This is a genomic window from Crenobacter cavernae, from assembly GCF_003355495.1.
GTDB classification, from domain to species: domain Bacteria; phylum Pseudomonadota; class Gammaproteobacteria; order Burkholderiales; family Chromobacteriaceae; genus Crenobacter; species Crenobacter cavernae.
In genome coordinates, this window is record NZ_CP031337.1 from 1,855,156 (window position 1) to 2,302,138 (window position 446,983).

Sequence of the window (446,983 nt, forward strand, 5' to 3'; positions counted from 1 at the left end):
AGCCGACCAGCACGGCGGTGATCAGGTTCAGGTCCTGCGCCTGCAGGCCGATGAAGTCGGCGTTCAGCGCCAGCGCGATGAACAGGCGGTAGAGCAGCGCGCCGAGCGCGGCGGCGAGCGTCACGAGGTAGATCGCGCGCGCCGGCAGGATGGTCTCACCGATGATGACCGCGGCGAGGCCGACGACGATGGTGCCGATGCCCATCGAGATGTCGGCGCCGCCCTGCGTCTGCACGTAGAGCGCGCCGGCGAGCGCGACCAGCGCGTTCGACAGCGCCATGCCGGCCAGCACCATGCGGTCGGTTGGGATGCCCTGCGAGCGCGCCATGCGCGCATTGGCGCCGGTGGCGCGCATCGCGAGGCCGGACTGCGACACGAAGTAGCCGTCGAGCACCAGCTTGACCAGCAAGACGATGCCGACCAAGAGCAGCGGCTGCAGCCATGCCTGCGCGTCGAAGTTGTCGCCGACGATCTGGCTGAACACGGTCGCCTCGCCGATCAGCGCCACGTTCGGCGCGCCCATGATGCGCAGGTTGACCGAGTAAAGGCCGATCATCACCAGGATGCTGGCGAGCAACTGCAGGATGCCGAGCCTGACGTGCAGCCACGCGGTGACGAAACCGGCGCCGGCGCCGGCGAGCATGCCGCAGAAGGTCGCGAGCCACGGGTCGTGGCCGCCGACTATCATGATCGCGGCGACCGCGCCGCCCAGCGGGAAGCTGCCGTCGGCGGTCAGGTCGGGGAAGTTGAGGATGCGGAAGGAGATCAGGACGCCTAGCGCGACCAGGGCAAATATCAGCCCGATCTCGAGCGCGCCGAGCAGGGAAATCATCGACATGGGGTGGCCTCGTCAATACAGAAACCGCCCGGGCCCTCGTGGGGCCGGGCGGGACGTCAAATGCTTACTTCACGACTTCTTTGGCTTCTTTGACGAGCGCCGGCGACAGTTTCACGCCCTGCTTCTCGGCGGCGCCGGTGTTGACCATCAGGCTGAGCGACTTGCCGGTCTCGGGAGCGATCGCGCCCGGCTTTTCACCCTTGAGGATGCGCACCACGATCTTGCCGGTCTGGCGGCCCATCTCGTAGTAGTTCATGCCGTAGGCGGCGACCGCGCCGCGCTTGACGCTGTCGGTGTCGGCGGCGATGAGCGGCAGCTTGGCCGATTCGGCGACGCGCAGCAGCGACTCGTACGCCGACACGACGTTGTTGTCGGTGCTGGTGTACACGACGTCGGCCTTGCCGATCAGGCTCTTGGCGGCCGACGGGATGTCGACGGTGCGCGGTGCGGCCGCTTCGACGAGGCTCATGCCGCGCTTGGCCAGTTCAGCCTTCAGCTGCTTGACGACGATGACCGAGTTCACTTCGCCCGGGCTGTACACCATGCCGACGCGGCGGGCGTCCGGCTTCACCTTCTTGATCAGGTCGACCTGCGGCCCCAGCGGCAGCATGTCGGACACGCCGGTCACGTTGCTGCCCGACGGCTTCCAGTCCTTCACCAGCTTGGCGGCGACCGGGTCGGTCACGGCGGTGAACACCACCGGGATCGAGCGGGTGGCGGCGACCAGCGCCTGTGCGCTCGGCGTCGCGATCGCGACGATCACGTCCGGCTTGTCGCCGATGAACTTGCGCGCGATCTGGCCGGCGGTGGCGGCGTTGCCCTGCGCGCTCTGGAACTGGTACTTGAGCGACTTGCCCGGCTCGAAGCCCGCGGCCTTGAGTTCGTCCTCGACCCCCTTGCGCGCGGCGTCTAGCGCCGGGTGTTCGACGATGGCGGTGACCGCCACCGACTTCATTTCGGCGGCGTAGGCACCGCCACAGAGGGAGAGGCCGGCGAGTGCGGCCAGCGTGGACGACAGGATCAGGCGACGCGAAAAACTGTGCATGTACAACTCCTTTGTATGAGTCTTGACTCGCTTCGGCTTCAGGCCCGCGTTGGTTGATTTTTTGCGCGGACCTTGCTTTTGACATCTTTCGCCAAGCGAGCCGCAATTTTATTGCAAAATCGTGAAGTGTTTTCCCTCGCTCTGGGTGGATAATTCCAAAAATAATGAAAATTTAAACGATTGTTTCTTGACGCGCGCGAAAAAGAAAAAAGGCGGCCAAAACGCTTGGCCGCCTTGATACGTCGTGCCTAAATGAGGCACGGTTATAACTTTATTACTGCAGGTAGTCGTAACCCGGCAGCGTCAGGAATTCGACGAACTCGTCGGCCACCGTCAGCTCGGCGAACATGCGGGCCGCGTCTTCGTACTGACGGGTCCACTTGGCGCCGTATTCGGCCTTTAGCTTGGCCACTTCATCGGCCTGCAGTTCGGAGACCAGTTCGTGCGTCACCTTGCGGCCGTCTTCCAGCACGCCTTTCGGGCTGCGGATCCACTGCCAGATCTGCGCGCGCGAGATCTCGGCGGTGGCGGCGTCTTCCATCAGGTTGTGGATCGGCACCGCGCCGGAGCCGGAGATCCACGCGCCGAGGTACTGGATGCCGACGTTGATGTTCATGCGCAGGCCGGCCTCGGTGATCGGGGTTTCCGGCTGGAAGTTCAACAGGTCGGCGGCGACCACGTTCACGTCGTCGCGCTGCTTGTCGATCTGGTTCGGCTTGTCGCCGAGCACCGCGTCCCAGGCGGCCATCGCCACCGGCACCAGGCCCGGGTGAGCGACCCAGCCGCCGTCGTAACCGTCGGCCGCGTCGCGATCCTTGTCGGCGCGCACGCCGGCCAGCGCTTTTTCGTTGGCTTCCGGATCGTTCTTGATCGGGATCAGCGCCGACATGCCGCCCATCGCGGAGGCCTTGCGCTTGTGGCAGGTCTTGATCAGCAAGAGCGCGTACGAACGCATGAACGGCACGGTCATGTTGATCTGCGAACGGTCGGCCAGGCAGAAGTCCTTGTTCTTCTTGAACTTCTTGATGCAGCTGAAGATGTAGTCCCAGCGGCCGGCGTTCAGGCCGGCGGAGTGCTCACGCAGCTCATACAGGATCTCGTCCATCTCGAAGGTGGCGACGATGGTCTCGATCAGCACGGTGCCCTTGATGGTGCCGTGCGCGACGCCGAGCTCGTCCTGGGCGAAGCAGAAGATCTCGTTCCACAGGCGGGCTTCGAGATGCGATTCCATCTTCGGCAGGTAGTAGTAGGTCGCCGAACCCTTGTCGACCAGGTACTGGATGTTGTGGAAGAACGACAGCGCGAAGTCGAACATCGCGCCCGAGGCGATCTCGCCGTCGATCTTCACGTGCTTTTCCATCAGGTGCCAGCCGCGCGGGCGCACGAGCAGGGTCGCGATGGTGTCGTTGAGCTTGTATTCCTTGCCTTGCGGCGAGGTGAAGCTGATGGTCCTGCGGTAGGCGTCGCGGACGTTGATCTGGCCGTTGATCTGGTTTTCCCAGCTCGGGCAGTTCGCGTCTTCGAAGTCGGTCATGAAGATCTTGGCACCGGAGTTCAGCGCGTTGATCATCATCTTGCGCTCCACCGGGCCGGTGATCTCGACGCGGCGGTCGAGCAGATCCTTGGGCAGCGGCGCGATCGTCCAGTCGCCTTCGCGGATAGCGCGGGTTTCGGGCAGGAAATCGGGCAGTTCGCCGGCGTCGAGGCGCTTCTGGCGCTCGACGCGGGCGGCCATCAGTTCGCGGCGGCGCGGCTCGAATTTGCGGTGGATCTTGGCGACAAAATCCAGCGCCTCGGGCGTCAGGATTTCGGCAAATTCGGACGTGACGTTGCCTAGGAGCTCAATGCCGGCAGAGTAGGTAGGATGAGTCATGCGTTAGTTCCTGATGATTTCTTCGGGCGGTAATCCGCCTCTTTCCTGGGGTTGGCCGAATGCGAAAGCCGCGCCAGGCGTCGTTAGACACCTGCGCGCGGCGCATTTCCCACGCTAGGACAATCGTTATTGTTTTGTCAGTGGAACTGGGCCTCTTCGGTAGAGCCCTTCAGCGCGGTGGTCGAGCTTTGACCGCCCTGGATGGTCTGCGTGACCGAGTCGAAGTAGCCGGTGCCCACTTCGCGCTGATGCTTCACCGCGGTGAAGCCGCGTTCGGCGGCGGCAAACTCTTTTTGCTGCAGTTCCACAAAAGCGGACATGTTCTCACGAGCGTAGCCATAAGCCAAGTCAAACATCGAGTAGTTGAGGCTGTGGAAACCGGCCAGCGTGATGAACTGGAATTTGTAGCCCATCGCGCCGAGCTCGCGCTGGAAACGCGCGATCGTCGCGTCGTCTAGGTTCTTCTTCCAGTTGAACGACGGCGAGCAGTTGTAAGCCAGCATCTTGCCCGGGAACTGGGCGTGGATCGCCTCGGCGAACTGGCGCGCGTATTCGAGGTCCGGCTTGCCGGTTTCGCACCAGATCAGGTCGGCGACCGGGGCGTAGGCGAGGCCGCGCGAGATCGCCTGTTCGAGACCCGGCTTCACGCGGTAAAAGCCTTCAACGGTGCGTTCCCCGGTGCAGAACGGGCGGTCGTTCTCGTCGACGTCGGAGGTCAGCAAATCGGCCGCTTCGGCGTCGGTGCGCGCGATCAGCACGGTCGGTACGCCGAGCACGTCGGCGGCCAGGCGCGCAGCGGTCAGCTTCTCGACCGCCTCGCGCGTCGGCACCAGTACCTTGCCGCCCATGTGGCCGCATTTCTTCACCGACGCGAGCTGGTCTTCGAAGTGCACGCCGGCGGCGCCCGCCTCGATCATGCCCTTCATCAGTTCGAAGGCGTTGAGCACGCCGCCGAAGCCCGCTTCGGCGTCGGCGACGATCGGCAGGAAGTAGTCGACATAGCCTTCGTCGCCGGCTTCCAGACCCTCGGAATGCTGGATCTGATCGGCGCGCTGGAAGGTGTTATTGATGCGGCGCACCACGGACGGCACCGAGTTGGCCGGGTAGAGCGACTGGTCCGGGTACATCTCGGCGCCGAGGTTAGCATCGGCGGCGACCTGCCAGCCGGACAGATAGACGGCCTTCAGGCCGGCCTTGGCCTGCTGCATCGCCTGGCAGCCGGTCAGCGCGCCGAGCGCGTTGATGAAGGACTCGTTGCTGATGCTGTCCCACAGTTTTTCGGCGCCGTGGCGGGCGAGGGTCTGTTCGACTTGCAGCGAGCCGCGCAGACGGTCGACGTCCGCTGCGGTGTAGTTGCGGGTGATGCCTTTCCAGCGCGGGTTTTCGTCCCAGTCTTTTTGGATGGCAGCGATGCGTTGTTCGCGGTTCATAGTGTAATCCCCTAAATCTCGTGTTGATTCAAGATGTGCCGGCGGGCGGCACGCCTCAGCCTGTGGGAGGACCGCTGGGTCAGCGGTCCGGCGAGGGACGACGAAGGAGTGTTTACGTCGACCGCAAGAGGGGCGAAACCCAGGCCGGATAAGGCTTTCAGCCTCGCCCTGTGCTGCGGTGGTGTGAAAAGATTAAATCACAAAAAAATCGCGATGTGTGCGCTGCAGCACAAAAAAAGTAACGCATTTTCATATGCAAACATTCCTGTTTTTAAGCGAAAAAAATCGACCCGGGCAAACGGTTCGAAAATGCAAATATTGCGTTGCAATATGAGCGAACTCCTATACAAGAGCGGCGAACGTCGCGGGGGCTTGAACTGGCGGCCAAAGCCCCTACTTAGGAAAAGACTTTGAAGAACCCCCTTACCCGAGGATGGTGTGATGCAAGAGAACACGAACCCGATCGACGAATTGCAAAAAGCCGCCGAGGCCGAAACGTTGGCCGAGCCGACCAACGCGCCCGAAGGCGACGACCGGGTGGCGCAACTGGAAGCGGAAGTGGCCGAACTGAAGGACCAGTTCCTGCGTACGCGCGCCGAGATGGACAACCTGCGCCGCCGTAGCGCCGAAGAGGTGATGAACGCGCAGAAGTACGCGATCAACAAGTTCGCGCAGGAGCTCTTTTCGGTGAAGGACAGTCTTGAAATGGCGCTGCTGGACCAGAGCGGCCAGTTCGACGCCTTGAAGTTCGGCGTCGATCTGACGCTCAAGCAGCTCGCGTCGGCGTTCGAGAAGGCGCAGATCGTCGAACTGAACCCGGTCGGCGAGAAACTCGACCCGCACAAGCACCAGGCGATCAGCGCCGAGGCATCGGACGCCGAAGCGAACACGGTCGTGCGCGTGATGCAGAAGGGTTACCAGGTCGCCGACCGCGTGCTGCGCCCGGCGATGGTGGTGGTGTCCAAGGGCCAGGAATAAAGGCCCTCTTGAAATCGTGGACGACGCCACGACTTAGCAACACATGATGCGACAAGCCGACGTGAAAAAGCTCCCGGCTAGCCGCAAGAAACACGAAAAGGATTGAAATATGGGCAAAATCATCGGTATTGACCTGGGTACGACCAACTCCTGCGTGGCCGTGGTTGAAGGCGACCAGGCGCGCGTGATCGAGAACGCCGAAGGCGCTCGCACCACGCCGTCGATCATCGCCTACATGGAAGACGGCGAGATCCTGGTCGGCGCGCCGGCCAAGCGCCAGGCGGTCACCAACCCGAAGAACACCCTCTACGCGGTGAAGCGCCTGATCGGCCGCCGCTTCGAGGACAAAGAGGTCCAGAAGGACATCGAGCTGATGCCCTTCCAGATCACCAAGGCCGGCAACGGCGACGCGTGGGTGAAGGTGCGCGACCAGGAAATGGCGCCGCCGCAGATCTCCGCCGAGATCCTGCGCAAGATGAAGAAGGCCGCCGAGGACTACCTGGGCGAGGAAGTGACCGAGGCGGTGATCACCGTGCCGGCCTACTTCAACGACAGCCAGCGTCAGGCGACCAAGGACGCCGGCCGCATCGCCGGCCTGGAAGTGAAGCGCATCATCAACGAACCGACCGCCGCGGCGCTCGCGTTCGGCATGGACAAGCACGAGAAGGGCGATACCAAGATCGCCGTGTATGACCTGGGCGGCGGTACCTTCGACATCTCGATCATCGAGATCGCCGATGTCGACGGCGACAAGCAGTTCGAAGTGCTCGCGACCAACGGCGACACCTTCCTCGGCGGCGAAGACTTCGACCAGCGCGTGATCGACTACATCGTGACTGAGTTCAAGCGCGAACAGGGCGTCGACCTGAAGAATGACGTGATGGCGCTGCAACGTCTGAAAGAAGCGGCCGAGAAGGCCAAGATCGAGCTGTCGAGCGCCGCGCAGACCGAGGTGACTCTGCCGTACATCACGATGGACGCGACCGGCCCGAAACACCTGGCGATGAAGATCACCCGCGCCAAGTTCGAATCGCTGGTCGAGGACCTGATCGCGCGTACGATCGAGCCGTGCCGCGTCGCGCTGCAAGACGCCGGCCTGAAAGTGACCGACATCCACGACGTGATCCTCGTCGGCGGCCAGACCCGCATGCCGAAGGTGCTCGAGAAGGTGAAGGAATTCTTCGGCCAGGAACCGCGTCGTGACGTGAACCCGGACGAAGCCGTCGCCGTCGGCGCCGCGATCCAGGGCTCGGTGCTCGCCGGTGACCGTACCGACGTGCTGCTCTTGGACGTGACCCCGCTGTCGCTCGGCATCGAGACGCTCGGTGGCGTGATGACCAAGCTGATCCAGAAGAACACCACGATCCCGACCAAGGCGAGCCAGGTGTTCTCGACCGCCGAAGACAACCAGAACGCGGTGACCATCCACGTGCTGCAGGGCGAGCGCGAGCGCGCTTCGGCCAACAAGTCGCTCGGCCAGTTCAACCTGTCGGACATTCCGCCGGCGCAGCGCGGCATGCCGCAGATCGAAGTGACCTTCGACATCGACGCTAACGGCATCCTGCACGTGAACGCCAAGGACAAGGCGACCGGCAAGGAGAACAAGATCACCATCCAGGCGTCTTCGGGTCTGTCTGAGGAAGAGATCCAGCGCATGGTGAAGGACGCCGAGGCGAACGCCGAGGAAGACAAGAAGCTGCACGAACTGGTGCAGGCGAAGAACCAGGGTGAGGCGTTGATCCACTCGGTGAAGAAATCGCTGACCGACTACGGCGACAAGATCTCCGCCGAAGAGAAGTCGGCGATCGAAGCCGCGTTGCACGACGCCGAAGAGGCGCTCAAGGGCGAAGACAAGGAAGCGATCGACGCCAAGGTGCAGGCGCTGATGACCGCGTCGCACAAGTTGGCCGAGCAGATGTACGCTGAGCAGGGCGCCGACGCCGGCGCGCAGCAGACCCAGCCGGGCGCGGGCGCATCGGCCGGCAAGCAGGACGACGACAACGTGGTCGACGCCGAATTCAAGGAAGTGAAGTAAGCGTCGGGCGTGAGCCGATACGCAGGGGGCCGCGCCACGCGCGCGCCCCTGTTTTTTATGGCGGAACCTTGCGATCGACGTCGGTCGCAAGCGGCGGCGTCAGGCAATAAACAGGCAAATCAAGCATGGCAAAGCGCGATTACTACGAAGTGCTCGGTCTGGCGAAGAACGCCAGCGAAGACGAGATCAAGAAGACTTATCGCAAGCTGGCGATGAAGTACCACCCGGACCGCAATCCGGACAGCCACGAGGCCGAAGAGAAGTTCAAAGAGGTCAAGGAGGCGTACGAGATACTGTCCGAGCCGGAAAAACGCGCCGCGTACGACCAGTTTGGTCACGCCGGCGTCGACCAGCAGGCCGGCATGGGCGGCGGCGCGGGCGGCTTCGGCGGCTTCGGCGACGCGTTCGCCGACATCTTCGGCGACATCTTCGGCGGCCGTGCCGGCGGCGGCGGCGGCGGTGGACGGTCCAACGTCTACCGCGGCGCCGACCTGCAGTACAACCTCGAACTCAGCCTCGAGGACGCGGCCCGTGGCTGCGAGCGTCAGCTCGAATTCCAGGTGATGGAAGAGTGCGACACCTGCCACGGCAGCGGCGCCAAACCCGGCACGCAGCCGAAGACCTGCTCGACCTGCGGCGGCCACGGCCAGGTGCGCCTGAGCCAGGGCTTCTTCTCGATCCAGCAGACCTGCCCGACCTGCCACGGCAGCGGCAAGCAGATCACCGACCCGTGCGGCGCCTGCCACGGCGGCGGGCGCGTGCGCAAGAACCGCAAGCTCAACGTCAAGATCCCGGCCGGCATCGACGACGGCATGAAGATCCGCAACGCGGGCCAGGGCGAACCGGGCACCAACGGCGGCCCGGCCGGCGACCTCTACGTGCAGATCCACCTGAAGCCACATCCGGTGTTCCGCCGCGATGGCCAGAACCTGCACTGCGAAATGCCGATCTCGTTCGCGACCGCGGCGCTCGGCGGCGAGGTCGACATCCCGACGCTGGAAGGCATGGCAAGGCTGAAGATCCCGGCCGAGACGCAGACCGGCAAGGTGCTGCGCTTGCGCGGCAAGGGCGTGAAGTCGGTGCGCGGTGCCGACTACGGCGACCTGATGTGCCACGTGGTGGTCGAGACGCCGGTCAACCTGACCGAGCGCCAGAAGGAGCTGTTGCGTGAGTTCGAGGCGGTCGCCGAAGGCGACACCGTCAACCACAACCCGCGCGCCAAGTCGTTCATGGACAAGTTGCGCGAGTTCTTCGACTGAGCGCGGGCGACCCCACCCGAAACGGCAACCGGAGACGGTTGCCGTTTTTGCTTTGGCGGTGCGGCAAAGCTCGGCCAACGTTCGGGGCTCGACCATGGACGCGCCGACGAGTTCGAGCACGCCGGCGGCGAAGACAGCGAGGTAGCCGTAGCGGGCGAGCAACACCGACACGGCGGGCGTCCTCGGTGAACGGCGGCGGGCGCGGCGGTTTTGTGCACGTGCTGTTTCGAGCTTGATCGCAAAGCCTTGCTCGGGGCCGTGGCGCGGCGGCCCGGCCTGGCTGGGGTCGGCGCTGCCGCGGCGCCGGCGTTCGGGGTGGAAAAGGTCGCGGAACGACTAAAAATCGCTGCATTGCAACATGCGCGCGCCGGGCAAAAGCGCGGGTTATTCCTCGTTGGTCGTGACGGGTGGATACAATATTTTGCATCCCTGCATTGGAGGCCCGACCCGATCGAATCGTCGGGGACCCCGGCACGCATGAAAACTAAAGGCCGGCCGGAGCATCATCCGGACCGAGCCGGATACGCGTGGCGCCGCCCTACCGGGCGGCACTGCTGTCGAAGCAGAAATAGAGGAACTCACACAATGAACGAGTTGGTGAACTGGATTAACGGCTATATCTGGAGCCCGGCGCTGATCTACCTGTGCCTGGGCGTCGGGCTGTACTTCTCGCTGCGCGGGCGCTTCCTGCAGGTGCGGCACGTGAAGGAAATGGTGCGGCTGATGTTCGACGGCAAGAGCTCGGACAGCGGCGTGTCGTCGTTCCAGGCGCTGGCGATGACGCTGGCCGGCCGCGTCGGCACCGGCAACATCGCCGGCGTGGCGACCGCGATCACCTTCGGCGGTCCGGGCGCGGTGTTCTGGATGTGGATGATGGCCTTCCTCGGCGCGAGCTCGGCCTTCGTCGAATCGACGCTCGGCCAGATCTACAAGGAAAAGATCAACGGCGAATACCGCGGCGGCCCGGCCTTCTACATCGAGAAGGGCCTCGGCATGAAGCGCTACGCGCTGGTGTTCGCGATCGCGACCATCTTCGCCTGCGGCGTGCTGCTGCCGGGCGTGCAGGCCAACAGCATCGCCGCCGGCTTGCAGACCGCGATGGGCGTCACCCCCGAGGTAACCGCAGGCATCCTCGCCGTGATCCTCGGCTTCATCATCTTCGGCGGCGTGAAGCGTATCGCGTCGTTCGCCGAGGTGGTGGTGCCGTTCATGGCGATCGGCTACGTCCTCGTCGCCGTCGCGATCGTCGCGTTGAACATCGACCAGCTGCCGTCGGTGCTGGCGCTGATCCTGAAAAGCGCCTTCGGCATGGACGCCGGTTTCGGCGCGATCCTGGGTCTGGCGATCCAGTGGGGCGTGAAGCGCGGCGTGTACTCGAACGAAGCCGGCCAGGGCACCGGCCCGCACGCGTCGAGCGCCGCCGCCGTCACCCACCCTGCCAAGCAGGGCCTGGTGCAGGGCTTCTCGGTCTACGTCGACACGCTGTTCGTGTGCTCGGCGACCGCCTTCATGCTCCTGATCACCGGCAAGTACAACGTGCAGGGCCCGGACGGCTCGGCGATGTTCACCGGCCTCTCTGGCGTGGCCGCCGGTCCGGGCTATACGCAGGACGCGCTCGAGTCGATCATGCCGGGCTTCGGTTCGATCTTCGTCGCGGTGGCGCTGTTCTTCTTCGCGTTCACGACCATCGTCGCGTACTACTATATTGCTGAGACCAATATCGTCTACATCAACCGCAAGGTGCACCGCCCGTGGCTGACCCACGTGCTGAAGGTGGCGATCGTCTCGTCGACCATCTACGGCGCGGTGAAGACCGCCGAAGTGGCGTGGGGCCTGGGCGACATCGGCGTCGGCCTGATGGCGTGGCTGAACATCACCGCCATCCTGCTGCTGCAGAAGCCGGCATTCGCCGCGCTGCGCGACTACGAGGCGCAGAAGAAGGCCGGCCTCGACCCGGTGTTCGACCCGGTCAAGCTCGGCATCAAGGGCGCCGACTACTGGGTCGGCGGCAAGGGCGACAAAGAAGGCAAGGGCGAGGCGTCCGCGCCGCTCGGCCAACCCGTGCGCGACAGCCGCGGCAGCTAGCCCTGCCACGTGGCGGGCCGAGGGCCCGAGGAGTAAACTTCCAACACGCCGAGCGTTCGGCGTGTTTTTTTTTTCGTCCGTCGTCAGGCGCGAGTCATGACGGCGGACCCGGAAGGTTTCACCATGCAAGGTTTCAACTGGTTGTGGCTGCTCTTGATCGTCGGCCCCATCGTCACCGTGATCGGGACGCTGGCGCGCCTGGCGCGCAAAGAGCCGCCGCCCGATCTGCCCGACTCGGCCATCCCCGGCCGTCGCTTCGACGCCGACGCGCGCCGCGAGGCCACGCGCGCCGCGCTGGAAAAGCAGGGCAGACCGCGCACCTTGATCGAGCCCAGATCGGCCAAGCCGAAGACCGGCGGTGACGGTCATGACGATGACGGGAACTCGGCCGCTTGAGCCGCGTTCCTCGCCAGGTGGTTTCCAGCGTGATCATTTTTCCGACGAGAGCGACATGATTTTTGCCAACCGTGCCTTTCCTGCCGCGCGCCCGCGCCGCATGCGCCGCGACGACTTTTCCCGCCGCCTGATGCGCGAGAACGTACTGACCGCCAACGACCTGATCTACCCGGTATTCGTGCTCGAAGGCGAAAACCGCGAGCAGGCGGTGGCGTCGATGCCGGGCGTCACGCGCCAGAGCCTCGACAAGCTGCTCTTTACCGCCGAACAAGCGCTCGAACTCGGCATCCCGATGCTGGCGCTGTTCCCGGTGATCGAATCGGGCAAGAGCAACAATGCCGACGAGGCGTACAACCCGGACGGCCTGGTGCCGCGCGTGGTGCGCGAACTGAAGGCGCGCTTTCCGGAGCTGGGCGTGATGACCGACATCGCGCTCGACCCGTACACCGTGCACGGCCAGGACGGCGTGATCGACGACACGGGCTATGTGCTGAACGACGTCACCGTCGAAGTGCTCGAGCGCCAGGCGCTCTGTCACGCCGCGGCCGGCGTCGACGTGGTCGCGCCGAGCGACATGATGGACGGCCGCATCGGCGCGATCCGCGCGTCGCTCGAGGCCGACGGCTTTATTCACACGCGCATCATGGCCTACTCGGCCAAGTACGCGTCGGCGTTCTACGGCCCGTTCCGCGACGCGGTAGGCAGCTCGGCCAACCTCGGCAAGGCCGACAAGTTCACCTACCAGATGGACCCGGCCAACGGCGACGAGGCGCTGCAGGAGATCGCCTACGACCTGGCCGAGGGCGCCGACATGGTGATGGTGAAGCCGGGCATGCCGTATTTGGACGTGATCCGCCGCGTGAAGGACGAATTCAAGGTGCCGACCTTCGCCTACCAGGTGTCGGGCGAGTACGCGATGCTGAAGGCCGCCGGAGAGAACGGCTGGCTCGACGAGAAAGCGTGCATGCTCGAGAGCCTTACCGCGTTCAAGCGCGCCGGCGCCGACGGCGTGCTGACCTATTTCGCGCTCGACGCGGCGCGCGCGCTGAAAGGCTGACGACAGGTCTACAATCGAATCAAGCCGAACGGCCGATCCGGAAGATCCCGGAGGCGGCCGTTTTTGCGCGCGCCACCCGCGCGCCGATCCACTGCATCGGGGAGATTCATGAACCACACCTATCTGGCCCACCTGGAAGCGGAGCTCGCCCATCTGCGCGACGACGGATTCGAGAAGCACGAGCGCGTGATCGCCAGCCCGCAGGGCGCGCACATCCATCTGGCCGACAACGGCCGCACGCTGCTGAACTTCTGCGCCAACAATTATCTGGGCCTCGCCGACGACGCGCGGCTGATCGCCGCCGCCAAGGCCGGTCTCGACGCCTACGGCTACGGCTGCGCGTCGGTACGCTTCATCTGCGGCACGCAGACGGTGCACAAGGAGCTCGAAGGCGCGATCTCGGCCTTCCTCGGCACCGACGACACCATCCTGTATTCGAGCTGTTTCGACGCCAACGGCGGCGTGTTCGAGACGCTGTTGACCGACGACGACGCGGTGATCTCGGACGCGCTGAACCACGCGTCGATCATCGACGGCGTCAGGCTGTCGAAAGCGCGCCGCTACCGCTACGCCAACAACGACATGGTCGACCTCGAGGCGCAGCTGAAGGCGGCCGAGGAGGATGGCGCGCGCTTCAAGCTGATCGTCACCGACGGCGTGTTCTCGATGGACGGCATCGTCGCTGACCTTGCGGGCATCTGCGACCTGGCCGACCAGTACGGCGCGCTGGTGATGGTCGACGACTCGCACGCGGTCGGCTTCATGGGCGACACCGGCGCGGGTACACCCGAGCACTGCGGCGTCGCCGACCGGGTCGACCTCTACACCGGTACGCTCGGCAAGGCGCTCGGCGGCGCGTCGGGCGGCTACGTGTCGGGGCACGCGACGATGATCGCGCTGTTGCGCCAGCGTTCGCGGCCCTACCTGTTTTCCAACAGCCTCGCGCCGGCGATCGCCGCGGCCAGCCTCGAGGTGCTGAAGATCGTGAGCGAGGAGGGCGCCGTGCTGCGCGCGCGGCTCAAGACCAACGCCGAGCGCTTCCGCGCCGGCATGAGCGCCGCCGGCTTCACGCTGGTGCCGGGCGGGCATCCGATCATCCCGGTGATGCTCGGCGACGCGGCGCTCGCGGCCGGGATGGCGGCCAAGCTCTTGGAAGAGGGCGTGTACGTGACCGGCTTTTCCTACCCGGTGGTGCCGCGCGGCGCGGCGCGCATCCGCACGCAGATGTCGGCCGGCCACAGCGAGGCCGATATCGACGCCGCGATCGCCGCCTTCGCCAAGGTTGGCCGAGCCCTCGGCGTGATCCGTATCGACCGTTGAACAAGGGGACACCATGCGCGCACTCGCCAAACTGCAGGCCGGACCCGGGTTGACGCTGACGCGGCTCGCCCGCCCCGAGGTCGGCCACAACGACGTGCTGATCCGCATCACCAAGACCGCGATCTGCGGCACCGACCTCCACATCTGGAACTGGGACGAATGGGCGCAGAAGACCATCCCGGTGCCGATGCAGGTCGGCCACGAGTACGTCGGCGTGATCGAGGCGATGGGCTCCGAGGTCGAGGGCTTCAAGGTCGGCGACCGCGTGTCGGGCGAAGGCCACATCACCTGCGGCTACTGCCGCAACTGCCGCGCCGGGCGCCGCCACCTGTGCCGCAACACCGTCGGCGTCGGCGTGAACCGGCCCGGCGCCTTCGCCGATTACCTGGTCATTCCCGCGTTCAACGCCTTCCACATCCCCGACGAGATAAGCGACGACCTCGCGGCGATCTTCGACCCGTTCGGCAACGCGGTGCACACCGCGCTCGCGTACAACCTGGTCGGCGAGGACGTGCTGATCACCGGCGCCGGGCCGATCGGCATCATGGCCGCCGCGGTCGCGCGCTTCGTCGGCGCGCGCCACGTCGTCATCACCGACGTCAACGACTTCCGGCTCGAGCTCGCGCGGAAGATGGGCGCGAGCCGCACGGTGAACGTCGCGAGTGAGGACCTGAAGGCGGTGATGGCGGAACTCGGCATGCACGAGGGCTTCGACGTCGGCCTCGAGATGTCGGGCCACCCGGTCGCCTTCCGCCAGATGCTCGACGTGATGAACCACGGCGGCAAGGTCGCGCTGTTGGGCATCCCGCCGAGCGAGACGGCGATCGACTGGAACCAGGTGATCTTCAAGGGGCTGGAGATCCGCGGCATCTACGGGCGCGAGATGTTCGAGACCTGGTACAAGATGGTCGCGCTGTTGCAGTCGGGTCTCGACCTTTCTCCGATAGTCACCCATCACTTCCCGGTCGAACGCTACCAGGAAGGGTTCGACGCGATGCTGTCCGGCCGCTCGGGCAAGGTGGTGCTCGACTGGCGTGTGTAAGTGGGTAAAGCAAGGTTGGCCGAGCCTCGGCCAACCTTGTCGATGCCGGGCTTGCGCTAGGCCAATGTCATGGCTAACATCGGCGCCTCCTGTCCTTGTCTGGGAGCGGCATCGCTCGACGACCCCAACCATGTTTCGACGCTTTCTCGCCGGCGTGCTTGCCGCACTCTTCGCCCTGTCGACCGCGCACGCCGCGCCGTCGGCGCCGATGCGCGTCGGCGTGGAAAAGCTCGATTACTACCCTTTCTACGCCAGCGACGGCAAGCGCTACTGGGGCTACGCGCGCGACCTGATGGACGCTTACGCCGCGGCGCGCGGCCAGCGCTTCCACTACGAGCCGCTGCCGGTCGCCGAGCTGTTCCGGCTGTTTCTCGGCAGCGACCGGCTCGACTTCAAGTTTCCCGACAACCCGCGCTGGAGCGAGGCCGACAAGACGGGCAAGACGGTGCGCTACAGCCAGCCGGTCGGCGTGCTGACCGAGGGGCTGGTGGTGCGGCGCGCCGGGCTCGGCCAACCGTTGTCGCGGCTGCGCACCGTCGGCATCGTCAAGGGCTTCATGCCGAGTTCGATCGCGCGCGCGCTGCGTCGCGGCGAGATTTCCCTCGTAGAGAGCCCCAGCCTCGACGCGCTGTTCCAGCAACTGGCGATCGGCCGGCTCGACGCGGTCTACGTCGAACTGCAGGTCGCGCGCCAGCGCCTTGCCTTCCTGAAGCTCGACAAGCAGCTCGCGCCCGACCCGACCTTGCCGGCCGACCGCCACGAATTGCGTCTCTCCAGCCGCCTCCACCCCGAGCGCATCGCCGACTTCGACCGCTTTCTTGTCGACGACGCCGAACGCGTGCGCGAACTCAAGCGCCGCTACGGCCTGCTCTAGACGCTCCGTTCTCCTCGGCGTGGCGCGCTCGGGCGCGCTTGCTTTTCCGCTCTGGCGCTTAACAGTACAATCGGCGTTTATTTCTCCGACCGTCCATCGCCCTATGCTGACTTTCCAGGAAATCATCCTCACGCTGCAGCACTACTGGAACCGCCAGGGTTGCGCCTTGCTGCAGCCCTACGATACCGAAGTCGGTGCCGGCACCTCGCACACCGCCACCTTCCTGCGCGCGCTCGGCCCAGAGCCGTGGAACGCCGCCTATGTGCAGCCGTCGCGCAGGCCGAAAGACGGCCGCTACGGCGAGAACCCGAACCGGCTGTTCCAGCACCACCAGTTCCAGGTGGTGCTCAAGCCGTCGCCGCCGGACATCCAGGACCTCTACCTCGGTTCGCTCAAAGAGCTGGGCCTCGACCCGACCGTGCACGACATCCGTTTCGTCGAGGACGACTGGGAAAACCCGACGCTGGGCGCCTGGGGCCTCGGCTGGGAAGTATGGCTGAACGGCATGGAAGTGACGCAGTTCACCTACTTCCAGCAGGTCGGCGGCCTCGACTGCAAGCCGGTGCTCGGCGAGATCACCTACGGCCTCGAGCGGCTGGCGATGTACCTGCAGAACATCGAAAATGTCTACGAACTGGTGTGGACCCGCTTGCCGGACGGCACGCCGGTGACCTACGGCGACGTGTTCTTCCAGAACGAGGTCGAGCAGTCGAAGTACGCTTTCGAGCACAGCAACGTCGAGCTCTTGTTCCGCCAGTTCAACGACTACGAGGCGGAAGCCAAGCGTCTTTTGGACGCCGGCCTGCCGCTGCCGGGCTACGAGATGATCCTCAAGGCCGGCCACACCTTCAACCTGCTCGACGCGCGCGGTTCGATCTCGGTCACCGAACGCGCCGCCTACATCGGCCGCATCCGCAACCTGGCGCGCGGCGTGGCGCAGGCCTACTACGACTCGCGCGAAGCGCTCGGCTTCCCGATGCTCGCCAAGGCCGACTGATGACGCGCTGGCCGGCACTGATCGCCTTGCTCGCCGCTCCGCTCGCACACGCCGCCGACTGGCAGGTGTACGAAAGCGGCGACGCGCTCGAGCTTGCCATCGACCGCGACGCGGTCTGGCGCGAGAACGGGCTGGTCCATTTCGTGAACCAGGAGCGCTTTGCCGAGAAGCGGTACGACAAACGCTACGACGTTCGCTACGCCATCCGGCGCAGCGTCGGCTGGGCCGACTGCGAAAAGAGCCGCTACGCGCTGGTGTCGTCCAGCTACCACAGCGCCTCCGGGCGCTCGCTCTACGCGACGCTATTCCCGCTGCAGCGCTACAACCGCAGCTGGCAGCCCGTCTACGAGGGCTCGGTCGCCGACGCGATGTTGACGCGGGTGTGCGAGCTCGGCCGAAACGCTCCGAACAAGAAATCACCGAAACCATGAACGCAACCCTGCTGATCGAACTGTTTACCGAGGAACTGCCGCCCAAGGCGCTTCCCAAATTGGCGGCCAGTTTCGCCGACACCATCGCCGAGGAACTGAAGAAGCTGCAGTTCGTCGGAGAAGACGCCGAGGCGCATATCTTCGCCAGCCCGCGCCGTCTGGCGGTCAGCCTGCCGGCCGTGCTCGCGGTGCAACCCGAGCAGCACATCGTGCGCAAGGGCCCGTCGCTGGCCGCCGGCATGAAGGACGGTGCGCCGACGAAAGCCCTAGAAGGCTTTGCCCGCTCCTGCGGCGTCGACGTCAGCCAGTTGACCGTCAGCAACGACGGCAAGCAGGACGTGTACGCCTTCGAATCGACCAGGGCCGGCGAGCCGCTCGCCGCTGTGCTGTCGGGCATCGTCGCGCTGGCGCTGAAGAAACTGCCGGCACCCAAGCTGATGCGCTGGGCCGATCTGGACTACCAGTTCGTGCGCCCGGTGCACGGCCTGACGATGCTGCACGGCGCCGACGTGGTGCCGGGCGAGGTGCTCGGCTTTGCGAGCGGCCGCGTCACCGGCGGCCACCGCTTCCTGTCGGCCGGCGACGTGTCGATTCCCGACGCCGACAGCTACGCGCGCACGCTGTTCGAAGAGGGCAAGGTCGTCGCCAGCTTCGACGCACGCAGCAAGCTGGTGCGCACCCGTCTCGAAGACCACGCGAAGAAGCTTGGCGCGACCATCGCCGCCGACGACGCGCTGTTCGCCGAGGTGAGCGCGCTGGTCGAATGGCCGGCGGTGCTCGAGGCGGGTTTCGAGGAAGAATTCCTCGAGGTGCCGCAGGAATGCCTGATCCTGACCATGCAGCAGAACCAGAAATACTTCCCGCTCTTGGACGGCAACGGCAAGCTGATGAACCGCTTCCTCTTGGTGTCGAACATCGAGGCGGCCGACACTAGCCACGTGATCCACGGCAACGAGCGCGTGCTGCGCGCGCGCCTGTCCGACGCCAAGTTCTTCTTCGAGCAGGACCAGAAGCGCAAGCTCGACGCGCGCGTGCCGAAGTTGGCCGAGGTCGTCTACCACAACCAGATCGGCAGCCAGCTCGCGCGCGTCGCGCGCCTCGAGACGCTGGCGGGCGAGATCGCCAGCATGCTCGGCGCCGACCGTGCGCTCGCCGGCCGTGCCGCCTACCTCGCGAAGGCCGACCTGCTGACCGACATGGTCGGCGAGTTCCCCGAGCTGCAGGGCATCATGGGCCGCTACTACGCGCGGCTCGACGGCGAGCCGGTCGAGGTCGCCGACGCGATCGAGGACCACTACCGTCCGCGCTTCGCCGGTGACGAACTGCCGCACGGCGCGATCGCGCAGTCGGTCGCGCTGGCCGACAAGCTCGAGACCATCGTCGGCATCTGGGGCATCGGCCTGATCCCGACCGGCGACAAGGACCCGTTCGCGCTGCGCCGCGCCGCGCTCGGCGTCTTGCGCATGCTGCTCGACGCCCCGCTCGACGCGAAGGCGCTGCTCGAGGCCGCCGCCGCATCGTTCCCGGACGACAGGCTCTCGGCCAACGTCGCCGACGAGGTGTACGCCTTCATGCTCGAGCGGCTGAAGAACCTGCTGGCCGCCGAGCACCGCGGCGACGAGGTCGACGCGGTGCTCGCGCTGTCGCCGGCGCGTCTGGACGAAGTGCGCGCGGTGCTCGCCGCAGTCGCCGAATTCCGCCGCCTGCCGGAAGCGGCCGCGCTCGCCGCAGCCAACAAGCGCGTGAAGAACATCCTGAAGAAGGCCGAAGGCGCAGTCGGCGCGGTTGACGCCGCGCTTTTGTCCGAAGACGCCGAGCGCGCGCTGTCGGACGCGATCGAACAGCTGGCGCCTCAAGTGGAAGCCAAGTTCGCCGCGCACGACTTCACCGGCGCGCTGACGCTGCTCGCCGGCCTGAAGGCCCCGGTCGACTCTTTCTTCGATTCGGTGATGGTGATGGCCGACGACGCGGCGGTGCGTGCCAACCGCATCGCGCTGCTCTCGCGTCTGTCGGGCCTGTTCAACCGCGTGGCCGACATCTCCTTGCTGGCCGACTGAAGCTGCCAGGGTTGGCCGAGCCCCGACAGGGCTCGGCCAACCCAGATTTCCTACAGGGCACAAGCGCATGAAAATGGTGATCCTCGATCGCGACGGCGTGATCAACCGCGACAGCGACGACTTCGTGAAGTCGGCGGCCGAATGGGTGCCGATCGACAAGAGCCTCGACGCGATCGCGCTGTTCACGCAGTCGGGCTGGAAGGTCGTCGTCGCGACCAACCAGTCCGGCCTCGCGCGCGGGCTGTTCGACATCGAAGCGTTGAACGCGATGCACGCGAAGATGCACCGTCTGGTCGGCCAGGCCGGCGGGCGCATCGACGCGGTGCTGTTCTGTCCGCACCTGGCCGACGAGGAGTGCGACTGCCGCAAGCCCAAGCCGGGCATGGTGCGCCAGATCGCCGCGCGCTTCGGCGTCAAACCCGAAACGCTGCCCTTGGTCGGCGACAGCCTCAGGGACCTCGAGGCGATCGCCGAAGTCGGCGGCCAGCCTATCCTGGTCAAGACCGGCAAGGGCGTGAAGACGCTGCAGAAAGGCGGCCTGCCCGAGGGCACGCTGGTGTTCGAAGACCTGTACGCCGCGGCGAGCTACCTGATCGACCGCAGTCAGTAACCCTTACTTGGCGTCCTGTGGACGCGTTTGCATATCTAATGACCTTGTGGATTCGTAATCTGTTCTACTGGCTCGGCGTGGCCGTCTCGACCCCGCCGTTCGCCATCCTCGCCGTGCTGATCCTGCCGCTGCCGCGCCGCTTCCGCCACCGCATCGTCAGCGGCTGGACGCACAGCATGCTGTGGTGGCTGAGGGTCACCTGCGGACTGTCGTACAAGGTGATCGGCCGCGACAACATCCCGAACACGCCGTCCGTCATCGCGTCGAAGCACCAGTCGGGCTGGGAGACGATGGCGTTGCAGCAGATCTTCCCGCCGCAGGTGTGGGTACTCAAGCGCGAGCTGTTGTGGATCCCGTTCTTCGGCTGGGGGCTGGCGACGATGTCGCCGATCGCGATCGACCGCGGCAACAAGGTCGAGGCGCAGCGCAAGCTGATGGCGCAGGGGCGCGCGCGGATCGACGTCGGCTTCTGGATCGTCGTCTTCCCCGAGGGCACGCGCATCAAGCCGGGGCTGAAGGGCAAGTACAAGTTCGGCGCGTCGCGCCTGGCGTCCAGCCTGAAGGTGCCGATGGTGCCGGTCGCGCTGAACTCGGGCGAATTCTGGCCACGCAATTCCTTCCTCAAGTACCCGGGCGAGATCACCGTCGTGATCGGCAAGCCCATCCTGCCGGACGGCCGCGACTCGGCCGACATGATGGCCGAGGCCGAGGCCTGGATCGAGGCGCGCCAGCGCGAGATCGGCGGCGCCGGACCGTGCGCGCACCCCGATGACAAGACGCGACGCGCTCACGCTCACGCTGCCTGACGGCGGCGAGCTCGCGGTCGCGCTGATCCGGCGCGAGCGCAAGAGCATCGGCCTTACGATCCGCGACGGCCGCGTCGAGATCGTCGCGCCGCCGCGCGTGCCGCTCGCCAGGTTGGCCGAGGTGCTCGACGCGCGACGCGACTGGTTGCTGCGCCACTGGCTGGCGCTCGAGGCTCGGCGAGCGGAGCTGGCGGCGCTGCCTGCCGCGCCCGAATGGCTCGGCCAACCCTTGGCGACTGAATGGCAAGGGCCGGGCCGCGCCGCGTGCCGGCGCGACGGCGGGAAGCTGATCGTCGCAGGACCCCATCCCGAGCGCGAGCCCGACGCGTTCAGCGCGCTGCTGGTGCGCTGGCTGAAACGCGAGGCGGCGACCACGTTGGCCGAGCGCGTGACGGTCTGGTCGCGCGCGAGCGGCCTGGTGCCGAGCCGTTTGCAATTGTCCGGCGCGCGCCGGCGCTGGGGCAGCTGCACCGCCGACGGCACGGTGCGGCTCAACTGGCGGCTGGTGCAGGCGCCGCCGGCTATCATCGACTATGTGGTCGTCCACGAACTGTCCCACCTGAGGCATATGAACCACTCGGCCGCGTTCTGGTCTGTCGTGGCGAGCCATCTGCCCGACTGGGCGGAGCGCCGCGGCTGGCTCAAAACGCACGGCGAGCGGCTGTTCCGCTACGGATAGGGCTCATTCCAAGGAGATATCATGCGTTTACTGCATACCATGCTGCGAGTCGGGAACCTCGAGCGTTCGCTGGCGTTCTACCAGGAGGTGCTCGGCATGCAGTTGCTGCGCAAGAGCGACTACCCGGCCGGCCGTTTCACGCTCGCCTTCGTCGGCTACGGCTCGGAAAAAGACCAGGCCGTGCTCGAACTCACGCACAACTGGGACACCGAGTCCTACGACCTCGGCACCGGCTACGGCCACATCGCCGTCGAGGTCGACGACGCGTACAAAGCCTGTGACGCGGTGCGCGCCAAGGGCGGCAAGGTGACGCGCGAGGCCGGCCCGATGAAGCACGGCACGACGGTGATCGCCTTCGTCGAAGACCCCGACGGCTACAAGATCGAGTTCATCCAGAAGGGCTCGCGCCGCGGCGCTCACGGCTGAACGGCGCCAGCTATCGCGCCTTCGTCTTTCATCGGAGGCGTCTGCCCGCGTGGCAGTGTGACGAGTCAGGGCCGCTACCCGTGAGGGAGCGGCCCCTTCGCTAACCGGAGAGCGTGATGCATTTGTACTATTAAGATCGCGCGTCTCTCCCAATTGGAGTTTCAATGCCTTCTATCCTGACCGCTTTGCTGGCCCTGCTCGTGCCCGGCGCCGCGATGGCCGCCGACCTCGACGGCGCGACGCTGAGTCTCGCCTGGGTGATCCCCTTCGCCGGCATCCTGCTGTCTATCGCGCTGTTCCCGATCTTCGCGCCCGGTTTCTGGCACCACCACTTCGGCAAGATCACCGCGGTGTGGACCGTGCTGTTCCTGGTGCCGTTCGCCGCGGCGTTCGGCGGCCACACCACCCTCGCGCTCTTGATTCACGCGCTGTTGACCGAGTACATCCCGTTCATCGTGCTCTTGTTCTCGCTCTACACCGTGTCGGGCGGGATCTTGCTGTGGGGCAATCTGCACGGCTCGCCGAGGCTCAACACCGGCATCCTCGCGATCGGCACGGTGCTCGCGTCGATCATGGGCACCACCGGCGCGGCGATGCTGTTGATCCGCCCGCTGCTAAAGGCCAACGACAACCGCAAGCACAGGGTGCACGTCGTGGTGTTCTTCATCTTCCTCGTCGCCAACGTCGGCGGCGGCCTGACGCCGCTCGGCGACCCGCCGCTGTTCCTCGGCTTTCTGAAGGGGGTCGATTTCTTCTGGACGATGAAGTTCATGGCGCTGCCGGTGCTGCTGCTGTCGCTCGCGCTGTTGGCGATCTTCTACGTCGTCGACGGCTACTACTTCAGGAAAGAGGGCGTCGAAGCGCGCGATCCGTCGCCCGATTCGCCGCTCAAGTTCTACGGCACCTTCAACTTCGTGCTGCTCGCCGGCGTGATCGGCGGCGTGCTCTTGTCGGGCTTCTGGAGGCCGGGCGTCAGCTTCGACATCATGGGCACGCATCTCGAGCTGCAGAACCTGGTGCGCGACGCGATCCTGGTCGCGCTGGCGTTCGCGTCGCTCGCGCTGACGCCGAAGCCCGTGCGCGCCGGCAACGAGTTCAACTGGGAGCCGATCCTGGAGGTGGGCAAGCTGTTCGCCGGCATCTTCATCACCATCGCGCCGGCGATCGCGATCCTGCGCGCCGGCAGCGACGGGCAGCTGGCCGCGCTGGTCGGCATGGTGTCGGGCGAGGACGGCCTGCCGGCCAACGCGATGTACTTCTGGATGACCGGCGTGCTGTCGGCCTTCCTCGACAACGCGCCGACCTACCTGGTGTTCTTCAACCTCGCCGCCGGCGACGCGACGCTGTTGATGAAAGAGCTGCCGCAGACGCTGTTGGCGATTTCGATGGGCGCGGTGTTCATGGGCGCGATGACCTATATCGGCAACGCGCCGAACTTCATGGTCAAGGCAATCGCCGAGCAGCGCGGCGTCGTGATGCCGAGCTTCTTCGGCTTCCTCGGCTACTCGTGCGTCGTGCTGCTGCCGCTGTTCGCGGTGCTGACCTGGCTGTTCTTTAGATAAGGTTGGCCGAGCCCGCCGGGAGCCAGCGCGCGCTTGCCGCGACGGTCGGGCCGTTCTGAAGATGAGTCCGCCAGCGCGCGAAGGCCGGCGCCGACAGCGCCATATTGCCGGCATGACGCCGGTCGGCAGGCGAATGGGGCGTCGGCATTCTTGGCGCTGGTCTTCACGATCGGCTTGGCGGTCGCTTTAGGCGGCGGCCGATGCCGCCGGGCTGCCGCTTTGCGGTATCCTTTGCGCTTTGCCGTTTTTCACACGAGCTGTCATGCACATCCATATTCTCGGCATCTGCGGCACCTTCATGGGAGGCATCGCCGCCATCGCCAAACAGGCCGGTCACCGCGTGACCGGCTGCGACGCCAACGTCTACCCGCCGATGAGCACCCAGCTCGAAGCGATGGGCATCGAGCTAATCCAGGGCTTCGGCGAGGAGCAGCTGGAGCTTAAGCCCGACGTCTACGTGATTGGCAACGTCGTCAAGCGCGGCATGCCGCTGATGGAAGCGATCATGGACCGCGGCCTGCCATACCTCTCGGGCCCGCAATGGCTGGCCGAGAACGTGCTGGACGAGCTGTGGGTGCTGGCGGTCGCCGGCACGCACGGCAAGACCACCACCACCGGCATGCTGGCGTGGATCCTCGAGGACGCCGGCCTCGCGCCCGGCTTCCTGATCGGCGGCATCCCGGAGAACTTCGGCGTGTCGGCGCGCCTGCCGGGCACGCCGCGCCAGGACGCGGCGAGCGTGAGCCCCTTCTTCGTGATCGAGGCCGACGAGTACGACACCGCCTTCTTCGACAAGCGCTCCAAGTTCGTCCACTACCGTCCGCGCACCGTCATCCTCAACAACCTCGAATTCGACCACGCCGACATCTTCGCCGACCTCGCGGCGATCGAGACGCAGTTCCACCACCTGGTGCGCATCGTGCCGGGCCAGGGCCTCATCGTGTCGAACGGTAGAGACGCCAACCTGGGCCGCGTTCTCGATCGCGGCTGCTGGACGCCGATCGAGCGCTTCGGCGTCGACGCCGGCTGGCAGATCGGCGAAGTCACCGCCGACGGCAGCTTCGACGTGATGCTCGGCGGCGTGCAACAGGGCACGGTGCGCTGGGCGCTGCTCGGCGAACACAACCGGATGAACGCGATCGCCGCGATCGCCGCCGCGCGCCACGCCGGTGTCGCGGTGAAAGACGCGATCGATTCGCTGTCGCGCTTCGCCAACGTCAAGCGCCGCATGGAGGTGAAGGGTGTCGCGAACGGCGTCACCGTCTACGACGACTTCGCGCACCACCCGACCGCGATCGCGACCACCGTCGCCGGCCTGCGCGCCAAGGTTGGCCGAGCCCGCATCCTGGCGGTGCTCGAACCGCGCTCGAACACGATGAAGCTCGGCACGATGAAAGAAGCGTTGCCCGGCTCGCTCGCGGACGCCGACAAGGTGTTCTGCTACGGCGCGAACCTCGGCTGGGACCCGGCCGACGCGCTGGCGCCCTTGGGCGATATTGCGCAAAGCTTCGACGACCTCGACGCGCTGGTCGCGGCGGTCGTCGCCGAGGCGCGACCGGGCGACCATGTGCTGGTGATGAGCAACGGCGGCTTCGGCGGTGTGCACGGCAAGCTGCTCGCGGCGCTCGCCCACTGAATCTGCCGCGCTGTGAAAGAAAAACCCCGGCTCATCGGCCGGGGTTTTTTGTTGGGCGCCGTCTCAGCGCGTGCTTGTCGATGGCGCTGACCGCAGGTCGTCGAGGCTGCGCTGGCCGCGCGCGCAGACGACCTGGTTGCGGCCCTGCGCCTTGGCGCGGTACAGCGCCTCGTCGGCGGTCTTGAGCAGCGCGGCGAGCGCCGGCGGCGCTTCGCCGGGCAGCCAGATGGTCAGGCCGACGCTGACGGTGACCTGGCGCGTCTTGCCGCTGGCGCGGAACGGGTGGTTGGCGACGCGTTCGCGGATGCGTTCGGCGATGCCGAGCGCGGTCAGGTCGTCCGAGTCGGGCAGCACCAGGCAGAACTCCTCGCCGCCGATGCGGCCGAACACGTCGTGCTGGCGGATCAGCGCCTGGCACAGCGTGACGGTCTGGCTGAGGATGGCGTCGCCGGCGTCGTGGCCGAGCGTGTCGTTCACCTGCTTGAAGTGGTCGATGTCTATCATCAGCACCGACAGCGGGCGTTCGCGCCGGCACGCCTGGTCGAGCAGCGCGGTCGCGCTCTTCATGAAGTGGCGGCGGTTGGCGATGCCGGTCAGGTCGTCGAGCGTCGCCAGTTCGACCAACTCGGCCTGCGCCGACTGCAGCTGCTGCATCGCGTGTTCGGTCGCCTTTTTTTCCGCCTCGAGCAGCTCGGCGTGAGCGATGCGCTCGCTGACGTCGACGACGCTGATCGCGACCGCCGGCTGGCCGTTGTGGAACAGGCCGCGCATCGACACGAGCGACCAGAACTCGCTGTCGTCCTGGCGCTTGAGACTCAGGTCGCGGTCGGTGACCGGCATGCCCTGCGTGATCAACGTGCGGCAGAGCGACAGGTCGGTCTCGGTCGCGAACAGCCGTTCGCCCGACTGGCCGACGAGGTCGTTGGCGTCGCAGCCGAACAGGTCGCCGGCGCGCTGGTTGCACGCGCGGATCTGCCAATGGCCGGCGTCGAGGATGACCACGCCGACCTGCACCGTGTCGATCAGCGTCTGCAGGTCGCGCTGCGACGCAGACAGTTTCTTCAGCCGCTCGCGCAGCGTACCGTGCGACGTGTTCAGCAGCAGATAGCTCTGTTCGAGCTGTTCGAGCCGGCGCGAGGCGCTGCGGTACTGGCGGTAGAGGCGGTAGACGAGGAAGAGCAGCACGCCGGCGGTGAACAGCGCCGCGAGCGGCAGCGCGACCAGCCACGGCGAGGCCGGCGCGAACGAGGCAGGCGCGAGCCGCGCCTCCAGCAAGAGGTCCTGCTGGCCGAGCGGGCGCGTGACGTTGAGCGGCAGCGGGGCGGCGACCGCCAGGCCCGGTGCCATCAAGCCCAGCCACAGCGGCAGGCCTTCCGAGGCGTTGTCTTGCCCGAGCGTAAAGCGGCCGTAGCGCTGGCCGTTTTCGTCCTTCAGTTCGATGCTCGCCTGCCAGTGGGCCGGCCAGTTCGGGCGCAGCAGCGGCCAGGGCTTGAGCCGGCCGACGGCGATGCCGGTACAGGGTGGGTGCGGGCAGCCGGCGATCGCGAAGGAGAGGGGGCCCGGCGGCGTCTGGGCGCTGGGCAGGAAGGTCAGCGCGCCCGCCGGCAGGTCGCGGCCGAGCGCGCGCAGGCCGAGTCGCTGCAGGACGGCGTCGGGCGCCGCGGTGTTGGCGGTCAGCGCGGCGACCTTGCCGTCGTAGCCGAAGCGCCAGACCTTGCCGCCGCCGGTGAGCCGGGCGATCCGCGCGGAGGGACGGGCGGCGCGTGGCAGTTCGTCCTCCAGCTGGCGGGTCTGCTCGGCGAGCGAGAGTTCGAGCGTGCGCAGCGTTGCGTCGAGCGCGAGCGCGGCTTCGGCGCGCTCGGCGCGCACGCGCTGCTGCAGGTAGCCGTTGGCCAATCCCCAGGCGGAGACCAGCGCGGCGAGGCAGGCGACGATCAGGAGGATTTGCTGTTCCAGCCGCGGCGCGGGGACTTTCTCGAGGGGCGTGGGGGTGGGGGTTTTAGCTGACACGGGATAACCACACTGAATATCCCCACATCATGATTTAGTGAGACGTTTTGATCAACTGTTTTATGGCTGGCAAGCAGGGGAAACCAGCGCGGGAGAAGCCAATCGGGACGGGGGATTCAGCGTTGCTGCAGCGCGAGGCGGTGGCGGCGGAAGACCCAGCGTTCCCACCTCTGCCGGCTGGCCTCGTCGAACACCGGCAACAGACGGGCGAGACAAGCGCGGCCGGCGTCGGCGGGCAGTTCGATGCGTAACGGCAACTCGAGCGCGAGCGCCGAGTCGGGGTGCGGGAACAGTGTGACGAGCAGCACCTCGCCGGCTTCGTGGCGGTGGCCGGCGTCCTCGTGCCAGCACAGCGCATCGAGGCCGACACGGCAGTCGCGCAGCGCCGGCGTATGCGGGCGGCGCGCCATCAGCGCGACCTCGAGCGCGAGGTCGAGCTTGGCCTCGAGCCTAGCGGCCGCCGCCTCGTCCTCCTCGCGCGGCGCCGGCGCGGCGAGGATGCGCAACGCCAGCCGGGTTTCGCGAGCTAGCGTTGCGGCGCCCGTCAGCGGCTCTACCGCGAGGGGCAGCGTGGCGTCGAAGCTGACGGTGTCGAGGTCGGGCAGCATGGCGTCGGTCCGCAAGGCAGGTGCTTTCTCTATAGCGCGTTTCAGGCGAACAGGCCGAGCACCGCGTCGAGCCCGCCGTGGTTGATCGCGACGTCGGCCTGTTTTCGCACCACCGGCTTGGCCTTGTACGCGACGCCGAGGCCGGCCTCGGCCAACATCAGGAGGTCGTTGGCGCCGTCGCCGATCGCGATCACCTGTTCCGGCTTGAGGCCGAGCGCGTCGCGCGTCTCGCGCAACAGGCGCGCCTTGGCGGCCGCGTCGACGATGTCGCCGAGCACGCGGCCGGTCAGCCTGCCGTCTTCGACTTCGAGCGTGTTGGCGAACGCGTAGTCGAGGCCGAGCTCCGCCTTCAGCTTTTCGGTGAAGAAGGTGAAGCCGCCCGACACCAGCTGGAAGCGCACGCCGTGTTGCTTGCACGCGGCCAACAGTTCGGCCGCGCCGGGCGTCAGTTCGATGCGTTCGGCGTAGACGCGGCTGAGCGCCTCCTCGGGCAGACCCTTGAGCAGCGCGACGCGTTCGATCAGCGAGGCGACGAAGTCGAGTTCGCCGCGCATCGAGCGCTCGGTGATCGCGGCGACCTGGTCCTTCAGGCCCTGCATGTCGGCGATCTCGTCGATGCACTCGATCGTGATCAGCGTCGAATCCATGTCGGACACGATCAGGCCGTAGTCGGAGAAGCGTTTGCCGGCCGGAACGAAGGCGGCGTCGATACCGGCGGCGTCGCAGTAGGCGGCGACCGCGTCGCGGCGCGCTGGGTCGGCGTTCGCCAGGCGCGCGACGTTGGCCGAGCGGCGCACGACTTCGGCGGCGCCGGAGAGCTCGGCCAGGGCGGCGACGTCGGTATCGGAAAGGGCGGGGGCTTGCAGGACGAGGGTGTAGGCGCTCATGGCGGGCAAAACGGGCAAAAGGCTGATTATGCCACGGGCGGCGCTGTCGCTCGTCCGTGGCGACCCTAGGCGGTGAAACCCGCCCGTGGAAAACGCCTTCAGTCGCGCGCCTTGCGCGTCAGCCAGGCGTCGAGCGACAGCGTGCCGGGACCGACGGCCGCGATCACCGCGAGCAGCATCGCCCAGTACAGGTGGAATTCGCGCGTCGTCTCGGTGAGGCCGGGGTAGCTGATCACCGCCATCGCGTTGACGACGAACAGCCCGGCCGCGGCGAAGCGGCCGGCGAGACCGGCGATCAGCAAAGGCGACAGCAGCGTCTCGCCGGCGGTGCCGAGAAAGGCGGCGACCGGCGGCGGCAACAGCGGCACGTGGTATTCCTCGGTGAACAGGAACACCGTCGTCTCCCAGTCGTCGAGCTTGGTCAGCCCCGAGCGCAGGAACACCAGACCGACGACGATGCGCAGCCACAAGAGCACCAGCGGGCGCAGCCAGGTGTCGGCGACGTCGACCAGCGGGCGGGCGAGGGCGACGAGTCGGGCGAGCGGGTTCATGGTCGGTCTCCTTCGGGAAGGACGAGGCGCGCGAGCACGCCGTCGTGGATCAGCGCGATGAGCGCGGTCTCGAGGTCGAAGGCCGGGTCGATCCCGAGCGCGGCGTCGGTCGCCGCTTCGAGCGCTTCGCCGGCGAGCAGTGCGGCGAGCCACGCGGCGTCGGCCTCGCTCAACAGCTTCACCTCTGTACGACCATCGACACCGCGCGACACGCGCACCGCGTCGCCGCCGGCATCGGGGGCTAGCCGCCAGTCGTCGGGCGCGCCCGGCTGGTGGTAGTGCCACAAGCGACCGACCGGATAATCGGAGGCGAGCACCGCGCAACCGGGCATGAAGGCAAAGCGCAGCCGCGGCCAGTCGTCCTCGGCCAACGTTGCGAACGCGCCGGGCGACAGCGGCGCGGCGTCGGGCGCGTAGTAGGCGCGGTGCGCGAGCCATTCGAGCCGGGCGGTATCGGCCAGATACGGCAGCTCGCGCGCCGGTTCGAAGCCGCAGAGAAAGTCGCCGAACGTCGCGCCGTAGCGGTGCAGGTCGCCGCTTTGCGACGGCGTGCGCTTCACATACTCGCGCGCGAGGCCGGTGAAGAAGTCGTCGCCGACCAGCGCCTTCACCACCGGGTAGATGAAGGCGAGCGCGTCGATCAGGCCGACGCGGTAGTTGTTGCGGTAGGCGGCGAGGCCCTTAGCGGCGAAGCAGGGCGTTTCGCCGTCGGCGCGGTTCTCTATCGAGGCGATCAGCGCTGCCTGCCAGCGCGCTTCGGGCGTGTCGTGCGGGCTCATCGCGTGCAGGCCTCGAGGTAGGTGTCGGCGCGGGCGGCCTCGGCGGTGAGCGTGGCGAGCGGCGGGATGTCGAGGTCCCACTCGATCAGCGTTGGCCGAGGTCCGAAGCGCTCGAGCGCCTGCTGGTAAAGCGCCCATACCGGCTCATACACCGGCCGGCTGTGCGTGTCGATCAACAGGCCGTCGCGCTCGGAAAAGCCGGCCAAGTGCATCTCGCCGATCGCGTCGGCCGGCAGCGCGGCGAAGAAGGCGCCGACGTCGGCGCCGAGGTTCTGCTGGTTCACGTACAGATTGTTCACGTCGAGCAAGAGGCCGCAGCCGGTGCGGCGGGCAAGTTCGGCGAGGAACTCGCCCTCGCCCATCTCGTTGTCCGGATAACTCAAATAGCTCGACAGGTTTTCGAGCAGCAGACGTCGGCCGAGCGCGTCCTGCGCGGCCGACACGTGGTCGGCGACGCGGGCGAGCATCGTCTCGGTATACGGCAGCGGCAACAGGTCGTTGGCGTAGTGGCCGCCGGCGTGGTTCAGGCACAGGTGTTCGGACACGCTGGCCGGGCCGATCGCGTCGGCCAGCGTCTTGAGTGCCGTAAGGTGCCCAGGGTCGGGCGGATCGAACGAGCCGAGCCCGAGGCCGACGCCGTGCAGCGACAAGGGGTAGCGCTCGGCCAACCTTGAAAGCATCGCCAGCGGCGTGCCGCCGCCGAAGAAGTTCTCGCCGTGCACCTCGATCCAGTGAAGGTCAGGCCCGGCCTCGAGGGTCTCGAGCACTTCGCGGTAGTGGGGCGCGCGCAGGCCGATGCCGGCGCGAAGCGGGAGGGTGGCTGTCATGGGTTTGGGAAGGCGGGCGGAAGGGGGGAGGGGCGGCCGTCGCGACGCCGGTCGCCCGGGAAGACCGGGCCGGCGCCGTCCCGCTTATTTCTTCATGGCCGGCTGCATCATGCCGCCCATTTTTTCGCAGCTGCCCTTGGCGACGTATTTCCAGTCGTTCGGGTCCTTGTCGACCTTGGACTGGCCGGCGCAGCTGTGGGTGCCCGCGGCCGACGCGCAGTCGTTCTTGCCGGCGGTGGCGATGCCGTAGCACTTTTCTTTTTCGGCGGCGATGGCCGGGGCGCTGACGGCGGCCATGGCGACGACGGCGCCGAGGGCGGAGGCGATCAGGGTGCGGGATGCTTTCATTGCTTTCTCCTTGCAGTGGATGGGGTCGGACGCCGCGTTTTTCGCCGCGTACGCCCCGTTGGTCGCACGGCGTGGGCCGCGCTTACAAAAAATTTCACGATGCGAAAAAATCTTTCCGGCCGCGCTTCAGCATGCCAGGGTTCGACCGGCTGCAGCGTGGCGGATTCGTGAGAATGTGTGAAGCTGTTTTAAGGCCGCTGAATGGACGTTAGCTCAGCGGCGAGGAATTGCCAGAAGCGCTCGTCGAGCGCGTGCGCCATATTGACGCGCAGCTGACCGGCGGCCGAATCCTCGAGTGTAAAGTGCCGGCCGGGCGCGAGCCAGATGTCGTGGCGCGCCGCGGCTTCGGCGAGCGCGTCGGCGCTCACGCCGTCGGGCAGCGCCACCCAGGCCAGATAGCCGCCCTGCGGCTCGGCCCACGGCGTGCAGCCAAGCTCGGCCAACCTTGGCAGCACGAAGGCCTGCGCGGCCGAAAGACGACGGCGCAGCGCGTCGACGTGGCGGCGGTATTGGCCGCCGGTGAGCAGCCGGTACACCAGCTGCTCGATCGCCTGCGGCGTGCTCATGCCGGTGATCAGCTTGATGTCGGTCAGCGCGGCGATGCGCTGCGCGCTCGCCGCGACGAAGCCGACGCGCAGGTTGGCCGACAGCGTCTTGCTGAAGCTGCCCAGATAGATCACGCGCTCGAGCCCGTCGAGCGCGGCGAGCCGGCAAGAGTCGGACTCGCAGAAGTCGGCGTAGATGTCGTCCTCGATCGCGAGGCAGTCGTACTGGGCGAGAAGCTGCAGCACGCGGTGCGCGACCGGCAGCGTCAGGCTGGTGCCGGTCGGGTTGTGCAGCACGCTGTTGGTCAGGAAGAGCCGCGGCCGGTGCTCGGCCAACGCCGCCTCGAGCGCGGCCAGGTCGGGTCCTTGCGGCGTGCGCGGCACCGACACCAGCCGTGCGCCATGCAGCCGCAGGCAGGCGTGGAAGTTGAAGAAGCTTGGGCTATCGATCAGCACCGCGTCGCCCGGTTTGAGCATCAGGCGCAGCACCAGGTCGAGCGCCTGGCTCGCGCCGGCGGTGAGCAGGATCTGCGCCGGGCTCGCGGCGATCTGCCACTGAGCGAGACGGCCGGATAATTGCTGCCTCAACGGCAGGTAGCCCTGCGGCGTGCCGTAGGCGGTCAGCGAGCCGCCTTGGCGCGCGAGCTCCCTCAGCGCGCGGCGCAGCTCGCCCTCGGCCAGCCAAGAGTCGGGCAGCGTGCCGCGGCCGACGTGCAGGTGGCCGGGCTCCTGGTGCGTGAGCGTCTGGCGCATCAGCGCGACCTGCGCCGCGAGACTGCTCGACGCGGCGCTCGCCTCGATGCTCGCGCCGGCGGACTGTGCGTCGCGCGCGACGAAGTAGCCGGCGCCGGGGCGCGAGCGCAGCCAGCCCCCGGCCAACAGCCGCTCGTACGCGTTGTGCACGGTGAAGCTGCTGATGCTGTATTGCGCCGCGAGAGCGCGGATCGATGGCAGCTTGGCGCCGGAAGGCCAGCGCTGGTGGCGGATCTGGGCTATACAGTGCGACACGATCTGCTCGACCAGCGGCGCGCGCGCGTCGGCCGAGATCGGCCAGTTTTGCAGTGAAACTGTCATGGCGGTTCTACCGATACAGTGAGTGTCTGTTGCGTCAGACTGTTACTGTCTTCCCATAACAGTCAGCTTGTAAGCTGATTTCCGTCACGGGGCAAGTCCCCGGCCACGGAAAGCCCGCCATGTCCGCCTCCACCGCAACGCCTTCTTCGCTTCCCGCCGCCGCCTCGCCGTCGCTCAGGGGCTTCGCCTACGGCCTGGCCGGCGTCGCCTGTTTCTCCGGCACCCTGCCGGCGACCCGGCTCGCGGTCGCCGAGCTTGACCCGCTATTCATCGGCTTGGGCCGCGCGCTGGTCGCCGCAGGCCTCGCCGCGCTCTTGTTGCTGATCACCCGCCAGCGTCGGCCGAGCCTCGCGCAGTGGGCGCGCCTGAGCCTGGTATCCCTTGGCGTGGTGATCGGTTTTCCGCTGTTTTCCTCATTGGCCTTGGCCGAGGTGCCCGCCAACCACGGCGCGCTGTTCACCGGCCTGTTGCCGCTCTGCACCGCGCTGTTCGGCGCGTGGTTCGCGCACGAGCGGCCGCGCGCGCCGTTCTGGGCCTGCGCGCTCGCCGGCAGCGTGCTCGTCACCGGCTACGCGTGGGGCGAGGCCGGCGGCACACTGCAGCGCGCCGACGGCTATCTGCTGGTCTCCATCGTCCTGTGCGGCCTCGGCTACGCAGAGGGCGGACGACTCGCGCGCGAGATGGGCAGCTGGCAGGTGATCTGCTGGGCGCTCTTGCTGGCCGCGCCCTTCATCGCGTGGCCGGTGTGGGCGATGCGCCCTCAGCACCTCGTGCATGCGGCGAGCTGGGCGGGCTTCGCCTACGTCAGCGTCGTCAGCATGTTCCTCGGCTTCTTCGTCTGGTACCGAGGCCTTGCGCTCGGCGGCATCGCGCGCGTCAGCCAGGTGCAGCTGTTGCAGCCCTTCGGCGGCATGCTCGCTGCAGCGTGGCTGCTCGGCGAACCGTTGTCGCTGGGGCTGGCGGCGGTGACCGCCGCGGTGGCGATGTGCGTCGCGATCGGCCGGCGCGCGGCGTGAAAGGTTGGCCGAGGTTGGAGGGGCGAGGGGAGGAAGGCTCTGTTTAGGGGGAGCTGGTCAGCAAACGCCAGACGATGGAAAAGGCTCGGCTAACCTTTACGTTCCAGAGCCTTTGAACCCTAACGATTAAGCTAAGGGGCGGGCTTTAGCCCGTCCCAGCGAACGAAGTGAGCGATTTGAGCGCATAGTTAGCCACCGAACTCATTTGTATTGACCGACCGCCCGAAAACATGGTTACGGACAGCTAGAAGTGTTTTTTTGACGAGTAGCGCCTTGATTGAAAGATAGAGGAACCTCAAGGTAAACCCCATAAACATGGCAGCTACAAAGAATGCGATCAGGTCTGCCATTTCGGGATTACTGAAAACTTCATATGCCCGGATGGGGAACATTGCGGCGAAAAAAATATTCAGAAGGGCGATGCTGAACAACTTGCCAGCGCTGTCGCACACAACGGAACCATCGAGGCAGTCGACCCAACCCAAGAGGCCATTTGATTCCCATCTATTTGGTTTCTCAAGAAGTGCAATAACTGTCATCCCTTGCTCGATTCTCGGCCTTCCGGGAACGGTGATGTCGAAAAACCGTTTCCCTCCCGATTCAAATCCGAAGCTGGTGTAGCTGAGAAGCCCTGTGCCACTCAGTGCCGCAGGGAACAAGCGTTCAAAGGTCGTTTTCTGGAACATCATGGCGGCTAACGTTTGGTTAAGGGGCGGGCTTTAGCCCGTCCCGAGTGAGCGAAGCGAACGACTTGAACCACATGTTAGGTGCGTAAAAGCGCGGATTGTTAACCTACTTTTCCTTTACCAATTGCATATCCAATATATGTGGTTACAACGGGAAGTATTAGCTTCCAGTATTCAACTATGTCAGTTTTTACTACCCCCTCAACACACATGTATACAAAGCCGGAGGCGATAACAAAAATTGTTACTAAGAAAACTAGAAAATTTGCAGAAAATAATGTTTCAAGCCATTTTTCTTTAAAGGCCATATTCAGCTTGTTAGTTTCTTGGTGGTAGTCAAGCTGAACCTTGATGTGTTCTTTGTCTATTCCTGTACTTTGAAGTGCAGGCATCTCAATTCCGGTTTTAGCCATCACACGGCTTCCTTGAGATAAAAAGTATACTCAAGACCATAGGAGGAATTCTCGCCTCTCATGGAGGCACGGAAACTCACGTATAAAGCACGACCATTCAAATTACCGACTTTAACTGGTATTGCTGGGCCGTATCCAATGCCAGTAGGTTTCTTGAAAACCATGGCAAGAGTGCTTTCGCCCAATGCCTCTAGACTTATTCCTGGCTCACCTTCACCCATGGAGATACGAAAAACAATTTCCATCAACGGGGATTCAGATATAACAAATTTTGTATCGGATAAATCTGGGCTTGTTAATGTCCCGGACTCATATACTTCGAATTCACCGCAAAATATTTTCACTTTATATTTATACTCTAAGTAAAGTTTAGAGGGCTAAGGAAGCACCTAACGTTTCAGGTTAAGGGGCGGGCTTTAGCCCGTCCCAGTGAGCGCAGCGAACGATTTGAACCGTTTGTTAGCCTATGGCTGGAGTTTTACTTTGCGGTCGGCGTCGCGGGCGACCATAAGCGCCTAACATCTTTTCAATATCAAGAATGTTGGCGTCATACCCTGGTTTTATGTTGGCTATAAGATGCCTGTGCCCAGGTTCTCGCTCTTCGACAAAAACAGTGTCTATTGCAGGGTGAGACGATGCAATATTTACTGCTTCAGAAATAGCTTCGTCCGACCTATCAGAGAAACATATATCGATATCTCCTTTTATGCGCCTGTTCCTGAAAGATGACTCATTTGGAATCATATCCTTCAAGCCTACGCGCTCTAAACGGCGCATAGCCATACGAATACTTCTAAGCTCATCTATTATGAATTCTTGCCCTGAAACTTCTTTCTTTTCTATTTTTGCAACTGTAAATTCACCGAAATGCTTTAGAAAAGTAGTGTAGTTTGCGTCAGTTGTTGATTTTTCGTAAGTTGCGCGTAATTTTTGAGATAGCTTTTCTTTGAATTCGGTGATTTTTGAGAACCGCAGGTCCCTTGGGTATTCAAGATGCTCTATGGCGGATGTGTCGAATGAGTATGAGGTTCTATCGTCTTTTATAATTATTGTTGGTTTGTCAAAGGCTAAGCGCATTCCTAGTTCAAACATCACGTTAGGATTTTTTCCGCTAACGTCACAAACAACAATTGGGTTGTCATAAAGATTCTGAATTATTCTCTTGTGAATTATTCCGACATCATCGGCATTGCTTACAAGGTTTGATTCAAAACCTGCGTCTTCAATAGCTTCCGAAATTATCTCTAAAACGTCTGCCCAATGTGACTCATTACACCCGTCAATGCTTGATATGGGCATAACGACACCGCAAATCATTTTCCCTGCTTCTTTAGTCACAAAATTCTCCATGATGTAATGAATGGCTAACGGTTTGCTAACGAATAAATTAAGGGGCGCGCCGCTAGCGGCGCGTCCCAGCGCCGGAGGGCGCGCCTTCAACGACCTGTTAGGCCGAAACCATGATTCCTCTCACGCATTTGCGGCACAAAGGAAGAAAAAGAAACTTCCACCGGCAATAAAACTAACAAAATACGCTAAGAAAGCCAAAGGACTCAATGAAAACCCAGGCTGCACACCAAGCCGGCAGAGTATAGAAATGATGGCGAATACTGAGAAAAGCGCCACCAAGAGACTTACTACAAAATGCCAGGCCGGGAACAGCGAGATCACAAAACCGCTTACGATAAGGCCCATCAAGACAAAAGCAAGAGATGCCGTCAGAGTTGAAACGTGTATCTGTTCAGGACGCTTACCAGGGAAGGAAAGTGCCAATAGCTCTAACAACACTGCAAATAAACTGTCCATGTGCTTAGTGGCCTAACGCTTGAGTTAAGGGGCGGGCAAAAAGCGGCGCTTTTTGCCCGTCCCAGCCCGCGAAGCGGGCGACTTGAACGAAATGTTAGAACGCTGCGATGCCATGTGCTGCATTTCAGTGGCGGCCAAACAAGCCCGACATTGCCGCGAGCACAAGCAATACCGTGAGCACCGGGGCTACCACGAGAGCCACGCCAGCGCGCATGCTGCGTGATGCAGCGAAGGTGGTTTGAGGCGCGGAACCAGGCGCGGCTCTTGCGCGACGCGTCCAAACGAATGAGTAGGCACACAGGGCAAGCCCGACGATGATGGACGCCCAAGCCGCGTGCAACGACATGACGGAGAAGAACGCGCTGACGACGAAGAGGGTAACTGGAAGGAGAACACCGCGACTCATGGGGAATGCACTCTAACGCCTAAGTTAAGGGGCGTTTCGCTCCCCGCGCGGAACGTCCCAGCGCCCGAAGGGCGCGCCTTCAACGCAATGTTAGCCCTCTCTTTAGCGGGTCCGCTGGAATGACTTGTTAGCCATAATTTGAGAAATGGCCCCCATCTTTTCCTGCATTTTCTTGAGCTCCGCTTCTATCTCAGAAACCCTACTGCTGTTAAAATTCTTGAATTTAGTTTCCAATGCACGCAGTTGCATCAAATGACTTTCGATGTCCGTTTTCAACGAAATATTTAAACTATACAAGTCGTCAGAAACTGGCTTACTTGACTCCAATGCTATATTTGTTGCGTCTTGAGCAACTTTCATGACAGCCTCAAGAGACAAAAGCCTGTCAAATAGATCACTTTCATCTTTTGATATTTCCTTACCTGTTTTTCCTCTCTCTCTAATAACGCTATGCAAAAGAATCTCATATTCTGAAATTAACAATTTTATGCAAGCCATCTCCTGCTTTCTAGAGAACATTACGGTCTTTTTTTGATTTGAATTTACCGTATATGCAGCATAAACAGAAACCAGAAATGCCAAAATTGATATAAGCGGATTAATTAATTCCATACTTCTCATAATGCCGCTAGCGCTAACTATTAATTAACCATCACCACTGAGGTCTAATTCAGTAACGATGTGATCTCTAAACTGGCAACAAAGTGAGGCCTAAATGACATGGTTTTTGCGTCACTACCGCTCTTGGTCACTGCCAAGTCTTGCCCTGCCTAGCTTTATGGCATCCAGTATTCACTAATCATAAACAGGATGCGTCACTTTCCGCCAGCGGTGTCGTGCGCTTGATCGTCCGCCCTTGACCGCTTCGAGGCCATCGGATAGCGAGACAAAACGGCGGCACACGGCCTTTAGGAAAGTGGGCGACTCTGCCGTACCTCGACAGCTGCGCTGCAATCACGAGAGGCAGCGGAAGGGGCGATCCGTGATGTGCCGCGACCTGTAGTGCGTGGACGGCAGAGGTCAGAAGAAGGCTGGCCGAGCCTTAGACGGCGAAGGGCGAACGGCGGTGCAACAAGCCGTCTATACCGGCTCGGCCTACCCGGTGCCGCACAAAAAAAAACGGCCCCCGGCGAGTCTCGCCGGGGGCCGTTCCACTTTCGCTTAGATCCGCTTACTCCGTCAGCGTCGGATAGTCCGTATAGCCCTCCGCGCTGGTGGTGTAGAAGAACTCAGGCCGCGGCTCGTTCAGTTCCGCGCCGGCGGCGAAGCGCTCGGCCAGGTCCGGGTTGGCGATGTAGGGGCGGCCGAAGGCGGCAGCGTCGATCAGGCCGGCGCGGATCAGCGTCTCGGCCTTCTCGGACGTGTAGCCGCCGGCGGCGACGATCACGCCGGCGAAGCGTTCGCGCAAGCTCTGGCGGAAGTCGTCGCTGTACGCCGGGCCGCCGGCCCAGTCCGGCTCGGACACATGCAGGTAGGCGATCTTCCGTTTGGCCAGTTCCTCGACGAGGTAGTAGGCCGCGTCTTCCTGGCCGACGTCGGACTGGCCGTTGAACACGCCCAGCGGCGAGATACGGATGCCGACGTGGTCGGCATCCCATTCGCCGATCACCGCGTCGAGCACTTCGAGCGTCAGCCGCGTGCGGTTTTCGACGCTGCCGCCGTATTCGTCGGTGCGCTGGTTCGCCTCGGGCGACAGGAACTGGTTCAAGAGGTAGCCATGCGCGGCGTGGACTTCGACATAGTCGAAGCCGGCGCGACGCGCGTTGTCGGTCGCGCGGCGGTAGTCCTCGATCAGGTCGGCCAGTTCCGCCGTCTCAAGCGCGCGTGGCGTCGATGCCTGTACGCGCACCGGGCTGCCGTCCTCGCCGCGCAGCGTCGCGTTGGTGTCGGCGGCGATCGCCGACGGTGCGACCGGCGCCTCGCCGTCAGGCTGCAGCGAGCTGTGCGACACGCGGCCGACGTGCCACAGCTGCAGCGCGATGCGCCCGCCCTTGGCATGAACCGCGTCAGTGATCTCTTTCCACGCGCGCACCTGTTCCTCGCTGTAGATGCCGGGCGCGCCGGCGTAGCCCTTGCCCTGCGGCGAGATCTGCGTCGCCTCGGCGATGATCAGGCCGGCGCCGGCGCGCTGGGCGTAGTACTCGGCCATCAAGGGCACCGGCACGTCGCCCGGTTCCCGGCTGCGCAGCCGGGTCAGCGGGGCCATCAGCACGCGGTTATTGACGGTGATCGCGCCAAGGTGCAGCGGGGTGAGCAGTTTGTCGGCTTGCATGATCGTCCTTTGGGGATGTTGGCGTGATTATTTGTCGAAGCCGAAGCCCTGCTGGCGGGCGATCGGGGCGGTCTCGGGGAAGTACACGTGTTGGTAGTATTGGGCGGTGTTGGCCGACCAGTTGAGGCTGTCCGGACGGTCGACCTGCCGCCAGTGGCGGGCCAGCGTCTGGTCGTAGGCGGCGATACTGTGCGGCAGTGCGGCGGCATCGTAGCGTTCGCGGTGGACGAAGCTCTCACGCGGCAGGCGCGGCTTGATCGTGCCGTCGTCGCGGATGTGGCCCATGGCCACGCCGACCAGCGGAAAGGTCAGTTCGGGCAGCTCCAGCAACTCGACCATCGCCTGCGGATCGCGGCGGATCCCGCCTATCGGCACCACGCCGAGGCCGGCGGAGCGCGCGGCGGTCATCAGGTTGCCCAGCGCGATGCCTGCATCGACCGCAGCCACGGCGAAGCCCTCGACGCTGTGGTGGATCACCTGCTCATGTCCGGCGTTTTCCATGCCGAGGTGGGTCTTGTAGAAATCGGCCACCAGGGTGATGAAGACCGGAGCCTGTGCGATCCACGGCTGGCCGCCGGCGATCTCGGCGATCTTCTTGCGGCGCTCGGCGTCCTGTACCACCACCAGCGACAACTGCTGACCGTTGATCGAGGTCGGACCTTTCCAGGCGGCGTCCAGTATGGCGTCCAGCAGCTCCGGCGCCACCGGGGTGTCGAGGTAGCTGCGCACGCTACGGTGCTGATGCATCAGTTCCAGGGTCGGGTTCATGCCGGATTCTCCATCTGCCAAAAAATAGACCAGTCGTCTATAAATATGTCCAAAAAAACCTGCCGGGTTTGGCAGGCGTTTTACTGCAAAGCGTTACTGCAAAAAGGTGAGTCGGGCCCGGGTGTCTTCCATCGCGGCGTTCAACGAGTCGGGGCAGCGTTCGACCTTCGCGCGTAATGCGGCGCCGAGCCACATCGCGTACAGCGCGTCGGCGAGAGCACGCGGCTCGCCCGGACACGAGATGCTGCCGTCGGCGTGGCCCTGTTCGATGACCTCGGCCAACCTCGCGACGATGCGCGCCATGCCGGCGGAGAGCGTTTCGCGCATCGGCTCCGAAAGGTCGCACACCTCGCCGGCGAGTTTCACGACCAGACAGCCGCCGTGTTCGGGCGTGCACGCATTGGCGATCCAGCCCTCGAAGTAGGACAGCAGCCGCTCGCGCGCCGGGCGGCCCGGCGCGGTCAGCTTCTCGCCCATCGCCGCGTCGTACTGGTCGAAGTAGCGGATCAACAGCGCGACGCCGTAGTCCTCCTTCGACTTGAAGTAGTGGTAGAACGAGCCCTTCGGCACGTTCGCCGCGGCCAACAGCTCGGTCAGCCCGGCGGCGGTGAAGCCGCGGCTTTGCACCAGCGCTTCGCCGGTGGCGAGGATGTGCTCGCGGGTGTCGTGGAACAGGTTCGGTCTAGCCATGGCCCGAAGTGTATTAGACCGACCGTCTAGTTTCAAGAAAAATTTTCGCGAACCGAATTGAGGGGCGGCAGCGGAGCCGGCGGGCGAAAGCTTGGCCGAGCCCGCTACCCAAGGCTCGGCCAACGTCGAAGAGCGAGGGCGTCCGCCTAGCGGCTGCGCCGCGTGTCGCCGACCATGTCCTCCGGCTTCACCCAAGAGTCGAACTGCTCGCCGGTCAGGTAGCCGCTGGCGATCGCCGCCTCACGCAAGGTTGTGCCCTCCTTGTGCGCCTTCTTCGCGATGAAGGCCGCCTTGTCGTAGCCGATGTGCGGGTTCAGCGCGGTGACCAGCATCAGCGATTTGTCCAAGAGTTCGGCGATGCGGTCGCGCCGCGCTTCGATGCCGACCGCGCAGTTGGCGTTGAAGCTTTCCATGCCGTCGGCCAGAAGCCGTACGCTCTGTAAAAAATTGTGGATGATCAGCGGCTTGTAGACGTTCAGCTCGAAGTTGCCCGCCGCGCCGCCGAAGTTCACCGCGACGTCGTTGCCGAATACCTGCGCGCACGCCATTGTCAGTGCTTCGCTCTGCGTCGGGTTGACCTTGCCCGGCATGATCGAGCTGCCCGGTTCGTTCTCGGGGATGGAAAGCTCGCCGATGCCGCAGCGCGGGCCGCTGGCGAGCCAGCGCACGTCGTTGGCGATCTTGGTCAGCGCGGCGGCGAGCGTCTTCAGCGCGCCGTGCGCGTGCACCAGCGCGTCGTGGCAGGCCAAAGCCTCGAACTTGTTCGGCGCCGACACGAAATCCAGACCGGTATCGCGCACGAGCATCGCGGCGACGCGCTCGCCGAATTCGGGGTGAGCGTTCAGCCCGGTGCCGACCGCGGTGCCGCCGAGCGCGAGTTCCGACAGGTGAGGCAGCGCGTCCTCCAGATGGCGATAGCTCTGTTCGAGCTGGGCGACGTAGCCGGAGAACTGCTGGCCGAGCGTCAACGGGGTGGCGTCCTGCAGGTGGGTGCGGCCGATCTTGACGATGTCGGTGAAGTCGTCGGCCTTGGCCGCCAGCGTCGCGGCGAGCGCGTCGAGCGCCGGGAACAGCCTCTCGTTGAGCGCAAAGACCGCGGCGACGTGCATCGCGGTCGGGAACACGTCGTTCGACGACTGGCCGTGGTTCACGTCGTCGTTAGGGTGCACGAGACGTCCTTCGCCGCGCGGGCCGCCGAGGAACTCGCTCGCACGGTTGGCTAGTACCTCGTTCATATTCATATTGGTTTGCGTGCCCGAGCCGGTCTGCCACACCGCGAGCGGGAATTCGCCCTGGTGCTGCCCGGCGATCACCTCGTCGGCGGCGGCGACGACGGCCTCGGACTTGTCGACCGCGAGTTGGCCGAGCTCGGCGTTGACCAGCGCCGCCGCGCGCTTCACACGCGCCAGCGCGACGATCAGCTCGGGCGGCATCTTCTCGCTCGAGATGCGGAAGTTTTCCAGCGAGCGCTGCGTCTGCGCGCCCCACAGGCGGTCGGCCGGCACGGCGATGTCGCCGAAGGTGTCGCGTTCGATGCGGGTGTTCATCTGCCACTCCTCCAAGTGCGCGGCACGCGGTGAAAACGGCGCGCTATTAGGGTTTTTCCTCCATGCTAGTGCCGCTTGTGCACAGCAACAAGGTCAAAAAACGAGCAGTTGCGGTGTTACAATTTGGTCCATCGCGGGGGCGTCCGCCCCGTCTGTTCAACCTGATTATGCGAGACCCGGCATGACCCTCATCCGCCAGGAAGACTTCATCCAGAGCATCGCCGATGCCTTCCAGTACATCAGCTACTACCACCCCAAAGATTACATCCAGGCGCTCCACAAAGCTTACCTGAAAGAGGAAAGCCCGGCCGCGCGCGACGCGATGGCGCAGATCCTGATCAACAGCCGCCTATGCGCCGAAGGCCACCGCCCGATTTGCCAGGACACCGGCATCGCGGTCGTGTTCCTGAAGGTCGGCATGAAGGTGCAGTGGGACGCGACGCTGTCGGTGCAGGAGATGGTCAACGAGGGTGTGCGCCGCGCGTACAACCATCCGGACAATAAATTGCGCGCGTCGGTGCTGCTCGACCCGGCGGGCCTGCGCCAGAACTCCAAGGACAACACCCCGGCCGTCGTGCACTTCGAGATCGTCGCCGGCGACGGCGTCGAGGTGACCTGTGCCGCCAAGGGCGGCGGCTCGGAGAACAAGTCGAAGATGGTGATGCTGAACCCGTCTGACTCCATCGTAGACTGGGTGCTCAAGACCGTGCCGACGATGGGCGCCGGCTGGTGTCCGCCGGGCATCCTCGGCCTCGGCATCGGCGGCACGCCGGAGAAGGCGATGCTGCTGGCCAAGGAGTCGCTGATGGACCATGTCGACATTCACGAGCTGAAGGACAAGGCCGACAGCGGCGCGGAACTGACCCGCGTCGAGGCGCTGCGCCTCGAGCTGTTCGAGAAGGTCAACGCGCTCGGCATCGGCGCGCAGGGCCTCGGCGGTTTGACCACGGTTCTGGACGTGAAGATCCTCGACTACCCGACGCACGCGGCGAGCCTGCCGGTCGCGATGATCCCGAACTGCGCGGCGACGCGTCACGTGCACTTTCATCTGGACGGTTCCGGCCCGGCCCACCTCGAAGCGCCGTCGCTGGACGACTGGCCCGAGATCACCTACGACAGCTCCAACGGCAAGCGCGTCGATCTGGACGCCATCACGCCGGAAGAAGTGCAGGGCTGGCAGCCGGGCGACGTGCTGCTCTTGAACGGCAAGATACTCACCGGCCGCGACGCCGCGCACAAGCGCATGGTCGACATGCTGAACAAGGGCGAGAAGCTGCCGGTCGACTTCACCAACCGCTTCATCTATTACGTCGGCCCGGTCGACCCGGTGCGCGCCGAAGTGGTCGGCCCGGCCGGCCCGACCACCGCGACGCGCATGGACAAGTTCACGCGCCAGATGCTGGAGCAGACCGGTTTGCTCGGCATGATCGGCAAGGCCGAGCGCGGCCCGGCCGGCATCGACGCGATCCGCGACAACAAGGCGGTCTACCTGATGGCGGTAGGCGGTTCGGCCTACCTGGTCTCGAAGGCGATCAAGGCGTCGAAGGTCGTCGGCTTCGAGGACCTCGGCATGGAGGCGATCTACGAGTTCGAGGTGAAGGACATGCCGGTCACCGTCGCGGTCGACTCCTGTGGCACCTCGGTGCACAACACCGGCCCGGCCGAGTGGCGCGTGAAGATCGGCAAGATCCCGGTCGCGGTCGCGTGACTCTCTAAAGGCTCGGCCGACCGAGCCTCGTGCAAGACCAGAACCGGCGCCGCGGCGCCGGTTTTTACATCCCCGATATCGAAAGGGACAAGGCGTGCAGGGGCTGAAAAAACTCGGGTTCGACGGCTTCATGCTGGCGCTGGTCGGCGCGGTCGTGCTGTCGGTCGTCTGGCCTCAGCTAGGCCGCACCGGCGGCCTGGTGCGCATCGAATATTTCACCCGCTACGGCGTCGCCGTGGTGTTCCTGCTCTACGGGCTGACGCTGTCGCCGCAGCGGCTGTGCGAGGGCATGTTTAATTGGCGTCTGCACCTTACGGTGCAGTTGTCGACCTTCCTGCTGTTTCCGCTGTTGGGGCTCGCGCTGGTGTCCGCGCTCGGCAACGCGCTGGTGCCGGCGCTGGCGCTCGGCTTCTTTTACCTCGCCGCCTTGCCGTCGACGGTGTCGTCGTCGGTCGCGATGACGTCGATCGCGAAGGGCAACGTGCCCGGCGCGATCTTCAACGCCAGCCTCTCGAGCCTGATCGGCGTGTTCCTGACACTGCTGTGGGTGAACCTATACCTTGAGGCGAGCGGCATCGCGTTCGATTTGTGGCCGGTGATCCTCAAGGTGCTGCTGCTGGTTCTGTTGCCCATCGCGCTCGGCCAACTGTTGCGCCCGGTACTGCTCAAGTGGCTGGTGCGGCACGCGGCGCTGACCAAGCTGCTCGATCGCGCGACCATTCTCGCCATCGTACTCAACTCCTTCTCCGACTCGGTCGCCGAGGGCGTGTGGGCGCAGCACGGCGCGTCGACCGTCGCGCTGATCGCCGGCGTGTCGGTCGGCCTGTTCCTCTTGGTCTATGCGCTGATGCAGTGGACGTGCCGTCGCCTCGGCTTCGATCGCGAGGACACGATCGCGTGCACCTTCTGCGGCTCGAAGAAGTCGCTCGCCGCCGGCGTGCCGATGGCCAAGGTGATGTTCGGAGTCAATCCTGCGCTTGGCCCGGCGCTCGGCCTCATCATCGCGCCCATCATGCTCTACCACTTCCTGCAGCTGGTGATGGTCAGCTACTTGGCGCGCAAGCTCGGCGAAGAGGCGGCACAGCCCGCCGCGTGCAGCGCGCGCTGAGTCGCGGCAGACGAAAAAACGGCCCCGCGATGCGGGGCCGTTTGCCGGCAGGGCTCGGCCAACGTCAAGGCAGCCCGAGCGCCTGCCGCCGCTTCTTGCTGAGCTTGGCCGCGACCAGCCGGTGCGCGTCGAGAAGCAACTCGGCCAACGTTTCGGGCGGCAGCGCGGCGGGCGAATCGATGCAGATCCACGACGCGCGCGCGAGGTAGGGCGCCGGTCTGACGCCGGGGATGTCGGTCAGCTCCAGAAAGCGCGCCGGATCGACCTTGCACCACAGCGAGTCGGGCGCGCCTATAGGCCGGAACAGCGCAAACATCCTGTCGCCGACCGAGAACACCAGGTTGTCGCCCCATTTGATGTCGGCGGTCGCCCCGGGCAGCGCGGCAGCGTGCTCGGCCAAGGTGGCGAACGAGAACGCGTCAGTCGTCTTCACGCAGCGCCTCGAGGTCGGACAGCAGCACGTTGAGCGCCTCGGTCGACATCTTCAGCTCGATCAGCGACATCGCGAGCGAGCCTATCATCAGTGCGAGGCTGAGGCCGAAGGTCAGCTGCGCGACAGGCTGCCAGCCCAGATACAGTTGGAACATCGCGACGACGGTGAAGAACAGGCTGCCGATGCCGAGCGCCTGCATCCACTTGATCAGGCTGATGCGGCGCCTGAGGTTGCCGATCTGCAGCACGATCTTGTGGTTGGGCGCGGCCTGGTAGTCCTCGTACAGCTCGCGGATGATGCCGGCGAGCGCGAGGTAGCGGTTGGTGTACGCGAGCAAGAGCAGCGAGATCGCCGGGAACAACAACCCCGGCGTGGTCAGCGACAATTCGGCCGGCGCCATCAGCCGTTCTCCTCGATGAGCACGTCGGTGCCTTTCGGCGTGCGGTTGAACAGGTCGATCACGTCGTGGCTCTTCATGCGCACGCAGCCGAGCGAGGTCGGCGTGCCGTAGGACACATGCTCGCCGGCGCCGTGGATGTAGATGAAGCGCTCGTAGCTGTCGACGTCGCCGCCCTGGTTCTTGCCCGGCTCCATGCCGCACAGCCACAGGATGCGTGTCAGGATCCAGTCCTTGTCAGGGTACTGTTCGTGCAGTTCGCTGGTGTATTTCCACGGCGTGATGTCACGGCGGAAGATGATGGTGTCGGGCGTGACGCCGTCGCCGATGCGCTCGCACACGCGGTGCCAGCCGCGCGGCGTCTGGTAGCTGTTCTTGGTCTCGCCGACGCCGTTCTTGGCGGTCGACACCGCGTAGCGCTTCACCGGCAGGCCCCAGCCGTCGTAGTAGGTGAGGCTCTGGCTTTTCACGCCGACGCGTATCCACGGCCGCCCGTAGTCGTAAGGGTTGGGGGCGGTCGCGGTCAGCGGGCCGTCTGCGTTGGCGTGCTGGGCGAATTGCGCGGCGTCGAGCAGAGGGTCGAACGCCGGCTCGGCCAACGTTGGCAGCGCCATCAGGCCGAGGCACGCGGCCAGCAGGCGCTCAGGCCGCAGGATGTTCATGTTCCACAATCTCCACCTCGGTGCCGGCCGGCACCGTATCGAACAGTTCCACAATGTCAGTATTGCGCATGCGCACGCAGCCGTGCGAACCCGGTACGCCGACGTCGACCGCGTCCGGCGTGCCGTGCAGATAGATGTAGCGCGCGAAGGTGTCGACGCGGCCGAGACGGTTCTTGCCCGGCTCGCGGCCGCACAGCCACAGGATGCGGGTCAGGATCCAGTCGCGGTCGGGCTTCGCCTGATAGGACGCCGCGTCGCAGACTTCGCCGGTCGGTCGGCGCGCGACGAACACCGCGGAAAGCGGCGCACCGGCGCCGATTTTCGCGCGCACGTAGTGGCGGCCGCGCGGCGTCTGGTAGCTGCCGCGCACCTCGCCGGCGCCGTTGGCCGCGGTCGACACCGGGTAGCTTTTCACGACGCGGCCGGCGTCGTCGACGAGGTCGAGCCGCTGCGCGTCCAGGTAGATCATCAGCTTCATGCCGTCTTGTCTTCCTCGCGGCGGCGCCGGAAAAAATCGGAGAGCTGTGTCGCGCAGGCCTCGTCCTCGATCCCGGCGAACACCGCGGTATGCGGGTTGAGCGCCTTGACGCCGAACAGGTCGACCCGGCTGCCGGCCGCGCCGGTCTTCGGGTCGGCCGCGCCGTAGAGGACGCGGTCGAGCCGCGCGTGCAGGATGGCGCCGGCGCACATCGGGCACGGTTCGAGCGTCACGTAGAGGTCGCAGCCGGACAGCCGGTAGTTGTCCAGCGTCGCCGCCGCCTCGCGCAGCGCCACCATCTCGGCGTGCGCCGACGGGTCGTGCCGCGCGATCGGCTGGTTGAAGCCGCGTCCGACGATCTCGCCCCTATAGACGACGACGGCGCCTACCGGCACCTCGCCGTTTTCCGCCGCGTGCCCGGCCAACGTTTGCGCCTCGCGCATGAAACGCACGCGCGCCTCGGCCGGCGGCGGCAGCCGCACCGGCGGATGCTCGGCCAGACTGGCCTTCAATCGGATGCGATCCGGGTCGCTGAGCTGGTTCCAGTGCACGCCGCGCGCGGCGGCCTCGAGCGCGAACAGCAGGCGCTCGGTCGCGGTCAGCCCGGCGGCTTTCAACAGCAGGAAGGCGCGCACCGCGCCGCAGGCGACGAGCGCGTCGCGACTGGTGAGACCTAGCTCGGCCAACATCGTGATCGCCTTGGGCGGCAGGGGAGGGGAAGTCAGCGCGTCCATGGCCCGATTATACCGGGGCTGTACCGGGGCGACGCGGGCGGAATGGGTTAGCGCCGCGACCACAGGCGGCGCAGCGCCCCGACGACGAGCGCGCCCTTGGCGAGCGACTTGAGCAGCACGCGGGTGCGCGCGTGAGGGATGAGCAAGGCGGTGAGGCCGATCAGCGTCTTGAAGCGGCTCGAGCTGCGCCACAGTTCGGCGCCTTCGCCGAGCATGGCCAGCGGTCCGCGCCATTGCTGCAGCTCGAGCGCGAGCTTGAGGCGCAGCGCGTCGCCCTTCATCAACAGCAGTTCCTTGCGCAACTGGCGGTCTTCGCGCTTCATGGCGTTTCGCGCCCGGACAGCGTCTGCCAGTCCTTACGCACCTCGGTCAGCGTATTCGAGAACGGCGTCGGTGCTAGCGCCAGGCGACGTTTGAGCCACCACAGGAGGAAGGCGCCGGCGACGAGGAAGAGGCTCGCCAGAGCGCCGAGCACCGCGGCTCTGAGATCGTCAGGCGTGATCACCATCACGAACAGCAGGAAGGCGATCAGGCCGATCAGGAGCGCGACCATGGCGGCCACCCCGGTGACGAGGTGGCCGATCATGCGCTCCTGTTGTTCGTGCGCTTCGATGCCGAACAGCTCGGCCCGGGTCAGCGCCAGGGACACGAAGCCGTTCAGCAGCGAACGCAGGCTACCGGGACGGGGAGTCGTCGACATCGGTCAACGGCGCGAGACCAGGAGGCCCAGCAGGAAGGCGCCGGCGGCGGCGACGCCGATCGCCTTCCACGGGTTGTCGTGCACGTACTGGTCGGTCGCCTTGGCAGCGGCCTTGGCCTTTTCCACCGCGACCTGCTCGGCGTCGATGAGGCGCGCCTTGGCGAGCTTCAGGTTGGCGGCGATCTTGGTCTTCAGCTCGCGGGTCTTCTCGCCGCCTTCGTCGCCGGCGGCGGCCAGCAGCTCTTCGGTGCTGTTGAGCACGCTGCGCACGTCGGCCAGCAGTTTCTCTTTTTCGTTGTTGAGGGTTTGCTCGGGCATCTTCGACCTCCTTGGTTCACAGAGACTTCGGGGATGAAGGCCGCATCGACGCGGTCTTCGCGATGAAATGGAGCGGTTTTCTTTACGCTAACAGACGGGAATCGTCAGCGTCAAACCCGATGGCATGAATTTCATCATCTTTAACAAATGCCGGCACTCCGGGCGGGCCTCTTTCCGGGGCCATCGATCGAGAAAGGCGTAAAACAAAGCGCTCGCGGTACACCCCCTGTTGTTTAGCACTTTGAGACGGGTTTGCCATTGGCGGCGCGAGAATAAAAAAAGCGCAGCCGGAAGGCTGCGCTTTGTGGTTCAAGGTTGGCCGAGCCGGCTCATTCCCACTCAATTATCTACAGGGCAGGCAAAACCATTGATAAGCAAGGTTTTTGATCTGGAATGTAAATATCAATACCGTCAAATCTACCGCCATGGGAAAAAGGTGCTCTATATAAGGATGGCCGCAGGGGCCGCTTTGCGCCCCCGCAGATACCAATTCTATCAGCCGCCTCCCATCCTTTCACTGCGCTGGATAGGCACGCTGCAAGCCAGCCCGTTCGACAACGCACTGGCCGTAACGCTGGGCGAGCTTCAGATAGAGTACTGCCAGATCATCCCAGCTGTCAGTCGCCGGCCGTTCGATCGCCGGCGAACTGGCCGCCAGGTTGTGCGGCAACGATGGCCGCGTTGGCGGCGTCGACGCCGGCTTGAAGCTGCTGCAGGCGGCCAGCATCAATACGGCAATCAGCAGGCAGGGGAACGAGTTTCTCATGGGTGCGGTACTCCACGATGCGGGTGGCCGTCTGGCTGGCGAGCCGGTCGGCCTGTTGCTGGATTTTGCCGGCCAGGCCGTTGAGCCGGGCGGATTCGGAGGCGAAGCGGGCTAGCGCTTGGCGCGCGTCGGCAAGCACCTGATCGGAGGCCTTGCGCTCGATCTCATCGCCACGGGTATGCCACCCGTGCCACCAGGCCACGCCGAGTGCGGCGCCGGCGATCAGCAGCGCCGCCAGCCATTTGAGGATCTGTGCGCGCATCACACCACCCCGCTGACGTAGGCGGTGCGACCGTTTTCCTTGCGCGCGGTGAGCACCTGGCCGCGGTTGGCCGCGGCGCTACGACGGAAGCCGATGTGCACCCAGCCGCCCGTGTCGGGGAACTCGCAGATCAGCTGGTCGAAGTCGATCAGGCCGCGACGCTTGGCTTCCTGCAGCTTGCGGCAGATGCTGCGCACGTCGCCGTATTTCGGTGCGCGGAAGTCTACCGCCAGCCCGTAGCGGTGGGCGCTGGTCGGCGAGCCGCCGGCGGCCTTGTTGACGGCTTCGGCGCGAAAGCACGACAGCACGGTGATCGGCACGCCGAGCAGGTCGCGAACGACCTCCATGCGGCCAGCGGTGTAACGGATGTTCTCGAGCTCGTCAGCGCCGGGCACGTTGGGCAAGCCCTGGCGCGTGGCGGTGGCGCTGGTGGTCATTTCTTCCAGGCTGAAGTGTTCGGTCAGTTGCATATAGCCCCCATGAAAAAAACCCGGCTTGCGCCGGGCTGGGTGGTGGATGTTCAGTTCGTCACTGTGGGCGGTGGACTGCGGCGCGGTGGCGTCTGCCCTCGAGGCGGGATGTCGCACGCGTTCCGCTGGTTGGCAAGCATCACGCCACACGCCCCGAGCACGAAAGCCGCGTCGGCCAAGCTGGGTGCGATGCCCGCGAGCAGCGAACAGACGTTACCGAACGCGCCGGCCGCCAGCGCGCAATAGGCCAAGCGCACCTTGAACGTGGTGCAGCGGCTCATGGTGTTGACCACCGTCAGTGCCTGCCAGAGCACCACCAGCGAGGCGAGCAGAAAAATCAGCGTCACCATCACTCCCTCCCTTCTCCCGGCAGGCGCACGTAGCGCTCGGGGTTGTCGCGGAATCGCTCCGACAGCTTGATCAGGCCCGGGACCAGATTCATCGCCGATACGCCGACCAGGAACGCGATGCCGTTTTCCAGCTCGGCCGGAAAGTTGGTGAAGTGGCGCACGAACGGCGTCAGGTACGCGGCGCACAGCGCACCGCTTGCGAGCGCCATGCACATTTGCCAGCGGGTGAGCTGCCGCACGTAGGACAAGGACACCACCGCACCGGCGAAGCCGGCAACGAGCGGCGCGATCTTGATACCGGCCCAGCCACCCGCCACCGTGGTCACAGGTTCAGCCATCCGAGACTCCTTTCTTCTTGTTGTCTTCAGGGGACGAAAAACCCCGCCGTATTGGGCGGGGTGGTTATAGTCGACTCAGTGTGCCTGGTCGGTATTCGGGCGGCAGGTGGCGGCGTAACAACTCGCTTTCGAACGCCTTGCGGCAGTGCGCGCGCTGCCAGAAGAACAGCGTGTCGATCGCGCGCCGAGCGGCGCCCCAGCCGCGGCGGTTGCGCAATCGCCAGGCACGGCTCGACAGCGTTTCGTCGGCCCAGCCGCCCGGGGTTGCAGCGTTCAGCAGCTGGTCGACGGCGATCGCGATTTGCAGCAGGCGCTTCTTCATACCGTACCCTCCCAGCGGACCGCGCCGATCCGCTCCTCGGCGTCCGGGGCGTCTAGGTCGATCGCGGCGAGCGCGTCCTCGAGCGCCTGGCGCTGGCCGATGATCTGGCCGCTGGCCACGGCGTAGGACTGCACCTTGGCACGCACCCGTCCGGCCAGATCGGCGACGACAAGGCCGCGCGCAGCGGCGATGGCGGTCAGCAGAGGGGTGGCTGCATTCGGGTCGGTGGCCAGCGCCTCGGCCTCGCGCGTCTGCTGAGCCCAGCTCTGCACCTCGCCGTCGGGGTAGCCGGCGGATAGGGTGGCCAGCAGTTCGGTAGCGCGGGCGTTGATGGCGGCCAGTTGGCGGGCGCGTAGGTCCAGTAGCCGTTGCTCGGTGCGTCCGGGGAATGCCGCATTCAACTCGGCGTCGCTCGCGTAATGGTCGAATACCGCCTCTCCATCCAGGGGCTGGTAGTCCGCATCGACAGAGCGCATGGATTGGCCGCCGTTGAAATAACACAAATTCATAGGTTGATCTCCCAACCGTTGATCCACAAATAAGCAGTCGATGCACTGCTTGCCCAGTACAGCGCGAGCGATTCCAACTGGATCGCCTTGGACGCACTGGTTGCGTATGCGCTGCCAGAGGCGCCCAGCGCTAGGGGGGACGGGTTAGTCGTGCTGGCCTGCGGCCCGTAGCCTCCGTTTGGAGCGACGATGATGGCCTGGCTCGCCGTACCGCTGCCATTGGTGATCGTCACGTCTACCGCGCAGGCATTCGGCGGCACGATGGAGCTGAGCGATACCGAAACATACGTCGGTGCCGATGTGCTGCCCGCCGAACCGCTGGCAGCCAGGATCGGTGCAGTCACATTAGAGCCGGCGGCCACTTTGGGCTGGAACTTCCGGTCGTTCTGAACGCCACCCAGGAGCCAGTAGTTCGTCGCCGACTGAGTCCGGTTCGCGCTCACCAAGCAGAAGTAGGTGAACCCTGCAGGCAGGGTCGGGGCGGTCGGCGAGGTAGACCAAAGCAAGCCGCGAGTGCGGGTGCTCGGGTTGTAGATCGCGAACAAGTAATAGTTGGTGCCGAAGGCCCAGTTACCGGCGTCTAGGCTATTGACCGCCCCGGACGCATTACCGCTGGTCGCCTGCTGGTTCCACCCGGTCAATGTCAATGACTGACCACCCGCATTTTGTAGTGTCAGCGCATTGGCGGTAACGGTGACCACGCCAGAGGTGCCGGTGTAACTCACCTGCAAGCCGCTGCGCGTTCCGGCCGGAACAGAGGAGGACTCAGGAACCCACGCCTCCCAGGTCGTGCTACTGACGTGCCGCCGCACATAGGGAATGTTCGGCAGTCCGGTTTCACCTAGTGGGGTGATGCGCTGCAGGCAGAAGTTGCTGCCACCCGCAGCAGGATCAGAATGCAGTTGGACCTGTAGATGACACGTTACTGCCGAATAGCCAGTCGGCGCATTTTCGAGATTTGCACCATCGTAGAAACCGGTCTGGAAAAAGGTGTTGAGGTCGGTGCCCGAAATATCGACCGCTTTGGTATTGCGGATCGCATCCGTGATACCGAAGCCGCTCAAGGTGGTCGGCTTCCCCGTCAGCTGAACCCACGCATGAGCGTGCTCAATCGCCGCAGCATTGGCCGCGATCAACGCGAGAATGGCAGTCCTCACCTGGGCTCGGTTGTTCGAGTCCAAAGCAACCCCAGTTGCCTCCACCAGTCCCGCCAGCTCTTCCTGGATCTGGTTGAAGAAATCGGCGTTCAGACGAGTCGCCAGAATACCGGCGAGCGGATCGCCGTCGCGGAAGCCCGGCTTGCCGGGGCCGAACATGTCGGCCACGGCGGTGGGGGTACTGATTCGACGCATGGTTACTCCTGGTAAGCAAATTGCACGATGGTGTGAGCCGGCTTGAGCCGGTTGATCACGCATTCGATGGTGGCATCGCCCCACTCGGCGAGGGCTTCGTCGCCGGCACTCTCGGCGGTCATGTAGCGCACGTTGCTCGCAGCTGGCAGGTTGAGCCGCCAGACAAAGCGCCACGGATCGGGGTCGAGCGAGTCGTCACAAGCACTCTGGCAGTGGAACGGCCTGAACTCGGTGACGGTCGCGCCCGGGTAACCGAGCGCGGCGGCGATGCCGATGAAGTAGGCGCGACTCTGGCCGCCGACCCCGGTGAGCCGAGACAGCAGCGCCCCGCGCCGGGCGGCCATGCTGCCGCCGGGCACCGTGCACTCGTCAGGCAGGCCGGCGACGCGCTCCCAGTCGGCCAGCATTTCATAGGTGGTTCGCGGGTCGGATTCGGCGAGCAGTTCGTCGCCACGGGCATCGATTAGGGCGAATTCGATCGCTAGACCGGCTAGCAGCCGAGCGAGCGCGCTGTCCGGCTCGCGCGGCCAGGCGGCGCCGACCGGCAGCAGGTCGGCGAGCTGGCGCGCGTAGTCCTGTTCGGTCAGAGCCATGTGATTCCCCCGAAGGTCGGCAGCTCGTACGGCTGGTGGGTGACGTTGGCCGAAGGCGCGACCAGCACGTGGTCGGTTTCGCCGGCGGCCAGGCTGATCGCCTCGCGGATATGCGACAGCAGCAGCGTCACACCCGGCTCGCCCTCGCGCCGGTGCAGGTCGCGCAAGCCGGCTTCGACCGCCGCCTTCACGGCGGCCGTCGCCGGCGTGAGCTGGATCTGGTAGGCGGTCGGCTTGGCGATCGGCGCCACCGCAGACACCTCGGCCGTGACCGGACGGCGCTCGTCGATATAGGCCTGCACCACGGCGACCTCGGCAGCATCGGGAATCGGCGACGCGTCATCGTCGCGCACGAACAGCACCACCACCGTGCCGACACCAAGGTGATTGGGCAGGCACCAGGCGCGGGTAACGCCCGACACCTCGAGCGCCCAGCGCACGTAGTCGCTTTTCGATCCGCCTTGCGGCGGGTTGCGGATCCGTTCCAGCACCCGGGCGCGCAGTTCGCCGTCGCTCTCGGCGTCCGCGCCGCCGACGACACCCTCGCCAGCAGCGGTGACGGCACTGTCGACGCCGAGCACCGGCGAAACCAGCGACAGGGTACTGCCGGCAGCCAGGTTGCCGGTGGCGCCTGCTGCCAGTGCGGTGACGCTGACGGTGGCGCTGCCGCCGGCGCCGATCGTGGCGTCGAGGTCGGTCAGGTACTGCACACCGTCGGCGCGCTGCAGCAGCGTACCCGCCGGCGCCGTACTGCCGGCTGCGCCGGTGAAGGCGACCGTGCCGATGGCGAAGCCGGCCGGCTTGCGGCCGCTTTGCAGCCAGATCGAGGCGTGCCGTTCAAGCCAGTCGGCATCGGCCGTGTCCGGCAGGAACTGGCGGGACAGCCAATCGAGGTGCGCATGCAGCAGGTGCGAGGCGCCGGCCAGCGCGGTGGCAAGCACACGGTCTGGCGAGCCAGGCAGCGGCATCGGCGTGCGCGCGGTGCGGCTGGCGATGTCCTGGCCGACGCGCTCGATCAGGCGCGGGAGCGTGGGGCGGTCAAACGGCATGGCGTGTCCATAGATGCTGGTAACGGGTCACCGACCCGTCGGGTTGAGTAATGGCGGTGGCAATGGCAAGCCGCCCGTCGTCCTGCCACTCGGTGGCGACGTCGACGCGCAGCGCGATGCCGCGACCAACCATCCAGGCGAGTGCTTCGGCCGCGTAGTCCCGCGCGCGCAGCGCGACTTCGGCCGTGACCTTCTCGCGTGACAGCAACCACAGCCGTGAGCCGAGTGGCGCGTCGGCAAAGCTGTCACCCCACCAGCCTCGCTTGTCTCCATCCTGACCGGGCAGAGGATCGGCATCGAGCGCGCGACGATCGGTGAACAGCGACAGAATCACCGCCGACTCGAGCCAGTCGGTGCCGTCGAGCGTCAGGTCGGCGCCGGACTGATTCCATTCGAGCGCGATCATCACGAGCCCCCGGCTTTCTGCGTCGGCGGCTGGCTTTCGCCGCCTGTGACGTTGTTTTCCTTGTGGGTATGGCCGTCGTAGACCTCGCGCATCGCCGCCATGCTCTTGCCGCCGGACCCGGCCTTGTCGGTGATGTCCTGATCGGCGCGAATCTGGCCGGTGGTTTCGACCAGCGGCGTCTCGAAGCGGACCTTTTCGCTCGCCTTGACCACGAACTTCTGCGTCACCAGTTCGGCGCGGTCGTGGTAGAGCACCAGCTTGTGGCCGCTGCTGTTGTACTGGGCGCTCTCGCCGGGCGCGAGGTCGGTCACCCGGTGGCGGCGGTCTTCCACCGCCACCACCACCGGGTGGTCGCGGCCGCCGCCGACGAACAGGCAGATACCCTCGGCTCCGGGCAACGGTACGGCGGTGAAGCCGAACTGCTGGAAGCGCTCGACCCGGTCGTGCGTTTCGCCGTCGAAGGCGGTGATCTGCAGCGACTGGCACTTGGCCTTGTCGCTGACCGCCGCGAGAATGCAGCGGCCGATCATCAGCTTGAGCTTTTCACTTACGGACATAGTTGCCGTCCTTGTCCTTGGTCAGTTCCCAGGCGTCGGCCGCCGCATTGCCGCCGTCACCCTTCTTGTCCTTTTTGGTCTGCTTGCCCTTGCGATCCTTCTTGCCGTCGAGCTTGGCGTCGGGCTCGGGCAAGAAGGCCTCCGCGCGCATCAGGTCGAGCTTGGTCACCTCGCCACTGTCGTCGAGCGTGTAGCCGACCGCCGAGATCAGCAGCTCGCCGGTCACGCCGACCGGCGCGGCCTCGACCCGTACCCGCTGGTTGATGTCCCACAGCGTGCCGTCCTGCTGTCGCCAGCCGGCCACCACGCACGACACCTTGGTCGAGCGCGCGGCGCGCACCTGGCGCTCCCAGTCGGCCTGACGCTTCGCCATCGCCGGCGTCACCTGGCCGTCGGCCACCTTGATGAACGGGCGATAGCGCTTGATGCCGGGGTCGTAGACGTTGGCCTCGACCGCCGCCGTCGCGGCGCCGTAGTCGGCGTCGCTGCCGGCACGCTGCCCCTTGACCACGTACTCGCTGAAGCGCTCGCTGTAGTCGTAGCTGGCGCGCGCATCCTTGAGGTTGCCGCCCAGCACCAGGGGCGTGCTCGCCGACGCTTTGCCGGCATGGGTCAGCACCAGTGCGCCGCGCGCCTGGATCGGCAGTACGCCGCGGAACTTGCACGCGCGCTCGATCGCCTTGAACGCGGTCTCGCCCGGCTCGAGCTTGAACACCGGGATCGGCACGCCGGGCGCGGTTTCCAGCACCACCGGCACGCCGAACGGCTTGGCGAGGATGGTCGCGAGCTGGTCGACGGTCAGGTTCCGCCACTCGGCGGGCTTGTGCACCGCGGCACAGTCGACCAGGTCGCCAGTCTTGTCGCGGCCGGACACGCGGATGCTGTGGCTGGATTCGCTGACCGAGGGCTCGGCGGTGTCGACATAGCCGGCGATCACCGTCACGCCGTGGATCCGTAGCTCGCACTCGTCGCCCGGGCGGATCGGCCAGCTCACCGCCTGACCGCCCCAGCGCTCGGTCAGCGAAATGTCGAACTGCCCGGCGATGGTCTCGATCGAGCGGGTGACGCTGACCGAGGTCCAGCCGCCGTAGAGCATCCCGCCCACCAGCAATTGAATGTCTGCCATGTATGCCTCAGTCCGTCAGGACGCGTAGCGCCGCGCTCGGCATGAAGCCGGGGTAAGGCGTGGGGTTGTGGCGCACCAGCTCGTCGGCGCGCCGCGCGTCGCCGTGGATGGCGTAGGCCAGCGTCAGCGCCGGCAGGCTGCGTACCGGCCGGTATTCGGCCAACCGCGGCAGGTCGGACTCGGCGTCCGGCAGCGCCTGGTAGAGCGCCACCCGCAAGTCGGTCAGCGCGAGGTAGACCGCGTCCGGCGCGGTCGGCAGCAGCTCGTCGATCCAGCCGCCGAGCTCGTCGCGCTGGCCGATCGCCTGGTCGACGCTCTCGAACAGCCCGCCGCTGTCCGGGTTGAGCGGCAGCGCGCTCGCGCCGCCCTGCGCCGTGGGCCGCGCCACCGCGGTGGCTGCCGCGGCCGAGATCGCCGCCTGCTCGAACAGCGCCCCCACGGCCTGCGTGTTGAGCGCCGCCTGCCGCTGCGCCGGCGTCTGTGTGCTGCTGACCGCCGGCGGCGGCTGCCGCTGCACCGAGGTCCGCGCGAAACGGCTCTTCAGCGCGGCGATGCCATCGAGCGGATTCCTGAACGAGCCGGTCAGGCTGGTAAACATGCCGATCACCTGGCCGGCCAACTGGTCGGGCACCGACAGCAGCGTCTCGAGCGAGCCGGTCAGCTGCCTGATGCCGAGTGCGAACCTGGCGACCTCCTTGATCGGCAGCAGATTGCCGACGTCGGCCAGCCGGTTGATCTGCCCGGCCAGATCGGCCAGCGCGTCGGCGCGCGCCCAGTCGGGCCAGCCATCGACACTGAACCGGTCGGCGAAGCTGCCCTCGGTGGCTGCGTCAAGCTTGTCGGCGCTGTCCAGCAGGCTGGCTGCCGCATCTTCCTTGGCCTCGGGAAACTGGCTCTTGCCCGCCTCGACGAAGGTCAGATCGAAGCGCGCCATGCCGCCGTCGAACGAGCTTTCGGATAAACGCATCGCGGTGCACACCGCCTGCATTGCGCCCAGGTAGGGGTGCACCAGCTCGGCGGCGCCGGGCTGGTTGCAGGCCTCGCGCAGCCTGTCGCGCGCGTCCATGTAGTCGGCACCCAGCACGTAGGCCGCCACGCTGTAAGTGCCGGCCTTCTTGCCCAGGTCTTCGACGTAGGGCTCGTCGCGCAGCGGGTACTCGTGCACCTCGACGCGCCGGCCCTCTTCGGCGTCGTGCGACTCGATGAAGAACGGCACGCCACGGAACGAGGCGGGCCGCAGCTTGTCGCGCCAGCTCATGTAGGACTCCTAAAACGCAGTTTCCGGAAAGCTAAAATGCAAACCGCCCGCATGAGGCGGGCGGCAAGGTTGGCCGAATGGCAGCGTCAGGAACTGGTCGGGGAATAGTAGCCCTGCTGCACCGTCAGTTTGACGCCGTCGTTTTTCACCGGCACGGCCTTCGCGCCAGACGGCATGTTCTCGAACACGACCTTGACTGCGGCATCCTTGGTGACTACCTGGCTGCCTCCGCCAGCCGGCAAGGCGCTCGGGCGCGCCGGCGGGGCGGCGGACTGCCGTGTCGGGACACCGTAACGCCCGGCAGAAGGTCCGCCATCCGACGAGGAAATCGCATTGCCGATGGCACTCGCGGCGTCCCGCATCCAGGACAGCTTGTCGGCGATCCAGTCGAACACCTGGCCGACATAGGCTTTCAGCGGCTCGAGCGCCTGAATCATCCAGCCCAGCGGCGTGAAGTTGAGGAAGGCAAACTTCAGCAGCTCGAAGCCTGCGGCGAACACTCCCTTGATCCAGTCCCACGCCGCCTGCAGGTAGGGCGACAAGGGCGCAATCGCCTGGATCATCCAGCCGAGCGGGGTGAAGTTCAGGAACAGCGTCTTGAGCGCATCGAAGGTGGCGCCCCAGTCGCCACGGAACACGCCGAGCAGGTCGCCCACCCAGGACACGACTTTGTCCCAGTTCATGTAGAGCGCGACCGCAGCAGCGGCGATCGCAGCAAGCGCGGCGACCGCCCAGCCGACTGGCGTGGCGTACAGCGCCACGCCGAGGGACCACACCGCACCAGTGAGGCTGACTAGCGCCATCAGCAGCGGCCCGGCAAGCACCGCGCCGACGGCGATCATCAGGTTCTTCCAGCCGCCGAGCATGTCCTTGAGCTCGACCACGAATTCGGCAAACTGCTGACCGGCTTCCCAGATGCCGACGAAGGCTTCCTTCATCCGCGTCCCGACGTCTTCGGCCCAAGCCTGCAACGTGCCGTTGGCCGCCATCGTGTCGACCTTGGCGAGGAAGCCCTGCAGCTTGTCCTTGAGCCAGTCGAAGACGCCGGCCTTCATCACCATCATCTGGAAGCGGGCCCATTGATCCTTGAGGTTGGACACCATGCCGGACCAGGTTTTCGACATGCGGTCCATGGCCCCGCTGTACTTCTCGTTCCAGATGCTGTTGAGCGTTTCTCGGATCTGGTCGCGGTTCTCGGATCCGGCCTTGGCTTTGCGTTGTTTCCCGTTCTTGTCGGTGTACTCATAGACGAACGACTTGCCGACCTTGCTCGCCTTGATGCCGAACTCCTTGAGGCGTTCGTTTTCGCCTGTCACGGCATCGGCGATCGCCTCGACGGCTTGCATCACCGGCTTGCTCATCGCCGCAGCGGTATCGCCCAAGGTCCTGAGCTGGTCGCCCTTGATCGGGTCGATCCCATAGGCCCTGAGCTTCACAAATGAGTCGGTCACCTCGGCGAGTTCATAAGGCGTTTTTGCCGCGAAGTCGCTGACCCAGTCCATGGACTTGGCCGCCTTGGCTTGGGTGCCCTCTAGTGTTTCGAGGACCGACTCGAAACGCTCAAACTCCGACGCCGTATTGACCATCCCACCGACTATCCCGCCAGCGACTACAGCTGCCACGCCTCCAGCAGCGGCATAGCGACCCAGCACGCCGACCGTATCGCCGACAGCGTCCTTTACTCTCCCAACCGATTCGGCGACTCGGCCAAGGCCCATCTCCTTGCCGAGCTCTTTCAGCCCCTTGGCGGCACGGCTGATGTAGGCGTTCGCCTTGAGACCGGCGAAGGCCTTGTTGATGTCACGCAGCCTGGCCGTCGCCTTGTCGACGACGCCGACCTCGATCTGCGCGCGTGCTTGTGCAGTCATGACTGACTCTCTTTCAACTTTTCACTGAGCGATAGAGCGCGGTCATGCCAGAACTCGAGCAGGTCGAGGGGCATGTCGAGCACGGTCGGCGCCAGCGCCGGGAACCAGTGGCACACCTCTTCTACGAGGCGTTCCCAGTCGTCCGGCCAGGCGCGGAAAAACCCATGATGATGGCGCCCACCTGGGTGAGGTCGGACTGGCTCATCTCGGCCAGCGCCGGGCGCGAATGGCCGGTGATGCGGCTCGCCACGGTGAGCACGGTGTCGACGTCGAACACGAGGTTGCCGCCCAGGTCGATTTCCATCTTGCAGCCGCGCCAGTCGCCGGCAACCGGCTTGCGTAGTTTCAGCTCGGTGATCGGTTCGCCCTTGCCGAAGGCGATCGGCTCTTCCAGTTCGTAGACTTCCACGGTGGTCTCCCTTGAATGAGAAACGCCGCCCGAAGGCGGCGCGGTTTACTTGATTTCCTGCCCCTGCTGCCGGCTTTCCCAGCGCACCGGCAGGTTGCCTTCGTCGGTGTTGCCGGTGCCCTCGGCGGCGTACCACGCCTCGGCCAGGCTGATCACCTTGCCGTTGGCGAGTTCGAGCGTGACGGTGACGCCCTCGCCGGTGACCAGCTTGTCGAGGTCGAGGCCGCGGTTGTCGGTGATCTCGCCCTCGATGAAGGCGACCTGCGGCGTTTCCTTGTAGCCGTGCACGCTGTCGGCGCCGACGATCGCCTCGCGCTTGGGGCGGCCGAGGTTGTAGGTGAAGTTGCCCTTGGCGTCGTACTGCACGCCGTCCTGTTTGACGTAGATGATGCCGCCGCGGCGGTCTTGCTTTGCCATCTGGCTGTCCTTTCAGTGCCTCGCCCGGCGCGGTGGCCGGGCGGCGCGGTTAGCGGATGAACATCACCTTGTTGGCGATCACCATCAGCTGGTTGACGAGGTCCGGCACCATCAGGATGTCGAGGCGGTCCGGGTCGGCGCTGTTGCGTTCCGCGAAGGTGTCGTCGCGGAACTGCTCGAGGTTTTCCACCAGCGCCGCGTCCTGCCACACTTGGAAGCGAGCGACGGCTTCGGCCTTGAGGCCGAGCGGCGTCAGGATCGGCTGACCGGCGCCGAACTTGTTGCCGTCGTCGCCCACTTTGTGGCGCGGGTACTTGCGCGTGATGTAGCTGCGCCAGTCGTAGCGCAGGAAACCCAGCGTCAACGGGATGTTGATGTTGAGGTAGCTGGGGTCCTCGCCGCCGAACGCGTTGACCTGGTAGGTGGTGATCAGGCGCTCGATCACGACGTTGCCGCCGGCGTCGACCATCAGTGTCGACACGCCGTCGAACAGGTGCAGGTTGCGTTCGGCGCGCGTCAGGCGGTCCTTCTCGGCCGGCGCCAGGATGTCCTTGAGCACTAGCGTGGTGAACGGCCGCGCCGGGTCGATCGCGGCGTAGAACGCCACGTTGGCCGCGACCGCCGCCGCGACTTCCATCGGCTGGTTTGGAAACTTCGGCGCACCGGCAAGGCAGAGGAACGGGCTGTTGCGGCTGTTGCCGATCGTGTTGATCGCTGCGTGCGTGCCGGCCGCGGCGACGAACACCATACCCTCGATCTGGCGCAGCGGGCCCCAACGATCGGCGAGCTCGGTTTCCAGCGCGGCGAGGCTGGCCGCATCGGTGTACGGCATCAGGATCACGTGGTACTGGATGTCGCCGAGCGCCGCGAGCGCACTGGTCAGCACCGGGTTGGCCGTGCCGTTGGCGAACGGGACGATTACCACGGTGACGCCGGCCGGCAGCGCCTCTTCGGTGGCGCGGTAGTTGACACGCACGTCGCAGTCGTTGCCGACGAGGCCCTTGTTGCGGGCCGTCAGCGTTACGACCGCGCCGACGGCGCCAGCGGTCACCGTCAGGCCGGTCGCGGCATTGATTGCCGCCGCGGCCTTGGTGGCGATCGCGCTGGCCGTGTCGTTCAGCGCCACGGCCACGCGCACCAGTTGGCCGCCGATATACAGCGACAGCGTGCCGGCCGCTGTAGCGGTGCCGGTAATGGTGATCGTGGCGGTGGCCGCCACGGCCGCGCCGTCATCGTTGAGCGCGATCAGCCAGGTTTCGGCCGTGTCGTTGTTGGCAAACCACTTCTTCGCCATGGCGTCGAGCTGTGAGCCGGCGCCGGCCAGCGCCGCCACCTGGGCGGCATTGGTCACCGGCGTGGGCACGTTGGCCGCCACCGTGCCGGCGGCGAGCTTCTGGCCGATCAGCAGCGTGCGATACGGCATCTGCGCCAGGCCTCTCACCGCGTTGCTGTTGTCGAACTCGGTGTAGCTGCCCGGCGTGCGCAGGTTCTTGGGGATGTTGTTGAAGCCGATGGTCATTTCGCGGCCCCTTTCTTGGCGGGTTCGGCCTGTTCGGCGATCACCACGTCGCCGTCATTGAGGCGGCGCTGCCAGTGGCTGTTGAGTTCGACTTCGACGCCGTCGTCCGGCAAGGGCGACAGCGTCACGGGGTCGAGGACCCGCAAGCCCGGCGAGGCGGGCTTGAGGACGACGGTGGTCATGGGGTTGGCTCCGGGTTGAGTGGGATGTGGTCGGTAGCGTCGATGCGACCGTCTTTCGGTGCGAGGTCCCAACGGGTATCGGCCGCGCTGATCTCTTGCGGGGAGGTGGCCTCGCTGTTGAGATCGGCCCGGCCGACGTAGTCGCTCGGGCTCTCGTACCAGACGCCGCGCCAGCTCTGGCGATACACGGCGATTTGCCGCTCGCCGGCGCCGAAGACCTCGGTCGCGAGATCGGCCGGCAACAGGTCGTCGGCCAGCTCGCCGTCGAGCGTGGGGCTGGCGTAGACCAGCTGCTCGACCTGCCGCAACAGGGTCTCGGCCTGCTCGTCGGCGGCGTCACAGGCGGCGACACAGATCTCGGTGAAGATGTCCGCGTTGTGCCGCACGGTGAGTGGCGCTTCGTTGACCTTCTCCGAGCGGCGGCCATCGGTGTAGACCAGCACGCAGGGCAGGCGCGCGTCGTGCAGCGGGTAGAAGCGCGTGCCGTAAACGCGCACGCCTGCGGCGGTGCGACCACGCAGCAGCGCGATCAGCGCGGCGCGCACGTCGGTGAGCTGGTGCGTCATCGCAGCCTCCGCAGTTGCAGCACGGTCAGCCCGGAGCCGTCCGGCTCGACGTTGATCACCTCGTACTCGACACCGCGCACGGTGACGGGCATGTCGTGGGCGTCGGCCGGGAGATCGGCGGTCTTGACGTACAGCACCGGGTTCCGGCTTTCGAACTCGACGCCCAAGAGGCTGGCCGCCTGGTGGCCGTTGTCGAAGATGGCCTTGAGCGGGCCGACTCCGAGGCTGACCGTCTCACCAAAGTCGGCGAAGAACGGGGTCAGGTCCTCGGTGAACATCAGGCGACACCGGCGTCAGGATCGGTGGCGGGGTCGGCAGGGGGCTCGCCGCTGTCATCGGCGGGAGCGGTGCCGTCGGCAGGCTTGGCCGGCGTTTTCTTGGCCTTGGCTGGCGCGGATTCCGCCCAGCCGGCGCCGACCATCTTGTCCGCGAGCTCTTCCGGCAGATCCACGTCGGAGCCTTCCGGGTGCGCTTCGCCGTTGATCATCAAGGCGCGTAAGAGACGAATCTTCATGGGGTGACTCCCAAAAGCAGACAGCCCGCTTCGAAAGCGGGCTGTCAGGGTTGGCCGAGGGCTGCGGATCAGGCGGTCAGGGCGTCGACCATGGCGGCGAACGACTCGGCGTGGCGTACGCTGAAGTCCGCGCTCTGGAAGGCGGTGACGCGCACCGCGCCGGTGGTGCTGTTGCTGTACGGATCCACCAAGATGTCCAGGCCGCCCCACAGGCCCATGATCAGGTCAGCAAAGTTGCCGTAGACGATGCCCGAGCACACGCCGTTGGCGGTGCCCTTGGTCAGGTTGCTCGGCACCTGGTTGGAGACCTCGATCTGGCTGCCCAGCGCGTCCCACACGCTGGTGCCATTGGTGCCGGAGAATTGCTGGGTTTTCTTCAACTTGCCGCGCACCTTGGTGTTGGTGAGGTAGCGCATGGCGCCGGCGTCGGCGTTGACGCTGGCCACTGCGCTTTCCAGGTCCACCAGATGGTCCCAGGTCGGCGCGGCGCCGTTGGTACCGCCGATGACCGCGCCGATGCCGGCGGTGTTCAGGATGCCGCGCGGCTGGTTGGCGGCGCCGCTGCCGTTGATGCCGGCCAAGTCGAGGCCCAGCGCCATCGAGCGCTGGATATCCATCTGGATGAAGGCCTCGATGTCGAGCGAGCTCTGCGTCAGCAGCAGGCGCGACACCTCGGTGAACGCGGCGATGGTTTTCGGGGTCAGCGCGACCTGGTCGAACGACGCGGCCGATTCGGTCGGCGCACCGTTTTCGGCCACCCAGTAGCAGGCCACGCCACCGGTCTGGCGCGGGATGGCGACGTTGCCGCTCAGGCCGGTCAAGCGGGTGATGCCCATATTGGTCAACGCCATACGATTGACCAGCAGGTCGATGAAGCTGCCGGTTTCCAGCTCGGTGGCAACGAGGTTGCCACCGGCGGTCGGGGTACCGACTACCAGGTCGCGCTTGAGCATGGGGCGCATCAGCTGGCGCATCACCACTTCATGCGGGATGGTGGCGGCGGCGCCCTTGCCCTTAGCGATCTGGCTGCGCTTGGCCGCTGCGGCGCGGCACGCTTCCATTTCGAACGCGGCCTCGGATGCCATGGTCGGGTCGGCAAGACCGGCGATCAGGCGACGGAAGGAAAAGCGTTCGGCTTCCTGGTTGGTCAGGCCTACCGACGGGTCTTCGTCGGCGCGCACCACGCCCGAGCCTTGGCGCTTGGACAGGTCGTCCAGCACGCCGGCGCGGAATTCGTTGACGGAAGTACCGGCGGCAACCGCGCGGGCTCCGGCATCGGCCATGCCGAACTGGGTGGCGATGGCGTTGATTTCGGCGATACGGCTGCGCTCGGCGGCGAGGATGTCGGATTCGTTCACTTGCACGGTCATTGTGCGGGTCTCCACGATGGATTGAGGTTCGTTGCTTGCGGGGGCGGCGGTCCTGTCTGCTTCCGACTCGGGCGCGGGCGGCGCGGCCGGGGCAAAGTCGTCAGCCGAGCGGCCGACTCCCACCGTGTCGTCGGCAGGGACAGACACGATGGAGATTTCATACGGTTCCCAGTCGGTGATGCGATAGGTTTCCGTGTCGTCTTTCTTGCTCTCGAGCTGATAACCGTGGATCTGGTAGCCGACCGACACCTTGCCCCGGATGCCGTCCTGTACGTCCTGCCAGATCTCTTCGGCACGCTCGCTCTTGCCGAAGCGCACCGTGGCGCGGCCGACGCCGTCGACTAACCGGACGTTTTCCACAACGCCGACCTGGTCGCGGGTGTTGTGATCCATCAGCAGCGGGGCGCGGTTGCCCAGCCGCCCCAAGCGCACGGCATCGGTCGAATGATCGAGAATCTCGATCCCCCACCAGCGCTCGTACGGCTCTTCGCTGGAAAACGACAGCTCGATGGTGCGGGCGTCGGTGTCCAGCTGCTCGGCGCGCACCTCAAAGTTCCGGTACGCCTTATTCGTCCTTGGCATCGTTCCCCCCTGATGCGGAAACGCCCGCTTTCGCGGGCGTGTTCATCTGTTTAATCCTGGCCAGTAGTGGTCCCCATTCGTCCAGGTCGCGCTCGAAGCGGCGGCGGAAATCCTGCGGGTCGACACCCATGCCGGTCAGCACGTCGGTCCACGTCGACAGGCCGTTTTCGATGGCCAGCACGGAAGCCTGCATGTCCTTGAGGGGATCCACCCAGGCCCAGCGACGGCCCTGCCAGCGGGCGTTGTCGAACTTGGCCAGCTTGGCCATCGGCAGGTTGAGTTGCCCGGACAGCATCGCCAGCGGCAGCCATTCGCTGTAGAGCGGCGACAGCACCGCGTCGATCAACCAGCTCTGCAGCGCCATCCATTCGTCGCGCTCCTCGAGCAGGCCGGCGCGGATGCTGGAGTAGTTGACGCCTTCCAGGTCACTGGCGAGGCCGTTGTACGACACCCCCAGCCCGGCCGAGATACCTCGCAGGCAGCTTTTGACGAACTGGCCGTACAGCGCGTGCGGGTAGTCCGGGTCGAAGCTCTTGAAGTCCCAACCGGCCGGCAGCGCCTCGAAGGTGCCGGGCTCGGCGTCGGTGATCAGGTTGCCGGCCGTGTCCGCCGTACCGATGCCGTGCCCGTCCGGCGCGTCTTCACTCTGGGTAAAGAAACCCATCTTGGCCGCGCCGACACGGGCGGCGGTGACGGCGGCTTCCTCGTAGCCGGCAAGCATGTTCAGCCGTAGCATGCCGGTGGTCATCCACGGCACGCCGCGCTGCTGGCCGATTTCCAGCGGCAGGAATACATGCCAGATTTCGTCGGCTGGGATGCGCTTGTGCAGGGGGCCGTAGCTGGAGGGCTGGCGCAGGTGATAGGCCTGCGCCGCGCCCCACTCATCGACCTCGACGCCCATCACGATGCGCTTCTGCTCGGACAGTTGGCTGTTGAGCGCTTCGTCCAGCAGGCTCGGATCGATCAGCTGCAGCTGGTAGCCAAACGGGCCGCGGCCCTTGACGCGGCGGATCAGCACCTCGCCGTCGCGTGCCAGCGTTTCCACCAGCACGCGACACAGCGTCAGGAAGCTGTGCTGGCCGGTGACTTCGCAGCTGCCGCGCTTGGCCCAGCGCCAGAACGCGGCCTCGATATAGTTACTGTCCTGTTCGTCGATCGTGCCGTCGGGCCTGGGCGCCTGGACCTGCAGGCCGAAGCCTTCCGGGCCGACGATGTTGCGCACCGCCATGCGGACGAAGCTACGGGCGTAGTCATTGTTGCGCGCCAGATCGCGCGAGCGCGCCCGCAGTGCCTTGAGGCCGCGCTGCAGGTCCTGGTTGACCGTGGTCGGCGAGGCCGACCAGCTGGCGGTCAGGCGCGAGGCCTGCGCAGCCGAAAAGCCGCGCTTGTGCACTTCGGGCGGCGGCGTGGGCTTGCTGCCGAAGAGTCGTTTTATCCAGTTCATCAGAAGCTCACCCTCACGCGCTGGTTCGGCCGGAAGCCTTCAGCTGCCTCCAGTCGGGCCACTTCACGCTGCCAGAAGCTCACTTGCTGCAGCAGGTCGGCGCTGTCGCGGTAGGTCATGACGCGGTCCTTGATGCGGTACTCCTTGACCACCGCGTTGCCGCCGGCGAGGTAGGCCTTCTGGGCGGCACGAACGGCCGCCAAACAGTCGCGGGCATGGGTCAGATCTGCTGACGGTACGGGCATGGCGGTTTCTCCTGGTCATCACCACCGGTTGGTAAAGCCACCGCGTCGGGGCTGGACGCGCGGCTTCTGCGGGGCATGAAAATCCCCGCGCTCGGCGGGGTGGGTTTCGGGTTGGTCCGGCGGGGCCGCCGGGGTGGTCGGCGGCGGCGCGGCGAACAGGTCGTGGTTCGGGGGCTGGACGACCGCCTCCAGTTTTTCCCACATCTTGTCGGTGTAGCGGTGCAGGTCCAGCATCTGCGCGGCAAACATGGCGTAGATGGTGCAGTCCAGCGCCTCGTTGCGCTTGCCGTTGGGTTTGACCCAGCGGTACTGGTCGCCGCTCTGCGTCTTGGCCAGCACGCGGTATTCGGCTGTCAGCTGCTCGTAGAACCCGTCCGGCAAGTCGCGGCTGAAGTGCATCGCGCCGGGGCCGGCGTCGGCGATCTGCAGGCGGCCGTGTAGCAGGTCCTTTGCGGTATCCGTGCCGACCAGCCACAGCTTGACGCCACGTTTGACCACCTTGCCGCGCCAGTTGACGTCTTGTGCCGAGCTGCGCCCCTTGATCGGCTTGCCCTGTTGCGAGTCGCCCTTGACCGCGTAGATCTTGCGGCGCACGCGCTGGCGGCAGAAGTTGTACGCCTGGTGGGTGAAGTGGCCGCCGGTGTCCACCGCGGACGCCTCGATGTTCAGCACGTTGCCGCTGACGTGACGGAAGCCAGTCTGCAGGTAGCTGTCGAGCTTGTCCCACTCGGTTTCGTCGGCCGGGTTGGCGTGGATCTGCATGTAGTCCACCGCCCAGGTTTCCTCGCCACGCCCGACCGCCCACACGACCACTTCGAAGCGGTCGTGCTGCACGTCGACACCGGCGACTAGCACCAGGCCGCCCATCGGCACGGTGCGCAGCGGGTAGTTTTCGGCCCGCGATGCCAGCGCCTGCGAGTCGGTCTTTTCGACGTCCTCTTCCCAGGTCTCGCCCAGCGTGGTGTTGACGAAGGTCTTGAGCTTGGAGTTGTCGCCGGTCTTGGCCTTTTCCGCCGCCGCCATGAATTCGCGCACGATGCCTGCCCAGCTGGCTTGCGGACTGTACGCGGTCCAGACATGGAAGGCGACGTGTTCGGGCGTCTCGACAGGATTGCCCACCGGACCGAAGAAGCACAGGCCGTCTTCGGTCCAGTTGCCACATTCGCCAATCCAGCGGTTGGTGCGCCACACGGTGAGGTAATCGGCCTGGGTAAACAGCGCGCCGCATTCGCTGCACACGTGCGCGACCGTTTCCGGGTTGTTGTCCACCCACTTGAAGCCGTAACGCTTGTCCTTGCCGCCCCACTGCAGCGGGATCCACTCGTTGCAGTGCGGGCAGCGGATGTGAAACTTCAGCCGGATGGCGGCCAGCGCCACCCGGTCTTCGATGTTGGAAAACCCCTTCAGCTTGGGGGTGGTGCCGATCACCATCTTGGGGAAAGTCGCGCCCTCGGTGCGCTTCTTCGCTAGGGTGAACGGGTCGCCTTCTTTTTCGACGTCGCGGTCGAATGCGTCGGCCTCGTCGAGGAAGCCGGTGTCGATCGAGATGCGGCGGTAGTTCTTGGCGGCCTTACCGCCTTTGGTGAACAGGATGCTGTCGACGAACTTTTTCTGCTTGAGCGTATTGCTCTTGTGCCGCGCCAAGTACTGCGGAAAAACTGACCGCATGATGGTCACGTCGCGCAGCATCGGCTCGAGCTCGGTTTTGACGAAGTCGTCGCTGTCGTCGTCGGTCGGCTGCCAGATCGCCTGGTTGCGGCGCTTGTGTTCGGCGAAGTAACCCATCGCCGCCAGGATCATCTTGGTGTAACCCACGCGGGCGGACTTGATGAAGTCGACCTCGCGAATTTCGTCGTTGCTGATGGCGTTCATCAGCGCCACCTGGAACGGGTAGGCCTCCCATTTCTGTTCCACGTATGACGATTCCGCCGACAGGTAGAAGTGCTTCTCGGCCCATTCCGACAGCGTCAGCGGATCAGGCGCCCCCATCGGGGTCAGGCCCCGCTGAATGGCCCTCAGAATCTCGCTCCTGTCCATCGAGTTCGTCCCAGTTGAATTCCACCGACGCAGCCAGATTGCGCGCTGTGATGATTTCCCGTGTGATGAAGTCCAGATCCTTGGTGCTGATCGTGTCCGAATTACGCTTGAGGTTGACCGGGATCGCCTCAAGCACGCCGGCCACCTGCCGCGCCACACCGGCCAGCGCGATTTCCAGTACCCACACCGGCGCCAGCTCGCGCCGCAGGCGGGCGTTGAGCATGGCAACCTTGTCGGCCTGCTCTTTCGCCAGTCGCGCACGCTCCTGGACAAGGTCGAGGTCACCGCTGGACGCGCGGCCGGCGGCCTGCTCGCGGATATGCGCGCAGTACGATAGCAGCCAGTCGGACAGGTAGGCCCCTTGGGCCAGAATGCCCCTGGAAATCAGGTCGCTGACTGCCGGCTGGCTGATACCGACCAGCTGGCCGAACTCAGCCTGATAGCCTTGTCTGGAAAGGCTTGCAGACATATAACCCCCTAGGAAAAACCTCGTGACTAGATAGCGATCGAGGATCGAATTACCCTTGGCTGGAGACCCTGGGGAGGACCCGCTCACCCCCGGGCCGAGGCGAGGGCATCGGCCAGGGCCTGGTCGAAGTTCGCCGTGAACCGCTCGCGTACCGTGCGACCTGCCACCTCGAAGAACTTGAAGCGGCGGCTGTAGCCCGGCGACTTCACGAAGATCACCACCGGCTTGGCGCCGCCCCCTTGAAGGTGGGCGACCCTCGCCGCATCAGCGCCGGAATAGGCGGTCTTCTTGTAGATGCCCGGCGGCAACTTCCCATGCCGCTCGCGCAGCACGAAATACTGGAAGCCCCGCACACCCTTCTTAGCGTTTCCCTTGGCGAGGCTGCCGCGGCGTCGATCGGTCATGTTGGCCTTGTAGCCCTGTTCGCCGAACGCGCGCAGGTACGACAGGATTTGCACGATCTGCCCGCGGCTCATGTTGCCGTAGGCATCCTTCTGCGCCGCCGACCCCGGCACGGCGAACATGCCGCGAGGCATCACACCGGCCTGTTGTAAGGCACGCTCGAAGCGCTTGGTCTTCCGCCCGCCCCCCTGGATTTCAGCGGCTAGGTATTTGTCGGCGGGCGTTCCCTTGCCGGCGTCGTACTTCAGCCAGACCCACGCACGCAGGTCGCGCTTGGTCGCCGGTTTCACATACAGCGAGTTCAAGGTGTACTTCGTCGGGCGGTCGAAGGCGCGCTGCATTTCGGCAATCTCTGCCCGCTTCACGTCTTGCGCGGTAAGGGTCAGCGCGCGCGCCATGGCGAATGGCAGCTGGCGCTTTTCCAGATCGGACAGCATCCGCTCGACCTGGTCGAGCTTGTTGCGCACCGTGATCTTGAAACCGTCGGCCATCGTCACCTCCAGAAATGGGTGCGCCGCCCGAAGGCGGCGCGGCGGGCCAAGGGAGAAAAGCCCGCGGGGGAGAAAGCAAAAAACCCGAGGGGATTAGCCTCGGGTTTATGTCTGACGCAGTTACGCCAAATTTAGCAGAACTCTAGCAAAAGTTACCGCACGTTTGCAAGCCCCTTTTCCTTCCTTCCCTCGATTCGTCATACACGCGCGCCACACTGACTTGCGCATCGCCGAGATACTTCTTCAGCGTGTCTACCTTCACCCCAAGCGCTCGGGCCTTCTGCTGATTGGTTCCCGGCTGGCAGTACCACTCGTTCACCACCAGCTGGTGCACCTTCGGCAATTGCAGCACCGCCGAATCGAGCAAGGTGTATTCGGCGTCGGGGTCTACATCCGGCGGCAACGCCATATCCAGCGAGCCACCCCCTTGCACCTTGCCTGCCATCGCCATGTTCAGCGAGCTCATCTTGTAACCGAGCCCATGGCTGGCCGACTTGATCCGCCACTCTGCCCAGCCGTGCAGCAGTCGGTCGATTTGGTTCAGCATCATGATCCACCTCATCACAATGCCTCCATGCCCTTGGCGCAGTCTTTGCCGCGCCTTTTATGCCGACATTTTACTGCAAAACCCCGTCTGGCCGAACACCCTTGAACCACGTTCCATCCAGACGAACGGCGACAAATCCAAAGCCAGGTCCGGAATGCTGAGGGTCTTTTGCGATATGCAGTCCTTCTGACTCATCGAAGAACCACTGCCCCTCGCCAAACAGCTTGTTCATCAGTTTTGGCAGATCGCTGGCCGCAGCATGATTGACCTTTTGCGCATACGACCTTGTGGGTTGCTTCTTTGACATCGTCGGCCTCCGTATTTAAGAAACCCAATTTACCACGCTGAATTGTCTTGGTTCATGGTTTCCTCGACCATGCACCAAACCCTGCACCAAGATTTTCCGCGTCGTTATTAGCTTTGTGCACTTGGTGCAGGGTATGCAGGGTTATTTTTAGATTTCAGCCAGAAGCGAAAAAAATCTATACACGCCCACCGCCACGGATTTTCACGCGCGCACATAGTTAGCGCGACAACCCTGCACACCCTGCACAATCCAACAACGACGGGGCTTACACCCTGCACCAAACCCTGCACCAACCCCGAACCAAACGCTGCACCATCAAGGCTGCGAGATCGCCTCGCGATACAGTTTCGCGCCTTCGCGGAACCGGACAACCTGATGGCCGTACCAGAATTCCTTCTTGTGCCCCTCTTCGGGCAGATCGACCTTCAACAGCGTGAACTGCTTGCGGGAACTGATGATCGAGCACCACTCCCGCCCCTTGCCGTGCGGGCTCTTTAGCGCCAAGGCCTCGATGAACTTGATCATCGACGGGATATGCTTCTCGCCGCGGCGGTTGCACCAAAGCTTGAACACCTCATAGAGTTCTTCGGTCGGCACCGATACGAACGGTACATCCAGCTCACCGGCGGACCAATCCATCCAGAACAATTCGGACGGCGGCAAGCCGATATTGATCAGCCGCTGCTTGGCCTTGTTGACCGGCGGCTTGGCATGCGGCCCGAAGCCGGTCAGATCGAGCGTCAGCAGGTAGTGGTAGAACGCCTCCACCGCGCCTAGATCAATGGCCCGCCCCAGCTCGGCAAAATATTCCGGCGGCAAGACCCTGCTCGCCCATACCACGCAAAAGCGACGGTCGCCCAAGTCGAGTGCGAGCGGCTGCAGCTCGTTTGACAGGAACACCGCGTTCAGGTGGTTGGCCTCGAAGCGCTCCGGCAGCATCTTCTCGTTGATGCTATGCGTCTCACCCGTCACCAGGTGCTTGATGGTACCCTTCAACTGGTACTTCTCAATGCGCGCCAGCACCTCTTCGAACAGCGCGAACAGCTTGCGGCTCTTCCAGCCGGTAAACTGGCTCTCGATCTGCTGCTGCCCAACGGTAATGCCATACTCGCCGTAGATCCCCTTCACCACCTTTTCCCAGAAGATCGACTTACCTGTCCCTTCCGGGCCATGCATCACCACTGCCGTAGCCATTTTCGCGCCAGGGTGCTGCAGCGGGTAGGCAATCCACTTGAGCAGCCATTGCATCAGTTCGGCATCGTGATCGCACAAGATCGAAAGGTGATCCAGAATCTTGTCTTCCAGCCCCTCGCCGTTCTGTGGAACCAGCTGGAAGCCGTTATACAGGTTCACCGTGGTTTCCGGGTCGCTCGACTGGGTCGGGTCGAACACCAAGCCGTCCTGCAGAATCATCCGGCGCTTCGGGTGTTCCAGCCATTGCTTCACCACGTCCTCGCCCCATGCCAGGCGCAGGCTGCTGATTTTCACGATCTGCAGGTGAAGGCCGTCCCACACCGTTTCGGTGCCATAGATCAGCACGAAGTGTTCCAGTAGCGTGTTCACCGATTCCACGGTGGCCGCTTCCACCGGCTTGCCGCGCTTCACGCTCGGCAGGTTTTCCTTGTGGATCGTCCGACGCTTCGCATGGGTCAGCCATTCCTTGGCCACGGACGGATAGGTGTTCTTGAATGCCCCCAACGGCATCAGCTGCTGGTTCAGGCTGTCCCACACCTTGTTCTGGCCGTGCACGAAAGCGCAGTGCGACAGCAAGCGGCGGAGTAGCTTTTCTTCGGCGGTCGGGCCGGCCGGCGTTTCTGGCGCATCAGCGCCCGCCGCACAATCCGCGTCAGCGGCATCCTGAAGGGGGGCAGGGGAAGACTCGGCCGATGGCATCTCTTCGGCCAGGCCGAACAGCGGCGCCAGCTGGGCGCGGACCGCATCCAGCCCCTCGGCCACATGCAGGTCGTTGAAGTCGGTCAGTTTCGGCAGGCGTTCATCGTCGCGAGTCTCGCGACGCGGCACGCCGAATACCGGCAGCACCACCTTGGACAAGCCAACCTGAACGGCGGCGTGTTCGGCTGCCAGCCGCCCCGCGTGGTTGTCCTCGCCCCTGGCCGTCGGCAAACAATCGTCATCGGCGAGGAAGACGATCGGGCTGTTCGGCCAACGACCGCGCACAATCCGCGCCACATGCAGCAGGTTGCCGCTGTCCAGCGCCATGAACACCGGCACCTTGCGGTCCAGCGCCATGCGCCCCGACATGCAGGTCGCGTACCCCTCGCCAATCCCGATCGGCTCGCCGTCGACCGGCATATCACCCAGCCGGCACGCCGCCCCGATCTTGTCGAAGCCACTCGGGAAGCGCTTCTCGCCGGCCGGATCAATGCGCTGGTCACCCACCACCCGCGCCGGCTCTTCGCCGTAGTGCAGCAGCGGAATCAGCAAGGTGCCGTCGTCGAAAAAGCGCACGCTCTCAGGGGCGGTGATCCCCTTGCGCTCAAGGTAGGGCGACACGCCATCGCGGATTGCGGCCTGCCAACGGCCCTTCGCGCGGTTCGCGGCCAGATGCGCCCGTTCGCGGCGCTTGGCTTCCGCACGTTCCTCTTCGCGACGGCGCTGCTCTTCGGCCCGCTGCCGCTCGGCTGGATCGAGGTCGGACCAGTCCGATTCGATCGTCCACGGACCTTCCCCCTTATGGCCGAAGGTCCCGTGGTAATACGCGCGGCCGGTCTTCGGCGAGACGTATTCGCGTACCTTGTAAAACGCCTTTTTGCCGGGGCCGTAACGCACCCAGCCTGGCGTGTTCAGCCTGATGCCGCTCGCCGGCAGCTGCGGCATGCCCATCGACTGAAACTGACGGTGCACCTGGTCAAGCATAAAACCTATCTCCCCTTACCCACATAACGACACCACTCCAATTCATCGGGCGTCATCCATTCACGCCGGCGTCGCCACTCTCCCCGAGCCGCCTCTTCCAGCGTCTTGGCCGCATCGGCGCCGCGTATTCGCCGCACGCCGGCCAGGTATTCGTCTTTGCGCCCGTTCAACAGCATCCGGCACACGCTTCGCGCCTCGCAGCGGGCGCGGTGCGCCTCGCCGTAGCTCTCGCCCCGCGGGTCTTGCAAGGGCGCGGTGCGCGGGGAAAATGCCGCGCAGGTGTCATTTGCCAATCCCCCGTGCTGCTCGCAGATCAGCTCGAGCAGCCCATTGCTGCCCGGCGAGAGGCGCAGCACGGAATGACGGCAGCGATTACAGGCGCTCACGCGGTTTTCCTGCCGCTTCGGCCAACATCCGCTTCAACTCGGCCAGAATCGCCCGGCCCTCGGCGCGCTTGTCGTGTGCAAAGCGAAAACGCTGGCAGCGCCGCCGCACGTTCCCCCAGTCGAAGCGATCGCGCACCATGGCGCTATCCCTTCACCGTCGACAGCGCGGCATCGATGGCTTGCCGTGCCGCCTGGTGAGCGAGCACCGACTCGTCGATTTCCTTGCGCGCGGCAAGCAGGCGATCACGGTTCATCTCGCCCACCACCTCGCCCATCGCGACATTGGCTTCGCCGGCCTCTTTCAGCAGCGACAGGTGCGCGGAGAGCATGCCGGCCGGGCCGGGGTGGCATTCGAGCACCGACACGGTCAGGCCGACCGGATCGAGCAGGTCGATCAGGAAACGGCAGCGCAGGTCGAGCGGTAGCGCCGCCAGCACCGACGGGATAAAGTTCGCCGGCAACAGGTTGCTGTCTTTGCTGTCGTCGTCGAGCCAGCGGAACAGCTTGTCGGCGTTCGCCTTCATTCGCGCGAAGGCGTCATGGCTCGGCGGGTTGAAATCGATGCCGGTCAGCCGGTCGTAGCCGCGCGCGTGATGCACGCGCACGATCTCGTCGACCACCGTCTCGCGGCTCCAGCGCTCGTTGCGGCGCCATTCGTTGACCGCCTCACGCAACAGGCCGATCAAAGTTTTTTGCGACGTATTTCGCATGACTCAAACTCCCAAAGCACTTAGGCTTCCGGCATAGGTTGTAAAAAGCAGGCGGCTGCAACCGCCTGGTGAAGCCAGACCCCGTGATCGGAGGCAACTGAGAAATGGGGCTGGCGGGCAAACCTTATGGACGACGCCGGGTTGAGCGCAGAAAGGCCCAATCGACATCGGGCCGAAGTTCTTCGCAGCGCACGGCGCCCTTGGTGGCTTTTTCGATGTCGATACAGCGTTCCGCCGGAACACGTTGACGCCACTTGGAAACCGCCCACGGCGTAACGCCGAATAGACGGGCAGTAGCGGACACGCCGCCTAGCAGCTCGATGGCTTTGTCGATTGGGGTTTTCGATTCCATGAACGGAATATCTACTTTAAGTAGTGTTGTGTCAACTACTATAAATAGAATCGACGGGGAGAGTAGAAGTGGATAGCCTTCTACCTATGGTAGAAATAAAGCATCAGCAGTTCGCTGAAAACCTGAAAAACGCCATGGCGCGCCAAGGGGTTAGCGTGACTGACATCAAGAACCATCTCGGGATCACCTATGAGATGGCCCGCCGCTACTCCCTTGGGGCTGCGAAGCCGCGCGACGAAAAGTTGCGTCGCCTTGCCGAGCTACTAAAAGTAAGCCCCGCCGAACTGGAGTACGGCGACGGCAGCAAGGCAGCGCCAGAATCAAACGTTAAATCGGGGCTGCGTCCAATCGCGGCATGGGACCACGAAGAAGAACTCGACCCCGAGCAGTACGTCTTCCTGCCGGCGCTCGAGATCAAGCTGGCAGCAGGGAATGGGCAGATCGTGTGGTGCGTAGAAGAAAAGGGGCAGCGGCAAGCATTTCGCAAGGCATGGGCGAGTCGTCTGCACATCGACCCGGAATGCGCCGCCACCATGGTGGCAAGCGGCAACAGCATGGAGCCGCGCATTCTCGATGGTGACAGCCTGGTGGTGGACTACTGCCGAACAACGTTTAAGCATGGCCGGGTGTTTGCACTGGCTCTGCGTGACGAGCTCTACGTAAAACGCGTGCTCAAGCGCGCCGATGGCGGGGTGACGCTGAGATCGGACAACCAGGACAAGGCGCGCTACCCCGATATCGACGTCGGCCCGGACGAAATGGAACACCTCAAGGTGATCGGCGAGATCATGGCGCTGGCCGGCGGCATGATTTAAGTGCAAACCTCTCAGATACGAAAAAGCCCGCTGTTGCGGGCTTTTTGCTGGGCGCTACTCATATAGTCTGTCGTACTCCTCGGCCTCTTGCTGCTTGCGCCGCCAGACGGCCTGGTGAGCCAACGCCGGATCGAAGCCGGGATCGCCAAGGTCGGCGGGGAAGAACTGCATGAGCTCATCAATGACCCGCTGATGCATGGGCTTGCGCCCCGTTCCGCCGGCAATCTTGTAGGCCAACCCTCGGACCTCCTCTCTGCGCGCTGTCGGCACCATCTCAAGATTGGCAAGAAAACGCTCGAATCCGGACACCTCGCGATACCAGCCGACACGGTGCACCTTTATCCACTCGTACAAGACCTCATCGGGATACTGGGCAAGATCGACATGACAGCGCATATAGCCAATCACCGGGGCACGGTCACGCTCCCTCATCGGCCGATAGAGTCGGACCACGAAAGCCAGTACCTCGACAGCCGGCAGAGCGTCGCCAAGCCGCTGGCTGATATCGGCATCGATTTCCTGGTCGACAAATAAGGGCTCCTCCATCAGCGTGTCACCGACTTGATGTAGAGATAGCTCGGCCTACCTCCCGACCCCTTGTACGCGCTCACCTCAAGCAACCCGCCAAGCCCGTTCCAACGCAATACCTCACTCGTGCCGACATCCACAGGTTTGGCTGGCAAGCCAATCCATACTGGCGCCGTCAGCGCATTGTCTATGCGCGGATCCTCGACGGTGATCCAGTCCGCCTTCCCCTTGATGAAAACCACCTCGTAGCGCGCGGGAGACTTCCGATACTCGCAGCGCCGCCCGTACTTGCTCTGCTCGCACGACGCCGCCTTGCCAAGCATCTTGGCGACGGCCGCCTCTGTCTGGCCGACGATCTGCTTGATCTGCAACACCGGTTTAATGTCCGGCACGGGGGTGAAGGCTTGCACCGCCCCGGCCGCGGCCAGTGCCAATACGCCGACTATCCCGCGTGAAGCCCCTCCAATCCTATCTGCAATGCACCGCTTCATTCGCCACATCTCCCATGCGTTTCGATTGAAACGACCATAGCAAAAGCGGCGATCGCCGAGAATTCTACTTTTAGTTGTTGACCTTTGTTCTACTTTATGTAGACAATACATTTGTGCCACTACTTTTAGTGGAGCAAAGGGAGAAGCAACCATGACTCGACTCATTTCCGATGTACTCCGCGACGTTCGCCACGGCGAGCTGATCGACGACGCCACCATCGCCATGGCCGAGCTGGTGAAGGTCGTCGACGAAACCGGCAAGCCCGGCAAGCTCGTGATCGAACTCACCGTCAAACCCGCCTCCAAGGGCACCGGCACCATGGTCGTCAGCGACAAGCTGACGCTGAAGAAGCCGGAGCTGCCGCGCGGCGAAACCATCATGTTTGGCACGCCTGAAGGCTCGCTGCAGCTGTCCGACCCGCGTCAGAAAACCCTCGAACTCAAGTCCGTACCGACCTCCAGCGCCGGCGAAGCCACACCGCTGAAGAAGGTCGTTTAACCCCCGTCGCCTCGCAACCCTAGAAAGGACATCAATCGTGATCGACCAACAGTACAACGTCGCCGAAACCCTCGCCGCCATCCTCTCGGCCGGCAAAGGCGCTCATACCATCGGCGACACCCCGTTCGTGGTGGTACCGGAAAACTACCGCCTTGAAGAGCTCGGCCACCTGCTGCCGCAGCCGACCCGCAAGACCGGCCTCACAAGCCTGCACGATGCTGACAGCTTCATCGCCTACGTCAACGACCACAAGGCGACCGAGTCGCGCATCTACGCCGATGCCGACTTCGAATCTGGTCGCATCAAGTTCGTGGCGGTGCTCAACGAGCACAGCCCCGGCGCCGAGGCCGACATCAATTACGCCGCCTGGCGCGATCACCGTGCCGCATTCATTCCGCGCCAGACGCCGGAATGGAAGGCGTGGCTCGGCAAGAACCGCACCAAGTTCAGCCAGCAGGAATTCGGCGAGTTCCTGGAATACCACCTGCCGGAAATCGTCGCGCCGGACGGCACGCGTTACCCGCAGCCGGCCAAGCTGCTCGAGTTCGCGCTGAACCTCGAAGAGACCAAGAAAGTGAAGTTCCGCAGCGGCCAGCGCCTGCAGAACGGCGCGGTGCAGCTCGAGTACGTGGAAGAGGGCGACGACGCCACCAAGGGCAAGCTGGAAGCGTTCGAATCCTTCGCGATCGGCATCGCCCCGTTCTTCAACGGCAGCGCCTACCAGATCGAAGCCAAGCTGCGCTACCGCATCACCAACGAAGGCGGCTTGACCTTCTGGTACGAGCTGCAGCGCCCCGAGAAAGCACTGGAAGACGCCGCGCGGGATCTGCTGGAGCAGGTGCAGAACAAGACGTCCGTGCCGGTGCTGTTCGGGGAGGCGTGAGCATGGACAACCAGCACCGCCAGATCAAGGGCTACCGCGAGCTCAATCAGGAAGAGATCGACCTGATGAACGAGATCAAGGCCAAGGGCGAAGAAATGCGCGACCTGATTGACCGTGTCCGCGCTCTTGCCGAACAAGCCCCGGCCGAGCCAGATGCACGCGAGGCCGATCACCCGATGTACTGGGTTCGCTATGCCGATGGCTCTTTCCGCTCCGGCCTGATGTACCTGACGCGCGCCGTCGCTCGGCCGACCTCTTTCTAGCCCTACGCCCGGCTTGCGCCGGGCTCACCGGATAGCCGCTCTTGGGCGGCTGCCCAGTGGGCCTTGCCCTTCACCAGGAGAACACCATGGCAATCGAACTTATCCACATGACCGACGAGGCCGTGCGCGATCTGCGCGCCACCGGCTGGATCATCAAGGCGCCGTACTTCCGCAACGGCGAGCCGGTGTTCGTCGCGGTGAAGCGAGGCTGACATGAAGTTCGTCATCATCAAAAACTGGCGCAAGTACCACCTCCCGCATGTGATGTGCGGTTATGCGGATCCGACCGATCTGGCGTGCTTCGGCTCCATCACCGTGACCTTCGGCGATGGCAGCTGGGTTGGCGTCGACAGCCTGGACGACCTGATCGTGACTGACATCAACCCTGACGACATCCCGGAGTAAGCCATGCGCACCGCTACCCAAACCACCACCACCCTGGTTAAAGCCGCCCAAGCCGTGCTGAACCAGGTAGAGAACGGCGAGCTGTTCGATCAAGCCGAGCCGGCCATGAGCAACAACGTGAAAGCGCTCGACCAGCTGGCGACCGCCGCCGAAGCCGAGCAAGCCGCAGGTATCGACAACCGCCTGCGCATGAGGGGAATGAATTTCTTTGGCGTCGAGCAGGTAACTGCCGAGCCGAAACGCAGCATCGGCAGCAACGGTCAGCCGTTCTGGATGCACATCATCACCTTGTACGGCGGCGACGGCTTCGAGATGGAGATCACCGCCTATTACAACGACGTAGCCGAAGCGCAACTGGAGGCTGACTATCAGGCCCGCCAGCAAGAGAGCAAGGAGACCACGCAGTGAAGCAAGCCATCCTGATCGGCCTCGCCGACGTTGGCCGCGGCTTCGTTCGCGGCACGCTGGCAACCGCCGCTTTCTTCGGCCTGATCTGGCTGGGCGACTACATCGCCGAGAGCATCAAGTGGGGGCACTTCTGATGATTACCGACAACACGCTGCTGATCTCAATCGACCTGGAAACGCTCGGCCAACAGGTGCCGCGTGCCGCGATCGCCACCATCGGCATGGCCGCGTTCGAGCTGGACGCCCCGGCCGAGCCGGTTGCTACCTGCTACTCCCGTATCGAGCGCGAGAGCGCGCTGCAGGTCGGCAAGGCCGATCAGGCGACACTCGAATGGTGGGCCAAACAACCCGCCGAGGCCCGTGCTGAGATCGAGGGCGGCGACACCCCGCTGCGCCCCGCACTGATGAGCCTGCACGAAGCCATCGACGGTATCACCGCCGGCCGCGACCCGAACGAGGTGATCGTTGTCGCCCGTGCCGCGTCGTTCGACTGCGCGATCATGACCTACCACTATGACCACTTCGGCATGCCCCGGCCGTGGCGCTACTGGCAGGAACGCGACCACCGCAGCCTCGAGGACGGCTACCGCGACGCGCTCGCACGGCTCGGCCAAGACTCCCCCAGCTACCGCGACACCGCGCCGGTCGCACACCATGCACTGAAGGACGCGATCTCACAGGCCCAATACCTGATCACGCTGCGCGCGCTGCTGCATGAAACCGCCCGCGAGCAGGCCGCCCGCCACCGCTTCATCACCGATTGCCTCGACCCCGAGCGCCACGGCTACGCCGTCGGCCCGTGGGTGCGCGACGACGCGCGCCAGCTGCTGGGCATGGCCCGGGTGGAGACCATCACGAAAGGCGTCACCGCATGACCGACTTCTACGACCTCGGCCACAAACACGCCCACGCCGGCCAGCAACCCGTCGAAGAACACCGCGACCAGCCGTACTACATGCACGGCTGGAATGACGGACGCCGCGACTATGACCTGTACCGCGCCTACCTGGAGGATGGCCATAGCCGCTACGCGGCGGCCGTGATGGCCGGTATGCGCGATCCCGATGAGGCATGTCATGACTGACAAAAAGCAACTCGCGCTTGAACTGGCGCGCAAACACGCGGCCCTGAAGCCGCAGAGCTATTACGCCGAACCGTTCCAGCCGCACGACTGGGTGATCGACGCGATCGCCGAGGCGCTGACCGTCGCGGTGCCGGCTGGCTACGCCATTCTGCCCCGGCGCCTGACCGCTGAGATCGGCGCCAAGACCCTGCTGTCTGGCGTGTTCTGTGAAGAGATTGAGCAGACCTGCAGCGCTTGCGATTTCGACGAGCCGCAGGACGACTGCGAGGTGTGCGGCGGCGAAGTGCGGTACGTACAGCAAGTCCCCGTCACCTGGTCGACGATCAAGGAGATTTGGACAGCCGCCGCAGATGACTTCGCATTGGCGGAAAAGCCAATTGACAGCCAGCAAGCCGCTGCCGCGACGGATGAGACTTTCGAGCTGCTGCGCATATTCCAGACATGGCTTGGCGCCAGCCGCGACCAGTGCGACGAGACCGGCAAGCAGCTGTGGGACCGCATCGTGGTGGCTCTCTCCGCGGTGCCGAAGCGAGAAAGGATTGCCGCATGAACCGCACCCAACGCCGCAGCGCCGCGCGCACAAAGCCGGCCATGCCCCCGCGGCGCCGCTACACCGGCCCGAACCGGCCGACGTTGGCCGAGGTGCACCAGGTGTTCGCTCCGATCGACTGGATGTTCGATGAGATGCGCCAAGGTGAAGTCAGCGAGATGAGTGGCGTCGCAGCGATGCGCGATGTCGAAAGGAACTGGTATCAGATCGGCCCGGCGCTGGCCGGCTGGATCGACTGCTGGCAGCGACTCGACCGTCGCTTCTCGCTGGGTCTGGACCTCACGCCGCTTTGCGAGCTCGGACGAAAGCTCGACGACGGCGAGCTCATGACAATGGCGGAGATCGACGCGGCCTACGCCGTCATCAACCGCTGTCGCGAGCTCTACCGCCAGATGGACGTGTACGAAGTGAAAACCGTGGTCAGGACGACCGAGATTGTGATCGCGCTGGAAGAAGCCGGCGCCAGGATGAAGGGCTAAGAAATGGACATGAAACGCACCATCCGGCGCGACGAGCTGCGCAAAATGGTCCCCATGTCGGACTCGACGATTTACCGGCTGGAGCAGCGAGGGGATTTTCCGAAGCGCTTCGCCCTGACGTCTCGTTGCGTGGTTTGGGATCTGGCCGAGGTCGAGGCATGGATCGAGGCCCGCAAGGGGGCATCGAACGACGTCGAGAAGGCGCCGGCACCGGACGTGCGCCAGCGCAAATCCCGTCCGGTCAGAGACGCGGCATGATCACGCCGGTGGGTAGTGGCAGGCGCTTGCACGAACCTTCTACGCCCCTCGTGCGTCTATTGCCCTGTGAACTTGCGAGAGAATATGCCATGTGCGCTATCGACCCGAAAATTCAGATGCACTTCTTTGGCACGGGGATGCAGTACTACATTGCTGCCCGTGCCGCCTCCATAGGCCAGTTGATGCCGGTCGCCGGCAACCTGTTTCATCACGCGGTGGAGATGCTGCTGAAGGGGGATCTAACCAGGGCGATTTCTCCTCGTGAACTTGCTCAGAAGCCGTACAGCCACTCCCTCGTCAATGCGTGGAACAAGTTCAAGGAAATAAATCTCGACGAGGACCTGTCCGGCTTCGACCAAATAATCGAGGCCCTCCACCGCTTCGAGGTAATCCGTTACCCCGACAAAATGCTCATCGAGGGGGCGGGGATAGCTCTTGTGTGGGGCGCCGGGGAGCCGCCCCCAGTCGCACAGATACTAGATGAGGAGACTCAGGAGGAGCACAAGATATCGCCCGAATACGTGCTGAACGTGGGCAAGGTGGATGCACTCATCGCGCGGCTGTTCAAAGTCTGCTCCATTAACCCGCCGACGTACTACCGGCCGGGTCCGAACTCCGAGGTTGACCGGTTTCTGCAGCATCAGAACAGCGAGTATGATTTCTGGGTGCCGTCATCACCAACTTCCCCGCAGGAGTGACCGTATTCCCTGTCACTTGTCGCTGTCCACCCCGTAGAAGCAGGGGCAGTCAAGCCTTCGGCTTGGCACCGGCGCCGGCGATCCAGCCATCTACCATATCCGCCCACTGCTGCAGCATGTCGCGGCGCTGCTCGGCGTACTCCGCCTTGTTGTAAACCGCCCTCACGCCGCGCTGTTCGTGCGCCAGGCACTTCTCGATCCAGTCGCTGCTGAATCCTGCCTCGTGCAGCAGCGTTGACGCCGTCCGGCGCAGATCGTGTACTGTAAAATCTTCTAGCGGCAATCCTTCCTTTTTCGCCCGTTCTACCGTCACGTCGATCACGCGGTTCAGCGTCGCGTTCGACATCCCCTTGTCCGCCTCATAGCGCGACGGCAGCAGGTAGTTCGAGCCGCCGGCGCAGGTCTTGAGCGCCACCATGATGTCGAATGCCTGCTGCGATAGGTAGACGTTGTGCGGCCGGCGCGCCTTCATCCGTTCAGCCGGAATCGTCCACACCGAGTCGGTGAAGTTTACCTCGGGCCAGGTCGCGAGCAGCAGCTCGCCCTTGCGAACCATCGTCAGTAGCACCAGGCGCAGCGCCAGCTTGATGGTAGGCAGCGTGCCGACGTGCTCGAGCTGCGAGAAGAAGATGCGGATTTCGTCCGGGGAGAGCGCGCGATCCTTCGGCTTGAAGACGGCGATCGACGACGCGCTGACCTCGTCGGCCGGGTTCGGCACCTTCTGGCCGCGCTCGATGGCGAAGCGGTAAATCTGCCCGATCACTTCGCGCGCGTGCACGGCCGTCGCCGGCGCTCCGCGATCCTTGATCTTGTCGCACAGCGCGCGCAGGTCTTCCGCGGTGATCTCGGCCAGCAGCCGGTTCTTGAAGACGGGGAGGATGTCGCGGTCGAGAATGCTCTCGCGCATGGCCTTGGTGCTCTCGGCCATGCGGTAATCCTTGAGCCACCTGACGGTAAATTCGCCGAAGGTCTTCGCCTCGCGGATTTGCTGTTTACCGCGCTGCTTCTGCCTGGCAGGCGACGTACCCTGCGCGATCGCCTTCTTCGCCTCCATGCACTTCTCGCGCGCCTCGGCCAACGTCAAGCCCGCCGGGCCGTAGCGGCCGATAGTCAGCGTCTCCCTGCGCCCATTTAGCCTGTAATCCAGCCTGAAGGTGACGGTACCCGCAGGCGATACCGCCACGTATAGACCGTCGCGGTCCGCGACCTTGTACAGCTTCTCTTGTGACTTGAGGTTCTTCAGCTTGGTGTCTGTCAGCACGTATACCGTCTTCCGAAAGCGTGGTTTTACCGTCATCGACCATGGTGACGTAAATTGGTCTTAAAGCCGCGCCAATGCTGGATTCGTGCTGAATTTTTACCGTCATGCTTCGCTTGGTGTGTTGACGGTATGGCATTGGTCGTCGATGAGTCGGATAAAAAATACCGACTAGAATACCGGTAAAAAAAGTGGCTTTCAATGAATAGGCGTGAATAGACAGGCAAACAAAAACCCAGCAAAGACAGGCGTCTCGCTGGGTTTTTGAATAGTCGTGAAAGGCTAGGAATAGACGTTAGATCATTCCCACTCGATCGTCGCCGGCGGCTTGCCCGAAACGTCGTACACCACGCGGTTGATGCCGCGCACCTCGTTGATGATGCGGTTCGACGCACGGCCTAGCAGCGAGTACGGCAGTTCGGCCCAGTGCGCGGTCATGAAGTCGCTGGTGACGACGGCGCGTAGCGCTACCACGTATTCGTAGGTGCGGCCGTCGCCCATCACGCCGACCGACTTCACCGGCAGGAACACGGCGAACGCCTGGCTGGTCTTGTCGTACCAGCTGATGCCGTTTTCATCCTTGGTGTTGCGCAGCTCTTCGATGAAGATCGCGTCGGCGCGGCGCAACAGGTCGGCGTAGTCCTTCTTCACTTCGCCGAGGATGCGCACGCCGAGGCCCGGGCCCGGGAACGGGTGGCGGTAGACCATGCCGTGCGGCAGGCCGAGCGCGACGCCCAGTTCACGCACTTCGTCCTTGAACAGCTCGCGCAGCGGCTCGAGCAGCTTCAGGTTCAGCGTCTCCGGCAGGCCGCCGACGTTGTGGTGGCTCTTGATCGTGTGCGCCTTCTTGGTCTTGGCGCCGGCCGATTCGATCACGTCCGGATAGATGGTGCCCTGCGCGAGCCACTTGGCGTTGGTCAGCTTGCCCGACTCGGTCTGGAACACTTCGACGAACTCGGCGCCGATGATCTTGCGCTTGGCTTCCGGGTCGGTGACGCCGACGAGCTTGCCCATGAAGTCGGCTTCGGCGTTGACGCGGATCACCTTCACGCCGAGGTTCCTGGCGAACATGTCCATCACCATCTCGCCTTCGTTAAGGCGAAGCAGGCCGTGGTCGACAAATACACAAGTTAATTGGTCGCCGATCGCGCGGTGGATCAGCGCGGCCGCGACCGACGAATCGACGCCGCCCGACAGGCCGAGGATGACTTCCTCGTCGCCGACCTGTTCGCGGATCTTGGTCACCGCTTCGTCGATGTAGTTCGGCATCGTCCACGACGGCTTGCAGCCGGCGATCTCGAGCACGAAGCGGTGCAAGAGTTCGCGGCCCTTCTTGGTGTGCGTCACTTCCGGGTGGAACTGCATGCCGTAGAAGTGGCGCTTTTCGTCGGCCATCGCGGCGACCGGGCAGGCCGGGTTGTTGCCGATGACGATGAAGCCTTCGGGCAGGCGGGTGACCTTGTCGCCGTGGCTCATCCACACTTCGAGCAGGTGTTCGCCGGTCGGCGAGGTCTTGTCGAAGATGCCGCCGAACAGGCTGTCGGCGACGGTGAACACTTCGGCATAGCCGAATTCGCGCACGCTGCCCGATTCGACCCTGCCGCCGAGCGCCTGCGCCATCCATTGCATGCCGTAGCAGATGCCGAGCACCGGCACGTTAAGTTCGAACAGCGCCGGGTCGGCCTGGTAGTCGGATTCGTACACCGAGTTCGGGCCGCCGGACAGGATGATCGCTTTCGGGCCGAATGCGCGGATCTCGTCGATTGGCATGTCGTACGGGTGCAGTTCACAGTAGACGTGGGCCTCGCGCACGCGGCGGGCGATCAGCTGGGTCACCTGCGAGCCGAAGTCGAGAATCAGGATTTTGTCCATGTCTTTACCTTTTGAGACGGCCGTGCCGGCCGGCTATTGCGAATCGTGGGGCGGAGCGAGGCGGCGGCGCCTGCCGCGCGACGGGATGCGGGTGCTCTGCGCGATCAGCATCAGAATGCCGGCGAGCACCATGCCGAGCGAGAACACGTGGCTGAAGCGCAGACCGTAGCGGTCGTTTAGAAAAACCGCAGCGCCGGCGTAGATCAACAGCGGCGCGCTGACGAGCGAGCCCTTGTTGAGCCCGTCGAGCAGGAACAGGCCGACGCCGGCGGTGGCCAAGAGCAGCGCGAGCACGGTCGACGTGTCGGGCAACAGCGCGGTGCTCTTGAGGAACCACAAGGAGCCGAGCGTGATCAGCACGATGGGCCAGGAAGCGTTCTTCATCGTCCTCAACCCCTGTCGCGCAGATAGCGCTGCTTCTCGCGGTCGAGCTCGCGCTCCTTGGTGCTGTCGCGCTTGTCGTGCTGCTTCTTGCCCTTGGCCAGGCCGATATCGCTCTTGATGCGGCCCTTGGTGTAGTGCAGGTTGAGCGCGACCAGTGTGTAGCCGGCGCGTTCGACCTTGCCGATCAGCTTGTTGATCTCGGACTGGTTCAACAGCAGCTTGCGCGGCCGTGTCGGGTCGGGGTGAACGTGGGTGGAGGCCGAAGTCAGCGGGGTGATGTGGCAGCCGATCAGCCAGAACGCGCCGTTCTTCCAGTTGACGTAGCTTTCCTTCAGCTGGATGCGCCCGGCTCGGATCGATTTGACCTCCCAGCCTTCCAGCACCAGGCCGGCCTCGAAACGCTCTTCGATGAAGTAGTCGTGAAAGGCTTTGCGGTTGTCCGTGATGCTCATGGGGTCGGGTACGGGTTCCGGAGAATCCGCAATTGTAGCAAATTCGCGGCGCTAGCCAAAGTTGCCAGCCAATTCAGGCGCTTGCCGACGCGGTTTCGCGGCGGGCGGTTTCGCGGCTTCTTGGGCGGCCGCATCGTGTGTCGCAACCCGTTCGACGGCGACGACAGGATGGTCATGAACAGCAGGGTGGGAAGGGGCAATGTCATCGTCGAAGGGCGGAGGGAAAGGGGGCTCAGCCTTGGCTGGCCTGCTCCATTCGGGTATGTTAGCGACTTTGTCCGACGCCTTACCATGCCTGTAGTCGAGAAAAACGTTCTCGTGGCGCACTCGCCCGAGCAGATGTTCCGCCTCGTCGACGACGTCGAGCACTATGCGCGTTTCCTGCCCTGGTGCAGCAAGGCCGAGGTGCACGGCCGCGACGGCCGCCAGCTGGTCGCCAGCCTGCACATCGACTACCTGAAGATCCGCCAGCACTTCACCACCCGCAACACCAACGAGCCGCACAGCGCCATCACGATGGAACTGGTCGAGGGACCGTTCCGGCACCTGGAAGGGCGCTGGCACTTCCACGCGCTCGGCGATATCGGCTGCAAGGTCGAATTCACGCTGCGTTACGAGTTCTCGAGCAAGATCCTGGAGAAGCTCATCGGCCCGGTGTTCGGCCACATCTCGGGCACGCTGGTCGATGCCTTCATCCGCGAGGCGGACAAGGTCTACGGCGATGACTGACAAGCCCGGTGCCTCTATCGACGTCGAGGTCGCGTACGCTCGCCCCGGCAAGCAGGCAATCGTCAAGCTGGCGGTCGCCGCCGGCACGAGCGCCGAAGCGGCGGTGCGGGCCTCGGCCATCGCAGAGCAGTTTCCCGAGATCGAGCTGAACGACCTCAGGCTCGGCGTGTTCGGCAAGGCGGTGCGCGCCGATACCGTGCTGCGCGCGCACGACCGCGTCGAGATCTACCGTCCGCTCTTGGCCGACCCGAAGGCCGTGCGACGACAGCGCGCCGAGGCCGGTCGCGCGGTGAAGAAGGGCGGCGGCGTGGCCGACGCCTGATCCGCACGTCCGTCGATCAAAGCTTGGCCGAGCCCCGGGGCTCGGCCAAGTTTTTTTCGTATCTGCGCTAGCTAGCGCAGAAGGGTTCCTGTCTGCGCCGCTCCGCCGCGCGGCTAACGTTCGGCCGCCAGGGTCAGGCTGTTGTCCTCGGCCGAGCAGACGCGGTTCTTGCCCGCCAGCTTGGCCTGGTACATCGCCTGGTCGGCACGCTCGATCACGTCGCAGTCGCGTTCGCCCAGGTGCCAGCGGGCGACGCCGGCGCTGAAGGTGATCACCAGCCGGTCGCTATTGGCGAGGAAGAAGGTGCGCGTCAGCTCGCGCTGCAGCCGCTGCAGCATCTGGATCGCCTCGTCGACCGGCGTGTCGGGCAGCAGGATGACGAACTCCTCGCCGCCGTAGCGCGCGACGACGTCGGTCGGGCGCGCGTTGTGGCGGATCACGTCGACCAGGTATTTCAGCGCGTCATCGCCGGCGAGGTGGCCGTAGCGGTCGTTCAGCTGCTTGAAATTGTCGACGTCGATCAGCGCGAGGCACAAGGGCTGGCTGGTGCGCTCGGCGCGGCTGATCTCGCGCTCGAAGTGCTCGATCAGGCCGCGGCGGTTGTACGCGCCGGTCAGCTGGTCCTCGCGCACCTTGGCGCTGGTCGCCTCGAGTGCGGTCTCGAGTTCCTTGATGCGCACCTCGGCCGATGACACCTGCTCGCGCGCCGACAAGAGTTCGTCGCGTGACTGGTGGAGGTTGAGCTGCATCGCCGACGTGTCCTCGAGCAGCGCGCCGATGATCGCGCCCAGGTCGTCGACGTTGCGCGTGGCCTTCAGCTGTTCGCTGTGGCGGCTGATCTTGGCCTGGAATTCGCCGGTGCTGTCGCTCATCGTCGCCAGGCGTGCGAGGAAGCGGTCGAGCAAGGCGCGCAAGGAGCTGGCGGCCTCGTCCAGCGGGCTTTTCAGCACCCCCTGTTTGCGGATCACCTCCTTGAGCGAGGTCTCGAGCTGGTAGATCTGCTGCATCGACAGCGGCTCTTGCGCGAGCACCGCCTGCAGGCTGTCGATCTGGCCGACGAGGAAGTTGTCCGAGCGGTTCAGTTCGGCGATGTTGTCGAGCACCAGCTTGAGCAGGTTCGACAGGCCGTGCACCAGCCTATCTTCCTGGACCGCGTTCAGCTCCATCTTGATCATGAAGGCGCGTAAGCGGGGCACGAAGCGGTCGAGCGCCGTCTCGTCGACGACGCCCGAGAGCTCCTCACCCAGGGTGGCGAGCTGTTCGATCAGTTTGGGGTGGCCGGTCAGCTGCGGTTCGATGCCTTGCTTGAGGACGAAGCCGAGCGTCTTCTTCCATTGCTGCCAGCCGTGGTTCTCGGCCACCGGCGGCGCGGCCTTCTCGGGTACCGGCGCGGGTTCGCCGCCGCCGCGCTGCGCCGGCGGCACCGTCCAGTTCAGCAGCAGATTGTGCAGCGTGCGGTTCAGTTCATCCGGCTGATTGCCGAAGTTGACCAGCACGCGATCGAGTGCCGCCTGCTTATGGTGTTGCGGCAGGTCGCTCTGCCGCAGATCCCATTGGCGCACCAGTTCGTGGATCAGCTGACCCCACGGGCGCGACAGCGCCTTGTCGTGCTGGCTCTGGCGCACGTAGTCGATCACCAGCTGCGGCACCTGCTCCCAGCGGGCGTCTTCCATCGCCTGCTTCAGGCGGGCAAGCAGCGGCCGGGCGCCCGGCTGCTGGCCGTTCAGCGTCTCGAGCGCGTGCAGCATCTGCCGGCCGAGCTTGCTCTCGCGCTCGATCGGCGTATGGGTGAGCTCGTGGTAGATCCGCTCGAAGTTTTCCGGGGTGGGAAGGAGTTTGCGCGCGGTCAGCTGTTTCAGCGTTTCCCGCGCGGCATCGATAGGGTTGTTGGTCGTCATCGCCCTGACTCGGTCGCCTATATTGCTTGTTATTTTCAATGCTTATCGTCGGGAAAGCGGGGTCCGGTCAAGGGGACGGTCGCCCGGGCGGCTTAGGCCGCGAGCCGCGCGTCAGCGGGGAGGGTGGCTTGCCGGATCCAGCAACTGGAAAAATACCTCACCCTGCCGGATCATGCCAAGCTCGTTGCGGGCGCGTTCCTCGATGGCGTCGGTGCCCATCTTCAGGTCGCGCACCTCGGCGGTCAACGCCAGGTTGCGGGCGAGCAGCGTTTCGTTGCTCGCCCGCTGTGCCACGAGTTGCTTGTCGAGTTGCCAGACCCTGAGCCAGCTGCCCTTGCCGAACCATTGCGGCCATTGCAGGGACAGCAGCAGCGCTGCGAGGATCAGGGTCAGCCAGCGCATCGACTTACTTCAGGTGGTAGAAGGCCGAACGGCCCGGATAGTAGGCGGCGTCGCCCAGCTCTTCCTCGATGCGGAGCAGCTGGTTGTACTTGGCCATGCGGTCCGAACGCGACAGCGAGCCGGTCTTGATCTGCATGCAGTTGGTCGCGACGGCCAGATCGGCGATGGTGTTGTCTTCGGTCTCGCCCGAACGGTGGCTCATCACGCTGGTGTAACCCGAGCGTTTCGCCAGATCCACGGCCTTCAGCGTTTCGGACAGCGTGCCGATCTGGTTCACTTTCACCAAGAGCGAGTTCGCGAGGCCCTGCTCGATGCCCTGCGCGAGGATGGCCGGGTTGGTGACGAACAGGTCGTCGCCCACCAGCTGGATGCGCTTGCCGAGGCGATCGGTCAGCACCTTCCAGCCGTCCCAGTCGTGTTCGGAGAGACCGTCTTCGATCGAAATGATCGGATAGTTGTTGACCAGCGTCTCGAGGTAGTCGACGAACTGTTCCGACGTCAGCGACAGGCCTTCGGCGGTCAGGTGGTACTTGCCGTCCTTGTAGAACTCGGACGACGCGCAGTCCAGCGCCAGCATCACGTCCTGGCCGGCGACGTAGCCGGCGGCGTCGATCGCTTCGAGGATCAGCTTGATCGCGTCTTCGTGGGTGGCGAGGTTGGGGGCGAAGCCGCCTTCGTCGCCGACGGTGGTCGCGTAGCCCTTGTCGTCGCAGATCTTCTTCAATGCGTGGAAGATCTCGGCGCCGCAGCGCAGCGCTTCGCGGAAGGTCTTGGCGCCGACCGGCATCACCATGAATTCCTGGATGTCGAGCGTGTTGTTGGCGTGCGCGCCGCCGTTGATGACGTTCATCATCGGCACCGGCAGGCTCATCGGGCCGGCGCCGCCGAGGTAGCGGTACAGCGGCAGGCCGGCGTCTTCGGCGGCGGCGCGGGCCACGGCCATCGACACGGCGAGCAGGGCGTTGGCGCCGAGGCGGCCCTTGTTGTCGGTGCCGTCCAGGTCGAGCAGGGTCTTGTCGATGAAGGTCTGGTCGGCGGCATCGAGGCCGATGATCGCTTCGCAGATTTCGGTGTTGATGTTCTCGACGGCCTTGAGCACGCCCTTGCCGAGGTAGCGCGCCTTGTCGCCGTCGCGCAGTTCCAGCGCTTCCTTGGCACCGGTGGAGGCGCCGGACGGCACGGCCGCACGGCCCATCACGCCCGATTCGAGCAATACGTCGGCTTCGACGGTGGGGTTGCCGCGCGAATCCAGAATCTCGCGGGCGACCACATCGATGATCGAACTCATTCGTTTCCCCTTCCTTTAAGGTTTGGACCTCCCGCCGCCCCAGGCTTGGCCGGGCTCGGCCAACGTGCTGGGGCGCCGGGTCTTACAGTGCGCCGTGCTCGGGGAGCGGGCCGGATTTCACCAGCGCGTCGATCTCCTTGAGCGTGGCGAGCAAAGACTTGAGTTGGCCGAGCGGCCAGGCGTTCGGGCCGTCGGACAGCGCCTCGCGCGGATTCGGGTGCGTCTCCATGAAGATGCCGGCGATCCCGGCGGCGACCGCCGCGCGCGCCAGCACCGGAACGAACTCGCGCTGACCGCCGGACGCGGTGCCCTGCCCGCCGGGCAGCTGGACCGAATGGGTGGCATCGTACACCACCGGGCAGCCGGTTTCGCGCATGATGGCGAGCGAACGCATGTCCGACACCAGATTGTTGTAGCCGAACGACGCGCCGCGCTCGCAAGTCATGAAGCGGTCGGCCGACAGGCCGGCTTCGACGGCGGCGTCGCGCGCCTTGTCGATCACGTTCTTCATGTCGCCGGGGGCCATGAACTGGCCCTTCTTGATGTTCACAGGCAGGCCGCTTTGCGCGACGGCGCGGATGAAGTCGGTCTGGCGCGCGAGGAAGGCCGGCGTCTGCAGCACGTCGACGACGCTCGCCACTGCCGGCACTTCGGCCTCGGTGTGCACGTCGGTCAGCACCGGCACGCCGATCTGTTTTTTCACTTCGGCGAGGATTCTGAGACCCTCGTCGACGCCCAGGCCGCGGAACGACTTGCCCGACGAGCGGTTGGCCTTGTCGTAGCTCGACTTGTAGATGAAGGGAATGGAGAGCGCCGCGGCGATCTCCTTGAGCTGTCCTGCGGTATCGAGCGCCATCTGCTCGCTCTCGATCACGCACGGGCCGGCGATCAGGAACAGCGGCTTGTCGATTCCCACTTCAAAACCGGTCAGTTGCATACAGCCTCCTTGAGCGTGCCAAAACGGGCGGAAGATCCGCCCGTTGCTGGTATTACTGGGCCTTCTCGGCTTGGTAGTCGAGCGCCGCCTTCACGTAGGCGATGAACAGCGGGTGTCCGTCGCGCGGCGTGGAGGTGAATTCAGGGTGGAACTGGCACGCGAAGAACCAGCGGTGATCCGGCAGTTCGACCGTCTCGACCAGCTTCTCGTGACCGGCGGACACGCCGCTGATGGTCAGCCCGGCCGCTTCGAGACGCGGTACGTAGTGGTTGTTCACTTCGTAGCGGTGACGATGGCGTTCGACGATCTGCTCGTTGCCGTAGATGCGCGCGGCGAGCGAGCCCGGCTTCAGGTCGCAGCCCTGGCCGCCGAGGCGCATCGTGCCGCCGAGGTTGGAGTTCTCGTCGCGGGTCTCGATCTTGCCGTCGTGGTTCACCCACTCGTCGATCAGCGCGACCACCGGGTAGTCGGTATCGAGGTCGAACTCGGTCGAGTTCGCGCCTTCGAGGCCGGCGACGTCGCGTGCATATTCGATCAGCGCGATCTGCATGCCGAGGCAAATGCCGAGGTAGGGAATGTTGTGTTCGCGGGCATACTTCACCGCCTTGATCTTGCCCTCGACGCCGCGTTTGCCGAAGCCGCCCGGCACCAGGATCGCGTCCATGCCCTTGAGCGCGGTGCAGCCGTTGCGTTCGACTTCTTCCGAGTCGACGTAGTGGATGTTGACCTGGGTGCGCGTGTGCACGCCGGCGTGTTTCAACGCCTCGGACAGTGATTTGTACGATTCGGTCAGGTCGACGTACTTGCCGACCATCGCGATGTTGACCTCATGGTCCGGGTTCTGGATCGCGTCGATGATGCCGTTCCAGACCGACAGGTCGGCCTTCGGCAGTTCGAGCTGAAGCTGTTCGCAGATGATGTCGTCGATGCCCTGAGCGTGCAGCATCGCCGGCACCTGGTAGATGCTGTCGGCGTCGTAGCAGCCGATCACCGCGTTCTCTTCGACGTTACAGAAGAGGGCGATCTTGCGTTTTTCGTCTTCCGGCAGCTCGCGGTCCATGCGGCACAAGAGGATGTCCGGCTGGATGCCGATCTCGCGCAGTTCGCGCACCGAGTGCTGCGTCGGCTTGGTCTTGATCTCACCGGCGGTGGCGATGAACGGCACGTACGACAGGTGCACGTACAGCGTGTTCTTGCGGCCGAGGTTGGAGCGCAGCTGGCGGATCGCCTCGAGGAAGGGCAGCGATTCGATGTCGCCGACCGTGCCGCCGATCTCGACGACGGCGACGTCGACGTCGCCCGCGCCTTCACGCACCTTGTGCTTGATCTCGTCGGTGATGTGCGGGATCACCTGCACGGTACCGCCGAGGTAGTCGCCGCGGCGTTCCTTGGTGATCACCGATTCGTAGACCTGGCCGGTGGTGAAGTTGTTGCTTTTCTTCATCTTGGCGTGGATGAAGCGCTCGTAGTGACCCAGATCGAGGTCGGTCTCCGCGCCGTCTTCGGTCACGAAGACTTCGCCGTGCTGGAACGGGCTCATGGTGCCCGGATCGACGTTGATGTACGGGTCGAGCTTCAGCATGGTGACCTTCAGCCCGCGCGATTCCAGAATGGCGGCAATAGACGCGGCGGCGATGCCCTTACCCAGGGAAGAGACCACGCCGCCGGTAACGAAGATGTACTTGGTCATGGGAATATAAACCTGATGGAATCCGAGATTTTAACTCGAAACCGGTGCGTTTTGCACGGCCTTGGCGCGGCGGCCCGACAGTAGCATGCGTACTGCATGGCGCCTGGCGCGAAGCCAGTGACGGGTGCATCCCTTTGTTTTCGCAAGCGCGAAGACTTGAGCTGTCGCGAGTTTTCATGGTATAAAGCCGCTTTTACCGGTTTTGGGAGTGATTAACCATGGCGCGAGTTTGCAAAGTTACCGGCAAGCGTCCGGTGACCGGGAACAATGTGTCCCACGCCAACAACAAAACGAAACGTCGTTTCCTGCCGAACCTGCAATACCGCAAGTTCTGGGTGGAAAGCGAAAACCGCTGGGTCCGTCTGCGTGTCTCGAACGCGGGCCTGCGTACTATCGACAAAGTGGGTATCGAAGTAGTCCTGGCCGATCTGCGCGCCCGCGGCGAAATCTGATCCGGCTAATTTAGAAAGAGCGAGATCATGCGCGACAAGATCAAACTGGAATCGACTGCCGGTACCGGCCATTTCTACACCACTACCAAGAACAAACGGACTATGCCGGAAAAGATGGAGATCAAGAAGTACGATCCCGTCGCCCGCAAGCACGTTGCGTACAAAGAAACCAAGCTCAAGTGAGCGGGTTTCATCGGTAGTAAAAGAACCCTTCGCTGGTGCACGGCGAAGGGTTTTTGCTTTATGGCGCCCGCCAATAAAAGCTCGGCCAACCTGTTTCAGGGTTGGCCGAGCTTTTTTATGGGGTCGATCAGCTTGCGGCCAACTGGATCAGCGTGCGGCGCGTCAGCGTCAGGTCCTGCCAGGCGCGGGCCTTGTCCGGCTGGTTGCGCAACAGATAAGCGGGGTGGTAGCTGACGATGAGCGGAATGTCGCGGTAGCGGTGCACGCGACCGCGCAGGCGGCCGATGGTTTCGGTGCTCTCGAGCAGCGTCTGGGCGGCGAAGCGGCCGAGCGCGAGGATCAGGTCGGGCCTGACGTGATCGATCTGCGCCAACAGGTAGTTCTGGCACGACGCGATCTCGTCGCCGGCCGGGTTGCGGTTGCCCGGCGGACGGCACTTGAGCACGTTGGTGATGAAGACGTCGGATTCGCTATTGAGTGAAATCGACGCGAGCATGTTCTCGAGCAACTGCCCGGCGCGGCCGACGAAGGGCTGGCCCTCTTTGTCCTCGTTCTCGCCGGGCGCTTCGCCGACGATCATCAGACGTGCGCGCTCTGCGCCGCGGCCGAACACGGTCTGGGTGCGCGTCTCGCACAGCCGGCAGCGCTGGCAGACGGAAACCGCCTGCTGCAGTCCGGCCCAGTCCAGCGCGGCGATCTCGACCTTGGCCGAGCCCAGTGTGGTGCGCTCGACGATTTTGAACGGGGTATCCGCTTGTGCGACGGCCGAGGGGGCAGGGCGCGAATGGCCCTGGACCTTAGACAGCAGCGCTTCGCGAAGCGGCGAGGCGCTGCCGGGTGTCGACGGGAGCGGCGTTCTGCCCGGCGCGATGGCGGCGGCCGGCCTGTCCGGCGTCGATGCGACTTCGCACGCTTCGTCGTCGCCGGCGAGCTCGACGCCGCGCGGCAACCACAGCGGACCCAGTCCCATCGCGTCGGCGAGCAGCGCGCGGCGCATCATAGCGTGCACTCCATCAAAACCGCGTGTTCGCGGCCGGCGTCGCCCGGGTAGTAGTTCTTGCGCAGCCCGGTTTCGACGAAGCCGAGCGAGCGATACAGCGCGCGCGCCGGTGCGTTGCCCTCGCGTACTTCGAGAAAGAGTCGCCGTGCGCCGGCCGCGCGGGCATCGGCGAGCACCGACTGCAACAGCCGGCGGCCGAGGCCGCGGCCCTGGTAGAGCCGGGCGACGGCGATATTGAGTAGTTCGGCCTCGTCGATCACCAGCATCCATACCGCGACGCCGACCGGCTGGCCGTCGCTCTCGATCACGCTCACGTCGTGGCCGGCGGCGAACGAGTCGCCATATTGGCGCGCGCGCCAGCCGTGTACGGTCGCCGTCGCTTCGAGCGCGGCGAGCCGTTCGGCTTCGGCGGCGAGGGCGGGGCGCAGCGTCATCCGCGGCGCGCCTGCTGCTCGCGCGCGGTCAGCGCGATCTTGTTACGGATATAGAGCAGTTCGGCCTGGTCGGCCGCGTGCTGCGGGTAACGGCCGGTTGCGGCGAGCGCGAGGTAGGCGGCGGCATGCGGCTTGAGGTCGGCGCGCACCTGCTGCAGGCCGAGCCTCGTGCTCAGTTCGTCAGGATAGGCGGCGAATCCGCTGCCGAGGCCGGTCCAGCCGTCACCGTCCAGCTCGACGAGCTCGGGCGCGCCGACGGTGATGTCGCTCACGCGCAGGCCGTTCTCGTAGCGTGCGCTGAACACCTGCTGCATGCGCGCGTCGAGACAGACGAGCCGTTTGTCGCTGCCGTCCTGTGCGGCGACGGCGTCGAGCGTCGGAATGCCGATCAGCGGAAGCTTGGCCGAAAAGGCGAGGCCCTGCGCGATGCCGCAGGCAATCCTGAGGCCGGTGAACGAGCCGGGGCCCTGGCCGTAGACGATGGCGTCGAGTTGGCCGAGCGTGACGCCGGCTTCGGCGAGCAGGCGGCCGATTTCGGGCAGCGTGCGTTCGGCGTGCTGCTGGCCGACCGGCTCGTGGAAGACGAGCGTCGCGTCGTCGAGCATAAGGCCGACGGAAAGGTGATCGGTCGAGGTGTCGAGGGCCAGGAGTTTCATGCGGCGGAACAAGCCGGGAGGAACAAACCCCGGATTATAGGCCGAGTTCCTCGACCCAGGCGAGGGCGGTCAAGTGCGCCTGGTTGATTTCGGCGGCGGACAGGTTGAGCTGGAGGCTGAGTTTTTCGATATTGCGCAGATCGTGACGCTCGCAGGTGACGGCCAGTTCGAGGTAGGCGCCGTACAGTCCCTGCTTGTGCTCGAGCGCCTGGCGGATCGCTTCGGAGATCTGGACATGTTCGAGCACCTGCATCATCGGCATGTCGAACAGCACGTCGAGCAGCGAAAACAGGCCGACGACGAAGAGGTTGTCGCAGGTGTCGTGCGGCTGACCGGCGGCTTGGCCCATCAGCTCCATGAAGCGGCCGCGCGTGATCGCGGTCTTTTGTGCGGCGGGCGGCGTGTGTTCGCTGCCGGAGGTGACGAGCAGCAGCGTCAGCCAGCGATAGAGTTTCTGATAGCCGAGCACCGTCACCGCATGCGAGAACGAGCTGATCGGCGTGTTGAGGCCGGCGGCGGCCGAATTGACGTAGCGCAAGAGCTTGTACGACAGCGCTATGTCGCGCTTGAGCACCGCTTCGAGCTTGCCAACCGGTTCGGCCTGGCGGATCAGGTTCAAGAGTTCAAGGATGTTGGAGACGGTCGGGTGAATGACCTTGGCCGACAAGGTTTCCGGGTGGGCGAAGAAGAAGCCCTGGAAGCCGTCCAGCCCCAGGGCGCGGGCGAGCTGGAACTGCTCGTAGGTTTCCACCCGCTCGGCGATGCGCATCACCGGGTAGCTCTTCAGGCGGGCGGCGACGCGCTGGAAGGCGGAGGCGTCCAGCTGCGCATCGAGTTTCACGTAGCTGGCTTGTTCGATGAAAGCCAGCTGCGGGTCTTCGAATTGGAAGTCGTCGAGCGAGAAGCTGAAGCCGAGCGTGCGCAGGTGGCGGATGCGCGACACGAGCTCGTTGCTCGGCGTGGTCTTGTCCGACAGTTCGAGCACGACACGGCGCGCCGGCAAGAGCTCGATGAACTCGCTCATCAGCATGGTCTCGCCGACGTTGAGGAAGGCGAGCTTGTTGCCGACCAGCCACTGGGTGCCCATATTGTTGAGCGTGTTCAGCAGCACCTGCGTGTCCGCCTCGAGTTCGGCGTGGCGCCCCATTTCCAGCGCCTCGCCGTTGGCCCGAAACAGTAACTCGTAACCGATCAACTGCTGGTTGCGGTTGAGGATGGGCTGGCGGCCGATGAAGGCGCTGGAAGTCGTCATGCTGTTCGAGTCGGGGTCAGAGTGAGATCAGTTCGTGCAGGCGGTTGCCGATGAGCGAGTTGCCTTCGCCGTTCAACAGGTCTTCCATGTCCAGCACCAGAACCACCGAGCCGTCGCCGGATAGCGTCGCGCCGGCCACGCCTTTCGGACGGATATTCTGCAGTGGTTTGATGACAACATCGTCACGGCCGACGAAGGAGTCGATCGCGAGGATGAACGACCTCTCGGCCGACTGCATCAGCACGCCGAAGCCCGGCTTCTGCGTCGCCTCCCAGCCGAGCAGGCTGGACAAGGTGCGTACCGGCAGGATCTCGTCGCGCACGACGATGGTCGGGCGGCCCGAGACTTCCTGGATGGAGCCGGACTCGATCGGGATGATCTCGCGCACCATCGCGAGCGGCACGGCGAACGCCTGGTTGCACGCGCGCACCACCAGTACCGGCAGGATCGCCAGCGTCAGCGGCAGCGACACGCTGATGCGCGTGCCTTCGCCCGGGATCGAGTTGATGTCGATGCGGCCGTTCAGCTTCTGGATGTTGGTGCGGACCACGTCCATGCCGACGCCGCGGCCCGAGACGCTGGAGATCTGGTCCTTGGTCGAGAAGCCGGGCAGGAAGATCAGCTGCAGGCACTGTTTCTCGTCGAGCGAGTTGGCCGTTTCGGCGTCGATCAGTCCCTTCTCGATCGCCTTGCGACGCAGCGCGTCGGCGTTCATGCCGCGGCCGTCGTCGGTGATCTCGATCAAGATGTGGTCGCCGACCTGTTCGGCGGTCAGCTGGACCAGCGCCTGCGGCTTCTTGCCGACGGCGATGCGGTCGGCCGGCTGCTCGATGCCGTGGTCGACCGCGTTGCGTACCAGGTGCACCAGCGGGTCGTTCAGGTCCTCGATCATCGTCTTGTCGAGTTCGGTCTCCTCGCCGGAGATCACGAGTTCGACTTCCTTGCCGAGCTGGCGCGCCAGGTCGCGCGCGAGGCGCGGGTATTTCTGGAACAGGCGGCCGACCGGTTGCATGCGCGTCGACATCACCGCGTTCTGCAGGTCGCCGACCAGGAGGTCGAGCTGGCCGATCGCCTCGTCGAGCGAGCGCAGCGTGTTCTGGCCGGTGTTGCCCTGCAGGATCTCGGTGCGTAGCGTCGTCAGGCGGTTCTTGGTCAGCCCAATCTCGCCCGACAGGTTGAGCACCATGTCGAGGCGAACGGTGTCGATGCGGATGGTGTTTTCCTGCGTGGACGGAGGCGAGCTATTCCCGCCGCCGCTGGGCTTGGGGGCCGGTTTGGCGGCCTTGGGGGCTTCGACCGGTACAGGCGCGGCCTGGGCGGTAACGACTTCGGCGATGACGACCGGCGCGGCGGCGACGGCCTGTTGCGCGGGGGCGGCCGAGCTCGCCGCCGCCTGCGGGACGACGGCCTGGTAGAGCGCGTTCCAGTCGGGCGTGTCGTCGGCGACGAGCACCTGAACCGCCGGCTGGGCCGGTGCAGCGGGCGGTTCGCCAGCAAGCATGGCGTCGAGCGCGGCGATCAGCGCCGGGTCGGCATCGGCGGGCTGGCGGGCTTGCGAGAGCGCTCCGAACATGTCGCGCACGCTGCCCGTCGCGTCGAGGATCACGTCCATCAGGCCGGACGAGATCTGCAGCTCGCCGTTGCGTAGCTTGTCGAACAGGTTCTCGGTGCGATGGCAGAGGTTGACCATCGCGGTCACGTTCAGAAAGCCCGCGCCACCCTTGATGGTGTGAAAGCCCCGGAAAATGTCGTTGAGCAGCGCGTGATCATGGGGGCGCTTCTCGAGGTCCATCAACTTGTTGTCCACGTCGGACAGTAGCTCGCTCGACTCCATCAGGAAGTCTTGCAACAGCTCGTCCATGCCGCCGAATTCGCTCATATCCGTTCCTTTGAACGCGGGACTTATGTCGGGTAAAGGCTTAGAAGCCGAGGCTTTCCAGCAGCTCGTCGACCTGCTGCTGGTCGGTGACTACGTCGGTGCGGCCGGCCGGGTTCACCACCGGGCCATTCAAGAGGCTGGTGCTCCCCAGCTCGGCGCGCTTGTCGGACGGCGAGTGCTCGATCAGGAAGGTCAAGAGTTCGCCTTCGAGAAGCTTGATCATCGAGGTCACCTTCTTGATGACCTGACCGGTCAGATCCTGGAAGTCCTGCGCCATCACGATGTCGAGCAATTGCGCGCCGGTTGCCTGCGTCTGCTGCGGGACGTAGTGTAGATACTGGCGCGTGTCCTCGGCCAAGGTCTTGAACTCGTCGACCGACAGCGAGCCGGCGTGCAGATGGTCCCAGCGCTCGGCCAAAGCCTTGGAGCGGCCCTCGAGCTCGTCCTGCAGCGGTTTGGCGATGTCGGTCGCATTGAGCACGCGTTCGGCGGCGTTTTCCGTCAGTGTCGCGATGTAGGCGAGGCGGTCCTTCGCGTCGGGAATCGCTTCGGCGACGCGCTCGAGCGACTTGTCGTAGCCGAGCTCGCGCATCGCGTCGTGCAGCTTGCGCGCGAGGTGGCCGATCTGCGAGTACATCGAATTCTGCATGTCTTCCGCGTCTTGAGGGGCGATGCTCGACGGGGCTGCAGCGTGCTGCGTGTCTTGCTGTTGTAAGGCGATGCTGTTGAACAGCGCCTCGAGTTCGGGCGAGTCTCCGCTTTCCAGTACGTGGTCAGACACGATCGCTTCTCCTCGGAACTTGATGACGGTTTGTGGTTATTTGTTCATGGTCTGGAAGATCTTGCCGAGCTTCTCTTCCAGCGTTGCCGCGGTGAACGGCTTGACGATGTAGCCGCTGGCGCCGGCGGTCGCCGCCTCGATGATGTTCTCGCGCTTGGCTTCGGCAGTGATCATCAGAAACGGCAGGTGCTTGATCTGGCCGTCGGCGCGCACCGCCCGTAACAGCTCGATCCCGGTCATATTGGGCATGTTCCAGTCCGAGACGACGAAGTCGAAGTGCTGGGTCTTCAGCTTGTGCAACGCGACCTGGCCGTCTTCGGCCTCGTCGACGTTGGTAAGGCCGAGCTCCTTGAGCAGGTTCCGCACGATGCGGCGCATCGTCGAGAAATCGTCGACTACTAGGAAACGAAGATTCTTGTCTGCCATGCTGGGTGGATCCTGTTTTTATCTAGTGCTGATCGAAGGCGCCCATTGTAGCGATTAGTGTTGCAGGAAAGGAATCAGGCTTTCCGCGAGCACCATGGGGTCGAACTTGGCGACGTAGGCGTCGACCCCGACGCTCGAGCCCATCGCGCGGTTGGCATTGGACGATAGCGACGAGTGCATTATTACCGGGATGCCGGCAAAACGCGGGTCGGACTTGATCAGACGGGTCAGCACGTAGCCGTCCATCTCGGGCATCTCGGCGTCGACCAGGATCAGTTTCAGGTTGTCGTGCAGGCTCTCGCCGTCGCCCCAGTTGCGGCTGGCCAGCAACTGCAGGCGCTCCCACGCCTCGCGGCCGTTGGTCGCCTGCTGGAACTTGACGCCGATCTTTTCCAGCACGTTGGTGATTTCCTTGCGCGCGACGACCGAGTCGTCGACGAAGAAGGCGTAGTGTTCCGGGTCGACCTGTGCGCTCGGCAGGTCGGGGATGCGCGTCTCGCCGATGACGGAGGCGAGGATCTGCTCGACGTCGAGGATGGACACCAGCTTGCCGTCTTCGAGTTCGGTGATCGCGGTGATTAGGTGCTGTGCGGACCCGCTGCTCATCATGTTTTCGGGCGCACGCACCTTGTCCCAGTCGACGCGGATGATGCGGTCGACCGAGTCGACGAGGAAGGCCTGCGTGCTGCGGTTGAACTCGGTGACGATCATCGTATCGAGCGACAGACCGGTCGCGTCGGGGTTGATGAACTTGGCCAGAGAGATCACCGGGATGATGTTGCCGCGCAGCGACAGCACGCCGTGGACGCCGAACGGCATGTTCGGTGTCTTGGTGATTTTCGGCGTCTGCGACACTTCGCGGACCTTGAACACGTTGATGCCGAAGGTTTCCCGCGTTCCCAACGAGAACAGCAGGATTTCCATCTTGTTGGAGCCGGCGAGCTTGGTGCGGGCGTCCACGCTGGCGAGCAGGGAGGCGTCGGTGACGGCCATGGGTGCAGGTCCTTAGCGTTCGGTGATCGGGGCGCTCAGATAGCGAGCATTTCGCGGATTTTCATCGACAGCTTTTGCGGTTCGAACTTGGGCACGTAGGCGTCCACCCCGACCGATTCGCCGAGCTTCTGGTTCGACTGGCCCGACAGCGATGAATGCATCAGCACCGGGATGCCGGCAAAACGCGGGTCGGACTTGATCATCTTGGTCAGCATATAGCCATCCATCTCCGGCATTTCGACGTCGGTCAGCACCAGGTGCAGGATGTCCTTGAGTTTGCGGCCGGACAGCTCGGCCTGCGTCGCCAGGCGCTGCATCTCTTCCCACGCGCGGTAGCCGTTGATCGCCACACCCGAGCGCACGCCCATCGCGTTCAGCGTGCGTTCGATCTGCTTGCGTGCGACCACCGAGTCGTCGGCATAGAACACCATGCGTTCTTCCTTGACCGGCTCGATGCTCATGAAGATGTGTTCGTCGTCGATCAGTGTGGTCTCGGCCAGCACCTTCTCGACGTCCATCATCATCGCCAGCGTGCCCTTGTCGAGCTCGGTGACAGCGGTGACGAGGCCGCCCATGCGGCTGGTGATCATTTCGGGCGGGACGCGCATCGCCGACCAGTCCAGGCGCAGGATGGTGTCGACCGCCTCGACCAGGAAGCCTTGGGTGTGGCCGTTGTACTCGGTCACGATCATGATGTCGGGCTTGCTGTCGCTGACGACGCCGGTGTACTTGGCGAGGTCGATCACCGGAACCAGCACGCCGCGCAGGCTGACCATGCCCTCGACCGACGACGGCATTTCCGGCGCCGAGGTGATTTCCGGGGTGCGCATCACCTCGCGCACCTTGAAAACGTTGATGCCGAAGGTTTCCTTGCGCCCGGTGCGGTGATCCATGCCAAGGGAGAAAAGCAGAATCTCCAACTTGTTCGTGCCGGCCAGTTTGGTGCGGGCGTCGATTTTCTTGAGTAGCTCTGACACTGAAGCCTCCGCTGTTGAACGGGGCGCACTGCTATGCAATACGCCTCAAACCGGTCTACCCGGCGCTGCCCCTTTGTCAGGGGATCGCGCCAAGGAAGGACTCCCTTCGGTCCGGTTTGTAATTATCATACCGATTAATACTTTTTTACAAATTACAGCATAGATGAGTACCCATTCCAACGAACAGGACGACCGCATGCGCCTGGAGGCGGCGTTCGAACAGTTCAACGCGATCTCCGGCGAATTGATCACGGCCTACCGGCAACTCGAGGCCCAGGTCGTTCAGCTGAACGCCCAGCTCGAGGAGAGCAACCGCCAGTTGCGACTGCAGCTGGAACGCAACGCCGCGCTGGCCGAGCGACTCGGACTGTTGCTGTCCGCGTTGCCGGCCGGGGTGGTCGAAGTCTCGCCGGAAGGAGAGATTACCCACCTTAATCCGGCGGCGGAAGTGTGGCTCGGTACGACGGTGCTCGGCCAACCCTGGAGCACCGTCGCGTCCCATTTCAAACCGACCGACGTGGCCGAGGTGTACACCTGCGACACGCTAGCCCGTCCGTGCCGGCTGACCCTGCAGAACCAGGATCTGCCGGCGCAGGGTGGCTCCATCGTGCTGATCCACGACATGACCCGCCAGTACGAACTGACCTGCGAGCTCGGGCGCCAGCAGAAGCTTGCGGCGATGGGCGGAATGGCGGCCAGCCTCGCGCACCAGCTGCGTACGCCGCTGGCCACGGCGATGCTGTACACGGCCAACCTCAAGCGCGATGGCCTGTCGCACGAGGAGCGCGAGCGCTTCGTCGACAAGTCATTGTCGCGCATGAAGGCACTCGAAGGGCTGATCCAGAACATGCTCGGCTTCGTGCGTGGCCAGGTCGGAGAGCGCGAGCGTTTGCCGGTCGTCGCGCTGTTCGAAGAGGTGTGCCAGGTGATCGAGCCGCAGTGCCGCGGCAAGGCGGTGTCGTTCGAATACCGTTGCGATGCCGACGCGGCCGACGCCGTGCTCGGCGACCGCAAAGCCTTGCAGGGCGGGCTGCTCAACCTGCTGGAGAACGCGTTGCACTACTGCCCTGAGGGTGGGCGAGTCGGATTTTCGCTAGAACGCCATGGCGAAAGCCTGTGCTGCTCGATCGAGGACGACGGGCCCGGGATCGCACCCGAGGCGTTCGAGCACGTGTTTGAACCGTTTTTCACGACGCGTTCGGGGGGGACCGGTCTCGGGCTCGCGATCGTGAAAAGGTTGGCCGAGGAGTTGGGCGGCACGGTGTCGTGCGGCAATCGCCCCGAGGGCGGGGCGCGCTTCGAACTGTGCCTGCCGGCGGTCTGATGCGACGGCAAAATAAAGCCGTGTTCCGCCCCAGACTTTATGACAAAGAGAATAAGATATTGATGATGCAGTGCAAAACGGGTTGATAAATCAAAAAGACTGCCTCTATACATAATTAAATCCAAAACGAGTAAAAAAAATGAATGACTCGTCCCGATCCATCGCATCGAGGTTCCGCCCGCTCCCCGCGGTGCTGGCGCTTGCGCTGGCCGTGCTCGCCTGGACCGGTCTGCCGGCTTGGGCGGTCGGGCTGGCCGGCGCGCTCGCCCTGCTGGTCTCGGCCTGGTCTCCCCGCGCCGAAGCGCCGTCGAGCGATAGCGCAGAGCAAGGGACGGAGGCGGCGGTCGACGACGAACAGGCCAAGTACTGGGCATTCGCCGGCGAGCAGGCCGCGTTGGCACACGGCGACGTGACGCGGGTGCGCAGTCTGCTCGACGAGGCGATCGGCGGCCTGCTGAACAGCTTCAACGGTCTGCACCGCGAGACGCTCAGGCAGCTGGACGTGGCCGAATCACTGGCGCACGGCGGCGCCGGCGCTGAGGGCGTGACGTTCGAAGGTTTCGTCGACGAGGTGCAGGGCACGCTCGGCGGTTTCGTCGAGAAGACGGCACAAAACAGCCGGCTCGCGATGCGGCTGGTCGAACGGATGGAAAAGATCGGCCGCGAGATCGCGTCGGCGACGCGGGTGCTCGACGACATCCACGCGATCACCTCGCAGACCAATATGCTGGCGCTGAACGCGGCGATCGAGGCGGCGCGGGCCGGCGAGCAGGGGCGCGGCTTTGCCGTGGTCGCCGACGAAGTGCGCAAGCTCTCGGCGCGCACCGACTCTTTCAATCAGGAGATCCGTACGCTGGTCGACACCGTCAGCCAGTCGGTGAACGACGCCGGGGGGCTGCTGAACCAGCTCGCGTCGCAGGACATGATGTTCACGCTGCAGGCCAAAGAGCGTCTCGAGGAGACTTCCGGGCACATCGTAGCGCTCAACTCACGCATGAACGAGTCGATCGGCGCCTTGCACGGCGGCGTCGGCGACCTGGCCCACCACGTCGGAGGCGCGGTCCGTTCGCTGCAGTTCCAGGACATGGTGACGCAACTGCTCGGTCACGTCGGCGCGCGGCTCGAAGGCGTGGTGCAGGCGATGGAAGACGCCGGCGGCGCGCCCGGTTCGGCCGACGCGCGGCTCGCCGAGCTAAGGCAGAAAATGGAGCACAACCCGGTTAACCAGCAGGCGATGAACAGCGGTAGCGTCGAGCTGTTTTGAAAGGGGTAGACAAAATGTCTAAAAAAATTCTCACCGTCGACGATTCCGCGTCGATCCGGCAAATGGTGTCGTTCACGCTCAAGGGGGCGGGTTACGAGGTGATCGAGGCGCCGGACGGTAACGCCGGCCTCTCCAAGGCGCAGGCCGGCCAGGTCGACCTCGTGCTCACCGACCAGAACATGCCGGGCATGGATGGACTGACGCTGATCAAGTCGCTGCGCCGGCTGCCTTCCTACGGCGCCACCCCCATCCTGATGCTGACCACCGAGTCGAGCGATGAGATGAAGGCGCTCGGCCGCGCTGCCGGTGCGACCGGCTGGCTGGTCAAGCCGTTCGACCCGCAGAAGCTGGTCGACGTCGTCAAGCGGCTGGTCGGCTGACCTGGCTCTTACTCTGGAAGGGAGTTGGCCTTGATTGATATGTCGCAGTTCCACCAGGTGTTTTTCGACGAGGCCGAAGAGCATCTGGCGGCGATGGAGTCGCTGCTGTTGGCGGTCGACCTGGCCGCGCCCGACGCCGAAGACCTGAACGCGATCTTCCGCGCCGCGCATTCGATCAAGGGCGGTGCGGCGACCTTCGGCTTCGGCGACCTCGCCGACTTCACCCACGTGATGGAAAACCTGCTCGACCGGGTCCGACATGGCCGGCTCGTGCTGACCTCGGCGATGGTCGACGTCTGCCTCGAAAGCAAGGACGCGCTCAAGACGCTGTTGATGGCGCACCGCGGTGGCGAGCCGGCCGACGCAGCCTGGGTGGCCGGCCTGCAGCGCAGGTTGGCCGAGCAGTGCGACGCGAAGGGGAGCGCTGCGGCAAACGAAGCCGGGGTTGTGCCGGCCGTAGGCTCGGCCAAGCTTGCCGATCCCGCGACGGGTGAAGACGCGCCGCAGGGGGGCGAGAAGCTGCTGGCCGAGACGGTTCATACGCTGTACGTGGAAATCGATACCGCCGCCGGCGTCGACATGGGCGAGCTGCTTGCCAAGCTCGGCCAACACGGTGCCGTGTCGGTCGCGCGCCAGGGTGAATCGGCCGAGATGCCGTGGGTGCTGGTATTTACGTCGGACCTGTCGGAGGACGAGGTGGCCGAGACGCTGGCCTTCGCCGTCGCGCCCGGCCTGTTCCGCGTGCTCGGCGGGAGGGTCGACGAGGCCGGCGGCTTCGGCCTGTTCGTCGATGGCGCGCCGGCTGAAGTCGACCGGGATGCCGTCGCCGCGAAGCCCGGGATCTGGTTTGAAGAAGACGGTTTCGGTCTGTTCGAACCGTTGCCGGCCACGTTGGCCGAGCCTTCCGCAGAAGCGGCACAGGCGTATGAGGAGGACGGCTTCGGCCTGTTCGCCGCCGCGGAGCCGGGCGTCACCGTGCCCGAATCCTCTCCCTCCGCTCTGCCGGCCACACAGGCCGCCGTGCCGCGCGCAGAGCGTAGCGGTGCGGGTGGAGCGGCGGTGGAAAACTCGCTGCGCGTCAGCACCGAAAAGGTCGATACGCTGCTCAACCTGGTCGGGGAGCTGGTGATCACGCAGTCGATGCTGCAGCAGTACGGCAGCGAACTCGATCCGGTGCTGCACGAGCGGCTGCTCGACGGCATCGGCCAGCTCGAGCGCAACTCCCGCGAGTTGCAGGAAGCGGTGATGTCGATCCGCATGACGCCGATCACCTCCGTGTTCAACCGTTTCCCGCGCTTGGTGCGCGACCTGGCGGGCAAGCTCGACAAGCAGATCGAGCTGAAGATGGTCGGCGAGCACACCGAGCTCGACAAGGGCTTCGTCGAAAAGCTGTCCGACCCGCTGACCCACCTGGTGCGCAACAGCCTCGACCACGGCATCGAGTCGCCCGACGTGCGGCGGGCCAAGGGCAAGTCGCCGGTCGGCCGGCTGACGCTCAGGGCCTTCCACCAGGGCGGCAGCATCGTGATCGAGGTCAACGACGACGGCGCCGGGCTCGATCGCGAACGCATCCTTGCCAAGGCGCGCGAGCGAGGCATGGCGGTCAGCGACAGCATCAGCGACGCCGAGGTGTGGAACTTGATCTTTGAGGCGGGCTTCTCGACCGCGGCCGAGGTGACCGACGTGTCTGGCCGCGGCGTCGGCATGGATGTGGTGAGGAAGAACATCCACGCGATGGGCGGCCGCATCGAGATCGATTCGCTGCCCGACTACGGCACGACGATGCGCATCCGCCTGCCGCTGACGCTCGCCATCCTCGACGGCATGTCGGTGCGCGTCGGCGACGAGGTGTACGTGATGCCGCTCGGCTTCGTGCTCGAATCGCTGCAGCCTGCGCCCGACGAGGTGCGCTCGGTCGCCGGCCGCGGCCGGGTGGTGAACATGCGCGGCGATTTCGTGCCCATCGTGTCGCTGTCGGCCTTCTTCGGCGGCATCGCCGGCGCGCGCGCCGAACCGCATGCGGGCATCCTGATCATCGTCGAGAGCGAGGGCATCCGTGCCGCGCTGCTCGTCGACGACCTGGTCGGCCAGCAGCAGTTCGTCGTAAAGAATCTGGAAACCCATTATCGCAAGGTGACCGGGCTGTCCGGCGCGACCATCCTCGGGGACGGCCAGGTGGCGCTGATCCTCGACGTGGCCGCTATCGTCCGCAGCGGCTTGCGCGAGGGCGGCGCCGGCGTGCCGGTGCCGCTCGAGCTTGAATCTAATTAAGGAGGCGATATGGCATTGGCCGACATGCAGGACCACGCCGCCGTCACGGCCGGCAGCCGCGAACTCTTGGTGTTCGCGCTGGGGCGGGAAGAGTACGGCATCGACATTCTGAAGGTGCAGGAGATCCGCGGCTACGACGCGGTGACGCGTATCGCCGGCGCACCGGACTTCATCAAGGGCGTGGTGAATCTGCGCGGCCACATCGTTCCTATCGTCGATCTGCGGCTGAAGTTCGCGCTCGGCGACGTCGAGTACAACGCGTTCACCGTGGTGATCATCCTCAACATCTTCGAGCGCACCGTCGGCGTGGTGGTCGATGGCGTGTCCGACGTGATCCAGCTGGCCGACGACGCGATCCGTCCGGCGCCCGAACTGGGCGCGACGGTCGACACCACTTACATACTCGGCCTGGGAACGTTGGCCGAGCGCATGGTGATCGTCGTCGATATCGAAAAACTGATGGGTTGCGATGAGATGGCGCTGATCGACGCCAGCGTCGCGGCATGAAGTCAACAGGGGAGGGGGAAGCGATGGCAAACATGAAGGTCAAACACCGCCTGATACTCGGATTCGGGCTGGTGGGCGCGTTGATGGTGGTGGCGATCCTGGTCGCCATCTTCCAGATCAGGACGTTGCAGAACGGGCTCGAAGGGGTCGCCAAGGTGCAGATTCCGCGCGCGTCCGAGGCCAACAAGGTGATAGACGGCGTCAACCTGACCGCGCGCGCGGTCCGCACTATCCTGCTGACCGAAGATGCCGCTCTGATCGCCGGCCAGCAGAAGCAGATCGATGACGGCGAAAGTACGATAAACAAGGCGATGGCCGCCCTGAAGCAGGTGCCGGCCGACGCCAAGGGCCAAGAACTGCAGTCGGCCGTCGTGGAAGCCGACCGGGCCTTCCATTCGCAGGTGGCAACTTTCCGCCAGTTGCTTCAAAGCAACGACCGTGTCGGCGCGCGCGACCTGCTGTTCAGCTCCATGCGCGAAGTGCAGAAGAACTATATGTTGGCGATCAACGCGCTGATCGAACATGAGGAAGGCCTCGCCAAGAGCAACGCGGCGGCCGCGGTCGACAGCGCCGCGGCGGGCATCCGGCTGCTGATCGGCCTCCTCGCCGGGGCGGTGGTCGCCGCCACGATCGCCGCCTGGCTGATCGCCCGCAGCCTGTTGCGCGAGCTCGGCGGCGAGCCGGCCGACGCGGCCAAGCTGATGCAGGAGCTCGCATCCGGCGAGGTCTCGACCGAGCTGAAGGTGAGGGCCGGCGACACGACCAGCCTGTTCGCGCATATGGATCATGCCGCCCGGCGCGCGGTGGAAAACATCCGTATCCGCAACGCGCTGGACGCGGCCGCGACCAACGTAATGATCGCCGATGCGAACGCCCAGATCGTCTATGTGAACAAGGCGGTACAGGCGATGTTGGCCGAGGCCGAGTCCGACATCCGCAAGGATCTGCCGCAGTTTTCGGTGCGTGACGTGTTGGGCAGCAGCATCGACGTGTTCCACAAGAACCCGTCACACCAGCGACGGCTGCTCGAGGGGCTGCGCGATACTCACCGTGCCAACATCAAGGTCGGGGGCCGCTCCTTTACCCTGACGCTGATACCGATTTTCGGGCGCAGCGGCAAGGTCCTCGGCACCGTGGTCGAGTGGCAGGACCGCACCGCCGAAATCGAGGTCGAGCACGAGGTGGAAACCATTGTGCGCGCCGCAGCCAACGGCGACTTCGGCAAGCGTATCGGCCTGGAAGGCAAGACCGGCTTCTTCAAACTCCTCGGCGAGAGCGTGAACAGGTTGCTCGACGTGACGAGCCGCGGCCTCGACGACGTCGCGCAGGTGCTCGGCAGTCTCGCGCAGGGCGACCTGACGCGCACTATCTCCAACGACTACGACGGCCTGTTCGGCCAGCTCAAGCAGGACAGCAATGCCACCGTCGAACGGCTGCGCGACATCGTGCGCAACATCAAGGAGTCGACCGACGCGATCAACACCGCCGCGCGCGAGATCGCATCGGGCAACGCCAACTTGTCGAGCCGCACCGAGCAGCAGGCGGCCAGCCTCGAGGAAACCGCTTCGAGCATGGAAGAGATCACCGGCACGGTGAAACAGAACGCCGAGAACGCGAAGAAGGCCAACCAGCTGGCGATCGGCGCGTCGGACATCGCCAGCCGCGGCGGCGAGGTCGTCGGCGAGGTGGTGTCGACGATGAACGAGATCAACGCCAGCGCGAAGAAGATCGTCGACATCATCAGCGTGATCGACGGCATCGCGTTCCAGACCAACATCCTTGCGCTGAATGCTGCAGTGGAGGCGGCGCGTGCCGGCGAACAGGGACGCGGCTTCGCCGTGGTCGCCAGCGAAGTGCGTAACCTCGCGCAGCGCTCGGCGGCGGCGGCCAAGGAGATCAAGTCGCTGATCGGCGACTCGGTCGACAAGGTCGAGTCGGGCACGCGCCTGGTCGACGACGCCGGCCACACGATGGAAGAGATCGTCGGCTCGATCCGCCGCGTGACCGACATCATGAGCGAGATCTCGGCCGCGTCGACCGAGCAGAGCGCCGGCATCGAGCAGGTGAACCTCACCGTCAGCCAGATGGACGAGAACACGCAAAAGAACGCGGCACTGGTCGAACAGGCTGCCGCCGCCGCCGAATCGCTCGAGGAACAGGCGCACAACCTCGCCGACGCGGTGGCGATCTTCCGGCTGGAAGAGGGCGGCAGCGTGCGTCGCGCCGCGCAGCCGGGCGCGGCAAGGCTCGCACCAGGCCAGCCCGGCCGCCATCTGCCGCAATCCCATGCGCTCGGTCACGGTCCGGCACGCCAGCATGCGCCGAAGCCGGCGGTGCTCGGCAAGCTGAACGGCCACGGCCAGCAGGAAGGCGAATGGGAAGAGTTCTGAGCGGGAGCCGAGAGTGAGCGATGCCGACAGCGTGGTACTCGAGCGCGACCTGAAGTTCACGCACGCCGACTTTCGTCGCGTGCGTGAACTGGCCTACCAGCACGCCGGGATCGTGCTGAACGAAGCGAAGAACCATATGGTGTACGCCAGGCTCGCCAAACGCCTGCGTACGCTCGGGCTGTCCCGCTTCAGCGACTACCTCGACGATCTTGCCGCGGCGCCGCAAAGCGCCGAATGGCAGGTCTTCGTCAACGCGCTGACGACCAACCTGACCGCCTTCTTCCGCGAACCGCACCACTTCGACATGTTGGCTGAGCACGCCGCGCGCCACGCGCGGCTCGGCCAACCTTACCGCGTATGGAGTGCGGCGAGTTCGAGCGGCGAAGAGGCGTATTCGGCGGCGATGGTGCTCACTGAAACGTTGGCCGAGCACCGACACGAGGTGTGGGCGTCGGACATTGATACGCAGATGCTCGAGACCGCTGCGCGCGGCGTCTACCCGCTGGACAGGATCGACGCGCTGCCGCCGACACGCCGGCAGCGTTTCTTCATGAAGGGCGTCGGACGCCAGCAGGGCCTGGCGCGCATCAAGCGCGAACTCGCCGCGCTGGTGCACTTCTTCCAGATCAACCTCGTCGCCGCCGACTGGCCCGCGATGGGGCGCTACGACGCGATCTTCTGCCGCAACGTGATGATCTATTTCGACAAACCGACGCAGGCTGCCATCCTCGAGCGGCTGGCCGCGCACCTGGCACCGGACGGGCTGTTGTTCCTCGGGCATTCGGAAAACATCCAGCACCTGACGCAGGCGTTCGTGCCGGTGGGACGCACCAGCTACCGCCTCGCCGGGCCCACCGGAAACTGAAAACGACGATGGCCAATGTGATACGCGTGGTGGTAGTCGACGATTCGGCGCTGATCCGCAGCCTCTTGACCGTCATCATCGACGCCGACCCCGGCATGAAGGTCGTCGCGACCGCGGCCGACCCGCTGATCGCGCGCGAGCGCATCCGCGAAACGAGCCCGGACGTGATCACGCTCGACGTCGAGATGCCGCGCATGGACGGCCTCGAGTTCCTGCGCCGCCTGATGCGGCTCAAGCCGACACCGGTGTTGATGATCTCGTCGCTGACGCAGAGCGGTTCAGACACCACTTTCAAGGCGCTGGAGTTCGGCGCGGTCGACTTCCTCGCCAAGCCGACGGTCGACATCGCGCGTGCGATGAACGATTACGCCGACGAGATCCGCGACAAGATCCGTGCGGTGGCGGCGGCCCGCCTCGCCGAACCGCGCCGCTTCGCGCCGCGCACGCCGCCGGCCGTGTCCGTGAATAGCGGGGCCTTGCGCCAGGATCGCCTGATCTGCATCGGCGCGTCGACCGGCGGCACCGAGGCCTTGAAGGCGCTGCTCGAGGCCCTGCCGGCCGGTATGCCGCCGATCCTGGTCGTCCAGCACATGCCCGAAGGCTTTACCCACAGCTTCGCGCAGCGGCTCGACGGCGCCTGTACGCTTGCCGTCAAGGAGGCCGAGGACGGCGAGCCGCTGCGTGGCGGCACCGTCTACATCGCGCCGGGGCATTCGCACCTGCGCGTCAAAAAGCTCGCGTCGGGCCTCGTCACCGCGCTCGAGCGGACCGAGCCGGTCAACCGCCATCGGCCCGCGGTCGACGTGCTGTTCCGCTCGGCAGCCGAGCTGCCGCCGGGGCGCGTACTCGGCGTGATCCTGACCGGCATGGGACGCGACGGCGCGCAGGGCATGCGCTGCCTGAAGGAGGCCGGCGCATACAACCTTGCGCAGGACGAGGCAAGTTGCGTGGTGTACGGCATGCCGAAGGAAGCGGTCGCCGCCGGCGGTGTCGACGAGATCCTGCCGCTCGAGCGCATCGCGCCGCGCCTGGTCGATTGCCTGCGCGTTTCGCGCGGCACTTGAAGGGGCTTGCAATGAGCGCGCTTTCGGCTGGCCACCCCTATTTCGAACGTCACTTCCAGCGCCAGGCGGTCAAGCTTCTGCCCGGGGAGTATCTGGCGACGCGTCCCGGCGTGCTGTTGGTGACGGTGCTCGGTTCCTGCGTCGCGGCGTGCCTGCGCGACCCGGTGTCCGGCGTGTCAGGCATGAACCACTTCATGCTGCCCGACACCTCGGGACGCGAAGGCAATGCACTGATGTTGGCGCGCTTCGGCGTGCACGCGATGGCGTTGCTGATCAACGACATGCTCAAGCTCGGCGCCGAGCGGCAGCGGATCGAGGCCAAGGTGTTCGGCGCCGGTGCGGTGCTCGAAGGGATGGACAAGTTGAACGTCGGCGAACTCAACGCCCGTTTCGTGTGCGACTATCTCGCGCGCGAGCAGATCCCCGTTGTCGCCGAGGATCTCTTGGGCGACAGCGCGCGCAAGGTCTACTTCTTCTCGAGCAACGGCAAGGTGATGGTCAAGCGCATCCTGCCGGACAAGCTGCCCGGCGTGGTGGCCGAAGAGGTGCGCTATCACCGTACGCTCGGCGGCGGAGACGCGGGAGGGGAAGTGGAGCTGTTCGTCGTCTAGCCCCGGCTGGGAAGAGGCCTCCGGGGCGAGATTCCGCGGTCGGGGCCGCGAGTGGCGGCTTAGGCGGCGGGACGCCGCGCAGCGCCGGCCGGCGTCGGCCCTATGTCCTCGCGCGAAGCGCGATCACCGATGGTGACCGCCGGAACGAATCAAGCATCCTTTTCCAGGTATTGCAGCTTGTCTTTCACCGAGATCCAGTCTTCGTGATCGGGCAGCGGGTCTTTCCGCGTCACGATCACCGGCCAGATCTTGGCGAGGTCGGCGTTCAGCGCGATGAACGCCTGTTGGTCGGCCGGCACGTCTTCCTCGGCGAAAATCGCCTCGGCCGGGCATTCGGCGACGCACAGCGTGCAGTCGATGCACTCGTCCGGGTGGATCACCAGGAAGTTCGGCCCCTCATAGAAGCAGTCCACCGGGCAGACCTCGACGCAATCGGTGTATTTGCACTTGATGCAGGCTTCGGTTACAACGTAGGCCATTGCTTCTGTCCTCTTTACTTTCAGAATGATCGACGCCACTGCTCGGCATTCTAGCCAAGCTTCTCTCGTATGTTCTTCAGTCTAGACAAGGCATCTTGTCCCGCCCATCGCTACCGCGGCCGTTTCGCCCCCAGCCCGACCGGGCTGTTGCACGCCGGATCGCTGACCACCGCCGTCGGCAGCTACCTCGAGGCGCGCGGGCGCGGCGGCGAGTGGCTGCTCAGGATGGAGGATCTCGACCCGCCGCGCGAGACGCCCGGCGCGGCAGCGTCCATCCTGCATACGCTGGAGGCGTTCGGTTTCGAGTGGGACGGCGAAGTTGAATACCAGAGCCGCCGTCATCATTACTACCGCGATGCGCTCGATGCGCTCATTGCCGCGGGCAGCGCCTACCCTTGCGCCTGCACGCGCAAGCAGCTGGCCGAAATCGCCCGGCGAGGTGTCGAGGGTTTCGTCTATGCCGGCACCTGCCGGCCCGGCCTGCCGGCGGGCGGCAAGGCGCGCGCCTGGCGGCTGAGGGTGCCCTGCGGCGAGGTCGCTTTCACGGATGCCTTGCAGGGCGAGATCCGCCAGGACGTCGCGAGCGACGTCGGCGACTTCGTGCTGCTGCGCGCCGACGGTTTCTGGGCCTACCAGCTTGCGGTCGTCGTCGACGATGCGTTGCAGGGCGTCACCCACGTGGTGCGCGGCGCCGATTTGCTGGTGTCGACGCCGCGCCAGATCGTGCTGCAGCGCACACTCGATGTGCCTACGCCCGCCTACTGCCACCTGCCGGTGATGGTCAACGCCGCCGGCGAGAAGCTCTCGAAGCAGACGCTCGCGCCGGCGATAACCGCGGACCACGCCGCCGCCGAATTGCGCCAGGCGCTCGCCCGCCTCAAGCACGCGCCGCCCGCCGGCTGCGCAACGTTGGCCGAGCTCTGGGACTGGGCGCGCGCGAACTGGGACCTGGCGCGCGTCGGCGCCGGGCCGGTGACCGTTGCCTGAAGGTCCGAAGCCTTGGCCAAGGTCGGGACTTAAGGTTCCCCCTCTAGGGCTTACCCTTGGAAAGGCTCGCCGCTGGTTTTCCAGCCTTGCCAAGCGTCGCGGCCGCCGTCGATAATCGCAGCATCATGCAGGAGAGAGCAGCGGTCTTCCCCAGACTCCCGCTGCCGCCGAAGGCGCAAGCGCACCCGCAATCGCTCAGGCAAAAGGACTGCATGTGTCGGGCAGGCGTCGCTTGCCCATCAACTCTGGAGAGCGGCGCTTCGAGCGCCCACCGAAGGGGCTAACGGCACCGTTATAAACGGTCCGGAAAATCTCAGGTGACGGGACAGAGGGGTGTGTTTTTCAGGTTTTGAACACCTCGAGGACACCCATGACCGTCGCCATCCAACGCACTCCCCTCAACGCCACCCACCGCGAATTTTCCGCCAAGATGGTCGATTTCGCCGGCTGGGACATGCCCATCCACTACGGCTCGCAGCTGAAAGAGCACGAAGCGGTGCGCGCCGACGCGGGGATGTTCGACGTCTCGCACATGGTCGTGCTCGACATCACAGGCTCCGACGCCGAACCCTGGCTGCGTCATCTCTTGGCTAACGACGTCGCCCGCCTCAGGGAAGCCAACAAGGCGCTCTATTCGGCCATGCTCAACGAGCAGGGCGGCGTCATCGACGACCTGATCACCTACCGCACCGCCTGGGGCTTCCGCATGGTGGTCAACGCCGCCACCCGCGACAAGGACCTCGCGTGGATGCAGCAGCAATCCGAAGGCCGCGACGTCGTGCTCACCGTGCGCGACGAACTCGCGATGATCGCGGTGCAGGGCCCGAATGCCATTTCCAAGGCGCTGTCGGTGCTGCCGCCCGACTGGGCCGACGCGGTGACCGCGCTCAAGCCGTTTTCGGCGCTGCCGTTCGGCGACTGGTTCGTCGCGCGCACCGGCTATACCGGTGAAGACGGCCTCGAAGTCATGCTGCCGGCCGCAGACGCACCGGCCTTCTTTAAAAGGTTGGCCGAGGCCGGCGTCGTGCCGTGCGGACTTGGCGCACGCGACACGCTGCGCCTGGAGGCCGGCATGAACCTCTACGGCCACGATATGGACGAGACCGTCAGCCCGCTGCAAGCCGGCATGGGCTGGACCGTCGCGTGGGCGCCCGAAGAGCGCGACTTCATCGGCCGCAAGGCGCTCGAAGCAGAGAAGGCCGCCGGCATCGCGATGAAGCAGGTCGGCCTGGTGCTCGAGGGCAAGGGCGTGCTGCGCGAAGGCATGAAGGTCGCAACCGAAGCGGGCGACGGCGTGATCACCAGCGGCACCTTCTCGCCGACGCTGAAATTCTCGGTCGCGATCGCCCGCGTGCCGGCCGCCACGGCCGACGCCGCACAGGTCGACATCCGCGGCCAGCTCGTCGGCGCGCGCGTGGTGAAACTGCCCTTCGTGCGCAACGGCAAACGCGTATTCGAATAAAATAGCCCATGCTGGGCGACTGCCGCCCCCGCGTGGGACACCGAATTGAATCGACAGGAGAACAACTCATGAGCCAAATCCCGGCCGACCTCAAATACGTAGCCAGCCACGAGTGGCTGCGCCTGGAAGCCGACGGCACCGTGACCGTAGGCATCACCGACCACGCCCAGGAACTGCTGGGCGACGTGGTGTTCGTCGAACTGCCGCAGGCCGGCAGGACCTACGCCGAAGGCGAACAGGCCGGCGTCGTCGAGTCGGTGAAGGCCGCGTCCGACGTGTATGCGCCGATCGCCGGCGAAATCGTCGAAGTGAATGCCGCGCTCGAGGCCAACCCGGAGCTGGCCAACAGCGACCCGTACGGTGAAGCCTGGTTCTTCAAGGTCAAGCCGAGCGACGCCGCCGACCTCGACGGTCTGATGACCGCCGACGCGTACGCGCAAGAAGTCGGCGCCTAAGTCAGCCGTATCAGCCCTGCCATGTGCAGGGCTTTTTTGTCCCGCGAAAAACGGTAGAAGAATCATGTCGCTCACCCAACTGTTCAACCGCAACGAATTCGTCTCCCGCCACATCGGCATCGACGCCGCCGACACCCGCGCGATGTTGGCCGAGCTTAACGTCGCGTCGATGGCCGAACTGATCGACCAGACCGTCCCCGCCGACATCCGCTTCGGCAAGAAGCTCGCGCTGCCGGACGCCGTGCCGGAAGCCGAGGCGCTCGCGAGCCTCAAGGCCGTCGCGAGCAAGAACACCGTCAACAAGTCGTTCATCGGCCTCGGCTACTACCCGACGCTGACGCCGACCGTCATCCTGCGCAACGTGCTCGAGAACCCGGGCTGGTACACCGCGTACACGCCGTACCAGGCCGAGATCGCGCAGGGCCGCCTCGAGGCGCTCTTGAACTACCAGCAGATGGTGACCGACTTCACCGGGCTGGAGCTGGCGAACGCGTCGCTGCTCGACGAGGCGACCGCCGCCGCCGAGGGCATGGCGCTCGCGCGCCGCGTGTCCAAGGTGAAGGGCAATGTCTTCTTCGTCGATGAGCGCGTGCTGCCGCAGACGCTCGACGTGCTCAAGACCCGCGCCGAATACTTCGGCTACGAACTCGTGCAGGGCCACCCGGAAGAAGCCGGCAACGGCGACTACTTCGGCGCGCTGTTCCAGTACCCGGGCGAAACCGGCGAGCTGATCGACCTGACCCCGCACATCGGGGCGGTGAAGGCGAAGGGCGGCATCGCCGTCGTCGCTGCCGACCTGATGGCGCTGGCGCTGGTGAAGTCGCCCGGCGAGCTGGGCGCCGACGTCGCCGTCGGCAACACGCAGCGCTTCGGCGTGCCGATGGGCTTCGGCGGCCCGCACGCCGCCTACTTCGCCTTCCGCGACGACATGAAACGCGCCGCGCCGGGCCGCATCATCGGCGTGTCGGTCGACACCCGCGGCAAGCCGGCGCTGCGCATGGCGCTGCAGACGCGCGAACAGCACATCCGCCGCGAGAAGGCCAACTCCAACATCTGTACCTCGCAGGTTCTGCTGGCCAACATCGCCGGCTTCTACACCGTCTACCACGGCCAGGAAGGCATCAAGCGCATCGCGACGCGCATCCACCGCCTCGCCGCGATCTTCGCGCACGCGGTGCAGGCCGCCGGCTTCAAGCTGGTGGCGACGCGCTTCTTCGACACCGTGCAGGTCAAGCTCGGCGCCAAGGCCGACAAGGTGTACGCCGACGCGCTCGCGGCCGGCTACAACCTGCGCCGCGTCGACGGCAGCGTGCTCGGCGTCGCCTTCCACGAGGCCGCCAGCGTCGAAGACCTTTCCCGCCTCATCGAGCTCTTCACCGGCCGCTCGGCCAACGTCGACGCGCTCGACGCCGAGACGCAGGACGCGATCCCCGCGTCGCTGCGCCGCGAGACCGCCTACCTGACGCACTCGGTGTTCAACACGCACCACAGCGAGCACGAGATGCTGCGGTATCTGAAACAGCTCGAGAACAAGGACCTCGCGCTGAACCACTCGATGATCTCGCTCGGCAGCTGCACGATGAAGCTGAACGCCACCTCCGAGATGATCCCGATCACCTGGCCGGAATTCTCCGAGATCCACCCGTTCGCGCCGCGCGACCAGGTTGCCGGTTACCTCGAGATGATCGAAGGCCTGGCCGAGCAACTGAAGGCGATCACCGGCTTCGACGCGATCTCGATGCAGCCGAACTCGGGCGCGCAGGGCGAGTACGCCGGTCTGATGGCGATCCGCCGCTACCACGCCGCGCGCGGCCAGGGTCAGCGCGACATCTGCCTGATTCCGCGCTCGGCGCACGGCACCAACCCGGCGACCGCGCAGATGATGGGCATGAAGGTGGTCGTCGTCGACTGCGACGAGAACGGCAACATCGACGTCGAGGACCTGAAGGAAAAGACCGAGGCGCACGCCGACGATCTGGCCGCGCTGATGCTGACCTACCCGTCGACGCACGGCGTGTTCGAGGAAGCGGTGCGCGAGATCTGCGAACTGGTGCACGGCCACGGCGGCCAGGTCTACATGGACGGCGCGAACCTGAACGCGCAGGTCGGCCTGACCCGTCCGGCCGACATCGGCGCCGACGTCAGCCACATGAACCTGCACAAGACCTTCTGCATCCCGCACGGCGGCGGCGGCCCGGGCATGGGCCCGATCGGGCTCAAATCCCATTTGGCGCCGTTCATGGCCAACCACGTCGTGTTCGACGTGCCGGGCTCGCAGCCCGGCCAGGGCGCGGTGTCGGCCGCACCGTTCGGCTCGGCGTCCATCCTGCCGATCTCATACATGTACATCGCGATGATGGGTGCCGACGGCATGAAGGAGGCGACCGAAGCGGCCTTGCTCAACGCCAACTACGTCACCAAGAAGCTGTCGGACCACTACCCGGTGCTCTATACGGGCAAGAACGGCCGCGTCGCGCACGAGTGCATCATCGACCTCAGGCCGCTGAAGGCGGAGTCCGGCGTCACCGAGGTCGACATCGCCAAGCGCCTGATGGACTACGGCTTCCACGCGCCGACGATGAGCTTCCCGGTCGCAGGCACCTTGATGATCGAGCCGACCGAGTCCGAATCGAAGATGGAGCTCGACCGCTTCATCGCCGCGATGATCGCGATCCGCGAAGAGGTGCGTAAGGTGCAGGACGGCGTGTGGCCGGCGGACAACAACCCGCTGAGGAACGCGCCGCACAGCAAGGCCGATATCGCCGGCGATTGGGACCGCCCGTACAGCCGCGACGAAGCTTTGTTCCCGCTGCCCTACGTGTTCGACAACAAGTTCTGGCCGTCGGTGAACCGCATCGACGACGTGTACGGCGACCGCAACCTCGTGTGCAGCTGCCCGGGCACCGACGCTTACGTGTAAGCCTAGTCCGAGCTTGCCAAGCAGACGGCGCCCCGCGGGGCGCCGTTTTTTTGTCTCTCGACGTTGGCCGAGCCGGCCTTGGCGATGAAAGCGTCAACCGTGCTTGATCATCACGTGGCGCGCGACGGTGTAGTCCTCGAGCCCGTACAGAGACAGGTCCTTGCCGTAGCCCGACTGCTTGAGGCCGCCGTGCGGCATCTCGGACACCAGCATGAAGTGCGTGTTGACCCAGGTGCAGCCGTACTGTAGCCGCGCGGCGGCATCCATCGCGCGGCCGATGTCGGAGGTCCACACGCTGGACGCGAGGCCGTAGTCCGAGTCGTTGGCCCACGCGACGACATCGTCTTCGTCGCCGAATCGCGTCACGCTGACCACCGGGCCGAACACCTCGCGCCTTACGACCTCGTCGTGCTGGTGCGCGCCGGCGAGCACCGTCGGCGCAAAGAAGAAGCCGGGGCCGGACAGCGGCGCGCCGCCGGCGACCGCCTCGATATGCGGCTGCGCGACGGCGCGTTCGACGAAGCCGGCGACGCGCGCGCGATGTTCGTCGCTGACCAGCGGCCCCATCTCGACGTCCTCGTCGTGCTGCGCGCCGACCTTGATCTTCGATACCGCCGACGCGAGGTCGGCGACGAAACGGTCGTAGATCTTGCTGTGCGCGTACACGCGGCAGGCGGCGGTGCAGTCCTGGCCGGCATTGTAGTAGCCGAAGGCGCGGATGGCCTCGATCACGGCCGCAAGGTCGGCGTCGTCGTAGACGATCACCGGTGCCTTGCCGCCGAGTTCCAGGTGGGTGCGCTTCATCGTCGCGACCGCCGCCTCGATCACCTTGCGCCCGGTCGCCGGGCTGCCGGTGATCGAGAGCATCCGCACGCGCACGTCGTTGATCAAGGGTTGGCCGACGCTCTCGCCGCGCCCGACGACGACGTTGACCACGCCCCTGGGAAAGAGCTCGGCCAACCATTCGCCAAGCAGCAGCGTCGTCAATGGCGTGATTTCCGACGGCTTGATCACGACGGTGTTGCCGGCGGCGAGCGCCGGCGCGAGCTTCCACGCGGCCATCATCAAGGGGTAGTTCCACGGCGCGATAGCCGCGACGACGCCGATCGCGTCGCGGCGGATCAGGCTGGTGTGGCCGGCGAGGTATTCACCGGCGGCCGAACCGGGCAGGCAGCGGCAGGCGCCGGCGAAGTAGCGGAACACGTCGGCGATGGCGGGGATCTCGTCGGCCAGCGCCGCCGCGTACGGCTTGCCGCAGTTCTTCGCCTCGAGCTCGGCCAACCTTTCGCCGTTGGCCTCGATGCGGTCGGCCAGCTGCAACAGCCGCGCGGCGCGGTCCTTCGGCGGCGTCGCGCGCCAGGCGTCGAACGCGGCGTCGGCGGCGGCGACCGCGGCGGACAGCTGCGCGGCGCTCGCTTCGTTGAGCTCGGCCAAGGTCGCGCCGGTCGCCGGGTCGAGCACCGGGTAGGCGTCGCCGTCGCCGGCGACGAGGTGGCCATCGATCAACATCGCGTTCGGCAGTTTCATGGTTCTCTCCGTGGGGGCGGCTATTTCTCGTCGCCGGTCTCGCGCGTCAGGCGCCACGCGGCGAGGATGGGCAGGGCGGTCATGAGCATCACCATCAGCGCGACGACGTTGGTGACCGGCACGTCGCGCGGCCGGCCGAGCTGGTTCAACAGCCAGATCGGCAGCGTCTTCTCGTGGCCGGCGGTGAAGGTGGTGACGATGATCTCGTCGAAGGACAGCGCGAATGCGAGCATGCCGCCGGCCAAGAGCGCGGTCGCGAGGTTGGGCAGCACGACCAGAAGCAGCGTCTGCCAGCCGTCGGCGCCGAGGTCCATCGACGCCTCGAGCTGCGAATGCGGCAGACGCCTTAAGCGCGCGATCACGTTGTTGTAGACGATGACGACGCAGAAGGTCGCGTGGCCGGTGACGATGGTCCAGAAGTTGGGGTTGACCTCGGCCAACCTGAACGCCGACAACAGCGCGATGCCGGTGATGATGCCGGGCAGCGCGATCGGCAGGATCAAGAGCAGCGTGATCGAGTCCTTGCCGGGGAAGGATTTCCGGTACAAGGCGCCGGCCGCCATGCTGCCGAGCAGGAGCGCGACGAGGGTCGCGACCGCCGCGACGCGCGCCGACAGCGCCAGCGCGTCGAACACGTCGTCGCGCGCGGCGGCCTCGGCGAACCAGGCGAGCGTGAAGCCCTGCAAGGGGAAAGAGAACGCGCTCCGTTCGGTGTTGAATGCGTAGAGCAGGATCACGACGATAGGAAAGTGCAGGAAGGCGAGCCCGGCGTAGGCGGCGATCCGCAAGGTCCACGGTGCGCGGTCGCTGTCAGAGCGCATCGAAGGCTCCCAGCCGGCGCGCGATCGCCAGATACACCGCGATCAGCACGATGGGCACGACGGTGAACGCGGCGGCGAGCGGAATGTTGCCGACCGTGCCCTGCATCGTATAGACCATGGTGCCGATGAAGAGGCCGGACGGACCGATGATCTGCGGGATGATGTAGTCGCCTAGCGTCAGCGAGAAGGTGAAGATCGAGCCGGCGACGACGCCGGGAAAGGCCATCGGCAGGATCACGAGGCGGAAGGTCTGCAGCGGCGTCGCGCCGAGGTCGGCCGACGCGGCGATCAGGCTGGCCGGTACGCGTTCGAGCGCCGCCTGGATAGGCAGGATCATGAACGGCAGCCAGATATAGGTGAACACCAGGAAGCGGCCGGAGTGCGACGTGGCAAGCGTGCTGCCGCCGACGTAGGGCAGCGTCAGCAAAGCCTCTACAAAACCGGCGAGCCCAAGCCGTTCGACGAACCACCACGCGATGCCGCCCTTGGCGAGCACCACCGTCCACGCGTAGACCTTGACGAGATAGCTCGCCCACATCGGCAGCATCACCGCGATATAGAAGAAGGCCTTCTCGGCGCCGCGCGCGTAGCGCGCCATGTAGTAGGCGATCGGAAAGGCGATGAAGGCGGAAGCGATCGTCACCGCCGCCGCCATCGCGAGCGTTCTCAGTACGATGTCGAGGTTGGCCGCATCGACGAGATGGCGGTAGTTGGCGAAGGTGACGTCGCGCGTCACCGCCATCGTGAAGTCGTCGAAGGTGTAGACGCTCTGGATCAGTAAGGTCGCGAGCGAACCGAGGTAGACGATGCCGAACCACGCGAGCGGCGGCGCGAGCAGCAAGAGGAGAAGCAACGTGTCGTGCCGGTAGAGCAGCGTGGAGACGCGCCGCGCCGCGCTTTGAGGGTTGGCCGAGCTTGTCTGTAGTGTCGCCATCGCTAACGTTCCAGCCAGTGGATCGCCGACGCGGGCCACGACAGCGTGACCGCCTCGCCCGGTTCGGCGCGAGCCGGGCCATCGTCGGCGGGCAGCAGCGCGGTCAGCCGCGTGCCGTCTTCGACCTCGACCTCGAAACGCTGCTGCGCGCCGAGGAACTGAACGTCGATCAGCGTGCCGGCGACGAGGATCTGTCCTTCGCCGTCCGACAGCGCGTGCGCCAGCGTCACCCGTTCCGGGCGGATCGAGAACGCCTGCGCGCGGCCGGCGAGGCGCTCGGCCAACGTGGGGTCGATCACGTTGCTGGTGCCGACGAAGTCGGCGACGAAGCGCGACGCCGGGCGAGCGTACAGCGCCTGCGGCGTGTCGACCTGTTCGAGTCGTCCGTCGGCGAACACCGCGACGCGGTCGGACATCGACAGCGCCTCGCCCTGGTCGTGGGTGACGAAGACGAAGGTGATGGCTAGCTTTTTCTGCAGGCGTTTCAATTCGACCTGCATCTGCTCACGCAGCTTCAAGTCGAGCGCACCGAGAGGCTCGTCGAGCAGCAGCACGCGTGGCCGGTTCACGAGCGCGCGCGCCAGCGCGACGCGCTGGCGCTGGCCGCCCGAGAGCTGGCCGGGCTTGCGGCCGCCGTAGTCGGCGAGCGCGACCATGTCGAGCGCGTCGCGCGCCTGGCGTTCGCGCTCGTGTCGCGCGACGCCCTTGACCCTGAGGCCGTAGCCTACGTTCTCGAGCACGGTCATGAAGGGGAACAGCGCGTAGTCCTGGAACACGGTGTTCACGTCGCGCTGATACGGGGGCTTGCGGCTGGCGTCTTCGCCGTGGATCAGCACGCGGCCGCGCGTCGGCAGTTCGAAGCCGGCGATCAGCCTGAGACAGGTGGTCTTGCCCGAGCCGGACGGGCCGAGCAGCGAGAAGAATTCGCCTTCCTCGATCGCGAGGTCGAGCCCGTCGACCGCGCGCACCGGCCCGTAGTGACGGCAGGCATCGATGAATTCCACCGCAGCCGGCATGCTGCCCTCCCTAAAGCAAGGGGCCGATAACGCGTCCCTATTTACCGCCCATGATCGCGATGTAGTCGCGCGTCCAGACGCTGTACGGCACGCAGCGACCCTGCGTCGCGCACTTGGCCTGCGGCGTCTTCCAGAAGCGCACCTGCGCGAAGCGCGCAAAGCCGTTGGTCTGGCAGAAGTCGCTGCCACTCGGGGCTTTTTGCTGGCACGCGTTGGGCACCACCGGGTTGGAGCCGAACCACTCGGCGAGCGACGACTGCAGCTTCGTGTTCAGCGAATATTCCATCCACTTGTACGCGCAGACCGGATGTTTGGCGTCGGTATGCAGCATCGTCGTGTCTGCCCAGCCGGTGGAACCTTCCTTCGGGATCACCGACGCGATCGGCTGCTTCTCGGCCTTCAGCGCGTTGACCTGGTAGCCCCAGGCGCTCGAAGCGACGACGCCCTCGTTCTTGAAGTCGTTCATCTGCACGGTGACGTCGTGCCAGTAGCGATGCTTGAGCCGGTATTGCTGGCGCAGGACCTTGAGCACCTCGGCGTACTGCTGCTCATTGAGTTCGTACGGGTCCTTGATCCCGAGCGCCGGGTTCTTCTTGGATAGATAGAGCGCGGCGTCGGCGATATAGATCGGCCCGTCGTAGGCCTGGATGCGGCCCTTGTTCGGCTTGCCGTCAGGAAAGGTCTGCGGCTCGAACACCACCGCCCAGGACGTCGGCGGCGTCTTGAAGATCTTGGTGTTGTACATCAGCACGTTCGGCCCCCACTGGTAGGGGACGCCGTAGTGCTTGCCGCCTACCGTGTGCCATGGCGCGTCGGTCAGCCTCGGGTCGAGCGACTTCCAACTCGGCACGAGCTTGATGTTGATCTCCTGCACCTTCTTGCCGTGGATCAGCCTGAGACTCGCGTCGCCCGACGCAGTGACGAGGTCGTAGCCGCCCTGGTTCATCAGGCTGACCATCTCGTCCGACGTCGCTGCGGTCTTGACGTTGACCTTGCAGCCGGTCGCCTTCTCGAAAGGCGTCACCCAGTCGTAGTTCTTGTCGGTCTCGCCGCGTTCGATATAGCCGGGCCACGCGATGAGGTCGAGCCGGCCTTCGGGTTTGGCGAGCGAGGCAGGCGGGGCGGCGACGCCGTAAGTGGCGTAGGCAGACAGCAGCACGAGAAACAGGGAACGCACCCGCATGGATTTCTCCTTGGTCGGTGCTGACGGGATGGGGTCGTCAGAGGGAGGCGGGCGGTCTTCGGGACTGGCGGTCTGACGATGTTCATGACAGATGGCGAAGGCCGACGCTGATTGTTTTATGCGTCGGCCTTAAGACAAAGTCAAAAATGGCAGGGGGAATCAGTCGGCGGCCAGCCGGTAGCCGACGCCGGTCTTGGTGAGCAGATACCGGGGCTTGGCCGGGTCGGCCTCGAGCTTGTGCCGCAGCTGCGCCATATAGATGCGCAGGTAGTGGCTGTGCTCGACCGCGTTCGGCCCCCACACTTCCTTCAACAGGTGTCTGTGGGTCAGCACCTTGCCGGCGTGGCGCGCGAGCTCGGCCAACAGCCTGAATTCCAGCGGAGTCAGGTGCACCGCCTCGCCTGACTTGCTCACCTTGTGTGCGGACAGGTCGATCGCCAGTTCGCCGGCCTCGATCACCGGATTGGCCGGCGCGGCCTGGTTCAGCCGGTGCCTGAGCGCGACGCGGGTGCGCGCCATCAGCTCGGCGACGCCGAACGGCTTGGTCAGGTAGTCGTCGGCGCCGGCGTCGAGCGACGCGACCTTGTCGGTTTCTTGATGACGCGCCGACAGCACGATCACTGGCACCGCGCTCCATTCGCGAAGCGAGCGGATCACCGTGACGCCGTCTGCGTCGGGCAGACCCAGGTCGAGCAGCACCAGCTGCGGCAGGTGGCGCGCCGCCTCGGCAAGGCCCTCGCGCGCGGTCTCGGCGTCGATCACGGTAAAGCCCTCGGCGACGAGGCTCGCGCGCAGGAAGCGGCGGATCTGCAGCTCGTCTTCGATGATCAATACGGGCGCGGCGGTGCTCATGCGTCAGGGTCTCCTTCTATCGAAAAAACGGGCGGCTCGCCGGGGCTAGGCAGGAACACCGAGAAACGCGCACCGCCTTCGGCGCGGCGGCTCGCCCTGATATTGCCGCCGTGCGCCTCTACGATCGCGCGGCAGATCGCCAGCCCGAGCCCTACGCCGCCGGCGTTGTCTTCCGGTCGCGCGCGCTGGAATTTCTCGAACAGGCTGTCCGGGTCTTCGACACCCAGGCCCGGGCCGGTGTCGTCGACGTAGAGCGTGACGCCCGCGGCGGCGACCTCGGCCGACAGCGTCAGAGAGCTGCCCGCCGGCGTGTATTTGACCGCGTTTTCCAAGAGGTTGACCAGCACTCGCTCGAGCAAGGTGCTGTCTGCGTAGACCAGCGGCAGGCCTTGCTGCAGGCGCGTCTCGAGCGGGTGCTCGGCCAACCTCGGGCCGAGCGCGTGGATCGCCGCGCCGAACGCCTCCTCGATCGGCAGCCATTCGGGCGCCATCGGCATCGCGCCGGCCTCGAGCCTCGCCATGTCGAGCACGCTCGCAACCAGCCGCGTCATCCGTTCCGCCTCGGCCTCTATGCCCTCGGCGAGCTGCCGGCGCTGATCTGCAGGCAGATCGCGCTCGGCCAGCGTCGACGCGGCGCCGACGATGCCGGCCAAGGGGCTGCGCAAATCGTGCGAGATCGACGTCAACAGCGAGTTGCGCAGCTTCTCGCTCTGCGACGCGACCTGCACCGCCTCGTTGTCGCGCGACAGCCTGACGCGTTCGAGCGCGAGCGCGACCTGAGCGGCGAAGGCGTCGAGCAGCCGCCTCTCGTCGGGCAGGGTCAGGTTGTCCTCGCCCTTCGGGCGCACCGCGAGCACGCCGAGCGTGTCTTCTGCGCCGGTGAGCGGCAGATAGAGCGCGTCGGCGCCGGGCAGCGTCGCGGTGCCCAGGCCGGCCGCCTCGCCGCGCTCGAACACCCATTGCGCGACGCCGAGATCGGCGCCGTGCAGCGATCCCATGATGCTGTCGCCGCCGGGGTGCTTGAGCCGGCCGTTCGCGTCGGGCAGCAGGATCACCGCCTGCGCCTGCTGGTGTTCGTTCAGGCGTTTCACCGCGGTCTTGAGCACGCCGGTCTCGTCCTGTTCGGACACCAGCGCCTGCACCAACTCGTACATCAGCGCGGTGCGCCGCTCGCGAAAGCCGGACAAGAGCGCCTGGCGGCGGATGTTGGCGGTCAGCCGGCTGATGGTCAGCGCGACGCCGAGCATCACCGCGAAGGTGAACAGGTACTGCGTGTCGGAGACGGCGAAGGTCAGGTAGGGCGGGATGAAGAAGAAGTCGAAAGCCGCGACGCTCGCGATAGACGCGAGCACGGCAGCGCCATGGCCGTAGCGGTAGGCGGCGAGCACGACGACCAGCAGGTAGAGCATGATCAGGTTGATCGGTTCGGCGATGTCGCGCACCAGCCAGGCGAGCGAGGTGACCAGCGCAGGTAATCCTAGGCCCCAGGCTAGCATCCCGCTACGTTGCTTGCGCAGCGCGGCGAGGTGTTCGACGCCGAGGTAGTCGCGGCTGGCGGCGAGCCACGCCGACAGCGCGGCGCTCTCCTGCGGCTTCTTCGCGATCAGCGTCAGGTCGATGTCGTCGGCGAGCTGGCCGATCCGCGCCGACAGCGTAACGCGCTGCCAGAAGCGGCGGCGCCGGCTCGCGTGGCCGAGCACGATGCGGCCGGCGTTGCGGCTGCGAGCGAAGTTGACCAGTTCCTCGGCGACCTCGTGGCCGGCAAGCGTCTGCACCCGAGCGCCGAGGCTCTCGGCCAACTTCATCGCCGCGGCGACCTCGGCCTCGCCGCCGAGCTCACGCGTCTCGACGTGCACCACCCACCAGTCGGCGCGCAGCGGCTCGGCCAACCTCTTGCCGGCGCGTACCAGCCGCTCGCCGTCGTGCGGGCCGATTGCGACCACCAGCCGCTCGGCCACCTGCCACACGTCGCCGATCGCCGCGCGGCGCCGGTAGTCGTGCATCTGCGCATCGACGCGGTCGGCGGTGCGTCTGAGCGCGAGCTCGCGCAGCGCGATCAGGTTGCCCTTGCGGAAGAAGTGGCTGGCCGCGCGTTCCGCCTGCTCGGGAATATAGACCTTGCCCTCGGCCAACCTCGTCAAGAGCTCGTCGACCGGCAGGTCGATCAGCTCGACCTCGTCGGCCTCGCCGAACACCCAGTCGGGCAGCGTCTCGGACACGCGGATGCCGGTGATGCGTCCTACGACGTCGTTGAGGCTCTCCAGGTGCTGGACGTTGAGCGTCGTGTAGACGTCGATGCCGGCGTCGAGCAGTTCGTCGACGTCCTGCCAGCGCTTGACGTGCCGGCTGCCCGGCGCGTTCGTGTGCGCGAGTTCGTCGACGAGGATCAGCTGCGGTTTTCGCGCGAGCGCGGCGTCGAGGTCGAACTCCTTCAGCTCGGTGCCGCGGTAGGGGACGCGTCGCACCGGCAGGCGCGGCAGGTGCGACGCGAGGAGCGCGGTCTCGCTGCGGCCGTGCGTCTCGATAAGGCCAATGAGCACGTCGAGGCCGGCCGCCAGTTGTGCGCGGCCGGCCTCGAGCATGGTGCAGGTCTTGCCGACCCCGGCGGCCGAGCCGAAGAAGACCTTCAGCCGGCCGCGGTGTTCGCGTGCCTCGTCCTCTTGGACCTGGGCGAGGAGGGCGTCGGGGTCGGGGCGGTTCGGTGTCATCACATGATTATGCCGCATCGAGGCGTGTCGCCTTCACGCGCGCGTCGAGCGCGAGGTTGAGCTTGAGCACGTTGACCACCGGTTCGCCGAGAAAGCCGAGCATCCGGCCCTCGACATGGTCTTCGATCAGCGTCTCTACCTCGGCCAACGTCAGACCGGTTTCGCGCGCGACGCGAGAAGCCTGGTAACGCGCGGCCTCGGGCGAGATATGCGGGTCGAGGCCGCTCGCCGACGCGGTGACGAGGTCTACAGGCACAGGCCCCTTGTCGGCCGGGTCGAGCTTTCTCAACGCGTCGATCCGAGCGGCGACGGCTTCCTTGAGCGCCGGGTTGAGCGGGCCCTGGTTGCTGCCCGAAGAGCCCTGGCCGTTGTAAGCGACGCCGCCGGTCGCCGACGGGCGGCCCCAGAAGTGCTTCGGGTCGGAGAAAGGCTGGCCGATCAACTCGGAGCCGCGCGTCTTGCCTTCTTCTACGATCAGGCTGCCGTTGGCTTGGGAAGGAAACAGCGCCTGCGCCGCGCCTGTCACGGCGAGCGGATAAACGAGGCCGGTGACGAGTGCGAGCGCGCCGAAAGTCTTCGCGCAGGGCAGCAGGATGTCTTTTAGATTCATGATGGTTTCTTTCTCGGGGCGCCGCACGGGTGCGGCGCCGCGTTAATAGGATCAGACCCAGCCGAAGGCGACGAGCACCAGGTCGATCAGCTTGATGCCGATAAAGGGCACGATCAGGCCGCCGACGCCGTAAATGAATAGGTTCTTGCGCAGCAGCCGCTCGGCGGTGTCCGGCCGGTAGCGCACGCCCTTCAGCGCGAGCGGGATCAGCGCGACGATGACGAGCGCGTTGAAGATCACCGCCGACAGGATCGCCGACGCCGGCGTCGCCAGATTCATCACGTTGAGCGCGCCAAGCTGCGGGTAGGTCGCGACGAAGGCCGCCGGCAGGATCGCGAAGTACTTCGCGACGTCGTTCGCGAGGCTGAAGGTGGTCAGCGCGCCGCGCGTCATCAGCATCTCCTTGCCGATGGCGACGATCTCGATCAGCTTGGTCGGGCTCGAATCGAGGTCGACCATATTGCCGGCCTCCTTGGCCGCCTGCGTGCCCGAGTTCATCGCCACCGCCACGTCGGCCTGCGCGAGCGCCGGCGCGTCGTTGGTGCCGTCGCCGGTCATCGCGACCAGACGCCCCTCGGCCTGGTGTTCGCGGATCAATTTGAGCTTCGCCTCGGGCGTCGCCTCGGCGAGGAAGTCGTCGACGCCGGCTTCGGCGGCGATCGCCGCGGCGGTCAGCCGGTTGTCGCCGGTCACCATCACGGTGCGGATGCCCATCCGGCGCAGCTCGGCGAAGCGCTCCTTGATCCCGCCCTTGACGATGTCCTTCAGCTCGACGACGCCGAGCACGCGTGCTTTTCCGGCGACGACCTCGGACACGACGAGCGGCGTCGAGCCCTTCTTCGCGACCTGGTCGACCAGCGCGTTGACCTCGGAAGGGAACGCCGCGCCCTGCGCGAGCATATGGCTGCGGATCGCGTCGGCCGCGCCCTTGCGGATCTGGCGGCCGTCGACGTCGACGCCGCTCATGCGCGTCTGCGCGGTGAACGGCACGAAGTGCGCATGCATCTGGCCCAACTGCCGCTCGCGCAGCTTGAACTTCTCCTTGGCCAACACGACGATGCTGCGGCCCTCCGGCGTCTCGTCGGGGAGGGACGCGAGCTGAGCGGCGTCGGCGAGCTCCGCGTCCGACACGCCCGGCGCGGCGAGGAAACGCGTCGCCTGGCGGTTGCCGAGCGTGATCGTGCCGGTCTTGTCGAGCAGCAGCACGTCGACGTCGCCGGCTGCCTCGATCGCGCGGCCCGACGTCGCAATCACGTTGGCCGACATCAGCCTGCCCATGCCGGCCACGCCGATCGCCGACAGCAGCCCGCCTATCGTCGTCGGGATCAGGCACACCAAGAGCGCGACGAGCACGGTCTGCGACACCGGCGCGCCGCCGGCGACGAGGGCCGAGTACACCGAGAACGGGTACAGCGTCACGCACGCGAACAGGAACACCAGCGTCATCGCGACGAGCAGCACGGTCAGCGCGATCTCGTTCGGCGTCTTCTGCCGCTTCGCGCCCTCGACCATCGCGATCATCCGGTCGAGGAAGGCCTCGCCCGGGTTCGCGGTGATCTTCGCGACGATCCAGTCGGACAGCACGCGCGTGCCGCCGGTGATCGAAGAGAAGTCGCCGCCCGATTCGCGGATCACCGGCGCCGATTCGCCGGTGATCGCCGACTCGTCGACCGAAGCGATGCCGTCGATCACCGTGCCGTCGCCGGGGACGATGTCACCCGCCTCGATCAGCACGACGTCGCCCTTCTTGAGATCTACGGACGTGGTCAACGTGATGCCGGCGTCGCGGCGCGGCGCCGACAGCTTCTTGGCCATCACGTTCTTCTTCGCGGCCCTCAGCGATTCGGCCTGAGCGCGGCTCCTGCCCTCGGCCAACGCCTCGGCGAAGTTCGCGAACAGCACGGTGAACCACAGCCACACCGTCGTCGCTGCGATAAAGCCGAGCGGCGCGTCCAGCTTGCCGGCCAGGCCCATAAAGAACAGCGCGGTCGTGTACAGGCTGCCTAAGAACACGACGAACATCACCGGGTTCTTCACCTGCTCGCGCGGGTTAAGGCGGGTGAGCGCGCCGACCAGCGCCGGCTTGATGAAGCGGGGCTCGAACAGGCTGAACGCGCGCTTGTGGTGGTGGACGGGGAAGTCGGGGGTCTGCAGTTTTTCGGGTTTCATTATTCCTTACCTCAGATGCCGAAGAGGCTCAGGTGTTCGACGACGGGGCCGAGCGCGAGCGCCGGCAGATAGGTCAGCGCGCCGAGCACGAGCACCGCGCCGATCAAGAGCACGACGAACAGCGGCGTGTGGGTAGACAGCGTGCCGCTCGTAACCGGCACCGCGCGCTTGGCGGCGAGGCTGCCGGCCAGGGCGAGCACCGGTACGATGATCGCGAAGCGGCCGAACCACATCGCCAAGCCGAGCATCGTGTTATAGAACGGCGTGTTGGCCGACAGGCCGGCGAACGCGCTGCCGTTGTTGTTCGCGGCAGACGAGAACGCGTACAGGATCTCGGAGAAGCCGTGCGCGCCGGGGTTCGCGAGGCCGGCGAGGCCCGCGTTCGTGACGACGGCGATGCCGGTGCCCAAGAGAACGAGGAAAGGCGTCGCCAACAGGCCGATCATCACCATCCGGATGTCGAAGCTTTGAATCTTCTTGCCGAGGTATTCGGGCGTGCGGCCTATCATCAGCCCCGACACGAAGACCGCGACGATCGCGAACAGCAGCATCCCGTAGAAGCCCGAGCCGACGCCGCCGAAGATCACTTCGCCGAGCTGCATCTGCAGCATCGTCACCATGCCGCCGATCGGCATCAGCGAGTCGTGCATCGCGTTGACCGCGCCGCAAGATGCGGCGGTGGTGATCGTCGCGAACAGGCTGGTCGCTGCGATGCCGAAGCGCGCCTCCTTGCCTTCCATATTGCCTGCGCCGCCGTCGGCGCCGAGCGCGGTCAGGATCGGGTTGGCCGAGCTCTCGGCCCAGTAGACGGACGCGAGCATGCCGACGAAGAGCAGAGTCATCGCGGCGAAGATCGCGACGCCCTGGCGCCTGTCGCCGACCATATGGCCGAAGGTGAAGCACAGCGCCGCCGGGATCAGGAAGATCGCCAGCATCTCGATCAGGTTCGACAGCGCGTTAGGGTTCTCGTACGGGTGAGCCGAGTTCGCGTTGAAGAAGCCGCCGCCGTTGGTGCCGAGCATCTTGATCGCTTCCTGGCTCGCGATCGGGCCTTGCGAAAGCGTCTGCTCGGAGACGGTCTTGTCGCGCGTCAAGGGTTGGCCGAGGCTGTCCTTCAACGGGGTTCCCGCCGCGTCTGCGATGGCTTCCTTGACGACAAGCGGCTCGACGAGCGGGACCGACTTGCTCGCTTCGAGGTTCTGGATCACGCCCTGGCTCGCGAGCGCCAGCGCGATCACCGTCGCGATCGGCAGCAAGAGGCCGAGCGTCGCACGCGTCAGGTCGACCCACACGTTGCCGATGGATTTCGCCTCACGCCTCACGAAGCCGCGGATCAGCGCGATCGCGACGGCGATGCCGGTCGCCGCGGACAGGAAGTTCTGCACCGTCAGACCGAGCATTTGCGTCAAATGGCTCATCGTCGTCTCGCCGGCGTAGCCCTGCCAGTTGGTGTTCGAGACGAAGCTGATCGCCGTGTTGAACGCCGAGTCGGGCGAGATCGCGGAAAAGCCCTGCGGGTTCAGCGGCAGCACGCCCTGCAGGCGCTGCAGCGCGTAGAGGAAGAGCACGCCGAGCACGTTGAACGCGATCAGACCGATCGCGTAGAGGTACCACGGCATCTCATCTTCGTTTCTTACGCCGAACGCGCGCCAGATCGGCGCCTCGATGCGGGCCTGCCAGCGGTACTCGCCGGCGAACAGTCTTTTCATATAGGCGCCCAGCGGCCAGGCGAGAAGCGCCAACGCGCCGAGGTAGACGGCGCTTTGCAGCAACATGGTGTCTTTCATGTCAGAAGCGCTCCGGGTAGAGAAGGGCGTAGACGAGGTAGGCGAATAGCAAGGCGGCGAGCGCGCCGCCTGCGACGATCAGGATATTCATCGCTGTCCCCCTTCGAGGCTGCGGCAAAGCGAGATCAGCCCAACCATCGCGGCGGATGAGATCAGGCATAAAAGCAGGTAGGGAAGGTCCATCGTGAGACTCCGTCTTTGATCACGACGCGAGTCTAGGAAGGCGGCCGTCAAAACGGCGCAAAGAAAGGAAGTGCGGGCGTAAAGATCGCGTAAAGACGTTGGCCGAGCCTCCAGAGCTCGGCCAACGTCGGGAGGGCGAAGAGGGCTGCTGAAAGAAAAAAGGTTGGCCGAGCTTTGTGCTCGGCCAACCTTTTTTACAGCGTCGGCCTGAGATCGGCCGGGATTCTTAGCGGCCCAGCGCGTCGAGCGCGTCGCGGTAGCGGTCGAGCGCCTCCTCGGTGCTGCTGATCGACACCGACAGGTCGTGCAGGCGGCCGTTGGTCAGGCGGTACACCCAGCCGTGTACGCTCAGTTCCTGGCCGCGCTGCCACGCGTCCTGCACCACCGTCGTCTGGCACGCGTTGAGCACCTGCTCGATCACGTTCAGCTCGCACAGCCGGTCGAGTCGCTCGGCCGGGTCGAGCGCGAGCAGCTTGGCGTCGTGCTTCTGCTTGATGTCGTGGATGTGGCGCAGCCAGTTGTCGACCAGGCCGACGCGCTTGTTGTCGAGCGCCGCGGCGACGCCGCCGCAGCCGTAGTGGCCGGTGACGATCACGTGCTTGACGTTCAGCACGTCGACGCCGAACTGCAGCGCCGACAGGCAGTTGAGGTCGGAGTGGACGATCAGGTTGGCGACGTTGCGATGGACGAACACCTCGCCCGGCAACAGGTTGATCAGCTCATTGGCCGGCACGCGGCTGTCGGAGCAGCCGATCCACAGGTATTCCGGCGCCTGCTGGCGCGCGAGGTTCTCGAAGAAGTCGGGCTCGTTCTGGGTGATTTTCTCCGCCCACTGGCGGTTGTTCTCGAACAGGTGTTGCAACGGTTGGGCCATGGCGTATCTCCGCGAAAAGACGATATCGACGGTCGGGGCTCGCCGCCGAATGCGCGCAGTGTACCGAATGCGGCGAGGGTTTGTCCGCAGACTGTCCGACAATCGGGTGTGCTTAATGACGTGTAATTTGCTTCTCATAAAGAATTAATTCCAAGGTCATCGCGACTCCGCACAATCCACGGCTTTCTGATCCCTGTTCACGGAGTCTCCACGATGTTCGACGTCAACGACGAAAACGCCCCGCCCTCGAATCCCAGCCGCAACGAGACCTTCCACGAGGTCGTCGAGAAGGTGGTCAGCCGCCGCTCGCTGCTCAAGGGCGGCATGGGCCTGTCGGCCGCGCTGTTCATGGGCGGTGGCCTGACCGCCTGTCTTAGCGACGGGAGCGGCGCCACCGGCAGCGCCGGCACGCCGGGTACGACGCCGCAAGCACCGCTGCTCGGCTTCGCCGCGGTCGCCACTTCGACCGGCGACGACATCGTGGTGCCGGCAGGCTATACGGCTAAGGTCATGTACCGCTGGGGCGATGCGCTGTTCAACGACTCGCCGGCGTGGAAGGGCGACGCATCCGAGAGCGGCTTGGAGCAGGCGCGGCAGGCCGGCGACAACAACGACGGCATGCACTTCTTCCCGTTCACCGTCGCGGGCCGGCAGAGCAGTACCGAGGGCCTGTTGGTGATGAACCACGAGTACTGCAACTACGAATACCTGTTCAAGCCCGAGGCCGGCCAGGCCAACTTCCTCGAGCCGTGGACCGCCGACAAGGTGCTCAAGGCGCAGAACGCGCACGGCATCTCGGTCGTGCACGTCAAGAAGGTCGGCGGCGTGTGGCAGGTACAGGTCGGCTCGAGCTACAACCGCCGCCTGACCGGCAACAGCCCGATGACGCTGTCCGGCCCGGCCGCCGGTCACGCGCTGCTTCAGACCGCCGCCGACGCCACCGGTAGCGCGGTGCTGGGCACGCTGAACAACTGCGCGAACGGCTGGACGCCGTGGGGCACCTATCTGACCTGCGAGGAGAACGTCAACGGCTACTTCGGCACCGCCGCCGCCTTCACGGCAGACGCGCTGCAGAGCCGCTATGGTCTTTCCGCTGGTGGCTTCGGCTACCGCTGGCACGAGCACGACGCGCGCTTCGACTTGAACGCGACGCCGAACGAGCCGAACCGCTTCGGCTGGGTGGTCGAGATCGACCCGTTCGACCCGGGCTCGACGCCGAAAAAACGCACCGCGCTCGGCCGCTTCAAGCACGAGAACGCGTGCCTCGTCGTCGCCAAGAACGGCAAGGTCGTCGTCTACCTGGGTGACGACGAACGCTACGAATACATCTACAAATTCGTGTCCGACGGCGTCTACAACGCGTCCAACCCGGCGGCCAACCGCGACCTGCTCGACGCCGGCAAGCTCTACGTCGCCAAGTTCAGCGCCGGCGCCAGCGCGAGCGACTTCGCCGGCGTCGGCCAGTGGGTGCTGCTCGACAAGGCCGCCAACGCGACGCTCGCCGCCGACGCGCGCTTCGCCGACCAGGCCGAGGTGCTGATCAAGGCGCGCCAGGCCGCCGATGCGGTCGGCGCGACCAAGATGGACCGCCCGGAATGGATCAGCAAGCACCCGGCGAGCGGCGAGATCTACTGCACGCTGACCAACAACTCCAGCCGCAAGGATGCGGAAAAAGACGACGCCAACCCGCGCGCGAGCAACCGCTGGGGCCAGATCGTGCGCTGGCGCGAGGCCGGCAGCGACCACACCGCGCTCTCGTTCGACTGGGACCTGTTCGTGCTGGCAGGCAACCCGATCGCCTACCCGGACCGCACCGACCTCAAGTCCGGCTCGGCCAACGTCACCGCCGCCAACACCTTCAACAGCCCGGACGGTCTCGCCTTCGATGCCGACGGCCGGCTGTGGATCCAGACCGACGGCAACTTCAGCAACGCCGGCAACTATGCCGGCCAGGGCAATAACCAGATGCTGTGCGCCGACCCGGCGAGCAAGGAGATCCGCCGCTTCCTGACCGGCCCGTCCGGCTGCGAGATCACCGGTCTCAGCTTCACGCCCGATTCGACGACGATGTTCATCAACGTCCAGCACCCGGGCGAAGCCAGCGACCACCCGCGCAAGCCTGCCAGCATCGCCCCGAGCCCGAATATGGAGGACTACCTCGCGCGCAACTCGCTGGCCTTCAGCCGCTGGCCGGACAACGGCGCCGGCGGGCGGCCGCGCTCGGCCACCGTCGTGATCACCAAGAACGACGGCGGCAAGATCGGTAGCTGACGATTCCGTCCTCGGCAGGCCCGGTCGACCTTCAAGGTCGGCCGGGCTTTTTGCTTGCCGGGGGACGCGCATTCTCGTTTACTTGGCGCTGTCGCTTATAGGGGGAGAGCGCATGATCACGCTGAACATCGTCGGCGCCGGCCGGCTAGGGCAGAGCCTCGCGCGGCTGGCGGCCGACTCGGGCCGCTACCGCATCGCCGGCGTACTGTGCCGCGGGCACGCGCATGCCGACGCGGCGGTCGCCTTCATCGGCGCCGGCACCCCTTGTACCGACGTCAATACGCTGCCCTGCGCCGAACTGACGCTGATCGCCGTGCCCGATGCGCGTATCGCCGACGTCGCCACCGCCCTGGCCGGGCGTGCCTTCCCGCCCGGTGCGCTGGCCTTCCACGCCAGCGGCGCGGGCGAAGTCGGCCTCTTGGCGCCGCTCGCGGCCCGCGGCGTCGCCGTCGGCTGCCTGCATCCGGCGTATTCCTTCGCCGAGCCGGCGCGCGCCGTCGCCGGTTTCGCCGGCACGCCGTGCGCGATCGACGGCGACGATGCGGTGGTCGCGCGCTTGACCACGTTGGCCGAGGCCGTCGGCGGCCAACCGTTCCGGCTCGCGCCCGGCGGCAAGGCCGCCTACCACGCGGCGCTGTCGGTCGCGTCGAACTACCTCGTCACGCTTGCCGACCTCGCCGGCAGGCTCGCGCGCGACGCCGGCGTGCCGGACGCCGCGGTCGCCGGGCTGATCGGTCCGCTGATGCGGCAGACGCTCGACAACGCGCTGACGCTCGGCCCGGCGGCGGCGCTGACCGGACCCATCGTGCGCGGCGACGCCGGCACGGTCGCGCGCCATCTTGCCGTATTGAGCGCGGGCGACGACGCGGCGGCCTACCGCGTGCTCGGCCGGCTGACGCTGGCGCTGGCGTCCGGCCGACCCGATGCCGCCGCTCACGCCGCGCTGAGGGTCTTGCTGGACGAGCCGTCTTCCTGACCGCCAGGCTCGCCGTCGCCGCTGGAGCGTTTCGGCGCAGGCAGGCTCATGGCGCAGGTGCCGCAGGCAAAAAAAAAGACCACGCAAGGCGAACCGGGCGTGGTCTGGGAGAAAGATCAAAGATCGTGGAAACATGCTGCGCGAAGCGCTCATGCATATGGCATTTTGACGCCGTGCCAGGCATTTGGCAAGCGACGCGCTATTTCCCCGCGTAAATCACGAAGATCGCCGGCCGCTTGTGCAGGTCGGGCGCCGCCTTCGGCCAGTCGGCGACGCGCCGGCTGACGATGGCCTGCGTCGGCAAGGTCAGGTCGCACGCGACCGCCAGCCGCGTCGCCGGCGCCAGCGTGTCGCGCAGGCAGGCGAGCAGTTGATTGTTGCGGTACGGTGTCTCGATGAACACCTGGCTCTGGTCGCGCTCGCGCGATTCCTTTTCGAGCGCGCGGATCGCCTTGTCGCGCTCGTCCGGGTCGATGGGCAGGTAGCCGTGGAAGGCGAAGCGCTGGCCGTTGGCACCGGACGCCATCAGCGCGAGCAGGATAGACGAAGGGCCGATCAGCGGCACGACGCAGAAACCCTTTTCGTGCGCGAGCGCGACCAGCTGTGCGCCCGGGTCGGCGACCGCCGGGCAGCCGGCCTCCGACACCAGGCCGACGTCGTGGCCGTCGGCCAACGGTTTGAGCAGCGCGGCGACGTCGGCCGCCGGCGTGTGTTCGTTAAGCACCGCAAGCTGCAACTCGCGGATCGGCGTCGTCACGCCGAGCGCCTTAAGATGCTTGCGCGCGGTCTTCTCGGCTTCGACGACGAAGTGCGTGATATGGACGACGCGGGAGCGCTCGGCCTCGGGCAGCCACGGCGTGTCGGCGTCGCCCAGCGGCGTTGGGATCAGGAACAGTGTCGCCATCTTTATAAAACCTCCACGCCTTCGTTTTTCAGCATCGTCACCAGTTCGAACAGCGGCAGGCCGATCAGCGCGTTCGGATCGGTCGATTCGATTCTTTCGATCAGCGCGCCGCCGAGGCCCTCGCTCTTCGCCGCGCCGGCGCAATGGAGCGCGTCCGGTTCACGCGCGAGATAGGCGTCGATCTGCGCAGGAGTGAGCACGCGCATCGTGACGCGGGTGACGTCGTTCGCTTCCTGCAGGCGGCCGGTCGCGCCGTTATAGAGGGCCAGCGCGGTGTGGAACAGCACGGTCTTGCCGCTCATCGCGGACAGCATCGCGCGGGCGTTGTCCAAAGAGCCGGGTTTGCCGAGCTGTTCGTCGTCCAAGAGCGCGACCTGGTCGGAGCCGATCAGCAGCGCGTCGGGGTAGCGATCGGCCAACGAGGTCGCCTTGACGCGGGCCAGGCGTAGCGCGGTATCCAGGGCCGACTCGCCCGGCAACGGCGTCTCGTCGCACAGCGGCGCGACGGCTTCGAAGGGCAGGGCAAGGCGGGATAAAAGCTCGCGCCGGAAGCGCGAAGTAGAGGCAAGCACGAGTCGCATGAGAGGCGGTTGATTCTTTTGACAAAAGCGCGGCGCGGATTATATCATCCACGGTTTATGTCTGAACCGATTTTGATCGATCCGCTCGCGTTCGCCCGGGAAGGGCTCACTCTGTCTGGCGATGTGGCCGTGGCCACGCTGGACGGGCGCGTGCTCGAAGCCCTGGCCGATACCAACGGTACCCTGCGGTACGCGCTGTCGGGCAGCGTCGACAAACTGCGCCGCCACCACCTGACGCTCAGCGTCGACGGGGAGGTGACGGTGACGTGTCAGCGCTGTCTGGTGCCGATGGTCCAGGTACTCCAGTTATCCTCGGCGATCACGCTGTTCTCCGACGAAGAGAAGCTCGCGGAGGCGGTGGAGGCCGACGAGGAACTGGACGCCATTATGGCCGAGCCGGAACTCGACGTGATGGCGCTGATCGAGGACGAAATCATCATGGGTCTGCCGGTCTCGCCCAAGCACGAAGCGTGCGGGCAGGACGTGCTGGATTCGGTGAAGGTGGAAAAACCCAACCCGTTCGCGGTGCTGGCCACCCTCAAGAAGAACCAGGCCCGTTAACCGTTTTACCCAAATTCTAGGAGTCCATCATGGCCGTTCAACAGAACAAAAAATCCCCGTCCAAGCGTGGCATGCACCGTGCCCACGACTTCCTGACCGCCCCGGCGCTGGCCAAAGAGCCGACCACCGGTGAAGCCCACCTGCGTCACCACATCAGCCCGAACGGTTTCTACCGCGGCCGTAAAGTGGTGAAGGCCAAGGGCGAGTAATTCGCGCCATCCCGATCACCTGCCACCCAATCGCAAATAACCAGGTAGGTAGATTCTCTACCGCATACGTTGATGAGCATCACCGTCGCGGTTGACGCCATGGGCGGTGACGTTGGCCTCAAGGTCACCGTCCCGGCGTCCATCCAATTCCTCTCCCAGCATCCCGACGTCAACCTGATCCTGGTGGGCGATGCCGCGGCTATCGAAGCCCAACTTACGGCATCTGACGCCCCGTTCGGGCGCATCCGCGTCCAGCACGCCGCCGAAGTGGTCGGCATGGACGAGGCGCCGCAACTCGCGCTCAAGAACAAGAAGGATTCGTCGATGCGGGTGGCGATCAATCAGGTCAAGGACGGCGTGGCCCAGGCTGCGGTGTCGGCCGGCAATACCGGCGCCCTGATGGCCACCGCGCGCTTCGTGCTCAAGACGCTGCCCGGCATCGACCGCCCCGCGATCGCCAAGATGATGCCCAATATGAAGGGCACGAGTTGCGTGCTCGACCTGGGCGCGAACGTCGACTGTACGCCGGAGCAGTTGCTGCAGTTCGGCATCATGGGTTCCGAACTGGTGACGGCGCTCGGGCACAAGACGAATCCGAGCGTCGGGCTCCTGAACATCGGCTCGGAAGACATCAAGGGCAACCAGGTCGCCAAGCTGGCGGGCGAGCTGCTCAAGGATTCCGGCCTCAACTACTATGGTAACGTCGAAGGCAACGACATCTACAAGGGGACCGTCGATGTCGTGGTGACCGACGGCTTTACCGGCAACGTGGCACTCAAGACGTCAGAGGGGCTGGCGCACATGATTGCCGCTTTCCTGCGCGAAGAGTTCACCCGCAGCTGGTGGACCCGGCTGTGTGCCGCCGCGGCGATGCCGGTGCTCAAGCGCTTCAAGGCGCGCACCGATTCCCGACGCTACAACGGCGCCAGCCTGCTGGGCTTGCGTGGTATCGTGGTCAAGAGCCACGGCGGAACCGACGCGCTGGGCTTCCGTTTTGCGCTGGAGCAGGCCTACGAGGAGGCGCGCTCCAACGTGATTGGTCATATTGCCGACCGGGTCGCATACCATATCGATAATCTCAAGCGGCCCGACGAGGTGGAGACACACTAAACTCGCCATGACCTATTCCCGCATTCTGGGTACCGGCAGCTACCTGCCGGACCACATCCTCACCAACGCCACGTTGGCCGAGCGCGTCGAGACCAGCGACGACTGGATCGTCAGCCGCACTGGCATCCGCCAGCGCCACATCGCCGACGATGCCGAGAAGACCAGCGACCTCGCGGTACGCGCCGCCGAAGCCGCGTTGGCCAATGCTGGGCTCGACAAGAGCGCAGTCGACATGATCATCGTCGCAACGACGACGCCGGACATGGTGTTCCCGAGCACCGCCTGCATCGTGCAGGAAAAGCTCGGCATCCCCGGCTGCGCCGCGTTCGACGTGCAGGCGGTGTGCGCCGGCTTCGTCTACGCGCTGGCGACCGCCAACGGCCACATCAAGAGCGGTCTGGCCAAGACCGTGCTCGTGATCGGCGCCGAAACGCTGACCCGCATCGTCGACTGGGAAGACCGTCGCACCTGCGTGCTGTTCGGCGACGGCGCCGGCGCGGTGGTGCTCGGCGCGTCCGATGAGGCAGGCGTGTTGCACGCCAAGCTCGCCGCCGACGGCCGCCACCAGCACATCCTGAACACGCCGGCGCAGATCGTCGGCGGCAAGATCGAAGGCATCCCGTACCTGCACATGGACGGCCCGGCGGTGTTCAAGTTCGCCGTCAAGGCGCTGGCCGACATCGCCGAGAAGACGTTGGCCGAGGCCGGCGTCGACAAGAGCGAGGTCGACTGGCTGGTGCCGCACCAGGCCAACCTGCGCATCATTGAGTCGACCGCCAAGCACCTCGGCCTGCCGATGGAGCGCGTCGTGGTGACCCTCCCCGAGCAGGGCAACACCTCGGCCGCGTCGATCCCGCTCGCGCTCGACGCCGCGGTGCAGGACGGTCGCATCCAGCGCGGCCAGACCGTACTGCTCGAAGGCATCGGCGGCGGCATGACCTGGGGCGCGGTGCTCTTGCGCTTCTGATCCCCCTCTTTTCTACCGCGTGCGCCGCCTTAAGGGCGGCGTGCGCGCGCCAAACCGCCCCCGATCAAGGAGACGATTCATGGCTTTTGCATTCCTCTTTCCCGGCCAGGGCTCGCAGAGCCTGAAGATGATGGACGGCTTCGCCGACCTGCCCGTCGTCAAGGCCACGTTCGACGAAGCGTCCGCCGCGCTCGGCGAAGACCTGTGGGCGATGCTGCAGGCCGGGGCGCCGGACGCGATCAACGCGACCGTCAACACCCAGCCCTTGATGCTGGCCGCCGGCGTCGCGACGTACCGCGCCTGGCTCGAAGCCGGCGGCGCGCAGCCGTCCGCGGTGGCCGGCCATAGTCTCGGCGAATACAGCGCACTGGTCGCCGCCGGCAGCCTCGCGTTCGCCGACGCGGTGAAGCTCGTTCGCCTGCGCGCCGAAGCGATGCAGTCGGCGGTGCCGGCAGGCCAAGGCGCGATGGCCGCCATCCTCAACCTGTCTGACGACGACATCCGCGCCGCGTGCGCGGAAGCGTCGCAGGGCGAGGTGGTCGAGCCGGTCAACTTCAACTCGCCGGGCCAGGTGGTGATCGCCGGCGCCAAGGGCGCGGTCGAACGCGCGATGGAAATCTGCAAGGCGAAGGGCGCCAAGCGCGCGCTGCCCTTGCCGGTATCGGTGCCGTCGCACTGCGCGCTGATGAAGCCGGCGGCCGACAAGTTGGCCGAGGCGCTGGCCAAGATCGAGATCAAGGCACCGAATATGACGGTGCTGCACAACGCCGACGTCGTCGGCTATGGCGATCCGGCCGCGATCCGCGACGCGCTGGTGCGCCAGCTGTACAGCCCGGTGCGCTGGACCGAAACCATTCAGAGCCTCGCGGCGGCCGGCATCACGCAGATGGCCGAATGCGGTCCCGGCAAGGTGCTGGCCGGCCTCGCCAAACGCATCGACGGCGACGTCAAGTGCGTCGCGCTGACCGACGCGGCCGCGCTCGACGCGGCGCGCGCCGAACTGGTCGCCTGAGCTAACAATCACCTTCAAGCTTGGCCGAGCCTCGGCCAAGCTTGAGCGAATGGAGAACATGCGGATGAGTCTGCAAGGAAAAGTGGCGCTGGTGACCGGCGCCAGCCGCGGCATCGGCGCCGCGATCGCCGAGGCCCTCGCGGCCGACGGTGCGATCGTGATCGGCACCGCGACCAGCGAGGCCGGCGCGGCCGCGATCAACGAACGCCTGGCTGCCCGCGGCGGCGCCGGCCGCGTGCTCGACGTCGGCCAGGGCGGCGCGATCGAGGCGCTGATCGACGGCATCGAGAAGGAATTCGGCGCGATCGCCGTGCTGGTGAACAACGCCGGCATCACGCGCGACACGCTGTTGATGCGCATGAAGGACGAGGACTGGGACGCGATCATGGACACCAACTTGAAGTCGGTGTTCAAGGCGTCCAAGGCGGTGCTGCGCGGCATGATGAAGGCGCGTTCGGGGCGCATCGTGAACATCGCGTCGGTGGTCGGCGTGTCCGGCAACCCGGGGCAGTGCAACTACGCCGCCGCCAAGGCCGCCATCATCGGCTTCTCGAAGTCGATGGCGCGCGAGGTCGGCAGCCGCAACATCACCGTCAACTGCGTCGCGCCGGGCTTCATCGACACCGACATGACGCGTGCACTGCCGGAAGCGCAGCGCGAGGCGCTGATCGGCCAGATCGCCTTGGGTCGCCTCGGCGACGCGAAGGACATCGCCGACGCGGTGGTCTTCCTCGCCTCCGACCGCGCGGCCTACATCACCGGCCAGACGCTGCACGTGAACGGCGGAATGCTGATGCCGTAAGGCTTTGCCGGCCGTTCTGTGCGGCCGGCTGTGGCGTTCTGACCATCTGGTAAGACAATCCGACGCGGCCAAGTAGGCTATCCGGGATTTTTTTTGTAGAATGTCGGGGTTTGAAATCCCGACAGATAAAGGTAAAAGGATTACTCATGGAAAACATCGAACAGCGTGTCAAGAAAATCGTTGCCGAGCAGCTCGGTGTGAACGAAGCCGAAGTGAAGATCGAATCGTCGTTCGTCGACGACCTCGGCGCAGACTCTCTTGACACCGTCGAGCTGGTGATGGCGCTCGAAGAAGAATTCGAGTGCGAGATTCCGGACGAAGAGGCCGAGAAGATCACCACCGTTCAGCAGGCGATCGACTTCGTCACCGCCAACCTGAACAAGTAATCCATTCAGGTTTCCAAGGGCCTCTGCCGCCGTGTTCGCTCACGGGCAGGGGTCTTTTTGCAATTGTGGTTTGAAACGGCCGTTTGAAATTCGGCGCGTCTCGCCCGCAGTCACAGCCGGTACATGATCGTGTGCCACACTGTGACGACGCTTTATTGAGCCTTCACGGAGAAACCCTGTGTCTAAACGCAGAGTCGTAGTGACCGGTCTGGGTCATGTATCCCCGGTGGGTAACGATGTCGCTACCGGCTGGGCCAATCTGCTCGCCGGCCAGAGCGGCATCGGCAAGATCACCCGCTTTGACGCCAGCGACCTGGCCTGCCAGATCGCCGGCGAAGTGAAAGACTTCGACATCGGCCAGTACATCTCGGCCAAGGATGCGCGCCGGATGGACTTGTTCATCCACTACGGCATCGCCGCCGCGCTGCAGGCGATCGGCGACGCCGGCCTGGACGATGTGGCCGACCTCGACAAGACGCGCGTCGGCGTCAACATCGGTTCCGGCATCGGCGGCCTGCCGCTGATCGAGGACACCGGCGTCGACCTGATCAACGGCGGCCCGCGCAAGATCGGCCCGTTCTTCATCCCCGGTTCGCTGATCAACCTGATCGCCGGCCACGTGACCATCATCAAGGGCTACCAGGGCCCGAGCTACGGCATCGTGTCCGCGTGCACCACCGGTGCGCACAGCATCGGTGACGCGGCGCGCATCATCATGTACGGCGACGCCGACGTGATGGTCGCCGGCGGTGCCGAGGGTGCGATCTCGCGTCTGGGCATCGGCGGTTTCGCCGCGATGAAGGCGCTGTCGACGCGCAACGACGACCCGACGACCGCCTCGCGGCCGTGGGACAAGGGCCGCGACGGCTTCGTGATGGGCGAGGGCGCCGGCGTCTTGGTGCTCGAAGAATACGAACACGCCAAGAAGCGCGGCGCGACCATCTACGCCGAGCTGGTCGGTTTCGGCATGAGCTCGGACGCCTACCACATCACCGCGCCGAGCGCCGAGGGCCCGGCCCGCGGCGTTGCCAACGCGCTCAAAGACGCCGGCATCAACGCCGACGAGGTTGATTACGTGAACGCGCACGGCACCTCGACGCCGCTGGGCGACGCCAACGAGACCAACGCGCTGAAACTGGCGTTCGGCGACCACGCGGCCAAGCTCGCGATCAACTCGACCAAGTCGATGACCGGCCACCTGTTGGGCGGCGCCGGCGGCGTCGAGGCGGTGTACTCGGTGCTGGCGCTGCATCACCAGGTGTCGCCGCCGACGATCAATCTCTTCGATCAGGACTTCGAAGCCGGTTGTGACCTCGACTACGTCGCCAATACCGCGCGCGAGATGCCGATCCGCGTCGCCATCTCCAATTCCTTCGGTTTTGGCGGCACCAACGGCACGCTGGTGTTCAAGCAGGTCGAATGATGCGCAAGGTTGGCCGAGGGGTAACCCGCTCCGGCCCACCCGGATTGACACCCCAGACCGCTGCGTTACACTCGCAGCGGTTTTTTCTTTTTTGGCCCCCATGCACAGCCACCGCCTGCCTGCCGTGCCCGATCTCATCGCGCTCGCCGCGCACGATCCGGCGCGTTTCCCCTTCCTGCTGCAATCGTCCGGCGACAAGGGCTGGGACATGCTGCTCGCGCTGCCCGCCGCAATGCGCCGCTACGGCAGCGACGACGGCGCGGCCTTCGTCGCCGATCTGGCGGCGATAGAACGCGAGCCGGTGGCCAACCCGCACGGCCTGCCGTTCACCGGCGGCTGGTTCGTCTACGCCGGCTACGACCTGCTGTCGAGCTTCGAACCGACCGTGCCGCAGGCCTTGCCCGATGGCTTCCCGCTGGCGGTGCTCGCGCGCGTGCCGGCCGGCGTGCTGGTGAACCGGGCGACGCGGGAAGCATGGGCGGTGGCCGAGACGCCTGAGCAACTTGCGGACTTGATGGTGACGTTGGCCGAGCCGACCGGGTTTGAGCCGCGCGCGATCGAACTTGCCGCCATCGGCGAGGACGAGCCTGCCGCGTTCACCGACGCGGTGCTCAGGATCAAGCGCTACATCCGCGACGGCGACGTGTTCCAGGTCAACGTGTCGCGCGGCTGGGAGGCGACGCTGGCAGAAGGCATCACGGCGGCCGACCTGTTCGCCGCATTGCGCCGCGCCAACCCGGCGCCGTTCTCGGCGCTGGCCGACTTCGGCGACTGCCAGATCGTCAGCTCGTCGCCGGAACGGCTGGTGCGCGTCGCAGACGGCTGGGTCGACACAAGGCCGATCGCCGGCACCCATCCGCGCTCTGCCGACCCCGTTGAAGACGCCGCGCTGAAACAGCGACTGATCGACAGCGCCAAGGAGCGCGCCGAACACGTGATGCTGATCGACCTCGAGCGCAACGATCTGGGCCGCATCGCGGTGCCGGGCACGGTAGAGGTCAACGAGCTGATGGCGGTAGAGAGCTACGCCTACGTGCACCACATCGAATCGAACGTGCGCGCGAGGTTGGCCGAGGGCACGAGCGTCGCCGAGGTGCTGCGCGCGCTGTTCCCCGGCGGCACCATCACCGGCTGCCCGAAGGTGCGCTGCATGCAGATCATCCGCGAGCTGGAGACCGCGCCGCGCCGCGCGTATACGGGCAGTTTGGGCTACATCAACCGCGACGGCACGATGGACCTGAACATCCTGATCCGCACCTTCATGCAGGAAGGCTCGCGGCTCAGGTTCCGCGCCGGCGCCGGCATCGTCGCCGACTCCGACCCCGAGCGCGAATTGCAGGAAACCCGCCACAAGGCGCGCGGGCTGCTCAGGGCGCTGGGCGTCGCCCAGTAGGCTCGGCTGAGGGGGTGAAATCATGGCGACGCTGATCGACGGCCATCCTTCCGACAAGGTCTCCGCGCTCGATAGGGGCCTCGCCTACGGCGACGGAATCTACCGCACCGTCGAGTTGCTAAACGGCGGGCCGCGCCTGTGGCGCTGGCAGTGGCAACGGCTAGTCGAGGACTGCGCGCGGCTTTCGCTGCCGTGCCCGGACGAGGCGCTGCTGCTGGCCGAGCTCGCCGCAGCGGCGCACGGCATCGAAAGAGCGGTAGCCAAGATCACGCTGACGCGCGGCCTCGGCCAACGTGGCTACGCGATGCCGGCAGACGCCGTACCGACCCGCATCGTGACAGCGAGCCCCTGGGGCGGCTACCCGGAAGAGCGCTACAGCGATGGCGTCACCGTGCGCCGCTGCGATCTGACCTTGTCGCGCCAGCCGAAGCTCGCCGGAATCAAGCACCTGAACCGCTTGGAGAACGTGCTCGCGCGTTCTGAATGGTCCGACCCGGCGGTGCACGAGGGCCTGCTGTTCGACGAGGACGGCACGCTGGTCGAGGCGACGATGAGCAATCTGTTCGCGCTGCAGGACAGCGTGCTGTTCACGCCGAAGCTCGATCGCGCCGGCGTCGCAGGCGCCTTGCGCGCGTGGCTGATCGACGCCGCGCCCGCGCTGGGACTGGCGGTGAGGGAGACAAGCTTGGCCGAGGTCGAGCTGTTGGCGGCCGACGCGCTGCTGTTGACCAACTCGCTGATCGGCGTCTGGCCGGTGGCCACATACCGTCACGCGGGCGGCGAGGCGCGCTGGCGTGACTTTGAACTCGCGCATCGGCTTAACGAGCGGCTGGCCGCCGAGGCCTGAGGCCCGCGATCCGGATCATGAAAAACGGGAGGCTCAGCCTCCCGTTTTTTGTGTCCACCGCCAGCCGAGCTCGGCCGACCTGTTCATCGGGCCAGCAGGGCCTTGCCGCGCGCCTGGAAGCGCGCGTGTTCTGCGGCCGGCACGAAGCTGCCGCCGGTGGTCCACAGGATGTGCGTCGCGTTGTCCATCTTGCCGGCAAGACCGTGCTCGGCCAACCATGCGCGGCCGGCGTCGTTGTCCTGAAGCCAGCGCGGGCCGGCGAAGGCGGCGGCGGCCGACGGTTCGATGTCGAGCTGCTCTTCGTCGTGCAGGCGGTAGACGTCGCGGAACAGGTCATCGTCGGGCACGGTGAACACGCCGGCCAATAACGGCGCCATCAGCTCGGCGGCGAGCAGCGACGCCGCGCCGACCGCGAGACCGTCGGCCTCGGTGACGTTGTCGAGGCCGATGTCGTAGACGCTGATGGGGTCGAGCCCGCCGCTCGCCAGCTGCACCAGCATGCACGGCGAGGCGACCGGTTCGGCGAAGAAGACGTGAACCGCGTCGCCGAAGACGTATTTGAGCCCGAGCGCGACGCCGGCCGGCGCGCCGCCGACGCCGCACGGCAGATAGACGAACAGCGGGTGTGCGGCGTCCACTTCGATCGCGGCGGCGTCGAGCTGCGCCGCCAGCCGCCCGGCGGCGACCGCGTAGCCGGTCAACAGCGGCAGCGAGTGCTCGTCGTCTACGAAGTAGGCGTACGGGTCGGCGTCGGCCTCGGCGCGACCGGCGGCGACCGCCTCGCCGTACTGACCCTCGTGCTCGACCACCGTCACGCCGCGGCTGCGCAGCCGGTCCTTCTTCCACGGCTTCGCGTCGGCCGACATGTGCACCACCGCCTTGAAGCCGAGCGCGGCGGCCATGATGCCGATCGCGAGCCCCAGGTTGCCGGTCGAGCCGACGGCGACGGTGTAGCGGGAGAACTGCTCGCGGATCGTGGGCTCGGCCAACCTTGTCCGCTCGTCGGTCTCGACGATCCAGCCCTCACGCAGCGCCAGCGTCTCGGCGAATTCGAGCACCTCGTGGATGCCGCCGCGCGCCTTGATCGAGCCGGCCACCGGCAAGGCGTGGTCGGCCTTGATCAGCAGCCTGCCGCGCGGGCAGAGCGCGTGCTGCAGGGCGGGGACGGCCAAGAGCGGCGATTCGATCAGGCCGCCGCTCGCTTCGAGTTCCGGGAACAGCCGGGCCAGCAGCGGCGCGCAGCGAGCGAGACGGTCGCGCGCGGCGGTGACTTCAGGCTCGCCGACCGGCAGCGCGGCGAGGGCGGCGGCGGATTCGAGGCGCGGATTCAGCCACAGCGTCGGCGTCCGGCCGGACAGGGTCGCGGCGAGGGTTGGGGGCAGGTGCGGCATGGGGTCTCCATTCGAGTGTCGGCCCCTGGCCTACGCTTGTGGCGCGGTCAGGGGAACAAACCATTCCAAGTGTGGGGCCAGCGCGAAGCCGTCGAGGTCGAGCGCCGCCCACAGTTCGCCGCGACGGGCGGCGAAGGCGTCCGGGTCGGCGACGGCTTCGTACACCTCCATCCAGGTGGCGGCGTCGTCGCGGCGGCGCATCAGATGCCCGGCGATGCCGGTCGATGCGGCCAGGCGGGCCTGCAGCTCGGCAAGCCGCGGCGCGAGCGCGGCGGCGCGTTCCGGCACCGTGAAGTAGACGTACAGCGTGGCGTTCATGCGAGGGATTCTCCGTGCTGACCTTATGGATGACGGCGCCGGGCTTCGTGGCCACCGGCGCGATGGCTTATCATGTGCACTTTGCAAGTTCCGACCCTGGACGACAAGAGACAGGGCCCAGAAGAAAGAAGGGATACAGTGTCGCACCCCCAACCCACCCTGGCCGTGGTCGGCGTCGGCCTGATCGGCGGCTCGTTCGCGCTGGCCGCGCGCGAGGCCGGCTTGGTCGGCCGCGTGATCGGCATCGGCCGCTCGGCGGCCAACCTGCAGGCCGCGATCGATCTCGAGGTGATCGACGCGGCGAGCCACGACATCGCCGCCGTCGCCGCCGCCGACATCGTGCTGGTCGCGACGCCGGTCGGCCAGATGGCCGGCCTGTTCGATTCGATGGCGCCGCATCTGAAACCCGGCACCGTCGTCACCGACGCCGGCAGCACCAAGAGCGACGTCACCGCGCTGTTCCGCGCCCATCTGCCGGCCCACCTCCAATGGTGCGTGCCGGCTCACCCGATCGCCGGCTCCGACCAGTCGGGCGCCGCCGCCGCGCGTGCCGGGCTCTACGTGAACCGCAAGGTGGTGCTCGCGCCGCTGCCCGAGACGCGGCCCGAGGCGCTCGAGTGCGTCGAGACGCTGTGGCGCGCGTGCGGCGCGCGCGTCGAGACGATGAGCGCCGAAGAGCACGACGCGGTGTTCGCCGCGGTCAGCCACCTGCCGCATCTGCTCGCCTTCGCCTACGTCGACATGGTCGCCGGCAAGGCCAACGCGCAGCGCTACTTCGACTTCGCCGCGACCGGCTTTCGCGACTTCACGCGCATCGCCGGCAGCCATCCGGAGATGTGGCGCGACATCGCGCTGGCCAACCGTGCGGCCTTGCTCGACGAGCTGGCTAGCTACCAGGCGTCGCTTGCCCGGCTGACGGCTCTCGTCGAGAGTGCCGACGCGGCGGCGATGGAGAGCCTGTTCGAGGAAGCACGCGAGGCGCGGGTGAAGTGGCACGAGCGTTTCGAGGCGAGCCGCTAGGCTCGGCCAACGTTGGAGTCCATGAAAAAGCCCCGCAATACACGCGGGGCTTTTTGCATTTCAAGGGTTGGCCGAGCCTCAAGCCGCCTTCAGCCAGCCGCGCTTCTCCGACGCCAGCAGGTAGGTGCCGAGAACCAGTCCCAGCGCGCACAGCGCCAAGACGTAGTGCGCCGGCGCGAGCGGATCGTTCTTCAGCATCAGCGTCACCGCCATCGGCGTCAGCCCACCGAACACCGCGTACGCGAGGTTATATGAGAAAGACAGCCCCGAGAAACGCACCACCGCCGGGAAGGCGCGCACCATCACCCATGGCACCGCGCCGACGATTCCGACGGAAAAACCGGCGAGCGCGTAGAGCGGGAACAATTGTTCCGGCGCGGTCCCGAGCGAACTGTAGAAGGCGTAGCTCGAGGTGGCCAAGAGCACGCTGCCGCCGATGAAGGTCTTGCCCGCGCCGAGGCGGTCGACGACCATGCCGGCGACGATGCAGCCTGCGGTCAGGCACACGATCGCCAGGCTGTTGGCCTTGAGCGCCAGCGCCGGCGCGATGCCGAACTGTTTCTGCAGGTAGGTCGGCGTCATCAGGATCACGACGACGATGCCGGCCGACAGCAGCCAGGTCAGTCCCATCGACACCGCGACCGCGCGCTTGTGTTCGCGTACCACGGTCTTCAGCGGCAACTCGGCCGCAAGCGCCTTCTTCGCCTGCATCTCGGCGAACACCGGCGTCTCGTGCAGCCAGCGGCGCAAATACATCGCGACGAGGCCGAACACGCCGCCGAGGATGAACGGCAGGCGCCACGCCCAGTCGCGGATCTCGGGCTGGCTAAACGCGGTATTGAGCCAGGTCGCGACCAGCGAGCCGAGCAGGATGCCGGCGGTCAGCCCGGCGGTCAGCGTACCGCACGCGTAGCCGGTATGGCGCGCCGGCACGTGTTCGGCGACGAACACCCAGGCGCCCGGCACCTCGCCGCCGATCGCGGCACCCTGCAGGATGCGCAAGGCCAGCAGCAAGAGCGGCGCGGCGATGCCGAGGCTCGCGTAGGTCGGCAACAGGCCCATGAACAGCGTCGGCAAGGCCATCAGGATGATGCTGAGCGTGAACATCTTCTTGCGGCCCATGAGGTCGCCGAAGTGCGCCATCACGATGCCGCCCAAGGGCCGCGCGAGGTAGCCGGCGGCGAAGATGCCGAAGGTCTGGAACTGGCGCAGCCAGTCGGGCAGGTCGGGCGGGAAGAACAGCTCGCCGATCACCGCGGCGAAGAACACGAAGATGATGAAGTCGTAGAACTCGAGCGCGCCGCCGAGCGCGGCGAGCGTGAGCGTCTTGTAATCCTGGCGGGCGAGCGCTCGGGCCGGCGCGGCAAGGTCGGGGGCTGCGGTCATGATGATCTCGTTGTCTGTGCTGTTTTTTTGAATCCGACAGCCTAGCCGATAGCGTCGGCCCGCTTCAACGTTGGCCGAGCGCGACATCGGCCGGCGCTTCGGCTTCGTCGACCTCGGCCAACGTCGAGTAGTCGGCGAGCGCGGTCGTGAATTCGTCCCATTCCTCGGCCAGCATCGCCTGCCACAAGGCGAGCGCCTGCGGCTCGAAACGCGGCGCGGCCGGTGCAGGCAGGTCGAAGCGGCGCATGAAGTCGCTCATGGGAGTCTCCGGGATCGTAAAGCCCGCATTTTGCGCTTTCCCATGAAAAAAACACAATATAGTGTGTTTTTTGTGGGCGTCGGGCGCAAAAAAACGGCCCCGCGTGCGGAGCTGTTTCATGAGCTTGGCCGAGCCTACTGGGCGAGCTGGGCGAACACGTCGAAGTAGTCGGGGAAGGTCTTGGCCACACAGCGCGGGTCGTTGATCGTGACCGGCACGCCGCCGAGCGCGACCAGCGAGAAGCACATCGCCATCCGGTGGTCGTCGTAGGTGTCGATCGCCGCGTCGCCGGTCAGCGCCGCCGGCGGGCTGACCTTCAGGTAGTCGCGGCCTTCCTCGACCTCGGCGCCGACCTTGCGCAGTTCGATCGCCATCGCTGCGAGGCGGTCGGTCTCCTTGACGCGCCAGCTCTCGATATTGCGCAGCACGCACGGGCCGTCGGCGAACAGCGCGGCCACCGCCAGCGTCATCGCCGCGTCGGGGATGTGGTTCAGGTCGAGGTCGAAGGCCTTCAGCTTGTCGGTGTCGCCCTTCGCGACCTCGATCCAGTTGTCGCCTAGCGTCACCTTGGCGCCCAGCGCCTCGAGCGCCTCGGCGAAGCGCACGTCGCCCTGGATGCTCGCGCGGCCGACGCCCTCGACGCGCACCGGGCCGCCGGCGATCGCGCCGGCCGCGAGGAAGTACGACGCCGAACTCGCGTCGCCTTCGACGGCGATCTCGCCCGGCGACACGTAAGCTTGCCCGCCGGCGATCACGAAGCGCTGCCAGCCTTCACGCTCGACCTTCACGCCGAAGCGCGCCATCAGGTTCAGCGTGATCTCGATATACGGTTTGGAGATCAGTTCGCCGACCACCTCGATCGTCACCGTCTCGCCGGTCAGCGGCAGCGCCATCAACAGCGCGGTCAGGAACTGGCTCGACACGTTGCCCTTGACCGGGATCACCTTGCCGGCTTTGAGCGCGGCCGGTGCGATCGCCAGCGGCGGGTAGCCGTCGTTGCCGAGATAGCCAATGTCGGCGCCGGCCTCGCGCAAGGCGTCGACGAGGTCGCCGATCGGGCGCTCGTGCATGCGCGGCACGCCCGACAGCCGGTACTGGCCCTGCATCAGCGCCAGCGCCGCGGTCAGCGGACGGAAGGCGGTGCCGGCGTTGCCGAGGAAGAGGTCGGCGCTCTTCACCGGGAAGGCGCCGCCTGCACCGTGGACCAGGAAGTCGCGGTCGGCGAGCGCTTCGATCTTCACGCCCAAGAGGCCGAGCGCCGACAGCATGTGCTGGACGTCGTCCGAATCGAGGAGGTCGCGCACCCGGGTCGTGCCGCTGGCGAGCGCGGCGAGCAGCAGCGTGCGGTTTGAGATGCTCTTCGAGCCGGGCAGTTTCACCGTGCCGGCCAGGCGGGCGATGGGGGAGAGGTCCAGGGTTTTCATGTGGTGCTCGGGATTGTCGTGTTCTATGGATGGGCGATCAGCGTTCAATCATATCCCCAACCCCCGCGCTCGCCCAAGCAGTTACAATCAACGGTTTGCATTCGTCTGGAGAAGTCAGTCATGACCATCCCCGTCATCGCCATCGACGGCCCGTCGGCCTCGGGCAAGGGCACCGTCGCCGCCCGCGTCGCCGCTACGCTCGGTTTTCACTACCTCGATTCGGGCGCGCTCTACCGCTTGACCGCGCTGGCGGCGCTCGAGGAGGAGATCTCCTGGGACGACGAGGCAGGGTTGGCCGAGCTCGCCGCCGAGCTGCCGGTGCGCTTCGACGGCGATCGCGTGTTCCTGTTCGGCGAAGACGCCGGCGACGACATCCGCGCCGAGGCGATCGGCATGGGCGCGTCGAAGATCGCCGCCTATCCGGCGGTGCGCGCCGCGCTCTTGGAGCGCCAGCGCGCGTTCCGCGAAGCGCCGGGCCTCGTGACCGACGGGCGCGACATGGGTTCGGTGGTTTTTCCCGACGCGACGCTGAAGATTTTCCTCACCGCGAGCGCCGGGGAAAGGGCGCAAAGACGCTATAAACAGTTGATCGACAAGGGGGAATCTGCTAACCTCCAGCAAATTCAGGAGGACATCGAGGCACGTGACGCGCGCGACGCGGCCCGCCCGGTGGCCCCTCTCAAGCAGGAGCCGGATGCCCAGCGGCTGGACACCACGGTCCTTTCCATCGATCAAGCGGTGGAAACGGTATTGTCGTGGTACCAGTCGCTTTGTATTTCGGATCGCTGAAAGCCTTGCCATTTGCCGTCTCGCCAAGGAGAGGCGGCCATACTCAACCAACCTAGCGTGACCTTGGGCGCGCACCGCGAGTTATTGTTAATGACGACCTTTACCATGGAAAACTTCGCCGAACTCTTCGAAGAGTCCCTTTCCCGCCAGGAAATGCGTACCGGCGAAGTGATCACCGCAGAAGTGGTGGGCATTGATTCCAACTTCGTCACCGTCAACGCCGGCCTGAAGTCCGAGTCGCTGATTCCGGTCGAAGAATTCAAGAACGACCAAGGCGGCCTCGAAGTCACCATCGGCGACTTCGTGACCGTCGCGATCGACGCGATCGAAAACGGCTACGGCGAAACCAAGCTGTCGCGCGAAAAAGCCAAGCGCCTGGCGGCCTGGATCGAGCTCGAAGAAGCGCTCGAAGCCGGCACCATCCTGTCCGGCCTGATCAGCGGCAAGGTCAAGGGTGGTCTGACCGTTATGGTCAACGGCATCCGCGCCTTCCTGCCGGGTTCGCTGGTCGACGTGCGTCCGGTGAAAGACACCACGCCGTACGAAGGCAAGAACATCGAGTTCAAAGTCATCAAGCTCGATCGCAAGCGCAACAACGTCGTGGTTTCGCGCCGTTCGGTGCTGGAAGAGACGCTGGGCGAAGAGCGCAAAGCGCTGCTCGAAACCCTGCGCGAAGGCTCCGTGGTCAAGGGTATCGTCAAGAACATCACCGACTACGGTGCGTTCGTCGACCTGGGCGGCATCGACGGCCTGCTGCACATCACCGACCTGGCATGGCGCCGCGTCAAGCACCCGAGCGAAGTGCTCACCGTCGGTGACGAAGTCGAAGCCAAGGTGCTCAAGTTCGACCAGGAGAAGAACCGCGTCTCGCTGGGTCTCAAGCAGCTGGGCGAAGATCCGTGGGTCGGTCTGTCGCGTCGCTACCCGTCGGGCACCCGCCTGTTCGGCAAGGTCACCAACCTGACCGACTACGGCGCGTTCGTCGAGATCGAACAGGGCATCGAAGGCCTGGTGCACGTGTCCGAGATGGACTGGACCAACAAGAACGTTCACCCGTCCAAAGTGGTTCAGGTCGGCGACGAAGTCGAAGTGATGATCCTCGAGATCGACGAAGACCGCCGCCGTATCAGCCTGGGCATGAAGCAGTGCGCGGCCAACCCGTGGAACGAGTTCGCCGACAACTACAAAAAAGGCGACAAGCTGCAAGGCGCGATCAAGTCGATCACCGACTTCGGCGTGTTCGTCGGTCTGCCGGGCGGTATCGACGGTCTGGTTCACCTGTCCGACCTGTCGTGGAGCGACACCGGCGAAGAAGCCGTCCGCCGCTTCAAGAAGGGCGACGAAGTCGAAGCCGTCGTGTTGTCGATCGACGTCGAGAAAGAGCGTATCTCGCTGGGCATCAAACAGCTCGAAGGCGATCCGTTCAACAACTACGTTGCGATGAACGACAAGGGCGCGCTGGTGAAGGGTACCGTGAAGTCCCTCGACGCCAAAGGCGCCGTGATCCAGCTCGACGGCGAAGTCGAAGGCTACCTGCGCGCTTCCGAAGTGTCGCGTGACCGCGTCGAAGACATCCGCACCCACCTGAAAGAGGGTGACGAAGTCGAGACCGTGATCATCGGCGTGGACCGCAAGTCGCGCAACATCAGCCTGTCGATCAAGGCCAAGGACGCTGCCGAAGAAACCGCCGCTCTGCGTTCGCACGCCAGCGAAGCCAACGTGAGCGCCGGCACCACCAGCCTCGGCGCGCTCTTGAAAGCCAAGCTGACCGGCGGCAACGAGTAAGTCGCGTCATGACCAAATCTGAGCTGATTGCGAGGCTGGCCGAACGCCTTGCCGAGCGCGATTCTGAGTTGGTCTACAAGGACGCCGAGCTGGCCGTCAAAACCATCCTGGATGCGATGGCCAGCAGCCTGGCCCAAGGGCAGCGGATCGAGATCCGCGGCTTCGGTAGCTTCGACCTGAACTACCGTCCGCCGCGCGTCGGCCGCAACCCGAAGTCGGGTTCGAGCGTCTCCGTGCCAGAGAAGTACGTGCCGCATTTCAAGGCCGGCAAGGAGCTGCGGGAGCGGGTTGACGGAACCATCCGTCAAGACGAGCTCGTCTCCTGAGGCTACGCCTGATCTCCCCAAAACGCCGCGATTCGTTCGCGGCGTTTTTTTATGTTTTTTTTCGCTGCCTTAACGAGGGTTAGCCCTTTATGATGTGCGTCCGCTTTCATACGACATCGTGGTGACAACATGACAGGGCAGTGGCGAGAACGCTTTTCCCGTACGACGGCCAAATGGCGGCAGACCGAGCGTTTCCAGTGGTTGCTGACGGCCGTGGTGACGGTCTGCATCGGCGGCGCGGCGCTCGGCCAACTGACGCTCGACCAGGTCGTCATCGCGTGGAAGGCGCGCCAGCAGTTCCAGTTCGAGGCGTTCCAGTTTGCCAACGAGTTGCGCGGCAGTTCGGAGCGCCTGACCAGCTCCGCGCGTTCCTACGTGGCGACGCACGACCGGCGTTTTTACGACGACTATTTCGATGCGCTCGAGATCCGCAGCGGCCGCCGGCCGCGCCCGCCCGCGCTGGCGCAGATCAGTTGGGGCTTCTTCGTGCCGGCGCGCACCGGCGTCAGCGCGGTGCCGTTCGAGCAGATGATCGAGCGCACCGGCTTCACGCGCGACGAGAAGCTGCTGCTCTTGCGCGCCAAGGCGGCGTCCGACGCGCTGTCGCGCCAGGAAGCGAGTGCCATGCGCAAGCTGGAGCAGCTGGGCTACCGTCCCGACGCCGGCGCGGAGGCGCGTGCGCGCTACGAGGCGCAGCAGATCTTGTTCTCGCCGGGTTATACGCTGGCCAAGCGCGAGGTCCTGGGGCCCTTGGGCCGTTTCGACGAAAAGGTGTCGCAAAGGCTCAAACGGGAGGCCGAGGTGCTCGGGGACGAGATCGTATTGCTGCGCTACCTGACGCGCTCCTTGGCCGTTCTCGGCGCCGCGCTGGCCTTGTGGGGGCTGTGGTGCACGCGCGCCGGCTACGAGGCGAGGCTGAGGGCGCTGTCGGGCGTGTGCGATGCGGCGTCGTCGCTGAACGACTTGACGGTGCGGCTGCCTGCGCCGCCGGCCCCGCCGGGCGCCGAGGTCGCGCTGAACCGGCTGCTGGCCGGGCAGGAGGGTGTTTTCCGCGAGATCGACCGTTCGGCGGCCGATCTCGAGCAGAAGCTGGCCGAGCTCGACGCGCTGCTCGCGCATACGAGCGAGCCCGCGCGCCATGCTTTCGACTCGCTCAAGGAGCACGCCCGTGCCTTGCGCCACGCGGTGCTGGGCTACCGCTTCTAAGCTGCGCGCGCCGCGCCGCCTTGGGAGAGCCGGCGCAAATCGTTTACACTGGCGGGCAAACCTTCTTCAACGCGAGACCGATATGCGCTACCTGTTGCGGATCGTCGAACTGGCGCTGCTGATCCTCCTGATCGCGGTGACCGTGCAAAACAGCCATGTGGTGGAGTTCCGCCTGTTCCTCGGCCAGCAGATCAGCGCGCCGCTGATCGTCTTCCTGCTGGTGTTCTTCGTCGCCGGCGCCGTGATCGGCCTGGCGGCGACCTTCGGCTATTACCTGAAGATGCGCCGCGAGCTGTCGCAGCTGAAAAAAGAGCTGCGCAGCCGCCCGGTCTTGGCGCGCATTCCCGACCCGAGCGACGCGCTCGCCGACTGAGGCGTCCCGGCCTGCTCACCGCCGTCAAACCCGATGGCGGCGTTGCCGTCTGGCCGACGCGGATGGGATTAGTCTTTCCGAAAGGACCTTGTTTGGAACTGGATTTGTGGTGGCTGCTGTTGTTCCCGGCCTTCTTTGCGCTCGGCTGGCTGGCCGCTCGCGTCGACATGCGCGCGGTGCTCAAGCAGGCCAAGTCGGTCCCGGCCGGCTTCTTTCGCGGCCTCGACGCGCTGGTCGAGGACAAGACCGACATCGCCGCGCAGGCGCTGGCCGAAGTGTCGCGCCAGTCGGGCGAACTGGATTTGCAATTGACGCTCGGCAAGCTCTACCGCAAGCGCGGCGAGAACGACCGTGCGATCCGGCTGCACCAGGCGTTGCTCGAGTCGCCCGATCTGGCCGCCGAGCAGCGTGACACGGTGCGCTATGAACTCGCGCAGGACTTCTGCAAGGCCGGCCTCGTCGACCGTGCCGAGGAGATCCTGGTGAAGCTGCTCGACGGCAATATGTCGCTGTCGGCGCGCCGCGAGTTGCTCGATATCTACCAGCAGGATCGGGACTGGAACAAGGCGATCGCCACCGCAGGCGAGTTGCGCAGCGACGCGCACTCGTTCCAGCACGTGGTCGCGCAGTTTTACTGCGAACTCGCGCAAGGCGCGCTCTACCAGTCCGACTACGCCGCCGCGCGCCAGGCGGTCGAAGCGGCGCAGACGGCCAACCGCAAGTGCGCGCGCGCGAGCCTGATCCTCGGCGACATCGAGTTCGCCGAAGGCCATACCGAGGCGGCGATCGCCGCGTGGCAGGGCATCGAGAAGCAGAACTACGAATACCTGACGCTGGCCGCCGAACGCCTGTTCGACGCTTACGAAAAGCTCGGCCAAGCCCAGGCCGGCATCGCGCTGTTGCGCGGCTATCTGAAGACCTTTCCGCAGCTGGAAATCACCGACCTCGTCTACCAGAAGGTGGCGACCTACGAGGGCGAGGCGGCGGCGCTCGACTTCGTGCGCGAAGCGGTGCACGCGCGCCCGAGCCTGTCCGGCGTCTACCGGATGATCGAGGCCCAGCTGACCGACCTCAACCCCGACAAGCGGCTCGACGCCGAGGTGGCGCGCGCGGTGGTGCAAAAGCACGCGCAGCGCCTCAACGTGCATCGCTGCAAGTGTTGCAACTTCCGCTCGCGCGCGTTCTTCTGGCATTGCCCGGCGTGCGGCGAGTGGGAGAGCTTCACGCCGAACCGCTCCGAAATCCAGTAGGACCCAAGCATGAACCCCTTGATCGTCTCCCCCGCCGGTGCGCATTCCCCGGCCTCTCCCGTCATCGTCGCGCTCGATTTTCCGAATGAGGCCGCGGCGCTGGCCTTCGTGTCGCGACTCGACCCGGCCGCCTGCCGCGTCAAGGTCGGCAAGGAACTGTTTACCGCGTCGGGCCGTAGCCTGATCGAGAAGCTCGTCGCGCGCGGCTTCGAGGTCTTCCTCGACCTCAAGTTCCACGACATCCCGAACACGGTCGCGCACGCGTGCAAGATCGCCGCCGAACTCGGCGTGTGGCTGGTCGACGTGCACGCGTCGGGCGGTCGCCGCATGATGAGCGCCGCGCGCGAGGCGCTGGAAGCCTACAGCCAGCGCCCGCTGTTGATCGGCGTGACCGTGCTGACCAGCATGGAAGCCAGTGATCTGGCCGAGATCGGCATCACCGTGTCGCCGCAGGAACAGGTGCTGCGCCTGGCGACGCTGACGCGCGACTCGGGCCTGGACGGCGTGGTGTGCTCGGCTCAGGAAGCGTCGATCCTCAAGCCCGTGCTCGGCGCCGACTTCAAGCTGGTGACGCCGGGCATCCGTCTCGCCGGCGCCGCCGGCGACGACCAGCGCCGCGTGATGACGCCGGTCGCGGCGCTCGAGGGCGGCGCAGACTATCTGGTGATCGGTCGTCCGATCACGCAGTCGGCCGACCCGCTCTCGACGCTCGCGGCGATCAACGCCGACATCGCCGCCTACCGGCAATCGATCTGAGGTCAGGTCCATGAAAATCACCGTCATCGGTTCCGGTTACGTCGGCCTCGTCACCGGCACCTGTCTCGCCGAAGTCGGCAACCACGTGTGCTGCCTCGACGTCGACCCGGCCAAGATCGCCACGCTGCAAGCGGGCGGCATCCCGATCTACGAGCCGGGTCTCGACGACATGGTCCGCCGCAACGTCGCCGCCGGCCGCCTCTCCTTCACCACCGACGTCGAGGCGTCGGTCGCCTTCGGCGAGATCCAGTTCATCGCGGTCGGCACGCCGCCCGACGAGGACGGCTCGGCCGACCTGTCGTACGTGCTCGCCGCCGCGCGCGGCATCGCGCGCCACATGGACGGCTATAAGGTCGTCGTCGACAAGTCGACCGTGCCGGTCGGCACCGGCGACAAGGTGCGCGCGGCGATCGCCGAAACCTTGGCCGAGCGCGGCGCCGACCTGCCGTTCGCGGTGGTGTCCAACCCCGAATTCCTGAAGGAAGGCGCGGCGATCGAGGACTTCATGAAGCCCGACCGCATCGTCGTCGGCGCCGACGACGAGCGCGCGATCGAACTGATGCGCCGCCTGTATGCGCCGTTCCAGCGCAACCACGAACGCATCCTGTGCATGGACGTGCGTTCGGCCGAACTGACCAAGTACGCCGCCAACGCGATGCTCGCGACGCGCATCTCGTTCATGAACGAGCTGGCCAACCTGGCCGAGACGCTTGGCGCCGACATCGAACTCGTGCGCCAGGGCATCGGCTCCGACCCGCGCATCGGCTACCACTTCCTGTATCCGGGCGTCGGCTACGGCGGCTCGTGCTTCCCGAAGGACGTGAAGGCGCTGGTCGCCAGCGGCCAGGAGCACGGCCACGACCTGAAGGTCTTGAGCGCGGTCGAGGCGGCCAACGACGCGCAGAAGCTGCGCCTCGTCGAAAAAGTCGTCCGCGAGTTCGGCGACGACCTCGCCGGCCGCCGCTTCGCGCTGTGGGGGCTGGCGTTCAAGCCGAACACCGACGACATGCGCGAGGCGCCGTCGCGTGTCATCGTCGAAGAACTGACGCGCCGCGGCGCCGAGGTCGTCGCCTACGACCCGGTCGCGACGCACGAGGCGCAACGCGTGATGGGCGACAATCCCAAACTACAATTCGCCGACGACATGATGGGCCCGCTTAACGACGCCGACGCGCTGTTGATCGTCACCGAGTGGAAGGCGTTCCGCAGCCCGGACTTCGACGCGGTGCGCGCCGCCTTGAAGCAGCCGCTGATCTTCGACGGCCGCAATATGTACGCCCCGGCCTGGCTGCGCGGCCAGGGCTTCACCTATCACGCGATCGGCCGCTAAGGAGCATCCACGATGAGCATTCTTTCCGAACTGAAGCTCGGTGCCGACGAACTCGCCGCGCAACTCAAGAAAGCGCGCGTGCTGGTGGTCGGCGACGTGATGCTCGACCGCTACTGGTTCGGCGACGTCAGCCGCATCTCGCCCGAGGCGCCGGTGCCGGTCGCCAGGATCTCACGGCTCGAGGAGCGCGCCGGCGGCGCGGCCAACGTTGCGCGCAATATCGCGAGCCTCGGCGGCTCGGCGACGCTGTTGTCGGTGACCGGCGACGACGAGGCGGCGAGCGCGCTCGAACGGCTGCTCGACGCCGACGGCATCGCGACGTCATTTCGCCGCGACCCGGCGATCTCGACGACGATCAAGTTGCGCGTCATCGCGCGCCAGCAGCAGCTGATCCGCCTCGACTTCGAAGACGCGCCGAGCCACGAGATCCTCGCCGACAAGCTCGACGAGTACGAGGCCATCGTCGCCGACCACGACGTGGTGATCCTGTCCGACTACGGCAAGGGCGGTCTGACCCACGTGACGCGCATGATCGAGGCGGCGCGCGCCGCAGGCAAGCCGGTGCTGATCGACCCGAAGGGCGAGGACTACAGCCGCTACGCCGGCGCGACGCTGTTGACGCCGAACCGCAGTGAATTCAAGCAGGTCGCCGGATCGTGGCGCGACGAGGAACAGCTCGCCGCCAAGGCCGAGGCGCTGCGCGCCGAACTGCAGCTCGACGCGTTGCTGGTCACGCGCAGCGAAGAGGGCATGACGCTGTTCCGCCCCGAAGGCGCCCTCAACGTGCCGACGCAGGCGCGCGAGGTGTTCGACGTCTCGGGCGCCGGCGACACGGTGATCGGTACGCTGGGACTCGGCCTGGCCGCCGGGCTCGACCTGCCGGCGGCAATGAAGCTCGCCAACGCGGCGGCCGGCGTCGTCGTCGCCAAGCTCGGCACCGCGGTGTGCCGCCAGGACGAGCTGTTCTCGGCCTGAGGCTCGGCCAACCTTCTCGTGCAAGGAGCGACGATGGACGACTGGGTGAACTCGGTACTTGAATGCTGGTTTGGTGGCTCGGATGAGGCTTCCTTGTCAGCGCCGCGCGACGCGTGGTTCCGCAAGGACGACGCGTTCGACGCCGAGCTGCGCGAACGTTTCCTCGGTCTGTGGCAATCGATGACCGACGGAGAAAGGTTGGCCGAGGCCGACAGCCCGCGCGCCGCGCTCGCGCAGCTGATCGTATTGGATCAGTTCCCGCGCAACCTTTTCAGGGGCGACGCGCGCGCGTTCGCCAGCGACGCCGCCGCACGACAACTGGCGAAGCACGCCGTCGCCGAGGGCTGGGATGAACAACTGCCGCCGGTCGCACGCTGGTTTGTGTATTTGCCTTTCGAGCACAGCGAAGACCTCGCCGACCAGCACAAGGCGAGCCGCCTGTTCGAAGCCTTGCCCGACGGCAGCCCGGGCTACGCCGGCGTGATCGACTACGCGCACCGCCACCGCGACATCGTCGCGCGCTTCGGCCGTTTCCCGCACCGCAACGCGGTGCTCGGCCGACCCGATACCCCCGAAGAGGCCGCGTTTCTCGAGCAGCCGGGCTCTTCGTTCTAACAAAGAGGACACCACCATGAGCATCGTCGTTACCGGCGCCGCCGGTTTCATCGGCGCCAACCTGGTCAAGGCGCTGAACGCGCGCGGCATCACCGACATCATCGCGGTCGACAACCTGACGCGCGGCGACAAGTTCAAGAACCTGATCGACTGCGAGATCGGCCACTACGTCGACAAGCATGACTTCCTGGCCCTGCTCGCCGACGGCGCGTACGACGGCGAGGTCAGCGCGATCCTGCACGAAGGCGCGTGTTCGGACACGATGAACCACGACGGCAAGTACATGATGGAAAACAACTATCAGTACTCGCTGGCGCTGCTCAACTTCTGCCAGAGCGAGGAGATCCCCTTCCTGTTCGCGTCGAGCGCGGCCGTTTACGGCGGCGGCCAGGTGTTCCGCGAAGAGCGCGAGTTCGAAGGGCCGCTCAACGTCTACGGCTATTCGAAGTTCCTGTTCGACCAGGTGCTGCGCCAGCGCATGGCCGAAGGCCTGACCGCACAGGTCGCCGGCTTCCGCTACTTCAACGTCTACGGCCCGCGCGAGCAGCACAAGGGCCGCATGGCGTCGGTCGCCTTCCACAACTTCAACCAGTACCGCGAGACCGGCAAGGTCAAGCTGTTCGGCGGCTACGATGGCTGGCCCGATGGCGGCCAGAGCCGCGACTTCGTGTCGGTCGAGGACGTGGTGAAGGTGAACCTGTACTTCCTCGACCATCCGGAAAAATCGGGCATCTTCAACCTCGGTTCGGGCCGCGCGCAGCCGTTCAACGACGTCGCCGTCGCGACGGTCAACGCCTGCCGCCGCTTTGAGGGCAAGCCGGCGCTGACGCTCGCCGAGCTGGTCGAACAGGGGATCCTCGAATACACCGAGTTCCCGGACGCGCTGAAGGGCAAGTACCAGAGCTTCACGCAGGCCGACATCGGCAAGCTGCGCTCAGTCGGCTATACGGATGATTTCTTGACCGTAGAGCAGGGCGTAGACCGCTACGTCGACTGGCTGATCACGCGCTAGACGTTGGCCGAGCTCGGCCAACCTTATTTCAAAAAAACGGCCCGCGAATGCGGGCCGTTTTTTTACGCAGGCACCGCCTGGCGCGCGAGGCGCCGTTGCCGGCGCGCCCACCACATCCACAGCCCGGTCGCGCCGAGATAAACGCCGGCGAGCCCCGCCAGCAACACGAACACGCGCAGCAGCGGGCCGCCGAGTTCGCCGGTGTGCAGCGGGTAGACCCACTGCATCAGCCGCCGCCCGGCCGGCGCCTTGTCTATCGGCTGGCTCCGCAGCACGTGGCCGGTCGCCGCGTCGACGAAGACGAAGCTGAGCCCGTTCGGGTGGATTTCACCGGGGAGCTTCTTGCGGAACTGCCACGGCTCGTCGGCCTTGACCGGCACGCGGATGTCGACGAGCCGCCCGCCCGGCAGCGCGCCGTCAGCGCGAGCGACGAGCTCGGCCACCGGCAGCGGCGCACCCGGCGCGACCTTGAGCTTGGGAGCGTCGGGCGTGCCGGCGACGCGGTTGACCCAGCCTTGCACCGGCTTGGAGAAAGTCAGCAGAGCGCCGGACAGCGCCGCCGCGACGAGAAATATAGCCGCGAGCGCGCCGGCTGCGCGGTGCACGCTCTTGTGCCACGGCAGCGAGCCGGTATCCGGGTGCAGTCGCAGCGCGCCCCTGAAGCGCTTGGGCCACCAGAAAACGAGGCCGCTCAGCGCGCAAAGCAGCAGCCCGACGCCGACGATGCCGATCAGCGTCTCGCCGGAGTCGCCCATCAGCAGCGATTCGTGCAGCACGCGCAGCCACAGGAAGAAGACGTCGGCCGAGCCGGCGTCGTCGATCACCGCGCCGCTGACCGGATCGAGCGTCATCACCCGCCTTTCGCCTTGCACGCGCGTGTAGGCGCGCACCGGCTCGCCCGGCTCGGCGGCAAAACGCAGCGTGACGTCGGTGTTCTGATAGCGCGACCTGGCGGTCTCGACCAGCGCCTGGTAGTCGGGCGGCGCGGCGGCGGTCTTGTCCACGGTGGCGCTCACGATCTCGGGCTTGAACACCAGCAGCGCGCCGCTGAGGCCGAGGATCAGCATGAACAGCGACAAATAGAGCCCGAGCCGGCGGTGCAGCCACAACGCGGCGGGCTTAAGCGTCTTCATCGCGTACTCCGGGCTTGGGGCAGGGGAAACGGTGTGAATTTGAACGGGGGGCCATCATGGTGAAAAAATCTATTTGCAAACGGGAATTATTATTGTTTAATTCTGCCCCATCGCCGGGCCGTTGAAAAGCCGTGCCGACCCATTCAGTGCAGGAGGCGGCCGGCCCGGCCAGCTTTTCACCCATAAAAAGAGTCCACAACCGATGAGAACCCGTTTGAAACCGATGGTAGAAGCCGTTTGCGTGGGCCTTGCCCTGATGCCGCTTTATGTCCACGCCGAAGAGGCCGAGCTGCCGGAAATCCAGGTCGTCGGCCAGGCCGCCGGCAGCTACAAGGCGCCGGTCAGCCGCGCCGCGACGCGCATCCCGATGGAGTTGAAGGACGTGCCGCAGACGGTGAACGTCGTCAACCAGGCCTTGATCCGCGACCAGAACGCGACCTCGTTCCAGGACGCGCTCGCCAACGTGGTCGGCATCGGCCAGAGCGTCGGCGACGGCCAGCGCGACCAGATCACCATCCGCGGCTTTTCCGCGATCACCGACCAGTTCGTCGACGGCGTGCGCGACGACTCGCTGTACTTCCGCGACCTGTCCAACGTAGAACACATCGAGGTGCTGAAGGGCCCGGCGTCGGTGCTGTACGGGCGCGGCTCGGCCGGCGGCCTGATTAACCGCGTGACCAAGAAGCCGACGCTGGACCCGGTGCAGACGCTGGGTTTCCAGTTTGATGAGTTCGGCCAGAAGCGCGCCGAGATCGACCTCGGCGTAGCGGGCGAGAGTGCGCAGTTCCGCGTCACCGGTGCCTACGAGGACAGCGAGGGCTTCCGCAAGCAGAGCTTCATCGACCGCGAGGCGGTCGCGCCGTCGTTGATGCTCAACCTGTCCGAGCGCACGAAACTCTTGCTGCAGGCCGACTACCTGCACGACCGGCGTCTGGCCGACCAGGGCGTGCCGCGCTACCTTGGCGCCCCGGTCGACGTGCCCATCGAGACCTACTACGGCTCGGCCAACGGCAAGGACGAGACCTATGTCGACACCGACGTGAAGAGCCAGACCGCCACGCTCGAGCACGAGTTCTCGGCCGACACCCGCTTCAAGCAGCTCGTGCGCCACTACGAGTTCGACCTCGCGCGCAACTACACCACCAACGTGGTGAACGAGCCCGCCAAGAAAGTCACCGTCCGCCATACCCGCCGCCTGCGCGACGAGAGCGGCTGGTTCAGCCAGACCGAACTGACCCACGGCTTCAACGCGCTGGGGGCGCGCCACGAGCTCTTGGCCGGCCTCGAAGTCGGCAAGCAAGACAAGGCCGAGATCCAGTGGCGTCGCGCGGCGTCGAGCCTGACGACCTACGACCTGTTCAACCCGCGGCTCGTCTCGCTCGGCGCGCCGCCGTCCGGCGCCAATCCGGACATCAACAACGCCAACAAAGTCGACATCGCCGCCCTCTACCTGCAGGACCTGATCTCCGCCGGCCGCTGGAAATTCCTGGCCGGCCTGCGCTTCGACCGTATCCGCCAGAAGCGCGACGACCTGACCTCGGCCAACGTCGACCTCGATCGAACCGACAACGTGTGGAGCCCGCGCGCCGGGGTGGTCTACGAAGTCACGCCGTCGACGTCGCTGTACGCTTCGGCAAGCCGCTCGTTCCAGCCGCTCGCCGACAGCTTCACGTTCAAGCGCAACAGCGACGACCTGAAGCCCGAGCAGACCGACGGTTTCGAGGTCGGCGCCAAGTCGGACCTCCTCGACGGCAAGGCGAGCGCGACGCTGGCGCTGTTCCAGATCGAGAAAAAGAACATGCTGTCGGGTGACCCGACCGACCCCACGAACCGCTTCGTCCCGATCGGCAGACAGCAGAGCCGCGGCGTCGAGCTGTCGCTCGCCGGCCAGGTGCTGCCGGGCCTCGAGGCGAGCGCCGGCTACGCCTACCTCGACGCGGTGATCAAGGAAGCCCGCGACAGCGACGGCAAGAGCCTCGACGGCAAGCGCCCGTCGCTCGCGCCGCGCCACACCGCCAACGTCTGGCTCAAGCAGTCGCTCGGCAACGACTTCTACGGCACCGCCGGCGTGCGCTACGTCGACGAGCGCTTCGCCAGCAGCACCAGCAACATAGTGCGTCTGCCGGCCTACACCGTCGGCGATATCGGCCTGATCTACCAGGGCAAGCGTTTCGAGGCCAACCTGATGCTGAAGAACGTCGCCGACGTGAAGTACTACGTGTCGGCGCACGGCGCAGCCGACGACTACAACATGCCGGGCGCACCGCGCACGCTGAGCCTGTCGACGCGCTTCCACTTCTGAGCTCGGCCAACGTTAAAGCCACAGCCCCGCGTCTGCGGGGCTTTTTTTGCATGCGGCGTTGAAGTCAGCGAACCGCGACCCGGGAGAAATCCTGCCGGCCGAACGGGCTGACCGTATAGCGTCACCCCGTTCCAGGCTATTTGCGGCGCTCACCCGGCGGCCATCGAAATCATCACCGCAACTTTCCACTCTGGCCGATCAATGACTACTGGCATGTTTTCGACGAGGGCAACCCATTGGCGGAGAAGAATACCAAACGCGCCGTCCTTTTGACCTCCATCATGATGATGGTGGAAATCGCCGGTGGCTGGTCCTTCAACTCGATGGCACTGCTCGCCGACGGCTGGCACATGAGTTCGCATGCCCTGGCACTGGGCTTGTCCGTACTGGCCTAGGTGGCAGCCCGACGGCTCGCGAGCGACCACCGGTTTTCATTCGGGACATGGAAGATCGAAATCCTGGGGGGTCACCAGCGCCATCTTCCTGGTGCTGATCGCTGGCCTGATGCTGTACGAATCGGTCGATCGCATTATCCATCCAAGCCCGATCCACTACGACCAAGCGATCGTGATTGCCTTCGTGGGGCTGCTGGTCAACGTCGCCTGCGCCTGGCTGCTGGGATGGCCACGGCCACTCCCATGAGCATCGCCACGGGCATGAGCGCCGTCATCACCACGACCTGAACCTCCGTTCGGCTTACATCCATGTCGTTGCCGATGCCGCTACGTCGGTGCTGGCGATTGTCGCGCTTCTGGGGGGCAAGTACTGGAGTGCCAGCTGGCTAGATCCTGTCATGGGGATGGCAGGTGCCGGGGTGGTAGCGGTCTGGGCTTACGGCTTACTGCGTCAATGCGGACGAGTCCTGCTTGATGCAGAGATGGACAACCCCGTCGTCGAGGAAGTCCGAGAAGTGATCGCCGAGAGTGCGGTGAAGGCGCATATTTGTGACCTGCATGTGTGGCGGGTCGGGAAAGGCAAGTTTGCCTGCATCCTGAGCCTTGCCACCGAGCAAGACGCCTCACCTGCTTACTTCAAAGATCAGCTCGGTATCCATGGGGAACTGGTGCACATCACCGTGGAAGTGAACCGGCTTCAAGCCCGGTCAGCGAATGGCTAAAAACGCTCTGACGAGCGCTGCTTGAAGCAAGGCAGCGGGCGCCGGCTCAAACGCCGATTCTGGAATAAACATAGAACCGGTCCTCGGCAAGCGACGCGCGCGCTTGCCTTATAATGGCCGGCTCACTCGGAGGAAAGCATGACCCTGCCCGCGTTCAAGCATCTGGAAGATTTCGTCGGCCGCACCCCGCTCGTCAGGCTCAAGCGCCTGCCCGGCAACAGCAGCAACGTCGTGCTGGTGAAGCTCGAAGGCAACAACCCGGCCGGCTCGGTGAAGGACCGTCCGGCGCTGTCGATGATCCGCCACGCCGAGGCGCGCGGACAGATCCGTCCCGGCGACACGCTGATCGAGCCGACCAGCGGCAACACCGGCATCGCGCTGGCGATGGCGGCGGCGATGATGGGCTACAAGTTGATCCTGGTGATGCCGGAGAACTCCAGCGCCGAGCGCGTCCAGAGCATGCGCGCCTACGGCGCCGAGGTGGTGCTGACGCCGGCCTCCGCGTCTATGCCCGGTTCGATCGACGAGGCACGCCGGCTCGAGGCCGACGGCGTCGGCGTCATCCTCGACCAGTTCGCCAACCCGGACAACCCGCTCGCGCACTACGAGGCGACCGGCCCCGAGATCTGGGACGAAACCGCCGGCAAGGTGACCCACTTCGTGTCGAGCATGGGCACCACCGGCACCATCATGGGCGTGAGCCGCTACCTGAAGGAGCAGAACCCGGCGATCCAGATCGTCGGCGTGCAGCCCGAAACGGGCGCGCAGATCCCCGGCATCCGCAAGTGGGAAGACGAATACCTGCCGAAGATCTGCGACTTCTCGCGCATCGACCGCATGATCTACGTCAGCCAGATCGAGGCCGAGGAGATGGCGCGGCTGATGGCGCGCGAGGAGGGCATCCTCGCTGGCCCGTCGTCGGGCGGCGCGCTTGCCGCGGCGCTGAAGCTGTCGCGCGAGGTCGAGAACGCGGTGATCGTGTCCATCGTCTGCGACCGCGGCGACCGCTACCTGTCGACCGGCCTGTTCGCCTGATTCACCCTTTATAAAAGCTCGGCCAACCCTTTCCGAGGTTGGCCGAGCTTTTTCGTTCTCGACGCCCGGCCGCCGGCGATTGTTGCAGTGCAGCGGTTCCGGTCATGACGGCGCTCGGGCTACAATCGCCGGCATTCCCGTTCCGTAAGGCGCGCCATGGTCCAGTATGCATTCTCCCCGCCCGTCAGCGACGGCATGATTTCCCCGAAGGCTTGGTACGAGTCGGTCAGGGGCCGCGAAGGCTTCATCGAGGACGCGGCTCAGGCGGCGGCGATCGACGCGCTCGACGTGCTGTGGCACGCGCTGGTCGAATTCAAGAAGAAGCGCAACCGCTTCCTCGGCCGCAGCCTGCTGTCGCCCGAAGTGCCGCGCGGTCTCTACTTCTGGGGCGGCGTCGGGCGCGGCAAGAGCTTCCTGATGGACGCCTTCTTCGCCTGCGTGCCCTACCGCCGCAAGCGCCGCGTGCATTTTCACGTGTTCATGGCCGAGGTGCACAAGCAGCTGAAGGCGCTGGCAGGCGAGGCTGACCCGCTCAAGGCGCTCGCCGCGCGCATCGCGAAGACGACGCGGCTCTTGTGCTTCGACGAATTCCACGTCAGCGACATCGCCGACGCGATGATCCTCGCGCGTCTGCTCGAAGCGCTGTTCCAGCAGGGCGTCGTGTTCGTGATGACTTCAAACTACCCGCCCGACCAGCTCTATCCGAACGGCCTGCATCGCGACAGCTTTTTGCCGGCGATCGCGATGCTCGAGCGCGAGCTTGCGGTACACAACGTCGACGGCGGCAACGACTACCGGCTGCGCGAACTGTCGAAAGAGCCCTTGTTCCTGACGCCGGCCGACGACACGGCCGAGGCGAGCCTGGCCGACCTGTTCGAGCGCCTCGCCTCCGGCAGCGAGAGGACGGTGAGGACGATCGAAATACTCGGCCGCGCGATCCCCGTGAAAAGGATCGCGCCGGGCGTCGCCTGGTTCGACTTCGACGCGATCTGCGGCGGCCCGCGCGCGCAGACCGACTATATCGAGATCGCCAAGAGCTTCCACACGGTGCTGGTGTCGGGCATCCCGAAACTGTCGGCGCGCCATGCGGCCGAAGCGCGCCGCTTCTCCTGGCTGGTCGACGTGTTCTACGACCATCGTGTGAAATTCGCCGCCACGAGCGCGGCCGAGCCCGATGCGATCTACACCGAGGGCGTACAGGCGAGCGAATTCTTCCGCACCGCGAGCCGGCTGACCGAGATGCAGTCGACGAGTTACCTGGCGTTGCCGCACCTGGTCGATCCCTTCTTGCTGACACCGGCCGGGCAGGTCGCCGAGTAGTAAAGACGCGCTGCCGTGGCCGGCCAAAACAAAAAACCCCGTGTCGTGGACACGGGGTTTTGTCGTTCCGGGGGCGACTACCGGCCGGCGGGAACCAGCAGCGGTTGCGCGCCGATCTCTTTGAGCGCGGCGATCGCCTCCTCGGCTTCGGCGCGGGTGCGGAAGGGGCCGACGAAGACGCGCGTCTCAGTCTTGGCCTCGACGCCCTTCGCCTTGAGTTCCGTCAGCAGGCGCTGCGCATTCTCTAGGCTGCTGAACAAGCCGAGCTGCACGTTGTAGCCGACCGAGCTGCCGGCCTGGCGTGCCGCCGGCGCCGGCGGCCCGCCCACGGTCTGGGCGGGCGTAGCGGCGGCCGGAGGAGGGGGCTCGGGGCGGAAGGCCTTGGCGGGGGCCGGTTTGACCGGCGGCGCAGGCGTGGGGGCTTGGGCAGGCGGTGCCGCCGTGGGGGCCGGCGCTGGCGTCGGTGCGATCGCACGCGGGCCGGCGCCGCCGCTTGGCGCCGGCGAAGTCGGGCGCTTGCTTTCGCCACCGCGCGCCGCGGCGACGCCCGGCGTGATCTCGGTCGCCGGCGACGGCGGCAAGCCCGGTTCGGCGGCCGGCGTGCTCGCCTCGGCCTGTGGCGCCGACGTCTCGGGGGCGAGGGCCTCGGGCGCCGACGCGCTTTTCTGCACGATGCGCCCGGAACTCGGCTCCTGCGTCTGCGCCGTCATCTTCACCCGGCTCGGCGAAAACTGGCTGACCAGCACGACGCCGGCGACGGCGGCCACCACCAGGCCGCCGGCCAGCATCACCCGCCGGGTGACCTTGCGTTTGTGGGCGTCGTCGTTGTCGGGCGTATCGGGGTCGCGGTGCGGGTCGCTCATCGGCTCGCTCAAACTTTGCAGCGTGGAAGAAAAAAGACTGATAAAATAGCGGGTTCCTCGAATTCGGGTCACCCGTACCCTAGCTAAACTCGAACCAGTTTAGCCATTTGTCTTGGTCATTGGGAGAATTTTTATGGCAATCGAACGTACCCTGTCCATCATCAAACCGGACGCCGTCGCCAAGAACGTGATCGGCAAGATCTACGACCGTTTCGAATCCAACGGTCTGAAAATCGTCGCCGCCAAAATGAAGCAACTGTCGCGCGCCGAAGCCGAAGGCTTCTACGCCGTGCACAAGGAGCGCCCGTTCTTCAACGATCTGGTCGGCTTCATGATCTCCGGTCCGGTGATCATCCAGGCGCTGGAAGGCGAAAACGCCGTCCTGAAAAACCGCGACCTGATGGGTGCGACCGATCCGAAGAAAGCCGAAGCCGGCACCATCCGCGCCGACTTCGCCGACTCGATCGACGCCAACGCCGTGCACGGTTCGGACAGCCTCGAGAACGCCGCGATCGAAATCGCCTACTTCTTCGACGCCAACGAAATCTGCGCTCGCTAAGTCGTAATCGGTAAGCTCTGCTGTACCGGGCGGGGCGCCTTGCCCCGCCCGTCTGGAAGACCATCATGAAGACCAACCTGCTCGACTTCAACCTTGCGCAACTGACCGAACACTTCGCCGCGATGGGGGAGAAGCCCTTCCGCGCCAAGCAGATCATGCGCTGGATGCATCAGATGGGCGAATCCGACTTCGACGCCATGACCGATATCGCGAAAAGCTTGCGCGCCAAGCTCGCCGAGTCGGCCGAGGTGCTGGTGCCGGCGCTGATGACCGGGCAGGCCAGCAGTGATGGCACTCGCAAGTGGCTGCTCGACGTCGGCACCGGCAACGGTGTCGAGACCGTGTTCATCCCCGAGAACGAACGCGGCACCTTGTGCGTGTCATCCCAGGTCGGCTGTGCGCTGGAATGCACCTTCTGTTCCACCGGCCGCCAGGGTTTCAACCGCAACCTGACGACCGCCGAGATCATCGGTCAGCTGTGGTGGGCGAACAAGGCGATGGGCGTGACGCCGAAGAACGAACGCGTGATTTCCAACGTGGTGATGATGGGCATGGGCGAACCGCTCGCCAACTTCGACAACGTCGTCAGCGCGCTCAACATCATGCTCGACGACCACGCCTACGGTCTGAGTCGCCGCCGCGTGACGCTGTCGACCTCGGGCCTCGTGCCGCAGATGGACCGGCTGCGCGAGGAATGCCCGGTCGCGCTGGCGGTGTCGCTGCACGCGCCGAACGACGCGATCCGCGACGTGATCGTGCCGATCAACAAGAAATACCCGTTGAAAGAGCTGATGGCCGCGTGCCAGCGCTACCTGGAAAAGGCGCCGCGCGATTTCATCACCTTCGAGTATGTGATGCTTGACGGCGTCAACGACAGACCGGAACATGCACGCCAGCTGATTGAGCTCGTCAAGGATGTGCCGTGCAAGTTCAACCTGATTCCGTTCAACCCCTTCCCGAACTCGGGGTATCAGCGCTCGAGCAACAACGCGATCCACGCCTTCCGCGAGAAATTGCAGCAGGCGGGCTTCGTCGTGACGGTTCGCAAGACGCGCGGGGACGACATCGACGCGGCCTGTGGCCAGCTGGCCGGCCAGGTGATGGACAAGACGCGTCGCAGCGCCAAGTGGATGCAGATCGCCGAGGCTGGCGACAAGGCCTGACCGCCTTCCTGCTCGGTGCGCTGCTGGCCGCTGCCGCGCCGCTGGCGTCGGCCGAGCCCGCGCCGCCGGCCGAGATCGCCGAGCTGCGCACGCAGTTGGCGGTCGGCTACCTGAAGGAAGGGAACCTGCGCGCCGCGCTGGAGTCCGCCAATGTGGCGGTGCAGACGGCGCCGGGCTATATGTCGGGCCACCTGATCAAGGGCTATATCCACCAGTTGCTTGGGCAGGGCGCCGACGCCGAAGCCAGTATGAAGAAGGCGCTGGCGATCGAGCCGGCGAGTCCCGAGGCGAACAACAACTACGGCTGGTTCCTGTGCGAGAACGGCCGGGCGGGAGCCGCCTTGCCGTACTTCCGCAAGGCGCTGGCCGACCCGCTCTACGACAGCCCGCAGACCGCGCACGCCAACCTCGGCGTCTGTCTTTCGAGGCTCGGCCAACGTGGCGAGGCGAACGACGAGCTGTTGGCCGCGCTGAGCCAGCAGCCGAGCTTCCCGCTGGCGCTGCGCGAGATGACGAGGCTGCAGCTGATGCAGGACAACGCGAAGCTCGCCGGCTTTTATTTCGGCCGCCTGAGTAAGGTGGCCCCGCCGGCGTCGGCCGACGACCTGATGCTCGGGCTGAAGGTGGCGCGCCTGACCGGCAATCGTACGCTCGAGGGACAGATGAGTAGCCAGCTGCGCAGCCGTTTTCCCGATTCCAAGGAAACCCAGCAATTGCTAACCGGAAGCTGAGTGCATGGAGCAACCCGCAGAATTCCCCAACGCCGGCGCGGCCGAATCGGTCGGCGCCCGCCTGAAGGCCGCGCGCGAGTCGCGCGGTCTGTCGCTTGGCGAAGTGGCCGATCGCCTGAAGCTGTCGCTCAAGCAGCTCGAGGCGATCGAGGCCGACCGTTTCGAAGCCTTGCCCGGCGCGACCTTCGTGCGCGGCTTCGTGCGCAACTACGCGCGCTACCTCGAGGTCGACGCCGAACCGCTGATGCACGCGCTGGACGCGCACTTCCCGTCCAACGTCAACGAAGTGCCCAACCTCGCGCGCCACGAGGGCGTCGAGTCGGCAAGGTTGGCCGAGTCGGACGATGCCGATACGCCCGGCAAGAAGGGCTGGCTGTTCGCCGGCGCGGCCGTCGCGGTCGCCGCGGCGCTGGTGCTGTGGTTCGGCCGCAGCGAGCCCGTCGAAGCGCCTGCCCCGGCAGGTGAAGAGCTGGCGCCGATGATGACCGAAGCACCGGTCGCTGCGGCGAGTGCGCCGGCCGCGGCCGCTTCGGCGCCGGCGGCGGCGGCGGTTCAGCCGGCCCCGGTCGTCGCCGCCACTCCTGCAACGCCCGCGAAACCGGTTGCCAGCGCGCCGGCGGCGGCCGAAGGCAGCGTGCGGCTGGTGGCGAGCGGCGAGACCTGGGTCTCGGTGCAGGACGCCACCGGCAAGCGGCTGGTCTACGAAACCTTGCAGGCCGGCACCGAGAAGACGGTGAGCGGCAAGCCGCCGTTGAAGGTGCGCATCGGCAACGCGCCGCAGGTGCAGCTCTACTACCAGGGCCAGCCGGTTCCGCTGGCCGGCAAAACCCGCGGCACCACCGCGAAGCTTGAACTGAATTGATGTCTGATATGGATAGTGCTTCGATTGCGCGCCGACCTTCCCGCACGGTGAAGGTCGGCCACGTGCCGATGGGCTCCGACGTGCCGGTGGTGGTGCAGTCGATGACCAATACCGACACCGCCGACGCGGCGGGCACCGCCGCACAGGTGAAGGAGCTGGCCGACGCCGGCTCCGAGGTGGTGCGCATCACCGTCAACAGCCCGGAGGCGGCGGCGCGGGTGGCGGAAATCCGTCAGCGCCTCGACGACCTCGGCTGCAACGTGCCCTTGGTCGGCGACTTCCATTTCAACGGCGAACGCCTGCTGCGCGACTACCCGTCCGCCGCGCGCGCGCTCGCCAAGTACCGGATCAACCCGGGCAACGTCGGCCGTGGCGCGAAGGGCGACGACAAGTTCGCGTTCATGATCCGCCAGGCGGTCGAGCACGACAAACCGGTGCGCATCGGCGTGAACTGGGGCTCGCTCGATCAGGCGCTCGCCGCGCGCATGATGGACGCCAACGCGCGCTCGGCCAAGCCTCTGGCACCCGACGCGGTGATGCGCGAGGCGCTGATCGTGTCGGCGCTCGAGAACGCCGAGAAGGCAATCGAGCTGGGACTTTCCGCCGACAAGATCATCCTGTCGTGCAAGGTCAGCCACGTGCAGGACCTGATCAAGGTCTACCGCGACCTGGCCGGGCGTTGCGACTTCCCGCTGCATCTGGGGCTGACCGAGGCCGGCATGGGCTCGAAGGGCATCGTCGCGTCGACCGCGGCGCTGTCGGTGCTGCTGCAGGAAGGCATCGGCGACACCATCCGCGTGTCGCTGACGCCGCAGCCGGGCGAGTCGCGCACCAAGGAAGTCGTGGTCGCGCAGGAGATCCTGCAGACGATGGGCCTGCGCAGTTTCACGCCGCTCGTCACCGCCTGTCCCGGTTGCGGCCGCACCACCAGCACCTTCTTCCAGGAACTGGCCGACGGCATCCAGAGCTATCTGAGGGCGCAGATGCCGGTGTGGCGCCTGCAATACCCGGGCGTCGAAGAGATGAATGTCGCGGTGATGGGCTGCGTGGTGAACGGCCCGGGCGAGTCGAAGCTCGCCGACATAGGCATCTCCTTGCCGGGCACCGGCGAGGTGCCGGTCGCGCCGGTCTACGTCGACGGCGAGAAGACGGTCACGCTCAAGGGCGAGCGCATCACCGAGGCGTTCCTGGCGCTGATCGATGACTACGTGCTCACCCGCTACGGCGAAGGCGGCGCCAAGCGCCGCGACAGCACGAACCGCACGATTCCGATCAAGCCGCTGTAGGCTCGGCCAACGTTTACGAATCCAGAAGAACCCGACCAAGAAAGCAACATGGCGCAGAAAATCCAGGCCATCCGCGGCATGAACGACATCCTGCCCGGTGAATCGCAGCAGTGGGAATACCTCGAGTCGGTGGTCAGGCAGCTGCTCGCCGACTACGGCTATCAGAACATCCGCACGCCGATCGTCGAAGACACGCGCCTGTTCGTGCGTTCGATCGGCGAGGCGACCGACATCGTCGAGAAGGAGATGTACACCTTCACCGACGCACTCAACGGCGACAGCCTGACGATGCGCCCGGAAGGCACGGCCGCCTGCCTGCGCGCGGTGATCGAGCACAACCTGCTGTACAACGCGACGCAGCGCCTGTGGTACTCGGGCCCGATGTTCCGGCACGAGCGCCCGCAGAAGGGGCGCTACCGCCAGTTCCACCAGATCGGCATCGAGGCGCTCGGCTTCGCCGGCCCGGATGTCGACGCCGAGCTGATCGTGATGACCGCCGACCTGTGGCGCCGCCTCGGCCTGTCGGAAAGTGTGAAGCTGCAGATCAACACGCTGGGCAACAAGGAAGAGCGCGCGCTGCACCGCGCCGAGCTGATCAAGTATCTCGAGGGCTTCCACGACATCCTCGACGAGGACGGCAAGCGCCGCCTCTACACCAACCCGCTGCGCGTGCTCGACACCAAGAACCCGGCGCTGCAGGAAATGTGCGAAGGCGCGCCGCGCCTGATCGACTTCCTCGGTGAAGAATCGCTTGCGCACTATCGGGACTGGAAGGCGATGCTAGCCGCGGTCGGCATCGCCTACGAAGAGAACCCGCGCCTGGTGCGCGGCCTCGACTACTACAACCTGACCGTGTTCGAGTGGGTGACCACCGAGCTCGGCGCGCAGGGCACGGTGTGCGCCGGCGGGCGCTACGACGGGCTGATTGAGGAGCTGGGCGGCAAGGCCGCGCCGGCGGTCGGCCTCGCGATGGGTGTCGAGCGGCTGATGCTGCTGTTGCAGGACAAGGGCCTCTTGCCCGAGTCGGCCGGCCCGGACGTGTATCTCGTGCAGCAGGGCGAGGGCGCGCCGCGCTACGCGCTGTTGTTGGCCGGCGCCTTGCGCGCGGCCGGCCTGTCCGTCGTGCAGCACTGCGGCGAGGCGAGCTTCAAGTCGCAGATGAAAAAAGCCGACGCCGGCGGCGCCTTGTGCGCGGTGATCGTCGGCGAGAATGAGATCGCGGCCGGCCAAGCCGTCGTCAAGCCGCTGCGCGGCGCCGCCGAACAGGTGACGGTACCGTTTGCCGAAGCGGCCGCCGCGGTCGGTCGTCTCAAAGCCTAAGGGGGAAAAAGACATGGCCTTCGATTTGCAAGAACAGGAACAGCTCGACGCGCTCAAGGCGTTCTGGTCGCGCTGGGGCAAGTGGATCGCCGGCGCCGTCGCCGGCCTCGCGCTCGCCTACGCCGGCTACCAGGGCTGGCAGTACTACGAGAAGCAGCAGTCGAGCGCCGCCGCCGCGGTGTTCTCGCAGGTGGAAGCGTCGCTCGCCAAGGGCGATCTCGCCGCGGTGAAGGGCGTGCAGGCCAAGTTGGCCGAGGCCTACCCGGGCAGCGCCTACGCGAGCCGTGCGGCCTTCCTCGCGGCGCGCGCCGCGTTCGACAAGGGTGACCTGGCCTACGCCAAGCAACAGTTGACCTGGGTGACCCAGCACAGCGACGAGGCAGCGCTGAAGGCGCTCGCGCATCTGCGTCTGGCGGCGGTGCAGCTCGACGAGAAGCGCTTCGACGCGGCGATCGCCGAACTGAACCAGGAGCATCCGACGAGCTTCGACGCGCTGTTCCTCGACCTGAAGGGCGACGTCTACGTCGCCCGTGGCGACGCCAAGTCGGCGCGCGATGCGTACAAGGCGGCGCTGGCCAAGCTCGCCGGCGAATCGCCGAACCGCCAGTTCATCCAGACCAAACTCGACGCCCTCGGAGGCTGACCATGCGTCTTACCCCCCTGCGCCCGACCGCGATCGCCGCGGCACTGATCGCCGCCACCGTGCTCACCGGTTGCGCCAGCTGGTTCGAAGGCAGCTCGGCCAACCCGCCGACGCCGCTTGCCAAGCTCGAAGCCGGCCAGAAGCTGTCGATCGCCTGGTCGGAAAAGGCCGGCGACGTCGAAGGCGGCGGCTTCATGCCCTATTACCAGGGCGGCAATGTGCTGGCCGCGTCGCAGGACGGCGCCTTCCACGAGTGGGAAGCCTCCAGCGGCCAACGCGTGCGCGAATGGAACGTCAAGCGCGGCTTCTCGGGCGGTCTCTCGGCCAACGAGGACACCGTGTTCGTCGGCTCGGCCAACGGTGAACTGCTCGCGCTCGAACGCGTAAGCGGCAAGGAACGCTGGCACGCGCCGCTGACCAGCGTGGCGCCCGAAGCGCCGCTGGTCGCCGGCGACGTCGTGATCGCACGTACCAACGATGGCCGCATCACCGGCTTCGACGTCAAGGACGGCCGCCAGCTGTGGTCGAGCGCGCGCACCTTGCCGCAACTCTTGTTGCGCAACACCGGCTCGATGCAGCTGGTGGGCAACGAGGCGCTGCTGGTCGGCCAGGCGGCGGGGCGCGTCGCCGTGCTGCGCCCGGCGACCGGCGATGTGCTGTGGGAATCGGCGCTCGCCGCTCCGCGCGGCGCGACCGAGATCGAGCGCATCACCGACGTCGTCACCCGTCCGGTGTTCGACAACGGCCAGGTGTGCGCGGTCGCCTACCAGGGCCGCGTCGGCTGCCTCGACGCCCGCAGCGGCAGCTTGCAGTGGGCGCGCGAACTGTCGTCGACGCGCGGTCTGACGCTCGACGAACGCAATCTGTACGTGACCGCCGACGATGGCTCGGTGCAGGCCTACGATCGCAGCACCGGCCGCAACCTCTGGTTGCAGACCGGCCTCAAGTACCGCGACGTGTCGGGCCCGGCGCGCCTCGGTCGCTATATTCTGGTCGCCGACGGGGAGGGCTATTTGCACCTCTTGTCGAGCGACGACGGGCGTCTTGCCGGCCGCATCAAGGGCGACTTCGTCAGCGCGGTCGAACTGATCACGCTGCCGGACGGTGTGTTGCTGCTCAGCCGCAACGGCCGCGTCGCCCGTATCACTTTGGGATGATCTTGCAGTAATGAAAGCTACCGTAGCCCTGGTCGGGCGGCCCAACGTGGGCAAATCGACCCTTTTCAACCGGCTGACCCGCTCGCGCGACGCGCTGGTGGCGGACCTGCCGGGCCTGACCCGCGACCGCCACTACGGCATCGGACGGGTCGGCGAGAAGCCGTACCTGGTGGTCGACACCGGCGGTTTCGAACCGGTGGTCGACGAAGGCATCCTGTTCGAGATGGCCAAGCAGACGCTGCAGGCGGTCGACGAGGCCGACGCGATCGTGTTCCTGGTCGACGGCCGCAACGGCCTGACGCCGCAGGACAAGATCATCGCCAACCGGCTGCGTCAAACCAGTCGCCCGGTGTTCCTCGCGGTCAACAAGGCCGAAGGGATGAACCGCGCGATCGTCGCGGCTGAGTTCTACGAGCTCGGCCTCGGCGATCCGCTGGTGATCTCGGCCGCCCACGGCGACGGCGTGCGCGACCTGATGGACATGGTGCTCGAACCATTCCCCGAGGCGGTTGACGAAGAAAACGTCAAGCACCCGAAGTTCGCCGTGATCGGTCGTCCGAACGTCGGCAAGTCGACGCTGGTGAACGCCGTGCTCGGCGAAGAACGCGTGATCGCGTTCGATGAGGCCGGCACGACGCGCGACAGCATCTATATCGACTTCGAACGCGAGAACAAGCCGTATACCATCATCGACACCGCCGGCGTGCGCCGCCGCGGCAAGGTCAACGAGGCAATCGAGAAGTTCTCGGTGATCAAGACCATCAAGGCGATCGAAGACGCCAACGTGGCAGTGCTGGTGCTCGACGCGCAGCTCGACATTTCCGAGCAGGACGCGACCATCGCCGGCTTCGCGCTCGAGGCGGGCCGCGCGCTGGTGATCGCGGTCAACAAGTGGGATAACCTCGACACCGAGCGCAAGGACAACATCAAACGCGAGATCGCGCGCAAGCTCGGCTTCCTTGAATTTGCGAAGTTCCACTATATCTCTGCGCTGCAGGGCAAGGGCGTGGGCGACCTGTTCAAGTCGATCGACGAGGCGTACTCGGCGGCGATGGCCAAGCTGGCGACACCGAAGCTGACGCGCGTGCTGGAAGTGGCGCTCGAGCGCCAGCAACCGCCGCGTGCCGGCCTCATCCGCCCGAAGATGCGCTACGCGCACCAGGGCGGCATGAACCCGCCCATCATCGTGATCCACGGCAACGCGCTCGGGAATGTCCCCGACAGTTATACGCGCTACCTGGAACATACCTTCCGCAAAGCGTTCAAACTGCAAGGGACGCCGCTGAGGGTGCAATACAAGTCGACCGAGAACCCGTTCGCCGATAAGGCAGCCTCGGCCAACCCCAAGGTCCGTGCCGGCGCGAAAGCGATGCCGCGTCATTCGCTGCGCGGCCGCGAGCCGCGCGAGAAAACACGTTTCGGCAAGGCTAAGACGGGCAAGAAATAGTACGTTGGGTTTTTTTCTGCTACAAATAGCCTTATCGGCCGAAATGAACCTGCAGTCTTACCCATTACAACAAATCAACGATTCGGAGAATCACCCATGAGCTCCAAAGGGCAAATGTTACAAGACCCGTTCCTCAACACGCTGCGCAAGGAACACGTTCCGGTGTCGATCTATCTGGTGAACGGTATCAAGCTGCAGGGCCAGATCGAGTCTTTCGACCAGTACGTGGTGCTGCTGAAGAATACCGTCACCCAGATGGTGTACAAGCACGCGATCTCGACCGTGGTGCCGGCCCGTCCGGTCAGCATCCAGCACGAGCATAGCAACGGCCAAAAGCAGGAAACGCAGGAAGGCTGATCTGCGCCGTCTGTTTTCGGGCTGGCCCGTCCGCGCCTCGTGCCGGGCGGCCAGCCTTTCGTTTTTTGCCGGAGAGAGAGAAACACGTTGTTTGACCGTCCCGATATCGGCGATAAAGCCGTCCTGGTCTGCCTCGACTTCGGCGACCCCGACTTTTCCGACAGCGTCGCCGAGTGCGTCGACCTGGTGAAGAGTTCGGGCGTCGAAGTGCTCGACGTCATCGAGGCCAAGCGCAGCCGCCCCGACGCGGCCCTGTTCGCCGGCAAGGGTAAGGTCGAAGAGATCGCCGCGCTGGTCAGAATGCACTCGGCCAACGTGGTGATCTTCAACCACAACCTGGCGCCCGGCCAGGAGCGCAACCTCGAGCGCGCGATCCAATGCCGCGTCGTCGACCGCGTCAGCCTGATCCTCGACATCTTCGCGCAGCGTGCGCGCAGCCACGAAGGCAAGCTGCAGGTCGAACTCGCACAGCTCAACCACCTGGCGACGCGCCTGGTGCGCGGCTGGACCCACCTCGAGCGCCAAAAAGGCGGTATCGGCCTGCGCGGCCCGGGCGAAACGCAGCTCGAGACCGACCGCCGGCTGCTCGGCAAGCGCGTCAAGCTCTTGAAAGACCGGCTCATGTCGGTGCAGAAGCAGCGCAAGACGCAGCGCCGCGGCCGCGAGCGCGCCGGCGTGTTCTCGGTATCCATCGTCGGCTACACCAACGCCGGCAAGTCGACGCTGTTCAACGGCCTGACCAAGGCGCGCGCCTACGCGGCCGACCAGCTGTTCGCCACGCTCGATACCACCAGCCGCCGGCTCTATCTGAACGAGAACGTGTCGCTGGTGGTGTCCGACACCGTCGGCTTCATCCGCGACCTGCCGCACACGCTGGTCGCCGCGTTCCGTGCGACGCTCGAGGAAACGATAGAGGCCGACCTGCTCCTGCATGTGGTCGACTCGGCCAACCCGGCGCGCGACAAGCAGATCGAGGAGGTCAACAAGGTGTTGGCCGAGATCGACGCCGACGCGATCCCGCAGCTGATCGTCTGGAACAAGACCGACATCAAGGGGCTGCCGCCGGCGCTAGAACGCGATGAACTGGGGCAGTTGTCCGCGGTCAGAGTGTCTGCCCTGACGGGCGAAGGGCTCGACCTGTTGCGCGCGGCCTTGGCCGAACGCGTGACCGGCGAGCCGTACGAATCCGGAAACGACGAACAGGAAAATGATGTCACAGCATGACCCGAACCGGGGCCGGCGCGACGGCCCGCCCGACCTCGACGAGCTGTTCCGCCGGCTCAACCAGAGGCTGGCCCGCCTCCTGGGCGCCAAACCGCCGCAAGGCGGGGGCGATGCGCCCGAGCCCGCGCCCGCTCTCGCGCTCAAGGGCAGCCTGCTGGCCGCCGGCGGCGTGGCGCTCGCGCTGTGGCTGGTGAGCGGCTTTTACGTCGTCGATGCGCGCGAGCAGGGCGTCGTGCTGCGCATGGGCAGCTTCGACCGGATGACCGACGCCGGCCTGCAGTGGCACTTCCCGTATCCTTTCGAGCGCGCCGAGATCGTCACCCTGACCGAAGTGCGCAGCGTCGAGATCGGCTACCGCGGCAGCGCGCAGAACCGCGTGCCGGAAGAGTCGCTGATGCTGACCGAGGACCAGAACATCATCGACGTGCAGCTGTCGGCGCAATACGACGTGAAGGACGCGCGCGCCTTCCTGTTCAACAATCTGGCGGCCGACAGCGACGCCAAGGACATCGTCAAGCAGGCCGGCGAGACGGCGATCCGCGAGGTGGTCGGCAAGAACAACGTCGACTTCGTGCTGAACGAGGGCCGCGGGCAGATCGCCGTCGACACGCAGCGCGCGATGCAGCTCATCCTCGACCGTTACGGCCTCGGCGTGCGCATCGCCAAGGTCAACATCAACGACGTGCAGCCGCCGGCGCCGGTGCAGGCGGCGTTCGACGACGCGATCAAGGCGGGCCAGGACAAGGACAAGCTCAGGAACGAAGGCCTGGCCTACGCGAACGAGGTGATTCCCAAGGCCAAGGGCCTGGCGGCGCGCCTGACGGCCGAGGCCGACGGCTACCGCCAGAGAGTGGTCGCGACCGCCGAGGGCGACGCCGCGCGCTTCCGTCAAGTGTTGCCTGAATACAACAAAGCGCCCGTCGTCACGCGCAACCGACTCTACTTCGAAATGATGCAGCAGGTTTTGAGCAATACCAGCAAGATCGTCGTCGACCAGAAGAAGGGCAGCGGCAACATCCTCTACCTGCCGCTCAACCAGTTGCTCGACGTGAGCAAGCCCGGCGTTTCGCTGCCGGGTGCGGGCCCGGCAGTGCCGCCGGCGGAAAAGACCGGGCCGGAGGCCGCGAACGCGGGCGAAGCTCGCTCCGGGCGCGAAGTCACGCGCGGCCGTGAACTGGGAGGGCGCTGAGATGGACAAGCTGATTCCCATCGCCGTCGGCGCCGTCCTCGCGCTCTTGCTGCTTAGCCTGTCGCTGTTCACCGTCGATCAGCGCCAGTACGCGGTGGTGTTCCAGTTCGGCGAGGTGATACGCGTGCTCAAGGAGCCGGGCATCCAGTTCAAGATCCCGCTGGTGCAGAACGTGCGCTTCTTCGACCGCCGCATCCAGACCATAGACGCGGAGACGCCCGAGCTGTTCAACACGCGCGAGAAGAAGAACGTGCTGGTCGACAGCTTCGTGAAATGGCGCGTGGTCGACGTCGAGCAGTTCTACAAGAGCGTCGGCGGCAACGAGGCCGCGGCCGTATCGCGCCTCAAGCAGACGATCAATGATGGCTTGCGCGCCGAGTTCGGCAAGAAGACCGTCGCCGACGTGATTTCCGGTCAGCGCGAGCAGGTGATGGAGGTGGTCAAGCGCCGCGCCGACGCCGACGCGCGCAAGATCGGCGTGCAAATTTTGGATGTGCGCTTAAAGCGAGTCGATTTTCCGGATAAAATCAGCACTTCGGTCTACGATCGCATGCAGTCCGAACGCCGTACCGTCGCCAACCAGCTGCGCAGCGAGGGATCGGCCGAAGCCGAGCGCATCCGTGCCGACGCCGACCGTCAGCGCGAGGTGACGTTGGCCGAGGCCTACCGCGACGCACAGCGGGTCAAGGGCGAGGGCGATGCCAGGGCGGCGGCGATCTACGCCGAGGCGCTGGGCAAGAACCCCGAGTTCTACGCGTTCTGGCGCAGCATGGAGGCGTACAAGCAGTCGTTCAAGGACAAGGGCGACGTGCTGGTGCTGGAGCCGAATTCGGAATTCTTCCGCTACTTCCAGAACCCGCAGGGCGCCCAAAAGAGCAAATAGCCGTAGAGCCAAGTACAATACGACCTTACGCTCGGCCAACCTTCACGGAGGCCGGGCCCAACACAGGCGGGGACCTTCCCCGCCTGTTTCATGTGAAAGAAACCCGACACGCCATGCGTAACTGGCTGTTACCCGAACATATCGCCGACATCCTGCCCGCCACCGCGCGGCAGGTGGAGTCGGCCAAGTCGGCGATGCTGGACCTGTTCCGCTGCGCCGGCTACGAGCTCGTCTCGCCGCCTCTGATCGAATACGTCGACTCGCTGCTGAGCGAAGGCGACGACGCGCTCGATCTGAAAACCTTCAAACTGGTCGACCAGCTGTCTGGTCGCCAACTCGGCCTGCGCGCCGACATCACGCCGCAGGTAGCGCGCATCGACGCGCACCTGCTGTCCGGCCGCCGGGGCGTCACCCGCCTGTGCTACGCCGGCAGCGTGGTGCACGCGCTGCCGGCCGGCCTGATGAGCTCGCGCGAGCCGCTGCAGGTCGGCGCCGAACTGTATGGCTACGCCGGCATCGAGGCCGACGAGGAGATCATCGCGCTGATGCTCGAGGCGCTGACCCAGGTCGGCGTCCAGGGTTTGCGGCTCGACCTCGGCCATGTCGGCATCTTCCGCGCGATCGCCACGGCGGCAGGCCTGTCGCACGCCGCGACGCGCGAGCTGTTCCTCGCGCTGCAAGGCAAGGACGTCGGCGCGGTGCACGATCTGGCCGCAACGTTGGCCGAGCCTTACCGCGGCGCGATGATTGCGTTGACCGAGCTCTACGGCCCGGTCGACGTGCTCGAACGCGCACGCGCCGTGCTGCCGGCGCTGCCCGGGATCGACGCGGCGCTGAATCAGCTCGCCGCGCTCGGCGAAGCGCTCAAGGGGCAGGCCGAAGTCGGTTTCGACCTGGCCGAATTGCGTGGCGACGACTACCACACCGGTCTCGTGTTCGCCGCGTACGCGCCGGGCTGGTCCGAGGCGCTCGCGCGCGGCGGTCGCTACGACAATGTCGGCGAACGCTTCGGTCGCGCACGGCCGGCGACCGGCTTCTCGCTCGACTTGCGCGACCTGATCCGTATCCTGCCCGAACGCGACAGCGTGCGCGGCATCCGCGTGGCCGCGCAGCACCTGCCGCAGGCCGCGGAGGAAATCGCCCGGCTGCGCGCGGCCGGCGAAGTCGTGCTGATCGATTACCTGGGCGAATCCGCCGAGGCCCTGTATTGCGATCGTGAGCTCCTTCCAGCCGATTCCGGCTGGCTGGTGGTCGCGTTCCATTGAACCGGTATCTGACGTAAAGAGGTTGTTTTCCCATGTCCAAGAACGTTGTCGTGATCGGAACCCAGTGGGGTGACGAAGGTAAGGGCAAGATCGTTGACTGGCTCACCGATCACGCCAAGGGCGTCGTGCGCTTCCAAGGCGGCCACAACGCCGGCCATACCCTGTGGGTCAACGGCAAGAAGACCGTGCTGCGCCTGATCCCATCCGGCATCCTGCGCGACGGCGTCGCCTGCTTCATCGGCAACGGCGTCGTGCTGTCGCCCGAGGCGCTGCTGAAGGAAATCGACGAGCTCGAAACCGCCGGCGTGAACGTCGTCGACCGCTTGACGATCGCCGAGACCTGCCCGCTGATCCTGCCGTACCACGTCGCGCTCGACCAGGCGCGCGAAGCGGCCAAGGGCGCCGGCAAGATCGGCACCACCGGTCGCGGCATCGGCCCTGCCTACGAAGACAAGGTCGCTCGCCGCGCGCTGCGCGTGATCGACCTGTTCGATCGCGAACGCTTCGCCGCCAAGCTCAAGGAGAACGTCGACTTTTACAACTTCCAGCTGACGCAGTACTTCAAGGCCGACGCGGTGAAGTTCGAAGAGATCCTCGAGACGACGATGCAGTTGGCCGAGCGCATCAAGCCGATGGTAGGCGACGTGTCGCGCACGCTGTACGAGATGAATAAGAAGGGTGAAAAACTGCTGTTCGAAGGCGCACAGGGCACCCTGCTCGACATCGACCACGGCACCTACCCGTTCGTCACCTCGTCCAACTGCGTGGCCGGCGCGGCCGCGCCGGGCGCCGGCGTCGCGCCGCAGATGCTGAACTACGTGCTCGGCATCGTGAAGGGCTACACCACGCGCGTCGGCTCGGGCCCGTTCCCGACCGAGCAGGAAAACGACGTCGGCGCCTTCCTCGCCAAGCGCGGCAACGAGTTCGGTTCGGTCACCGGTCGTCCGCGCCGCTGCGGCTGGTTCGACGCCGCCGCGCTCAAGCGCTCGATCCAGATCAACGGCGTGTCCGGTCTGTGCGTGACCAAGCTCGACGTGATGGACGGCATGGATGAGATCAAGCTGTGCGTCGGCTACACGCTGAACGGCGAAACCGTCGACATCCTGCCGTTCGGTTCGGAAGCCGTCGCCCAGTGCGAACCGGTCTACGAAACGCTGCCGGGCTGGACCGAGACCACGGCCGGCGTGAAGCGCTATGAAGAGCTGCCGGAAGCCGCGCGTGGCTACCTCAAGCGTATCGAGGAAGTGTGCGAAGCGCCGGTCGACATCATCTCTACCGGCCCGGATCGCGAAGAAACCATCGTGATGCGCCACCCGTTCGGTCTGTAAGACCTAAGCTTGGCCGAGCCTTCGGCCAGAAACGAAAAAGCCGCTCCTGCAAGGAAGCGGCTTTTTTCATGTTTGATGGCGAAAAAGCGAGCGGGCAGGGCAAGGTTGGCCGAGCCTCGTTGATTCGGCAGGCAATATGGAAGCAGAAAAGAAAAAAGCCGTTCTCGAAAGAGAACGGCTTTTAAGATGGTGCCCAGGAGAAGACTCGAACTTCCACAGTGTTGCCACCGCTAGGACCTGAACCTAGTGCGTCTACCAATTCCGCCACCTGGGCATAAAACTCTAAATTGTCGGTGCTGCTCGGGCTCGCTAAAATGAACCAACCCGTTTGAAACTTTGGTGCCCAGGAGAAGACTCGAACTTCCACAGTGTTGCCACCGCTAGGACCTGAACCTAGTGCGTCTACCAATTCCGCCACCTGGGCACTGGTTTGCTGTATGATTCGCTGAATCAGCAGCTCCAATGAGTTGTGCATTATAGACCCCCTTCCGAGGTTGTCAATGGCTTCCAAGCAAAAAAAACAAAAAGAACTTTCCGTGCGCGAACGCGACCCGTTCCTCGAGCGGGAAAAAACCAAATACGACAATCCCTTACCGAGTCGTGAATACATTCTGTCCCTGCTCGCCGAGCAGGGCGTTCCGAGCGATGCCGCCGAGCTGGCGGCGCTGCTCGACATCCAGCCGCAGGAAACGAGCTTCTTTGAGCGCCGCTTGGGCGCGATGGCGCGCGACGGTGAAATCCTCATCAACCGCCGGGGCGCGATCTGTGTCGCGGCCAAGGCCGAATTGATCAAGTGCCGTGTTTCCGGGCACCGCGACGGCTTCGGCTTCGCCATGCCGGATGACGGCGAGGGCGGCGACCTGTTCCTGCCCGAGCGCGAAATGCACAAGGTGATGCACGGCGATACCGTGATGGTGCGTGCGGCCGGCACCGATCGCCGCGGTCGTCGCGAGGGCCGCGTGGTCGAGGTGCTCGAGCGCGCGGTGCAAAAACTGGTGGCGCGCATCTATCAGGAACGCGGCGTCTGGATCGCGAAGCCCGAAGAGCGCCGCATCAACCAGGACATCCTGATCGAGCCGGGCGGCGAGGGCGAGGCGAGGCACGGCCAGGTGGTGATGCTCGAGATCGTCGAGCAGCCGGGCGACCGGAGGCCGGCGATCGGTCGCGTGACCGAAGTGGTCGGCGACTACGCCGACCCGGGTATGGAGATCGAGATCGCGCTGCGTAAGCACGACCTGCCGCACCAGTTCCCGGAAGAACTGCAGAAGCTGGCCAAGAAGATCCCGCAGAAGGTGCGCAAGAAAGACCTCGAAGATCGTGTCGACCTGCGCGACCTGTCGCTGGTTACCATCGACGGTGAAACCGCGCGCGACTTCGATGATGCGGTCTACGCCGAAAAATCGGGTAAGGGCTTCCGCCTGGTCGTCGCAATCGCCGACGTCAGCCATTACGTCGAGCCGAGTGACGCGCTCGACGTCGAAGCGCTCGAGCGCGGCAACTCGGTGTACTTCCCCCGGCGCGTGATCCCGATGCTGCCCGAAGAGCTGTCCAACGGTATCTGCTCGCTGAACCCCGACGTCGAACGCCTGTGCATGGTCTGCGACATGCAGATCGGCAGCAAAGGCCAGGTCAAGAGCTACAAGTTCTACCCGGCGGTGATGCACTCCAAGGCGCGCCTCACCTACAACCAGGTGTGGGACTGGCTGCAGAACGGCAGCGACCATCCGATGTTGCCGAACGTCCAGACGCTATATGAACTGTTCAAGCTGCTGCATTCGACCCGCGAAGTGCGCGGCGCGATCGACTTCGACACCGTCGAGACGCAGATGCTGTTCAACGAGGCGGGCAAGATCGAGAAGATCGTGCCGGTGGTGCGCAACGACGCCCACCGCCTGATCGAAGAGTGCATGTTGGCGGCCAACGTTTGCTCGGCCGAGTTCCTGCAAAAGCACAAACATAAGGCGCTCTACCGCATCCACGAGGGGCCGACGCCGGAAAAGCTGGAGAACCTGCGTCGTTACCTCCGCCTCGTCGGCCTCACGCTAGGCGGCGACGACAAGCCGAGCACCAAGGATTACGCTGCACTGGCCGACCAGCTCGACAGCCGGCCCGATGGTGGACTGGTGCAGACCATGCTGCTGCGCTCGATGCAGCAGGCGGTCTACAGCCCGGACAACGTCGGTCACTTCGGCCTGGCGTACGAGGCCTACACTCACTTCACTTCGCCTATCCGCCGCTATCCCGACCTCCTGGTCCACCGTGCGATCAAGGCGGTGCTGAAGGGCGAAACCTACAAGCCGGGCAAGTGGGCGAAGCTGGGTGTGCAGTGCTCAATGACCGAGCGCCGCGCCGACGACGCCAGCCGCGACGTCGAGTCCTGGCTCAAGACCTATTACATGCGCGACAAGGTCGGCGAGGTGTTCAACGGCAAGATTAGCGCGGTCACCAGTTTCGGCGTGTTCGTATTGCTCGACGACCTGTATGTAGAAGGGCTTGTCCATATCTCCGAACTGGGCAAGGACTACTTCCATTACAAGCAGGAAGTGCAGGCCATCGTCGGAGAGAAGAGCGGCATGCGCTACCAGATGGGCGACGAGATGCGCGTGAAGGTCGCGCGCGTCGACCTCGACGCGACGCAGATCGACTTCGTGCTGTTCAAGGACGAGGAAGTCCAAGAGAAGAAACCACGGACGCGTACTCGCAAGCCGGCGCAGCCGGCCCAGGGAGAACCGGTTGGCAGCAGTCAGGAGAAGCCTGCGCCCAAACCTAGCCCCAAACCCGCAGGCGAGCGTCCGCCACGGCGCCGCCGCTAAACTAGTCTCGGTCTCTTTCTTCAAGCCCCCCGTGCCGCGTCAGCGGCACGGGGGGCTCTGCATTGGTAGGCCGGCTTGGCCAACGGGGCGGGCGGGTGTCTGGTGGGGCGGGGCACGGTGCCGCGGGCGGCGAATTTCCCGGTGTGGAAAAGATGGTTACTAAACAATGGCTTGCCGTCGTTTTGCCGGCTTTGGCGCGAAAAAGTGAAGTTTTCTCGCCGGAAGCTGTTGACGGCCTGGGCGGGGCTGGGTATAGTTCGCCTCCTCTGCTGCAGACGCAACCAACGAAGCGAAAGCGGCGCCGCTCTTTAAGAACATGAACAACCGATAGGTGTGAGTTTCTGGCCGAGGCGAGAAACTGGCACCAGCAAGACAAGCGATCTTCGGATCGCAAGCCTTGCGGACCAGAAAGTACGATAAGCTTAGGTTTGAACTGAAGAGTTTGATCCTGGCTCAGATTGAACGCTGGCGGCATGCTTTACACATGCAAGTCGAACGGTAGCAGGTCCTTCGGGATGCTGACGAGTGGCGAACGGGTGAGTAATGCGTCGGAACGTACCGAGTAATGGGGGATAACGCTTCGAAAGGAGTGCTAATACCGCATACGCCCTGAGGGGGAAAGTGGGGGACCGGCAACGGCCTCACGTTATTCGAGCGGCCGACGTCTGATTAGCTAGTTGGTGGGGTAAGAGCCCACCAAGGCGACGATCAGTAGCGGGTCTGAGAGGATGATCCGCCACACTGGGACTGAGACACGGCCCAGACTCCTACGGGAGGCAGCAGTGGGGAATTTTGGACAATGGGCGCAAGCCTGATCCAGCCATGCCGCGTGTCTGAAGAAGGCCTTCGGGTTGTAAAGGACTTTTGTCGGGGAGGAAATCCGCACACCTAATACGTGTGTGGGATGACAGTACCTGAAGAATAAGCACCGGCTAACTACGTGCCAGCAGCCGCGGTAATACGTAGGGTGCAAGCGTTAATCGGAATTACTGGGCGTAAAGCGTGCGCAGGCGGTTGTGTAAGTCTGATGTGAAAGCCCCGGGCTCAACCTGGGAACGGCATTGGAGACTGCACGGCTAGAGTGCGTCAGAGGGGGGTGGAATTCCGCGTGTAGCAGTGAAATGCGTAGAGATGCGGAGGAACACCGATGGCGAAGGCAGCCCCCTGGGATGACACTGACGCTCATGCACGAAAGCGTGGGGAGCAAACAGGATTAGATACCCTGGTAGTCCACGCCCTAAACGATGTCGACTAGTTGTTGGGGGTTGAAATCCCTGGTAACGCAGCTAACGCGTGAAGTCGACCGCCTGGGGAGTACGGCCGCAAGGTTAAAACTCAAAGGAATTGACGGGGGCCCGCACAAGCGGTGGATGATGTGGATTAATTCGATGCAACGCGAAGAACCTTACCTAGCCTTGACATGCTCGGAACCCTGCTGAAAGGTGGGGGTGCCCGCAAGGGAGCCGGGACACAGGTGCTGCATGGCTGTCGTCAGCTCGTGTCGTGAGATGTTGGGTTAAGTCCCGCAACGAGCGCAACCCTTGTCGTTAATTGCCATCATTCAGTTGGGCACTTTAACGAGACTGCCGGTGACAAACCGGAGGAAGGTGGGGATGACGTCAAGTCCTCATGGCCCTTATGGCTAGGGCTTCACACGTCATACAATGGTCGGTACAGAGGGTCGCCAAGCCGCGAGGTGGAGCCAATCTCATAAAGCCGATCGTAGTCCGGATTGCAGGCTGCAACTCGCCTGCATGAAGTCGGAATCGCTAGTAATCGCAGGTCAGCATACTGCGGTGAATACGTTCCCGGGCCTTGTACACACCGCCCGTCACACCATGGGAGTGGGGGATACCAGAAGTGGGTAGGCTAACCTTCGGGAGGCCGCTTACCACGGTATGCTTCATGACTGGGGTGAAGTCGTAACAAGGTAGCCGTAGGGGAACCTGCGGCTGGATCACCTCCTTTCTAGAGATAGCTGAGGCCAGGAATTCACAACCTATCGGTTGTTCTTAAAGATGCGTAGCAACTGGGTTTGTAGCTCAGCTGGTTAGAGCACCGTGTTGATAACGCGGGGGTCGTTGGTTCGAGTCCAACCAGACCCACCAGTTCTAGTTGGGGGCATAGCTCAGTTGGGAGAGCACCTGCTTTGCAAGCAGGGGGTCGTCGGTTCGATCCCGTCTGCCTCCACCATCATTCCGCAAACGAAAGCGCATGGCCAGAGGATTCTGGTTGGCGTGAGCTTTCGTTTGCGTGATTAACGCATCGATCTTTAACAAACTGTAAGCCGAAATCAATCAAAGCGGCGCGACAAACGGCGTGGTTAATTCCTTGCCGGATGAAGTGCCAACTTGGGTAGATGATTGTATCAACGGCGTGTTCTTTGAAAAGGGGAGCATGCCGCGTCGCAAACACAACCGATTAGTTCAGAAATCGTAAGGTGTCTGAAATGATAGGGTCAAGCGACTAAGTGCATCTGGTGGATGCCTTGGCGATCACAGGCGATGAAGGACGTGTAAGCCTGCGAAAAGCGCGGGGGAGCTGGCAATAGAGCTATGATCCCGCGATATCCGAATGGGGAAACCCGGCTCGAAAGAGTCACCGCTGCCTGAACACATAGGGCAGAGGGAGCGAACCCGGCGAACTGAAACATCTAAGTAGCCGGAGGAAAAGAAATCAACCGAGATTCCGTTAGTAGTGGCGAGCGAATGCGGAACAGCCAGTACGTGATAAGTAGAGTGTTAGGAGAAGGCCCTGGAAAGAGCCGCCATAGTGGGTGATAGCCCCGTATCCGAAAACAGTTTACTGGTACTAAGCGTACGAGAAGTAGGGCGGGACACGCGAAATCCTGTCTGAAGATGGGGGGACCATCCTCCAAGGCTAAATACTCGTGATCGACCGATAGTGAACCAGTACCGTGAGGGAAAGGCGAAAAGAACCCCGGGAGGGGAGTGAAATAGATCCTGAAACCGGATGCATACAAACAGTGGGAGCCCTTGAAAAATGGGGTGACTGCGTACCTTTTGTATAATGGGTCAGCGACTTACGTTCAGTAGCAAGCTTAACCGAATAGGGGAGGCGTAGGGAAACCGAGTCCGAATAGGGCGATTCAGTTGCTGGGCGTAGACCCGAAACCGAGTGATCTATCCATGGCCAGGATGAAGGTGCGGTAACACGCACTGGAGGTCCGAACCCACTAATGTTGCAAAATTAGGGGATGAGCTGTGGATAGGGGTGAAAGGCTAAACAAACTCGGAGATAGCTGGTTCTCCCCGAAAACTATTTAGGTAGTGCCTCATGTATCACTTCCGGGGGTAAAGCACTGTTATGGCTAGGGGGTCATTGCGACTTACCAAACCATGGCAAACTAAGAATACCGGAAAGTGCGAGCATGGGAGACAGACGGTGGGTGCTAACGTCCATCGTCAAGAGGGAAACAACCCAGACCGCCAGCTAAGGTCCCAAATGATCAGTTAAGTGGTAAACGAGGTGGGAAGGCCTAGACAGCTAGGATGTTGGCTTAGAAGCAGCCATCATTTAAAGAAAGCGTAATAGCTCACTAGTCGAGTCGTCCTGCGCGGAAGATGTAACGGGGCTCAAACTGATAACCGAAGCTGCGGATCTAGACGTCGTCAGTGTCGTCTAGATGGTAGGGGAGCGTTCTGTAGGCCTGTGAAGGTGGCTTGTAAAGGCTGCTGGAGGTATCAGAAGTGCGAATGCTGACATGAGTAGCGATAAAGCGGGTGAAAAGCCCGCTCGCCGAAAGCCCAAGGTTTCCTACGCAACGTTCATCGGCGTAGGGTGAGTCGGCCCCTAAGGCGAGGCTGAAAAGCGTAGTCGATGGGAAACGGGTTAAAATTCCCGTACTTTCGTATAGTGCGATGTGGGGACGGAGAAGGTTAGGTCAGCGGCCTGTTGGAATAGGTCGTTCAAGCCGGTAGGCTGGAGAGGTAGGCAAATCCGCCTCTCCTTAAGGCCGAGACGTGATAACGAGGGTCTACGGACCTGAAGTGACTGATACCACGCTTCCAGGAAAAGCCACTAAGCTTCAGCTATACGAGAACCGTACCGCAAACCGACACAGGTGGGCAGGATGAGAATTCTAAGGCGCTTGAGAGAACTCAGGAGAAGGAACTCGGCAAATTGATACCGTAACTTCGGGAGAAGGTATGCCCCTGTAGCGTGTAGTGACTTGCTCACGAAGCGCGAAGGGGTCGCAGAGAATCGGTGGCTGCGACTGTTTATTAAAAACACAGCACTGTGCCAACACGAAAGTGGACGTATACGGTGTGACGCCTGCCCGGTGCTGGAAGGTTAAGTGAAGGGGTGCAAGCTCTGGATCGAAGCCCCAGTAAACGGCGGCCGTAACTATAACGGTCCTAAGGTAGCGAAATTCCTTGTCGGGTAAGTTCCGACCCGCACGAATGGCGTAACGATGGCCACACTGTCTCCTCCTGAGACTCAGCGAAGTTGAAGTGTTTGTGAAGATGCAATCTACCCGCTGCTAGACGGAAAGACCCCGTGAACCTTTACTGTAGCTTTGCATTGGACTTTGAACAGACTTGTGTAGGATAGGTGGGAGGCTATGAAGCGCAGACGCCAGTTTGCGTGGAGCCATCCTTGAAATACCACCCTGGTGTGTTTGAGGTTCTAACCTTGGTCCGTGATCCGGATCGGGGACAGTGCATGGTAGGCAGTTTGACTGGGGCGGTCTCCTCCCAAAGTGTAACGGAGGAGTTCGAAGGTTACCTAGGTACGGTCGGAAATCGTGCTGATAGTGCAATGGCATAAGGTAGCTTAACTGCGAGACCGACAAGTCGAGCAGGTGCGAAAGCAGGACATAGTGATCCGGTGGTTCTGTATGGAAGGGCCATCGCTCAACGGATAAAAGGTACTCCGGGGATAACAGGCTGATTCCGCCCAAGAGTTCACATCGACGGCGGAGTTTGGCACCTCGATGTCGGCTCATCACATCCTGGGGCTGTAGCCGGTCCCAAGGGTATGGCTGTTCGCCATTTAAAGTGGTACGTGAGCTGGGTTTAAAACGTCGTGAGACAGTTTGGTCCCTATCTGCAGTGGGCGTTGGAAGTTTGACGGGGGCTGCTCCTAGTACGAGAGGACCGGAGTGGACGAACCTCTGGTGTACCGGTTGTCACGCCAGTGGCATCGCCGGGTAGCTAAGTTCGGAAGAGATAACCGCTGAAAGCATCTAAGCGGGAAACTCGCCTGAAGATGAGACTTCCCTGGAGGCTTGACCTCCCTGAAGAGTCGTTCGAGACCAGGACGTTGATAGGTCGGGTGTGGAAGCGCTGTGAGGCGTGAAGCTAACCGATACTAATTGCTCGTGAGGCTTGATCCTATCATTTGAGACACTTTAAGAGTGTTGTGACTGCGACGAGAGACGATCGTCACCCAAGAATTTGATTGAACCGTGACCCCTCGGGGGCACGCTTCGGCTTACTAAGTTTGTTGACAGTTTATGTCTGGCGGCCATAGCGAGGTGGTCCCACCCCTTCCCATCCCGAACAGGACCGTGAAACGCCTCAGCGCCGATGATAGTGCAGATACCTGTGTGAAAGTAGGTCACCGCCAGACGCCCCTTACGCAACCCCCGTGCCCCTGGCACGGGGGTTTGCTGCGTTACGGCGCGCCCCCGCGTCGCTGCCGCGCCCGGCTCGGCCAAGCTGGCGGGTGCCGACGCCCCTCTCCCGCGCGGCCTAGCCCGTGTTCTGCCAGGCCTCGGCCAACCTTGACCGGCTGGCGCTACGTTGGCCGAGCGGCATATTCCCTTGCACTCTGTTGCGCTTAGGTTGACCGCAATGGTCAATCATGCTGAGCAGATTGACTGTGCACCAGTCTAGGTTTGCTGGGTTGTTGCCGCTGGCTTCTCTTCTTCTCGACGATTCCCCCTGCCGTTGACCCACGCGGCCAACCTTGACGGTCGAGAGCGCTCGTCGAGTCGCAATTTGAGCCCGTGCATTGTCTGAGCCTGTTTAGATTGCCAAGCCTTTTCCCCCTGGTCGTGTTGACCTGCCCCCATTTTTAGTCCGAAACCAATATAGAGTCAGGGGTTAACAACTCAGCTTGCCGATAGGCTTCGGCAAACTGGTTCGGGGTCAGGTAGCCCAGCGAGCTATGCGGACGCTCGCCGTTGTATTCGATGCGCCAAGCTTCAATCACTTCCCGCGCATGCCGCATCGACACGAACCAGTGCTCGTTCAGGCACTCGTCCCGGAAGCGGCCGTTGAAGCTCTCGATGTAGGCGTTTTCCACCGGCCTACCCGGCCGAATAAACGATAGCCTGACGCCTTGGGCGTAAGCCCATGCATCCAGCGCTTTGCCAGCAAACTCCGGGCCATTGTCGACGGTAATGGAAAGGGGCAATCCTCTGGCGTTCGCCAGCCGCTCCAGCACCGACGCCACGCGCAGCCCTGGCAGCGAAGTGTCGACTTCGATGGCCAGGCATTCCCGGGTGTAGTCGTCCACGATGTTCAGGCAACGCAGTCGCCGGCCGTCAGCCAGCCCATCCGCAACGAAGTCCATCGACCAGCTCAGGTTGGGCGCTTGCGGGCGCGGTAGCGGCTTGCGCTCTACACCGGCAATCTGTTTGCGCCGGCGTTTCCTGATACTCAAGCCGGCCTGCCGATAGAGGCGATAGCATCGCTTGTGGTTTACCCGCCAGCCTTCTCGGTGCAACAGTACCTGCAGCCGTCGGTAGCCATAACGCCGTTTCTCGCCGGCCAATGCCACCATCCGCTCCGTTAGGAGGCCGTCGGTACCCGTTCGGCTAGACCGATACCGATACAGCGACCGTGAAATGCCGACCAGCCCGCAAGCGCGGGTCACGCCCATGGCGCGTTCGGTCATGAGCAGCGTGACCGCTTCGCGCCGGGCTTGCGGGCTCACCACTTTCGGCCAAGCAGGTCTTTCAGCGCGGCGTTATCCAGCAAGGACTCGGCGAGGAGCCGTTTCAGCCGGGCATTCTCCTGCTCCAACTCCTTCAGGCGCTGCGCCTCCGAAACGGTCATCTCGCCGTACTTGGCTTTCCAGTTGTAGTAGGTCGCGTCGGCGATGCCGTACTTGCGGCATAGCTCCGCGACTTTGAGACCCGTTTCGGCCTCCTTGAGGATGCTGATGATCTGTTCTTGGCTGAAGCGCTTCTTCACGTCTGTTCCTCTCAGGTGAAACAGACTCTACATCAGGATGGGACTAAATTCGGGGAGCAGGTTACGGACGGCTGCATGTGCTGTCGTGCCGAGAAGGACTTTACTGTCACCCTCACATAGCTTCTACTTTTCTCATCGGCCTACGTCTATGGCGCCGCATGGTAATGTGGCAAGCATGTTTTGCTGTTTGTAAAGATAGTTTCACGGCTTGTAGCCCCGTCGCGCATGAAGACTAGGGGTTGTCCTCTGGAGCGTGGGTGTCTCTGTTTTCATACGGTCGGGCGATTTGTCTGAGAATACCGTGGTAATCCAAGGGTTTCTGTCATATTCTGTGCTGACTGGTACGGCCTGAATGGGCATGGACATACCGGTCATGCGAGGCCATGCGGGAGAGTCTCGCCGGTGACGGCGGATAAGACTTCTTTCGAAGCAATCAATACAGAGTGGCGTGAACAGCGCCCGGGCATACATCTTTAAAAGGAGAAGTTCCATGGAAGAGAACAAACTGTCTTTGGCTGATACTTTCAACCTGAAGAATGTGACGGAGAATGGTGACATCGCTCTGTTGCTCGACAAGGTGAGTGAGATCAAGGACGACCTGGCTGAATTGCGTGCGCTGGCCTCCCAGCAAGGTGCTGGCGCGCTGACCGCCAAAATCGACGTGATTTTGGGCAAGCTTTCCTGAGCGAAAAGATCGTGACTGGCCTTCGGGTGCGGTGATCGGAAGGGCAGGGCGGAGACGCCTTGCCCTTTTTTATTGCTCGCAGCGGAATTTTATTCCGCACTGCAGCGTGCCTTGCCGTTCCGGCTTTTGTATAGTGGCCCAAACATGCCGAAAAGGCGCCGATAAGCTCTCGTTTGCACGCGACGAAGCAAAATGTCAGGGATAGGGGACTGTATGAGGCTGGGCGGGAGTGGAGGCGGGCTAGTGGCTTTGCTTTGGGGGGGGCTGGCGCTGGCGGCGGCAGGACTCAAACCACTGGTGATCGGCGTGGAGCGCTTCGATCATTCGCCGCATTTCGACGGTTCGCACGGCGATTATCGTGGTTTCGCGCGCGAACTGTTGGATCTGTTCGGCAAGAGCCGCGGGTATGCCATCCAGTATCGCGCCTTGCCCATTCCCGATCTCTACCAGGCGTTTTTCGTCTCACACGACGTCGACGCCAAGTTTCCCGACAACCCGTCCTGGATGCCGGCACGGCGCAAACCGTTCCATGTCAGTTATTCGGCCGGCGTGATCGACTTCACGGAAGGGGTGATGTTGCGGTCGGCGGCGCTCGGCAAGGAGGTGTCGACGTTGCGCCGACTCGGTACGATCCAGGGCTTCGACCCGGTGCCATACCGGCAGAAGATCCAGACCGGCCAGATGACAGTGAGCCGCTTCGGCGACGTCGACTCAATGCTGCAGGCCGCCGTGAAGGGCGAAATCGATGGAGCGTACCTGAATGTCGCTGTCGCCGCCTACCGCTTGCGTCAGGCCGGTCAAGCCGATGCCTTGCAGTTCAACCCGGAGTGGCCACATGCGGTCGGCAGCTACGCCTTGTCGAGCGTCACTCGTCCAGACGTCATCCGCGATTTCGACGCCTTCCTGCATGGCGAAAAGGCAGCGATCGATCAGCTCAGAAAAAAACACGGCATCGTCTTCCTGCCGCCGGTCTCGGCGTCGCCAGGGTTGGCCGAGCCTGCGCAGAGGCGCGCGCTGACGTCGCGCCCCTACCTGACGCTGTGTCACGACCATCTGCCTCCGTACGCAGTCGGGCACGGGCGCTGGATTGGCGATGGTTCCAAGTTCCGTGCCACACGCCGAGTTTTTCGGGAGGCCGGGCTGCAGCTGCGCGTACTGCAGCTGCCCTGGGCGCGCTGCCTGTCCGAGGCGGCACTAGGCAGGGTGGACGGTGTGCTGCCGACGTTCCGGACGTCCGAGCGCGAACAGAAGTTCGTGTTCAGCGAACCGGTGGTGCAGCAGGAAATGGCGTTCTTCTACACACGAAAGCATTACCCGAATGGGCTCAGCTGGAAGAATTACAGCGAGCTGCGCGGTGCACGGCTTGGCATGCTGCTCGGCGGCAGCGTCGACACGCAGATGGAGCGCACTTTGGCCGACGGGGGCGTGGTGAATCGGGTGGTCGACGCCGAGACGCTGATGCGCTTGCTGGCGCTCGGCCGGCTCGACCTGGTTGCGCTCGATCGGCAGGCCGGCCTATACGAATTGCAGCGCCTCGGGCTCGGCAAGCGGCTGACGGCCAGTGAAAAACTGGTCTCGGTGCGGCCGGCGGCGATTGCGCTGTCGCGCGAGTCGGGCGCGGCGCAGCTGATGCCGCGGATCAACGCGGCGATCGCTCGTCTGCGCGCGCAGGGACGCCTTGCCGGCGACTAAAGCGCTGGAGCAGGGCGCTGCATCGCGGGGAATCAGTGCTCCAGGCCGACCTCGAAGACCGGTTCAGGCACGCAGCGCATCCATTCCTCGAACGCGAGGCAGTGAGCACGAGCTTCGGCGTTGCGCCAGTTGTGGATCACCTCGTCGGCTTCGGTCAGCCCGGTCGGGTAATCCTTGAACTGAGTCAAGGCATAGTCGTGTGCCCACTTGGCGAAGGTCGCGCAATCTTCGGTACCGAAGTGGTCGATCAAGGCGCGTCGGAAATTGATCTCGAACTCGCGCGCGTCGACCGGGGTGTACTGCGGTTTGACGAGACGGATGGTGAGGCGGGGCATGGAGGGGTGCTCCGTCATGGATGCGATGGAAAACCCCAGTATATAGACTCGTCGTATAAAACGAAATACGACGAAAACGGCCCGCCGGATGGCGGGCCGCTGCGTTTGGCTGACGGGCCGGTATTATTCGGCGCTAGGCGCTTCGGCGGCAGGGGCCGGTGCGGCTTGTTCGACCGGCTTGGTGGCCGGCTTTTCGGCGAGCGCGTCGTAGCGCTGCTGGGCTTCGATCTTTTCTTCCTCGCTGAGGGTCGCGGTCTCGCGGCCCTTGAGGTCATAACGCTTGCCGCCCTTGGCGAGCGACTTCAGGTAGCGCGGTTTCTTGCAGTGGTTGGTGAGCACGCGCGTCACTAAGGTCGAGTCGAATTGCGACAGCTCGGCGATCAGGACTTCGTGAATACCGATGGCTAGTGGGCGGAACTGTTTGAAGACCGCGTACTTGCTGTACAGATGATCGGCGATCATCTCGGTCTGTTTTTTCTTGCTCAGGGTCTGGACCGCCGTCTTCAGGGCGGCGCCCAGGGCGGTTTCCGGTTTTTGCGTCATGGTGCGGTGTGACTCCGTGGTCGTCAGGCCAGCCAAAGGCGTAATCGTACCGCGCTTGCCCCCGCGATGCCACCGCCGCATGCCTTCGCGGCGGCCGGCAAGGTTGGCCGAGCCTTGCCGGGACAGGCTTCAGGCCGGGCGGCGTCGCTCGACAAAGCGCCTGACGTAGTCGTCGGCCGGTGCCTCGATGATCTGTCGCGCTTCGCCATCCTGCACCAGTCGACCGTCGCGCAGGATGGCGATCCGCTCTCCGAGCCGCAGCGCCTCGTCGAGGTCGTGGGTGACGAAGACGATGGTTTTTTTCAGCGCCGACTGCAGTGCAAGCAACTGATCCTGCATCTCGGCGCGGATCAGCGGGTCGAGCGCCGAGAATGCCTCGTCCATCAACAGCAGCTCGGCGTCCATCGCCAGCGCGCGCGCGAGGCCGACGCGCTGTTTCATGCCGCCTGACAGCGTATCCGGGTAGTGGCGAGCGTAGCCCGTCAGGCCGACGCGGTCTATCCAGTCGCGGGCTTGCTTCAGCGCCACGTCGCGCGGCTCGCCGCGCACGATCAGGCCGTAGGCGACGTTTTCCGCCACGGTCTTGTGCGGCAAGAGGCCGAAGCCCTGGAACACCATGCTGACCTGGCGGCGGCGGTAGTCGCGCAGCCGCGCCGCGTCGTAATCGAGGATGTTGTCGCCGTCGACCTCGATGCGGCCTTCGGTCGGGTCGATCAGGCGGTTCAGGTGACGGATCAGCGTCGACTTGCCCGAGCCGGACAGCCCCATCAGTACGGTGATGCGGCCAGGCTCGATGTCGAGCGACACGCGGTCGAGGCCGACGGTGCTGCCGGTCGCGGCGAGGATGGCCGCCTTGTCCTGGCCCGATTTCAACAATTGCAGCGCCTTGTTCGGGTCGGCACCGAAGATTTTCACGACGTTTTTGATGCGGATCGCGGGCATCGGGATTATCTGGGGGCGGGCTCGGCCAACGTGGTCGAGCGCTGGCGTCTCGGACTGCCGTAGGCCTGGCTGATGCGGTCGATGACGATGGCGAGGATGACGATCGCGATGCCGGCCTGCATGCCTCGGCCAACGTCTAGCGTCTGGATGCCGACGAGCACGTCTTCGCCGAGGCCGCGCGCGCCTATCATCGACGCGAGCACCACCATCGCCAGCGCCATCATCGTCGTCTGGTTGACGCCGGCCATGATGGACGGGCGCGCCAGCGGCAGCTGCACGCCGACCAGCAGCTGCCAGCGCGTGGTGCCGAACGACCACGCCGCCTCGGTCAGCTCCTTGTCGACCTCGCGGATGCCGAGGTCGGTGAGACGGATCAGGGGCGGCACCGCGTAGACGACGGTCGCGAAGATCGCCGGCACCTTGCCGAGGCCGAACAGCATCAGCACCGGGATCAGGTAGACGAAGGACGGTAGCGTCTGCATCACGTCGAGCACCGGCAGCAACAGCTTTCTCAGCGTGTCAGACTGAGACATCAAAATGCCGGTAGGGATGCCGATCAAGACGGCGAGCACGGTGGCGACCGCCATGATGGCCAGCGTCTGCATCAGCGCGTCCCACAGGCCGAAGCAGCCGATCAGGTAGAGCAGGGCGACGAGGCCGAGGCTGCGGCCTACGCTTTTCGTCGCATGCCAGGCGATGAGGCCGGCGACGAGCAGCACCAGCCACGGCGGCGACGCGCGCAGCGTGCTCTCGAGCGGGACCAGCGCGTATTGCAGAACGGCGCCCGAGAACGCGCGGAACTGGTCGCCGAAGCGGCCGACCAGCGTCTCGACGAAGGCGTTGACGCCTTCCTTGATCGACAGTGGGTAGAAGATGCCGTCCATGTCGCCCTTACTTCAGCGCCGCCGACAGCCTGGCCGCGACGTCGGCCGGCACCCAGCGTTTCCAGACCTCGGGGTGGCTCTTCAGGAACAACCGGGACGCCTGTTTGGCGTCGCGCTTGTTGTCGGCCATGTCGGCGAGCGATCGGTTGAGCAGGGCTATCGGCACGTTGAACTTGGAAAGCACGCCGATGAGCGCCGGGTCCGCGTCGTGGAAGGCTTTCGACACGCCGGACTGGATCAGCGCCGGCGGCGACGCCGATGGGCAGGGCCGGGGATGGTTCTTGTCTGCCAGCGTCTTGAAGCAGGCGTCGTTCCACGCCGGTTCCTTCAGTTTGGCGAAGCGGTACTTGCCCATCAGCGGCGTCGGCGACCAGTAGTAGAACACGAGCGGCTTGCCGCGCTGGTAGGCCGACGCGATCTCGGCGTCGAGCGCGGCGCCGGTGCCGGGGCGGAAGTTCACGTAGCTGTCGGTGAGCTTGTACGCCTTCAGCTTCTGGCTGTTCACGCCTTCGCAGGTCCAGCCGGTCGGGCAGTTGAGGAAGCGCCCCTTGGCCGGTTCCTCGTCGTCGCGGAACACCGACTTGTAGCGCGGCAGGTCGAACACCGACGCGAGGCCCGGCGCCTGCGGCTTGATGCCACGCCTGACGTCGCCCTTGACCACATATTCGGGCACGTACCAGCCCTCGGTCGCGCCGACGATGGGCTTGCCGACCGCCTTGACCTTGCCGGCCTTGAATGCGGCGTTCCATGCGTCGCTGCGGCCTATCCATTCCTCTGCGACGACTTGCAGGTCGTTGTTGCCGAGCGCGGTCTCGAAGGTGACAGTGTTGCCGGGGAGGGTTTCGGTCTGGCAGCCGTAGCCCTTCTCGAACACGAAGCGCAACAGTTCGGTGAGGAAGGCGCCGCTTTCCCAGTTAGGCCCGGCGAGCGTCACCGGCTTGCCCGACGCGCACCACGGCGAGGTCGATACGGCGTGGGCGGGCAGGCCGGAGAGCACGACGGCGAGACAGCAGACGGCGGAGAGGGTAGTCGGGCGCATGGTCGGCTTCGTTCCTGGTGGCGTGTAGGACCAGTGTAGCCAGCCGCCCGGGCTTTTTCCGGTCGGCATAATCGGGGCCGATCACCGTGCGCACCACTTTTTTTCGGCTTCTATGATCGCCAGGCATGCGACGGCAAACGCGACAATCGGTAACCATGCCGTGAAGCCGATGGGCGCCGTATGGAAAATGCGGTTGAAGGCAGGTACATAGGTAAAGGCGATCTGCAGTACGATCATCGCGCCGCTGCCGATCCAGATCGACGGGTTGGAAAAGGGCGCGACCGACCACATCGGCTCCTTGAGCGACCGGCAATTGAACAGGTAGCCGGTCTGCACCAGCACGAAGACGTTGACGGCGACCGTCCGCGCCTCGGCCAACGAGTGGCCCTGCAGCAGGGACAGCTCGAACAGCCCGAACGCCCCCGCCAGCAAGAGTACGCTCACCAGCAGGATGCGTTGAACGAGTACCCTGTCCAGAATCGGTGCGGCCGGCGATCTCGGAGGGCGCTGCATGATGCCGCGTTCGGCCGGCTCGAAGGCCAGCATCATCCCGAGCAGGATGGCGGTCGTCATGTTGATCCAGAGGATCTGCAGCGGCGTGATCGGCAGCGTCGTTCCGGTGAGGATGGCGGCGAGGATCACCAGCCCCTCGCCGGCGTTGGTCGGGATGGTCCACGTGATGAACTTGACGATGTTGTCGTAGATGCCGCGCCCTTCCTCGACGGCGGCCTCGATCGTCGCGAAGTTGTCGTCGGTGAGGACCATCGCCGCGGCCTCCTTGGCCACCTCGGTCCCGCCCCCGCCCATCGCGATGCCGATGTCGGCCTGCTTGAGGGCAGGGGCATCGTTGACTCCATCGCCGGTCATCGCCACGACCTCGCCCCCGTCCTGCAGCGCCTTCACCAGCCTCAGCTTCTGCTCCGGTTCGACGCGGGCAAACACATTGACCTCGGCAACCGCCTTGCGCAGCGCCTCTTCGTCGAGCCGGGCGAGATCCCTCCCGGTCAGCGCCTGAGCGTTTTCACCCGCGATGCCGAGCTGCCGGGCGATCGCGATCGCCGTGCCGGGATGGTCGCCGGTGATCATCTTCACGCGGACCCCCGCCGCGTGGCAGGCGCGGACCGAGGCGATCGCCCTCGGGCGCGGCGGGTCCATCATCCCGATCAGGCCGAGGAAGACGAGGCCGGCGTCCATCCGGAGGTGTTCGAGCCGCTGATCCAGCGCGATTTCGGAGCGCACCAGCGCGAGCACGCGCAGCCCCTCTTTCGCCATCCGGTTCGCCGCCGCCTCGATCGCGCCCGGATCGAGCGCTATCTCGTTTCCTTGAGCGTCGAGCATGGCCCAGCAGGCCGGCAGCAACTTCTCGACGGCCCCCTTCGCATAGACAATAGGGAGTCCGCCGATTTCATGCAGCGTCGCCATGTATTGCCGTACGGAATCGAAGGGCAACTCGTCGAGGCGCGGAAAGACGGACTTTAGCGTCGCTTCATCCAATTTCCCCTTGCGCGCGAGCGTCAGGATCGCCCCTTCGGTCGGATCGCCTGCGACCGTCCAGTGCTGGCCTTCGTGCACCAACCTCGCGTCGTTACAAAGCACGCCGGCCTGCAGGGTTTCACTCAAGGCGCCCGCGGGCGTCACCGCGAGGCCCCCTTGCTCGATCCGCCCGGCCGGTCCGTAGCCGTGGCCGGTGACGGTGAACGTCTCCTTGCCGGCCCAGATCTCGCGCACCGTCATTTCGTTTTCCGTCAGCGTCCCGGTCTTGTCCGAGCAGATCACGGTCGTGCTGCCGAGGATCTCGACCGCGGGTAGCTTGCGGATGATCGCGCGCCGCCTGGCCATCCGGGCGACGCCGGTCGCGAGCGTCACCGTCATCGCCGCCGGCAGGCCCTCGGGGATCGCGCCGACGGCGAGCGCCACCGCCGCCATGAACATGTCGAACGCGGATTCCCCGCGCCAGACGCCGACGGCGAAGGTCAGGCCGGCCAGCATCAGGATCGCCACCAGGAGGTACTGCGCGAACACCCCCATCTTGCGCGTCAGCGGCGTCGTCAGGTCCAGCCTCTGGGCGATCAGCCGCGAGATCCTGCCGACCTCGGTGCCGTCGCCGGTCGCGACGACCACCCCCGTCCCCTGGCCGGCGACGGCCAGCGTGCCGGCGTACGCCATGTTGTGCCGGTCGGCGAGCAAGGTATCTGCCGGCAGAGGGTCGGCGCGCTTGTCCACCGGGACGGACTCGCCCGTTAGCGCCGCCTCGGCGGTGCGCAACACTTTGCCCCCGAGCAGGCGCAGGTCGGCGGGGACCTTGTCGCCGGCGGACAAGAGGACGATGTCTCCCGGCACCAGTTCCGCGGCGTCGAGCTGCCGTCTCGTTCCGTCCCGGATGACCGACGCCTCCGACGACACCGCCCGGGCGAGCGCTGCCAGCGCCGCTTCTGCCTTGCCTTCCTGGATGAAGCCAAACGCCGCATTGAGCAGAACGACGCCGAATATCACGCCGGTATCGACCCACTCGCCGAGGACCGCCGTCACGCAGCCTGCGCCGACCAATACCAGGACGAGCGGTTGCACGATCTGCGACAGGAACCGGACGAGCGGGTTGCGCCCCTGCCTGACACTAGGCCGGTTGATCCCGTACTTTTTCAGTCTTGCCGCCGCTTCGGCCTCGTCCAGACCGCGGGAGGCGTCGACATCCCATTCTTCCAGCACCTGGGCGGTGTCCATTGCATGCCAGTCGCGCATCGACGGCTCCTTAGTTCAGCCGCAGGCGCCGGTATGGCCGCACGCGGTGCAGAATTCGCAGCCGTCCTTCCTGATCAGCGCGCGGTGGCCGCATTCGGGGCAGGTCTTGCCGGCGAGCGCGGCCGGGCGTTCGACGGCGCCGAACAGTTCGCCCTGCTCGGGCGCGAGCACGCCCATGTCCTCGACCGGGTAGCCGTCCTCGGTCAACAGGCCGAGCATCGCGTAGCGGTGGATGAGAAGTCGCGCGAGGTAGGCGACGGTCGACGGCCAGCTTAGCGACTTTTCGCCGCCGGGCACGCGCGCGAAGAAGTCGCCCTGCGGTTCGGCGTAGGACAAGAGTTTCCTCAGCTTCAGCCCGATCCACGCCGGGTCGATCACGCGCATGTCGAGCGACAACAGCTTGCACAGGCCGTCGAGTTCGCGCGGGTAGGCGCCGGCGAGCCAGATCGAGTACGGGCGGCGTCCGCCGCCGGGCAGCAGCAGCTCCTTCACGAACAGCACGAAGTCGTCGCCGGTCTGGGCATTTGAAATGTCGACCGTCCAGCTCAGCGTGCCGTCCGGTCCCGACTTCGGCTCCTGGCGCGCGATCAGCGCGTCGAGTACCGGCGTCGGGTCGTTGTGGGCCTTCTCGAGCGCGCCGAGCTCTCCGACGCGGTGCTTGACCACCTTGCCGAGCGCGGCGGCGGCGCTGCTGGCGAACTGCGTGTTGCCCGCCAGCTCGAGCAGGTAGCGCTTGTCGCCCGCGGTGCGCGCCAGCGCGTCGAGCTTCATCGAAAGCCAGCTGCGGTCGCGGCAGCGCATGTCCATCGACAGCGTCTTGGCGATCGCGCCGAGGCCGCGTTCCTGCTCGCTGCCGTTGACCCAGCATTCGAACGGGTAGGGCGTATCCTCGTCGACGTGGCCGACCACCACCGCGAAGCCGCCGCCCTCGCCCTCGACCATATACGTCCACGACGGGTTGCCGTCGGCCAGATGCGGCCGGTGCGGCCACTTGAGGCTGGCGAGCGCCGGGCTCGGCGCGGTCTTCAGCGTCAGGCGCCGGTCGGCGCCGGCGAGTTCGGGCGCGTCGGCTGGTGTCGAAAGGTTGGCCGAGCCTAGCGCCGGCTCGGGCAGCGACAACACCGCTCCGAGCACGGTGTTCGGCCGGTAAGTCGTTATGCCTTTCAGCCCGGCGTGCCACGCTTCGAGGTAGAGGTGTTCGAATTCGTCGAATGGGTAGTCGGCCGGCACGTTCACCGTCTTCGAGATCGCGGTGTCGATGAACGGTGCGACGGCGGCGGCCATCTTCATATGGTCGAGCGCGCTCATCTCGAGCGCTGAGACAAAGGCCGGCGGCAGCGGCGCGTCGTCGCCGTGCAGATGGCGGAACAGCCGCCATGCGTGGTCCTCGACGCGGTACTCCTGGTGGCTGCCGTCGGCCATCCGTTTCTTGCGCGTGTAGAACCACGAGAACGCCGGTTCGATGCCGTTGCTCGCGTTGTCGGCGAAGGCGAGCGAGATGGTGCCGGTCGGCGCGATGCTCAATAGATGCGAGTTGCGGATGCCGTGCTGCCGGATGCGCGCCTTCAGTGTGGCCGGCAGCCGGCCCGCGCAGTGCGGCGCGGCCAGATACTTCTCGGCGTCGAACAGCGGGAACGCACCTTTCTCAATCGCAAGGTCGACCGACGCGTCGTAGGCGGCGTCGCGCATGGACTCGGCCAAGCTGGCCGCCATCTGGCGGCCGTCGTCGCTGTCGTAGCGCAGGTTCAACAGGATCAGCGCGTCGCCGAGGCCGGTGAAGCCGAGGCCGATGCGGCGCTTGGCGGCGGCTTCAAACGCCTGCTCGGGCAGCGGCCACACGGTGAGGTCGAGTACGTTGTCGAGCATGCGCACCGCGACGCGCACCGTCTGTTCGAAACCTTCGAAGTCGAAGTTGGCCGAGGCCGAAAACGGCTGGCGCACGAAGCGCGCGAGGTTGACCGAGCCGAGGTCGCAGCAGCCGTAGTCGGGCAAGGGCTGCTCGCCGCACGGGTTGGTTGAGGTGATCGTCTCGCAGTAAGACAGGTTGTTGTCGGCGTTGACTCGAGTCAGGAACAGCACGCCCGGCTCGGCGTGGTCGTAGGTCGAATGCATGATCTGCCGCCACAGATCGCGCGCCTTGATGCGGCGGTACAGCCATCGGCCGCAGGCCAGCCTCTCGCCGGAAGGGAACAGCGCCGCGTCGGGCTCGGCGATATGCGCGAGCGGCCAGTCGCCGTCGGCCTCGATCGCGCGCATGAAGTCGTCGGACACGCCGACCGAGAGGTTGAAGTTGGCGAGGTCGCCGTGGTCCTTGGCGTGGATGAAGTCCTCGATGTCCGGATGGTCGACGTTCAAGACGCCCATCTGCGCGCCGCGCCGGGAGCCTGCCGATTCGACCGTCTCACAGCTCCTGTCGAACACGCGCATATAGGAGACGGGGCCGCTGGCGCGGCTTTGCGTGCCGTGCACGCGCGCGCCGCGCGGCCTGATCGCGCTGAAGTTGTAACCGACGCCGCCGCCGCGGCGCATCGTCTCGGCCGCCTGCTGCAAGGCCGGGTAGATGCCGGGCTTGCCGTCCACCGTCTCGCTGACCGAGTCGCCGACCGGCTGCACGAAGCAGTTGATCAGCGTGGCGGAAAGGTCCGTGCCGGCCGCCGAGTTGATCCGTCCGCCGGGGATGAAGCCGGCTTCGAGTGCCCGGTAGAACGCGTTTTCTGACGCCGCCGGGTCAGCTTCGATTGACGCCAGCGCGCGCGCGACGCGCAAACGCACAGCGGCGACGTCTTGTTCGCCGTTCTTGGCGTACTTCTCGAGCAGCACTTCGCGGCTGATCGCCTGTTCGGCGACGGTGACGGCTCGTTCGGCTTTCACGCGTGTCTCCTTGTCTCAAGAGACTGAAGTGTAGGACCGGCCTTGCTCGGCGCCAGGGCTCGGTTACTCCTTATTTAGCTGGTGTGGCGCCCGCGGTGGCCGGCACGTTGGCCGAGCCTGGCTCCGCGGCCGTCGCGTCGAGCTTCACCACCAGCGGCACGCCTTCGGCGTCGGCCTTCACCGTCTGCGGCTCGGCCAAGGTCACGCGGTCTTTCAGCGCTGCGTTCCTGCCGATGAGCGCCTTGTAAGCCGCGTCGCCGCGCGCGCGCGCCAGCGCCCTGAGTGCCGCCGCGTCGACCTTCTGCGCGGCGATGATCTCGTCGCGCAGGCGCACGTAGCGGTCGCGGTTGTCGGGCGTGGCCACGAGGCGCGCGGCGAACTTGATCAGGCCGACCTCGCGGCCGTACACCGTCTTCACCGCGCCCTGGATGCGCGCGTCTTCGAGGTCGGGCAGCGGCAGCGGCAGGTCGGGCGCGGGCTTGAGGCCGGCGGCGACGAGGATGGCGCGGTCGGCGCGCGCGCGTGCCAGTTCGCGCGTTTCCTTGCCGACGTCGACGCCGCCGGCGAGGCTGACCTTCACGCGCGGCCGTTTCTCCAGCACCTGCGCGAGCTTGTCGAGCTTCTCGCGTTCGGGCGGCGCGATGCCGGCTTCGCCCGGCGCAAAGTTGATCGCGTCGAAGCCTTCGCCGCCGAACAGCGACGCCAGCGCACGGAACGGCGCGGTGACCACCTTGACGATGACGTTCCTGATCGCCTGCCACACCAGGTGGCCGTAGCTGAACTTCGGCTCGTCGAGGCTGCCCTCGATGGGCAGGTTGAGGTCGATGATGCCGTCGCTGTCTTCCAAGAGCGCGACCGCGAGCCGCAAGGGCAGCGGCGTGACGTCAGGGTCGTGCACCTCCTCGCCGAGCTTGATCGAATTGATCACCACGCGGTTTTCGCCCTTGAGCTGGCGGTTGACGAGGTGGTAGCGCAGGTCGGTCGACAGCCGGCCGTCGTCGATGCGCCAGCCGGCGAAGTTCATCGAATAAGGGTTGAGGCTGGTGATCGGGATGTTGCGGAAGGCCAACGTGATGTCGGTGTCGTCGGTCGGCGACAAGGGCGCGAGCGTGCCGCGCACCTTGGCGTCGCCGTAGCGGTCGACGTTGCCGTCGAGCGTGACCGTGCCGCGCCGGCCGGGCTGCGTCGACAGGCCGTTGATCGTGCCCTTCAGGCCGTGGATGCGCGTCGCGAAGTTCGGGCGCATGCCGAGGTCGGCGAAGTCGAGTTCGCTGCCGCGCACGACGACGGTCTTGACGTTGACCGCCGGCAGCGACGGCGCCGGCGCCGGCTTCGCGCACCACAGCTCGGCGCCGGCCGGTGCGTCCTCGCCCTGTGCCGGCGCGGCTTGCGGCTTGGGCGGCTTGGCGCCGAACAGGCGCGCGATATTGAGCTGGCGCTTCTCGTCGAGGATCAGCCGCGCCTGCGCGCCGTCGAGGCGGAGCTCGGCGACGTTGATCGCGAGGCGGGGCCCGCCGCTGGCCGTCATGCCGCTGGCGACCAGCTCGCGCCAGGCGACCAGCGGCCGGCGCTCGCCCGGTTCGAGCAGCGACAGCTGCGTCAGCCGTGCGCTGCCGGCCGCGTGCCAGTTGCCGGCGGCGGCCTTGACCGCTATGTCGGCACCGATCGCGCCGCCGCCCAGGCGCAGCGGCGTGCCCGACAGCGCGTAAGGCGCGAACGGCGCCAGCGGCAGGCCGGCGAGCGACAGTTTGGCGTCGAGGGCGCCGTTTGGCGCGACCTCGACCCGGGCGACCGCGCGGCCGCTGCCGGCGCGGCCGGCCAGGTCTACCGACAGCGAGCCGTCGTCGTGCGCGCTGCCGTGACCGCCGATGTCGTCGATCGCGACCTCGACCGGGCGCGCGGTGCTGCTGTCGCGCCACACGAGCCTTCCCTGCTCGACGTCGAGTATCGGCGGGATCACCTTCCACGCCGGGGTAGCGTCCTTGGCCGGTGCAGGACCGGTGCGGCGGGCCGGTGCGAAGGCGTCGGCGAGCGCGATGCGGCCGCGCTTGTCGCGCGTCACCTCGATGCGCGGCGCGGCAAGCGTCAGCGTGCCGAGTGCGATGCTGCGCTTGTCGACGTCCGCGCTGGCGTCCTTGAGCCGTGCGTCGAGCAGCGTGGCGAGCGGCTTGCCGCCGCTGTCAGCGATGAGGTTGTCCGAAAGGTGGACGGCGATCTTCGATACCACCGGCGCCTTGCCGGCGTCCTGGTCGAAGGCGAGGCCGGCCTCGGCCAACGTGCCTTGGTAGCGGATCGGCCGTGCGAAGCCCGAGTCGCTCAACGCCAGCGCGATGTTCTCCACCGACACCCGGGCCAGGTGCAGCGACCACGGTGCGCCCGGCGCTTTCTCGGCGGCGATCTTTCTTGCCGGCGGGACGACGGCCTGCCAGTCGAGCGTGCCATCGGCGGCGCGCAGCGCGGCGAGGCTGCCGTCGGCCAGACGCACGCGGCCGATGTCGACGCGGCGGTTTTCCAGGTCGAGCGAGCCGTTCTCGACGGCCAACGTCTTGAGCGTCAGCCGGCTCGGGCTTTGCGGCGCAGAGAGCGTCACGTCCTTGAGCTCGGCGTTGAACGGCGACGCGACGAGGCGCACATCAGCGCCTGTCAGGCTGAAACGGTAGTCGGCCTTGACCGACAGCATGCCGGCCGGATCGGGCAGCTTGGCCACGTCGTGCAAGGCCGGCGCGAGGCGTTTGAGGGTCATGCCGGTGATTTCGATCCGGCCGCGCGAGGTCAAGGGTTGCAGCGTCATCGCTCCCTTCCACGCCAAGCGCGCGCCGCCGTCGACCTCGGCGTTCAGTGTGTAGCCGCCCTCTGCCGGCAAGGTCGTCAGGTCGTTGAGCACCAGGTTCAGCGGCGACAACTGCCACGGCGGCGTGCCGGGCGTCGTCTCGTCGACGAAGGTGAAGCGGCCGTCCTTGACCTCGAGCCGGTCGACGGCGATCTTCGGCAGTTCGGATTCCTCCTTCGGCGGCGCCTTGCCGGCGAGGTCGCTGGCGAGCTTCGCCCAGTTCCACAGGCCGTTTCGGTCGCGGTAGAGCTGGGTTTCGGGCGAGGTCAGCGTCAGCGCGGCGGCGTGGTAGCGGCCGATCAACAGCGAGGTCGGTTCGGCGTCGATCTCGACCTTGGCCGCCTTGAACAGCACGCGGCCGTCGCGGTCGGCGAAATGGACGTCGCCGACGGCGAGCGTCATGCTCCACGGCGACAGCGAGATGTCGCCGAGCGTCAGCGTACGGCCGTGTTCGGCGGCCCAGTCGCCGGCCGCCTGGCGGATCCAGCCGGGGGCGAAACGGGCGGCGACGCCGAGCGCGGCGAGCCAGAGAAGGAGCAGGGTGGCGAGTACATAGGGCCAGCGTCGCCGACGGTGGGCAGGAGGGGCGGGCGTGGAGGAGGGGGTGTCGTTCATGGGGGCTCGGGCTATTATTAGCAATTTATAAGCGGAACTATAGCGTGTTGCCCGTAGGCGGGCTGCTGCCGTGTTTCCGCGAATAATCTATTTGACATGACTGATTCTACCCGTCCTGCCGCCTGCTGGGACCTGTTCTGCACCGTGATCGACAACTTCGGCGACATCGGTGTCGCCTGGCGGCTGGCGCGCCAGCTGGCCGACGAATACCGGCTGCCGCTGAGGCTGTGGGTCGACGACCTGGAAAGCTTCGCTCGCATCGAGGCGAGGCTCGATCCGGATCTCGACGCGCAGACGATCGCCGGCGTCGAGATCCGGCGCTGGACGCCGGGCTCGGCCCAGCTCGGCGCCGGCGTCGAACCGGGCGAGGTCGTCATCGAGGCGTTCGGCTGCCGCTTGCCGGACGACTTTCTCGCGACGATGGCGGCGTGCGACCCGGCGCCCTTGTGGCTGAACCTCGAATACCTGTCAGCCGAGGCGTGGGTCGACGACTGCCACGGCATGGCGTCGCCACACCCGCGGTTGCCGTTGACGCAGTATTTCTATTTCCCCGGTTTCACCGAGACGAGCGGCGGGCTGATCGGCGAGCGCGACCTGCCGGCGCGACGCGACGCCTTCCTCGCGGATACGGCCGGGCTCGACGCGTATTGGGCGTCGCTCGGCCTGCCGCCGCGCGTAGAGAACGAGATGCGCATCAGCCTGTTCAGCTACGAGACGCCGTCTCTGGCGAGCCTCACAGACGCGTGGGCGGCGAGCATTGCGCCGGTCACCGTGCTGGTGCCGGAAGGCCGCGCCTTGGCCGAACTGCGCCGGGTGCTCGGCCAACCTTTGGAGGTGCCCGGCGGCGTCGCGCGGCGCGGCGCGCTGGCGGTCCACGCACTGGCGATGACCGACCAGGCCGGCTACGACCGGCTGTTGTGGGCATGCGACTTCAACATCGTGCGCGGCGAGGATTCCTTCCTGCGCGCGCAGTGGGCGGCGCGGCCTTTCCTGTGGCACATCTACCGCCAGGACGAGGGCGCGCATCTGGAAAAGCTCGACGCCTTTCTCGAGCGCTACACACAAGGGTTGGCCGAGCCCGCCGCCGCCGCGCTGACCGCGCTGTCGCGCGCTTTCAACCGCGACGAGGAGGTCGGCGACGCGTGGCGCGCGTTCGGAAAACGGCGCGAGGCGCTCGCGTTTCACGCGCACGACTGGGCCGAAAAACAGGCCGCGGCGGGCGACCTCGCCGGCCGGCTGGTGCAATTCGTACAAAACCGGCTAAAATAGTGCGTTTTTTCGGAAAACCTTTTCCGATTCCAATCAAGACCTTAGGACTTTGACGCAATGAAAACCGCACAGGAACTCCGCCCAGGCAACGTATTCATGCTGGGTAGCGACCCGATGGTCGTGCAGAAGGCAGAATTCAGCAAATCCGGCCGCAACTCTTCCGTTGTCAAAATGAAGATGAAGAACCTGCTGACCGGCAGCGCTTCCGAAGCCGTCTACAAGGCCGACGAAAAATTCGACGTGGTGGTGCTCGAGCGCGTGGAATGTACCTATAGCTACTTCGCCGACCCGATGTACGTGTTCATGGACACCGAGTTCAACCAGTACGAAGTCGAAGCCGAAAACCTCGGCGACGTGCTGAACTATCTGATCGACGGCATGGAAGACGTCTGCGAAGTGACCTTCTACAATGGCAAGGCGATCTCGGTCGAACTGCCGACCACCGTCGTGCGCGAAGTGGAATATACCGAGCCGGCCGTGCGCGGCGACACCTCGGGCAAGGTGCTGAAGCCGGCCCGCCTGAAAGGCACCACCTTCGAACTGCCGGTGGCCGCCTTCGTCGAAATCGGCGACCGCATCGAGATCGACACCCGTACCGGCGAATTCAAGAAGCGCGCGTAAGCGTTCTTCCGATTCCGGCCAAGAAGCGACCCTGCGGGGTCGCTTTTTTCATGTCCGCACGCATAGGCAAGCTGACCGACCCTTTTGGGGCAGCGGATGGCGGCGTTCTCGGCACGTACTGCCCAGAAAGGTCGGATGGGGCGGAGGGCGGAAAGAAAAAACCCCGGATCGTGGGTGGTCGATCCGGGGATAAGCTGAAAGCGCCAGGCTTTCTGCATTCAGTTCTGCGTTATACGCAGGAGGAGTAAAAATGGGACGACAGACGTTGTCCATTACAGCCGGCGGTCAGAGCACCGCCGCTCCGGCGCGGATGGAGCACTCATCCTCGCCGGTGTCGCTGCTGCAAAGACCATCGTACGGCTTCCCGCTCCTCAGGCCTATTGGGAGTCACCCTAGGCAAACCCTTGGGGGGGTGAGGGTTTTGCCGCGTTCGTCTCAGCCGGCGTCGCGGCTGCGGTGCGCGACCACGCCCTGCACCAGGTCGGCGATCGAGCGCGCGCCCATCTTGTCCATCATCTTGCCGCGGTGCGCCTCGACCGTCTTGATGCTGATGCCCATCTCGTCGGCGATCACCTTGTTCATCTTGCCCTCGATCACCTTCTCGAGCACCTCGCGTTCACGTGTGGTCAGCGAGGCGAGGCGCTCCTCGAACTTGTCGCGCACCGCGACGTTGGCCATCGAGGTGTGGCAGGTGGCGAGCGCGCCTTCTACCGCCGACAGGAAGGCCTGCTGGTTGAACGGCTTTTCGAGGAACTCGAACGCGCCGCGTTTGACCGCCTGCACCGCCATCGGTACGTCACCGTGTCCGGTCAGGAACACCACCGGCCACGGGTTGCCGCGCGCGATCAGCTCTTCGAAGAGCTCCAGGCCGCTCATTCCCGGCATGCGGATATCCACCACCAGGCAGCCGATGCCCTCCGGCGAAAAGTCGGACAGCAAGCTTTCGGCGCTATCGTGGCAGGCCACCCGATAGTCATGGCTTTCCAGGAGCCAGACCAGCGAATCGCGGAAGGCCTCGTCGTCGTCAACGATATGAATGTATGCGTGTTGGAAGCTGTTCATGATGGGACTACCGGCAAGGTGAAGCTGAAGAGACTACCGCCGTGCTCGCCGTCTTCGACCCAGATCTGACCCTGGTGGAATTCGACGATGGAGCGGCAAATGCCCAGACCCAGGCCCGTTCCGTCGGGCTTGGTGGTGAAGAAGGCCTCGAACAGGCGCTCCTTCTGATCTTCGGGGACGCCGTGGCCGCAATCGGCGATCGTGACGGTCACCCGCTTGTTGCTGGTGAGACGGGCGGCGAGCGACAGCACCCGTTCGGTAAGCGGGACCTCGTGCATCGATTCGATGCCGTTCTTGATCAGGTTGAGCAGCACCTGTTCGATCAGGATCGGGTCGACGAGGAGGTCGGGCAGTTCGGGCAGGTCGACGGCGATGCGCGCGCCGTGGCGCTTGGCCTCGATCTCGGCGATCGCGAGCGTCGCGTCGACGACCTCGGCCAACTGGCAGGCGCGCCTGTCGGGCGCGCTCTGTTTGACGAATTCGCGGATGCGGCGCACGACCATGCCGGCGCGTTCGGCCTGCGCGGTGACCTTTTCCATCACCGGCAGCAGTTTCTCCGGTGTGGCCTTGCCCTGACGGATCCGCTCGATGCAGCCGTTCTGGTAATTGGCGATCGCCGACAGCGGCTGGTTCAGTTCGTGCGCGAGCGTCGACGCCATTTCGCCGAGCGTGACCAGCCGCGAGGTCGCCTGCAGTTTTTCCATCTGCTCTTTATAGCGTTCCTCGGCTTCGCGCTCGCGCGTGACGTCGGTCAGCGCCGCGACCCAGCCGCCGTGGTTGCCGTCGGCGTCGATCAGCGGCGAAATCAGCATCTGCGCGTAGAACTGTTCGCCGTTCTTGCGTTTGAAGCGCGATTCGAACACGTCCTTCGGCGCGTCGCCGGCCAGCGTCTGCAACAGCGAGATGCGGTTGCGCTCGCCGGCGTCGCCGCTCAGCCAGAACGGGTAGGGCGGCAGGCGACCGACGAGTTCTTCCTCGCTGTAGCCGGTGATGGTACAGAACGACTGGTTGACGTAGGTGATGCGCCCGTTGCGGTCCATCGCGCGGATGCCGACCGACAACGAGTCTTCCATCGCCTTGCGGAAAGCCGATTCACGGCGCAGGTCTTCGAGCGCCTGTTTCTCGACGCTGATGTCGCGTCCCGACAGATAGACGCGGTTGCGTTCGGGCAGCGGGCTCAGTGCCCAGACGATGTAGCGCGTCTCGCCGTCGGCGCCGATCACCGGCGTCTCGACGTAGTGGTCCTGCCAGGTGCCGGCCAGGAGCGCGGCGAAGCCATCGCGGATGCGCGGTTTTTCCGAGTCGGGCAGGAAGTCGAGGAAGGAGCGGCCTTCGAGCGTGCCGGGAAGGTAGCCGAGCACGCGTTCGAACGCCGGGTTGACCTCGACGATGCTGGTGTCTTCGTCGACCACGGCTAGGAGGTCCTGCGACAGGCGGTACACGCGGTCGCGTTCGCCCTCGGCGTCGATGCGGCGGCGGATGTGGCTGTTGAGGCTGACGAGGCTCAACAGCGTCAGCAGCGTCAGGCCGACGATCAGCCCGAGCTGGAGCTTGCGCGCCGGGCCGGCGACGCCCTGCACCGGTCGCACGCGGATGAATAGGCCGCTGCCGGGCAGCGAAATGACCTCGTTGTAGCTGATCAGCTGGCGGCGCTGCGCGTTGCGGGCTAGCGTGCGGCCGAGCGTGTCGACCAGTTCGAGCTGGTATTTCTCCACCAGCCACGACGGCGGCAGCCGGCGCACCATGCGTTGCGCGCTGAACACGCCGACCACCGTGCCGGCGAAGGTGTCGCCCGAGCGGACAGGCACCTGCAGTTCGACGAACCATTCGCCGTTTTCGGCCGGGTAGGCGGGGCTGTAGTTGAGGCGGCCGCCGTCGCGCGTCTTGGCGAAGGTGTCGGCGCTGTGGGCGGGTAAAGGCTGGCCGTGGCGGAACAGGTCGACGCTCATCGGCTGGACGTAGCGCACCGTGCCCGACGCGTCGGCGTAGGCGATCGCCGCCATCTCGGGCATGTTGGCGAGCCAGATCGCGCTCTTCTGGCGAAAAGCCGTCTCGTCGAGTTCGCCGTTGCCGATTGCGCGCGACAGGTCGATCAGTTGTTGGCGGTCGTCGTCGAGGCGGCGCTGCGCCGACTGTTCGGCCCACAGCGAGTCGCGGGACAGGTCGCCCTTGAGCTGGTCGGCTTCGCGCGTGTCCAGCGTCCACAGCATGACGGCCATGGTCAGGAAGAACAGCGTGACGGTGCTGTTGGGGAAAAGGTCGGACCAGACGCTGCGCTTGAACCAGATGATCATCCGGTTCAAGCGGTGCTTGAGTTGGACTAGCATGCGACCCCCACCCGGCCCGCACCCCGGCGCGCATCAGCCCGAGTGTGCATGTGGGGGAGGGAGGCGACGCGCATCTCGTGTTCCTAGACGGCGTTGCGCGGCTGCGGCGCCTGCTGTTCGTTGAGGTAGTGTTCGAGCGCGTGGCCGGCCGACAGGATGTGGAAGCGGAGGAAGTCCCCCGCCTCGTCGGTCGCCTTCGCGCGACAGAGCGCCAACAGCTTGTTGTGCTCTTCGTGCGCCCGTTCCATGGTGTGGGTGAACAGGATCTGCATGCGGGTATAGCGGTCGGTCTTGTTGTGCAGCTGCTCGATCAGCGCCAGTGTGTTCGGGCGCTGTGCGGCGCGGTAGAGCGCGAGGTGAAAGCGCGAGTTGAGCTCGCCCCAGTGCCGCACGTCGTGGCTTTCGAGCGCGACGCCGAATTCCTCGAGCGTCGCGGCGGCGGCGTCAAGGTCGGCCGAGCTTTGACGCGGGATCGCCGCGCGCAGCAGTTCGCTCTCGAGCGTGGCACGGATATCGAGCAGTTCGAGCACGTCGCTGAGCGACAGCGTCGAGACGATCGCACCCTTGTGGTCGATGATCTCGATCAGCCCCTCGGCTTCGAGCTGGCGCAGCGCCTCGCGCACCGGGACGCGGCTGACGCCGTATTCGTTGGACAGTGCTTCCTGGCGCAGCTGCTGCCCGTCGTGGAATTCTCCGGACAGGATGCGTTGACGCAAGGATTCGGTGACCGCGCTGGTCAGCGTCTGGCGCTTGATCGGCTGCAAGGGGCTCATGGCTGCATATTGGATACAAGTAACTGTATGCCGATTATACGTTCTGTATCTTGTCAGACAAAGAACATTCGGACACAAAGGGTAAACGCTTAGGAAAAAAACAACAAGCGAAGCGCGGGGAGGGGCAAAGCAAGAGGGGGGGTGGGGTGGATGATGGGACTCGAACCCACGACAACTGGAATCACAATCCAGGACTCTACCAACTGAGCTACATCCACCGCCGAAACGGTTGGCCGAGGTCTGGCGACATCGACCATTTAAATGGTGGGGTGGGGTGGATGATGGGACTCGAACCCACGACAACTGGAATCACAATCCAGGACTCTACCAACTGAGCTACATCCACCACCGTAAAACTTTTCTGGCGCGCCCGACAGGACTCGAACCTGTAACCCCCGGCTTAGAAGGCCGGTGCTCTATCCGGTTGAGCTACGGGCGCTTGCCCGCCGAAGCGTGTGTCTTGTTGGTCGGGGCGGTGGGATTCGAACTCACGACCCCCTGGTCCCAAACCAGGTGCGCTACCAGACTGCGCTACGCCCCGACAACGAGAGTCCGCAAATATACGGATGGAAGATATTGATGTCAACACCCGTTGAGCCTGCTTTCATAAAAATGCGAAAATTAGGTTTTCGCATCAATGAGTTTGGGGAAAAACGAAATGGTGGCTCAAAGGATAGACGGCAAGGCGGTGGCCGATGCGCGCATCGACGCGGTGCGCAAGGAGGTCGACGCGCGCGTCGCGGCGGGGCAGCGCGCTCCGGCGCTGGCGGTGGTGCTGGTCGGCGACGATGCGGCGTCGGCGGTCTACGTGCGCAATAAGAAACGCGCGTGTGCGACGGCGGGCATCCGTTCGCTCGCCTACGACCTGCCGACGGCCACTACGCAGGAAGACCTGCTGGCGCTGATCGACGAATTGAACGCCAACGCCGAAGTCGACGGCATCCTCGTGCAGCTGCCGCTGCCCAAACACATCGATCCGCAGTCGGTGATCGAACGCATCGACCCGCACAAGGACGTCGATGGCTTCCATCCGTACAATATGGGCCGCCTCGCGACCAAGATGCCGCTCATGCGTCCGTGCACGCCGAAGGGCGTGATGACGCTGCTCGAACACTACGGCATCGATCCGAAGGGGCAGAAGGTGGTGATCGTCGGCGCGTCGAATATCGTCGGCCGCCCGCAGGCGCTCGAGATGCTGCTGGCGCGCGCGACGGTGACCATCTGCCACAGCGCGACGCGCAACCTCGCCGACGAAGTCGCCGCCGCCGACATCGTCGTCGCCGCGGTCGGCAAGCCGGGCTTCGTGAAGGGCGAGTGGATCAAGCCGGGCGCGGTGGTGATCGACGTCGGCATCAACCGCCTCGCCGACGGCACGCTGTGCGGCGACGTCGAATTCGAAGCTGCGAGCGAACGCGCGAGCTACATCACGCCGGTGCCGGGCGGCGTCGGCCCGATGACGGTCGCGACCCTGCTGGAAAATACGCTGGCCTCGGCCAAGCTGCGCGGTTAAGCTAACTGCCGTCCCAGATGAAAACGCCACGGTCGGCCCGCCGCCGCCCGTGGCGCTTTGCATTTGCCAACGCCAACGAATCGACAGACACGAGCATGAATCCACACTCCGCCACCTTGCTGATCAGCTGCCCGGACAAGAAAGGTCTGGTGTCGGCGATCGCCAACTTCCTGATGACCTACAACGCCAACATCCTGCACGCCGACCAGCACCAGGACGCCGAGGCGAAGTTGTTCCTGATGCGGGTGCAGTGGGATCTGGAGGGCTTCACGCTGCCGATGGAGAGCTTCGCCGCCGCGTTCGCGCCGATCGCCGCCAAGCACGACATGACGTGGCAGGTGTCGCTGTCGAGCCGCAAACCGCGCGTGGCGATCTTCGTGTCGAAGTACGAGCACTGCCTGGTCGACCTCTTGCACCGCTGGCGCATCGGTGAGCTCGACTGCGAGATCCCGCTGGTGATCTCCAACCACGAAGACTGCCGCCGCCTGGTCGAATTCAACGACATCCCGTTCCACGTGATCCCGGTCAGCCGTGACAACAAGGCCGCCGCCGAGGCCGAGCAGTTCCGCCTCTTGGAAGAAGCCGGCGTCGACCTTGTGATCCTCGCGCGCTACATGCAGGTGCTGTCGCAGGACTTCGTCAAGCGCTACCCGAACAAGGTGATCAACATCCACCACAGCTTCCTGCCGGCCTTCGACGGCGCCAAGCCCTACCACCGCGCGTTCGCGCGCGGCGTGAAGCTGATCGGTGCGACCAGCCACTATGTGACCGAGGACCTCGACGAGGGGCCGATCATCGAGCAGGAAGTGACGCGCATCTCGCACCGCGACGACGTCGACGACCTGGTGCAGAAGGGGCGCGACCTGGAGAAGGTCGTGCTGTCGCGCGCGGTGCGCTGGCATCTGGACAACAGGCTGCTCTCATACAACAACAAGACGGTGATCTTCGACTGAGCCCGCCATGCAACGATTGTTCGACGATGTGATCGACCTCGTGCGCGGCCGCATCCAGCCGCTCGCGCACTATCAATACCCGTTCTGGCAGCCGGCGCTGCTGTTGACCGTGATGGGGGTGTTCGCCAGCGCGCGCGCGATCGAAATCGGCGGCCCGCTCGAGGGGCGGCTGCTGTTCTTCGTGCTGTTCACGTGGATGCAGATCCTGCTGTTCGTGCGCTTCATGGGCTGGTGGGTGAGGCTGGCGGGGGCGAGGCTGGAGGCGTCGTTGTTCGGGCTGGTGGTGCTGACCAACAGTCCGCAACTGCTCGAACCGCTGGCGAGCTGGCTGCCCGACGACGCGGCGCAGGGCGTGACGCTGGTGTTGTCGGTGCTGAGCGTGATTATCCTGGTGCGCGCACTGTCCGCCGTAAGCGGCGTATCCAAGCTGCGCGTCTTCCTCGGCGCGCTGTGCTACACGCCGCTGGCGATCCTGCTGTTGACCGGGCTGACCGGCGTGGCGGGGCAGATGGGCTGGATCGAGTTGCCGCCCGAGCTAATGGAATCTGCTTCTCAGGGCGCTTCTGCGGCGGGGGCGTCGAGCGCCAAGTGAATAACCTCGGCCAACGTTGAAGCTTCGAGCGGCGCGTTCACCCAGGCGTGAAACGCGCCGTTCTTGTATAGGGCGAGTGCCGGCAGGTGGAAGAGTTCGAACTCGTGCGCGAGCGCGCCGCTGACCGCGACGTCGACGTCAAACAGCGTAGCGACCGTGTCGGGCAGCAAGACCGGCAGCAGCGCCTTGGCCGCCTTGCACGCGCCGCAATGCGGCTGGCCGAGCAGCACCAGCGAGACGCCGGGGTTGGCCGAGGTCGCCGCGTGGTAGCCGAATTCGTCGAGCCGCCGCCAGCTGCGCGTCACTCGGCGCGCTCCGCCGGTTCGACGCGGGCGATGTAGCGCGCCAGGTTCAGCATCGCGCGCACCGCCTCGCTCTTCGGGCCTTCCTCGCCGCGCAGGCGTGCGTAGCGGCGCAGGATCGCGCGGGTCTCGGGCGTCACGTCGGGCTCGCCGTCGGGCGACGCCAAGACGCCGATCCGCTCGATCTCGCCCTGCGGGCGCGGCGCGCCCTGCGCGATTACCAGGTACACCTTGTGCGCGGTGTGCGGCGTGACGTGGTCGAACAGGTAGAGGATGTTGTGCACCCTCAGACCTGTCTCTTCGCGCAACTCGCGGATCAGCGCCTGCGAACGCAGCTCGCCGCGGCTGGCCTTGCCGCCGGGCAGGGAAAAGCGCTGACCGGCGGCCGCGGTCACCAGTACGCCGTCGGCCAGCTCGATGACGGCGGTCGCGCGGTGCGCCAGATGCGCGGTGAGCCGCGGCGCGCCCGGCGTCGGGCGGCGCGGGACGAAGGTGGGGACGGATAGATCGATGTCGTTCATTCCTTGGGTTCTGCCTGGCTGTCAGGGGCGGCCGCGTCAGCGTTCCCTTCGGCCTTCTTGTTCCTGGCGTCGTAATAAGGCTGGTTTTCCAGATAATGCTGGCGCCGCGCCGCTTTCTGGGCGATGCGTTCCGCTTCCTCGTCCGCCTTGGCCTTGGCCGCAGCGGCTTCACGCGCCTTCTTGGCTTCCTTGGCGGCTGCGCGCGCGGCGGCTTCTGCCGCCTCGATGGCCTCCGTCTCGGCGCGGCTCATGCACGGGCCGGTCTTCTCGAACCAGGCGACCGATTCGACGTGGGCGGTGTGCGGGAACATATTGATGATGCCGCCGGCCTTCAGCGTGTAGCCCTTGGTGTTGACCAGCACGTTGGCGTCGCGCGCCAGCGTGGCGGGGTTGCAGGACACGTAGACGATGCGTGCGGGCGCGGTCTCGTCTGTGATCGCCTTCACCAGCGCCATCGCGCCGTCGCGCGGCGGGTCGATCAGCATCTTGTCGAAATGCCCGAGCGCGGCGAACGACTCCTCGGTCACGTCGAACAGGTTGGCCATTTCGTAACTGACGCTGTCCTCGAGGCCGTTGTGCGTTGCGTTCTCGATGGCGCGCTTGACCAGCGCCTGGCTGCCTTCCATGCCATGCACGGTGGCGCCGGAGCGCGCGATCGGCAGCGTGAAGTTGCCGATGCCGCAGAACATGTCGGCGATGCGCTCGCCCGGTTGCGGGTCCAAGAGCTTGAGCGCGCGTGCGACCATCACGTTGTTGATCTCGGGGTTCACCTGGGTGAACTCGGTCGGGTAGTACGGCATCTCGACGTCGAAGTCGGCGATCTCGTAGCTCAGTTTCGGCGCGTTTTCCGGGTAGATCGGATAACAGGTGTCCGGTCCCTTCGGCTGCAGCCAGATCTGCAGCGGGTGGTGGATGTGGGTGTGGGTATCGACGAACTCGGCGAAGACCTTCAGATCGTCTTCGCTGATGTCGTCCATATTGCGGAACACCAGCACGCTGACCTTGGCGCCGACGGCGATTTCGACCTGCGGCATGCGCTGCTTGATCGACAGCCTTTCGATCATCGCGCGCAAGGGGTCGATCAGCCGCGAGATGTGCGGCGGCAGGATGTGGCACTCGTGCATGTCGGCGATGAAGCTCGAACGCTTCTCGTGGAAGCCGACCAGCACGCCGCCCTTCTTCTCGACGTAGCGCGCCGACATGCGCGCACGGTGGCGGTAGCCCCAGGCCGGACCGGCGATCGGCGGCAGGATGCGTTCGGCCTTGACCTTGCCGAGGTGGGCGAGGTTGTCCTCGAGTACGCGCTGCTTGATTGCCACCTGCGCGGAGAATTCGACGTGCTGCATCGAACAGCCGCCGCAGACGCCGAAGTGCGGGCAACGCGGCTTGGTGCGGACGAAGCTTTCCTTTAGCACCGATATGACATCGGCGTTTTCGTAGGTGGGTTTTTTGCGGTAGGCGCGGTATATTACCTTTTCATAAGGCAGGGCGCCGTCGATGAAAATGGTCTTGCCCTCTACATGGGCAACGCCTCGGCCTTCGTAGTCCAGGGACTCCACCAAGGCGACGGTTTGGGAATGACTCATCGTTTTCCGTGTCAAAACAAACGCTAAACGGTCGATTTTCGCAAAAACGGGCGGGCCTTGCAGGAGTTTCTCGGAATGTTGAGTCGTTCTATCTGTTAAAATTGTTATTACCGGTTTGTAACGGAAATGGTTTTCATGGGTTCTTGTGCTTGGAAGATGTGGGTTGCCGGCGTCGCCGGCGTGGTTGCGATGTCTGCTCAGGCGGCGGTGCCGCAGCCTGACGTGGATATTCGGGCATCCGGATGGCACGTGGTGGTCAACCTGCCGCAGACCCGGATGTTCGTCTATCGCGACGGCGAGCTGCAGAGGGTCTACCCGGTCGCGGTCGGCAAATTACTGACGCAGACCCCGATCGGCCAGTACAACGTGACCGGCATCCATCGAGACCCGGCCTGGCACGTGCCCAAATCGATCCAGGAAGAAATGAAGCGCTCCGGCAAGCCGGTGCAGACCGTCGTGCCGCCCGGCCCGGACAATCCGCTCGGCAAGGTGTTCATCCGCTTCGGCGAGGCGCGCCTCGGCCTCGGCTTCCATGGCACCAACGCGCCGGGCAGCGTGCCCGGTTTCCGCAGCCACGGCTGCGTGCGACTGAAGAACGGCGACGCGCTGACGCTCGCCGGCACCGTCCCGGTCGGCGCCGCGGTGACGGTGTCCTACCAGAGTGTGCTGCTCAACGAGGACGACAACGGCAACCTGTGGCTGACCGCCTACCACGACCAGTACAAGCAGAGCGATGTGCGCCTGAAGACGCTGGCGTCGGTGCTGCTCGACTGGCAGCGCGAACGCGCGATCGCGGTGCACGGCAAGCGGGTCGATGTCGCGCTGAAAGAGCGCAGCGGCAGACCGGTGTGCCTGACGTGCAAGGTCGGCGGGAGCGGCAAGCCGCAGGAAGGCGGCCTGACCGCGGTGCGCTGGCTGAGTTCGCCGTCGCAGCCGGCGCCGGCGGTCGAGCCGGTCGAGCCCGACTACGCCCCGCAACCGACACCCAAACCCGGCCTCGACGCCAAGGCGCCGGTCAAGCCGGTATAAGCTCGGCCAAGCTCAGGCAAGCAAAACCCCGCCATGGCGGGGTTTTTCATGACTGGGGGAATATCCGTATCGCCGCGTTGCCGCGCTTTCTCCTGAACGCGTAAAATGGTCTTTTCGCGTTTTGCCAGGCTGAATCGTCCATGATCCGTACCCGTTTTGCCCCCAGCCCGACCGGTTATCTGCATATCGGCGGCGTGCGCACCGCGCTGTTTTCCTGGGCGTTCGCCCGTAAGAACGGCGGCACCTTCGTGCTGCGCATCGAGGACACCGACCTCGAGCGTTCGACCCCCGAATCGGTCAAGGCGATCCTCGACGGCATGCACTGGGTCGGCCTCGACTACGACGAAGGCCCGTTCTACCAGACGCAGCGCTTCGACCGATATAAAGAGGTCATCCTGCAACTGCTCGAATCCGGCCACGCCTACTACTGCTACGCGTCCAAGGAAGAACTGGAAGCGATGCGCGCCGAGCAGGAAGCCAACGGTGAAAAGCCGCGCTACGACCGCCGCTGGCGCCCGGAAGACGGCAAGACCTTGCCGGCTCCGCCGGAGGGCGTCGAGCCCGTCGTGCGCTTCAAGACGCCGCTGACCGGTGTCGTCGCGTGGGACGACGCGGTGAAAGGCCGCATCGAGTTCGCCAACGAGGAACTCGACGACCTGATCATCGCGCGCCCGGACGGCAGCCCGACCTACAACTTCTGCGTGGTGGTCGACGACTGGGACATGGCCATCAGCCATGTCATTCGCGGCGACGACCACGTCAACAACACGCCGCGCCAGATCAATATTCTTAAGGCGATCGGCGCGCCGCTGCCGGTGTACGGCCACCTGCCGATGATCCTCAACGAGGACGGCCAGAAGATGTCGAAGCGCCGCGACGCGGTCAGCGTGGTCGACTACGCCGACAAGGGCATCCTGCCCGAGGCGCTGTTGAACTACCTGGCGCGCCTCGGCTGGGGTCACGGCGACGATGAGTTCTTCTCGATCGAGCAGTTCGTCGAATGGTTCGACCTGAAGGACGTCAGCCCGTCGGCGTCGCGCTTCAACAACGAGAAGTTCCTGTGGCTGAACGCGCAGCACATCAAGGCGGCCGACAACCTGCGCCTCGCGCAGCTGGTGGCGCCGAGGTTGGCCGAGGCCGGCATCGACCCGGCTGACGGCCCCTGCCTTGCCGAAGTGATCGCGTTGGTCAAGGAGCGGGTGCAGGACCTGAACGCGCTCGCGCTCGAGTGCGACTACTTCTACGCGCGCCGCGAGCCGTCCGCCGCCGACCTGGAAAAGCACCTGTCGGAAGAGTCGCGCGCGCGGATGGGCCGTTTCGCCGGCAGGTTGGCCGAGCTGTCCGACTGGAACGCCGAGGCCATCCACGCGCTGTTCAAGCCTTTCTGCGCCGACGAAGGCATCAAGATGGGCCAGCTCGGCATGCCGCTCAGGGTGCTGGTGTGCGGTACGCCGCAGACGCCTTCGGTCGATGCGGTGCTCGCGCTGATCGGCCGCGACGAGGTCCTCAAGCGTATGCGAGGCTGACACCCATCCCGCACGAAAAAAAGCCGTCCCTCGGGACGGCTTTTTCTTTGCGCGCCGGCATGACGGTGATTGCTGTACGTAAAAATACCTAGCGTGCAATGCCGTTGTCTTCTTCAAGTGGTTATACTGACCACGCCGTCTTTTTTGATTAGAAAAGTTAAAAAAACCTTCGGGGGACTCGTGGAATGAAAAATCTCAAAATCGCCTACCGGCTCGGCATCGGCTTCGCGCTGATCGTGCTGCTGTTCGTCGCCGGCGCGGTGTTTGTCAAGACACAGCTGGGCTCGCTGACCGTCGGCATCGAAAAGCTCAATACCATCGCCTTCCCGCGCAACGTCGCGATCGGCGGCCTGCTCGACTCGGTGAACGAAGGCCGCGTGCAGGTGCGCAATGTGGTGCTGGCGCCGGACGAGGCGAGCCTTGACAAGCACAACGCGCTGCTCGACGAGGCGCTCGGGCATTTCCGCACGTCACTGAAGGACCTCGACGACTCGATCGCCGAACACGGCGCCTTCGACGAGGAGAAGGTCCACGTCGCCAGGCTGAGAGAGGCTTACACGGGCTGGGAGAAAAACATCCTGGAGGTGCGCGACCTGCGCGTGAAGGGCGACGCCACCGGCGCGATGGTGGTGCTGACCACCGGACAGGGCGCGGTGCTCGGCCGCAACCTCAGCGACGCGCTGCGCGCTTTCGCCAAGTACAACGTCGACGTCAACGTCCAGCTCAACGGGGTGCGTCTCGAGGAGGCGCGCAGCATCGAGCACGTGGTGCTGATCGTCGCCGTGCTGTCGGTGCTGGTCGCGCTGGTCGCCGGCTTCTTCGTGTCGCGCAGCATCACGCGTCCGCTCGACGAGGCGGTCGATTCGCTCGAGCGCATCGCCGCGGGCGATCTGTCCGAGCGCCTCGAGACCGATGCGGCCAACCATGAGATCGCGCGGCTGAACAATGCGATGGCGCGTACCATCGACGGCCTGTCCGGCACGCTGCGCACCGTGCACGGCAGCGCCAGCCGCCTGATCGGCGCGGCGAGCGGCCTGAATGCCGCCAGCCGCACCGTGCGCGAGGGGTCCGAGCAGCAGTCGGGCGCCGCGACCGCGATGGCGGCGGCGATGGAGGAAATCTCGACCAGCATCAACCACATCTCCGACCTGTCGCGCGAGGCGCAGGGCCTGTCGCAGCAGTCGGGCCAGCAGGCGCGTTCCGGCGCCGACGTGATCCACGCGATGGTCAGCGAGATCGGCAAGATCTCGGCGACCGTCGGCCAGGCAGCCGGCACCGCCGAGAGCCTCGGCGCCGAGGCGGCCAAGATCACCGCGATCATCAACGTGATCAAGGACATCGCCGACCAGACCAATCTGTTGGCGCTGAACGCGGCGATCGAGGCGGCGCGTGCCGGCGAACTGGGCCGCGGCTTCGCCGTGGTCGCCGACGAGGTGCGCAAGCTGGCCGAGAAGACGACCGCGTCGACCGCCGACATCACCGCGATGATCGGCGCGATCCAGTCGGGCGCGAGCAATATGGCGAACCAGATGCAGCAGACGGTGAGCCAGGTGACCGAGGGCATGGAGATGGCGCGCCACGCCGGCGGCGCGATTGCCGAGATCAACACCAGTACCGACAACGTCGTCGGCATGATCGACGATGTCAGCCGCGGCCTCGCCGAGCAGGCGGTCGCCAGCCACGACATCGCCAACAGCGTCGAGCAGATCGTGCAGATGGTCGACCAGAATGCCGACGCCACGCGCTCGGTGGCCGAGGCGGCCGGCGAACTCGACAGCCTCGCGCAGTCGCTCGAGGCCGAGGTCAAGCGCTTCAAGCTCGCGCACTGAGCGGTCCGCGCTACAAGACAAGGTTGGCCGAGCCCGTAACAAGGCTCGGCCAACCTTGTCCGTTTCTGACCGCATCTTGTCTCACGGTGGTCTGAAACATGGGGCGGGGCGGGGCTGTGCTGTGTCCATCGCTGAGCGGCAAGTCCACTCTGAGGCGTCCCGCCATGAGCGCCGCGCTGATCGTGATCGGCGTCCAGCCATCCTTTCTCGAGCGCCCGTACTGGAGCAACGTCGACGTGCCGGCGTTTCGCGACGCGCTGACGCGGCTCGCCGCCGGTTTCGGCTCGGCGCGCCAGTTGCGCCGTCACTTCGCTCGCCCCGCTTGACGCCGTATCGGCAGCCTTCCTACCATCCAGATACTCACGAGAACGGACAACGCCATGAAAGCAGCCCTGAGCCTCAGCTTCGCCCTCTCCCTCACCGCGCTGGCGATGACCGCCTGCGCGCAAACCAACGCACCGAAAGCCGCGCTCGTCCCGGCGGAGCCGGTGTCGTCGTCTTATCCCGCGCAGACCGGCGCCGGCTACGTCGGCCAGGGGGCCGAAGCGGCTCCGGCCGCCGAAGAAAAGGTCGTCGTCAAGGAGGTGGTGAAAGAGGTGAACCCCTACCGCCCGATCGTGATCCGCGTGACCGGCGTCGGCGCCGCGCCCGGCGGCCGCGGCCTGAGCACCTCGCAGCGCAAGCTGCTGTCGATGCGCGCGGCGCGGCTCGATGCCTACCGCTCGGTCGCCGAGCAGGTGCAGGGCGTGCGACTCGTCGGCGGCAGCTCGGTGTCCAACCTCGTCGTGCAGAGCGACGCATTCCGCGTCTACGTCGACAGCTATCTGCGCGGCGTGCGCGTGCTGTCGACCAGCCTGAAGCCCGACGGCAGCAGCGAGACGGTCGCCGAGATCACGCTCGAGCAGGACTTCTACCAGGCTTACAAGCAGGCGCTGCTGAACAGCGGCAGCGTGAAAAAGGCCGCCGACATGGTGCCGGTGGCCGGCAGCGCATGCCGGGACGGCCGCTGCGGCGAGGCGTCGCCCAGCCTCGGCAACAACTACTACCTCGCGCAATGAGCCCGTTCAGGCGACTTGCGCTCGGCGCCGCCCTCTCGGCGGCGTTTGTTTTGACCGCTCAGGCCGAGCGTCTCGTCGGCGTCGGCGTCGCGACGCTGGATGCGGGCCCGAAAGCTGCGCGCGAGCTGGCGATCGCCGACGCGCTCGAAGCGGCCGCGCTGTCGCAGGGCGCCGAGATCACGTCGGCCGACTACGTGAACGGCGGTCGCGTCGCGACGTCGTCGCGGCTCGCGGCGGCGCCGTTGCCGCCGGGCAGGGTCAGCGTGCTCGAAGAGGGCGAAAAGGACGGTCTCTACCGGGTAAAGGTGGCGCTGGATACCCCGCCGCCGGGACCGCGCGCCGACGGCGGCCATTGCCCGGATGGGCGCGCGGTAGGCCGGCCGATCAAGCGGCGTTTGTTGACGTCCTACGTCTACCTCGACCATCCGGCCAGCGCGTCCGACCTCGGCAACGTGTCGACCGGGCTGCCTAGCGAGCTCGCGCGCCGCTTCGCGCGCCTGCCGCGTTTCTCTGCGCGCGACGGCGGCGCCTTCGGCGTCTTGCCCGACCCGCGCGAGAGCGACCCGGCCAGCGGCCTCGACCTGGTGCGCGAGCTCGGGCGGCGCGAGGACGTGCAGTTCGTGCTCGCCGGCCGGCTGATCGACAGCGGTTCCACCGGCGACCGGCCCGATTTCTCGCTGTTTAACGCCGACAAGGGGCGCCCCGGCGTGTTCTACGACGGCCCGCTCGCCGGCCTGTTCGGCGGCGGCGTCTCGCTGCAGCCGTCCGAGCGCCGCTTCGACCTCGAGCTGTGGGTGTACGACGCGTTCACCGGCGCGCTGCTGGTGCGCGAGCGCTTTGCCGACACCGCGCACGGCCAGGTCGCAGGCAGAAGCCTGCCGCCGTTCGCATCGGAAGCGTTCTGGCAGAACGACTACGGCCGCACCGTCGACAAGCTGCTCGACAAGGCCGCCGAGCGCGTCGGCACGCTCTTGGCCTGCGTGCCGTTCATGACGCGCGTGGCGAAGGTCGAGGCCGGCAGCCGGATTTACCTCGGCGACGGCGGTCTTTCGGGGCTGAGGGTCGGCGACAGCCTGATCGTCTACAAGCCGCGACCGGCCAAAGAGCTGCGCGCCGCCGGCAGCGAGCGCAAGCTCGGCGTCGCCGAGCTGTTGTCGGGCGACGCGACGGTGACGCAGGTGCAGCCCAAGCTTGCCGTCGCTGAGGTCCGCAACGCGCGTTACAGGGTGGAAGCGGGCGACCTGGTACGCTTCGTGCCCGGACGTTGAAGCCTTTGTGTATCGGTTTACGTTCAAATTGATAACTATTCTTGTTTTGATTAGACTGTGCTCCTCGCGAATTTTTCCGACCGGGTTGAGGAGTACAGACTGATGAAGCCGATGTTGCTGGCCGCGATGATCGCGGCGATTTCCGGTTCCGCCTTCGCCGAAGAGGTGGTGATCTATAGCTCGCGCGGCGAGCAGCTGATCAAGCCGATTCTCGACGTGTACAAGAAGGAAACCGGCGTCGATGTGAAACTGGTGTCCGACAAGGAAGGCCCGCTGATGGAGCGTCTGCGCGCCGAAGGCAGCAACACCCCGGCCGACATCCTGATGACGGTCGACGCTGGCAACCTGTGGCAGGCGTCGAACATGGGCTTGCTCAAGGCAGTCAAGTCGCCGACGCTTAACGCCAATATCCCGGTCCACCTGCGCGACCCGAAAAACGAGTGGTTCGGCCTGTCGGTGCGCGCGCGCACCCTCTTCTACAATACGCAGAAGGTGAAGCCGGGCCAGTTGTCGAGCTACGAAGACCTCGCCGATCCGAAGTGGAAGGGCAAGCTGTGCCTGCGCACGTCGAAGAAGGTGTACAACCAGTCGCTGGTCGCGATGTTCCTCGCCGAGTACGGCCCGGTGAAGACCGAGCGCATCGTCAAGGGCTGGATGGATAATCTGGCAACCGACGTGTTCCCGGACGACACCAAGATGCTCGAGGCGATCGCCGCCGGCCAGTGCGAGGTGGGTATCGCCAACACCTACTACTATGGCCGCCTGATGAAGAAGACCCCGAACCTGCCGGTCGGTCTGTTCTGGGCCAACCAGAACGGCAAGGGCTCGCACGTGAACGTGTCGGGCGCCGGCGTGACGCGTTACGCGAAGAACGAGAAGGGCGCGGTGAAGCTGCTCGAGTGGCTGTCGTCCGCCAAGGCGCAGAACCTGTACGCCGACGTCGACATGGAGTACCCGGTCAACACTAAGGTGAAGCCGGCGCCGGAAGTCGCCGCCTGGGGTCCGTTCAAGTCGTCGCTGATCAACGTGTCGAACGCCGGCACGCGCCAGGCCGACGCGGTGAAGCTGATGGACCGCGTCGGCTACAAGTAAGCGACAACGTCTGATCGAGAGGGGCGGGGTGAACCCGCCCCTTGTCTTTTCGGGCTCGGCCGGCCGAGCCCGCCCAAATGGCATTGCGAATCGGCCGTGTTTGCGGTCGGTGCGTGCTTGGCCCGATAATTTCCCCCTTTGCGACTCTCACGGATTCTTGGCATGCAGTGGTCGGCTATGCGCTGGCGGGTGGTGGTGGTGTTCATCAGCCTCGTCACCCTGATCCCGCTCTCGGTGATCTTCGCGTCGATCGGCTCGCCCGACGCGGCGATCTGGTCGCACCTCATCGACTACCAGTTGCCCGGCATCCTGCTCAACACGCTGTGGCTGGTGCTCGGCGTCGGCAGCGGCGTGTTTCTCATCGGCGTGCCGCTCGCGTGGCTGGTGTCGGTGTACGACTTTCCGGGACGGCGCTTCTTCACGTGGGCGCTGATGCTGCCCTTGGCGATGCCCGCCTACGTGATGGCGTTCTCGCAGCTCGGCCTGCTCGAATTCACCGGGCCGATCCAGACCTGGCTGCGCGATACTTACGGCACGTCGAGCTGGGTGCCGTCGGCGCGTTCCACCGGCGGCGTCATCGTGATCCTGACGCTCGCCTTCTACCCCTACGTCTATCTGTTGGCGCGCAACGCGTTCTCGACCATGGGGCGGCGCGCGCTCGAAGTCGGGCAGTCGCTCGGCCTGTCGCGCTCGCAGGGCTTCTGGCGCGTCGCGCTGCCGATGGCGCGGCCGTGGATCATCGGCGGGATGACGCTCGCGCTGATGGAAACCCTGGCCGACTTCGGCGCGGTCGCCATCTTCAACTACGACACCTTCACCAACGCGATCTACAAGGCGTGGTTCTCGTTCTTCTCGCTCGACACCGCCAAGCAGCTCGCGTCGCTGTTGGTGACGATGGTGTTCGTGCTGGTGTGGTTCGAGCAGAGCGCGCGCGGCCGCCGCGCCTACACGCAGGCGGGCCGCGCCGCGCCCTTGCCGCGCTTGAGGCTAGGCGGCTGGCGCGCCGTGGGCGCGACCTTGCTCGCCGCGTTGGTGTTCGCGCTCGCGTTCGCGCTGCCGGTGGTGCAGCTAGTCTTCTGGGCGGTGAGCGTCTGGGTCGAAGAGCTGAACGCCGACCTCGCCGCTTACGTCGGCCGATCGCTGCTCTTGTCGCTGATGGCGGCGGCGCTGGTCGCCGCGGTCGCGCTTTTGCTGTCTTACGCGCAACGTCGCGACAAGCGCATGACGACCCACGCCTTCGCCAAGATCGCGACGCTCGGCTATGCGGTGCCGGGCACCGTGCTCGCCGTCGGCGTGTTCGTGCCGATCGCCTGGCTCGACAACGCGCTGATCGACGTATTCAAGGACTGGCTGCCCGAGGGGACGACGGCGATCCTGAAGGGCACGCTGTTGATCATGCTCTTGGCCTTCGTCGCGCGCTTTCTCGCCGTCGGCCATTCGGCGATCGACGCGGCGATGCACCGCATCACCGCCAGCCAGGAAGAGGCGGCGCGCATCCTCGGCTATTCCGGCTGGCGGCTCGCCGCGCGGCTGCACCTGCCGCTCTTAACCGGCGGCATCCTGACCGCGATGCTGATGGTGTTCGTCGACGTGATGAAGGAAATGCCGATCACGCTGATGACGCGGCCGTTTGGCTGGGACACGCTGTCGGTGCGCATCTTCAACCTGACCGCCGAAGGCCAGTGGGACCGCGCCGCGCTGCCGGCGATCGCCATCGTGCTCGCCGGCTTGATCCCGGTGATTTTGCTGTCCAGACAGAAAGACTCCGCATGAGCGTCCTGCTTGAATTCGACCATGTCTCGCAATCGTACGGCGACACCCACGTCGTCGACGCGATGGGTTTCCAGCTCGAAGACGGCGAGATCGGCTGCCTGTTGGGCAGCTCCGGCTGCGGCAAGACCACCGTGCTGCGCTGCATCGCCGGCTTCGAGGCGGTCAAGGGCGGCGAGATCCGCCTCGACGGCAAGGTCATCAGCCGCGCCGGCTTCAGCCTGCCGGCGCACGAACGCCGGATCGGCATGGTGTTCCAGGACTACGCGCTGTTCCCGCATCTGTCGGTCTCGGCCAACGTCGGCTTCGGGCTGCAGTCGCTTAACCGCGCCGAGCGCGCGCACCGCGTCGCCGAACTGCTCGACGTCGTCGGCCTGTCGAGCCACGGCGAAGCGTTCCCACACGAACTGTCCGGCGGCCAGCAGCAGCGCGTCGCGCTGGCGCGCGCGCTGGCGCCGCGGCCGAAACTGCTCCTGCTCGACGAGCCGTTCTCCAACCTCGACGTCGACCTGCGCGAGCGGCTGTCGCGCGAGGTGCGCGACATCCTCAAGCGCGAGGGCATGACCGCCATCCTCGTCACGCACGACCAGCACGAGGCGTTCGCGATGGCCGACAAGGTCGGCGTGATGCACGGCGGCAAGCTGTTGCAGTGGGCGACGCCGTACGCGCTCTATCACCAGCCGGTGACGCGCTTCGTCGCCGACTTCATCGGCCAGGGCGCCTTCGTGCCGGCGACGGTCACCGCGCCGAACTGCGTGAAGCTCGAGATCGGCGAATACTGCGGACTGACGCCGAACGGCTTCAGCGTCGGCGACGCGGTCGACGTGCTCTTGCGTCCCGACGACGTGCAGCACGACGACGCGAGCCCGCTGACCGCGCTCGTCGAGAGCAAGGTGTTCCGCGGGTCTGCCTTTCATTACACGCTGACGCTGCCGTCGGGCCAGCGCGTGCTCGCCGAAGTGCCGAGCCACCACAATCACGCGATCGGCGAGCCGATCGGCATCCGGCTCGAACTCGACCACCTGATCGCGTTCAAGCGCGGCGGCTAAGCGCCGTCTCAAGCAAGGCTCCAAAACAAAAAGCTTGGCCGAACCCTGAAAAGCTCGGCCAACCTTTTTCGTATCTGCAAGATTTACCAGCCGGCGAGCACCAGCTTGCCGACCATCGTCCCCGATTCCAGCTTCGCGTGCGCCGCGCGCAGATTGGCCGCGTTGATCGGCGACACCGTCTCGGCCAGCGTGCCCCGCACCTTGCCGGCGTCGACCCAGGCGGCGACCTCGGCCAACAGCTGATGCTGGTGGATCATGTCGTCGGTGCGGAACATCGCGCGGGTGAACATCATTTCCCAGTGCAGGCTCGCGCTCTTGGCCTTCATCTCGCCCATCGCGAGCGGGCCGCGGTTGTCGACGATGGCGACGATCTTGCCCTGCGGCTTGAGTGCCGCGACCGACTCGGCCCAGTACGCGTCGGTGTCGGCGGCGTTGAAGATGTAGTCGACGTGTTTGAGCCCCAGTTCGGCCAGCGCTTCAGTCAGCGGCTTGTCGCGGCCGATCACGTGGTCGGCGCCGAGCGCGCGGCACCAGTCGGCGCTCTCCTTACGGCCGGCGGTGGCGATCACGGTCAGGCCGGCGAGGCGGGCGAACTGGATCGCCAGCGAGCCGACGCCGCCGGCGCCGCCGATGATCAACAGCTTGTGGCCGGCGTCGGCGCCCAGCTTGTCGATGTTCAATCGCTCGAACAGCGACTCGAACGCGGTGATCGCGGTCAAGGGCAGCGCGGCGGCGGCGGCGAAGTCGAGGCTCGCCGGTTTCTTCGCGACGAGGCGTTCGTCGACCAGCTGGTACTCGCTGTTGCTGCCCTGGCGCGTGATGTCGCCGGCGTAGTAGACCGCGTCGCCGGGCGCGAACAGCGTCACGTCGGGGCCGACCGCGTCGACGACGCCGGCGGCGTCCCAGCCGAGCACGCGCGGCTCGTCCTCGACCTTGTCTTTCGGCGCGCGCACCTTGGTGTCGACCGGGTTGACCGAGACCGCCTCGACGCGCACCAGGATGTCGTGGCCGGCAGGCAGCGGCTTGGGCAGCTCGAGGTCGATCAGCGCATCGGGGTGGTCGATCGGCAGGTAGCGGGTGAGGCCGACGGCTTTCATGGCGGGTGTCCTTTTTCGGGATGAGGGGCTAGGGCTTCAGTATCGTCCACGCCGCCCCGTTGATAAATGCGCGAATCGGCGCATCATCCTCAAAAAAATGGCGATAATCGGGCGATGGAAAAACTCGGCGATCTGCAACTCTTTTGCGCGGCGGTCGAGGCGGGCAGCCTGGTGGCCGCCGGCGAGCGGCTCGGCGCGTCCGGCGCGGTGGTCAGCAAGCGGCTGATGAAGCTCGAAGCGAGCCTCGGCGTGCGGCTGTTGCAGCGCACGACGCGGCGGCTGTCGACCACGCCGGAGGGCGAGGCCTACTACCGGCGCGTGCGGCCGCTGCTCGACGAGCTGGCCGCCGCCGACGCCGAACTGGCCGCAGGCCGGCTGGCGCCGTCGGGCGTGCTCAGGGTGACCGCGTCGGCGTCGTTCGGCCGCCGTCATGTCGCCGGCCACCTGCCGGCCTTCCTCGCGCGCTACCCGCAAGTCGACGTGCAGCTGACGCTGACCGACACGGTGCTCAACCTCGTCGATGCCGGCCTCGACGTTGCGATCCGCATCGGCCGGCCCGACGAGGCGAGCTGGGTCGCGCGGCGGCTGTGCCCGAGCCGTCGCGTGCTGGTCGCGTCGTCCGATTACCTCGCGCGCCGCGGTGTGCCGGTTTCGCCGGCGGATCTAGCCGATCACGACTGCCTGTTGCTCGACGCCGCCGCCGGCGCGCGCAGCCAGACCTGGCGCTTCGACGGCCCGGACGGGCCGGTCGCGGTGAAGGTCGCCGGGCGCTTCTCATGCAACTACGGCGAGGCGATCGGCGAGGCGTGCATCGCCGGCGGCGGCGTCGCGATCAAGGCGGTGTGGGACGTCGGCGGCGCGCTGGCCGACGGGCGGCTCGTCGCGCTCTTGCCCGACTACGCGCTGCCGGCGCAGCAGGTCTATGCGCTCTACCCGAGCCGGCGTCAGTTGCCGGCGAAGGTGCGCGCCTTCGTCGATTTTCTTTCGGAACTTTACGGCGACCCGCCGTATTGGGAGAGGGGCATCGGCCAGCAATGACGCGCAGAAAAAAGGTTGGCCGAACGGCTCGGCCAACCTTTGGCAAGGAATGAGGAGGGCTCAGCCCGCCAGCCAGCTGCCCGGATGGCCTTCGAGCCAGGTGCGGATCGCCTTCGCGTCGTTGACGCGCGCGGCCGGGCCATTGGCGGCCAGGAGCACGATCACCAAGGGCTGCGAGCCGACGGTCGCGTGCAGCACCATGCAGCGGCCGGCTTCCTGGATGTAGCCGGTCTTCTGCAGGCCGATGTCCCATTCGCCACCGCGCACCAGCGCATTGCTGTTCTTGTACTGCAACAGGCGGTTGGCGCCGCTGTAGACGGCGTGCTGCTGGGTGGTGCTGTCCTGGCGGATCAGCGGGTAGCCGTAGGCGGCCTTCACCATCAACGCGAGGTCGGCGGCGGTCGCGCTGTTGCGCAGGTCGAGGCCGGTGGCGTCGTAGAACGCCGCGTCGCGCATGCCCAAGGCCCGCGCCTTGCGGTTCATGCGTGCGACGAAGGCGGCGGTGCCGCCCGGGTAGCTGCGCGCGAGTGCGGCGGCGGCGCGGTTTTCCGACGACATCAGCGCCAACAGCAGCAGTTCGCGGCGCGTCAGCGTGCTGCCGACCGCGAGGCGCGAGTGGGTGTTCTTCAGGCGGTCGATCTCGGCGTCGGAAATCGTCACCGCCTCGTTCAGGTCGAGGCCGGCGTCGAGCACGACCATCGCCGTCATCAGCTTGGTGATCGACGCGATCGGCAGACGTTGGTTGATATTCTTCTGGTACAGCGCTTCCCCGGTCTGGCTGTTCATCACCAGCACCGAATGGGAACTCAACAGCGGGGCCTGACTCGCCATCTGCGACGCGACCTGCACACCGCGAACGTCGGTGAGCGCGGGCGCGGCAAAAGCGCTGGCCATGGCGGCCGACAACAGCCAGCCGGCAAATGTTTTGAGCATTTATATTTCTCCATGCACGGGCTAAATCGCCATGCATTTTAATCAAGGATAGCCTCGCGCGGCGGGGTTTTTTGCCCGCCGTTACGTACCGGCCGGCAGGCGCAGTCGGTGCAGTACAATAAGGCCAATAGCGGCGCCTCGCGCCGCACCTTCTCGCAGGGCAGAATCGTATGGTGCTTACCTTTCCCGACAGTCCGTTCAAGCTGCACCAGCCGTTCCCGCCGGCGGGCGACCAGCCGGCGGCGATCGCCCAGCTGGTCGAGGGGCTGTCCGACGGGCTCTCCTACCAGACCCTGCTCGGCGTCACCGGTTCCGGCAAAACGTACACGATGGCCAACGTGATCGCGCAGACCGGCCGGCCGGCGATCGTCATGGCGCACAACAAGACGCTCGCCGCGCAGCTGTACGCCGAGATGCGCGAGTTCTTCCCGGAAAACTCGGTCGAGTACTTCGTCTCCTATTACGATTACTATCAGCCGGAAGCCTACGTCCCGAGCCGCGACTTGTTCATCGAGAAGGATTCGAGCATCAACGAGCACATCGAGCAGATGCGGCTGTCGGCGACCAAGCACCTGTTGGAGCGGGGCGACTGCGTGATCGTCGCGACCGTGTCGGCGATCTACGGTATCGGCGACCCGTCCGAATACCACCAGATGATCCTGCACCTGAAGGAGGGCGAGACGCTCGCGCAGCGCGACATCATCAAGCGGCTGACCGGCATGCAGTACGACCGCAACGAGGTCGACTTCTCGCGTGGCACCTTCCGCGTGCGCGGCGACGTGATCGACATCTTCCCGGCCGAAAGCTCGGAGACCGCCTTGCGCGTCAGCCTGTTCGACGACGAGCTCGAGTCGCTGACGCTGTTCGACCCGCTGACCGGTGCGACCAAGCAGCGCGTCGGCCGCTACACCGTGTTCCCGGCCAGCCACTACGTGACGCCGCGCGACACGGTGCTGAAAGCCTGCGAGAAGATCAAGCTGGAGTTGGCCGAGCGGGTGCAGTGGTACCAGAAGGAAGGCAAGCTGGTCGAGGCGCAGCGCATCGAACAGCGCACGCGCTTCGACCTCGAGATGCTGTACGAGATGGGCTTCTGCAAGGGCATCGAGAACTACTCGCGCCACTTCTCGGGCCGCGGGCCGGGCGAGCCGCCGCCGACGCTGATCGACTACCTGCCGAAGAACGCGCTGATGTTCATCGACGAGAGCCACGTCACCATCGGCCAGGTCGGCGCGATGTACAAGGGCGACGCGGCGAGGAAGCAGAACCTGGTCGACTACGGCTTTAGGCTGCCGTCGGCCGCCGACAACCGGCCGCTGAAGTTCCACGAATTCGAGGCGATGATCCCGCAGACGGTGTTCGTGTCGGCGACGCCGGCCGTCTATGAAAAGGAGCACGCCGGCCAGGTCGTCGAGCAGGTGGTACGTCCGACCGGCCTCATCGACCCGACGATTGAGATCCGGCCGGTCGCGACGCAGGTCGACGACCTGTTGTCCGAGATCAAGCTCCGCATCGACAAGAACGAGCGCGTGCTGGTGACGACGCTGACCAAGCGCATGTCCGAGCAGCTGGCCGACTACTATACCGAGCACGGGTTGAAGGTCAGGTATCTGCACAGCGACATCGATACCGTAGAGCGCGTCGAGATCATCCGCGACCTGCGCCTCGGCCTGTTCGACGTGCTGATCGGCATCAACTTGCTCAGGGAGGGCCTCGACATCCCCGAGGTCAGCCTGGTCGCCATCCTCGACGCCGACAAGGAAGGCTTCCTGCGCTCCGAGCGTTCCCTGATCCAGACCATCGGGCGTGCCGCGCGTAACGTCAACGGCAGGGCGCTCTTGTACGCCGACAGGATCACCGACTCGATGAAGCGCGCGATCGACGAGACCGAACGGCGCCGCGCCAAGCAGATCGCGTTCAACCTCGAGAACGGGATCACGCCGAAGAGCGTCACCAAGCGGATCAAGGACCTCATCGACGGCGTCTACAGCAACGCCGACGACAAGAAGGAACTCAAGGAAGCGGCGCGCGTCGCGATGCTCGACGAGAAGTCGCTGGCGAAGGAGATCAAGCGCCTCGAGAAGGACATGATGGAGGCGGCGCGCAACCTCGAGTTCGAGAAGGCGGCCAAGCTGCGTGACCAGTTGAAGGCGCTGAAGGAGCACGCGTGGGCGAATCCGCTGTAGCGGGCCGGCGGCGGCGGGCGGGGCTCGGCCAACGTTGTTCATGAGCGCCACGAAAAAGCTCGGCCAACCTTCATAAGGTTGGCCGAGCTTTTTGTTGCCGCAGACGAGCGGGCCTCGGCGGTATTTTCGATGGCCCGCGACGCTCAGGCGCTGCTGACCTTGAGGCCGATCAGGCCGGCGACCAGCAGCGTCAGGCTCAGCACGCGCCCGGCGTTCACCGGCTCGTTCAGCCAGAAGATGCCGATCAGCACCGTGCCGACCGCGCCGATGCCGGTCCACACCGCGTAGGCGGTGCCGGCCGGCAAGCTCCGCATCGCGGAAGCGAGCAGGTAGAAACTCGCCGCCATCGTCACCAGCGTGAATGCCGACGGGACGAGTTTGGAAAAACCTTCGGATTGCTTGAGACCGATCGCCCAGGCGACTTCGAGCAGACCGGCGATGACGAGATGGATCCAGGCCACGATGCGGCTCCTGATAAAGCCGGGGCCGTCCCCGATGAGAAAGCCTGCCGCGAAGCCGTCTTCGCGGAGGTTTGTGGCTTAAGTGTCTGAAATGCTATCACATTTTTTTTGTTCGGGTCAGCTCGGGCCGGCACCGCCGTGCCCGCTACCGATTAATGCATTGGGATGGCATGTCATTTGGGGAAGGCCCTTTCAACACGGTCGGCCGAGGGCTTATGCTGTCGGCCGCGCCGACCGTTGAACAAGGAAAGACTGAAATGAAACTGCTCTTCGTCTGCATGGGCAACATCTGCCGCTCGCCTACTGCCGAAGGTGTGATGCGCGCGCGGCTCGAGGCGGCCGGCCTCGCCGGCTGGCAGGTCGATTCGGCCGGCACGCACGGCTATCACGTCGGCGAAGCGCCCGATCCACGCACGCGGCAGGCGGCGGCGAGCCGCGGCTATGCGCTCTGCGGCCGGCGCGCGCGCCAGATCGAGACGGCCGACTTCGCGCGCTTCGACCTGATTCTGGCCGCCGACCGGCGGAACCTGCGCGAACTCAAGGCCCGCTGCCCGGCCGAGCACCGCCACAAGCTCACGCTGATGCTCGAGGTGCTGGATGGGGCCGTCGACGAGGTGCCCGATCCCTATTGTGGCGACGCGCAGGCCTTCGATACGGTGCTCGACCTGATCGAGGCGGCGTGCGACGGCTGGCTGACACGGCTGCGCCGCGAATGAGGTAACGTCGGCCGAGCCCGCGTGGCATGTGGCCGGAAATGACGATAGTATCGGGCCGTGCCGCATCGACCGTGAGTGCGACAGGACAGCGCCGGAGAGCGCGAAAGGGGAGGGGATGGGCGTGTTCCAGACTAAGGACGGCAAGGCGCCGCTCGAGGTGGCGCCGAGCCTGAGCGCCGACGCGATCCTGCCGCGCCAGCCGGGCCGGCTCGCGATCGGCCGCCAGCCGCTGATCGTGATCGGCTCGTCGACCGGCGGCACCGAGGCGCTGCGCACGCTGTTGACCGCGCTGCCCGAGCGGATGCCTCCGATCCTGATCGCGCAGCACATGCCGGAAATGTTCACCAAGACCTTCGCCGAGCGGCTCGACTCGCTGTGCAAGCTCAAGGTGAAGGAGGCCGAGGAGGGTGAGCGCGTGCAGCCGAATACCGTCTACATCGCGCCCGGCCACTCGCACCTCGTCGTCAAGCCGTGCAGCAGCGTCGGCTACGCGGTGTCGCTGAACCAGGGCTCGCCGGTCAACCGCCATCGCCCTTCGGTCGACGTGCTGTTCCGCTCGGCAGCCAACGTCGCCGGCCGCCACGCGCTCGGCGTGATCCTGACCGGCATGGGCCGCGACGGCGCGCAGGGCCTGTTAGAGCTGAAGGAGGCCGGCGCGTATAATGTCGCGCAGGACGAAGCCAGCTGCGTCGTGTTCGGCATGCCCAAGGAGGCGATCGCGCTGAACGCCGCGCACGAGGTGCTGCCGATTCAAGCCATCGCCGGCAAGCTGGTCGCGCTCGCCGCGCAACGCGCCGCCGTCATTCAATAAAAAGACACTACCCGTATGAAATCCCTGCCGATTCTGGTCGTCGAGGACGACGCCGACCTGCGCGAAGCGCTGGTCGATACCCTCGAACTCGCCGGCTACCTGGTGCTGTCCGCCGTCGACGGTGGAGCGGCGCTCGAAGTCTTGCGCTGCGAGCCGGTCGGCCTGATCGTGTCCGACGCGCAGATGGCGCCGATGGACGGCTACTCGCTGTTCGACGAGGTCAAGCGCCGCTATCCGGGCGTGCCGTTCATCCTGATGACCGCCTACGGTGTGATCGAGCGCGCGATCGCATTGTTGCGCGCCGGCGCCACGCATTACCTCTTGAAGCCGTTCGAGCCGGCGACGCTGATCGCCGAGGTCGAAAAGCATCTGCTGAAGCTGCCGGCCGGCGACGAGGACGGCGAGGCGCTCGCCGCGTCGCCGCGAATGAAGGAGCTGCTGTCGCTGGCGCGCCGCGTCGCCGTCAGCGACGCCACCGTACTGCTGTCCGGGCCGTCGGGCGCCGGCAAGGAAGTACTCGCGCGCTTCATCCACCGCCATTCGCGCCGCGCCGACGGGCCTTTCGTCGCGGTCAACTGCGCGGCGATCCCCGATTCGCTGCTCGAAGCGACGCTGTTCGGCCACGAGAAGGGCGCGTTCACCGGCGCGACCGCGGCCATGCCCGGCAAGTTCGAGCAGGCGCAGGGCGGCACCTTGCTGCTCGATGAGATCTCCGAGATGCCGCTGCCCTTGCAGGCCAAGCTGTTGCGCGTGCTGCAGGAGCGCGAGGTCGAGCGCGTCGGCGGCAGCCGCACGATCAAGCTCGACATCCGGGTGCTGGCGACCAGCAACCGCGACATGTCGGCCGAGGTCGACGCCGGGCGCTTTCGCGAAGACCTGTACTTCCGGCTCAACGTCTTCCCGCTGAAACTGCCGTCCTTGGCCGAGCGCCGCGACGATATCTTGCCGTTGGCACGTCGCTTGCTTAGGAGGTATTCGGAGGCCGCCGGCAACGCCGGCCTGGTCCTCTCGAGCGAGGCGGAGCGTCGATTGACGGCCCATAGTTGGGCGGGTAACATCCGCGAGCTGGAAAATGTCGTGCAGCGGGCGGTGATTCTTGCCGCCGGGGCGGAAATTCTTGCCGTCGACCTGATGCTGCCGGATGCTTCCGGTACCGTGGCCCCGTTCCCTGCCGTCTCGCCCGAAAATGATCCCGACGCCGCTCCCGCGCACGATATGCGCACACTGGAGAAGCGTCATATCCTGGATACCCTGGCGACCGTCGGCGGCGTGAAAAAGCTTGCCGCCGAGAAACTGGGCATCAGCGAGCGCACGCTGCGCTACAAGTTGCAGCGCTACCGCGAAGAATCGCTCGATGCCGAGAAAGGTTGCCCGGAACATGGCAAGATGGAGTGACTATGTCCGTGCAAGGCATCGACCAAATGTTGGCCGAGCTGCGGGCCTCGCAGGCCCAGGCGGCCGGTAAGCCGGCGGTTCAATCCGCCGGCGCGCCGCAGGTCGAGTTCGGCGACGTGCTCAAGGCGACGCTCGACCAGGTCAACGCCGCGCAAGCCGCGTCGCAAGACCTGCAGAAACGCTTCGAACTCGGCGACGAGGGCGTCAACCTGCAAGACGTAATGGTGTCGCTGCAAAAGGCGAGCCTCAGCTTCCAGACCATGGTGCAGGCCCGCAACAAGCTGGTATCGGCCTACCAGGAAATCATGAATACCCAAGTCTAGCGCTGTCTGCCTTAACGGCCGCCGGCGGTTGGCACACCTAACGCGCAAACCTCTGTATGGCTGATCTGGTAGAGAACGCTACGCCTGCCTGGAAATCCCGCGTCAACGACTCGGTCGAGCGGTTCAAGTCGCTGCCCACCAACCGCAAGCTCTTGCTGTTCGCAGCGCTCGCCGCGCTCTTCTCGGTCGTCGTCGGTCTGGCGCTCGTCAACCGCCAACCCGCCCAAAAAATCCTGTTTGCCAACCTGTCCGACCGCGACGGCGGCCAGATCGCCGCGTCGCTGCAGCAGATGAACCTGCCTTACCAGCTCGGCGAGGGCGGCGTCATCACGGTGCCGGCCGACAAGGTCTACGACACCCGCCTGAAGCTCGCCGCGCAGGGGCTGCCCAAGGCCGGCGGCGTCGGTTTCGAACTGATGGACAACCAGAAGTTCGGCATCAGCCAGTTCGCCGAGCAGGTCAACTACCAGCGCTCGATCGAGGGCGAACTCGCACGCACGATCGAATCGATCGCGTCGGTCAACGGCGCGCGCGTCCACCTCGCCGTTCCCAAGCAGAGTGTTTTCGTTCGCGAGCAGCAGCAGCCGACCGCGTCGGTGATGCTCGAACTGAACCGGGGTCGCATCCTCGACGCCGGCCAGGTCGCCGGCATCCTGCACCTCGTCTCGAGTTCCGTCCCCAACCTGCCGGCCAAGAACGTCACCGTCGTCGACCAGGACGGCAACCTCTTGTCCAGCCTGCCCGACCTCAACAACGCGTCCGGCCTCGACCAGCGCCAGCTCAACTACGTGCGCCAGATCGAGCAGGACTTCGTCAAGCGTATCGAGGCCATCCTCGAACCCATCTTCGGCAAGAGCAACGTGCGCGCGCAGGTGACCGCCCAGCTCGACTTCTCCGAGGTCGAGCAGACGTCGGAGAGCTACCGTCCGAACTCGTCGCCGAATCCGTCGTCGACGCGCAGCCAGCAGATCGTCGAGAACCTCGGCCAGGGCGCGCCGCTGCCGGGCGGGGTGCCCGGCGCGCTGTCGAACCAGCCGCCGTCGGCCGCTTCCGCGCCGATCACGCTGCCGCCGGGCGCGGCGCCGGGTACGGTGACGCTGTCGGGCCAGCCGATGGGCGCGAGCGGCACCGTGCACCGCGAGATCACGACCAATTACGAGGTCGACAAGACCATCCAGCACACCAAGCTGCCCAAGGGCATGGTCAAGCGCCTGTCGGCGGCGGTGGTGGTCAACTACCGCAACCTGCCCGACCGCAACGGCGAAGTGAAGCCGACGCCGCTGACCGCGCAGGAAGTGGGGCAGATCAACAATCTGGTGCGCGAGGCGATGGGCTACAGCCAGGCCCGCGGCGACACGCTGAACGTGGTCAACGCCGCCTTCGCCGACTCGGTGCTCGAGCCGTCGCTGCAGGAGCGCGCGGTCGAGTTCGCCAGCGCGAACGCGGCCGAGCTGATCAAGTACGGCCTGCTGGCGATCGTGGTGTTCTACATCCTGTTCGGCGTGGTGCGACCGATCGTGCGCGACGTGCTGAAGAAGGGCAAGGCGGCCGAGGACGGCGAAGCCGCGGCGGTGGCGGCGCGAGAGGGCGGCACGCTGCTCGCGGTCGCCGGCGACGAAGAAGACGGCGCGCCGGGCCTGCCGGGTTCTCCGCTCGACGCGCGCGAGGTGCAGCGTCGTCAATACTCGGCCAACCTCGAGGCGGCACGCGAGCTGGTGAAGTCCGACCCGCGCATGGCCGCGCAGATCATCAAGGAATGGATCAACGTCGATGAGTGATGCCGGCATCCACAAGAGCGCGGTCCTGTTGTTCAGCCTCGGCCAGAACGAGGCGATCGAGGTGTTCAAATACCTCGGTCCGAAGGAAGTGCAGAAGCTGTCGCTGGCGATGTCGGCGATCAGCAACCTCAGCTACGACGAGATCGACGCCACCGTTACCCAGTTCCGCGAGGAATGCGCGGCGCGCGCCAGCATCGGCGCGTCGGACGAATACCTGAAGAACGTGCTGACCGAGGCGCTCGGCGCCGACAAGGCGGCCAACCTGCTCGACAAGATCACGCAGGGCAACGACCACAGCGGCATCGAGAGCCTGAAGTGGATGGACCCGAACTCGGCGGCCGACCTGATCCGCAACGAGCATCCGCAGATCATCTCGACCATCCTCGTCCACCTCGAGCCCGACCTGTCGAGCGCGATCCTGCAGCACTTCCCCGAGCGCCTGCGCAACGAGGTGCTGATCCGCACCGCGACGCTCGAGGGCGTGCAGCCGACCGCCTTGAAGGAGCTGAACGAGGTGCTGACGCAGCTGTTGTCCGGCTCGGACCGCATCAAGAAGAGTGCAGCCGGCGGCATCGCGATGACCGCCGAGATCCTCAACTTCATGGGCGGCAACGTCGAGGCGTCGGCGCTCAACTACATTCGCGAATACGACCCGGAACTGGCGCAGCGCATCCAGGACAAGATGTTCGTGTTCGAGAACCTGATCGACATCGACGACCGCTCGATCCAGACCATCCTGCGCGAAGTGCAGACCGACTCGCTCGTCATCGCGCTCAAGGGCACGAGCAACGAGCTCAAGGACAAGATCTTCCGCAATATGTCGCAGCGCGCCGCCGAGATGCTGCGCGACGACCTCGAGTCGCGCGGCCCGGTCAAACTGTCCGAGGTCGAGGCCGAGCAGAAGGAAATCCTCAAGGTGGTGCGCAAGCTCGCCGACGAGGGCCAGGTCGTGCTAGGCGGCAAGGGCGGGGACGAAGGCATTGTCGAATAAGGCCGGCATCATCCCCGGCGACGCGCTCGAAGGCTGGGCGCGCTGGCATCCGGGCGAACTGTTTCCCATCGCGCCGGAGGCCGAGCCAGCACCCGAAGCGTTGGCCGAGCCCATCGACGGGCACGACGTCGCCGCCGAGAGACTGGAAGACGACGCGGAGCCGCCCGAGTCTTCTGAGCCGATCGCCCCGCCGCCGGCCTACCCGACGGCCGCCGAACTCGAAGCGATCCACCAAGAGGCGTGGCAGGGCGGCTACGACGCCGGCCATACCGAAGGGCTGGCGCTGGGCCGTGAAGAAGGTCGCGAAGCGGCGCATGCCGAGGCGGCAAGTCAATTCGATACCGCATTCGCGCCGCTCTCTGAGCTCGGCCAACGTTTCGAGGGCGAGCTCGTCCGCGTCGAGACCGAACTGGCGCCGTCGCTGTTGAAGCTCGCGTTCGAGCTCGCCTCCGAGCTGAGCCGCGTCACCGTCGCCGCCAACCCTGATTCGTTGCGCAACTTGCTCGCCGAGGCGCTCGCCGACTGGCGCGAGGAACTCGCACGCGCCCGTGTGCGCGTTCATCCCGACGATCTCGCCACCGTCAGAGCGTTTCTCGAGGCCGAAGCGCCGGCCACCGTCTGGCAGTGGCAGGAAGACGCCGCGCTCGAGCGCGGCGGCTGCGTGATCGACACCCGGACCGTGTCGCTGGATCTCAGTATGGAAACGCGTCGCGCCGTGCTCGCGGCGGCGCTCGGACTCGGCGATGCTTGAGCGCCAGCAGGCCTTTTTAGCCTGCGCGGGCCGCGTCGCCGCCGCCACGCCCTTGTGGCAGGCGGCCGGAAGGCTGACCCAGGTCACCGGCATGGTGATGGAGGCGGTCGGCCTCAAGCTGCCGGTCGGCAGCGCGTGCCGCGTCGAACTGTCGGATAAGCACAGCGTCGAGGCCGAAGTCGTCGGTTTCGCCGGCGACAAGCTCTACCTGATGCCGATCTCCAACGTGCACGGCCTGTTGCCGGGCACGCCGGTGACGCCGCTCACCGCCTACCACCCGCCGCGCTACGGCCGCGGATCGCTCGCCGGTGACGACGGCGCGTCGGTCGGTCGCAAGGTGCCGGTCGGCATGAGCCTGTTGGGGCGCGTGCTCGACTCGCTCGGTCGCCCGCTCGACGGCAAGGGCGACATCCACCCGGACGCCTACTTTCCGCTCTACAGCCAGCCGATCAACCCGCTCGAGCGCACGCCGGTGCACGACGTGCTCGACGTCGGCGTGCGCGCGATCAACGGCCTGCTGACCGTCGGCCGAGGCCAGCGTCTCGGCCTGTTCGCCGGCTCCGGCGTCGGCAAGTCGGTGCTGCTCGGCATGATGGCGCGCTACACGCGCGCCGACGTCGTCGTCGTCGGTCTGATCGGCGAACGCGGCCGCGAGGTGAAGGACTTCATCGACAACATCCTCGGCGACGAGGGGCGCGCCCGCTCGGTCGTCGTCGCCGCGCCGGCCGACCTGCCGCCCTTGATGCGACTGCACGGCGCCGCCTACGCGACCGCGCTCGCCGAATATTTCCGCGCGCAGGGTTTGGACGTCTTGCTGTTGATGGACTCGGTCACCCGCTACGCGATGGCGCAGCGCGAGATCGCGCTGGCGATCGGCGAGCCGCCGGTCACCAAGGGCTACCCGCCGTCGGTGTTCGCGCGGCTGCCGCAATTGATCGAGCGCGCCGGCAACGGCGCCGAGGGCGGCGGTTCGATCACCGCCTTCTATACGGTTCTTTCCGAGGGCGACGACCAGCAGGATCCGATCGCCGACTCGGCGCGCGCCATCCTCGACGGCCACTTCGTGCTGTCGCGCGAGCTGGCCGAATCCGGCCACTACCCGGCGATCGACATCGAACAGTCGATCAGCCGCGTGATGGTCGACGTCGTGCCGCGCCAGCAGATGGAGCAGGCGCGGCGCTTCAAGCAGCTCTACTCGCGCTACCAGCGCAACCGCGACCTGATTAGCGTCGGCGCCTACGTGCCCGGCTCCGACCCGGTGCTCGACGAGGCGATGCGCCGCCAGCTGCCGATGACGAGCTTCCTCAACCAGCCGCAGCACGAGTCGCACGACTATCCGTCGACGCTGCAGCAGCTCGATTCGACGCTCGCTTGAGATAGGCGATGGCCGACAGCAAGTACCGCCTGCTCCAGCAACTGGCCAAGGAACGCGAAGCCGCCGCCGCCGAGCGCATGCAGCGCGCGCAGGGCCGCCTGGGCGACGCGCGCCAGCGTCTCGAACAACTCGAAGCGTACCGCGACGAATACCGCGGCCGTTTCACCGCGCGCGGCCAGGCCGGCGTCGGCGTCGCGCAGTGGCAGGATTTCCGGTTGTTCCTCGGCAAGCTCGACGAGGCGGTCGGGCTGCAGAACGGCGAGGTCGAGCGCTGCCTGCAGCGGCTGCTGATGGAACGCCAGGGTTGGCAGAACGAACGCAAACGGGTGATGGCGTTCGACAAGCTGATGGAGCGCGAGGCCGAGCGCGCCGCGCTCAAGGAGAACCGTCGCGAGCAGAAGGCGATGGACGAATTCGCGTCGCGCCAGTTCTGGAACGCCACGCGCGGCAAGGGGCGCTAGGCGCGCCCGCCTCATCCGCAAACCGCCGCCGCTTCGACCGGGCGGCGGTTTTTTCTTGGGTTTGGCCAACGTTGGCCGAGCCGACAGTCAGGCATCTGGCATGGTGTTTGCTTTTCCAGTGCCAGCCGATAACCGGGGAGAATCCCATGAGCCTGACCGTCACCGCCACGTCCGCCCTGCCCAAAGGCCTCGCCGCCAACGCCGCCGCAGGCGAGGCCGCCGCCTTGCCGCAGGACGCGATGCTGTTTGCTTCGCTGCTCGGCGCCGAAATCGGCCAGCTGGGCGGCAAGGCGCAGGCCAAGGCCACGCCGTCGGCCGACGGCGACGGCGAGGCCAAGACGGCCGGCGACGACGCGAAGACCGCCGCGCCCACCGTTGACCCGGCCGCCGCGCTCGCCTACTTCCAGGTGCTGCCACAGCCGGTGCAGCCGCAGGGCACCGGACTGGGTTTGACGCCGCGCGGGGCCGGCGCGACCGAAGGCTTGCCGGGGGCGTCGACGGATGCGTCGGTCGAGTCGGGATTCCTGCTGTCGGCGCTCGCCGGCAAGAAGGGCGGCCAGCAAAAATTGCCGGCCGATACGGAAAGTCCTGCCGCTTTTGCGCCGCAATGGCCGGCGACGAGTGCGCTGGCCGGCCCGCACGCCGCCGCCAGGACCGAGCGCGCTCCGCATGTGGTGACTTTGCCGGTGCCGCTGTCCGACTCGGCCTGGGGGCGTGCGATGGGCGAGCAGCTGATCGGCCTCGTGAACCTGAAAGCGGAAACGGCGCATATCCAGGTCAACCCGCCGCAGCTCGGGCCGATCGAGGTGTCGCTGAAGATCGATTCGAACAACCTGGCGCAGCTGCAATTCATCGCCGCCAACCCGATCGCGCGCGACGCGGTCGAGAACAGCCTGCCGCGCTTGTCGCAGATGCTGGCCGAGAGCGGCATCCAGCTCGGCGACGCGCAGGTGTCGAGCGGCCAGGGTCAGTCGCAGCAGTCGTTCGCGCAGCAGCAGGGCCGGCGCGATGGCGGCGGCGTGCAGGACGAGCCGGACGCGCTGACCGCGATCCGTGCGGCGCGCGGCGTGCTCAGCATCTTCGCTTAAAGTATTTGGCTGTCTTTGTGGGCTATCCGTGCGGTACACTTGCGGGCGATCGTTGAAAATCGCTAACCATTCCCTTAAGTTCAACCCGCACGGATTCGCTTCATGGCTGAAGAACAGAAAAAGGACAAGAAGGCCGCAGGCGGCAGCAAGCTGCTGATCATCGTGATCGCGCTCCTGGTGCTGGTACTGGCCGCCGTCGGTGGTCTGGCGGCCTATGTGTTCGCCAATATGCAGAAGGGCGACGCCGCGCACGCCGAGCAGGTCGACGAGAAGGCGGTCAAGAAGAAGGACGGGCCGCCGATCTTCCAGAAACTCGACACTTTCGTCGTGAACCTCGCCGGCGGCTCCGGTGCGATGCTGCAGGTCGAGATGCAGGCCGAGTTGTCCGATGAGGACGCCAAGAAGCGCTTCACCGACTACATGCCCAAGGTGCGCAGCGCGCTGATCCTGCTCTTGTCATCCAAGACCTCCGAAGAGCTGGCGACGCCGGACGGCAAGGTCAAGCTGAAGGCGCAGGTGAAGAAAATCATCAACGAGGCGATGGATGCCGGGTCGGAAGAGCCGGTGGACTCGGTCCTTTTCACGTCCTTCATCATCCAAGAGCAGTAAGGCATGGCCGACGAGATCCTCTCCCAGGAGGAGGTCGACGCCCTTTTACGCGGTGTCACCGGGGACGAAGACGAGGGCGATGAGGCGCAAGACGCCTACGGCGTGCGCACCTACGAGATCGGCCGTCAGGAGCGCATCGTGCGCGGCCGGATGCCGACGCTCGAGATCATCAACGAGCGTTTCGCGCGCAACCTGCGCATCGCGCTGTTCAACTTCATCCGCCGCAACGCGGAAATCTCGGTCGGCCCGGTTCGCGTGCAGAAGTACAGCGAATTCATCCGCAACCTCGTGGTCCCGACCAACCTCAACCTGGTCCACATGAAGCCCTTGAGGGGCACCGGTCTGTTCATCTTCGACCCGGACCTGGTCTTCCTGGTGGTCGACAACCTGTTCGGCTCCGACGGGCGTTACCACGTGCGCGTCGAGGGCCGCGACTTCACGCCGACCGAGCAGCGGATCATCCGTCGCCTGCTCGACGTGGTGTTCACCGAGTGCCAGAAGGCGTGGGAGCCGGTCTACCCGATCGAGTTCGCCTACCTGCGCTCGGAAATGAACACGCAGTTCACCAATATCGCGACGCCGACCGAGGTGGTCGTCGCGATGACCTTCCATATCGAGCTCGGTGCCGGTGGCGGCGACTTCCACATCTGCCTGCCGTACGCGATGGTCGAGCCGATCCGCGACGTGCTGTCGAGCACGATGCAGGCCGACCGCACCGAGGTCGACAACCGCTGGATCAACCTGATGTCGAGCCAGGTGCAGGCGGCCGAGGTCGAGATGGTCGCGACGCTGGCCGAGACGCGCGTCACGCTCGGCCAGGTGCTGAACCTGAAGGAAGGCGACGTGGTGATGCTGGAGATACCCGAGAACATCGTCGCCGATGTGTCGGGCATCCCGGTGCTGGAGTGCAAGTACGGCACCCTGAACGGACGCTACGCGCTCAGGGTCGATAAAATTCTCGCCGGCGCCCACGAGCTGGGCGAACCGGCCAATGGAGAGAAGCACGATGGCTGACGAATCGAAAACCGAAACCGACTTCGCCGACTTTGCCGCCGCCGCGGCGATGGCCGACAGCGTCGGCGCCGCGGGCGGCGACGATGTCAGCATGGACGACTGGGCCGCCGCGATGGCCGAGCAGGAAGAGGTCGAAGCGGCCGCGTCGGCCGCGCCGGCCGCCGCGACGCAGCCGGCCACCGGCCTGTTCCAGGACTTCGGCTCGGCCGGGTCGGCCGGCGCCGCCGTGCCGCACAACCTCGACATGATCCTCGACATCCCGGTCAATATGACCGTGGAGCTCGGCCGCACCAAGATCGCCATCCGCAACCTGTTGCAGCTGGCGCAAGGCTCGGTGGTCGAGCTCGACGGCCTCGCCGGCGAGCCGATGGACGTGCTCGTCAACGGCTGCCTGATCGCGCAGGGCGAGGTGGTCGTCGTGAACGACAAGTTCGGCATCCGCCTGACCGACATCATCACCCCGGCCGAGCGCATCCGCCGCCTGCAGAAGTAATGATCCGCTTCGCCCCCCTTGCTGCGCTGACGCTCGCCCCCCCGGCTTGGGCGGCCACCGCCGCGCCGTCGCCGCTCTCCAGCCTGGTGCAGGTGATCGCCGCGCTGGCGCTGGTGGTCGGCGCCATCGTCGCCTGCGGCTGGGCGTTTCGCCGCGTGCAGGGCAAGATGGGCGGCCTGCCGCAGCACCTGAAAGTGGTCGGCGGTGTGATGGTCGGCCAGCGCGAGCGCGTCGTCGTCGTCGAACTCGACGGCGAATGGCTGGTGCTCGGCGTGACGGGCCAGCAGGTCAACCTCTTGACGCGCCGGCCGCGCCCCGAAGGCCTGCCGATGCCGGGCGACGGCCTTAGCGAGCCGCCGTTCGCCCAGTGGCTGAAGGCGGCGCTCAATAAGGCTCGGCCAAGCTCCACCCGCGAACCCGATTCCGAAAAATGATTCCCACGAAACGTTTGTTATGGGCGGCGGTGCTCTTGCTGCCCGGTGCGGCGCTGGCCGCCGGCCTGCCACTCTTGACCAGCTCCCCGGCCACCGGCGGCGGGCAGAGCTATTCGCTGTCCTTGCAGATGCTGCTGTTCATGACCGGGCTGACCTTCATCCCGGCCATGGTGCTGATGATGACCGCGTTCACGCGCATCGTGATCGTGCTGTCGCTGTTGCGCCAGGCGCTCGGCACGATGCAGGCGCCGCCGAACCAGGTGCTGATCGGCCTGTCGCTGTTCTTGACGCTGTTCGTGATGGGGCCGACGCTCGACAAGGTCTATAACAATGCCTGGCTGCCGTTCTCGGAAGACAAGATCGCGTTCAACGTCGCGCTCGACGAGGCGGCGAAGCCGATGAAGGCGTTCATGCTCAAGCAGACGCGCGAGAAGGACCTCGAATTCTTCATCGAGATCTCGCAGTCGGCCAAGCCGGCGACGCCGGCCGACGTGTCGATCAAGACGCTGGTGCCGGCCTTCGTCGTCAGCGAGCTGAAGACCGCGTTCCAGATCGGCTTCATGGTGTTCATTCCCTTTCTGATCATCGACCTCGTCGTCGCGAGCATCCTGATGGCGATGGGCATGATGATGGTGTCGCCGGTGATCATCTCGCTGCCGTTCAAGATGATGCTGTTCGTGCTGGTCGACGGCTGGACCCTGCTGATGGGGTCGCTGGTTCAGAGCTTCTACACCGGATGAAGATCACACTCGATACCCTGGCCGACGCCGACATTCCTGCCTGCCACGCGCTGTTCGTCGACGCGGTGCATAGGCTCGGCCAACGTCATTACCGCGCCGAGCAGTGCGCCGCCTGGGCGCCGCAAGGCGAGATGCCCGACTCTTGGCGGGACGGCTGGGCCCGTCGGCTCTCGCGCGCCTGGGGCGTGAAGGCGCTGTCGGAGGACGGCCGGCTCGCCGGCTTTGCGTGGCTGCTGTCGGACGGCGAATTCGACATGCTGTTCGTCGCGCCGTGGGCGGCCGGGCAGGGCGTCGGGACCCGCCTCGTCGGCGCGCTCGTCTACGAGGCGAACGCGGCAGGGTTGGCCGAGCTCACCGCCTACGCGAGCCACGGCGCGCGGCCGGTGTTCGAGCGCGCCGGCTTCACCATGCTGCGCGACAACCTGGTGTGGCGTGACGGTGTCGCGATCGAGAACTGGATCATGAAGAAGGCCTTGCCCGGCCGGGAGGCGACGTGAGTCCCGAGTACGTCATCAACCTCGTGCAGAACGCGCTCTACATCCTGATCATCGTGTCGGCGCCGGTGCTCGCCGTGTCGCTGCTCGTCGGCCTCTTGGTCAGCATCCTGCAGGCGGCGACGCAGATCAACGAGATGACGCTGACCTTCATCCCGAAGCTGTTGGCGATGTTCCTCGTGCTGGTGCTCGCCGGCCCGTGGATGCTGAATACGCTGGTCGACTACACGGTGCGGCTCTACCAGGGCATCCCCGGGGCGATCGGCTAGATGCTCGCGATCACCGACGCGCAGATCAACGCGCTCGTCGCCGTCTTCATCTGGCCGTTCGCGCGCATCGCGGGGCTGATCATGGCCGATCCCTTGCTCGCCACCCGCGGCGTGCCGCGCCGCTTCAAGGCCGGCTTCGCCTTTTTCCTCACCGTATTGATCGCGCCCATCCTGCCGCCGCTGCCTGACGTGCCGCTGGTCTCGGCCGAAGGCGTCGCCATCCTGGTGCAGCAGTTGTTGATCGGCGTCGGCATCGGTTTCGCGACGCGCATCGTGATGGGCGCGGTCGAGCTCGCCGGCTTCACCATCGGCACGCAGATGGGCCTGGGTTTCGCGCTGTTCTTCGACCCGATGTCGTCGGCGCAGGTGCCGGGTGTCGCGCGGCTGTTGTCTATCTTCGTCTTTCTCTTGTTCCTGATGATGGGCGGCCTGCAGGTGCTGGTCGGCACGCTCGTCGACAGCTTCACCGTGCTGCCGATCGGCCAAAGCGTGCCGGTCGAAGGCTGGCGAACGTTGGCCGAGTGGGGCGGGCATCTCTTCCTATGGGGGGTGTGGCTGTCGCTGCCGGTGGTCGCGGCGCTTCTGGTGACCAACCTGGCGATCGGCGTGATGACGCGCGCCGCACCGCAGTTCAACGTGTTCTCGTTCGGCTTCCCGCTGACGCTGCTGATCGGCTTCATCGCGCTGTACTTCGCGCTGCCCTTGTTGGTGCCGGCGGTCGAGACCATGTACCGTGAGGCGTTCGGCTTCGTCAACGTCTGGCTTAGAACGCCGAAGCCGTAGCGCCGCGCCAAAGCGCCGGCGCTTTTTGATAGAATTCCCGGGTCTATTCCCCCAACCGGCGGCGTTGCGCCGCCCAAGGCAAAAATCGAGGTAACCATGGCTGGACACAGCAAATGGGCGAACATCAAGCATAAGAAGGAACGCGCCGACGCCAAGCGCGGCAAGGTCTTTACCCGTCTGATCAAGGAAATCACCGTCGCCGCGCGTCTGGGCGGCGGCGACGCGACGACCAACCCGCGCCTGCGCCTGGCGATCGACAAGGCGTACGACGCCAACATGCCGAAGGACAACGTCCAGCGCGCCGTCGACCGCGGCGCCGGCAACCTCGAGGGCGTCAGCTACGAAGAGCTGCGCTACGAGGGCTACGGCATAGCCGGCGCGGCGGTGATGGTCGACTGCATGACCGACAACAAGACGCGCACCGTCGCCGACGTGCGCCACGCGTTTTCGAAGTACGGCGGCAATATGGGCACCGACGGCTGCGTCGCGTTCCAGTTCAAGCACTGCGGCTACCTGGTGTTCGCGCCGGGCGTCGACGAGGACGCGCTGATGGAAGCGGCGCTCGAATCGGGCGCCGAGGACGTCGTCACCAACGACGACGGCTCGATCGAGGTGATCACCGACCCGTACGCGTTCACCGACGTGAAGGCCGCGCTCGAGGCCGCCGGCTTCAAGGCCGAGGACGGCGAAGTGACGATGCGCGCGCTGAACGAGACGGTGCTCGAAGGCGAAGACGCCGCGCGCATGCAGAAGCTGATCGACGCGCTCGAAGACCTCGACGACGTGCAAGAGGTCTACACTTCGGCGGTGCTCGAGGAATAATCGTTGGCGCGCTCCGAGCAAGAGCAAGGCTTGTCTTCGGGCAAGCCTTTTTCGCATCGGACGGTCTGCGCCGTCGCGGCGCTCGCCTGGTGGGGCGTTTCGCTGTGGCTGCTGTTGAAGCCCGCGTCGCCGCCCGGCGCGATCCCGCACTTCGACAAGTTCGGCCACGCGGCGATGTTCGGGCTGCAGGCCGCCCTCTTGTTCGGCGCCAGCGGTTGGCGCGCGGGCCGCGTCTGGCTCGCGCTGCTGCCGTGGGCCGTCGGGTCCGAAATCCTGCAGGGCTGGCTGACGCTAGACCGTAGCCCCGACGCGCTCGACGCCGTCGCCGACATGACGGGCGCTATGCTGGTCTTATGGCCGCTGTCCCTGATCGCCCGCCCGGCCCGGCTGAACGCCCCGGCCGCGCCGCGGTCTACCCAAAACGAAACATCACGAGGTGACGCATGCAGTACGCCGCACGAAGACAGCAACTGATGCAGGCGATGGGCGGCGGTCTGGCCGTCCTGCCGACCGCGCCCGAAGCCAGCCGCAACGCCGACACCCATTACCCCTACCGGCCCGACAGCCACTTCTGGTACCTGAGCGGCTTCACCGAGCCCGAGGCGGTGCTGGTGCTCGACGCGCGCACCGGCAAGAGCGTGCTGTTCTGCCGCGCGAAGAACCTCGACATGGAAATCTGGGACGGCTTCCGCCACGGCCCGGACGGCGCCAAAGAGGCCTTCGGCTTCGACGAGGCCTACCCGATCGAGGAACTCGATACGCGCATCGTGACGATGTTGGCCGAGGCCGACACGCTGTACTGGGGCGTCGGCCGCCGCGGCGACTGGGACGCGCGCGTCGGGCGCTGGCTCGAGGCGGCGCGCGGCTCGCGCAACCTCGGTCCGGCCCCCGGCCGCTTCGCCGATCTTGCGACGCTGATCGACGCGCAGCGCCTCTACAAGGACGAGGCGGAGATCGCCACCTTGCGCCGCACCGGCGCGATCTCGGCCGAGGCGCACGTGCGCGCGATGCAGGCGACGCGGCCGGGCCGCTACGAATACGAGATCGAGGCCGAGATCCTGCATACTTTCGTCAGGCACGGCGCGCGCCACCCGGCGTACGAGAGCATCGTAGCCGGCGGCGCCAACGCGTGCACGCTGCACTACGTCGGCAACCGCGACCGCCTCGCCGACGGCGAGCTGTTGCTGATCGACGCCGGTTCCGAATTCATGGGCTACGCCGGCGACATCACGCGCACCTTCCCGGTCAACGGCCGCTTCACCGGCGCGCAGCGCGCGGTGTACGAGGTCGTGCTCGCCGCGCAGCTGGCCGGCATAGCCCAGGTGCGCCCCGGCGTCGCGTGGAACGCGTTCGCCGACGCCGCGCTCAAGGTGCTGGTCGAGGGGCTGGTCGACCTGAAACTGTTGACCGGCACCGTCGACGACAATATCGAATCGGGTGCCTACCGCCAGTTCTACATGCACGGCCTAGGCCACTGGATCGGGCTGGACGTCCACGACGTCGGCGGCCGCAAGGGCGCGAACGGCGACTGGATCCGCTTCGCGCCGGGCATGTGCACCACGGTCGAGCCCGGCCTCTACATCCGGCCGGCGGACAACGTGCCGGCCGAGTTCCACAACATCGGCATCCGCATCGAGGACGACGTGCTCGTCACCGAAACCGGCCACGAGGTCTACACGGCCGGCGTGCCGAAGGCGGTAGACGACATCGAGGCGCTGATGCGCGCGGCGAAAGGCTGACGATGCCCAAAAGCTTTCCCGATCATATCGACGTGCTCGTCGTCGGCGCCGGCCCGGTCGGCGCGCTCGCCGCGTTGAAGTTGGCCGAGGCCGGCCGCAAGGTCGCGCTGGTCGAGGCGCGCCCCGAACACGTGCCGGTGCGCGACGCGCGGGCGCTCGCGCTGTCGTGGGCGAGCCGCGGCGCGCTGGTCGACGCGGGCATCTGGCGCGACGACCTGCCGGCCACCGCGATCGACACGGTGCACGTGTCGCAGCAGGGCAGCTGGGGCCGCACCGTGCTGTCGCGCGACGACCTGAAGCTGCCGCACCTGGGCGTGGTGGTCGACTACCCGGCGCTGTCCGACGCGCTCGCGCAAAGCTTGGCCGAGAGGGCCTTGCCGGTCGCGTGGGGCACGCGCGTGACCGCGATCGACACGCTGTCGGCGTACGCGCGCGTCATGCTGAAAAGCGATGCCGGCGAGAGCGAAGTGACCGCGCGCCTTGTCGTGCTCGCCGAAGGCGGCGACCTGGTCGATAGCCTGCCAGGCCTGTCGCGCCGCGTGCACGACTACGGCCAGTCGGCGCTGCTCGCCGAGGTGAAGTGCGACAAGCCGCACGACGGCGTCGCGTTCGAACGCTTCTCGAAGCGCGGCCCGCTGGCGCTGTTGCCGCGCGGCGACGGCTTCATGCTGGTGTGGACGCGCACGCCCGAGGACGCGCACGAATTGCGCGAAGGTGCCCCGGAAGAACTGGAAAAACAGTTGGCCGAAGCGATGGGCGAGCGGCTCGGCGCCTTTCATCTGAGCGGCGCGCGCGCGGTGTTCCCGCTGACGCTCAAGGAGGTGAACCACCGCGTGTCGCGTCGCGTCGCGCTGATCGGCAACGCCGCGCAGACCTTGCACCCGGTCGCCGCGCAGGGGCTCAACCTCGGCATCCGCGACGCGCTGGCGCTAGCCGCGGCGCTCAAAGGCTCGGCCGACCCGGGCGACACCGCGGCGCTCGCGTCTTACGAGCGCGCGCGCCATCTCGACAGCGGCGCGGTGGTCGGCTTCACGCATCACCTGGTGCGCTTCTTCGACAGCCACGGCCCGCTGGTCTCCGCCGCGCGCGGCCTCGGCATGAACCTGCTCGACGCCGCGCCGGGCCTGCGCCGCCGTTTCGCCGGCCACCTGGTGTTCGGCGTCGGCACGCAATCTTTGGACAAAACGCCATGAAGGGCTTTGATGCGGACGTGGTCATCGTCGGCGGCGGGCTGGTCGGCGCGAGCCTCGCGCTTGCCTTGAGCCGTGCCGGCCGCCAGGTGACACTGGTAGAAGGGCAGCAGCCCGACTTCTCGCGCGTGACGGAAGGCTGGGACGCGCGCATCTACGCGGTCAGTCCGGCCAACCGGCGCTTTCTGAGCGGCCTTAACGCGTGGCCGGACGCCAGCCGCATCGGCACGATCGCGCGCATGGAGGTGCACGGTGACGCCGGCGGCGAGATCGACTTCGACGCGCGCGAGGTCGGCGGCGACGCGCTCGCATGGATCGCCGAGAATCGCTGGCTGCTCGCCGCGCTGTGGGCAAGGTTGGCCGAGGCCGGCGTCGACGTCATCAGCGGCGTGAAACCGGCCGCCTTGAGCACGCGCGCCGATGCGGCCGAACTGGAGCTTTCCGACGGCCGGCGCCTTGCAGCGCGGCTGCTGGTCGGCGCCGACGGCGCCAACTCGTGGGTGCGCGAGCAGGCCGGGCTGACGGCACGCGTCGACGCCTACGGCCAGAGCGGCGTGGTCGCCAACTTCCTATGCGAGCGCCCGCACGGTGACATCGCGCGCCAGTGGTTCACCGGCGACTCCATCCTCGCGTGGCTGCCGATGGCCGGGAACCATATGTCGATGGTATGGTCAACCTCTGGGCCCGACGCGCTGCTCGAGCTGGATGACGACGCGTTCTGCGCCAGGGTCGCCGAAGCGGGCGCCTCAGCGCTCGGCCAACTTCAACTTGCAAGCCGCCCGGCCGCCTTCCCCTTGCGCCTGATCCGCCCCGAGGCGGTGGTCGCCGAGCGCGTCGCGCTGGTCGGCGACGCCGCGCACACCGTGCACCCGCTCGCGGGGCAGGGCGTGAACCTCGGCTTCCAGGACGCGGCGACGCTGGCCGAACTGATCGGCGGGGCGCGCGACGCCGGCGACTGGCTGCTGTTACGACGTTACGAGCGCACGCGCCGCGAAGCGGTGGCGGCGATGCAGCTGACGTGCGACGGCCTGTTCAAGCTGTTTCACGGCAAGGATCTGCCGGCGCTGTCGTGGCTGCGCAATACCGGCCTCAACCTCACCAACCGGCTCACCCCGCTCAAACGCGAGCTGGTGCGCCACGCCATCGGCTTCTGATTGGAATCTGCATGAATAAACGTTTTCTGACCCTCGCCTTCCTCGCCGCCTTCACGCCGCTGGTGGCCTGTTCGGCCGGCGCGTCCTCCGAAGCCAAGCCGGCGCAGCCGACCGCCGCCGCGGTGAAAAAGGCGTTCACCGAGCGTTTCCCGAACCGCCCGGTGAAGAGCGTCGCAGCGACGCCGCTGCCCGGCATCTACGAGGTCGTGCTGCCGAACCGGCAGATCATGTACACCGACGCCAAGGTCAACTACCTGTTCCTCGACGCCAACCTGATCGACGTGCAAAAGCGCGAAAGCCTGACCGAGGCGCGCATGGCGTCGCTGTCGCGCGTCGACTGGAGCACCTTGCCCTTGGCCGATGCGGTCAAGGAAGTCCGCGGCAGCGGCAAGCGCAAGCTTGCGGTGTTCTCCGACCCGGACTGCCCGTTCTGCAAGAAGCTCGAGCGCGAGACGATCGCCCGCCTCGACAACGTCACCGTCTACACCTTCCTCTATCCGCTGGCGCAGCTGCACCCGGACGCGGAGCGCAAGTCGCGCCAGATCTGGTGCAGCGCCGACCGTACCGCCGCGTGGATCGGCCTGATGCGCGAGGGCAAGGCGCTGTCCGGCCCGGACAACTGCGCGACGCCGCTGGACAAGCTGCAGAAGCTCGGCGACTCGCTCGGCATCAACGGCACGCCGGCGCTGGTGTTCGAGAGCGGCCGCCTGGTGTCGGGCGCGCAGCCGCTCGAGCAGGTCGAAGCGTGGCTTGACGAGAAGGCCGCGAAGTAAGCGGCGATGAAAGAGGGCCGCTTGTGGGCGGCGGCGGCCGCGTCCCTTTGCGTGCACGCCGTCCTCGTCGCGCTGGGCGGCGCCGGTGCGCCGTTCGGTCGCGGCGACGCGAGTGCGACACGGCTGGCGGTGACGCTATCGCCTCCCGCCGCACCCTCCACGCCGCTCATCGCCACGCCCGAGCCGCAGCCCCCGCTGCCGTCGTCCGAGTCCGTACCCAGGGTGCCGTCCCCGCCGGCGCCGTCTCCCGAGCCGCCTTCCGTTCCCGATGAACGGGCCCCGCCAAGCTCCGAACCCGCGTCCGCTTCGCAGCCGACGCCTCCGTCCGATGCCACGGCGGACAGTACGAGACCACCTGCCGAGGCTGCCGACGAGGGTTTGCTCGACACGCCGCTGGGCTTCGGCGACGCGGTCTATTATCCGGCGCCGATGCTCGACGCCGTCGCCGAGCCGCTGGCGGCGATCGACCCGCTGCCGATGCCACCCGATCCCGACCTCGACCCCGGCGCGGTACAGGCGGCGCGGTTGGTGATCCGCGTCTTCATCGACGAAGCCGGCCGGGTGGTCGCGACCGAGGTCGAGTCGGCCGAGCCGCCTGGCGTGCTGGAAGAGGCGGCGCTCGCCGCCTTCGGCAAGGCGACGTTCGCGCCGGCGATCCGTCATGGGCAGAAGGTGAAGAGCGTGAAGCGCATCGCGATCGAGAGCGGCGGCCTGTCCTCGCCGTTCTGAATTCGTGCTACAGTTTCCGTCGCATCGTTCACAATTCGAACGTTTGTTTGTCTGGCACCGGAGCCGATCAAGGCCGTCAACACGAAGGAAAACACCATGTCTGAGCTGAAAACCGCATTCGAAGAGGCGCAAGCCGCCGTCAAGACCCTGGCCGAGCGCCCGGACAACCAGACGCTGCTGCAGTTGTACGCGTTCTACAAGCAGGCGACCGACGGCGACGTGTCCGGCGAGCGCCCGGGCATGATGGACTTCATCAACCGCGCCAAGTACGACGCGTGGGACAAGCTGAAGGGCACCGACTCGGACAGCGCGATGCAGTCCTATATCGACGTGGTGAAGGGTCTGCTGGCCTAGTAAGCACGCGGCGCAAAACGGCCACCCCAAGGGTGGCCGTTTGCATTGGAGCGGGGCAGGCTCGGCCAGCGTTGGCCGAGCCCTGGGCGCTCGTCAGGACAGCGGGTAGAGCAGCGTGATGCCGCCGAGCACGGCGAAGATCGCCGCAGCGACGCCGTGCACCGCGCGCTTGGGCAGCTTGTTGGCGGCGGCGTCGCCGATCAGCACCGCCGGCACGTTGGCGATCATCATGCCCAGCGTGGTGCCGGCGACGACCATCGCCAATTGGTCGAAGCGCGCCGACAGCGCGACGGTGGCGATCTGCGTCTTGTCGCCCATCTCGGCGAGAAAGAAGGCGATCGCGGTCGCGCCGAACACGCCGAAGCGGTCGAACAGCCGGCTGTCGTCGTCGAGCTTGTCGGGGATCAGCATCCACACCGCCATCGCGATGAACGACGCGCCGAGGATCCAGCGCAAGACGTCGGGGCCCAGGAGCGTGGTGATCCACTGGCCGACGGCGGCGGCGGCGAAATGGTTGAGCAGCGTGGCGACGAAGATGCCGGCGACGATGGGGCCGGGCTTGCGGTAGCGCGCGGCGAGAAGCAGCGCGAGCAGCTGGGTCTTGTCGCCGATTTCGGCGAGGGCGACGATGCCGGTGGAGACGAGGAAGGCTTCCATGAAGGGGATGAAACTCCGAGGGCCGCGCGACGTTCATGACTCGTCCACCCCGCGCGGCCCGCAACAGGGTGAAGAGTCATGAGTCTTGCCAGACCATCGAAGGTTGCCCGTGCCATGGCTGCGTATCCGTTGCGACAACGGAAAGCCAAGTCTGTTGACATCGGGCCCGCGTCAATCAAGCGCGGCGGCTACTCCCCCAAGACAGCGCCCATCATACGGCAAAAAGGCGCCGGCAGCCAGCCGGCTCGGCCAACCTCGACGCCTGGGGGGCGGGGGGCAGGAGTGCGCCGCGCGGCAATGAAAACGGCCCGCGAAGTGCGGGCCGTGTGCTTGGCTGTTGGCGTTTTCAGTCCAACTGGGACGTGCAGTGCGGGCAGCGCGTCGCCTTCTCGGGAATGCTCGACAGGCAGTAGCGGCATTCCTTGCTCACCACCTCCGGCGCTACTTCGGCCTTTTCCTCGCGTTTGAGGCGGTTGATCGTCTTCACCTGCATGAAGATCGCGAACGCGACGATGGTGAAGCTGATCACGGCGTTGATGAAGAGGCCGACGTTGAGCGTGACCGCACCGGCTTGCTTGGCCGCCGCCACCGACACGTAGGGCCCGGCGGTCTTCGTGCCTTCTTTCAGCACCCAGAACAGGTTGGAAAAGTCGACGTTGCCGACCAGGAGGCCGATCGGCGGCATGATCACGTCGTCGACCAGCGACTTGACGATCGCACCGAAAGCGCCACCGATCACCACGCCGACCGCGAGGTCGATCACGTTGCCGCGCATCGCGAATTCTTTAAATTCTTTGAAAATTACCATAACAGCACCTTATTTAATTGGCATTCCGATGGGCAAAATACGGGCTGGCCGGCGCGCTGGCAAGGCTGGGCGCCTCTTGCATGAAGGGACTTGCAGCGTCCAGCGCACGGGGCGGTGGTCTATTTGGAGTGGAATTCCCGCCGTTATACGGTGCGGCGGCTCAGCGACTTGAGCAGCCTGCGATCCACGGTGCCGAGCAACGCGCCGCCGAGGATCAGGCCGATCGCGACGCCGGTCAGCGGCGTGAGCTGCCCTTGGCCGCTGGCGACGAGAAGCAGCGTCGATAGCATCGGCGTGGTGTACGACAACGCGCCGATCTGGCGCGGGTCGCCGCCCTTCATCGCGCGGTCCCACAGGAAGAACGCGCCGCCCATCGGTCCGACGCCGAGGCCGATCAGGCTCAGCCACTGGCCGGTGGTGGGCTGCGTCGCCGGCTCGAAGAGTGCGTGGCAGGCGAGCGCCAGCAGGCCCGACAACAGGCAGAATCCGCCGACCGCGCCGGTCGGGAACGGCGGCAGCCGTTTGGTGAGAAGGCTGTAGGTCGACCAGACGATGGCCGCGGCGACCGCGAGCCCGTAGCCGAAGCCCGACGTCGCGTCGAAGGCGAGCCTGCCGCCGCTGACGATCAGCCCCGCACCGACGAAGCCCAACAGTCCGCCGATGATATGGCGGCGCATTAACTGCGTGCCGGGCACGATCAGCGGCGCGAGCAGCACGATCAACAGCGGCCACAGATAATTGATCAGGTTGGCTTCCATCGCTGGCGCGTGGCGGAAGGCGAAGAACAGCAGGAAGTGATAGCCGAACAGGCCGTAAAGCCCGACCGCAAGCGTCTTGACGGGGACTTTCCATTCCCGGACGCGCGGTAGTGCGAGCAGGCTGCCTATGCACAGGCTGACGCCGACGACGAAGAAGGGCGGCAGGTTTTTGGTGAGGGCACCTAGGGTGGCGAGTGAGGCCCACAGGAGGATCGCTCCTGCGGCCGCGTAAAGCGGATTGCGCAGCATGGGTAAGTCCAACGCAAAAGCGCATTCTAATCGCAATCACCAAGATGGAAAAAGCCGCAGGGTTTTTCATCGGGGGTGTTAACCCTTCGAACCTGCCCGGAGGAGAAATAACGGGCCGGTATGATGTTATCGAGCTTAAGGGGGAGGAGGGGCTGCGCTCGATATTGAGCCTCGGCCAACGTTTAGGTAGCGTCTGCCGGACGGGGCAGGGCCTTATCAATAGTGGAGTCACTCGGGTTTGCCGGGCGAGAAGGTGGGTAGCCCAGGCGAGCGTAGAGAGCATGCCCGGCCTTTGGAGGAAGGTAGGCGGCGATGAGCGGGCAATGACGACGGGTACCGGGCGGCGAATGAAGCCGGGATCCGGGTCGCCCAGGCGGGAGTGTATCGACGGGGCGGGTTGCTGAAACTCGGGAAGAGAAAGCGGGGGGATTGCCGGTGCGGATATTTTCGCCGGTTACGATCGGCGTCGATGAAGCGGAATTTGTGCGCTGCGGGAAATAACGGGTTTGCAAATAGACCATGAAAACGAAAAAGGCCTCAGCGTAAGCTGAGGCCTTTCGTATCTTTGGCTCCCCGAGCAGGGCTCGAACCTGCGACCTGCGGATTAACAGTCCGTCGCTCTACCAACTGAGCTATCAGGGAATCGATGGAGGCGAACTATACCGGCGCCGATTTAGGTCGTCAACACCTTTTGCGAAAAAAATGAGACGATCCGGCGTGTGAAAACGCTAAGCTCATGAATCGATTGCTGAAAGCGATTGCACTTGATTCGGTGCGTTCCGCCCCGATGTACATAGACTGTTTTCGATAGACGTTTGGGCGCCCTCGCGGAGGAAAAGCATGATGGAAGAATGGCAACAGTGGGTGACGCAAAATGACGGTCATCAGGACGAAGGCGGTCGACTGGTTTTCGCCGGCCATCAAGAGGAATTGAAGGCGGTGCAGGGCGGGCGTCCGGTGTTCTCGCCGCTGACGCAGTTCGCCTTGCTGCGTGCGCGCGGCGAAGACACGTTGAGCTTCCTGCAGGGCCAGCTCTCGAGCGACTTGCGCGAGCTGGACGGTAGCAGAAGCCAGTACAGCAGCTATTCGAACGCGAAGGGCCGTATGCAGGCGAACTTCCTCGCGTGGAAAGACGGCGACGATTATTTCCTGATGCTGTCGGCCGACATCGCCGACGCCATTCTCAAGCGGCTGTCCCTGTTCGTGATGCGCGCCAAGGTCAAAATCGAGCGCGTCGACGGTCAATATCTGCTGGCCGGTTTTGCCGGCGCTGGGGCGGCGGGGCGTCTGGCCGAACTGGGTTACGCGGTGCCGCAATCCGTTCATGCGGTTGCCGGTAATGAACAGGGCCTGGTGATCGCCTTGCCAGCCGGTACCTATTTGCTGGTATTGCCGGCCGAGTCGGCGGCCGCGGCGGCGACAAGCTTGGCCGAGGGGGCGACGCGGGTCGGCGTAGAGGCCTGGGGCGCTTTCGATATCGCCGCTGGCATTGCGTGGATCACGCTGCCGACGCAGGAGCAATTCGTCGCGCAAATGGCGAATATGGAATTGATCGGCGCGGTGAGTTTCAAAAAGGGCTGCTTCCCCGGCCAGGAAATCGTCGCGCGTACGCAATATCTCGGAAAATTGAAGCGCCGATTGTTCCGTGCGTCGATTTCTGCGGCCGCATCGCCTGGTGACGTGCTTTATTCGCCGTCGGTTCCCGATCAGACCATTGGCATGGTGGTGAATGTGGTTTCGGTCGCTGCCGGGCAAATGGAACTTTTGGTCGTCGTGCAAGTGGCGGCGTGGGAGGCCGGGGTCTACCTTAAGTCGCTCGACGGTCCGCAATTGTCGCCATTGTCCCTGCCGTATCCGCTGCCGGACCGTATTTAATATTTGGTAACGTATTCTTCTTGACGAATCATTTTGCAGGTCGTTAAATTGAATCTATTCGATAAAGTCTGAACAAACTCTAAGGATGCCAAAGATGGAGCTCGCCAAACAACTGCCGGGTCTGGAATACGCCGAACTGCTCTCGCTGCGTAATGAAATCGACGGCGAAATCAAGCGCCGCGAATCGGAAGAGAAGGCCAAGGCTCGCAAACAAATCCAGGAAATCGCCAAGACCTACGGCCTGAACCTGGAAGAAGTGCTGAGCAAAGTCGGCGGCGCCGTGCGCAAACCGGTGGAAGCCAAATACGCCCACCCGCAAGACGTGTCGCTGACCTGGACCGGCCGCGGTCGCAAGCCGTCCTGGGTGCTGGGACAGCTCGATCAGGGGCGCACACTGGAAGACCTGCTGATCCGCCACTGAGGCGGATGGGTGCAGCCCGCATGCGATACGGTTGCATGCGGTACAATCGGAAGGGCGGCGTGTAGCTGCCCTTTTTTGTTTGGTTTTCGGCGATTCGAAAGCGCCGGAATGCTGCAGTTTCATGCCGATGACACATTGCGCCGACGGCGGTAGCGGCCATAATCCAGTCAGGCACAACCTGACGGTTCATGTTGTTCGTTTATCCCTCTGACAAAAAGACCGAACGCCATGCTGGATTTCTTCTCGCGTCATCCCAGGAAAAAAAACGATCCGCTGGAGAGCGTCGACAGCGCCAAACGCTGGGTCGACGCGCAGAAGGAGGAGTTCGGTGCGGCGGCCCACGACCGGGTGGCGGCGATGGTGGCCGAATTCAACGACACGTCGGAAGAAGGGCTCGACTCGGGCACGCTCGAAGCACTGCTGACGCTGAATCTGGAAACCCAGGGGCTGCACGAGCAACTGTGCGAGCAATACCTGATGAACAGCCGCATGCCCAGGGCGCTCGAAGGGCAGTTGCGCGGCCAGATTCTACAGTACGGCAAGCAGTTCCTTGCAGCCTACCAGCGTTTTCTATCGCTCGACTTCCAGACCGAAGACGGCCTCAGGGTGTACTCGTTAATGCCGCTGGTGTTGTCGAGGATGATGCATTACTTCGGCGAGTTCGCGCGTTGGCAGTTCTACCGTCACTTTTCCCCCGACGATGTGTTCTGGCTGAACGTGAACCAGTTGTTTCGTTTCGGCGAGAGCCACGGCATCGATACCATACCCGTTTACCTGTTCGGCACCGGCGACGGTCAGCCGGGCACCACCGCGCAAGACCAGTTCCTGATCGTTCACATGCTGTCATTGTTGACGGCCGGCAACCTGAGCGCACGCCAGATACACTTCACCTACGAAGTGCTGCGCCTGTTGTCGAACCGCCTGGCGATCCGCCGCGACTTCAGCGAAGACGCAAGCTTCATGATCGCGCTCGATGCCGGCCGGCCGGCGGCGCGCTGCACCTCGGCGATCGGTAGCGCCCACGGCCGCTACTGGAACACCGGCGAACTGCTGGACACGCTGCACGCCTGGCTGGCGAGGTTCGAAGCGGGCAAGGTGCCGGCGGAGATCAAGCCGCTGCACGAACCCGGTATCGACGCGGCGCTGCTGCGCATGCTCTGTCGCGAATGGGCGGTCAAGCCGGTGCGCTTCGAGCGCGCCGAGCGGATCGCGGTGTCCGACCGTCACATCGAGGTCGCATACCGCATGCCACTGTTGCACCGCTTGATCCGCCAGCCCGACGAGCAGGTGCAGATGCAGGGCGTGCAGAACAATCCGAACCACTACAACGACATGACCGATATCCGCATCTACGGTTTTGTCACCAGCCGCCGCAAGGATAGGCTGAGCCTCGCGGCCGCGGGTGCGGCGGTCGAGGAGGTCGCGATGCCGCATCACGACCTGTCGCAATGGAGCGTCGAGAACGTCAGCAAGTCCGGGCTCGGCGTCTCGCTCGACGCGCTCGGTAACGAATGGGTGAGCCTCGGCGCGCTGGTCGGTTACCGCGAGACGGAAACGTCGGAATGGGCGCTCGGCATCATCCGGCGCATCCGTCGCCTCGCGCGCGAGCGCATCTTTCTCGGCATCGAAACGTTGACCGAGCGTCCGGTCGCGGCGTCGCTCAGGCCGCTCGACGGCCGGACCGACATGAGCCTGCCTACCGACCAGCTCTGGCACGGTGGTCAGATCGGCCTGTTCGCACCACTCAAGCGCGGCGGGCGTACCGTCAATACGCTGATCCTGCCGATCGCCGCATACACGCTGGGCAAGCAGCTGGTGATGAGCGCGCGCGGCAAGCACTTCCAGATCGCGCTGGCCAAGGTGCAGGAGAAGGGCAGCGACTGGTGTCTGTCCGAGGTCGAACTGATACGGCCGCTCGACCATGCGCCCAAGCCGTGAAGCTTGGACTCGCCCCCTCGGCATGAAAAAACCCCGCTCAGGCGGGGTTTTTTGTTTCTTGCAGAGCGAGGTCAGCGCAGGTTGCTGAGTACGCCGTAGATCGGCGTCAGCATCGCTTCGCCGAGGCGCAGGCTGCGCTGGCCGTTCCAGCCGTAGTCGTCGTCGGGCAGGTTCGCGTTGTCCTTGAACGGCATCTCGAGCGTGAACGCGAGGCAGCCGAAGGTTTCGCCGACCCAAGAGGTCGCCAGCGTCATGTTGGCGTCGCCGAACTGGTCGATCTCGTAGCCATGCTCGGTCTGGTAGTCGGGGCTCGCCAGCAGGAAATGCTGGCGGAAGCGCTGCTGCAGCTCGGCCAACCTGGCGTCGAACGACGGGATGCCCTCGTTGCCGGCGAGGAACACATAGGGGAGGGTCTCGTCGCCGTGGATGTCGAGGAACAGGTCGACGCCAGTTTCGCGCATCTTCTGCTCGACGTGATAGACCTCAGGACTCTTCTCGAGCGACGGCGTCTGCCATTCGCGGTTGAGGTTGGTGCCCGCCGCGTTGGTGCGCAGGTGACCACGCACCGAACCGTCCGGGTTCATGTTCGGCACGACGTAGAAGGTGGCGCGGTCGAGCAGCGCGCGCGCGGTGGCGTCCTGTGGGTCGAGGAGACGCGACAGGAAGCCTTCGATGAACCATTCGGCCATCGTCTCGCCCGGGTGCTGGCGCGCGATCACCCAGATCTTGAGGTCGGACTCGACCTCGTGGCCGATCGTCAGCAGCTCGAGGTCGCGCCCGTCGAGTGTGTTGCCCAGATCGCTGACCTGGCACAGGCCCGAGCCCTGCGCCTGGCCTACCAGGTTCAGATGCTGCTCATACGAATAGGGCTCGAAGTAGGCGTAGTAGACGCTGCCGGCGAGCGGCGTGTGGTCGATGACGAGAGCATCGTCCTCATAGCGGGTCTGCACGCGGAACCAGCTGACGCGGTCGTACGAGGCGACCGCCTGGTAGTCGTGCCAGCCTTCCGGGTAGGCACACTCGTGCGCGTTCAGGATTTTGAGCGTGCAGGGTTGGTAGGCGGCGCCCTGCAGGCGGAAGTAGAACCATTGCGCGAAATCCGAACCGTTGTCCTTGCGGATCTTGAGCTGGATATCGTCGTAACGGTCGAGCGAGACGACTTCGATATTGCCGGCGTCAAACAGGCTGCTGATCTTCATGCGCTTGGGGAGTTTCCGTTCGGGGTCGATGCTCGGATTGTACTCCGGGCGAAAAAAAAACCACACCCCGCGCGGGGTGTGGTTTCCAGGGATGAAGGTGTCGCTCAGCCGCGTTTGGCCGTGGCCTTCACCGCTTCGCTGGTGGCCTGACCGGCCGCCTTGAAGCTCGCGTCGGCGAACTGGCCGGCCTGCTGGGCGGCCTTGGCGAAGGTGTTCACCGCGGCGCTGGCGGCGGCGAGGGTATTCTTCAGGCCGGCGACGGCGACGTCGGCGCCCGGGGTCTGTTGGGTCTTGGCGAAGGTCTCGACCGACGAGATCAGTGCCTTGTTGAAGGCGTCGACGTTTTGTTCGACCACCTGGGCCAGTTCGCTCTGCGTCTGCGAAACGATTTCGTAAGCGCTGCGCGAGCCGGAAACGGCCTGCTCGACCGACTGGCTGGCGATCTGGTTCACGCGCGAGAACACTTCTTGCGGGTCCGACACGCCGGCCAGATCGCGGGCGGCTTTCACATTGCCTTCGAGCGACTGCTTGGACAGCTCGAGATTGAGCTTCACGAGACGCTCGGCGCTGTCCAGGGAGATCTGGGCAAAACGCAGCGCGGACTCGAAGCCGCTCAAGGACAGCTTGCTCAATTGCTCATTCGTAGCGAACATATGCATACCCTCATTCCGGTGATGACTGGCGGATCGTCGTTATAGTCGATGCGGTTTTTGCCGCATTGCACAATGCGGCATGAATGTAGCACGTCTCCTGCGGTCTACCTAGAGGCATTGCTCTAAGATGTTGCATTTATGGTAAATTCGCTGGGCGCGCCACACGCCGAAGACAATAAAACGGGAGTGTTACATGGGTGTTGAGAAACGGGTCATCAAGAAGTATCCGAACCGGCGGCTGTACGACACGGCTACCAGTTCCTACATCACTTTAGGCGATGTAAAGCAGCTGGTGCTGGACAATGTCGACCTGCAAGTGGTCGACGCCAAGACCCAGGACGACATCTCGCGCAGCGTGCTCTTGCAGATCATCCTGGAGGAAGAAAACGGCGGCATGCCGATGTTCAGCTATGAGGTGCTGACCCAGTTCATCCGCTTCTACGGCCAGGCGATGCAGGGCATGATGGGGCCCTTCCTCGAGAAGAACCTGCAGCTTTTCTCGCAGTTGCAGCAAAAGTTGCAGGAGCAGACGCAGACGCTGTACGGCGACCAGGGCGTGTTCAACAACTCGCTGTGGGGCGAGTACCTGAAGTTCCAGGCGCCGGCGATGCAGAACGTGATGGCCAACTATATGGAGCAGAGCACCAGCCTCTTTCTCGAGATGCAGACGCGCATGCAGGAGCAGACCAAGTCGCTGTTCACCGGCTTTCCCTTTCCCGGCTACGGCGAGAAGGACGACGAAGACGGCGGCGCGAAGCCCTGATCGCATAAAGCGCCACGCGACTGACACGCGCGGCGCTTTTCTCTTATAATTTCAGGCATTTGACAGCCGGGGGTCCGGATCGCGACCGCCGGCTGTCTTCGTTTTTTCCGGATAACGTTTCAAGGTTCGATACACGCATGTCCCACCCCGCACCGAAAGTCGGATTTGTCAGTCTTGGCTGTCCGAAGGCTTTGGTAGACTCCGAGCAAATCCTCACCCGATTGCGCGCCGAAGGCTACGACATCGCGCCGAGCTACGACGGCGCCGACCTCGTGGTGGTCAACACCTGTGGTTTCATCGACTCGGCGGTCGCCGAGTCGCTCGACGCGATCGGCGAGGCGCTGAACGAGAACGGCAAGGTGATCGTCACCGGCTGTCTGGGCGCCAAGGGCGATATCGTCCAGGAAACCCACCCGTCGGTCTTGGCCATTACCGGTCCGCACGCGGCCGAAGAGGTGATGGGCCATATCCACACCCACCTGCCCAAGCCGCACGATCCCTTTGTCGACCTGGTGCCGGCCGCCGGCATCAAGCTGACGCCCAAGCACTACGCCTACCTGAAGATTTCCGAGGGCTGCAACCACCGCTGCACCTTCTGCATCATCCCGTCGATGCGTGGCGACCTGGTCAGCCGCCCGGTGCACGACGTGCTGCGCGAGGCCGAGAACCTGGCCAAGTCGGGCGTCAAGGAAGTGCTGGTGATCTCGCAGGACACCAGCGCCTACGGCGTCGACGTCAAGTACAAGACCGGCTTTCACAACGGCCGCCCGGTGAAGACCCGCATGACCGAGCTGTGCGAAGAGCTCGGCAAACTCGGCATCTGGGTGCGGCTGCACTACGTCTACCCGTACCCGCACGTCGACGAGGTGATCCCGCTGATGGCCGAGGGCAAGATCCTGCCGTATCTGGACATCCCGTTCCAGCACGCCAGCAAGAAGGTATTGAAGGCGATGAAGCGCCCGGCCAACGCCGACAACGTGCTGGAGCGGCTGAAGAAATGGCGCGCGATCTGCCCGGACTTGGTGATCCGTTCGACCTTCATCGTCGGCTTCCCGGGCGAAACCGAGGAAGATTTCCAGGAGCTGCTGGACTTCCTCAAGGAAGCACAGCTCGACCGCGTCGGCTGTTTCACCTATTCGCCGGTCGAGGGCGCGACCGCCAACGATCTGCCGGACCCGGTGCCGGACGAAGTCAAGGAAGAGCGCAAGGCGCGCTTCATGGAGCTGCAGGCCGAGATCAGCGCGGCCAAGCTGGCCGCCAAGGTCGGCCGAACGCTGACCGTGCTGGTCGACGAGATCGACGACAAGGGCGCGGTGTGCCGCAGCTACGCCGACGCGCCCGAGATCGACGGCCTGGTCTACCTCGGCGACGACGCCGGGCTGAAGGTCGGCGACTTCGTCGACGTGAGGATCACCGATTCGGATGAATACGACCTGTGGGCCGAGCGCGTGTAAGCTCGGCCAACGTCGCGAAAGGGAGCCTAGCTAGGGCTCCCTTTTTTTATCGTTATCAGGGAAGTCCCCTGGTCGCCGGCCGACGAAAGTTTGTGTTAGATCAAGGCGCGCGGCAAAAGGCGGGAGGCGATGCCGGCGTCGCGCGCTTCCTCCTTATACTGTCGGCCTTTCCAGCCTTGCCGAAGCACCCGCCATGTCCTCCCTGTTGCAGCCCATCGAACAGATCGCCAGCGCCGACATCCTCGCCGGCATCGAGCAGGAATTCCTGCTCGAACTGCAAAGCGCGCTGAAAGAGCGCGACGAAGCACTGCGGCGCTCGCGCCAGAGCCTGCGGCTGGCCGACAAGGTGTTCGAATCGACGCTCGAAGGCATCCTGATCACCGACGGCGACGGCACGATCCTGTCGGTCAACCCGGCGTTCTCGCGCATCACCGGCTACGCGTCGGACGAGGCGGTCGGCCAGACGCCGGCGCTCCTGAAGTCGGGCAAGCAGGGGCCGGACTTCTACCGGCGGCTGTGGGATGGGCTGAAGACCTGCGGCCAGTGGCAGGGCGAGGTCGTCAACCGGAGGAAGAACGGGCTCTTCTATACCGAGTACCTGAGCATCACCGCGATCCGCGACGAGGACGGCGCGCTCGGCCATTACGTCGCGGTGTTCTCCGACATCACGCAGCGCAAGCAGGCCGAGGAGAGGCTGCACTTTCTCGCCAACCACGACGCGCTGACCGGCCTGCCGAACCGTACACTGTTCCTCGAAAGCTTGGCCGAGGCCATCGCCTCGGCCGAACGGCTGGCGCTGTGCTTCATCGACCTCGACCGCTTCAAGCTGGTCAACGACACGCTCGGCCACGCCACCGGGGACGAGTTGCTGACGCGCATCGCCGAGACCCTGAGGGGGACGGTGCCGGAAGGCGCGACCGTGGCGCGGCTGTCCGGCGACGAATTCACCGTCCTGCTCGATCCGGTCGCGGGCGTCGACGACGCCGCGCACCATGCGCAGCGCATGCTCGACGCGATCGCCTGCGAGACCGAGCTGGCCGGCGAGGAGGTGTTCGTCACCGCCAGCATCGGCATCAGCCTCTACCCGGACGACGGCGCGACGCCCGAGGCGCTCTTGGCGCACGCCGACACCGCGATGTACCGCGCCAAGGAGCGCGGCAAGAACACCTTCCAGTTCTATACGGCCGAGCTGAACGCGCGCGCGATCGAGCGGCTCAAGCTCGAATACGCCTTGCGCCGCGCGCTGGCGCAGGGCGAATTCGAGCTGTGGTACCAGCCCAAGGTGTCGCTCGAAACCGGAGCGCCGATCGGCGCCGAAGCGCTGTTGCGCTGGCGTCACCCGGCTCTGGGGCTGGTGTCGCCGGCCGACTTCATCCCGATCGCCGAAGAGAGCGCGCTGATCGGCGCGATCGGCGAATGGGTGCTCGCCACCGCCTGCCGCGATACGCGCCGCTGGGTCGACGCCGGCCTGTTCGCCGGGCGGATGGCGGTGAACCTGTCGGGGCGGCAGCTGAAGCTCGGCGGCCTGGTCGACACCGTGCGCGTGAGCCTGGCCGAGGCGGGCTTGGCGAGTGCCTATCTGGAGCTGGAGGTCACCGAGAGCATCGCGATGGACGACGCCGACGGCGGCCAGGTCGGCATGCTCTGCGAGCTGCGGGCGCTCGGCGTGCAGCTGGCGATCGACGACTTCGGCACCGGCTACTCGAGTCTCGCCTATCTGAAGCGTCTGCCGGTGCAGGTGCTGAAGATCGACCGCTCGTTCATCGCCGACCTGTCGCACGACAAGGACGACGCGGCGATTACCACCGCCATCGTGTCGATCGCCAAGAGCCTCGGTCTCGCGGTGGTCGCCGAGGGCGTGGAAGAGCCGACGCAACGGGATTTTCTTGCCGGGCTCGGCTGCGACGCGGCGCAGGGTTATCTGTTTGGCCGTCCGGTGCCGGCGGCCGAGTTCGAGGCCTACCTGGCTGCTCACGCCGGCTGAACGTTGGCCGAGCCTGGGGGCAGAGGCGAGACTCAGTCCCCGGGCCGCGGCCGCTGCCCTTCCATCGGCTCGGCGCTCTGCGCCGCGTCATCTTCCTTGCTGGCGGCGACCGCGCGCTCGATCAGCAACTGCTCCAGCAATTTGCTGCGCGACGCGATGTGGTGGTCGAAGCGCCAGTCGCGCAACATCTCGAGGGCGAGGTCGAAGTAGCGCATGTCGATCTCGTACAGCGCCTTCAGGTCGAAGGTGCGGCCGAGTTCGAGCGAACCGGCGAGTTCCTTGAGTACCTCGACCTGCTCCGGATTTTCGCCCGACTCGATGAGTTTGCGGATCTGCTTGGCGGCGTTCATTGCATGGTTCTCCTGCGTTGCGACTAGGCCGGCCGGGCTGATGCGCCGGCGATAAGATCAGAATAGAGCCCGACGCGCCGCGCGCTGTCATTGATCTTCCTCAAGGAAAGATGGGGTGCGTCCGCTTTGCAGCGGGGAGACAAAAAGCTTGGCCGAGCCCGGTGGCAAGGCGCAAAAAAACCGGGCGTGCGCCCGGTTTTTTTAGTGCGAAAGGGTGCCTCAGGCGCTCAACACCTCGAGGCCGCCGAGGTAGGGGCGCAGCACGGTCGGCACGGTCACCGAGCCGTCGGCGTTCTGGTAGTTCTCCAGCACGGCGACCAGCGTGCGGCCGACCGCGAGGCCGGAGCCGTTCAGCGTGTGCACGTAGCGGTTTTTGCCGTCCTCGTCCTTGAAGCGCGCCATCATGCGGCGCGCCTGGAAGTCGCCCATGTTCGAACAGCTCGAGATCTCGCGGTAGGTGTTCTGCGCCGGCAGCCATACCTCGAGGTCGTAGGTCTTGGTCGAGCCGAAGCCCATGTCGCCGGTGCACAGCGTGACGACGCGGTACGGCAGTTCGAGCGCCTTCAGGATGGCCTCGGCGTGGCCGACCATTTCCTCGAGCGCGGCGAACGACTTGTCCGGATGCGCGACCTGCACCATCTCGACCTTGTCGAACTGGTGCTGGCGGATCAGGCCGCGCGTATCGCGGCCGTGGGAGCCGGCTTCGGAACGGAAACACGGCGAGTGCGCGGTCAGCTTCACCGGCAGCTCGGCGGCCTTGAGCACCGATTCGCGCACGGTGTTGGTCAGCGTGATTTCCGACGTCGAGATCAGGTACTGGTCGACCGTGCCTTCTTCGCCGCCGCGCGTGACCTTGAACATGTCCTCGGCGAACTTCGGCAGTTGGCCGGTGCCCAACAGCGCGCTGTCGTTGACGATGTACGGCGTGTACATCTCCGTATAGCCGTGATCGACGGTGTGGGTGTTGAGCATGAACTGCGCGAGCGCGCGGTGCAGCTGGGCGATGCGGCCGCGCAGCACGGTGAAGCGCGCGCCCGACAGCTTGGCGCCGGTCTCGAAGTCGAGGCCGAGCGGCGCGCCGACGTCGACGTGGTCTTTCACCTCGAAGTCGTAGCTACGCGGCACGCCGACGCGGCGCACTTCGACGTTGCCGCTCTCGTCGTCGCCGGCGGGCACCGATTCGTGCGGCAGGTTCGGGATGGTCAACAGCCACGCGTCCAGCCTGGCCTGCACCGTTTCGAACGCGATCTCGGCGGCCTTCAGTTCGTCGCCGAGGCTGGCGACCTCGGCCATGATCGCCGACACGTCTTCGCCACGGCGCTTGGCTTCGCCGATCTGCTTGGAGCTGGCGTTGCGACGCGCCTGCAGTTCCTGCATGCGCGTCTGCAGCGCCTTGCGTTCGCCTTCTAGGGCGGCGAAGGCGTCGGTGTCGAGGGGGTAGCCGCGGCTGGCGAGGCGTTCGGCCACGGCGGCGAGGTCGGAGCGGAGCAGTTGGATGTCGAGCATGGTGGGTCCGTGCTTATTTGATGTTGATGAGGTGGCGTCCGTCGGCGATCAGCCAGATCTTCGCGTACGGACTGTCCGAAAAATTGCGGCCGGCCAGGTAGTCGCGCCACATCGCGCCCGAGATGCCGGCGTCGGCGTTGCAGATCAACAGCCAGCAGGGTTTGAGCGCGTAGGCCGCGTACTTGGCGTTCTTGTCGGCGATCGACTGGTCCAGCCTCGCCAGCCTTTCGTCGCGGCTGGGGGCCGGCTGGCCGCGGTCGGGCGGCGGCACCGAGCCGTTGAGCTTGGCCGCCGCCTGTTCGCTCGCGTACAGGTGGGTGACTTCGAGTCCGACGAAATGCCAGGCGAACAGCGCGGTCATGACGCGCAGGCTGTAGTCGGGCGCCTCGCGGTGCGGCCCGAGCTGATAGCGTGGCGGGTGTTCGTGCCGGTTCAGGTGCTCGACCAGCGTGCGCGCGGCGCGCGCTTCGATCCGCCACTTGTGGTGGTCATGTCCCTTTCGATGCTTCTTCATCGAGTTGGCGCAAAAATGCCAGTTTTTCGCCGATTTTCGCTTCGAGACCGCGATCGGTCGGTTCGTACCAGCTGACGTCTTCCAGCCCTTCGGGCAGGTAGGTCTCGCCGGCGGCGTAGGCGTAGGGTTCGTTATGGGCGTAGCGGTAGTCGTGACCGTAGCCCAGCTCCTTCATCAGCTTGGTCGGCGCGTTGCGCAGATGCACCGGCACCGGCCGCGATTTATCCTGTTTAACGAAGGCGCGTGCCTCATTATACGCTTTGTATGAAGCGTTGCTCTTGGCCGCCACCGCGAGGTAGATCGCTGCCTGGCCGAGCGCGAGTTCCCCCTCCGGGCTGCCGAGTCGTTCGTAGGTGTCGGCCGCGTCGAGCGCCACGCGCGCCGCGCGCGGGTCGGCCAGGCCGATGTCTTCCCACGCCATGCGCACCAAGCGCCGCGCGATGTAGCGCGGGTCGGCGCCGCCGTCGAGCATGCGGGAGAGCCAGTACAGCGCGCCGTCGGGGCTCGAGCCGCGCACCGATTTGTGCAATGCGGAGATCTGGTCGTAGAACGCGTCGCCGCCCCTGTCGAAGCGCCGCGCGTTGACGGTCAGCACTTCGGCGAGGAAGGCGGCCGACACTCGGCCAACCTTGCGCGCGAGCGCGGCGGTGCGCGTCTGTTCGAGCAGGTTCAGGAAGCGCCGCGCGTCGCCGTCGGCGTAGCCGGTCAGCGTGTCGATGGCGTCGTCGTCGAAGTCGAGCTCGGCCAAGGTGCCCTTGGCGCGGGCGCGCGCCAGCAACGCCTTCAGTTCTCCGTCGGAGAGGCTGTCGAGCACGTAGACCTGCGCGCGCGACAACAGCGCCGAATTGACTTCAAACGACGGGTTCTCGGTGGTCGCGCCGATGAAGGTGAACAGGCCGGATTCGACGTAGGGCAGGAAGGCGTCCTGCTGCGCCTTGTTGAAGCGGTGGACTTCGTCGACGAACAGGATGGTCGCGCGGCCCGATTGCGCCAACACCGCCTGCGCGCGGTCGACCGCTTCGCGGATGTCCTTCACGCCGGAGAACACCGCCGAGATCGGGATGAACTCGGCGTCGAAGCTGCGCGCGAGGATGCGCGCCAGCGTGGTCTTGCCGACGCCGGGCGGGCCCCACAGGATCATCGAGTGCGGCACGCCGGCCTCGACCGCGAGACGCAGCGGTTTGCCCGGGCCGATCAGGTGCTGCTGGCCGACGACCTCGTCCAGGGTGGCCGGGCGCAGCGCCTCGGCCAACGGTTTCTTCGGTTCGGTGTGGAAAAGATCGCTCACGGGCTCAGTCGCCGTTCATCACGTCGACGCCGGCCGGCGGCGTGAAGCGGAAGTGGCTGGCGGCGATCGCCGGGTTTTTCTTCAGCTTGGAGAAGGCGATGCGCGTGACGTTGCCGAAGCTGTCGGTCAGTTCCATCTGCTTGAGCTGCTTGGCGGCGAAGCCCATCTTGATCTCGGCGAAGCCGCTGTCCTTGTTCTTCGGGCTCGCGGCCAGCCACTCGAGCCCGCCTTGCTTGCCGGTCTCGCGCAGCGTGTAGTCGCGCTCGATCGCGTTGTTGCCGGCCAAGAGCGCCGCCGGGCTCGAGCCGAGCGCCGCGTCGAGCGACTTCTTCGTCACCTGCGCGAGCTCCTGGTCGTACAGCCACAGCGTCTTGCCGTCGCCGACGATCAGCTGCTGGTACGGCTTGCCGTAGCTCCAGCGGAACTTGCCGGGGCGCGCGATTTCCAGCGTGCCCGACGCGGTTTCCTGGCGGCCGCCGCCGGTGACGGTCTGCGTGAAGTCGGCCGACAGCGTCTTGGTACTGGCTACGAAGGCCTTCAGCTGCGCGACGGCGGCCGCGTGGGCCGACACGGGCAGCGCGAGGGCGAGGGCGATCAGGGTCTTTTTCATGCGCATCCTTGTTCAGTGCCGCTCACGAAAACCGGTTCGTGATCGGGTAGCGCCAGTCCTTGCCGAAACCGCGCTGCGTGATGCGCGGGCCGACCGGCGCCTGGCGGCGCTTGTATTCGTTGATCTTCAAGAGCCGCACCACCTTCTTCACGTCGGCCTCGGCGAAGCCCTCGGCGACGATCTCGTCGGCGGAGCGGTTGTCTTCCACATAGCGCGCCATGATGGCATCGAGCACATCGTAGGGCGGCAGACTATCTTGGTCGACCTGATCGGGGCGCAGTTCCGCGGAAGGCGGCCGGGTAATGATTCTTGACGGAATCACCTCGGACTGGTCGTTGCGCCACGCGCACAGCTGGTAGACCAGCGTCTTGGCGACGTCCTTGAGCACCGCGAAGCCGCCGGCCATGTCGCCGTACAGCGTCGCGTAGCCGGTGGTCATCTCCGACTTGTTGCCGGTGGTCAGTACCAGCTTGCCGGACTTGTTCGACAGCGCCATCAACAGCACGCCGCGGATGCGCGACTGCAGGTTCTCTTCGGTCGCGTCGACCGGCAGGCCGTCGAAATTCGACGCGAGCGCGTTCATGAACTGCTCGTACATCGGCCAGATTTCGATCTCGTCGTACTTGACGTTAAGGCGGGCGACCATGTCGCGCGAGTCGTCGACGCTGATGTCGGCCGTATAGCGGCTCGGCATCATCACCGCGTGCACCTTGTCGGCGCCTAACGCGTCGACGGCGATCGCCATCGTCAATGCCGAATCGACGCCGCCCGACAGGCCGAGCAGCACGCCCGGGAAGCCGTTCTTGCCGATATAGTCGCGTACGCCGGCCACCAGCGCCTGGTAGACGCTCTCGATTTGACAGGGCAGCGCCGCCTTCTTGCCCGGCAGGAAGTCGCCGTCGGCGAAGTCGACGAGGAGCAGTTCGTCGGCGCAGGTCGCGGCCTGCGCGACGACTTCGCCCGCGCGGTTCATCGCGAACGACGCGCCGTCGAACACCAGTTCGTCCTGGCCGCCGTTGAGGTTGACGTAGGCGATCGGCAGGCCGGTCTCCTCGCAGCGGTAGCGCACCGTATCGTGGCGCGTCTCGATCTTGTTGCGGTGGAACGGCGACGCGTTCAGCACCAGCAGCGCCTCGGCGCCGACGTCGAGCGCCTCGGACGCCGGCTCGACCGACCACACGTCCTCGCAGATCAGCACGCCGAGCTTCACGCCCTTGTGCTCGAACACCAGCGGCGACGCGCCCGGCGTGAAGTAGCGGCACTCGTCGAACACTTCGTCGTTCGGCAGCAGCATCTTGTGGTACTGGCCGAGCCTATTTCCATCGCGCAGCACGGTCGCCGCGTTGAAGCGCTCGTTGCCGAGCTTGACCGGGTGGCCGACCACCAGCGTGATGCCGTCCAGCTCGAGCAATTCATCGAGCGCGCCCGCCACCGCGCGGTAGAAGTGGTCGCGCAGCAACAGGTCTTCCGGGCTGTAGCCGGTCAGCGCGAGCTCGGGCGTGACCAGCACGTCGGCGCCGGCCGCGATCGCCTCGTGCGCGAGGTCGAGGATTTTGCGGGTGTTGCCGGCGATATCGCCGACGACGGGGTTGAACTGGGCCAGGGCAAGTCGCATCTTGAACGCTATCGACACAATGGGAATGTGCCGATTTTACCGCAGCGCAGCGCGTTGCAGGCAAAGGAGTGCGTGTGCAGGTCAGAAGAGGTGAAAGCGTGGCGGGCATCGAAGCTTGGCCGAGCCCCGATGCGCCGGGCGGGCTGTTCGTCGGCAAGGCGTGGCTGTCGGCGCTGGAGGCCAGCGGCTCGGTCGGCGACGGCACCGGCTGGCTGCCGATGCCGCTGTATACCGGGGAGGGTGTCGCCGCCTGCCCGGTGTATCTGAAAGACCATTCCTACGGCGAATACGTGTTCGACTGGGCGTGGGCCGAGGCCTACCAGCGCGCCGGTCTCGACTACTACCCGAAGCTGGTCGTCGCCTCGCCGTTCACGCCGATCGCCGGGCCGCGCTTTCTCGGCGACGCCAAGCAGCGCGTGGCGCTGATCGCGGCGCTGGAAGAATTGCAGGACGAGGGCGACATTGCATCGGCACACGTGCTGTTCCCTGCCGAGGACGAGGCGCAAACGTTGGCCGAGCGCGGCTGGCTGCTGCGCGACGGCGTGCAGTTCCACTGGTTCAATCGCGGCTACCGCGACTTCGATGACTTCCTCGATACACTGAGTCGCGACAAGCGGAAGAAGATCCGCCAGGAGCGGCGGCGTGTCATGGACGCCGGCATTACGGTGCGCGTGAAGGGCGGCCACGCGACGACGAGTGCCGACTGGGCGTTCTTCGCCGCGTGCTACCGCAACACCTACCGCGAACACCGCTCGCATCCCTATCTGAATCTTGCCTTCTTCGAAAAGCTTGGCCGAGCCTTGCCCGAAGCGGTACGGCTGGTCGTCGCCGAACGCGATGGCAAACCGATCGCCGCGAGCTGGTTCCTCGTCGACAAGGAGCGGCTATACGGCCGTTACTGGGGCGCGCTGGAACACGTCGACTGCCTGCACTTCGAGCTGTGCTATTACGCCGGGATTGAGCTGGCGGTCGCCGAGGGGCTGGCAGTGTTCGAAGGCGGCGCGCAGGGCGAACACAAGCTCGCGCGCGGTTTCGAGCCGGTGTTCACGCGTTCGACCCACCGCATCGCCGACCCGCGCTTCGCCGGTGCGATCGCCGCGTGGCTGCACCACGAACGCGCCGGCATCGCCGCCTATCACGCGGAATGCCTCGCGCACCGAGCTTATCGCGCGACCGAATGACGAGCTTGCAATACGACGGAAGCCCTTATATACTGCGCGCCTCTGCTGAAAAAGCAGGCCACGGAGAGGTGGATGAGTGGTTGAAGTCGCACGCCTGGAAAGCGTGTTCAGGGTAATACCCTGACGGGGGTTCGAATCCCCCTCTCTCCGCCAGTCTATTGAGAACCCGCAAACGCAAAACGTTTGCGGGTTTTTTCATTTCCCTGTCTCCGGACCTATCGCCAGATTTCCCTCGCTATTCGCCTTGATCAAGGCCTCTGCTTCATAGAGGTAAGCCGTGTCAGCGCTGCTCGGCCGGGTTGTCTCGCCGGCGGCCGTTTGAGGCGCCGGCTTTGAGGATTGCTGTCGATGCGTCGCGACGTTGCAAAGCCCGCACCGCGATTCGGTCTGACCTTGCCTGTATCCGGATCGGCTTCCCGCTATATACGCAGTCCGGAGGTTTTTCATGGCGTTGACAGCCATTGATGGGATGGGTTGCGGTCAAAGCGATTGGCCAATCTATCGTGCCGGTCTTATCGCGGGGCATCGGAAAATAAACCTTCGGCGGCGGGTAGGGAGCGTGGCCGATGAAAGCGCGAGGCGGCTTTGGGCATGCGTCGACGCGAAGGGACGAGTCATTGAGGGCCGTCCCGCGCGCCGAAAATGGCGTCTAAAACGGAGTCGATGGCCTCGCGCTTTCGTCGGGCGTCCGCGTTGCGGCAATCGGCTGTTGTTTTCAGAGGAGTATTAGACAAGGCGCGGCTGTGCGCGGACCGGAGTATGGCGACCCAATCGCGGTGCATTTGGTCACGGCCAATCATGCTCAATCCTCTCTCAAACCGTCCACGCGTCCGCCTGCCTGGGGCCGCGCAGGTGTTGGTTCGTCGATGGCGAAATAGATGTGGAGCCCGGCCGTTCGCGAACCGATCACGCGAAGCGGAGGCCTTGAACAAGCCGGCCCCAGCATCTTCGGGCAGCTTTGTTACTTTTACGCCATCACTTTCAGCATAGGCATTGCGACGAATGATATAGACGTTCTTGTGCGGCACTCCAGCAGCGCGCTATGCCAAAAGATATCCTGTTGTCTTTTTTTGCCCTGCCGCCATGGATGAAGTGGATCTTTAAACGAAGATGGCGTGTTGTTCGCTACCCGTCTCAACAATTGCTAATAGTTATTTACAACCCGAACCGGCGGGGCGCGATACGATCGCTCCATGACAACAAAGCGGAGAACTTCCGTCATGAAACGTACCCTCCTTGTTCCTGCTGCACTGATGCTTTCCCTGGCCGCCGGCGCGGCGTACGCCGGCAGCGGCTCGACCATTATCGGCGGCGCGCTCGGCGGCGCGGCCGGTGCGGCGATCGGTGATTCGGTCGGAGGTCGCAACGGCGCGATTCTCGGCGGCGCGATCGGCGGCGGCGCCGGTGCGGCGATCGGTCACGACTATGGCCGCAAGCAGGAAACGCGCTACGTGTACAAAAAGCGCCATCATCGTCGTCACGACCATGGCCGTCACCGCGGCTGGTACAAAGATCGCGATTGAGCGCCCGCTGGCGTCGGCGTGAATTCGGGCCGGCAGCGGCAAAAAGCGGGAGGTGAAAAACCTCCCGCTTTTTGTGTTTGATGACGCCTTGTTTCTGTCGCTTCTTGCGGTCGACGTAGGCAGCGCATCGGTTAAAGTGCCGGGCGAACTTCGCCAGCGGCTTGAGCCGTTTGCTGATGCAGATTCCTGTCTTGTTCCGGCGGGGGACATTGCCACGCTGCGGCAGGCCGTGCCGCCGGCCTTCCTGTCGCGGCAAATTGCCATGTCCTTATTTCTAGAATCGCCTATCGCTTACCGTTCACATGGTTATTCCATTTTCATGGTCTCTTCGGGCGGAAAACCGTTTCGCCGAGCCTGGGCATAGCCTGTGCCATTTTCCAGAAAATCAAGCAAAGGCGTGCAGTGATGCCGTTTTTTGCGGTAGCGGCGCGCTGCGATGATCTTTTTTGGGAATAAAAGAAAAATAAAACAATCTAAAGCGTTATATCGCTATCGGTTAGCATCGCATCATCAATAAGCAATAAAGTGCGAGGAGCGGGTCTGTGGAGTTGGCTTATATCGTGGCAGGCCTGGTGGTCGGTTTCGTCGTCGGTCTGACCGGCGTCGGCGGCGGCTCCTTGATGACGCCCATCCTGTTGGGCTTCGGCATCAACCCGGCCACCGCGGTCGGGACCGACCTCCTGTACGCCTGCATCACCAAGACGGGTGGGGTCTGGGTGCACCAACGCCACCGCAATATCGACTGGCGCATCACCGGCTGGCTCGCCGCCGGCAGCGTGCCGACGGCGTTGCTGACCGTGTGGGGCCTGTCCAACCTCGGGCTGGATACCGCCACCGTCAACAAGCTGATCCGTGTCATGCTCGGCTTCGCGCTGATGCTGACCGCCGTGGCGATCCTGTTCAAACCGTACATCCTCAAGCTGCTGCTGAAGAACCGCACGCCCAAGCCGGCCGACCACCTGCCCAGGCTGCCGACGCTGGCAGTCGGCGTCATGCTCGGTTTCGTGGTCACGCTCAGCTCGATCGGTGCCGGCGCGCTCGGCACGCTGGTGATCTTCGCGCTCTACCCGCTGCTGCCGACCGCGCGCCTCGTCGGCACCGAGATCGCTCACGCGGTGCCGCTGACGCTGGTCGCCGGCCTCGGCCACGCCAGCATGGGCAATATGGACTACCACCTGTTGGGCAACCTCTTGATCGGTTCCTTGCCCGGCATCTGGCTCGGCTCGCACCTGACGCGTCAGGTGGCCGAAAAATGGCTGCGCCCGATGCTGGCGATCATGATGGTGTTCACCGGCGCCAAGCTGGTGATGTAAGGCAAGCCTGCCCATTCGACGACCCCGGTCCCTGCGGCCGGGGTTTTTGTTTGTCCGGCCTTGGGAAGAAACGCTCACGCGCGTTACCATGTCGTCTGACAACACGAAGAAGAGGGCTCTTATGGACAAGCACTATCCGGTGGTCGCCGAGGGGCGCATCGTCATGCGCTGGGGCGACATGGACGCGGTCGGCCACGTCAACAACACCACCTATTTCCGCTACCTCGAACAGATCCGCCTCGACTGGCTGGAGGCGTTCGGCTACTCGATCGACCCGGCCGGCACCGGCCCGGTGCTGGCTTCGACCGGCTGCAGCTTTCGCAAGGAACTGGTCTACCCGGGGACCTTGCGCATCACGATCGAGCTCGAAAAGCTCGGCCGAAGTAGTTTGAAATTGCGCCACCACTTCTACCGCGACGACGACCCGGGCACCGTGTACGCGACCGGCGAGGTGACGCTGGTGTGGGTCGACTACACGAGCGGCAAGGCGGTGCCGGTGCCGGAAGACATCCGCGCGTCGCTCGAGCCGCACGCAGAGGCGCTGCCGGCCTGACCTTGGCCGAGCCACAGACAAAAAGCCCCGCGGCTCTGCCCGCGGGGCTTTTTTCGTTGCAGGGTCGGCCGAGCCGGGAGCGGGGCCGTCAGACGAGGAGGATGGACTCGGCCAACCTTCGAATGTATCGGCCGGCTCGCGGGGCCGAGCCCGCGTCAGTCGCGCGTCTTGCCGGCCTTCTTGCCGCGCATCAGCGCGCGGATCGCGAAGCGGTTAGGCGACAGCGCGTCGACCAGCGCGCGCGACACCGGCATCGGTTCGTTTTCCAGATAGCCGGCGATCATTTCGCCGGCCAGCGGCGCGGTGACCATGCCGCGCGCGCCGTGGCCGGCGTTGACGTAGAGCCCTGGCAGCCACGGCGCCGGATCGGTCAGCTTCTGCGTCGCGTCATTGGCGAGCGGCGAGTAGACCTCGGCCAACCTCGTCGCGTCGGCGACCGGGCCGACCAGCGGTAGATAGTCGGGCGTGGTCGCGCGCAGCGCGACGCGGCCGGCGAGCTTCTCGACGTTGGCCGAGCCGGCGTCTAAGCCTTCGAACAGCACCGGCGATAGTTTGGCCAGCATCGCGAGATTGCCCGCGTGTTCGTCGGCCGACAGTTCGGTGTCGCGGCGCTCGAAGTTGAAGCTCGCGCCGAGCGTGTGCCGGCCACGGCGCGCCGGCGCGATATAGCCTTCGCCGCACAGCACGGTCTTCAAAGGGGCTTTTTCGGATTCAGGGAGCTCGCTGACCTGGCCGCGGATAGCTTTGAGCGGCAGGTGGGCGGTGGCGGCAAAGCGTACGGTATCGGCTGCCTGGCACAGGACGACCGCTTCGCCGACGGCGAGCGTGCCGTCGCTGCCACGCGCGGTCCACAGGCCGTTGGCCTCGTCGTGGTCGAGTTCGAGCACGCCGCTGGCGGTGCGCACCGTGATGTCAGGATGGTTCGCGAGCGCGGCGACCAGCGCCGACGGATTCAGCCAGCCGGCCTCGGAAAAGAACAGCCCGTCCTGTTCGAGCGGTACGCCGGCGATGTCGCCCGCCTCGGCGGCGGTGACAAAGCGCAGGAAGTCTTGTGGGAAACCGGCCTCGGCCAAGCCTTTCAAGCGTTTAGTTTCCGCGTCGTCGAAGGCGAGCTGCAGCACGCCGCACGGCTGCCAGCAGTCTGAAGCGTCGGCGAGATATCGATCCAGCACGCGCCGGCTGTAGCCCATGCCGGCGAGCAACAGCCAGGTCAGCGGTGTGAAGTGCGGCGACAGCTTCGCGTACAGCACGCCCTGCGGGTTGCCCGAGCCTTCGCGCGCGAGCGCGTCGTGTCTCTCGAGCAAAGTCACGCGCCATCCGCGCGCGGCGAGGCTGGCGGCGGTAGACGCGCCGGCGATGCCGCCGCCGACGACGACGACGGTCTTGTCCTTGAAGTTCGAGGCCGGGCGGCCGTACCACGGCGCGCGCCAGGCGGATTCGGACGGGGTCGTGAGTACGCCGCGGCTCATCTCGCGCTTGTGGCGGTAGCCTGGCACCTTCTCGACCGCGAAGCCCGCGTCGGCGAGGCCGCGGCACACGAAGCTGGCGCTGGTGAAGGTCGAGAACGTCGCGCCTGGCGCCGATTTCTCGGCCATCAGCGCAAACAGCTCGGGCCGCCACATCTCGGGGTTCCTGGACGGCGCGAAGCCGTCGAGGAACCACGCGTCGACTTGGCCGTCGAGTTCCGGATAGCGCTCGAGCGCGTCGCCGACCATCAAGGTCAAGGTCACGCGGCCTTTATCGAACACGAAGCGGTGAAAGCCTGCCGGCAGGCTGCGGTACTGGTTTATCAGTTGTTCGGACAGCTCGGCCAACTCCGGCCACAGCGCGAGCGCCCGGATCAGGTCGTCGCGCGCGAGCGGGTATTTCTCGACGCTTGCAAACGCGAGCCTGGCGCCTTCGGGCGCGTACTCCGCGAAGCATTGCCACGCGGCGAGGAAGTTGAGGCCGGTGCCGAAGCCGGTCTCGCCGATGGTGAACACTTCGCCTTCGGCCAGCGCGGCGAAGCGCCCGGGCAGCCGGTTGTGGTCGAGAAAGACGTGGCGGGTTTCGGCGAGGCCGCTGGCGCGCGCGAAGTACACGTCGCCGAAGGCTTCGGAATAGGGCTGGCCGTCCTGCCAGGCGAGCGTTGCGGTGGGGCTCATCGGGTGCTCTGCAAGGTTGGCCGAGCCTTAAGCATCGAGCGCGCCGGCGGCCTCGGCGAGCGCGGCGGCGGCCAGGCTTTCGAGCCGCAGCGTCGGCGCGCCCGCGAGGGAGGGGTAGTGGCGCGTCATCGAGCGCCAGTAGAGCGGGTCGTAGTGGCGGGTCAGCAGTTCTTCGACCAGCTCGGCGAAGCGCCCGGCGCGCGCGAGTTCCGCCCAGCCGTTCAGCACCTCGTTCGGGTGCAGGCCTTTCAGGAAACCGAGCTGCTTGACCAGCCGCTCGGGGTCGGCGAGGTAAAAGTCGTAGTCTTCAAGCAGAAAGCGCACCCGCTCGGTGAGCGGCACGTCGACGAGCAGGCAGTCGGCCGAGTGCATCGCCGCGTACAGCGAGTCCGGCAGGCTGACGCAGCCGATCTTCTTGCTCTCTGATTCGATGTAGACCGGGCGCGCCGGGTCGAGCGTTTTCAGCGCGGCAAGCAAGAGCGAGTCGAAGCCCTTCTGCGCCGGCTGCGCCTCGCCCGGCAGCTTGCCGAGCACCGAGCCGCGGTGGCGCGCGAGGCCTTCGAGGTCGAGCACCTGATGGCCGGACGCGGCGAGCGCGTCGAGGAAACGGCTCTTGCCCGAGCCGGTCGGCCCGCAGATCACCCTGAAGGCGTAGCGCGCCGGCAGCTCGGCCAAGGTGTCGAGCACGTCGCGCCGGTAGGCCTTGTAGCCGCCCTCGAGCTGGTGGGCGCTCCAGCCGATCTGCGACAGGATGGTCACCATCGCGCCGCTCCTCTGGCCGCCGCGCCAGCAGTAGATTAGCGGCTTCCAGTTCTTCGGCCTGTCGTGCAGCACGGTATCCAGATGATGCGCGATATTGCGCGCGACGATCGCCGCGCCGACCTTGCGCGCCTCGAACGGCGACACCTGCTTGTACAGCGTGCCGACGCGCGCGCGCTCGTCGTCGGAAAACACCGGGCAGCTGAGCGCGCCGGGGATGTGGTCCTCGGCATATTCGGCCGGCGAGCGCACGTCGATGACTTCGTCGAAACGGGCGATCTGTGCTACGTTAGCGGTCTTGAAAAGCATGGAAAATCGGGGAATCGACGATGTCGGAAGTGAAATTGACGCAATTGTCTCACGGCGGCGGTTGCGGCTGCAAAATCGCGCCGTCGGTGCTCGAGGCCATCCTCGGCGACGCGCGAGAGAAGGGCGTGTTCCCCGACCTGATGGTCGGCACCGAAACGAGCGACGACGCGGCGGTCTACCGGCTCAACGACAGCCAGGCGCTGATCGCGACCACCGACTTCTTCATGCCCATCGTCGACGATCCTTTCGACTTCGGCCGCATCGCCGCGGCCAACGCGCTGTCCGACATCTACGCGATGGGTGGCAAGCCGATCATGGCGCTGGCCATCGTCGGCATGCCGGTGAACACGCTGCCGGTAGAGACGATCCGCAAGATCCTCGATGGCGGCGAGGCGGTGTGCCGCGCCGCCGGCATCCCGATCGCCGGCGGCCATTCGATCGACGCGCCCGAGCCGATCTACGGCCTCGTCGGCATGGGCCTGGTCCACCCCGAACAGGTCAAGCGCAACAGCGACGCGCGTGCCGGCGACGTGCTGATCCTCGGTAAGGGCCTCGGCGTCGGCGTGCTCGCGCAGGCGATGAAGAAGGGCATCCTCGACGATGCCGGCTACGCCGCGCTGATCGCGTCGACCACGCAACTGAATACCGTAGGCGCAGAACTGGGAACGTTGGCCGAGGTCCACGCGCTGACCGACGTCACCGGCTTCGGCCTCCTGGGCCATCTGCTGGAAATTTGCCGCGGCGCGGGCCTCGCGGCCGAAATCGAATTCGACCTGGTCCCCGTCATCGAAGAGGCGCTGCCGCTGGCCCGCCAAGGCATAGGTCCCGGCGCGATCGAGCGCAACCTCGCGAGCTTCGGCGATCACGTCGACTTCGCGCCGGATCTGCCGGACTGGCAGCGCCGCGTGCTCGCCGACGCGCAGACGAGCGGCGGCTTGCTCGCCGCGGTCGCGCCCGAGGCGGCCGACGCGGTGCTCGCGCGCTTTCACGCCGCCGGCTTCGGCTACGCGCGCGTGGTCGGCCGCCTTGCGGACGGCGCGCCCCGCGTTGCAGTGCGATAAATCGGGTAAAATGCCCGCCTACCGATCGTCCGCCGTCGGGTTCCCGGCGGCGCTTTGAAGCGAAGAACATGAGCGAAAAACACGCCAAGCCGGCCGCCGACGCGGTCGAGGTCAAGCACTTCATCAAGACCATCATCGAGAACGACCTGGCCTCGGGCAAGCACGGCCGGATCGTCACGCGCTTCCCGCCGGAGCCGAACGGCTACCTGCACGTCGGCCACGCGAAGGCGATCTGCCTGAACTTCGGCATCGCCGACGAGTTCGGCGGCGTGTGCCACCTGCGCATGGACGACACCAACCCGGAGAAGGAATCCGACGAGTACGTGCAGGCGATCAAGGAAAGCGTCGAGTGGCTCGGCTTTCACTGGGACGGCGAGGTGCGCTTCGCGTCCGACTACTTCGACGCGCTGTACGGTTACGCGGTAGAGCTGATCGAATCGGGCAAGGCCTTCGTCTGCGACCTGTCGGCCCACGAGATGCGCGAATTCCGTGGCTCGCTGACCGAGCCGGGCCACGAGAGCCCGTACCGCAACCGCAGCGTCGACGAGAACCTCGACCTCTTCACGCGCATGCGTGACGGCGAGTTCCCGGATGGCAGCAAGACGCTGCGGCTGAAGATCGACATGGCCAGCGGCAACATCAATATGCGCGACCCGGCGATCTACCGCATCCGCCGCGCGCACCACCACCGTACCGGCGACAAGTGGTGCATCTACCCGATGTACGACTACACGCACTGCATCTCGGACGCGCTCGAGGGCATCACGCATAGCCTGTGCACGCTCGAGTTCGAAGACCACCGTCCGCTGTACGACTGGGTGCTCGACAACATCAGCATCGACTGCCACCCGCGCCAGTACGAGTTCTCGCGCCTGCATCTGATGTACGCGCTGACCTCGAAGCGCAAGCTGAACCAGCTGGTGGTCGACGGCGTGGTGTCCGGCTGGGACGACCCGCGTATGCCGACGCTCGCCGGCATGCGCCGCCGCGGCTACAGCCCGGACGGCATCAAGCTGTTCGCACAGCGCATCGGCGTGTCCAAGAGCGAGAACGTGGTCGACTTCCCGATTCTCGAAGGCGCGGTACGCGACGCGCTCGAATCCGAGGCGCCGCGCGTGATGGCGGTGCTCGACCCGATTAAGCTCACGCTGACCAACTTCGAAGAAGGCGTGACCGCCAGCCGCAGCGCGCCGTTCCACCCGCACCATCCGGAATTCGGCGAGCGCGACGTGCCGATCGCGCGCGAGATCTACATCGACCGCGACGACTTCGCCGAGGTGCCGCCGCCGAAATGGCAGCGCCTGACCTCCGGCGGTGAAGTGCGCCTGCGCTACTCTTACGTGATCAAGTGCGACGAAGTGGTCAAGGATGCCGACGGCCGTGTCGTCGAGCTGAAGTGCTCTATCGACCCCGACACCTTGGGTAAAAATCCGGAAGGCCGCAAGGTCAAGGGCGTGATCCACTGGGTGAGCGCCGAGCACGCGGTAGAGGCGGAAGTCCGCCTCTACGAGCGCCTGTTCAACGAGGCGCGCCCTGACGCGGTGCGCGGCGAAGACGGCCAGTACGTCGAATTCCTGCAGTTCCTGAACCCGGACTCGCTGAAGGTCGTCACCGGCTACATCGAGTCGTGCGTGAAGGACGCGGCGCCCGAATCGCGCTACCAGTTCGAGCGCGTCGGCTACTTCGTCACCGACCGCCGTGACCACCAGCCGGGTAAGAAGGTCGTGTTCAACCGCACCGTCGGCCTGAAGGACGCGTTCAAGCCGGCCTGATCCGCAAGCGGGCTCGGCCAAGGTTGGCCGAGCCCTGTCATGTTACACTCTAACGTTTTCCAGTCACCCCGATGGCGCCCGCAACGATGCTGACCCTGTTCAATACGCTGACCCGACAGAAAGAAGTCTTCCAACCGATCGAAGCCGGCAAGGCGCGCATGTACGTGTGCGGCATGACGGTGTACGACTACTGTCATCTCGGGCACGCGCGGGTGATGGTGGTGTTCGACATGGTCGCCCGCTGGCTGCGCGCCGACGGCTACGACCTGACCTATGTGCGCAACATCACCGACATCGACGACAAGATCATCAAGCGCGCCGCCGAGAACGGCGAGGCGATCGGCGAATTGACGCAGCGCTTCATCGACGCGATGAACGAGGACAGCGACGCGCTCGGCATCATCCGCCCCGACTTTGAGCCGCGCGCGACCGAGCACGTGCCGGGCATGGTCGACATGATCGAGAGGCTGATCGCCAACGGCAAGGCCTATGCCGCCGCCAACGGCGACGTCTACTACGCGGTGCGCGAGTTCGAAGGCTACGGCAAGCTGTCGGGCAAGAGTCTGGAGGATCTGCGCGCCGGCGAGCGCGTCGACGTCGATCTGAACAAACGCGACCCGCTCGACTTCGTGCTGTGGAAGGCCGCCAAGCCGGGCGAACCGTCCTGGACCAGTCCGTGGGGCGACGGCCGTCCGGGCTGGCACATCGAGTGCTCGGTGATGAGCGAGAAACTGCTCGGCGACCATTTCGACATCCACGGCGGCGGCGCCGACCTGCAGTTCCCGCACCACGAGAACGAGATCGCGCAGTCCGAAGGCGCGCACGGTCATCAATTTGTCAATTACTGGCTGCACAACGGCTTCATCCGCGTCGACAACGAGAAGATGTCCAAGAGCCTGGGCAACTTCTTCACCATCCGCGAGGTGCTGCAAAAGTACGACGCCGAAGTCGTGCGCTTCTTCATCCTGCGCGCGCACTACCGCAGTCCGCTGAATTATTCTGACGCGCACCTGGACGACGCCAAGCATGCGCTGACGCGGCTCTATACCGCGCTGAAGACCACCGCGCCGTTGGATGTCGCCATCGACTGGGCCGACCCGCACGCGGCGCGCTTCAAGGCGGCGATGGACGACGACTTCAACACCGCAGAGGCGCTGGCGGTGCTGTTCGAACTGGCCGGCGAAGCGAACAAGAGCGGCTCGGCCGAACAGGCGGGCCTACTGAAGGCGCTGGGCTCTGTGCTCGGCCTGTTGCAGCGCGACCCGGTAGAGTTCCTGCAAGGCGGCCGCGTCGCCGGCGAATTGTCGGCAGACGGCATCGACGCGCTGATCGCGGCCCGCCGCGAAGCCCGCGCCACGAAGAACTGGGCCGAGTCCGACCGCATCCGCGACGAACTGACCGCCGCCGGCATCGTGCTCGAAGACGGTCCGCAAGGCACGACCTGGCGCCGCGCCTGAATGCCGTTGTCGGCCGAGCCCGGGGCCCGGCTTGCCAAGTGAAAATCTTGGGCGGATAATGATCCGTTTCAGTAGCGCAGGCAAAACCCCTGTGCCCGTTTAGCAAAGGAAAAGCAATGAAAGCCGGTATCCACCCGAACTACCTCGACGTCAACGTGACTTGCTCCTGCGGCAACAAGTTCGTGACCAAGTCCACCATGGGCAAGGAAGCCTTCCACGTGGAAGTCTGCTCCGAATGCCACCCGTTCTACACCGGCAAACAGAAGATCGTCGACACCGCCGGTCGCGTGGACAAGTTCAACCAGAAATTCGGCGGCTTCTTCAAGCGTTAATCCGCTCGAACCGCTATGCAAAAGGCAGCCTCGGCTGCCTTTTTTGTTGCCATTGTTTTCCGCCCGAGCGTCAGACGCCGGCCGGCGGTTATCATATCGACATGCTGACTTTCTCTACCAACCGGGCCGGCCTGCCGCAGCCCACCGAAAAACCGTGGCTGCTGTTGCTGTTGACCTTCGTCTGGCTGTGGCCGGGCATCCTCGGGCACGACCCGTGGAAACCGGACGAGCCCTTCGTCAACGCCGTCATCCTGAACATGCTGCACAGCGGCAACTGGCTGACGCCGATGGTGCACGGCGAGGCCTACCTGGACGCGCCGCCGCTCTACTACTGGGTCGCCGCCGCGCTCGCGCGCGCGTTCTCGCCGTGGCTGTTGCCGCTGCACGACGCCGCGCGGCTCGCGACGCCGCTGTTCATGGCGATCGGCCTGACCTTCGCCGGCATGACCGGACGCGAGCTGATCGGCCGCCGCCACGGCCGCAGCGTGGTGCTGATCCTGATCGGCAGCCTCGGGCTGTTGGCGACCGGCCACCAGATGACGCCGGCGGTCGCCGGCTTCGCCGGTTTCGCCATCGCCTTCTATGCGCTGGCGCTGTCCTTGCGCGCGCCCGGGCTGGCGGGCGCCTTGCTCGCCGCGGGCCTGGTGCTGACCTTCTTGTCGACCAGCCTGCTCGAAGTGTCGCTCTTGGTGCTGTCGTCGCTGATGCTGACTGCGTTCTCGGCGTGGCGTAACAAGGGCTATGCGATCACGCTTGCGATGGCGTTGTTGCTGGCGCTGCCGGTGGCCGGCTTGTGGCCGTGGCTGTTCGCTCACGCCGAGCCGGCCGCGTTCGCGCGCTGGTGGTACGAGGAAGCGCTCGGCCCGCTGAACGGTTTCGGCCGTGTCGGTTTCTTCCACGAATTCGGCTATTACCCGAAGCTGGTGCTCTGGTACACCTGGCCGGCCTGGCCGCTGGCCGCGTGGACGGTGTACCGCAGCCGGCGCTTCGACGAGCCGCTGCTGCAGCTGCCGCTGCTGTTCTTCGTCGTGACGCTGATCCTGCTGACGCTGTCCGATAGGCAGAGCTCGACCTACGCCTTGCCGCTGCTGTTGCCGATGGCGGTGCTCGCGGCGGTCGAACTGGACACGCTCAAGCGCGGCGCGGCGGCCTTCCTGAACTGGTTCGGCCTGATGACCTTCGGCTTCTTCGGCGTGCTGATCTGGGCCGGCTGGGCGGCGATGAACTTCGGCTGGCCGGCCAAGTTGGCCGAGCGTGCCGCCTACTTCAGCCCTGGCTACCTGCCTCAAGTATCGTGGCCGGCGACACTCGCCGCGCTCGCCGCGACCGCGGTCTGGCTGTGGGCGGTCACGCGCCGCCACCTGCGCGGCCGCCAGGCGGTCACCAACTGGGCCGCCGGCATCACGCTGTTCTGGGGCTTGGCGCTGACGCTGTGGCTGCCGTGGCTCGACGCGGCCAAGAGCTACCGGCCGGTCGTAGACAAGATGATGGCGGCGCTGCCGCCGGCTGCGAAGAACGCCTGCGTCGCGACCGAGCGCAACAACCTGCTGGCGCGGCTGTCGTGGCAGTACTACGGTGATCTGTCGCTTACCGCCTTCGAGCGCGGCGCCGAGCCGCCGTGCGGCTGGCGCCTGGTGGTTCGCACCCGCGCGCAAGGCTTGGCCGAACCGGGCTGGACGCTGATCTGGCAGGGCAGGCGCCCGCGCGACAAGGACGAGCTCTACGCACTGTTGCGCCGCAGTCCGCCGTCCCACTGAGTGCGCCGCCCATCAAAAACGCCCCGTCAGAAAACGGGGCGTTTTTGTCGTTCAACGTTGGCCGAGCTTCCCGTGCTTCAATGCTGCAGCTCGGCCAGGTTCTCGAACAGCTTCAGCGCCTGCGGATTGGCGAGCGCCGACACATTGCTGACCGCCTCGCCGTGGATGACGTTCTTCACCGCCAGTTCGACGATCTTGCCCGACACGGTGCGCGGGATGTCGGCGACCGCGACGATCTTGGCCGGCACGTGGCGCGGGCTGGCGCCGTCGCGAATCTTCGCCTTCAGCCGCGCGATCAGGTCTTCGTCGAGCACGGCGCCCTCGGCCAACCTGACGAACAGCACGACGCGTTCGTCGTCCTGCCAGCGCTGGCCGACCGCCAGCGCCTCGGCGATCTCGTCGAACGCCTCGACCTGGCGGTAGATCTCGGCGGTGCCGATGCGCACGCCGCCCGGGTTGAGCACCGCGTCCGAGCGGCCGTAGATGATCAGCCCGCCGTGCTCGGTGAGCTCGGCGTAGTCGCCGTGGCACCAGATGCCGGGGAAGCGATTGAAGTAGGCCTTGCGGTACTTCTCGCCGTCGTCGTCGCGCCAGAAGCCGACCGGCATCGACGGGAAGGCGCGCGTGCAGACGAGTTCGCCCTTCTCGCCGATCACCGGCTTGCCCTCGTCGTTGTAGACGTCGACCGCCATGCCGAGGCCGCGGCACTGCAGTTCGCCGGCGTACACCGGCAGGCAGGCGTTGCCGAGCGCGAAGCACGACACGATGTCGGTGCCGCCCGAGATCGACGCGAGGTTCAGGTCGGCCTTGACCGCGCGGTACACCCATTCGTAGCTCTCGGCGACCAAGGGCGAGCCGGTGGAAAACAGCGCGCGCAAGCTCGCGAGCGTCCATTCGCGCGCCGGTTCGAGCCCGGACTTGTGCAGCGCGTCGATGTACTTGGCCGAGGTGCCGAAGTGGGTGCAGCCGGCTTCCTCGGCGTAGTCCCACAGCACCCGGCCGTTGTCGGCGAACGGCGAGCCGTCGTAGAGCATCAGCGTCGCGCCGGAAGCGAGGCCACTTGCCAGCCAGTTCCACATCATCCAGCCGCAGGTGGTGAAGTAGAACAGCACGTCGCCCTCGTGCAGGTCGGCGTGCAGCTGGTGCTCCTTCAGGTGCTGCAGCAGCGTGCCGCCGTGGCCGTGCACGATGCACTTGGGTTTGCCGGTGGTGCCGCTCGAATAGAGGATGAACAGCGGGTGGCGGAACGGCACGCGCTCGAAGAACAGCGGCTCGGGCTGGTAGGGCGCGAGCCAGGCGGCGAGCGGCGTCGCCTTCGGCAGCGTCGCGGCGAGTTCTTGAGCCTTACCGAGGTAGTCGACCACCAGCACGCGCTCGAGCGTCGGCAGGCCCTTGACGACGGCCGCGAGCTTGTCGGCAAGGTCGATGCGCTTGCCGTTGTACAGATAGCCGTCCGGCACGAACAGCAGCTTCGGTTCGGTCTGGCCGAAGCGGTCGAGCGCGCCGTCGATACCGAAGTCGGGCGAGCACGAGGTCCAGATCGCGCCGAGGCTGGCGGCGGCGAGCATCGCCGCGATCGTCTCGGGCAGGTTGGGCATGAAGCCGGCGACGCGGTCGCCGACCCTGATCCCGGCGTCGCGCATCGCCTGTTGCAGCTTTGATACGAGCTGGTTCAAGTCGCGCGAGCTCAGCGTGCGACGGACCTCGGTCTCGCCCCGGAAGAAGAGCGCAGGCGCGTCGTCGTTGCGTCTCAGCAGGTTTTCGGCGTAGTTAAGCGTCGATTCGGGGAAGAAGTGCGCGTCGCGCAGATTGTCGCCGGCGTCGAATGGCACCGAGCCCTTGTCGCCCGAGACGCCGGCGTAGTCCCACACGAGCGACCAGAACGCGGCGGTGTCTTCGGTGCTGTAGCGCCACAGGCTGTCGTAGTCGGGAAAGTGGCGCCGGCTGACGGTCTCGGCGAGCCGGGTGAAAGCGGCGAGATGGCTGGCCGAGATACGGCCGGCGGACGGTTGCCAGAGCGGGTGGGGCACGGCTGCCTGCATGGGGTCTCCTTGCGTGCGGCGAGCGTTTCTTTAGGGCTGCCGGTGGGCAGCGGAAGGAAGGCGCGCGCCTTGATTCGGCGTGTTGTCGTCTATTCAGTGCGGGGCGAGCGCGCGAGCGACGCGCGATGCCGGTTCGCGGCCGAGGCGCTGCGAAATCCAGTACGCGACCTCGATCAGGCGCGTCAGGTCGACGCCGGTTTCGACGCCGAGACCCTTGAACAGCCAGACCAGGTCTTCGCTCGCGACGTTGCCGGCGGCTCCCCGAGCATAAGGGCAGCCGCCGAGGCCGGCAACCGAGCCGTCGAAGGTCGACACGCCGGCGCGCCACGCGGCGTAGACGTTGGCCGAGGCCATGCCGTAGGTGTCGTGGAAATGGCCGGCGAGCTGGGCGACCGGCACGCGGTCTTCTACCGCGTCGAGCACGGCGAGGATGGTGTTCGGCGTGCCGGTGCCTATGGTGTCTCCGAGAGAAATCTCGTCGCAGCCCATCTCCCACAGCGCGCCGGCGACGTCGGCGACGCGTTCCGGGTCGACGTGGCCTTCGTATGGGCAGCCGGCGACGCAGGACACATAGCCGCGCACCAGAAGGCCCGCGCCGAGCGCGCGGCGCACCACCGGCTCGTAGCGCGCGAGGCTGTCGTCGACGGTCACGCCGATGTTCTTCAGGCTGAAGGTGTCGCTCGCCGCGGCAAACACCGAGATCTCGCGCGCGCCGGCCGCGAGCGCTGCGGAGAGGCCCTTGTCGTTCGGCACCAGCACCGGGTAGGCGATCGGGCTCTTCAGGTCGAGCGCGGCGAGCACTTCGGCCGTGTCGGCCATCTGCGGGATCTTGTCCGGCGACACGAAGGCGCCGGCCTCGATGGTGGTGAAGCCGGCCTCGGCCAACCTCGTGATCAGCGCGCACCTTTCCGCGACCGACAGCGTGACGGCCTCGTTCTGCAGGCCGTCGCGCGGCCCGACCTCCACCAGTTTCACCCGCGCTGCGGTCATCGTCGTCGTCCCCGCAAAGCCTTCTCATTCAGGCTAGACCGCCACCCTTGAAATCGCTAAGCCCTTGCCCCAGATAGGGATTAAGCCCATCGAGGAGGATGTCATGCGATTCGACAAACTGACGACCAAATTCCAGCAGGCGATCGCCGATGCGCAGAGCGTGGCGCTCGCGAACGACAACGCCTACATCGAGCCGCAGCATCTGCTGCTCGCGATGCTCGACGACGCCGACGGCGGCGTGGCGAGCCTCTTGGCGCGCGCCGGCGTGAACCTCGCGGGCCTCAAGACCGCGTTGAGAAACGCGATCGAGCGCATGCCCAAGGTGCAGGGCACCGGCGGCGAGATCACCGTGTCGCGCGACCTGGCGAACCTGTTGAACCTGACCGACAAGGCGGCGATGCAGAAGGGTGACGCCTACATCGCGAGCGAACTCTTCCTCGCCGCGCTGCTCGACGACAAGGGCGAGACCGGCCGCCTGTTGAAGGAGAACGGCGGCAGCGCGGCGGCGGTGAAGGCCGCGATCGACGCGGTGCGCGGCGACGGCAACGTCGACTCGGCCGACGCCGAAGGGCAGCGCGAGGCGCTGAAGAAGTACACGCTCGACCTGACCGAACGCGCGCGGCTCGGCAAGCTCGACCCGGTGATCGGCCGCGACGACGAGATCCGCCGCGCGATCCAGGTGCTGCAACGGCGCACCAAGAACAACCCGGTGCTGATCGGCGAGCCGGGCGTCGGCAAGACCGCGATCGTCGAAGGGCTCGCGCAGCGCATCGTCAATGGCGAGGTGCCCGATTCGCTGAAGCACAAGCGCCTGTTGGTGCTCGACCTCGCCGCGCTCTTGGCCGGCGCGAAGTACCGCGGCGAGTTCGAGGAGCGGCTGAAGGCGGTGCTGTCCGACCTCGCCAAGGACGAGGGCAGCACCCTCATCTTCATCGACGAGCTCCATACCATGGTCGGCGCCGGCAAGGCCGAAGGCGCGATGGACGCCGGCAATATGCTGAAACCGGCGCTCGCGCGCGGCGAGCTGCACTGCATCGGCGCGACCACGCTCGACGAATATCGGAAATATGTCGAGAAGGACGCCGCGCTCGAGCGCCGCTTCCAGAAGGTGCTGGTAGACGAACCCTCGGTCGAGGACACCATCGCCATCCTGCGCGGCCTGCAGGAAAAGTATGAAATCCACCACGGCGTCGACATCACCGACCCGGCGATCGTCGCCGCGGCCGAATTGAGCCACCGCTACATCACCGACCGCTTCCTGCCCGACAAGGCGATCGACCTGATCGACGAAGCGGCCAGCCGCATCAAGATGGAGCTCGATTCCAAACCGGAAGCGATGGACAAGCTCGACCGCCGGCTGATCCAGCTGAAGATCGAGCGCGAAGCGGTGCGCAAGGAGACCGACGAGGCGTCGCAGAAGCGCTTCACGCTGATCGAGGAAGAGATCGCCAGGCTGTCGCGCGAATACGCCGACCTCGAGGAGATCTGGAAGGCCGAGAAGGCGAGCATCCTCGGCAGCCAGAGCATCCGCGAGGAGGTCGACCGCGTGAAGGTCGAGATGGAAGACCTGAAACGCCGTGGCGACTGGCAGAAGTTGGCCGAGCTGCAGTACGGCAAGCTGCCGGCGCTCGAGGCGCAGCTGAAAGCCGCCGAAGCGGCGGGCGAGGGTGACCAGAGACCGATGCGGCTGTTGCGCACGCAGGTCGGCGCCGAGGAGATCGCCGAAGTCGTCAGCCGTGCGACCGGCATCCCCGTCAGCAAAATGCTGCAGGGCGAGCGCGACAAGTTGCTGCACATGGAAGACGTGCTGCACCAGCGCGTGATCGGCCAGGACGAGGCGGTGCGCGTCGTCGCCGACGCGATCAGGCGTAGCCGTTCGGGCCTCGCCGATCCTAACAAGCCGTACGGCTCCTTCCTGTTCCTCGGGCCCACCGGCGTCGGCAAGACCGAGCTGTGCAAGACGCTGGCGAACTTCCTGTTCGATTCGGAAGAGCACCTGGTGCGCGTCGACATGTCCGAGTACATGGAGAAGCATTCGGTGTCGCGCCTGATCGGCGCGCCGCCGGGTTACGTCGGCTACGAGGAGGGCGGCCAGCTCACCGAGCAGGTACGGCGCAAGCCGTACAGCGTGATCCTGCTCGACGAGATCGAGAAGGCGCACCCGGACGTGTTCAACATCCTGTTGCAGGTGCTCGACGACGGCCGGCTGACCGACGGCCAGGGCCGCACGGTCGACTTCAAGAACACCGTGGTGGTGATGACGTCGAACGTCGGCAGCCAGGCGATCCAGACGATGGAGACCGACGACTACCAGGTGATCAAGCTGGCGGTGATGACCGAGGTGAAGACGCAGTTCCGGCCGGAGTTCGTCAACCGCATCGACGAGGTGGTCGTGTTCCACGCGCTCGACGACAAGCACATCAAGTCGATCGCACGCATCCAGCTCTCGAGGCTCGAAGAGCGGCTCGCCCGGCTCGAGCTCGGCTTCGAGATCAGCGACGCGGCGCTCGAGCTGTTGGCCGAGGCCGGCTTCGACCCGGTGTACGGCGCAAGGCCGCTCAAGCGCGCGATCCAGGCCGAGATCGAGAACCCGCTGGCCAAGTCCATCCTTGCCGGCAGTTATCCGCCGAAGGCGATGGTGCACGTCGATGCGGAGGGCGGGCGTCTGGTGTTCGGGTAAGGCAAAACCCCCGCCGTATGGCGGGGGTTTTTGTTGCCCGGCCGCCGGGAGCGGAGGAGGGCGGGCTCGGCCAATCTGATCCGGACGGGCGATGAGGCGGCGGGCTTACCAGCGGCCACGGCCTCCGCGTCGGTCGTGGCGATCGTAGCGGTCGTATCGATCGTATCGATCGTATCGATCGCCGCGGTCGTAGTGATGGTGGCGATCCGGCGCGATGATCACGGGTCGCCCGTAGTGTCGGGCGGGGACGACGACGCAGCCGACGAGGCTGCTGCTCAGCGCGATCGCCGCGCAGACGAGGCCGATCTTGTGTTTCATGGCGGACTCCTCGGGAAAAGGGCGGCCGGCCGGGCCGCGGGCTGTCTTTCCCTGAGCTTACGAGGTGGCGGGCGCAGCCCAAAGCGCGCAATTGTTGGCGAAATCCCGAGAGTGTGAGTTTCTGTGAAGCGGGCATGCTACGCGCCCAAAAGACAAAAGCCGCGTCATTCATGACGCGGCTTTTATGATTTCAAATGCTTGGTGCGGCTCAGCGGATGCCGGTCAGCTTGTGGGTCTGCAGCGACAGCTTCCACTGCGGGTGCGCCATGCAGTAGGCGATCGCCGCCTCGGTGTTGGCGCGCTGGTCCGGGTCGTCGAGCGGCTGCAGGAAGAAGTGCGAAAAGTCGAGCCCAGCCAGGGTTTCCGGCAAAGGCGCATCAAGCTGCGGGTAGACGAGCTTCAGCTCGTGGCCCGAGGTCTGCACCAGCGGCGCCTGGCCCTTCGGGCTGACGCAGATCCAGTCGATGCCGGCCGGCGCGGTGATCGTGCCATTGGTCTCGACCGCGACCTCGAAGCCGCGCGCGTGCAACGCGTCGAGCAGCGCCGAATCGAGCTGCAACAGCGGCTCGCCGCCGGTGCAGACGACGTACGGCGTGCCGCCCGCGCCTTTCCATTCTTCGGCGATGCGCTCGGCCAACGTTGCCGCGTCGGCGAACTTGCCGCCGTCGGGACCGGTGCCGACGAAGTCGGTGTCGCAGAAGCGGCAGACCGCCGCCGCGCGGTCCTGTTCGCGGCCGCTCCACAGGTTGCAGCCGGCGAAGCGGCAGAACACCGCCGCACGCCCGGCCTGGCCGCCTTCGCCCTGCAGCGTGTAGAAGATTTCCTTCACCGTATAGGTCATCGCGGGTCCCTCAGGCTCAGACGCGCGCCTTCATGCGCGTTCTCGAACAGGTCGATGGCGGACAGCTCGGGCAACAGCGGCGTGAGCTTGGCCGCGATCCACGCGGCGATGCCGGCGCAGTCGGTTCGCTCGATGCCGCGCAGCTGGTCGAGCGGGTTGTGGTCGAGCCGCTTGTACAGCGGCTTGAACAGCGACTTGACCTCGCCGAAGTCGCGCAGCCAGCCGCTGACCTGGTCCATCTCGCCGGCCAGGTACAGCCGCACCAGGTAGCTGTGGCCGGTGTAGTTGCCATCCTGATCGATGCTCACGGCCGCCTCGAAGCGCTGTTCCTTCCAGATCGTCAGGCCCGAAGCGTCGCGGCGGCTGCCGGCGGTGTGCGTCTCGAACACCTCGACCTTGGCTAGGCCCGGCAGAGGCTCGGCCAACCCTTGCCACAGCCAGTCGGCCAGCACCTCGCTGGTCGGGTTCTCGAGGCCGGCGATGTCGTTAAGATAACGATGCTGCAGCCGTTCGAACTGCGGCTGCCAGGCGGCGGCGATCGTCGCGTGGTCTTCCGAAGCGACGAGGCGCACCCTGAAGCCGTGGCCGTGCAGGCGGCCGCACTGGTGGCCGGGCTCGACGTTAGGCAGCTGGTGCGCGGCCTCGAAGCCGGTAGACAGCCAATGGCGCAGCGCGCCGTCTTCATCGAGTTCGACGCCGCGATCGGGCGCCGAGCGCAGGTTCAGCGCGCAAGGTTGGCCGAGCGCGTCGGCCAGATACGCGGCGAGCGTCGCGTCGGACGGCGACGCGATCATCGTGTCCAGGTCGCGGTAGTCGAGCGGCGCGCACGCGTACGTCAGCCGCTCGCGCAGCTCGGCGAGGTCGGCGACGCGGCTCTCGGCGGTGACGAAGAAGCTGTGGCCGTGGCGGCCGGTGGCGGACAGGCTGCGCGCGGCCTCGAAGCCGCACGTCGCGAGGTGGGTGGTGCGCATGCTCAAGCCCCGGTCCGGGTGCGGACGACCAGCGGGTCCGCCACGCCGGCTTCGGCGAAGCCCTTGGCGCGCAGTTCGCACGACGCGCACACGCCGCACGGCGGCACCGCGCCGTTGTAGCAGGTGTGGCTGTAGGCGAGCGCTTCCATCGCGCCGACTTCCTCGGCGAGGTGCACGGTCTCGGCCTTGCTCATGAACATCAACGGCGCGTGAAGTTGGACGCGGCTGTCCATGCCGAGGCGGATCGCCAGTTCCAGCGCTTTCAGCGTGTTCTCGCGGCAGTCGGGGTAGCCCGAGTAGTCGGTCTGCGCGACGCCGGTGACGACGTGGTCCATGCCCTTCTGCCACGCGAGCGCGGCGGCGAAGGTCAGGAACACGAGATTTCTGCCCGGGACGAAGGTGTTGGGCAGCGTCTTGTCGGCGTCGTCGCGCGCGCCTTGTTCGGGCTCGATGTCCTGCGCGGTCAGCGCGTTGCCGCCCATCACGCCGAAGGTGTCGATCGGCAAGACGGTCTGGCGCACGCCGGCCATCTGGGCGATGCGGCGCGCGGCGTCGAGCTCGACGCGGTGGCGCTGGCCGTAGTCGAAGGTGACCGCCTCGACCGCGTCGCGGCCGAAGCGCTGGATCGCCCAGAACAGACAGGTGGTCGAGTCCTGGCCGCCGGACAGGACGACCAGCGCCCTTCCGGCTTGATTCGGAATGCTCATTTGACTTTCCTTCGAAGAACAGTCGAAGCGGATTGGAGGCGCTGCCGCTCAGTGATCGCGGCGCGCCGAACAGTGAATTTTAACGGGTTTGCCCTCGCGCGCCTACCGCGCGCGTGGCGATGACCGTCGCCGTCGCGCATTTAGACGACAAATGCAGGGTCATGACGGCCCCGGGAGGGGGCGGCTCAACGTTGGCCGAGCCTGTCCGGGTGGCGGTGGCAGGCCACGAGATGGTCGTTCACCACCCCGGTCGCCTGCAGGAAGGCGTAGACGATGGTGCTACCGACGAACTTCATGCCGGCCTTTTTGAGTTCCTTGCTGATTTCATCGGACAGCGGCGTGCTCCCCGGGCAGTCGGCCAGGCTCTGCCAGCGGTTGACGACGGGCTCGCCGTCGACGAAGTCCCACAGCCAGTCGGCGAAGCGGCCGTGGCGCGCCTGCATCTCGACAAAGACGCGCGCATTGCCGATCGCACTCGCGATCTTGCCGCGGTGGCGCACGATGGACGCGTCGTGCAGCAGCCGCTCGACGTCTTCGTCGGTGAAGGCGGCGACGCGCGCCGGATCGAAGCCGTCGAACGCGGCGCGGTAGCCTTCGCGCTTCCTGAGGATGGTGATCCACGACAGCCCGGCCTGCGCACCCTCCAGCGTCAGCATTTCGAACAGGTGGACGTCGTCGCGGCTGGGCACGCCCCATTCCCTATCGTGGTAGGCGACGTAGAGCGGGTCGCTGCCGCACCACGGGCAGCGGATCTTGTCGTCGGTCATCACGGGCTTCCGATGGGATGAAGGCTGGCCAAGCTTTGGCGACGCCAAGGTTGGCCGAGCCTTTGTTGTGATCAGCAGCGGTTATGGAACACGATGTCGCAGGCGAGGCCGCCCTGCTGCAGGCCGCGGCGCGCCGCGAGGTTGACGATCAGCGGGTTGCGCACGTTGGCTTTGAGCGGCGCGAGCAGCGGGTGGTTCTCGGCGTGCGCGTCGCCTTCCTTGTACACCATCACCAGCACCACCGCGTCTTCGGGGCGGGCCAGCTGCAAGGCGTCGACCTCGGCGGCCGACAGTTCGACCTCGTAGCGCAGGCCCAGCGACGTCGGGTCGACCACGCTGAACAGCACGTCGGGCGCGTCGAGCGACTGCATCCAGAACACGCGCGGCGCCGTCTCGCCCGCTTCGTGGAACAGCTTGAAGCGCTGGCAGTTCTCGAACGCCGGCAGGCCGTGCGGGAACTGGATCACGGTGGACTCGTCCACCTCGACCGGGCCGAGCAGGCGGGAATTGAACAGCATGGTGATCTCCTCTAGTGCGGTGCGTTTTTATGCGATGGATGGCCGGGCAAGGCTGCCATTATGCATCCAGAACGCGCGCCGCGTTTCGCTTACAATAGCGCGCCATGGACGACCGAGAGCCGCGCTATCCGCGCCGCCCGACATCCCCGGCAGTCAATTGAAAGCCCGACCATGCTCGATAAAATCATGCAGCGCCTGCAACGCGACCGCCGCCTCGCGGTGTTCGCGCTGATCCTGTCCACCGTCTTCTTCGGGCTCGGCTCCTTCGCGACGCAGACCGCGATTGACGCGAAGGAGGGCGTGTACGCCATCCTCGGCATCGCGCTGATGGCGGCAGGCCTGATCGGCCAGCTGCTGACGCTGGCGGCGCTGTTCCGCTCGCGCTGAGTCGCGTCGCTACGACGGGTGAATCTAGAAAAATCAATCACTTGCCGGCTGTTTTTTTGCCCGTTCTTCAATCTTGACGCTCTCGTGACGGGCGGCGCATAATCGCGCCGCAACAGAGCCCGCATCAGACGGGCCGACCGTGGCCATTCCGCCACACCCATCCGACCCAAGAGTGATCAAGCATGGACGACCAGGCATTCCTGCAAGCGCTGGAATCACGTGAGCTGCCGGTTTCCGAATTCAACCACCAGGCGCACCTGTTGGCCGCCTGGGCCTACTGCCGCCGCTATCCCGGGCGCGAGGCCGCCGCGCGCTGCGCCTACGCGCTGTCGCGCTACGCGATGGCCAAGGGCGTGGCCGACAAGTACCACCACACGCTGACGATGGCGATCCTCGCCATCCTGTACAGCCGCGTCGTCGACCGCCCCGAGCTGCGCGACGACTGGGACGCGTTCTGCGCCGCCTGTCCGGACATCGTCGACGACGCGCGCGGCGTGGTGCTGGCCTACTACAGCGAAGAGCGGCTCGACAACGACAGCGCGCGCCGCGCCTTCGTCGAGCCCGACCTCCAACCGCTGCCCACCGGCGGCCTGCTGCATTGAGCGTTTAAACGCTCCAAACAAGACACCCATCGAATGAAAACACCGGAACTCCTGCTGCCGGCCGGCAACCTCGACAAGATGCGCGCCGCCTACGACTTCGGCGCCGACGCCGTCTACGCCGGCCAGCCGCGCTATAGCTTGCGCGCGCGCAACAACGAATTCAAATTGGAAGAATTGCGCACCGGCATTGCCGAGGCGCACGCGCGCGGCAAGCAGTTCTTCGTCGCCAGCAACATCCTGCCGCACAACGCCAAGCTGAAGACCTACCTGGCCGACATGGAGCCGGTGATCGAGATGAAGCCGGACGCGCTGATCATGGCCGACCCCGGTCTGATCATGATGGTGCGCGAGAAGTGGCCGGAAGTGCCGATCCACCTCTCCGTGCAGGCGAACACCACCAACCTGATGGGCGTGAAGTTCTGGCAGAAGATCGGCCTGACGCGCGTGATCCTGTCGCGCGAACTGTCGATCGACGAGATCGCCGAGATCCGCCAGGAATGCCCGGACATGGAGCTCGAGGTGTTCGTGCACGGCGCGCTGTGCATCGCCTACTCGGGCCGCTGCCTGTTGTCCGGCTACTTCAACCACCGCGACCCGAACCAGGGCACCTGCACCAATGCTTGCCGCTGGGACTACAAGATGCACGACACGCAGGGCGACGACGCCGGCGACGTGCAGAAGATCCAGTTCGATTTCAACAAGGCGCTGGAAGAGGCGAACCAGAGCTTCGCCGCCTGCGGCGGCGCCGAGCGCCACCCGCTCGCCGACAAGACCTATCTGATCGAAGAGGGCAGCCGCCCGGGCGAGATGATGCCGATCATCGAGGACGAGCACGGCACCTACATCATGAATTCGAAGGACCTGCGCGCGATCGAGCAGGTCGAGAAGCTGGTGAAGATCGGCGTCGACTCGCTGAAGATCGAGGGCCGCACCAAGTCGATCTACTACGTGTCGCGCACCGCGCAGGCCTACCGCAAGGCGATCGATGACGCGGTCGCCGGCCGGCCGTTCGACCTCGGCCTGTTGGCCGACCTCGATGGCCTCGCCAACCGCGGCTACACGCCGGGCTTCCTCGAACGCCACCAGACGCAGGAATACCAGAACTACCTGACCGGCCACTCGCAGGCGAAGAAGAGCCAGTACGTCGGCGAGGTGCTCGAAGTCGACGGCGAAGGCTGGGCGCTGGTCGACGTGAAGAACCGCTTCGCCGTCGGCGACCGGATCGAGATCATCCACCCGAGCGGCAACCGCATCGTAGAACTTGCGACGATGACGCGCGACGGCGAGGCCGTAGAGGTCGCGCCGGGCAACGGCGTGAAGGTGAAGATCCCCGGCATGGCCGGTTTCGAGAAGGCACTGATCGCGCGGCTGTTCTGAGCAGTATCCTAAAAAGCTCGGCCAACCTTCACAAGGTTGGCCGAGCTTTTTTTTAACAGCCACCGATTTGCCCGGCCCGCCCGCGCCGCCGTACAATTTGGCGATCGAATCCCGTGCCGGACGCCTGTCGCGTCCGGCCTTTGATTTTCTGGAACACTCATGACCCTCCAGCAATTGCTCAACGACCGCGTCAGCGCGGCGCTCGCCGCCGCCGGCGTGCCGGACGCTCCGGCTGTGCTGCAGCCCGCGTCCAAGCCCGAGTTCGGCGACTACCAGGCCAACGGCGTGATGGGCGCCGCGAAGAAGCTGAAGCAGAACCCGCGCGAACTCGCGCAGAAAGTCATCGACGTTCTGGATCTTGCCGGCATCGCCGACAAGGTCGAGATCGCCGGCCCCGGCTTCATCAACATCCATTTGGCGCCGGCCTTCGTCGGCGGGCGGCTCGACGCGGCGTTGAAAGACGCCAAGCTCGGCATCGCCGCGCCGGTGCGGCAGAAGGTGATGGTCGAATACTCGTCGCCCAACCTCGCCAAGGAAATGCACGTCGGTCACCTGCGTTCGACCATCATCGGCGACGCGATCGCGCGCGTGCTCGAATTCCTCGGCCACGACGTCGCGCGCGCCAACCACGTCGGCGACTGGGGCACGCAGTTCGGCATGCTGGTCGCCTACCTGGTCGAGAGCCGCAAGGCCGGCGAAGCCGACATGGTGCTGTCCGACCTCGAGGACTTCTACCGCAAGGCCAAGGTGCGCTTCGACGAAGACGAGGCGTTCGCCGACACCGCGCGTGACTACGTCGTCAAGCTGCAGGGCGGCGACGCCGAGGTGAGGAAGCTGTGGGCGCAGTTCGTCGAGGTGTCGCTCGAGCACTGCGAGGCGGTTTACAAGAAGCTCGGCGTGTCGCTCGACCGCGACAGCGTGCGCGGCGAGTCGGCGTACAACGACGACCTGCCGGTCGTGGTGTCCGACCTGCGCGCAGCCGAACTGCTGGTCGAAAGCCAGGGCGCGCAGGTGACGTTCCTGGCGGAGTTCCAGAATCCGGAAGGCGAGCCGATGGCGGTCATCATCCAGAAGAAGGACGGCGGCTACCTGTACGCGACCACCGATCTGGCCGCCGTGCGTTACCGTCACCGCAAACTCGGCCTCGACCGCGTGATCTACGTCGTCGACGCGCGCCAGAGCCTGCACTTCCAGCAGATCTTCACGCTGGCGAAGAAGGCCGGCTTCGCGCCGGCGGACATGCAGCTCGAACACGTCGCCTTCGGCACGATGATGGGCGAGGACGGCAAGCCGTTCAAAACCCGCTCGGGCGGCACGGTCAAGCTGATCGAGCTGCTCGATGAGGCCGAAGAGCGCGCGTTCGCGCTGGTGTCGGAGAAGAACCCGGACCTGCCCGAGGCCGAGCGTCGCGACGTCGCGCGCGCGGTCGGCATCGGCGCGGTGAAGTACGCCGACCTGTCGAAGAACCGCACCAGCGACTACGTGTTCAACTGGGACAGCATGCTCACTTTCGAAGGCAACACTGCGCCCTACCTGCAATACGCGTACACGCGCGTGCAGAGCGTGTTCCGCAAGGCCGATGCCGTCGACGCGGACGCGTCTATCGTCATCGCCGAGCCGGCCGAGAAGCAACTGGCGGTCGCCTTGGCGCAGTTCGAGGACGTGCTCGCCAACGTCGCCGAGACCTGCCAGCCGCACCACCTGTGCGGCTACCTCTATAACGTCGCGACGCTGTTCTCGCGCTTCTACGAGGCGTGCCCGATCCTCAAGTCCGAGGGCGAGGTGCGCGCCAGCCGCCTGCAGCTGGCGGCGCTCACCGGCAGGACGCTGAAGACCGGCCTCGGCCTGTTGGGCATCGCGGTCAACGACGCGATGTAAGCGCTCGGCCAGTCCGTCGTGAAAAAACCCGGCGCACCGCACAGGCGGCGCGCCGGGTTTTTGTCATGCGTGTCTGTAAAGGCTTTCGCGGCCAAGCGAGCATCCGCCCGTAGCCGATGCGGGCAAGGCTCGGCCAACGTTGGCCGAGCCTTGCTGCCCACAAACAAAAACGCCCCGCAAGCGCGGGGCGTCGGTGTTGCGAAGCGGGTGCTTAGGCGCGTTCGATCGCCAGCGCCACGCCCATACCGCCGCCGATGCACAGCGTCGCCAGGCCCTTGTTGGCTTCGCGGCGCTGCAGTTCGTGCAGCAGCGTGACGAGCACGCGTGCGCCGGACGCGCCGATCGGGTGGCCCAGCGCGATCGCGCCGCCGTTGACGTTGACCTTGGACAGGTCCCACTCGAGCTCGCGGGTCACGCCCAGCGCCTGCGCGGCGAACGCCTCGTTGGCTTCGATCAGGTCGAGGTCCTGCACGCTCCAGCCGGCACGGGCGAGCGCCTTGCGGGTGGCGCTGACCGGGCCCATGCCCATGATTTCCGGCGCGCAGCCAGACAACGCGTAGCCGCGCACCACGGCCAGCGGTTTCAGGCCGAGTTCGGCGGCTTTCTTGGCCGACATCATCACCACGCCGGCGGCGCCGTCGTTCAGGCCCGACGCGTTGCCGGCGGTCACGGTGCCGTCCTTCTTGAACGCGGCGCGCAGCTTGGCGAGGCCTTCGAGCGTCGCGCCCTGCTTGATGAACTCGTCGCGCGCGAAGGCGACCGGGTCGCCCTTGCGCTGCGGCACGTAGACCGGGACGATCTCGGCGTCGAAGCGGCCGGCGGCCTGCGCGGCCTCGGCGCGGTTCTGCGAGGTGACGGCCAGCTGGTCCTGCTCTTCGCGGCTGATGCCGTATTTCTCGGCGATGTTCTCGGCGGTGATGCCCATGTGGTACTGCTTGTACACGTCGGTCAGGCCGTCGTAGACCATGGTGTCGACGAGCTGGGCGTTGCCCATGCGGAAGCCGTCGCGCGAGCCGGGCAGGATGTGCGGCGACAGGCTCATGCTTTCCTGGCCGCCGGCGATCACGATGTCGGCGTCGCCCGCGGCGATCGCCTGGGCTGCCAGGTGGGTGGCGCGCAGGCCGGAGCCGCACACGACGTTGAGGGTGGACGCCGGGGTGGTCACCGGCAGGCCGGCCTTGATCAGCGCCTGGCGGGCCGGGTTCTGGCCGACGCCGGCGGTGAGGACTTGGCCCAGAATCACTTCGGAGATCTGTTCCGGCGCGAGGCCGGTCTTTTCCAGCAGCGCCTTGATCACGGTGGCGCCCAGGTCCGGGGCGGCGACCTTGGCGAGCGAACCGCCGAAGTTGCCGATGGCGGTGCGGCTGGCTGCGACAATCACAACGTCTTGCATGTGGCTATCTCCGTATTTCTAGTAAGTCGGCTGACGAATCAGCGCTTGAGCGCGGGGTCGGCCAAGGTTGGCCGAGCCCTGGGGCCGTCCCCTGTACTTTGCAGGGGGCGAATCTCATTATTGCAGTTGCACAAACTCAATGCAGGCTGGCGAGCGAGGCCGGCAGCGCGTGGGCGCGGACGTATTCGCCGGGCGCCGGTGCGATCGGCGGCAGCGCCTTGCTGCCCGCGGTCTTCGGGGCGGCGACCTTCTTGCCCGATTGCGGCGCGAGCCACGAATCCCAGTCCTTCCACCAGCTGCCAGGACGGCTCTCGGCGCCTTCGAACCAGGCGTTCGGGTCTTCCGGCAGATTCTCGTTGACCCAGTAGTTGCGCTTGTCACGGGTGACCGGGTTGATCGAGCCGGCGATGTGGCCCGACGCGCCGAGCACGAAGCGACGGCTGGCCGTGCCGGAGAGGTACTTCAGGCCGGCGTAGGCCGAGCTCCACAGCACGATGTGGTCCTCGCGCGCGGCGAAGATGTACACCGGGATGGTCAGCGTCGACAGGTCGATCGGCACGCCGCTCAGCGTGATGCTGCCCGGCTTGGTCAGCGAGTTGTTGAGGTAGAACTCCTTCAGGAAGAAGGTATGCATCGGCATCGGCAGGTCGACCGCGTCGTTGTTCCAGAACAAGAGGTCGAACGGCGGCGGCGTCTTGCCGAGCAGGTAGTTGTTGACGACGTAGTTCCACACGAGGTCGTTCGCGCGCAGGGACGCGAAGGTTCGGCCGAGTTCCTTGCCGCTGACGATGCCGCCGCCGCCGTGGGCGATCTTGGCTTCGCGTGCCTTGACGATTTTCTCGTCGAAGTAGACCTTGATGTCGCCCGGCTCGGTATGGTCGAGCAACGAGGTCATGAAGGTCGCCGAGTCGATCGAGTCGAGACCCTTGGCCTTCATCACCGCGAGCGAGGTCGCGAGGATCACGCCGCCGATGCAGAAGCCGAGCGCGTTCATCGACGGCTGGCGGGTGATGCTCTTGACCGCCTCGGACGCGGCGATCACGCCCTGTTCGACGTAGCTTTCCCAGGTGAAGTGCTTCATCTCGGGCACCGCGGAGCGCCACGAGATCAGGAACACGCGGTAACCCTGGCCGACGAAGTGGCGCACCATCGAGTTGTCCGGCTGCAGGTCCATCAGGTAGTACTTGTTGATGCACGGCGGGACGATCAACAGCGGCTTCTCGTACACCTCGCCGGTGGTCGGCGTGTACTGGATCAGTTCGATCAGCTCGTTGCGGAACACGACGTCGCCCGGCGTGACGGCGATGTTGTCGCCGATCTCGAAGTGGCTCTCGTCGGACATCGAGATGTGGCCCTTCTGCAGGTCCTCCATCATGTTCTTCATGCCCTCGACCAGGCTCTCGCCCTTGCTCTCCATCGCCCGCTTGATCACTTCCGGGTTGGTCAGGAGGAAGTTGGACGGCGCCATCGCGTCGACGTAGTGCTTGGTGACGAAGGCGAGCCTGTCCTTGCTTTCACCTTCGAGCTGCGCCTTGTCGACGAGGTCTAGCATCCACTTCGACGTCAACAGGTAGCTTTGCTTGAGGAAGCTGTAGAACGGGTGCTCGTCCCATTCGGGCGCTGCAAAGCGGCGGTCGGCCGGCTTGCCCGGGGCGTCGTCGGCCGGCTTCTGGCCGAGAAAGCGCAGCCACAGGTCCATCTGCTGCTGGTAGAGGTCGCTCTGCAAGGCGATGAACTGGTTGGTGCTGGACATCAACTGGGCCCACGCCGGGTTGATCGGGCTGTCGCCGTTGGCAGTCTGACCCAGGCTGATCGAATTCACGAACTGCTGCATCCACTGCTGATTGGCGGCCGAGAGGCTGGCGAAGAACTGTTCCAGCGAAGCGGTCGAATCCTGACTCAAGATCATCTCCTTATTGCGACGAGCGTGACGGCCGGTACAGTCCCGGCCGACTGTCTGACAAACTAACAACAGTTTATGACAATTTCAATTCGTGGTGTGTGTTGCACTGCAAAAAAATGTCGTCGCCGGGCAAACTGTTGCGTGCCGGCACGGTGTGCGTGAGGTCACGCGCGCTTTGCGCGATAATCGGGCATCGGCGGCCGCTGGCGCCGCGTCCCGGAGAGCTGTTTTCATGCCCGTGCTGACCCTGAACGGCAGAGCCTGCCGCATCGCGAACATTTTCTGCATCGGTCGCAACTTTGTTGCACATGCAGCAGAGCTTGGCAATCCGGTTGAACCCGAGCCGCTGGTTTTTCTGAAGCCGACGTCGGCCTTGTTGCTCGAAGGCTCGCCTATCGTGCTGCCCGACTATTCGCGCGACGTGCACCACGAATGCGAGCTGGTGGTGCTGATCGGCCGCGGCGGCGACCACATCGCTGAGGCCGACGCGCTGCAGCACGTCGCGGGATACGGCATCGGGCTCGACCTGACCGCGCGAGACGCGCAGAACGACGCCAAGCAGAAGGGACACCCGTGGACCAAGGCGAAGGGCTTCCGCGGCGCCGCCTGCCTGTCGGCGCTGGTGCCGGCCGAGCGCGTGCCCGATCCGCAGGCGCTGACCTTTTCGCTGAAGGTGAATGGCAAGACGCGCCAAGAGGGCGATACGTCGCTGATGCTGTTCGGCGTCGCGCGGCTGATCGCCGAATTGAGCGCGAGGTACGGTTTGACCGAGGGCGACCTGATCTACACCGGCACGCCGGCCGGCGTCTCGGCGATCGGGGCCGGCGACGTGCTCGAGCTTGAACTCGACGGCCTGGTATCGGCGCGTTGGGAGGTGGCGGCATGAGCCGCCAGGGCGCGCACGCCGACGAGGACGACGGCAAGGTCCGCCTCGACAAGTGGCTGTGGGCGGCGCGCTTCTTCAAGACGCGCCAGCTCGCGCACGAGGCGATCGAACTCGGTCGCGTGTTGGTCGGCGGAGACCGGGTGAAGGCGTCGCGCGTGGCGCGCGAGGGCGACGAGTTGGTCGTGCGCGTCGGTCAGCTCGAGTACAGGGTGACGGTGCTGTCGCTATCGACGCAGCGCAAGGGCGCGAAGGATGTGGGGCTGCTGTACAGCGAGGGCGACGAGTCGCGCCAGGCGCGCGAAGAGAAACAGGAAACGCTCAAGGCCGAGCGCGCGAGCTTTCCGCACGGCGACGGCAAGCCGAGCAAGAAGGGGCGCCGCGACATCGCCGCGTTCAAGCAGCGCATGCGCGACTGAGGTTGACGCCGGGGCGCGCGTCCCGTTTTTCACCGGCCTCGAGCCGTCGTTTTCCATCCTGGCCCGGCGCTGCCCGGGCTCGGCCAACCTTGTGAGCTTCCCCCGCCGTCGTGTCCCTGCTGCCGTTCTCGCGTTTCTACTTCTGCTACTTCGCCTTCCTCGGCCTGTTCAATCCGTACTGGCCGCTCTACCTCGAACGGCTGGGCCTGTCACCGTGGCAGCTGTCGGTGCTGGTGTCCTTGCTCGGCATCGCGCGTATCGTCGCACCGACGTTCTGGGGTGGCTTCGCCGACCGCATCGGCCGGCGCAAGCCGGTGCTGCGCGCGACGACGCTGGTCGCGGCGTTCGCTTTTCTGCCGATCCTGTGGATAGATAGCTTCTGGCCGATGTTCGCCGTGCTGGCGGCCTCGCACTTGTTCTGGGCGGCGTCGCTGCCGCTGGTCGAGGCCGGTGCCGCTCAGGCGACGCGCGGCGCGCCGGGCCGCTACGGCCGCACCCGGGTGTGGGGGTCGATCGGCTTCATGGCGGTGGCGTTGCTGGCAGGCTACGGGCTGATGAAAGCGTCGCTCGACTTGCTGCCGATGCTGCTCGCGGTCGGCCTGTTCGTGATCGCGGCCGCGGCGTGGCGGGTGCCCGAGACCGGGGCTCGGCCAACGTCGGGCACCACGCCGGCTAGCCTCGCGTCGCTATTGGCCCGGCCGGGCCTGCCGGCGCTGCTCGCCGCCTGCTTCTTGATGGCGTTCGCGCACGGGCCCTACTACACCTTCTATTCGATCGCGCTGTCGGGCATGGGCTACGGCCAGGGGAGCATCGGTGCGCTGTGGGCGCTCGGCGTGATCTGCGAAATCATGCTGTTCTGGAAACTGCCGTCGCTGCATAAGCGCTTCGGCCTGGGCGAGTGGATGTGTGCGTCGCTCGCCGCCGCCTGTCTGCGTTTCGCGCTGTTGGCCACGGCGCTGACGCATCCGGCGGCGGTGCTGTTCGCGCAGACGCTGCATGCGTTGACCTTCGGCCTGCACCACGCGTCGGCGGTCGCGCTGCTGCAGCGCGCCGTCCCGCCCGAGCAGCAGGCGCGCGGGCAGGGGCTGTATCTGGCGGTGTCGTTCGGTCTCGGTGGTACGCTCGGCGGCTTGCTCGCCGGTGCCTTGTGGCCGACCGGCGGCGCGCCGCTGGTGTACGGCGTGTCGACGCTGGCCGCCCTGATCGGTTTCGCCGTCTCGCTTAGCGTCAGGAAGACGCTCGCAGTATGACGTTGGGGCAAGGTTGGCCGAGGGTTTCGCGGCGCGGCAAACGCGACTTGATAAGGGGCAAACCGGTATGCAAGAATGACTTTTCCATTAAAAGTGCGGGACTTGAGCACTTAACGTCCGCAACCGCACTCTAAGAATCGCCATCAACTAGCCTTGCCAGACCCCATGACCGCGCAGACGCTCTACGACAAACTCTGGTCGAGCCACGTGGTGCACGAAGCCGCCGACGGCACCGTGCTCCTCTACATCGACCGCCATCTCATCCACGAAGTCACCAGCCCGCAGGCCTTCGAAGGCCTGAGGCTGGCGAACCGGCAGCCGTGGCGCACGCACTCTATCGTCGCGACCGCCGACCACAACACGCCGACCGACCACTGGGACGAGGGGATCAAGGATCCGATCTCGCGCCAGCAGGTCGAGACGCTGGATGCCAACATCAAGCACTTCGGCGCGCTCGCCTACTTCCCGTTCAAGGACAAGAACCAGGGCATCGTGCATGTGGTCGGGCCCGAGCAGGGCGCGACGCTGCCGGGCATGACCGTGGTCTGTGGCGACAGCCACACGTCGACGCACGGCGCCTTCGCCGCGCTGGCACACGGCATCGGCACGTCCGAGGTCGAACACGTGCTCGCCACCCAGACCCTGGTGGCCAAGAAGTCCAGATCCATGCTGGTCAAGGTCGACGGTCGACTGCAGCCGGGCGTGACTGCCAAGGATATCGCGCTCGCGATCATCGGCAAGATCGGCACCGCCGGCGGCACCGGCTATGCGATCGAATTCGGCGGCGACACGATCCGCGCGCTGTCGATGGAAGGCCGCATGACGATCTGCAATATGGCGATCGAAGCCGGCGCCCGTTCGGGCCTGGTCGCGGCCGACCAGGTCACGCTCGACTACATCAAGGGCCGCCCGTTCGCGCCGACCGTCGAACAATGGGACGCCGCCGCCGCCTACTGGAAGACGCTGGTGTCCGATGAAGGCGCGGTCTTCGACGCCGTCGTCGAGCTGAAGGCCGAGGATGTCGAGCCGCAGGTCACCTGGGGCACGTCGCCCGAGATGGTCACCGACGTCAACGGCAGTGTGCCGAACCCGGCGCAAGAGGCCGACCCGGTCAAGCGCGAAGGCTACCAGCGCGCGCTCAACTACATGGGCCTCACCGCCGGCACGCTGATCCGTGAGATCGGCATCGACAAGGTGTTCATCGGTTCCTGTACCAATTCCCGCATCGAAGACCTGCGCGAAGCCGCCGCGATCATCAAGGGCCGCAAGAAGGCCGACAGCGTGAAACTGGCGCTGGTCGTGCCGGGTTCGGGTCTGGTGAAGGTGCAGGCCGAGGCCGAAGGCCTCGACAAGATCTTCACCGCGGCCGGTTTCGAATGGCGCGAACCGGGCTGTTCGATGTGCCTGGCGATGAACGCCGACCGTCTCGAGCCGGGCGAACGCTGCGCGTCGACCTCCAACCGCAACTTCGAAGGCCGCCAGGGCCAGGGCGGACGCACCCATCTGGTGAGTCCGGCGATGGCGGCGGCGGCGGCGATCGCCGGTCATTTCGTCGATGTGCGCGGTTTCTGAGCGCGTAATGCGCCGCACGCTGCTGCTGGCCGCCACGCTGTTGCTCGGTGCCTGCAGCCATACGCTGCAGGGCCTGGGCAAGGATATTCATCAGGGCGGCGAGGCCGTCGGCCGTGCGGTGCAGCGTGGCGGCGAGGTGGTGTCCGACACCGCGCAGCGCGTCGGCAACAGGATAGACAGCGCGACCCAGCCGAGTCCGCCTGCGCCGGTGATTGACGGCACGCAGACTCGGCAAAGCCAATAACGTTTCGGGGGCTCGTCCCTACAGGAATCATGAAAGCATTTACGACGCTGAACGGGCTGGTGTGCCCGCTCGATCGCGCCAACGTCGACACCGACGCGATCATACCCAAACAATTTCTCAAGTCGATCCAGCGCTCCGGCTTCGGTCCCAACCTGTTCGACGAATGGCGCTACCTCGACCACGGCGAGCCGGGTAGGGACAACAGCGTCCGTCCGGTGAACCCCGACTTCGTGCTGAACTTCCCGCGCTACAAAGGCGCGCAGGTGCTCTTGGCGCGCGAGAACTTCGGCTGTGGTTCGAGCCGCGAACACGCGCCGTGGGCACTCGAAGACTACGGCTTCCGCGCGGTGATCGCGCCGAGCTTCGCCGACATCTTCTTCAACAACTGCTACAAGAACGGCCTGTTGCCCATCGTGCTGCCGGCCGAGGCGCTCGACCAGCTGTTCGCCGAGACCGAGGCGAACCAAGGCTACGCGCTGAGCATCGACCTGTCTTCGCAGACGGTGAGCACCCCGTCGGGCGCGACGTTCGGCTTCGACATCACCGCGCACCGCAAGCATTGCCTGTTGAACGGCCTGGACGAGATCGGCCTCACGCTGCAGCACGCCGACGAGATCAAGGCCTACGAGGCCAAGCGCCGCGCCGAGCAACCCTGGTTGTTCCGATGAGCCGATGGGCGCGCGAGTCCGAACCGGCCTGATCGCCTGCCTGCGCAGGCACCCGCTCCTGACCTTTGGGCTGATGGGGGCGGGTTTTCTCGGTTTCGGCCTCGCGACGCTCAACGTCATAGCGCTGTTGCTGGCCAATCTGCAACTGGTCGCCGAGCACGGTGTGATGGCGCTGAAGGACGGCGCGCTGCGCCAGTTTCTCGAGCTGACCGGCTCCGGCTACTTCGGCCTCGCGTGCTACCTCGGCTTCAAGACCTGCGAAAAGCTGCTGGTCGATCGGCTGACCGCGCCCCAAGACGCGTCAACGTTGGCCGAGCCCACCCAGAACACCGATTGAAAGAATAAAGACATGAAGATTGCCATCCTCCCCGGCGACGGTATCGGTCCCGAAATCATCGCCCAGGCCCGCCGCGTGCTCGACGTGCTCGCCGCAGATGGCCTCGCCTTCGAGATCGAAGAAGCGCCGCTGGGCGGCGCCGGCTACGATGCCTACGGCCACCCGTACCCGGAATTCACGCAGAAGCTGGCACGCGAAGCCGACGCTATTCTGCTGGGTGCCGTCGGCGGCCCCGCTTACGATACGCTCGATCGCCCGCTGCGTCCGGAGCGCGGCCTGCTCGCGATCCGCAAGGACCTGAACCTGTTCGCCAACCTGCGCCCGGCCATCCTGTACCCGGAACTGGCGAACGCATCGACGCTGAAGCCGGAAGTGGTGTCGGGCCTCGACATCATGATCGTGCGCGAACTGACCGGCGACATCTACTTCGGCCAGCCGCGCGGCATCCGCACCAACGAGGCCGGCGAGCGCGAAGGCTTCAACACCATGTTGTACAGCGAGAGCGAGATCCGCCGTATCGCGCATGTCGCGTTCGGCATCGCGCAGAAGCGCGACAAGAAGCTGTGCTCGGTCGACAAGGCCAACGTGCTCGAGTGCACCGAGTTCTGGAAAGAGATCTTCATCGACGTGGCTAAGGACTACCCGGACGTCGAACTCTCGCACATGTACGTCGACAACGCGGCGATGCAGCTGGTGCGCAACCCGAAGCAGTTCGACGTGATGGTCACCGGCAACATCTTCGGCGACATCCTGTCCGACGAGGCGTCGATGCTGACCGGTTCGATCGGCATGCTGCCGTCGGCGTCGCTCGACGCGAACAACAAGGGCTTGTACGAGCCGAGCCACGGTTCGGCGCCGGACATCGCCGGCAAGGATATCGCCAACCCGCTGGCGACCATCCTGTCGGTAGCGATGATGCTGCGCTATACGTTCAACCTCGAGGCCGAGGCCCAGCGCATCGAGAACGCGGTCAAGACCGTGCTCAAGCAGGGTTTCCGCACCGCCGACATCTTCGAGGAAGGCTGCCAGAAGGTGAGCTGCTCGGGCATGGGCGACGCGGTGGTCGCCGCGCTCAAGGCCTGATAAGCTTGTGGCAAAGAATTGGCTAACATAATCAAGGAATTGCAATGCGAGTAGGTTTTGTAGGCTGGCGCGGCATGGTCGGCTCGGTGCTGATGCAGCGCATGCGCGAAGAGAACGATTTCGCCGTCATCGACGAGCCGGTGTTCTTCACCACGTCCAACGTCGGCGGCGCCGCCCCGGCGGTCGGCAAGGAGGTGCCGGCGCTCAAAGACGCCCGTGACATCGATGCGCTGAAGGCGATGGACGCCATCGTTACCTGTCAGGGCGGTGACTACACGAGCGAGGTGTTCCCCAAACTGCGCGCCGCCGGCTGGCAGGGGTACTGGATCGACGCCGCTTCGACGCTGCGCATGGACGACGAGGCGATCATCATCCTCGACCCGGTCAACCTGGGCGTGATCCAGGATGGCATTTCCAAGGGCGTGAAGAACTACGTCGGCGGCAACTGCACCGTCAGCTTGATGCTGATGGCGCTCGGCGGTCTGTTCCAGAACGACCTCGTCGAATGGACGACGTCGATGACCTACCAGGCAGCCAGTGGCGCCGGCGCACAGAACATGCGCGAGCTGCTTTCGCAGATGGGTGAAGCCCACCGCGTCGCCCGCGATCTGCTCGATAACCCGGCTTCGGCCATCCTCGACATCGACCGCGAAGTGGCCGGCATCCTGCGCGATCCTTCGTTCCCGACCGCCAACTTCGGCGTGCCGCTGGCCGGCAGCCTGATCCCGTGGATCGACAAGGACCTCGGCAACGGCCAGTCGAAGGAAGAATGGAAGGGCGGCGTCGAGACCAACAAGATCCTCGGCCGTTCGGCCAACCCGATCCCGGTCGACGGCCTGTGCGTGCGCATCGGCGCGATGCGTTGCCACAGCCAGGCGCTGACCATCAAGCTGAAGAAGGACGTGCCGCTCGACGAGATCGAGGCGATGCTCGCCGCCGCCAACCCGTGGGCCAAGGTCGTGCCGAACACCCGTGAAGACAGCATGCGCGACCTGACGCCGACCAGCGTCACCGGCACGCTGACCGTTCCGGTCGGCCGCCTGCGCAAGCTCGCGATGGGCAACGACTACCTGTCGGCCTTCACCGTCGGCGACCAGCTGTTGTGGGGCGCGGCCGAACCGCTACGCCGCATGCTGCGCATCCTGATCGAACGTTAAGCGCCAGCGGAAACCCCGCCGCGTTGACCCCAAGGGCGCTTAACCGCGCCCTTTCTGTTTTTGGAGTGAAAAATGAGTGCAAACCTGCAAATCGCCGTCGTCGGCGCGACCAGCCAGCTGGGCGTCGCGCTGCTCGAGAAGTTGGCCGAGCTCTTGCCCCCGTCGGCGCGCGTGGCGGCGATCGACGCCGACGAACTCGACGGCGAAACGGTCGAATACGGCCATCGTGAACTCGACGTGCAAGCGGTGTCCGAGTTCGATTTCGGCCACGCCGGTGCGGCCTTCTTCGCCGAGAGCAACGAAGCGTTCGCCGCGGCCCGCCAGGCCGCGCGCGACGCCGGCGTCCTCGTGTTCGAAGCCGGCGCGACCGCGTCGCTCGCCGGCCCGGTGCTTGACGACGGTGCGATCGCGTTGCCGCAGGACATCGCCTTGCCGCTGGCGCGCGCGCTCGCCGCGCTGGGCTCGGCCAACCTCAAGGCCGTGACCGTTACCGCCTGCCTGTCGGCCAGCCGCTTCGGCAAACCGGCGATCGAGGAGCTCGCCGAGCAGACCACCGCGCTCTTCACCCAGCGCGAAGCCGAAACCGAACACTTTCCGAAACGCCAGGCGTTCAACCTGTTGCCCCTGATCGGCGCGGCGGGCGAGGGCGGCGACAGCGACGTCGAACGCGCGCTCGCCGTCGCGCTGCCGGCCTTGCTCGGCCAAGCTGCCTTGCCGGTGTTCGCCAGCGTGGTGCACGTGCCGATGTTCTTCGGCGTGGCGTGGGCGGTGAGCGTCGAATTCGACGGCGACGCGCCGCCTATTGCCGAGTTGAACGACGCCTTCCTCAAGGCCGGCCTGTGGCTGAACGCCGAGCCGGGCAAGGGCGAGACGACGGTCAGCCCGATGGACGTGGTCGGCACCGACCTGTTGGCCGTCGACCGCATCCGCATCCAGCGCAACCGTCTGATGTTCTGGCTGACCGCCGATGCGGCGCGCGTGACGGCGAAAAACTGGTGCGAACAGTTTGCAAAGGCGATGCAAACTGGGTATTTTGCCTGACGCCGGATTGGCACGACTTTTCGCCGTCGCTCGGACAGAATCCGATTGGCGAAATCCGGGTGGGAAACTAAGATGGCGAGGCAGTTCACGGCGCATGCCGTGTGACTGCGCTTGCCATTAAAACATTTATAACAAATGCCGGAAGGTGGATCGTGACTAGACAGGCACCCCTCAAACTCAGTGTGCTGCTCGTGGCAGCGTTGTTCTCCGCGAGCGCGTGGGCCGGGTTGGGAAAGATTAACGTCCGCTCGAACTTGGGAGAAACGCTCCGCGCGGACATTCCCGTGACGGGGCTCAGCGCGGCCGAGCTCGAGGCGCTGCGCGTCGGCCTGGCCGGTAACGATACCTTCCGCGACCTGAAGGTCGACTACCCGAGCGCGCTGTCCTCGCTGCGCTTTTCGCTGGTGAAGAACGGTGCGAACGGCGTGGTCCGCGTCACCTCGACCAAACCGATCAACGAGCCGTTCCTGCGCTTCGTCGTCGAGGCGCGCGGTGCCGCCGCCCGCTCGGTGCGCGAATACACCGTGCTGCTCGACCCGCCCGAGTTCAAGGGGCGTAACGGCCAGGATCTGGTGCCTGCCGAGACCGGCGTGGCCGCGCCGCGCGGTCGTGTCAAGAACGACGCCGCGCCATCCGCTGCCCGCGCGGGCGTGCTGCGCGTCGAGCCGGGCTCCAGCCTGAACAGCCTAGCCGCCGGTGTCCAGCCGCCGGGCGCCAGCCTCGCGCAGACCATGGCCGCGCTCGTCCAGCAGAACCCCAGGGCCTTCATCGCCGGCGACCCGGACCGCCTGCGCGCCGGCGCGCAGCTCAAGGTGCCGAGTGCCGCCAGCATCAAGGCGGTCTCCGTCGCCGATGCCCGCCGCACGCTGTCGGGCGTGCCCGAACCGGCCGCGGCGGCTTCGGCGCAGAGCGCTCCTGCCCAGGCCGTAGCGGCGCTTCCGGTGGTGCCCGCCCCCGCGCCCGCCCAGGCCGCCCCCGCGCCGGTCGCTTCTATTCAAGCCACTGCCCCGGTCGCGGCGCCTGCCGCGCCGCAGGCGGCGGCTTCCGCCCCTTCGAGCGAGACATTGACTACGCTCGAAGGCCAGGTGGCCGAGCGCGACAAGTCGCTGAAAGACGCCGAAACGCGAATCGCTGCGCTTGAAGCAAAATTGCAGAGTCTCCAGCAGGGTGCGGCCAAGCCGGCGCCGGCTGAGTCCGCTGAGGGCAGCGGCTTTCTCGCCGGTCTCCTCGACAACCTGCCGCTGGTCGGCGGCGTCGCCGGCGGCGGCCTGTTGCTCGCGCTGCTCGGTGTGCTCGCGGCCCGGCGCAAGAAGGCGCCGGCCTCGGCCAACCTTGGCCTCGCGCCGAACACGCTGATCGCCGGCCGCAGCAGTGCCGCGTCTCCGCTCGTGCCCGGCGCGGCCGCGGCGGAGGGCGGCCAGAGCTTCATGTCCGACTTCACCCGTTCCTTCGGCGAGATCGACGCCGGCGAGGTCGACCCGGTCGCCGAGGCCGAGGTCTACATCGCCTACGGCCGCGACCAGCAGGCCGAGGAAATCCTCAAGGACGCGCTCAACCGCGACCCGGCCCGCCACGAAGTGCGCCTGAAGCTGCTGGAAATCTACGCGGCGCGTCAGGACAAGGACAGCTTCGAGCGCGTCGCGCGCGAACTGCATGCGGCCTTCGACGGCAAGGGCCAGCAATGGGCGAAGGCCGCGGCGATGGGCCTGCTGCTCGATGCGGACAACCCGCTCTACCAGAGCGGCGAAGCGATGGCTGGCACCCCTGCTGCCGCGGGCGCGCCGCTGACCGAGGCCATCGACCTCGACCAGGAACTGATGGCGGTGGCGCAAGCGCCGGCGCCGTTCAACATGCCGTTGGCCGAAGGCGCCGTGCCGCCCGAGGCCGCCGCGACGCCGGCAGACGACGGCTTCGACGATCCGCTGCGTGCCGCGTTGTTTGGCGAGGCCGACGCGATCGAGGCCGCGCCGGCGCCGCAAGAGCCGGACGCCAAACTGCTCGACTTCGACCTGGACAGCCTCGACAGCGGCGTAGCCAAGGTCGAGAAAGCGCCGGCCGAGGCTCCGGTCAAGGCGGACGCCAGCCTGCTCGACTTCGACTTCCAGCTCGACGACCCGACGCTGGCCAACGCGACGTCGGTCGCGCCGCCCGAGGAGGACGATCTGGGCGATTTCGCCGCCTTGTTCCAGAACAACGAGCCGGCCACGCTGATGTCCGGCGTGTCGGTCAGCGACGACCCGCTCAGCACCAAACTCGACCTCGCCAAGGTCTATCTCGACATGGGCGACAGCGAAGGCGCGCGCGAAGTTTTGAAAGAACTCACGGGCGAAGCGAAGGGTTCTCTTAAAGATGAAGCCGAATTGCTCTTGGCGAAGATAAATATTTAGTTGTAATATCATCTGCAAAAAAGACCCGCCTACGGCGGGTCTTTGCTTGTAAAAGAACGAATGGAGGCGGCCGACAACGGCCTTGTAGAGATATGTTGCCGAGAATGAAACCCGCCGTGCTCGCACTCTGCCTCGCGGGCGTGATGGCGCCGGCTTTCGCCGGTCTGACGGGCTTGAAGGTTCTGTCGCAACCGGGCGAGCCGTTCGAGGCGGAGATCGCCGTCGTCGACGAAGACCTGGATAGCGGCACGACGGTGACGCTGGCCAACCGCAACCGCTACCCGCAGCTGGGCGTGTACAGCGCCGGCTCGGCCGGCCTGCGCTTCCTGCTGCAAAAGAACGCCAGGGGCGATGCCGTGATCCGCGTGCGCGGCCCGGCGCAGTTCGACGAGTCGCTGCTGCGCTTCGCCGTCGACGTCAGCTGGTCGTCGGGGCGCCTGGTGCGCGAGTACCAGTTCGACCCGCGCCGCGGCGCCACGCATCAGCGTCCCGAGCCGACTGCGCCGGAGGAGGGCAAGACTAAGAAGCATGCGGTGATGCCCGACCCGGGTATGCGCGGGCCGGCGATGGCGCTGGGCGAAGTCCACGTCGAATCGGCGCTCGGCGAACCGCTTCAGGCCAAGATCGAGCTGCTCGGCCAGAACCTGCACAAGGGCGCACTCTCGGTGCACCTGGACCCCGACCCGGCGCTCGGCGGCGCCGCGCTCGGCAAGGTCGAGACCGTCTGGCTGCGCCGCGGCGCGCGCGCGGCGACCTTGCTGGTCAAGACCACGCGGCCGGTCAACGAGCTGATGCTCGGCTTCGACCTGTCGGTGCAGCACGGCGGCCAGAAGGTGCAGCGGCGCTACAGCATGCTGCTCGATCCGGCGACCTCGCATCAGCAGGCGGCGCCGGCCGTGGCGGCCAAAGGCGTCAAGGCGGCCAAGGCCAAGCCCGAGATCGCCGCCCAGGAGCCGGTGCTCAAGAAAGAACATGCCGCGCCCCGGGTCGATGTCCCGGCCGGTCTCGCGCCGAAGGCGAGCGGGGCGACGGCGCCGACCAAGGTGAAGGTGATGCTCAAGCGTTACCCGGTGCGCGAAGGCGACACCTTGTCGTCGCTGCTCGATCGCCTGCACAAGGCGCCCGACGCGGCCAAGGCGATGCGCTGGATGGTCGACAACAATCCGGAGGCCTTCATCAAGCACGACGCCAACCACATGAAGAGCGGCGCGACGCTGCGCTTCCCGGCGAGCTGGGGCAGCCTGTCCAAGCGCTCGCGTGACGCAGAGGCGGCAGCACAGGCCATACCGGTCGCCGAGGTGACAACGTTGGCCGAGGCAGCGGCGGCATCGCCCGTCGTGGCCGCCAAGCCGGCCGCGCAGCCGAGCGCCGCCCCCGCTAAGCCTGCGCCGACGCCGGCCCCGGTCCCGGCTCCGGCCGCGGTGTCGGCCGAGTCCGAGGTGCCCGACGCCACCCCGCAGGCAGAGGCCACGGTCCAGCCGGTATCGTCGGATACGCTGACGCAAAAGGTGCAGGAAGCGCAGCTGCGCGCCAGGTTGGCCGAGCAGGAGCGCCAGTTGCAGCGGGTCGATGAGACAGCCCGCCACCTCGAGCGACAACTGCAGCGCTTGGCGAGTGGCGAAGCCGTGTCGGTGGAGGAAGGCTCCACCTTGCTCGAGAGGCTGGGCGATTCCAAAACGGTGGGCGGGCTCGCCGCCCTCGGCGGGCTGGCCGGTCTGATGGTGCTGATCAACCTGCGCCGTCGTCGCCACGACGGCGAATCGCCGCTGCCGGATTCGATCATGAACCTCGGTGCCGCGCCGTTCATCACGATCGCGCCGACGATGATGCAGCACTCGCAGCTGAGCCCGCTGACCGACCTGATGCCGCAGCGCTCGGGCGCGCTGGAAACGAGCGCCGTCGACCGCCTCGCCGAGGCCGAGGTCTACCTGTCGTACGGGCGTCACGACCTGGCGATGGAGTCACTCTACATCGGCATCGCCGAGGCGCCGCAACGCGCCGACCTGCGCCTGAAGCTGTTGGAGATGCTGGCGCAGCTCAAGGACCAGCCGGCCTTCCTGCGCGAGGCGCAGGCGGTGCGCGACGTGTTCGGCGACGCGCATCCGATCTGGCCGAACGTGCTGACGCTCGCCGCCGCCGCGTGGCCGGACCTGCCGGTGCAGGCCGAGACCAACCCGGGGCACGCGTCGGCCGACGAGCCGACGGTGATCGAGTTCGACCCGGCGCCGCTGCCGACGTTGAAAAGCGCGACGGTGTTGGTGCATCACGCCGACGTGGGCGCCCAAGCCGCCGCCCAGAACGATTTCGGCGGGCCGTCGACGCTGATGCCGGGCCATGCCTGACGGTTTTCACCCCGCCGTCGCCATCCTGATCTGGCTGGCCGGGGCGATCGCGCTGCAGGCCCTGCCGCTGTCTTTGCTGCTTCCTTTCGCCGCCGTCGCGGTGCTCGCGCTGACTAGGCTCGAGCGCCGCGCGGTGCTCGTCAGCCTGAGACGCATGCGCTGGCTGCTGTTGGCGCTGGCAGCGGTGATGGGCTGGACGCTGCCGGGGCAGGCGCTGTGGGACGCGCCGTGGGCGCCGACGCGCGAAGGCTTGGCCGAGGGGGGCGCGCATGCGCTGCGCCTGCTGATTCTGGTCTGGTGGATGCGCATCCTGTGGCTCACCCGCTCGCGCGACCGGCTGCTGTCCGGCCTGGCCGGGCTCTTTTCTCCGCTGGCCGCGCTCGGCGTGCCGGTCGAGCGAGCCGCACTCCGCCTGTGGCTCACCCTTCACTACGCCGACGCGATGCTGGCTTCGCCGCCCGGCTTTTCGATCGCGCGTTGGCGCGCGCTCTGCCTGGACGACATGGCCAAGGCAGGCCCCGATACGGTAGAGTTGCAGTTTTGCCGCTGGCGCGCGCGCGACGTTGGCGCGGTGCTCGCCGCCGGCCTCGCAATGGGATGGGTGGTGAAGGTGTGGGCATGAGGATTGCGCTCGGAATCGAATACGACGGCCGCCGTTTTGCCGGCTGGCAGAGCCAGCCGCACGGCAACACCGTGCAGAACGCGCTCGAAAGGGCGTTGGCCGAGATCGCCGGCTCCAAGGTCGGCGTGATCGCCGCCGGGCGCACCGACGCCGGCGTGCACGCGAGCCAGCAGGTCGTCCACTTCGACGCGCCGGTAGAGCGCCCGCTGACCGCCTGGGTGCGTGGCGTGAACCGCTTCCTGCCGCCCGAGGTCGCCGTGCTGTGGGCCGAGCCGGTGTCGTGCGAGTTCCACGCGCGGTTTTCCGCGTTCTCGCGCTCCTACAGCTATTTCCTGTTGAACCATCCGGTGCGCCCGGCCCTGTCCGCCGGCCGCGTCGGCTGGTTTCATTCGCCGCTCGACGTCGCCGCGATGCGCGTAGCCGCCGCGCAACTGGTCGGCCGTCACGATTTTTCCAGCTTTCGCGCCGCCGAATGCCAGGCGAAAAATCCGGTCAAACACCTGCAGCAGCTCGATATCGTCGAGTCCGGCGGCCTGATCCGTTTCGATTTTTCCGCCGACGCCTTCCTGCACCATATGGTGCGCAACATCGTCGGTGCGCTGGTCTACGTGGGCAAGGGCTCGCTTGATGCCCAAGGGTTGGCCGAGCTTCTGGCCGCGCGCGAACGCACGCTCGCACCGCCGACCTTCATGCCCGACGGCCTGTTCCTGACCGGCGTCGGCTACCCGGCCGAATTCGGCCTGCCCACGCGCGCCGACGCGGCGCGTTTGACGTTCTGGAGTTGATGGTGCGACCCCGTATCAAGATCTGCGGCCTGACCCGGCCGCAAGACGCGCGCGATGCCGCGCGCCTCGGCGCCGATGCGATCGGCCTCGTTTTCTACGACAAGAGCCCGCGTAACGTGAGCCTGGAGGCCGCGCGCGCGGTGATCGACGCCTTGCCGCCGTTCGTGTCGGTGGTCGCGCTGTTTGTGAATCCGAGCCGCGAGCGCGTCGACGAAGTGCTCGCCGCCTTGCCCATCGACATCCTGCAGTTCCACGGCGAGGAAACGCCCGAATTCTGCGCGAGCTTCAAGCGCCCGTATCTGAAGGCGGTGCGCGTGAAGCCGGGGGTCGATCTGGTAGAATGGGCCGAACGATACAAGGACGCCCGCGGCCTGCTGGCCGACGCCTTCGTCGAAGGCGCGCACGGCGGCACCGGCGCCACCTTCGACTGGCGCCTGATCCCCGCAAACTTGACTATTCCGCTGATCCTGTCGGGCGGCCTGACCGCCGACAACGTCGCCGGCGCGGTACGCCGCGTGCTCCCGGCGGCGGTCGACGTCTCGAGCGGGGTGGAGGCGGGCAAAGGAATCAAGGACGCCGCGAAGATGCAGGCGTTCATACAAGGAGTGACAGATGGATCGCTATGACCAGCCCGACGCGCGCGGCCACTTCGGCCCGTACGGCGGTATCTACGTGGCCGAAACCCTGATGGCGGCGCTCGACGAGCTGAACGCCGAATACGCACGCGCGAAGAACGACCCGGCTTTCTGGGAAGAGTACCACTACGAACTCAAGCACTATGTGGGTCGGCCGAGCCCGGTCTATCACGCGAAGCACCTGTCCGAAAAACTCGGCGGCGCGCAGATCTATCTGAAACGCGAAGACCTGAACCATACCGGCGCGCACAAGGTGAACAACACCATCGGCCAAGCGCTCTTGGCCCGCCGCATGGGCAAGAAGCGCGTGATCGCCGAGACCGGCGCCGGCCAGCACGGCGTGGCGTCGGCGACCGTCGCGGCGCGCTACGGCATGGAGTGCGTGGTCTACATGGGGGCCGAAGACGTCAAGCGGCAGGCGCCCAACGTCTACCGGATGAAACTGTTGGGCGCGACCGTCGTGCCGGTGTCGTCCGGCTCCAAGACGCTGAAAGACGCGCTGAACGAGGCGATGCGCGACTGGGTGACCAACGTCGACAGTACGTTCTATATCCTCGGCACCGCCGCCGGTCCGCACCCGTATCCGATGCTGGTGCGCGACTTCCAGTGCGTGATCGGTGAAGAGTCCAAGCTGCAGATGCCCGAGATGATCGGCCGCCAGCCGGACGTCGTCGTCGCCTGCGTCGGCGGCGGCTCCAACGCCATCGGCATGTTCTATCCGTATATCGACGTGCCGGGCGTGCGCATCGTCGGCGTCGAGGCGGGCGGCGACGGCGTCGCCAGCGGCCGTCACGCGGCGCCGCTGTCGGCCGGCAAGCCGGGCGTGCTGCACGGCTTCAAGAGCTACCTGATGCAGGACGAAAACGGCCAGGTCATCGAGACGCACTCGGTGTCGGCCGGCCTCGACTACCCGGGCGTCGGTCCGGAGCACAGCTACCTGAAGGACATCGGCCGCGCCGAATACGACGCGATCAACGACGACGAAGCGCTCGCCGCCTTCCACGAGTTGTGCCGCACCGAGGGCATTATCCCGGCGCTCGAGTCCAGCCACGCGCTCGCCTGGGCGATCAAGCACGCGCCGAGCATGGACAAGGACAAGGTGATCCTCGTCAACCTGTCCGGTCGCGGCGACAAGGACATCAACACCGTCGCCGGTCTCTCCGGCATCGAACTGTGAGACCGAGCATGTCACGCATTGCCACCAGTTTTGCCGCCCTCGCGGGCAAGAAAGCGCTGATTCCCTTCGTCACCGCCGGCGACCCGCAGCCCGAGCTGACCGTGTCGCTGATGCACGGTCTCGTCGACGGCGGCGCCGACATCATCGAGCTCGGCGTCCCGTTCTCCGACCCGATGGCCGACGGCCCGGTGATCCAGCGCGCTTCCGAGCGCGCGCTCGCGCACAAGGTTAGCCTTAAGGATGTTCTCGCGATGGTCGCCGAGTTCCGCAAGAGCAACGCGACGACGCCGGTGGTGCTGATGGGCTACCTTAACCCGGTGTTCGCGATGGGCTATACCGAATTCTCCAAGGCGGCGCGGGTCGCCGGCGTCGACGGCGTGCTGACCGTCGACTGTCCGCCGGAAGAGGCCGAGGAGCTGGCCGAGGCGCTGATCGCCGAGAACATCGATCCGATCTTCCTGCTTGCGCCGACCACGCCGGATTCGCGTCTGGCCGCCGTCGCCCGTCTGGCACGTGGCTACGTGTACTACGTGTCGCTCAAGGGCGTGACCGGTACCGGGAATTTGGATATTGACGAGGTTGGGCGTAAAATCGCCGGTTTGCGCCAGCATCTGACCCTGCCGATCGGCGTGGGTTTCGGCATTCGCGACGGCGAAACCGCGCGACGCGTCGCCCAGGTGGCCGACGCGGTCGTGGTCGGCAGCCGGCTGGTGCAGGAAATCGAGGCGGCGACACCCCAAACCGCCAGAGAGCGGTTGACGAGTCTGGTGGCCGAGTTGAAGTCGGCGATCAGCGCCTGACGCACACACCCAGGGGCCCCGATGGGGCCCATGTCGCAACTGAGGGTTCGCCTTATCAAAGCCGCGAACAAAGATTTTAAGGAGTCAGCATGAGCTGGTTGAACAAGCTCCTCCCGCCGAAGATCAAGCGCGACAGCCGCGCGAGCAAGCCTTCGGCGGTTCCCGAGGGGCTGTGGAGCAAGTGCTCGGCCTGCGAGGCGGTGCTTTACTACACCGATCTCGAAAGCAATCTGCAAGTCTGCCCCAAGTGTAACCACCACCACCCGGTCAACGCGCGCGGGCGGCTCAATATGCTGCTGGACGCAGAAGGCCGCCGCGAGATCGGCGCCGAAGTGAAGCCGGTCGACATCCTGAAGTTCAAGGATGGCAAGCGTTACCCGGACCGCCTGACCGCCGCCGCCGCCAGCACCGGCGAAGACGATGCGCTGGTCGTGATGCAGGGCAGCATCCACAATATTCCGGCCGTGGTCGCCGCCTTCGAATTCAAGTTCATCGGCGGCTCGATGGGCTCGGTGGTCGGCGAGCGTTTCGTACGCGGCGTGCAGGCCGCGCTCGAAGCCAAGGCGCCGTTCATCTGTGTGTCCGCCTCCGGTGGCGCGCGGATGCAGGAAGGCCTGAATTCGCTGATGCAGATGGCCAAGACCAGCGCCGCGCTGACTTGGCTCGCCGACGCCAAGCTGCCGTTCATCTCGATCCTGACCGACCCGACCATGGGCGGCGTGTCCGCTTCGTTCGCCTTCCTGGGCGACGTGGTGATCGGCGAGCCGGGCGCGCTGATCGGCTTCGCCGGCCCGCGCGTGATCGAGCAGACGGTACGCGAGACGCTGCCAGAAGGCTTCCAGCGCGCCGAGTTCCTGCTCGAGAAGGGCGCGATCGACATGATCGTCGACCGCCGCGAGCTGAAAGGGCAGGTCGCCACGCTGCTGGCGATGCTGCTGCAGGAGCCGGCAGTCGCCTAAGGTTTCCCTGGATTCAAGAAAAAGCACCCGCGTCGGGTGCTTTTTTTGTGCCTGTCGAGCGGGTGAAAAGGGAGGCTTGCAGTCGCCGGGCTCGGGTATTCGTTTTTGCACAGACCGATCTCTCCGTACTCCGCGATGTAAACGGTCGCCCGGTTGCTTAAAATTTGATCGGTCCTGAATAAGCTGCTGCTAGACAGTGACTTAGCGAATGTTTCCACAGCTTGTTCCCAGCCTTGTGCCCGTTCCTCGTGAACAATTGCCGTTCCTTCGCCGAAAATTTGGGCGCGTTTACAAGTGGCTGTCGAAAAAGAGAAATTCCGGTTTTCCCCAGGCTTATCCACATGCTTATCCCCGCTTTCCTGTGGATAGGTTGCTAAACGAACAAGAACGCGCGTGGATTGTGTGAACGGGAGGGGGGTCCGGTTCGGGAGGGTTCGCAGTCGAAAAAATGGCCGCGCAAGGCGGCCGTGTGTGTGGCGGGGGGCTCAGGCGTCGGCCTCGAGCTGTTCGAGTTCTTCCTGCACCGTCATCCAGTCTTCCTCGACCTCGGTCAACCTGGCGCCGACTTCGCCGAGTTTTTTCACCGCGTCGGCGAGCTTGGCCTTGTTTTCCTCGGCGTAGGCGCCTTCCGACGCCATGAAGGCCTCGTAGCCGGTTTTTTGCGTGGACAGCGCGTCGAGCTCTTTCTCTAGCTTGTTAAGCCGCGTCTGCAGCGGTTTTTTCAGCACCGACAAGCGTTGGCGCGTTTCGGCCGCGAGCCGCTTCTGTTCCTTGCGGTTGACGCCCTGCGCGTCGCCGTTGCCGGGTGCGGCACTCTCGGCCAACTGTTCGAGCCGCCAGCGGCGGTAGTCCTCGAGGTCGCCGTCGAACGCCTCGACCTTGCCGTTCGCGACCAGCCAGAAGCGGTCGGTCGTCGCTTCGAGCAGCGCGCGGTCGTGCGAGACGACGATCAAGGCGCCGGCGAAGTCCTGCAGCGCCAGCGTCAGCGCGTGGCGCATTTCCAGGTCGAGGTGGTTGGTCGGTTCGTCGAGCAGCAAGAGGTTGGGCTTTTGCCAGACGATCAGCGCCAGTGCGAGGCGCGCCTTTTCGCCGCCCGACATCGGGCCGACCGGCGCGAGCGCGGCGTCGCCGTGGAAGTTGAAGCCGCCGAGGAAGGTACGCAGCTCCTGCTCGCGCGTGTTCGGTGCGAGCCTCTGCAAGTGCCACAGCGGCGTCTGGTCGACGCGCAGCGTTTCGAGCTGGTGCTGCGCGAAGTAGCCGATATTCAGCATCTGCGCGCCGATGCACTGGCCCGACAGCGGTACGAGCTCGCCGGCCAAGAGCTTCACCAGCGTCGACTTGCCGGCGCCGTTCACGCCTAGAAGACCGATGCGGCTGCCGGCTTCTACCGACAGGTTGACGCGGTCGAGGATGACCTTGTCGCCGTAGCCGACGCGCGCGGCGTCGAGGCGTAGCAGCGGGTTGGGCAGGTTGTCCGGCGTGTCGAACGCGAAGTCGAACGGCGAATCGACGTGCGCCGCCGAGATCCGCTCGAGCTTTTCCAGCGCCTTGACGCGGCTCTGTGCCTGGCGCGCCTTGGTCGCCTTGGCCTTGAAGCGCGTGATGAACGATTCGAGGTGGGCGATCTGGCGCTGCTGCTTCTCGAACGCCGACTGCTGGCGCGCGAGCTTCTCGGCGCGCATCGTCTCGTACTGGCTGTAGTTGCCGGTGTAGACGGTGAGCTGCGCGTCGGCTAGCTCGGCGATCTGGCCGCACACCGAGTCGAGAAAGTCGCGGTCGTGCGAGATGACCAAGAGCGTGCCGGGATAGGCCTTCAGCCAGTCCTCGAGCCACAGCACGGTCTCCAGATCCAGATGGTTGGTCGGCTCGTCGAGCAGCAAGAGGTCGGAGCGACACATCAGCGCCTGCGCGAGGTTGAGCCGCATCCGCCAGCCGCCGGAGAAGCTCGCGACCGGGCGGCGGATCGCGTCGGGCGCGAAGCCCAGGCCCGACAGCAGTTTGGCTGCGCGCGCCTCGGCCGAGTAGGCGTCGATGTGCGCAAGGTCGGCATGCAGGTGGCCGATCGCCTCGCCGTCGTGGCGCGCTTCGGCCTCGGCCAAGCTTTGCTGCAGATCGCGCAGTTCGGCGTCGCCGTCGAGCACGTAGTCGAGCGCGGGCGTGTCGAGCGCAGGCGTTTCCTGCGCGACGTGAGCCTGCGTCCAATGCGCGGGGACGACGAGGTCGCCGCCGTCGGCGATCAGTTCACCGCGCAACAGCGCGAACAGGCTCGACTTGCCGGCGCCGTTGGCGCCGACCAGGCCGGTGTTCTGCCCGGGCAGGAAGTTCGCGGTCGCGCCGGACAACAGTTCTTTGGTGCCGCGGCGCAGGGTGAGGTTTTTCAGCTGGATCATGAGTCAGGGTCGCCGGCCCGGTTGCCCGTGCCGGCGTGAAGGGGGTTAAGCGGTCGGCAGCGCCGACAGGTCCCAGCGCGGCTTGATGGTGAAGGCGCCGGGCGCGTGCGCGTGTTTCAGGCGCATCGCGCCGGCGAAGGCGATCATCGCGCCGTTGTCGGTGCACAGCGCCAAGGGCGGGTAGAACACCTCGAGTTTGCGGCGTGCTGCGGCGTCGTCGAGCGCGGCGCGTAGCTGCTTGTTGGCGCCGACGCCGCCGGCGACCACCAACCGCTTCATGCCGGTCTGTTTCAAGGCTTTCAGCGATTTTTTCACCAGCACCTCGACGATCGCCTCCTGGAACGCGTGGCAGATGTCGCAGCGCAGCGGCTCGGTCAGCTCGCCGTGCTCGGCTTCGACCTGGCGCACCAGCGTCAATACCGCGGTCTTGAGCCCGGAGAAGCTCATGTCGAGGTCGGGCGAATGCAGCATCGGGCGCGGCAGCGTGAAGCGGTGCGGCGTGCCTTGCTCGGCCAACCTCGACAGCGTCGGGCCGCCCGGATAGTCGAGGCCGAGCAGCTTGGCGGTCTTGTCGAACGCCTCGCCGGCGGCGTCGTCGAGCGTCTCGCCGAGCACCTGGTAGTCGCCGATGCCCTTGACCGCCATCAGCTGCGTGTGGCCGCCCGAGACGAGCAGCGCGACGAAGGGAAAGTCGGGACGCGGCTCGGATAGCAAGGGCGACAACAGATGGCCTTCGAGGTGGTGGATGCCGACGACCGGGATGTTGAGACCGAAGGCGAGCGCGTTGGCGAAGCTGGCGCCGACCATCAGCGCGCCGCCGAGGCCCGGCCCTTGCGTGTAGGCGATCGCCGAGACCTCGGCCAAGGTCTTGCCGGCGTCTTTCAGGCACGCTTCGGTCAGCGGCAGTACGCGGCGGATATGGTCGCGGCTGGCGAGTTCGGGCACCACACCGCCGTACTCGGCGTGCATCGCCATCTGCGTGTGCAGATGGTGGGCGAGCAAGCCCTGGTCGAGGTCGTAGAGCGCGACCCCGGTTTCGTCGCAGGACGATTCGATTCCGAGTACCAACATGGCGTGTTTCTATGAGGCGAAACCGCCATTTTACCGGTGATTCTTTATGACCCCAACCGGCGATGGTAGGCTTGTCGTTTTTGCCGGATCAGGAGGAGGACAGATGAAAGCACGACTCAAGTGGGTGGAGGGTGTCTGCTTCATGGGCGAGACCGGCAGCGGCCACGCCGTCGTGATGGACGGCGCGCCCGAGGGCGGCGGCCGCAACCTCGGTCCGCGTCCGATGGAGCTGGTGCTGCTCGGCACCGCCGGCTGCACCAGTTACGACGTGATCACCATCCTGAAGAAGGCGCGCCAGGACGTGCGCGACTGCTGGGTCGAGCTCGACTCGGAGCGCGCGAGCGAAGACCCGAAGGTGTTCACCAAGATCCACTTCCACTTCATCGTCGTCGGCCACGGCGTGAAGCCGGAGTTGGTCGAGCGCGCGATCAAGCTGTCGGCCGAGAAGTACTGCTCGGCGTCGATCATGCTCGCCAAGACCGCCGAGATCACGCACGACTTCGAGATCCGCGAAGCGGATTGATTGCCGCATCGTTGCCGCCGCCAAGAACGCCACCGTCCGGTGGCGTTTTTCATGGCCGCGCTGGCAAAACTTGCCGCTCGCGTTTGCCGGCTGCGGCAAGCCGGTGCCGTCGCCGTTTTCCGCGCAAGGGCTTTCGGATCAACGCATCAATTGCAAACAAACGTTAATGCAGGCTCGGCCAACGTTGGCCGAGCCTGGCACGGAACATGCTTATGTTTTGCGTCCCCGGGAGATTCCATGCTCGACAAGATCGCCAAACACTTCGACTTCCAGCAGCGCGCGCTTGACTTGCGCGCCTACCGCGCCGAGGTGATCGCCAGCAACATCGCCAACGCCGATACGCCTTACTACAAGGCGATGGATTTCGACTTTGGCGCGGCGATGAAGTCGGCCGAAGACGGCCAGGGCAAGCTGGCGCTCGCCGCGACCGCTGCACGCCACCTGGCGGGCAGCGCGGGTGCAGGCTCCACGACGAATGGCGCCGACCTGCAATACCGCGGCGCGGTGCAGCCCAGCCTGGACGGCAACACGGTCGACATGGACGTCGAGCGCGGCGCCTTCGCCGACAACGCGATGAAGTACCAGTCGACGCTGACCTTCCTCAACCGCCGCATCTCCAGCCTGAACGACGCCATCAAGGGAGGCCAGTAAGCATGTCCTTGTCCAATGTGTTCGGCATCGCCGGCTCGGCGCTGACCGCCCAGTCGCAGCGCCTCAACCTGGTGGCGAGCAATATCGCCAACGCCGAGAGCGCGACGAGCTCGACCGGCGAGCCGTACCGCGGCCGCCACGTGGTGTTCACCGCGATCCCGGTGTCGGCCAGCCAGCCGCAGGTCGCCGGCGTGCGCGTGACCTCGGTCGTCGAGGACAAGACGCCGTTCAAGCTCAAGTTCGACCCGGCCAACCCGCTCGCCGATGAGCGCGGCTACGTGAAGCTGCCCAACGTGAACCCGGTGGAGGAAATGGCCGACATGATCTCGGCCGCGCGCTCCTACCAGACCAACGTCGAAATGATGAATACCGCCAAGTCCCTGCTGCAGAAGACGCTGCAGCTCGGCCAGTAATCGCGAGCGAGGTACAAATGGCCACCATCGACCAGAGCATCCTGAACAAGATCAACGGCACCACCGGCACGAGTGGTAGCGGGACCACGAAAGACGTCAGCAGCGCCGATGCGATCCAGAACCGTTTCCTGAAACTGTTCACCACGCAGCTGCAGGCGCAGGACCCGCTGAACCCGATGGACAACTCGCAGATGACCGCACAGATGTCGCAGATCAGCACCGTCACCGGCCTCGAGAAGCTGAACCAGGCGATGTCGGGCCTGACCCAGGCGCAGATGGCGTCGCAGTCGCTGAACGCCGCCGCGCTGATCGGCCGCAACGTGCTGGTCGGCGACAGCGGGCTGAACCTCAAGGACGGCTCGGCCCGCGGCGCGGTCGGCCTCAGCCAGAATGCCGACCAGCTGAAGATCGACGTCAAGGACAGCAGGGGCAACGTGGTCGACAGCTTCTCGATCGAGCAGCCCAAGAACGGCCTGACCTATTTCGGCTGGGACGGCAAGAACGTGACCGGCGAACAGCTGGCCGACGGCGAATACTCGTTCGCGGTCACCGCGACCCAGGGCGGCAAGCAGATCGACGCGACCGCGCTGTCCTATCAGCAGGTCAAGAGCGTCGGCATCGACGGCCTCACGCCTAACCTGTCGCTCGGCAACGGCAAGCGGGTGACGCTGGATACCGTGGTCGAAGTGGCGGCGTAAGCCCCCGTAAAACAAAATCAGGAGCGGAACATGGGTTTTCAGCAGGGTTTGAGCGGTCTGTCCGCCGCCTCGAAGCAACTCGACGTGATCGGCAACAACGTATCCAACGCCAATACCATCGGCTTCAAGGGCTCGCGCGCCGAGTTCTCCGACATCTACGCGAGCAGCCTGTACGGCGTCGCCAACGCGCAGACCGGTATCGGCGCCAAGACGGTGGGCGTGTCGCAGCAGTTCACCCAGGGCAACCTCACCAACACCAGCAATCCGATGGACCTGGCGATCGCCGGTAACGGTTTCTTCCGCGTCGAGAACAAGGGCGACGTCGGCTATATGCGCAACGGCCAGTTCCAGCTCGACCGCGAAGGCTACTTCGTCAACAACGGATTTAAGCTTACCGGCTACCAGGCCGACGCCAACGGCACCATCGTCGCCGGCCCGCCGGTCGAACTGCAGGTCGATACCGCCAACATCGGCGCCAAGGCCACCACGACCATGACGCTCGGTGCCAACCTCGACGCCAAGCAGACCGCGCCGGCGGTGGCCTTCCCGGGTATCGATCCGAACAACCCGGATCCGAGCTCGATCAACCACTCGCGCTCGGTCACCGTGTACGACAGCCTCGGCGTGTCGCACCTGATGACCTTTTACTATGTGAAGAGCGCCACGCCGCTGCAGTGGAACGTTTACACCCGCTTCGACACCGATCCGGTCGACATGACCGTGACGCCGCCGGCCACCACGCCGAACGCACTGTTGACCCCGCTGACCTTCAACAACGACGGCACGTTCGCGACCCCGGCCGGCTCGGTGACCTTCAACGCTCCGACGCTCTCCAACGGTGCTGCGCCGCTGTCGGTCACCGTCGACCTGAGCAAGACCACCCAGTTCGCCGGCCCGTTCTCGGTCAACACGCTGACCGCCGACGGCTACTCGGACGGCTCGTTGACCACGCTGGCCACCTCGGCCGACGGCACCGTGCAGGCGCGCTATTCGAACGGCCAGACCAAGACCATCGGCCAGGTGGTGCTCACCAGCTTCGCCAACGTGCAGGGCTTGAGGCCGTCGGGCGACAACCGCTGGGTCGAGAGCTATGAATCGGGCAAGCCCAAGGTCAATACGCCGGGCAGCAGCAACGTCGGCGCGGTCCAGTCGGCGGCGCTCGAGGACTCCAACGTCGACCTGACCTCCGAGCTCGTCAACATGATCACCGCGCAGCGCTTCTACCAGGCGAACGCGCAGACAATCAAGACGCAGGATTCGATCCTGCAGACGCTGATCAACCTGCGTTGAGCGTGAAAGGCTGAACCGTGGACCGCATGATCTACCTGGCGATGAACGGCGCGAAGCACGTGGAATGGCAGCAGGCCACCACCTCGCACAACCTCGCCAACGCCAATACCAACGGCTACAAGGCCGACCAGGTGTCGTTCCGCGCGCTGCCGGTCAAGGGCGAAGGTTCGCCGACCCGCACCTATGTCGTCGACAACACCGTCGGCCACGATATGTCGCAGGGCAGCCTGCTGCAGACCGGCAGCCCGAACGACTTCGCGCTCGGCACGCCGGGCTTCTTCGCGGTGCAGGGGCCGGACGGCCAGGAGGCGTACAGCCGGGACGGCGGTTTCGCGCTCGACGAAACCGGCATGATGCGCACGAAGAGCGGCCTGCCCCTCATCGGCGACGGCGGTCCGATCACCGTGCCGGCCGGCAGCAAGCCGGAAATCGGCCAGGACGGCACCGTGATGGCCACGCCGCAGTCGGGTCAGGACCGGACGCCGCAGATCGTCGGCCAGCTCAAGCTGGTCAACCCGGCCGTGCGCGACGTGTACAAGGGCGAAGATGGCCTGTTCCGCCTCAACGGCGGCGGCACCGTCCAGGCCGACCAGGGCGTGAAGCTGGTCGCCGGCGCGCTCGAGGGCAGCAATGTGAACGCCGTCGACAGCCTGGTGCAGATGATCTCGCACGCCCGCCAGTTCGACCTCAACATCAAACTCATGCAAACCGCCGACCAGAACGCGCGCTCCGCGACGCAGGTGCTGGCGATGACGGCCTGACGGCCAGGAGATTCCGCATCATGATGCGCTCGCTGTATATCGCCAAGACCGGCATGGACTCGAGCCAGTTCGCGCTCGACGTCGTCTCGAACAACCTGGCCAACGTCAACACCAAGGGTTTCAAGCGCAGCCACGCGGTGTTCGAGGATCTCTACTACCAGACCCTGCGTCAGCCCGGTTCGCAGCTCTCCAACGGGAACACCCTGCCGACCGGCCTGCAGATCGGCACCGGCGCGGCGCCGGTGTCCACCGCGCGCATCCACTCGCAGGGCAGCCTGGCGCGGACCGAGCAGTCGCTCGACCTGGCGATCACCGGCGAGGGCTTCTTCCGCGTCCAGCGCCCGGACGGCATCATCGCCTACACCCGCGACGGCGAGTTCCGCCGCAACCAGAACGGTGACGTCGTCAACCCGGCGGGCTACCTGCTCGACCCGGCGATCAACATCCCGGCCGACGCGACCCGCATCAGCATTTCCGACGCCGGCGCGGTGCAGTACTTCCTGCCGGGCAACCCGAACCCGCAGAATGCCGGCAACATCCAGCTAACCACCTTCATCAACCCACAGGGGCTCGAGAGCATAGGCGAGAACCTGTACCTGCAGACCGCCGCGTCGGGCGACCCGCAGGACGGAGACCCGGGCACCGACGCGCGCGGCCGCATCAGCCAGGGTTATCTGGAAGACTCCAACGTCAACGTGACCGAAGAGCTGGTGAAGATGATCCAGGCGCAGCGTTCGTTCGAGATGAACTCGCGCGCGATCAAGACCGCCGACGAGATGCTGCAGCGCATCGCGCAGCTGTAACAGAGCCATATGAAACGATTCGTCCCCCTTTTTGCCGCCGCCGCGCTCGCCGCGTGCACCTCGCCGCAACCGCCGCTGGTGCAGCAGCCGATGACCGCGCGCCCGCAACCGAAGCCGGTCGCCGCCACGCCGAACGGCTCGATCTTCCAGGGCACGAACTACCGGCCGCTGTTCGAGGACAAGAAGCCGGCGCAGGTCGGCGACACGCTGACGGTCGCCATCGAAGAGAGGACCTCGACCTCCAGCAGTTCGGAGAGCAAGGGCAACCGCAGCGCGTCGACGTCCAGTTCGATCGACGCGAGCCTCAACCTGCCGTTCTTCTCCAACTTCATCGAGGACAAGATCGCCGGCGCGAGCTTCGGCGCCAACGGCAGCGCCAGCAACAACGGCAAGGGCAGCGTGACCGGTTCGTCCGCCTTCACGAGCTCGATCACCGTCACCGTGATCGACGTGCTCGCCAACGGCAACCTGGCGGTCAGCGGCGAAAAACAGATGCGCCTGAACAGCGACACCGAATTTATCCGCCTGTCCGGCGTCGTCAACCCGCTCGACATCAAGCCGGGCAATATCGTCTCGTCGACCAAGCTCGCCGACGCGCGCATCGAACAGCAGACCGAGGGCAACCAGCGCCGCTACATCGAGCCGGGCTGGCTGTCCCGTTTCTTCCTGTCGGTGCTGCCGTTCTGATACGCTGTCGCCCTTCGCGCGTAAGGAGTTAGGTATGAAGCGGTTCTGGCTCGTGCTGGGGCTGATGGCGGGGCTGATGCAGCCGGCGCTCGCCCAGCAACGCATCAAGGAGTTGGCGTCGGTCGGCGGCGTCCGCAGCAACCAGCTGCTCGGCTACGGCCTCGTCGTCGGTCTCGACGGCAGCGGCGACAAGGGCAGTTCGTCGCCGTTCACCATCCAGTCGATGGCGAGCATGCTCGCCCAGCTCGGCGTGCAGATTCCACCCGGCACCAAGCTCGACCCGAAGAACACCGCGGCGGTGACCATCACCGCCAGCCTGCCGCCGTTCGCGCGGCGCGGCCAGGCGATAGACGTGACCGTGTCGTCGATCGGCGACGCCAAGAGCCTCAGGGGTGGCACGCTGTTGATGGCGCCGCTGAAGGGCGCCGACGGCCAGATCTACGCGATGTCGCAGGGCAACGTGGTGGTCGGCGGTGCCGGCGCCAGCGCCGGCGGCAACAAGGCGCAGGTCAACCAGCTGTCGGTCGGCCGCATCCCGTCGGGTGCCACCGTCGAGCGCGAAGTGCCGACCGTGCTCGGCAGCAACGAGACCGTCCAGCTCGAACTCCTTGAGGCCGACTTCACCACCGCCAACCGCGTGGTCGAGGCCATCAACCGCTCGCTCGGCGCCGGCACCGCGCAGGCGGTCGACGGCCGCCTGATCGAAGTGCGCGCGCCCTACGACGGCCGCGTGCAGTTTCTCTCCCGTCTGGAAAACATCCCGGTCAAGCCGGCCGAGGTGACGCCGCTCGTCATCATCAACGCGCGCACCGGTTCGGTGGTGATGAACCAGGCGGTCACGCTGGACCCGGTCGCGGTGGCGCACGGCAACCTGTCGGTCACCGTCGGCAACAACGACCGCGCCGGCAACCCCGACATCAACGTCCGTGCCGACGCCGGCCAGGTGGTTAACCTGCCCAAGAGCGCCAAGCTGTCGCAGGTGGTCAACGCGCTCAATGCGGTCGGCGCGACGCCGCAGGACCTGGTGTCCATCCTGCAGGCGATCAAGGCGGCCGGCGCGCTCAAGGCCGACCTGCAGATCATCTGACCGCCCCCGTGACGCCGGGCCATCAAGGCTCGGCCAACCTTCAAAAAGCGGCCTTGTGGCCGCTTTTTTCTTTTCTGGCCCGCTTCTTGCTGTTATTCATGCCGAAGGAGCGCCACCGACCATGAATCCGCTATCGAACACCGCCAGTCCCGCCGATGTCGCCAAGCGGCTCGCCGTCGACCCGACCGGGCTAGAGACCTTGCGCGCCCGCGCGGCGCAGGACCCGAAGGGCACGGTCAAGGAAGCCGCGCGCCAGTTCGAGGCGCTGTTCATGGACAACCTGATGAAGGCGATGCGTGCGACCTCGTTCGACGACGAGGAAGACTCGCCCGAGATGGACACCTTCAAGGGCATGCTGGACCAGCAGCTCGTGCAGACGCTGTCCAAGGCCGGCGGCATGGGCCTGGCCGATGTGCTGACGCGCCAGCTCTCCAAGCTCTCCAAGAGCGACGAGCCGCTGACGCCCGAAACGCGCCAGTTCGCGTCGACCGAAAGCGTGTTGCCGCAGGTGAAAAAAGCGCTGGCCGCCTACGGTGCGAAATGGGCCGAGGCGCAGGCAAATCCTGCCGCCCGGGCGGCCGAGCTTGCCGGCGACGCGGGCAAGACCTTGCCGGCTGCGCCGCAGAACTTTGTCGAGACGCTGCTGCCGCACGCACGCCGCGCGGCCGAGTCGCTCGGCGTTGCACCGCAGCTGGTGGTCGCGCACGCGGCGCTCGAGACCGGCTGGGGCCGTCGCGCGATCCGCAACGCCGACGGCAGCGACAGCCACAACCTGTTCGGCATCAAGGCCGGCGGCGCCTGGAAGGGCGACACCGTCGACGTGCTGACCACCGAATACGTCGGCGGCGTGCCGCAAAAACGGGTCGAGACCTTCCGTTCCTACCCGTCTTACGCCGCGGCCTTCGACGACTACGCCCGCCTTCTGGCCGACAACCCGCGCTACCGCGGCGCGCTGGGGCAGGGCGGCAACGCCGGCGGTTTCGCGCAAGGCCTGCAGCAGGGCGGCTACGCGACCGACCCGCGCTACGCGAAGAAGCTCGCCGACGTGGCCGGCGGCCTGATCGCGCGCGGTATTTGAGCGGGCCTGCCGGGCGCCCGATGGCGGAACGGGGGTCAAGTTTTCGCCGGCGCGGCCGATAAAAGCATTCAGGAGAGAGCGATATGGGTAGCGGCATTTTCGGAATCGCCATCAGCGGCCTCAACGCCGCGCGGGGCTCGCTGGAAACCACCAGCCACAACATCAGCAACGTCAACACGGCGGGCTATCACCGCCAGGTGAACGCACAGACGGCGCGCACGCCGTTCTTCGAGGGGTATGGCTACGTCGGGCGCGGCGTCGACACCACGCAGGTGTCGCGCATCTATGACCGCTACCTCGATCGCCAGTTGAACGGCGCGACGGCGCTGGACGGCTACTACCAGACCCAGAATACCTTCCTGTCGCAGATCGACAATGTCGTGGCCGATCAGGATGCGGGCCTGTCGCCGGCCATGCAGGACTTCTTCCGCGGGGTGCAGACCCTGTCGGCCAACCCGAAGTCGATTCCCGCCCGCCAGGACGTGATCAACCTCGCGCAGAGTCTCGCCGGGCGCATCCAGTCGCTGCATGGCCGATTCGAAGATGTCCGTCGCAGCGTCAACGGCCAGCTCCAGACCGTGGTCGAAAGCATCAACGCCTATTCCGGGCAGATCGCCGATATCAACCAGCGCATCCTGGCGTTGAACCAGGGCAGTGCCCGTGTGCCCAACGACCTGCTCGACCAGCGCGACCAGATGGTGAACGAGCTCAACCAGCTGGTGAAGACCGACGTGATGAGCCAGCCCGACGGCAGCTACAGCGTCTTCATCGGTAACGGCCAGGGGCTGGTGACCGGCGCCGTCGCCAACAAGCTGACCACGGTGCCCAACGTCGACGATCCGGAACAACTCGATGTGGCGTACAGTTTTGGCGGCGGCCAGGTGCGGATTCCGAACGGCATGCTCGACGGCGGGAAAATGGGGGCGCTGCTCAATTACCGTTCCGAAACGCTGAACCGGGTGCAGGCGGACCTCGGACGGCTGACGATCTCGATCGCCGATACGATGAACCGTCAGCACGCGCTGGGACGGGACCTGAACAACCAGCCGGGCTCGGCCCAGCTGTTCACCGATCTGAACGCTTACCTGGACGGGGGGGCGCCGCCGTCGTCACTGGTCGATATCGACGGTGCGCCGACCTATCTGCAGCTCAAGCAGTTGCGCGAGGCGACCGGGGTGTTTTCGGTCAAGCTCGACGACCCGGCCAAGTTGGCGGTCGGGTCCTCGCTCAAGATGGCGTCGACCAGTACGCCGGCGAGTCTGGCTTATGTTTCGTCGGTCTGGCAGGAGGCCGGAGCCCGCCCGCAGACGCTGAACAACAATTTCTCGACCACCTATCCGGCCGGGGTCGACCTGAGCTACGACACGGCGACGCAGACCTTTACCGCGCCGGCTCCTTCACCTTTTACGGTCACGACGTCGAAGGATATCGCCGGCGGTTTCCGTCTGACCGACTCGGCGGGCGTCACCATCGAATTCAAGCTGGAAGGCTCGCCCAATAATGGCGAAGTATTCCGGATCGGTGCGCGCGGAGTCGGTACCGCGTCTGTGGACGCGGCGCCGTCGGACAACGCGAACATGCTGGTGCTCGCCAAGATCCAGAGCCAGAACGTGGTGGTGAACACCCCGGGCGGCAGCAACGACTTCGTTCCGGCGGACGGCGTCCAGCCCAACGCGAATTTCCAGAGCTTTTACGGCCAACTGGTGAGCTTCGTCGGCAGCGCCGCCAACACCGCCAAGGTGGGTGGCGAGAGCCAGGCGACGACCTTGAAGGAGGTCAAGCTGGCGCGCGAATCGTTCTCGGGCGTGAACCTCGACGAAGAGGCCGCCAACCTGATCCGTTTCCAGCAGGCGTATCAGGCGTCGAGCAAGGTGATCCAGATCGCCGAAAAAATCTTTTCCGACTTGCTGCAACTGGGCGGCTGATCGGCTTCAGGAGCGTTGAAAGATGCGCGTAAGTTCCAATACCCAATACCTCACCGGTACCTACGGCCTGCAAAAACAGCAAAGCCAGCTCGGACGCCTGCAGGAGCAGCTGTCGCTGCTCAAGCGCGTCGTACGGCCGTCGGACGATCCGGTCGCTTCGTCGCAGGTCGTCAACATCATGCAGGCGCAGTCGAGAAACACCCAGTTCCTGGAGAACGCGAAGAACGTCGAGTCGCGGCTCGCCGTGCCCGAAGCGACGCTGCGCAAGGGCTCCGAGGTGATCCAGAACATCAAGACGCTGGCGGTGCAGGCCGGCAACGGCGGCCTGACCCCCGAGGACAGGCGCACGCTGCAGACCAGTCTGCGCGAGCAGGTCAAGGAGCTGGTCGGCCTGGCCAATACCACCGACGCGAACGGCGATTACCTGTTCGCCGGTACCAGGACGCAGACCAAACCGTTCGACCTGACCGTCAACAGCGGCATCGCCATCCAGTACAACGGCGACTACGGCCAGCTCGATGTACAGGTGTCCACCGGTCGCGATCTGTCGATCACCGACCCCGGCGGCGTGATCTTCGGTGTGACGAGCGCGATTCCGACGCCGGTTCCTCCGCCCGTTCCGCCCGCCGTCGCCGACCCGAACGCGACGACGCCGGGCAGCGAGCTCTGGCAGGCGGTGCGGCGTCTCGACGAGATCCTGAGCGCGCAGCAGGTGGCGGTCCCCAGTGATCCGGCGACCGCGGTCTACCCGAGCTACGACGATAGTCTGGCCATGGTGCTGGATGGCCTCGATACCGGCCTGGATCAGTTGCTGCGGGTGGACGCGAAAATCGGCGCGCGGATGAAAGAAGCCGAATCGTTGCAGACGGTGGGCGAGGACATCAACGTCCAATACGCCGCGAATATCAGCAATCTGCAGGATCTGGACGTGCCGCAGGCGATCAGCGATTTCCAGCTGACGCAGACGGCCTTGCAGGCTTCGCAGAAGACCTACCAGCAGATATCGCAGCTGAGCCTGTTCAACTACCTTTGAGCCGCTGCGCATCCGACCGACAAAAAACCCGGCTTATGCCGGGTTTTTTCATGCTAATCGCCATCCGGCGTTGGCCGAGCCCTGTCAGACCAGCGCCACCGGCTCGACCACGATACCGGCCCTGAGGCCGTTCTTGACCTTGGGGTTCGGGAACAGGATGCGCTCGTCGCCGCCCTTTGCCAGGTAACGCACGTCGCCGTCCTCGGCGATCAGCATGCCGTCGGGCAGCACGGTGAAGTTCTCGACCGCGTCGTCCAGGTGCAGGCGGAAAGCGTCGCTGAGCTTGACGATGTCGAACTTGGCGCGAAAGCCGAGCAGCGCGTCCGGGCGCGCGTCGTCGTCGGTCTGGCCGGTGGCGATCAGCGTGCGCAGCGCATGGTCGATGCCGGCGAAGCGCGAGAGGTCGTTCTGGCCGAACGGCCGCGCCTTGCCCAGTTCCAGCGTGAACGCATCGGCACCGGAACGGTGGCTGGTGCTGTAGGTGAAGGTGGAGGCGGGCGCGCTGTGCAGGAGCAGCGCTTCGACCCCGGCGGCTTCCAGCCACGCGAACTGGTCCGGGCGAGCCTTGCGGCCGTCCAGATAAGGGCAGATCGCGAACTTTTCGAACACCGAGCCGCGGATCGCGGTGTGCAGGTCGTAGTGCAGACGCCGGCCCTGGGCCTTTTCGAAGAAACCGGTGGCCAGCGCTTCGAGCTGCACCGCGCGGCGCGCTTCGCGCGCGTCGGGGTGGCGGGCGTGCGCGCCGTTGAACAGGCGGTTGAGGTCGTAGTCGAGGTAGCGTTCGCCCGCAGCGAGCGCGGCCGGGTTACCGAGCAGCACCATCAGACGCAGCGACGGCGCGAGACGGCCGGCGATGAGGTCGGCGAGGATGGCTTCGACCACCTCGACCGGCGCGGTCTCGTTGCCGTGGACGCCGGCCGACAGCAAGAGGTCGGCCGAGGCCACGCCGGCCGGCTCGATGACCAGCGCGCCGACGTCGATCCAGCGCGCGGTGGCACCGCCGGGCAGCGTCCACGGTATGGAATCGGGCGTCTCGGCGGCGAGGGTGGCGGCAAGGAGGCTGAAGTCGGCTCGGGTCATGACGGTCGGCGGTTTTGAGTGGCGGTGGATCGATTCTACCGACGCGTCCGGCAAGAAGAACACGCCATGCCGCGCTTTTGAACGGACATGGCGTGTTTCTGAAGGGCTGGCGTCAGTCGGCGACCCAGCCGGGCTTGCGCTGCTCGAGGAAGGCGCGGATGCCTTCGCGGCCTTCGGCGCTGGCGCACACTCGTGCGATGCGTTCGATGGCGAGCGCCGTGCTTTGCTCGCCGACCGGCAAAGGCGCCAGGTCGCGCACCAAGATCTTGACTTCGCGCATCGCCTGCGGACTGTTCAGCAGCAGTTGTTCGACGAGGTAATGGATGGTGGCGTCGAGCTCTTCGTGTTCGACGTCCTGGTGGATCAGGCCGAGCCGCTTGGCCTTGCCGGCGTTGAAGCGTTCGCCGGTGACGAAGTAGCGGCGCGCGGCGCGCTCGCCGATCGCGCGCATCACGTAAGGCGCCGAGATCGCCGGGATCACGCCGAGGCGCACGTCGGCGAACGAGAACAGCGCCTCCGAGGTGGCGATCGCGACGTCGCAGCAGGCGACGAGCGCCGCACCGAGGCCGAAGGCCGAGCCCTGCACACGGGCGACGGTCGGCTTGGGCAGCGTGTCGAGCGTCGCCAGCAGCCGCGACAGCAGCCGCGCGTGATGCACGAGTTCGGCCTCGTCCGAATCCACCAGGCGGCGCATCCCCTCGTGGTCGTGGCCGGCCGAGAAGCTGATGCCGCTGCCGGTGAGGACGACGACGCGTACCGTGGGGTCTTCGGCCAGGGTTTCGAAGGTGGCGATCAACAGGTCAGCGCTGCCGTCGTCGAGCGCGTTATGCAGCTCGGGACGGTTGAGGGTGACGGTCGCCACGCCGCGCGCGTCGACCGAAAGGCGTACCTCGTCCATATGCGGCTCTCCTTGGATGTGTTGTCGATGTCATATCTTGGCCGAAAGCGATCGTCCGGCCAAGCCCCGCTCATTGCGCCGGGCAGAACGCCTCGAGCGCGCGCGCGAAGAGGTCGGGCGCCTCCAGATGCAGCGCGTGCCCGGTGGACGGCAGGCGCACGAAGTCGGCGTGCGGAATGCCACGCGCGAGCAGTTCGGCCTGGTAGAGCGGGGTGAGCCGGTCTTCGTCGCCGACGATCACGCGCGTCGGCATCGTGAAGCTGTCGAGCCAGGTGCGCGCGTCGTGCAGCCGGACGCCGTTGATCAGGCGGACCACCGAAGGCCAGTCGGCGAGGCCGGCCATGATCTTCAGTTCGGGCAACAGCGCGTAGTGCTGGCTCAGGTAGCGGCTGGAGAACAGCCAGGGCAGGCTGACGGTGAAGCGCAGATCGAGTCCGCCCAGCTGGTGCGCGGCGATCCAGCTCTCGGCGATCTGGTTGTTGGCGTCGTCGGACCAAGCGAGCGTAGCCGCGAGCACCAGGTGGTCGACCTTGTCCGGGTGGCGCCGCGCGAAGTGCTGCGCGACCATCCCCCCATACGACAGCCCGGCGACGTGGACCTTGGTCAGCCCCAGCACGTCGAGCAGGTGGGCGGCGTGGTCGGCCTGGTCGGCCAGCAGGTAGGCGTCGATCGCCGGCTTGTCGCTCTGCCCCTGGCCGAGGAAGTCGAGGCGGATCACCTGGTAGTGCGCCTCGAGTTGCGGCAGCAACAGCGCCCACGCCACGGTCGACATGGTGATGCCGTTCATCAACAACAACGGCCGTTTGCCGTGGCCGCTGCTCTCGTAATACAGCCGGTGCGTTCCCGCGCTCACGAAAGGCATGATGTTGTCCTTAGTTACCGCCGTTTCTTGCAGCATAGATCGGTTTTATGCCCGCCGGGCGCATCGGTGCGCAAAAAATGCCGCCTTGTGTCGACAGGGCGGCAGGGTATGTCAAGAAACGGTCATCTGCCCGGGCTACAGTCGCTTATCCGATTTTGTTACATCGTTTCGTCGCCTTATGACGAACGTTATCCTTATGACCGATCTTGCCGCAGGCGCCACGCCGCGCTGTACCGAACTCGAACTCATTATCCATGAGCGCAGGCTGTCACCGGTGTTCCAGCCCATCGTCGACCTCGAATCCGGCCGCATCCTCGGTTACGAGGGGCTGATCCGCGGCCCGTCGAACAGCAGCCTGCATTCGCCGGTCAAGCTGTTCAGCCGTGCCGCCGAGTGCAGGCTGACCCTGGCGCTCGACCGCGCTTGCCGCCGCGTGACGGTAGAGCGCTTCACCGAGCTGCAACTGCCCGGCCGGCTGTTCCTCAACATCAGCCCCGATTCTCTCTTGGCGCCCGAGCACCGGCGCGGCGAGACGCTGGCCTTCGTCGGCTTGCTGGGCTTATCGCCCGAGCGCGTCGTGATGGAGCTGACCGAGACCAAGCCGAACGCCGCCTACCAGGCGCTGCGCGAGGCGACCGATCACTACCGCGACGACGGCTTCCTGATCGCGCTCGACGACCTGGGCGAGGGCTTTTCCAACCTGAGGCTGTGGTCGGAACTGCGGCCCGACTTCGTCAAGCTCGACAAGCACTTCGTGCAGAACATCCACCACGACCCGCTGAAGGAGCAGTTCGTCAGGTCTTTGGTCGACATCGCGCGCAAGTCGGGCGCGAAGCTGGTCGCCGAGGGGATCGAGTCGGTCGCCGAGCTCAGGACCTTGCGCCGTCTCGGCGTGCAGTACGGCCAGGGCTATCTGATCGCGCGGCCGAGTCCGGTGCCGGCGCTCGAACTGCAGGCGTCGATCGACGGCGTCGCCTGGCAGAGCGGGCGCGCGAGGCTCGGCCAACGTCAGCAGCCGGTCGCGCGCGACCTCCTGGTCGAGGTCGCGCCGTTGCCGGCCGATGCGCCGACCGAGGAGGCGTACCGGCGCTTCGCCGACGACGCGGCGTTGTTCGCGATCCCGGTGCTCGAGAATGACGTGCCGGTCGGCTTGCTGCGCCGTCATCACCTGCTGGAGAGCTTCGCGCGGCCGTTCAACCGCGAGCTCTACGGCAAGAAGCCGCGCCGCGTGATGATGGACAAGCAGCCCTGATCGTCGCCGCCGACATGAACCTGCACGAGCTGTCCGGCCTCGTCGTCGCCGCCGAGCGGCGCTACCTGGTCGACGGTTTCATCCTCGCCGAAGACGGGCGTTACCTCGGCATGGGCACCGGCTACGAGCTGATGCGCAAGATCACCGAACTGCAGATCTCGGCGGCGCGCTACGCGAACCCGCTGACCGGCCTGCCGGGCAACGTGCCGATCAACGAGACGATAGACCGGCTGATCGAGGCCGAGCAGCCGTTCATGGTCGCCTACGTCGACCTCGACCACTTCAAGCCGTTCAACGACCTGTACGGCTATTCGGCCGGCGACGAGCTGATCGAACTGGTCGGCCGGCTGCTGACCGACACCGCCGACGCCGAGCGCGACTTCGTCGGCCACGTCGGCGGCGACGACTTCGTCGTGCTGTTGCAGAGCCAGGACTGGCGCGAGCGGCTCGAGGGCGCGATCGCCGCCTTCGACGCGGCGGTGCCGGACTCCTTCCACGGCGAGCATCGCGAGGCCGGCGGGTTCGAGGTGGTCGGGCGCAGCGGCGAGGTGGCTTTCTTCCCGCTGACCGGCGTGTCGATCGGCGCGCTCAGGGTCGGGGCGGGGCGCTTCCCTTCGCACCACGAGGTCGCCTCGGCGGCGGCCGACGCCAAGCATCAGGCGAAGAAGCACAGCGGCAGCAGCCTGTACGCGGTCGAGTAGCAGACCGGCAGATCGGTACGCGATGGTTCGATATATTTTTAAAAACAATCGATTAGAACGAGATTGTCGCATTTGTATAAATAAGCGGCGCATATTTGCGTAAACGAAAAACGACCTTTTCGCAACAGTCCGGTGCGCCGCCGGCGCAGTTTTTTTCGTCGCTTTTCTCAAGCCAAGTGCATGTTCCGTAAAGGGAAAATGGCGCGCCTGCCGTGCTGCAATAAAATCATGGCGAATTATCGTCTGTCTATGCTTGTCAAGCGGGGGTGCGCTTCCTACAATCCGCGCTCGATTTTTGCTCCGACATCCTAGGCCAGCACAGTCCTTGTCCCTGCCGCGCACTAAGGAGCACCCGTTTCTCAAAAGGAAAAACGATGGCTTGGACAGTGGCTGACAGCCGGAGCCTGTACGGCATCCGGCACTGGGGTTCCGGATACTTCAACGTGGCCGACGACGGCCGGCTGCACGTGCGCCCCAACGTCGACTACGACTGCGACGTCGACCTCTACGACCTGGTGCACCGCCTCTCCGCCAAGGGCCTCGACCTGCCGCTCCTGGTGCGCTTCCCCGACATCCTGCAGGACCGCGTGACCCGGCTGTGCCGCGCGTTCGATGCTGCGATCGAAGAACAGGGCTACGGCAACCGTTACACCGCGCTCTATCCGATCAAGGTCAACCAGCAAGAGGCGGTGGTGAAGAACATCATCGCGACGCGCGACGTGTCGATCGGGCTGGAAGCCGGCTCCAAGCCCGAGCTGATGGCGGTGCTCGCCTTGGCGCCCAAGGGCGGCACGCTGGTGTGCAACGGCTACAAGGACCGCGATTTCATCAGGCTCGCGCTGATCGGCCAGAAGCTCGGTCACAACGTGTTCATCGTGATCGAGAAGGAGTCCGAGGTCGAGCTGGTGATCGAGGAGGCGAACCGCCTGAAGGTGCGCCCGCAGGTCGGCGTGCGAGTGCGTCTGTCGTCGCTCGCGTCGAGCAAGTGGGCCGACACCGGCGGCGAGAAGGGCAAGTTCGGCCTGTCGGCCGCGCAGCTTTTGTCGGTCGCGCAGCGTCTGGACGAGGCCGGCATGGGCGACTGCGTGCGGCTGTTGCACTTCCACATGGGCTCGCAGATATCGAATATCGCCGACTATAGAGCGGGGTTTCGCGAGGCGATCCGCTACTTTGGTGAACTGCGCGCGCTCGGCCTGCCGGTCGACCACGTCGACGTCGGCGGCGGCCTCGGCGTCGACTACGACGGCACGCACTCGCGCAACGCCAGCTCGATCAACTACGACATGGGCGAATACGCGCAGACCATCGTGTCGATGTTGGCCGAGTTCTGCGACGAGGCCGGCATCCCGCACCCGCGGATTCTGTCCGAATCGGGCCGCGCGATGACCGCGCACCACGCGGTGCTGATCATGAACGTCACCGACGTCGAGCGCCTGCCCGATTCGTTGCCGCAGATCGACGACGCCGAGCAGCTGTCGGTGCCGGTGAAGAAGCTGTTCGAGCTGACGCAGGGCGTCGATGCCGAGACCGTCACCGAGACCTACTACCGCGCGAGCCACTACGTCGCCGACGTCGCCGAGCAGTACGCCGAAGGGCGGATTTCGCTGACCGAGAAGGCGCTCGCCGAGCAGATGTACGCCGCGCTGTGCCGCAAGCTGCACAGCCAGGTGCAGGCGTCGCAGCGCAGCCAGCGCCAGGTGTACGACGAGCTGACCGACAAGCTCGCCGACAAGTATTTCTGCAACTTTTCGGTGTTCCAGAGCCTGCCCGACACCTGGGCGATCGACCAGGTGCTGCCGATCATGCCGATCCATAGGCTCGAAGAGCAGCCGACGCGCCGCGCGGTGCTGCAGGACCTGACCTGCGACTCGGACGGTAAGATCAAGCACTACGTCGACGGTCAGAGCATCGAGAACAGCATGCCGGTGCATGACGTGAAGCCCGGCGGCGAGTACCTGATCGCGGCCTTCCTGGTCGGCGCCTACCAGGAGATCCTCGGCGACATGCACAACCTGTTCGGCGACACCGACTCGGTCAACGTCTACGTGCGCGAGGGCTGTCGGCTCGAATTCTCCGGCATCGAGGAGCACGACACGATCGAGGACATGCTGCGCTACGTGCACCTGTCGCCCGAGGAGATCCTCAACCGCTACGAGGAGAAGGCGCGCTCGGCGCAGCTGTCGAGCGAGGAGCGCAACGCCTTCTTCGCCGAGTTCTGCCGCGGCCTCAAGCAGTCGTCCTACCTGTCGGTGTAGCGTTCTTCGTCCAGCTAAAGACGCAAAAAGCTTGGCCGAGCTTTGAGCTCGGCCAACTATCCGACGGAGGCGCCTCCGTGTCGGTGGGGGCTACAGCCCGGCCTTGCCGATGATGGTGTTCATCTCGGCCATCGAGAAGGCTTTCAGCGTCTGCGTCCTCACGTTGCCGGCCGCGGCCAGGGTCAATCCGAGCGCCGTCATCGATTCGTCGTCGGGGGCCTCGAAGGTGACGACGACGTCGTACATGCCGAGCGTCCAGTAGATGTCCTTCATTTCAATGCCATAGGTTTTGGCCGCTTCCTTGACCAGCGCCGCCCGCTTGGTGGTGTCCTTGACGTTGCGAGCCCCCTGGTCCGTGAAGTTGGCTAGAACGATATAGGTCGCCATGCTGGTTCTCCTTCCATCGGTGGGGTGATGCGAGCCTTTGCCGGCGCCAGAGCGCCGGCCCGCGCTATCAGCATAGAACCCACACCGGGCTCCGCTATGTGACGATCTTCCGGCGCGCCAATCGCTGTTCTCCGCTTGGCTCCCAGTCCACATCGGTACACAGCACCACCAGGCTTTCCTCGATTTCGAACGCGATCGACAGCGTCACGCCCGGCTGGCCGTTGCCGACGGAAGGGTAGGGCCGGCTCATCTGCCACTGGCCCGGCGCTGTGGTGCTTGGGCTTTCTGGACCCGTCGGCGTCAGCCTGGTGCGTCGCGCCGAACGCCCGCCGACCCGCTCGACGAAGCGGCCGGCATGGCCTTCGGGCAAACGCACCGTGAAGGTGCGTGAAGGAGAGGAGAAGCGTTGGGCGCGCCCGTCGCGGGGCGCGCGAATGTCAGGGTTGGGTGTGCGGCAAGGGTTCGAGTGTGCGCAGCTTCAGCGCGGCGGCGAGGCAGACGGCGAGGCCCGCGCCCAGCAGCGCGGCGACGCCTGACCAGCCGCCCGCGTCCCACATCAGCCCCGAGACGGTGCCCAGCCCGCTCGAGCCGAGGTAGTAGGCGGTCAGATACAGTGCGGTGGCGAGCGCGCGGTGCTCGGTCACGCGGCGGCCGACCCAGCTGCTGGCGACCGAGTGCGCGCCGAAGAAGCCGAAGGTGAACAGCGCGATGCCGGGCACGATCACCCACAAGGTCGGCGCGACGGTCAGCGCCAGGCCGGCGGCCATATTCGCGACCATCCACCACAGCACGTGGCGGCGGCCGTAGCGGTCGGCGAGCCGGCCGGCCCACGCCGACGCGGCCATGCCGACCACGTAGAGGCCGAACACCGCGCCCTGCGCGCTGTGGCTCAAGCTAAACGGCGCGCTGCCGAGTCGGTAGCCGAGGTAGTTGTACAGGCTGACCATGCAGCCCATCAGCACGAAGCCGATCAGGAACAGCCACGGCAGGCCGGCGTCGGCGAAGTGCGTCTTCACACCGGAAGAGAGCGTCGAAAGCCGCACGCGGCGCGCGCGAAAGTGCTGCGACGCGGGCAGGCTGTGCCAGAACAGCAGCGCGGCGACGAGGCCGAAGCCGCCGAGCGCGCCGACCGCCCAGCGCCACGACAGCCAGTCGGCCAACAGCGACGCAATCAGCCGGCCGCTCATGCCGCCCAAGGCGTTGCCGGCGATGTAGAGGCCCATCGAGCGGCCGAGCGATTTCGGGTCAATTTCTTCGGAAAGGTAGGCCATCGCGACCGCCGGCAGGCCGGCGAGCGCGACGCCCATCAGCGCGCGCAAGCCAACCAGCTGCGAGAAGTCGTGCGCGAACGCGGCGGCGAGCATCAGGATGGCGCCGGCGAACAGCGACGCGTTCATCAGCGGCTTGCGGCCGTAGCGGTCGGCCAGCAGGCTGGCCGGGATCAGCATCGCCGCCATGGTGCCGGTCGCGGCCGACACGACGCCGCTGGCGGCGGCCGGGCTGGCGCCGAATTCGGCGGAAAACACCGGCATCAGCGGTTGCAGGCCATAGAGCATCGCGAAGGTGGTGAAGCCGCCGACGAACATCGCCGCGCTGGTGCGGCGGTAGGCGACGCTGCCTGCGACGTGGCGGGCGGCCGGGGCATGTTGCGGCGGACGTTGCAGCGGGGCAGGGCTGAGCGCCGGGTAGGCGCAGGTCTGTGCGGAGGGGGCGCTGGGCATGGTACTGCTCGGGGTTGGCGCACGGGTAGTGCCGATGGACGTATCGTAAAAAAGCGCTAATATTCAGTCCAATAGATATTTATGGCCTCTGTGATACTTTAAAAATATCAATGGAACTGCGACACCTGCGTTACTTCGTGGCGGTGGCCGAGGAGCTGCACTTCACGCGCGCCGCCCAGAGGCTGCACATCGGCCAGCCGCCGCTCAGCCAGCAGATCCAGGCGCTCGAGGCCGAGCTCGGCGTGCTGCTGTTCGAGCGCAACCGGCGCCGCGTCAGCCTCACGCCGGCCGGCGAGCGCTTTTTGGCGCACGCGCGGCAGATCCTCGCCGCGACCGACGCGGCCGCGCGCGACGCGCGACGCGCCGCGAGCGGCGAGGTCGGCGAGCTGTCGGTCGGTTTCACGTCGTCGCTGCCGTTCACCAGCCTGTTGCCGGCGGTGCTCAACGACTACCGGCAGCGCTACCCGGACGTGACGCTCACGCTGCGCGAGTCGTTCACCGCCGACCAGTTCGCCGCGCTGGCCAATGGCCGGCTCGACGTCGGCTTCGTGCGCTTCACCGGCATCGAGCCGCCGCCCGGCCTCTCCGTGCGCGAGATCCGCCGCGACGCGCTCAGGCTGGTGATCAACGCGCGCCACCCGCTCGCCGCCGAGCCTTCGGTGTCGCTCGCCGCGCTGCGCGACGAGCCGTTCATCACCTACCCGCGCGACGCCGGCACCGGCCTCGGGCGCCTGGTGCGCCGGCTGTGCCTGGCCGCCGGCTTCGAGCCGCAGGTCGTCCAGGAGGCGCGCGAGGCGACGACGCAGATCGGTCTGGTCGCCGCCGGGCTCGGCGTCGCGCTCTTGCCGGCGCCGCTCGAATGCGTGCGGCTGGCCGGCGTGCGCTACCTGCCGCTTACCGACGATGTCCACGTGTCGCTCGGCGTCGCGACGCGCGAAGGAGAAGCGCCGCCGCTTTTGGCGGGCTTCCTCGCGACGCTCGACGCCAGGCTCGGCCAGGCCTGAGCCGGCAGCGGCTCGGCCAACCTTGCAAGGTTGGCCGAGCTTTTTTCGTCAGCGGCGCCACCGCGCGGCTCGACAACGGTTTGCGCGGGCGGCGCGGGCCGCTACCATCGCCGGTTCGTCGCAAGACGCTGATTCGATTTGGTATTGGTCGGTATGCAAGATTCTGGCCATCGAGGGCTTGCGCGGCTGGGCCGCGCTGATGGTGATCCTCTCGCACGGCGCGCTGACCTTCTTCCCCTTCCTGCATTCGGGCGAACGCCCCGAGATGAAGACGCCGATGGAGGCGTGGATCTACGATTCGCCCTTGGCCTTCGTCTATTCCGGCACCGCCGCGGTGTGCATCTTCTTCGCGCTGTCCGGCTACATCCTCGCACGGCGCATCCTCGCCGCACCCGACGTCACGCGCGCGGCGACCTCGATGCTGGTCAAGCGCTACTGCCGGTGCTCGTGTCCTGCCTGATGGGCTACGCGCTGTTCGCGACCGACTTCCTCGGCGTCGACCGCAGTGCGCTGTCGGGCTGGATCCAGGCTTACGGCGACTTCGACTTTACCCTGCCCGGCGCGCTGGCCGAGGGGCTGTGGCGCGCGTTCCTGCTCGCCGATTCGAGCTACAACTGGCCGCTGTGGACGATGAAGATCGAGCTCTACGGCTCCTTGCTGGTGTTCGCGGTGTGCTGCGTGCTGCCCTGGCTGCGTTTCCGGCGCAGCTTTCTCGCGCTGTTCGGCGCCGCGCTGGTCTACAGCCGGCCCGAGTCCGAAGGCCTCTTGTATGCGCTGTTCCTGTTGGGGGTCGCGCTGTCGCTCGACGAGTGGACGCTGCCGACGCCTCTCGCCGTCGCGCTTGCCGCGCTCGGCATCTACGCCAGCGCGTTCAACGAGGGCAACCACCTGCACGCGCTGTTCGACGACGTGCACCTGAGTCTCAACGGCGCAGAACTGTCGCGCGAGTACCTGTTCAACGCGATCGGCGGCGCGTCGCTCGCGGTCGCGGTGCTGCACCATCCGCGCTGCAGCCGCTGGTTCTCGGACCCGTGGCTGGTCAAGCTCGGCGAGTTGTCGTTCGGCGCCTACCTCGTCCACATGCTGGTGCTCGCCAGCTTCGGCGCGTGGCTGTTCGACTTCGTGCTGCCGCGCGCCGGCTACGTCGCCGCCGGCATGGTCGGCCTCGTCTCCTCGGTGGTCGTGATCTACGCACTCGCCCACCCCTACGCGCGCCACGTCGACCAGACGAGCGTGCGCTGGTCGAACCGCTTGGTGAAAAGGCTGCTGCACCAGCCGGCCGGATCGCCAGAGTTGGCCGAGGCTCGGCCGACGTTTCCGGTCAATACCCGTACTTAGGATGACTGCCGCGTGCATGGCGTTAGGGTGGCTGCTATCGATACCGCCGGATGCATGAGGCCCTGGCAAAGCAAAACGCCCGGTCTTGCGACCGGGCGTTTTTTTCATCGACAACGTTGGCCGAGCCCGGCTCGGGCTCAGTAGCCGACGGTGAAGCGCTGTCGCGGGTGGGCCGGCTTTTCGAGCTCGTCGATCAGCGCGACCGCGTAGTCCTCTACCGAGATCGCGCTCTTGCCATCGGCGTCGATCAGCAATTGGTTGGTGCCGAGCCGGAACGTGCCGGTGCGCTCGCCCGGCGCGATCAGCGCCGACGGGCTCAGCAGCGTCCAGTCGAGCTCCTTTTCCTCGCGCAGCAGGTTCAGCGCCTCGCGCGCGCCGAGCGCCGACGCCTTCCACTGTTCGGGGAAGTCCGGCGTGTCGACCCCCTGCACGCCGGGCGCGACCTCGAGGCTGCCGGCGCCGCCGACCACCAGCAGGCGCGGCACGCTGGCCTGTTTGGCGGCGGCGACGATCGAGCGCACGCCGGCGACGTAGTAGTCGTAGGTGTCGGCCTCGGCGTGGCCGCTGAAGGCGCTGAGCACCGCGTCGAATCCTTTCAATTGTTCGGCGAGCGCCGCCGTGTCCTGCACGTCGGTCTTGAGCGCGGCGACGTTCGCGTGCTCGGCCAACCTTTCGGGGCGCGAGACCAGCGCGGTGACCACGTGGCCGCGCGCCAGCGCTTCTTTCAGCAGGCCGGAACCGATGAAACCGGTGGCGCCGATCAGGGCGATGTTCATGGGGGTTTCCTTTCGCGGTTGATTTCAGTGACGCCATGGTGTCGCCTATGCAATCACGTGATAATCCGCGCTAGACTGTAATCATTGTTAAGTACAGCTACACAATATGGACGATCTGAAGCGCATGGCGGTGTTCGCCACCGTCGTCGACAAGGGCTCGATGAACGCCGCGGCGCGCGAGCTTTCGATGACGCCGTCGGCGGTCAGCCAGCACGTCAGGAAGCTCGAGGCCGTGCACGGCGTGGTGCTCTTGCACCGCACGACGAGAAAGCTGACGCTGACCGAGGCCGGGCGGCTGTTCTACCAGGGCTGCGCCGACATGCTCGCCGCGGCGCGTCTGGCCGAGCAGAGGTTGGCCGAGCTGCGCGACGCGCCGGTCGGCGAACTCAGGCTCGCGGCGACTACCGGCTTCGCCGGCCCGCTGTTGACCGACGCGCTCGCGCCCTTGCTCGCCGCGCACCCGAAGCTGACCTTGCGGCTGTTTTTCCACGACGAGACCATCGACATGGTCGAGAACCGTATCGACCTGGCGATCCGCGTCGGCCAGCTCGCCGACTCGCGCCTCGTCGCGCGCCACCTGGCCGACTGGGACTGCGTGCTGTGCGCGGCGCCGGCCTACCTCGCGCGCCACGGCACGCCGGCGCACCCGCGCGAGCTCGCGCAGCACCAGTGGATCGCGCTCGAGGCGGGGCGCGCCAACTGGGCGACGCTCGAAGGGCCTCACGGAGAGACCGAGACCTTGCGCCTCGAGCCGCGCATCGTCAGCAACAACATCGTCGCCGCGCGCGAATTCGTCTACGCCGGGCTCGGCGTCGCGATCCAGCCCGAGCCCGAGGTGCGCGGCGCGCTCGAGGCCGGCCGGCTGTTGCGGCTGTTGCCTGACTGGCGCTTTGCCCCGCTCGGCCTCTACGCGGTCACGCCGCGCCGCGACGCGCAGCCGGCCAAGGTGCGCTACGCGATCGACGCGCTGCGCGAGCGCTTGCGCGCCTGAATCCGCGCGATTCGGCCAACGTTGGCCGAGCCCGCCCGGCGGGCCGCCTAAGCTTGAAACGGTAAGCGCGCTAAACCATCGCCGCGCAGGGAGCCCGCCATGCACGATCCGATCGCCGCCATCCTCGATAAGCAGCCGTTGATGATCCTCGACGGCGCGCTCGCCAGCGAACTCGAGCGCCGCGGCGCCGACCTCGCCGACCCGCTGTGGTCGGCCAAGCTCTTGATCGAATCCCCCGACGCGATCCGCCGGCTGCACGCCGACTACTACGCCGCCGGCGCCGACGTCGCCATCACCGCCAGCTACCAGGCGAGCTTCCAAGGTTTCGCCGCGCGCGGGCTGGACCGGTACGAGGCCGTGCGGCTGATGCGGCTGTCGGTAGGGCTCGCAAGAGAAGCGCGCGACGGCTTCTGGGCGGTCGAGGCCAACCGCGCCGGGCGGGTGAAACCGCTGGTCGCCGCGTCGGTAGGCCCGTACGGCGCGGTGCTCGCCGACGGTTCGGAATACCGCGGCGACTACGGCCTGACCGTGTCGCAGCTGATGGACTTCCACCGGCCACGCCTCGACGCGCTGCTGTCGGCCGGGCCCGAGCTGCTGGCGTGCGAGACGCTGCCGTCCATGCTCGAGGCCGAGGCGCTGGCTCGCGTGCTTTCCGACGACTTCACCGACGCGCGCGCCTGGGTCAGCTTCACCTGCCGCGACGGCGCGCATACCGCCGACGGCGGCGTGTTCGCCGATGCGGTGGCGCTGCTGTCGGGCGTCGAACAGGTGGTCGCGGTGGGAGTGAACTGCACCGCGCCGGCCTACGTCGCCGAGCTGATAAGCCGCGCGAGCGTGGTCAGCACCAAGCCCTTGCTCGCCTACCCGAACTCGGGCGAGCGCTACGACGCCGAGCACAAGTGCTGGCACGGCCGGGCCGACGACTTCGCCGCGCTGGCGCACGACTGGTTCGCCGCCGGCGCGCGCTTGATCGGCGGCTGCTGCCGCACCGGACCGGCCGACATCCGCGCCCTGTCGGTTTGGCGTCGCGAACTGGCCGCCGCCGGCACGGGGCGAGGGTAAGCCATTACCTGCCTTTTTTTGGCAAGCGCCCTATCCTGAATCAAACCGGTCCGATAACGGTTTACAGTTCCGCCAGGCCGCCCGCCGCTTTTCGCGGGCGGCGGTCAAGGCGCAGTCGGGGAGACAGAACCATGACGATCGACCACTTCAACCACATCGCGGACCTGATCGGTCTGAAGAAAAAATCGCGTGAGGCGGTCTTGCTGATGGAAATCGAGGGGATGACCGGCTATTCGGCGGCCAAGCAGATGGACCTCAGCGAATCGACGGTGTCGCGCGCGCATTCGCGCTTTCGCAAGGCGATCAAGGAAATCAATTCGCTGGCCAAGTTCCTGCCGCTGTGAGGGGGCGCGCGACAGGCGGAGAGTTTTTCAAGGGGGTCGTTAAGGGGGGGTAAAAGCCGGGGGCGATCAGATCGCCGCCGGTTTTTTTTGCGTCTTGGGCCGCGGGGGACAGGGTTGGCCGAGCCTGTTCAATGCCGGTGTTCGTACAGCGCGCCCGGAATCGCCGGCTTGTCCAGTCCGCCCGCGTCGAGCCAGCGGCGCGTCGTTAGTGCGGCCTGTTCGATCAGACTGCCGCACTGGTTGTAGTCGTACGGCGACGTCGACAGCGGACACAGCGGCGGCACGACGTAGATCTGCGCGCGCTGCGACAGCGCCTCGATGTCCTTCACCAGCTGGCGGGCGATCAACAGTGTCAGCGCGTGCATCGCCTGCGCGATCACGCCGCGCGGCGCCTGTTGCAGCGCACAGGCGAAACCCGCCGGTAGGACGATCACGCGTTCGGCGCCGAGGCGCACCGCGACTGACACCGGCGTGTTGTTGGCGACGCCGCCGTCGACCAGCTCGCGCCCGTCGATGCGCACCGGCGGGAACACGCCGGGGATGGCGGCGCTGGCGAGCACCGCGTCGACCGCCGGACCACGAGACAGTACGATCTCGTCGCCGGTCAACAGGTCGGTCGCGACGACGTAGAGCGGCACGCTGGCTTCCTCCAGCCTCGCGTACGGCAAATGCCGGTGCAACAGCCGCCTGAGGCCGCTCGACTCGACCAGATGCTGGCGACGGCGCAAGAGCGTCGAGCACAGCCCGGCCAGCGTCATCGGCATCACGTCGCGGCGCTTGATGCCGCTCCAGATCGCTTCGAGCCCGGCCACGCCGTCGGCGTCGGGGCGGCCGGCGAAGTAGGCGCCGTTGATCGCGCCGGCCGACGCGCCGACCACCACGTCGGGGCGTTCGCCGGTCTTCACCAGTTCGCGCAGCATGCCGACCTCGACCGCGCCCAGGCTGCCGCCGCCCGCGAAAACGAATGCGGTCCTTGTTCCATCCGCCATGCCGCCTCCCGCTATTCGATACCGTGTCGGCTCAGCCGAGCCTCCGTTGCTTTATAGGTCGGTGCGGCACGCGCGATCTGTCAGCCGGTCAAAAAATACCAAATACATGTTTTTGCGAGGGTTTGTCACCCAAAAGGCGGGTATACGGTCATCGACATGCTTTTGCATCTAGTTCACACGCTATGGGGCAAGATAAGGCGGCTTCGCCGCCTGTTTTTTAATCGCTCCGCTATGGTCAACGCACACGAAATAAAAGCAGGCCTTATTCCGCCTGTGTTGTGCGGTTCACACGCCTTCTTGTCACCCCACACCAACAGCATAAAAAAAGGTTGGGGCTGCCCAGCCGCTTTCCTATGCTTCAGGCGTCGGCCTGTTGATTGGGGCGTTTCCTCGCATCACCGGCATTCGTATCCATCATGCTGATTGTTACCCCGGTTCATGGCGTCTGCTTGTTTCGCATCGTCCCCGACGAAAGGAGTGAGTGAATGTTGCTGAAGAAAATCCCCGTCGCGCTGGCCCTGGCCGGCCTCGCCTACGCCTCGGCCGCCTGCGCCGATGAACCGTGGTACGCGGGCGGCAAGCTCGGCTGGTCGGAATTCCATGGCATCAAGTACGACAGCAGCGTGCCGAACCCGCGCAATATCGACAAATCCGGGGTCGGCGCGGGGCTGTTCGTCGGCTACCAGGTCAACGACTGGCTCGGCGTCGAGGGCGGCTACGACTACCTCGACAAGCTCGAGTTCGACTTCGACCCGAACAGCCGGGCCGACCTGAAGGCGCAGGGCCTCCAGCTCGCCGCCAAGCTGGGCGCGCCGGTGGCCGACTCGCTCGACGTCTACGCCCGTCTCGGCGTGATGGCCAGCCGGCTGGGCAGCGCCAGCAAACACGCGACCCGCGCGTCACCGCTGGCCGCGCTCGGCGTCGAGTACGCGCTTGACCGCAACTGGGCGACCCGTCTCGAGTACCAGTGGACCGGCCGGCTCGGCGACACGAGCGACGTCGGCGCGCGCACCGACAACGGCCTGTTGTCGCTCGGGCTGCTGTACAAGTTCGGCGGCGCGCCGGCGCCCGCACCGATGCCGGTCGCCACCCCGGCACCCGCCCCGCAGGTGAGGGAGTTCACCCTCAGTTCCGATGCGCTGTTCGACTTCAACAAGGCGACGCTCAAGCCGGCCGGCGAGCTGGCGCTGACCGAGCTGGTGCAAGAGATCCGCGCCGAAGCGTCGACGGACGCCAGCCTCACCATCGTCGGCCACACCGACCGCATCGGTTCCGAGCAGTACAACCTCGACCTGTCGCGCCGCCGCGCGCAGACGGCGGCCGACTTCCTCGTCGCCCGTGGCGTACCGGCCGGCCAGGTCAGCGTCGAGGGGGCGGGCGAATCGTCGCCGGTCACCGGCAGCCAGTGCGACGGCGTGAAGCAGCGCGCCGAGCTGATCGCCTGCCTCGCGTCCGACCGCCGCGTGGTGGTCAAGGTCAGCGGGCGCGCCGCGCGCTGACCCGTCTCCCCCTCGAGCTCATCCCCCGCGCCCCAAGCCGGGGGATTTTTTTGCCCGCGCGCGGCGCCGGCGCTAAGGTGACGTGACCAGGACGGGCGCCGAGCCCCGGACGGGAAGAAAGGATGCAAAGCATGAAACCGACGCCGCAGGATCTCGCCGCGATCGCAGAGCACACGCTGCAGCACTACGACGCGCACGCCGACGCCTTCTGGGCCGGCACGCGCGACCACGACGTTAGCCAGAACATTTCGGCGCTGCTGTCGGCGATCGAGTCCGAGCCGCCGTTCACGATTCTCGACTTCGGTTGCGGCCCGGGGCGCGACCTCAAGACCTTCGCCGACCTCGGTCACACCGCGGTCGGGCTGGACGGCGCCGCGCGCTTCGTCGAGATGGCGCGCGCCTACAGCGGCTGCGCGGTGTGGCAGCAGGACTTCCTCGCGCTCGACCTGCCCGCTGACCATTTCGACGGCGTGTTCGCCAACGCCGCGCTGTTCCACGTGCCGTGCGAGGCGCTGCCGCGCGTGCTGTGCGAACTGTTCGCCACCCTCAAGCCCGGCGGCGTGCTGTTCAGCTCCAACCCGCGCGGCCACAACGAGGAAGGCTGGCACGACGACCGCTACGGCACCTTCCACGACCTTGCCGCGTGGCGCCGCTACATGAACGCGGCCGGTTTCATCGAACTGACCCACTACTACCGCCCGGCGGGCAAGCCGCGCGCCGAACAGCCGTGGCTCGCCAGCGTGTGGCGCAGGCCTGCGGCGTGAAGCTGGAACGGGGAGGGAAAGAGGTAGGTTGGCCGAGCGGTCAGCGCAGCAGCGCGCCGCGCTCTTCCAGCAATTCGCGCAGCACCGAGCGGTGGCAGCGCGCCTCGTCCTCGCAGTAGCAGCCGAGCGAAAAATCGGTCTGGTGCGACAGCGCGGCCACGAGGTCCAGCAGCCGGGCAGCATCCGGCGCCTTCATCTCGGCGCGGAACTTGCGGCCGAACGCCGCCCATGCCTTGTCGCCGTTCGCCGCCTGCGCGTCCTTTATCAGTTCCGCGCTCGGCGACAGGGCCGGCAGCCACACGTCGTAGAAGTCGCGGCTCGCGAATTCGTCCTTAGGCACGCCGCGCGGCGGACGCCGCACCGTGCCCAGGCGCAGCCCTTCGCCCGCCGCGCGCGGGCTGCCCAGCCGCACGATCCTGATCGCCATCGGTTTTCCCTCGTTCAGGTGTCCGAGCCGCTCATTCGTCTTTACCCGACACCGGGTGCTGATCGCGATCCAAGCACCGGAAAAACCTGCCGTCCGCCCGACGGCGTCGGCCCGGCAAGCTTGGCCGAGGTCCCCAGCGGGCGCGGGTCAATCGGTCCAGCGCGTGCCGCAGCGCGAACAGGTGTGCCGGCCGTGGCGCAGCGGGAAGATCACCTCGGCGAGGCCGAAGCTCAGCAAGGCCAGTCCCACCATGGTCCGCGACGGGGCGCTGGAAAACTCGCGCGAACCGCAGACCGGGCAGGCGGCGCGTTCGGCCTCGTCCGCTTCGGTACCTTCGAGCGCCGTCTCGAACTCGCCCGCGTTGACCGCGTCGAGAATCGCCGCCGCCCGCGCCGCGTTGTACTCGGCCACTTGTACTTTCACGCCGCCCAGCGCGTTCGACAGCATCCAGTTCGCCGCGACATGGTGCTCGTGCACCACCCACGCCGCCACGCCCTCGGCCTCCAGCCGCCCGCGCGCCAGATGCGCTTCGAACGGCGTGGAAAACGCGGCGATGGTGATGCGTTTGTCGTTCATCTTGTGTTTGCCCGGTTCGGAAACCTGTCTTGAGTGTAGCCAAGCGGGCGGAGGCTGACGGGGAGGGCGTAGGGCGGATGCCCCGCAGGGGCGATCCGTCACTTGGCTGTATGGGGTGGTGGAATCCCCGGCTGGCGCCGGGGGTGTCCGCCTTACCATGATGCGCGGCGTAACCCGTAAGGTGGATTCACGAAGCATTCGAATAGCGCATGCCGCCCGCCTTCGCGGGCGGCATCAATGGGGGGCGGGCTGGCGCGAAGCTCCAAACCCGCCCTGTGATGGTCAGTCCTTGCCGTAATGCGGTGAACTCGGGCCGTACAGCATGCCGTTCGGGCGCCCCGCCGTCAGCAGACGCTGGCTGGTGATGCCGGCATAGCTATGACTTTGCTCGGTCAGAGAATTGGTGATCTGCTTAATCACCGCTACCACCAGCATGCCCACTAGGCCGCCACCGGAGTTGTTTTGGTTTTCCGCACTGGATGCCACGGCACTGCCTTGCCACAGCAGGCTGCCACTTTGCAAGTCTACCAGCTTGGCGTCAGCGGCCACGGTTACCTCGCTGCTGAGGATGGTGTAGGTGGAACCATACTCTTTCACGTCCACGTATAGCGCAGCGTCGGCACCGAAGATGTCGCGCAGCTTAGCCGGTGCCACCGTGTGTATTTCGCCTGGGTTGTTTAGGCCGTTCTGCTTGAACGTTTCGTCTACCAGCGTCACGGGTAGTACGTAGTAGCCGGATTCGGCCAGCGGGTGGGTCATCTGCGACAGCATGCTATAAGTCGCTTTGACTTCAGGCGAGCTATTCTGCGGCGGCAGAATGAGTACCGACTTGGGGCGGCTTTGTTTGAATGCCGTGTAATCGTAAGGCTGGGGGGTGGCGCAACCGCTCGCCAGTGCGGCGACTAGCGCTGCGACAGCAGCCCCTTTCAGTGTGGAAAAGCGCATGAATGCCTCTTATTTCTTGAATTTGCGCAGCAGAAAATCCATGTAGGAGGACGATTCTGGAAATAGCGTCTTCTCAGTTTCGAACTGCTGTTTCACCTGATCTTCCTTGCCCGCCTTGATGTACAACAGGCCAAGATGCGCGTGGTAACCCGGCGGCAGGGACTCCCCGTTGGCTCGAACTTTCTGCAGGTTTTCTTCCAGCGTGGCAATCTGTTCCTCGTGGCCCTTGCCGTCCCCCTTGAAATATTCGTACACCTGCGGCTGGTAATTGCCCCAGTGGTACAAGGGTTTGGGCCGATTGGCGCAACCGGTCAGCATGGCGGCACCCAGCAGCCCCACACCAATACAAAGATGTTTCAACAAACCAGATTTCATGGATAACTTCCGATTCGCAAAAAGATATTAGGCAGGGCGCCAGGCACCGGACTCGACGCCATTCACCAGGTTGTTCACCGCCTCGCGGATCGCCAGATCTAGCACCTTGCCGTTCAAGGTGGAGTCGTAGCTTGCTCTGCCGCCGAAGCCGATGATTTCACGGTTGGACAGGCTGTACTCCCCCGCGCCCTGCGCCGAGTACACCACTTCGGATGTCTGCACGTTGACGATATTGAGGTTCACCTTGGCGTACGCTACCTGCGACTTGCCGCGCCCCAGGATGCCGAACAGCTGGCGATCGCCCACTTCCTTGCGGCCGAATTCGGTCACGTCACCGGTTACCACGTAGTCGGCGCCCTTCAGCTTCTGCGCCTGCTTTTTCAGGCCTGCTTCCTGACTGATCTCGGCCATATTGTCGCGATCCAGTACGTTGAAACGACCGGTCTGTTGCAGATGGGTAACCAGGATGGTTTTGGCCTGTCCGCCCAGACGGTCCGCCCCGTCCGAGAAAATGCCGCGCATATAGCTGGAGCGGTTATCGAACTTGCCCACCGCGATCGGGCTGCGTAGCCCCATGTAAGGCACGCCGGCAGAAGCGACCTTGGCAACCTCCAGGGGGCGAGACTGCTCAGTAGCACAACCGCCCAACGCCGCCAGTACCGCCAGCACTGCCAGCGAGGAGAAAGGAGTCTTCATAGATCTTCCTTGGGATTACGATAAGAAAAAATGAAATTTAAAATTCATTTGGCAAGACCATTATCATAACAGGGATGACCGCCTGGATGCTTGCTGCCAGCACAAAACGCTACATGCCATGCTCGGGGCTCTTTGGCCTCCAGGTCGCCCTCAGCAAGCAGGGCGCAATAAGGCGCAGCCGCATTGCGCCGAACCCATCACCCTCCAAGCTTGGCCGAGCCCGGACAGCTCGGCCAACCACGCCGATTGCCGGAATCGCCGGCGCGCCCTTGGCCTAAGATCAGAAGCGGGGACGCAGCGCGCGTCCGCTCTCGACGGGGAGGCTTCCATGGACCTTGCCACGCTGCGCGACTTTTTCTTCTGGTGCTCGGTGATCAATTACGGCGTGCTGGTCGTGTGGTTCCTGCTCTTCCTGTTGATGCGCGGCTGGTTGTACCGATGCTGGGAGCGCGGCTTCGGGCTGTCGTTGCGCGACAGCGCGCGGCTGAATTTCGGCGGCATGCTGCTGTTCAAGCTCGGCGTGCTGCTGTTCAACCTGGTGCCCTACGTGGCGCTGCGCATCATCGGCTGAGCGCGCCTTGCAAGCCGTAAGATCGAAGCGGCCGCTCGATGCCGCGCACGATTCGGCCAACCCTACCGGCCGTCCGGTGCTCATCCGGGCGGGCCGACCCTATCAGGAGACGTCATGCTTTACCGGGGCAGCTGCCACTGCGGCAGGATCGCTTACGAAGTCGAGGGCGAGATCGACGGGGTGATCGAGTGCAACTGTTCGACCTGCCGGCGCAAGGGTTATCTGCTGTGGTTCGTGCCGCGCGATGCGTTGAGGCTCTCGACGCCCGAGGCCGACATGGCGACCTATACCTTCAACAAGCACGTGATCAAGCACCGCTTCTGCCCGAACTGCGGCTGCTCGCCGTTCGGCGAGGGGCGCGATCCTTCCGGCGAGGCGATGGCGGCGATCAACGTGCGCTGTCTGGAAGGTGTCGAACCGGCCGATCTTACGGTGATGCCGTACGACGGGCGCAGCGCTTGAGGCCTTAAACGGCCGGCTATTCAGCACGACGCCCAGGCGAGGCCTGCACGCCGCGCGACATGGGTGAACGATAATGAACACGAAGACTGCGGCGGCCTGCGCCGCTTTGCTATTGGCGGTCGGTGGCTGCGCCAGCCACTGGACCGCACCCGAGGTCGACGGAGTGGTGTACGACCAGCGCACCGGCAGGCCGCTGGCCGGCGTCGAGGTCTACCGCCAGCTCGGCCGCTACCAGCAGGAGGGGGTCGGCTCCACCGGTCTCGACGGCCGTTTCATCATCGGCCCCGACCGTTCGTTGAGGCTGATGATGCCGTTCGCCGACCCGCACTATTTCGGCCGCTACCTGTTCATGAAGGATGGCTACGCGACGCTGTCGATCCCGTTCGGCCTGAACAACGGCAGCGCGACCTCGAGCCGTCCGCCGGGCATGGGCACGCAGCGCATCGAGCTGGAGCCGGAGCGCTAAGACGGAGATGGAAAAAGCTCGGCCAACCTTTTTGGGGTTGGCCGGGCTTTTTATCGGGATGTGGATTTCAGCGTTTCGGAGCCGGCGCGGCGGTGCGCGCCGAGCGGACCTTGTTGAGCGTCGCGCGCGCGGCGTCGCGCCACGGGCCGTCGGCGTCCGCCACCGGCGCGACCAGCGCTTCGGCCTCGTCGAGCCGGCCGCGCTCTAGGAGCAGGTTGGCAAGGTTGTTCGCGATCACCGGATGGGCCGGATGGCGGAGCAGCGCCGCACGCAGCGTCGCTTCGGCGGCGGGCAGGTCGCGCTCTACGTACTGGCTGCCGGCGAGGCCGACAGCTAGCGTCGCGTTATCCGAAAAGCGCGCGAGCGCCGCGTCGAAGCCGCGCGCCGCGTCGGCCGGCGAGGCGAGGCGAGCGAAGGCGACCAGGCCTGCTGCGACCCGATCCGCGTCGCTCGTCGCCGGCAGCCGGCCGGGCGGCAGCGCGACGAAGGCCCAGTGCTCGCTGCGCGCCCAGGTGTGTTCGAAGGTGTTGAACGGCATCGCCATGCGCCGCTCGGTGCCCGAGCGCAGGATCAGCTCCTTTTTGGCGAGGTCGAAACCGACCGCGACCGCGTAGTGCCACGACGGCGCCCACGACAGCCCCATGTTCTGCATCACCAGCACCGGGTGGCCGGCGGCCAGCTCGGTCAACAGCGCGTCGAGGCGCGCCGGGATGCGCGTGGCGACCAGGCCGTGGCGCGGCACGGCGGCCAGCATCTCGATCTGCAGGCTGCCACGGCGCGCCGGCAGGAACACCTGGTCGACCAGCGCCTCGGGCGTGACCGGGCGGCCGGCGGCGACAAGCACCGTCGCCAGCGCCGCCGGCCCGCACTGGTAGTCCTGCTGCGGGAAGAATGGCGTCGCGGTGAGTTCGGTGCGCGGCGGCACGCCTTGCAGCGCATCGAGCGTCTTGAGCCCCGGCGTGGCGCAGCCGGCGAGCGTCAGGGTCAGCAGCAGGGCGCAGGCGGCGCGGCGCATCAGCGGATAGAGCGGGTGAACGGGAACACCTTGGTGAGACCCAAGATGTCGGTCAACAGCAGCACGAAGAACACCAGCAGGATGGCGCCGATGATGCCGCCGGCCGGCGCCTGGTCGACCTTCTCGGCCAGCAGCCTGGCGTCGGCGTCCGACAGCGCGGCGACGCGGTCGCGCGCCTGATCGGGCGACACGCCTTGGCGTTCGAGTTCGGCGACCACGTCGGCGCGCGACAGCGCCTCGAACACGCGCGCACGCGCGGCGTCGCCTTCGGCGGAGCGTTCGGCCTGCTGCATCTGTTCGACGCCGATCATCGCCGCCTGCGCGGTCTGGGTGAAGCCGGCGAGCGGCAGGGTGACGACGAGCGCGGCGGTGGCCAGCGGTTTGGCGAGTTTCATGGCGTTGTTCCTTATGCGGGTGGAGCCGGGCGCGGGAAGGCGGATGGCCGGAGACTGGCGATGCGCGCCGCGTCGGGTTCTGATTGATTTGTAAACGAATTTGGCCGGCGCCGCGCCCGGCGAAGCCATTCACTACGGGGGGGGCGGCATGAAAAAAGCTCGGCCAACCTTGTCGAAAGGTTGGCCGAGCCGGGTGTGCGATGACCGATCGTTGGCCGCGGCCGGGCTTCAGCGCGGGACGGTCACGAAGCGGGCGGCGAGCGCCGCGCGGTCGATGCCGAGTGCGCCGTCGAGGTAGGCGTCGACGCCGCCCCAGCCGGCGTCGATCTCGTCGAAGGCGGCGCTCAGGTAGTCGACGTCGACGTCGAGCACCGGCCGGATGACGTCCAGGTCGACGCCGTGCGGTGCGAGCTTGTCGGCCATCATCGCCTTCAGCGTGGCAAGGTGCGCGCCCGAGGCGAGGTAGTCGGCGAACACCGCGTCGCGCGACGCGCCGAGCGCGGTCAGCAAGAGCGCCGCGCCGATGCCGGTGCGGTCCTTGCCGGCGGTGCAATGGAATACCGTCACGCCGGGCGTGGCGGCGAGCGCGGCGAAGAACTGCCGCCACTGGCCGACGTAGTCGCGAACCAGCGAGCGGTAGACGGCGACCATCATCGCCTTCATGTCGTCGAGCGTCGCGGTCTTGAAGCGCGCGACCCTATCGCGCGAGGTCAGCGAGCCTTCGAGAAAGGCGATCGCCGTGAGGTTCGCGCCGGGCGGCAGCTTGTTAGGACGGGTCTTCTGCTCCTCGCCTGAGCGCAGGTCGATCACCTGCGCGACGTCGAGACGCGCCAGCGTGGCGAGGTCGGCGTCGGTGAGGCCGACGAGGTCGCCGGAGCGGTACAGGCGGCCGGCGGCCAGCTCGCCGTGGGCGACCGGGATGCGGGCCAGCTCGCGAAAGTGGCTCTGGCCGGCAAGGATCGTTGGGGGGAGGCTCATCGCGCTGCGCTTTCTCTGCATGCAAAGACCGCTAAGCCTAGCCGAACGGGGCTCTTTGGGCGAGCGGCCGCGCGGCACGTCTCTCGCCGCCTCCCGATGGCCGGCCGCCATCGGCTACGATTCGGAGTAAGGAGGCATGGCCATGAAATGCTGGACTTACGACACCCAATACGGACCCTTCGACATCGTCCCGCTCGATGGCAGTTATCACATCATGCACGAGGGCGAGGCGCTGGGCAGTTACCCGACGCCCGAGCAGGCCGCCGAGGCGCTGGCCAACGGCCACTCTGCCTGGCCGTCGTTCGGCAATCCGCACGAACTGGGCATCCCCGAAGACCTGTCGAAGTGGCTGTGCCGGCCGGTGGTCTGATGCGGCAAGACGAGCCAGGATCGTTCCGGGCTGTGAGGAGGCCCGGCTCGAACGGCCTGCGGCAGCAGGGTAGGCTGGCGCCCGAGCGGGTCGCCGGGCCGTGATGTTGTCGCCGGTCCCGCCGTGACGGGACCGGCGGCAGAAACCGGTCAGGAATGGCTGGCAGCGTCTTCCCGCGTCTTGTAGAGCGAGAAAAGCACGCCGGACAGCAGAAGGCTGAATGTCACGAGCAGCGACAGCCCGGTCGGGATATGGAAGTCGACCAGATCATTGTCATGCAGGTAGACGAGGCCGACCTTGGCGCCGATGAAGACCAGCACCACCGACAGCGCGTACTTCAGGTAGTGGAAGCGGTGGACCATCGCCGCCAGCGCGAAGTACAGCGCCCGCAAGCCGAGCACGGCGAAGATGTTCGAGGTGTAGACGATGAACGGGTCCTGGGTGATGGCGAAAATGGCCGGGATGCTGTCCACCGCGAACACGACGTCGGCGGACTCGACCATGATCAAGGCCAGCAAGAGCGGGGTCGCCCACCAGCCTTTGGCCAGACCGTGCTTCTCGCCGCGCACCCAGAAGTGCTGTTCGTGCAGCGTCGGCGTCAGGCGCAGATGGCTCCGCAACCACTGATAGGCGCGGTTTTTTTCCAGCGACATCGGCTGGTCGTCGGCGAGCAGCATCTTGACGCCGGTCGCCGCCAGGAACAGGCCGAACACGGCGAGCATCCACTGGAACTCGGCCACCAGCGCCGCGCCCAGCCCGATCATGACGGCCCGCATCACGATCACCCCCAGGATGCCCCAGAACAGCACGCGGTGCTGGTAGAGGCGCGGCACGGCCAGGCTGCCGAAGATCAGCGAGATGACGAAGACGTTGTCCATCGACAGCGACTTCTCGATCAGATAGCCGGTGAAGTACTGCATGCCGGTATCCGCGCCGCGATACCACCACAGCCAGCCGCCAAAGGCGACGCCCATCGCGATATAGAAGGCGGACAGCTTGAGGCTCTCTTTCACGCCGATCTCATGCTGATTCTTGTGCAGCACGCCGAGGTCGAACGCCAAGAGCGCCACCACCAGCCCCATAAACATCAGCCAGACCCAGACCGGGTAGCCGATGAACATTCCTGACAGCCATTCCATGTCTCGGTCCTCAGGCGCGGGCGTCGGTCTGGAGCGCGCGAACCCGCTCCTCGATGCTCGGATGGCTGGCGAACAGCGACATCAGACCCGGCCTGCCCGCGACCCCCGAGGCGGCCATCCCCTGCGGCAAGCCGCCGGCTTCCATGCCGCCGAGACGATGGAGCGCGGCGATCATCGGCCGGCGCGAACCCAGCAGGGTCGCCGCCCCCGAGTCGGCGCGGAACTCACGCCGGCGCGAGAAATACATGACGATGACCGAGGCCAGGATGCCGAAGGCGATCTCGCAGACGATCACGGTCACCATGTAGCCGATCCCCGGTCCGGAAGACGCCTCGTCGTCGTTGCGGCGCAGGAAGCTGTCGACCAGATAGCCGACGACGCGCGCCAGGAAGAACACGAAGGTGTTCACCACGCCCTGGATCAGCGTCAGCGTCACCATGTCGCCGTTCTTGATGTGCGCGACTTCGTGCGCCAGCACCGCCTCGACCTCCTCATGCGTCATCGAGGAGAGCAGGCCGGTCGATACCGCCACCAGCGAGCCGGCCTTGCTCGCGCCGGTGGCGAAGGCGTTGGGCTCGCCCTCGTAGACCGCGACCTCGGGCATAGCCAGGCCGGCGCGCGCGGCGAGCCTGCCTACGGTGTCGACGAGCCAGCGCTCGGTCGGGTTGGTCGGGTTGTCGATCACCCGCGCGCCGGTGCTCCACTTGGCGATGGGTTTGGACATCAGGAGCGAGATGAAGGCGCCGCCGAAGCCCATCAGCGTGGCGAACATCAGCAGCATCGGCAGGTTGAGCCCGTTCGCGGTCAAGAAGCGGTTCAGGCCGAGCAAATGGGCCGTGACGCTCAGCACCAGCATCACGGCGAGGTTGGTCAGGATCAGCAGCAGCACGCGTTTCATGGGGTTCGTCCCTGTTATCGATTCGTGCTGGCAGCATAGGCGGGACAACGCGAAGATAAAATCGAATAAAATCTCATGAACAATCCGATTTATTCGAAACAATATGACCGAGCCGCTCAACTACAAGCACCTTCACTACTTCTGGGCCGTCGCCCGCGAAGGCGGCGTCAACCGGGCCGCCGAGCGGCTGGGCATGAGCGCGCAGACCGTCAGCGGCCAGGTCTCCCGGCTAGAACTGGCGCTGGGAAAGGCGCTGTTCACCCAGCAGGGACGCAAGCTGGTGCTGACCGAGGCCGGACGCGTGGCGCTGCAGTACGCCGACCAGATCTTCCTGCTCGGCGAGACGCTGCAGGAGACGCTGGAAGAGGAAACGCCCGGCGCGACGGTACGCCTGTCGGCAGGCATCACCGACGTACTTCCCAAGACGGTCTCCTATCGGCTGCTGGAACCGGCGCTCGCTTCGGGAAACCGGGTGCGGCTGGTGTGCACGGAAGGCGCGTTCGACGAACTGTTGGCCGAGCTGGCTCTGCATCGTCTGGATGTGGTGCTGGCCGACCGTCCGGTCCCGGCCGGTGCTCAACAACCCTTCGTCTCGACCTTGCTGGCGCGCTGTCCGGTCATGATCTTCGGCACCGCCCAACTTTGCGCCCGCTACCGCGACGGTTTCCCGCACAGCCTCGCGCGGGCACCGATGCTGCTTCCCACGCGGGACAACGTGTTGCGCAGCCAGCTCGAGCAGTGGTTCGAGGCGGAGAGCATCAAGGTCGACATCGTCGGCGAGTTCGAGGACGGGGCGCTGCTCAAGACATTCGGGCGCCAGGGTGTCGGCCTGTTCCCCGCGCCGTCCTTCCAGGTCGACGATATCACCCGTCAGTTCGAGGTCGAGGTGCTGGGCGCCGTCGAAGGGGTCTCCGAGCACTACTACGCGATCGCCAACCGCCGCAAGCTGCAGCACAGCGCCGTCGAGGCCATCATGCGTTCGCGCGCGGAGGTCCGGGACGAAGCCTGAAGGGCAGGGGGCTTTGGGGGCACCCGGTGCGCATAGGTCTGAAGACTGATCTGCCCCGGTGCATCGAAACCGTTCTCCTTCGGCCAAGCTCCGGGTTGGCCGAGCCTTTTCCGGGAAGCGATCGGCCCGGGCCCGATGTACGCCTCGTTCTTTGACCCGGCCGGAATCGGCGGCTCGCCCACTTTCCTGATAGAGCTGGGTTCGATGTCGCCCGGCATCGTCTGCCGGCGCAAACGAAAACCCCCGGGGGCTTGCCACCGGGGGTTTCTGCAGCGGGCTCGGCCAACCCTTTGACGTTGGCCGAGCCCCTTGTCGGGCCGAATCGCGCTTGTGGCCCGGTCCGGCCCGTGGGGCTAGTCGTGGTGCTTCACCTGGCGCACCTGGTCGGACTGGTACTCGCCGGTGTCCGGGTCTTCGTCTTCGGCCTCCGGGAGCGGCTCGTCCTCTTCGAGGTGCTGTCCGACGCGGAACTGGTGCACCTGGTCGGCCGAGTATTCGCCGGTGTCGGGCACGGTTTCCTGCGTTTGGGAAGGTTTGGGAGCGTTGCCTGCCATGGGAGCCTCCTGCCTGTCTGTGGGTGAGGGGACTGCGGGTGATGCTACTCGCCAGTATAGGCGGCTAAGGGGCGGCGTCACCCCGGGGTGGCCCGGGCCGTGATGAGGAAGGCCTGGCCGAGGCAGGAATAGGTGAGGGCTGCCTTCCACACCTACCACAGCGGTTTGCTCAGGTTCTCGGTGAAGGCGCTGAACATGATGTTGAAACTGACGCTGATCCTTTCCCCCGCGCTCGTATTGGCGTCCACCGAGTGTTGCAGGTAGGACGGAAAGATCAGCAGCGTGCCATCCTGAACCTTGACCACGACCTGGTCGGTATTCTCGGCGGTGAGTTCCACCACCGGAGGCCGGATGATGCCGGTCTGGTTGCGCGGGTCATGGAAGTTGATCGTGTCCGCGCCCGCGTGGGTTCTGACGTAATAAACGCCGCTCAGGAAGTTGTTGGGGTGGCTGTGCGCCCTGTGGGCCGCACCCCGGGGCAGAACGGTGGCCCAGCAGCCGGTGATCTCGAAGGCATCGTAGCCGATTCTCAGGAAGCGCAGGATGCTTTTTGCCGCCTGATCGATGCAGGCGACGAGGTCCCGCAGTTCTTTGAGTCGATGCAGGTCCTGATCCGATTGCCAGCCTTGGCCGGGGGCGAGTTCTGGCCCGTCTTGCCTCATGCCGTCGAGGGCCAGCAGGATATCCGCGTCGATCGCTTCGTGCAGGTTGGACTCGAGCTGAATCTTCCAAACCAACGACGGAAACATCGGCATCACATCCGACGTTTCGAACCACGAGTCTTTCTTGACCATGAGCGCGCCCGTCCCATAGATAAGCCTGGGCTGGGCACGGCGCAACCCAAGCAGCCATGTACGCTCGCCAAGCCCGCCGTTCGTGTCGTGCCCTGGCGTCCCCCATCCGAGCACTATCATCCGCGCCGGATATCAGGAGATGTCGACGAGCCCGACGAGTCCGGCACTGCCCAGCTCGGCCGTGAAAGCCGCCTCCTTGGCTCGGCGGCGGCGCGGGGTCATGGTCTGTCAGAATTGGAAAAGACAGGGCCCCCACTCAATTTAGCCCAGGCTAGGTATTAGCGATGTCTACCCTTCCTGGCGGGCTTGGCGGATGGGCTAGTCTTGCCCGCCGCGCGCGCCGGCTTGGCCGCCTCGCCTTCCGGCGCGGTGTTCTCCGCCTCGGCTTCGGCGATTTCGGCCGCCATCTGCTCGCGGACCGCAGCGAAGAAGCGGTAGATCGCGCCCACCGATGGCGAGATCGCCGCCAGCCACTCCCCGCGCTGCGCCGGGTCGACCGTTTCCAGGTAGGGACGCATCTCCGAGTCGGGGTGGTGCTCGAAGGCGAGCGCCATGATCGGCACCAGCGCCTGCGCCTGTTCCTCATCCTCGAACAAGAGGCCCCAGTCGTCGTTCAACAGTTCCATGCCCTCGCTGAACCCCTCGGCCCACGCGTTGCCATGCACCACGCCGTGCTCGTCCGCATCGAGCCAGGGCTGGAACGGTTCGCCGGCATGCAGCGTGTGGGCGATGTCCAGCCAGTGCCCCATCAGCAGCGACACGAACTGTTCGAGCTGCTTTTCGGTGTGGAACGCCTCCTCGTCGTCGAAGGCCTCGCCGAGGATCAGCGGCAGCACCTCGGCCGGCTTGATCGGCTCCGGCCCGCACAACAGCGCGGTGAAGAAACCGTCGAGCGTCTCCAGGCTCATCGCGCCGAGCGCGCGAAAACGCGCCAGGGTGTCGGCGAGGCGCTGGTAGTCGTTGTCGGAAAGCGGGGCGTGGCTCATCGGTAAAACCTCGGGATGGGGATGGCGCATTATCGGTCAAACCGCGCGGTCCTGGACGAACAATGGTCAACGGCGGCCCGGCTGGCGCATTTATTTCCTGACGACGATGTCGGCTTTTGTCTTGCCGACGATGTCAAACAGCTCCTTCTGCTCGACCGCCGGGACCTTGTCCTTGTCCAGGGATTTCTTGAAATCCTTGACCATGACGTCCCACTCCTTCTCGCTGATGTTCAAATGAGCGTGGGACTCCTTCATCGTCTTCCCCGTGTATTTGCATGGCCCGCCGCTTACCTCGCAGACCAATTGCGAAACTTGGAACTTGAGGTAAGGCGCCGGAGCGCTCTTCCGGCCGGCATTAATGGCGGGGTTCTTGTTCAGCGTCTTATTCGATACGAGCCGGTTGATGAAATCGTCGACGACCACCGTGATGCCCTTCAGCCCACCCAATCGATCGTAGAGGAGTTTCTGGGCTTCGGGCTGCTGCGCCGAGGCGACCGGCGCGAAAGAGGCGGCGAGTAGAAACGCCATGGCTGTTAAAGCCACCCGGAGGTTGTTCTTTATCTTTGTCTCCTTACATCGGTTGGGAGGGCTAGGTTTCTCCACGCTGCCATGGGCCCCGAGCATGGTGGCCTGCCGCCGGCCGGGGCGCCTAGTGTCGGCTCCTTAACCCGCTGCGCCAGGCTCCATATAGATCAGTTCCCAGATGTGGCCGTCCAAGTCCTGAAAACCATGTCCATACATAAAGCCGTGGTCTTGGGGTTCGTTGTAGGTCGTTCCGCCAGCGGCGACCGCCTTGCGAACCATTTCATCGACTTTTTCCCGGCTCTCAGAAGATAAACACACGAGCACTTCCGTGCTTTTCGTCGCGTCGCAAATTTCTTTAGGAGTAAAAGTCTTGAACTTGGCCTCGGTCAACAGCATGACGAAGATGTCTTCGGACACGATCATGCAGGTGGCCGTCTCGTCGGTAAATTGGGGATTGAACGCGAAGCCGAGCCGGGTAAAGAACTCGATGGACTGGTCGAGATTTTTTACCGCTAGGTTCACAAAAATTTTAGTGGCCATCTTTTTCCCTTTTGAATCTGCACGTTGAATTTGCGCGACGAACCATCCGTGAATACGGCGCACGGAATCAATACGGTAAGCATAGAATCGTCCGCTGTCTACCGCCCGTTCGAGCCGGCTTCGCAAGACGACGGCTTTCAAAAAAGGCTCGGCCAACCTCGGGCTCCCCCAAGGTTGGCCGAGCCTCCATCAAGCGTTGAGCGAAGCTCTCAGATCACCCACAGATCGGTAAACGCGTTGACCGGCGTCGCCAGCAGTCTCTGCGGGTCGTCGCACAGCGCGAAGATCGCCGCCTGCTGCTTGGCCGGGAAGCGGCGCGCGAGGTTGGTCTTGAACTTGGCTTCCAAGAGCGGGATGCCGTCCTTGCGGCGGCGCTGGTGGCCGATCGGGTATTCGCACACCACTTCGTCGAGAACCTTGCCGTCGAAGAGTTCCACCGTCAGCGCGTTGGCGATGCTGCGTTTTTCCGGGTCGTGGTAGTCGCGGGTGAACTGCACATCCTCGACGCAGACGATCTTGTCGCGCAGCGCGTCGATGCGTGGATCGTTCGCGACCTTGTCCTCGTAGTCGGAGGCTTCCAGGCGGCCGAACAAGAGCGGCACGGCGACCATGTACTGGATGCAGTGGTCGCGGTCGGCCGGGTTGGACAGCGGGCCCTTCTTGTCGATGATGCGGAGGCACGCCTCGTGGGTGCGGATGGTGATCTGCTTGATGTCGGCGGCGCTCTTGCCGAGCTCGGCCAAGGTCTGGTGCAGAGTCATCGCGCACTCGACGGCGGTCTGGCTGTGGAACTCGGCCGGGAACGAGATCTTGAACAGCACCTGCTCCATCACGTAGCTGCCGTAGTCGCGCTGGAATTTAAACGGTTGCCCCTTGAACAACACATCGTAGAAGCCCCAGCCCGGCGCGGTCAGCACGCCGGGGATGCCCATCTCACCCTTCAAGCTAAACAAGGCGAGGCGCACCGCGCGGCTGGTGGCGTCGCCGGCCGCCCATGATTTTCTTGAACCGGTATTCGGCGCGTGGCGGTAGGTGCGTAGCGCCTGGCCGTCGACGAAGGCCTGGCTGACCGCGTTGATGATTTCTTCTTTCGTGCCGCCCATCAGCCTGGCGCAGACCGCGGCGGACGCGACCTTGACCAGCACCACGTGGTCGAGGCCGACCTTGTTGAAACTGTTTTCCAGCGCCAGCACGCCCTGGATCTCGTGCGCCTTGATCATCGCCTCGAGCACGTCGCGCATCGTCAGCGGCGCCTGGCCCTTGCTGACGCGCTCGCGGCTGATCCAGTCGGCGGTGGCGAGGATGCCACCGAGGTTGTCCGAAGGATGGCCCCATTCGGCGGCGAGCCAGGTGTCGTTGAAGTCGAGCCAGCGGATCATCGCGCCGATGTTGAACGCCGCTTGAATGGGGTCGAGCTGGAACTGCGTGCCGGGGACACGGGCGCCGTTCGGCACGATCATGCCGGGCACGATCGGGCCCATCAGCTTGGTGCACGCCGGGTAGGACAGCGCCTCGAGGCCGCAGCCTAGCGTGTCCATCAGACACAGCCGGGCGGTGTTCCATGCCTCACTGGATGTGACGTCATAGTCGGAGACGTAGTCGGCGATGTCGATGAGGACTTTGTCGGGATCGGGGCGTACGTTCGAGATATGAGCGGACATCGGCGGTTTTCCTTGGGGTAAGGGATTCGGTTCAGTCGAGGCGCAGCACGCCGGGGTAGTCGAGCACGAAGCCGTGCGCGTCGACGGTGATCACGGCGGTGAAGTCGCTGTCCATCACGTCGATGTCGGTGCCGGCGGAAAATTCCGGCCGCGACTCGCCGTCGATCAGCCATTCGCCGTCGGCGTGGCGTTCTATCGTCATGGTGCGCCGGGCGGGCTCGGCCAACGTCAACACCGCGTGGCTAAAGACGCCGGCTGCGTCGGTTTCGATCTTGTAGGCGAGCACGGCGCCGGCCTGTTCCATGTGGCTCTTGCCCTGCCAGCGCGGCGCGTCGGCCGAGAAGCTCGCGTGGATCTCCTCGCGGCCGGCGGCGCCGTCTTGCTGCCAGCGGTAGTGCACGGCGGGCATGGCGCTCAGCGCTTGTCCAGCGGCACGAAGGCGCGGTCTTCCGGGCCGGTGTAGTTGGCCGAAGGGCGGATGATCTTGCCGTCCTGGCGCTGCTCGATCACGTGCGCGCTCCAGCCGGCGGTGCGCGCGAGGACGAACAGCGGGGTGAACAGGTTGGTCGGCACGCCCATCATGTGGTAGCTGACCGCGCTGAACCAGTCGAGGTTGGGGAACATCGATTTGACCTCGTGCATCACCGCCTCGAGCCGTTCGGCGATCGCGTACATCTTCATGTCGCCGCCGCTTTTCGACAGCTTTTTGGCCACGTCCTTGATGATCTTGTTGCGCGGGTCGGCGAGGGTGTAGACGGGGTGGCCGAAGCCGATAATGACCTCGTGGTTTTCGACGCGACGGCGGATGTCGGCCTCGGCTTCGTCGGGCGTTTCGTAGCGCTGCTGGATGTCGAGCGCGACCTCGTTCGCGCCACCGTGCTTCGGGCCGCGTAGCGCGCCGATCGCGCCGGCGACGCAGCTGTACAGGTCCGAACCGGTGCCGGCGATCACTCGCGCGGCGAAGGTAGACGCGTTGAATTCGTGTTCGGCGTACAGGTTGAGAGAGGTGTGCATCGCGCGCACCCACTCTTGCGACGGCGCCTTGCCGTGCAACAGGTGCAGCAGGTGGCCGCCGATGCTGTCGTCGTCGGTCTCGGTGTCGATGCGCTTGCCCGAATGGCTGTAGTGGTACCAGTAGAGCAGCATCGAGCCGAGGCTCGCTAACAGGCGGTCGGCGATCTCGCGCGCGCCGGCCGCCGGGTGCTCGTCCTTCTCCGGCAGCACGCAGCCGAGCGCCGACACGCCGGTGCGCATCACGTCCATCGGGTGCGCGCTGGCCGGCAGCGTTTCGAGCACCGCTTTCACCTGCGCCGGCAGGCCGCGCATGCCTTGCAGGCGGGTCTTGTAGCCGGCCAGTTCCGCGCGCTTGGGCAGGTGGCCGTGCACCAGCAGATAGGCGATTTCCTCGAATTCGCACTCGCCGGCGATGTCGAGGATGTCGTAGCCGCGGTAGTGCAGGTCGTTGCCGCTCTTGCCGACGGTGCAGATCGCGGTGTTGCCGGCGACCACGCCGGACAGCGCGACGGATTTCTTCGGTTTGATCGGGCTTGCCACGTCGTTCATGCCACTCTCCCTTTTAGATCCAAGACTGCGGGCCGAGGCGCTCGGCCAAGCTTGCTTCGTTATCGTTGCTGCGTCGGCGCTTCGCTGGCGAACAGCGCGTCAAGCTTTTGTTCGTACGCGTGGTAGCCGAGGTGCTCATAGAGCTCGGCGCGCGTCTGCATGGTGTCGATGACGTTCGCCTGCGTGCCGTCGCGGCGGATCGCGCCGTACACGTCAAGCGCCGCCTGGCTCATCGCGCGGAACGCCGACAGCGGGTAGAGCACCATGGAGACGTTGGCCGAGGCCAGCTCGTCGACGGTGAACAAGGGCGTCGCGCCGAACTCGGTGATGTTGGCGAGGATCGGCACCTGCACCGCGTCGGCGAAGAGCCGGTACATCGCCAGCTCGGTCATCGCCTCGGGGAAGATCATGTCGGCGCCGGCCTCGACGCAGGCGCAGGCGCGCTCGATCGCCGCATCGAGCCCTTCCACGGCCAGCGCGTCGGTGCGCGCCATGATCACGAAGCTCGCGTCGCGGCGCGCATCGACCGCCGCCTTGACGCGGTCGACCATCTCGCTCTGGCTGACGATCGCCTTGTTCGGCCGGTGGCCGCAGCGCTTGGCCTGCACCTGGTCCTCGATGTGGACCGCCGCCGCGCCGGCCTTTTCCACCGCGCGCACGGTGCGCGCGATGTTGAACGCGCCGCCCCAGCCGGTGTCGATGTCGACCAGGAGCGGCAAGTCGGTGACGTCGGTGATGCGGCGGATGTCGATCAGCACGTCCTCCGGCTGGGTGATGCCGAGGTCGGGAATGCCGCAGCTGGCCGCCGCGACGCCGCCGCCGGACAGGTACAGCGCCGCAAAGCCGGCGTGCTCGGCCAAGCTCGCGCTATAGGCGTTGATCGCGCCGACGATCTGCAGCGGGTGTTCTTCGGCGACGGCGAGTCGGAACAGGGCGCCGGGGCTGGACATGGCGGTCTCCTAGTGGGAAGGGATTGGACGCGGCGGTCGGGTTGGCCAAGCAAGCCATTGTTCGAAAATCTAGCAAGCGCTTGGTTTTTTGTAAATGGCATGGTGTAGCGGGTTGTCCCTCGTCATGGTCGTTTAAAAACTTGGAAAATCCCGGTATCGCCCCATCTGCAACGGGTTTCCTCTGTTTGTAGCTCGTGGCGCACGGGGGAAACGATTGAGCGGCGAGCCCGGCGTCTGCTATGGTTCGCACTGGCCAAAATCCGTCAGGGAACTCCTTCCCGGCCACATAGGTCTAGTCCGTGTTCGCCTACAACCATTCAGAACACACCAAGGGCGGGCAAATCAGGGAGCAATACAACGACATGAGTGATCGGGACATCGATCAACAGTTGGTGGAGCGTGCCCAGCGAGGTGAGAAGCGTGCATTCGACCTGCTTGTTGCCAAATACCAGAGGCGGCTAGGCCGACTGCTGTCACGTTTCATCCGCGACAGCGCGGATGTGGAGGACGTGACGCAGGAAGCCTTCGTAAAAGCCTATCGCGCCCTGCCTTCGTTCAGGGGCGACAGCGCCTTTTACACGTGGCTTTACCGTATTGGCATCAACACGGCCAAAAACTTTCTCAGCGCAAATGGTCGCCGCTACGTGCTAAACAGCGAAGTGGTGGACGATGAAGGTGAAAGTTTCGACATGGCGAGCCAGGTCCCCGACCTGAACACGCCCGAGACCGAACTGATGAATCGGCAGATCGTGGAAACGGTGAACGCCGCCGTCGCCCGCCTGCCCGAGGAGTTGCGCACCGCCATCTCGCTCCGCGAGATGGACGGGCTGAGCTACGAGGAAATCGCCCAGGTGATGAATTGTCCGATCGGCACCGTCCGCTCGCGCATCTTTCGCGCGCGGGAGGCGATCGCCACGGAACTGCGGCCACTGCTGGATACGGCCAAGAACAGAAGGTGGTAGGTATGAAAGAATCGGTATCCGCGTTGATGGATGGCGAAATCGACGAACAAGAAGCGGCACGCACCCTTAACGCCCTGGGACAGGATCCCGATCTCAAGGCGAGCTGGGACGAGTACCACCTCATCGGCGACGCCTTGCGCAACAATGCCCTCTTGAGCGTCAGCGTGGCCCCCGCGGTCAGCCGGCAGGTGGAAAGCGAACCGACCGTGCTGGCGCCGCGTCAGCGCCGCCCGTTTCATTCCGGCAAGATCGCGACCTGGGCGCTGGCGGCCAGCGTGAGTTTCGCCGCCGTGGTCGCCTGGCAGCAGTTCGGCCGCGATCCGGCGCTGGGCACTGCGCCGGTGGTGGCGCTGGCCGTGTCGACACCGACGATAAGCGCGCGTGACGACTCCTACCTGACGGCACACCAGGAAATCGCGACCGACCCGGTCGCGGTGAAGGCGTCGCTGCAGAGCGAGGTGCGTCACTGATGCGCGTCGGCTTCCTCGCGGGCAGTCTGATATGGGGCCTGGCGTTCACCGCCCAGGCCGCCGAAGACGACTGGCAGCTGCTGCGGCGTGTCGCACAGGCAAGCCGTCAGCTGCCGCTCTCCGGCACTTACATGCACCAGTCGCAGGGGGTGTTGGAAACCTTCCAGCTCTACCGTGCAGCCGGTGACAACGGGATGGTCGAGCGGCACGAGTCGCTCGACGGCCCCAAACGCGAGATCGTGCGCAACGGCAACGAACTCACCTGCTACGCGCCGGACAAGAAATCGCTGGCGGCGGCCAAGGTCAGCTCGATGAGACTGTTCCCGGGCTTCCTGCCCGAGGGGATGGGCGACCTGAAAGTCTCCTACAAGCTGCGCAGGCTAGACACGGACCGCGTCGCGCAACGCGACTGCGACTGGTTGCAGCTGAGTCCCAAGGACGCCAACCGCTACAGCCTGCGGCTGTGCGTCGACGAGGGCACGACGTTGCCGCTGAAGGCGATGGTGCTGACCTCGCGCGGCGAGGTGGTCGAGCAGCATGCGTTCACCGAGCTGGAAGTCGGGCCGCCGCGTGACCGTGCGCTGCTCGTGCCGCACAATACCAAGTTCAGATACCAGTTGCGCAAACCCGGCGCCAGTCCGCTGGCGCTGCCCAGCGCAGCCGATATTGCCGCGGTGAGCGGCCTGCCGCAGGGCTTCAAGCTGATGCGCACCGTCACTCGCGCTTTGCCGGGTGGCAACAAGAACGTGCGCCACATGGTGCTGTCGGACGGCTTGGCGGTGGTGTCGCTGTTCATCGAGCCGTCCGGCGGCGAGAGACGCACCGAGCGTCCGGTCACGCTGCACGGTGCGGTGGCCATGGTGTCGCGCGTGGACGGCGACCTGGTGCTGACCGTGGTCGGCGATATGCCCGAGCAGGGGCTCGTCAACCTGATCAAGTCGATCAGGGTCAGCCGCCCGTGATCGAAACCCAGGCGAGAGTGGTGAAGGCCGACGCCGGTTCGGCCTGGGTCGAGCCGCGCCCGCACAGCCCGTGCGGGCAGTGCGATCCGGAGACCGGCTGCCGTACGCTCAACATCGCGCGACTGTTCCGCAACGGTGCGGGCCACTTCCGCGTCGCCGACCCGCTCGGCGTCTCCCCCGGCGACCGGGTCACGGTAGGCGTGCCGGAAGAGGGCATGCTCAAGAGCGCGCTCGTCGTCTATCTCGTGCCGCTGGCGGGGCTGTTCGCCGGCGCTGCGCTAGGCGCTCCTGCCGGTGAGTTTGCGTCGGTGTGCGCCGCCGCACTCGGTTTTTCCGTCTGTCTTCTCGGGGTGAAGCGCTTCGGCCGTCGCGCCGATGCCGCGCTCTACACCCCGACCATCATCGCGAAATTCGACCGTTCATCCGTTCCGCAGGGGAAACCATGCCGTTCAAGAAGCTGATGCTCTCTGCCGTCCTCGCGTCCCTGGTGATGACTGCCCAGGTCCCCGAAGCCGGCGCGCGCAATCTGCCCGATTTCACCCAACTGGTCCAGGACGAAGGCCGCGCTGTCGTCAACATCAGCACCACGCAGACGGTGCGCGAGTCGGTGCCGGACGTGCCCGAAGGCCTCGAAGGCTTCGAGGGCGACCCCTTCTTCGAGTTCTTCCGCCGCTTCTCACCGCCGCGCCTGAAGGAGTTCCAGGCGCGCTCGCTCGGCTCGGGCTTCATCGTGTCTAACGACGGCTACGTGCTGACCAACGCGCACGTGGTGGCGCGCGCCGACGAAATCACCGTCACGTTGAACGACAAGCGCGAATTCAAGGCCAGGCTGATCGGCTCGGACGCGCGCACCGACGTCGCGTTGCTGAAGATCAACGCCGACAAGCTGCCGGTGGCCAGGCTCGGCAACTCGGCCAAGCTCAAGGTCGGCGAATGGGTGGTCGCGATCGGCTCGCCGTTCGGCTTCGACAGTTCGGTCACCGCCGGCATCGTGTCGGCCAAGGGCCGCCAGTTGCCCGAAGAGAACTACGTGCCCTTCATCCAGACCGACGCCGCGATCAACCCGGGCAATTCGGGCGGCCCGCTGTTCAACCTGAACGGCGAGGTGGTCGGCGTCAATTCGCAGATCTTCAGCAAGTCGGGCGGCTTCATGGGCATCTCGTTTGCGATCCCGATCGACGTCGCGATGAACATCGCCGACCAGCTGAAGAAGTCGGGCAAGGTCAGCCGCGGTCGCATCGGCGTCGTCGTGCAGGAGGTCAACAGGGACCTGGCCGCGTCGTTCGGCCTGCCGCGCGCGATGGGCGCGCTGGTGACCAACGTCGCCAAGGACGGGCCGGCCGGCAAGGCAGGGCTGAAGCCGGGCGACATCGTGCTGAAGATCGACGGCCAGCCCGTCGATACCTCGAGCGACCTGCAGAGAGTCATCAGCGGCATCCTGCCGGGCAAGACGATCACGATGGACGTGTGGCGCGACCGCGCCGAGCGGTCCGTGCGCGTCGTCGCCGAAGAGGTCAAGGAGCCCGACCCGGCCAGCGCCGGCCGCGAGTACCGCGCGCCGGGCCAGCCCGAGCCGGGACAGCAGAAGATGGAGCCGATCGGGCTGATGGCGCGCGAACTGAACGCCGCGCAGCGGCTCCAGCTGGGTGTGCCGTACGGTTTGCTGGTCGAGCGCGCCGGCGGGGCGGCACTGCGCGCCGGCATCCAGCAAGGCGACGTGATCGTCGGCGTCGCCGGCAAGCCGCTCACCTCGGGCGAGCAGTTCCGCAACGCGGTCAACGCCACGCGCAAGGGCGGGGTGCTGGCGATACAGATCGTGCGTCGCGGCGGCACGCTGTTCGTGCCCTTGAAGATCGGAGACGCCGAATGACGCTGACTCTCTATTTTCGCGAATACTGCAGCCTGTGTCACCAGATGTTGGCCGAGCTCAAACCGTGGCAGGAGCGCTATGGTTTTGCGCTGACGGTGCTCGACGTCGACGCCGACCCGGAGCTCGAACAACGCTTCAACGAATGGGTGCCGGTGTTGATGGATGGCGGGACTGAAATCTGCCATTACCACCTCGACGCGGCCCGGCTGGCTGCACACTTGGGTGAAATCGGCTAAAATCCGCGCCAGTGTTAGAGGATCTCGACCGGCATCCCGGCCTTGCCTAAGTGCTTGAGCGGACTGAAACCGTCCGTCCCGGATGCGGGGTCTCCCGGTTACCAAGGGCACGCCAGCGTGCCCTTCACTTTTGTGTGATTGCATGAACCACATTCGCAACTTCTCGATCATCGCCCACATCGACCACGGCAAATCGACGCTGGCCGACCGCTTCATCCAGTATTGCGGCGGTCTCGAGCTGCGCGAGATGAGCGCGCAGGTGCTCGATTCGATGGACATCGAAAAAGAGCGCGGCATTACCATCAAGGCGCAGACCGCCGCGCTCAGCTACAAGGCGCGCGACGGCCAAGTCTACAACCTGAACCTGATCGACACCCCCGGCCACGTCGACTTCTCGTATGAAGTCAGCCGTTCGCTGTCGGCGTGCGAAGGCGCGCTCTTGGTCGTCGACGCGTCGCAGGGCGTCGAGGCGCAGACGGTCGCCAACTGCTACACCGCGATCGACCTCGGCGTCGAAGTGGTGGCGGTACTGAACAAGATCGACCTGCCGTCGGCCGAACCCGAGCGCGTGATCCAGGAGATCGAGGACATCATCGGCATCGAGGCGACCGACGCGGTGCATGCGTCGGCCAAGTCGGGCATCGGCATCGAGGACATCCTCGAGACCGTCATCGCCAAGATCCCGCCGCCGCAAGGCAAGCCGGACGGCCCGCTCAAGGCGCTGATCGTCGACTCGTGGTTCGACAACTACGTCGGCGTCGTGATGCTGGTGCGCGTGATCGACGGCAGCCTCAAGCCGAAGGACAAGATCAAGTTCATGGCGACCGGCGCCGAGTACCTGTGCGAACAGGTCGGCGTGTTCACGCCTAAATCGGTGCAGCGCCCGAACCTGAACGCCGGCGAAGTGGGTTTCGTCATCGCCGGCATCAAGGAACTGAAGTCGGCCAAGGTCGGCGACACGATCACGCTGGCGAACAAGCCGGCCACCGAACCGTTGCCGGGCTTCAAGGAAGTCCAGTCGCAGGTGTTTGCCGGCCTGTACCCGGTGGAAAGCCATGACTACGAAAACCTGCGCGACGCGCTCGAGAAGCTGCAGCTGAACGACGCGGCGCTCAAGTACGAGCCGGAAGTGTCTCAGGCCTTGGGCTTCGGCTTCCGCTGCGGCTTCCTCGGTCTTCTGCACCTGGAAATCGTCCAGGAACGCCTCGAGCGCGAGTTCGACATGGACCTCATCACCACCGCGCCGACGGTGGTGTACGAGGTGCTGATGAAGGACGGCGTACTGCTCGAGGTGGAGAACCCGTCCAAGCTGCCCGACCTGTCCAAGATCGAGGAGATCCGCGAACCGATCATCACCGCGACCATCCTCGTGCCGCAGGACTACGTCGGCTCGGTGATGACCTTGTGCAACCAGAAGCGCGGCGTGCAGCGCAACATGCAGTACATGGGCCGCCAGGTCATGCTGACCTACGAGATGCCGATGAACGAAGTGGTGATGGACTTCTTCGACAAACTGAAGTCGACCAGCCGCGGCTATGCGTCGCTCGACTACGAGTTCAAGGAGTTCCGGGCGGCCGACCTCGTCAAGCTCGACATCCTGGTGAACAGCGAGAAGGTCGACGCGTTGAGCCTGATCGTGCACCGCGCGACCAGCCAGTACCGCGGCCGCGAACTCGCGTCCAAGATGCGCGAGCTGATCCCGCGCCAGATGTTCGACATCGCGGTGCAGGCGGCGATCGGCAGCCACATCATCGCGCGCGAGACGATCAAGGCGCTCCGGAAGAACGTGCTCGCCAAGTGCTACGGCGGCGACATCACGCGCAAGAAGAAGCTGCTGGAAAAGCAAAAGGCCGGCAAGAAGCGCATGAAGCAGGTCGGCAACGTCGAGATTCCGCAGGAGGCCTTCCTCGCCATCCTGCAAGTGGGGGACAAATAATTGGGCGCCAACCTGTTCTGGGTGTTTGCGGTGCTGGCGGCGATCGGCCTGATGCTGATCGCCTTCGGCGGCAAGAAGGAGCCGGGCGCGAAAGACTGGCCGGCGTCGGTGCAGTGGGGCTACCTGATGCTGGTGATCGGCGGCTTCGGCGTGCTGTCCGAGAAGATGAGCTTCTCGGCGGTGATGCTGGTGTTCGTCGTGATCACCGGCGTCGTGTGGTTCGCCAACCGCTTCGTGCTCGCCAGGAAAAGGTTGGCCGAGGGCCGCGAGTCGGGTCATTTCGTCGACTACGCGGTCGGCTTCTTCCCGGTGATCCTGGTGGTGTTCCTGTTGCGATCGTTTCTCGTCGAGCCGTTCCAGATCCCGAGTAGCTCGATGCGCCCCGGCCTCGTCGTCGGCGATTTCATCCTCGTCAACAAGTTCACCTACGGCATCCGCGTGCCGGTGCTGAACAACGTCGCGGTGCCGGTACACCAGGTCGAACGCGGCGACGTCGCCGTGTTTAACTACCCGCCCGAGCCGCGCGTGAACTACATCAAGCGCGTGATCGGCCTCGCCGGCGACACCGTCGGCTACCGCGACAAGAAGCTCACCGTGAACGGCAAGCCGGTGCCGCAGCTCGCCGACGGCAGCTACGACTACCTCGAGCAGGGCCTGGCGATGGTCCACAACGAGCAGTACCAGGAAACGCTCGGCGCCCGGACCTACCGCGTGCTCGACATCCCCGAGGCGCGCCCGGTGTCGGTCGAGCGGGTGGCCAACTTCCCGTACCGCGAAAACTGCGACTATGATGAGTCCGGCTTCAGCTGCAAGGTGCCGGCCGGCCACTACTTCATGATGGGTGACAACCGCGACAACAGCCTCGACGGCCGCTACTGGGGCTTCGTCGACGACAGGCTGATGGTCGGCAAGGCCTTCATGGTCTGGATGAACTTCGGCGACTTCTCGCGCGTCGGCAAAACCATTCAATAAGCTGTGCCGGGTCATCAAACCAACCACACAATCAAGGGGCAGGGGATGCGTGCTGAGCGCGGAATGAGTTCGATATCGGTGATCTTTCTGGTGGCGCTGTTCGGCTTCATGCTGATCGGCGCGTTCCGGGTGATCCCGGTGTACAGCGAGTACGCCGAAGTGAAGAACGCTGTCGCCGAGATTGCCCGCGACCCGAGCCGCGCCGAATCCGAGGTGCGCCGCGAGTTCCGCAACCGCGCCGTCGTCGCCGACATCAGTTCGGTCAAGGACACCGACCTGTTCATCGTCTCCGGCGGCAACTTCCTTACCGTTCGCGCCAAGTACCGCCGCGAGGTGCCGCTCGTCGCCAACGTGAAGCTCGCGTTCGACTTCGACACCCAGGCGGGCAAGGGGCCGGCGGTCCAGTAGTGAAAGTCACTTTGAACGACACCCGTTTATCGCGCCTGTTCGACGCGCTCGGTTACCGCTTCGGCAACCCGGCGTGGCTGAAACAGGCGCTGACCCACCGCAGCTACGGCACGCCGCACAACGAGCGTCTGGAGTTCGTCGGTGACAGCATCCTCAACTACACCGTCGCGCGCATGCTGTTCGACCGCTTCCCGGCGCTGCCCGAGGGCGACCTGTCCCGGCTCAGGGCCAACCTCGTCAACCAGAACACCTTGGCCGAGATCGCGGCGGAACTGAAGTTCGGCGACTACCTGTTCCTCGGCGAGGGCGAACTCAAGAGCGGCGGCTTCAACCGGCCGTCCATCCTCGCCGACGCGCTCGAGGCGACCTTCGCCGCGGTCAGCTTCGATTCGGACTTCGCGCGCGCCGAGTCGGTCGTCCGTCATCTGTACGCCGGGCGCATCGCCGCGATCGACCCGACGCGCCACGCCAAGGACGCCAAGACGCGGCTGCAGGAAGCGCTGCAGGCGCGCCGTCTGCCGCTGCCCAAGTACCGCATCCTCGCGCAGAGCGGCGAAGCGCACGAGCAGTGGTTCCGTGTCTTGTGCGACCTGGCCGAGATCCGCATCGAGACCGAGGGCGAGGGCGCCAGCCGCCGCGCCGCCGAGCAGCAGGCCGCCGAGGTCGCACTCGAGCGCTTCGAAACGCACTATCCGAGCGGCAAAAAGCCGAAAAACGCATGAACGAACATGAATTCCACTGTGGCTTCGTCGCCATCGTGGGCCGACCGAACGTCGGCAAATCCACGCTGATGAACCACCTGATCGGCCAGAAGGTCAGCATCACGTCGAAGAAGGCGCAGACCACGCGCCACCGCGTGCACGGCATCCACACCGAGCCGACCGCGCAGTTCATCTTCGTCGACACCCCGGGTTTCCAGACCTTCCACCGCAACGCGCTGAACGACGCGCTGAACCAGAGCGTGCGCGACACGCTGTCCAGCGTCGACTGCGTGCTGTTCGTGCTCGAGGCCAAGCGGCTGACCGACGCCGATCGCGAGGTGATCGCGCTGTTGCCGAAGAAGGTGCCGGTCGTGCTCGTCGTCAACAAGATCGACAAGGCGAAGGACAGGGAAGAGCTCGCCGCCTTCATCGCCGACTGCCAGCAGGAATTCGCCTTCACCGACGTCGAAGTCGTCAGCGCCAAGCATGGCCAAAGGTTGGCCGAGCTCCTCGACAAGGTGCGCCCGCACCTGCCCGAGTCGCCGCCGCTCTACCCGGAAGACATGATCACCGACAAGAGCGAGCGCTTCCTCGCGACCGAGATCGTGCGCGAGAAGCTGTTCCGGTATTTGGGCGAAGAGCTGCCGTACGCGATGAACGTCGAGATCGAGCTGTGGGAAATGGAAGGCGAGATGCGCCGCATCCACATCGCGGTGCTGGTCGAAAAGGACAGCCAGAAGGGCATCCTGATCGGCAAGGGCGGCGAGAAGCTGAAGAAGATCTCGACCGAGGCGCGCCTCGACATGGAAAAGCTGTTCGACGGCAAGGTCTTCCTGCGCGTGTTCGCCAAGGTGAAGTCCGGTTGGGCCGACGACGTGCGCTTCCTGAAGGAATTCGGCCTCTAAGCCGAGGACGCCGCGACGATGCAGCCGGGCAAGGTCGATAACCAGCCCGCCTACGTGCTGCACAGCCAGCCGTGGCGCGAGACCAGCCTCTTGATCGACGTATTGACGCGCGACTGGGGCCGGCTGACGCTGGTCGCCCGCAGCGCGCGCCGGCCGCAGTCGACGCTGCGCGGCCTGTTGCTGCCGTTCGCGCCGTTGACGCTCGCGTGGTTCGGCAAGGGCGAGGTCCGCACGCTGCACGCGGCCGACTGGCAGGGCGGCGTGCCGCAGCTGTCGGGCCTCGCGCTGATCTGCGGCTTCTACCTCAACGAATTGACGATGCGCCTGTCGGCGCGTGACGATCCCAATCCGGCGGTGTTCGCCGCCTACGATAGAGCGGTGCGCGCGCTCGCCACAGAGCCGGTGTATGCGGCGGTGCTGCGCCGCTACGAGTGGGCGCTGCTCGACGCGCTCGGCCTCGCGCCGCCGCTGGACACCGATGACGCGCACCGCGCGGTCGACGCCGCCGCGCGCTACCACGCCGCTCCCGACGCCGCGCCGCACCGGCTCGATCAAAGCTCGGCAGGCGTCAGCGGCGCGACGCTATTGGCGATGGCGGCCGGCGACTATTCGGACGGCACGGTACGCAACGAGGCGCGCGCCTATCTGCGCGACTGTCTCAACCATCACCTGGGCGGCCGAAGCTTGGCCACCCGCGAACTGTTGCAAGCGATCAGCGCGCTACCCGACTAGCGCAAGGAGCCCACCATGATTTTCCTCGGCGTCAACATCGACCACGTCGCCACGCTGCGCCAGGCGCGCGGCACCCGTTACCCGAGCCCTGTAGAGGCCGCGCTGGTGGCCGAGAGCGCCGGCGCCGACCTCATCACGCTACATCTGCGCGAAGACCGCCGCCATATCCAGGACGAGGACGTGCGCGTGATGAAGCAGGTGCTCAAGACGCGCATGAACCTCGAGATGGCGCTGACGCAGGAAATGGTAGAGAACGCGCTCGCTATAGGCCCGGAAGACGTCTGTCTGGTGCCGGAAAAACGCGAGGAGCTGACCACCGAGGGCGGGCTCGACGTGATCCGCTACTTCGACTCGGTGCGCGACACGACCAAGGTGCTTCTTGACGCCGGCATCCGCGTGTCTATCTTCATCGACGCCGACAAGCGGCAGATCGAAGCGGCGCGCGACGCCGGCGCCGGCGTGATCGAACTGCACACCGGCCGCTACGCCGACGCGCACCACGCGCTCGAGCGCGACGCGGAACTTACGCGCATCCGCGACGCGGCGGCGTTCGCCAAGACGCTCGGCTTCGTCGTCAACGCCGGCCACGGCCTGTCCTACCACAACGTTAAGCCTATAGCCGCGATCGCCGAGATCGCCGAACTGAACATCGGCCACGCGCTCGTCAGCCATGCGCTGTTCGTCGGCTTCCCGGCCGCGGTGCGCGAGATGAAGGCGCTGATGATCGAAGGCCGCCAGGGTCTTTAAAAGATGATCGCAGGCATCGGCACCGATCTGGCGCGCGTCGGGCGTTTTTCCGCGCTGATCGAGAAGTACGGCCGCGACGGCGCCGCGCGGCGCATCCTGTCGCCCGGCGAAGCCGGCGACTACGCCGCCGCACCCGACGCCGCGCGCTTTCTCGCCAAGCGCTTCGCCGCCAAGGAAGCGCTGTCGAAGGCGCTCGGCACCGGCATCCGCGCGCCGGTCGTGATGACGGCGATGACCGTCGCGCACGACGCGCGCGGCAAACCGCTGTTCGAGCTCGCGCCGACCTTGGCCGAGTTCGTCGCGTCGCGCGGCGTCGGCCGCCTGCACCTGTCGATCAGCGACGAGCGCGAATACGCGGTCGCCTTCGTCGTCGCCGAGGCGGCCTAACCCTGATTCCATTCGGCCGGATCTTGCGATCGGGCCCCGAGCTAAGGACATTCCATGACGACTCCCCTGCAACTGCCGCGCGGCCCGGTGATGGTCGACGTGGCCGGCTTCTCGCTTGCCGACGAGGAACGCGCACGCCTCAGCCACCCGCTGGTCGGCGGCGTGATCCTGTTCCGCCGCAACTTCCACGACGTAGAACAGCTGAAGGCGCTGACCGCCGAGATCCGCGCGCTGCGCACGCCGCACCTGTTGATCGCCGCCGACCACGAAGGCGGCCGCGTGCAGCGCTTCATCGACGGCTTCACCCGCCTGCCGCCGATGCAGGTCTTGGGCGAGAAGCGGGACGCCGACCCGGCCGAGGCCAAAAGGTTGGCCGAGGTCGTCGGCGAGGTGCTCGCCGCCGAGTTGCGTGCGTGCGGCGTCGACTTGAGTTTCACGCCGGTGCTGGATCTTCAATGGCAGCGCTGCGCGGTGATCGGCAACCGCAGCTTCCATTCCGACCCCGAAGCGGTGAGCGAACTCGCCGCCGCGCTGATCCGGGGTCTCGACAAGGGCGGGATGGCGTCGTGCGGCAAGCACTTCCCTGGCCACGGCTGGGTCGAAGGCGACAGCCACCACGTGATCCCGGTCGACGACCGCAGCCTAGCCGAACTGCGCGCCGCCGACCTGGTGCCGTTCGCTAGGTTGGCCGACGCCGGGCTGACGTCGGTGATGCCGGCGCATGTGATCTACCCGGCGGTAGACGCCCAGCCGGCCGGCTTCTCCAAGGTCTGGCTCGAGGACATCCTGCGCGGCGAACTGAACTACGACGGCGTGATCTTCTCCGACGACCTCGGCATGGAAGGCGCGGCCGGCGTCGGCGGCTTCGTAGAACGCGGGATGGCGGCGCTGGACGCCGGCTGCGACATGGTGCTGGTCTGCAATCAGCCCGAGCGCGCCGACGAAGTGCTCGCCGGTCTTGCTCCACCGGTACAGCCGAGGTTGGCCGAGCGCCTCGGGCGCATGGCCGGGCAGGGCGACGTGGCCGATTGGCAGGCGCGCGTAGCCTCCCCGGAGTTTGCGGCGCTGCAGGCCGAGGTCGCGAAACTCGCGATGCCGCCAGGCGCGCTGAAGGGGCCGGCGGTCGGCGAAGCCTGCTGAGCGGCTCCGAGCCGGTCGCAGCCGTCTGGCTGAAAAGCCCTGTACCTCTCGGTACAGGGCTTTTTTCTTGGCCGGCTACCCTGGCTTGGCCGGGTCCGGAAAAGCCTGGCCGAGCCGGCCGCCTGAATGAAGGGTGTCGGCGGCGTCCCGCGCTTTTTATAAAGGAAACAGGCCGTTAGTGTCAGATCGCGGTGTCGTCCGACGGGGAAGGGCGGCGAGAAGGGAAAGCATGTACTTGTCCGTCCGCACAAAATTCTCCTTCGCCCTCGTCGGTGCCGCGGCGTGGACGGCGCTGTCGCTCTGGCTCGCGCAGCCGTGGATCGCCGACCTGTCGACGCACATCGGCCGTGCCGCGGCGCTGTTCCTCGTGCTCGGCATCGCCATCGTGCCCGGCTTCATGAATGCCTTCCTGCTGCTGAGCCTTCTACTGGACCGCCGCCCGCCGCGCCGACCCTTGTCCCATTACCCGCCGCTCTCCATCCTGATCGCCGCGTACAACGAGGCGGCGTCGATCGCCGACACGCTGCTCAGCATCGACCGCCAGCACTATCCGGGCGAGCTGCAGGTGATCGTGATCGACGACGGCTCGACCGACGGCACGGCGTCCATCGTCCGCCACGAGAAGGTGCGCTACCCATGGCTCGGCCTGCTGATGCAAAAGCAGAACGCCGGCAAGGCGCACGCGCTCAATGAGGGGCTGAAGCGCGCGCAGCACGCGCTGTTGCTGACGATCGACGCCGACTCCTACCTGCACCACGACGCGCTCACGAGCATCGTCGAGCGCTATCTGCAGGACCCGCCGGACACGCGCGCGGTCGCCGGGAAGGTCCTGGTGCGCAACTCGCGCCAGAACTGGGTGACGCGCTGCCAGGAGTGGGACTACTTCCACGGCATCGCCGCGATCAAGCGCATGCAGTCGCTGTATCAGGGCACGCTGGTCGCGCAGGGCGCGTTTTCCTTGTTTGACCGTGCGACGCTGGTCGAGGTCGGCGGCTGGCCCGAGGTCGTCGGCGAGGACATCGTGATGACCTGGGCGCTGCTCGAGGCCGGCCACCGCGTCGGCCACTGCGAGGATGCCTGTCTGTTCACGCACGCGCCGGCCACCGTCCGCCAGCTCGCCCGGCAGCGCCAGCGCTGGGCGCGCGGGATGCTCGAGGCGTTTCGCCAGCATCCGACCCTTCTCTTGCGGCCGCGGCTGTCGACCTTCTTCGTCTACTGGAACCTGCTGTTCCCGTGGCTGGACGTGGCGTTCACGCTCGGCTTCATCCCGGGCCTCATCATGGCCTTGTTCGGCTATTACTGGATCGTCGGGCCGATGACGCTGGCGCTGATGCCGATCGCACTCGCGATGAGCGCGGTGATGTTCTCGATCGAGCGGAAAATGTTCGGCCGGCTAGGCTTGAGGGTGAGGCGCAACCCGTCCGGATTCCTGATCTACGTGCTCGCCTACAGCCTGGTGCTGCAGCCGGCGAGCGTGCTCGGCTACATCGACGAGATCCTGAACACGCGCAAGAGCTGGGGGACGAAATGAGAAAGGCGACGCGATGGCTGGCGGCGGCGCTGCTGGCGTTCATCCAGCTGCCCGTACAGGCGGACGAGAATCCGCTCGATCGCGCGGCCGGGGCCGGCTTCCTGTACACCCACGACAGCGACGGCTTCACCGCGCGCCGGCTGTCGCTCGACGTCATGCCCGACTACGCCAGCGCCGACGCTTTTTACGGCGCTCGTCTCGGTGACTACCGCTACAGCCGGGGCGACTGGTCGCGCCACGGCGAAAAGCTGTCCGTCCTCGCGCGGCACATCGACCCGGCGACCGGCAACGGCTGGCAGCTCGACGCCGGCGTGTTCGGCCAGGGCGGCCACACGCTCTTGACGCTGGACGGCAGCTACCACCTGCCCTTGACCGAGAAGACCGCACTCGAAGTCTTCATCAATCGCGACTGGGTCGAGACGCCGTCCGCGCTCGACGCGGGCGTCGCTTTCACCTTCGTCGGCGCCAGTCTCGACCAGATCTTCGGAGAGCGCTGGACCGGGGTCGGCTTGCTCGGTCAACAGTATTTTTCCGACGGCAACCGCCGCGATCACGGCCGGCTCAAGCTGATCTACCAACCGTGGCTCGACACCGGCCTTACTGTGCAGGCGCGCTACCGCGCTTACCACAGCAGCGACGACGGTGTCGCCGGCGCCTACTTCAATCCCAAGCAGTACTGGGAAGCGATGCTCGCCGTCGGCTGGCGCAAGCGCTTCGAAAACTGGACCGGCTCGCTGACGGCGGGAGTCGGGCAGGAAAAGATCGACGACGCGCCCGGCCAGACGACGCGGCTCTTCGAGGCTGCCGTGCAAAGCCCGGTGCGCGCGGCGCGGTTTGTGCGGCTGCGCGGCGGCTACAACCAGAGCGCGTCGTTCCAGGGGCCGAGCTACCACTACCGCTATCTGCAGGGCGAGTGGCTGATGCGCTTCTGACGGCTCAGAACAGCGTTTTCACCAGCAATCCAAGCAGAGCACTCGCGGCGATCACCTCGATCACCTTGCGCTTGAAGCGCAGCAGCGCGACCGCCGCCGCCAGCGCGATCAGCGCCGAAATCCCGTCGAAGCGCCCGGCGAAGCCCTGCGGCCACAGCACGTGGTAGCCGAAGAACAGCGCCAGATTCAGGATCACGCCGACCACCGCCGCGGTGATCGCGGTCAGCGGCGCGGTGAATTTCAGCTCGTTGTGCGTTGATTCGATGAGCGGTCCGCCGGCGAGGATGAACACGAAGGACGGCAGGAAGGTGAACCAGGTGACGAGCGTCGCGGCGAGCGCGCCGGCGGCAAAGGCCAGTTCCGGCCCGAACAGCGCCTTCGCGTAGCCGCCGATGAAACCGACGAAGGCGACCACCATGATCAGCGGCCCCGGCGTCGTCTCGCCGAGCGCCAGCCCGTCTATCATCTGCGTCGGCGTCAGCCAGCCGTAGTGTCCTACCGCGCCCTGGTAGACGTAGGGCAGCACCGCGTATGCACCGCCGAAGGTCAACAGCGCCGCCTTGGTGAAGAACCAGCCCATCTGCGTCAGCGTGTGCTGCCAGCCGAGCAGTGCAGTCAACAGCGCCATCGGAATCAGCCACAAGAGGCCGCCTGTGATCGCCACGCGCGCGAGGCGCGACCAGCGAAAGCGCGCGTGCTCGGGCGTGGGCGTGTCGTCGTCGATCAACGCCGGCCCGAAGGATGGCGCTGCCTTGCCGTGGCCGCCTCCCGCCTTGAATTTATCGGGCGCGATGCGCCCGCCGATATAGCCGGCGAGCGCGGCGGCGGCGACGATGGCCGGGAACGGCACGTCGAGCGCGAAGATCGCGACGAAGGACGCCGCCGCGATCGCCCACAGCGCGCTGTTCTTCAGCGCGCGCGAGCCGATGCGGTGCGCCGCCTGCACGACGATAGCGGTCACCGCCGGCTTGATCCCGTAGAACAGCCCGGCCACCAGTGGCACGTCGCCGAAGGCGATGTAGACCCACGACAGGCCGATCAGCACGAACAGCGACGGCAGCACGAACAAGACGCCGGCGACGATGCCGCCCAAGCTTCGGTGCATCAGCCAGCCGATATAGGTCGCGAGCTGCTGCGCCTCGGGGCCGGGCAGCACCATGCAGTAGTTGAGCGCATGCAAAAAGCGCCGCTCGGAGATCCAGCGCCGGCGTTCTACCAGCTCCTGGTGCATGATCGCGATCTGTCCGGCCGGGCCGCCGAAGCTGACGAAGCCGAGCTTGAGCCAGAAGCGCAGCGCCTCGGCGAAGCCGACCGGCGCGGGGCGCGCCTCGTGCTCTTTGACGGGAAGGGGTTCGGGTTTATTCATGACTGTCCTTGTCGAAAGCGGTAAGCAGGCCGTCGAACACGCCGCCGGCCGCGGTAAGGAGTGCGTCGTCGTCGGCGATCGCTTCGCGCAAACCGGCGAGCACGCGCTCGACGCCGCTGGCCTCGGGCGGCGGTACGCCGCCGGCGTCGAGGAAATGCACCAGCGCGGCGAGGCGCTTGAGCCCGCGGCGGCCAAGCCCAAAGCTCGCGATCAGCGTCTCGAACGTCACCTTCGCACCGACGTGGGTAAAGCGCGCACCATCGAAGTCGAAGCCGAGCGCGTCGGGCGGGCAGTCGGCCGGCGACGCCAGCCACAGGAAACGCGCGTCCGGGTCGACGAAGCGGCGGATCAGCCAGGCGCTGGCGAGGCGGTCGACCCACGGCCGGCGCCGCGTCGCCCACAGCTGGCCGCGGTAGTCGGCCGCGTCGAGGATGGGAATCGAGCTCTCCACCGGCCGGGGCTCGTCGGGCGATAGCGCGCGGTTCGCGTCGACCTCGAGTTCCAGCAACGCCGCGCCGGTCTGCCTTTGCGCCTCGCCGGGAAAGAAGTCGATCCCGGAGAGCTGGCTGAACGCCTTGCGCAGCTTGCGCGCCTGCTTGAGCGTGTCGACAGCCGAGTCGTGCGTCAGCGCCGCGTGCGCGGCTTCGATGTCGGCAAAGAGCGCGGCGAACTCGGCCGTCCGGTCGAACAACGCGGTGAAGCCGTACTTGGCGTCGTCCTCGACCCTGAGCAGGTAGGCGGTGCCGCCGCTGGCCTCGACGTCGCCGCGGATCGCTTCGAGCGCGCCGCGGCAGGGCTCGGTTTCGGGCAGCAAATAGACGCCGTCGCGCAGCACCGCGGCGCCGGACGCCTTGAGCGCGCGCCAGGCGCGCATGCGCGCGGTGGCGTTCTCGGTAGGCAGCGTGGTGACGAAGAGCATCCAATTTTTCATGTAACGAATACTACTTATTGGTATTTATCACTACAAGTAATTTTGAATGCTAAGTCCATTCCGGGGAAGGCGTCGTGATCGCCTGCGCAGCAAGCGGCGCGCAGGCCGATACGAAGGACTAGGCTCGGCCAACGTTGAAGCAGGAAGGGGCGAGAGGCCGCCGGCCGCCAAGCGCGGCCGAATCGACAAGCTTGGCCGCGCTTTAGACGGGAATTAGATGGCGCTCCGAAACGGGCGCAGCGTCACGCCGGCGCGTTCGCAGTCTTCGGCGAAGCGGGCGCTCGCCAGATACCGGTACTCGTTGCGACGGGCGCCGGCGATCTCATCGTCGGCGTCGTCGCCGCCCGGGTGGCACATCAAGAGCGCACCGTCGGGAGCGGCGGCGAGCCACTGGGTCATCAGCGCCGGGTAGCCGGCGTCCGTCACACGGCGCGAGAACCCGCTACAGGCGGCGCGTAGGATGGCGGCCTTGGCGCGGCTGTCGCCCGGGTGGCCGAGCCGGTCCGGCGCGCGCAGGTAGGGACGGCCGGCCGGGAAGCGGTACTCGGCCAGGGTGGCGAACAGAGCGTCGGACAGCTGTTTGACCGGCAGGCGGCGCAAGCGGCTGGCGACGAGCCAGTAGGGCAGCGGCCGTGTGATGTCGCCAAGCGGATGGGTCAGCTTGAAGTGCAGGCCGGCGTCGACGTCGGGCAGCGCCGCCAGTTGCGGCGCCTGGCTGAACACGCTGGTCGCCGACAGGCGGCGCGCGGCGAGAAGGTCGAGGATGGCCTCGCCGATCGCGGCGCTCTGCGCGAAGTCGTCGGCGCACAGCGTGAAGGCGCGGCTCATGGTCGGGCGGTCCCGGCGAACGCCCACAGCTTGCCGAGCGCGAAGGTCTGCGCGGCGACCGTGGCCAGCACGATCAAGAGCGCGACGCGGTAGTCGAACGGCGTGTCGTGGAGCAGGACGAAGTAGAGCGACTCGTTGACGGCGAAGCCGGTGCAGGCGACTGCGAAAAAGCGCGGCAAGGCTTGGCGGTGCGCGACGTGGCCGGCGCAGAAGGTCAGGTGGCGGTGGCCGAGGTAGCTGACGACGAAGGCGGTCAGGAAGGCGAACACGTTGGCAAAGAGCGGCGCCAGCCCGGCCGGCACCAGCCACAGCGACACCATCGCCAGGTGCACGAGGAGCGCGGCGACGCCGACCACGCCGAAGCGTGCGAGCTCAGCGTTCATGAGCGGCGCCCGGTTCGGCCGGCGTCACGACGCGGCTGACGAGGTAGGTCGGGCGGCGCTTCACCTCTTGGAAGATGCGGCCGACGTACTCGCCGAGGATGCCGATCGACAACAGCTGGATGCCGCCGAGGAAGCATACGGCGACGGCGAGCGTCGGCCAGCCGCGTTCCGGGTTGCCGTTGATCAGCGTGTCGACGAACACGATCGCCGCGTAGAGGATGGACGACAGCGAGATCAGCGCGCCGATCGCGGTCCACACCCTGAGCGGCATCACCGAGAACGACGTCAGCCCGGTCATCGCCAGGCCGAACAGGCGCCAGAAGTTGAAACTGCTGTGGCCGGCCGCGCGCTGCCCGGTGCGCGTCTCGACCGCGAGCTGGGTGAAGCCGGTCCAGTTGTACAGCCCCTTCATGAAGCGGCTGCGCTCGGGCATCGCGCCGAGCGCGTCGACGATGCGGCGGTCGAGCACGCGGAAGTCCTGCGTGTTCTCGGGAATCTTCAGCGGCACGCCGAGGTTGATCAGCGCGTAGAACGCGCGCGTGAAGCAGCGTTTGGCGAGCGTCTCGTCCTCGCGGCCGTCGCGCACGCTGTACACCATGTCGTAGCCCTCGCGCCAGCGCGCGAGAAACTCGGTGACCTTCTCGGGCGGGTGCTGGAAGTCGGCGTCGATCAGCACCACCGCGTCGCCGACGGCATGCTCGAGCCCTGCGGTCAGCGCGACCTCCTTGCCGAAGTTGCGCGACAGCTGCACCAGCTTCACCGGCAGGCCGGTGTTGTGCGTCAGCACCCGCTCGACGGTGTCGTCGCGGCTGCCGTCGTCGACGACGATCAGCTCGTGGCGGTAGCCGTCGGCGTTCAGCAGGCGGTGCAGCGTCTCGAGCAGCGGCACGATGTTGGCCGACTCGTTGTACGCGGGCACGACACAGCTGACGAGCGGGTCGGCCGGGCGCTCGGCCGCGTGCAGGCCGAGCAGGTAGGGCGGGACGAGGGGATCACACATGACGGTGCTCCTTGCTCTGCGGATCAGCGTGAGACGGGCCGCCGCTCGCGCAGCAGCGCCAGGGTCTGGCCGTCGTTCTTGAAACGGCCGATTTCGGCGAAGGCGGCGGCGACGCCGACCGGCAGTTGGTCGAGGTCGTTGACCGGCACGGCGAGGTAGTCGCGGCTCAGCGTTGCTGAGCAAGGCCGCCGCCCGCGCCGGGCCGGTGCTGGTGCGGGTGCGGGCGGCCGAATAGAACTCGGCGGAAAACTCGCGGCGCGAATTCCAGTATAAGAGCGTGCTGTCGGCCGAAGGCTGATCACGGTGCCACGCGTCGACCAGCGCCTTTTGGCTGCGGCCTATAGCGTCGGGGCGCACGACGAAGGCGACGGTCGCCGCCAGCATCAGGAGCGTGGACAGCAGCGTCAGCGCCGTCGCCAGGCGCTCTCGTTCGCACAGCGTGGCGAACAAGAGCGCGAAGCCCGGCATCATCGGCAGCGCGTACGGCCAGATGATGTTGCCGGACAGCGTGAAGAAGGCCAGCGTCATCAGCGACCACAGCGCGGTGTAGAGCAGCCAGCCGTCGTCCCGGGTGGCGTGGGCGTCGCGCGTGGCGGCGATGCTCGGCCAACCCCGGCGTGCCAGCCGGTAGAGGAAGACGAGAGACCACGGAAACAGCGCGCCTGCCGCGTACAGCCAGATCATGCCGTGGCGCGTGGCGTGCGCGAAGCCGTAGCGGTCGCCCTTCCAGCCGGGGTCGAGGAAGCGCGACACCTGCTCGCCCATGATGAAATAGTCAAGGAAGCCCGGCGTGCGCGCCTCGGCGAGCCCATACCACGGCAGCGCGATGGCCAGCGTCAAGAGCGTGCCGGAAACCCACGGCAGGTCGCGCCACAGCGCGCGCCGCTGGCCGCGCGCCAGCACCCAGAAGAAGATCGGCAGGCCGGTGAGCACCACCGCGAGCGGTCCCTTGGCCAACAGCCCGAGTCCGAGGCCGGCGAAGAACAGATAGCCCCAACGCCGCTGCCGCATCGGCACCGCGTACCAGAACGCGACCTGGCTCAAGGTCACGCAGAACAGCAGCACCGGGTCGGTCATCACCGTGCCGGCCGACACCAGGAACAGCAGGCTGCCGGCGAGCGCCAGCACCGCGATGCACGCCGCGTCGACGCCGAGGCGCACGCGCGCCAGCCGGTAGGTCAGCGCGAGCACGCCGACCGACAGCAGCAAGGCCGGCAGCCGCACCGCGAACTCGTTGACGCCGAACACGCCCATCGAGGCGGCCGACAGCCAGGTCGACAGCGGCGGCTTGGCCCAGAACGGCACGCCGTAGTCGTGCAGCGGCGTCACCCAGTTGCCGGTCTCAAGCATCTTGCGCGCGATCTCGGCGTAGCGCGCCTCGGTGGTGTCATTCAGCGGGATCAGCCACATCGCCAAAAGGCGCACCAGCGCGAGTCCGGCCAGCAGCCAGACGGCCTGGCTCGGCCAACTGCGTGCGGAGGGTGCGCTGAGCGCCGCTGCCGTAGCCGGTTTTGTCGTTGCGGAAAGCATGCCTGCGCTTGCGTATCCAGAGAGGGCCCTGCGGAGATAGGGGCTTTATCGGCAGCCGGAGCCAATCGGGCTGATTGGCTTCGATCGATTGGACGCGCGCAGAGACGCACCAAGCGACGGCTACCCTTTCTAAGGGTGGCGCGCTTGGCTTAAGGCAGGCTAAAGAGAAAGGGGAAAACGGCGGGAAAAAGCAGGCTTACTTCCAGAGCCTGACGAGGAAGGCCGGGCGGACGCCGGCCGCGGCGGCCGGCGCCGCCTCGACGATCTTGTGCATGGCGTTGTGCGTGTCGCGCGGCAGCGGTTCGGCGTAGGGCGGACCGTCGACCTTCCTGAGCGCGGCGACCTTGGGTTCGTTCGCCTTGTCGCGGCGCTGGGTGACGACGGCGATCTCGTTGCTGGCGAGCCTGACGAAGCTGCCGGGCGGGTAAATGCCGAGCTCCTTGATCAGCACCGCGACGTAGGTCGCGTCGAACGCGCCGCACTCGCCCTTGAACAGGCGCGCCAGCGCCGCCGACGGCAACTGGCCCGGGCGTTGCGCGTTGCTCACGAGCAGCGCGGCCAGCACGTCGACGAGGCGCAGCAGGTGGGCGAGCGGATCGATCTCATCGCGCGTGAGGCCCATCGGGTAGCCGCTGCCGTCGTGGTCCTCGTGGTGCTGCTGGACGAGGTCATGCCAGCGCTCGTCGTCGACGCCGGCCTCGCGCAGGATGGCCGAGCCGAGGATCGGGTGGGCGAACATCGCCTCGCGCTGTTCCGTCGTCAGCGGGCCGCCCTGTTGCGCGAGCTGGTTGTGCAGCAGCGTGACCGACACGTTCATCGTCAGCGCGGCGCACAACAGCGTCTTGTGCTCGGCCGGCGCGAGGCCCAGGCGTTTGCCGAGCACCGCCAACAGCGCGGCGGTGCGCAGGCTGTGGCTGCTGCCGTAGTCGCTGAACGGCACCAAGAGACACGCGGCGATCAGGCCGTCGGGCGTGCGCTCGGCCAACCTTGCGAGGCCGTCGGCGACGTCGCGGATCGCGTCGGCGAAACCGTGCACCGCGAGCGCGTGGTTCAACAGGCCCTGTATGCGGCGCGTCAGAAAATCGAGTTCGATAAGGGGGTTCTTCGGCCGTGCGGCCTCCTCGGCCTCGCGCTGGGCGGCGGCGCGTTCGCGCTTCTCGCGTTCGAGCCGCGCCTCGACCTCGTCGGCGTCGCCCAGGCCGACCGTCAACAGTTTGTCGCGCTGCTCGGGGCTCAGGACGTAATGGCCCTTCTTCAGCAGCAGGATGCCGTTCTTCGCATAGACGTCGACCTGCAGTTCCTTGCCGACGCGCACCAAGAGGGGGTGCAATTTGGCCTTGTTCGGGGATTCGCTCATGATGAAGGCTTCTGGCTGACGCTCCATTCTAGCCGCGCCGCTCTCTGCTGTGGCAAGACCGGTGTACGCTCACCGGGGCAGGTCGGCCCACGCCTTCGAGAGGCGCTTCACCGACACCGGGAACGGCGTCTTCAATTCCTGCGCGAACAGGCCGACGCGCAACTCCTCGATCAGCCAGCGGTAGGCCATCAGTTCGGCCGACGCGCCCTCGCGCTGGTTTTCCTCGGCGACGCGCGCCTCCCACTGCTTCCACAGCTCGCGCACCTCGGCGCCGCGCTGGCCGTCGCGCTGCGGGTTGGAAGGCTGCTTGTCCATGCGCAAGGCCATCGCCTTCATGTAGCGCGGCAGGTTCGGCAACTGCTCCCACGGCGTCGCGGCGAGGAAGCCTTTGTAGACCAGCCGGTCGAGCTGCTGCTTCAGCTCCGGCGCGAGCCTGTGCTTGCCGAACTTCTGGCTGAGCTGCTGGTACTCGCCGGCGATCTGGTTCAGATAGCTCGTCACCGCCTGCGTCACCGCCGGCAGCTTGGTGCGCGCGCGGGCGATCTGGTCCTTGAACTGCTTCTCGTTGCGCGGTAGCGCATCGTCGCCGATGAAGGCGCGGTCGCAGATCGCGGCGATCGCGTCTTCGAGCAGGTCATCCGAATTGGCGACGCCGCGCAGCAACAGAGCGGTCTGCGTGAAGCCGGACAGGCCCTTCTTCAACTGCTTCATCTGCTCCTTCAGCTGGAACTGCAGCAGCCGCACGACGCCGGCGCGCATCGCGACGTTGGCCGAGGCCTCCGTATCAAATAATCGGATCGCGACCTTGTCGTCCTCGAGGCACAGCGCCGGGTAGCCAGTCAGCTGCTGCCGGCCGCGCGCGAACTTGATGCTCGCCGGCAGCTCGCCGAAGTCCCAGGCCGTCACGTCGTCGCGTTCGATGTCTATCGTGCTGTCGGAAAACGCCAGCTGCGCCGCCTGGCCGAACTGCTTCTGCAATTCGACGAGGCCGCGGCCCATGCCGAGTTCCTGCTTGCCGTCATCGATCACGCGGAAGTTGAAGCGGCAGTGCGCCGGCAGTTCGATGCCGGAGAAATCGCTTGGGTCGACCTTCAGGCCGCCGGTTTCGCGCAGGATGAAGTGCGCGAGCTGCGGCGCGATCGCCGCGTTCCCGTCGACTATCGAATCGAGGAAGCGCGTGACGAAGTCGGGCACCGGCACGCAGCTGCGGCGGATCTGCTTGGGCAGCCCTTTGATCAAGAGCGCGAGCTTCTCGCGGATCATGCCCGGCACCAGCCATTCGAACGGCGCGGCCTCCAGCCGGTTGAGGATGGGCAGCGGCACGTCGACCGTCACGCCGTCGAGCGCGTGGTGCGGCTCGAAACGGTATTTGAGCCGCAGGCGGCCGTCGGACGTGTCGAGCCACTCGGGGAACTGCTCCTCGGTGATGTTCTCGGCCGCGTGCTGCATCAGGTAGTCGCGCGTCAGCCACAGGCGCTTCGCTTCCTCGGCCTCGGCCAACGTTCGCCACGCCTCGAAGCTCGCCGCGTCGACGATGTCGGCTGGTATCCGTTCGTCGTAGAAACCGTACAGCACCTCGTCGTCGACCAGCACGTCCTGGCGGCGCGCCTTGTGTTCGAGCTGCTCGACTTCGCGGATCAGCCGGTGGTTGTGCTGGAAGAACGGCGCGTTGCTGCCGTATTCGGCCGCGACCAGCGCGCCGCGGATGAAGAGTTCGCGCGCCGCGACCGGGTCGATGCGGCCGTAGCTGACCGGCCGGCGCGGAATGACCGTCAGGCCGTACAGCGTCACGCGTTCGCTGGCGACGACTTCGCCGCGCGCCTTTTCCCAGTGCGGCTCGAAGTAGTGCGACTTCACCAGGTGCGGCGCGAGCTTCTCGATCCACTCGGGGTCGACCTTGGCGACGCAGCGCGCGTACAGCTTGCTCGTCTCGGTCAGCTCGGCGGCGACCAGCCACTTCGGCTTCGCCTTCTTCAGCCCCGACGCCGGGAAGATATGAAAGTGCGCGCCGCGCGTGCCCAGATACTCGTCGCCCTCGAGCGTCTTCATGCCTACGTTGCCGATCAGGCCGGTCAGCAGCGCCTTGTGCAGCTGCTCGTAGGTCGCCGGCACGTCGTTCAGACGCAGCTCGAGGTCGGCGGCGATCTGTGCGAGCTGGCCGTGCAGCTCGCGCCATTCGCGCATGCGGATATGCGACAGGAAGTGCGCGTGGCAGACGTCGATCAGCTGGCGGTTCGACTTCTTGTGCTTCAGCGCTTCGTCGAAGAAGTCCCACAGATTGATAAACGACTGGAAGTCCGACCCTTCGTCCTTGAACTTCGCCTGCGCGCGTTCGGCCGCCTCGCGCGCTTCGAACGGCCGTTCGCGCGGGTCCTGGATGCTCAGCGCCGACGCGAGGATCAGCATCTCGCGCACGCAGTGCTGGTCGCGCGCGGCGAGCAGCATGCGGCCGATCTTCGGGTCGACCGGGAGGCGCGCGAGTTCCTTGCCAATATCTGTGAGTTCGTTGCGCTCGGTGACCGCGCCGAGTTCGAGCAGCACCTGGTAGCCGTCGGCGATCAGCCGGCTCGACGGCGCCTCGAGGAAGGGGAAGGCGTCGACCGCGCCGAGGCGCAGCGCCGCCATCCTCAAAATGACCGCCGCGAGGTTGCTGCGCAGGATTTCCGGGTCGGTGAACGCCGGACGCGCGTTGAAGTCGTCTTCGCTATACAAACGAATGCAGACGCCGCTCGACACGCGGCCGCAACGGCCGGCGCGCTGGCGCGCGGCGGCTTGGGAGATCTTCTCGACCAAGAGCTGCTCGACCTTGGCGCGCGGGCTGTAGCGGTTCAGCCGCGCGTGGCCGGTGTCGATCACATACTTGATGCCGGGCACGGTCAGCGACGTTTCGGCGACGTTGGTCGACAGCACCACGCGCCGTCCGCCCGACGGTTTGAAAATCTTCTGCTGGTCTTCGTTACTCAAGCGCGCGAACAGCGGCAGGATCTCGTAGCCGCGGATCTGCGATTTGCGCAGCGCCTCGGCGGTCTCGCGGATCTCGCGCTCGCCAGGCAGGAAGACGAGCACGTCGCCCGGGCCGAGCCGCGCGAGCTCCTCGACCGCGTCGACGACCGCCTGCTCCATCTCGATCTCGGCTTCGTCCTCGTCGCGTTCGGTCAACGGCCGGTAGCGGACCTCGACCGGGTAGGTGCGGCCCGACACCTCGATCACCGGCGCGCCGTCGAAGTGTTTGGCGAAGCGGTCGGCGTCGATCGTCGCCGACGTGATGATGACCTTCAGGTCCGGGCGGCGCGGCAACAGCTGCTTCAGGTAGCCGAGCAGGAAGTCGATGTTCAGCGAGCGCTCGTGCGCCTCGTCGATGATGATCGTGTCGTAGGCGGTCAGAAATCGGTCGGTCTGCGTCTCGGCCAAGAGGATGCCGTCGGTCATCAGCTTGAGGTAGCTCTTCTCCGACGTCTTGTCGGTGAAGCGTACCTTGAAGCCGACCACCTCGCCGATGCTCGACTTCAGCTCCTGCGCGATACGCGTCGCGACCGAACGCGCGGCCAGCCGCCGCGGCTGCGTGTGGCCGATCAGGCCGGTGACGCCGCGGCCGAGTTCGAGGCAGATCTTAGGAATCTGCGTCGTCTTGCCCGAGCCGGTCTCGCCGCAGATGATGGTCACCTGGTTTTTATCGATCGCTTGCTTGAGCTCGGCCAACTTCTGGTTGACCGGCAGCTCGGGGTCGAACTCGGGGCGCGGCAGGCCGGCGCGGCGCGCGTCGACGCGCTCGCGCGAGCGCTCGACCTGGATGGCGATGTCGGACAGCAGCTTGTCGGCACTCTGGCCGCGCTTGACCCGGTCGGCGGCGTCGGACAGTTTGCGGCGCAGCGCTTGCTGGTCACGGAGCTGGCAATGGGGCAGGGCGGCCTTGAGTTCGGCGAGGAGGGGCGTCATGCGGCGTAAAGAGCGGGGTTGGATAGCGAGGCGGCGATTATAACAGAGCCGCTTCGTCGCCTTCGGGGCGTTGCGGCGGCTAGCCGGATTGCAGCGCCTCGCGCACGCGGCGCGCCAGCTCGGGCGCGGCGTCGACCGGCACGTTGGCAAAGCCAAACAGCAGCGCCGGCGGGGTTGTGCCACCGAGGCTGAAGTGCGACAGCCCCTGCCCGGCGAGGCCCTGCGTGCGCAGCCGGGCGGCGATCACGCGGTCGTCCTCGTGCTCGGCCAACCAGCCGACCAGTTGCAGGCCGACCGCATGGTCGTCGAGACGCAGCCGGTCGCCGCACTCGTGTTGCAGCGCCGCCGCCAGCGCGGCTCGGCGCTCGGCGTAGAGCTGGCGCATCCGTTTGATGTGACGGGCGAAATGCCCTTGCCGCATGAAGTCGGCGCAGGTCGCCTGGTCGAGTATCGACGGCGCCGGCGAGAACGCGTCGGCCGCCTCGGCAAAACGCGCGCGCAGCGCGGCCGGCACCACCAGGTAGCCGAGCCTGAGTCCGGGGAACAGCGTCTTGCTGAAGCTGCCGGCGTAGAGCACGCGTCCGGCGGCGTCGAGGCTCTGCAGCGCCGGCAGCGGCGGGCCGTTGTAGCGGAACTCGCCGTCGTAATCGTCCTCGACGATCCAGGCTTGAGCCTGCGCCGCCCAGGCGAGCAGCTCCAGCCGGCGCGGCAGCGTCAGCGTGACGCCGAGCGGCGAGTGGTGAGACGGCGTGCAATACACCAGCCGCGCGTCGGGGCAGAGCCTGATGCCGTCCGCCACCCGCAGCCCGTCCTCGTCGACCGGCACCGGGGTCGGCACCGCACCGGCGAGCTTGAGCGCCGCGCTGGCGCGGAAAAAGCCGGGGTCTTCCATCCATACCGGGTCTCCGGTCTGCAGCAGGACCTGGGCGATCAGGCCCAGCGCGCCCTGGAATCCGCCGGTGATGAACACCTGGTCGGCCGAGCAGCCGATGCCGCGAAACAGCGCCAGGTGGTGGGAGATCGCCTGGCGCAGCGGCGCGTAGCCGGCCGGGTCGGGCGGCAGCAGGCCGGCAGCCGGCAATGAACGGGCGTGATGGCCGGCCAGCCGCGACCACAGCTTGCGCGGGAATGCATCGAGCGCAGGCAGGCCGAGCTGGAAGGGCAGAGGCTCGTTCGAGGCGGCTGCCGCGTGGGCCGGTGGGGCGGGCTGGGCGGGGCTGCTGGGCAGCTTCAGCCGCATCCGAAGGCGTGCGGTGTCAAGATGAGGGTTGACCACGGTGCCGGCGCTGGCGCGGCTTGCCAGATACCCCTCGGCCAGCAGCTGGCTATATGCCTGCTCGACGGTGCCGCGCGAAGTCGAAAGGTCGGCCGCCAGCACCCGCGAGGCGGGCAGCCGGGCGCCGGGCGGCAGCTGGCCGCTGAGGATGGCGTCGCGCAGGCGTTGGTAGAGCTGCTGATAGAGCGGCAGCGCGTGCCGGTCGCGTTGCAGCGTCCGGCCGAGGAGCCGGGTGGGGTCGGTGGTCGTCATGGCCTGGTCGAGTTGGCGGTTTTTGGCTCTGCGAACTATACCAGCGGCGCGGTATCTTGCTGGAAAGCATATGACGTATGTTTTGCCGTGCCGGCCGGCACGCGCAGACGAAGGCCTCGGCCAACCTTAGACCCACCAGGAGCATGACCATGTCCCACTTCATCGATTACCCAACCGTCGCCCCGAAGGGCTACCAGGCCCAGGTCGGGCTGGAGCTGTACGTTCGCAACAGTGGCCTCGAGACCTCGCTGCGCGAGCTGGTGAAGACCCGCGTCTCGCAGCTGAACGGCTGCGCGCTCTGCATCGACATGCACACCAAGGACGCGCGCGCCGAAGGCGAGACCGAGCAGCGGCTATACCTGCTGTCGGCTTGGCGCGAGGCGCCGTGCTATACGCCGCGCGAACGCGCCGCGCTGGCTTGGGCCGAGGCGCTGACCCTGCTCGCCCAGCACGCGGTCCCCGAGTCGCTGCACCGCGAGCTCGCCGAACACTTCAGCGACAAGGAAAAGGTCGAGCTGACCTGGTGCATCGTCGCGATCAACGGCTGGAACCTCATATCGATCGCCTGCGGGACGCCGGCCGGCAACTACCAGCCCGGCCAGTACGATCGCTGAACCACGATCGCGCCAACGCCCCGACTCGTCGGGGCGTTTTGCGTTGAAGGTTGGCCGAGGGCTCGGCCAACGTTGGTCGGGCCGGCTCAGACGACGACAGTAGCCGGGCGCGGCGCGAACCCGGCCGAGCCCCGGCCGGCCGGAGCGGCGGCATCGTCGGACACCAAGCTGTCGTGACGCTTCACCGAGTCGCCCAGTTCGGCCATCAGCTTGTCGAGCCGGCCGGTCGCGTCGGCGATGCTGCCGGTCTCGATCGACAGCGCACGAGTCGCCTCGGCGACCGCGGTGATGTCGCCGGCGAACGCGGCGAAGCCCTTGTTCTGCGTCTCGCCGGCGGCGGCGACGCCGGCGAGCACGTCGGCGAGGCGGTGCGTGTTGTCTATCATCGCGCCGAGCTTGTCCTGCGCGTGCTGCGCGTTGTCGCGCCCGGCGTGCATCTGCGCGTTGCCACCCTTCATCGCGACGATCGCCTCGTTGGTGCCGCAGACGATCAGCGAGATCTTCTGGTCGATGTCCTGCGTCGCGTTCTGCGTGCGCTCGGCCAACTTCCTCACCTCGTCGGCGACCACCGCGAAGCCGCGGCCCATCTCCCCCGCGCGCGCCGCCTCGATCGCCGCGTTCAGCGCCAACAGGTTGGTCTGGTCGGCGATGTCGCGGATCAGCTTGACGATGCCGTTGACCTCGGCGCTCTTCTGGCCGAGCTCGTCGAGCCGGCCGGCCGCCGCGCCTATCGCCTCGCGCGCCGCCGACAACTGGGCGACCGCCGCGTCCATCGCGTCGCCGGCCTCGCTCGCGGCGGTGCCGGCGGCGTGCGCCACCTCGCGTGCGCGCCCCGATTCGGCGGCGTTCTGGCCCGTCATCACCGCCATGGCTTGCGCGGTCGCCATCATGCCCTCGGCGCGCGCGCGCTGGTCGGCCATCGTGCGCGCCATCGATTCGGTGCTGCCGACGATGTCGCGGCTCTCATTCGACGCTGCGCGGATCGAGCGCGTGACCTGTGCGAGCAGCGTCTCGATCGCCGCGCTCGCGCGTTCGGCGTCGGCGCGCGCGGCCTCGAGTTTCTCGAGGCTCCTCGCCTTCGCGCGGTCGTACGCCATCGCCAGCGACAGCACGACCAGACTCAGGCCGACCAGCGACTTGGCCTGCTGCAGCGGATGGTGCTCCGGCCCGATCGGCGAGGCGGGCAGCGCGCCCGGGTCGCCCGATGCCAGGAAGACGACCGCGATCGCGAGCAGGGTCAGCACCGACCAAAAGATGCCGGCGCGTCGCCCGCCGACGAACACCGCGGCGAACGGGATAGACGCGAACCACACCGAGCTCGTCGACAGGATGCCGCCGTTCACGGTCACCATCCAGCACACCATGCCGTACATGCAGGCGACGACGAACTGCGCCGCAAGGCTGATCGCGCCGGTCAGCCGTAAGAGCACAGGGCCGAACAGCAGCCCGGCGCCGCCGGCGAGGATGCCCCAGGCCATCGCAGGATGATTCAGCTCGAAGTAGGAGACGGCGAACAGCGGCGCGATCACGCCCGCCAACAGCGCGACGCCGACCACGGTGCGCGCGCGGATCAGCGCGTCGTGCGCGCCCTGCACGCGCTCGGGGATGAACCATTCGGTGATGGAGTGGATAGCCATGCGTTTTCCTTCCTCGGTTCTCTTGCCTTGTAGAGAGATGTCGTTCTTCTTATCGACCCTGAACCTGGGTTCGGGGCGTCGGACGAAAATAAAACAAATGTTTGAATGCATCAATGCGGGGCCGCCAGCAAACCAATGGCATTACCGGCCGTGTGACGAATTTGCCGCAGTGTTTCGACGGGAAAGGGGGGAGGGCGTGGCACAGGGGATAACTTGCGAGCCGGTCTCGGCCAAGGTCTTGTTTTGGCTAGCGGCGCATAGGACCAAATGTTCTTTGGCGGCGGAATGTTGTGTGAATTAGCCTTGAGGCCGGATTTGACAGGTTTTTTTTTGCCGCCGCGGCTTGCCCCGGGGGGGATTTGCGACAGAATGCCCCCCTCGGGCTCGCGGGTCGACCGCGCGCGTCTCTCAAAACAAGTAATCCGTAAACCTCGTTATATCGAGCGGGATTCGGCTGGTCTTAAACCTTCTTCACAGGGGGGTATGGGAATAATGTCTGATCTGGCTTCTTCGCAGCTTCTCAAGGCGTCCGCGGCACAGCTGCCGGTCCACGTCTACTTCGATCCCGATTTCTACCAGCTCGAACAGCAACGGCTGTTCGGCGCCGCGCCGCGCTATTACGGCCACGAGCTGATGGTGCCGAACGCCGGCGACTATCAGACGCTAGCCTGGCTAGGCCACGGCAAGATGCTGAAAAACGTCGACGGCGAGGTCAAGCTGATCTCGAACGTCTGCCGGCACCGCCAGGCGGTCATCTATAAGGGCCGCGGCAACGGCAACCACATCGTCTGCAACCTGCACGGCTGGACCTACGACAAGGAAGGCACGCTCGTCGGCGCGCCGCACTTCCCTCAAACGCCGTGCCTGAACCTTGAGCAGACCGAACTGACGCGCTGGAACGGCCTCCTGTTCGACGCGAGCCGCGACATCGGTAAGGACCTCGCCAAGCTCGGCGTCGCGAAGCACATGAGCTTCGACGGTTACGCGTTCCACAGCGCGCACAGCACAGACTACGACTTCAACTGGAAGACCTTCATCGAGGTCTACTCCGAGGACTACCACGTCGACCCGTTCCACCCGGGGCTCGGCAGTTTCGTCGACTGCGGCGACCTCAACTGGGAGTGGGGCGAGCAGTACCACGTGCAGACCGTCGGCGTGAAGAACCAGCTCGCGCGCGCCGGCTCGCGCGTCTACGGCGACTGGCACAAGGAAGTACTGCGCCGCTATGAGGAAAAGCAGCCCGAATTCGGCGCGATCTGGCTGACCTACTACCCGAACATCATGGTCGAGTGGTATCCGCACGTGCTGGTGGTCAGCGCCGCGATCCCGCGCGGCCCGGAAAAGACCACGGTGATCACCGAGTTCTACTACCCAGAAGAGGTCGTGTGGTTCGAACCCGAGTTCGTCGAGGCCGAGCAGGCGGCGTACTACGAGACGGCGAAAGAGGACGACGAGATCTGCTACCGCATGCACGAGGGCCGCAAGGCGCTGTGGATGGCCGGCGTGTCCGAAACCGGCCCCTACCAGTCGCCGACCGAAGACGGCATGCAGCACTTCCACGAGTTCTACCGCCGGCTGATGGGCGACGCGCTGGCCGGCTGACCTGGCGAAAACGCCCGCCCGCGGGCACAATGACGAGGCGCGGACGAGTTCCGCGCCTTTGTTTTTCCGGCCCATGCCCACATTCCTGCCCCGATTCTTGATCCTGCTGCTCGGCCTTGCCTTGGCCGAGCCCGGCCTCGCCGCCGTCTACCGCGACCCGCAAGGCGCGGTGCGCTTCGTCGTGCCCGACGGCTGGCGCGTGCGCACGCAACGCCAGGACGGCGTTCGCCAGTGGAAGCTCGTGCCGCCCAAGGCCGACCAGCGCGAACGCGCCGCGATCGACGTGCTGATCAAGGTCCGGCCTGCGCGTGGCAACGAATCGCTCGACCGGCTCGCGCGGCGCTTGAAAAAGGGCGAGGGCGACCGTGAGCCGGCCCTGTCCTTGCAGTACAACAAGACCGAGCAGCGCCTGTTCGCCGACGTGCGCGAGGGCGGCTTCGTGTCCGGCCGACTGTGGATCATGCGCCGCGAGTACCGGCTGTATCAGAAGGTCGGCAGGAAGACGATGATCGAGGCGCGCTGTTCGGCGACCGCCGCCGAGTTCGGCCATGTGCGCCGCGCGCTGTCTTCGATCTGCGCGTCGGTCAGACCGGACAAGCCATGACGGAGTTGTGGCAGAGGCTCTCTACCGGCCGTCTCGGCGCCGGCTGGATGATTGTCGCGGCGTTCTGCTTCGCGGCGATGGGCGTGTTCGTCAAGCTCGGCAAGCCCTTCTTCTCGCCGGCCGAACTGCTTTTCTACCGCACGCTGATCGGCTTCACCTCGGTCTCAGTCGTCGTCTTCGCGCGCCGCCGGCCAGTGTTCTCGGCCAACTGGGGCGCGCACCTGAAGCGCAGCTTCACCGGCTACGCCGCCATCGTCTGCCTGTTCTACGCGATCACCGAGCTGCCGCTGGCGACCGCCGTCACGCTCAACTACACGTCGACGCTGTTCTTCGCGCTGATCTGCGTGCTGTGGCTACGCGAAAAGCTCACCGGCCGTGTCAGCATCGCGCTCTTGATCGGCTTCGCCGGCATCGTCGCGCTGCTTCGTCCCACCTTCGACAGCCAGACGGGGTTCGCCGCGCTCGTCGGCCTGATGTCGGGCTTCTTCGCCGGCGCGTCGATTTTCCAGGTGCGCGAGCTCGGGCAGATGGGCGAGCCCGAGTGGCGCACTGTCTGGTGGTTCACCGGCGTGTCGACGCTGTTGTCTCTCGTGTGGCTGGTGTTCCACCGCTTCAGCCCGATAAGCTCGGCCAACCTGTGGATCCTGGTCGGGCTTGGCATATCGGCGACCGCCGGCCAGCTCGCGATGACGCGCGCGTACAAGGAAGGGCGCAAATTCCTCGCCGCGAGTTTCGGTTACCTGACCGTGGTGTTCTCGGCGCTGATGGGCTGGGGCCTGTGGGGCGACGCGGTGTCGGCCGAGGGGCTCATGGCGATGAGCGCGATCGTGCTGTCCGGCCTGATCGCCGCGCGCCGCGGCTGATTTGCCACGATCGTTCGGCCAAGCTTGGGTCGCGCCGCTGGCCGGGCTAAAATGAAAACATCATCCCCTCGACCGGAGCACGCCATGATCTCGATCCGCGAGCAGGCCTACGGCCTCGACGTAGCCCTCTACAACGAATTCACGCTGGCCGACTTCAAGCTGTTTGAAGAGGCCCTCACCAAAAGGTTGGCCGAGCGCGAGAAGCCCGACGTGCTGCTCGACCTGGCCGAGCTGAAGGACTTCACGCTCGACATGGCGCTCGAGGAGTTGAAGTTCGTGCGCGCGCATGAAAAGGATTTCGGTCTCGTCGCCATCGTCGTCACCGACGTGTGGATCAAGCTCGCCGCGCACATCGCCGGGCTGTTGGCGCACACGCGCAGCCAGTACTTCGACACCGTCGAGGAGGCGCAAGCCTGGCTCGAACACCCCGTCGCGGCTTGATCTCCAAAGCCGGAGCGTGACAGACTCGGCGCTTCTCGCAACAACCCGAAAAGAACGCCGATGTTGCCCAGCATTGCCCGCCGCCTCGCGGCCGAACTGAATGTCCGCGAGGCGCAGGTCGCCGCCACCATCGAACTGATCGACGGCGGCGCCACCGTGCCCTTCATCGCCCGCTACCGCAAGGAAGCCACCGGCGGGCTCGACGACACCCAGCTGCGCACCCTCGACGAGCGCCTCGTCTACCTGCGCGAACTCGACGACAGGCGCGCGGCCATCCTGAAAAGCATCGCCGAACAGGGCAAGCTCAGCCCCGAACTCGAAGCCGCGCTTTACGGCGCCGACAACAAGACCACGCTCGAAGACCTTTATCTTCCGTACAAGCCCAAGCGCCGCACCAAGGCGCAGATCGCGCGCGAGGCCGGCCTCGAGCCGCTGGCCGATGCCCTGCTCGCCGACCCGACGCAAGACCCGCAAACATTGGCCGAGACCTACGTCAACCTTGATGCCGGCATCGCCGATGCCAAGGCCGCGCTCGACGGCGCGCGCGCCATCCTGATCGAACGCTTCGCCGAAGACGCCGAACTGCTCGGCCAACTTCGCGAGAGGCTGTGGAACGAGGGCGAACTCGCCGGCACGGTGGTCGACGGCAAAGAGGAAGAGGGCGCCAAGTTCTCCGACTATTTCGAGTACCGCGAACCGATCAAGTCGACGCCGTCGCACCGCGCGCTCGCCTTGCTGCGCGGCCGCAACGAGGGCGTGTTGAGCCTGGTGCTCAGATACCAGCCCGACGACACGCCGATCACGCAGCGCTCTTCTTATGAAGAAGCGATCGCCGCGCGCTTCGGCGTCAAGGACGCCGGCCGCCCGGCCGACAAGTGGCTGCTCGACACGGTGCGCCTGACCTGGCGCGCGAAGATCTTCCTGTCGCTCGAACTCGAACTCGTCGGCCGCCTGAAGGACGCCGCCGATCTCGGCGCGATCAAGGTGTTCTCGGACAACCTGCACGACCTGCTGCTCGCCGCGCCGGCCGGCCCGCGCACGACGCTCGGCCTCGACCCGGGCTTGCGCACCGGCACCAAGGTCGCGGTGGTCGACAACACCGGCAAGCTGGTCGACACCACCACCATCTACCCGCACGAACCGCGCCGCGACTGGGATCGTTCGATCGCGGTGCTGGCGGCCTTGTGCGCGAAGCACAAGGTCGAGCTGATCGCGATCGGCAACGGCACCGCCAGCCGCGAGACCGACAAGCTCGCGCAGGAGATCATCAAGAAATACCCGGAACTGGGGCTGACCAAGATCGTCGTGTCCGAGGCCGGCGCTTCCGTTTATTCGGCGTCCGAACTCGCCGCACGCGAATTCCCGGACCTCGACGTTAGCATTCGCGGCGCGGTGTCGATCGCGCGCCGCCTGCAGGACCCGTTGGCCGAGCTGGTGAAGATCGACCCGAAATCGATCGGCGTCGGCCAGTACCAGCACGACGTCAACCAGAGCCAGCTCGCCCGCGCGCTCGACGCGGTGGTCGAGGATTGCGTGAACGCGGTAGGCGTCGACGTGAACACCGCGTCGGTGCCACTGCTCACCCGCATCTCGGGTCTGAATAGCACGCTCGCCGGCAATATCGTCGCCTACCGCGACCTGAACGGCGCGTTCCGCACGCGTCAGGAATTGCTGAAGGTCTCGCGCCTCGGCGACAAGACCTTCGAACAGGCGGCGGGCTTCCTGCGCATCATGAACGGCGCCAACCCGCTCGACGCGTCGTCGGTCCACCCGGAGGCCTACCCGGTGATCGAGAGCATCGTCGCGAAGAGCGGTCGCGCGGTGAAGCAGCTGATCGGCGACAGCACCTACCTCAAGACCATCCGTCCGGCCGACTACACCGACGAGCGCTTCGGCCTGCCGACGGTGATGGACATCCTGAAGGAGCTCGACAAGCCGGGGCGTGACCCGCGGCCGGAATTCAAGACGGCCACCTTCCAGGAAGGCATCGAAGACATCAAGGACCTCACGCCGGGGATGGTCCTCGAAGGCGTGGTCACCAACGTCACCAACTTCGGCGCCTTCGTCGACATCGGCGTGCACCAGGACGGCCTGGTCCACATCTCGGCGCTGTCCGAGAAATTCATCGACGACCCACGCAAGGTCGTCAAGGCCGGCGACATCGTCAAAGTGAAGGTGCTCGAGGTCGACGTGAAGCGTCGTCGCATCGCGCTGACCGCTCGCATGGGCGACAGCGTCGAGTCGCGTAGCGGCAATCGTTCGCCGAGTGCAGGCGGGACTGGAAAGGGCGACCGTCGCCCGTCGCGCCAGGAGCCGCAAGGCGATACCGCGATGGCGGCAGCGTTCGCCAAGTTGCGCCGCTGAGCTTTGTAGAAGTCTTCCCCCCCCCAACGGGCCGCGAAAGCGGCCCGTTTTTCATGGTTTCAAAGCTTGGCCGAGGCTCGGCCAACCTTGGTGTGTGGCGAGGGAGGGCGCAGTGGAGGACGGCGTCGAGCGGACGGTGCATCGAGCTGGAAAGACAGTTTCGTTACAAAACAAAGACTTGTGGCTGCGGTATCGTTTGGGCTGCAGAAATCGGCACTTTTTCACCGATAAGGTGTTGACGGGGAGTGGGGCGGGGCGTATATTTTGCCTCCTCTGCTGCAGACGCAACCAACGAAGCGAAAGCGGCGCCGCTCTTTAAGAACATGAACAACCGATAGGTGTGAGTTTCTGGCCGAGGCGAGAAACTGGCACCAGCAAGACAAGCGATCTTCGGATCGCAAGCCTTGCGGACCAGAAAGTACGATAAGCTTAGGTTTGAACTGAAGAGTTTGATCCTGGCTCAGATTGAACGCTGGCGGCATGCTTTACACATGCAAGTCGAACGGTAGCAGGTCCTTCGGGATGCTGACGAGTGGCGAACGGGTGAGTAATGCGTCGGAACGTACCGAGTAATGGGGGATAACGCTTCGAAAGGAGTGCTAATACCGCATACGCCCTGAGGGGGAAAGTGGGGGACCGGCAACGGCCTCACGTTATTCGAGCGGCCGACGTCTGATTAGCTAGTTGGTGGGGTAAGAGCCCACCAAGGCGACGATCAGTAGCGGGTCTGAGAGGATGATCCGCCACACTGGGACTGAGACACGGCCCAGACTCCTACGGGAGGCAGCAGTGGGGAATTTTGGACAATGGGCGCAAGCCTGATCCAGCCATGCCGCGTGTCTGAAGAAGGCCTTCGGGTTGTAAAGGACTTTTGTCGGGGAGGAAATCCGCACACCTAATACGTGTGTGGGATGACAGTACCTGAAGAATAAGCACCGGCTAACTACGTGCCAGCAGCCGCGGTAATACGTAGGGTGCAAGCGTTAATCGGAATTACTGGGCGTAAAGCGTGCGCAGGCGGTTGTGTAAGTCTGATGTGAAAGCCCCGGGCTCAACCTGGGAACGGCATTGGAGACTGCACGGCTAGAGTGCGTCAGAGGGGGGTGGAATTCCGCGTGTAGCAGTGAAATGCGTAGAGATGCGGAGGAACACCGATGGCGAAGGCAGCCCCCTGGGATGACACTGACGCTCATGCACGAAAGCGTGGGGAGCAAACAGGATTAGATACCCTGGTAGTCCACGCCCTAAACGATGTCGACTAGTTGTTGGGGGTTGAAATCCCTGGTAACGCAGCTAACGCGTGAAGTCGACCGCCTGGGGAGTACGGCCGCAAGGTTAAAACTCAAAGGAATTGACGGGGGCCCGCACAAGCGGTGGATGATGTGGATTAATTCGATGCAACGCGAAGAACCTTACCTAGCCTTGACATGCTCGGAACCCTGCTGAAAGGTGGGGGTGCCCGCAAGGGAGCCGGGACACAGGTGCTGCATGGCTGTCGTCAGCTCGTGTCGTGAGATGTTGGGTTAAGTCCCGCAACGAGCGCAACCCTTGTCGTTAATTGCCATCATTCAGTTGGGCACTTTAACGAGACTGCCGGTGACAAACCGGAGGAAGGTGGGGATGACGTCAAGTCCTCATGGCCCTTATGGCTAGGGCTTCACACGTCATACAATGGTCGGTACAGAGGGTCGCCAAGCCGCGAGGTGGAGCCAATCTCATAAAGCCGATCGTAGTCCGGATTGCAGGCTGCAACTCGCCTGCATGAAGTCGGAATCGCTAGTAATCGCAGGTCAGCATACTGCGGTGAATACGTTCCCGGGCCTTGTACACACCGCCCGTCACACCATGGGAGTGGGGGATACCAGAAGTGGGTAGGCTAACCTTCGGGAGGCCGCTTACCACGGTATGCTTCATGACTGGGGTGAAGTCGTAACAAGGTAGCCGTAGGGGAACCTGCGGCTGGATCACCTCCTTTCTAGAGATAGCTGAGGCCAGGAATTCACAACCTATCGGTTGTTCTTAAAGATGCGTAGCAACTGGGTTTGTAGCTCAGCTGGTTAGAGCACCGTGTTGATAACGCGGGGGTCGTTGGTTCGAGTCCAACCAGACCCACCAGTTCTAGTTGGGGGCATAGCTCAGTTGGGAGAGCACCTGCTTTGCAAGCAGGGGGTCGTCGGTTCGATCCCGTCTGCCTCCACCATCATTCCGCAAACGAAAGCGCATGGCCAGAGGATTCTGGTTGGCGTGAGCTTTCGTTTGCGTGATTAACGCATCGATCTTTAACAAACTGTAAGCCGAAATCAATCAAAGCGGCGCGACAAACGGCGTGGTTAATTCCTTGCCGGATGAAGTGCCAACTTGGGTAGATGATTGTATCAACGGCGTGTTCTTTGAAAAGGGGAGCATGCCGCGTCGCAAACACAACCGATTAGTTCAGAAATCGTAAGGTGTCTGAAATGATAGGGTCAAGCGACTAAGTGCATCTGGTGGATGCCTTGGCGATCACAGGCGATGAAGGACGTGTAAGCCTGCGAAAAGCGCGGGGGAGCTGGCAATAGAGCTATGATCCCGCGATATCCGAATGGGGAAACCCGGCTCGAAAGAGTCACCGCTGCCTGAACACATAGGGCAGAGGGAGCGAACCCGGCGAACTGAAACATCTAAGTAGCCGGAGGAAAAGAAATCAACCGAGATTCCGTTAGTAGTGGCGAGCGAATGCGGAACAGCCAGTACGTGATAAGTAGAGTGTTAGGAGAAGGCCCTGGAAAGAGCCGCCATAGTGGGTGATAGCCCCGTATCCGAAAACAGTTTACTGGTACTAAGCGTACGAGAAGTAGGGCGGGACACGCGAAATCCTGTCTGAAGATGGGGGGACCATCCTCCAAGGCTAAATACTCGTGATCGACCGATAGTGAACCAGTACCGTGAGGGAAAGGCGAAAAGAACCCCGGGAGGGGAGTGAAATAGATCCTGAAACCGGATGCATACAAACAGTGGGAGCCCTTGAAAAATGGGGTGACTGCGTACCTTTTGTATAATGGGTCAGCGACTTACGTTCAGTAGCAAGCTTAACCGAATAGGGGAGGCGTAGGGAAACCGAGTCCGAATAGGGCGATTCAGTTGCTGGGCGTAGACCCGAAACCGAGTGATCTATCCATGGCCAGGATGAAGGTGCGGTAACACGCACTGGAGGTCCGAACCCACTAATGTTGCAAAATTAGGGGATGAGCTGTGGATAGGGGTGAAAGGCTAAACAAACTCGGAGATAGCTGGTTCTCCCCGAAAACTATTTAGGTAGTGCCTCATGTATCACTTCCGGGGGTAAAGCACTGTTATGGCTAGGGGGTCATTGCGACTTACCAAACCATGGCAAACTAAGAATACCGGAAAGTGCGAGCATGGGAGACAGACGGTGGGTGCTAACGTCCATCGTCAAGAGGGAAACAACCCAGACCGCCAGCTAAGGTCCCAAATGATCAGTTAAGTGGTAAACGAGGTGGGAAGGCCTAGACAGCTAGGATGTTGGCTTAGAAGCAGCCATCATTTAAAGAAAGCGTAATAGCTCACTAGTCGAGTCGTCCTGCGCGGAAGATGTAACGGGGCTCAAACTGATAACCGAAGCTGCGGATCTAGACGTCGTCAGTGTCGTCTAGATGGTAGGGGAGCGTTCTGTAGGCCTGTGAAGGTGGCTTGTAAAGGCTGCTGGAGGTATCAGAAGTGCGAATGCTGACATGAGTAGCGATAAAGCGGGTGAAAAGCCCGCTCGCCGAAAGCCCAAGGTTTCCTACGCAACGTTCATCGGCGTAGGGTGAGTCGGCCCCTAAGGCGAGGCTGAAAAGCGTAGTCGATGGGAAACGGGTTAAAATTCCCGTACTTTCGTATAGTGCGATGTGGGGACGGAGAAGGTTAGGTCAGCGGCCTGTTGGAATAGGTCGTTCAAGCCGGTAGGCTGGAGAGGTAGGCAAATCCGCCTCTCCTTAAGGCCGAGACGTGATAACGAGGGTCTACGGACCTGAAGTGACTGATACCACGCTTCCAGGAAAAGCCACTAAGCTTCAGCTATACGAGAACCGTACCGCAAACCGACACAGGTGGGCAGGATGAGAATTCTAAGGCGCTTGAGAGAACTCAGGAGAAGGAACTCGGCAAATTGATACCGTAACTTCGGGAGAAGGTATGCCCCTGTAGCGTGTAGTGACTTGCTCACGAAGCGCGAAGGGGTCGCAGAGAATCGGTGGCTGCGACTGTTTATTAAAAACACAGCACTGTGCCAACACGAAAGTGGACGTATACGGTGTGACGCCTGCCCGGTGCTGGAAGGTTAAGTGAAGGGGTGCAAGCTCTGGATCGAAGCCCCAGTAAACGGCGGCCGTAACTATAACGGTCCTAAGGTAGCGAAATTCCTTGTCGGGTAAGTTCCGACCCGCACGAATGGCGTAACGATGGCCACACTGTCTCCTCCTGAGACTCAGCGAAGTTGAAGTGTTTGTGAAGATGCAATCTACCCGCTGCTAGACGGAAAGACCCCGTGAACCTTTACTGTAGCTTTGCATTGGACTTTGAACAGACTTGTGTAGGATAGGTGGGAGGCTATGAAGCGCAGACGCCAGTTTGCGTGGAGCCATCCTTGAAATACCACCCTGGTGTGTTTGAGGTTCTAACCTTGGTCCGTGATCCGGATCGGGGACAGTGCATGGTAGGCAGTTTGACTGGGGCGGTCTCCTCCCAAAGTGTAACGGAGGAGTTCGAAGGTTACCTAGGTACGGTCGGAAATCGTGCTGATAGTGCAATGGCATAAGGTAGCTTAACTGCGAGACCGACAAGTCGAGCAGGTGCGAAAGCAGGACATAGTGATCCGGTGGTTCTGTATGGAAGGGCCATCGCTCAACGGATAAAAGGTACTCCGGGGATAACAGGCTGATTCCGCCCAAGAGTTCACATCGACGGCGGAGTTTGGCACCTCGATGTCGGCTCATCACATCCTGGGGCTGTAGCCGGTCCCAAGGGTATGGCTGTTCGCCATTTAAAGTGGTACGTGAGCTGGGTTTAAAACGTCGTGAGACAGTTTGGTCCCTATCTGCAGTGGGCGTTGGAAGTTTGACGGGGGCTGCTCCTAGTACGAGAGGACCGGAGTGGACGAACCTCTGGTGTACCGGTTGTCACGCCAGTGGCATCGCCGGGTAGCTAAGTTCGGAAGAGATAACCGCTGAAAGCATCTAAGCGGGAAACTCGCCTGAAGATGAGACTTCCCTGGAGGCTTGACCTCCCTGAAGAGTCGTTCGAGACCAGGACGTTGATAGGTCGGGTGTGGAAGCGCTGTGAGGCGTGAAGCTAACCGATACTAATTGCTCGTGAGGCTTGATCCTATCATTTGAGACACTTTAAGAGTGTTGTGACTGCGACGAGAGACGATCGTCACCCAAGAATTTGATTGAACCGTGACCCCTCGGGGGCACGCTTCGGCTTACTAAGTTTGTTGACAGTTTATGTCTGGCGGCCATAGCGAGGTGGTCCCACCCCTTCCCATCCCGAACAGGACCGTGAAACGCCTCAGCGCCGATGATAGTGCAGATACCTGTGTGAAAGTAGGTCACCGCCAGACGCCCCTTACGCAACCCCCGTGCCCCTGGCACGGGGGTTTGCTGCGTTACGGCGCGCCCCCGCGTCGCTGCCGCGCCCGGCTCGGCCAAGCTGGCGGGTGCCGACGCCCCTCTCCCGCGCGGCCTAGCCCGTGTTCTGCCAGGCCTCGGCCAACCTTGACCGGCTGGCGCTACGTTGGCCGAGCGGCATATTCCCTTGCACTCTGTTGATGAAATCCGTCGGCCTTGAGACTGGCCGATGCTCAGCCCCACTGATCGCCGCGCTCGGCTGTCTCGCTTATTCCCGACGAACGAGTCATATCGTTATATCCGTTCCGTTCTGTTATTTATGTCGACCTTCGGGTAGATTACGGTCTTGGATGAAGCAGTCTGCCCGCAAATCGGGCGGACTCGAAAGCGAAACCCGAACGTCATGCGGTCGGGGCAAGATTCAGCATTAGGGAAAAAGAGGCTGCAAGGCCTAGCAGAAGACGAGATGATCCAAATCAGCGAAGAGAGGCTGACTCACCTCAAGCAGTTGGAAGCGGAGTCGATTCATATTATTCGGGAGGTGGCGGCGGAGTTCGAGAATCCGGTCATGCTGTATTCGATCGGCAAGGATTCGGCGGTGATGCTGCACCTTGCCCTGAAGGCATTCTATCCGGGCAAACCGCCTTTCCCGCTGATGCATGTGGACACCACGTGGAAGTTCCGCGACATGATCGCGTTCCGCGACCATGTGGCCGAGAAATACGGGCTGGACCTGATCGTGCACGTGAACGAGGAGGGCGTGCAGGCCGGCGTCAACCCGTTCGATTCGGGTAGCGCCAAGCACACCGACGTGATGAAGACCGAGGGTCTGAAGCAGGCGCTGAACAAGTACAAGTTCGACGCCGCCTTCGGCGGCGCGCGCCGCGACGAGGAAAAGTCGCGCGCCAAGGAGCGCGTGTACTCGTTCCGCGACAAGAACCACCGCTGGGACCCGAAGAACCAGCGCCCGGAACTCTGGAACATCTACAACAGCCGGATTGACAAGGGCGAGAGCATCCGCGTGTTCCCGCTGTCGAACTGGACCGAGCTCGACATCTGGCAGTACATCTTCCTCGAGAACATCGACATCGTGCCGCTGTACTTCGCCGCCGAACGTCCGGTGGTCGACCGCGACGGCACGCTGATCATGGTCGACGACGAGCGCATGCCGCTGCGCGACGGCGAGGTGCCCGAGGTGAAGTGGGTGCGTTTCCGCACGCTCGGCTGTTACCCGCTGACCGGCGCGGTCGAGTCGCACGCGCAGACGCTGCCCGAGATCATCCAGGAGATGCTCTTGACCAAGACCTCCGAGCGCCAGGGCCGCATGATCGACCACGACTCGGCCGGCTCGATGGAAAAGAAAAAGATGGAAGGCTACTTCTAAGGCCGACGTTGGCCGAGCCTTCCCGTGGATGTCAGGGCGGGGCGTGTGTTCGCCGCGCCGCCCGTGTAGATGGAACGACGTATGTCCCACCAGTCTGATCTGATCGCCAGCGATATCCTGGCCTATCTCAAGCAGCACGAGAACAAAGACCTGTTGCGCTTCATCACCTGCGGCAACGTCGACGACGGCAAATCGACGCTGATCGGCCGCCTGCTGCACGATTCGAAGCTGATCTTCGAAGACCAGCTGGCCGCGATCCAGCGCGACTCGAAAAAGTACAACACCACCGACGAAGAGATCGATCTGGCCTTGCTGGTCGACGGCCTGCAGGCCGAGCGCGAGCAGGGCATCACCATCGACGTCGCGTACCGCTACTTCAGCACCGACAAGCGCAAGTTCATCATCGCCGACTGTCCGGGCCACGAGCAGTACACGCGCAATATGGCGACCGGCGCGTCGACGTCGGACCTCGCGATCATCCTGATCGACGCGCGTTACGGCGTGCAGACGCAGACGCGTCGCCACAGCTACATCGTCAGCCTCTTGGGCATCCGCCACGTGATCGTCGCGGTGAACAAGATGGACCTCTTGGACTTCGACCAGAGCGTGTTCGAGAACATCAAGAAGGACTACCTCGCGTTCGCCGAGAACCTGTCGATTCCGGACATCCGCTTCGTGCCGATCTCGGCGCTGAAGGGCGACAACGTCGTCAACGTCAGCGACCGCACGCCATGGCATGCCGACGGTTCGCTGATGCAGTTGCTGGAGTCGGTCGACATCGACCGCAGCGAGGGCGTCGACGCGTTCCGTCTGCCGGTGCAGTACGTGAACCGCCCGAACCTCGACTTCCGCGGCTTCTGCGGCACCATCGCCGCTGGCCGCGTCGCGCCGGGCGACGAGATCGTCGCGCTGCCGTCGGGCAAGACCAGCCGCGTGAAGGCGATCGTGACCGCCGACGGCGAGCTGCCGAGCGCGTTCGCCGGCCAGGCGGTGACGCTGACCTTGGAAGACGAGATCGACATCTCGCGCGGCGACATGATCGTGCGCGCCGGCGAGGTGCGTCCGGCGGTGTCGAACGCGTTCAGCGCCCACGTGGTGTGGATGAACGAAAACCCGCTGGTGGTCGGCAAGGAGTACATCTTCAAGCTGGCCGGCAAGAGCGTGACCGGCAGGGTGTCGGCGCTCGAGCACCGCATCGACGTCAACACCTTGACCGAGTCGGTGACCGACCAGCTGGCGCTGAACGAGATCGCGCTGGTGACGGTCGAGCTGAACGCGCAAGTCGCCTTCGACGCCTACGCCGACTCGCGCGGCAGCGGCAGCTTCATCGTGATCGACCGGCTGTCGAACGCGACCGCCGGCGCCGGCATGGTCGCCAAGGCGCTCGACGCGCATCTCAGCGACGATGCCGACGAGCTGTCGCGCTTGCGCGACTTCGAGGTCGAATTGAACGCGCTGGTGCGCAAGTACTTCCCGCACTGGGAAGCGCGCGACGTCAGCCGCCTGTTCAAGTAAGCGTCATCGGTATCAAAAGCTCGGCCAGCCGAGCGCGACGACAAAGCCCCGCGTCATGCGGGGCTTTTTGTTTGTGCGCGTGCCGGATTCAGCGCGGCGGGGAGTTCGCCATGCCTGCGAGGCTTGGCCAGCGCTTCAAAGCGGCGAAACGCGCGCAGAAGTAGTCGACGAGGCGCGCGTCGCCCAGCGGCATGAACAGCCGGCCGGGCACCAGCCGCTCGCGGGTGCGTGCCAGGTGCTTGCGGAAGCGCCCGCTCTGCAAAAGGTGGATGAGCAGCAGCTCGTCAAGGCGCGAACCGGTCAGCACCGAGCCGACACGTTGGCCGAGCAGGCTGTCGACGATAGACGGCTCGGCGCAGACGAAGCCCAGCCGCATCGCCGGGCTCAGCACCTTGGAAAAGCTGCCGAAGTAGATCACGCGCCTGAGGCCGGACAGTTGCGCGAGCCGCAGCGGCTCGTCCGGGTGCAGGTCGCCGTAGACGTCGTCCTCGGCGATCAGGAAGTCGTGGTGCTCGGCCAAGGTCAACAGCCGGTGCAGCACCGGCGCGCTCGCGTCCCAGCCGGTTGGGTTGTGCAGCACCGACTGCACGAACACCATGCGCGGCCGGTGTTCGCAAGGAGGTCGAGCATGATGGGCATCCGCTTGATCGATGCCGCTAGTGTAGGGAGGGGGCGAGGAGTGGGGCAGGCACAGTCGGCACGATACGGCGCGCACTGTGCCGGTGGCATCACCGCTACGGTAAGCTTCAAACGTTGGCCGAGCTCTCCTGAGTGTCGCGCCAGCGGGCGGCGGCGGCGGTCAGCTGGCTGCCGAGCTCGCGCGTTGCCGGGCCGGCGGCGTCCGGGTCGGCGTAGATCAGGTAGAGCGCGCTGTGGCGGGTGCGGCCGCTGGAAAGTGGCAGCGGCACGAGCCGGCCCTCGGCCAGTTGCGCGCCGATGCGGTGGCGCGGCAGCCACGCGAAGGCGAGGCCGGCCTCGACGGTGGCGATCGACGTCTCGGTGTTGCCGACCGTCCAGCGCTGGCGCGCGCCGAGCCAGCCCTCGTTGCGCGGCTCGCGCGTGCCCGAGTCGCGCAGGACGACCTGGGTGTGCGCGGCCAGGTCGTCCTGCGCGATGGTGCGGTTCAGCGCGAACAAGGGGTGGTTCGGCGCGGCGACGGCGACGAATTCGGCGTCGAGCAGCCAGTCGCCGAGAAAGCCGGCCGGCACGCGGTTGCCGACCGCCAGTTCCGCCTGGCCGCTATACAGCGCGTCGTCGGCGCCCGACATCACTACCTCGATCAACTGCAGCCGCGTGTTCTCGCAGTGGCCGGCGAAGGCCGACAGCGCGCAAAGCAAGGGTTCGGTCGGAAACAGGCTGTCTACCGCGAGGCGCACCTCGGCCTCCCAGCCGAGGTTGAGCGCGTGCGCGCGTTCCTCGAGCCGGGTCAGCGAGTCGACCAGCGGGATCGCGTCGCGCAGCAGCGCGGCGCCGGCGCCGGTCAGCACCATGCGCCGGCCCTGCGGTTCGAGCAGCGCGACGCCGAGCTGTTCCTGTAGCTTGGAGACGGCGTAGCTGACCGCCGACTGGCTACGGTTGAGCGCCTGCGCGGCCTGCGCGAAGCCACCGAGTTCGACGACGGCCTGCAGGGTGCGCCACTGGTCGGCGGCGGTGCGGGGGAGCTTCATTGATCTGAAAATCCGATGAATTAAACGAAAAAATTGCGCTTTTTAATCGGATTATAGCTGCCAATAATACAGGCATCGGATCGGGGCGCGCGGCGCGCTCGCCGACTTGCTAAAGGAGCCAACATGAACAAGCTGATCGATCTCGGGGCGCGCGTGCTGATGGCGCAGATCTTCATCATCGCCGGCATCGGCAAACTCGGTGCCGGCTACGCCGGAACGCAGGGGTATATGGAGTCTATGGGGGTGCCGGGGATGCTGTTGCCGCTGGTGATCCTGACCGAGCTGGGCGGAGGTCTCGCGCTGCTGTTGGGCTTCCAGGCGCGTCTCGCGGCGCTGGCGCTGGCCGGCTTCTCGATCGCCGCGGCGCTGATCTTCCACACCAACTTCGCCGACCAGATGCAGACGATCAACTTCATGAAGAATCTGGTGATGGCCGGCGGCCTGTTGATGGTGACGCTGCACGGCGCCGGCGAATTGAGCGTCGACGCGGCGCGTAAGCGCAAGTAACGATTTCGGTCATCCCCTTTTCCTGGAGTCCATCATGAGCCACAACGCTTTCGTCAGCCGCGAAGTCGAACGCCTGCTCACCGGCGTGCCGGTGTCCGACGGCGCCGGGGTGAAGCTCAAACGCGTGCTGACGCACGACCTGCAGCGCCGCCTCGACCCGTTCCTGATGCTCGACGAGTTCCGCTCCGACGACCCGGACGACTACCTTGCCGGCTTCCCGGACCACCCGCACCGCGGCTTCGAAACGGTCACCTATATGATCGACGGCCGCATGCGCCACCGCGACAACGCCGGCAACGAGGGCCTGTTGAGCCCGGGCGGCGTGCAGTGGATGACCGCCGGGCGCGGCATCGTCCACTCCGAACTGCCCGAGCAGCAGGACGGGCTGATGCACGGCTTCCAGCTGTGGGTGAACCTGCCGTCGCGCGACAAGATGACGGAGCCGGCCTACCGCGACATCCCCGACGGCGACATCCCGGTGGTGCAGGCGAAGGACGGTGTCAGCGTGAAGGTGGTCGCAGGCTTCGCAGAAGACACCGTCGGCGCGGTGACGCGCGAGGCGACGCAGCCGCTGTACCTGGACATCGCGCTCGCAAGGGGCACGCGTTACGACGCGGCGATCCCATCCGGCCACAACGCCTTCCTCTACGTGTACGACGGAGAACTTGCCGCAGGCGAGCGCGGCCAGAAGGTGGTCGCCGGGCAGATGGCGGTGCTGGCCAACGCCGCCGCGGGCGGCGTGTCGCTCCAAAGCGCCGACGGCGCCCGCGTGCTGGTGATCGCCGGCCGGCCGCTGAACGAGCCGATCGCACAGTGGGGGCCGTTCGTGATGAACACCCGCGAGGAACTGGACGCGGCGTTCGAGGACTTCCGCGCCGGCCGCTTCTGAGGCTCGGCCAACCTTTCTGGAGCGATCATGAGTGCAGTGCTGCATGAAATCCGCGCGCAGGCGCGCGACATCGGCTTCCCGGTACGCAGGCTGCTGCCGAGCGCCAAGGCGCAGTCGGTCGGCCCCTTCGTGTTTCTCGACCACATGGGCCCGGCGCGCTTCGAGGCGGGGAGCACCGTCAGCGACGTGCGGCCGCACCCGCACATCGGCCTCGCCACCGTCACCTATCTGTTCTCGGGCGCGATGATGCATCGCGACGGCCTCGGTTCGGTGCAGCGCATCGAGCCGGGCGCGGTCAACCTGATGACCGCCGGGCGCGGCATCGTCCACTCGGAAAGGATCCCTTCCGACGTGCGCGACGAGGGTGCCGCGGTCGAGGGCATCCAGATGTGGGTCGCGCTGCCGTTGGCCGAGGAAGGCTGCGAGCCGGCCTTCTGCCACTACTCGGAAGAGGTACTGCCGCGCTGGCGCGACGGCGGCGCCGACGTGCACTTGCTGATCGGCGAGATGCTCGGCCGACGTTCTCCGGTCGCGGTGAAGAGCGAGACGCTGTACGCGGCGCTGAGCCTCGACGCGGGCGGCAGCTTCACCGTGCCGGCGGCCGCGCCTGAGCGCGCGCTCTACGTCGCCGAAGGGGACATCACGCTAGACGGCGTGCAAGTCGCGCCGCAAACGCTGCTCGTCCTCGTGCCGGGGGCGACGCCGGTATTGCAGGCCAATAGCGCGGCGCGGCTGATGCTGCTCGGCGGCGCGCCGCTAGATGGAGATGATAAAGGGGGCGGAAGGCGGCTGATGTGGTGGAACTTCGTCGCCAGCCGCCGCGAGCTGATCGAAGACGCGAAGGCCGACTGGCAGGCCGGGCGCTTCGTCCCGGTGCCGGGCGAGACCGAATTCATCCCGCTGCCCGAGCGCTGAAAGCGCTAGCGGCTTGCAAAAGAACCGGCCCGCGGCGGCCGGTTTTTTCATGACATCTGTATTCGGAAAGGGTCGCTCGCCGACGGCCGCGTGCTCGCGTGTGAACGTTGGCCGAGGCTCGGCCAGGCATGAAACGGCTGTCGAGACCAACGAGGCATTAGTCAAAAAAGCCGTGTCCCGGTCAGGGGGCACGGCTTCATCGGCGGGCGTTCAGGCGATCTGGTAGTCGAGCTTGAACGCCGCGCCCTTGTCCTCGGCCAGCGTCTTGACGAGGTAGGGCAGCGTCGCCTTGATGCGCTCGGGCAGCGTCCACGGCGGGTTCAGCACGAATAGGCCGCTGCCGTGCATGCCGAAGCCGTCGGCGGACGGCGTGCGCACCGCCAGTTCGACGTCGAGCCAGCCCTTGGCCGGCAGCTTCGCGAGCTGCTTCTTCATCTCGCGCACCTCGGCCCGCTGCAACAGCGGGTACCACACCGCGTACACGCCGCCCGGGAAGCGTTTGAGCGCGTCCTCGAGCGTGTCGACCACGCGCCGGTAGTCCTTCTTGTCCTCGTACGGCGGGTCGATCAGCGTCAGCGCGCGGCGCGGCGCCGGTGGCAGCAGCGACTTCAGCAGTGCGAAGCCGTCGGCCTTCTCGACACGGGCGCGCTTTTCCTGTTTGAAGTTGTCGGCAAGGTGCACGTAGTCGGTCGGGTGCAGTTCGAACAGCCGCAAGCGGTCGTCGGGCCGCAGCACCTCGCGCGCGAAGCCGGGCGAGCCCGGGTAGTGGCGCAGCGTGCCGTCGGGGTTGGCCGAGCGCACGATGTCGAGGTAACGCGCCAGCGTCGCCGGCGCGTCGCTGCGCTGCCACAGCCGGCCGACGCCGGTGTCGAACTCGGCGTTCTTCTGCGCGTATTCCGAATCGAGCGCGTAGTAGCCGGCGCCGGCGTGCGTGTCGATGTACCAGTAGGGCTTGTCCTTCTGGTTCAGATACTCGGCGAGCTCGACGAGCAGCCAGTGTTTGAGCACGTCGGCGTGGTTGCCGGCGTGGAAGGCGTGACGGTAGCTGAGCATGGTTCGGATTCTTGTGGGAGATGGGCCGATTGTAGTGCGGGCGGGCTCAGGCGGGCCAGAAACGCGCCGGCACTGCGTCCTTCCAGCCGAGCCGGTAGATCAGCGCGGCCAGTTCGGGCGCCAAGGGCGCGGTCAGCGTCAGCGGCTCGTTGGTGAACGGGTGGACGAGACGCATCTCGACGCAGGCGAGCAAGAGGCGGTCGCTGCCGAGGTAGTCGGCGAACATGCGGTTGTGGCAGCCCTTGCCGTGCGTGCCGTCGCCGATGATCGGGTGGGCGATGTGCTTCATGTGCCGACGCAGCTGGTGTCGGCGGCCGGTGAGCGGCGACAGTTCGACCAGCGCGTAGCGGCTTTGCGGGTAACGGTCGACGGCGACCGGCAGCTCGACGGTGGCCAGCGTCTTGTAGCGGGTGACGGCCGGCTGCGGCTCGGTGCTGACGGTTTCGCCTATCCATTCGAGGTCGTCGACGCGGCGCGCCAGCGCGTGGTCTATTTCACCCGATTCATCAGGCCAGCCACGCACGACGGCCAGATAGGTCTTGTCGACCTCTTGGCGCTCGAAGCGCCACGACAGCTCGCGCCCCGCGTCGCGGCTCTTGCCGAACAAGAGCACGCCCGACGTGCCCTTGTCGAGCCTATGCGCCGGGTAGACGCGCTGGCCGATCTGCTCGCGCAGCATCTGCAGCGCGAAGCGGCGCTCGTGCTTGTCGAGCACGGTCCGGTGCACCAAGAGGTTGGTCGGCTTGTGGATGGCGATCAGCTGATCGTCTTCGTAGAGGATGGGCAGCATGCGCGGGTTGGCCGAGGTCGGGGCGGCATTATCGCACGAGACGGCTCGGCCAATGCTTCAGGTGCGCGCGAGCTTCGGTGCGACAGGCTTCTGGCGGAACACGAGCACGTTGCCGGCCATCACCAGCGCGAGGCCGGCGAGCGCCGGCGGCGTCCACTGGTAGCCCTCGAACCACACCGACACGTTCAGCGCGACCACCGGGAACAGCACCGTGCAGTAGGCGGCGCGCTCCGGGCCGAGCCGGCCTACCAGCATCAGGTAGGCGGTGAAGCCGATCACCGAGCCGGGGATCGCCAGATAAAGCAGCGCGCCCAGATAGCGTGCCTGCGTGTCGATCGTGAACGGCAGCCCGGCTGCCATGCTGCCGGCGACGAGTACCGCTGCGCCGGCCAGCATCGCCCACGCGTTGGTCTGCAAGGGCGCAAGGCCGAGGCCCTGCAGCTTGCTCGACAAGAGGTTGCCGATCGAGAAGCACAAGGTGCCCACCAGCGCGAGACCGAGGCCGGTGAGGGTGCCGGCGTCGGCGGCGCGGCCGGCCAGCTGCGGCCAGAACAGCGCGGTCATCCCTAGCAAACCTAGCGCGCCGCCGGCGAGCACCTGCGGCGCGATGCGGCGCTTCAAAAAGACCCGCGCGTTCAGCGCGTTCCACAGCGTCGCGGTAGAGAACACCACCGCGACCAGACCGCTCGGGATGTAGCGGCTCGCGTGGTAGAAGCACAGGAAGTTGAAGCAGAACAGGCACAGGCCCTGAGCGGCGATCAGCTTTGCGGCCGGGCCGCGCGGTATTTTCAATCGCCCGCTTGCGGCGAGGAGGACGAACAGTATGAGGGCGGCGAGCAAGAAGCGGTAGGCGATCGACAGCGGGATCGCCACGTCGCCGAGCTGCCACTTGAGCGCGATCCAGGTCGTGCCCCAGATCAGTACGGTAGACAGATAGAGCAGGGCGTTCATGGCGCGGCTCCTGGTGAAGAATGCCCCCAGTGTGGCCGTCGCAGCGGCTTCGCGATTGCAGATTCCTGCGCTTTTTTGCCGGCGCGCCGCACGGTGAAGATGCGCGCGACGTACACTGGCATCGAGAGGAAAACGCCATGTCCACGCTCCAGGTCTTCGACACGCTGACCCGCTCGCACGCCGACCTCGAACGCAGCGCGCCGCTCGGCGACGGGCTGGTCGCGGCCGTGTGGCAGCGCAATAGGCTCGAGGACACCGTCTACCGCCGGCCGAGCCACCACACGCTGTCGCTCTACCTCGAGGGCGGCTTCGACATCGTCCGCCGTGGCCTCTCCGAGCAGCACGGCGCGCCCGACAAGCTGTGCATCCTGCCGGCCGAGCACGAGTCGTACTGGCAGATCAACGGCCGCATCCGCTTCGTCCATCTGTATTTCACGCCCGAGCAGTTCGGCAGCCTCGCTATTACCCTGCTCGACCGCGAACCGCGCGAGCTGACGCTGTTCGACCGCACCTATATGGAAGACGCGCGCCTCGCCGCCGCGTGCCGCCGCCTGGCGCAGCTTAACTGGGACGACGCCGATGGCCGGTTGACCGGCAACGCGCTCGGCCACGAGGTGCTCGCGCACCTGATGCTGACGCAGACCGGAAGGCGCCAGTCTCTCGCAGTCAAGGGCGGGCTCGCGCCGGCGCAGCGCCGCCGCGTGCGCGAACTCATCGACGCCAGGCTCGACGCCGCGCTGACCGTAGGCGAGCTGGCGGCGGAGCTCGCGCTGTCCGAATACCACTTCGCGCGCATGTTCCGCGCGTCCTTCGGCGTGCCGCCGCACGCGTGGATCATCGCGCGACGGCTGGAGCGTGCGCGCGCGGCGCTCGCGCGGCCCGACACGCCGCTAGCCGACGTCGCCGCCGCCTGTGGTTTCTCCAGCGCGAGCCACCTCGCCAACCGCTTCCGCGCCGCCATGGGTGTGACAGCCGGCGACTACCGGCGCTGGGCGGCGGGCCGCGCGTGACGCTGTTATAGCTCGGCCAACGTTGGCCGAGCTTTTTTCTGCATAGTGAAGGCGCTTACTTCTCGCGCAGCACCGTCCTGAACCCGACGTGCGACGTCGCGAGGTTGGCTTCCTGCGGGTGGCGAGCCGCCGCCCGGTAGCGCACGCAGTAGTCCTGCGCGCACAGGTAGGAGCCGCCCTTGATCACCGCGCGCTCGCCGGCCTTAAGTTCCGCGCCGCTCGCGCTCGCACCGACGAAGGGGTCGCCGTTGCCGTGCGATTGGTGGGGTCCCAGATAGGGACTCGCCGTCCATTCCCATACGTTGCCGATCATGTCGTAGAGGCCGAAGCCATTCGCGGCGAAGCAGCCTACCGGCGCGCGGCCGCGGTAGCCGTCGTCGCGCGTGTTGAGCGCCGGAAACGGCCCCTGCCAGAAGTTGGCGGCCGGCTTGCCGCGCGCGTCGACCGGCGCTTTGTCGAGCGCCGGGTCGCTGCGGCCGGCCTTGGCCGCCCATTCCCATTCGGCCTCGGTCGGCAGGCTGTGCCCGCGCTAGCGCGCGTACGCGTCGGCGTCGCGGCGCGTGACCTGGATCACCGGTTCGTTGTCGCGGCCCTCGACGCTGCTGTCAGGCCCTTCAGGGTGACGCCAGTCTGCTCCCTTCGTATAGACCCACCACGTGTACGGCCGCGACGACAGCTCGTTGGCGCTCGGCACCTTGAACACTGCCGCGCCGCCTTGCCTTTCCGCCTCGGTCACGTGGTCGGTCGCCTTCACGAAAGCGGCGAACTGCGCGTTGCTGACCTCGGTGCGCGCGATGGCGAACGGCTTGATCGTCGCGGTGACGACGGGCCGTTCGTCGGCGTAGCCGGCGTCAGAACCGAGCTTGAGCGTGCCGCCGGGCAGCCTCACCACCCCTGCGTCTCTCACCGGCCAGCCTTCGGGCAGTCCGGAATAGCGAGCGCACTGCACCTTGTTGCCCAGCGCTTCGGCCGCGCCCGCCGCGAAGGCGGGCGCGGCGAGCATGACCGCCAGCCAGAGCTTGTCGCGCTTCATGCCCGCTCCTTATTGCCAGACCGGCAGGATCAGGCCGACGCGCTGGACGTACGCGTCCCACTCGGCGGTGAGCTCGCTCACCACCTGCGGGTTGGCCGAGGCCACGTCGGTCGTCTCGCCGCGGTCGGTCGCGAGGTCGAACAGCTCCCAGCGGCCCGGTCCTGCCGGCGGCGTCACCCAGCTGATCTTCCAGTTGTCGCGGCGCACGTAGCGGCCGCCGTGCAGCTCGTCGGCGATGACGGCGCCGGCCGCGCGCAGCTCCTTGCCGCGCTCGTCGAGCGCCGGCAGCAGCGACACGCCGGTGATCGGGTTGACGGTCTTGCCCTTGTGCTGGCTGCCCGGGTCAGGCGCCTTCGCCAGTTCTAAGAGCGTAGGCGCGAGGTCGGTCACCGACGTGAACTGCGTCAGCGCGGCTTTGGCGCCGATCTGCCTGGGCAGGCGCGCGATCGCCGGGACGACCACGCCACCCTCGGTCGGGTTGCCTTTCCACAGCCGGAACGGCGTTGCGCCGACTTCGGCCCAGCGGCGGCCGTACGAGACGTTGGACAGCGGCTTGCCGAGGTTGGCGAGGCTGTTGTCGGAGTTCGCGTTGTTCGGATAGACGCGCGTGCCGTCGCCGCCCTCGGCGCCGTTGTCGGACTGGAAGAAGATCAGCGTGTTGTCGTACTGGCCGTTCTTTTTCAGTTCGGCGATCAGGCGGCCGATGTTCCAGTCGAGGTTCTCGACCATCGCCGCGTAGACCTCCATGCGGCGCGCCTCGAAGGCCTTCTGTTCGGCCGTCAGGCTGCCCCATTTCGGGTTGGCTGGCGTGTCGGGCAGCCCCGGGTTCTCCTTGAAGTCGGCCGGGATGATGCCGAGCTGCTTCTGCCTGGCCAGCCGCGCGGCGCGGATCGCGTCGTAGCCGGCGTCGTAACGCCCCTTGTAGCGGTCGATGAAGCCCTCCGGCGCCTGCAGCGGCCAGTGCGGCGACGTGTACGCGGCGTAGGCGAAGAACGGCTTGCCGTCGCCCTTGTTCTTGGCCAGATACGAGATCAGCTTGTCGGTGTAGAAGTCGGTCGAGTAGAAGTTGGCCGGCAGCCGGGTGATCGTCTTGCCGTTTTCTACGTAGGTCGGCAAGAGCTTGCCGTCCTCGCGGTAGCCGACCTCGTCGTAGGTCTGCACCTTGCCGGCGATCGGCGCGAAGTGGTTGCCGCCGCCCTGCAACAGCGCGAACGAAGACTCGAAGCCGCGCGCCTTCGGGCTCAGCGCCTCGGTCAGGCCGAGGTGCCACTTGCCGGCCATATAGGTGTGGTAGCCGGCGTCCTGCATCAGTTCGGCGATCGACAGAGAGCGCTCGTTCAGATAGCCCTCGTAGCCGGGCTTGCCCCTCTGGTTAGGCGCCGTGACCTCGGCCATCGCGCCGAGACCGGCGAGGTAGTGGTCGGTGCCGGAGAAGATCATCGAGCGCGTTGGCGAGCAGGTCGGCGCCGAATGGTGGTCGGTCAACAGCCGGCCTTCGGTCGCCAGCCTGTCGAGGTTGGGCGTGGAAATTTCGCCGCCGAAGGCGCCGATGTCCGAGTAGCCGAGGTCGTCGGCGACGATCAACAGCACGTTCGGCCGGGTGTCGGCCGGCTTGGGCGGCGGGGTGTTGTTGCCGCCAGGCGTGGAGGACGATCATCGCCAGCACGATGGATCATCGCGCGGCCCGACACGCCGCTCGCCGACGTCTGATTCCTTCCCGCAAAAAAGCTCGGCCAACCTTTGAGGGGTGGCCGAGCTTTTTCCGGCAAGCGTCATGGGGCCGCCACTCACCATCGCCGGCGTATCGCCGCGCCGGACGCCGGGTCCGGCTAGCCCCGACATCAATCCCGTGCGAGTACCTGGATGATCGGGCAGCCCATCGAAGACTGCCCGGCATCGCACTGCCCGATCAGGTCGGCCAATGCCTGCCGCATCGCCGTCAGGCCCGCCAGCTTTTGGTCGATCAACGCCACCTTGTGGGCGGCCAGCTCGCGGGTTTGGGCGCAGGCGCCGGCTTCGTCCAGCCGCAAGAGACCCGCCACTTCGTCCAGCGTGAAGCCCAGCGCCTGCGCCCGTTTGATGAAGCGGGTGCGCTTCACCACCTCCGCCGGATAGCGGCGATAGCCGCCCGTCGGCTTGTCCGGCTCGGCCAGCAGGCCCCGGCGCTGGTAGTAGCGGATCGTCTCGACGTTCACCCCGGCCAGCTTTGCCACGCGCCCTATCGTCAATGCCTCGGCCATGCAATTCCCCTTGATTCCGTACCCAGGTACAGAGATTAGACTGCAATTGACTGGCGAGTTCGGAGGAATGGGCATGGCTTCATCGAATGGCAGCGGATCGCTGATGGCGGGTGTGCTGGCCGCCGTGGGCGCATCGGCGTGTTGCGTCGGGCCGCTCGTGCTGCTGTCGCTCGGCATCGGCGGGGCATGGATAGCCAGGCTGACCGCGCTGGAGCCGTACCGCCCGATCTTCATCGGGCTGACGCTGCTGTTTCTCGGGCTGGCCTTCCGCCGGCTCTACCTCGTTCCTCAAACCTGCGCACCCGGCTCGCCGTGCGCCGATCCGCGCACCAAGACACGCCAGCGCCTGACGTTCTGGATCGTCTCGGTGTCGTCGCTTGGCCTGTTGGCCGTGCCGTGGCTCGCGCCGTTGTTCTACTGAGAGGCACCACCATGCAACTGACCGACATCGACCCCGCTCTCGGCCTGATGGCCGAGTTCGGCAAGCTTACCCAGGGCACGACCCGACACATCCAGCAGATGCGCCAGGACGCGATCTTCTCCGAAGGTGCGGTGCCGGCGCGGTACAAGACGCTCGCAGCGATGCTGTGGGCGATCTCGGCCCGCTGCGAGCCCTGCTTCAAGTTCTACGTGCAGCAAGCCGTCAGGCTCGGCGCGACGCAAGAGGAGTTGGGCGAAGTGCTCGCCGTGGCCTCGACGATGGGGGGCTGCGTCGGCGAGATGTGGGCGCTCAAAGCCTTCAAGGCGTACAAAGACTTCACTAGCGGCGAAGCCGCCCCGGAAGCCGAGCCTAGTTGCTGCATGTAGCGCGTACCTCCCACCGGAATCAAGCCCGCTGTCAAGCGGGCTTTTGTGCCCGGCTATGGCCTTAGCGGCGGCTGACGGGAACCTCAGGCCGGACGCCGCTTCGCATGCAGCACCCCCATCGCCAGCACGCCGGCGACCAGCCCCCAGAACGCCGAGCCGACGCCGAACAGCGTGACGCCCGACGCGGTGACGAGGAAGGTGATCAGCGCCGGTTCGCGCTCGTGCTCGTCGCGCACCGCGGCGGCCAGACCGTTGCCGATGGTGCCCAAGAGCGCCAGCCCGGCGACCGCCAGCACCAGTTCCTTCGGGAAGGCGGCGAACAGCGCGCCGACCGTCGCGCCGAACGCGCCGATCAACAGATAAAACACGCCGGCGGCGACCGAGGCGACGTAGCGGCGGTCAGCGTCCTCGTGCGCCTCTCGCCCCATGCAGATCGCGGCGGTGATCGCGGCCAGATTCAGCGCGTACGCGCCGAATGGCGCGAGAACTAGGGTAGCCACGCCGGTCCAGCCGACCAGTGGCGATACCGGCACGTGGTAACCCGACGCGCGGATCACCGCGACGCCCGGCACGTTCTGCGACCCCATTGTCACTATAAACAGCGGCAGCGCGACGCCGATCAGCGTTCCGGCCGAGAAAACGGGCGCGGTGAATACCGGCGCGGCGAGTTCGAAGCTCAGGCCGGACAGATGCAACTGCCCCTGGGCGAACGCGATTGCGATACCTGCGAAGAGCGTCACGACGATCGCGTAGCGCGGCTGCAGCCGGCGCGCGATCAGATAAACGCAGAACATCGTGAAAACCAGCGCGAACTGCGTCTTCATCGCGGTGTAGACGTCGAGCCCGAAGCGCAGCAGCACGCCGGCCAGCATGCCCGACGCGAGCGAAATCGGGATGCGCCTGATCGCCTTTTCGAACCAGCCGGTGAAGCCGAACAAGGTAATCAGCACGGCCGACACCAAAAAGGCGCCGACCGCCTCGGCCATCGGCACGCCGGTCGCGCTGGTGATCAGCATCGCGGCGCCGGGCGTCGACCACGCGGTGACCACCGGCACCCGGTAGCGCAGCGACAGGCCGATGCACGTCAGCCCCATGCCGAGCCCGAGCGACAGCATCCACGACGCGGTTTCTTCCGGCGTCGCGCCCAGGGTACCCGCCGCCTGGAACACGATGACGGCCGAGCTGGTGAAGCCGACCAGCACGGTGACGAAGCCGGCGATGATCGCCGACGCGGACAGGTCGTTGAAAAAACGCATTGGGAATCGAATCGGCTGTGAAGTCAGCATTCGAGCATACCATCGGCCGGTCGCGCGGCGAGGCTTGCTCACCCCGCGTGATTAGGCGGCGCGAAGCGAACGCGGCGGGGGAAAGGTTGGCCGAGCAGGCGCTCGGCCGGCGGGCGATCAGAACACGCCCGGATAATTGCCGCCGTCGATCAGCAGGTTCTGGCCGGTGATATAGCCGGCGTAGGCGCTGCACAGGAAGGCGCACAGCGCGCCGAATTCCTCCGGCCGGCCGAAGCGTTGCGCCGGGATGCCGTGCGCGATCTTGGCGCGCGCCTCGTCGACGCTCAGCCCCTGCTGGTTCGCGCGGCTCTTCATCAGCGACGCGAGCCGGTCGGTGTCGAACATCCCCGGCAGGATGTTGTTGATCGTGACGTTGTGTGCGACCGTCTTGCGCGCGAGCCCGGCGACGAAGCCGGTCAGCCCGGAGCGCGCGCCGTTCGACAGCCCCAGCTCGGAAATCGGCGCCTTGACCGCCGAACTCGTGATGTTGACGATGCGGCCGAAGCCGCGTTCCATCATGCCGTCGACCGTCGCCTTGATCAGCTCGATCGGCGTCAGCATGTTCGCGTCGAGCGCGCGGATCCAGTCTTCGCGTTCCCAGTCGCGGAAGTCGCCGGCCGGCGGGCCGCCGGCGTTGTTGACCAGGATGTCGGGCGAGGGGCACGCCGCGAGCGCCGCCGCGCGCCCTTCCGGCGTCGTGATGTCGCACGCGACGGTGGTCACCGTCACGCCGTACCCGGCGCGGATCTCGTCGGCCGCCTGCAGCAGCGGCGCCTTGGTTCGGGCGACGAGCGTCACGTTCACCCCCTCGGCCGCCAGCGCCTCGGCGCAGCCGCGCCCCAGCCCCTTGCTCGCGCCGCAGACCAGTGCGTGTTTGCCCGCAATGCCCAGTTTCATCGTCTCTCCTTCTTGAGTGGTGAGGGCGCGCCCCGTTCGATCCCGTTTCCAGCCCGATGCTCGCCGTCCAACGGCGCTGCCGTCAAGCCGGTGAGCCGATCGACAGCCTCGACGTTGGCCGAGCCTCGCCGATCTCGGCCTCCGTCGGCGTTGTGGGCCTGGGCAGGAGACGTCACCGCCCCGCGTTCGGCAGCACGCGCGGGTCGGCGCCGAGCCCGGCGATCAGGAAGTCCGACAGCGCCTTGATGCGCGCGACGAAGCGCAAGTCGGGGTGGGTCAGCACCCAGACCCGGGTGTCTAGCGCGGGCAGGTCTTCGCCGAGCCGCACCATGCCAGGCTGCCCGTCGACCAGCAGGCACAGCAGCACGCCGAGCCCCGCGCCGTGCCTCACCGCGTCGACCATGCCGACCAGACTGTCAGCCTTGTAGACGATGTGTTCGGGTGGTACGTGTTTTTCCATCCATTTGGCTTGATTCAGGTGCCGCAGGCTGTCGTCGAAGCCCACCCAGCGGTGCTCGCCGTCAAGCTCGGCCGACCTGGATTCGAGGTAGGCCGCCGCGCCGTAGACGGCCGACGCGAGGCGCCCGGCCGCGCGCCCGACCAGGTTTTCCGGCGGCGCGTTGCTCGGCCGGACCGCGACGTCCGCCTCGCGCTTGGTGAGGCTGGAGAAGGCGTTGCTCGACACGACCTGCAGTTCGATCCTCGGGTGCCGGCGCTGGAATTCGATGAGATAGGGCGTCAACAGGCCCGACAGCAGCGTGTCGGTGCTCGTGAGCCTGATCGCCCCCGACAGCTCGGCGTCGCGGCCGGCGACGTAACGCTGCGCCGACTCGATCTGTTCGGCTACCTGCTTGAGTCGTTCGCGCAATTCCTCGCCGGCCGGCGTCATCACGTAACCCGCAGGCGTGCGTCCGAACAGGCGCACGCCCAGCGCGTCCTCGAGGCTCGCCAGCCGGCGCAGCACCGTCGAGTGGTTCACGCCCAGGTACTTGGCGGCGCCCGACAGCGAGCCGGTACGCGCCACCGCCAGGAAATATCTGAGGTCGTCCCAGTCACGGTCCTGCATCTTTGCAGACTCCAAATGCATTTATCGCGAATTGTCGTGCCATTCGGCCAACTCTGGTGGTTCCGCCATGCGTCCGGGACCCCGAACCCGCAGGCGCTCGAACGCTATATGAAAGAGGTGCTGCGGATTTACGGCGTGGTCGAATGCCGGCTGGCCGCGGTGCCTTATATCGGCGGCGAAGACTACACGATCGCCGACATCGCGATGTTCCCGTGGCTGCGCAGCCACGACAAGCTGGGCATCACCATCGACGACTTCCCGCGTCTCAAGGCGTGGCTGGCCCGCGTCGCTGCCCGGCCGGGTGTCCAGCGCGGCTTGCAGGCGCTGCACGAGGCCCGCTGAGCCCGCGATTCGCATGCCGTATCGATTCGAAAGGAGGCATCCCGAATGGCCTGGCTACTGTTGGTGGCCGCCGGCTTGAGGGAAGCGTCGGCCGGGCAGGGGTGTCAGGGGCTCGGCCAGGCTCGGGCGCGGCGTGTGCTAGAACGGTAAAAGTCTTATCGTTTGCCGGTGACCGCGCTTATGGGCTGGCGTCGTCGGGTGCTTCGGCGGCTTCGTCTATACGGCTCGACGGCAGGCGCGGCCGGGAGCGGGTCGACGCTCACAGGCGGGACGATCGATATGACCGGCATCTGCAATAGGAGGCTATTGTGCTTGAGCTGATAGACGCGAGACCAGACGGGCACCATGAGATCATGGTTCACGCAAAACTCAACAACGTGCCTGTGCACTTTCACATTTCCGTCAACGCGGTCGATGACTTCCTGCGCATCGAACAGAGCGGAATCGAGAACTCGATCGCCGAACTGACACGTCATTGGGAACGTTTCATTCCCCGCGTCGAAGGCTTCGTCACCCGGCACGGCGGGCACGACTTCCTGCTCACGACGGAGATGCTCAATCCTTAGCCTGTCGGTTTCTCGCCGCCTGCGACCCTGCCATCCCGGCGGCGGGGCGCTGCCACATACGAGGTGACGATGTGAAGCCGGCGCAGGCGAAAGCCAGCGCGACGGAGCGGGTCGAGGTGTTCATGGCCCAAAGGGGGCGGGTTGCCCCGCCCCCATTTCCTTAGGTGGGTTGATCAGTCGCCGGCCGAGGCGATCGACAGCGTGTTGACCTGCTGGTTGCCGATGCCGGCCGCGAGGTTGACACCGACGTTGCCTTCGATGCACTTGACCGAGTCGGACAGCGAAGCGCTCGTCGCGCCGCCCCACCAGCCGTCGCTCTCGACTTCGTTGTCGGCGTTCATCTGGAAGCCGGTACTGGAGGCGGAAGCCAGCACGCCCTCGTCGGCGACGGCGATGGCGAGGTCGTTCTTCTGCTGGTTGCCGATACCGGCCGCGACGTTCAGGCCGACGTTGCCGTCGAGATATTTAACAGACTCGTCCACGTCCGCGTCCATCGCCGAGTAGTCGGTTTCGATGTCGTTGTCGGCGTTGAGCTGCTCGAAGGCGGTGGTGGCGCGCACGGCGGCGTCTTCCGCGTCGTCGAGGCTGGCGATCGCCACATTGTTGGCCTGCTGGTTGAACACGCCGGCCGCGGCGTTCACGCCGGCGTTGCCCTCGATGTGTTTCACGCTGTCTTCGACGTCCGCCTCGTACGAAACTTCGGTGTCCACCTCGTTATCCAGGTTTTTCTGCACGTCGTGGGTGCTGGCGTTGGCCAGGCCTTCGAGTTCCGGGTCGAACTCGGCGTCCACGTCGACGTCTACCGAATAGTCTTCCTCGTAGGAGAAATCGTTGTCGAGGGAGGTGGAGATGCTCATCTCGTTTTCGAGTTCGTTCTTCAATTCCGTGCCATTGTCGTTTGCGTATGTCATCGACATGACGGCGCTCAGGGCGAGGAAGATGGCGGTTTTTTGCAGCTTAGCGATCATGATCGTTCTCCTTTTTGGGATAAATGCGGCAACGGGTGCCGCCTCACTACGGCTACTGCGGGAACTGCGACTACACCTGCAACGCGGTCGATCACTGCGTCGTTCACGATGGCCGGCCGATTCCTTCGTTCATTTCCCGCTGCTCATTGGAGCACTCGCACGGCGGGGCGGTTGGTCTGATTTCCCTGCCGCCGTTGCTGCGCGGACCGCCTAAGGCCTGGGCCGGAAGGTCGGTCAGCGGAGCGGTGCGCGTCGTCAGGAACGGGGTGGTTGGCATGCAAATCTCGTGGGCCTTGGCGTTACATTATGCAATTCCCATGCCATGATGTTAAGTGGCTGATTTTTTATGGTTTTTATTTTTTCGGCATGACGTGAAGGCCGCATTTGTCACGCCGGCGAAGCACTTTCGGATGTCAGGCGGCGATTTGCGGCTGAAAGATGGGGAAACGAGGCCCGGCACAGGGGCCGGATTGGGGGGAGAGGGGGTGGAGGGCCCCCGAAGGGGCCGCATGAGAAGGGGGTAAAGGCGGATTCCTGTGACCGGTCGATACCGGTTTCAGTGTTCCACCGGCGGTCGCGTGAGGCCGAGGTCCTGGCCGTGCTTGAGCAAGTTGTACATCAGTCCGAGGAAATCGATCAGCCGGTCGTCGCCGGAAAGCAACTGGTCGGCCATGGCCTGGTTGCCGTTGCGCGCGGCGAGGATCGCCTTGATGGCGGCGGTTTTCAGTTCGCCTTGAACGGCGAGCGCCTTGTCATTGTGCTTGATCTGGCGCATGACCCTCTCGTTGGCGCGCAGCGTCTGGCCGACCTGCATCACCGCGAAACCCAGCTTGTTCTCGTCGCTGATCCCGTCGCCGAACAGCTCGTTCAGGCGCTCGATCAGTTCCGACAGAAAGTTGCGCAGCCTGTCCTTGGCTCGCGCGAGCCGGCGCCGGTGAGCGGTCGCAGCGTCCTCTCTTGTCATGGATGACAGGGCCCGGCGCAATGGGAAGACTGTAATTGCCAACGTCAGGCGGAAAACCCCGCTATGCCAAATGGCATTACGCGGTTTTCGCCGGAGTATTCCTGCGCGTAGAAGGCAATAAAAAACCCGCCAAGCCTTGCGGCTGGCGGGTCTTTTTCGGATTTGGTGGGGCGGCGACTATCACATATGAGCTCGAAAGCCTCATGAAATAAGCATTTCACCTTTTTGGTTTTCAAAAGTACCGTCAAAAATACCGACAGAACATCGCCGCTGCCCGTATCGCCATGCCTTGCATGGGGTGTTTTCGCGCTCGGCCAAACGGGGCGTTTCGGCCTAGTGTGAGGCTCTTAAGGTGCCTAGGAAAGTCTGGGCGATTCAAGTAACGCAACCCGCGATGCACAGACTACTGCTCCTTGTTGGTTTCACCTAGGCATTCCCTCGCTGCGGCAAGGAGTTACAGCTGTGATAGCATGTGATTTTATGCCATATAAAAGAACATGCAAATCCGCTCACTTCCTGCCATAGCGGCCCTTGCCGCCAGCCTAGGGTTCCCCCTTCTTGCGCATGCATCCAACGGCGCACTGGTCACGATCCTGAGTGACTGGCATACCACAACCTTCATCCTGATTAACATCCTTCTGATCGGCTTCTTTTTCTGGCGCTTTGACCGCTTCGCGGTAGAACACGGCCCTGAAATACTCACAACTGTCGGGATCTTTGGGTGCTTTTTCGGCATCGCGCTAGCCTTGTTGGATTTTGATGCACGTAACGTTGCCTCTAGCGTCCCTCAGCTCTTACAAGGTGTGAAAACAGCATTCTGGGCGTCCGTGAGCGGCGTCGGGGGCTCCCTCATCATTCGTCTCCGTCATCGATTACATAAGGCACCTATCCCGCAAACAGCAGGAGCCGCCTCAAAGGCCGCGAGTCTTGATGACGTCGTCGATACAATGCGTGCGATGCATCGCGGACTTTCAGGAACCGAAGAAGGCAGCTTGCTCACGCAAATGAAATTGATGCGCCAGGAGCAAAACGACCATCTTACGCAGCTTCGTGCATCATTTGACACCTATGCCCAGAAAATGGCAGAAGACGGCTCCAAGGCCTTGATCGATGCACTTCGCACCGTCATCGCGGATTTCAATTCCCAGATCAACGAGCAGTTTGGCGAAAACTTCAAACAGCTCAATTTCGCTGTGGAAAAATTAGTGCTATGGCAGCAGCAGTACAAAGACGAGCTCGATAGGCTTCAGACCGTACAGCAGCAATCGGCGCAGGACCTGAAAAATGCTTCAGTCGGCATGGCGGCGATGGTCGATAAAGCCGCAAAATTCTCTGAAGTGGCGGCCAAACTGGAGACACTTTTGGTAACAATGGCGAGACAGCACCAGCTTATCGAAGAGTCCCAGCAGTCGTTGAGCACCGTGCTGGTCCAGATGAAGGATGTGACACCCCAGTTTTCCCAGAAGCTGGATGCATTGGCCGATGGCATGTCCCGCAGTGTAGGAAAACTGCAATCCGATACCTCTGAGCTTCTTCAGAACTTCGGTGTTCAGGTGAAAGCATCGCATGGCGAAATGAAGGAACTGCTGGCTGACTCGCTCAAGCGCTCACAAAAAGATGTGAATGAGGAGTTGACCAAGTCCCTGGAAACCATCCGCCAAGGGGTCATCTCTCTTGATAAAGGTCTACAGGAAGAACTGACAAAGAGCCTTGAAACCCTCGGTCGCCAACTGGCCTCGCTATCCGAGAAATTCGTCGCGGACTACTCACCGCTGACTGATCGTTTGCGCGATATCGTCCATATGGCTGGCCAGAAGTAGACAAGGTAAGAAGCATGGCGCACAGTAATCAATCACATTGGATTCCGTTGGCCGACCTGATGACCGGTCTGATGATGGTCTTCATGTTGCTGACTGCAGCCTTCATGCTGCGGGTGGAGCAAACAACTACCCTTGTCGTTAAAGAATACGAGGCCACCAAGAGTAATTTGCATCTGGCGCTACAGAAGGAGTTCGCGAAGGATTTAAAACAATGGAATGCCGAGCTACTCGGCGACATGACCATCCGCTTCAACGATCCAACGGTACTTTTTGCCACCGGCTCGGCGGAGCTGCGCCCCTCCTTCAAGAAGATGCTGGCTGAGTTTTTCCCTCGCTATATCAACCTGTTGACTTCCAGCAAGTACAAGGCGGCGGTTAAAGAAATACGCATTGAAGGCCATACCAGCAGCTTCTGGTCGGGTAACACCGATGCAAAAATAGCCTACTTCCACAATATGGAACTATCCCAAGCAAGGACGCGTAGCGCCCTGGAATTCCTGTTGTCGCAGCCAAAGGTCGCCAAACATCAAGACTGGCTGATCGCCCACGTTACGGCGAATGGCCTATCGTCTTCCCGGCCGCTAAATCCTGAGCAGCACTCGCTTAAAGCACAGTTAGCGAACCAGCGGGTCGAATTTCGTATCGTAACCAACGCCAGCGATCGTATGGATCAAATCGCTAAGCAGTTGCAGAAACAATGACATTCAAACTGCCAAACTTCCTTAACGACGGCCATCTTAATGCGCTGCGCTCCACCATGGGCGCACCATTGTCATCTTCGTTTGTCACCGAAAAGCGTGTCAAGCTGATTGAGCTTCCCGAAATTAAAAGACTTCGCGAAGATGGAATCGATGTCGCATTTGAAGATATCCGCGTACTTGAAGACGGCACCTTGTCCTATAAAGACAAGCGGGTTTTGCTCTACATCCGAGACGTCAACTCCAGTCAGCCTACTCCAAAGTTCCATCTGGTTTTTTGCCGCACTTTGGACACGATGCAGCGAAATAAGCGCTGGCGGCGCTATGTCGTTGCAAATCGTGATGATGGACTGTTCCAGGTGAATTTTATTGACTCTGGAGCCAAGCCTCAGTTCATCCGTCTTGATGTTTGCCAGAACTGCCTTGGACACATTGGTTGGTCAGGATTTAGCAGTGCTTGGCCGGTGGGTCAGAAGGCCGAAGCCGTTCGTCGCTTCACTCTGACCGATTTTTTTGAGCGATTCCCACGAGATCTATTCGGCGTAAAGCCTGAATTCACCACCGAAACCGCACCGCTCAATGATTACACCGCCGACTGGCCAGACATCTCCGAGGCCGCGAAGCGTTCAAAAAACTATCGGTGCGAGGCATGCACAATACAGCTGAAGGGCTTGGACTCTAAGTACCTTCACACTCATCACCGCAATG

General features: G+C 65.6%; 441 protein-coding genes, 12 tRNA genes, 6 rRNA genes, 2 pseudogenes and 3 riboswitches (2 of these 464 running past the window's edge). Of the genes and pseudogenes, 255 read left to right on the plus strand and 206 right to left on the minus strand.

Annotation, left to right across the window (positions count from 1 at the left end; all coding sequences use genetic code 11):
• From DWG20_RS08965 to aceA, 4 genes are all read right to left on the minus strand, one after another.
• Positions 1-838 carry the 5' portion of an ABC transporter permease gene (locus tag DWG20_RS08965; protein ID WP_115433492.1) on the minus strand. Its footprint begins 101 nt before the window's first position, so 838 of the gene's 939 nt are visible here — the first part of the coding sequence; it begins with the start codon at positions 836-838; the stop codon falls past the left edge of the window.
• A 64-nt stretch (positions 839-902) separates the two neighbouring features.
• A complete protein-coding gene (locus DWG20_RS08970; RefSeq protein ID WP_115433493.1) occupies positions 903-1,883 on the minus strand; it encodes an ABC transporter substrate-binding protein in 981 nt (326 codons plus the stop codon).
• 274 nt (positions 1,884-2,157) lie between these two features.
• Complete coding sequence (aceB, locus tag DWG20_RS08975; protein ID WP_115433494.1) at positions 2,158-3,756, minus strand: malate synthase A; 1,599 nt, start codon at positions 3,754-3,756, stop codon at positions 2,158-2,160.
• 137 nt (positions 3,757-3,893) lie between these two features.
• Positions 3,894-5,186 carry an isocitrate lyase gene (aceA, locus tag DWG20_RS08980; RefSeq protein ID WP_115433495.1) on the minus strand — a complete coding sequence of 431 codons (1,293 nt, stop codon included), beginning with the start codon at positions 5,184-5,186 and terminating at the stop codon, positions 3,894-3,896.
• Between the two features lie 441 nt (positions 5,187-5,627).
• Between aceA and grpE the strand changes: the two genes are divergently transcribed.
• From grpE to mpl, 18 genes are all read left to right on the plus strand, one after another.
• A complete protein-coding gene (gene grpE, locus DWG20_RS08985; protein WP_115433496.1) occupies positions 5,628-6,164 on the plus strand; it encodes a nucleotide exchange factor GrpE in 537 nt (178 codons plus the stop codon).
• Positions 6,165-6,273: 109 nt separating this feature from the next.
• On the plus strand, positions 6,274-8,199 hold the full coding sequence (gene dnaK, locus DWG20_RS08990; protein WP_115433497.1) for a molecular chaperone DnaK: 1,926 nt from the start codon (positions 6,274-6,276) through the stop codon (positions 8,197-8,199).
• A 125-nt stretch (positions 8,200-8,324) separates the two neighbouring features.
• Positions 8,325-9,458, plus strand: coding sequence for a molecular chaperone DnaJ (dnaJ, locus tag DWG20_RS08995; RefSeq protein WP_115433498.1), 1,134 nt, complete (start codon positions 8,325-8,327; stop codon positions 9,456-9,458).
• 585 nt (positions 9,459-10,043) lie between these two features.
• Complete coding sequence (locus DWG20_RS09000) at positions 10,044-11,543, plus strand: alanine/glycine:cation symporter family protein (RefSeq protein WP_115433499.1); 1,500 nt, start codon at positions 10,044-10,046, stop codon at positions 11,541-11,543.
• A gap of 96 nt (positions 11,544-11,639) precedes the next feature.
• Complete coding sequence (locus DWG20_RS09005; protein ID WP_115433500.1) at positions 11,640-11,939, plus strand: hypothetical protein; 300 nt, start codon at positions 11,640-11,642, stop codon at positions 11,937-11,939.
• A 55-nt stretch (positions 11,940-11,994) separates the two neighbouring features.
• Positions 11,995-12,996, plus strand: a complete 1,002-nt coding sequence (gene hemB, locus DWG20_RS09010; protein ID WP_115433501.1) for a porphobilinogen synthase — start codon at positions 11,995-11,997, stop codon at positions 12,994-12,996.
• 108 nt (positions 12,997-13,104) lie between these two features.
• A complete protein-coding gene (locus tag DWG20_RS09015) occupies positions 13,105-14,316 on the plus strand; it encodes a glycine C-acetyltransferase (RefSeq protein WP_115433502.1) in 1,212 nt (403 codons plus the stop codon).
• Positions 14,317-14,329: 13 nt separating this feature from the next.
• Positions 14,330-15,358, plus strand: a complete 1,029-nt coding sequence (gene tdh / locus DWG20_RS09020; protein WP_115433503.1) for an L-threonine 3-dehydrogenase — start codon at positions 14,330-14,332, stop codon at positions 15,356-15,358.
• Positions 15,359-15,488: 130 nt separating this feature from the next.
• Positions 15,489-16,232, plus strand: coding sequence for a substrate-binding periplasmic protein (locus DWG20_RS09025; protein WP_181880882.1), 744 nt, complete (start codon positions 15,489-15,491; stop codon positions 16,230-16,232).
• A 103-nt stretch (positions 16,233-16,335) separates the two neighbouring features.
• Complete coding sequence (gene glyQ / locus DWG20_RS09030; protein WP_181880883.1) at positions 16,336-17,229, plus strand: glycine--tRNA ligase subunit alpha; 894 nt, start codon at positions 16,336-16,338, stop codon at positions 17,227-17,229.
• On the plus strand, positions 17,229-17,660 hold the full coding sequence (locus DWG20_RS09035) for a surface-adhesin E family protein (protein WP_115433505.1): 432 nt from the start codon (positions 17,229-17,231) through the stop codon (positions 17,658-17,660). Before glyQ ends, DWG20_RS09035 begins: the two co-directional genes overlap by 1 nt.
• A complete protein-coding gene (gene glyS / locus DWG20_RS09040; protein WP_115433506.1) occupies positions 17,657-19,717 on the plus strand; it encodes a glycine--tRNA ligase subunit beta in 2,061 nt (686 codons plus the stop codon). Before DWG20_RS09035 ends, glyS begins: the two co-directional genes overlap by 4 nt.
• Positions 19,718-19,784: 67 nt before the next feature.
• Positions 19,785-20,327, plus strand: coding sequence for a D-glycero-beta-D-manno-heptose 1,7-bisphosphate 7-phosphatase (gmhB, locus tag DWG20_RS09045; protein WP_115433507.1), 543 nt, complete (start codon positions 19,785-19,787; stop codon positions 20,325-20,327).
• Positions 20,328-20,365: 38 nt separating this feature from the next.
• A complete protein-coding gene (locus DWG20_RS09050; RefSeq protein WP_115433508.1) occupies positions 20,366-21,133 on the plus strand; it encodes a lysophospholipid acyltransferase family protein in 768 nt (255 codons plus the stop codon).
• The gene (locus DWG20_RS09055) at positions 21,096-21,812 is read left to right on the plus strand and encodes a M48 family metallopeptidase (RefSeq protein WP_115433509.1); all 717 of its coding nucleotides are present in this window, start codon (positions 21,096-21,098) and stop codon (positions 21,810-21,812) included. The genes DWG20_RS09050 and DWG20_RS09055 overlap by 38 nt, the downstream gene beginning before the upstream one ends.
• A 21-nt stretch (positions 21,813-21,833) precedes the next feature.
• Positions 21,834-22,238: a lactoylglutathione lyase gene (gene gloA / locus DWG20_RS09060; RefSeq protein WP_115433510.1), complete on the plus strand. Its 405-nt coding sequence runs from the start codon at positions 21,834-21,836 to the stop codon at positions 22,236-22,238.
• 164 nt (positions 22,239-22,402) lie between these two features.
• Positions 22,403-23,800, plus strand: a complete 1,398-nt coding sequence (locus DWG20_RS09065) for a sodium:proton antiporter (protein ID WP_115433511.1) — start codon at positions 22,403-22,405, stop codon at positions 23,798-23,800.
• A gap of 262 nt (positions 23,801-24,062) precedes the next feature.
• Entirely contained in the window at positions 24,063-25,436 is a 1,374-nt protein-coding gene (gene mpl / locus DWG20_RS09070) for a UDP-N-acetylmuramate:L-alanyl-gamma-D-glutamyl-meso-diaminopimelate ligase (RefSeq protein WP_115433512.1), read from the plus strand.
• A 63-nt stretch (positions 25,437-25,499) separates the two neighbouring features.
• Here mpl and DWG20_RS09075 read toward each other — a convergent pair whose 3' ends face one another.
• The 8 genes from DWG20_RS09075 to DWG20_RS09110 all read right to left on the minus strand — a co-directional run bounded on the left by DWG20_RS09075 (position 25,500) and on the right by DWG20_RS09110 (position 33,065).
• Positions 25,500-27,446: a sensor domain-containing diguanylate cyclase gene (locus DWG20_RS09075; protein ID WP_147289934.1), complete on the minus strand. Its 1,947-nt coding sequence runs from the start codon at positions 27,444-27,446 to the stop codon at positions 25,500-25,502.
• Positions 27,447-27,562: 116 nt separating this feature from the next.
• On the minus strand, positions 27,563-28,069 hold the full coding sequence (locus DWG20_RS09080; protein ID WP_147289935.1) for a hypothetical protein: 507 nt from the start codon (positions 28,067-28,069) through the stop codon (positions 27,563-27,565).
• 26 nt (positions 28,070-28,095) lie between these two features.
• Positions 28,096-28,941: a phosphoserine phosphatase SerB gene (gene serB / locus DWG20_RS09085; RefSeq protein WP_115433515.1), complete on the minus strand. Its 846-nt coding sequence runs from the start codon at positions 28,939-28,941 to the stop codon at positions 28,096-28,098.
• A gap of 98 nt (positions 28,942-29,039) precedes the next feature.
• Positions 29,040-29,492 carry a DoxX family protein gene (locus DWG20_RS09090; RefSeq protein ID WP_115433516.1) on the minus strand — a complete coding sequence of 151 codons (453 nt, stop codon included), beginning with the start codon at positions 29,490-29,492 and terminating at the stop codon, positions 29,040-29,042.
• Positions 29,489-30,271 carry an HvfC/BufC N-terminal domain-containing protein gene (locus DWG20_RS09095; RefSeq protein ID WP_115433517.1) on the minus strand — a complete coding sequence of 261 codons (783 nt, stop codon included), beginning with the start codon at positions 30,269-30,271 and terminating at the stop codon, positions 29,489-29,491. Before DWG20_RS09095 ends, DWG20_RS09090 begins: the two co-directional genes overlap by 4 nt.
• Entirely contained in the window at positions 30,268-31,098 is an 831-nt protein-coding gene (gene bufB / locus DWG20_RS09100) for an MNIO family bufferin maturase (RefSeq protein WP_115433518.1), read from the minus strand. The genes DWG20_RS09095 and bufB overlap by 4 nt, the downstream gene beginning before the upstream one ends.
• 84 nt (positions 31,099-31,182) lie before the next feature.
• Entirely contained in the window at positions 31,183-31,446 is a 264-nt protein-coding gene (locus DWG20_RS09105) for a BufA1 family periplasmic bufferin-type metallophore (protein ID WP_115433519.1), read from the minus strand.
• A gap of 188 nt (positions 31,447-31,634) precedes the next feature.
• Positions 31,635-33,065 (minus strand): aminotransferase-like domain-containing protein, encoded by a 1,431-nt coding sequence (locus DWG20_RS09110; RefSeq protein ID WP_115433520.1) that lies wholly within the window; start codon positions 33,063-33,065, stop codon positions 31,635-31,637.
• A gap of 119 nt (positions 33,066-33,184) precedes the next feature.
• Here DWG20_RS09110 and DWG20_RS09115 point away from each other — a divergent pair, with 119 nt between their 5' ends.
• Positions 33,185-34,081: a DMT family transporter gene (locus DWG20_RS09115; protein WP_115433521.1), complete on the plus strand. Its 897-nt coding sequence runs from the start codon at positions 33,185-33,187 to the stop codon at positions 34,079-34,081.
• Between the two features lie 188 nt (positions 34,082-34,269).
• On the opposite strand, the gene DWG20_RS09120 is transcribed toward DWG20_RS09115, so the two are convergent.
• From DWG20_RS09120 to fumC, 10 genes are all read right to left on the minus strand, one after another.
• Entirely contained in the window at positions 34,270-34,770 is a 501-nt protein-coding gene (locus tag DWG20_RS09120; RefSeq protein WP_115433522.1) for a hypothetical protein, read from the minus strand.
• Between the two features lie 98 nt (positions 34,771-34,868).
• A complete protein-coding gene (locus tag DWG20_RS15935; RefSeq protein WP_147289936.1) occupies positions 34,869-35,180 on the minus strand; it encodes a hypothetical protein in 312 nt (103 codons plus the stop codon).
• The gene (locus DWG20_RS15940; RefSeq protein ID WP_147289937.1) at positions 35,180-35,524 is read right to left on the minus strand and encodes a DUF6864 domain-containing function; all 345 of its coding nucleotides are present in this window, start codon (positions 35,522-35,524) and stop codon (positions 35,180-35,182) included. Before DWG20_RS15940 ends, DWG20_RS15935 begins: the two co-directional genes overlap by 1 nt.
• Positions 35,525-35,639: 115 nt before the next feature.
• Positions 35,640-36,518 (minus strand): hypothetical protein, encoded by an 879-nt coding sequence (locus DWG20_RS09125; protein WP_220271944.1) that lies wholly within the window; start codon positions 36,516-36,518, stop codon positions 35,640-35,642.
• 132 nt (positions 36,519-36,650) lie between these two features.
• Positions 36,651-36,986: a hypothetical protein gene (locus DWG20_RS15945; RefSeq protein ID WP_147289938.1), complete on the minus strand. Its 336-nt coding sequence runs from the start codon at positions 36,984-36,986 to the stop codon at positions 36,651-36,653.
• 508 nt (positions 36,987-37,494) lie between these two features.
• Positions 37,495-38,004, minus strand: coding sequence for a hypothetical protein (locus tag DWG20_RS09135; RefSeq protein ID WP_147289939.1), 510 nt, complete (start codon positions 38,002-38,004; stop codon positions 37,495-37,497).
• 559 nt (positions 38,005-38,563) lie between these two features.
• Positions 38,564-39,664, minus strand: a complete 1,101-nt coding sequence (gene nemA, locus DWG20_RS09140) for an N-ethylmaleimide reductase (protein ID WP_115433526.1) — start codon at positions 39,662-39,664, stop codon at positions 38,564-38,566.
• Positions 39,665-39,691: 27 nt separating this feature from the next.
• Complete coding sequence (locus tag DWG20_RS09145) at positions 39,692-40,432, minus strand: NADPH-dependent oxidoreductase (protein WP_115433527.1); 741 nt, start codon at positions 40,430-40,432, stop codon at positions 39,692-39,694.
• Positions 40,433-40,525: 93 nt separating this feature from the next.
• Positions 40,526-41,122, minus strand: coding sequence for a TetR/AcrR family transcriptional regulator (locus tag DWG20_RS09150; RefSeq protein ID WP_115433528.1), 597 nt, complete (start codon positions 41,120-41,122; stop codon positions 40,526-40,528).
• A 146-nt stretch (positions 41,123-41,268) separates the two neighbouring features.
• Positions 41,269-42,669, minus strand: coding sequence for a class II fumarate hydratase (gene fumC / locus DWG20_RS09155; RefSeq protein ID WP_115433529.1), 1,401 nt, complete (start codon positions 42,667-42,669; stop codon positions 41,269-41,271).
• Positions 42,670-42,850: 181 nt separating this feature from the next.
• On the opposite strand from fumC, the gene DWG20_RS09160 reads away from it, so the two are divergent.
• Both DWG20_RS09160 and DWG20_RS09165 read left to right on the plus strand, forming a co-directional pair.
• On the plus strand, positions 42,851-44,377 hold the full coding sequence (locus tag DWG20_RS09160; protein WP_115433530.1) for a fumarate hydratase: 1,527 nt from the start codon (positions 42,851-42,853) through the stop codon (positions 44,375-44,377).
• A 94-nt stretch (positions 44,378-44,471) separates the two neighbouring features.
• Positions 44,472-45,485 (plus strand): bile acid:sodium symporter family protein, encoded by a 1,014-nt coding sequence (locus DWG20_RS09165; RefSeq protein WP_245944688.1) that lies wholly within the window; start codon positions 44,472-44,474, stop codon positions 45,483-45,485.
• Between the two features lie 64 nt (positions 45,486-45,549).
• Here DWG20_RS09165 and DWG20_RS09170 read toward each other — a convergent pair whose 3' ends face one another.
• The 42 genes from DWG20_RS09170 to DWG20_RS09360 form a co-directional block, all read right to left on the minus strand.
• Complete coding sequence (locus DWG20_RS09170; protein ID WP_245944689.1) at positions 45,550-45,918, minus strand: MmcQ/YjbR family DNA-binding protein; 369 nt, start codon at positions 45,916-45,918, stop codon at positions 45,550-45,552.
• On the minus strand, positions 45,905-46,318 hold the full coding sequence (locus DWG20_RS09175) for a DUF2721 domain-containing protein (protein WP_115433531.1): 414 nt from the start codon (positions 46,316-46,318) through the stop codon (positions 45,905-45,907). The genes DWG20_RS09170 and DWG20_RS09175 overlap by 14 nt, the downstream gene beginning before the upstream one ends.
• A complete protein-coding gene (locus DWG20_RS09180) occupies positions 46,318-46,977 on the minus strand; it encodes a L,D-transpeptidase (protein ID WP_115433532.1) in 660 nt (219 codons plus the stop codon). Before DWG20_RS09180 ends, DWG20_RS09175 begins: the two co-directional genes overlap by 1 nt.
• Positions 46,958-47,455: a L,D-transpeptidase gene (locus DWG20_RS09185; RefSeq protein ID WP_115433533.1), complete on the minus strand. Its 498-nt coding sequence runs from the start codon at positions 47,453-47,455 to the stop codon at positions 46,958-46,960. The genes DWG20_RS09180 and DWG20_RS09185 overlap by 20 nt, the downstream gene beginning before the upstream one ends.
• A complete protein-coding gene (tadA, locus tag DWG20_RS09190) occupies positions 47,452-48,189 on the minus strand; it encodes a tRNA adenosine(34) deaminase TadA (protein ID WP_115433534.1) in 738 nt (245 codons plus the stop codon). Before tadA ends, DWG20_RS09185 begins: the two co-directional genes overlap by 4 nt.
• A gap of 47 nt (positions 48,190-48,236) precedes the next feature.
• Positions 48,237-48,512: a hypothetical protein gene (locus DWG20_RS09195; RefSeq protein ID WP_115433535.1), complete on the minus strand. Its 276-nt coding sequence runs from the start codon at positions 48,510-48,512 to the stop codon at positions 48,237-48,239.
• Complete coding sequence (locus DWG20_RS09200) at positions 48,509-48,889, minus strand: phage holin family protein (RefSeq protein WP_115433536.1); 381 nt, start codon at positions 48,887-48,889, stop codon at positions 48,509-48,511. Before DWG20_RS09200 ends, DWG20_RS09195 begins: the two co-directional genes overlap by 4 nt.
• 3 nt (positions 48,890-48,892) lie before the next feature.
• Entirely contained in the window at positions 48,893-49,207 is a 315-nt protein-coding gene (locus DWG20_RS09205; protein WP_115433537.1) for an ElaB/YgaM/YqjD family protein, read from the minus strand.
• A 617-nt stretch (positions 49,208-49,824) separates the two neighbouring features.
• Entirely contained in the window at positions 49,825-50,235 is a 411-nt protein-coding gene (locus tag DWG20_RS09210; protein ID WP_147289940.1) for a hypothetical protein, read from the minus strand.
• The gene (locus DWG20_RS09215) at positions 50,235-50,705 is read right to left on the minus strand and encodes a D-Ala-D-Ala carboxypeptidase family metallohydrolase (protein ID WP_115433539.1); all 471 of its coding nucleotides are present in this window, start codon (positions 50,703-50,705) and stop codon (positions 50,235-50,237) included. Before DWG20_RS09215 ends, DWG20_RS09210 begins: the two co-directional genes overlap by 1 nt.
• A gap of 50 nt (positions 50,706-50,755) precedes the next feature.
• On the minus strand, positions 50,756-51,055 hold the full coding sequence (locus DWG20_RS09220) for a hypothetical protein (RefSeq protein ID WP_115433540.1): 300 nt from the start codon (positions 51,053-51,055) through the stop codon (positions 50,756-50,758).
• Positions 51,055-51,393 (minus strand): peptidase M48, Ste24p, encoded by a 339-nt coding sequence (locus tag DWG20_RS09225; RefSeq protein WP_115433541.1) that lies wholly within the window; start codon positions 51,391-51,393, stop codon positions 51,055-51,057. The genes DWG20_RS09220 and DWG20_RS09225 overlap by 1 nt, the downstream gene beginning before the upstream one ends.
• Positions 51,394-51,457: 64 nt before the next feature.
• On the minus strand, positions 51,458-51,715 hold the full coding sequence (locus DWG20_RS09230) for a pseudouridine synthase (RefSeq protein WP_115433542.1): 258 nt from the start codon (positions 51,713-51,715) through the stop codon (positions 51,458-51,460).
• Entirely contained in the window at positions 51,712-52,224 is a 513-nt protein-coding gene (locus tag DWG20_RS09235) for a hypothetical protein (protein WP_245944690.1), read from the minus strand. The genes DWG20_RS09230 and DWG20_RS09235 overlap by 4 nt, the downstream gene beginning before the upstream one ends.
• Positions 52,221-53,576, minus strand: a complete 1,356-nt coding sequence (locus DWG20_RS09240) for a pyocin knob domain-containing protein (RefSeq protein WP_115433543.1) — start codon at positions 53,574-53,576, stop codon at positions 52,221-52,223. The genes DWG20_RS09235 and DWG20_RS09240 overlap by 4 nt, the downstream gene beginning before the upstream one ends.
• A gap of 2 nt (positions 53,577-53,578) precedes the next feature.
• Entirely contained in the window at positions 53,579-54,169 is a 591-nt protein-coding gene (locus DWG20_RS09245) for a YmfQ family protein (RefSeq protein WP_115433544.1), read from the minus strand.
• On the minus strand, positions 54,160-55,218 hold the full coding sequence (locus DWG20_RS09250) for a baseplate J/gp47 family protein (protein ID WP_115433545.1): 1,059 nt from the start codon (positions 55,216-55,218) through the stop codon (positions 54,160-54,162). Before DWG20_RS09250 ends, DWG20_RS09245 begins: the two co-directional genes overlap by 10 nt.
• Positions 55,208-55,624: a phage GP46 family protein gene (locus DWG20_RS09255; protein WP_115433546.1), complete on the minus strand. Its 417-nt coding sequence runs from the start codon at positions 55,622-55,624 to the stop codon at positions 55,208-55,210. The genes DWG20_RS09250 and DWG20_RS09255 overlap by 11 nt, the downstream gene beginning before the upstream one ends.
• A complete protein-coding gene (locus tag DWG20_RS09260) occupies positions 55,624-56,181 on the minus strand; it encodes a phage baseplate assembly protein V (protein ID WP_115433547.1) in 558 nt (185 codons plus the stop codon). The genes DWG20_RS09255 and DWG20_RS09260 overlap by 1 nt, the downstream gene beginning before the upstream one ends.
• The gene (locus tag DWG20_RS09265; protein ID WP_115433548.1) at positions 56,168-57,307 is read right to left on the minus strand and encodes a phage baseplate assembly protein; all 1,140 of its coding nucleotides are present in this window, start codon (positions 57,305-57,307) and stop codon (positions 56,168-56,170) included. The genes DWG20_RS09260 and DWG20_RS09265 overlap by 14 nt, the downstream gene beginning before the upstream one ends.
• Before the next feature lie 7 nt (positions 57,308-57,314).
• Entirely contained in the window at positions 57,315-58,565 is a 1,251-nt protein-coding gene (locus DWG20_RS09270) for a DNA circularization protein (RefSeq protein WP_115433549.1), read from the minus strand.
• Between the two features lie 86 nt (positions 58,566-58,651).
• Positions 58,652-60,433, minus strand: coding sequence for a tape measure protein (locus tag DWG20_RS09275; RefSeq protein ID WP_115433550.1), 1,782 nt, complete (start codon positions 60,431-60,433; stop codon positions 58,652-58,654).
• 121 nt (positions 60,434-60,554) lie between these two features.
• Positions 60,555-60,842 carry a phage tail assembly protein gene (locus DWG20_RS09280; protein WP_115433551.1) on the minus strand — a complete coding sequence of 96 codons (288 nt, stop codon included), beginning with the start codon at positions 60,840-60,842 and terminating at the stop codon, positions 60,555-60,557.
• 45 nt (positions 60,843-60,887) lie between these two features.
• Positions 60,888-61,259 carry a phage tail tube protein gene (locus tag DWG20_RS09285; protein ID WP_115433552.1) on the minus strand — a complete coding sequence of 124 codons (372 nt, stop codon included), beginning with the start codon at positions 61,257-61,259 and terminating at the stop codon, positions 60,888-60,890.
• Between the two features lie 49 nt (positions 61,260-61,308).
• Positions 61,309-62,778 (minus strand): phage tail sheath subtilisin-like domain-containing protein, encoded by a 1,470-nt coding sequence (locus DWG20_RS09290; protein ID WP_115433553.1) that lies wholly within the window; start codon positions 62,776-62,778, stop codon positions 61,309-61,311.
• Complete coding sequence (locus DWG20_RS09295) at positions 62,775-62,960, minus strand: DUF2635 domain-containing protein (RefSeq protein WP_115433554.1); 186 nt, start codon at positions 62,958-62,960, stop codon at positions 62,775-62,777. Before DWG20_RS09295 ends, DWG20_RS09290 begins: the two co-directional genes overlap by 4 nt.
• Positions 62,957-63,526 carry a hypothetical protein gene (locus DWG20_RS09300; protein ID WP_115433555.1) on the minus strand — a complete coding sequence of 190 codons (570 nt, stop codon included), beginning with the start codon at positions 63,524-63,526 and terminating at the stop codon, positions 62,957-62,959. The genes DWG20_RS09295 and DWG20_RS09300 overlap by 4 nt, the downstream gene beginning before the upstream one ends.
• Positions 63,523-63,804 carry a head-tail joining protein gene (locus DWG20_RS09305; protein WP_115433556.1) on the minus strand — a complete coding sequence of 94 codons (282 nt, stop codon included), beginning with the start codon at positions 63,802-63,804 and terminating at the stop codon, positions 63,523-63,525. Before DWG20_RS09305 ends, DWG20_RS09300 begins: the two co-directional genes overlap by 4 nt.
• Complete coding sequence (locus tag DWG20_RS09310) at positions 63,804-64,040, minus strand: hypothetical protein (RefSeq protein WP_147289941.1); 237 nt, start codon at positions 64,038-64,040, stop codon at positions 63,804-63,806. Before DWG20_RS09310 ends, DWG20_RS09305 begins: the two co-directional genes overlap by 1 nt.
• 68 nt (positions 64,041-64,108) lie before the next feature.
• Entirely contained in the window at positions 64,109-65,992 is a 1,884-nt protein-coding gene (locus DWG20_RS09315; protein WP_115433558.1) for a phage major capsid protein, read from the minus strand.
• Complete coding sequence (locus tag DWG20_RS09320; protein ID WP_115433559.1) at positions 65,976-67,436, minus strand: phage portal protein; 1,461 nt, start codon at positions 67,434-67,436, stop codon at positions 65,976-65,978. The genes DWG20_RS09315 and DWG20_RS09320 overlap by 17 nt, the downstream gene beginning before the upstream one ends.
• A complete protein-coding gene (locus DWG20_RS09325; RefSeq protein ID WP_115433560.1) occupies positions 67,436-67,681 on the minus strand; it encodes a hypothetical protein in 246 nt (81 codons plus the stop codon). Before DWG20_RS09325 ends, DWG20_RS09320 begins: the two co-directional genes overlap by 1 nt.
• Positions 67,682-67,699: 18 nt before the next feature.
• The gene (locus tag DWG20_RS09330; RefSeq protein ID WP_181880884.1) at positions 67,700-69,670 is read right to left on the minus strand and encodes a phage terminase large subunit family protein; all 1,971 of its coding nucleotides are present in this window, start codon (positions 69,668-69,670) and stop codon (positions 67,700-67,702) included.
• Positions 69,657-70,187: a terminase small subunit gene (locus tag DWG20_RS09335; protein ID WP_115433562.1), complete on the minus strand. Its 531-nt coding sequence runs from the start codon at positions 70,185-70,187 to the stop codon at positions 69,657-69,659. The genes DWG20_RS09330 and DWG20_RS09335 overlap by 14 nt, the downstream gene beginning before the upstream one ends.
• A gap of 83 nt (positions 70,188-70,270) precedes the next feature.
• A complete protein-coding gene (locus DWG20_RS09340; RefSeq protein WP_220271945.1) occupies positions 70,271-71,080 on the minus strand; it encodes a hypothetical protein in 810 nt (269 codons plus the stop codon).
• Between the two features lie 142 nt (positions 71,081-71,222).
• Positions 71,223-71,630 (minus strand): hypothetical protein, encoded by a 408-nt coding sequence (locus tag DWG20_RS09345; protein WP_147289942.1) that lies wholly within the window; start codon positions 71,628-71,630, stop codon positions 71,223-71,225.
• 67 nt (positions 71,631-71,697) lie between these two features.
• On the minus strand, positions 71,698-71,934 hold the full coding sequence (locus DWG20_RS15950; RefSeq protein WP_147289943.1) for a hypothetical protein: 237 nt from the start codon (positions 71,932-71,934) through the stop codon (positions 71,698-71,700).
• A 315-nt stretch (positions 71,935-72,249) separates the two neighbouring features.
• Entirely contained in the window at positions 72,250-74,811 is a 2,562-nt protein-coding gene (locus tag DWG20_RS09350) for a DUF5906 domain-containing protein (RefSeq protein WP_115433564.1), read from the minus strand.
• Positions 74,812-74,816: 5 nt separating this feature from the next.
• The gene (locus DWG20_RS15955; protein WP_147289944.1) at positions 74,817-75,197 is read right to left on the minus strand and encodes a DUF7696 family protein; all 381 of its coding nucleotides are present in this window, start codon (positions 75,195-75,197) and stop codon (positions 74,817-74,819) included.
• Positions 75,184-75,336, minus strand: a complete 153-nt coding sequence (locus tag DWG20_RS16120; RefSeq protein ID WP_181880885.1) for a hypothetical protein — start codon at positions 75,334-75,336, stop codon at positions 75,184-75,186. The genes DWG20_RS15955 and DWG20_RS16120 overlap by 14 nt, the downstream gene beginning before the upstream one ends.
• Before the next feature lie 4 nt (positions 75,337-75,340).
• Positions 75,341-75,907 (minus strand): toxin YdaT family protein, encoded by a 567-nt coding sequence (locus DWG20_RS09355; protein WP_115433565.1) that lies wholly within the window; start codon positions 75,905-75,907, stop codon positions 75,341-75,343.
• Positions 75,908-76,031: 124 nt separating this feature from the next.
• Positions 76,032-76,259, minus strand: coding sequence for a transcriptional regulator (locus tag DWG20_RS09360; protein ID WP_115433566.1), 228 nt, complete (start codon positions 76,257-76,259; stop codon positions 76,032-76,034).
• Between the two features lie 86 nt (positions 76,260-76,345).
• On the opposite strand from DWG20_RS09360, the gene DWG20_RS09365 reads away from it, so the two are divergent.
• A complete protein-coding gene (locus DWG20_RS09365) occupies positions 76,346-77,074 on the plus strand; it encodes an XRE family transcriptional regulator (RefSeq protein ID WP_115433567.1) in 729 nt (242 codons plus the stop codon).
• 54 nt (positions 77,075-77,128) lie between these two features.
• Here DWG20_RS09365 and DWG20_RS09370 read toward each other — a convergent pair whose 3' ends face one another.
• Together DWG20_RS09370 and DWG20_RS09375 are read right to left on the minus strand one after the other, a co-directional pair.
• Complete coding sequence (locus DWG20_RS09370; protein ID WP_115433568.1) at positions 77,129-77,620, minus strand: hypothetical protein; 492 nt, start codon at positions 77,618-77,620, stop codon at positions 77,129-77,131.
• Entirely contained in the window at positions 77,620-78,036 is a 417-nt protein-coding gene (locus DWG20_RS09375) for a hypothetical protein (protein WP_147289945.1), read from the minus strand. The genes DWG20_RS09370 and DWG20_RS09375 overlap by 1 nt, the downstream gene beginning before the upstream one ends.
• Before the next feature lie 208 nt (positions 78,037-78,244).
• Here DWG20_RS09375 and DWG20_RS09380 point away from each other — a divergent pair, with 208 nt between their 5' ends.
• From DWG20_RS09380 to DWG20_RS09430, 13 genes are all read left to right on the plus strand, one after another.
• Positions 78,245-78,592, plus strand: coding sequence for a hypothetical protein (locus tag DWG20_RS09380; protein ID WP_115433570.1), 348 nt, complete (start codon positions 78,245-78,247; stop codon positions 78,590-78,592).
• A gap of 37 nt (positions 78,593-78,629) precedes the next feature.
• On the plus strand, positions 78,630-79,475 hold the full coding sequence (locus DWG20_RS09385) for a DUF2303 family protein (RefSeq protein ID WP_181880886.1): 846 nt from the start codon (positions 78,630-78,632) through the stop codon (positions 79,473-79,475).
• A 2-nt stretch (positions 79,476-79,477) separates the two neighbouring features.
• The gene (locus DWG20_RS09390) at positions 79,478-79,738 is read left to right on the plus strand and encodes an Acb2/Tad1 domain-containing protein (protein ID WP_115433572.1); all 261 of its coding nucleotides are present in this window, start codon (positions 79,478-79,480) and stop codon (positions 79,736-79,738) included.
• Between the two features lie 86 nt (positions 79,739-79,824).
• Entirely contained in the window at positions 79,825-79,950 is a 126-nt protein-coding gene (locus tag DWG20_RS16575; protein WP_281269906.1) for a hypothetical protein, read from the plus strand.
• A 1-nt stretch (position 79,951) separates the two neighbouring features.
• Positions 79,952-80,143: a hypothetical protein gene (locus DWG20_RS09395; protein ID WP_115433573.1), complete on the plus strand. Its 192-nt coding sequence runs from the start codon at positions 79,952-79,954 to the stop codon at positions 80,141-80,143.
• 3 nt (positions 80,144-80,146) lie between these two features.
• Positions 80,147-80,551, plus strand: coding sequence for a hypothetical protein (locus DWG20_RS09400; protein WP_115433574.1), 405 nt, complete (start codon positions 80,147-80,149; stop codon positions 80,549-80,551).
• Positions 80,548-80,685: a hypothetical protein gene (locus tag DWG20_RS16125; RefSeq protein ID WP_181880887.1), complete on the plus strand. Its 138-nt coding sequence runs from the start codon at positions 80,548-80,550 to the stop codon at positions 80,683-80,685. Before DWG20_RS09400 ends, DWG20_RS16125 begins: the two co-directional genes overlap by 4 nt.
• Positions 80,685-81,425 carry a 3'-5' exonuclease gene (locus tag DWG20_RS09405; protein ID WP_115433575.1) on the plus strand — a complete coding sequence of 247 codons (741 nt, stop codon included), beginning with the start codon at positions 80,685-80,687 and terminating at the stop codon, positions 81,423-81,425. Before DWG20_RS16125 ends, DWG20_RS09405 begins: the two co-directional genes overlap by 1 nt.
• On the plus strand, positions 81,422-81,634 hold the full coding sequence (locus DWG20_RS09410) for a hypothetical protein (protein WP_115433576.1): 213 nt from the start codon (positions 81,422-81,424) through the stop codon (positions 81,632-81,634). The genes DWG20_RS09405 and DWG20_RS09410 overlap by 4 nt, the downstream gene beginning before the upstream one ends.
• The gene (locus DWG20_RS09415) at positions 81,627-82,184 is read left to right on the plus strand and encodes a hypothetical protein (protein ID WP_115433577.1); all 558 of its coding nucleotides are present in this window, start codon (positions 81,627-81,629) and stop codon (positions 82,182-82,184) included. The genes DWG20_RS09410 and DWG20_RS09415 overlap by 8 nt, the downstream gene beginning before the upstream one ends.
• Positions 82,181-82,663, plus strand: a complete 483-nt coding sequence (locus DWG20_RS09420) for a hypothetical protein (protein ID WP_115433578.1) — start codon at positions 82,181-82,183, stop codon at positions 82,661-82,663. Before DWG20_RS09415 ends, DWG20_RS09420 begins: the two co-directional genes overlap by 4 nt.
• Positions 82,664-82,672: 9 nt before the next feature.
• Complete coding sequence (locus tag DWG20_RS09425) at positions 82,673-82,921, plus strand: helix-turn-helix transcriptional regulator (RefSeq protein ID WP_115434778.1); 249 nt, start codon at positions 82,673-82,675, stop codon at positions 82,919-82,921.
• Positions 82,922-83,010: 89 nt separating this feature from the next.
• Positions 83,011-83,619, plus strand: a complete 609-nt coding sequence (locus DWG20_RS09430) for a hypothetical protein (protein ID WP_115433579.1) — start codon at positions 83,011-83,013, stop codon at positions 83,617-83,619.
• 49 nt (positions 83,620-83,668) lie between these two features.
• Here the strand turns inward: DWG20_RS09430 and DWG20_RS09435 are convergent, their stop codons facing one another.
• The 4 genes from DWG20_RS09435 to smpB all read right to left on the minus strand — a co-directional run bounded on the left by DWG20_RS09435 (position 83,669) and on the right by smpB (position 87,585).
• Complete coding sequence (locus tag DWG20_RS09435; protein WP_115433580.1) at positions 83,669-84,880, minus strand: tyrosine-type recombinase/integrase; 1,212 nt, start codon at positions 84,878-84,880, stop codon at positions 83,669-83,671.
• A 297-nt stretch (positions 84,881-85,177) separates the two neighbouring features.
• Positions 85,178-86,749: a glutamine-hydrolyzing GMP synthase gene (guaA, locus tag DWG20_RS09440; protein ID WP_115433581.1), complete on the minus strand. Its 1,572-nt coding sequence runs from the start codon at positions 86,747-86,749 to the stop codon at positions 85,178-85,180.
• 33 nt (positions 86,750-86,782) lie between these two features.
• Positions 86,783-87,133, minus strand: coding sequence for a hypothetical protein (locus tag DWG20_RS09445; RefSeq protein WP_115433582.1), 351 nt, complete (start codon positions 87,131-87,133; stop codon positions 86,783-86,785).
• A 5-nt stretch (positions 87,134-87,138) separates the two neighbouring features.
• Positions 87,139-87,585 carry an SsrA-binding protein SmpB gene (gene smpB / locus DWG20_RS09450; RefSeq protein WP_115433583.1) on the minus strand — a complete coding sequence of 149 codons (447 nt, stop codon included), beginning with the start codon at positions 87,583-87,585 and terminating at the stop codon, positions 87,139-87,141.
• A 291-nt stretch (positions 87,586-87,876) separates the two neighbouring features.
• Here smpB and DWG20_RS09455 point away from each other — a divergent pair, with 291 nt between their 5' ends.
• Both DWG20_RS09455 and DWG20_RS09460 read left to right on the plus strand, forming a co-directional pair.
• A complete protein-coding gene (locus DWG20_RS09455; RefSeq protein WP_115433584.1) occupies positions 87,877-88,314 on the plus strand; it encodes a type II toxin-antitoxin system RatA family toxin in 438 nt (145 codons plus the stop codon).
• A complete protein-coding gene (locus DWG20_RS09460; protein ID WP_115433585.1) occupies positions 88,307-88,636 on the plus strand; it encodes an RnfH family protein in 330 nt (109 codons plus the stop codon). Before DWG20_RS09455 ends, DWG20_RS09460 begins: the two co-directional genes overlap by 8 nt.
• A gap of 113 nt (positions 88,637-88,749) precedes the next feature.
• Here the strand turns inward: DWG20_RS09460 and DWG20_RS09465 are convergent, their stop codons facing one another.
• The 5 genes from DWG20_RS09465 to DWG20_RS09485 form a co-directional block, all read right to left on the minus strand.
• The gene (locus tag DWG20_RS09465) at positions 88,750-90,534 is read right to left on the minus strand and encodes a GGDEF domain-containing protein (RefSeq protein ID WP_115433586.1); all 1,785 of its coding nucleotides are present in this window, start codon (positions 90,532-90,534) and stop codon (positions 88,750-88,752) included.
• Between the two features lie 111 nt (positions 90,535-90,645).
• Positions 90,646-90,936, minus strand: coding sequence for a cell division protein FtsB (gene ftsB, locus DWG20_RS09470; RefSeq protein WP_115433587.1), 291 nt, complete (start codon positions 90,934-90,936; stop codon positions 90,646-90,648).
• 4 nt (positions 90,937-90,940) lie between these two features.
• A complete protein-coding gene (gene eno / locus DWG20_RS09475; protein ID WP_115433588.1) occupies positions 90,941-92,224 on the minus strand; it encodes a phosphopyruvate hydratase in 1,284 nt (427 codons plus the stop codon).
• 82 nt (positions 92,225-92,306) lie between these two features.
• Complete coding sequence (gene kdsA, locus DWG20_RS09480; protein WP_115433589.1) at positions 92,307-93,161, minus strand: 3-deoxy-8-phosphooctulonate synthase; 855 nt, start codon at positions 93,159-93,161, stop codon at positions 92,307-92,309.
• A gap of 52 nt (positions 93,162-93,213) precedes the next feature.
• Entirely contained in the window at positions 93,214-94,851 is a 1,638-nt protein-coding gene (locus DWG20_RS09485; protein ID WP_115433590.1) for a CTP synthase, read from the minus strand.
• Between the two features lie 218 nt (positions 94,852-95,069).
• Between DWG20_RS09485 and rpmB the strand changes: the two genes are divergently transcribed.
• Positions 95,070-95,303, plus strand: coding sequence for a 50S ribosomal protein L28 (gene rpmB / locus DWG20_RS09490; protein ID WP_115433591.1), 234 nt, complete (start codon positions 95,070-95,072; stop codon positions 95,301-95,303).
• A gap of 27 nt (positions 95,304-95,330) precedes the next feature.
• Positions 95,331-95,486, plus strand: coding sequence for a 50S ribosomal protein L33 (rpmG, locus tag DWG20_RS09495; RefSeq protein ID WP_115433592.1), 156 nt, complete (start codon positions 95,331-95,333; stop codon positions 95,484-95,486).
• A 127-nt stretch (positions 95,487-95,613) separates the two neighbouring features.
• Here rpmG and DWG20_RS09500 read toward each other — a convergent pair whose 3' ends face one another.
• From DWG20_RS09500 to DWG20_RS09540, 9 genes are read right to left on the minus strand one after another with little or no spacing between them, the layout of a single operon-like run.
• A complete protein-coding gene (locus DWG20_RS09500; RefSeq protein ID WP_115433593.1) occupies positions 95,614-96,486 on the minus strand; it encodes a uracil-DNA glycosylase in 873 nt (290 codons plus the stop codon).
• Positions 96,483-96,920: a ribosomal protein S18-alanine N-acetyltransferase gene (rimI, locus tag DWG20_RS09505; RefSeq protein ID WP_115433594.1), complete on the minus strand. Its 438-nt coding sequence runs from the start codon at positions 96,918-96,920 to the stop codon at positions 96,483-96,485. The genes DWG20_RS09500 and rimI overlap by 4 nt, the downstream gene beginning before the upstream one ends.
• Entirely contained in the window at positions 96,917-97,576 is a 660-nt protein-coding gene (gene tsaB / locus DWG20_RS09510; RefSeq protein WP_115434779.1) for a tRNA (adenosine(37)-N6)-threonylcarbamoyltransferase complex dimerization subunit type 1 TsaB, read from the minus strand. The genes rimI and tsaB overlap by 4 nt, the downstream gene beginning before the upstream one ends.
• 34 nt (positions 97,577-97,610) lie before the next feature.
• Positions 97,611-98,828: an EAL and HDOD domain-containing protein gene (locus tag DWG20_RS09515; RefSeq protein WP_115433595.1), complete on the minus strand. Its 1,218-nt coding sequence runs from the start codon at positions 98,826-98,828 to the stop codon at positions 97,611-97,613.
• Between the two features lie 16 nt (positions 98,829-98,844).
• On the minus strand, positions 98,845-100,707 hold the full coding sequence (locus tag DWG20_RS09520) for a chemotaxis protein CheA (RefSeq protein ID WP_115433596.1): 1,863 nt from the start codon (positions 100,705-100,707) through the stop codon (positions 98,845-98,847).
• 40 nt (positions 100,708-100,747) lie between these two features.
• Positions 100,748-101,488, minus strand: a complete 741-nt coding sequence (gene cheZ / locus DWG20_RS09525; protein WP_115433597.1) for a protein phosphatase CheZ — start codon at positions 101,486-101,488, stop codon at positions 100,748-100,750.
• 36 nt (positions 101,489-101,524) lie between these two features.
• Positions 101,525-101,914 (minus strand): chemotaxis response regulator CheY, encoded by a 390-nt coding sequence (gene cheY / locus DWG20_RS09530; RefSeq protein WP_115433598.1) that lies wholly within the window; start codon positions 101,912-101,914, stop codon positions 101,525-101,527.
• Between the two features lie 54 nt (positions 101,915-101,968).
• The gene (locus DWG20_RS09535; protein WP_115433599.1) at positions 101,969-102,907 is read right to left on the minus strand and encodes a chemotaxis protein; all 939 of its coding nucleotides are present in this window, start codon (positions 102,905-102,907) and stop codon (positions 101,969-101,971) included.
• A 35-nt stretch (positions 102,908-102,942) separates the two neighbouring features.
• Positions 102,943-103,884, minus strand: a complete 942-nt coding sequence (locus tag DWG20_RS09540) for a chemotaxis protein (RefSeq protein WP_115433600.1) — start codon at positions 103,882-103,884, stop codon at positions 102,943-102,945.
• A gap of 163 nt (positions 103,885-104,047) precedes the next feature.
• Between DWG20_RS09540 and DWG20_RS09545 the strand changes: the two genes are divergently transcribed.
• From DWG20_RS09545 to cheD, 9 genes are all read left to right on the plus strand, one after another.
• Entirely contained in the window at positions 104,048-105,208 is a 1,161-nt protein-coding gene (locus DWG20_RS09545; RefSeq protein ID WP_115433601.1) for a sensor histidine kinase, read from the plus strand.
• Between the two features lie 139 nt (positions 105,209-105,347).
• Complete coding sequence (locus DWG20_RS16580) at positions 105,348-106,472, plus strand: methyl-accepting chemotaxis protein (RefSeq protein ID WP_115433602.1); 1,125 nt, start codon at positions 105,348-105,350, stop codon at positions 106,470-106,472.
• Positions 106,473-106,486: 14 nt separating this feature from the next.
• Positions 106,487-106,852 (plus strand): response regulator, encoded by a 366-nt coding sequence (locus DWG20_RS09555; protein WP_115433603.1) that lies wholly within the window; start codon positions 106,487-106,489, stop codon positions 106,850-106,852.
• A 39-nt stretch (positions 106,853-106,891) separates the two neighbouring features.
• On the plus strand, positions 106,892-109,123 hold the full coding sequence (locus DWG20_RS09560; protein ID WP_115433604.1) for a chemotaxis protein CheW: 2,232 nt from the start codon (positions 106,892-106,894) through the stop codon (positions 109,121-109,123).
• A 9-nt stretch (positions 109,124-109,132) separates the two neighbouring features.
• Entirely contained in the window at positions 109,133-109,630 is a 498-nt protein-coding gene (locus DWG20_RS09565) for a chemotaxis protein CheW (protein ID WP_115433605.1), read from the plus strand.
• A 23-nt stretch (positions 109,631-109,653) separates the two neighbouring features.
• The gene (locus DWG20_RS16635) at positions 109,654-112,020 is read left to right on the plus strand and encodes a methyl-accepting chemotaxis protein (protein WP_220271947.1); all 2,367 of its coding nucleotides are present in this window, start codon (positions 109,654-109,656) and stop codon (positions 112,018-112,020) included.
• A 13-nt stretch (positions 112,021-112,033) separates the two neighbouring features.
• On the plus strand, positions 112,034-112,885 hold the full coding sequence (locus DWG20_RS09575; protein ID WP_115433606.1) for a CheR family methyltransferase: 852 nt from the start codon (positions 112,034-112,036) through the stop codon (positions 112,883-112,885).
• An 8-nt stretch (positions 112,886-112,893) separates the two neighbouring features.
• Positions 112,894-113,949, plus strand: coding sequence for a protein-glutamate methylesterase/protein-glutamine glutaminase (locus DWG20_RS09580; protein WP_115433607.1), 1,056 nt, complete (start codon positions 112,894-112,896; stop codon positions 113,947-113,949).
• 11 nt (positions 113,950-113,960) lie between these two features.
• Positions 113,961-114,560, plus strand: a complete 600-nt coding sequence (gene cheD, locus DWG20_RS09585; protein WP_115433608.1) for a chemoreceptor glutamine deamidase CheD — start codon at positions 113,961-113,963, stop codon at positions 114,558-114,560.
• Positions 114,561-114,709: 149 nt separating this feature from the next.
• Here cheD and fdxA read toward each other — a convergent pair whose 3' ends face one another.
• The gene (gene fdxA, locus DWG20_RS09590) at positions 114,710-115,039 is read right to left on the minus strand and encodes a ferredoxin FdxA (RefSeq protein WP_115433609.1); all 330 of its coding nucleotides are present in this window, start codon (positions 115,037-115,039) and stop codon (positions 114,710-114,712) included.
• 69 nt (positions 115,040-115,108) lie between these two features.
• Between fdxA and gluQRS the strand changes: the two genes are divergently transcribed.
• The 4 genes from gluQRS to gcvP all read left to right on the plus strand — a co-directional run bounded on the left by gluQRS (position 115,109) and on the right by gcvP (position 120,863).
• Positions 115,109-116,026: a tRNA glutamyl-Q(34) synthetase GluQRS gene (gene gluQRS, locus DWG20_RS09595; protein ID WP_115433610.1), complete on the plus strand. Its 918-nt coding sequence runs from the start codon at positions 115,109-115,111 to the stop codon at positions 116,024-116,026.
• Positions 116,027-116,144: 118 nt separating this feature from the next.
• A riboswitch (glycine riboswitch) is annotated at positions 116,145-116,247 on the plus strand.
• A 14-nt stretch (positions 116,248-116,261) separates the two neighbouring features.
• A riboswitch (glycine riboswitch) is annotated at positions 116,262-116,365 on the plus strand.
• Positions 116,366-116,396: 31 nt separating this feature from the next.
• Positions 116,397-117,488, plus strand: coding sequence for a glycine cleavage system aminomethyltransferase GcvT (gene gcvT / locus DWG20_RS09600; protein WP_115433611.1), 1,092 nt, complete (start codon positions 116,397-116,399; stop codon positions 117,486-117,488).
• Positions 117,489-117,556: 68 nt separating this feature from the next.
• On the plus strand, positions 117,557-117,943 hold the full coding sequence (gene gcvH / locus DWG20_RS09605) for a glycine cleavage system protein GcvH (protein WP_115433612.1): 387 nt from the start codon (positions 117,557-117,559) through the stop codon (positions 117,941-117,943).
• Between the two features lie 64 nt (positions 117,944-118,007).
• Positions 118,008-120,863 carry an aminomethyl-transferring glycine dehydrogenase gene (gene gcvP / locus DWG20_RS09610; RefSeq protein WP_115433613.1) on the plus strand — a complete coding sequence of 952 codons (2,856 nt, stop codon included), beginning with the start codon at positions 118,008-118,010 and terminating at the stop codon, positions 120,861-120,863.
• A gap of 93 nt (positions 120,864-120,956) precedes the next feature.
• Here the strand turns inward: gcvP and DWG20_RS09615 are convergent, their stop codons facing one another.
• From DWG20_RS09615 to can, 12 genes are all read right to left on the minus strand, one after another.
• Positions 120,957-122,390, minus strand: coding sequence for a gamma-aminobutyraldehyde dehydrogenase (locus tag DWG20_RS09615; protein ID WP_245944691.1), 1,434 nt, complete (start codon positions 122,388-122,390; stop codon positions 120,957-120,959).
• A 20-nt stretch (positions 122,391-122,410) separates the two neighbouring features.
• Positions 122,411-123,211 carry an ABC transporter permease gene (locus tag DWG20_RS09620; protein ID WP_115433614.1) on the minus strand — a complete coding sequence of 267 codons (801 nt, stop codon included), beginning with the start codon at positions 123,209-123,211 and terminating at the stop codon, positions 122,411-122,413.
• Entirely contained in the window at positions 123,201-124,145 is a 945-nt protein-coding gene (locus DWG20_RS09625; RefSeq protein ID WP_115433615.1) for an ABC transporter permease, read from the minus strand. The genes DWG20_RS09620 and DWG20_RS09625 overlap by 11 nt, the downstream gene beginning before the upstream one ends.
• A gap of 2 nt (positions 124,146-124,147) precedes the next feature.
• On the minus strand, positions 124,148-125,161 hold the full coding sequence (locus tag DWG20_RS09630; RefSeq protein WP_115433616.1) for an ABC transporter ATP-binding protein: 1,014 nt from the start codon (positions 125,159-125,161) through the stop codon (positions 124,148-124,150).
• A 37-nt stretch (positions 125,162-125,198) separates the two neighbouring features.
• Entirely contained in the window at positions 125,199-126,344 is a 1,146-nt protein-coding gene (locus DWG20_RS09635) for an ABC transporter substrate-binding protein (RefSeq protein ID WP_115433617.1), read from the minus strand.
• A 159-nt stretch (positions 126,345-126,503) separates the two neighbouring features.
• Complete coding sequence (kdpE, locus tag DWG20_RS09640; RefSeq protein ID WP_115433618.1) at positions 126,504-127,196, minus strand: two-component system response regulator KdpE; 693 nt, start codon at positions 127,194-127,196, stop codon at positions 126,504-126,506.
• Positions 127,193-129,922, minus strand: coding sequence for a sensor histidine kinase (locus DWG20_RS09645; protein ID WP_245944692.1), 2,730 nt, complete (start codon positions 129,920-129,922; stop codon positions 127,193-127,195). The genes kdpE and DWG20_RS09645 overlap by 4 nt, the downstream gene beginning before the upstream one ends.
• Complete coding sequence (kdpC, locus tag DWG20_RS09650) at positions 129,912-130,514, minus strand: potassium-transporting ATPase subunit KdpC (protein WP_115433620.1); 603 nt, start codon at positions 130,512-130,514, stop codon at positions 129,912-129,914. The genes DWG20_RS09645 and kdpC overlap by 11 nt, the downstream gene beginning before the upstream one ends.
• A 51-nt stretch (positions 130,515-130,565) precedes the next feature.
• Positions 130,566-132,683: a potassium-transporting ATPase subunit KdpB gene (gene kdpB / locus DWG20_RS09655; RefSeq protein ID WP_115433621.1), complete on the minus strand. Its 2,118-nt coding sequence runs from the start codon at positions 132,681-132,683 to the stop codon at positions 130,566-130,568.
• An 11-nt stretch (positions 132,684-132,694) separates the two neighbouring features.
• Positions 132,695-134,470 (minus strand): potassium-transporting ATPase subunit KdpA, encoded by a 1,776-nt coding sequence (kdpA, locus tag DWG20_RS09660; RefSeq protein WP_220271948.1) that lies wholly within the window; start codon positions 134,468-134,470, stop codon positions 132,695-132,697.
• Position 134,471: 1 nt separating this feature from the next.
• Complete coding sequence (gene kdpF / locus DWG20_RS09665; RefSeq protein WP_115433622.1) at positions 134,472-134,561, minus strand: K(+)-transporting ATPase subunit F; 90 nt, start codon at positions 134,559-134,561, stop codon at positions 134,472-134,474.
• A 318-nt stretch (positions 134,562-134,879) separates the two neighbouring features.
• Positions 134,880-135,527, minus strand: coding sequence for a carbonate dehydratase (gene can, locus DWG20_RS09670; RefSeq protein WP_115433623.1), 648 nt, complete (start codon positions 135,525-135,527; stop codon positions 134,880-134,882).
• 213 nt (positions 135,528-135,740) lie between these two features.
• On the opposite strand from can, the gene DWG20_RS09675 reads away from it, so the two are divergent.
• Positions 135,741-137,798 carry a PhoX family protein gene (locus tag DWG20_RS09675; RefSeq protein ID WP_115433624.1) on the plus strand — a complete coding sequence of 686 codons (2,058 nt, stop codon included), beginning with the start codon at positions 135,741-135,743 and terminating at the stop codon, positions 137,796-137,798.
• 112 nt (positions 137,799-137,910) lie between these two features.
• Positions 137,911-138,774, plus strand: coding sequence for a Rossmann-like and DUF2520 domain-containing protein (locus DWG20_RS09680; RefSeq protein WP_115433625.1), 864 nt, complete (start codon positions 137,911-137,913; stop codon positions 138,772-138,774).
• A 199-nt stretch (positions 138,775-138,973) separates the two neighbouring features.
• On the opposite strand, the gene DWG20_RS09685 is transcribed toward DWG20_RS09680, so the two are convergent.
• A complete protein-coding gene (locus DWG20_RS09685) occupies positions 138,974-139,678 on the minus strand; it encodes an SAM-dependent methyltransferase (RefSeq protein WP_115433626.1) in 705 nt (234 codons plus the stop codon).
• Between the two features lie 2 nt (positions 139,679-139,680).
• Positions 139,681-140,259: a Maf family protein gene (locus tag DWG20_RS09690; protein ID WP_115433627.1), complete on the minus strand. Its 579-nt coding sequence runs from the start codon at positions 140,257-140,259 to the stop codon at positions 139,681-139,683.
• Between the two features lie 72 nt (positions 140,260-140,331).
• Here DWG20_RS09690 and DWG20_RS09695 point away from each other — a divergent pair, with 72 nt between their 5' ends.
• The 10 genes from DWG20_RS09695 to pabC all read left to right on the plus strand — a co-directional run bounded on the left by DWG20_RS09695 (position 140,332) and on the right by pabC (position 148,969).
• Positions 140,332-140,820 (plus strand): YceD family protein, encoded by a 489-nt coding sequence (locus DWG20_RS09695; protein WP_240674170.1) that lies wholly within the window; start codon positions 140,332-140,334, stop codon positions 140,818-140,820.
• A gap of 29 nt (positions 140,821-140,849) precedes the next feature.
• Positions 140,850-141,029, plus strand: coding sequence for a 50S ribosomal protein L32 (gene rpmF / locus DWG20_RS09700; protein ID WP_028533902.1), 180 nt, complete (start codon positions 140,850-140,852; stop codon positions 141,027-141,029).
• Between the two features lie 72 nt (positions 141,030-141,101).
• The gene (gene plsX / locus DWG20_RS09705) at positions 141,102-142,139 is read left to right on the plus strand and encodes a phosphate acyltransferase PlsX (RefSeq protein ID WP_115433629.1); all 1,038 of its coding nucleotides are present in this window, start codon (positions 141,102-141,104) and stop codon (positions 142,137-142,139) included.
• A 7-nt stretch (positions 142,140-142,146) separates the two neighbouring features.
• The gene (locus DWG20_RS09710) at positions 142,147-143,106 is read left to right on the plus strand and encodes a beta-ketoacyl-ACP synthase III (RefSeq protein ID WP_115433630.1); all 960 of its coding nucleotides are present in this window, start codon (positions 142,147-142,149) and stop codon (positions 143,104-143,106) included.
• A gap of 79 nt (positions 143,107-143,185) precedes the next feature.
• Positions 143,186-144,118, plus strand: a complete 933-nt coding sequence (fabD, locus tag DWG20_RS09715) for an ACP S-malonyltransferase (protein WP_115433631.1) — start codon at positions 143,186-143,188, stop codon at positions 144,116-144,118.
• Between the two features lie 64 nt (positions 144,119-144,182).
• A complete protein-coding gene (gene fabG / locus DWG20_RS09720) occupies positions 144,183-144,920 on the plus strand; it encodes a 3-oxoacyl-ACP reductase FabG (protein ID WP_115433632.1) in 738 nt (245 codons plus the stop codon).
• 146 nt (positions 144,921-145,066) lie between these two features.
• Positions 145,067-145,306 (plus strand): acyl carrier protein, encoded by a 240-nt coding sequence (acpP, locus tag DWG20_RS09725; protein ID WP_115433633.1) that lies wholly within the window; start codon positions 145,067-145,069, stop codon positions 145,304-145,306.
• A 178-nt stretch (positions 145,307-145,484) separates the two neighbouring features.
• A complete protein-coding gene (gene fabF, locus DWG20_RS09730) occupies positions 145,485-146,729 on the plus strand; it encodes a beta-ketoacyl-ACP synthase II (protein WP_115433634.1) in 1,245 nt (414 codons plus the stop codon).
• Between the two features lie 100 nt (positions 146,730-146,829).
• Entirely contained in the window at positions 146,830-148,122 is a 1,293-nt protein-coding gene (locus DWG20_RS09735; RefSeq protein ID WP_115433635.1) for an aminodeoxychorismate synthase component I, read from the plus strand.
• Positions 148,123-148,144: 22 nt separating this feature from the next.
• Positions 148,145-148,969 (plus strand): aminodeoxychorismate lyase, encoded by an 825-nt coding sequence (gene pabC / locus DWG20_RS09740; RefSeq protein ID WP_115433636.1) that lies wholly within the window; start codon positions 148,145-148,147, stop codon positions 148,967-148,969.
• Positions 148,970-149,052: 83 nt separating this feature from the next.
• Here the strand turns inward: pabC and DWG20_RS09745 are convergent, their stop codons facing one another.
• Positions 149,053-150,360, minus strand: a complete 1,308-nt coding sequence (locus DWG20_RS09745) for a D-serine ammonia-lyase (protein WP_115433637.1) — start codon at positions 150,358-150,360, stop codon at positions 149,053-149,055.
• A 30-nt stretch (positions 150,361-150,390) separates the two neighbouring features.
• A complete protein-coding gene (locus DWG20_RS09750; RefSeq protein WP_115433638.1) occupies positions 150,391-150,678 on the minus strand; it encodes a DUF4936 family protein in 288 nt (95 codons plus the stop codon).
• A 138-nt stretch (positions 150,679-150,816) separates the two neighbouring features.
• Between DWG20_RS09750 and DWG20_RS09755 the strand changes: the two genes are divergently transcribed.
• Complete coding sequence (locus DWG20_RS09755) at positions 150,817-151,698, plus strand: prephenate dehydrogenase (RefSeq protein ID WP_245944693.1); 882 nt, start codon at positions 150,817-150,819, stop codon at positions 151,696-151,698.
• 78 nt (positions 151,699-151,776) lie between these two features.
• On the opposite strand, the gene DWG20_RS09760 is transcribed toward DWG20_RS09755, so the two are convergent.
• The 3 genes from DWG20_RS09760 to aroA form a co-directional block, all read right to left on the minus strand.
• Positions 151,777-153,084 carry an MFS transporter gene (locus DWG20_RS09760; protein ID WP_115433640.1) on the minus strand — a complete coding sequence of 436 codons (1,308 nt, stop codon included), beginning with the start codon at positions 153,082-153,084 and terminating at the stop codon, positions 151,777-151,779.
• Positions 153,085-153,148: 64 nt separating this feature from the next.
• Positions 153,149-153,343 (minus strand): pyrophosphohydrolase domain-containing protein, encoded by a 195-nt coding sequence (locus DWG20_RS09765; protein ID WP_115433641.1) that lies wholly within the window; start codon positions 153,341-153,343, stop codon positions 153,149-153,151.
• Positions 153,344-153,477: 134 nt separating this feature from the next.
• The gene (gene aroA / locus DWG20_RS09770) at positions 153,478-154,767 is read right to left on the minus strand and encodes a 3-phosphoshikimate 1-carboxyvinyltransferase (RefSeq protein ID WP_115433642.1); all 1,290 of its coding nucleotides are present in this window, start codon (positions 154,765-154,767) and stop codon (positions 153,478-153,480) included.
• 120 nt (positions 154,768-154,887) lie between these two features.
• On the opposite strand from aroA, the gene cmk reads away from it, so the two are divergent.
• The 11 genes from cmk (at position 154,888) to rfaD (ending at position 165,184) form a co-directional block, all read left to right on the plus strand.
• Positions 154,888-155,556, plus strand: coding sequence for a (d)CMP kinase (cmk, locus tag DWG20_RS09775; RefSeq protein WP_115433643.1), 669 nt, complete (start codon positions 154,888-154,890; stop codon positions 155,554-155,556).
• Positions 155,557-155,661: 105 nt separating this feature from the next.
• Positions 155,662-157,341 (plus strand): 30S ribosomal protein S1, encoded by a 1,680-nt coding sequence (gene rpsA, locus DWG20_RS09780; RefSeq protein WP_115433644.1) that lies wholly within the window; start codon positions 155,662-155,664, stop codon positions 157,339-157,341.
• A gap of 8 nt (positions 157,342-157,349) precedes the next feature.
• Positions 157,350-157,667, plus strand: a complete 318-nt coding sequence (locus tag DWG20_RS09785) for an integration host factor subunit beta (protein ID WP_115433645.1) — start codon at positions 157,350-157,352, stop codon at positions 157,665-157,667.
• Positions 157,668-157,796: 129 nt separating this feature from the next.
• Positions 157,797-158,873, plus strand: coding sequence for a hypothetical protein (locus DWG20_RS09790; RefSeq protein ID WP_147289946.1), 1,077 nt, complete (start codon positions 157,797-157,799; stop codon positions 158,871-158,873).
• A gap of 82 nt (positions 158,874-158,955) precedes the next feature.
• A complete protein-coding gene (locus DWG20_RS09795; RefSeq protein WP_115433647.1) occupies positions 158,956-159,246 on the plus strand; it encodes a LapA family protein in 291 nt (96 codons plus the stop codon).
• Positions 159,247-159,338: 92 nt separating this feature from the next.
• Positions 159,339-160,496 (plus strand): lipopolysaccharide assembly protein LapB, encoded by a 1,158-nt coding sequence (gene lapB / locus DWG20_RS09800; protein WP_245944694.1) that lies wholly within the window; start codon positions 159,339-159,341, stop codon positions 160,494-160,496.
• Positions 160,497-160,505: 9 nt separating this feature from the next.
• On the plus strand, positions 160,506-161,252 hold the full coding sequence (gene pyrF / locus DWG20_RS09805) for an orotidine-5'-phosphate decarboxylase (RefSeq protein WP_115433649.1): 747 nt from the start codon (positions 160,506-160,508) through the stop codon (positions 161,250-161,252).
• 10 nt (positions 161,253-161,262) lie between these two features.
• Positions 161,263-162,582, plus strand: coding sequence for a UDP-glucose dehydrogenase family protein (locus DWG20_RS09810; RefSeq protein ID WP_115433650.1), 1,320 nt, complete (start codon positions 161,263-161,265; stop codon positions 162,580-162,582).
• A 12-nt stretch (positions 162,583-162,594) separates the two neighbouring features.
• Positions 162,595-163,557, plus strand: coding sequence for a D-glycero-beta-D-manno-heptose-7-phosphate kinase (rfaE1, locus tag DWG20_RS09815; RefSeq protein WP_115433651.1), 963 nt, complete (start codon positions 162,595-162,597; stop codon positions 163,555-163,557).
• A gap of 33 nt (positions 163,558-163,590) precedes the next feature.
• A complete protein-coding gene (locus DWG20_RS09820; protein ID WP_115433652.1) occupies positions 163,591-164,172 on the plus strand; it encodes a DUF924 family protein in 582 nt (193 codons plus the stop codon).
• Positions 164,173-164,188: 16 nt separating this feature from the next.
• Positions 164,189-165,184 (plus strand): ADP-glyceromanno-heptose 6-epimerase, encoded by a 996-nt coding sequence (rfaD, locus tag DWG20_RS09825; RefSeq protein WP_115433653.1) that lies wholly within the window; start codon positions 164,189-164,191, stop codon positions 165,182-165,184.
• A 62-nt stretch (positions 165,185-165,246) separates the two neighbouring features.
• On the opposite strand, the gene DWG20_RS09830 is transcribed toward rfaD, so the two are convergent.
• Positions 165,247-166,317, minus strand: a complete 1,071-nt coding sequence (locus DWG20_RS09830; RefSeq protein ID WP_115433654.1) for a PepSY-associated TM helix domain-containing protein — start codon at positions 166,315-166,317, stop codon at positions 165,247-165,249.
• Positions 166,318-166,558: 241 nt separating this feature from the next.
• On the opposite strand from DWG20_RS09830, the gene DWG20_RS09835 reads away from it, so the two are divergent.
• From DWG20_RS09835 to zapE, 6 genes are all read left to right on the plus strand, one after another.
• Positions 166,559-168,619 (plus strand): TonB-dependent receptor, encoded by a 2,061-nt coding sequence (locus DWG20_RS09835; RefSeq protein WP_181880889.1) that lies wholly within the window; start codon positions 166,559-166,561, stop codon positions 168,617-168,619.
• A gap of 140 nt (positions 168,620-168,759) precedes the next feature.
• Positions 168,760-169,014: a cation efflux transmembrane domain-containing protein gene (locus DWG20_RS16585; protein ID WP_281269908.1), complete on the plus strand. Its 255-nt coding sequence runs from the start codon at positions 168,760-168,762 to the stop codon at positions 169,012-169,014.
• Positions 168,980-169,261 (plus strand): cation efflux transmembrane domain-containing protein, encoded by a 282-nt coding sequence (locus DWG20_RS16590; RefSeq protein ID WP_281269909.1) that lies wholly within the window; start codon positions 168,980-168,982, stop codon positions 169,259-169,261. Before DWG20_RS16585 ends, DWG20_RS16590 begins: the two co-directional genes overlap by 35 nt.
• The gene (locus DWG20_RS09840; protein WP_281269910.1) at positions 169,191-169,736 is read left to right on the plus strand and encodes a cation efflux transmembrane domain-containing protein; all 546 of its coding nucleotides are present in this window, start codon (positions 169,191-169,193) and stop codon (positions 169,734-169,736) included. The genes DWG20_RS16590 and DWG20_RS09840 overlap by 71 nt, the downstream gene beginning before the upstream one ends.
• Before the next feature lie 138 nt (positions 169,737-169,874).
• The gene (gene cysM, locus DWG20_RS09845) at positions 169,875-170,771 is read left to right on the plus strand and encodes a cysteine synthase CysM (protein ID WP_115433656.1); all 897 of its coding nucleotides are present in this window, start codon (positions 169,875-169,877) and stop codon (positions 170,769-170,771) included.
• Positions 170,772-170,966: 195 nt separating this feature from the next.
• Positions 170,967-172,091, plus strand: coding sequence for a cell division protein ZapE (gene zapE, locus DWG20_RS09850; protein ID WP_245944695.1), 1,125 nt, complete (start codon positions 170,967-170,969; stop codon positions 172,089-172,091).
• A gap of 77 nt (positions 172,092-172,168) precedes the next feature.
• On the opposite strand, the gene DWG20_RS09855 is transcribed toward zapE, so the two are convergent.
• Positions 172,169-172,954, minus strand: coding sequence for an SPOR domain-containing protein (locus DWG20_RS09855; protein ID WP_115433657.1), 786 nt, complete (start codon positions 172,952-172,954; stop codon positions 172,169-172,171).
• A gap of 133 nt (positions 172,955-173,087) precedes the next feature.
• On the opposite strand from DWG20_RS09855, the gene ndk reads away from it, so the two are divergent.
• From ndk to DWG20_RS09930, 15 genes are all read left to right on the plus strand, one after another.
• Positions 173,088-173,513 carry a nucleoside-diphosphate kinase gene (gene ndk / locus DWG20_RS09860; protein WP_115433658.1) on the plus strand — a complete coding sequence of 142 codons (426 nt, stop codon included), beginning with the start codon at positions 173,088-173,090 and terminating at the stop codon, positions 173,511-173,513.
• 65 nt (positions 173,514-173,578) lie between these two features.
• Entirely contained in the window at positions 173,579-174,676 is a 1,098-nt protein-coding gene (rlmN, locus tag DWG20_RS09865) for a dual-specificity RNA methyltransferase RlmN (protein WP_115433659.1), read from the plus strand.
• Positions 174,640-175,407, plus strand: a complete 768-nt coding sequence (gene pilW, locus DWG20_RS09870; protein WP_245944696.1) for a type IV pilus biogenesis/stability protein PilW — start codon at positions 174,640-174,642, stop codon at positions 175,405-175,407. Before rlmN ends, pilW begins: the two co-directional genes overlap by 37 nt.
• Positions 175,408-175,411: 4 nt before the next feature.
• A complete protein-coding gene (locus tag DWG20_RS09875; protein ID WP_115433660.1) occupies positions 175,412-176,269 on the plus strand; it encodes a helix-turn-helix domain-containing protein in 858 nt (285 codons plus the stop codon).
• Between the two features lie 8 nt (positions 176,270-176,277).
• Positions 176,278-177,555, plus strand: coding sequence for a flavodoxin-dependent (E)-4-hydroxy-3-methylbut-2-enyl-diphosphate synthase (gene ispG, locus DWG20_RS09880; protein ID WP_115433661.1), 1,278 nt, complete (start codon positions 176,278-176,280; stop codon positions 177,553-177,555).
• Positions 177,556-177,603: 48 nt separating this feature from the next.
• A complete protein-coding gene (hisS, locus tag DWG20_RS09885) occupies positions 177,604-178,875 on the plus strand; it encodes a histidine--tRNA ligase (RefSeq protein ID WP_115433662.1) in 1,272 nt (423 codons plus the stop codon).
• A gap of 13 nt (positions 178,876-178,888) precedes the next feature.
• Positions 178,889-179,518, plus strand: a complete 630-nt coding sequence (locus DWG20_RS09890; protein WP_115433663.1) for a YfgM family protein — start codon at positions 178,889-178,891, stop codon at positions 179,516-179,518.
• 2 nt (positions 179,519-179,520) lie between these two features.
• Positions 179,521-180,675 carry an outer membrane protein assembly factor BamB gene (bamB, locus tag DWG20_RS09895; protein ID WP_245944697.1) on the plus strand — a complete coding sequence of 385 codons (1,155 nt, stop codon included), beginning with the start codon at positions 179,521-179,523 and terminating at the stop codon, positions 180,673-180,675.
• A gap of 10 nt (positions 180,676-180,685) precedes the next feature.
• Positions 180,686-182,122 carry a ribosome biogenesis GTPase Der gene (gene der / locus DWG20_RS09900; RefSeq protein WP_115433664.1) on the plus strand — a complete coding sequence of 479 codons (1,437 nt, stop codon included), beginning with the start codon at positions 180,686-180,688 and terminating at the stop codon, positions 182,120-182,122.
• Between the two features lie 96 nt (positions 182,123-182,218).
• On the plus strand, positions 182,219-182,479 hold the full coding sequence (gene hfq, locus DWG20_RS09905) for an RNA chaperone Hfq (protein ID WP_115433665.1): 261 nt from the start codon (positions 182,219-182,221) through the stop codon (positions 182,477-182,479).
• Positions 182,480-182,566: 87 nt separating this feature from the next.
• Positions 182,567-183,703 (plus strand): ribosome rescue GTPase HflX, encoded by a 1,137-nt coding sequence (gene hflX, locus DWG20_RS09910; RefSeq protein ID WP_115433666.1) that lies wholly within the window; start codon positions 182,567-182,569, stop codon positions 183,701-183,703.
• Complete coding sequence (gene hflK / locus DWG20_RS09915; protein ID WP_245944698.1) at positions 183,687-184,892, plus strand: FtsH protease activity modulator HflK; 1,206 nt, start codon at positions 183,687-183,689, stop codon at positions 184,890-184,892. Before hflX ends, hflK begins: the two co-directional genes overlap by 17 nt.
• Position 184,893: 1 nt before the next feature.
• Positions 184,894-185,775 (plus strand): protease modulator HflC, encoded by an 882-nt coding sequence (gene hflC / locus DWG20_RS09920; RefSeq protein ID WP_115433668.1) that lies wholly within the window; start codon positions 184,894-184,896, stop codon positions 185,773-185,775.
• Positions 185,776-185,888: 113 nt separating this feature from the next.
• Entirely contained in the window at positions 185,889-187,040 is a 1,152-nt protein-coding gene (locus tag DWG20_RS09925) for an ATP phosphoribosyltransferase regulatory subunit (protein ID WP_115433669.1), read from the plus strand.
• Between the two features lie 32 nt (positions 187,041-187,072).
• Positions 187,073-188,368, plus strand: a complete 1,296-nt coding sequence (locus DWG20_RS09930) for an adenylosuccinate synthase (protein WP_115433670.1) — start codon at positions 187,073-187,075, stop codon at positions 188,366-188,368.
• Between the two features lie 187 nt (positions 188,369-188,555).
• Here the strand turns inward: DWG20_RS09930 and DWG20_RS09935 are convergent.
• Together DWG20_RS09935 and DWG20_RS09940 are read right to left on the minus strand one after the other, a co-directional pair.
• A tRNA-Leu gene (locus DWG20_RS09935) sits at positions 188,556-188,642 on the minus strand.
• A 63-nt stretch (positions 188,643-188,705) separates the two neighbouring features.
• A tRNA-Leu gene (locus DWG20_RS09940) sits at positions 188,706-188,792 on the minus strand.
• Between the two features lie 76 nt (positions 188,793-188,868).
• Here DWG20_RS09940 and rnr point away from each other — a divergent pair.
• The 6 genes from rnr to rrf (DWG20_RS09975) all read left to right on the plus strand — a co-directional run bounded on the left by rnr (position 188,869) and on the right by rrf (DWG20_RS09975) (position 196,776).
• A complete protein-coding gene (gene rnr / locus DWG20_RS09945) occupies positions 188,869-191,181 on the plus strand; it encodes a ribonuclease R (protein WP_115433671.1) in 2,313 nt (770 codons plus the stop codon).
• 430 nt (positions 191,182-191,611) lie between these two features.
• Positions 191,612-193,149, plus strand: a 16S ribosomal RNA gene (locus tag DWG20_RS09955).
• Positions 193,150-193,212: 63 nt separating this feature from the next.
• A tRNA-Ile gene (locus tag DWG20_RS09960) sits at positions 193,213-193,289 on the plus strand.
• 9 nt (positions 193,290-193,298) lie between these two features.
• Positions 193,299-193,374: transfer RNA gene (locus tag DWG20_RS09965), tRNA-Ala, on the plus strand.
• 263 nt (positions 193,375-193,637) lie between these two features.
• A 23S ribosomal RNA gene (locus DWG20_RS09970) occupies positions 193,638-196,540 on the plus strand.
• Positions 196,541-196,663: 123 nt separating this feature from the next.
• Positions 196,664-196,776, plus strand: a 5S ribosomal RNA gene (gene rrf / locus DWG20_RS09975).
• Together the 16S, 23S and 5S rRNA genes with 2 tRNA genes alongside form the textbook arrangement of a ribosomal RNA operon.
• A gap of 447 nt (positions 196,777-197,223) precedes the next feature.
• Here rrf (DWG20_RS09975) and DWG20_RS09980 read toward each other — a convergent pair.
• A protein-coding gene (locus DWG20_RS09980; protein ID WP_425451587.1) for an IS3 family transposase occupies positions 197,224-198,347 on the minus strand; the annotation gives its coding sequence in 2 pieces (ribosomal slippage) (positions 197,224-198,107 and positions 198,107-198,347; 1,125 coding nt in all).
• Positions 198,348-198,837: 490 nt separating this feature from the next.
• On the opposite strand from DWG20_RS09980, the gene DWG20_RS09985 reads away from it, so the two are divergent.
• On the plus strand, positions 198,838-199,032 hold the full coding sequence (locus DWG20_RS09985; RefSeq protein WP_115433672.1) for a hypothetical protein: 195 nt from the start codon (positions 198,838-198,840) through the stop codon (positions 199,030-199,032).
• A 243-nt stretch (positions 199,033-199,275) separates the two neighbouring features.
• The gene (locus DWG20_RS09990; RefSeq protein WP_181880891.1) at positions 199,276-200,724 is read left to right on the plus strand and encodes a substrate-binding periplasmic protein; all 1,449 of its coding nucleotides are present in this window, start codon (positions 199,276-199,278) and stop codon (positions 200,722-200,724) included.
• Between the two features lie 32 nt (positions 200,725-200,756).
• On the opposite strand, the gene DWG20_RS09995 is transcribed toward DWG20_RS09990, so the two are convergent.
• The 8 genes from DWG20_RS09995 to DWG20_RS10030 form a co-directional block, all read right to left on the minus strand.
• The gene (locus DWG20_RS09995) at positions 200,757-201,059 is read right to left on the minus strand and encodes a hypothetical protein (RefSeq protein WP_115433674.1); all 303 of its coding nucleotides are present in this window, start codon (positions 201,057-201,059) and stop codon (positions 200,757-200,759) included.
• Positions 201,060-201,182: 123 nt separating this feature from the next.
• On the minus strand, positions 201,183-201,602 hold the full coding sequence (locus DWG20_RS10000; RefSeq protein WP_115433675.1) for a ProQ/FINO family protein: 420 nt from the start codon (positions 201,600-201,602) through the stop codon (positions 201,183-201,185).
• Between the two features lie 129 nt (positions 201,603-201,731).
• Positions 201,732-202,544: a quaternary amine ABC transporter ATP-binding protein gene (locus DWG20_RS10005; protein WP_115433676.1), complete on the minus strand. Its 813-nt coding sequence runs from the start codon at positions 202,542-202,544 to the stop codon at positions 201,732-201,734.
• Between the two features lie 5 nt (positions 202,545-202,549).
• A complete protein-coding gene (locus tag DWG20_RS10010; RefSeq protein WP_115433677.1) occupies positions 202,550-203,428 on the minus strand; it encodes an ABC transporter permease in 879 nt (292 codons plus the stop codon).
• Between the two features lie 7 nt (positions 203,429-203,435).
• Entirely contained in the window at positions 203,436-204,467 is a 1,032-nt protein-coding gene (locus DWG20_RS10015; RefSeq protein ID WP_115433678.1) for an ABC transporter substrate-binding protein, read from the minus strand.
• Between the two features lie 81 nt (positions 204,468-204,548).
• Entirely contained in the window at positions 204,549-207,206 is a 2,658-nt protein-coding gene (locus tag DWG20_RS10020; protein WP_115433679.1) for a cation-transporting P-type ATPase, read from the minus strand.
• 15 nt (positions 207,207-207,221) lie between these two features.
• Positions 207,222-210,077, minus strand: coding sequence for an adenosylcobalamin-dependent ribonucleoside-diphosphate reductase (locus tag DWG20_RS10025; RefSeq protein ID WP_115433680.1), 2,856 nt, complete (start codon positions 210,075-210,077; stop codon positions 207,222-207,224).
• Between the two features lie 70 nt (positions 210,078-210,147).
• The gene (locus DWG20_RS10030) at positions 210,148-213,522 is read right to left on the minus strand and encodes a DUF748 domain-containing protein (RefSeq protein WP_115433681.1); all 3,375 of its coding nucleotides are present in this window, start codon (positions 213,520-213,522) and stop codon (positions 210,148-210,150) included.
• A 96-nt stretch (positions 213,523-213,618) separates the two neighbouring features.
• On the opposite strand from DWG20_RS10030, the gene earP reads away from it, so the two are divergent.
• Both earP and efp read left to right on the plus strand, forming a co-directional pair.
• Positions 213,619-214,791 (plus strand): elongation factor P maturation arginine rhamnosyltransferase EarP, encoded by a 1,173-nt coding sequence (earP, locus tag DWG20_RS10035; protein WP_115433682.1) that lies wholly within the window; start codon positions 213,619-213,621, stop codon positions 214,789-214,791.
• A gap of 57 nt (positions 214,792-214,848) precedes the next feature.
• Positions 214,849-215,412 carry an elongation factor P gene (gene efp / locus DWG20_RS10040; RefSeq protein WP_115433683.1) on the plus strand — a complete coding sequence of 188 codons (564 nt, stop codon included), beginning with the start codon at positions 214,849-214,851 and terminating at the stop codon, positions 215,410-215,412.
• A 435-nt stretch (positions 215,413-215,847) separates the two neighbouring features.
• Here efp and DWG20_RS10045 read toward each other — a convergent pair whose 3' ends face one another.
• The 7 genes from DWG20_RS10045 to DWG20_RS10075 all read right to left on the minus strand — a co-directional run bounded on the left by DWG20_RS10045 (position 215,848) and on the right by DWG20_RS10075 (position 220,115).
• Positions 215,848-216,474, minus strand: a complete 627-nt coding sequence (locus DWG20_RS10045; protein WP_115433684.1) for a response regulator transcription factor — start codon at positions 216,472-216,474, stop codon at positions 215,848-215,850.
• Positions 216,471-218,801 carry a PAS domain S-box protein gene (locus tag DWG20_RS10050; RefSeq protein WP_245944699.1) on the minus strand — a complete coding sequence of 777 codons (2,331 nt, stop codon included), beginning with the start codon at positions 218,799-218,801 and terminating at the stop codon, positions 216,471-216,473. The genes DWG20_RS10045 and DWG20_RS10050 overlap by 4 nt, the downstream gene beginning before the upstream one ends.
• Positions 218,802-218,884: 83 nt before the next feature.
• The gene (locus DWG20_RS10055) at positions 218,885-219,574 is read right to left on the minus strand and encodes a GntR family transcriptional regulator (protein ID WP_115433686.1); all 690 of its coding nucleotides are present in this window, start codon (positions 219,572-219,574) and stop codon (positions 218,885-218,887) included.
• Positions 219,575-219,716: 142 nt separating this feature from the next.
• Positions 219,717-219,792: transfer RNA gene (locus DWG20_RS10060), tRNA-His, on the minus strand.
• Positions 219,793-219,844: 52 nt separating this feature from the next.
• Positions 219,845-219,920, minus strand: a tRNA-His gene (locus DWG20_RS10065).
• Positions 219,921-219,936: 16 nt separating this feature from the next.
• Positions 219,937-220,013: transfer RNA gene (locus DWG20_RS10070), tRNA-Arg, on the minus strand.
• Between the two features lie 25 nt (positions 220,014-220,038).
• A tRNA-Pro gene (locus DWG20_RS10075) sits at positions 220,039-220,115 on the minus strand.
• A gap of 117 nt (positions 220,116-220,232) precedes the next feature.
• On the opposite strand from DWG20_RS10075, the gene folD reads away from it, so the two are divergent.
• The 3 genes from folD to DWG20_RS10090 all read left to right on the plus strand — a co-directional run bounded on the left by folD (position 220,233) and on the right by DWG20_RS10090 (position 222,629).
• Positions 220,233-221,084, plus strand: a complete 852-nt coding sequence (gene folD / locus DWG20_RS10080; RefSeq protein ID WP_115433687.1) for a bifunctional methylenetetrahydrofolate dehydrogenase/methenyltetrahydrofolate cyclohydrolase FolD — start codon at positions 220,233-220,235, stop codon at positions 221,082-221,084.
• A 95-nt stretch (positions 221,085-221,179) separates the two neighbouring features.
• Positions 221,180-222,037 carry a formyltetrahydrofolate deformylase gene (purU, locus tag DWG20_RS10085; protein ID WP_115433688.1) on the plus strand — a complete coding sequence of 286 codons (858 nt, stop codon included), beginning with the start codon at positions 221,180-221,182 and terminating at the stop codon, positions 222,035-222,037.
• Positions 222,038-222,044: 7 nt separating this feature from the next.
• Entirely contained in the window at positions 222,045-222,629 is a 585-nt protein-coding gene (locus DWG20_RS10090) for a hypothetical protein (RefSeq protein WP_115433689.1), read from the plus strand.
• Here DWG20_RS10090 and DWG20_RS10095 read toward each other — a convergent pair.
• From DWG20_RS10095 to rlmD, 3 genes are read right to left on the minus strand one after another with little or no spacing between them, the layout of a single operon-like run.
• Positions 222,590-222,934, minus strand: a complete 345-nt coding sequence (locus DWG20_RS10095) for a thioredoxin domain-containing protein (RefSeq protein WP_115433690.1) — start codon at positions 222,932-222,934, stop codon at positions 222,590-222,592. The genes DWG20_RS10090 and DWG20_RS10095 overlap by 40 nt on opposite strands.
• Positions 222,931-223,452 carry an NUDIX domain-containing protein gene (locus tag DWG20_RS10100; protein WP_115433691.1) on the minus strand — a complete coding sequence of 174 codons (522 nt, stop codon included), beginning with the start codon at positions 223,450-223,452 and terminating at the stop codon, positions 222,931-222,933. The genes DWG20_RS10095 and DWG20_RS10100 overlap by 4 nt, the downstream gene beginning before the upstream one ends.
• Complete coding sequence (rlmD, locus tag DWG20_RS10105) at positions 223,449-225,038, minus strand: 23S rRNA (uracil(1939)-C(5))-methyltransferase RlmD (RefSeq protein ID WP_115433692.1); 1,590 nt, start codon at positions 225,036-225,038, stop codon at positions 223,449-223,451. Before rlmD ends, DWG20_RS10100 begins: the two co-directional genes overlap by 4 nt.
• A gap of 135 nt (positions 225,039-225,173) precedes the next feature.
• On the opposite strand from rlmD, the gene DWG20_RS10110 reads away from it, so the two are divergent.
• The 9 genes from DWG20_RS10110 to DWG20_RS10145 all read left to right on the plus strand — a co-directional run bounded on the left by DWG20_RS10110 (position 225,174) and on the right by DWG20_RS10145 (position 235,659).
• Positions 225,174-226,067 (plus strand): L,D-transpeptidase, encoded by an 894-nt coding sequence (locus DWG20_RS10110; RefSeq protein ID WP_245944700.1) that lies wholly within the window; start codon positions 225,174-225,176, stop codon positions 226,065-226,067.
• Between the two features lie 140 nt (positions 226,068-226,207).
• Positions 226,208-227,593 carry a glutamate--tRNA ligase gene (gene gltX, locus DWG20_RS10115; RefSeq protein WP_115433694.1) on the plus strand — a complete coding sequence of 462 codons (1,386 nt, stop codon included), beginning with the start codon at positions 226,208-226,210 and terminating at the stop codon, positions 227,591-227,593.
• 185 nt (positions 227,594-227,778) lie between these two features.
• Positions 227,779-229,422 carry a methyl-accepting chemotaxis protein gene (locus DWG20_RS10120; RefSeq protein ID WP_115433695.1) on the plus strand — a complete coding sequence of 548 codons (1,644 nt, stop codon included), beginning with the start codon at positions 227,779-227,781 and terminating at the stop codon, positions 229,420-229,422.
• Between the two features lie 164 nt (positions 229,423-229,586).
• On the plus strand, positions 229,587-229,748 hold the full coding sequence (locus DWG20_RS16130) for a hypothetical protein (RefSeq protein WP_181880892.1): 162 nt from the start codon (positions 229,587-229,589) through the stop codon (positions 229,746-229,748).
• Positions 229,749-229,802: 54 nt separating this feature from the next.
• Complete coding sequence (locus tag DWG20_RS10125; protein WP_115433696.1) at positions 229,803-230,480, plus strand: LPP20 family lipoprotein; 678 nt, start codon at positions 229,803-229,805, stop codon at positions 230,478-230,480.
• A gap of 50 nt (positions 230,481-230,530) precedes the next feature.
• Positions 230,531-231,748, plus strand: coding sequence for a flagella assembly protein FlgT middle domain-containing protein (locus tag DWG20_RS10130; protein ID WP_245944701.1), 1,218 nt, complete (start codon positions 230,531-230,533; stop codon positions 231,746-231,748).
• A gap of 102 nt (positions 231,749-231,850) precedes the next feature.
• Entirely contained in the window at positions 231,851-232,840 is a 990-nt protein-coding gene (locus tag DWG20_RS10135) for an extracellular solute-binding protein (RefSeq protein WP_181880893.1), read from the plus strand.
• 162 nt (positions 232,841-233,002) lie between these two features.
• Complete coding sequence (locus DWG20_RS10140; RefSeq protein ID WP_115433698.1) at positions 233,003-234,613, plus strand: ABC transporter permease; 1,611 nt, start codon at positions 233,003-233,005, stop codon at positions 234,611-234,613.
• Complete coding sequence (locus DWG20_RS10145; RefSeq protein WP_115433699.1) at positions 234,610-235,659, plus strand: ABC transporter ATP-binding protein; 1,050 nt, start codon at positions 234,610-234,612, stop codon at positions 235,657-235,659. Before DWG20_RS10140 ends, DWG20_RS10145 begins: the two co-directional genes overlap by 4 nt.
• Positions 235,660-235,742: 83 nt before the next feature.
• Here the strand turns inward: DWG20_RS10145 and DWG20_RS10150 are convergent, their stop codons facing one another.
• Positions 235,743-236,756: a zinc-binding alcohol dehydrogenase family protein gene (locus DWG20_RS10150; RefSeq protein WP_115433700.1), complete on the minus strand. Its 1,014-nt coding sequence runs from the start codon at positions 236,754-236,756 to the stop codon at positions 235,743-235,745.
• A 114-nt stretch (positions 236,757-236,870) separates the two neighbouring features.
• Here DWG20_RS10150 and DWG20_RS10155 point away from each other — a divergent pair, with 114 nt between their 5' ends.
• Complete coding sequence (locus tag DWG20_RS10155; protein ID WP_115433701.1) at positions 236,871-237,794, plus strand: LysR family transcriptional regulator; 924 nt, start codon at positions 236,871-236,873, stop codon at positions 237,792-237,794.
• Between the two features lie 60 nt (positions 237,795-237,854).
• On the opposite strand, the gene DWG20_RS10160 is transcribed toward DWG20_RS10155, so the two are convergent.
• Positions 237,855-238,727 carry a serine hydrolase gene (locus tag DWG20_RS10160; RefSeq protein ID WP_115433702.1) on the minus strand — a complete coding sequence of 291 codons (873 nt, stop codon included), beginning with the start codon at positions 238,725-238,727 and terminating at the stop codon, positions 237,855-237,857.
• A 170-nt stretch (positions 238,728-238,897) separates the two neighbouring features.
• Here DWG20_RS10160 and uvrB point away from each other — a divergent pair, with 170 nt between their 5' ends.
• Entirely contained in the window at positions 238,898-240,910 is a 2,013-nt protein-coding gene (gene uvrB / locus DWG20_RS10165) for an excinuclease ABC subunit UvrB (protein ID WP_115433703.1), read from the plus strand.
• 143 nt (positions 240,911-241,053) lie between these two features.
• On the opposite strand, the gene sugE is transcribed toward uvrB, so the two are convergent.
• Positions 241,054-241,371, minus strand: a complete 318-nt coding sequence (gene sugE, locus DWG20_RS10170; protein ID WP_115433704.1) for a quaternary ammonium compound efflux SMR transporter SugE — start codon at positions 241,369-241,371, stop codon at positions 241,054-241,056.
• A 257-nt stretch (positions 241,372-241,628) separates the two neighbouring features.
• On the opposite strand from sugE, the gene DWG20_RS10175 reads away from it, so the two are divergent.
• The 26 genes from DWG20_RS10175 to DWG20_RS10300 all read left to right on the plus strand — a co-directional run bounded on the left by DWG20_RS10175 (position 241,629) and on the right by DWG20_RS10300 (position 262,657).
• Entirely contained in the window at positions 241,629-242,087 is a 459-nt protein-coding gene (locus DWG20_RS10175) for a low molecular weight protein-tyrosine-phosphatase (RefSeq protein ID WP_115433705.1), read from the plus strand.
• 115 nt (positions 242,088-242,202) lie between these two features.
• Complete coding sequence (locus tag DWG20_RS10180; protein WP_115433706.1) at positions 242,203-242,898, plus strand: CheB methylesterase domain-containing protein; 696 nt, start codon at positions 242,203-242,205, stop codon at positions 242,896-242,898.
• Positions 242,899-242,913: 15 nt separating this feature from the next.
• On the plus strand, positions 242,914-244,293 hold the full coding sequence (locus DWG20_RS10185; protein WP_115433707.1) for a sigma-54-dependent transcriptional regulator: 1,380 nt from the start codon (positions 242,914-242,916) through the stop codon (positions 244,291-244,293).
• Positions 244,294-244,295: 2 nt separating this feature from the next.
• Entirely contained in the window at positions 244,296-244,616 is a 321-nt protein-coding gene (gene fliE / locus DWG20_RS10190) for a flagellar hook-basal body complex protein FliE (protein ID WP_115433708.1), read from the plus strand.
• A 56-nt stretch (positions 244,617-244,672) separates the two neighbouring features.
• Entirely contained in the window at positions 244,673-246,394 is a 1,722-nt protein-coding gene (gene fliF / locus DWG20_RS10195; protein ID WP_115433709.1) for a flagellar basal-body MS-ring/collar protein FliF, read from the plus strand.
• Positions 246,387-247,385, plus strand: a complete 999-nt coding sequence (fliG, locus tag DWG20_RS10200; protein ID WP_115433710.1) for a flagellar motor switch protein FliG — start codon at positions 246,387-246,389, stop codon at positions 247,383-247,385. The genes fliF and fliG overlap by 8 nt, the downstream gene beginning before the upstream one ends.
• The gene (locus DWG20_RS10205; RefSeq protein WP_115433711.1) at positions 247,375-248,136 is read left to right on the plus strand and encodes a FliH/SctL family protein; all 762 of its coding nucleotides are present in this window, start codon (positions 247,375-247,377) and stop codon (positions 248,134-248,136) included. Before fliG ends, DWG20_RS10205 begins: the two co-directional genes overlap by 11 nt.
• The gene (fliI, locus tag DWG20_RS10210; RefSeq protein WP_115433712.1) at positions 248,129-249,511 is read left to right on the plus strand and encodes a flagellar protein export ATPase FliI; all 1,383 of its coding nucleotides are present in this window, start codon (positions 248,129-248,131) and stop codon (positions 249,509-249,511) included. The genes DWG20_RS10205 and fliI overlap by 8 nt, the downstream gene beginning before the upstream one ends.
• Before the next feature lie 8 nt (positions 249,512-249,519).
• On the plus strand, positions 249,520-249,972 hold the full coding sequence (fliJ, locus tag DWG20_RS10215) for a flagellar export protein FliJ (RefSeq protein ID WP_115433713.1): 453 nt from the start codon (positions 249,520-249,522) through the stop codon (positions 249,970-249,972).
• A 146-nt stretch (positions 249,973-250,118) separates the two neighbouring features.
• Positions 250,119-251,060, plus strand: a complete 942-nt coding sequence (locus DWG20_RS10220; RefSeq protein WP_115433714.1) for a flagellar hook-length control protein FliK — start codon at positions 250,119-250,121, stop codon at positions 251,058-251,060.
• Between the two features lie 102 nt (positions 251,061-251,162).
• Complete coding sequence (locus DWG20_RS10225) at positions 251,163-251,669, plus strand: flagellar basal body-associated FliL family protein (RefSeq protein WP_115433715.1); 507 nt, start codon at positions 251,163-251,165, stop codon at positions 251,667-251,669.
• Positions 251,670-251,672: 3 nt separating this feature from the next.
• Positions 251,673-252,683, plus strand: coding sequence for a flagellar motor switch protein FliM (fliM, locus tag DWG20_RS10230; protein ID WP_115433716.1), 1,011 nt, complete (start codon positions 251,673-251,675; stop codon positions 252,681-252,683).
• Between the two features lie 49 nt (positions 252,684-252,732).
• The gene (gene fliN, locus DWG20_RS10235; RefSeq protein ID WP_115434787.1) at positions 252,733-253,176 is read left to right on the plus strand and encodes a flagellar motor switch protein FliN; all 444 of its coding nucleotides are present in this window, start codon (positions 252,733-252,735) and stop codon (positions 253,174-253,176) included.
• On the plus strand, positions 253,176-253,610 hold the full coding sequence (fliO, locus tag DWG20_RS10240; protein WP_115433717.1) for a flagellar biosynthetic protein FliO: 435 nt from the start codon (positions 253,176-253,178) through the stop codon (positions 253,608-253,610). Before fliN ends, fliO begins: the two co-directional genes overlap by 1 nt.
• Positions 253,607-254,350 (plus strand): flagellar type III secretion system pore protein FliP, encoded by a 744-nt coding sequence (gene fliP, locus DWG20_RS10245; protein WP_115433718.1) that lies wholly within the window; start codon positions 253,607-253,609, stop codon positions 254,348-254,350. The genes fliO and fliP overlap by 4 nt, the downstream gene beginning before the upstream one ends.
• Positions 254,347-254,847 carry a GNAT family N-acetyltransferase gene (locus tag DWG20_RS10250; protein WP_115433719.1) on the plus strand — a complete coding sequence of 167 codons (501 nt, stop codon included), beginning with the start codon at positions 254,347-254,349 and terminating at the stop codon, positions 254,845-254,847. The genes fliP and DWG20_RS10250 overlap by 4 nt, the downstream gene beginning before the upstream one ends.
• A complete protein-coding gene (fliQ, locus tag DWG20_RS10255; protein ID WP_115433720.1) occupies positions 254,844-255,113 on the plus strand; it encodes a flagellar biosynthesis protein FliQ in 270 nt (89 codons plus the stop codon). The genes DWG20_RS10250 and fliQ overlap by 4 nt, the downstream gene beginning before the upstream one ends.
• Positions 255,114-255,896: a flagellar biosynthetic protein FliR gene (fliR, locus tag DWG20_RS10260; RefSeq protein WP_115433721.1), complete on the plus strand. Its 783-nt coding sequence runs from the start codon at positions 255,114-255,116 to the stop codon at positions 255,894-255,896.
• A 96-nt stretch (positions 255,897-255,992) separates the two neighbouring features.
• On the plus strand, positions 255,993-256,718 hold the full coding sequence (locus DWG20_RS10265) for a YebC/PmpR family DNA-binding transcriptional regulator (RefSeq protein WP_115433722.1): 726 nt from the start codon (positions 255,993-255,995) through the stop codon (positions 256,716-256,718).
• Between the two features lie 3 nt (positions 256,719-256,721).
• Positions 256,722-257,192 carry a VanZ family protein gene (locus DWG20_RS10270; protein ID WP_181880895.1) on the plus strand — a complete coding sequence of 157 codons (471 nt, stop codon included), beginning with the start codon at positions 256,722-256,724 and terminating at the stop codon, positions 257,190-257,192.
• Complete coding sequence (gene pepP / locus DWG20_RS10275) at positions 257,162-258,457, plus strand: Xaa-Pro aminopeptidase (protein WP_115433723.1); 1,296 nt, start codon at positions 257,162-257,164, stop codon at positions 258,455-258,457. Before DWG20_RS10270 ends, pepP begins: the two co-directional genes overlap by 31 nt.
• Before the next feature lie 2 nt (positions 258,458-258,459).
• Positions 258,460-259,650 carry an FAD-dependent oxidoreductase gene (locus tag DWG20_RS10280; RefSeq protein ID WP_115433724.1) on the plus strand — a complete coding sequence of 397 codons (1,191 nt, stop codon included), beginning with the start codon at positions 258,460-258,462 and terminating at the stop codon, positions 259,648-259,650.
• Positions 259,647-260,801, plus strand: a complete 1,155-nt coding sequence (locus DWG20_RS10285) for a UbiH/UbiF family hydroxylase (RefSeq protein WP_115433725.1) — start codon at positions 259,647-259,649, stop codon at positions 260,799-260,801. The genes DWG20_RS10280 and DWG20_RS10285 overlap by 4 nt, the downstream gene beginning before the upstream one ends.
• 11 nt (positions 260,802-260,812) lie before the next feature.
• Entirely contained in the window at positions 260,813-261,574 is a 762-nt protein-coding gene (locus DWG20_RS10290; RefSeq protein WP_115433726.1) for a DsbC family protein, read from the plus strand.
• Between the two features lie 378 nt (positions 261,575-261,952).
• A complete protein-coding gene (locus DWG20_RS10295; RefSeq protein ID WP_115433727.1) occupies positions 261,953-262,303 on the plus strand; it encodes an energy transducer TonB in 351 nt (116 codons plus the stop codon).
• Between the two features lie 96 nt (positions 262,304-262,399).
• Entirely contained in the window at positions 262,400-262,657 is a 258-nt protein-coding gene (locus tag DWG20_RS10300; protein ID WP_115433728.1) for an acyl-CoA-binding protein, read from the plus strand.
• 93 nt (positions 262,658-262,750) lie between these two features.
• On the opposite strand, the gene DWG20_RS10305 is transcribed toward DWG20_RS10300, so the two are convergent.
• The 4 genes from DWG20_RS10305 to DWG20_RS10320 all read right to left on the minus strand — a co-directional run bounded on the left by DWG20_RS10305 (position 262,751) and on the right by DWG20_RS10320 (position 265,771).
• Complete coding sequence (locus DWG20_RS10305) at positions 262,751-263,314, minus strand: TMEM165/GDT1 family protein (RefSeq protein ID WP_115433729.1); 564 nt, start codon at positions 263,312-263,314, stop codon at positions 262,751-262,753.
• Positions 263,315-263,324: 10 nt separating this feature from the next.
• Positions 263,325-263,533, minus strand: a riboswitch (yybP-ykoY riboswitch).
• Positions 263,534-263,660: 127 nt separating this feature from the next.
• Positions 263,661-264,122 (minus strand): large-conductance mechanosensitive channel protein MscL, encoded by a 462-nt coding sequence (mscL, locus tag DWG20_RS10310; RefSeq protein ID WP_115433730.1) that lies wholly within the window; start codon positions 264,120-264,122, stop codon positions 263,661-263,663.
• Positions 264,123-264,265: 143 nt separating this feature from the next.
• Positions 264,266-265,129 carry a DMT family transporter gene (locus DWG20_RS10315; protein WP_115433731.1) on the minus strand — a complete coding sequence of 288 codons (864 nt, stop codon included), beginning with the start codon at positions 265,127-265,129 and terminating at the stop codon, positions 264,266-264,268.
• 566 nt (positions 265,130-265,695) lie between these two features.
• A tRNA-Asn gene (locus DWG20_RS10320) sits at positions 265,696-265,771 on the minus strand.
• 198 nt (positions 265,772-265,969) lie between these two features.
• Between DWG20_RS10320 and ygfZ the strand changes: the two genes are divergently transcribed.
• The 3 genes from ygfZ to DWG20_RS10335 all read left to right on the plus strand — a co-directional run bounded on the left by ygfZ (position 265,970) and on the right by DWG20_RS10335 (position 269,363).
• Positions 265,970-267,004, plus strand: a complete 1,035-nt coding sequence (ygfZ, locus tag DWG20_RS10325; protein WP_115433732.1) for a CAF17-like 4Fe-4S cluster assembly/insertion protein YgfZ — start codon at positions 265,970-265,972, stop codon at positions 267,002-267,004.
• A 94-nt stretch (positions 267,005-267,098) separates the two neighbouring features.
• Positions 267,099-267,425 carry an H-NS histone family protein gene (locus tag DWG20_RS10330; protein WP_115433733.1) on the plus strand — a complete coding sequence of 109 codons (327 nt, stop codon included), beginning with the start codon at positions 267,099-267,101 and terminating at the stop codon, positions 267,423-267,425.
• Positions 267,426-267,653: 228 nt separating this feature from the next.
• Positions 267,654-269,363 (plus strand): hypothetical protein, encoded by a 1,710-nt coding sequence (locus DWG20_RS10335; protein WP_115433734.1) that lies wholly within the window; start codon positions 267,654-267,656, stop codon positions 269,361-269,363.
• Between the two features lie 71 nt (positions 269,364-269,434).
• Here the strand turns inward: DWG20_RS10335 and DWG20_RS10340 are convergent, their stop codons facing one another.
• Both DWG20_RS10340 and DWG20_RS10345 read right to left on the minus strand, forming a co-directional pair.
• Positions 269,435-270,562 (minus strand): M14 family metallopeptidase, encoded by a 1,128-nt coding sequence (locus tag DWG20_RS10340; RefSeq protein ID WP_115433735.1) that lies wholly within the window; start codon positions 270,560-270,562, stop codon positions 269,435-269,437.
• Positions 270,563-270,666: 104 nt separating this feature from the next.
• Entirely contained in the window at positions 270,667-271,215 is a 549-nt protein-coding gene (locus DWG20_RS10345) for a phasin family protein (protein WP_115433736.1), read from the minus strand.
• 193 nt (positions 271,216-271,408) lie between these two features.
• On the opposite strand from DWG20_RS10345, the gene phaR reads away from it, so the two are divergent.
• The 3 genes from phaR (at position 271,409) to DWG20_RS10360 (ending at position 275,416) form a co-directional block, all read left to right on the plus strand.
• Complete coding sequence (gene phaR / locus DWG20_RS10350; RefSeq protein ID WP_115433737.1) at positions 271,409-271,978, plus strand: polyhydroxyalkanoate synthesis repressor PhaR; 570 nt, start codon at positions 271,409-271,411, stop codon at positions 271,976-271,978.
• Between the two features lie 137 nt (positions 271,979-272,115).
• Positions 272,116-273,432: a 30S ribosomal protein S12 methylthiotransferase RimO gene (rimO, locus tag DWG20_RS10355; protein WP_115433738.1), complete on the plus strand. Its 1,317-nt coding sequence runs from the start codon at positions 272,116-272,118 to the stop codon at positions 273,430-273,432.
• Between the two features lie 193 nt (positions 273,433-273,625).
• Positions 273,626-275,416: a putative bifunctional diguanylate cyclase/phosphodiesterase gene (locus DWG20_RS10360; protein ID WP_115433739.1), complete on the plus strand. Its 1,791-nt coding sequence runs from the start codon at positions 273,626-273,628 to the stop codon at positions 275,414-275,416.
• Between the two features lie 32 nt (positions 275,417-275,448).
• Here the strand turns inward: DWG20_RS10360 and DWG20_RS10365 are convergent, their stop codons facing one another.
• The 6 genes from DWG20_RS10365 to DWG20_RS10390 form a co-directional block, all read right to left on the minus strand.
• Positions 275,449-275,766, minus strand: a complete 318-nt coding sequence (locus tag DWG20_RS10365) for a hypothetical protein (RefSeq protein ID WP_245944703.1) — start codon at positions 275,764-275,766, stop codon at positions 275,449-275,451.
• 219 nt (positions 275,767-275,985) lie between these two features.
• A complete protein-coding gene (serS, locus tag DWG20_RS10370; RefSeq protein ID WP_115433740.1) occupies positions 275,986-277,272 on the minus strand; it encodes a serine--tRNA ligase in 1,287 nt (428 codons plus the stop codon).
• 13 nt (positions 277,273-277,285) lie between these two features.
• Entirely contained in the window at positions 277,286-277,786 is a 501-nt protein-coding gene (locus DWG20_RS10375) for a hypothetical protein (protein ID WP_115433741.1), read from the minus strand.
• Positions 277,761-279,074, minus strand: coding sequence for a replication-associated recombination protein A (locus DWG20_RS10380; protein WP_115433742.1), 1,314 nt, complete (start codon positions 279,072-279,074; stop codon positions 277,761-277,763). The genes DWG20_RS10375 and DWG20_RS10380 overlap by 26 nt, the downstream gene beginning before the upstream one ends.
• A gap of 4 nt (positions 279,075-279,078) precedes the next feature.
• On the minus strand, positions 279,079-279,684 hold the full coding sequence (gene lolA, locus DWG20_RS10385; protein WP_115433743.1) for an outer membrane lipoprotein periplasmic chaperone LolA: 606 nt from the start codon (positions 279,682-279,684) through the stop codon (positions 279,079-279,081).
• 22 nt (positions 279,685-279,706) lie between these two features.
• The gene (locus DWG20_RS10390; protein ID WP_115433744.1) at positions 279,707-281,299 is read right to left on the minus strand and encodes an NAD+ synthase; all 1,593 of its coding nucleotides are present in this window, start codon (positions 281,297-281,299) and stop codon (positions 279,707-279,709) included.
• A 98-nt stretch (positions 281,300-281,397) separates the two neighbouring features.
• On the opposite strand from DWG20_RS10390, the gene DWG20_RS10395 reads away from it, so the two are divergent.
• The 3 genes from DWG20_RS10395 to DWG20_RS10405 all read left to right on the plus strand — a co-directional run bounded on the left by DWG20_RS10395 (position 281,398) and on the right by DWG20_RS10405 (position 284,003).
• On the plus strand, positions 281,398-282,480 hold the full coding sequence (locus DWG20_RS10395; RefSeq protein ID WP_245944704.1) for a GNAT family N-acetyltransferase: 1,083 nt from the start codon (positions 281,398-281,400) through the stop codon (positions 282,478-282,480).
• A gap of 62 nt (positions 282,481-282,542) precedes the next feature.
• Positions 282,543-282,633, plus strand: a tRNA-Ser gene (locus tag DWG20_RS10400).
• Positions 282,634-283,700: 1,067 nt separating this feature from the next.
• Complete coding sequence (locus tag DWG20_RS10405; RefSeq protein ID WP_115433746.1) at positions 283,701-284,003, plus strand: glycine zipper domain-containing protein; 303 nt, start codon at positions 283,701-283,703, stop codon at positions 284,001-284,003.
• Between the two features lie 100 nt (positions 284,004-284,103).
• Here DWG20_RS10405 and DWG20_RS16740 read toward each other — a convergent pair.
• Positions 284,104-284,259, minus strand: a pseudogene (locus DWG20_RS16740) (hypothetical protein); the annotation flags it as partial.
• A 286-nt stretch (positions 284,260-284,545) separates the two neighbouring features.
• On the opposite strand from DWG20_RS16740, the gene DWG20_RS10410 reads away from it, so the two are divergent.
• Together DWG20_RS10410 and DWG20_RS10415 are read left to right on the plus strand one after the other, a co-directional pair.
• Positions 284,546-285,316, plus strand: coding sequence for a sulfite exporter TauE/SafE family protein (locus tag DWG20_RS10410; RefSeq protein WP_115433747.1), 771 nt, complete (start codon positions 284,546-284,548; stop codon positions 285,314-285,316).
• 121 nt (positions 285,317-285,437) lie between these two features.
• A complete protein-coding gene (locus DWG20_RS10415; protein WP_115433748.1) occupies positions 285,438-285,869 on the plus strand; it encodes an acyl-CoA thioesterase in 432 nt (143 codons plus the stop codon).
• Between the two features lie 155 nt (positions 285,870-286,024).
• On the opposite strand, the gene mnmC is transcribed toward DWG20_RS10415, so the two are convergent.
• Positions 286,025-288,013 carry a bifunctional tRNA (5-methylaminomethyl-2-thiouridine)(34)-methyltransferase MnmC2/FAD-dependent 5-carboxymethylaminomethyl-2-thiouridine(34) oxidoreductase MnmC1 gene (gene mnmC / locus DWG20_RS10420; protein WP_115433749.1) on the minus strand — a complete coding sequence of 663 codons (1,989 nt, stop codon included), beginning with the start codon at positions 288,011-288,013 and terminating at the stop codon, positions 286,025-286,027.
• A gap of 27 nt (positions 288,014-288,040) precedes the next feature.
• Positions 288,041-289,081: a tRNA 2-selenouridine(34) synthase MnmH gene (gene mnmH, locus DWG20_RS10425; protein WP_115433750.1), complete on the minus strand. Its 1,041-nt coding sequence runs from the start codon at positions 289,079-289,081 to the stop codon at positions 288,041-288,043.
• A gap of 20 nt (positions 289,082-289,101) precedes the next feature.
• On the opposite strand from mnmH, the gene selD reads away from it, so the two are divergent.
• From selD to DWG20_RS10450, 5 genes are all read left to right on the plus strand, one after another.
• On the plus strand, positions 289,102-290,142 hold the full coding sequence (gene selD, locus DWG20_RS10430; protein ID WP_115433751.1) for a selenide, water dikinase SelD: 1,041 nt from the start codon (positions 289,102-289,104) through the stop codon (positions 290,140-290,142).
• 68 nt (positions 290,143-290,210) lie between these two features.
• Positions 290,211-291,914 carry a glutamine--tRNA ligase/YqeY domain fusion protein gene (locus tag DWG20_RS10435; protein WP_115433752.1) on the plus strand — a complete coding sequence of 568 codons (1,704 nt, stop codon included), beginning with the start codon at positions 290,211-290,213 and terminating at the stop codon, positions 291,912-291,914.
• A gap of 86 nt (positions 291,915-292,000) precedes the next feature.
• Complete coding sequence (cysS, locus tag DWG20_RS10440) at positions 292,001-293,371, plus strand: cysteine--tRNA ligase (RefSeq protein ID WP_115433753.1); 1,371 nt, start codon at positions 292,001-292,003, stop codon at positions 293,369-293,371.
• A gap of 116 nt (positions 293,372-293,487) precedes the next feature.
• Positions 293,488-293,703 carry a 50S ribosomal protein L31 gene (rpmE, locus tag DWG20_RS10445; RefSeq protein ID WP_115433754.1) on the plus strand — a complete coding sequence of 72 codons (216 nt, stop codon included), beginning with the start codon at positions 293,488-293,490 and terminating at the stop codon, positions 293,701-293,703.
• Positions 293,704-293,804: 101 nt separating this feature from the next.
• Positions 293,805-295,460: an ArnT family glycosyltransferase gene (locus DWG20_RS10450; RefSeq protein ID WP_115433755.1), complete on the plus strand. Its 1,656-nt coding sequence runs from the start codon at positions 293,805-293,807 to the stop codon at positions 295,458-295,460.
• Positions 295,461-295,537: 77 nt separating this feature from the next.
• Here the strand turns inward: DWG20_RS10450 and DWG20_RS10455 are convergent, their stop codons facing one another.
• Both DWG20_RS10455 and DWG20_RS10460 read right to left on the minus strand, forming a co-directional pair.
• On the minus strand, positions 295,538-297,502 hold the full coding sequence (locus tag DWG20_RS10455; RefSeq protein ID WP_115433756.1) for an acetoacetate--CoA ligase: 1,965 nt from the start codon (positions 297,500-297,502) through the stop codon (positions 295,538-295,540).
• A gap of 93 nt (positions 297,503-297,595) precedes the next feature.
• Complete coding sequence (locus DWG20_RS10460) at positions 297,596-298,492, minus strand: hydroxymethylglutaryl-CoA lyase (protein ID WP_115433757.1); 897 nt, start codon at positions 298,490-298,492, stop codon at positions 297,596-297,598.
• A 103-nt stretch (positions 298,493-298,595) separates the two neighbouring features.
• Here DWG20_RS10460 and clpB point away from each other — a divergent pair, with 103 nt between their 5' ends.
• Positions 298,596-301,172 (plus strand): ATP-dependent chaperone ClpB, encoded by a 2,577-nt coding sequence (gene clpB / locus DWG20_RS10465; RefSeq protein WP_115433758.1) that lies wholly within the window; start codon positions 298,596-298,598, stop codon positions 301,170-301,172.
• A 105-nt stretch (positions 301,173-301,277) separates the two neighbouring features.
• Here clpB and DWG20_RS10470 read toward each other — a convergent pair whose 3' ends face one another.
• From DWG20_RS10470 to fliW, 6 genes are all read right to left on the minus strand, one after another.
• Complete coding sequence (locus tag DWG20_RS10470) at positions 301,278-301,490, minus strand: hypothetical protein (protein ID WP_115433759.1); 213 nt, start codon at positions 301,488-301,490, stop codon at positions 301,278-301,280.
• Between the two features lie 208 nt (positions 301,491-301,698).
• Positions 301,699-302,331 (minus strand): 7-carboxy-7-deazaguanine synthase, encoded by a 633-nt coding sequence (gene queE, locus DWG20_RS10475; protein WP_115433760.1) that lies wholly within the window; start codon positions 302,329-302,331, stop codon positions 301,699-301,701.
• Positions 302,328-303,302, minus strand: a complete 975-nt coding sequence (locus DWG20_RS16745) for a 6-pyruvoyl trahydropterin synthase family protein (protein WP_115433761.1) — start codon at positions 303,300-303,302, stop codon at positions 302,328-302,330. Before DWG20_RS16745 ends, queE begins: the two co-directional genes overlap by 4 nt.
• A gap of 2 nt (positions 303,303-303,304) precedes the next feature.
• Positions 303,305-304,009, minus strand: coding sequence for a 7-cyano-7-deazaguanine synthase QueC (queC, locus tag DWG20_RS10485; RefSeq protein WP_115433762.1), 705 nt, complete (start codon positions 304,007-304,009; stop codon positions 303,305-303,307).
• A gap of 185 nt (positions 304,010-304,194) precedes the next feature.
• Positions 304,195-304,776: a DNA-3-methyladenine glycosylase I gene (locus tag DWG20_RS10490; RefSeq protein WP_115433763.1), complete on the minus strand. Its 582-nt coding sequence runs from the start codon at positions 304,774-304,776 to the stop codon at positions 304,195-304,197.
• Between the two features lie 71 nt (positions 304,777-304,847).
• Complete coding sequence (gene fliW, locus DWG20_RS10495; RefSeq protein WP_115433764.1) at positions 304,848-305,294, minus strand: flagellar assembly protein FliW; 447 nt, start codon at positions 305,292-305,294, stop codon at positions 304,848-304,850.
• A 171-nt stretch (positions 305,295-305,465) separates the two neighbouring features.
• On the opposite strand from fliW, the gene DWG20_RS10500 reads away from it, so the two are divergent.
• The 4 genes from DWG20_RS10500 to argS all read left to right on the plus strand — a co-directional run bounded on the left by DWG20_RS10500 (position 305,466) and on the right by argS (position 309,538).
• Positions 305,466-305,681: a hypothetical protein gene (locus DWG20_RS10500; RefSeq protein ID WP_115433765.1), complete on the plus strand. Its 216-nt coding sequence runs from the start codon at positions 305,466-305,468 to the stop codon at positions 305,679-305,681.
• A gap of 182 nt (positions 305,682-305,863) precedes the next feature.
• Positions 305,864-306,283, plus strand: a complete 420-nt coding sequence (locus tag DWG20_RS10505; protein WP_115433766.1) for a hypothetical protein — start codon at positions 305,864-305,866, stop codon at positions 306,281-306,283.
• 33 nt (positions 306,284-306,316) lie between these two features.
• Entirely contained in the window at positions 306,317-307,660 is a 1,344-nt protein-coding gene (gene trhP, locus DWG20_RS10510; RefSeq protein ID WP_115433767.1) for a prephenate-dependent tRNA uridine(34) hydroxylase TrhP, read from the plus strand.
• A gap of 159 nt (positions 307,661-307,819) precedes the next feature.
• Positions 307,820-309,538: an arginine--tRNA ligase gene (gene argS, locus DWG20_RS10515; RefSeq protein WP_115433768.1), complete on the plus strand. Its 1,719-nt coding sequence runs from the start codon at positions 307,820-307,822 to the stop codon at positions 309,536-309,538.
• Between the two features lie 211 nt (positions 309,539-309,749).
• Here the strand turns inward: argS and DWG20_RS10520 are convergent, their stop codons facing one another.
• Positions 309,750-310,931 carry an acetyl-CoA C-acetyltransferase gene (locus tag DWG20_RS10520; RefSeq protein WP_115433769.1) on the minus strand — a complete coding sequence of 394 codons (1,182 nt, stop codon included), beginning with the start codon at positions 310,929-310,931 and terminating at the stop codon, positions 309,750-309,752.
• 136 nt (positions 310,932-311,067) lie between these two features.
• Positions 311,068-312,765, minus strand: coding sequence for a PHA/PHB synthase family protein (locus DWG20_RS10525; RefSeq protein ID WP_181881013.1), 1,698 nt, complete (start codon positions 312,763-312,765; stop codon positions 311,068-311,070).
• A 301-nt stretch (positions 312,766-313,066) separates the two neighbouring features.
• On the opposite strand from DWG20_RS10525, the gene DWG20_RS10530 reads away from it, so the two are divergent.
• From DWG20_RS10530 to accD, 18 genes are all read left to right on the plus strand, one after another.
• A complete protein-coding gene (locus DWG20_RS10530) occupies positions 313,067-313,720 on the plus strand; it encodes a fumarylacetoacetate hydrolase family protein (protein WP_115433770.1) in 654 nt (217 codons plus the stop codon).
• Positions 313,717-314,136: an RNA-binding S4 domain-containing protein gene (locus tag DWG20_RS10535; protein WP_115433771.1), complete on the plus strand. Its 420-nt coding sequence runs from the start codon at positions 313,717-313,719 to the stop codon at positions 314,134-314,136. Before DWG20_RS10530 ends, DWG20_RS10535 begins: the two co-directional genes overlap by 4 nt.
• A 110-nt stretch (positions 314,137-314,246) precedes the next feature.
• The gene (locus DWG20_RS10540; RefSeq protein WP_115433772.1) at positions 314,247-315,386 is read left to right on the plus strand and encodes an MFS transporter; all 1,140 of its coding nucleotides are present in this window, start codon (positions 314,247-314,249) and stop codon (positions 315,384-315,386) included.
• A 165-nt stretch (positions 315,387-315,551) separates the two neighbouring features.
• On the plus strand, positions 315,552-316,958 hold the full coding sequence (leuC, locus tag DWG20_RS10545) for a 3-isopropylmalate dehydratase large subunit (RefSeq protein WP_115433773.1): 1,407 nt from the start codon (positions 315,552-315,554) through the stop codon (positions 316,956-316,958).
• A gap of 7 nt (positions 316,959-316,965) precedes the next feature.
• Entirely contained in the window at positions 316,966-317,202 is a 237-nt protein-coding gene (locus DWG20_RS10550; protein WP_245944705.1) for an entericidin, read from the plus strand.
• Between the two features lie 29 nt (positions 317,203-317,231).
• Positions 317,232-317,870 (plus strand): 3-isopropylmalate dehydratase small subunit, encoded by a 639-nt coding sequence (gene leuD / locus DWG20_RS10555; RefSeq protein ID WP_115433775.1) that lies wholly within the window; start codon positions 317,232-317,234, stop codon positions 317,868-317,870.
• 4 nt (positions 317,871-317,874) lie between these two features.
• Entirely contained in the window at positions 317,875-318,207 is a 333-nt protein-coding gene (locus tag DWG20_RS10560; protein WP_115433776.1) for a hypothetical protein, read from the plus strand.
• Between the two features lie 12 nt (positions 318,208-318,219).
• Complete coding sequence (gene leuB, locus DWG20_RS10565; protein ID WP_115433777.1) at positions 318,220-319,290, plus strand: 3-isopropylmalate dehydrogenase; 1,071 nt, start codon at positions 318,220-318,222, stop codon at positions 319,288-319,290.
• Between the two features lie 44 nt (positions 319,291-319,334).
• Positions 319,335-320,447, plus strand: a complete 1,113-nt coding sequence (asd, locus tag DWG20_RS10570) for an aspartate-semialdehyde dehydrogenase (RefSeq protein WP_115433778.1) — start codon at positions 319,335-319,337, stop codon at positions 320,445-320,447.
• A 72-nt stretch (positions 320,448-320,519) separates the two neighbouring features.
• Entirely contained in the window at positions 320,520-321,488 is a 969-nt protein-coding gene (locus DWG20_RS10575; RefSeq protein WP_115433779.1) for an Asd/ArgC dimerization domain-containing protein, read from the plus strand.
• Between the two features lie 191 nt (positions 321,489-321,679).
• Positions 321,680-323,875, plus strand: a complete 2,196-nt coding sequence (locus DWG20_RS10580) for a motility hub landmark protein FimV (protein WP_484012587.1) — start codon at positions 321,680-321,682, stop codon at positions 323,873-323,875.
• Positions 323,876-323,991: 116 nt separating this feature from the next.
• Entirely contained in the window at positions 323,992-326,217 is a 2,226-nt protein-coding gene (locus tag DWG20_RS10585; RefSeq protein ID WP_147289948.1) for a type IV pilus assembly protein FimV, read from the plus strand.
• On the plus strand, positions 326,210-326,839 hold the full coding sequence (locus DWG20_RS10590) for an energy-coupling factor transporter transmembrane component T family protein (RefSeq protein WP_115433782.1): 630 nt from the start codon (positions 326,210-326,212) through the stop codon (positions 326,837-326,839). Before DWG20_RS10585 ends, DWG20_RS10590 begins: the two co-directional genes overlap by 8 nt.
• Entirely contained in the window at positions 326,836-327,624 is a 789-nt protein-coding gene (gene truA, locus DWG20_RS10595; protein ID WP_115433783.1) for a tRNA pseudouridine(38-40) synthase TruA, read from the plus strand. The genes DWG20_RS10590 and truA overlap by 4 nt, the downstream gene beginning before the upstream one ends.
• The gene (locus DWG20_RS10600) at positions 327,624-328,250 is read left to right on the plus strand and encodes a phosphoribosylanthranilate isomerase (protein ID WP_181880897.1); all 627 of its coding nucleotides are present in this window, start codon (positions 327,624-327,626) and stop codon (positions 328,248-328,250) included. The genes truA and DWG20_RS10600 overlap by 1 nt, the downstream gene beginning before the upstream one ends.
• The gene (gene trpB / locus DWG20_RS10605; protein WP_115433784.1) at positions 328,237-329,436 is read left to right on the plus strand and encodes a tryptophan synthase subunit beta; all 1,200 of its coding nucleotides are present in this window, start codon (positions 328,237-328,239) and stop codon (positions 329,434-329,436) included. Before DWG20_RS10600 ends, trpB begins: the two co-directional genes overlap by 14 nt.
• Positions 329,437-329,444: 8 nt before the next feature.
• Entirely contained in the window at positions 329,445-330,236 is a 792-nt protein-coding gene (gene trpA, locus DWG20_RS10610) for a tryptophan synthase subunit alpha (RefSeq protein ID WP_115433785.1), read from the plus strand.
• An 89-nt stretch (positions 330,237-330,325) separates the two neighbouring features.
• Positions 330,326-331,195 carry an acetyl-CoA carboxylase, carboxyltransferase subunit beta gene (gene accD / locus DWG20_RS10615; RefSeq protein ID WP_115433786.1) on the plus strand — a complete coding sequence of 290 codons (870 nt, stop codon included), beginning with the start codon at positions 330,326-330,328 and terminating at the stop codon, positions 331,193-331,195.
• A gap of 485 nt (positions 331,196-331,680) precedes the next feature.
• Here accD and abc-f read toward each other — a convergent pair whose 3' ends face one another.
• Both abc-f and tsaD read right to left on the minus strand, forming a co-directional pair.
• Positions 331,681-333,585 (minus strand): ribosomal protection-like ABC-F family protein, encoded by a 1,905-nt coding sequence (abc-f, locus tag DWG20_RS10620; protein ID WP_115433787.1) that lies wholly within the window; start codon positions 333,583-333,585, stop codon positions 331,681-331,683.
• Between the two features lie 45 nt (positions 333,586-333,630).
• On the minus strand, positions 333,631-334,656 hold the full coding sequence (tsaD, locus tag DWG20_RS10625; RefSeq protein WP_115433788.1) for a tRNA (adenosine(37)-N6)-threonylcarbamoyltransferase complex transferase subunit TsaD: 1,026 nt from the start codon (positions 334,654-334,656) through the stop codon (positions 333,631-333,633).
• A 103-nt stretch (positions 334,657-334,759) separates the two neighbouring features.
• Here tsaD and DWG20_RS10630 point away from each other — a divergent pair, with 103 nt between their 5' ends.
• From DWG20_RS10630 to flgL, 12 genes are all read left to right on the plus strand, one after another.
• Complete coding sequence (locus tag DWG20_RS10630) at positions 334,760-335,179, plus strand: OsmC family protein (RefSeq protein ID WP_115433789.1); 420 nt, start codon at positions 334,760-334,762, stop codon at positions 335,177-335,179.
• Positions 335,180-335,416: 237 nt separating this feature from the next.
• Complete coding sequence (flgB, locus tag DWG20_RS10635; protein ID WP_115433790.1) at positions 335,417-335,830, plus strand: flagellar basal body rod protein FlgB; 414 nt, start codon at positions 335,417-335,419, stop codon at positions 335,828-335,830.
• A gap of 2 nt (positions 335,831-335,832) precedes the next feature.
• Positions 335,833-336,243, plus strand: coding sequence for a flagellar basal body rod protein FlgC (flgC, locus tag DWG20_RS10640; RefSeq protein ID WP_115433791.1), 411 nt, complete (start codon positions 335,833-335,835; stop codon positions 336,241-336,243).
• Between the two features lie 17 nt (positions 336,244-336,260).
• Positions 336,261-336,941, plus strand: a complete 681-nt coding sequence (locus tag DWG20_RS10645) for a flagellar hook assembly protein FlgD (protein ID WP_115433792.1) — start codon at positions 336,261-336,263, stop codon at positions 336,939-336,941.
• Between the two features lie 30 nt (positions 336,942-336,971).
• Positions 336,972-338,231, plus strand: coding sequence for a flagellar hook protein FlgE (gene flgE / locus DWG20_RS10650; RefSeq protein WP_115433793.1), 1,260 nt, complete (start codon positions 336,972-336,974; stop codon positions 338,229-338,231).
• Between the two features lie 26 nt (positions 338,232-338,257).
• Positions 338,258-338,992, plus strand: a complete 735-nt coding sequence (gene flgF / locus DWG20_RS10655; RefSeq protein WP_245944811.1) for a flagellar basal-body rod protein FlgF — start codon at positions 338,258-338,260, stop codon at positions 338,990-338,992.
• Between the two features lie 20 nt (positions 338,993-339,012).
• Entirely contained in the window at positions 339,013-339,795 is a 783-nt protein-coding gene (gene flgG / locus DWG20_RS10660; protein WP_115433795.1) for a flagellar basal-body rod protein FlgG, read from the plus strand.
• A 9-nt stretch (positions 339,796-339,804) separates the two neighbouring features.
• Entirely contained in the window at positions 339,805-340,482 is a 678-nt protein-coding gene (locus tag DWG20_RS10665) for a flagellar basal body L-ring protein FlgH (protein WP_115433796.1), read from the plus strand.
• A 34-nt stretch (positions 340,483-340,516) separates the two neighbouring features.
• Positions 340,517-341,569, plus strand: coding sequence for a flagellar basal body P-ring protein FlgI (locus DWG20_RS10670; protein WP_115433797.1), 1,053 nt, complete (start codon positions 340,517-340,519; stop codon positions 341,567-341,569).
• Between the two features lie 121 nt (positions 341,570-341,690).
• Positions 341,691-342,647, plus strand: a complete 957-nt coding sequence (gene flgJ, locus DWG20_RS10675; RefSeq protein ID WP_115433798.1) for a flagellar assembly peptidoglycan hydrolase FlgJ — start codon at positions 341,691-341,693, stop codon at positions 342,645-342,647.
• An 83-nt stretch (positions 342,648-342,730) separates the two neighbouring features.
• Entirely contained in the window at positions 342,731-344,572 is a 1,842-nt protein-coding gene (flgK, locus tag DWG20_RS10680) for a flagellar hook-associated protein FlgK (protein ID WP_115433799.1), read from the plus strand.
• 22 nt (positions 344,573-344,594) lie between these two features.
• Positions 344,595-345,605 carry a flagellar hook-associated protein FlgL gene (gene flgL, locus DWG20_RS10685; RefSeq protein WP_115433800.1) on the plus strand — a complete coding sequence of 337 codons (1,011 nt, stop codon included), beginning with the start codon at positions 344,595-344,597 and terminating at the stop codon, positions 345,603-345,605.
• An 84-nt stretch (positions 345,606-345,689) separates the two neighbouring features.
• Here the strand turns inward: flgL and astE are convergent, their stop codons facing one another.
• The 3 genes from astE to DWG20_RS10700 all read right to left on the minus strand — a co-directional run bounded on the left by astE (position 345,690) and on the right by DWG20_RS10700 (position 348,445).
• On the minus strand, positions 345,690-346,685 hold the full coding sequence (astE, locus tag DWG20_RS10690; RefSeq protein WP_115434790.1) for a succinylglutamate desuccinylase: 996 nt from the start codon (positions 346,683-346,685) through the stop codon (positions 345,690-345,692).
• 112 nt (positions 346,686-346,797) lie between these two features.
• Entirely contained in the window at positions 346,798-347,583 is a 786-nt protein-coding gene (locus tag DWG20_RS10695; RefSeq protein WP_115433801.1) for an enoyl-CoA hydratase-related protein, read from the minus strand.
• 70 nt (positions 347,584-347,653) lie between these two features.
• Positions 347,654-348,445, minus strand: a complete 792-nt coding sequence (locus DWG20_RS10700; RefSeq protein WP_115434791.1) for an alpha/beta fold hydrolase — start codon at positions 348,443-348,445, stop codon at positions 347,654-347,656.
• 196 nt (positions 348,446-348,641) lie between these two features.
• On the opposite strand from DWG20_RS10700, the gene DWG20_RS16435 reads away from it, so the two are divergent.
• The 3 genes from DWG20_RS16435 to speA all read left to right on the plus strand — a co-directional run bounded on the left by DWG20_RS16435 (position 348,642) and on the right by speA (position 352,653).
• Positions 348,642-349,697 (plus strand): EAL domain-containing protein, encoded by a 1,056-nt coding sequence (locus DWG20_RS16435; protein ID WP_245944707.1) that lies wholly within the window; start codon positions 348,642-348,644, stop codon positions 349,695-349,697.
• A gap of 14 nt (positions 349,698-349,711) precedes the next feature.
• Complete coding sequence (locus DWG20_RS16440) at positions 349,712-350,398, plus strand: GGDEF domain-containing protein (protein WP_245944708.1); 687 nt, start codon at positions 349,712-349,714, stop codon at positions 350,396-350,398.
• Positions 350,399-350,772: 374 nt separating this feature from the next.
• Positions 350,773-352,653, plus strand: a complete 1,881-nt coding sequence (speA, locus tag DWG20_RS10710; RefSeq protein ID WP_115433802.1) for an arginine decarboxylase — start codon at positions 350,773-350,775, stop codon at positions 352,651-352,653.
• 90 nt (positions 352,654-352,743) lie between these two features.
• Here speA and DWG20_RS10715 read toward each other — a convergent pair whose 3' ends face one another.
• The 3 genes from DWG20_RS10715 to DWG20_RS10720 all read right to left on the minus strand — a co-directional run bounded on the left by DWG20_RS10715 (position 352,744) and on the right by DWG20_RS10720 (position 354,761).
• The gene (locus tag DWG20_RS10715; RefSeq protein ID WP_115433803.1) at positions 352,744-353,040 is read right to left on the minus strand and encodes a GYD domain-containing protein; all 297 of its coding nucleotides are present in this window, start codon (positions 353,038-353,040) and stop codon (positions 352,744-352,746) included.
• Positions 353,041-353,134: 94 nt separating this feature from the next.
• A complete protein-coding gene (locus DWG20_RS15965) occupies positions 353,135-353,416 on the minus strand; it encodes a hypothetical protein (RefSeq protein WP_147289949.1) in 282 nt (93 codons plus the stop codon).
• Between the two features lie 61 nt (positions 353,417-353,477).
• Positions 353,478-354,761, minus strand: coding sequence for an MFS transporter (locus DWG20_RS10720; RefSeq protein WP_115433804.1), 1,284 nt, complete (start codon positions 354,759-354,761; stop codon positions 353,478-353,480).
• Between the two features lie 110 nt (positions 354,762-354,871).
• Between DWG20_RS10720 and DWG20_RS10725 the strand changes: the two genes are divergently transcribed.
• From DWG20_RS10725 to DWG20_RS10735, 3 genes are all read left to right on the plus strand, one after another.
• A complete protein-coding gene (locus DWG20_RS10725) occupies positions 354,872-355,765 on the plus strand; it encodes a LysR substrate-binding domain-containing protein (RefSeq protein ID WP_115433805.1) in 894 nt (297 codons plus the stop codon).
• 178 nt (positions 355,766-355,943) lie between these two features.
• Positions 355,944-356,225 (plus strand): acyltransferase family protein, encoded by a 282-nt coding sequence (locus tag DWG20_RS16605; protein ID WP_181880898.1) that lies wholly within the window; start codon positions 355,944-355,946, stop codon positions 356,223-356,225.
• A complete protein-coding gene (locus tag DWG20_RS10735) occupies positions 356,207-357,103 on the plus strand; it encodes an acyltransferase family protein (protein WP_147289950.1) in 897 nt (298 codons plus the stop codon). Before DWG20_RS16605 ends, DWG20_RS10735 begins: the two co-directional genes overlap by 19 nt.
• Positions 357,104-357,240: 137 nt before the next feature.
• Here DWG20_RS10735 and DWG20_RS10740 read toward each other — a convergent pair whose 3' ends face one another.
• Positions 357,241-357,879 (minus strand): NAD(P)-dependent oxidoreductase, encoded by a 639-nt coding sequence (locus tag DWG20_RS10740; protein WP_115433808.1) that lies wholly within the window; start codon positions 357,877-357,879, stop codon positions 357,241-357,243.
• A gap of 106 nt (positions 357,880-357,985) precedes the next feature.
• Between DWG20_RS10740 and DWG20_RS10745 the strand changes: the two genes are divergently transcribed.
• From DWG20_RS10745 to DWG20_RS10755, 3 genes are all read left to right on the plus strand, one after another.
• Positions 357,986-358,870 carry a LysR family transcriptional regulator gene (locus DWG20_RS10745; protein WP_115433809.1) on the plus strand — a complete coding sequence of 295 codons (885 nt, stop codon included), beginning with the start codon at positions 357,986-357,988 and terminating at the stop codon, positions 358,868-358,870.
• A gap of 99 nt (positions 358,871-358,969) precedes the next feature.
• The gene (mmuM, locus tag DWG20_RS10750) at positions 358,970-359,932 is read left to right on the plus strand and encodes a homocysteine S-methyltransferase (protein ID WP_115433810.1); all 963 of its coding nucleotides are present in this window, start codon (positions 358,970-358,972) and stop codon (positions 359,930-359,932) included.
• 131 nt (positions 359,933-360,063) lie between these two features.
• Entirely contained in the window at positions 360,064-360,276 is a 213-nt protein-coding gene (locus DWG20_RS10755) for a sigma factor-like helix-turn-helix DNA-binding protein (RefSeq protein WP_115433811.1), read from the plus strand.
• Positions 360,277-360,404: 128 nt separating this feature from the next.
• Here the strand turns inward: DWG20_RS10755 and DWG20_RS10760 are convergent, their stop codons facing one another.
• Positions 360,405-361,265 (minus strand): patatin-like phospholipase family protein, encoded by an 861-nt coding sequence (locus DWG20_RS10760; RefSeq protein WP_115433812.1) that lies wholly within the window; start codon positions 361,263-361,265, stop codon positions 360,405-360,407.
• A 485-nt stretch (positions 361,266-361,750) separates the two neighbouring features.
• Between DWG20_RS10760 and ompA the strand changes: the two genes are divergently transcribed.
• Positions 361,751-362,764, plus strand: a complete 1,014-nt coding sequence (ompA, locus tag DWG20_RS10765; RefSeq protein ID WP_281269914.1) for a porin OmpA — start codon at positions 361,751-361,753, stop codon at positions 362,762-362,764.
• A 131-nt stretch (positions 362,765-362,895) separates the two neighbouring features.
• The gene (locus DWG20_RS10770) at positions 362,896-363,528 is read left to right on the plus strand and encodes a class I SAM-dependent methyltransferase (RefSeq protein WP_115433813.1); all 633 of its coding nucleotides are present in this window, start codon (positions 362,896-362,898) and stop codon (positions 363,526-363,528) included.
• Between the two features lie 40 nt (positions 363,529-363,568).
• Here DWG20_RS10770 and DWG20_RS10775 read toward each other — a convergent pair whose 3' ends face one another.
• From DWG20_RS10775 to DWG20_RS10795, 5 genes are all read right to left on the minus strand, one after another.
• Positions 363,569-363,955 carry a DUF488 domain-containing protein gene (locus DWG20_RS10775; RefSeq protein ID WP_115433814.1) on the minus strand — a complete coding sequence of 129 codons (387 nt, stop codon included), beginning with the start codon at positions 363,953-363,955 and terminating at the stop codon, positions 363,569-363,571.
• Between the two features lie 147 nt (positions 363,956-364,102).
• Positions 364,103-364,531: a DUF2007 domain-containing protein gene (locus tag DWG20_RS10780; RefSeq protein ID WP_115433815.1), complete on the minus strand. Its 429-nt coding sequence runs from the start codon at positions 364,529-364,531 to the stop codon at positions 364,103-364,105.
• Positions 364,532-364,813: 282 nt separating this feature from the next.
• Positions 364,814-365,476, minus strand: coding sequence for a DUF799 domain-containing protein (locus DWG20_RS10785; protein ID WP_115433816.1), 663 nt, complete (start codon positions 365,474-365,476; stop codon positions 364,814-364,816).
• A 9-nt stretch (positions 365,477-365,485) separates the two neighbouring features.
• Positions 365,486-365,851: a DUF4810 domain-containing protein gene (locus DWG20_RS10790; protein ID WP_115433817.1), complete on the minus strand. Its 366-nt coding sequence runs from the start codon at positions 365,849-365,851 to the stop codon at positions 365,486-365,488.
• Positions 365,852-365,878: 27 nt separating this feature from the next.
• Positions 365,879-366,547 (minus strand): CsgG/HfaB family protein, encoded by a 669-nt coding sequence (locus tag DWG20_RS10795; protein ID WP_115433818.1) that lies wholly within the window; start codon positions 366,545-366,547, stop codon positions 365,879-365,881.
• A 328-nt stretch (positions 366,548-366,875) separates the two neighbouring features.
• Here DWG20_RS10795 and DWG20_RS10800 point away from each other — a divergent pair, with 328 nt between their 5' ends.
• From DWG20_RS10800 to DWG20_RS10810, 3 genes are all read left to right on the plus strand, one after another.
• Positions 366,876-367,118 (plus strand): DUF6868 family protein, encoded by a 243-nt coding sequence (locus DWG20_RS10800; RefSeq protein ID WP_115433819.1) that lies wholly within the window; start codon positions 366,876-366,878, stop codon positions 367,116-367,118.
• Between the two features lie 114 nt (positions 367,119-367,232).
• Positions 367,233-367,580 carry a GFA family protein gene (locus DWG20_RS10805; RefSeq protein WP_115433820.1) on the plus strand — a complete coding sequence of 116 codons (348 nt, stop codon included), beginning with the start codon at positions 367,233-367,235 and terminating at the stop codon, positions 367,578-367,580.
• Between the two features lie 73 nt (positions 367,581-367,653).
• Complete coding sequence (locus tag DWG20_RS10810; protein WP_115433821.1) at positions 367,654-368,046, plus strand: hypothetical protein; 393 nt, start codon at positions 367,654-367,656, stop codon at positions 368,044-368,046.
• Positions 368,047-368,113: 67 nt separating this feature from the next.
• On the opposite strand, the gene DWG20_RS10815 is transcribed toward DWG20_RS10810, so the two are convergent.
• From DWG20_RS10815 to DWG20_RS10825, 3 genes are all read right to left on the minus strand, one after another.
• On the minus strand, positions 368,114-369,061 hold the full coding sequence (locus tag DWG20_RS10815; RefSeq protein ID WP_115433822.1) for a PA2778 family cysteine peptidase: 948 nt from the start codon (positions 369,059-369,061) through the stop codon (positions 368,114-368,116).
• Positions 369,061-369,456, minus strand: coding sequence for a PA2779 family protein (locus DWG20_RS10820; protein WP_115433823.1), 396 nt, complete (start codon positions 369,454-369,456; stop codon positions 369,061-369,063). The genes DWG20_RS10815 and DWG20_RS10820 overlap by 1 nt, the downstream gene beginning before the upstream one ends.
• 228 nt (positions 369,457-369,684) lie before the next feature.
• The gene (locus tag DWG20_RS10825) at positions 369,685-370,434 is read right to left on the minus strand and encodes a tyrosine-protein phosphatase (RefSeq protein ID WP_181880899.1); all 750 of its coding nucleotides are present in this window, start codon (positions 370,432-370,434) and stop codon (positions 369,685-369,687) included.
• Positions 370,435-370,576: 142 nt separating this feature from the next.
• On the opposite strand from DWG20_RS10825, the gene DWG20_RS10830 reads away from it, so the two are divergent.
• On the plus strand, positions 370,577-370,804 hold the full coding sequence (locus DWG20_RS10830) for a hypothetical protein (protein ID WP_115433825.1): 228 nt from the start codon (positions 370,577-370,579) through the stop codon (positions 370,802-370,804).
• Positions 370,805-370,953: 149 nt separating this feature from the next.
• On the opposite strand, the gene DWG20_RS10835 is transcribed toward DWG20_RS10830, so the two are convergent.
• Both DWG20_RS10835 and htpX read right to left on the minus strand, forming a co-directional pair.
• Positions 370,954-371,943, minus strand: a complete 990-nt coding sequence (locus DWG20_RS10835; protein WP_115433826.1) for a TerC family protein — start codon at positions 371,941-371,943, stop codon at positions 370,954-370,956.
• Between the two features lie 10 nt (positions 371,944-371,953).
• A complete protein-coding gene (gene htpX / locus DWG20_RS10840; RefSeq protein ID WP_115433827.1) occupies positions 371,954-372,841 on the minus strand; it encodes a protease HtpX in 888 nt (295 codons plus the stop codon).
• Positions 372,842-372,944: 103 nt separating this feature from the next.
• Between htpX and nhaR the strand changes: the two genes are divergently transcribed.
• Entirely contained in the window at positions 372,945-373,850 is a 906-nt protein-coding gene (gene nhaR / locus DWG20_RS10845; RefSeq protein WP_115433828.1) for a transcriptional activator NhaR, read from the plus strand.
• Between the two features lie 353 nt (positions 373,851-374,203).
• On the opposite strand, the gene DWG20_RS10850 is transcribed toward nhaR, so the two are convergent.
• The 9 genes from DWG20_RS10850 to prpB all read right to left on the minus strand — a co-directional run bounded on the left by DWG20_RS10850 (position 374,204) and on the right by prpB (position 381,423).
• Entirely contained in the window at positions 374,204-374,404 is a 201-nt protein-coding gene (locus DWG20_RS10850; protein WP_115433829.1) for a hypothetical protein, read from the minus strand.
• Between the two features lie 152 nt (positions 374,405-374,556).
• On the minus strand, positions 374,557-375,198 hold the full coding sequence (locus DWG20_RS10855; RefSeq protein ID WP_115433830.1) for a 2OG-Fe(II) oxygenase family protein: 642 nt from the start codon (positions 375,196-375,198) through the stop codon (positions 374,557-374,559).
• A 278-nt stretch (positions 375,199-375,476) separates the two neighbouring features.
• On the minus strand, positions 375,477-376,184 hold the full coding sequence (locus tag DWG20_RS10860; RefSeq protein WP_115433831.1) for a YecA/YgfB family protein: 708 nt from the start codon (positions 376,182-376,184) through the stop codon (positions 375,477-375,479).
• A gap of 90 nt (positions 376,185-376,274) precedes the next feature.
• Positions 376,275-376,808, minus strand: coding sequence for a group I truncated hemoglobin (locus DWG20_RS10865; protein ID WP_115433832.1), 534 nt, complete (start codon positions 376,806-376,808; stop codon positions 376,275-376,277).
• A gap of 39 nt (positions 376,809-376,847) precedes the next feature.
• A complete protein-coding gene (locus DWG20_RS10870; RefSeq protein WP_245944709.1) occupies positions 376,848-377,390 on the minus strand; it encodes a VOC family protein in 543 nt (180 codons plus the stop codon).
• A 68-nt stretch (positions 377,391-377,458) separates the two neighbouring features.
• On the minus strand, positions 377,459-378,910 hold the full coding sequence (locus tag DWG20_RS10875) for a bifunctional 2-methylcitrate dehydratase/aconitate hydratase (RefSeq protein ID WP_115433834.1): 1,452 nt from the start codon (positions 378,908-378,910) through the stop codon (positions 377,459-377,461).
• 31 nt (positions 378,911-378,941) lie between these two features.
• Positions 378,942-379,319 carry a putative glycolipid-binding domain-containing protein gene (locus DWG20_RS10880; protein WP_115433835.1) on the minus strand — a complete coding sequence of 126 codons (378 nt, stop codon included), beginning with the start codon at positions 379,317-379,319 and terminating at the stop codon, positions 378,942-378,944.
• 5 nt (positions 379,320-379,324) lie between these two features.
• Positions 379,325-380,473 (minus strand): bifunctional 2-methylcitrate synthase/citrate synthase, encoded by a 1,149-nt coding sequence (gene prpC, locus DWG20_RS10885; protein ID WP_115433836.1) that lies wholly within the window; start codon positions 380,471-380,473, stop codon positions 379,325-379,327.
• Between the two features lie 59 nt (positions 380,474-380,532).
• Positions 380,533-381,423 (minus strand): methylisocitrate lyase, encoded by an 891-nt coding sequence (gene prpB / locus DWG20_RS10890; protein WP_115433837.1) that lies wholly within the window; start codon positions 381,421-381,423, stop codon positions 380,533-380,535.
• 362 nt (positions 381,424-381,785) lie between these two features.
• Between prpB and rpoE the strand changes: the two genes are divergently transcribed.
• From rpoE to DWG20_RS10975, 17 genes are all read left to right on the plus strand, one after another.
• Entirely contained in the window at positions 381,786-382,385 is a 600-nt protein-coding gene (rpoE, locus tag DWG20_RS10895; RefSeq protein WP_115434793.1) for an RNA polymerase sigma factor RpoE, read from the plus strand.
• A gap of 2 nt (positions 382,386-382,387) precedes the next feature.
• On the plus strand, positions 382,388-382,855 hold the full coding sequence (locus DWG20_RS10900; protein WP_115433838.1) for a sigma-E factor negative regulatory protein: 468 nt from the start codon (positions 382,388-382,390) through the stop codon (positions 382,853-382,855).
• Entirely contained in the window at positions 382,855-383,817 is a 963-nt protein-coding gene (locus DWG20_RS10905) for a MucB/RseB C-terminal domain-containing protein (protein WP_115433839.1), read from the plus strand. The genes DWG20_RS10900 and DWG20_RS10905 overlap by 1 nt, the downstream gene beginning before the upstream one ends.
• A complete protein-coding gene (locus DWG20_RS10910; RefSeq protein ID WP_115433840.1) occupies positions 383,814-384,278 on the plus strand; it encodes a SoxR reducing system RseC family protein in 465 nt (154 codons plus the stop codon). The genes DWG20_RS10905 and DWG20_RS10910 overlap by 4 nt, the downstream gene beginning before the upstream one ends.
• Positions 384,260-385,687 carry a DegQ family serine endoprotease gene (locus DWG20_RS10915; RefSeq protein WP_115433841.1) on the plus strand — a complete coding sequence of 476 codons (1,428 nt, stop codon included), beginning with the start codon at positions 384,260-384,262 and terminating at the stop codon, positions 385,685-385,687. The genes DWG20_RS10910 and DWG20_RS10915 overlap by 19 nt, the downstream gene beginning before the upstream one ends.
• Positions 385,684-385,923: a glutaredoxin family protein gene (locus DWG20_RS10920; RefSeq protein WP_115433842.1), complete on the plus strand. Its 240-nt coding sequence runs from the start codon at positions 385,684-385,686 to the stop codon at positions 385,921-385,923. Before DWG20_RS10915 ends, DWG20_RS10920 begins: the two co-directional genes overlap by 4 nt.
• A gap of 142 nt (positions 385,924-386,065) precedes the next feature.
• Positions 386,066-387,859, plus strand: coding sequence for a translation elongation factor 4 (gene lepA, locus DWG20_RS10925; RefSeq protein ID WP_115433843.1), 1,794 nt, complete (start codon positions 386,066-386,068; stop codon positions 387,857-387,859).
• On the plus strand, positions 387,860-388,831 hold the full coding sequence (lepB, locus tag DWG20_RS10930; protein ID WP_115433844.1) for a signal peptidase I: 972 nt from the start codon (positions 387,860-387,862) through the stop codon (positions 388,829-388,831).
• Positions 388,832-388,894: 63 nt separating this feature from the next.
• Positions 388,895-389,239 (plus strand): DUF4845 domain-containing protein, encoded by a 345-nt coding sequence (locus tag DWG20_RS10935; protein ID WP_181880900.1) that lies wholly within the window; start codon positions 388,895-388,897, stop codon positions 389,237-389,239.
• A complete protein-coding gene (rnc, locus tag DWG20_RS10940) occupies positions 389,239-389,961 on the plus strand; it encodes a ribonuclease III (RefSeq protein ID WP_147289951.1) in 723 nt (240 codons plus the stop codon). The genes DWG20_RS10935 and rnc overlap by 1 nt, the downstream gene beginning before the upstream one ends.
• Positions 389,958-390,845, plus strand: a complete 888-nt coding sequence (era, locus tag DWG20_RS10945; protein WP_115433847.1) for a GTPase Era — start codon at positions 389,958-389,960, stop codon at positions 390,843-390,845. The genes rnc and era overlap by 4 nt, the downstream gene beginning before the upstream one ends.
• Positions 390,846-390,863: 18 nt before the next feature.
• On the plus strand, positions 390,864-391,577 hold the full coding sequence (recO, locus tag DWG20_RS10950) for a DNA repair protein RecO (protein WP_115433848.1): 714 nt from the start codon (positions 390,864-390,866) through the stop codon (positions 391,575-391,577).
• A gap of 18 nt (positions 391,578-391,595) precedes the next feature.
• Complete coding sequence (pdxJ, locus tag DWG20_RS10955; protein WP_220272056.1) at positions 391,596-392,324, plus strand: pyridoxine 5'-phosphate synthase; 729 nt, start codon at positions 391,596-391,598, stop codon at positions 392,322-392,324.
• Between the two features lie 3 nt (positions 392,325-392,327).
• The gene (gene acpS, locus DWG20_RS10960) at positions 392,328-392,711 is read left to right on the plus strand and encodes a holo-ACP synthase (RefSeq protein ID WP_115433850.1); all 384 of its coding nucleotides are present in this window, start codon (positions 392,328-392,330) and stop codon (positions 392,709-392,711) included.
• Between the two features lie 54 nt (positions 392,712-392,765).
• Positions 392,766-393,851: a beta-N-acetylhexosaminidase gene (gene nagZ, locus DWG20_RS10965; protein ID WP_115433851.1), complete on the plus strand. Its 1,086-nt coding sequence runs from the start codon at positions 392,766-392,768 to the stop codon at positions 393,849-393,851.
• A 229-nt stretch (positions 393,852-394,080) separates the two neighbouring features.
• Positions 394,081-395,382, plus strand: coding sequence for a glycosyltransferase family 2 protein (locus tag DWG20_RS10970; protein ID WP_115433852.1), 1,302 nt, complete (start codon positions 394,081-394,083; stop codon positions 395,380-395,382).
• Positions 395,379-396,314, plus strand: a complete 936-nt coding sequence (locus DWG20_RS10975; RefSeq protein ID WP_115433853.1) for a hypothetical protein — start codon at positions 395,379-395,381, stop codon at positions 396,312-396,314. Before DWG20_RS10970 ends, DWG20_RS10975 begins: the two co-directional genes overlap by 4 nt.
• Positions 396,315-396,318: 4 nt before the next feature.
• On the opposite strand, the gene chrA is transcribed toward DWG20_RS10975, so the two are convergent.
• From chrA to pdxR, 8 genes are all read right to left on the minus strand, one after another.
• Positions 396,319-397,680 carry a chromate efflux transporter gene (gene chrA, locus DWG20_RS10980; protein WP_115433854.1) on the minus strand — a complete coding sequence of 454 codons (1,362 nt, stop codon included), beginning with the start codon at positions 397,678-397,680 and terminating at the stop codon, positions 396,319-396,321.
• Complete coding sequence (locus DWG20_RS10985) at positions 397,673-398,611, minus strand: chromate resistance protein ChrB domain-containing protein (RefSeq protein ID WP_115433855.1); 939 nt, start codon at positions 398,609-398,611, stop codon at positions 397,673-397,675. Before DWG20_RS10985 ends, chrA begins: the two co-directional genes overlap by 8 nt.
• 213 nt (positions 398,612-398,824) lie before the next feature.
• A complete protein-coding gene (locus tag DWG20_RS10990; RefSeq protein WP_115433856.1) occupies positions 398,825-399,439 on the minus strand; it encodes a ChbG/HpnK family deacetylase in 615 nt (204 codons plus the stop codon).
• Entirely contained in the window at positions 399,436-399,822 is a 387-nt protein-coding gene (locus DWG20_RS10995; protein WP_115433857.1) for a GtrA family protein, read from the minus strand. Before DWG20_RS10995 ends, DWG20_RS10990 begins: the two co-directional genes overlap by 4 nt.
• On the minus strand, positions 399,812-402,352 hold the full coding sequence (locus DWG20_RS16445) for a glycosyltransferase (RefSeq protein ID WP_245944710.1): 2,541 nt from the start codon (positions 402,350-402,352) through the stop codon (positions 399,812-399,814). The genes DWG20_RS10995 and DWG20_RS16445 overlap by 11 nt, the downstream gene beginning before the upstream one ends.
• Positions 402,353-402,548: 196 nt before the next feature.
• Entirely contained in the window at positions 402,549-403,709 is a 1,161-nt protein-coding gene (locus DWG20_RS11010) for an HD-GYP domain-containing protein (protein WP_115433859.1), read from the minus strand.
• 69 nt (positions 403,710-403,778) lie between these two features.
• The gene (gene hrpA / locus DWG20_RS11015) at positions 403,779-407,645 is read right to left on the minus strand and encodes an ATP-dependent RNA helicase HrpA (RefSeq protein ID WP_115433860.1); all 3,867 of its coding nucleotides are present in this window, start codon (positions 407,643-407,645) and stop codon (positions 403,779-403,781) included.
• Between the two features lie 79 nt (positions 407,646-407,724).
• Positions 407,725-409,173 carry a MocR-like pyridoxine biosynthesis transcription factor PdxR gene (gene pdxR, locus DWG20_RS11020; RefSeq protein WP_115433861.1) on the minus strand — a complete coding sequence of 483 codons (1,449 nt, stop codon included), beginning with the start codon at positions 409,171-409,173 and terminating at the stop codon, positions 407,725-407,727.
• 149 nt (positions 409,174-409,322) lie between these two features.
• Here pdxR and DWG20_RS11025 point away from each other — a divergent pair, with 149 nt between their 5' ends.
• Positions 409,323-409,787, plus strand: coding sequence for a carboxymuconolactone decarboxylase family protein (locus tag DWG20_RS11025; protein WP_115433862.1), 465 nt, complete (start codon positions 409,323-409,325; stop codon positions 409,785-409,787).
• 86 nt (positions 409,788-409,873) lie between these two features.
• On the opposite strand, the gene DWG20_RS11030 is transcribed toward DWG20_RS11025, so the two are convergent.
• A complete protein-coding gene (locus DWG20_RS11030) occupies positions 409,874-411,424 on the minus strand; it encodes a methyl-accepting chemotaxis protein (RefSeq protein WP_115433863.1) in 1,551 nt (516 codons plus the stop codon).
• A gap of 492 nt (positions 411,425-411,916) precedes the next feature.
• Here DWG20_RS11030 and DWG20_RS11035 point away from each other — a divergent pair, with 492 nt between their 5' ends.
• From DWG20_RS11035 to cysN, 12 genes are all read left to right on the plus strand, one after another.
• A complete protein-coding gene (locus DWG20_RS11035; protein ID WP_115433864.1) occupies positions 411,917-413,026 on the plus strand; it encodes an aromatic ring-hydroxylating oxygenase subunit alpha in 1,110 nt (369 codons plus the stop codon).
• Positions 413,027-413,099: 73 nt separating this feature from the next.
• A complete protein-coding gene (locus DWG20_RS11040) occupies positions 413,100-413,630 on the plus strand; it encodes a hypothetical protein (RefSeq protein ID WP_115433865.1) in 531 nt (176 codons plus the stop codon).
• Positions 413,627-414,493, plus strand: coding sequence for a DMT family transporter (locus DWG20_RS11045; protein WP_245944711.1), 867 nt, complete (start codon positions 413,627-413,629; stop codon positions 414,491-414,493). The genes DWG20_RS11040 and DWG20_RS11045 overlap by 4 nt, the downstream gene beginning before the upstream one ends.
• 84 nt (positions 414,494-414,577) lie before the next feature.
• Entirely contained in the window at positions 414,578-414,934 is a 357-nt protein-coding gene (locus tag DWG20_RS11050) for a SpoIIAA family protein (RefSeq protein ID WP_115433866.1), read from the plus strand.
• 60 nt (positions 414,935-414,994) lie between these two features.
• Positions 414,995-417,298 carry a Tex family protein gene (locus DWG20_RS11055; RefSeq protein ID WP_115433867.1) on the plus strand — a complete coding sequence of 768 codons (2,304 nt, stop codon included), beginning with the start codon at positions 414,995-414,997 and terminating at the stop codon, positions 417,296-417,298.
• 437 nt (positions 417,299-417,735) lie between these two features.
• Positions 417,736-419,273: ribosomal RNA gene (locus DWG20_RS11060) — 16S ribosomal RNA — on the plus strand.
• Between the two features lie 63 nt (positions 419,274-419,336).
• Positions 419,337-419,413: transfer RNA gene (locus DWG20_RS11065), tRNA-Ile, on the plus strand.
• Between the two features lie 9 nt (positions 419,414-419,422).
• A tRNA-Ala gene (locus DWG20_RS11070) sits at positions 419,423-419,498 on the plus strand.
• 263 nt (positions 419,499-419,761) lie between these two features.
• Positions 419,762-422,664 (plus strand): 23S ribosomal RNA (locus DWG20_RS11075).
• A gap of 123 nt (positions 422,665-422,787) precedes the next feature.
• Positions 422,788-422,900, plus strand: a 5S ribosomal RNA gene (gene rrf, locus DWG20_RS11080).
• 410 nt (positions 422,901-423,310) lie between these two features.
• Positions 423,311-424,291 (plus strand): sulfate adenylyltransferase subunit CysD, encoded by a 981-nt coding sequence (gene cysD, locus DWG20_RS11085; RefSeq protein ID WP_115433868.1) that lies wholly within the window; start codon positions 423,311-423,313, stop codon positions 424,289-424,291.
• Between the two features lie 81 nt (positions 424,292-424,372).
• Positions 424,373-425,806 (plus strand): sulfate adenylyltransferase subunit CysN, encoded by a 1,434-nt coding sequence (gene cysN / locus DWG20_RS11090; protein WP_115433869.1) that lies wholly within the window; start codon positions 424,373-424,375, stop codon positions 425,804-425,806.
• 88 nt (positions 425,807-425,894) lie between these two features.
• Here cysN and DWG20_RS11095 read toward each other — a convergent pair whose 3' ends face one another.
• Positions 425,895-426,521 carry an aminotransferase class I/II-fold pyridoxal phosphate-dependent enzyme gene (locus DWG20_RS11095; RefSeq protein ID WP_281269915.1) on the minus strand — a complete coding sequence of 209 codons (627 nt, stop codon included), beginning with the start codon at positions 426,519-426,521 and terminating at the stop codon, positions 425,895-425,897.
• Positions 426,522-426,552: 31 nt separating this feature from the next.
• Complete coding sequence (locus tag DWG20_RS11100; protein WP_115433871.1) at positions 426,553-427,473, minus strand: LysR family transcriptional regulator; 921 nt, start codon at positions 427,471-427,473, stop codon at positions 426,553-426,555.
• A 123-nt stretch (positions 427,474-427,596) separates the two neighbouring features.
• On the opposite strand from DWG20_RS11100, the gene DWG20_RS11105 reads away from it, so the two are divergent.
• Genes DWG20_RS11105 through DWG20_RS11115 form a run of 3 tightly spaced genes read left to right on the plus strand, consistent with a single transcriptional unit; the run spans position 427,597 to position 429,784 of the window.
• Positions 427,597-427,980, plus strand: coding sequence for a DoxX family protein (locus tag DWG20_RS11105; RefSeq protein WP_115433872.1), 384 nt, complete (start codon positions 427,597-427,599; stop codon positions 427,978-427,980).
• A 34-nt stretch (positions 427,981-428,014) separates the two neighbouring features.
• Entirely contained in the window at positions 428,015-428,869 is an 855-nt protein-coding gene (locus DWG20_RS11110; protein WP_115433873.1) for a pirin family protein, read from the plus strand.
• Positions 428,870-428,896: 27 nt separating this feature from the next.
• Entirely contained in the window at positions 428,897-429,784 is an 888-nt protein-coding gene (locus tag DWG20_RS11115; RefSeq protein WP_115433874.1) for a pirin family protein, read from the plus strand.
• A 210-nt stretch (positions 429,785-429,994) separates the two neighbouring features.
• On the opposite strand, the gene DWG20_RS11120 is transcribed toward DWG20_RS11115, so the two are convergent.
• From DWG20_RS11120 to DWG20_RS11130, 3 genes are read right to left on the minus strand one after another with little or no spacing between them, the layout of a single operon-like run.
• The gene (locus DWG20_RS11120; RefSeq protein ID WP_115433875.1) at positions 429,995-430,837 is read right to left on the minus strand and encodes a 23S rRNA (adenine(2030)-N(6))-methyltransferase RlmJ; all 843 of its coding nucleotides are present in this window, start codon (positions 430,835-430,837) and stop codon (positions 429,995-429,997) included.
• A 46-nt stretch (positions 430,838-430,883) separates the two neighbouring features.
• Positions 430,884-431,627 carry a tRNA pseudouridine(65) synthase TruC gene (locus tag DWG20_RS11125; RefSeq protein WP_115433876.1) on the minus strand — a complete coding sequence of 248 codons (744 nt, stop codon included), beginning with the start codon at positions 431,625-431,627 and terminating at the stop codon, positions 430,884-430,886.
• Positions 431,628-431,684: 57 nt separating this feature from the next.
• Positions 431,685-432,578, minus strand: coding sequence for a DMT family transporter (locus tag DWG20_RS11130; RefSeq protein WP_115433877.1), 894 nt, complete (start codon positions 432,576-432,578; stop codon positions 431,685-431,687).
• A 137-nt stretch (positions 432,579-432,715) separates the two neighbouring features.
• Between DWG20_RS11130 and DWG20_RS11135 the strand changes: the two genes are divergently transcribed.
• Complete coding sequence (locus DWG20_RS11135; RefSeq protein WP_115433878.1) at positions 432,716-433,588, plus strand: helix-turn-helix domain-containing protein; 873 nt, start codon at positions 432,716-432,718, stop codon at positions 433,586-433,588.
• 55 nt (positions 433,589-433,643) lie between these two features.
• On the opposite strand, the pseudogene DWG20_RS16450 reads toward DWG20_RS11135, so the two are convergent.
• From DWG20_RS16450 to merR, 3 genes and pseudogenes are all read right to left on the minus strand, one after another.
• Positions 433,644-434,621: pseudogene (locus DWG20_RS16450) on the minus strand (formylglycine-generating enzyme family protein).
• Positions 434,622-434,630: 9 nt separating this feature from the next.
• Positions 434,631-436,211, minus strand: a complete 1,581-nt coding sequence (locus DWG20_RS11145; protein WP_115433879.1) for an arylsulfatase — start codon at positions 436,209-436,211, stop codon at positions 434,631-434,633.
• A 251-nt stretch (positions 436,212-436,462) separates the two neighbouring features.
• Positions 436,463-436,861, minus strand: a complete 399-nt coding sequence (gene merR / locus DWG20_RS11150) for a mercury resistance transcriptional regulator MerR (protein WP_115433880.1) — start codon at positions 436,859-436,861, stop codon at positions 436,463-436,465.
• Positions 436,862-436,934: 73 nt separating this feature from the next.
• On the opposite strand from merR, the gene DWG20_RS11155 reads away from it, so the two are divergent.
• Together DWG20_RS11155 and DWG20_RS11160 are read left to right on the plus strand one after the other, a co-directional pair.
• A complete protein-coding gene (locus tag DWG20_RS11155) occupies positions 436,935-437,282 on the plus strand; it encodes a mercuric transporter MerT family protein (RefSeq protein ID WP_484012378.1) in 348 nt (115 codons plus the stop codon).
• 11 nt (positions 437,283-437,293) lie between these two features.
• The gene (locus tag DWG20_RS11160) at positions 437,294-437,668 is read left to right on the plus strand and encodes a carboxymuconolactone decarboxylase family protein (RefSeq protein WP_115433882.1); all 375 of its coding nucleotides are present in this window, start codon (positions 437,294-437,296) and stop codon (positions 437,666-437,668) included.
• An 83-nt stretch (positions 437,669-437,751) separates the two neighbouring features.
• Here the strand turns inward: DWG20_RS11160 and DWG20_RS11165 are convergent, their stop codons facing one another.
• The 3 genes from DWG20_RS11165 to DWG20_RS11175 all read right to left on the minus strand — a co-directional run bounded on the left by DWG20_RS11165 (position 437,752) and on the right by DWG20_RS11175 (position 440,917).
• Positions 437,752-438,924, minus strand: a complete 1,173-nt coding sequence (locus tag DWG20_RS11165) for a benzoate/H(+) symporter BenE family transporter (RefSeq protein WP_115433883.1) — start codon at positions 438,922-438,924, stop codon at positions 437,752-437,754.
• A 147-nt stretch (positions 438,925-439,071) separates the two neighbouring features.
• Positions 439,072-439,851, minus strand: coding sequence for an SDR family oxidoreductase (locus tag DWG20_RS11170; protein WP_115433884.1), 780 nt, complete (start codon positions 439,849-439,851; stop codon positions 439,072-439,074).
• Between the two features lie 172 nt (positions 439,852-440,023).
• On the minus strand, positions 440,024-440,917 hold the full coding sequence (locus tag DWG20_RS11175) for a LysR family transcriptional regulator (protein WP_115433885.1): 894 nt from the start codon (positions 440,915-440,917) through the stop codon (positions 440,024-440,026).
• Between the two features lie 15 nt (positions 440,918-440,932).
• Here DWG20_RS11175 and DWG20_RS11180 point away from each other — a divergent pair, with 15 nt between their 5' ends.
• The gene (locus tag DWG20_RS11180) at positions 440,933-441,259 is read left to right on the plus strand and encodes a glutathione binding-like protein (protein WP_115433886.1); all 327 of its coding nucleotides are present in this window, start codon (positions 440,933-440,935) and stop codon (positions 441,257-441,259) included.
• A gap of 308 nt (positions 441,260-441,567) precedes the next feature.
• Positions 441,568-441,825, plus strand: a complete 258-nt coding sequence (locus DWG20_RS11185; RefSeq protein ID WP_115433887.1) for a hypothetical protein — start codon at positions 441,568-441,570, stop codon at positions 441,823-441,825.
• 173 nt (positions 441,826-441,998) lie between these two features.
• Here the strand turns inward: DWG20_RS11185 and DWG20_RS11190 are convergent, their stop codons facing one another.
• Both DWG20_RS11190 and DWG20_RS11195 read right to left on the minus strand, forming a co-directional pair.
• Positions 441,999-442,793 carry a hypothetical protein gene (locus DWG20_RS11190; RefSeq protein WP_115433888.1) on the minus strand — a complete coding sequence of 265 codons (795 nt, stop codon included), beginning with the start codon at positions 442,791-442,793 and terminating at the stop codon, positions 441,999-442,001.
• Between the two features lie 556 nt (positions 442,794-443,349).
• Positions 443,350-443,757 (minus strand): hypothetical protein, encoded by a 408-nt coding sequence (locus DWG20_RS11195; protein ID WP_115433889.1) that lies wholly within the window; start codon positions 443,755-443,757, stop codon positions 443,350-443,352.
• Between the two features lie 497 nt (positions 443,758-444,254).
• Here DWG20_RS11195 and DWG20_RS11200 point away from each other — a divergent pair, with 497 nt between their 5' ends.
• The 3 genes in view from DWG20_RS11200 to DWG20_RS11210 are tightly spaced (at most 14 nt apart) and all read left to right on the plus strand, a layout consistent with a single transcriptional unit that may run on beyond the window.
• Entirely contained in the window at positions 444,255-445,577 is a 1,323-nt protein-coding gene (locus DWG20_RS11200) for a hypothetical protein (RefSeq protein WP_115433890.1), read from the plus strand.
• A gap of 14 nt (positions 445,578-445,591) precedes the next feature.
• A complete protein-coding gene (locus DWG20_RS11205; RefSeq protein ID WP_115433891.1) occupies positions 445,592-446,278 on the plus strand; it encodes an OmpA/MotB family protein in 687 nt (228 codons plus the stop codon).
• Positions 446,275-446,983: the 5' portion of an HNH endonuclease gene (locus tag DWG20_RS11210; protein ID WP_115433892.1), read on the plus strand. It continues 128 nt past the right edge of the window; the window shows 709 of its 837 coding nt (coding positions 1-709); it begins with the start codon at positions 446,275-446,277; its stop codon lies off the right edge, out of view. Before DWG20_RS11205 ends, DWG20_RS11210 begins: the two co-directional genes overlap by 4 nt.

Coding starts and splice junctions, on each gene's coding strand:
- DWG20_RS09370 (WP_115433568.1), bottom strand. CDS start 77,620: ATGGAGGAGCCCTTATTTGTCGACCAGGAAATCGATGCCGATATCAGC.
- DWG20_RS09235 (WP_245944690.1), bottom strand. CDS start 52,224: ATGAATTTGTGTTATTTCAACGGCGGCCAATCCATGCGCTCTGTCGAT.
- DWG20_RS10590 (WP_115433782.1), top strand. CDS start 326,210: ATGCCTGACGGTTTTCACCCCGCCGTCGCCATCCTGATCTGGCTGGCC.
- gcvH (WP_115433612.1), top strand. CDS start 117,557: ATGAGCCAAATCCCGGCCGACCTCAAATACGTAGCCAGCCACGAGTGG.
- ompA (WP_281269914.1), top strand. CDS start 361,751: ATGTTGCTGAAGAAAATCCCCGTCGCGCTGGCCCTGGCCGGCCTCGCC.
- DWG20_RS09765 (WP_115433641.1), bottom strand. CDS start 153,343: ATGAGCGACTTCATGCGCCGCTTCGACCTGCCTGCACCGGCCGCGCCG.
- DWG20_RS09690 (WP_115433627.1), bottom strand. CDS start 140,259: ATGCGACTCGTGCTTGCCTCTACTTCGCGCTTCCGGCGCGAGCTTTTA.
- fliJ (WP_115433713.1), top strand. CDS start 249,520: ATGGCCGACAGCAAGTACCGCCTGCTCCAGCAACTGGCCAAGGAACGC.
- DWG20_RS10455 (WP_115433756.1), bottom strand. CDS start 297,502: ATGCAGGCAGCCGTGCCCCACCCGCTCTGGCAACCGTCCGCCGGCCGT.
- DWG20_RS09545 (WP_115433601.1), top strand. CDS start 104,048: ATGAGTACCCATTCCAACGAACAGGACGACCGCATGCGCCTGGAGGCG.
- DWG20_RS10365 (WP_245944703.1), bottom strand. CDS start 275,766: ATGAACGCCGCCAAGCAGATCCGCAAACTCATCGAGTCGGGCGAAAAT.
- asd (WP_115433778.1), top strand. CDS start 319,335: ATGCGAGTAGGTTTTGTAGGCTGGCGCGGCATGGTCGGCTCGGTGCTG.
- accD (WP_115433786.1), top strand. CDS start 330,326: ATGAGCTGGTTGAACAAGCTCCTCCCGCCGAAGATCAAGCGCGACAGC.
- tsaD (WP_115433788.1), bottom strand. CDS start 334,656: ATGTTGGTACTCGGAATCGAATCGTCCTGCGACGAAACCGGGGTCGCG.
- DWG20_RS09795 (WP_115433647.1), top strand. CDS start 158,956: ATGCGCTACCTGTTGCGGATCGTCGAACTGGCGCTGCTGATCCTCCTG.
- cysM (WP_115433656.1), top strand. CDS start 169,875: ATGACCCTGCCCGCGTTCAAGCATCTGGAAGATTTCGTCGGCCGCACC.
- DWG20_RS09025 (WP_181880882.1), top strand. CDS start 15,489: ATGTTTCGACGCTTTCTCGCCGGCGTGCTTGCCGCACTCTTCGCCCTG.
- aroA (WP_115433642.1), bottom strand. CDS start 154,767: ATGAAAACCCTGGACCTCTCCCCCATCGCCCGCCTGGCCGGCACGGTG.
- flgC (WP_115433791.1), top strand. CDS start 335,833: ATGTCCTTGTCCAATGTGTTCGGCATCGCCGGCTCGGCGCTGACCGCC.
- DWG20_RS10520 (WP_115433769.1), bottom strand. CDS start 310,931: ATGCAAGACGTTGTGATTGTCGCAGCCAGCCGCACCGCCATCGGCAAC.
- bamB (WP_245944697.1), top strand. CDS start 179,521: ATGCGTCTTACCCCCCTGCGCCCGACCGCGATCGCCGCGGCACTGATC.
- DWG20_RS09420 (WP_115433578.1), top strand. CDS start 82,181: ATGAACCGCACCCAACGCCGCAGCGCCGCGCGCACAAAGCCGGCCATG.
- efp (WP_115433683.1), top strand. CDS start 214,849: ATGAAAACCGCACAGGAACTCCGCCCAGGCAACGTATTCATGCTGGGT.
- flgJ (WP_115433798.1), top strand. CDS start 341,691: ATGAATCCGCTATCGAACACCGCCAGTCCCGCCGATGTCGCCAAGCGG.
- DWG20_RS09115 (WP_115433521.1), top strand. CDS start 33,185: ATGTCCGCCTCCACCGCAACGCCTTCTTCGCTTCCCGCCGCCGCCTCG.
- DWG20_RS11195 (WP_115433889.1), bottom strand. CDS start 443,757: ATGACAAGAGAGGACGCTGCGACCGCTCACCGGCGCCGGCTCGCGCGA.
- DWG20_RS11030 (WP_115433863.1), bottom strand. CDS start 411,424: ATGGCTATCCACTCCATCACCGAATGGTTCATCCCCGAGCGCGTGCAG.
- DWG20_RS10700 (WP_115434791.1), bottom strand. CDS start 348,445: ATGCCTTTCGTGAGCGCGGGAACGCACCGGCTGTATTACGAGAGCAGC.
- DWG20_RS09245 (WP_115433544.1), bottom strand. CDS start 54,169: ATGGCTCTGACCGAACAGGACTACGCGCGCCAGCTCGCCGACCTGCTG.
- DWG20_RS15935 (WP_147289936.1), bottom strand. CDS start 35,180: ATGGCTAAAACCGGAATTGAGATGCCTGCACTTCAAAGTACAGGAATA.
- kdpE (WP_115433618.1), bottom strand. CDS start 127,196: ATGAGCACCGCCGCGCCCGTATTGATCATCGAAGACGAGCTGCAGATC.
- grpE (WP_115433496.1), top strand. CDS start 5,628: ATGCAAGAGAACACGAACCCGATCGACGAATTGCAAAAAGCCGCCGAG.
- DWG20_RS09205 (WP_115433537.1), bottom strand. CDS start 49,207: ATGCCCGAGCAAACCCTCAACAACGAAAAAGAGAAACTGCTGGCCGAC.
- DWG20_RS15950 (WP_147289943.1), bottom strand. CDS start 71,934: ATGTCAAAGAAGCAACCCACAAGGTCGTATGCGCAAAAGGTCAATCAT.
- DWG20_RS10575 (WP_115433779.1), top strand. CDS start 320,520: ATGAGTGCAAACCTGCAAATCGCCGTCGTCGGCGCGACCAGCCAGCTG.
- DWG20_RS11120 (WP_115433875.1), bottom strand. CDS start 430,837: ATGCTCAGCTACCGTCACGCCTTCCACGCCGGCAACCACGCCGACGTG.
- DWG20_RS09465 (WP_115433586.1), bottom strand. CDS start 90,534: ATGACGACCAACAACCCTATCGATGCCGCGCGGGAAACGCTGAAACAG.
- DWG20_RS11110 (WP_115433873.1), top strand. CDS start 428,015: ATGAGCCACAACGCTTTCGTCAGCCGCGAAGTCGAACGCCTGCTCACC.
- phaR (WP_115433737.1), top strand. CDS start 271,409: ATGGGTGTTGAGAAACGGGTCATCAAGAAGTATCCGAACCGGCGGCTG.
- gcvP (WP_115433613.1), top strand. CDS start 118,008: ATGTCGCTCACCCAACTGTTCAACCGCAACGAATTCGTCTCCCGCCAC.
- DWG20_RS10160 (WP_115433702.1), bottom strand. CDS start 238,727: ATGCTCAAAACATTTGCCGGCTGGCTGTTGTCGGCCGCCATGGCCAGC.
- queC (WP_115433762.1), bottom strand. CDS start 304,009: ATGAGCATTCCGAATCAAGCCGGAAGGGCGCTGGTCGTCCTGTCCGGC.
- gmhB (WP_115433507.1), top strand. CDS start 19,785: ATGAAAATGGTGATCCTCGATCGCGACGGCGTGATCAACCGCGACAGC.
- purU (WP_115433688.1), top strand. CDS start 221,180: ATGAATCCACACTCCGCCACCTTGCTGATCAGCTGCCCGGACAAGAAA.
- DWG20_RS10630 (WP_115433789.1), top strand. CDS start 334,760: ATGAAAGCACGACTCAAGTGGGTGGAGGGTGTCTGCTTCATGGGCGAG.
- DWG20_RS10405 (WP_115433746.1), top strand. CDS start 283,701: ATGAAACGTACCCTCCTTGTTCCTGCTGCACTGATGCTTTCCCTGGCC.
- DWG20_RS10020 (WP_115433679.1), bottom strand. CDS start 207,206: ATGCGCGACTGGCATGCAATGGACACCGCCCAGGTGCTGGAAGAATGG.
- DWG20_RS16445 (WP_245944710.1), bottom strand. CDS start 402,352: ATGCTTTCCGCAACGACAAAACCGGCTACGGCAGCGGCGCTCAGCGCA.
- DWG20_RS10795 (WP_115433818.1), bottom strand. CDS start 366,547: ATGAAGACTCCTTTCTCCTCGCTGGCAGTGCTGGCGGTACTGGCGGCG.
- DWG20_RS09620 (WP_115433614.1), bottom strand. CDS start 123,211: ATGCGCTCTGACAGCGACCGCGCACCGTGGACCTTGCGGATCGCCGCC.
- DWG20_RS09145 (WP_115433527.1), bottom strand. CDS start 40,432: ATGAACCCGACCCTGGAACTGATGCATCAGCACCGTAGCGTGCGCAGC.
- DWG20_RS09275 (WP_115433550.1), bottom strand. CDS start 60,433: ATGACTGCACAAGCACGCGCGCAGATCGAGGTCGGCGTCGTCGACAAG.
- DWG20_RS10175 (WP_115433705.1), top strand. CDS start 241,629: ATGAAACTGCTCTTCGTCTGCATGGGCAACATCTGCCGCTCGCCTACT.
- DWG20_RS11105 (WP_115433872.1), top strand. CDS start 427,597: ATGAACAAGCTGATCGATCTCGGGGCGCGCGTGCTGATGGCGCAGATC.
- argS (WP_115433768.1), top strand. CDS start 307,820: ATGACCCTCCAGCAATTGCTCAACGACCGCGTCAGCGCGGCGCTCGCC.
- gloA (WP_115433510.1), top strand. CDS start 21,834: ATGCGTTTACTGCATACCATGCTGCGAGTCGGGAACCTCGAGCGTTCG.
- cysD (WP_115433868.1), top strand. CDS start 423,311: ATGCGGTCGGGGCAAGATTCAGCATTAGGGAAAAAGAGGCTGCAAGGC.
- DWG20_RS10045 (WP_115433684.1), bottom strand. CDS start 216,474: ATGAACAGCTTCCAACACGCATACATTCATATCGTTGACGACGACGAG.
- can (WP_115433623.1), bottom strand. CDS start 135,527: ATGGCCCAACCGTTGCAACACCTGTTCGAGAACAACCGCCAGTGGGCG.
- trhP (WP_115433767.1), top strand. CDS start 306,317: ATGAAAACACCGGAACTCCTGCTGCCGGCCGGCAACCTCGACAAGATG.
- DWG20_RS10720 (WP_115433804.1), bottom strand. CDS start 354,761: ATGCCCAGCGCCCCCTCCGCACAGACCTGCGCCTACCCGGCGCTCAGC.
- DWG20_RS16580 (WP_115433602.1), top strand. CDS start 105,348: ATGAATGACTCGTCCCGATCCATCGCATCGAGGTTCCGCCCGCTCCCC.
- DWG20_RS10780 (WP_115433815.1), bottom strand. CDS start 364,531: ATGAACGACAAACGCATCACCATCGCCGCGTTTTCCACGCCGTTCGAA.
- hflK (WP_245944698.1), top strand. CDS start 183,687: ATGATGTCACAGCATGACCCGAACCGGGGCCGGCGCGACGGCCCGCCC.
- DWG20_RS11100 (WP_115433871.1), bottom strand. CDS start 427,473: ATGAAGCTCCCCCGCACCGCCGCCGACCAGTGGCGCACCCTGCAGGCC.
- zapE (WP_245944695.1), top strand. CDS start 170,967: ATGATTTCCCCGAAGGCTTGGTACGAGTCGGTCAGGGGCCGCGAAGGC.
- DWG20_RS10645 (WP_115433792.1), top strand. CDS start 336,261: ATGGCCACCATCGACCAGAGCATCCTGAACAAGATCAACGGCACCACC.
- DWG20_RS10935 (WP_181880900.1), top strand. CDS start 388,895: ATGAGTTCGATATCGGTGATCTTTCTGGTGGCGCTGTTCGGCTTCATG.
- selD (WP_115433751.1), top strand. CDS start 289,102: ATGTCGGAAGTGAAATTGACGCAATTGTCTCACGGCGGCGGTTGCGGC.
- DWG20_RS10450 (WP_115433755.1), top strand. CDS start 293,805: ATGCTGACTTTCTCTACCAACCGGGCCGGCCTGCCGCAGCCCACCGAA.
- DWG20_RS09150 (WP_115433528.1), bottom strand. CDS start 41,122: ATGGCTAGACCGAACCTGTTCCACGACACCCGCGAGCACATCCTCGCC.
- DWG20_RS10725 (WP_115433805.1), top strand. CDS start 354,872: ATGGAACTGCGACACCTGCGTTACTTCGTGGCGGTGGCCGAGGAGCTG.
- DWG20_RS09050 (WP_115433508.1), top strand. CDS start 20,366: ATGACCTTGTGGATTCGTAATCTGTTCTACTGGCTCGGCGTGGCCGTC.
- DWG20_RS10110 (WP_245944700.1), top strand. CDS start 225,174: ATGGGTTCTTGTGCTTGGAAGATGTGGGTTGCCGGCGTCGCCGGCGTG.
- plsX (WP_115433629.1), top strand. CDS start 141,102: ATGAGCATCACCGTCGCGGTTGACGCCATGGGCGGTGACGTTGGCCTC.
- kdsA (WP_115433589.1), bottom strand. CDS start 93,161: ATGCAACTGACCGGTTTTGAAGTGGGAATCGACAAGCCGCTGTTCCTG.
- DWG20_RS10090 (WP_115433689.1), top strand. CDS start 222,045: ATGCAACGATTGTTCGACGATGTGATCGACCTCGTGCGCGGCCGCATC.
- DWG20_RS10490 (WP_115433763.1), bottom strand. CDS start 304,776: ATGACCGACGACAAGATCCGCTGCCCGTGGTGCGGCAGCGACCCGCTC.
- rpmG (WP_115433592.1), top strand. CDS start 95,331: ATGCGCGACAAGATCAAACTGGAATCGACTGCCGGTACCGGCCATTTC.
- DWG20_RS09200 (WP_115433536.1), bottom strand. CDS start 48,889: ATGTCGACGACTCCCCGTCCCGGTAGCCTGCGTTCGCTGCTGAACGGC.
- DWG20_RS09345 (WP_147289942.1), bottom strand. CDS start 71,630: ATGATGCTGAACCAAATCGACCGACTGCTGCACGGCTGGGCAGAGTGG.
- DWG20_RS09055 (WP_115433509.1), top strand. CDS start 21,096: ATGACAAGACGCGACGCGCTCACGCTCACGCTGCCTGACGGCGGCGAG.
- rlmD (WP_115433692.1), bottom strand. CDS start 225,038: ATGAGTCATTCCCAAACCGTCGCCTTGGTGGAGTCCCTGGACTACGAA.
- DWG20_RS16120 (WP_181880885.1), bottom strand. CDS start 75,336: ATGGTGCGCGATCGCTTCGACTGGGGGAACGTGCGGCGGCGCTGCCAG.
- DWG20_RS16575 (WP_281269906.1), top strand. CDS start 79,825: ATGGCAATCGAACTTATCCACATGACCGACGAGGCCGTGCGCGATCTG.
- DWG20_RS09215 (WP_115433539.1), bottom strand. CDS start 50,705: ATGCAACTGACCGAACACTTCAGCCTGGAAGAAATGACCACCAGCGCC.
- earP (WP_115433682.1), top strand. CDS start 213,619: ATGACTGATTCTACCCGTCCTGCCGCCTGCTGGGACCTGTTCTGCACC.
- DWG20_RS10100 (WP_115433691.1), bottom strand. CDS start 223,452: ATGAACGACATCGATCTATCCGTCCCCACCTTCGTCCCGCGCCGCCCG.
- ispG (WP_115433661.1), top strand. CDS start 176,278: ATGGATAGTGCTTCGATTGCGCGCCGACCTTCCCGCACGGTGAAGGTC.
- DWG20_RS10975 (WP_115433853.1), top strand. CDS start 395,379: ATGAGAAAGGCGACGCGATGGCTGGCGGCGGCGCTGCTGGCGTTCATC.
- DWG20_RS09735 (WP_115433635.1), top strand. CDS start 146,830: ATGCACAGCCACCGCCTGCCTGCCGTGCCCGATCTCATCGCGCTCGCC.
- DWG20_RS10530 (WP_115433770.1), top strand. CDS start 313,067: ATGCCCGTGCTGACCCTGAACGGCAGAGCCTGCCGCATCGCGAACATT.
- cheD (WP_115433608.1), top strand. CDS start 113,961: ATGAGCGCGCTTTCGGCTGGCCACCCCTATTTCGAACGTCACTTCCAG.
- flgF (WP_245944811.1), top strand. CDS start 338,258: ATGATCTACCTGGCGATGAACGGCGCGAAGCACGTGGAATGGCAGCAG.
- fliN (WP_115434787.1), top strand. CDS start 252,733: ATGGCCGACAGCGTCGGCGCCGCGGGCGGCGACGATGTCAGCATGGAC.
- DWG20_RS09210 (WP_147289940.1), bottom strand. CDS start 50,235: ATGCGCGCACAGATCCTCAAATGGCTGGCGGCGCTGCTGATCGCCGGC.
- DWG20_RS09120 (WP_115433522.1), bottom strand. CDS start 34,770: ATGATGTTCCAGAAAACGACCTTTGAACGCTTGTTCCCTGCGGCACTG.
- DWG20_RS09790 (WP_147289946.1), top strand. CDS start 157,797: ATGACAGGGCAGTGGCGAGAACGCTTTTCCCGTACGACGGCCAAATGG.
- DWG20_RS10375 (WP_115433741.1), bottom strand. CDS start 277,786: ATGAAGAAGCATCGAAAGGGACATGACCACCACAAGTGGCGGATCGAA.
- DWG20_RS09000 (WP_115433499.1), top strand. CDS start 10,044: ATGAACGAGTTGGTGAACTGGATTAACGGCTATATCTGGAGCCCGGCG.
- DWG20_RS09105 (WP_115433519.1), bottom strand. CDS start 31,446: ATGAAAGCATCCCGCACCCTGATCGCCTCCGCCCTCGGCGCCGTCGTC.
- mscL (WP_115433730.1), bottom strand. CDS start 264,122: ATGGTAATTTTCAAAGAATTTAAAGAATTCGCGATGCGCGGCAACGTG.
- leuD (WP_115433775.1), top strand. CDS start 317,232: ATGAAAGCATTTACGACGCTGAACGGGCTGGTGTGCCCGCTCGATCGC.
- DWG20_RS09305 (WP_115433556.1), bottom strand. CDS start 63,804: ATGTTCACCGAGGACCTGACCCCGTTCTTCGCCGACTTTGGTGAGACG.
- DWG20_RS11160 (WP_115433882.1), top strand. CDS start 437,294: ATGCAACTGACCGACATCGACCCCGCTCTCGGCCTGATGGCCGAGTTC.
- DWG20_RS09160 (WP_115433530.1), top strand. CDS start 42,851: ATGACCCTCATCCGCCAGGAAGACTTCATCCAGAGCATCGCCGATGCC.
- ndk (WP_115433658.1), top strand. CDS start 173,088: ATGGCAATCGAACGTACCCTGTCCATCATCAAACCGGACGCCGTCGCC.
- DWG20_RS09185 (WP_115433533.1), bottom strand. CDS start 47,455: ATGAAGCTGATGATCTACCTGGACGCGCAGCGGCTCGACCTCGTCGAC.
- DWG20_RS10810 (WP_115433821.1), top strand. CDS start 367,654: ATGAACACGAAGACTGCGGCGGCCTGCGCCGCTTTGCTATTGGCGGTC.
- DWG20_RS10670 (WP_115433797.1), top strand. CDS start 340,517: ATGAAGCGGTTCTGGCTCGTGCTGGGGCTGATGGCGGGGCTGATGCAG.
- DWG20_RS10220 (WP_115433714.1), top strand. CDS start 250,119: ATGAGCCTGACCGTCACCGCCACGTCCGCCCTGCCCAAAGGCCTCGCC.
- DWG20_RS09750 (WP_115433638.1), bottom strand. CDS start 150,678: ATGAACGCCACGCTGTACGTCTACTTCACGGTGCCGGAACGCGCCGCC.
- DWG20_RS09240 (WP_115433543.1), bottom strand. CDS start 53,576: ATGCGTCGAATCAGTACCCCCACCGCCGTGGCCGACATGTTCGGCCCC.
- DWG20_RS16635 (WP_220271947.1), top strand. CDS start 109,654: ATGGCAAACATGAAGGTCAAACACCGCCTGATACTCGGATTCGGGCTG.
- DWG20_RS09630 (WP_115433616.1), bottom strand. CDS start 125,161: ATGCCGGCTGCGGTGGAATTCATCGATGCCTGCCGTCACTACGGGCCG.
- DWG20_RS09400 (WP_115433574.1), top strand. CDS start 80,147: ATGCGCACCGCTACCCAAACCACCACCACCCTGGTTAAAGCCGCCCAA.
- tadA (WP_115433534.1), bottom strand. CDS start 48,189: ATGGACGCGCTGACTTCCCCTCCCCTGCCGCCCAAGGCGATCACGATG.
- DWG20_RS10535 (WP_115433771.1), top strand. CDS start 313,717: ATGAGCCGCCAGGGCGCGCACGCCGACGAGGACGACGGCAAGGTCCGC.
- DWG20_RS09135 (WP_147289939.1), bottom strand. CDS start 38,004: ATGGAATTAATTAATCCGCTTATATCAATTTTGGCATTTCTGGTTTCT.
- era (WP_115433847.1), top strand. CDS start 389,958: ATGAACGAACATGAATTCCACTGTGGCTTCGTCGCCATCGTGGGCCGA.
- DWG20_RS11050 (WP_115433866.1), top strand. CDS start 414,578: ATGATCTCGATCCGCGAGCAGGCCTACGGCCTCGACGTAGCCCTCTAC.
- DWG20_RS09615 (WP_245944691.1), bottom strand. CDS start 122,390: ATGAAACTGCCGAACGCGATGTTGATCGATGGCCACCTCGTCGCCGGC.
- DWG20_RS09890 (WP_115433663.1), top strand. CDS start 178,889: ATGGCCTTCGATTTGCAAGAACAGGAACAGCTCGACGCGCTCAAGGCG.
- fumC (WP_115433529.1), bottom strand. CDS start 42,669: ATGAACACCCGCATCGAACGCGACACCTTCGGCGACATCGCCGTGCCG.
- DWG20_RS09830 (WP_115433654.1), bottom strand. CDS start 166,317: ATGAAGACGCTTAAGCCCGCCGCGTTGTGGCTGCACCGCCGGCTCGGG.
- pabC (WP_115433636.1), top strand. CDS start 148,145: ATGGCGACGCTGATCGACGGCCATCCTTCCGACAAGGTCTCCGCGCTC.
- DWG20_RS11135 (WP_115433878.1), top strand. CDS start 432,716: ATGTCCACGCTCCAGGTCTTCGACACGCTGACCCGCTCGCACGCCGAC.
- trpA (WP_115433785.1), top strand. CDS start 329,445: ATGTCACGCATTGCCACCAGTTTTGCCGCCCTCGCGGGCAAGAAAGCG.
- DWG20_RS10225 (WP_115433715.1), top strand. CDS start 251,163: ATGGCTGAAGAACAGAAAAAGGACAAGAAGGCCGCAGGCGGCAGCAAG.
- DWG20_RS09320 (WP_115433559.1), bottom strand. CDS start 67,436: ATGAACTGGATAAAACGACTCTTCGGCAGCAAGCCCACGCCGCCGCCC.
- DWG20_RS10820 (WP_115433823.1), bottom strand. CDS start 369,456: ATGAAACTCGCCAAACCGCTGGCCACCGCCGCGCTCGTCGTCACCCTG.
- DWG20_RS09260 (WP_115433547.1), bottom strand. CDS start 56,181: ATGTCCGTAAGTGAAAAGCTCAAGCTGATGATCGGCCGCTGCATTCTC.
- DWG20_RS09295 (WP_115433554.1), bottom strand. CDS start 62,960: ATGACCACCGTCGTCCTCAAGCCCGCCTCGCCGGGCTTGCGGGTCCTC.
- DWG20_RS10435 (WP_115433752.1), top strand. CDS start 290,211: ATGAGCGAAAAACACGCCAAGCCGGCCGCCGACGCGGTCGAGGTCAAG.
- DWG20_RS10715 (WP_115433803.1), bottom strand. CDS start 353,040: ATGGCGACCTATATCGTTCTAGCCAACTTCACGGACCAGGGGGCTCGC.
- DWG20_RS09430 (WP_115433579.1), top strand. CDS start 83,011: ATGTGCGCTATCGACCCGAAAATTCAGATGCACTTCTTTGGCACGGGG.
- DWG20_RS10315 (WP_115433731.1), bottom strand. CDS start 265,129: ATGCTGCGCAATCCGCTTTACGCGGCCGCAGGAGCGATCCTCCTGTGG.
- DWG20_RS09675 (WP_115433624.1), top strand. CDS start 135,741: ATGTTCGACGTCAACGACGAAAACGCCCCGCCCTCGAATCCCAGCCGC.
- DWG20_RS10740 (WP_115433808.1), bottom strand. CDS start 357,879: ATGAACATCGCCCTGATCGGCGCCACCGGTTTCATCGGTTCCGGCCTG.
- DWG20_RS11170 (WP_115433884.1), bottom strand. CDS start 439,851: ATGAAACTGGGCATTGCGGGCAAACACGCACTGGTCTGCGGCGCGAGC.
- DWG20_RS09300 (WP_115433555.1), bottom strand. CDS start 63,526: ATGACGCACCAGCTCACCGACGTGCGCGCCGCGCTGATCGCGCTGCTG.
- DWG20_RS10755 (WP_115433811.1), top strand. CDS start 360,064: ATGACGATCGACCACTTCAACCACATCGCGGACCTGATCGGTCTGAAG.
- DWG20_RS16440 (WP_245944708.1), top strand. CDS start 349,712: ATGAACCTGCACGAGCTGTCCGGCCTCGTCGTCGCCGCCGAGCGGCGC.
- DWG20_RS09680 (WP_115433625.1), top strand. CDS start 137,911: ATGATCACGCTGAACATCGTCGGCGCCGGCCGGCTAGGGCAGAGCCTC.
- DWG20_RS11010 (WP_115433859.1), bottom strand. CDS start 403,709: ATGAGCGAATCCCCGAACAAGGCCAAATTGCACCCCCTCTTGGTGCGC.
- DWG20_RS09310 (WP_147289941.1), bottom strand. CDS start 64,040: ATGAAGATTCGTCTCTTACGCGCCTTGATGATCAACGGCGAAGCGCAC.
- DWG20_RS10770 (WP_115433813.1), top strand. CDS start 362,896: ATGAAACCGACGCCGCAGGATCTCGCCGCGATCGCAGAGCACACGCTG.
- prpC (WP_115433836.1), bottom strand. CDS start 380,473: ATGAACGACGTGGCAAGCCCGATCAAACCGAAGAAATCCGTCGCGCTG.
- chrA (WP_115433854.1), bottom strand. CDS start 397,680: ATGAATAAACCCGAACCCCTTCCCGTCAAAGAGCACGAGGCGCGCCCC.
- gcvT (WP_115433611.1), top strand. CDS start 116,397: ATGACCGTCGCCATCCAACGCACTCCCCTCAACGCCACCCACCGCGAA.
- DWG20_RS10050 (WP_245944699.1), bottom strand. CDS start 218,801: ATGCTAGTCCAACTCAAGCACCGCTTGAACCGGATGATCATCTGGTTC.
- DWG20_RS11130 (WP_115433877.1), bottom strand. CDS start 432,578: ATGAACGCCCTGCTCTATCTGTCTACCGTACTGATCTGGGGCACGACC.
- DWG20_RS10830 (WP_115433825.1), top strand. CDS start 370,577: ATGAAATGCTGGACTTACGACACCCAATACGGACCCTTCGACATCGTC.
- DWG20_RS09455 (WP_115433584.1), top strand. CDS start 87,877: ATGCCTGTAGTCGAGAAAAACGTTCTCGTGGCGCACTCGCCCGAGCAG.
- cysN (WP_115433869.1), top strand. CDS start 424,373: ATGTCCCACCAGTCTGATCTGATCGCCAGCGATATCCTGGCCTATCTC.
- truA (WP_115433783.1), top strand. CDS start 326,836: ATGAGGATTGCGCTCGGAATCGAATACGACGGCCGCCGTTTTGCCGGC.
- recO (WP_115433848.1), top strand. CDS start 390,864: ATGCAGCCGGGCAAGGTCGATAACCAGCCCGCCTACGTGCTGCACAGC.
- kdpF (WP_115433622.1), bottom strand. CDS start 134,561: ATGAATATCCTGATCGTCGCAGGCGGCGCGCTCGCCGCCTTGCTATTC.
- DWG20_RS10280 (WP_115433724.1), top strand. CDS start 258,460: ATGCCCAAAAGCTTTCCCGATCATATCGACGTGCTCGTCGTCGGCGCC.
- aceA (WP_115433495.1), bottom strand. CDS start 5,186: ATGAACCGCGAACAACGCATCGCTGCCATCCAAAAAGACTGGGACGAA.
- DWG20_RS09350 (WP_115433564.1), bottom strand. CDS start 74,811: ATGCTTGACCAGGTGCACCGTCAGTTTCAGTCGATGGGCATGCCGCAG.
- fdxA (WP_115433609.1), bottom strand. CDS start 115,039: ATGGCCTACGTTGTAACCGAAGCCTGCATCAAGTGCAAATACACCGAT.
- flgE (WP_115433793.1), top strand. CDS start 336,972: ATGGGTTTTCAGCAGGGTTTGAGCGGTCTGTCCGCCGCCTCGAAGCAA.
- aceB (WP_115433494.1), bottom strand. CDS start 3,756: ATGACTCATCCTACCTACTCTGCCGGCATTGAGCTCCTAGGCAACGTC.
- DWG20_RS09325 (WP_115433560.1), bottom strand. CDS start 67,681: ATGCCCGTACCGTCAGCAGATCTGACCCATGCCCGCGACTGTTTGGCG.
- DWG20_RS09315 (WP_115433558.1), bottom strand. CDS start 65,992: ATGCCAAGGACGAATAAGGCGTACCGGAACTTTGAGGTGCGCGCCGAG.
- DWG20_RS10335 (WP_115433734.1), top strand. CDS start 267,654: ATGCTGGATTTCTTCTCGCGTCATCCCAGGAAAAAAAACGATCCGCTG.
- DWG20_RS10150 (WP_115433700.1), bottom strand. CDS start 236,756: ATGAAAGCCGTCGGCCTCACCCGCTACCTGCCGATCGACCACCCCGAT.
- nagZ (WP_115433851.1), top strand. CDS start 392,766: ATGACGACTCCCCTGCAACTGCCGCGCGGCCCGGTGATGGTCGACGTG.
- DWG20_RS10900 (WP_115433838.1), top strand. CDS start 382,388: ATGAAAGAATCGGTATCCGCGTTGATGGATGGCGAAATCGACGAACAA.
- DWG20_RS09515 (WP_115433595.1), bottom strand. CDS start 98,828: ATGACGACTTCCAGCGCCTTCATCGGCCGCCAGCCCATCCTCAACCGC.
- DWG20_RS10005 (WP_115433676.1), bottom strand. CDS start 202,544: ATGCCCGCGATCCGCATCAAAAACGTCGTGAAAATCTTCGGTGCCGAC.
- DWG20_RS09415 (WP_115433577.1), top strand. CDS start 81,627: ATGACTGACAAAAAGCAACTCGCGCTTGAACTGGCGCGCAAACACGCG.
- rimI (WP_115433594.1), bottom strand. CDS start 96,920: ATGACGCTGCGCCCCGCCCTCGCCGCCGAAGCCGAACGGCTCGCCGCG.
- eno (WP_115433588.1), bottom strand. CDS start 92,224: ATGAGTTCGATCATCGATGTGGTCGCCCGCGAGATTCTGGATTCGCGC.
- ftsB (WP_115433587.1), bottom strand. CDS start 90,936: ATGCGCTGGCTGACCCTGATCCTCGCAGCGCTGCTGCTGTCCCTGCAA.
- DWG20_RS09930 (WP_115433670.1), top strand. CDS start 187,073: ATGTCCAAGAACGTTGTCGTGATCGGAACCCAGTGGGGTGACGAAGGT.
- flgK (WP_115433799.1), top strand. CDS start 342,731: ATGGGTAGCGGCATTTTCGGAATCGCCATCAGCGGCCTCAACGCCGCG.
- DWG20_RS09645 (WP_245944692.1), bottom strand. CDS start 129,922: ATGCGGCATAATCATGTGATGACACCGAACCGCCCCGACCCCGACGCC.
- DWG20_RS10265 (WP_115433722.1), top strand. CDS start 255,993: ATGGCTGGACACAGCAAATGGGCGAACATCAAGCATAAGAAGGAACGC.
- speA (WP_115433802.1), top strand. CDS start 350,773: ATGGCTTGGACAGTGGCTGACAGCCGGAGCCTGTACGGCATCCGGCAC.
- mpl (WP_115433512.1), top strand. CDS start 24,063: ATGCACATCCATATTCTCGGCATCTGCGGCACCTTCATGGGAGGCATC.
- DWG20_RS10145 (WP_115433699.1), top strand. CDS start 234,610: ATGAGCGTCCTGCTTGAATTCGACCATGTCTCGCAATCGTACGGCGAC.
- DWG20_RS09290 (WP_115433553.1), bottom strand. CDS start 62,778: ATGACCATCGGCTTCAACAACATCCCCAAGAACCTGCGCACGCCGGGC.
- DWG20_RS11125 (WP_115433876.1), bottom strand. CDS start 431,627: ATGCTGCCCATCCTCTACGAAGACGATCAGCTGATCGCCATCCACAAG.
- DWG20_RS11045 (WP_245944711.1), top strand. CDS start 413,627: ATGACGGAGTTGTGGCAGAGGCTCTCTACCGGCCGTCTCGGCGCCGGC.
- DWG20_RS11155 (WP_484012378.1), top strand. CDS start 436,935: ATGGCTTCATCGAATGGCAGCGGATCGCTGATGGCGGGTGTGCTGGCC.
- leuC (WP_115433773.1), top strand. CDS start 315,552: ATGACCGCGCAGACGCTCTACGACAAACTCTGGTCGAGCCACGTGGTG.
- DWG20_RS09255 (WP_115433546.1), bottom strand. CDS start 55,624: ATGATCGCGCTCGAATGGAATCAGTCCGGCGCCGACCTGACGCTCGAC.
- DWG20_RS08970 (WP_115433493.1), bottom strand. CDS start 1,883: ATGCACAGTTTTTCGCGTCGCCTGATCCTGTCGTCCACGCTGGCCGCA.
- fliM (WP_115433716.1), top strand. CDS start 251,673: ATGGCCGACGAGATCCTCTCCCAGGAGGAGGTCGACGCCCTTTTACGC.
- DWG20_RS10415 (WP_115433748.1), top strand. CDS start 285,438: ATGGACAAGCACTATCCGGTGGTCGCCGAGGGGCGCATCGTCATGCGC.
- DWG20_RS09485 (WP_115433590.1), bottom strand. CDS start 94,851: ATGACCAAGTACATCTTCGTTACCGGCGGCGTGGTCTCTTCCCTGGGT.
- DWG20_RS09985 (WP_115433672.1), top strand. CDS start 198,838: ATGGAAGAGAACAAACTGTCTTTGGCTGATACTTTCAACCTGAAGAAT.
- hflC (WP_115433668.1), top strand. CDS start 184,894: ATGGACAAGCTGATTCCCATCGCCGTCGGCGCCGTCCTCGCGCTCTTG.
- der (WP_115433664.1), top strand. CDS start 180,686: ATGAAAGCTACCGTAGCCCTGGTCGGGCGGCCCAACGTGGGCAAATCG.
- DWG20_RS09560 (WP_115433604.1), top strand. CDS start 106,892: ATGTCGCAGTTCCACCAGGTGTTTTTCGACGAGGCCGAAGAGCATCTG.
- DWG20_RS11040 (WP_115433865.1), top strand. CDS start 413,100: ATGCCCACATTCCTGCCCCGATTCTTGATCCTGCTGCTCGGCCTTGCC.
- hisS (WP_115433662.1), top strand. CDS start 177,604: ATGGCGCAGAAAATCCAGGCCATCCGCGGCATGAACGACATCCTGCCC.
- DWG20_RS10300 (WP_115433728.1), top strand. CDS start 262,400: ATGTCTGAGCTGAAAACCGCATTCGAAGAGGCGCAAGCCGCCGTCAAG.
- DWG20_RS10330 (WP_115433733.1), top strand. CDS start 267,099: ATGGAGCTCGCCAAACAACTGCCGGGTCTGGAATACGCCGAACTGCTC.
- DWG20_RS09875 (WP_115433660.1), top strand. CDS start 175,412: ATGGAGCAACCCGCAGAATTCCCCAACGCCGGCGCGGCCGAATCGGTC.
- queE (WP_115433760.1), bottom strand. CDS start 302,331: ATGACCTATACGGTGAAGGAAATCTTCTACACGCTGCAGGGCGAAGGC.
- DWG20_RS11115 (WP_115433874.1), top strand. CDS start 428,897: ATGAGTGCAGTGCTGCATGAAATCCGCGCGCAGGCGCGCGACATCGGC.
- DWG20_RS10835 (WP_115433826.1), bottom strand. CDS start 371,943: ATGGAATGGCTGTCAGGAATGTTCATCGGCTACCCGGTCTGGGTCTGG.
- DWG20_RS10790 (WP_115433817.1), bottom strand. CDS start 365,851: ATGAAATCTGGTTTGTTGAAACATCTTTGTATTGGTGTGGGGCTGCTG.
- DWG20_RS09820 (WP_115433652.1), top strand. CDS start 163,591: ATGGACGACTGGGTGAACTCGGTACTTGAATGCTGGTTTGGTGGCTCG.
- mmuM (WP_115433810.1), top strand. CDS start 358,970: ATGCACGATCCGATCGCCGCCATCCTCGATAAGCAGCCGTTGATGATC.
- uvrB (WP_115433703.1), top strand. CDS start 238,898: ATGGTGCTTACCTTTCCCGACAGTCCGTTCAAGCTGCACCAGCCGTTC.
- DWG20_RS10015 (WP_115433678.1), bottom strand. CDS start 204,467: ATGCGCCCGACTACCCTCTCCGCCGTCTGCTGTCTCGCCGTCGTGCTC.
- DWG20_RS10360 (WP_115433739.1), top strand. CDS start 273,626: ATGTCCTCCCTGTTGCAGCCCATCGAACAGATCGCCAGCGCCGACATC.
- DWG20_RS10560 (WP_115433776.1), top strand. CDS start 317,875: ATGGGCGCGCGAGTCCGAACCGGCCTGATCGCCTGCCTGCGCAGGCAC.
- DWG20_RS11190 (WP_115433888.1), bottom strand. CDS start 442,793: ATGATCGCTAAGCTGCAAAAAACCGCCATCTTCCTCGCCCTGAGCGCC.
- DWG20_RS10135 (WP_181880893.1), top strand. CDS start 231,851: ATGAAGCCGATGTTGCTGGCCGCGATGATCGCGGCGATTTCCGGTTCC.
- mnmC (WP_115433749.1), bottom strand. CDS start 288,013: ATGAGCCCCACCGCAACGCTCGCCTGGCAGGACGGCCAGCCCTATTCC.
- DWG20_RS10500 (WP_115433765.1), top strand. CDS start 305,466: ATGCTCGATAAAATCATGCAGCGCCTGCAACGCGACCGCCGCCTCGCG.
- DWG20_RS09410 (WP_115433576.1), top strand. CDS start 81,422: ATGACCGACTTCTACGACCTCGGCCACAAACACGCCCACGCCGGCCAG.
- DWG20_RS10990 (WP_115433856.1), bottom strand. CDS start 399,439: ATGAGCCGCGCCTTCACGCTGTGCGCCGACGACTTCGCGCAGAGCGCC.
- DWG20_RS09265 (WP_115433548.1), bottom strand. CDS start 57,307: ATGGCAGACATTCAATTGCTGGTGGGCGGGATGCTCTACGGCGGCTGG.
- DWG20_RS09460 (WP_115433585.1), top strand. CDS start 88,307: ATGACTGACAAGCCCGGTGCCTCTATCGACGTCGAGGTCGCGTACGCT.
- DWG20_RS09760 (WP_115433640.1), bottom strand. CDS start 153,084: ATGACCGCAGCCCCCGACCTTGCCGCGCCGGCCCGAGCGCTCGCCCGC.
- fabG (WP_115433632.1), top strand. CDS start 144,183: ATGAGTCTGCAAGGAAAAGTGGCGCTGGTGACCGGCGCCAGCCGCGGC.
- DWG20_RS10600 (WP_181880897.1), top strand. CDS start 327,624: ATGGTGCGACCCCGTATCAAGATCTGCGGCCTGACCCGGCCGCAAGAC.
- DWG20_RS09330 (WP_181880884.1), bottom strand. CDS start 69,670: ATGGGGGCGCCTGATCCGCTGACGCTGTCGGAATGGGCCGAGAAGCAC.
- DWG20_RS10155 (WP_115433701.1), top strand. CDS start 236,871: ATGGAAAAACTCGGCGATCTGCAACTCTTTTGCGCGGCGGTCGAGGCG.
- rpmF (WP_028533902.1), top strand. CDS start 140,850: ATGGCCGTTCAACAGAACAAAAAATCCCCGTCCAAGCGTGGCATGCAC.
- hfq (WP_115433665.1), top strand. CDS start 182,219: ATGAGCTCCAAAGGGCAAATGTTACAAGACCCGTTCCTCAACACGCTG.
- kdpB (WP_115433621.1), bottom strand. CDS start 132,683: ATGAAACCCGAAAAACTGCAGACCCCCGACTTCCCCGTCCACCACCAC.
- acpS (WP_115433850.1), top strand. CDS start 392,328: ATGATCGCAGGCATCGGCACCGATCTGGCGCGCGTCGGGCGTTTTTCC.
- trpB (WP_115433784.1), top strand. CDS start 328,237: ATGGATCGCTATGACCAGCCCGACGCGCGCGGCCACTTCGGCCCGTAC.
- DWG20_RS09405 (WP_115433575.1), top strand. CDS start 80,685: ATGATTACCGACAACACGCTGCTGATCTCAATCGACCTGGAAACGCTC.
- mnmH (WP_115433750.1), bottom strand. CDS start 289,081: ATGCTTTTCAAGACCGCTAACGTAGCACAGATCGCCCGTTTCGACGAA.
- DWG20_RS09635 (WP_115433617.1), bottom strand. CDS start 126,344: ATGCGGGTGCGTTCCCTGTTTCTCGTGCTGCTGTCTGCCTACGCCACT.
- DWG20_RS09625 (WP_115433615.1), bottom strand. CDS start 124,145: ATGGCGACACTACAGACAAGCTCGGCCAACCCTCAAAGCGCGGCGCGG.
- rpmE (WP_115433754.1), top strand. CDS start 293,488: ATGAAAGCCGGTATCCACCCGAACTACCTCGACGTCAACGTGACTTGC.
- DWG20_RS09685 (WP_115433626.1), bottom strand. CDS start 139,678: ATGGCGACACTGTTCCTGATCCCAACGCCGCTGGGCGACGCCGACACG.
- leuB (WP_115433777.1), top strand. CDS start 318,220: ATGAAGATTGCCATCCTCCCCGGCGACGGTATCGGTCCCGAAATCATC.
- DWG20_RS16745 (WP_115433761.1), bottom strand. CDS start 303,302: ATGCGCACCACCCACCTCGCGACGTGCGGCTTCGAGGCCGCGCGCAGC.
- DWG20_RS09425 (WP_115434778.1), top strand. CDS start 82,673: ATGAAACGCACCATCCGGCGCGACGAGCTGCGCAAAATGGTCCCCATG.
- DWG20_RS09110 (WP_115433520.1), bottom strand. CDS start 33,065: ATGACAGTTTCACTGCAAAACTGGCCGATCTCGGCCGACGCGCGCGCG.
- DWG20_RS10250 (WP_115433719.1), top strand. CDS start 254,347: ATGAAGATCACACTCGATACCCTGGCCGACGCCGACATTCCTGCCTGC.
- DWG20_RS10390 (WP_115433744.1), bottom strand. CDS start 281,299: ATGCGACTTGCCCTGGCCCAGTTCAACCCCGTCGTCGGCGATATCGCC.
- DWG20_RS09785 (WP_115433645.1), top strand. CDS start 157,350: ATGACCAAATCTGAGCTGATTGCGAGGCTGGCCGAACGCCTTGCCGAG.
- tdh (WP_115433503.1), top strand. CDS start 14,330: ATGCGCGCACTCGCCAAACTGCAGGCCGGACCCGGGTTGACGCTGACG.
- acpP (WP_115433633.1), top strand. CDS start 145,067: ATGGAAAACATCGAACAGCGTGTCAAGAAAATCGTTGCCGAGCAGCTC.
- DWG20_RS10760 (WP_115433812.1), bottom strand. CDS start 361,265: ATGGCGGATGGAACAAGGACCGCATTCGTTTTCGCGGGCGGCGGCAGC.
- cysS (WP_115433753.1), top strand. CDS start 292,001: ATGCTGACCCTGTTCAATACGCTGACCCGACAGAAAGAAGTCTTCCAA.
- fliP (WP_115433718.1), top strand. CDS start 253,607: ATGATTCCCACGAAACGTTTGTTATGGGCGGCGGTGCTCTTGCTGCCC.
- DWG20_RS10995 (WP_115433857.1), bottom strand. CDS start 399,822: ATGAACGCTGAGCTCGCACGCTTCGGCGTGGTCGGCGTCGCCGCGCTC.
- DWG20_RS09355 (WP_115433565.1), bottom strand. CDS start 75,907: ATGCGAAATACGTCGCAAAAAACTTTGATCGGCCTGTTGCGTGAGGCG.
- DWG20_RS10880 (WP_115433835.1), bottom strand. CDS start 379,319: ATGCCCGCCGTGCACTACCGCTGGCAGCAAGACGGCGCCGCCGGCCGC.
- dnaJ (WP_115433498.1), top strand. CDS start 8,325: ATGGCAAAGCGCGATTACTACGAAGTGCTCGGTCTGGCGAAGAACGCC.
- merR (WP_115433880.1), bottom strand. CDS start 436,861: ATGGCCGAGGCATTGACGATAGGGCGCGTGGCAAAGCTGGCCGGGGTG.
- DWG20_RS10805 (WP_115433820.1), top strand. CDS start 367,233: ATGCTTTACCGGGGCAGCTGCCACTGCGGCAGGATCGCTTACGAAGTC.
- DWG20_RS09095 (WP_115433517.1), bottom strand. CDS start 30,271: ATGAGCCCGCACGACACGCCCGAAGCGCGCTGGCAGGCAGCGCTGATC.
- fliE (WP_115433708.1), top strand. CDS start 244,296: ATGTCCGTGCAAGGCATCGACCAAATGTTGGCCGAGCTGCGGGCCTCG.
- nhaR (WP_115433828.1), top strand. CDS start 372,945: ATGACCGAGCCGCTCAACTACAAGCACCTTCACTACTTCTGGGCCGTC.
- DWG20_RS10340 (WP_115433735.1), bottom strand. CDS start 270,562: ATGAAGATCAGCAGCCTGTTTGACGCCGGCAATATCGAAGTCGTCTCG.
- DWG20_RS10470 (WP_115433759.1), bottom strand. CDS start 301,490: ATGAAACACAAGATCGGCCTCGTCTGCGCGGCGATCGCGCTGAGCAGC.
- DWG20_RS09445 (WP_115433582.1), bottom strand. CDS start 87,133: ATGAAGAACGCTTCCTGGCCCATCGTGCTGATCACGCTCGGCTCCTTG.
- DWG20_RS09195 (WP_115433535.1), bottom strand. CDS start 48,512: ATGAAGCGCGAAGACCGCCAGTTGCGCAAGGAACTGCTGTTGATGAAG.
- flgB (WP_115433790.1), top strand. CDS start 335,417: ATGCTCGACAAGATCGCCAAACACTTCGACTTCCAGCAGCGCGCGCTT.
- DWG20_RS09285 (WP_115433552.1), bottom strand. CDS start 61,259: ATGGCAAAGCAAGACCGCCGCGGCGGCATCATCTACGTCAAACAGGAC.
- flgG (WP_115433795.1), top strand. CDS start 339,013: ATGATGCGCTCGCTGTATATCGCCAAGACCGGCATGGACTCGAGCCAG.
- smpB (WP_115433583.1), bottom strand. CDS start 87,585: ATGAGCATCACGGACAACCGCAAAGCCTTTCACGACTACTTCATCGAA.
- DWG20_RS09710 (WP_115433630.1), top strand. CDS start 142,147: ATGACCTATTCCCGCATTCTGGGTACCGGCAGCTACCTGCCGGACCAC.
- DWG20_RS10745 (WP_115433809.1), top strand. CDS start 357,986: ATGGACGATCTGAAGCGCATGGCGGTGTTCGCCACCGTCGTCGACAAG.
- DWG20_RS09565 (WP_115433605.1), top strand. CDS start 109,133: ATGGCATTGGCCGACATGCAGGACCACGCCGCCGTCACGGCCGGCAGC.
- rfaD (WP_115433653.1), top strand. CDS start 164,189: ATGAGCATCGTCGTTACCGGCGCCGCCGGTTTCATCGGCGCCAACCTG.
- astE (WP_115434790.1), bottom strand. CDS start 346,685: ATGACCCGAGCCGACTTCAGCCTCCTTGCCGCCACCCTCGCCGCCGAG.
- DWG20_RS10865 (WP_115433832.1), bottom strand. CDS start 376,808: ATGCTCGGGGCCCATGGCAGCGTGGAGAAACCTAGCCCTCCCAACCGA.
- DWG20_RS09810 (WP_115433650.1), top strand. CDS start 161,263: ATGAAAATCACCGTCATCGGTTCCGGTTACGTCGGCCTCGTCACCGGC.
- guaA (WP_115433581.1), bottom strand. CDS start 86,749: ATGGACAAAATCCTGATTCTCGACTTCGGCTCGCAGGTGACCCAGCTG.
- DWG20_RS10920 (WP_115433842.1), top strand. CDS start 385,684: ATGACGCTGACTCTCTATTTTCGCGAATACTGCAGCCTGTGTCACCAG.
- DWG20_RS16130 (WP_181880892.1), top strand. CDS start 229,587: ATGAGCGCCGCGCTGATCGTGATCGGCGTCCAGCCATCCTTTCTCGAG.
- htpX (WP_115433827.1), bottom strand. CDS start 372,841: ATGAAACGCGTGCTGCTGCTGATCCTGACCAACCTCGCCGTGATGCTG.
- glyS (WP_115433506.1), top strand. CDS start 17,657: ATGAACGCAACCCTGCTGATCGAACTGTTTACCGAGGAACTGCCGCCC.
- DWG20_RS10055 (WP_115433686.1), bottom strand. CDS start 219,574: ATGAGCCCCTTGCAGCCGATCAAGCGCCAGACGCTGACCAGCGCGGTC.
- DWG20_RS09555 (WP_115433603.1), top strand. CDS start 106,487: ATGTCTAAAAAAATTCTCACCGTCGACGATTCCGCGTCGATCCGGCAA.
- cheY (WP_115433598.1), bottom strand. CDS start 101,914: ATGGCAGACAAGAATCTTCGTTTCCTAGTAGTCGACGATTTCTCGACG.
- DWG20_RS09090 (WP_115433516.1), bottom strand. CDS start 29,492: ATGAACCCGCTCGCCCGACTCGTCGCCCTCGCCCGCCCGCTGGTCGAC.
- DWG20_RS10875 (WP_115433834.1), bottom strand. CDS start 378,910: ATGTCCGCTCATATCTCGAACGTACGCCCCGATCCCGACAAAGTCCTC.
- serS (WP_115433740.1), bottom strand. CDS start 277,272: ATGCTCGACATCCAACTGCTCCGCTCCGACCTCGCCGCCGTGGCCGAA.
- lolA (WP_115433743.1), bottom strand. CDS start 279,684: ATGAAAAAGACCCTGATCGCCCTCGCCCTCGCGCTGCCCGTGTCGGCC.
- DWG20_RS11165 (WP_115433883.1), bottom strand. CDS start 438,924: ATGCGTTTTTTCAACGACCTGTCCGCGTCGGCGATCATCGCCGGCTTC.
- pepP (WP_115433723.1), top strand. CDS start 257,162: ATGCAGTACGCCGCACGAAGACAGCAACTGATGCAGGCGATGGGCGGC.
- fliO (WP_115433717.1), top strand. CDS start 253,176: ATGATCCGCTTCGCCCCCCTTGCTGCGCTGACGCTCGCCCCCCCGGCT.
- dnaK (WP_115433497.1), top strand. CDS start 6,274: ATGGGCAAAATCATCGGTATTGACCTGGGTACGACCAACTCCTGCGTG.
- pyrF (WP_115433649.1), top strand. CDS start 160,506: ATGAACCCCTTGATCGTCTCCCCCGCCGGTGCGCATTCCCCGGCCTCT.
- rpmB (WP_115433591.1), top strand. CDS start 95,070: ATGGCGCGAGTTTGCAAAGTTACCGGCAAGCGTCCGGTGACCGGGAAC.
- DWG20_RS10800 (WP_115433819.1), top strand. CDS start 366,876: ATGGACCTTGCCACGCTGCGCGACTTTTTCTTCTGGTGCTCGGTGATC.
- DWG20_RS09065 (WP_115433511.1), top strand. CDS start 22,403: ATGCCTTCTATCCTGACCGCTTTGCTGGCCCTGCTCGTGCCCGGCGCC.
- DWG20_RS09005 (WP_115433500.1), top strand. CDS start 11,640: ATGACGGCGGACCCGGAAGGTTTCACCATGCAAGGTTTCAACTGGTTG.
- DWG20_RS10860 (WP_115433831.1), bottom strand. CDS start 376,184: ATGAGCCACGCCCCGCTTTCCGACAACGACTACCAGCGCCTCGCCGAC.
- DWG20_RS09015 (WP_115433502.1), top strand. CDS start 13,105: ATGAACCACACCTATCTGGCCCACCTGGAAGCGGAGCTCGCCCATCTG.
- DWG20_RS09335 (WP_115433562.1), bottom strand. CDS start 70,187: ATGTCTGCAAGCCTTTCCAGACAAGGCTATCAGGCTGAGTTCGGCCAG.
- DWG20_RS09270 (WP_115433549.1), bottom strand. CDS start 58,565: ATGAGCTGGCGCGACAAGCTGCGGCCCGCCTCGTTCCGTGGCGTGCCG.
- DWG20_RS09180 (WP_115433532.1), bottom strand. CDS start 46,977: ATGAACATCCTGCGGCCTGAGCGCCTGCTGGCCGCGTGCCTCGGCCTG.
- DWG20_RS16435 (WP_245944707.1), top strand. CDS start 348,642: ATGACCGATCTTGCCGCAGGCGCCACGCCGCGCTGTACCGAACTCGAA.
- rpoE (WP_115434793.1), top strand. CDS start 381,786: ATGAGTGATCGGGACATCGATCAACAGTTGGTGGAGCGTGCCCAGCGA.
- DWG20_RS10125 (WP_115433696.1), top strand. CDS start 229,803: ATGAAAGCAGCCCTGAGCCTCAGCTTCGCCCTCTCCCTCACCGCGCTG.
- flgL (WP_115433800.1), top strand. CDS start 344,595: ATGCGCGTAAGTTCCAATACCCAATACCTCACCGGTACCTACGGCCTG.
- DWG20_RS09535 (WP_115433599.1), bottom strand. CDS start 102,907: ATGGCCGTCACCGACGCCTCCCTGCTCGCCAGCGTGGACGCCCGCACC.
- fliI (WP_115433712.1), top strand. CDS start 248,129: ATGCTTGAGCGCCAGCAGGCCTTTTTAGCCTGCGCGGGCCGCGTCGCC.
- DWG20_RS10140 (WP_115433698.1), top strand. CDS start 233,003: ATGCAGTGGTCGGCTATGCGCTGGCGGGTGGTGGTGGTGTTCATCAGC.
- DWG20_RS11180 (WP_115433886.1), top strand. CDS start 440,933: ATGCATTTATCGCGAATTGTCGTGCCATTCGGCCAACTCTGGTGGTTC.
- DWG20_RS09360 (WP_115433566.1), bottom strand. CDS start 76,259: ATGGAATCGAAAACCCCAATCGACAAAGCCATCGAGCTGCTAGGCGGC.
- bufB (WP_115433518.1), bottom strand. CDS start 31,098: ATGACAGCCACCCTCCCGCTTCGCGCCGGCATCGGCCTGCGCGCGCCC.
- DWG20_RS10855 (WP_115433830.1), bottom strand. CDS start 375,198: ATGGTCAAGAAAGACTCGTGGTTCGAAACGTCGGATGTGATGCCGATG.
- DWG20_RS09390 (WP_115433572.1), top strand. CDS start 79,478: ATGGACAACCAGCACCGCCAGATCAAGGGCTACCGCGAGCTCAATCAG.
- clpB (WP_115433758.1), top strand. CDS start 298,596: ATGCGATTCGACAAACTGACGACCAAATTCCAGCAGGCGATCGCCGAT.
- DWG20_RS09395 (WP_115433573.1), top strand. CDS start 79,952: ATGAAGTTCGTCATCATCAAAAACTGGCGCAAGTACCACCTCCCGCAT.
- DWG20_RS10985 (WP_115433855.1), bottom strand. CDS start 398,611: ATGAAAAATTGGATGCTCTTCGTCACCACGCTGCCTACCGAGAACGCC.
- DWG20_RS10915 (WP_115433841.1), top strand. CDS start 384,260: ATGCCGTTCAAGAAGCTGATGCTCTCTGCCGTCCTCGCGTCCCTGGTG.
- DWG20_RS10815 (WP_115433822.1), bottom strand. CDS start 369,061: ATGCGCCGCGCCGCCTGCGCCCTGCTGCTGACCCTGACGCTCGCCGGC.
- DWG20_RS10785 (WP_115433816.1), bottom strand. CDS start 365,476: ATGCGCTTTTCCACACTGAAAGGGGCTGCTGTCGCAGCGCTAGTCGCC.
- DWG20_RS09745 (WP_115433637.1), bottom strand. CDS start 150,360: ATGCCGCACCTGCCCCCAACCCTCGCCGCGACCCTGTCCGGCCGGACG.
- abc-f (WP_115433787.1), bottom strand. CDS start 333,585: ATGATCCAGCTGAAAAACCTCACCCTGCGCCGCGGCACCAAAGAACTG.
- DWG20_RS09035 (WP_115433505.1), top strand. CDS start 17,229: ATGACGCGCTGGCCGGCACTGATCGCCTTGCTCGCCGCTCCGCTCGCA.
- DWG20_RS10290 (WP_115433726.1), top strand. CDS start 260,813: ATGAATAAACGTTTTCTGACCCTCGCCTTCCTCGCCGCCTTCACGCCG.
- hemB (WP_115433501.1), top strand. CDS start 11,995: ATGATTTTTGCCAACCGTGCCTTTCCTGCCGCGCGCCCGCGCCGCATG.
- kdpC (WP_115433620.1), bottom strand. CDS start 130,514: ATGAATCTAAAAGACATCCTGCTGCCCTGCGCGAAGACTTTCGGCGCG.
- rnr (WP_115433671.1), top strand. CDS start 188,869: ATGGCTTCCAAGCAAAAAAAACAAAAAGAACTTTCCGTGCGCGAACGC.
- fliR (WP_115433721.1), top strand. CDS start 255,114: ATGCTCGCGATCACCGACGCGCAGATCAACGCGCTCGTCGCCGTCTTC.
- DWG20_RS09175 (WP_115433531.1), bottom strand. CDS start 46,318: ATGGCGCCGGCCGAATTGTCGCTGACCACGCCGGGGTTGTTGTTCCCG.
- glyQ (WP_181880883.1), top strand. CDS start 16,336: ATGCTGACTTTCCAGGAAATCATCCTCACGCTGCAGCACTACTGGAAC.
- DWG20_RS11055 (WP_115433867.1), top strand. CDS start 414,995: ATGTTGCCCAGCATTGCCCGCCGCCTCGCGGCCGAACTGAATGTCCGC.
- DWG20_RS11025 (WP_115433862.1), top strand. CDS start 409,323: ATGTCCCACTTCATCGATTACCCAACCGTCGCCCCGAAGGGCTACCAG.
- DWG20_RS09580 (WP_115433607.1), top strand. CDS start 112,894: ATGGCCAATGTGATACGCGTGGTGGTAGTCGACGATTCGGCGCTGATC.
- DWG20_RS15945 (WP_147289938.1), bottom strand. CDS start 36,986: ATGGACAGTTTATTTGCAGTGTTGTTAGAGCTATTGGCACTTTCCTTC.
- DWG20_RS09250 (WP_115433545.1), bottom strand. CDS start 55,218: ATGCCGTTTGACCGCCCCACGCTCCCGCGCCTGATCGAGCGCGTCGGC.
- DWG20_RS10305 (WP_115433729.1), bottom strand. CDS start 263,314: ATGGAAGCCTTCCTCGTCTCCACCGGCATCGTCGCCCTCGCCGAAATC.
- DWG20_RS10460 (WP_115433757.1), bottom strand. CDS start 298,492: ATGACCGCAGCGCGGGTGAAACTGGTGGAGGTCGGGCCGCGCGACGGC.
- DWG20_RS10550 (WP_245944705.1), top strand. CDS start 316,966: ATGCGCCGCACGCTGCTGCTGGCCGCCACGCTGTTGCTCGGTGCCTGC.
- ygfZ (WP_115433732.1), top strand. CDS start 265,970: ATGATGGAAGAATGGCAACAGTGGGTGACGCAAAATGACGGTCATCAG.
- fliF (WP_115433709.1), top strand. CDS start 244,673: ATGGCTGATCTGGTAGAGAACGCTACGCCTGCCTGGAAATCCCGCGTC.
- DWG20_RS09225 (WP_115433541.1), bottom strand. CDS start 51,393: ATGGCTGAACCTGTGACCACGGTGGCGGGTGGCTGGGCCGGTATCAAG.
- DWG20_RS10970 (WP_115433852.1), top strand. CDS start 394,081: ATGTACTTGTCCGTCCGCACAAAATTCTCCTTCGCCCTCGTCGGTGCC.
- DWG20_RS09220 (WP_115433540.1), bottom strand. CDS start 51,055: ATGGTGACGCTGATTTTTCTGCTCGCCTCGCTGGTGGTGCTCTGGCAG.
- pdxR (WP_115433861.1), bottom strand. CDS start 409,173: ATGACGACCACCGACCCCACCCGGCTCCTCGGCCGGACGCTGCAACGC.
- serB (WP_115433515.1), bottom strand. CDS start 28,941: ATGAGCGCCTACACCCTCGTCCTGCAAGCCCCCGCCCTTTCCGATACC.
- DWG20_RS09365 (WP_115433567.1), top strand. CDS start 76,346: ATGGTAGAAATAAAGCATCAGCAGTTCGCTGAAAACCTGAAAAACGCC.
- DWG20_RS09855 (WP_115433657.1), bottom strand. CDS start 172,954: ATGAGCGACCCGCACCGCGACCCCGATACGCCCGACAACGACGACGCC.
- folD (WP_115433687.1), top strand. CDS start 220,233: ATGGTGGCTCAAAGGATAGACGGCAAGGCGGTGGCCGATGCGCGCATC.
- DWG20_RS09230 (WP_115433542.1), bottom strand. CDS start 51,715: ATGAAGAAGCGCCTGCTGCAAATCGCGATCGCCGTCGACCAGCTGCTG.
- rpsA (WP_115433644.1), top strand. CDS start 155,662: ATGGAAAACTTCGCCGAACTCTTCGAAGAGTCCCTTTCCCGCCAGGAA.
- prpB (WP_115433837.1), bottom strand. CDS start 381,423: ATGTCCAGCCCCGGCGCCCTGTTCCGACTCGCCGTCGCCGAAGAACAC.
- gltX (WP_115433694.1), top strand. CDS start 226,208: ATGATCCGTACCCGTTTTGCCCCCAGCCCGACCGGTTATCTGCATATC.
- DWG20_RS10010 (WP_115433677.1), bottom strand. CDS start 203,428: ATGGACGGCATCTTCTACCCACTGTCGATCAAGGAAGGCGTCAACGCC.
- rimO (WP_115433738.1), top strand. CDS start 272,116: ATGTCCCACCCCGCACCGAAAGTCGGATTTGTCAGTCTTGGCTGTCCG.
- DWG20_RS09500 (WP_115433593.1), bottom strand. CDS start 96,486: ATGATGCGCCGCGCGCTGCTCGCCGACGCGATGGGACTGGGTCCGCTG.
- DWG20_RS10345 (WP_115433736.1), bottom strand. CDS start 271,215: ATGTTCGCTACGAATGAGCAATTGAGCAAGCTGTCCTTGAGCGGCTTC.
- DWG20_RS09380 (WP_115433570.1), top strand. CDS start 78,245: ATGACTCGACTCATTTCCGATGTACTCCGCGACGTTCGCCACGGCGAG.
- rfaE1 (WP_115433651.1), top strand. CDS start 162,595: ATGAGCATTCTTTCCGAACTGAAGCTCGGTGCCGACGAACTCGCCGCG.
- hrpA (WP_115433860.1), bottom strand. CDS start 407,645: ATGACGCCCCTCCTCGCCGAACTCAAGGCCGCCCTGCCCCATTGCCAG.
- DWG20_RS10665 (WP_115433796.1), top strand. CDS start 339,805: ATGAAACGATTCGTCCCCCTTTTTGCCGCCGCCGCGCTCGCCGCGTGC.
- gluQRS (WP_115433610.1), top strand. CDS start 115,109: ATGTTCTTCAGTCTAGACAAGGCATCTTGTCCCGCCCATCGCTACCGC.
- DWG20_RS11200 (WP_115433890.1), top strand. CDS start 444,255: ATGCAAATCCGCTCACTTCCTGCCATAGCGGCCCTTGCCGCCAGCCTA.
- DWG20_RS10030 (WP_115433681.1), bottom strand. CDS start 213,522: ATGAACGACACCCCCTCCTCCACGCCCGCCCCTCCTGCCCACCGTCGG.
- DWG20_RS10850 (WP_115433829.1), bottom strand. CDS start 374,404: ATGGCAGGCAACGCTCCCAAACCTTCCCAAACGCAGGAAACCGTGCCC.
- DWG20_RS11175 (WP_115433885.1), bottom strand. CDS start 440,917: ATGCAGGACCGTGACTGGGACGACCTCAGATATTTCCTGGCGGTGGCG.
- fliG (WP_115433710.1), top strand. CDS start 246,387: ATGAGTGATGCCGGCATCCACAAGAGCGCGGTCCTGTTGTTCAGCCTC.
- DWG20_RS10180 (WP_115433706.1), top strand. CDS start 242,203: ATGGGCGTGTTCCAGACTAAGGACGGCAAGGCGCCGCTCGAGGTGGCG.
- DWG20_RS11205 (WP_115433891.1), top strand. CDS start 445,592: ATGGCGCACAGTAATCAATCACATTGGATTCCGTTGGCCGACCTGATG.
- DWG20_RS09340 (WP_220271945.1), bottom strand. CDS start 71,080: ATGGCCGACGGTTTCAAGATCACGGTGCGCAACAAGCTCGACCAGGTC.
- DWG20_RS10825 (WP_181880899.1), bottom strand. CDS start 370,434: ATGAGCCTCCCCCCAACGATCCTTGCCGGCCAGAGCCACTTTCGCGAG.
- DWG20_RS09520 (WP_115433596.1), bottom strand. CDS start 100,707: ATGAGCGAATTCGGCGGCATGGACGAGCTGTTGCAAGACTTCCTGATG.
- tsaB (WP_115434779.1), bottom strand. CDS start 97,576: ATGAAACTCCTGGCCCTCGACACCTCGACCGATCACCTTTCCGTCGGC.
- DWG20_RS16590 (WP_281269909.1), top strand. CDS start 168,980: ATGCCCTGGCACTGGGCTTGTCCGTACTGGCCTAGGTGGCAGCCCGAC.
- DWG20_RS11035 (WP_115433864.1), top strand. CDS start 411,917: ATGTCTGATCTGGCTTCTTCGCAGCTTCTCAAGGCGTCCGCGGCACAG.
- DWG20_RS10185 (WP_115433707.1), top strand. CDS start 242,914: ATGAAATCCCTGCCGATTCTGGTCGTCGAGGACGACGCCGACCTGCGC.
- fabD (WP_115433631.1), top strand. CDS start 143,186: ATGGCTTTTGCATTCCTCTTTCCCGGCCAGGGCTCGCAGAGCCTGAAG.
- DWG20_RS10775 (WP_115433814.1), bottom strand. CDS start 363,955: ATGGCGATCAGGATCGTGCGGCTGGGCAGCCCGCGCGCGGCGGGCGAA.
- DWG20_RS10120 (WP_115433695.1), top strand. CDS start 227,779: ATGAAAAATCTCAAAATCGCCTACCGGCTCGGCATCGGCTTCGCGCTG.
- DWG20_RS09925 (WP_115433669.1), top strand. CDS start 185,889: ATGCGTAACTGGCTGTTACCCGAACATATCGCCGACATCCTGCCCGCC.
- rlmN (WP_115433659.1), top strand. CDS start 173,579: ATGAAGACCAACCTGCTCGACTTCAACCTTGCGCAACTGACCGAACAC.
- cmk (WP_115433643.1), top strand. CDS start 154,888: ATGACCATCCCCGTCATCGCCATCGACGGCCCGTCGGCCTCGGGCAAG.
- nemA (WP_115433526.1), bottom strand. CDS start 39,664: ATGCAAGCCGACAAACTGCTCACCCCGCTGCACCTTGGCGCGATCACC.
- DWG20_RS10505 (WP_115433766.1), top strand. CDS start 305,864: ATGGACGACCAGGCATTCCTGCAAGCGCTGGAATCACGTGAGCTGCCG.
- lepA (WP_115433843.1), top strand. CDS start 386,066: ATGAACCACATTCGCAACTTCTCGATCATCGCCCACATCGACCACGGC.
- DWG20_RS10695 (WP_115433801.1), bottom strand. CDS start 347,583: ATGGACGAGGTACGCCTTTCGGTCGACGCGCGCGGCGTGGCGACCGTC.
- DWG20_RS10905 (WP_115433839.1), top strand. CDS start 382,855: ATGCGCGTCGGCTTCCTCGCGGGCAGTCTGATATGGGGCCTGGCGTTC.
- DWG20_RS10525 (WP_181881013.1), bottom strand. CDS start 312,765: ATGCAGCAGTTCGTGAATTCGATCAGCCTGGGTCAGACTGCCAACGGC.
- DWG20_RS10285 (WP_115433725.1), top strand. CDS start 259,647: ATGAAGGGCTTTGATGCGGACGTGGTCATCGTCGGCGGCGGGCTGGTC.
- DWG20_RS09995 (WP_115433674.1), bottom strand. CDS start 201,059: ATGCCCCGCCTCACCATCCGTCTCGTCAAACCGCAGTACACCCCGGTC.
- DWG20_RS10000 (WP_115433675.1), bottom strand. CDS start 201,602: ATGACGCAAAAACCGGAAACCGCCCTGGGCGCCGCCCTGAAGACGGCG.
- fliW (WP_115433764.1), bottom strand. CDS start 305,294: ATGCTGTTCAATTCCCGCCTGCTCGGCCCGGTCGAGGTGGACGAGTCC.
- kdpA (WP_220271948.1), bottom strand. CDS start 134,470: ATGAAAGACACCATGTTGCTGCAAAGCGCCGTCTACCTCGGCGCGTTG.